We start from the raw sequence: 461,373 nt of genomic DNA, 5'->3' as shown, positions 1-461,373 counted from the left end.
GCGGGCAATAGAGCGCATCATGATGCGGTGGAAGCTGTGCGAGCGTTTGCGGCCATCTGCACCGATGATAATGCGCACTGCCATGGCCGGACGGTCAACACCTTCACGCAGCGAGCATAAATCATTGGAGATGCGTTCCGGCAGCATCGGCACCACGCGGTCAGGGAAATAGACCGAATTGCCGCGCTTCAGTGCTTCATGGTCAAGCGAGGAACCGTGCTGTACATAATGGCTGACATCGGCAATCGCCACGACAATAACAAAGCCGCCTTCATTGGCCGGATCAGTATCCGGTTCGGCAAAAACCGCATCGTCATAATCTTTAGCGTCAGCCGGATCGATGGTGACCAGTGGCAGTGAGCGCCAGTCCTCACGATGCGCCATTGTTGCAGGCTTGGCATTTTCCGCCTGCTCAATCGCTCTTTCAGGGAAAATATGCGGTATTTCATATTCGTGAATCGCAATCATCGACAGCGCTTTTTCACTGCCGATTGAGCCGATCACCTGTTCAATCTTACCCTGCGGCAGGCCAAAACGGCTTTTTTGATGCGGGATCGCCTCAACCAGATCACCCGGTTCAGCACCGTTCAGATGTTGCGCATCAATGCTGATTTCACTCTGTTTGCGGTTGACCGGCTCAAGACGGTATTCGCCGCTCTGCAACTGGCGCAAAACACCAAGCACGGCATTATCGCGTTTTTCCAGCTTTTTGATGACGCGGCCGGTATAGGGCGCGGCGCTTTTATCGGAGCTGGCAAAGATTTTCGCCAGAACCTGATCGCCAACACCAACTGTCGGGCCTTTATCCTTGTGTGTCCGGTGCAGCAGTACCAGCGGCGCTGCTGTTTCACCATTCCACTCAATCGGACGTGCAATCAGGCCGCCATCACTGTCGCGACCGGTAATGGTCAGCGGAGCAATTGGAGGCAGGGTATTCGGGCGTGACAGTTTCTTGGCGCGCTTTTCCACCTGTCCGTCATCGGCCAGTTCGCGCAAAATATCTTTGAGATAAATGCGGGCATCACCCTTGAGATTGAACGCCTTGGCGATATCACGCTTGGCAGCGCGATCCGGATTTTCAGTGATGAAAGTGAGGATATCTTCCTTCGTCGGAAGATAGGCTTCCGAGAGCGGCTTCACTTTGGATTTACCGGAAAAGCTCTTGTTGTTTTTTGTGCCCTTCTGGTTTTTTTGTTTGCCTGAGCCGCTGTTACGGTCAGAAGAAGGGTCTATTCTGCGAGCCAATCCGGTCATCCTTAATATTTACTTTTCATAAAGTCCTGAAAACTCTTTAAAGCATTTCAGCACAGAATGGAAACATTTGCTGTGGCTCAGCTGATGCAAATAAAAAGGGCACCATAGTAACTATGGTGCCCTCTGTGTTACGTGCTTTGTGCTGCTTATTCAGCCGCATCCGCTTTTTTAGGTTTAGCGGCTGCTTTAGTCGCAGTCTTTTTAGCTGCCGGCTTTTTGGCTGCTGCCTTTTTTACCGGTTTGGCTTCATCATCCGCAGCCTTGGCTTTGGTTGTCTTCTTCGGAGCCGCCGGTTTTTTCGGTGCGGCTTTCTTCGTGGTCTTCTTGGCAGAACCGGCTTTCGCTGTAATCAGCTCCAGCGCTTCTTCCATTGTTACCGTTGCCGGATCTTTGCCCTTTGGCAGCGTGGCATTGACCTTACCCCAATTAACATAAGGGCCGTAGCGACCGTCACGCACAGTAATGGAGCCGCCATCCGGATGATCGCCGAGTGTGGCAAGCGCAGCCGGTGTTGCGCGGGTACGACCGCCTTTAGCGGCTTTTTCTGCCAGCACAGTCACAGCGCGGTTGATGCCGATCTCAAACACATCCTCAATGCTGTCGACATTGGCGAAAGCGCCGTCATGGGCAATATAAGGGCCGTAACGGCCGAGGCTTGCGGTGATCATCTTGCCGCTTTCCGGATGCGGACCCACATCACGCGGCAGATTGATAAGCTGCAAGGCTTTTTCCAGATCAAGTTCAGCCAGTGACCAGCCTTTCGGCAGGCTGGAACGCTTGGCTTCCTTGCCTTCACCGCGCTGGATATACGGTCCGAAACGGCCGGTACGCGCAGTGATATCTTCACCGGTTACCGGATCCTGACCAAGCACTTTTGGTTCATCAGATGCAGCTGCTGCATCACCTTCGCCTTCACCACCAAGCTGACGGGTGAATTTGCACTCCGGATAGTTGGAGCAGCCGACGAAAGCACCATATTTGCCTAGCTTCAGCGAGAGATTGCCGGTGCCGCAGGTCGGGCAGATACGCGGATCCATACCGTCGCCGCGATCAGGGAAGGCAAGGGCGGAAAGCTGCTCATTGAGCGCATCCAGCACATTGGTAACACGCAGTTCTTTGGTGCTGTCGACATTGCCGGAGAAATCCTGCCAGAAGTCGCGCAGCACGTCTTTCCATGCCAGTTTGCCATCGGAAATCAGATCGAGCTTTTCTTCCAGCGCGGCGGTGAAATCATATTCCACATAGCGCTCAAAGAAGCTTTCAAGGAATGCGGTGACCAGACGGCCTTTGGCCTGCGGGATCAGCTTGCGCTTATCCATCGTAACATAATCGCGGTCACCCAGAGTTTTCAGCGTTGCAGCATAAGTCGACGGACGGCCAATGCCGAGCTCTTCCATGCGCTTGATGAGCGATGCTTCGGAATAGCGCGGCGGCGGTTCAGTCGAATGCTGGGTTGCGTCGATTTTCTCGCGCTTCAATGTCTCACCGGCATTGATCTGCGGCAGACGTGCGCTGTCCTCGTCTTCATCTTCTTCTTCGCGGTGATCAGTATAGGCCGCGAGAAAGCCGTTGAAGCGGACAACCGAACCATTGGCACGCAATACAGCCGAACGGGCGCCGTTTTTAGCTTCAATATCAACGACTGTGCGTTCAATATCGGCAGGCTGCATCTGACTGGCGATAGCGCGTTTCCAGATCAGCTCATAAAGGCGAGCCTGATCCTCGTCGAGATATTTGCGCACTTCTTTCGGATGACGGCTGAAATCGGTCGGACGCACCGCTTCGTGCGCTTCCTGAGCATTTTTCGCTTTAGTGGAATAGTAACGCGGCTTTTCCGGCACATAATTATCGCCGAATGTCTGGCCGATTGCTTTGCGCGCTGCGGAAATTGCTTCCGGTGCCATCTGCACACCGTCAGTACGCATATAGGTAATCAGACCGGTGGTTTCACCGCCAAGCTCAATACCTTCATAAAGGCGCTGCGCAACCTGCATAGTGCGCGATGCGGAGAAACCGAGCTGACCGCTGGCGGCCTGCTGCAAGGTGGAAGTGGTGAATGGCGGGCCCGGATTACGTTTGGTCGGTTTGGCATCAACGCTCATGACATTGAAGGCAGCGCCTTCCAGCATGGTGCGGATGGCACTTGCCTGCTCTTCATTTTTAATATCGAGCTTGCCGAGTTTCTTGCCGTCAACAACAGTCAGGCGGGCAGTGAAATTATCGCTGCGCGGTGTCTGGAGCAGGGCGGCAATATTCCAGTATTCTTCACGGATGAAGCGTTCAATCTCGGTTTCACGGTCGCAAACGAGGCGCAGTGCCACCGACTGCACGCGGCCAGCCGAGCGCGAACCCGGCAATTTGCGCCACAGAACCGGCGACAGTGTGAAGCCTACCAGATAGTCGAGCGCACGGCGTGCCAGATAGGCATCCACCAGCGGCACGTCGATTTCACGCGGATTGGCCATGGCTTCGAGCACGGCATTTTTTGTAATGGCGTTGAACACCACGCGCTTGACCGGCTTGGAGCCGAGCACTTTTTTCTGACGCAGCACGTCCAGAACATGCCATGAAATTGCTTCCCCTTCGCGATCAGGGTCAGTTGCCAGAATCAGTTCGTCGCTTTCCTTGACCGCTTTGGCGATCTCGGAAAGACGTTTGGAAGAGGCCGCATCGACCTCCCAGCTCATGGCAAAATCTTCATCAGGACGAACAGAGCCGTCTTTTGCAGGCAAATCGCGGACATGACCGAAAGAGGCCAGAACCTTATAGCCTGAGCCTAGATATTTATTGATTGTTTTGGCCTTGGCGGGCGATTCAACGACAACGACATTCATATTGCGGGTCCAGATTAACGTACACAGCCGGATATGCCCGGATTGCGCCAGTGTTGATAATCATCAGGCTGGCAGGATATTTGTCATTCAAATGAACAGCGAAATCAGATTGGTCAAGAGCAAGCCACTGTTTTTTACGCAAAACAACGACAGGTTGACATTGTTTATTTTGTAATCATAGGTTGATTTCAGGCATTGTACATATCAAATTTGTCTGTTCCGGTTGCAATAGAATGACATTTTATTTGGTACTTTAATTTATATATTTAGGCTTAAGGCGGGCTCATGAAGGCAGATAAAGAGAAGTCCTATCATGAAATCATTTATGTTCATGATAAACTACTGGAATTACGTCATATTGCTCAGTCCAACCACTATCCGATGCTGGCTTATTTCATCGAAATGGCATGGGTTGAGGCATCAGATGTTTTGCGCAGCCAGTCAGGCCGGATGACGAAAAACTGATTATTATGAGGGCAAAAGCGCAACCAGACCATTGTCGCTGCGTTGCAACTGCCCCGCGAGATCAAGCTCCAGCAATGCCAGATGCACGGCAGAGGCGCTGAGACCTGTGTGGCGGATAATCACATCCGCTGAAACGGGGGTGTTGCTGAGAGCGTTGCGGATACGCTCATAATCATTTTGTGCCGGAACAGGGTTTTTACCGGTATCGGAACCGATACTTGCCGGTTGTTTCATCAAAATCTGTGCTGTGTCTTGATTGAACAATGCTCCGGCCTGCATTTGTGCCGTACTGTCCTTACGCAGCATCGGCTCCAGCGCAACCAAAATATCCTGTGCTTCGGTGAGCATGATAGCGCCGTTCTTGAGCAGAGAATTGGCACCATTCGCACGCGGATCAAGCGGTGAACCGGGCACAGCGAATACCAGCCTGCCCATTTCTGCGGCCAGTCGTGCGCTGATGAGCGAACCGGAGCGCTGCGCCGCTTCAATCACTGCAAGCCCGAGCGACAGACCGGCGATGATGCGGTTGCGGCGCGGAAAGTCCTGCGCGCGTGGCACCCAGCTCATCGGCATTTCAGTAATAATGACCCCGCCATTATCAATGATCTGGTCGAGCAACGGGATATTTTCCGGCGGATAGGGACGGTCAAGCCCGCCTGCCAGAACGGCAATCGTACCTGTCTCAAGGCTGGCTTTGTGCGCCGCCGTATCAATGCCTCGCGCAAAGCCGGAAACGATGGCGCAGCCGGATTGCCCGAGATCGCGAACCAGCTGGCTTGTGAAGGCACAGGCCGTGGCAGAAGCATTTCGTGCGCCGACAATCGCCACCGGCGGTTTGCTGAACAGCGTTGTATCTCCAAGCACAGTTACCAGTGGCGGAGGATTGAGGATTTGTCTGAGATAGGACGGATATTCGGGCTCGCCCATGCCGATAAGTTTGGCACCGGAGCGTTCTATCGCTTCCAGTTCCTGTTCGGCTTCATCAATTGTATGAATACGCAGCGGGCGTTTGGCTGTGGAGCGCACCAGTTGCGGCAGGTGCTCAAGTGCGGCAGCAGCGCTGCCGCAATAGGCGATCAGATCGCGAAAACTGGCAGGCCCGACATTATCGCTGCGGATCAGCCGCAACCAGTTGAGTCTCTGCTGATCTGAGAGACGAATTCCTTTTGACTGCGAACCCGTCTCTGCGATCATTTATTTTGATCCTATTTTGGTTTCTGTACCGCTCAGTAACCGTTCAATATTTGCACGGTGCTTGATAAAAATTATCAGCGTCAGAACTGCAAAGAGCAGTGCTGTTTTCGTCAGCCCGAGATAGAGAATGGAAAGCGGAACGATGATACAGGCGATCAGCGCTGAGAGCGATGAATAGCGTGTGAGAAGCGCGATAACGATCCACACTGCGGCAAAAACCAGTGCACCCGGCCATGCCAGACCCAGCAGAATACCGAGATAAGTGGCAACACCTTTGCCGCCTTTGAAGCCAAGCCAGACCGGAAAGAGGTGGCCAAGAAAAGCCCCGAGACCAGCGGCAAGCGCGTAATCACGGCCGAAATAGGCCGCAACCAGCACGGCGATCGTGCCTTTGAGCATATCGCAGAGCAGGGTAGCAGCGGCAATTTTCTTATTGCCGGTACGCAACACATTGGTCGCGCCGATATTGCCGGAGCCGATGGAGCGCACATCGCCGAGACCCGCCATGCGGGTGAGCAGCAAACCAAAGGGGATTGAACCGAGCAGATAGCCAAAGACCAGCGCTGCAAAAATGCCAGCCGCGCTGCCGGTGATAATCAGTGGTTCAAGCATGAAGTCCCCTCAGAGTGATTTGTCCGCGCAACCGGACAGCAGAAATTAGGCATAAAATCCGCACCAAAACAATATTTATAATGCGAAGACTGTTTTGCCGCTGACCACGGTACGGATCACGCGACCCTGAAATTTAGCATCTTCAAAAGAGCTGTTTTTCGAGAGCGAGTGCAATTCTTCAGCCTTTACGACCCATGGTTCATAAAGATCAACCACGGCGAAATCGGCCTTTGCACCAACTTTCAGAGTGCCTGCATCCAGACCATAGAGTTTGGCCGGAGCGGTGGAAAGCACTTCGATCAGTCGCAAGAGGCTCAATGAGTCATTGTGATAGAGACGCAGCGCTGCCCCCAGCAGGGTTTCCAGTCCGATTGCACCGGCTTCCGCATCGGCAAATGGCAGACGTTTGGTATCAACATCCTGCGGATTATGCGCGGAGACGATCACATCAATCGTGCCATTGCGCACGGCTTCAATCATCGCCTGACGGTCATCTTCATTGCGCAGCGGCGGCGAAAGACGGAAGAATGTACGATATTCGCCGATATCATTTTCATTCAGCGATAAATGATTGATTGAAACAGCAGCGCTGACTTTTGCATTGGTTTCTTTCGCGCGGCGCAGAACCTGAGCCGACATATCGCAGGAAATTTGCGCAGCGTGATAATTGCCGCCGGTCATGCTTGCTAAGCGCAGGTCACGTTCCAGCGGAATAACTTCTGCTTCGCGCGGCGCACCGGAAAGACCGAGCCAGCTGGCATAAAGCCCGCTATTCATTGCACCGCCGCCGAGATAAGGGTCGATTGTCTCATGGGCAATCATCGCGCCAAAATCCTTGGCATAGGTCAGCGCACGGCGCAGCAGCAGCGTATTGGCCAGTGATTTGCGGCCTTCGGTAAAGGCAACCGCACCGGCTTCACGCAGCAGGCCCATTTCGGTCATTTCCTCACCCAGCAAACCTCGGGTGATGGCCGCAGCCGGATGCACATTGACAATGGCGGTGTCGCGGGCAGTCCGCTTGACGAATTCGACCAGTGCCACATTGTCAATCACCGGATCAGTATCCGGCATCATAATCATCGAGGTTACGCCACCGGCAGCAGCAGCCTGACTGGCCGAGGCAATAGTTTCACGATGTTCTGTACCCGGCTCACCGATAAACACGCGGCTGTCGACCAGACCCGGGATCAGTACATTGCCGTTAAGGTCAATGACTTCCGCGCCTTCCGGCGTGCCTTGATTATTAGCATCTGCACCGCTGGCGACGATAATGCCGTCCTGAACGATCAGCGTGCCGTTTTCATCGAGATTGCGCGAAGGATCAATGATGCGGGCATTGGTGTAAACTGTAGTGCTCATCATCAGGCTCCAACACCGTTAAAATTTTCAGGATTTCGTCGCGGGTCAAGCAAAGCTTCCATCACGGCCATGCGCACGGCAACACCCATTTCCACCTGTTGCTGGATCACGCTTTGCGGGCCGTCAGCAATGTCCGAGGCAATCTCTACACCACGGTTCATCGGGCCCGGATGCATCACCAATGCGTCCGGCTTGGCATATTTGAGCTTTTCTTTATCCAGCCCGTAGAAGTGGAAATATTCGCGCACCGACGGCACAAAAGAGCCGCTCATGCGCTCGCGCTGTAAGCGCAGCATCATCACTACATCAGCGTCTTTCAGGCCTTCTTTCATGGAGTTGAACACTTCAACGCCCATTTGTTCAATGCCGGATGGCAGCAGGGTGGACGGTGCAATCACCCGTACCCGCGCACCCAGCGCATTGAGCAGCAGAATATTGGAGCGGGCAACGCGTGAATGCAGGACATCACCGCAGATTGCCACAATCAGACGACCGACCTTACCTTTAGCGCGGCGGATGGTCAGCGCATCGAGCAGTGCCTGTGTTGGGTGCTCATGGGCACCGTCACCGGCATTGACCACCGAGCAGCCGACTTTTTGCGCCAGAAGCGCCGCAGCGCCGGCAGAAGCGTGGCGGATCACCAGAATATCCGGCTGCATCGCATTGAGCGTCATCGCCGTATCAATCAGCGTTTCACCTTTTTTAACCGACGAGCTGCCGACCGACATATTCATCACATCGGCACCGAGGCGCTTACCGGCCAGTTCAAAGGAAGATTGGGTACGGGTGGAGTTTTCAAAGAAAAGATTAATCTGCGTACGACCGCTTAGGATTGTTTTCTTTTTTTCCGGCTGACGGGAGACAGCAACTTCACTGTCGGCCAGATCCAGCAATGTGGTAATATCGAGAGGAGAAAGACCTTTAATCCCGAGCAAATGGCGGTGGGGAAAAAGAGGCGCGGGAGATTGTTCTGTCATCACAGCTATTCCCATATAATGTTTGCAGAGAAACTTGTTTGCGGCCTTATATATGCTTTTGCGGCTTTGTCGAATAAACAGTGTGGAGAAAAACGGATTATTGAGGGGATATTTATAATTTTGCCGCAAACAATGACACAAGGCGGATATTAGAGATTCGCGTATAGATTTTTAAATACAAAAACCGGCGGCTGAAATCTCCGGCTAAATGGATGGAATATGTCGGTTAACACTCCTGCAGACGTTTCTGAAGTAACTAATCAGGCGCCGCAGCGCACCAATTATGCGCCGGATACGTCTCCATATTCCGTGACCAAAAATCTCAACGGGCAGGCTGCTCCGCAATATAATGCCTATTTGAGTGATCCGCTGCTGCTGCAATGTGCAGCGCGCTTTCCGGAAAGCCTGCAAAAAGAGCTCGAACAGACCGGCCGTTTTGTTTTATCTGCCGATGCGCAGGAAATGGCGCGTCTTGCCAATTCCGAAGTGCCGTGCTTGCAAACCCATGATCGTCAGGGCAACCGCATTGATCAGGTGGAATATCATCCGGCCTATCATGCTTTGATGCGCCGCTCCGTTGCGCATGGCCTGCACTCATCCATCTGGGAAAACAGCCCGCAACAATCGCCTGAAGCAGGGCGCCGCCATCAGGCGCGTGCGACACGTTTTTATCTGACTGCGCAGCTTGAATGCGGTCATCTCTGCCCGCTGACCATGACAAGCGCATCACTTGCAGTGCTGATGACCTCTCCGGTGCTTTATGATGAATGGTCGCCGCGCATTCTCACCCGCAAATATGACTCGTCCAACAAGCCGCCGGTTAAAAAAGCCGGTCTGACGCTTGGTATGGGCATGACAGAAAAGCAGGGCGGCACCGATGTTCGTGCCAATACCACCCGCGCCGATCATGCGGGGAATGGCGTCTACCGTCTCAACGGCCATAAATGGTTTATGTCCGCGCCGATGTCCGATGCTTTCATGGTGCTGGCGCAGGCCAATGGTCAGGCTGCCGGTGACAATAAGTCCGGCCTGTCCTGTTTCCTAGTACCACGTTTGTTGTCGGATGGTGGCGGCAACGGCTTCCGCTTCCAGCGTTTGAAAGACAAGCTCGGCAACCGCTCCAATGCATCTTCCGAAGTGCAGTTTGAAAATGCGTTCGGCCAGATGGTCGGAGAGCCGGGGCAGGGTGTGAAGACTATTATTGATATGGTGACACTGACCCGTCTGGATTGTGCTGTGGCCTCCGCCGGTTTGATGCGCGCCGGTATGAGTGAAGCTGTTCATCATGCCCGTCACAGAAGTGTCGGCGGTGTACCGCTGATCAATCAGCCGCTGATGCAGCGTGTTCTGGCGGATATGTCACTGGATGTGGCGGCTGCTACTGCTCTGTCACTGCGCCTTGCCCGCGCCTTTGACATGGCGGCCAATGACCGTATGGAGGCTGCTTTTGCCCGTGTTATGACACCTGTGGTCAAATATTGGGTGGCAAAAATCGCACCGGCGCTGCTTTATGAAGCAATGGAATGTCTCGGCGGTAATGGCTATGTCGAAGAAAATCCGCTGGCGCGGCTTTATCGCGAGGCTCCGGTCAATGCGATTTGGGAAGGTTCCGGCAATGTGATGGCGCTGGATATTGTGCGTGTATTGCACCGCGCACCACGTTTGTTTGACGATGTGCTGGAGTGGATCGGCACACAGCTTGGCCGTCGCGGTCAGGGCACTGTTGCCGTGTTGCGGGCTGCGATGCAGGTAACTATGACCGATGAAGGTGCTGCACGGATGCTCACCGAGCAGATGGCGCTGGCCGCTAGTGCCGCCTGCCTGAAAGAACTCGGCGCGGATGATATCGGTGATGCCTTTATCGAAACCCGTCTTGGTGGTCAGTGGCGTACAACCTATGGCATGATCGATGCCCGTCATGACGCATTAGGCATTATCAATGCGCTCTATCCGCAGGAATAAGCTGCAACCGGCTCATTGACGGAGGGCTGACTAATCCTGTTCATTGTCGCGACGCAGCATATGCAGCCGGTCAAGTGCCCCCTGCAAAATGAACGAGGCAGCAGCGGAATCAATCCGCTCTGCGCGTTTGGCGCGGGAAACATCCATGCCGATCAAAGCACGCTCTGCAGCGACCGTTGAAAGCCGCTCATCCCAATAGATAAACGGAATATCGGTGAGCTTTTCCATATTGCGTACAAAAGCGCGGGTGGCCTGCACACGCGGGCCTTCCGTGCCGTCCATATTGACCGGCAGGCCGATAACCACGGCTGAAATCTTTTCTTTTTGCAGCAGTTCCAGCAGTTCCTGCGCATCCAGCGTGAATTTGCGTCGTTTCAGAACGGGGCGTGGATGGGAGAAGGAAAGTCCGAGATCAGAGACAGCGATGCCGATGGTTTTGGTACCCAGATCAAGACCGGCAACCAGCTGACCATAGCTCAGGCTTGCCGCAAGCTCTTCAATTGTTGATACAGCCATATCTCGTTTCCTGATCCGGTAATGTCATACTATATTGCAAAGACAGTGCAGTGCATTCTAACTGTGCCTATAACAATATGCATCGGCAAAGGGAATATCATGAAAATCACCTGGCTCGGCCATTCTGCTTTCCGCGTTGAAACTTCGCAGGCGGTCATTCTGATCGACCCTTTCATCAGTCAGAGCCCGACCGGTTCCGCTTTGGATTTTGCTGAAGTGACCAAAGGCGTGACGCATATTGCACTGACCCATGGCCATGGTGATCATGTCGGCGACACCATTCGCATCGCCAAAGAAACAGGTGCAACGGTTATCGCCAATGCTGATCTTTGTGACTGGCTGGAGCATCGTGGTGTCGCGAAAGTCGATCCGACGAATACCGGCGGTACAGTCTTTCACGACGGATTTTCTGTAACATTCGTCAATGCACTGCATTCTTCCGCAAGTTTGACGGAAGACGGTATTTCCCATTCGCTTGGTAATGCCAATGGCTTGGTGTTCCATTTTGATGATGAGGGCGCGCCGGTGCTTTATCATATGGGGGATACGGATATTTTCTCCGATATGGCGCTGATTAATGAATTGCATCAGCCGGAGATTGCTCTGGTGCCGGTCGGTGACCGCTTTACCATGGGCGGTGCAGTGGCCGCATTGGCCTGTCAGCGTTATTTCCCCGCGCTCAAAACAGCCATCCCTTGCCATTTCGGTACATTCGGCCTGCTGGATGCAACAGCAGATGATTTTGTACACGGTATGGAGAAGACCTCAACGGAAGTTAAGGTTCTGGAAGTCGGGAAAGCATTGAGTGTTTAAAATGAAACTCTCCCCGCTTATGATTTAGGCGGGGAGGTTGTCAAATTTATTTCTACATTATTCTACTATATCTATGTACCATAGCTTTTGATCTGGAAAAGCAGGGCTTTTTGAAAAATAAGTATTTGGATCATTCTTCCAATAAGACAAAGCACATGATGTATTGTAGTTCACAAATGGATTTGTACCATTTACGTAGTTACTCAATATATAGCATGTATTTTCATCAATCATTTGTATTGTAAATTGGGAGGCGTTGTTCATTTCTGGAGTTAATTTTGCAAAAGATGCACCATAAGAGTCAAAATCAGTGTCAATATAGATAAATACTCCTGAAGTTACATCTTTTATTGTGGCTGTATCAGGTGAAAGTACATTACTATTTGGTGTTTGGTTTGATTCGAAAATAACGCTATCCGCAAATTGTGGTCTTGGGTCTAAGTCTGTAACTTGGAGATATTTTCTGCCTAAGTTAAGATCTGTAACTGTTAAATACTTGCTACTATTTGAAATTGGTCTTAATGTAAATTTGGTCATTATTGTCCCTTGTTATTTAAAAAAATGGCAAATAATTTAAATTAATTACTTTTGCACATTAATATATTGTGGTGAATAAGGTTACTGTTGCTTTTAACAGTGTCATGCTTTTATGGTGATGCCTGCATTTATCACGGATATGTGAAGTCCCATTCAGCGAGGCATGACGAAACAGTCGTAAAATTTCGCGTCAATATTGCACTTGAGCGGGTGCAGGGTTATAGCCGGTTATGACACAATAAGCGCGGCCGTTTGCGAGGCCGTGATTGCATTTATCGGAGAACGACATGTCCGTCGATTTAACTACAGTCAAGCGCGTTGCGCATCTTGCCCGTATTGCGGTCAATGAAGAACAAGCCGAGAAAATGACCGGTGAACTCAATGTTATTCTGGGCTTTGTGCAATCGCTCGACAGCGTGAATGTCGATGGCGTGGAGCCGATGACCTCAGTTATTCCGACCGCCATGCGTCTGCGTGAAGACAAGGTGTCTGACGGCAATATCGCTTCGGAAATCGTATCCAATGCACCAATCACGGAAGAAAACTTCTTCATGGTGCCAAAGGTTATCGAATAATCCCCGCCCTGATCCATCCGACTGCTGTTTCCTGTTTCAATATGAGCTGTAACTGCTCCCGACGCGAAGTCCGGTTTTTGAAATAGTGCGGACAGCACATAAAAAGCCCTGAACAGGATTGATAGAATGACTGATTTAACCGCACTCACCATTGCCGAGGCGCGTGACAAGCTGAAGGCCAAAGCCTTTACCGCAACCGAACTGGCCGATGCCTATCTCAAGGCGATTGATGAAGCGAATGGTGCGATCAACGCCTATGTCAGCGTTACCCATGATAAAGCCCGTTCGATGGCCAAGGCTTCGGATGAACGTCTGGCAAAAGGCGAGGCCGGTGCGCTGGAAGGTATTCCGCTCGGCGTAAAAGACCTGTTTGCAACCAAAGGCGATCATACGCAGGCCTGTTCGCATATTCTCGATGGCTTCAAGCCGGATTATGAATCGACTGTTACTGCCAATCTCTGGGCAGACGGTGCGGTTATGCTCGGCAAGCTGAATATGGACGAGTTCGCAATGGGCTCCTCCAATGAAACATCTTATTATGGTCCTGTGGTCAGCCCTTGGCGCGCAGAAGGCTCGGAAGAGAAGCTGGTTCCGGGCGGTTCTTCCGGTGGTTCTGCTGCGGCTGTGGCTGCACGTCTTTGCGCCGGTGCAACCGCAACCGACACCGGCGGCTCGATCCGTCAGCCTGCGGCTTTCACCGGTACTGTTGGTATCAAGCCGACTTATGGTCGTGTTTCCCGTTGGGGCACAATTGCTTTCGCATCGTCGCTCGATCAGGCAGGCCCGATTGCCCGTGATGTGCGTGACAGCGCAATTCTGCTCAAATCAATGGCTTCGGTTGATCTGAAAGACACGACGTCTGTCGATCTGCCGGTTCCTGATTATGAAGCAGCCCTTGGCAAATCCGTAAAAGGCATGAAAATCGGTATTCCGCGCGAATATCGCATTGACGGTATGCCGGCAGAAATCGAAAAACTCTGGGCGCAGGGCGTTCAGTGGCTGAAAGATGCCGGTGCGGAAGTTGTTGACATTTCGCTGCCGCATACCGAGCAAGCACTGGCTGTTTATTACATTGTGGCACCGGCTGAAGCATCGTCGAACCTCGCACGTTATGACGGCGTTCGTTACGGCCTGCGTGTACCGGGTAAAGACATTGTTGAAATGTACGAAAACACCCGTGCGGAAGGTTTCGGCAAGGAAGTCAAACGCCGCATCATGATCGGCACTTATGTGCTGTCAGCCGGTTATTATGACGCCTATTACGTCAAGGCGCAGAAAATCCGCACGCTGATTAAGAAAGACTTTGAAGATGTGTTTGCTGCCGGTGTGGATGCAATCCTGACACCAGCAACGCCATCCGCGGCCTTCAAGCTGGGCGATAAGGAACTGGCCGCTGATCCGGTGAAAATGTATCTCAATGATATCTTCACCGTTACTGTGAACATGGCTGGCCTGCCGGGTATTTCCGTACCTGCCGGTCTGTCCGAAAATGGTCTGCCGCTTGGTCTCCAGCTGATTGGCCGTCCGTTTGAGGAAGAAGCACTGTTTCAGGCAGCTCATGTGATTGAGCAGGCTGCAGGCCAGTTCGCGCCTAAACGTTGGTGGTAACACTGCATGCAGCTCCGGCAGGCAACAAACGCTGATCTGGCGATGATTGCCCGTATCGGAGCTGATGCATGGGCTTCCCACATATTCAGTCATGAAACAGAAGAGCCGGATCAGCGCAGACGCGCTGAACTGGCTTTTTTGCATTCAGCACAGGATTATCTGGATTATATTCTCGTCGCTGAGCAGAATGGCGTGATCTGCGGCTGGGGCGCACGCGATACCAATCAGAATTATATATCTGATATCTGGGTGGATCCGGCGCATCACGGGCAGGGCATCGGCACATTGCTGGTTGATGCATTGCTGGCACAGATTGTTATGCTCGGATTTCAGACTGCGGAAATCGGCACCCATGCACGCAATTTACCTGCAATAAAGCTTTATGAGAAATGCGGTTTCCGGATTATCCGCCGCTATGAAGAATGGTCAGACAGTCTGGCGCGGGTTGTGGAAAAGGTGAAAATGCAGGCTGATTTGTAATTCAGGCTTGCCAAAACCATTTAATGTTCCTATTTTGTTCCGTAATAGTTGCGGAACAAAACCCATGCGTAAACCTGATCTGCCGGAACGGCTTTATCTCGATTTTGACAGTTTTTTTGCCAGTGCCGAGCAGCAGATGAATCCTGCTTTGCAGGGCAGGCCGGTGGGCGTTGTGCCTCATGCCAGTGAATTTACCGGTCTGATTGCGGCCAGTAAGGAGGCGAAGAAGCTTGGTCTGAAAACCGGCACATCGGTACGTGAGGCACGGGCAATCTGCCCTGAGATTGCGATTGTGGAAGCGCGGCCGGATGAATATGTCAAACTTCATCACAAAATACTGGATATTATTGATACGGTGCTGCCGATAGGCAGCGTGCGCTCAATTGATGAACTGGTTTGCCGCTTGCTGCCGTCAGAGTCCCGACAGGCAGAGGCTTTGGGGCTGGCAATTAAAGCGGCATTGCGTGAGAAACTCGGCTCGGCACTGACCTGTTCTATAGGCGTTGCGCCCAATGAGCTACTGGCCAAAATTGCTGCGGAAATCGACAAGCCGGACGGCTTGGTGATTGTGCGGCCGGAGGATATTCCGCATCGTTTTTTAGGGCTGAAACTGCGTGATCTTCCGGGCATTGCCGCAGGCGTGGAGGCACGTTTACTCCGCTCCGGTATTGCGACGGTTGAAGAACTCTGGAAGATCAGTCCGAAACAAGGGCGCGCGATCTGGAATAGTGTTGAAGGCGAGCGTTTCATCGCCGGATTACATGGCTATGCGGTGGAGAAACAGGAAACGCATCGCCGTATGTTCGGCCATGGCCGTGTGCTGCCGCGGGACTGGCGCCAGCCGGATAAGATACTGCAATGCGCGCGGCTGCTTTGTATGAGTGCTTCGCGCCGTTTGCGTAAGGAGCATTATCGTGCCGGTGCTCTGGTTTATGGCTGGCGGATCAAGGGGCAGGAATCCGTCTCGGTTGAAGGTGTGTTCCCGCCGTCACGGGACGATCATTGTTTTCTCACCTGTCTCTCGCAGTTGCACCGGCGATTGCTCATGCACCCGTCGTTTCGCAAGGCTGATTTCCGGCAGGTCAAGAATGTGCATATTTATCTGCATCATCTGTCCGGTGAGGTGGTCGACAGTCATGATTTGTTTGATGAGCCGCAAGACAAGCAGCGTCAGCAGCGCTGGGAGCAGGTTTCAGATACGCTTGACCGCGTGCGCAAACAATTCGGTTCGGATGTTCTGAGCCTCGGACCATCTATTGCCCCCGGCTCTTATATTGGCGGTAAAATCGCTTTTGGCCGCATTCCTGATCTGGATGATTATTGATCTGCTTTGATGCAGACTGCTTAAACGCAGTCAGATGGGGCAGATTCCGGTTGAAACAGAATATCGGCATGACCTGAGAGTGCCTCAAAATACGGCATAGTATATGTCTGCCTGAGGCGCTCCATAGACATAAAATGATCCGTATTGTCGTTTACCCGTTTCTGCCCGCGCTGCACCGTAACTTCAACCGGAGTATCGACCAGAATGATGATGTCTAATGCAGTGCTTATCGGTTCATGAAGAAGATAAATACCATCGCATAACACAATGGACGGAGCGTTTTCAGACAGCGTAATATTGTAATGCTCGTCCAGATTGCCAGTTTTCCCGTTCCATGCGCGATTGTAGCTGTAATGTCCGTGCGCTCTTAATGCGTGGATGGCAGCTATTATATCATCATAGGCATACCAGTTCTGCGGATTTTCAGCAAAAGCGATATGCTCTGTTATGCCGGAAGCATAGGCGCTCTCAATGCTTGCCTGACGGTCAGCATAACTATGGGAAGAGAAGCGGTCACAGCTCAGATGTACAATATTGAAACCTGATATTGCTGTGAGCTGCCGACATAAAGTGGTTTTTCCGGCTCCTGCTAATCCGCATATTCCGGCAACTAAAATATTCTTATTGGCCGCTTCAGATTCAAATCTCTGCCGGAGTTCATCAATTGTCCGGATTATGAATTTCGCGGCGCACATCAGCAGCTCCGGTTAAACGGTCTTGGCAATTCAGATCAGAATATATTGCCAGAGTTGGAGCGCATCCCCAAAAGTGTGAAGCGCCTATGCAGGGAAATCAGTTCACCGGAATGATTTCTTGTCCTGTTTCGACCGGAACAAGATGCGTGTAAAAGCAACAGGGCGGTTCTGACGTTTCCGTATTCACCGGAACCGCTCTGGAATGATGTCTGATATTATCGCTAATGTACAAGGCGAAGCCTTGGGCCAAAGCCTTAAATATCCAGCTCCTGAACGAATTCAGCATTTTCCTGAATGAAGCGGAAGCGGGCTTCTGGCTTGGTACCCATCAGGTCATCCACCGTAGATTTGGTCGAGCCGTTTTCATCTTCCATCAGATCCACGCGCAGCAAAGTACGCTTCTTCGGATCCATGGTCGTTTCTTTAAGCTGGTCGGCACGCATTTCGCCAAGACCCTTAAAGCGGCCGATTTCGATCTTGCTTTTGCCTGTAAACATCGTGCGGATCAGCTCATCTTTATGGGCATCATCGCGGGCATAGGCAACTTTACCACCCTGACTGAGGCGGTAAAGCGGTGGCACTGCAAGATAGAGATGCCCGCCGGTAATCAGCTGCGGCATTTCCTGATAGAAGAAAGTGATGAGTAGCGATGCAATATGCGCACCATCGACGTCAGCATCGGTCATGATGATGATGCGGTCATAACGCAGATCATCTTCACGATAATTCTTGCGTGTGCCACAGCCGAGTGCCTGCACCAGATCACCGATCTGCTGGTTGGCTGTCAGCTTGTCACGACCGGCGCTGGCCACGTTGAGGATTTTACCGCGCAGCGGCAAAATCGCCTGATTGGTACGGTTACGTGCCTGTTTTGCAGAGCCTCCCGCCGAGTCACCCTCAACGATAAACAATTCCGCACCGGCAGCCGAATTCTGCGAGCAGTCAGCCAGTTTGCCCGGCAGACGCAATTTGCGTGTTGCAGTCTTACGGGTGGTTTCTTTTTCCTGACGGCGACGCAGACGCTCTTCCGCACGTTCAACAACCCAGTCGAGCAGTTTCGAGGCTTCCTGCGGGGAGGCTGCCAGCCAGTGGTCAAACGGATCGCGGATCGCATTTTCCACGATGCGCTGCGCTTCAACTGTTGCCAGCTTGTCTTTAGTCTGACCGACAAATTCCGGTTCGCGGATGAAAACCGACATCATACCGGCGGCAGAAATCATCACGTCATCAGTGGTAATCACCGAAGCGCGTTTATTATTGGTCAGTTCCGCATAGGCTTTCAGGCCGCGTGTCAGCGCCAGACGCAGACCCGCTTCATGCGTACCGCCTTCGCCGGTCGGAATGGTGTTACAATAGGAGTGGACGAAACTGTCGCCGCCATACCATGCAATGGCCCATTCAACGGCACCGTGACCGCCTTGTTTTTCGGTCTTGCCGGAGAAAATCTCTCTGGTGACCATAAATTCTTTGCCGAGCGAGGCGGCGAGGAAGTCCTTCAGACCACCCGGAAAATGGAAAACGGCTTTTTCCGGAATGCCTTTTTTCGGATCGAGCAAAGACGGGTCGCAAGACCAGCGAATTTCAACGCCGCCGAACAGATAGGCTTTTGAGCGTGCCATACGGTAAAGGCGCTCAGGATCAAATTTCGCATTCTTACCGAAAATATCCGGATCGGGATGGAAACGCACACGCGTACCGCGACGGTTATGCACTTCTCCCAGTTCTTCCAGATCGCCCAATGGCAGGCCGCGCGAAAAGCGCAGACGATAGAGACGACGGGCACGCGCCACTTCGACTTCCAGCAGGTCGGACAGCGCATTGACCACCGAAACACCCACGCCGTGCAAACCGCCGGAGGTTTCATAGGCTTTGCCGTCAAATTTACCACCCGCGTGAAGCTTGGTCATAATCACTTCAAGCGTGGATTTGCCCGGCACCTGCGGGTGGTTTTCAACCGGAATACCGCGTCCGTTATCGCTGACAGTCAGGAAGCCTTCAGCATCGAGATTAACATCAATGAAATTGGCATGACCGGCAACAGCTTCGTCCATCGCATTGTCGATGACTTCGGCAAACAAATGGTGCAGTGCTTTTTCGTCGGTACCACCGATATACATGCCCGGACGTAAGCGAACCGGCTCCAGCCCTTCAAGAACCCGAATGGCGGAGGCGTTATAATCGCTGCCATCGGAACTTGCCGGAGCAGAACGGAGTTCCGCGACAGGTGCAGAAGTCGGAGCGGGGCGAAGCTCTGCGACTGGTTTTGAATCAGCGGGGCGAAGCTCTGCGACAGGTTTTGGAGCAGGCTCAGTGACAGCAGGTTTCACGGCAGGCGCAGGGCGCAATTCTGTTGCCGGCTTTGCGACAGGTGCAGGCTCAAGAGGGGACGAAACAGTTTCGGCAACACTGACCGGAGATTCAGGCTGTATCGCCTGACGTCCGCGTGCATTGCTGAGAATATTCGAAAAAAGATCGTCGCTATTATCCATGTGAAATGGCTGGCCTGTTCGTTCAAATAGATACGGAGCATTTTGCTGCTGAAAGAATGCTTCAGCTTCGCATAAATGCGGGAAAACAAAGTTACGAAACGGATTTTCTGTTTCAGGAAAACCAGAACCGCTTCGGAATTACGAAAAATCGAATCACAGATAGTTTGGCATGTTTATATCGCTAAAGCGATAAAGGTTCTCTTTACGTTCTTGTTTAAATGCCGGTAATCCTGACTTTTCCGCAGATTTATTTTGTTTGAACAATTATATCGGAATTGTCAAATCATGCCGCAACCAATCCGCAACAGCATAGCGGGCTCTGTGTCCTTATAGTGACGGTTTGGCACAATCAGACAAGGGGCGGGAGAGAGTGGTTGCTTAAACATATAAGCCGTGATGAGAACAGAGAATGAAATGAAGGCGGCTCTGCCGCAGGGGAATGAAAATGCAAGACCGGTTACAGCCGCATGTGCGCGGAATGATTACGATGATCTGTGCCATGCTTATTGTGCCGCTTATGGATGCAACCGGCAAATGGCTGGCAATGGAAGAGAATATTCCGCCTGCCACCATCAGCTTCATGCGTTTCTTTGTGCAGGGGCTGATTAGTTTAGGTGCAATTGTCCTGTTCAGTCGCGGACTTGGCCTTAAAACTGAGCATCTCTGGGGTAATCTGTTTCGTGGCTGTCTGCTTGCTCTCGGCAGCCTGTGCTTTTTTACGGCGGTAAAATATATGCCGCTGGCCGATGCGCTGGCCGTGTTCTTTGTTGAACCGCTCATTCTCACAGTTCTTTCGATGATTTTTCTCAATGAGAAGGTGGGCTGGCGTCGTCTCAGTGCCGTGCTTGTTGGCCTGCTCGGAACCGTGATCGTGATTCAACCAAGCTGGAGCGTGTTTGGCTGGGTATCGGTTCTGCCGATGATTTCAGCTTTTCTGTTTGCAGTTTATCTGGTGCTGAACCGTAAATTCGGCCTCAATGAGCGTCCCGTCGTCATGCAGCTTTATGCCGGTATCGGCGGCAGTATCATGGGGCTTGCTGTTATGATCTTCGGTGAGGCCGCGGCTATTCCGGATCTGCAATTTGTATTGCCTACCTCACTGTTCCCGTGGTTCATGCTGATTATGATCGGCGTCTTTGCAGCCAGCGGCCATTTGCTGGTGGTGCAGGCATTTCAGCTGGCACCGGCATCTATTCTCGCGCCATTTCAATATGTCGAAATCGTTATGGCCGTGACTGTTGGGCTGATCTTCTTCGGGGATTTCCCAAGCCTGTCAAAGTGGTTCGGCATCGCCATTATTATCGGCTCCGGTATTTATGTTTTCATCCGCGAGCAAAAGCGCAGTGCGGAAGTGGAGAAGGCAATGCTTTCCGCATGAGTGAAAAAAGAAAGGCGGCTCAAAAGCCGCCTTTATCATTTTAAAATAATATGTTGTTTGATATTTTTATTATTTCACATCACCAAAAACATCATTGAAACTTTGCTTCAACGCCACATCCAGATCATCCATGGAGACCGGCAGACCCAGATCAACAAGGCTGGTCACGCCATGTTCGGCAATGCCGCAGGGAACAATGCCGCCGAAATTTTCAAGCTGCGGCTCTACATTGATGGAAATACCGTGAAAGCTGACCCAGCGACGCAAACGAATGCCGATTGCAGCAATCTTGTCTTCAGCCATTGAGCCATCGGCGAGGCGAGGTTTTTCAGGGCGCATAACCCAGACACCCACGCGGTCTTCGCGGCGCTCACCTTTGACATTAAAGCTGTCAAGCGTGCGGATGATCCATTCTTCAAGTGCGGCCACAAAGGCGCGAATATCTTCGCGACGTCGTTTCAGATCCAGCATGACATAGGCCACGCGTTGCCCCGGACCATGATAGGTAAACTCACCGCCGCGCCCTGTCTTGTAAACCGGGAAACGATCAGGTGACAGCAGGTCTTCTTCACGGGCACTGGTGCCTGCAGTATAAAGCGGCGGGTGTTCCACAAGCCAGACCAGCTCATTGGCCGTACCGTCACGAATGGCTGCGACGCGGGCTTCCATAAACGCTTCAGCATCCGGATAGGCTGTGAGGCCATCGGCAACCAGCCATTCAACAGGCGGAGAGCCGTCAGCAGCCTGAAAACGTGCAGATAGATCATTACGGTTTGTCGCGGGGCGACTCTGTGCAGGGGAATTTTCTGTCATGATGGCATTCAGGTAGAGATTACAGCTCAAAAAATCCAGATGGCAAATTGACCGCTTTTATTTGAAAGGCTCTACTCTGTGCGCATCAGTTGTCGTAATGGCAAGAGCAACATCACTATCGCCATGTCGCTGTGTAAATGACGAAACTGCAGCAATGGGACACGGGAGTTGTGCAGGCTTTATTCAGTATCTTTTAGCCAATAGTGCTCACGAATATTTTGAGCGTTTTTAATCACGAATTCTGCAATTTGTGGGTCTCCGCCTTCAAATGTCTCAGGATTAGCGCCACACAGAAGTGCGTATAACTGCTGATGCGCTAAGGCGATATAATAATCCTGTGGCGGTGCATCTTCGTCGATTCCGACTGCTTTTAATTCATTCGTCGTTTGTACATAGGCATCACTGAGAGATTTCTTGATCGCAAGCATCATCCTGCGCTCATTTTGTGCTTTGATGTCGGAGTATTTCTCTTCCATTGAAGGTGACAGTGAGTTGCGGGTGCTCAAAGGGGCTTCCTTAGCTGAAGTGCAATAGTGATAATCAAGTCGTAAAATATGCGGATAGTGAAATTGTGCCGCACCTTATCGATTGCCGGTTCTCCGGTAAAGCGAGTCATTTTGCCCATAAAGGCTACTGTCGCAGGCCATTATCAGCGACGGTGTCAACGATCTGCTTATTGGTAATTATCGAAGAGGCTTAGCACTCATGCATATGCAGAGGAGGGCTCAGGTATGTTTCTTTATAAAAAAAGCCATCTCAACTAATCTGACAAGGTGAGGGCTTGTTTCAAATTAGGAAGTAAAATCAATAGGTGTTTTAGAATAGAAGATAAGGGGGAAACGCATTTAATAAGCTTCAATAGATCGTTGCTATTGTTAGCTTTTTTTTCCTGATTGTAAGGAGAGAATGGTGCGGTCGAGAAGACTCGAACTTCCACGGGTTGCCCCACAGCGACCTCAACGCTGCGCGTCTACCAATTCCGCCACGACCGCACTGTGTGGTAGAAACCGAACTGCTTCGGTGAGGGCGATGTAGCAAATCACTATTGCAGTGACAAGCCAAATTATTCGTTTCATTGCATTTTTTTAAAAGTAATTCACAGAAGCCCGTTTTTCTCCTGCAAAACCGCGTTTTTATAATCCCTTCAATAGGATGAAGCGGGGCTATTTTCTTCACTGGGCACTTAGTCCGCCATATTTTCCGGAATCAAACTGTCAAAAAACTGAAAAGATTCGTCTTTTGAGCCGGAATTTTTGGTTCAAAAGATTACGCGTTGCAGTCTTTCAATATTTTCCAGCTGTTTGCGGGTTTCCTGATAGCCGATATCAATGGTTTCAGCCGCGCGGTGAAACTCGGTCAGGCCGATATGGCCGATGCTTGGCATCAAAGCGATGTCCGGCGGATCGCCGGCCATACGGGCGCGCGAGATTCTGTCCTGTATAATATTGAAGGCGTCCATCATGACGCCGGTTATGCCCAAGCGCGATTCATGGCTTATGACACCTGCCTGAGCAGGGGTGATTGTGTCTTCCTGTCCGGCGCGTGCTGGACTTGTATATTTGACAACGGCTGCGCGGCCGAACTGGTCATAGTTGAGATTGACGGCCAGAACCAATTGCTGCTCATAGGCGCGGCATACGGAAACCGGAACCGGATTGACCAATGCGCCGTCCACAAGCAGCCGGTGGTCGTAACGGATCGGTTCAAAAACGCCCGGCAATGCATAAGAGGCGCGCATTGCCATAATAAGTGAGCCGGTGGAGAGCCAGATTTCGTGACCCGTGCGTAATTCAGTAGCCACAGCCACATAAGAACAGGGCAAGTCATCAATATTCAATCCGTCGAGATGCTGGTGCAATTTGCGATCCAGTTTCATGCCGCCGAATAATCCGCTGCCACGAAATGTAATATCCATCAGGCTGAACATGCGTCTGCGTGTAAGGGAACGTGCAAACTCTTCCAACTCATCCAGTTTTCCTGCCAGATAGCAACCGCCCACAAGTGCCCCTATTGAGGTGCCTGCAATCATAGATATTTTGATGTTGGCTTCATTCAGTGCGCGTAATACGCCGATATGTGCCCATCCGCGTGCCGAACCGCCGCCTAAAGCAAGAGCAATTGGCTGGGGTGTTTTAAGAATAACAGGTTTGGGAATTTCCGCCTGAGCCGGTGCATTGGCAGCAGCAGTCGTGCGGCGGCGCGGTACCCATGAAAGCATGCAATATCTCCCGAATATACCTGTGTTTGCAACCAGAATACAGGAACAAGTATATTCAGACTATGGCTTTCATGCGATTGCAGTGCAAGGCAATTCATACAGCTATAAATTGCAGAAAACGCACAAAACAACATGAATTATGTTAATTTAATGTAATTTTAATTATTATTAACTATCAATTAAGTAATTATATTGAAGTTTATTTGTGTTTACTTTGATTTTATAAATTAACGCAATAGTAACCATAAGTTCTTCTGAATATACGTGTTGCAATATTGTTACAGCATTTTTGTCCGGTTGGTGTAAAACAAGATCAAGAAAGATTTTTGAGGTTCTCCCATGTTTAATAAAGTCATCCTCGCTGCTTCCGCAGCTGTTCTGTTCTCCGGCACTGCAATGGCTGCAGACGCTATCGTTTACAACGAACCTGCACCAGCCGTTGAAGTGAATACCTTCAGCTGGGAAGGCGCCTATGTTGGTGCCAATGCCGGTTACGGTTTTGGTAAAATGAAAGAAGACGGCGTCAGCATCAAGCCACGTGGCTTTGTTGGTGGTGTGCAGGCTGGTTACAACTGGCAGTTCGATCAGGTTGTTGCCGGTATCGAAGCTGACTTCCAGGGCTCGACCATGAAGAAATCGGTTGATTTCTATGATGCAGCCGGCGCTTACGAAGGCACTGTAAAAGGTAAAGTCCAGTGGTTCGGTACTGTTCGCGGTCGTCTGGGTGCAGACATTGCTGAACGCACCATGCTCTACGGTACAGCCGGTCTTGCTTACGGTAAAGTGAAGATCGAAGGCTATGATGCTGCTCAGGATGTGTCTGAAAGCGCTTCCAAGACCCGCGCTGGCTGGACTGCCGGTGCCGGTGTAGAACACGCCTTCACTGACAACGTAACTCTGAAGACAGAATATCTCTACACTGATCTGGGCAAAGTTAAGTTCAGCGACGGTGCAGATGTATCCAAAGTTAAAACCAACTTCCACACTGTGCGCGTTGGTGTAAACTACAAGTTCTGATAATCTGACGGGAGGTGAAGGACGCCTCTCATGTCTTCAAGATTTCTTTCGCCGGATTTGATATTTGGCGAAAGAACCGTCCTCCAGACAAAAAGCCCTGCGTAATTAATATTACGCAGGGCTTTTGTGTTTTATGTTAATAAACAAACCTAATATTTTGATTTATTTATGTAAAATGACGTTGTTTCCTGAAATGTCTACCGTGCGGTAAAAGCAGGAGTGACGATCTGTGTGGCATGTCGGGCCATTACCGGCAACTCTGACCTTGAGCCATAGGGCATCCTGATCGCAGTCTGTGCGCATTTCGATAACAGTCTGCAGATTGCCGGAAGTTTCGCCTTTCTTCCAAAGCGACTTGCGTGACCGCGACCAGTAATGGGCAATGCCGGTTTCCAGTGTCAGCCGCAGGGCTTCGCTGTTCATATGTGCAACCATCAGCAATTCGCCGTCATCCGCACTTGTTACAACTGCGGTTATCAGGCCGGAACTGTCAAAGCGGGGCGCAAAGACAGCACCTTCCTCAGTGCTGTGCTTGTCGGTCTGTGCAGGGAAATCGGCAGGCAGTTTGGTCATGAACCGCTCCGCAGCATGGTCATGAACCGAACCTGATTGGCAACATCCTGCTCAAAAGAGCCTGTAAAGGTGGTTGTCAATGTGGTTGATCCCTGTTTGCGAATGCCGCGCATAGCCATGCACATATGTTCCGCTTCAATCAAGACAGCAACGCCGAGGGGTTTGAGAATATTCTGAATGCTGTGAGCAATCTGCGCAGTCATGCTTTCCTGTGTTTGCAGGCGATGGGCAAACATATCAACAACACGTGCAATTTTCGACAGGCCGACAACAGAACCATTCGGCAGATAGCCGATATGTGCCTTGCCGATAATCGGCACCATATGATGTTCGCAATGCGAGAAGAACTTGATGTCTTTGATGAGAACCATGTCTTTGTAGCCGGCAACTTCTTCAAAAACAGTGCCGAGCTCTTCTTCCGGTGACTGATGATAGCCGGAAAACAGTTCTTTATAGGCTTTTGCCACACGTTTCGGGGTTTCAAGTAACCCTTCGCGTGACGGATCTTCGCCCATCCAGAGCAACAATGTTTTTACAGCGGCCTCTGCTTCAGCCTTTGTCGGGCGTGCAACATTGCTGGTCTGTGAATCGGAAATGTGCTTGTTCATATCGAGCTCCCGTAGTCTCTCTCTGTGGAGAGACGAGTTAAACGGACACTGTTACGAAGCTTGCTCAGGCGGTAATCTTAGCTGTACCGCTGAAGGCTTGGCATTTATGTCGGGGCAGTTATCTGGCGTTTTGCAGAATACAGCCAAAGGCCTGCTCTGCCTGTTTGCATTGACTGTCGCGGAAATATCCGCAAAAGGCAAATGCCTGTCCTATATAAAGTATGTCGAAGATATTAAAAGAGCAAAGACAGCCGATTTATGTCGTATTTCGGTTGTGCTATTCTCTATAGCGGCTTGAAATGAAATATTTATATAGCCACTTATACAATCATGTCCGGCAATGCGCCGGAACATGCTGAAGGAGAAACCGGATGATCAATGATATGTATAATGCCCGGATTCTCGAATTTGCCGGTAATATTCCGCATATTGGTCGTCTTCAGTCGCCGGATGCAACAGCGAAGGCGCATTCAAAACTTTGCGGTTCTACAGTGATTGTCGATCTCAAAGTCAGAGATGGCATTGTCGTAGATTTCGCGCATGAGGTAAAGGCTTGTGCTTTGGGGCAGGCGACATCCTCGGTGATGGCACGTCATATTATCGGTTCCACAGAAGCTGAACTGCGTGAATTGCAGGCGCAAATGACTGCAATGCTGAAAGACAATGGTGCGCCGCCTGAAGGCCGCTTTGAAGATTTGCGTTTTTTCGAGCCGGTACGTGATTATAAAGCCCGTCATGCATCTACTTTGCTGACATTTGACGCTGTTGTTGACTGTCTGGATCAGATTGCCGCAAAAGCTGCCGTGTAAGCGATATGTGCCCGCAGCCTGAAACCAAATCCCGTAAAAAATACAGCCGTAATTATCAGGGCGCATGGCGCAAGACACCGGATCGTTTGCTGGGAACAGGGCTTGTGCGGCTTTATCAGCTGACTTTATCGGGCTTTATCGGCAATTCCTGCCGTCATATGCCGACCTGTTCCGAATATGCCTATGAGGCTATTGCCCGTTACGGTTTGTGGACCGGCGGCTGGATGGGCTTGTTTCGGGTTATGCGCTGCGGACCATTCGGCACCTGCGGCATAGATCGCGTGCCGGAAGTGCTGGAACCGCACTATAAATGGTATTTTCCGTGGCGTTATTGGCACATTTCCGCTGCAAAACCCGATAATGACTAAGCTTTTACGGGGGAAAGGTTTATTTCCCCGTTCAGATTGATTATAGAGACGCTGCCGGTCGCATCTGCACTTCGTTTTGCAGGAGCCGGAAAACTTTTATTTTGCTCTAAATAACCACCCGCAATCGTTGGCGGGACTGGATGAGGATGACAATGTCTGATCTTATTACTCTCGAATTTCCCGACGGCTCACAGCGCGAATATGATCCGGCCATGACCGGTCTGGCGCTTGCCGAATCCATCTCCAAATCACTGGCTAAAAAGTCTGTCGCCTATGCGGTTGACGGCACCGTGCGTGATTTGTCCGAGCCGCTTGGCGCATCAGGCAAAGTCGAGATTCTCACCCGTGAAGATCCGCGTGCGCTGGAGCTGATCCGTCACGACTGCGCCCACGTTCTGGCTGAAGCTGTGCAGGAGCTTTTCCCTGGCACGCAGGTCACAATCGGACCGGTTATCGAAAACGGCTTCTATTATGACTTCGCCCGCAATGAGCCTTTTACGCCCGATGACCTGCCGGTTATCGAAAAGAAAATGCGTGAAATCATTGCCCGCAACAAGTCGTTCACACGCGAAGTCTGGACACGCGAAAAAGCCAAGCAGGTTTTCTCCGATAAGGGTGAATCCTATAAGGTTGAGCTGATTGACGCGATCCCTGAAGGTCAGGATCTGAAGATCTATTATCAGGGCGACTGGTTTGATCTCTGCCGTGGTCCGCATATGGCGTCCACAGGTCAGATCGGCAATGCGTTCAAGCTGATGAAAGTTGCCGGTGCTTATTGGCGCGGTGACAGCAACAATCCGATGCTGACCCGTATTTACGGTACAGCCTTCGCGAATGATGCTGATCTGCAGCAATATCTGACAATGCTGGAAGAAGCTGAAAAGCGCGACCATCGCCGCCTTGGCCGTGAAATGGATCTGTTCCATTTTCAGGAAGAAGGTCCGGGCGTTGTGTTCTGGCATTCCAAGGGCTGGCGCATGTTCCAGAGCCTTGTCAGCTATATGCGCCGTCGTCTCGACGATCATGGCTATCAGGAAGTCAACGCACCGCAGGTGCTGGATAAATCCCTTTGGGAAACATCCGGTCACTGGGGCTGGTATAAAGACAACATGTTCAAGGTCACCACTGCCGGTGATGACACTGAGGATGACCGCGTTTTCGCGCTGAAACCGATGAACTGCCCGGGTCACGTGCAGATTTTCAAACATGGTTTGAAATCCTACCGCGATCTGCCGATCAAAATGGCGGAATTTGGTAATGTGCATCGTTATGAGCCGTCCGGCGCGCTGCATGGTCTGATGCGCGTTCGCGGCTTTACGCAGGATGACGCGCATATCTTCTGTACTGACGAGCAGATGGCTGATGAGTGCCTGCGCATTAACGACCTGATCCTCTCGACCTATGCCGATTTCGGCTTCGATCAGATCACCGTCAAGCTCTCCACACGTCCTGAAAAGCGCGTGGGTGATGATGCGCTGTGGGATCGTGCGGAAAGCGTTATGGGCGAAGTGCTCAAGACAATTGAAGCCAATTCCGGCGGCCGCATCAAAACCGGCATTCTGCCAGGTGAGGGTGCATTCTACGGTCCTAAGTTCGAATATACGCTGAAAGATGCGATCGGTCGTGAATGGCAGTGCGGTACAACGCAGGTTGACTTCAACCTGCCGGAACGTTTCGGTGCCTTCTATATCGACAACAATTCCGAGAAGCAGCAGCCGGTTATGATCCACCGCGCTATTTGTGGCTCGATGGAGCGTTTCCTCGGTATTCTGATCGAGAACTTTGCCGGTCATATGCCGCTGTGGTTCGCACCAATTCAGGTTGTTGTGGCAACGATCACTTCGGAAGCGGATGAATACGGTCAGGAAGTTGCTAACTTGTTCAAAAAAGCAGGCCTGCAGGTAACGACCGACTTCCGCAACGAAAAGATCAACTACAAGGTACGTGAACACTCGCTGCAGAAAGTGCCGGTTATTCTGGTGCTTGGTAAGCGTGAAGCAGAAGAGCGTACAGTGAATGTACGTCGTCTCGGCTCCCGCGACCAGACACCAATGTCGCTGGATGAAGCACTGAGCTCATTGCGCGAAGAGGCAACACCGCCGGATCTTCGCCGCGCATAATCGATATAAAAAAGGCCGGAGCAATCCGGCCTTTTTGTTTATTGTTTAAAGCAGGTATCCATGCGCAGCACCCCGTTTTCACAATTCTGGAATAGTATATACTCAGGCTCGCTGCCTTTGATGTATCTTCTGCGGGAAGAAAAGCGGCAGCAATGGGTACGATTTTACGCATTGCCTGAAGGAAAGCGCTATCCTTCTAATGTTGCTGAGCAGCAGGAGGTTTTAGAGCGATTTAACAGCATTGCCGCTGCAATTTTCAATGAGAATGAACCACTTTGGTTAGTGTCTGATACTGACACTGAAAAATCCGCAACCAGTAAAACTTTAAGCTTTCTCAGGATGGGCTTTAAAAGTTCAGGTATAAAAACATATTTTGACAATGATGGAGATAAGTGCAAATCCCGTTTTCTCTATAAACTAGATCATTGGAAAAGCGGCGCATTTGACGAGCTATTTTCTCTCATTCTTCATGGGAAAATATCAGGCATTTTGTTTGTAAATCAAAAAGCGCAGCTATTTTATGTTTATGACGGCGGAATGGATGTCATCCTGCCAGATAGTCTGCAGCTCAATCACCTCAAAGAGCGGTTTGAACAATGGCGCTCACCGCTTTTAAGCGGACTTTAATTCAATGGTGCAGCTTTAAAGCGATATTCGCCCTGACTGTCGATGTCGAAATAGTCACCGATCTGCGGGTGGCGCAGCGGTTCGCCGCTTTCATCTTCTTCCAGATTTTGCTCGGAAACATAGGCCACGTAATCCGTTTCCTCATTCTCCGCGAGCACGTGATAAAACGGCTGCTCACGTTTCGGGCGTGAGGCTTCGGGAATGGACATGTACCATTCTTCCGTATTAGCGAATTCCGGATCAACATCGAAAATGATACCGCGAAACGGTAACAGGCGGTGACGCACCACCTGTCCGATCTGGAAACGTGCATATTTTACTTCAAAAGCACTCATTGTGATCCGTCGTGATGTGGCGTGACAGTTGGCAGTGTCGTCTTCTTATTCGCTGCGGTGAAAGACGGCAGCAGGGCTTTGAAGCCGCCACCGGGACGCAGCCCCTCACGCATGAAGAAAGCACGCAGCGGCGGTATAACACGCAGGATTTCCAGTCCTGTGCCGCGAATGATCTGCGCAGGCAGGAAGTCTGACAGCAGCGTGCGGTTCAGCACATCGACCGAGCCGGTACGTGCCAGAATATCAGGGCGGCGACCGCTGTCATAAGCGCGGATAACGCGATCAGTTCCGGCATCCTGCTTATCTTTGCTCAAAGCGGAGATCAGTGTTTCCACATCACGGGTGCCGAGGTTCAGGCCTTGTGCACCGATCGGCGGGAAAACATGCGCTGCTTCGCCGATCAGAATGGTACGCTTGGCTGCAAATTTCAGCGGTACCAGACCGGAAAGCGGCCAAGCCTGCTGTTTGGTATCAACCGTGATTTCACCCAACATGGATTGCATTTTTGTTTCAATCTCACGGGCGAGCTGTTCGCTGTCGAGCGCCATCAGTTTTTCAGCATAGCGCGGATTGGCAACCCAGACGAGACTGGAGCGATTGCCGGGCAGCGGCACCTGCGTGAAAGGGCCGTCCTCGGTGTGGAATTCGGTCGAAATATTCTGATGCGGTACTTTATGGCTAAACGAGCACACAACTGCCGTTTGCGGATAGCGCCAGCGGCGGGTTTGAATGCCGGCTGCATCACGCGCTAAACTGTTGCGGCCGTCAGCTGCCACGACCAGTGGAGTGGTCACAACCTGTCCGTCGCTGAAAGTGACAGAAATATTGTCGCTATTGTGCTGATAGGCGGTGGCATTGCTGAAATTACGGGCAATGCGCGGATGCGCGGTTACAGCTTCATGCAGCACCCGGTTCAGCACCAGATTGGGAATATTATAGCCGAAAGCTTCCGTGCCGATTTCTGAAGCGCGGAATGTCACCGCAGGACTGCGGATCAGTCTGCGGGTGCCGTCAACAATACGCATGGAGGCGAGGGCGGCTGTATCCGGACGGATCGTCTGCCACACGCCGAGACTGTCGAGATATTCAATAGCAGGCATCATCAATGCTGTGGTGCGCCGGTCATCCTGATCGCTTACCGGACCCGCCAGCAGAATATCATAGCCCGCCTGCGCCATCGCCAGTGCCGCAATCATTCCCGCAGGGCCGCTGCCGCTCACAAGAATGCGCGCCGAAGTGAACTCTGATGAATGAACGGAGCCTGACATAATGCACCTCTTTGTTATCCGGTTTTTGACAATCCAACAGTCAAATCACCGGAATATCCTGCTAATTTTTAAAAACCAGAAGCAGATTTGCCTGCTCATTCTTTTAGGCCATAAGTCGCCGTTACGACACTAAAAACATATGCTTAAAGCGGAGATAGTCACGAATAGCAGGTAACTTCTTTGGATGAGCGACATTTTGTCTGTTTTTCAAGTCAGCTTTTCTTGCACTTTTGGTGTTTTTCGACAAAAGCTGTCAGGACTGATAATTCATTAATTTTTTGTAACAGAATCGGCAAAGATCTTGAAAGCGAAACTGACAGACAAACTGAAAGCTAAAAAAGTCACTCTGCCTCAGGTCAGGGCTTTTTCTGTTCACCTGTTAACGGCTTCCGGCTCCTTTCTGGCCTTTCTGTCACTGGTTGCTGCCAGTGAAGAAAACTGGACGGCAATGTTTCTCTGGCTCGGGCTGGCACTTTTCGTCGATGGTATTGACGGGCCGATCGCCCGCAAGCTGGAAGTAAAATATGTGCTGCCGAACTGGTCGGGCGAGCTTCTCGATAATATCATCGATTATGTCACTTATGTGCTGATCCCTGCATTCGCGCTTTATCAGAGCGGCTTCATGGGGCACGGCCTGTCATTCCTGTCAGGCGCGATCATTGTTATCAGCAGTGCGATTTATTATGCCGATACCGGCATGAAGACCAAAGAAAACTTTTTTAAGGGTTTCCCTGTGGTCTGGAATATGGTGGTCTTCACCCTGTTCATCGTCGGTCCGGGTGAATGGACAGCTTTTGCGGTTGTTGTTGTCTCGGCGATCCTGTCTTTCATGCCGCTGAACTTTCTGCATCCGGTGCGCGTGGTGCGTTTGCGTCCGCTCAATCTCACAGTGTTTCTGCTGTGGTGCGTTTTCGGTGTGGCGGGTATTTTCTATCAGATGGATGCGCCGCTCTGGGTGCGCATCGGTATCTCCGTCACCGGTATTTATCTCTACTGCATCGGTATCGTGATGCAATTCCTGCCTAATCTTGGTCTTAAAACTGCTGCGAAATAACAGGGAATTCTGACAATGATAAATGCAATTCTGATCCGTGAAACCGGTGGTGCTGATGTTCTGAAATATGAACAGGTCGAACTTGGGCAGCCTAAAGCAGGCGAGGCACGTATCCGCCATGAAGCGGTCGGATTGAATTTTATCGATGTCTATTTCCGCACCGGTCTTTATAAGGCGCCGCAACTGCCTTTCATTCCGGGGCAGGAGGGCGCAGGTACAGTCGTCGCTGTCGGTGAAGGCGTGACGAATGTGAAGGTCGGTGACCGTGTAGCCTATACGGGCGCTATGGGTTCTTATGCGGATGAACGGCTGATTGCTGCGGATCGTCTGGTTAAAGTGCCGGATAATATGGATTTGCGCCTTGCCGCATCCATGATGCTGAAAGGCATGACAGCCTATTATCTGATTAACCTGACCTACAAGGTGCAGAAGGGCGATACGATCCTGATCCATGCCGCCGCCGGCGGTGTCGGGCAGATTGCCGGTCAGTGGGCGAAACATCTCGGTGCAACTGTCATCGGTACTGCCGGATCGCAGGAGAAAATCGATCTCGCGCTGTCCCTCGGCTATGACCATGTTATCAATTACCGTGAAGATAATTTCGTCGAGAAGGTGAAGGAAATCACCGGCGGCAAAGGCCTGCCGGTGGTCTATGACAGTGTCGGTAAAGATACATTCCCGGCATCGCTGCAAGTTCTGCAACCGCGTGGCTTGTTTGTGAGCTATGGCAATGCATCTGGGCCGGTGCCGCCATTTGAGCTGGCACTGCTCAATCAATATGGTTCGCTTTATGCAACCCGCCCGACGCTTGGCTCTTATATTGCCACAAGGGAAGAGCTGGAACGTGCGGCGCAGGCGCTGTTTGATGTGGTTGCCAGCGGTGCAGTCCAAATCAATGTCAATCAGACCTATGCATTGCGGGATGCAGCACAGGCACAGCGTGATCTCGAGGCGCGCAAAACCACCGGCACAACGATACTGATCCCGTAAAATCATTTTCAGATTTGAAAAACAATATTCCGGCGAAATCTGATTTCGCCGGAATTTCTTTATGCATCTTGCAAAAAGTGTTCATAGAATTGTTATAAATTACTTTTCGGCTTTCCTATTTTTTTGACTGTGGCATAAGGTGGGCGGAAGAAATGTCTAGGGGACACATGACAGAACCTTCCGCAAAACCTCAACAATTACTGGCTGAGCAATTACTGGATGTACGGCGTTTAACCAAACAGTTTGGTGCGCTGAAAGCATGTGACCAGATTGATCTGACGATTGAACATGGCGAAATCCACGCGCTGCTGGGGGAAAACGGCGCAGGAAAATCCACGCTTGTCAAAATGCTGTTCGGCTCTTTGCAGCCACAGGATGGCGAGATTTTCTGGAAGGGACGCAAAGTCCGCATGAGTAATCCGGCCTATGCCCGCAAGCTCGGCATTGGTATGGTTTTTCAGCATTTCTCTCTGTTTGACAGTTTGACCGCTGCAGAAAATATCGCGCTGTCACTGGATGCGGGTCTCTCCCTTAATGAAGTTGCACAAAAAGCTTCGCAGATCGGTGAGACTTATGGTCTGCCGGTCGATACCAATGCGCTTGTCGGCGATTTGTCAGTTGGTGAGCGCCAGCGCATCGAAATTATCCGCTGCCTGTTGCAGGAGCCGGAACTTATTATTCTCGACGAGCCGACATCAGTTTTGACCCCTCAGGAAGCGGACAAGCTGTTTATCACGCTTAATCGCCTGAAAAGCGAAGGCAAATCCATTCTCTATATCAGCCACCGGCTGGAAGAAGTGAAGCAGATTTGCGACCGCGCAACCGTGCTGCGCCATGGCAAAGTCGTATCCCATTGCACGCCTTCGCAGGAAACCGCAGCGTCGCTTGCCCGTATGATGGTTGGCGAGGATGTGGCACTGGTTGAACGTCCGAAAGCTGAGTTGCAGTCAGCGGAACGAGCGACATTACTGGAGATTGACGGGCTTTCACAGGCACCGCGTGGACCATTCTCAACGGCCTTACGTAATATTTCTCTGAATGTCGCTGCCGGTGAGGTGGTTGGCATCGCCGGTGTTGCTGGTAACGGCCAGAGCGAGTTTTTTGAAGCTGTATCCGGCGAGTTGCGGCAGGATCAGGCATCGACCATCCGTATTCGCGGGCAGCAGGCAGGTCTTGCCGGTATCACACAGCGCCGGATGCTGGGCGCAGGTTTTGTGCCGGAAGAACGTCTGGGACATGGCGCTGTGCCGGAACTGCCGCTGACGGATAATCTGTTTTTGTCGCGTTACCGTACCGATGCAAAAATGTTCCTGAAGGGTGGCTGGCTCAAAATCATTTCGCAATCTGCATTGTCTTCCGCTGCCAAACGCATCAATGCGATGATGGATGTACGCAAAAATGCGGAAAATCCGGTAGCCGGTGCGCTGTCCGGCGGCAATTTGCAGAAATTCATTATCGGCCGTGAGCTGGATCGCAACCCGTCTGTTCTTGTCGTCAATCAGCCGACATGGGGCGTGGATGCCGGTGCGGCCATGCGTATTCGTCAGGCTTTGGTGGATTTGTCACGTCAGGGTTCTGCGGTGCTGGTCATCAGTCAGGACCTTGATGAATTATTTGAAATTTGTGACCGTATCGCAGTGATGCATCATGGTCAGTTATCCGAAGCCATGCCGCGCGATGTTGTAACGGCTGAAAAAATCGGCCTGATGATGGGCGGGGCAGTCTGATGCGTATTGAACTGATTAAAAGACCACAACCCTCACGTTGGTTCAGCGCAATTTCTCCGCTGTTAGCACTGGCGCTTGCAATGATTTGCGGCGCCATTTTGTTTGCGCTGATGGGTAAAGATCCTTTTGCTGCACTCCATGCGTTCTTCATTGAGCCGCTGCTGGATATGTGGTCGATCCATGAATTGCTGGTCAAAGCTGCGCCGCTGATCCTGATCGCTGTCGGGCTTTCAGTTTGCTATTTGTCGAATAACTGGAATATCGGTGCTGAGGGTCAGCTGACCATGGGCGCGATTACCGGTTCGATCCTACCGATATTATATCCGGACGTGCAGGGCTGGTATGTTCTGCCGCTGATGCTGCTGATGGGGATGATTGGCGGTGCGCTTTATGGTGCGGTACCGGCGCTTTTAAAAACCCGTTTTAATGCCAATACGATCCTGACCAGCCTGATGCTTGTCTATGTAGCGCAGTTCTTTCTGGACTGGCTGGTGCGCGGGCCTTGGCGCAATCCGGAAGGTAATAATTTCCCTGAAAGCCGTCAGTTTCATGAATATGCGGTGCTGCCGGAAATCTGGTCAGCCGCAGGACGTGCGCATTGGGGTTTCATCTTCGCAATTATCGCTGCATTCCTGCTGTGGTTCATGCTGCACAGCACCCTGAAAGGTTTTCAGATCAAGGTTGTCGGGCAAAGCCCGCGTGCAGCGCGTTTCGCCGGTTTCAGTGCGGGCAAGATTACATTCTTTGCCTTTCTGGTCTCCGGTGCGCTGGCAGGTCTTGCCGGTATCAGCGAAGTGTCCGGCGCTATCGGTCAGCTGCGTACGACAATTACACCGGGCTACGGTTTTACAGCGATTATTGTTGCCTTTCTCGGGCGGCTTAATCCGCTGGGCATTATTGCAGCCGGTCTGGTGCTGGCATTGTCCTATCTCGGCGGTGAGGCCGCACAGCTTTCTATCGGTATCTCAGAAAAATCCGCGCGCGTGTTTCAGGGGATGATCCTGTTTTTTGTGCTGGCCTGCGATACTTTCATTCACTACCGCATTCGTTTTGTCAGTCGCAGTCAGCATGATCTGCGCGGGGAGGCCTGAGCCATGGATATGACACAGGCAATTATGCTGACTATTGCAACAGCGGCCACGCCTCTGCTGATTGCCGCCATCGGTGAGCTGGTCGTTGAACGCTCAGGTGTGCTCAATCTCGGTGTTGAAGGCATGATGCTGATGGGCGCGGTCACAGGTTTCGGTATTGCTCATTTAACCGGCAATGCGTGGCTCGGCATGATCGCAGCAATTTTTGCAGGGGCAGCCTGCGCATTGCTGTTCGGCTTTCTGACACTGACACTGGTCACCAATCAGGTGGCAACAGGTCTGGCTCTGACCATTCTCGGGCTGGGTGCATCAGCTGTGATCGGTGAGGGCTTTGTCGGTCTTCCGGGTGTGCGCCTTGGCGCAATCTATATTCCTTATCTGAGCGATATCCCGCTGATCGGTAAATTGCTGTTCGGACAAGACCCGATTTTCTATATCGCATTATTGCTGGTTATTGGCGTCAGCTGGTTTTTGTTCCGCTCACGGGCAGGGCTTAAATTGCGCTCGATCGGTGACAATCACGGCTCCGCCCATGCGCTCGGTATCAATGTGGTGCGCACGCGTTATCTGGCTGTGATGTTCGGTGGTGCCTGTGCGGGTCTTGCCGGTGCGCAGCTCTCCCTCGTCTATGTGCCGCAATGGGTGGAAAATATGACTGCTGGCCGTGGCTGGATTGCGCTGGCTCTGGTGGTTTTTGCTTCATGGCGGCCTTGGCGTGTGCTGATCGGCGCCTATCTTTTTGGTGCAGTGACGATCGGTCAGCTCCATGCGCAGGCATTCGGCATCGGCCTGCCGCCGCAGCTATTGTCGGCACTGCCATATCTGGCGACAATCATTGTGCTGGTGATCATTTCGCGTAACCGCCGCCTGACAATGATGAATACACCGGCATCGCTCGGTAAACCATTTGTGCCGGATAGATAATCCGGCAGCCTATTCGTACCGGATCAATGATCCGGTGGCCTATTTGTACCAGACCGCTGATACATAGTCGTTTTACAGTTTTTTGATTACGGACCTTAACAGGAGAACGGGGACAATGAAGAAAACGCTAACAATTCTTGCCACTGCGGCAACGCTTGCCATGGCTGGCACAGCCATGGCTGAAGAAAAGCTGAAAGTCGGCTTTATCTATATCGGCCCTCCGGGTGATTTCGGCTGGACCTATCAGCATGACGAAGCCCGCAAAGAGCTGGAAAAAGAACTGGGTGATAAGATCACAACCAGCTATCTGGAAAGCGTGCCGGAAGGTGCGGATGCTGAGCGTTCGATTGAACGTCTTGCCCGTGCAGGCAATAAGCTGATTTTCACGACATCTTTCGGCTATATGGATCCGACCATTAAAGTTGCGAAAAAATTTCCTGATGTGAAATTTGAACATGCAACCGGCTATAAGACAGCAGAAAACGTATCTGCCTATAATGCGCGCTTCTATGAAGGCCGTTATGTGCAGGGTCAGATCGCTGCCAAATTGTCGAAAAACGGTATGGCTGGCTTCATCGGTTCCGTGCCGGTGCCGGAAGTTGTGCAGGCTATCAACTCCTTCATGATCGGCGCGCAGTCCGTTAATCCGGATTTCAAAATCAAGATCATCTGGGCAAACTCATGGTTTGATCCGGGCAAAGAAGCAGATGCTGCCAAGGCGCTGATCGATCAGGGCGTTGATATTCTCACCCAGCATACAGATTCCACCGCACCAATTCAGGTTGCGGCAGAACGCGGTATCAAAGCCTTCGGTCAGGCTTCGGATATGATCAAGTTCGGCCCTGAAACCCAGCTGACAGCGACAATCGACCATTGGTCGCCATATTATATCGAGCGCACCAAGGCTGTTCTCGATGGCACATGGAAGTCGCAGAATACATTCAACGGCATGAATACCGGTCTGGTTGCCATGGCACCGCTGACCAATATGCCTGACGATGTGAAAGCAATGGCTGAAGAAACCATCAAGAAGCTGACCTCCGGCGAGCTGAAGCCGTTTACCGGCCCGCTCAAAAAGCAGGATGGTTCTGAATGGCTCAAAGCCGGTGAAACCGCCGATGATAAAGCAATCGTCAGCATGAACTTCTATGTTCAGGGCATTGACGACAAGCTGCCGCAATAAGCTGCTTGCATGAAGAAATGAAAAGGCTCCGCAAATGCGGAGCCTTTTTTATATGGTTCAGGCGCGGTCAATACGACCGGAATAACAGCCGCGTCCGGCATTATGCGCATGAATATAGGCGGCGTTCTGATCGCTGAAGAGGCGTTCAATTGCCGCTTCAATATCCGTACCCTGCACAACTTCAGCTCCTATAATCATGCCTGTAGCATTATAGGCACGCAAAGACAGGAGCCGCGTGCGCATGACTGAGGGAACCTCGTTAATCCGGTCATAGGCTGCCACTGCATTCTCGCGTACATAAATCGCATGAGTTGCATAATAGGGTGTTTCGGCGCTTTGACAGACATGGTTGAGCAGCAGCAGGCTTTCACCTATTTCAGCCTCACACATCTCAATACGGTCAGGATAACCTCTGTCTTCAGCAAATACGCGTAGTGCACGATGCTGTTTCAGTTCATGATCGGGTAAGCCAAATAGGTGGCGAAACGGCCCCGGTGAAAGCCCTGTGATACGAAAATCCATAGAGAGTCTCCTGTAAATAACAGGAGGATTAAATTGCAGATACAAAGCAGAAACACTGCAATTCTGCTTTTCAAATTTTTGATTTGTAAGATTGGTACGGCGTGTATCCGGCAATAAAAAAGGCCCCGCAGAGCGGAGCCTTTCATTGCAATCGCAATAACGATTTTATTCAGCTGCATCTGCCGGTGCAGCATTGAGCATACCGTAGCGTTCTTCGCCGATTTTGCCGAGCAGTTCGAGCTGGGTTTCGAGGAAGTCGATATGGCCTTCCTCATCTTTCAGCAATTCGTCGAAAAGCTGACGGCTGACATAGTCACCGGCTTCATCGCAGATTTCGCGGGATTTCTTGTAAGAGGCGCGGGCGTCATATTCACCGGCCAGATCAGCTTCCAGAACTTCTTTTACAGTCTGACCGATACGCAGCGGCGCAACAGTCTGCAGGTTCGGATGGCCTTCGAGGAAAATGATGCGGTCGATGAGGCGGTCTGCATGCTGCATTTCTTCAATCGACTCTTCGCGTTCCTTTTTCGCCAGACGGGTATAACCCCAGTCAGACAGGAGGCGGTAGTGCAGCCAATATTGGTTTACTGCGCCGAGTTCGAGGAAAAGTGCCTCGTTAAGCCGCTCGATGACCTTTTTGTCGCCCTTCATTCCATTTGCTCCCGAATTGTTCACGTAACGCACGAACGCGATCAATATAGACAATGAACTCAGAATCATTGTGCTCGCGCCGAAGATGATATTCTTCAGTCACTCTTATGATCGTTTCAACAACATTTGGGAAGCAGCCGCAGCACCGGCCACGCTTCTTCATAGCATGGTAGACCTTGGCAGGAACAATCAATTGCCAGCAATCTTCATCCAGCATCTGGATGATAGTATTTTCGATCTCTTTGGCAGTAATTACATTGCAATGGCAGACTAGCATGCTGCACCATGCATAGAAAAAGCGGTGTTTAAGCCGGAAAATACGGAAAATGAATTTGAAATATGCAAATGACCTGAAGAAATCATGTTCTGATTTTCATCATGGTCGCTGAAAAAGAAAGCAACCATGGCTGCATTCATAAAATTATACTGATTCATCATTCCTCCAAATGAATGGGTCAAGGCCAAACATTTAAAGTTGCACTGTAACTGTTTGATTTTCTAATGCTTCACAGCGGCAGGCTTGTCAAATTGTGCAGATTAAAACCATTCTAAAAATCAACAATTTAGAATGATTTTAAACCTGAGTTAAATACCCATATTAATTGAACTATTCGGTACGGAAAAACGGCAGAACGGAGAATTTACGGTAAAATCATACCGCTGTGGCGTGTTGTCACACTGCGTATAAAAACGGAATTTCAACAGGATTTTGAAAAAACAACGCGCCCCGAAGGGCGCGCTGCATCATCTTCTATGTCCGGCTCAACTCAGAACTGGAACTGAGTGGCGACAACGAATGTACGACCCTGACCGGAGCCCGATGTGCTGAGTGCCGGTGTGTATGTTTTATCAAACAGGTTGGTGACTTTGAGGGACAGATCAACATTTTCGTTGAATTTATAGGTCGCGAAAATGTCTACCAGATCATAAGAGTCGGATTTTGTCGGAGGCAGCAAATTGCCCCGTGCATCTGCAGCAGCAACCAGACCGCTGGAAACATAGGAATATTTCACACCGGCAGAGAGCTTCTTATCAAAGAAATATCCGCCGAGGGTCGCCGCAAAAACATCATCCGGCAGATACTGGCTTGCACCAAGACCCGGTGTCTGCGACGGCAGGTCGGACTTGTTATGGGTGTAGGAAAGGCTGCCGAACACATAATCGGAATTATAATGTGTTTCGAGTTCAAAGCCTTTCACACGGGATGTGCCCGGCAGGTTAACAAACTGCAGCTTGTTGAAAGTCGTATTACGCTGCGCTGCGATATAATTTTTAACATCCATATCAAAGTAATTGGCTTTGAAACGGATTGTGTCGCCTGCGGTAATCAGATCATCATGCTTCATGTTCAGACCGATATCCCAGCCGCGCTGTTCTTCAGGCGCGAGATAAGGGTTTGGCACATAGCTGGATGCTGTTCCGCCGGGATGCGTGCCGCCGATCATTGTTTCCTGCAATGTTGGCGCGCGCATTGACTGCGAATAAGTCACATATGGCTGGAGCCAGTCAGTTACATTGTAAGCGAGTGTAACTTTAGGGCTCCACAAGCCTTTGGACTGATTGGCGGAATACATGCCGTTATCTTCAAAACCCGGAATACCGCTATCGGCTGTACCATCCAGCTTGTAGAAGTCATAACGCAGACCGGTCAGAACCTGAAGGCGGTCGTAATTCCACTCGACTTGAGTAAAGGCTGCGCCGCGGTTCATGCTTGAATCAACCGGATTAACGCCGACTTTCACACCGCCGGTATTGTCGTGATTGTATTCAACGCCGTATTTCCAGTCGATATACAGATCATTGACTGTGAAACGGGAAGTATTGGCGACCGAGAAGCCGATGGATTCATTTTTGATTTCACGGCCAAGGCTCGACAGAGTAGGGCTGTTGCCACCGACATAAGTCAGTTTTGTGCTGTTGAAATAACCGTTGATCGCAAGGTCAATCAGATCATTATCGACAGGCTTGTAGACGTAATTGGCTGTAAATGTACGGTTCTGCAGCAGCAGATCATAGTCAATTGTCGGCGGCACAGGCATGAAATTCGTCTGTGAAGTGCCGTATTTATTGTTATAAATCACGCCGCCAAGTGTCAGCTTGTGATCTTCGGCAAATCCGAATTCTGTTTTGAACAGGCCGGAAGTCATCTCCTGACCGGTTTTATTCTGGGTGATGCCGTCACCGTTTTTATAATCATTGGAATCGCGGCGGCTGAGAGCGGCAACAATGCCCACTTCATTAACGCGCATCGCACCGGCAAGCATTTCAGAGAAGCCGACGCCGTTGCTGCCCCATGATGCGCGGCCGAGAACGCCTTTGTCCTTGCCTTCCATCAATACGTCATCAACGCCGAGTGTTTTGAAATTAACGCTGCCGGCAAGACCGCTGCCGCCTTCGGTAGTCACTGCACCGCGGGTAATATCAACGGAGGACAGCAGATTCGGATCAATATAGCTGTAACCTTGAGCATCATGCGCCGTGGTGCGGAAAGTCTGCGGCGCACCGTCGATCATCATATTCACGCGGCCGGAGCCTTCAAAGCCGCGAATATTGACCGCAACACCCGGATTGGAGCCGTTAATACGGGTGAATACACCCGGAGTTTCACGCAGAACCGTATCCAGTTTTTCACGGCCGTTCAGCTTGATCTCTGTTTTGGAGATTGTGCTGACCGGTGCCGGACGGGATGTAATATCCTGAGGATTAACGGTTTTAACATTGATTGTGTTGAGCTGCACATCACCGGATGCGTTTTCCGCAGCCGGTTTTGCAGTCTGAGCCTGTGCCTGCTGGGCATTGGCTGCGCCAGCCATAACCACAAGGCTGATAGCCGTGCTGCCGAGACCGATTTTGAGATATCTGGAAAGGTTGGAAGGCTGCTGCATTGAAAGTCTCCGCATCGTTGCCGCTTATTGGCGGGGCAAGCAAGGCATAAAAATTGCGTTCGGAACCTTGGCGCTTGCACCGGAAAAATGTTCTCAGCAACAATCAGCAGCTTTTCCGTACTGATCTGCGAGTTCCCTGATCCGGCTGGTGCAGGTTCAATTCTGTACTATGCGGAGGCCAGATATCCTCTGTTTTTCCACACAAGTTTATGGACAATCACATGATTTTTAATATGACTCTTAAAGTCCACTATTGCTTCCAATAATTAATATGATATTTTGTGTCAAGAAAACTTCCTGAAAATAAACAGGATGGTTGCATTGATGCAACGGGGGCCAGAAGGCGCCGATAAACTGATCCGGCAGTTTTGTTGAAAAGCCGGATTTGACGATGACACTAATAGACTGCATCCGGCGGATGTGGTCGGTACAGGCGTATAATAATGACTGCAACGCAAACACATTCTCAGTCCCTGACACCGCAAGATATCCTGCGTCTGCGCAGTGAAAATCCGAAATCCCGTGAGAGGGACTTTGCTCAGGCTCATGGTATTACCGAGGCTGATTATGTTGCTGCCCATGTCGGCACATCTGCTATTCGCCTGAATGTGGACATTGCTGCAATTCTGAACGGCGCAACCACACTCGGCGAAGTTATGGCGCTGACCCGCAATGAAAGCGTTGTGCACGAAAAAATCGGACCTTATGAAAAAGTATCCGTCGGACCGCATGCGTCTCTCGTGCTCGGCAAGCAGATCGATCTGCGTATTTTCCCAAAAGCCTGGGCCTATGGTTTTGCTGTAGAGAAAACTGACAGCGAAAATAATATCCGCCGCTCACTGCAGTTCTTCAACAAGGCGGGTGATGCGGTTCACAAAATTCATCTGCGCGATGCATCTGATCTGGCCGCCTATGAAGCACTGGTTGCTCAGCTGCGCTCGGACGATCAGAGCCAGACAGTTGAAACCAAAGCTGCAACGCAAAAAGAGCCGACAGACATTGATACAGTTGATGTAAACGGCTTCCGTGAGCGCTGGACAAACATGACTGACGTACATCAGTTCGTGATGATCCTGCGTGATTACGCTGTCAGCCGCAAACAGGCTGTTGAGCTTGCCGGTGAAGAATTCGCCTGGGAACTGGAAGCCGGTACGGTTGAAAGCATGATGAATACGGTTTCTGAAACCGGCCAGCCGATCATGGTTTTTGTCGGCAATAACGGCTGCATTCAGATCCATACCGGTCCGGTTAAAGAGATCAAAATGATGGGCCCATGGCTCAATGTTATGGATCCGACTTTCCACATGCATTTCCGCACCGATCATGTTCATGCCGTTTGGGCTGTCCGTAAGCCTACCAAAGACGGCCATGTAACATCGCTGGAAGCCTATGACGAGCAGGGCGAAATGATTGCCCAGTTCTTTGGCGAGCGTCACGAAGGTGAAGCAGAGCGTACAGACTGGCGTGAACTGGTTGAAGCGCTGCCGCGTCTGGCTCGCTCCGCAGCAGCCTGAAAACTCTGAAAGCCATGCAGGGCGGTTTATGCCGCTCTGCATGGTTCACTTTTAAAATTGCCCGCTGTCTCCCTTGGCGGTGAATATCATCAATGACGGTCAGGATAGTTGTCTTTGGCCGGAACAGTCTCGGATTGACCAATGTCTTTTGCCCGCAGCACTCTTTTTTCATCCCGGATCAGGTCTTATCGTTTGGTTGCAGCTTTTGCTGCCGGTCTGCTTTCTGCCACCACAGGCGTTTTGCCGGTCGCCGGTATGATCTCACCTGTACAGGCAGAAGAGGTCAAAACCTTTACGGATACAACACGACTGGTGAGTGTTGGCGGCGCGCTGACAGAAATCATCTATGCGCTGGGTCTTGAAGACAAGCTTATTGCCCGCGACCGTACCAGTATTTATCCGGAAACAGTCAAAAAGCTCCCTGATATCGGCTATATGCGCCAGCTTTCATCGGAAGGTATTTTGTCTGTTGCACCGACTGCCATGCTGGTGATTGAAGGCAGCGGCCCTGCAGAAACTATGGATGTGCTGAAACGCGCTTCTGTGCCGATGATTATTGTGCAGGATCAATATACCGCTGAAGGTATTACCAATAAAATCAATGCTGTGGGACAGGCATTAGGGGCTCAGGATAAAGCCGCGGCTCTGGCGGAAAAAGTCCGCACTGATCTGAAGGCTGTTGAGGCCGCCACCAGCAAAATCACTGAGAAAAAGCGTGTCCTGTTTATTCTGTCCCGTCAGGGCGGACGTCTCATGGCATCAGGGCGGGAGACTGCGGCTGACGGCATGATTAAGATGGCCGGCGGCATCAACGCGATTGACGAATTTCAGGGCTACAAACAGCTGACCGATGAAGCGCTTGATAAAGCTGCTCCGGACATGATCCTGCTGATGAATACCGGTCCGGACAAAGCGTCGAATGATTATTCCGATCTGCTTGCCAATCCGGCACTGGCTGCTACACCGGCAGGTCGTAATAAAGCTATTCTGGCCATGGACGGGCTCTATCTGCTCGGCTTTGGGCCGCGCGCTGCTGAAGCCGCGCGTGATCTGGCAGAAGGCCTTTATGGCAAGGCTGTTCAATAAGACATTGAATTGGTTCAGCCCGCTGCCGGAAAATTATCCGGCAGCGGGTGACGCATTCTGAAAAGGTATGAAGCTGTCTTCTGCCGGAATGTGTTTTCATCAAATTTCACATTCGCAGCAGCTTTTCGATCTGTCTGCTGCATGGCTGAAACGGAAAGCATAAGATTTTGACTGATACTGTTGGCGATATGCCTGCTTCCCACTTTGCCAAACGCAACACAGTCGCGGCATCCTCAAATGTGATAAAGCCTGCTGAGAGCGGTAAAGGTACAACTGCCCTGCAAGGTGACCGTTCGCGTCAGGCGCGTATTCTGATAGCACTTCTCGCAGCTCTGCTGGTGGCTGTTGCATTGTTCAGTCTGACAGCCGGTGCTTCGCAGGCATCAAGCTGGTCGGTGCTGAAATCCCTGTTCTCCTCGCAGATCAATCCGGATGATATTACAGCGCAGCGCGATCATATCATCATTATGGATATCCGCCTGCCGCGTATTGTTCTGGGCATTCTGATCGGTGCGTCACTGGCTGTTTCCGGTGCGGTTATGCAAGGTCTGTTCCGCAATCCGTTGGCTGATCCGGGACTGGTCGGTGTTTCTTCCGGTGCCGGCCTTGGTGCGATTGTCGTTATTGTTTTGGGCAGCACTTTCCTTGCACCGGTACTCGGATTTCTCGGCATGTATACATTGCCGCTGGCAGCATTTATCGGTGGCTTGACTACAACATTGATCCTGTATCGTGTTGCCACGCGCAGAGGCAGAACCTCAATTGCCACAATGCTGCTTGCCGGTATTGCGCTTGGTGCCATGACCGGCGCTTTCAGCGGGGTGCTGGTTTATATTGCGGATGACAGACAGCTGCGCGATCTCACCTTTTGGGGGATGGGTTCGCTGGCCGGTGCCACATGGATTAAAATCCTCACTGCCGGACCGATTATTGCGCTGACATTGTTTGCTGCTCCGTTTCTGGCGCGCGGATTGAATGCTCTGGCTCTGGGTGAGGCGACAGCCAATCATCTGGGCTTGCCAATTCAGCGTATTAAAAACACAGCAATCATTCTTGTAGCCGCAGCCACCGGTGCCTCAGTTGCAGTCAGTGGCGGCATCGGTTTTGTCGGCATTGTTGTGCCGCATCTGCTGCGTCTTTCCATCGGGCCCGATCACCGCTATTTGCTGCCTGCCTCTGCATTGCTGGGGGCTTCGATGCTGCTGCTGGCAGATGCTGTCAGCCGTACTATTGTTGCTCCGGCTGAAATCCCGATCGGTATTGTCACTGCATTTGTCGGTGCTCCGTTCTTCCTTTGGATTCTGCTGCGTCGCCGTGGTTTGCTGGACTTGTAATCATGATAGAAACAAAAAATCTGGCCGTTCAGCTCAGCGGCAAAACCATTCTGAAAAATGTTAATATCACTGCTAAACCCGGTGAGGTGACAGCCATTGTCGGGCCGAACGGCTCCGGCAAGACAACGCTGATCCGTGCACTTTCAGGCGATCTGCCTTATACGGGGCAGGCACTGCTTGATGGCGTATTGTTTGAAACCTATAAGCCCTGGCAGATGGCTGAACGCCGCGCAGTGCTTCCTCAGAACAGCGCTTTGTCTTTTCCGTTTACGGTGCGTGAGATTGTTAATCTCGGCCTGACCGGCGGTCGTTCCGGCCTGACGGCAGCGGAAGAAATCCGTTTGCCGGATCAGGCATTGGAGCTGGTCGATCTGAGCGGTTTCGGCGGCCGTTATTATCAGGAGCTTTCCGGCGGAGAGCAGCAGCGCACACAACTCGCACGCGTGCTCTGTCAGGTATGGAAACCGGTGCTCGATGGTCAGCCACGCTTCCTGCTGCTGGATGAACCGGTCTCCAGTCTTGATATCCGCCATCAGATTGTGGTGATGGATATTGCCCGTAATTTTGCGGCCAAAGGCGGCGGCGTCATTACGATTCTGCACGATCTTAATCTGACAGCCCTTTATGCGGATCATGTTGTGATGGTGCATAATGGTGAAATAGATGCCAGCGGCTCTGTCGCAACCACACTGACCAATGATCGTTTGCTGCGGGTCTATGAATGTCCGTTGCAGGTTGGTGTCGCACCGCCTGCCGGTCAGCCTTTTGTGCTGCCGCATTCGGTATTCGGTTAAAATAAAAAGCCCTGAAACTGATGTTTCAGGGCTTTTTAAATTCATGGATAAGCGGAGTTAGAGCAGTTTACATCCGGATTGAATCATAGTGCTCGCTCTGGATTCTTTATTTGGTCGCATTATCACGGGCGTCAAGTTGATCCAACTTGACATAATCAAGAAGTCAAGTTGATCTAACTTGACTGTGAAATGCTCTAGTGTGCCGCAGCGACTGCGCGGACTTCCAACTCATCAATTCCCAGCAGCTTGCGTACATTCGGCCGTGCATCAATCAGATCCTGAATGCTGTATTTGCCAAGCACTGTGAAGAAAGCATTCAGTGCTTCGCGCAAAGCAGAATTCAGCGCACAGCTGTCAATCAGCGGGCACTCACTGTCACTGTCGAAGCATTCTGCCATCGCAAAATTATCTTCAGTCACACGCACAACATCAAACAGCGAAATTTCCGCAGCAGGACGGGCGAGTTTCACGCCGCCATTGCGTCCGCGTACTGTTGTGACAATGTTGTTTTCAACGAGCGGCTGCAAAATCTTGAACAAAAACAATTCCGAGACCGTATAGGCCTTGGCGATTTCAGCAATACGGCTGAGACTGCCTTCATTTGCTGCACAATACATCAGCATCCGAATAGCATAATTGGTCTGTCTGGTAAGACGCATTTCAGGTCCTTTCCCGCAGCGCATCAGGGCGCTGCTAAAAACATGAGCGCAGTTTAGAACTATTCTGAATAAATATGAAGTCCTGTTTTGAAATTAAAGTCACTAAAATTAATCATGTTTTAGTGATTTTGCACAGCCCTTGTTTTAAAGTCACATTCCGGTGACCGTTTACAGGCCGTGATTTTGACTACAGCCAAATCGAAACTGCTGATTCCGCAAGAGATTTCCAATATCTGTCAGAGGCTTACTGACATACATCCACCCATTTTGCATTGGTCAGTTCGGCCAGACGATGCGGATTAATTCGCACAGCACTGTTAACAGCACCGGCCGCAGGCAAAACCTCTTCAAAGGCTTTTAGCGATACGTCACAATAGATTTTCAGATGTTCCGCAACACCGAAAGGGCAGACCCCGCCGACAGGATGACCTGTGGCCTCCAAAACAGAATCAAAATCCAGCATGCGCGGCTTGTTCTGAAACTGATCTTTGAACTTGCGGTTATCGAGACGTGCATCGCCGCGGGCAACAAGCAGAATAATATCTTCACCAAGTTTGAGTGAAAGTGTTTTGGCGATTTGTGCCGGCTCGACATTATGAGCTGCAGCAGCTTCAGCAACAGTTGCAGTGCTGGTTTCCAGCTCAATAACCTGCACATCCGGTGCTTTTTCAGCAAAAAAGGCTTTCACAGTTTCAAGGCTCATGAGATTTCCTGTGCGCTTTCGTCAGAACAGTCACATCAAAGGGGAATGGTTCTGAATTTCGGGATTGCCCGCATGATGATACAGAACATCATATGGTCTCAACAATTATTTGCAAACAAGCACAATAATTTAAGCGGAGGCGATTGACGAAACGACAAGAGTGCCTGTATGTAGCCTTCATTCGCCATCACAGTGCGTTTCGGGCTGATTTGCCTGAGGAGGGGTGGCCGAGTGGTTTAAGGCACCGGTCTTGAAAACCGGCGTGCGGGAGACCGTACCGTGGGTTCGAATCCCACCCCCTCCGCCATTTCAGTACAGAACAGAGCACTGCTGAACCGGTCAATTTCCCGCTACCTACTACAACAAATATTCGCAATAGCTCGTCTTTCGCCCCCTTTATGAACACCTCGCACTCGGCAATATCGACGCGCTGCGCTTGTTCAGTTCGACGATATGCTCGCCGCGCCTTGATTGAACAAGCATAGTAGCGATAGTGCCTGCCATCGCTTTTGCGTTGCGCTAACATCTTTTTTGTGGTCCGTTGCAAGAAGTATTCGATGTGCTGCATGCACTTAGCGGGAGCTGTAAGAGTTTGGCTGTAATTTCGATCAACGCTATTTCGTCTGCGCGCCACCATATCGCCGATGCTGGATTTATTGTCCGAGGCACCTGCGCGGCTACCTTGGCTCTTGTGGCTGTGTCTGTCGTTACACCGGCTCAAGCCGCAGGCTCGGATCAGCCTGCACTCAACCCGGCACCGTCGCAAGGCTATGAATTCACAGTCACCCTTGCTGAAGCTCCCGGTCCATTCAAAGTCGTCACCGCCGGCGCTCAATATGATGCTGAAAACTATGCCCGCTGCGGCAAATCAATTCGTCTGGCTGGCACAATCTCCCGTGTTACCAGCCATCAGGAAATCAAGCTGACTAAAATATCCGACACGACCTATCGAGGCATCGTCTATGCAGACCAGCTCATTGATGAAAGCTATTACGGCCGCGATGTCTGCCACTGGAAACTGACGAATGTCAGCGCATCGTTCAAGGCGAATGCCGACAATGTCAGTACAACCCATATTATGAGCCTTCCTGCGAAACTCATTGCCGCTGAAGGCACAGATACCCGGTACTTTTGGGAGGGCTACTACCCTCGCGCCAAAATGGAACGCTTTCGCGACTTCGGTGACGATTCCCTTAAAGAGGCTGTCAGACGCGAGCATGGAGATGAGTTTTTTTCGATTACAATGTCAGCCAAAAAGATATCCGCGCAAATGCCCTACGAGCTGGATTGAATCCCTTTACAACCCGATGCCTCTGGCACGGAATCAACATCAGTCTGGCAGATCATTATCATTGGAGGTTCTATGTTTAAATGCACTGTAATAGCGACATCGCTGGCACTCATGATCATACCGGCTCTTGCTCAGAACGAAGAAAACAATCACGCAGGGCGCTATGAAAGCGAAGGAGGGCAGTCCCTCACAGCCGACCTGACCCATCTCTCTGGCAATCGCTATTCGGTCGAACTTTCCACGACAGTCCCCATCAGTGGCGAGCGGCCCGGTTGCGGCGGCGGTCTCAAGGGGGAACTCGCTATCGAGGCCGGTGCAGGAACGCTATCGATTCCCAATGAGGGTTTCATCGCATCAGAAGCCGAATCCGTACTAAACAGCAAACTCTGCAAAGTGAACTTCAAATTCAGCGATAAGTATACGTTGCAAATCGAAGAGGGTTCCGGCTGTACCTTTTATCATGGCGCAAGTTGCAGCTTTGATGGCACCCTCGTGCACGAAGCCAGCGGGATCTAGCTAGATTGCGATTCATTAATTGCCCTTTCCAGAAAGCTCCCTGCGGTTATAACCGTCCGCATCCTGTGTAACACTTGCGTGCTCACTTCCTGCGCTGTCCTGGTGGTAGTTGTTTGTCAATGAGGTCAATATGAGAATAGTCATGGCTATTTTTTTGTTTTGATCGTTACCTCTTATGCCAATACACAACATCGGATGACAACCCTTGATCAGGACAGAGCGGACTGCACCCGTTTGGGTTGGCGATTGGAGGTCCAACCGAAGGAGGTGTACTGCCATCTTCCAAATGGCGAAGTACGAGACGGCCTGGATTTCATTCTTGACTAGTGACTAGCTAATCCACCTTCGAGCATCACTGCCCTAATTCGGGCTCTGCAAATCTCCTTGCAGACAATAATCGAAAGCGTGGAGCGTGTCGGCCGCAGACCGGTTTTCCCAGAACGAGGGTGGAAGACACGCTCTCGACCCTGCTCAGGGGCCATGTTGAGGACCAGAGAGCCGTTCTTGTGCTCCCGCAGCCATTTTTCGATATGGCTATTCAAATCTCCCATGTTTTTCGCCCTCAGACTTATTGTGAGATTGGTTTCCAACGCAGCTATGGTCGGATCAAGCCATAACCCTCCAAGAGCCTGTAAGGCATAAAAAAGTTATGGCAAGTGGCCGCCAAGCAGTGCAGCCACTGCCAGTACATATCGCAATGACTCTGCCGGTTTTACTCCGGCAGGGGTATTTTCTAACCCGACACCGTAATCTTGCCTTTCATATTGGGATGAAAGCGGCAGTAGTAATCGACCGTATCGTCAGCGGTAACGATATGGGTTGCTACTTTGCCGGGCGGGATCATCACCTCCCAACCGCCTTTAATTGTGGCAGTGTGGGCAAAAGGATCCTTATTTGTCCATTCAATGGTCTCACCGACCTTTACCGTGATCGTGGCTGGCACGAAGGCCAGCTTTTCAATAACCACGTGGACAGTGCCGTTATGGGCGCGAGCCAATTGTGTTGTGGCGAGTGTCGCCGCACCGGCAGCGAGTAGCTGCCGTCGGTTGAGAAGGAGCGCGGTCATTTCAGGCTGGCCGCAACATGTTCGGCGTGCTGTTCATGGCCTTGAAACAGCTTCAAACCAGTTTCCAGCAGGCCTTTCAGCTCTGCATTCTGAGCAGAAGGGATCAGCAGCGTTTCCAGTGCGCCATTCACCTGCTTGTGATAAGCGACTTCATTATCGATATAAGCCTTGTCGAAGGCAGCTCCCTGAAGTTTATGCAATTTGGCGCGCTCTTCTTCACCCGCTTTGGCCAGTGACTGGCTGGTGGCATTATCTTCCGGCGTTACATTGAGTTTTTTGACGAGCGCCAGAGCCATTTCATTGACGGCTGCATGGTCTTTCTGCATCGATTCCGCGAAGGCTTTAACCTCAGGATTCGTCGTTTTTGACAGTGCAAGCTTGGCCGCTTCAATATCGATGGCACCGGCACTATAGGCGATATGAGCGATCTGAGGATCGGTCGGTTTGTCAGCAGCCATCCCGAGCGAGCTGGTGAATGCAAGGGCGGCAGTGCCGAGTATAGCGATCAGAGTTTTCATCGGACTCTCCTTGGCGCCGTTTTGCTCAGCGCCTGTTTCGGTTGACACTACATTTGATGTCAGCTCGCCGGAGAGGTTCCCGTTATTTTTCGAGACCTAGTTTCATAATCACGGCTTCAGTCAGCCGGGCGCAGCGCATACCGGCAAATGGAAAGGCGTTGATCAATATCGGCCCGATCTGTTCTTCAAGCTGTGTGCGGATAAGTTTTCTGGCGCGGTGCAGGCGGGTCTTGACCGTAGCGACCGGAATATTGAGCGCAGCGGCAGTTTCCTCTGCACTCAGCCCCTCAATCACACGGGCGACGAAGACAAGGCGGAAGCTTTCAGGAAGCGCATCAGTGGCTTCCTCGACGAGAGTGAGAAGCTGGCGCTGCGCCATAATACGCTCCGGATCGGCAGTGGTGGAATGGGAAAGCGGAAAGGGGATAATCTCTGCATCCATGTGTCCCGTTGCTGGGGCGGGATATGTGACAGCTGTGCGCTTCAGGCGCTTTTGTGCCCGAAGTCGCATCAGTGCCGCGTTGAGCGCGATGCGCGACAACCATGTCGAGAGCGAAGCGCTGCCTTCAAATGTATCAAGATGGGTAAAGGCGTTCAGATAGGCTTCCTGAAGCACATCTTCGGCATCCGCATTATTGCGCAACACCGCGCGGACGAGCCGGTAGAGGCGTTGGTTATGTGTCTTGATGATCTGGCGGATGGCTTCCGTTTCTCCGGCGGCAGCGCGGGAGACGAGAGCCGCTTCTTGCGGTTCGGCGGCGGGCAGCAAAACAGACATGAATTTTCTCCTCTCAGAGACTATCAGATGCCGGTTGTTCCATAAGGTTCCGCAGTTTTTACAAATTTAAACATCATTCAGCTTGTCAGAAGCTGAGTATAGCCTCAAAGCCGTTTTTCTGCCCGCTTGGCGGGGAGGAAAATTGCAGGCGGGCGTGCATCTGACCGGCAATTTCAGTGGCAATGGGAATACCAAGCCCTGAACCCGGCGCTGCGGTTGTGCCGCGGCCAAATCTTTTCTGAACACGCAGCAATTCTTCAGCAGTAAGGTTCTTGCCACTATTTATGATGCGGATTGTACCGTTTTTATCGGCCTGAATGATAACCGGTTCATTCTGCGCACCATGAAGCAATGCATTTTCAAGCAGGTTTCTTATGACAATAGCAAAGGCGTCTTCATTGACCGGCTTCATCAGACTGGCCTCAGAGTGGCGCTGATAAATAATCCGGTCATTGGAAGCCATTTTACGCTGAAATTCCTCCACCAGAAGATCAAGGACGCTCAGGAGATTCACCGGCTTATCCGCAAGCGCTATATTGGCTTCTGCGCGTGCCAGCTGCATCAGTTTTTCAACCAGTCGTTTCAGTTTTTGCAGTGATGCTTCGATCTGTTCGACCCGCGCTTTGCCCGATGCGCTTTTCACTTCTGTCATCAGCAATTGCGTATGTGCCAATGCACCGGCAATCGGCGTGCGTAATTCATGGGCGCTGTTTGCGGTGAATGCCCGCTCTGCTTCAAGAGCGGATTGCACGCGTCCCATCAAAATATTAACCGAATGCACGATCGGCTGAAGCTCGATCGTCAGTCCTTCAGCTTTTATCGGTGTCAGATCGCCGCTGTCTTTCTCGGATATTGCCTGCCGCAAATCGCCGATAGGATTAACCGAACGCCGCGCAACAAGGCGGATAATATAGAGGCTGAGCGGCACAAGCACGAGGATCGGCAGCAGCAGGGCAAGCGCACCTTCATTGATGGCTTCGCGCCTGTTTTTCATCTGATCCGCGACCTGAACAAAGATCGTATTATCGGCTGCGGCGACAGTATAGTAGCGCGCAGTGTCATCCTCCCAGAAACCCTCAGCTAATGGCGCAGGGAAGGCACCGTCGATAATATCCGAGGAGTGAACAAGGATTTTGCCGCTGGCGTCTCTGGCCTGATAGGTCAGATATTGGCGGGATGAGGATTGAGCACCGTTGTCCAGCGACAGAACTGCACCGGATTGGTCACGATGCATAATGTCGTCGACGATGAGCGGCGTCAGCCGTTCGGTAGTTTCCTGCAAGGCACTGTCAAAAATTTCAGCAAATTCGTCCCGCATCACCAATATGCCGCCGACAGCGGCGACGACCCAAAATGTCACCACAGCTGCAGTCACAGAAAACATGAGACGTCCGATCAGGCTGGGAGACTTCATGTTCTGTCCTCAACTTTGTAACCCACACCACGCACCGTACTTATCCGGTCATGACCGAGCTTTTTACGCAGGCGGCTGATATAGACCTCGACTGTATTGCTCTCAATTTCTGAGCCGAATGCATAAAGCGCTTCTTCAATCTGTGCTTTGGAAACAATAGCACCGGAACGGTGGAGCAGACATTCCAGCACTGCCCATTCGCGCCCCGAGAGGATAATTTCGCCCTGCGGGGACAGGATATTGCGCTCGGAGATTTTGATTTCGAGATCGCCGATATGCAATACCGATGCGCTATTGCCGCCATATCTGCGTGACACGGCCAGCATACGTGCGGTCAGCTCATCGAGATTGAACGGTTTTACCAGATAATCATCTGCGCCTGCATTCAGCCCTTCAATACGGTCTGATATCTGGTCATGCGCCGTTAATATGATAACCGGCACCGGATTATTGGCGCTCCGCAAATCTTTGAGGATAGTGAGGCCGCTGCCGTCAGGGAGACGCAGATCAAGCAGGATCAGGCCATAAGCAACGCTTGTCGCAGCCAATGCCGCATCTTCAGCCGTCTGCATCCAGTCAACAGCATGACCGCTTGCCAGAACATGATCGCGCACGGCCTGACCAAGTGTATCATCATCTTCAACAAGAAGAACTCTCAAGCAGCAATCTCCGGCGGATAGTCTGAAAACAGGCAGGGTGATGGATTATCCGCAGACAATCCGTCACCCTGTAACCGGTTTCAAGTATATAATGTGATTTCTATCTGCGAACAGCCACAGAATTAGCAACCTGCGGATTTGTCTGCCCGTTCACGCGGCATGAAGAGAGTGTATCCAGAGCCGGAGAATAAACCTGTGTTTTCACCTGCATCAGACCGAGAACTGTATGGAACAGCTTGTCATGAGATTGCGGCTCGGTTGCTTCTTTCGCGAGACAATCCTGCCTGATTGTGGCTTTGGCATCTTTTCCGAGCCACAGCACATAAGGCACGTGAGTCTGCTGTGACGGTGCTACAAAATAGGGTGCACCATGGAGATAGAGGCCAAATTCACCAACGGATTCACCATGGTCTGACATGTAAATCAGCGAAGTATCGAGCTTGTCCTGCTTGTCGCGTAGCCGGTCGATAACCGATGAAATAATATGATCTGTATAGGCGATACTATTATCATAGGCATTGAGAATTTCTTCGCGGCTGCATTTTGAAAATTCAGCACTCTGACAATCCGGTGTAAAACGGCGATATTCATCAGGATAACGCAGATAATAAGCCGGACCGTGGCTGCCAAGCTGGTGCATCACCAGCACCGTGTCCTGTGTTATGCCGGACATCCATGTATCAAGCTTATCCAGAAAAATCCCGTCCAGGCATTCTCCGTTTTTACAATATTTCGGATTGTCTGATGTCGACAGCGCTTCACTTGTCACGCGATCAGCAACAGATTTGTGGCCTGTATTATTATCCCACCACTCCACATGCACACCGGCATGTTTCAGCACATCGAGCAGGTTTTCCGTCTCCAGACCCTTCTCATGGGTGTACTCATCGCGTGTGTAAACCGAGAAAATACATGGCAAGGATACCGCTGTGATGGTGCCGCAACTGCTGGTATCGGAAAAATAGGTGATATCCTGACGGGCAAGTTCAGGATTGGTATTTTTCTTATAGCCTCCAAGGGAGAAGCTTTCGGCACGGGCGGTTTCCCCTGCAATAACAATCGTCAGGCGAGGTTTTCTGTTGCCTGAGCTGGCATTTGCAACCTTGGCATCCGTACCGAGCGGCTGCACGATAATATTCTGATTTTTACCGGAGCGGATGCCCAGCTTGACAGCATTGCCAATCGGCATCACCGGATTGAGCGTTGCAATCCATTCCTTATGTTCGCGCCCCAGCGAGGTAAAAGTGCTGGCATTCAGCATAAAGAGCGCCACAGCAACAAAAAGCGCAGGAAAGATAAAAGCAGAATTCTGCTTCACTTTTTGCAGGAAGGAACGGTGCTCGATTTTTACCCATAAAATCAGCAGGGAAGGCAGAATACCAAATATAACGACATGGCGTATGAAGCCGAAGCTGATGAGATGTCCTGCTTCGGCATTGGTTGTGTCGATCGCACTTTGCAACATCTCCACATCAATGATGGTTCCGAACTGATCGATGAACCATGATGCCGTGGCCGAAACCATAATGAGAAAAATAAACAGCGGTTTGGTGAGATATTTCACGGAAACAGTGATGCAAAGCGCTGTTAACAGGCAGAATATGCCCGCAACAAGAGCCAGAAGCGCGCCGGTTGGCAGCAGCTCCTCTGAGCGGTGCCAGAATGTTGCATTGTTTACTGCGGTAAGATAGCCGGCTGTGATGATGCTTAAGGTTACGCTCTCGATATGCGGGCGGCGTAACTCTGCCGGAATATTCAATGCCATGACTCGTCGTCCTTGAAGTTCTGTACTTTGGACAAACGAGTGAATGGTTTTCCTGACAGGAACCTGAACGCGGCTTTTCCTGATCGCTATATGAAAGCCTGATCTGCATATAAAAAATAAAACGCGCCGGTGCTTTTGCTCCGGCGCGTGCATATTCAATACATTTCTGCGTTTTATTCCGATCTTGTTTTCAGGAATATTTTAGGCACCCAGAAACCGGGTTTCGGGTCAACGATGGCACTCAGTGCACGGGCATAATCAAGAACGAGACCCGGTGTCCATGCCATGGTTTCTGCGCGCTTGCGCATCATGCTGGCAGCCCAGAGTTCCGGATAAACAATCGCACGGAATGCTGAGAAGACCGGCCAGCGTTTATTCCGGTAAACACCTTCCAATGCGGCATCCAGAGCATCAGCCACTGCGCTGGAGCAATTGCGGTTTGTCAGATTATAGGTGTTGTCGGCCTTATAGGTCTTCCAGAAAGCACGCAGCTTATCTTCATCAATATTATTGATAACCACCTGTACCGTAGACTCGCACCAGTCTGCGGCCTCCGATTTATAATCAGGTAAAAATCTGCCTTCGATATTATTATCGGCAGTGGCACGCAAAGTGCGGCTGAACTCATTGGGAGAACGGTCAATCTCTACCGCCGGATAGTGACTGATATAAACATCAGGCACCAGCTCCAGAGCCGCATGGCCGGTGGAGATGACACCATTGGCATCAACGGCAGCGATATAACGGCTGATCGCGCGCTGACGCAGCGGTGTCATGGCCGTGCCGGTTGGTGTCCAGACATGAACGATTAATTCGCCGCGTTTAGGGTTTTTCTCATCCGTTTCATGATGCGCGGTCATTGCGGAGAGCAGGCTGCTGCGACCGAAAAGACGTGAAAGCGGCGCACCGGCCTCAAGACTATGAATGCGAAGCGCAACATGGATAATACCGAAGCTGGTGAGCATGATAACCGCGCCGACATTGGCGCCGACAGTGCCTTCATACCAGGTCGGCCATGGCTGCAAGGTTGCAACCGCCAGAATAAGTTCCAGCACACCACCGGCAATACCGGCCTTCCAGCGCGGATAGCGAACAACCCACGCGCTGGCGATACGCATACTGCCGTCAACGAGAAAACACAGGCCAAACACCATGGCCAGAAAGAAATTGCTGGCGGCACTGGAGGTGTAAATAAGAATACCGACAGCGAATAATGCAATCCCTTGCACTATGCGCATCTGTCTGGCTGTGCCTTCGCTACCGGCTGCGGCAAGCAGGCTGAGAGCCGCTTCCGGCACCAGAAAATAAGCAAAAACATACGGGCGGAGCAGGGTATCTCCGTCCAGTGCATCAATCAGAATAGCAAGGCCGACAAGCAGCCAGAGAACGCCGATGACGAACAGTGTTTTCCAATGTCTCTGGATGATTTCACGACCCAGAAAAAGAAACAGAATACGTATCATGCGTTGATCTCGGTTGTTCTCTTGTAATTGTCATAGCGGCGCTTTTATTCAGTTAAGCGCGAAGAATTTACTATTACATTTAAAATTGTACAGACAGCTAAATAAATATTGCAAAAAAGAATAAAAAAACCTGCGGGTCATAATATTGTCCGGTCAGGCTCCCAATTATGCCTCATTCCGCCGCAAAGCATAGGCATCGTTTATTCTTCGGGGAAAATAATGGTTCGTTCTTTGCGCGCTTTCGGAAAAACACTTGCTGCCGGTCTTGCTGTCACTGCATTGGCTTCACCGGTTTTTGCAGCCAGTAATGATCAGAACCAACGTATTGAGGTCGCTTTTGTACTCGATACAACCGGCTCAATGGCCGGCCTTATTGACGGTGCCAAAAAGAAGATCTGGTCCATTGCCAATACCATCATTGATGTGAATCCCGATGCGGATATTCGTATGGCACTCGTGGCCTATCGTGACCAGGGCGATGAATATGTCGTTAAATCCTATGATATGAGCGCGGATGTGCAGGGACTATACGGCAAGCTGATTAAGCTTGAGGCAGACGGCGGCGGCGATACACCCGAATCCGTCAATGAAGCGCTGGATGAATCTGTCCGCAAGCTGCAATGGACAAAGAATGACAATACCAGACGGATCATCTTCCTTGTCGGAGATGCGCCACCGCATATGGATTATCCAAACACATGGCAATATCCGCAAATTCTGAAACGTGCGAAAGAAGATAAAATCACCGTCAATACAATTCAGGCCGGTGATGATCCTGACACAACCAAAGTCTGGCGGGAAATTGCCCAGCTCGGGCACGGGCGTTATATAGAAATTCCGCAGGATGGCGGTAATATCACTGTTATGGAAACGCCGTTTGACAACGAAATTATCGTTGTTCAGCAAAATCTTGATAAAACCGTGATTGCCTATGGCAGTTCAAAAGTTCAGGCTGAGCTTTTCAGCAAGATGGATGCAAAATCTGCCGCTCCTGCAGCTGTAAAGGTTGATAATTCACGCTATTACTCGAAAAAAGGCGGCGCTAAAGAGGTTGTAACCGGCGGCGGCGATCTTGTGGCGGATGTGCAAAACGGCAAACAAAAACTGGATGCTGTTAAAGATGAGGAATTGCCGGAAAATATGCGCGGCAAATCCGGTCAGGAGAAACAGGCAATTCTCGACCGCAATGCGCAGGAACGCATGAAACTTGAAGGGGAAATGGCGGGCCTCATCAGCAAGCGTGATGATTATATAGCCAAGAAAACAGCTGAGCTGAGCAAAGACAGTGGCGGAGATTCATTCGATACTGTTGTTAAGGAAACTCTGGTTGAACAGCTGAAATAATACTCCGATTTTGGCACTCTGTTCATAACGGGCAGGGTGCCTCATGCTGTAAGACATTTTATAAATATATAAGCGGTGAAAGCCCCAGAAGCAGGCCGGCAACGGCGATACTGCTGCGCCAGTAAAACACACCCCACAGGCCGAAAATTAAAGCGATTGGCGCCGTAAAAACGCAATATATGATGGCATAACCGTCATTTCCCGCGCCAAAGAAGACCAGATAATAGAATATAAAGGCCGTCAGCGCGCCAAAAATCACGGATATGATTGCAGACAGGCACCAGTTTTGTTTGCGGGAGGGTGTTTGCTGGCTCATATATCGTAAGCAATCCGCTCAATAGTCCCGTCACCGGATAATCCGAACAGAACATCCTGAGGGACTTCAAGTTTCAGCGCTTCATTTCTCGGGATATTGGCATAAATACTGCGAATTATCCGGCCGGTCACACCATGCGAAACGATAATTTTGATCTGAGCCTGATGTTCTTCAATAGTGGTTAGCACGTCTTGAACGCGGGCGGACATATCTTCAAAGCTTTCACCATCAGGAGAGTGAAAGAACCATTCGTGGCGTTCCAATCCATCACGGGCATTCGGCCATTCCTGCTCTATCTCGTAATCCGTAAGACCTTCCCATGAGCCCATACCAATTTCCATCAGGCGTGGATCGAGTATGATTTTATCCGGTTTACCCAGTTTTTCGGCGATTATTTTTGCAGTGCTATGCGCACGGCCTAGCGGGCTGGAAAAGAGAGCAATATTATCGGAGATGATGTTTTTGCGAAGAGTTATACCTGCTGCAGCAGCCTGACGTAATCCGAGCGCGGTTAGAGGAGAGTCGACTTGTCCCTGCCAGCGTGCGGCAGCGTTAAAAATCGTTTGGCCGTGACGAACTAAATAAATCACGTTGCTTTGCTCCTGAGTCCAAGGCTGTTTTGTTTTTGCAGTGATGAGAATACTCAAAAATAATCCCTCAAACCATCGCTGGCTTGAGGGATAGTTTTTTAGCCGATTATATCGCCGGTGACAGGGCCTTCCCAGTTCGGTTTCCAACCAAGGGCAGGAGCCACATATTTGGCAAAAGATTCCAGCATATGCAGGTTATAATCCGGCCCAAGCTGGTTCGGAATTGTCAGCATAAGAGTATCAGCCAGTGCAATGGCGCGATCATTCTTCAGCTCTTCAATCAGCCGGTCCGGTTCGGCAGCATAGGTACGGCCGAATGTTGAACGGAAACCGTCAATCATACCAACCCCGTCATATCTTTCAGATGCATTACCAAAATAAGCGGCATCCTGTTCGTTCACAATCGGGAAGATGCTGCGACTGACAGAAACGCGCGGAGCACCGGTATGACCTGCCGCACGATAGGCTTCGCGGAAACGAATAATCTGCTCCGCCTGAAGCTCATCAAAAGGCATTCCCGCATCTTCCGTCAACAAAGTAGATGACATCATGTTCAGGCCTTGTTGTCCTGTCCATTCAGCACTTTCACGGGTCGCAGAACCCCACCAGATATGATCGCGCAAAGTAGAAGAACGCGGTTCAATCGGCATCATCTGACCGCCGGTTGTGCTGCGTTCGCCCGGTGCCAGTCGTTCGCCGTCAATTGAACGCATGAACAAATCGAATTTGGTGCGTGCAATATCAGCGCCGCGCGGATCAGTTGAGCCGGTATAGCCAAAGGTTTCATAACCGCGCACCACTGTTTCCGGTGAGCCGCGACTGATCCCCAGTGCAATACGTCCGTCTGCGAGAATATCGAGAGCAGCAGCTTCTTCAGCCAGATATAGCGGGTTTTCATAGCGCATATCGATAACACCGGTACCGACTTCGATATGTTTTGTCTTCGCTGCAATCGTTGCCAGCAATGGCATTGGCGATGCCTGCTGACGGGCAAAGTGATGCACGCGGAAATAAGCGCCGTTCACACCAAGCTCGTCCGCACCAACGCCGATATCAACAGCTTGTTTCAGCATGTCACTGGCTGTCCGCGCCTGCGAGCCCTGTGCATTAACATAGTGACCAAAACTTAAAAAACCAAAGGCTCTCATAGAGTTACTCCTGCCGCTCAAGCGGTTTCAATAGCAATTGGTCTTGATATAGTATGCGGGTGGAAGAGGCGCAAAGCTTGCAAATAGGACACTGTGTTCATCATGTGACCTATAGTGAGGAGAAATCCCTCTCATTGCGTTGTTGGTCATTTTTTGACCTGATGTCTTGATACCTGATTATAGGCAAGAGGCATTTGCAAGGGATAGTATTCTTGCTGGATCTACCTCATGTATTGTTACAGCTATTTGAAATGGGGTTCGAGTAATTCTTGTCGCTAATTAGCAGGCTGGCATTTTATCCCCCAGCAAATTGATATCATTTGTGGAAGCTATGAATGCATTAGAAATGTTTCATAGCTATACACACGGCCGGAGTGAGTACGAATATTGGCTTTATCGTCCTTACTCTGAGAGTTTTCCGTGGTTTAGCGCACGTTGAAACTTCACCACAAATTTATCATAATCTGCGCCGTAATATCCGCCCGTTCTCATGGCGCAGGCAGCGATAAATGACGGCTCCGAATGATAAAAAACAACACGCACATTCCGAAACAACACTGCAGCCTGAAGGGCTTGCACAGTCATCCCGATGCTTTGACCTGATAAAGCGCTATCAGCATTTTTTCTTTCCTGTTGCCGGTTTCGTTGTCGTTCTGCTGGCAATCTATGTATTGGAAAATATGCTGCAGAATACGTCCCGTTCGCAGACAATGGCGGCGTTTCATACGATTTCATGGCAAACAATCAGCCTTGCCGTATTTTTCACAATGCTCAGCTATGCCGCTGTTGCACTATATGACGTGGTCGCAGTCGAGACGATTGCTCCGGGGCAGATTCCAAAACGTCTTGCAGCGATTGCAGGAGCGGCAGGCTATGCAATCTCTAATGCGCTTGGTTTTTCACTGCTGACAGGCGGCGCATTGCGTTACCGTATTTATGCGGCGGAAGGTATCAGCCTTGCCGATATAGGCAAAATAGTTGGCACATCGTGGTTTGCCATCTGGTTCGCCCTGATTATCATGGTTGGCGCGGCACTGTTGATTGACCCTCAGGACGTGCCCTGGCTGTCTGCTTTTGACAGCCGTATTGATATTGTGGCCGGACTTGTCATTCTTGGTGGCATCGGCTGGCTTATTTACTGGCTGTCACACAGCGAACGCCATATCAGGATCGGCACTTTCAGCCTGCGATTACCGGATTCAAAAGGCGCTATGGTTCAGATATTCGCCGGTCTGGTTGATGTCGGTGCCGCAGCTGCTACGCTTTATGTGCTGATGCCGGATGGCGCTGTCCCAAGTTTTGCGGTTTTTGCGATTGTTTATGTAATTGCGGTGGTGCTGGGTATTGCCAGTCATGCACCCGGCGGGCTTGGTGCTTTTGAGGCAACAATCATTGCCGGTCTTGGCCTTGGCGGCAATCCGGAAGCCATTGCAGGCTTACTTGCCTATCGCGTTATCTATACGGTCTTGCCATTGGTTACCGCGGCAGTCGGTCTGTTATTCTGGGAGATCATGCGCCGCCGGCATATGCTCGGCAAACAGGCACGACTTGCCAAACGTCTGGTTGAGCCGCTGATACCGGGACTGAGCGCCAGTATTATTTTTCTGGGCGGAATTATCCTGCTGATTTCCGGAGCCACGCCGGATAAGCGCTATCGTGTGGAATTGCTGTCTGACATTGTGCCGGAATTTCTGGTTGAAATGTCTCATCTGGCCGCGAGCTTGGTCGGGGTTGCCTTGCTGATTGTTGCGCGGGGGCTGGCAAAACGGCTGGAGCGTGCATGGCTGGCGGCATTGATGTTACTTTTAAGCGGCGCTGTTTTCTCCCTTTCGAAAGGGCTGGATTGGGAAGAAGCTGTTACGCTTTGTCTTTTTTCTGCCGTGCTCTGGGAGTTTCGCGATTCATTTTATCGTCGCCCGATCACCGGTAGTTTTGAGTTAAGCTGGCATTGGATTGTGACTGTTGGCACAACATTGCTGGTTTCTACCTGGCTTGGTTTTTTCGTGTATCGCCATGTCGAATATTCCAGTGATCTTTGGTGGGATTTTGCATGGAATAGCAATGCACCACGTTTTTTGCGTGCCACAGTACTGGTTTTCGCTGTTGTCGCTGCTTTTGGTCTGCATACATTAATCAACCGTCATAGCCAGCGCAGACAAAATACCAATCATGACATTCCTGAAGCCGTGCCTGCTTTGGTTGCGGCCTGTCCTCATACGGATGCGGCTCTTGCTATGGTGGGGGATAAACAGTTTCTCCTTGCACCTGACGACAGTGCTTTCATCATGTATGCGCAGTCGGGCGGCAGCCTGATTGCATTGGGTGAACCGGTTGGCCAAATCTCTACGGCAAAAGAACTGGCATGGTCATTTCACGCTTTGGCAGATCAGCAGGCATTACGCACAGTGTTTTACGGAGTGGGGCCGCAAAGTCTGCCATTGTTTCTGGATATGGGATTGGTAGCCCTTAAGCTGGGTGAAGTGGCGCGGGTGGAATTGGCGGATTTCTCTCTTGAGGGCGCGCGGCGTCAGCCTTTCCGCTATGCAGATCGTAAAGTCAGTAAAGACGGGTTAGTCTTTGAAGTTATTTCTGCAGCAGATGTACCGCCTTTATTGCCGCGCTTGCGTGAGATTTCTGATGCCTGGCTGGAGTTTAAATCCGGAAGTGAAAAAGGCTTTTCACTCGGATATTTTGATGAAGATTACCTCAAGCGGTTTGATCTGGCTGTGCTCCGGCAGCAAGGAGAAATCGTTGCTTTTGCCAATTTATGGCGCGGTGGTGACAAATACGAAATTACCGTCGATCTGATGCGCTATATGCCGAATGCGCATAAATTACTGATGGATGCGCTCTTTGCCAAATTGCTGATCTACAGCAAAGAGCAGGGTTATAAATGGTTTAATCTCGGAGCAGCGCCCCTGTCAGGCTTAAGTGGCAGCAGGCTTGCTTCCCGATGGAACCGGTTTGGTTCATTTGTCTACAGACGTGGCGCAGATCTTTATCATTTTGACGGGTTAAAGGCGTTTAAGGAAAAATTCGAACCTGTCTGGACACCGCATTACATGGTTTGCCCCGGCGGATTTGAAACGCCGCGTGCACTTTTGGACGTAACGAAACTGATTAACGGCAGTCCGCTGGAGTTTATTCGCAAATGAAAGCAAAACGGCTTGTGGGACTCTTCGGATTGCTGGTGCTGATTGCAGCAGGTATCTATTTTTCTATGCATCCGGGCAAAGTGCTTCGTTTCTGGGCAAGTCTGACTGTTTCGGACAAGCCGGTAACGCATGTAAGTGCGGAGCGGCTGTCAGAGATTCCTGTTTATATGCCGAAAGGCGATCCGGCAGGGCTGGCGATTATTATCAGCGATCTTAACGGAGGCGGTGATCGTGAACGCCGTTTTGCCAATGCGCTGCTTGTACGCAACCTGATTGTCTTGCCGGTTGATCTCCGGCAATGGCGTGCAGCACTCGATAAAGAGGATGGTGAATGTAATTATCTTGATTCAGACTTTGAAGCGATCACCAAAGAGGCTCTGCGTGCGCTGGATCTGAATGTTTATTTTCATCCTGTTGTAACCGGTATCGGGCAGGGGGCGACGATTGCTTACGCCGCTGCATCTGATTCACCCGATGCTACAATTGCCGGTGCTGTCGGGATTGATCCTGTGCCCGCCCGTACCCGTCTGCCATCCTGTACCGAACAGGCGCAGGCCAGCAAAACGCCGGACGGCGGTTTCACTTATGAATATGGTAAGGAACTTCCAGTTTCTGCTTTGCTTGTTGCAGCGGGAGGCTTGCAAGCCAATCAGCCGGAAGCTGCACGCGAACAGAATATTGCGATATTGCAAAATATGCCTGATCCGGATCAGCGTTTACGCGTGGCCGCTGATGAGGTGCTGTCAATGGCCGGGCAGGATGCTCAAAATGCAGCTATGCCGGTTGTTGATTTACCTGCGCGTGGCGGTAAAGCAAAATATGTAGCAGTTTTTTATTCAGGAGACGGTGGCTGGCGCGATATTGATAAATCCATCGGGGAATGGTTGCAGACACAGGGTGTGCATGTGATTGGTGTGGATTCTCTGCGTTATTTCTGGAGCGAACGTAAACCCGAGGATATTGCGCGCGATACAACAGCTTTACTGAAGAAAGCAGATCCGGGCGGAAAGTTACCTATCGCGGTTCTGGGCTATTCATTCGGTGCTGATACATTCCCTTTTGCATGGAAATATCTTGATCCGGCACTGCAAAACCGGATCAGAATGGTAGGGTTACTGGGAGTCTCAACCACAACATCTTTTCAGATTTCCGTTCAGGGATGGCTCGGTTTTGAAGGGGAACAGAAAACGCTGCCGGCTATTCTTTCCATACCACAGGATCGGGTCGTCTGCGTCTATGGTGAAGATGAAGAGGATACGGCTTGTACTGCAGATGCTTTAAAAGGTGCGGATATTATGAAAATCAGCGGCGGGCATCATTTTGACGGGAATTATGAGGCACTCGCCCAAACATTGTTGCAGAAAATGCAGAAACTTGCAGTAGAGTTTTAATTGCAGAAGGTTTGCTAAGTATCTGTATTTAGATAACTCTCACCAAGGACGGGTGCTGGCCTGCATAATGCTTGCGTCATGGTTTGATCTCATGAGGCGGAACCATTTCATTCCCGTCAACTATGGTTGAGCCAATATGCATCAGATCGGCTGAATATCTCCAATCACTTGATTGAAACGACTTATTTACGGCCTTCACACTGCAGGATCATCAGGTGTCAGACGGCGCAACAACGATTATTTGCGACCTATATTCCAATAAAGTCTATATGATTCAAAATGTATTGGGGAATTAATGGGGAGTATAAAATTTACTTCGCTTATTTTTGTAAATTACAATAATTTAATGAAGCTCTTTGGCGCACCCGACAGGATTCGAACCTGTGACCTCTGCCTTCGGAGGGCAGCACTCTATCCAGCTGAGCTACGGGTGCGCAGTCGCTTTTGATATAAAGCAAAGCCGTTCTAACCCAAGCGATCTTTCGTATCAATGGGGTATGGCCGAATTGATTGCAGATTATGTGCGTAACTTTGCGGTTGCTATCATTGATTTACAGCGCACTGCCTTATCCCTGTCGGATCTTTTTTATTGTGCAGCATTTATGCGAGCAGATGAGTGATTGCTTTTTCTCAAAGGGTGGAGATCGGGCAGGCTTTGATATAGTTGGAGCCGATAAACCGCGCTTATTGCTGTGTTTTTACGGTGCTTATGATTCTGCACCGATGCGATTTTGAAATAAAACGGAATAATCTCATGCCTCAGCCGTTAGCCCTGACAAGAAACATATAAGGGCTCAGACTTATGGCAGAACAATCACTTCATAATATTACAAGACTTACACCGGCTAAACTGGCTGACAATTCATCAAAAGCTGTCGTGCCAGTGACTGCAATGCCGCTGAAACAAGTGAAGCAAATCATTGCGGCACTGATCCTTGGTTTTTCCGCTATTTTGATTTTTGGAGCAATTGACGGACTGACCATGCCAATGCGGGTGTCCGTTGCGGTTTTCGTCGTCACGCTTGTGTGCTGGGTGATATTGGATTTGCCGGAAACGCCGGTGGCGCTCAGTGGGGCAATCGCACTGGCCGTCACCGGAACCGTGAGTAATGAGGCTGTCTATGCGGCGCTTGGCAAAGACATAATCTGGCTGATGCTGGCGGCCTTCATTCTTGCTGCTGTCTTGCAGGCCTCGGGTCTGATTGAGAAGTTGCTGCTGCGTAATCTGACAAGGCTGAAATCCGTCCGGTCGCTATTTTATCTGCTGACATTATTTGTCTTCATGACGGCTTTCATCATTCCTTCCACTTCTGCGCGTGCAGCGATTTTATTACCTGTCTATGTGGCAATTGCCGGTTCGGCAGTCAGCGCCGGTTTTACCCGTGCTTTGGCCTTGTTGTTCCCCACGATTATTTTGCTGTCTGCCGGTGCGTCACTCACCGGCGCAGGCGCACATCTGGTAGCTGCGGATTTCATCAGCCGAACCGGTGGTCGTGAAATGGATTTTCTCAGCTGGATTGCTTTTGCCGCGCCGTTCTCACTGCTTATCAGTCTGATTGCCTGCGAGCTTATTCTGCGCTTGTTTTTGGATGCTGAAGAGCGCAAGCAATCGCTGCCGCAATGGGTGGATGAGCAGGCCGAAACAGCACTGACGCGCCAGCAGAAAATGCTGTTGCTGATTACCGGCGCAACGGTAGTGATGTTTGCTACCACGGCATTACACGGCATTGATATGCCATTGATTGCCTTGATTGCCGCATTGCTGGTGACATCTGAAAAGCTCTCACCGGTTTCCTTTAAAAAAGCACTGAAACTGGTGGAGTGGAACCTGCTGCTGTTTTTAGCCGGTACTCTGGTAATCGGCGAGGCGCTGCTCACCACCGGTACTGCGGAACTGATCGCACAGCGAATGCTGAATGCTTTTGGTGCCGGACTGGCCGGTTATCCGGCGCTGATTATCGGTTTTGCTGCAATCACGGCGACCTTGGCGCATATTGTCATCAATTCCCGAACCGCCCGAGCAATTGTGCTTATACCTGCGCTTTGTCTGCCGCTGGCCGGTCTCGGAATTGCAGTCACGCCGCTCATTCTGGTGGTTACACTGGCCAGCGGATTTTGCCAGACACTGCTGGTTTCCGCAAAGCCTGTCACATTGTTCGGCACAGCCGATCCGCAACCTTTCAGCCAGCGGGATTTGCTGAGGCTGGCACTCTGGCTGATCGTGCCATTCATTGGATTGCTGATGATATTCGCCTTGCTGATATGGCCGATGCAGGGAATGAGCCTGAAATAATTCAAAGAGTTACATAGCCCCGATGAAAATCGGGGCTTTTTTTATGTTTTATGAAAATAAATAAAATTCTGCGGAATAAACTGCGTCAGCCCCCGTTCTTCCCTTGCAATTCAATTGTCACAATTTGCAAAGGAAACTGTCACAATGTCTATCACTGTTCTGGTTGCCCCATCAGGTTTCAAAGAAAGCCTGTCCGCGGATGAAGCTGCAGATGCGATTGAGAAAGGCATTCGACGGGCTGTGCCGGATGCTCATATTATTAAAGCGCCGATGGCAGACGGCGGCGAAGGTTTTACCAAAGCGCTGATTAATGCCACGCAAGGTACATTGCATGAAGTCATGGTGACGGGGCCGGTCGGCCAGCCGGTGCAGGCACATTTCGGATTTCTGGGCACGCGCGGTGCCAATGGTGACGCCAAGCGCACGGCCGTTCTGGAGATGGCTTCGGCCGCAGGGTTGAGCCTCGTGCCCCGTGACCAGCGCAACCCATGCCTGACCACCAGCTATGGTGTTGGTGAACTGGTCAAAGCTGCACTGGATGCCGGTGCCGAGCGCATTCTGCTGGGCTGCGGTGACAGCGGTACTAATGACGGCGGTGCTGGCATGGCGCAGGCGCTCGGCATTAAACTGCTCGACAGTGCAGGGCGTGTGCTTGATGCCGGTGGCGCTGCTCTTGGAAAACTTTCCGCAATTGATATCAGTAATCGCGATCCGCGTCTTGAAACTGTGCAGATTGATGCGGCTGTGAACTGGCATAATATGTTGCTGGGAGAGCGTGGCGTGGCTCGTGTTTTTGGCCCGCAGAAAGGCGCTACGCCGGAGCAGGTGGAAATACTGGCACATGCTATGGAAAATTATGCGCATCACATCGGTCTGGCGACCGGTATAGATGTCGGTTCTGCGCAAGGAGCAGGGGCTTCCGGCGGCTTGGGTGCTGCGGTGCTGGGTCTGCTCTGCGGCAAGCTGCATCCGCGCTATGAGATCGTTATGCAATATCTCGATCTTGACCGTTATCTGACGGATGCTGATCTGGTGATTACTGCTGAAGGCAGTCTGGACGGGCAGACACCATTCGGCAAAGTCCCTGCAGAAGTGGCCTTACGCGCCAAAAAACGCGGTACTCCGGTGATCGCGCTGGCGGGTACAATCGGGAAGGGGGTACGCCTCAATCTCGATCACGGTATTGATGCTTTCGCATCTATCCTGAGCCGCCCCTGCTCACTGGAAGATGCGATTGATGCCGCCCCTAAATTATTGGCACATGCCTCGGAAGATGCCGTACGTATGGTGATGATCGGTATGTTGATGAACCATCGGATGGCCGCCTGAACAAAACAAGCACCTTAATTATAAGCCCTGAAACATCAGTTTCAGGGCTTAATTTTTATCAGAGCATAATTTTAAAGCGTTAGAGTGACCTTTGTGCGCCAATGGGGCGCACGGCGCTCTAGCTGCTACAAAGAGCCTGCGCATTAATCAGCCCCCAGCCGAAGACAGGGTCATGACCGGGTTTTCCCATATCTTTGGCCTGACGGCTCAGCTCTTCCGCAATTTGCCGGTTATCCAGATCAGGCTTTTCAGCTTTCAGCCTTGCTGCTGCGGCAGTGACAAATGGTGCTGCAAAAGATGTGCCGGTCTTTTGCCGTGCGCCGGATATGGAGGCTGCTGTCCAGACGCCGACACCTGGTGCGGCCAGATCAATATGCTCGCCGCGCACAGCGCGTCTGTACGGATTGCCGTTGCGGTCAACCGCCGTGACCGCAATCACATTCTGATAGGCGGCAGGATAAACCGGTTTGGCATGAGGGCCTTCATTACCTGCAGCCGCAACCAGTGTAATTTTGCGCTGTGCCGCCGCCTCTACGGCCTTTTGAAGCAATAAATTATCCGGCCCTGAGAGGCTCATATTGATGAGCGGCACCTGTTTTTCCGCCAGAAGATCAATCGCGCGGATCAAGTCATAGGTTGTGGCACGGTTATTATCGCCTTTGATGCCGTGAAACACATCCACTGCAATCAGTTCTGCCTGCGGAAGCAAGCCCGGTGCACGGCTGTTTTCTGCGCCGACAAGCAGAGCGGCAACGGCTGTACCATGCTGTGTGCCTGATTGCGGCAGCTCATCATCGCTGAGGCGGATGATTTCCATACGTGCCTGTTTGAGGGATTCATGATCCGGATTAACTGCCGTATCAATCAGGCCGATCTTTGGCAGTATGGTGCAGGTTGCGGCACCGGCTTTCGGCTCATTCCAACCGATCAGATCACGCATCAGGGGGCAGTCTGTGCCGTTGCAGGCTGCGGGTGCCGGTTTTGTTTCTGTTTCCGGAGCACTTGTCTGTTCCGGCTGGTAATAATGGTTGAAATCAACCACCGCATCCGGCACGAGCGCGGATACGCGCTGGCGTGCAGTTTGCAATGACATTTTTGCCGGTATTTGCAGGCGTGTGAGCTGTGCTCCTGTCAGGCGCATTTCCACTCTGTCAGCCACAGAGAAACCCTGTTGCTGCAATTGTGCAATATTCTCATCGCTGAGACCGAGTGCCACAAGCCTGCGGGGCTCGTAAACAGGTGCTGCCTGTTGACGTTTCTTTGCTGTGCTGCGGGTTCTGGGCGCCTGTATCTGGCGGCGATTGTCCAGATAGTCCATCAGCGTCTGCGGCCCGCGAAAGCGTTTGCCGCCGTCACTGCCGGAACGCCCGCTATTACCGGATCCTCCGTCATCATCACTGCCACCATCATCGCCGTCATCATCATCTGCATAAGCGGCACTGACGACAGAGAACTCAGCGGAAAGCATTAGCGACGGAGCGGTTGTTACAATACCCGTCGCAACAAATAAAAGACTGGCAGAGCGGAGAAGCCTGCCGGTATGCCTGTATAGACAATTTAACATTGATCTGTTCCAGTTTTCTGTTGATGGGCTTTATCGTAAGATTGCCCAAATGCAGAACGTATGGCTCGGTGTTTTATTCGATTTTTCGGACAGAATCCTCTTATGACAGATGACGGACTAAGTTTTTCACAGCGTTTAATAGGTTTTTTACCGAATTTACGCCGTTTTGCTATCGCTTTGTGCCGCTCCCGCGAGTTAGCGGACGATCTGGTGCAGGCCGCCTGTGAAAAAGCACTGGCCGCAGAACACAGTTTTCAGCCCGGCACACGCTTTGATGCATGGATGTTCCGCATCCTGCGCAATATCTGGATTGATACATTACGCAGGCAGAAGACAGCCGGTATCAGCGATGATATTGCCAATCATGAAGATATCAGCACACCATCAGGTGAAGATGCGGCTATTGCCCGTATGACTCTGCAAAATGTGTCGGAAGCAATCGGGCATTTGCCTGACGAGCAGCGCGAGGTGCTGCTTATGGTCTGCGTGGAAGAGCTTTCCTATAAGGAGACTGCGGAGCTGCTTGAAATACCGATAGGTACTGTGATGAGCAGACTGGCGAGAGCGCGGAAAAATCTTGCTGAACGAACGGGAATAGACAAGGATCCCATGCGTTTATCCCCTGTGAAAGGCGGTAATCAATGACACAATCCCAACCGCATAAAGATTTCAGCGATGAAGAGCTGATGGCCTTTGCCGATGGCGAGCTGGATGAAGAGACAACGGCGCGCATTGAAGCAGCTATGGAGCATGACGATGCGCTGATTGCGCGCGTGGCACTGTTTATGGAAACTCGCGCTGCAGCACAGGACGCTTTGCGGCCGATGCTGGATGAGCCGGTGCCGGATGCATTAATGGCTGCTGTGCAGGGCATGGTTGCGCGCCACGAGCAGGAAAAACAGCAGAAAACTGCTGAGGTGGCAGAGCCGGTTTCAGCGGATGCAGAGCGCGGGAATGTCATTGTTCCGTTTCGTGCAAAGCCGCGCAAACCGCTTTTTGCAGACAGCTGGTTGGCAGCGGCTGCAGCTGTTTTGCTGGCTGCGGTTACCGGTTTCAGCGGTTATTTCATGGGGCAAAGCGGCCTGCAAAATGCGCAGCCTGAAGGCGCAGGTCTTGCTTCGCTCACAGCATCTGCCGTGCAGGCACAATTGCATAAAGTGGCTTCCGGCGAGACTGTCAATCTGGCTGAGCAGAATGCTTCTATGCAGGTGATTGCCAGTTTCCGTGACGGGGAAAATCATCTCTGCCGTGAGTTTCGTCTGAACAGCGCGGGGCAGTCCGGCTATGTGGCTGTGTCTTGTCTTGAGCAGGAGGATTGGAAATTGCGTTTTGCTCTGGCTTCACAGCAGGATACGCAAAATTATATTCCTGCCTCAGCACAGGAAACTGTCGATATTTATTTGCAGTCTATTCAGGCCGGTGCACCGCTGTCAGCGGAAGAGGAAAGGGCAGCACTCAAGCAGTGATGCATCACAGGAAAGTCTTATTGTGCGGGCATCTTTGGGAAATTGCTTAAAGATTTTTCAAAGATGTCAGGAAAAAACAATGCAATATTCAAAGCAGATTTTAGCCGCAGCTCTGGTCTCAACACTGCTGGTTGCGCCTGCATCCGCCAGAAATGCGGTGATGATGCCATTGCCGGATAAACGGATTGCAGTGATTTCAGAAGGTGATCTGGAACCTGCATCCATCGGCAGTTACACGGTTGCGCTCTATAAAGATGACGGGCTGATTGACTATCTTGGCGGCGGAATTTTTGCACGCGACGGTTCTGTTTTTGGTGACAAGGGCGAGCCGCGTGTCAGTTTTTCGGATATTACCGGTGACGGCAATCCCGAGATGATTATCGCCAAACTAACCGCAGGTTCCGGCAATTATCTGGATGTGGATGTGCTGAAACTCGGTGATAGCACGGTTGAGCGGGTGCTGAATTTTGCAAGTGACACCAAGAAAGACCTGCTGATTGAAGCCAAACGTGCCTATAGCCAACAGCAACAGAACCTGAAGAAACCATAAACGGTTTTTATTGCCGGCTCAGGCTCAGTGACTCTGACAGATAACCAACAAGAGCACGGATATTGGGTGCCTGCGCTTTGGTTGAGGGATATACAGCATGAATTACCGGCTCATTAAGCCGGTAATCGGGAAGCAACTGTATCAGCTGTCCTGTTTTTATATCCCCGCTAACAATCCAGAGCGGTAATTGTGCTATACCCAGACCGCGTATCACTGCATTGCGCAATGTTTCATGGCTGTCTGTTATCAGTCGCGGCACATGTCTGATGCGCTGCGCACGACCGCGTTCATCACGGAATGACCATTCATAGTGAGGACGGCCGGCGCTGACAGCACGTTCAATTTTGGGAAAGCCAAAAGCAAGGGTCGGAAATCCTGCGAGATCTTTCGGTTCTGCCGGCGGAGACGCATTGCTGAATAAATCCTTGCCGGCGACGAGACATTGCGGATTTGCACCAATCACACGGGTCACAAGCGCATTATTCTCCTGATATCCGTTATTGTCCTCGCGAATAACGAGATCATATCCTTCGCCGATCACATCAACATTTCTGTTCATGCATTTGAGATGCACATCAACCTTGGGAAAGTGCTGCATGAATTCTGTAATCAAATCGCTGATTTTATAATTGAGCGGCCCGACGGGGCAGACAATGCGGATGGTGCCGTTTGGCTCTTCATAATTGCGGTCGATGATACGCTGTGCAGCCTCAATATTTTCGAGCACAACAAGACATTGGCGGTAATATTCAGCCCCGACCTCAGTGAGTGCAAAACGGCGGCTTGACCGGTAGATCAGCGTTGCCTGCAAAAACTCTTCCAGATTGGTGATGTGCCTGCTTAATGTCGATTTTTGCACGCCCGTTATCCGTGCCGCAGCAGCATAGCCGCCGTGCGTGACCACTTGGACAAAATAGAACAAGTCGTTCAGGTTCTGCATCGTTGCAAATATAGAATGCTGCGTTTCAGTATTCAAATCTTTTCTAATAAAGGCACCGATGTTACTATTTCTCCGCGTTGTTGTTTTTTCAGAAAGCAACGGTCGGTAAATTTCGTCACCCGCAAGTAACTATCATCTTATCTGCTTGAAATTAAATCAGAATTGCGTTTCGGCTGAGGCTTTGATGCTCTCGGTTCGGGACGTTATTGGAATTGTTTTCCCTGTGTTCGAGGAGACTATGCAATGACAAGCGAACCCATTCGTGATCCTGTAAAAGACCGGCTGCTCAGCCCTAAAAATTCAGCCTTTATCATTATTGACTATCAGCCTGTGCAGGTGAACTCCATTGCCTCCATGGACAGGCAATTGCTTATCAATCATATCGTTGGCGCATCCAGAGCTGCACGCGTTTATGATTTGCCGATTATTCATTCAACCGTGAATGTAAAAACCGGTCTCAATAAACCTCCTATTCCGCAAGTCCGCAAAGCCCTTGAAGGAATTCCGACGATTGACCGCACCACAATCAATTCCTGGGAGGATGTTGAATTCCGTAAAGCCGTAGAGCAGGCCGGACGCAAGAAACTGATTATGACAGCACTCTGGACTGAGGCCTGTCTGACATTTCCGGCGATTGATGCGCTTGCTGAAGGCTATGAAGTCTATGTTGTGGCTGATGCTGTGGGCGGTACTTCGGTACAGGCGCATGAAGCTGCATTGCGGCGCATAGAACAGGCGGGCGGCAAGATGATCAGCGTGGTTCAGCTGTTCTGCGAATTGCAGCGTGACTGGCAGCGCAAGGAAACAGTTCCGCAATTTATGGATCTGTTCATCCAGACCGGCGGTACTGCCGGTATCCAATTCTCCTATGACAAAGCAGAGTAAGCTTTGCTTCCAATACGGGCAGAACATTTCCGGTTTATTCTGAACCATAGGAAATGCTCTGTCCGGATTGAACAGGCAGGGATTTCAAATGAGAGGAGCATGTTTATGGGCGATCTCTTCGTTGTTGTCAGCCTGCGCGCCAAGGCGGGTAAAGAAGGAACATTACGGCGCGATCTTAAGGCGATTGTCGATCAGTCCCGCAAAGAAGAGGGGAATATCAGCTATGATCTGTTCATTGATCGTGCCGACCCGTCCCGCTTTGTTTTCATAGAGCACTGGGCGTCTCAGGAACATCAGCACAAACATCATAATGAAGGGCCGCATATTCAGTTTTTCCATGAAAACGGGGCGCAAAATGTCGAAAATACAGAATTCGCCTATTTCCTTGACCGCTTGGAATGACACGGCGCGATTTTCCCATACAATCCGACGCATAATAAAAAACCCTGCCGCAAGGGCAGGGTTCTGATTATTATATGACCGGTTCGCTTATTGTGTGATTTCGAACTTTACGGTCACATTCACATTATAGCTGTTTTCACCGGCTGAAACCGGTACTGAATCAGCCATTGCTTCCTGAGCCATTGCGACCATTTTGGTGCGTGCCATCGGCATCGGGCGCGGATTATTACCATATTCGGTGATTTCAAGCACGCGACCGAGTTTTGCACCGGCAGTTTCGGTCAGGACTTTTGCCTTTTCCATGGCATTTTCCATGGCTTTTTTACGGGCATCCATCAGCACTTTTGACGGATCATCATTGACGAAACGCAGGCCACCGCTCTGGTTGACGCCGAGATCAATGGATTTATCCAGCAGATCGCCGACTTTATCGAGATCGCGCACACGCACGGTCAGGCCGTTGGTTACGTTATAGCCGATGATTTTCGGTGCTTTCAGGCCGTTTTTATCGCTCGGATAAGTGTAGGTCGGCTGAATATTGACACCGGAGGTTTGCAGGTCACGGTCTTCAATACCGGCTTCTTTCATCGCAGCCAGTACCTGAGACATTGCCTTATTGTTGTCGGTCATCGCTTCACGGGCGGTTTTAGCTTCCCGCAAGACGGTCAGGTCGAGAATAGCCATATCCGGAGCGGCCTGCGCTTCACCTTCACCTGTGATCACAATGAATGCCTGCTGTTTTTCTGACACATTTTTCTCCTGTGCAAAGGCCGGTTGCGAAAGCGCACTGGCAAAAGAAACCGCAAGAAATGCTGAAGCGAAAAGGGCGGCTGTTTTACGATGTGTCATAGTTTCTCCTGATAATGAAATCGGTTTAACTGCTATATTTCAATGAATTACGGATGTTTTTAGGCTAAAAGCAGGCAATCTGATTATAGTTTTGCGACAGGCATAAATTCCTTGCATAGCGGCAGCAAATAATTCTCCGTCAAAGGTGCCAGCGGCAGTTCCACTTTTTGCAGCGGATCAACCCAGACAATTTCTTCAATTTCTGCGGCCTTGGCGACCGGCTGGGTGAGGGCAATGCGAAAGACCTCAGCCTCAACCGTATAGCCCGGTTCATTTGCGGCCGGTGCCGAGAAAGCCCCGAGATAATGCGCCTGATCCTGATTAACCGTCAGTCCCAGTTCTTCACTAAGCTCACGCTGTAATGCTGCGACCGGTGTTTCTCCGTTTTCAATCTTACCGCCTGCCTGCATGAATGCGGTTGTACCCGCCTTGCGTACCAGCAAGATCCGGTTGTCCGGTGCCATCAGAATTGCAGCTGCAATGCGGATACGGTTTGTCGGGGTAGTTTCTGCGGACATGAGAAAAATTCCTGAGGGCAGTGTTAAAAGGAACTTCAGACAAGCGACAGCTTCTTATAGCGACGCAAATATGAAGCCTGGATGAATGATTTTCTGCAATATAGTCTGATTTGAGCAAAAATCTTCGTCTATCAGGCAACAAAACACCGGTTCATGCATTATTCAGAAAATCAGTGGGCAGAATAAACGTTTCTGTAGAATGTGTTTTTTCATTCTGTCAGCCTGAAGATTTTGATTGGTATAAAATTCTACAATAGGACAAAATTAGGAATTTATTTTTGCATAATAAATTGCAGGACGTGGAATTATATCTGTGATGGTTTGAGTGGCCGTGACATCTTATTCGCAACACGGACTGCACCACAGCAGCTCCGCCCGGAAAGCTTTTATAATATGAGAATAACCTTTTCAGTGAAAAGGTTGCGTTTAAAAGGACAAGGTATATGAGCTGGTTTAAGTCTATTGTTGCAGTTGGTGTGTTGCAGTCAGCCGTTCTGGCTTCGGGCGTTATGACCAGCCAGTCTTTCGCTGATGCTGCTCTGGATCGCATCAAAGCAGAGGGCGTTCTCAAGATCGGTACAGAAGGCACTTACGCGCCGTTCACCTATCATGACAAAGACGGCAAGCTCGTCGGTTTTGATGTGGAAATCGGTCAGGAAATTGCCAAGCGTCTCGGTGTTGAAGCCAAATTCCTTGAAGGCAAATGGGATGGCCTGATCGCCGGTCTCGATGCCAACCGTTATGATGCAGTTATCAATCAGGTCGGCATTACGCCGGAACGCCAGAAGAAATACAATTTCTCCGAGCCTTATATTGCTTCAAAGGCCGTGCTGATCGTGAAAACCGGCAATACGGATATCAAGAAATTTGAAGACCTGAAGGGCCGCAAAGCCGCACAGTCGCTGAGCAGCAACTATGGTAAAATTGCCCGTGAATATGGTGCGGAAATTGTTGCCAATGACGGTTTTGACCAGTCGGTTCAGCTGGTGCTGAGCGGCCGTGCGGAAGCAACCGTGAATGCCAGCCTGTCCTTCCTCGACTTCAAAAAGCAGAAGCCTGATGTACCGCTGGAAGTCGCTGCCGAGCTTGAAAATGCTGATCGTTCCGGCGTGTTGCTGCGCAAAGGCGAGGAAGATCTGCTTGCCGAAGTCAACAAAGCGCTTGAGCAGATCAAAACCGACGGCACTTATGCCAAAATCTCCGAAAAATATTTCGGCGCAGACGTCTCTAAATAAGTTATCCTCCCGGAACTTTGATACCGGCGATATATTATCGCCGGTTTTCCGTTGCGCAGGCAACGGGGCAGGAACCATTTTCAGCCTCAGCAATTCCGTCTGAGGGGAAACAATTATGACGGGGACGCATTCAATGTCTGACGTTTTATCGCTTATGCTTGAATCTTTGGGGCCGCTGTTGTGGGCAGCTCTGGTTTTCACTATTCCGCTGACATTATTGTCATTTCTGTTCGGCACAACACTCGGTCTTTTTGTGGCTCTGACCCGATTGTTCGCACCGCGTCCCGTTGCAGCAATCGTCAATTTTTATGTCTGGCTGATCCGCGGCACACCGTTGCTGGTGCAGCTGTTCCTGATCTTTTACGGATTGCCGAGTGTCGGCATTACGCTGGATGCATTTCCGGCGGCGCTGATCGGCTTTACTTTAAGCATCGGCGCTTATTCCTCTGAAATTTTCCGCGGCGTGATTGTCGCTGTGCCTAAAGGACAGTGGGAAGCAGCCTATGCAACAGGCATGAGCTGGGGGCAGGCGATGCGCCGCACGATCCTGCCGCAAGCTGCGCCCAATGCCGTGCCGCCACTGTCCAACAGCTTCATTTCTCTGGTTAAGGACACATCTCTGGCCGCCGCAATTACCGTGCCTGAAATGTTTCAGGCGGCGCAGCGTATCGTTGCGGTTACCTATGAGCCGCTGATCCTTTATGTCGAGGCCGCGCTGCTTTATCTGGCACTCAGCTCTGTGCTGTCTTATCTGCAAACCCGTCTGGAAGCACGTCTGAAGCGTTATGGCGGCTTTCTGGAGGTCCGTTCATGATGATCGAACTCAAAAATATCGTAAAAAAATTCGGCGACCATACCGTGCTCGACAATATATCCCTGTCGATTGCCGAGGGTAGTGTGACAGCCTTTATCGGGCCGTCCGGCGCCGGTAAAAGCACGCTGCTGCGCTGTCTCAATCTGCTGGAAGTGCCGACTTCCGGCGATATTGAAATTGCGGGTGACAGGCTGAGTTTTTCCCCTGAACGCAAAGTCAGCCAGAAAGAAATCCACCTGATCCGCCGTCATTCCGGAATGGTCTTTCAGAATTTTCAGCTGTTTCCGCATCGTACAGTCACCGAGAACATCACTGAAGGTCTGATTACGGTTCAGAAATGGCCGAAGGAAAAGGCGAGGGAACGGGCAAAACAATTGCTCGAAAAGGTCGGCCTGTCGCAAAAGGCCGATGCATGGCCTGCAACCCTCTCCGGTGGTCAGCAACAGCGTGTGGCGATTGCCCGTGCATTGGCTCCGTCGCCTAAAATTCTGCTCTGCGACGAGCCGACTTCAGCGCTTGATCCGGAATTGTCCGGTGAAGTGGTGGATGTGCTGGCGCAACTTGCCAAAGAAGGCACAACCATGATTATGGTGACCCATGATCTGCGACTGGCATCGAGAATTGCCGAGGATGTGCTGTTTATCGATAATGGTGTGATTGTTGAGCGCGGCACCGCGCAGGCAATCTTCCGCTCACCGAAGGAAGAGCGTACCCGCCGCTTCGTGAATACGCTGACCCATGAAGGTCAGGGTTTCAGTCAGGGCGCGGGTATTTGATTGAATTTTTTGCATTAACAAATTCAATCAAAATATTGATATAAATAAAAAACCTGCAATCAGATGATTGCAGGTTTTTTATTGCTGTGTGAAATTAGTTTGGAAATGACAATGATACTTCAGAGCATTTTCCATTTTTGGGAAATGTTTTAATCAACCTGATCGCTATCGACTTCGTTCTCGGCTTTGGCAAATACGTCAACATCTTCGTTTTTACCGGATTCCACGGTAAATTCACGCTGATAGAGACGGTCTTTGTTTTTGGCCACAGCGATATAATCACCGGATGCAAGCACCAGCGATGCATAGGCGCTGACACTTTCATAGACGATATCACCATTGGTATTGACGATATTCCATGATGTATCGGCAAGCGCTTCCCCACCGACATCGCGCAGCAATTTCAGGGTGACTTCCGCCGCATTATGCTCAACAGTTGCCTCCGTCAGCTTACCGGCGCTGACCACAATTTCAGCGCGGATTACGGCATTGGCATTGCCGTAATTGGAAACCACGTGATAGGTGCCGCTATTGAGGCGCACCACCGTATCCGGTTTGATATTCGGCACGATCAGCGAGCGCTCATTGCCTTCATCGTCATTTTCATAAATCGAGAAGCGCAGGAATTTGTCAGAAATTTCCTTGCCGTCCGGCAGTTTGGCACTGAGCTTCAGACCGCCTGCATCAAGGATCAGCTTTTCATGACGGCTGGCATTGCGCACGGTAATGCGCTTGGTGGCTCCGGCGCGGCCAAAGCTGACATGCACGAGATAGCTGCCTTCCGGCAGTGAAAAGCTGGCAGTGCCGCCTGTTGCTGTTGCAATCAGCGGCAGCTTGTCCTCACCATCCGGCTCCGGTGAGAATACACGCCATACCAGCCCCTGGCTCAGAGCAGGGCCGTCCGCTGTCAGCTGTGCTTCCAGCAGCAACTCATTCTGATTGGCCAGCGGTGAATTCTGCAGGCTGCGCGGATCAGCGTAAGGTGTGATGCCTGCTGCCGGAGCTGCCGGCGACATAATTGCACCGGTCGGCGGTGTGTTGTCCGGTGTTCCGCCTTCAGGCACTGAAATTTTAGGTAGTTGCAGCTTGTCGAATTGTGCGCCCGGCACAACGCGCATGGAAAAACCGTCCTGCGGTTGAGGCAGTTCCTGAGCTGACACTGAACCACTGATCATCAGACCCGTCGAAACCAATGCAAAAGCGCAGAGATTGCGGCATTGCTTTACACGCCGTGTGTTCTTGGCTGATAAGTTTCTGGCGTGCAGAACAGGGCTGAATTTCATAAGCCGGTACTCATTTGAATTTCAAAGTCTCAAGTCTTTATTGTTTGACCGCAGTGTAAAGGCATTTTCAAGGCTGCGCCCAGCAAAATATCGCTCGTTTGCATTATAAACACATATTACTGCATATGCGCTCTGTCATTGCAGAGCAGAATTGGCAATAAAGACGGTCATAATGACGGAATCGAACAGAACAGGCAGGAAGTAACGTGTCAGATCTCATTGATTTTTTGAAAACCCGCAGCTCCACACCGATTGTCGGCCTGATTGAGCCTGCACCATCGGCTGATGAACTGGCGCAGATCCTGACCATTGCCTCCCGCGTGCCGGATCACGGTAAGCTCAATCCGTGGCGCTTTATCATTTATCGCGGCGATGCCCGCATCCAGATTGGTGAAATGCTGGCAGAGCGTGCAGCACAGCGCGCACAGCAACAGAATGAAGAATTTAACGACAGCCATCGTGAGAAAGAGCTGAAACGCTTCTCCCGTGCGCCGCTTGTTATCGGTATTATCTGCAGTCCGCGTGATACAGACCGCATTCCTGAATGGGAGCAGTTCCTGTCATCGGGGGCTGCGGCGATGCAGCTTTGCAATGCTGCCAATGCACTGGGCTATGGCAGCAACTGGATTACCAACTGGTATTCCGATGATGAGGAGGGTAAGCGTCTTCTCGGAGTTGCGCCCCATGAAAAAGTAGCCGGTTTTGTGCATTTGGGTACGCCTAAAGCTCCGGCACCGGATCGTCCGCGTCCTGAGTTGCAGGCAATTGTTTCGGATTATAGCGGGCCATATCAGGGCTGAACCGGCTTGCCGGAACATAAGAGCAGAGTAATTTGATGTTTTATGAACCGCAAAACGGCCATGGCCTGCCGCATAATCCGCTCAAGGCCATTGTTGCGCCGCGTCCGATCGGCTGGATCGGCACGCGCTCGAAAGAGGGGGCTTTGAACCTCGCCCCCTATTCCTTTTTCAATATTGTCTGCGATACGCCGCCTTTGCTGATGTTCAGTTCATCAGGCTACAAGGACAGTGTGGCTTTCATTGAGGAAACACGGGAATTTACGGCCAATATGGTTGGTGAGCATCTGGCAAAACAGATGAATGCAACATCCGTTAATGCGCCGCGCGGTGCCAGCGAGTTCGACTATGCAGGCCTGACTGCTGCTGCCTGTGAGCAGATTGCTGCGCCGCGTGTAGCGGAGGCCTATGCATCGCTGGAATGCGTTGCCGTAGATATAAGACAGTTACAGGGCAGGGATGGTCAACCGACAGATTCCTATATGGTGATCGGCGAGGTGGTCGGTGTGCATATTGATGAGGCTATTCTCACCGATGGTCTGATTGATATCAGCAAATCCAGACCGGTAACCCGTCTTGGCTATATGGATTTCGCCACAACCGACACGGTTTATCAGATGTTCCGCCCCAAATGGGGCGAATAATCTGTTCCATAATCTGGGGGCAGGCCGGAGAATTGTAAATCTTACTTTCCGGCCTGTTTCGCTTTATTCCAGAGTGCTTCCATCTCATCGAGAGTGGCTGCTTCCAGCGAATGACTGCCGCTGTTCAGTTCGTCTTCAATGAAGTGAAAGCGGCGCTTGAACTTCTCATTGGCTGCGCGCAGCGCCATTTCCGGCTCCAGTTCAAGATGGCGCCCGAGATTGACCATGGCGAACAGCAGATCACCATATTCTTCCGCAATATTGGCCTTGTCCTGATTGTCCATCGCCTGACGCAGTTCCTGCGTTTCTTCCGCAACCTTATCCAGAATAGGCGCGGCTTCCGCCCAGTCAAAACCGACGCGCGCAGCTTTCTGCTGATATTTCAGCGCGCTGACCAATGAAGGCAGATAAGTGGGCACGTCATCGAGAAAGCCTTTTTTCTCAGTGGTTTCAAGACCAAGCGCGGTGCGGCGGGCAATGCGCTCATCTTTTTCAATCTGTTTGATACGGTTCCATGACCCTTTGGCCATACCGGCCGAGCGCGCCTCGTCATCACCAAAGACATGCGGATGGCGGCGTATCATTTTGTTGGTCACAGCTTCCACAACATGACCAAAATCAAAACCGCCTTTTTCTTCGGAAATACGGGAATGGAACACTACCTGCAGCAGCAGATCACCAAGTTCTTCACGCAGGTCGTCCATATCATCACGCTCAATGGCATCAATGACTTCATAGGCTTCTTCAAGCGTGTAAGGCGCAATAGTGCTGAAATCCTGTTCCACATCCCACGGGCAGCCGGTATCCGGATCACGCAGCGCTACCATAATGTCTAAAAGGGTCTGAATATCGCGGGAAGGCTGCATGTCTGGGTCCTGTCTCAACAGCGACCGGAAATAATTCCGGTTTATGATATGGCAATTTAAACCTACTGGTGCCATAAAATCGGGCACAAGAAAACCGTCTGTAAACAAATCAGCGAGAGACGAATGACAATTCTGGTAACCGGCGGTGCCGGCTATATTGGCTCGCATACTTGCGTTCGCCTGCTTGAAACCGGCCATGATGTGGTCGTGGTTGATAATTTCGACAACAGCCATCCGGAGGTTTTTCAGCGTATTGAGCAGATCACCGGAAGAATGCCGAAGCGCGAAACCGGCGATATCCGTGATCGTGAGTTTCTCCAGAAAGTCATTCAGACCTATCAATGCACATCGGTGATCCATTTTGCCGGTTTGAAAGCTGTCGGTGAATCGACCCAGAAGCCGCTTTATTATTATGACTGCAATATGCTCGGCACTTTGCGCCTTCTGCAGGCTATGCGCAGTACCGGCGTGAAAAAGCTGGTCTTTTCTTCCTCAGCCACTGTTTATGGTGATCCGCAGCGACTGCCGCTGGATGAAAACCATCCGCTATCCGCGACCAATCCTTATGGCCGCACCAAGCTGATGATCGAGGAAATGCTGCGCGATCTCTATAATAGTGATCCTGAATGGAGCATTGCCATTCTGCGCTATTTCAATCCTGTCGGCGCACATGAAAGCGGGCTGATCGGCGAGGATCCGAAGGGTATTCCGAATAATCTGATGCCGATTATTGCGCAGGTTGCCACCGGCCGCCGCGAAAAACTGAGCATTTGGGGTAATGATTATCCGACACCGGACGGTACCGGTGTTCGTGATTATATCCATGTGACCGATCTTGCCGAAGGGCATCTCAGAGCGCTTGCAAAGCTGGATGAGCCAAAATGCATGGCTATCAATCTCGGCACAGGTGAGGGCTATAGCGTGCTTGATGTTATCAAAGCCTTTGAGCATGTTTCCAACCAGCAGATCCGCTATGAAATTGCACCGCGCCGTCCCGGCGATGTTGCATCCTGCTATGCGGACCCTGCTCATGCCAAAGAACTGCTTGGCTGGAGTGCCAAGAAAACTCTGCGTGAAATGTGCGCCGATATGTGGAACTGGCAGTCAAAAAATCCCAACGGATATGCGGATTAAAATTGCCTGAAAGATATTTGCTTTGCATCACTCTGATGGTGCAAAGCAACAATTATATCTGCCGTAAAATCATTTAATTATAATGATATATGTCATTATTTTAATTTATTACATCAGATTCAGAATACAGAAATGAGTTTGGATATATGCGTTTTCTTCCCGATAAATTTATCTCGACTCTCATTCTGGCAATTCTGGTCGCTTCGCTTTTACCCGTCAAAGGTGAGGCTGCTTACTGGTTCGGACTGGCGACAAAATTTGCAATCGGATTGCTGTTTTTCTTGCATGGGGCAAGATTATCGCAGCAAGCCGTTGTGCAGGGCATTGTGCACTGGCGGCTGCATCTCATCGTATTGGCGGTCACTTTTGTTGTATTTCCGCTGATCGGGCTTTCGCTTGGCTGGGCTATTCCGGGTTTCGCAAATTCGGCATTTTATGCGGGAATTCTGTTTCTCTGCGTTCTGCCATCTACTGTTCAGTCATCCATCGCGTTCACCTCCATCGCCAAAGGCAATGTACCGGCCGCGATTGTTTCCGCTTCCGCATCCAATATTCTCGGCATGTTTCTGACGCCGCTGCTGGTCGGATTGCTATTCACAACACAGGGTGAGGCGGGCATTTCGCTTGATGCATTAGAGTCCATCCTGCTGCAATTGCTGGTTCCTTTCGTTGCCGGACAGATTTTGCAGCCGTGGATCGGGCATTTTATACGCCGTCATAATAAAGCGCTGGGGCTTGTTGATCGCGGTTCTATCGTGATGGTCGTTTATCTCGCTTTCAGTGAAGCGATGGTACAGGGATTGTGGACGGAAGTTTCCGGTCATGATCTGGCAATTATGATTGCCGTGAATATCGGTCTGCTGGCCTTCATTCTGTGGTTTACCGGCTTCATTGCTAAAATGCTTGGCTTCTCGCGTGCAGACCGGATTACAATCATTTTCTGCGGGTCTAAAAAGAGCCTTGCGAGCGGCGCACCAATGGCCAGCGTGATCTTTCCGGCTGCGATGGTGGGCGGAATTGTACTGCCATTAATGATTTTTCATCAGATACAGCTGATGGCTTGCGCAGTTCTTGCCAGAAGATATGCGGCACAGGCGGATGCGCTTGAAAGCAGTCAGGCAGAGCAGGGACTTTGACAGTACAAGAGAAGAGGGTGCATCACCCTCTTCTCTTTAAGTTTATGATATATATTGATAATTTATGCGTAGCCATTAAGCCTTATCGACGAATTTTTTGATTGTATCTTTAGCTTTGCCTTTGGCCTGCTGGGCTTCACCTTTCAGTTCCTGTGCACGGCCTTCAGCCTCTAATTTTGCAGAACCGGTAGCCTTGCCAACTGCCTGCTTGACATTACCGGCGGCTTCGTTAGCAAGGCCTTTGATTTTATCTGTTGTGCTGTTCATGATAATCTCCCTTGAGGGTGTGATGTGAAATGACTTCACCGGATCAACGTATAAGCAGCGCAACAGTTCCGGTATTTGTGCAGCGTATTCCTAAATACAGAAAGTTATAAAACATGTCTGAGACGCCGATATTTGATGAAGACGCGCTGGAACAAGCCTATAATGAAGCGTTGAAACTGGAAAAATCCGGTGATTTTGACGGTGCTGCAAAAGCCTATCAAAAGGCGCTGGAGATTGATCCGGCAGACCATGGCGGCGCTGCTGTAAGACTGGCCAGTATGGGACGAGGCGCTGTGCCTGTGAGCGCGCCTCCGGCCTATATCGCCACTTTGTTCGATCAGCATGCAGAGATGTTTGACACGATCCTCGTAGACGAGCTGGGCTATGATGTGCCGCTGCAGCTGGCCGACCAGCTGGAAGAAATTGATCCTGATGCACATTATGCCCGTATGCTCGATCTGGGCTGTGGCACCGGTCTTGGTGCGGATGCCTTGTTCGAAATGACCGAGCATCGCACCGGCGTTGATATTGCTGAAAACATGATCGCGATTGCGGATGAAAAAGGCGATTATAATGCGCTTTACGTCGGCGAAGTTGTGAACTTCCTTGACCAGACGACTGCACCGGCATGGGACATTATTATCGCTACGGATGTGCTGCCATATATGGGTGAGCTGGAGTCGTTTTTCTCGAAAATCCCGCTGAATTTGAACCGCAACGGTATTTTCGCATTTTCAAGCGAAACGCTGGCAGACAAGGATTTTGCCGGCCGTGATTATACCGTCGGGCCGCATCAGCGTTTTGCGCATAAACGGGATTATGTTGAAAAGCTGCTGCTGAGCCATGGCATTAAAATGCTGCGCGTGACGGATATCACTGTGCGCAGCGAACAAGGCAAGCCGGTTCCTGGCCATTTGTATATTGCCCGTAAGGTTTAAGCCTTAAAATCCAAGGGTTACAGGACGGCAGATATAACATCTGCCGTTCTTCTATGTCGCATTTAGTTCCATAATCTATCTTATGTGATTAAAGCATGTGGCTTTGGCCGATTGGCAGTGAGCCGCCTGACCGTCTCGGATCAGTCCAGATTTTCCTGTTCGAACTTGTCGGTGACATGGATATCCGTCATCTCCAGATTATGCGGGCCGAGATTGACATATTTATGCGGAATGTTGGCTGGTCCGAAGATGATCTGTCCTGCTACAGCCTCAAACTGCCGGTCATCGACTGTGAACAAAGCGCGGCCCTGACGTATGATAAAGATCTCATCATAAGGATGTTTATGCAGCCTTGGTCCGCGCCCGATATGCTCGGTCGTATAAAACATCACTGATACATTCGTACCAAAATGCTTTCCTTCAAACTCTCCGTGCCAGACATCAGGCTTTTCAGCCCATTCCGTACGCTTGAGAATTGCTGCTTGTTTTTGCATGTGGTTCACCTCAACCTCATTTTGAATGCAGTCTTTATTTACTATAAAAACTCAAAAGCCGCGGCTTTCAAGATTGTGCATCTTTGCAACTTAATATGGCCGGATTTCCGGAAAATGATCCGGTTGAAAAACGATATTCATTATCTCCCGCATCTTATTGAAAATATTGATATTACGGATGGTGTCATGACCGGAAAACAAAATAAATTGCGTATTGCTGTGCTGTTTGGCGGCCGCTCGCCGGAGCATGATGTTTCTGTGCTTTCTGCTACCAATGTGATGCAGGCGCTGGATGCTGATAAATACGAGGCCGTACCGATCTTTGTGACCCGCGAAGGACAATGGTTGCTCAGCAGCTATGAGCAGGGACAATTAGCCCAGCCCTCCTCCGGTACTGAAATTTGCCTTGTTTCCGGTGGTTACGGGCGGGTTATCGGCATTGATGCAGATCAGGGGCTTCAGGAATTGCCGAAAATTGATGTTTTATTTCCTGTTATGCACGGTCTTCATGGCGAAGACGGTGCGGTACAGGGATTGGCTGAAGTTGCCTGCGTCCCGCTAATCGGCTGTGGTATTCTCGGTTCTGCCGTTGCGCTCGATAAGGATATGACTAAACGCGTTAACCGAGAAGCTACAGTTCCTGTTGCCCATGCTGTGACGCTCCATTCGGGAAATGTACTGGAATTTGAAGCTGTCAAGAATGCGCTCGGCCTGCCCTTTTTCGTGAAGCCTGCACGGCAAGGCTCATCGGTGGGTGTGAGTAAAGTTGCAACGCCGGCGGATTACAGACTGGCACTGGATGAAGGATTCCGGCACGACAATAAACTTCTCGCAGAAGAATTTATCCATGGCCGCGAGATTGAATGTGCTGTGCTTGAGGATGCTGACGGTACGCTTTTCGTTTCCCGTTGCGGCGAGATCACACCGGCTGAAAGCCATGGTTTTTATAGTTATGATGCGAAATATACGGACGAAAACGGTGCGGCTTTAAAAGTGCCGGCCGACTTGCCGTCATCTGTTGAAAAGCAGATCCGTGAGATGGCGAAAAAAGCATTCCGTGCTACCGGCTGCGATGCAATGGCGCGCGTGGATTTCTTTGTGACGGATGATATGCGTATCATACTCAACGAAATTAATACGATTCCGGGCTTTACCGATATCAGTATGTATTCGAAAGTAATGGCTGTGAGTGGCATCAGCTATGCTCAGATTCTCGACCGACTTATAGCTCATGGTCTGAAACGCGGCAGTTGATGAATAATATGACTTATAAAATCAATGAAATGCCTGTTTTATAAGGATATCAGTGATGAAAACACCGCAACTCCCTTTCCTCGGGCAATGCCGCTGCGGAAAAGTCAGAATTGAAGTCAGTGCCGCACCGATCATGACGGCGGCCTGTCATTGCACAGGCTGTCAGACAATGAGCAGCAGTGCGTTTTCGTTGACGGCGATGATCCCCTCTTCTGGCTTTAAAGTCACGGAGGGGAAGCCGGTAATCGGTGGCCTGCATGGCCCGCAACAGCAACATTATTTCTGCGCCTATTGCATGACATGGATGTTCACGCGCATTGAAGGTGTTGATGCTTTCGTCAATGTCCGGCCATCGCTGTTTGATGACCATAGCTGGTTTGTACCTTTCGTGGAGACCATGACAAAGGAGAAGCTGTCCTGGGCACAGACACCGGCACTTTATCATTATGAAGCTTTTCCGCCTTTAGAAGACTATGAAAAGCTGATGGGTGAATTTGCACGGCAAATGGAGTGAAACAGCCCGTTTGTGCGAAACTTTATCCCATCAGGATGCGATCATGAAGTTGACTTACGATGCGGCCGCTGATGCTGCTTATATTCAGTTCAAATCAGATGAAGATGAAACTGCCTTCGGCTTTACCTATTGCTGTGATCCGCGCGAAACGGACGGGGAAATCAATCTGGATTTCAATAGCGACGGGAGGCTGACCGGGATCGAGATATTGCAGGCCAGCAAGAAATTACCTGCATATTTGCTTGCATTATCGCAATCCTGATCTGTTCACCCGAGAGCGTCGAAACCGGACAAGTTTTATAAAATTGTTCCGAATTCCATACTCTCAGGCTCAATCAGTGCCAGAAAAGCATCGCAAACCGGTTGATTGCGCCAGCTTGCACAAATTGCCTTTGCATGATCCTCAGTCAGAGCAAAGGCCACATCAAGAAAAGCACCATCGCCAAGCTTTACCAGATGCTGGCTGCACCAGCCATTCTGTTTGGACAAATGGCTTGCAATCATCAATTCATAGGCAGTGTGCATATCCGCTTCATTGACACCGTTTTTAAGACGAAAACGCCCCAATTCAAGACCGGATATTTTTGCCTGAAAGGATGTCTGGTTTTTAACTGATTGCATTGCATTAACTCCTTGTTTGAGGAGCGTTGCATACACTATTCCTCCTGACAGTTTCTGTCAGGATGCTGTATAGATATTCCATGCGCACACTTCGCCTTTTTGCTCTCCTCGATCATTTACGGGGCCGAACAGAGCCGGTTTCAGCAGAAATGCTGGCACAGGAACTGCAGGTTTCAGTCCGCACAATCTATCGCGATATGGCGACTTTGCAGGCTATGGGCGCGCCCTTGCGCGGTGAGGCCGGCATTGGCTATCAGCTGGAGAAGGGTTATTTTCTGCCCCCTCTTCATTTCGATCCTGATGAACTGGATGCTTTGATGCTCGGAACCCGCCTGATCGCTTCCCGCGGTGATGAAGCACTGGCTGCAGCTGCCCGACGTGTCTCGGCCAAAATCAGTGCTGCTATTGGTTGCGATAAAGGTGAAGCCTATACGCTCCTGCCATTACGTGCTGTTGCAAGACAAAGTTCTGAGAGTGACAAGGCATCCGGACATCTTACAGTCCTGCGCACTGCTTTACGCGATAAAGCCGTATTAAATATTACCTATTGCGATTTGGAGAATAAATGTAGTCAGCGAAGCGTTCGCCCGCTTGGCCTGACGATGTTTGAGCAAGTCTGGCTTCTGACTGTCTGGTGTGAGAGCCGCATGGATTTCCGTAATCTGCGTGCTGATCGTATTGAAGCCATTCAGCTTGCAGACAGAGTATTCCGGGATGAAAAAGGCAAGCGTTTTGAAGACTATCTCAAAACACTTGCCTGACGATTTTACCGTCCTTGCTCTTTCTTCGGAGCAGAGAGAATAACAAGGCAGGATATCACCAGCAAAGCACCAAGCCATCCGAGTGGCGACAGATTTTCACCAACGATTACAACGGCCAGCAAAGCGGCAATCACAGGCTCTGTGAGTGTTATTGTTGTTGCAGTGCTGACGGAAATACGCGCCAGCGCATAACCAAATAAAACATAGCCGGTAAACATCGGTATGACAGCCATATAGGCACCGACAAGTGCATTATTCCATGAGGCCAGTAATGCCCCGCCGGTCAGCAGCAATACCGGCATCAGCAACAGGCCGCCTGCTCCGAAAATTGACCCCATGGCAGCTTTTGAGGAAATGCCTTTACACATCAACCGGTGTGCCGCCCATGCATAAAGGGCATAGGTCAGTCCGCCGACAAGTCCCAGCAATACGCCTGCCGCAGTCGCTCCCGCAGAAAATGCAACTGATGCTGTCTGATGGTCGCCGCCACCGAAAAAGCAAAGCAGAACAATGCCGGAAAGCCCGAGTGTTGCACCGAATATCCATTGCTTGCTCAGGGTTTTACGATCAATCACCCATTCAATCAGCGCGGAGAATAAAGGTGCGGAACCGATCGTGACAACCGTGCCGACTGTGACACCCGCCAGATACATCGACGAATAAAAGGCCAGCGGATAGACAGCCACAGAAACCGCGCCGAACAAGACGAGAAGCCATTGTTGCTGTAACTTGCTGTAATCGCGTTTCAATGCCCGCAAAGCGAGCAGGGCTTGCAAAAGCCCGCATACTCCCATGGCAACCGCGCCGATGGCCATGGGCCCGACTTCGGGTGCAAAAGTTGCGGCAGTGCCGGTGGTGCCCCACAGAAAGGACGCGATTAAAACGCAGACAATGCCAAGCCCTGCACTATCCGTTTTGATAACTGATACATTGCTCATAAACCGGCCAGAATACTTTCTGCAAGACGTCTTGCATGCTGAACACGCTTACTGTTTCCCTCAAGACCGGCGCGGGAGAATGAGCCTTCCAGCAGAAATGCCAGATGTTCTGCGGTCATTTTCACCTGCTCCGCAGTCAATGTTTTACCTGTTTGAGTGCGCCATTCCTGCAGGTGCTGAATAAGGAAATGCTCCACCTCTTCTTTATGGCGGCGTACAGCCTCCCTGCCCTTATCGCCCACGGTGAGTTCAGCTGCAGCATTCAACAAGCCGCAGCCGCGAAAACCGTTCTCATAATCATATTCAGCGTGGTCTCTGTAGGCATCAAACACGGCCATAACCCGCTCTTTCGGGCTAGCGGCAGGGGCTAAACGCGCAGCATATAAATCAAGCCATTCCTGATGCCTCAGCTCAATAAAAGCGGCGACCAGCTCTGATTTTGATGCAAAATTATTATACAGGCTCATTTTGGCCACGCCTGCTTTTGCGGTAATCATATCAATGCCGGTTGCGTTGATCCCGTAATTATAAAACAGAATACCTGCCGCATCGAGCAGACGATCACGCACAGATTGAGCTTTGGACGGCTTTGCAGAGGCAGACATAATTTCTCTTTTCAATAATTAGGTAGGTCAGTCTACATAATTAATTTTCAGCAGACAAGCGGTAATATATTTGTGAACGGAGTATTCATTTAAAAACAGCTATTTAAGCGTATCATTCATCAACAAGACATAATAATGAGAACACTTGGCGGGGCTTAAGCCGGTATAATTATGATCTCTGACTGACAGCAAACAGCGTGCAATCTGCGCGCTGCAGGGAGATTTGCATCTGCCGGAATGAACGGTTTGATATCATTATCGGGCATGCTCTTTAACAGAGTTTAAGGCATTTTCAGTTAGGGGAACTTATTGGAATTGCTTTGGTTTTTGAAATTATGCGCATTCTTAAAGCCGGAAACAGATCAGAAGTTTCGGATTTTTAATATGCGCTCCAGCATATGAGTGATGAAGCTATGACGGTTATGAATGTCCCTGCTCTACCTACAGAGATGTCCGGTGATGATATCCGTAATCCTCATATCTGCCTGACGCCTTCCGAAAGCGAATGGGTTCAGCTCATTCATAGTCTGCCTGATAATCTTGCAAAGCAGCTTGCCTGTCTGATCGAGGCGGATAAAGACCGTTTGGTAGGTGTTTTCTACGACCGGCTGCTGCAAAATCCGGATGCAAGTCCGTTTCTCTCTCAGGATGTGGTTCACGACCGTTTGCAGCATTCGATGCGCGGCTGGCTGCGCCGCCTTTTTGTTGAGCGAACCATGGATGTTGCGGTGTTTGTGGCTGAGCAGCGCAAGATCGGCGAGGTTCATGCGCGTATTCAGGTGCCTATTCATGTGGTTATGCAAGGCGCGCGCCTGCTGAAAAACGAGATTGTTTGTCAACTGCAAAGTCAGACAATCAGTCTTGGTGACTTTGCTGTCATGGCCGATTATGTCGGCAATGCCATTAATATTGCTATTGAATTTATGAGCCAGGCTTTTGTCAGCAATACCAAAAGCGATGCACAGACGGATGAAGCCTATCGCGCTTTCGCACTCAGTCAGGATGTGACACTGGAACGTGAAATCCAGCGTGCCAGCCTCATGGAGTGGAGCCAGTCGGTTCTGTTTAGTCTCTATGGTAACAGACGTGAGGCTGTGCTGCCTCTGCTCTCCAGTTCTGATTTTGGCCTGTGGCTGCATCATAAAGGCGATATGATTTTTCATGGTTCGCCGGTTTTGGAAAATATTCGTGCAGATATGAAATATATTGACACCGTTTTGCTACCGGCCATTGCCGGTGCCGATGCGGATCAAAATCTAACAGAACTGATTGAATCCTTTAAGAATAAAACCGGAGAGATCAAATTCCTGCTGGCTGAACTCTTTCAGGCTGCTGCTGCGATGGAAACCGGTCGCGATCCGCTGACGCGCACACTGAACAGACGCTTCCTGCCTTCCATTCTGTCGCGTGAGGTCAAAATGGCTTCACAAAACCGGATGGATCTGAGTGTCATGATGGTCGATATCGATAATTTCAAACGTATCAATGACACTTATGGCCATGGCGGCGGGGATCATATTCTCCAGCAGGTGGCAGAAAGCATTTTCACGCATTCCCGTGCCAGCGATTTTGTCTTCCGTTATGGCGGCGAAGAGTTTCTTGTGGTGCTGATTGAAGCAAGTGCAAAGACTGCTTTGGAAACGGCTGAAAAACTACGACTGAAAATTGCCGGTCAGCAATTCTCACTGCCGGATGGCGGGTCGCAAAATATTACGCTGTCGATTGGTGTTTCCACATTCAATGGCCATCCTGACTTCAGCCATTTGATTAAAACCGCAGATCAGGCGCTGTATCAGGCTAAGCAAAATGGCAGAAACCGCACGGAAGTTGCTATTCCTCTGTCCTGAGGAGTGGAGGTTTACTCGCTAATGGCTGTGGCTGATATGCCTGTCGGGATTGCCGGTACTATTGTATCAGCTATATGCTTGTCTGTTTTGAAGTAATAGGGAATTTTTGCTTCATTGAGTGCAGCAATGAAATGTTTAATGATGAGTTCAATATTGGATTTCTTGTAATAATTCTGTGACAGAGTACATACTGCCACAGTATAGGATGTTCCGTATTTTACTGGCCAGTGGCACAGCAAAAATACAGACAAATCGGTCCAGCAGGATATTTTAAATACCTGCCCTTGCACCGGCTCGACAATAATAAAGAAGTTCCAGTCTTTCTCCATGTATTATCCATCGAAGATTGCGATATGCATGATGATACTTCATTTTTGCAAATATTAAAGCGTATATTTATAAAATTTAATATTGAATATTTAACAATAAAAATTTCATCTGTTTTGCGAAGTTTTTGATCTTTTACTTCATACTCTATCAATATTGCAGATTTTTCATCTGCTTTTGTATCGTGGACATGGTGAGAATCTCCTCTGCATCAAATGCAGTTTCATAGGCTCATGGAGGCTTGTTTTATAGCTGCGCTACCTTTTTCTGATTATGCGCTGCGCCCTGAAAACATAGGGTTTTGCAGCAATTCCCATATGTCGGGTGGACTTTTTTCGATATTTCTATATATTGTTGAATATCAGTTTAGATTTATCTGCAATTTCTAAATGAAATTTAAAGCATAATCTTTGCATTAATTTCGCAGATATTTCTCTTATTTAAATACAAAAGGAGAATAGGTCTGCCATTATGGCAGGGTTAACTTATTATATGGCTGTTTATACAATTAATGAGAGTATGAATGAGCCAAAGTCTGTAAAACTATCTTTAAAAGATGTTTTTAAAGTCTTTGGTGAAAAGCCGGAAAAAGCAATGAGCCAATTGCGTTCCGGAAAAAGCAAAACAGAGATCCACAAGGATACGGGCTGCACTATCGGCGTTGACGGTGCGAGCTTTGAAATTATGGATGGCGAGATCTTCGTCATTATGGGATTGTCCGGCTCCGGCAAATCCACACTTCTGCGCCTGCTGAACCGGCTGATTGAGCCGACCTCCGGCACCATTGCCGTTGATGGGCGTGACATTACCAAAATGTCCAAAGGCGAGCTGATCGATCTGCGCCGCCGTGATATGAGCATGGTTTTCCAGTCTTTCGCATTGCTGCCAAACCGTACTGTTCTCAACAATGCTGCCTTCGGCCTTGAAGTTGCCGGCATGGCTGAGGCCGAGCGCCATGAGCGCGCAATGCAAGCGCTCACGGCCGTCGGTCTGGAGCCCTATGCCCAGAGCATGCCCGACCAGCTTTCCGGTGGTATGAAACAGCGTGTCGGCCTTGCCCGCGCTCTGGCCAATGAGCCGACAATCCTGCTGATGGATGAGGCGTTTTCCGCGCTTGATCCCCTCATCCGCACGGAAATGCAGGATGAGCTGATCCGCCTGCAATCGGAGAACAGCCGCACGATTATCTTTGTGAGCCACGATCTGGACGAAGCCATGCGCATCGGCGACCGTATTTGTATTATGCAGCACGGCAAGGTTGTACAGGTTGGCACGCCGGATGAAATCGTTTCGGCTCCGGCGAACGACTATGTGCGCTCCTTCTTCAAAAATGTGGATGTGTCTCATGTGTTTTCTGCCGGTGATGTGGCGCGTAAAACCCTGCTGACGATCTTTGACCGTCAGGGTGTTTCTGCCGCGTCCGCCTTGGAACAGATGGAAACAACGGGGCGAGACATTGCCGTAATTGTCGGTCGTGACCGCAGCTATCACGGCATGATCAGTCAGGACGGGCTGATTGAGAAGGTCAAAGCCAAATCCCCGCATCCGTACAGGGAAGCGTTCTTAAGCGATATCACTCCTATTGAAGCAAGCGAACCGCTTTCCAACGTGCTTGGCCGCGTTGCTGAAAGCCGCTGGCCGGTTCCGGTTGTTGATGAAAAAAACAGATATGTCGGTGCGATTTCCAAATCGGCACTTCTGGAAACGCTCGACCGCGCCGGTTGAGCTGAAACGATTGGTATAAAAATGGATATGAATTTTAGTATCGGCAAAGGTGCCGATATCACTGTGAATTACATTCTCGACCATTTCACACCGGCGCTGGATATGATTGCTGCGGTTATCGGCTTTGTTACCGGCGGTATTCAGGGTGGATTACTGGCAATTCCGGCTGTTGTGGGTATTGCCATTCTGACATTGCTGTCGCTGTGGCGTGTGGGTTGGAAATTTGCAATCTTCACTGCTCTCGCGCTGGCACTCGTCCATCATATGGGACTGTGGTCGGGCACAATGGAGAGCCTGTCTCTGGTGCTGGCCGCAACAATCATTGCCATTGTCATTGGTATTCCGCTGGGTATTGCCATGGCGCGCAGCGAGTTGCTGGCATCTTTCATCCGCCCTGTGCTCGATCTGATGCAGACTATGCCTGCCTTTGTGTATCTCATTCCGGCGGCCATGTTCTTTGGTCTTGGCGCCGTGCCCGGTACAATCGCGACTGTGATTTTTGCCATGCCGCCGGTTGTGCGCCTTACCAATCTCGGTATCCGGCAGGTGCACGGAGAGTTCGTTGAAGCCGGTCTGGCCTTCGGCTGCACGGCAAAACAGCTGCTGTTCAAAGTGCAGCTTCCCAATGCCCTGCCCTCGATAATGGCCGGTATCAACCAGACCATTATGCTGTCGCTGTCGATGGTGGTGATTGCCTCAATGATCGGTGCGGGTGGTCTGGGGAATACAGTGCTCACCGGTATTCAGCGTCTTGATGTCGGCACCGGTTTTGAGGGCGGACTTGCCGTAGTCATTCTGGCTGTTGTGCTTGACCGGATCACTCAGAGCTTTGGCAAACCGCAACCAGGCCTGTTTAAGCGCTTTGCAGCGCTGCGCAAACAGCCTGAAGCGGAAACCGGAGCCAAGAAAACAACATCCCTGCGCAAGCAGGAAGCTTAATTCACCTATAGAAACCTTAAAGGAGAAGATATGTTCGGGAAACTGACACGTCTAAGCCTGGCGGCATTGCTGGCGGGAACCATGGCAACTTCAGCATTGGCTGCAGGCGATGCCAAAGTGGTCAAACTTGGCTGGGCACCCTGGTCCGATGCTGAGTTTGTAACCAAACTCGCGGCTAAACTTATTCAGGATAATCTGGATCAGAAAGTTGAACTGGTGCAAACAGATGTTGCACCGCTTTATCAGGGCGTCAGCCGTGGTGATCTTGATGCGATGATGATGGCCTGGTTGCCTGCAACACATGCGGATTATTACAAGCGCGTTGAAGGTAAAGTTGAAGATCTGGGCCCGCTTTATGAAGGTGCAAAACTTGGCTGGGTTGTACCTGCCTCCGTGCCCGAGAGCGATATCAAGTCGATTGAAGACCTGAAGAAAGCCGATATTCACGAGAAGCTGAAAGGCCAGATTCAGGGTATTGATCCGGGTGCCGGTCTGACCCGCCTTTCAGAAGAAGCAATCAAGAAATACGGCCTGAATTATAAGCTGCAGATTTCCAGTGAGGCAGCGATGCTGACCACGGTTGATCGTGCAACCCGCTCGGACGGCTGGTTTGTGGCGACCGCGTGGAGCCCGCACTGGATGTTCGGCAAATATAAGCTGCGCTATCTGGAAGACCCTGAAGGTGCGCTTGGTGCCGCAGAGCATGTGAATGCCCTCGCCCGCAAAGGCTTTAAGGAAGACAATCCGAAGGTCGCCTCTCTGCTAGAAAAGATGAATATCCCGCTGGAAGACCTCGAAAAAGCGATGTTTGAGGCGCAGGAAACATCATACGATAAGGCCGTTGATAAATATATTGCCGACAATCCTGATCGTATCAAAGAATGGCTGGCTGAATAATTTCAGCCTGAAAAGCATAATACGGCGGTGCGCAAGCGCCGCCGTTTTTCAATTTTGGCTTATAATATTCCTGTTTAAAAATGCTGACATCACCACGGGGGAGTGATAAAGCACTGCGCAGATCATATTTTTCCTGCAATGAAAAGGTGATGTTATGAGTATGATACAGTGGGTATTTCTCATTCAGGGTATTATCGCTTTCGGTCTGGCCGGTTGCGTTGCCTATGTTGTCCTGAACCGCAAACGCTGAGAACAGCCCTGTGCCAGTCGCATTATTAAAGCAAATGAGTGACGGCACCCGCAATTTCAGCGGCCTAATATGTGACGGGGCTGATTTATCCGGTCAGGATTTATCGGACTGTGTTTTCACAGAATGCATATTTACAAATTGTAATTTCAAAGCCGCAATCATCACTGAAACGCAGTTCAATAAATGCCGTCTCAGCGGTGCGAACCTGTCCAATATTGATGGCAATAGCGCGCAATTTTACGATTGCGATCTCTCCAATACATTGTGGAGCCGGTCCAATCTCAATGGCGTGAAATATTCACGCTCCAAACTTACCGGTGCGGATTTCACTGATTGCAGCCTGATCGGCACTGATTTTGAAGAATGTTTGCTGATTGCAGCTTTTCTGCAGCGCGCGTCGTTTCGTAATAAAACTCTGACAAATATGGATTTCAGCGAAGCTGATCTCAGAGAATGTGATTTCCGCGATACGGTCTTTCACGATTGCCGGATGCGCGGCGCCACTTTACGGCTGAGCAAATTCAAAGGCGCTGATCTGCGTGGCTGCGATCTGGGTAACCTGACATTTCACGATGCCGCAGTGCTCAAAGGTGCCATCATTTCAAAAAGTCAGGCAACGGATATCCTCAGCGGCATCGGTCTGCTGGTTCTGTAAAGACTATTTCTCAAGCACAGCAACGATTTCAGCAAAGCCGCGTTTTTTAGCGTGCTGAAGTGCTGTTACGCCTTCATTATCCGGAATAGAGAGATCGGCACCCGCGGCTTTCAAAAGCTTTACAATTTCTACATGGGCAGGCCCGCCATCGCTCAGGATCACGGCTTCAATCAGTGCAGTCCAGCCGAGACGATTGACATGATCAACATCAACACCAGCCTCAATCAGCGTGCGCACCGTTTCCACATGACCGCGCTCGGATGCCGGAATAAGTGCCGTACCGCCAAAGCGGTTGGTGCTTTTCAGATCAGCACCATGCGAGAGCGTCATTTTCAGAATTTCCAGATGGCCGCGTGCTCCGGCATAGAGATACGGGCTGTCTTGTATCATATCCTTGGCATTCACATCTGCACCGGCATCAATCAGAACTTTAGCCGCTTCGATTTGATTATTATGGGTTGCAACCAGCAGAGCAGTCTGGCGGTGGTCGTTGCGTGTATCGGCTTTCACACCATCTTTCAGCAGGCTCTGAATAGTTGCGACATCACCGGTGGCAGCGGCATCCAGTAATTTGCGTTCTTTGCTGGTTGAGGCGGACATGGCAACTCCCGTGATTGTCAAAATAAAACCGGCAATAAGCAGAGTGCTTCTGAAAATATTCCGCAGGGACAATAAATTTGTCATGTCTCTCTCCTCATTGAAAATACATCATGCGTGAACCGCCACACTGAGACAACAGTGCGGCGGTTGGGGCAATTATTTAAGCTGGTCTTTGACCTTGTCGAGTGCAGCAACTGCACAGGCTTCGTCCAGATGACCACCTGGTGCGCCGCCGACGCCGATTGCGCCGATGGTTGCATCGCCAACTTTAACCGGCACACCACCAGCAAGCACGAGGAAGCCCGGAATGTTAGCCAGTTCTGCCGCTGCCGGATTTTTCTGGATATTTTCAGCCATGACACCGGTTGGAGTGCGGGAAGAGGCCGAGGTGAAAGCCTTGGCGGTCGCTGCCGCTGGTGTATGAGCACCGGCATTATCGGCGCGCATCAGAGTGCGCAGCACGCCTGCACGGTCAACAACAGCTACGGCTACATTATAGCCTTTGGCAGAACAGGCAGCGATTGTTTCATTGGCAATGTTTACCGCAAGATTGAGTGGCATGTTCTTTTCCTGCAAAACCTGCGCGGAAGCAGCTGAGGTCAGTACAAGTGCCGCAGCACCGGCAAACAAAATGCGTTTCATGATCGTCTCCTGAGTGTTGATGAAAGCAACCGGCTTTCTGACACTCAATCTAGTGAAACAATCATTTTGCGTGAATCCGCGATACCGCTGAAAGCTCTAGGTAGAATTACGGATGCCCTGCACTGCTGCCGGATAGTTGCAACCGCACAAAATCCACCACCGAACTGGTTTCCAATTTTTCGGCAATATTGGCGCGATGTGCATCAATGGTGCGCACGGAAATATTCAGTGCAGCAGCAATCTCTTTGCTGCCGAAACCTTTGCAGATCAGATCAAAAATCTCATGCTCGCGGTCAGTCAGTCTGGCAATCAGTTTTTGCGCTTCCGCCCGTTCCAGAATTTTATCCAGCTCCTGAGAAGCTGTCTCCAGTGCCTCCAGCAAAACCTGCTCATCAACGGGCTTGGACAGAAAGTCGAGAATGCCTGCCTTGAAAGCACGACGACAGGCATTGATATCCCCGTGACCGGTAATCATAATCGCCGGCCAGTCGATCCCGCGTTCCAGCAGTTTTTGCTGCAGTTGCAAGCCGCTTATCATCGGCATACGCAAATCGAGTATCAGACAACCGGGCTTTTGCGGATCAACATGCGCCAGAAATGTCGCCGGATCACGAAATGTCTCCACATGCATGCCATAGGTCTGCAACAGCAGCGACAATGCCTCGCGCACGGCTTCATCATCATCAATCAAATAAATTTTGAGATTTTTCATTCTGCTGCCTTTGAAAGCTCAGGCTCAGCCATCGGAATGGTAATTGTAAAGATTGCACCGCCGGATGGTGCATTTTCTGCCGATATTTCCCCGTCAATCCGCTCAATCAGGGTTGAGCAGAGCGAAAGCCCCAGCCCCATACCCGCTTCACGGGTGGTGAAAAACGGCTCGAATAAACGCGGCAGAATATCATCGGCAATGCCGCCGCCATTATCGGCAATGCTCAGGATGAGCTGTCCGCCTCTGGCTTCAGCTGTCACAGTAATGCGTTTATCGCTGATCTCGCTCTGGCTCAGGCTGTCGGCAGCATTGCGGATCAGGTTATAAAGCACCTGCTCCATCTCTACCGGATCAGCAGTAATCAGCGGCGATATTTTCTCGGTTTGTTGATGCAGGCTGATATTGCGTTGCGCCAGATCCGTACGTAGCAATTCCGCTACATCGCGGATAATCTGGTTGATTTCTAAGCGCCTGCGCTGTGGTTCATGATTGCTCATATAATTGCGCATACGCTGTAAAATCTCACCGGCACGCGATGCTTCCCGCACATTGGCGGCCAAAGCCTGTTTCAATAATTCAGGCCGTTCACCGGAAGCTTCAAGGCGCAATGCGGCCTGACTTTGGCTCAGCAAGGCTGTCAGCGGTTGTGTCAGTTCATGGGCGATGCCGGAGGCCAGCTCGCCCATAGAATTCACCCGCGCCGCATGAGCAAGCCGCGTTTCATGTTCCGACAACTGTGCTTTCTGCTCGGCCTCTCTGGTCGCTTTTTGAAAACGCCAGAGCGCATAAGCACCGGTCAAAGCAATTAATGACAAAACCGCGAATAATATTGTGTGCAGCGGATCAATCACATCTGACAGCGCCATCGGGCGACTAAGACGCAGCAAAAGCGGCTGGTTCTGACTATCGATTTTCTGCGAAAAGACCGGTTGTTCCAGAAAGCGCGATGCCACTGTTTGCAGACCGGATTGTTGTTCAAGAATAATCTTATCATTGATGGACAGGGTCAGGTCTGCCCAATCCGGCCGCTCATCCGGTTCAATCATCAGAGCCGGATTGATCGCCATGAAAATCGCATAACCGGGATTGGCATTGTCGGATTTTTTGCCCAGATAATAACGGTCTGCCAGCTTGTCTGACAGATAAGTGCGCACCTCGCCCGGTTTTTGTTCTGCGACCTGCGCGGCAAAATCAACGGCGATATTATCATGCTCACTTTCATCAACCATCAGCACAGGCTCAGCATTAACAGTGGAACCGGTACGGTTCAGCAGCATGACATCAATTACGCTGATGCGCGGGTAAAAGCGGATAATGTTGCGCGACACCTGCCGCAAAGCATCCACCGGTGCCGGATTGGCAGAGAGGATCAGTGCGTTCAAACTGGTGAGGTGAGCATCATGCTGTGCAGCGCGCTGCGACAGAACACGATGCAGCGCTGTGCCGGTTTGCTTCACCTCGTCACGCGCCTGATTAATGCTCTGACGGGCGGTGAAAGCAACAAATAGCAATAGCAATATCAGCCAGATAACCGATATTGTCAGATAGGATTTCCAAATCTGTTTATTGCCCGTCAAACGCTTCACCCATACACAATATTGTAATTACGCTTGAATATCGCTGACATAATATAGTGCAACACGCAATGCACAGGCCGAAAAACTTCTTCATCACACAGGTTTGAGCTTGTCAGCGCGTCGTACTAAACGGCATAAAACGCATCCGGCCGGAGGATGAAATGATTAATTTGCAACCCGTCAGAAGAACAGATGCAACCGAACTGATCGCGGGCAATCTTGCGAGCCGCAATCATCATTATCCATGGATGCGCAATTTTACTGATCTCGCTGGTTTTGAAGACTGGTTCGGCAATCTGCAAAGCAGCGCATCACAGGCACTTGTTGTGCGCGATACGGAGAGCGGCAAGATTGCCGGTGTTTTCACCTTCAGCCAAATTTTTATGAAGGCGTTTTGCAGCGCCTATTTGAGCTATTACAGCATGGTGCATCTGGCCGGTCGCGGGCTGATGACCGAAGGCCTGAAGCAGGCGGTGGCTTATGGCTTCAGGGAAATCGGCCTGCACCGGATTGAAGCCAATATCCAGCCGGACAATCTGCGCTCCCTCGCCCTTGTTCAGCGCGCCGGTTTTCACAAAGAAGGCTTTTCACCGCGCTATTTGTTTATCAATGGCGACTGGCGTGACCATGAACGCTGGGCGATTATCAACGATCAGTAAGCATCATTCGCAACGGATATATTTCAGCACGCCGACATAGGGCGACCTGTTTGCAGATTTGTCATCAGACGGATGATTAATGCCATCAGTGACCAGCACTTCATCAAAATCAAACGGACTGACACCCTCAAGGCAAGCGGCATTAATGCCATATTGCTGCGGATTGGAGCGGCGCTGATGATGAGTATAAATCCCGCAAACTGAGCAGAAATAATGTTTCGCCACCTTGGTATTGAATTGATAGAGCGTCAGCGCATCTTCGCCGTTGATAATCTCCAACCCGCCAAGTTGCGCTGAGACAGCTACAGCCCCGCGCATCCGGCAATAAGAACAGGTACAACGGCGCGCGGTGTTCAGTCCGTCGGACAGTTTCACCCGAAACCGCACTGTCCCGCAATGACAGGCACCGTTGACTGTTTCATTTGTCTCGCTCATCGCTCAGTTCTCCCATAAATCTCATGTCAGGTTAAAGCAAAAAGGCATTCACCTGAACAGGTGAATGCCTTTTCATTTCAATAAATTCTGATGGAAAAATTAGCCGAGTGCTTTTTCCAGTTCAGGAATGATTTCAAACAAGTCACCGACCAGTCCGTAATCGGCAACCTGAAAGATCGGTGCTTCTTCGTCTTTGTTGATTGCCACGATCACTTTGGAATCCTTCATCCCTGCCAGATGCTGGATAGCACCGGAAATACCGGCAGCGATGTAAAGATCAGGCGCGACCACCTTACCGGTTTGTCCGACCTGCCAGTCATTCGGCGCATAACCGGCATCCACTGCTGCGCGGCTTGCACCAACGGCAGCGCCGAGCTTATCCGCTACCGGCAGCATAACTTCCTGAAACTTCTCTGCGGAGCCAAGCGCACGGCCACCGGAAACAATGATCTTTGCCGAAGTTAGTTTCGGACGGTCTCCGCCGGAAAGTTTTGCTTCAACAAATTTCGACAATTGCGGGTCATTGGCATAAGCGATATTTTCAACCGCAGCCGTCCCGCCCTTTTCTGCCGCGACAAAACCGGCAGTACGCACAGTAATCACCTTTTTCGCATCCAGTGCCTGAACGGTTTGCAAGGCATTGCCGGCATAAATCGGGCGCTTGAATGTATCCGCCGAGATTACCTCGATAATGTCCGACACCTGCATCACATCAAGCAATGCGGCCACACGCGGGAGTACATTTTTGCCTGTTGTGGTGGCCGCAGCAATAATCACATCATAATCCGCGCTCAATGTCTGAATGAGATCGGCCAGTGGTTCTGCCAGCTGGTTTTGCAGTGCTGCATTTTCTGCCAGCAACACTTTGCGCACACCTTTGAGCGTGACAGCAGCATCAGCTGCAGATTTGGCATTCTGCCCTGCAACCAGCACATCCACATCACCACCGATAGCCAGTGCTGCGGTCAGCGCCTTTGCTGTCTGGTCTGACAGGGTCTGGTTGTCATGTTCCGCTAAAAGTAAAATTGCCATGATCTTATTTCCCTATCAAATCAGTCCGGCTTCATTTTTCAGTTTCGCAACCAGTTCCTGCACATTGGCCACTTTAATACCTGCCTGACGGCTTTCCGGCTCTTCGGTTTTCAGAACCTTGAGACGCAATCCAGTATCTACGCCAAGTTCTGCCGCGCTTTTTTCATCAAGCGGCTTTTTCTTGGCTTTCATGATATTCGGCAGAGAAGCATAGCGAGGCTGGTTGAGACGCAGATCAACAGTCACCACCGCCGGCAGTTTCACTTCAATCGCCTGCAAACCACCGTCAACCTCACGGGTCACACCGGCTTTGCCGTCACCGAGCTCCAGTTCGGATGCAAAGGTCGCCTGCGACCAGCCCAGCAGTGCCGAGAGCATCTGGCCGGTCTGGTTGGCATCATCATCAATCGCCTGTTTGCCGACGATCACCAGCTGCGGCTGCTCTTCCTCAACCAGTTTTTTCAGGATTTTAGCAACAGCAAGCGGCTCAACAGCATCATCCACTTTCACCAGAATGCCGCGATCAGCGCCCATTGCCAGTGCTGTGCGCAGGGTTTCCTGCGCCTGGGTAGGGCCAATAGAAGCCACAATCACTTCCGAAACCTTGCCTGCTTCTTTGAGGCGCAGCGCCTCCTCCACGGCAATTTCATCAAACGGGTTCATCGCCATTTTAACATTGGCAAGGTCAACACCACTGCCATCGGCCTTAACGCGGATTTTAACGTTGTAATCAACAACCCGTTTAACTGCGACCAGAACTTTCATGATTTTATCCTGTCAATTCAATGTATCAGACTGTTAAAATTACATTTTGCAGCGCGAATTGGTCGGATCGTAGAGCGACTCTTCAACCACTTTTGCCTTGCGCCATTCACCCAGCACCTGAACTTCCAGTTCCAGCCCGTTCTGATTGCCTAATTCCGGCGGCAGCAGGGCAAGGGCGATATCATGGCTGAAATGGCAGGAATAACCGCCGGAGGTAATACGGCCAACCAGTTTGCCATTGTGATAAACGCCCTCATTCATCTGCACACTGGCACCATCTGTGGCGATGGTGATGGTGCAAATACGACGCTTCAGCCCCTCTTCGCGCTGGCGGATGAGAGCATCGCGGCCGATAAAGTCGCCTTTATCGAATTTGATGAAACGGTCGAGACTGCTTTCCAGAGCCGTCAGCTCGGCATTCATATCGCGATACATAGCGCGATATGATTTATCGAGACGGCAGCATTCCAGTGCGGCCAGACCGACCATGCGGATGCCAAATTCCTCACCGGCTTTGAGAATTTCATCCAGCAGATGACGCTGATAACCGATCGGATGATAGAGTTCCCAGCCAAGTTCGCCTTCATAGGTCACGCGCAGCATCCGCACATCACTGGCCAGACCGATTGTGCCGGTCTGCATGCTCATCCACGGGAAAGCCGCATTGCTCAGATCAACCTCGGTGATTTTCTGCAAAACATCACGCGCCTTTGGCCCGACGAGTGTGAAAGCACCTCGTTCCATGGTGACATTGGTTAGCGTAACGCTGCGGTCATCCGGCAGGATCTTTGACAACTCATCAAAATTCAGCCGTTCGCCACGCGGTGTGGAGATCAGATAAAATGCATCCGGTTTGAAGCGGATAACCGTATATTCACTGACTACGCCTCCGTTTTTATTCAGGTGATGACAAAGACCGATACGTCCGAGTTTTGGCAGTTTATTGGCAAGAATGCCGTCCAGCCAGCTTTCAGCCCCCGGCCCCGAAACCTCAAATTTGGTCATCGGTGTCATTTCGATCAGGCCAACGCCTTCGCGCACCGCAGTCACTTCTTCACGGATATATTTGGCTGCGCGCTGGGTGTGGCGGAAGCTCAGGTCAGGAATAGCTTCCTCTTTGCTTGGCGCAAACCATTGCGGCATTTCCCAGCCGTTCAACACATCCCATACAGCGCCCATTTCGGTGAGGCGGTCATAGGAAGGCGCGGTTTTCTGCGGACGGGATGCAGGCATGGTCTGACCCGGAAATTTAATATCCGCGTGCGTACCCCATGTTTCCTGCACCTTGTGGCGCGTCCAGGTTTTATTGGCATAATTGGAGAAACGACGCGGGTCGAGCTCCGACATATCTTTGGACGGCGCACCGTCGATAATCCATTCTGCCAGATGGAAGCCCAGTGTGCCGCCCCAGAGAATGCCGCCCGGCACACCTTCCGCAAGCCATACATTCGGCAGATCCCATGCAGGGCCCGCCAGCGGCAATTCATCAGCAGTCATCTGGAATGGCCCGCGCACATTGGCTTTAATGCCGGTGCGGGCAAGAGCCGGCACATAATCTGTGGCTACTTCCCAGTTCCATTCAACCGCGTCGAAATCCTCTTCCACCAGATCAGCGCCGAACCATTCCGGCACACCGTCCACGGCAAAGAGTTTCAGATGCTCTGTGCGCTCATAAGGGCCGAACATCAATCCGTCACCCTCCTCGCGCAAGTATCCGGCAAAGCCTTCATCGCGCAGGATCGGCATTTCCGGCAGACCCTGTTTTTTACGCTCAATAATTTCCGGTACCGCATCGGTGATCCAGTATTGGTGCAGGATCGGGATTGCCGGAATATCAATACCGAGCAATGCGCCGGTCTGGCGGGCATAATTGCCGGTCGCGGAAACAATATGTTCGCAGATAATATCGCCGTTATTGGTTGAGACTTTCCACTCGCCGTTTGGCAGGCGCTCAAAACTGTTGACCTGCGTATTCTGATAGATTTTCTGCCCCATATCACGGGCGCCTTTGGCCATAGCCATGGTCACGTCAGCCGGTGCGATATGTCCGTCATCCGGATGATAGAGCGCGCCGATCATATGCTTGTTGTTTTCCAGCAGCGGCCAGAGTTCCATAGCCTCTTTTGGCGAAACCAGACGGGCATTGGTGCCCTGCGCCTCGGCCACATCCATATAGCTCTTATATTCATCCATACGGTCGCGCGTATTGGCGATACGCAGCTGGCCGCATTTATGCCAGCCGACATTCTGACCGGTTTCGGCTTCCAGTCCTTCATAAATCTCAATGGTTTTTGCAATCATACGGCCGACATTATTGCTGCGCGCATAAGAGGGAATAAGCCCTGCCGCATGCCATGTTGAGCCTGCTGTCAGCGATGTGCGTTCCAGCAGCGCACAATCTGTCCAGCCGCGTTTGGCCAGTGCATAGAGAACGGAAACCCCGACACAACCGCCGCCGACAACCACAACCCGTGCATAAGTTTGCATAATTCCACCCGATTTATTTTTATGAAAGACCGGTGCACCTCTCCTTAGTGCAATGATCTCAGACTGTTTTCATGTTTTCTCAGCGCGCAAAATTACGGCTGATTTTGATCTCACAATAGGATGCGGCAGATGCTTTGTGATCTTGTAAAAAAATAGTCCGAGGTATAACTTCAGATTATGCACAGACTCCGTAATCTCATTCCTTCCGCCAATTACCTGTTTGCCTTTGAGGCGGCAGCACGACGTTTAAGCTTCACTGCCGCTGCCAAAGAGCTGAATGTCAGCCAGCCCGCAGTGAGTAAAACCATACGGTTACTTGAAGAATCGACTGGATTGAAACTGTTTCGCCGTGAAAGTGCGCGGCTGGAGCTGACGCCGGAAGGACAGCGGCTCTATCAGGAAGTGCAGGCCTCTTTTGATCATCTGCATATGGTGATTTCATCGCTCCAGCGGAAATATCAAAAAGACATTGTGCGCGCCTCATTCTCGGCGGTGTTTATCTCGCTATGGCTCTTGCCGCGCCTTGCAGATTTCAAAAACCGCTATCCGGAAATCGCGCTGCATATTGAGGAAAGCCCGAAAGATTATATTGATCTGGGTGAAGAGGATATCGACCTCTCCGCCCGTCTTGGCAATGGCGAATGGCAAGGCTTGCGCTCATGGCAGCTGTGTCTGGAAGAAACGGTCTGTGTGTGCAGTCCGGAATATCTGGCTGCTCATGGTCCTATTCATGCGCCGGCCGATTTACTCAATCATCGCCTGCTGCATTTTGAAGAAAAGCACCGCTCCCGTATCGGCTGGCGTGAATGGCTTGAATATCAGGGTGTTTCCAGTGCCAAACTGCCTCATGATGTGGTGTTCAGCGATAATCTCGCTTCAATGCAGGCGGCAATTCACGGTCAGGGTATTTCGCTCGGCTGGCGGCATCTGATCGGCAGCTATCTGGAAAGCGGCAAACTGGTTATACCGCTGGAGAATTCCTACAAGGCCGGAAAGAGCATTTTTCTGGTGGCTCCGGCATCGCGCCAGATCAAGTCCGGCACAGAGAAATTCCGTGACTGGATTTTGGAGCAAATGCATCGGGAGTTGCCGCTTAACAATCCGTAGCGGGTTTCTTCTTTAGAAATTACTTTATCCAACATCTTTAGAGCATTGATTAAATGGGAGTTACTATGGCTAAAGTTGCGTTTATCGGCCTCGGTGTTATGGGCTATCCTATGGCTGGCCATCTCAAAACACGCGGCGAACATGAAGTAACCGTCTATAACCGCACCACGGCTAAGGCACAGGCCTGGGCGCAGGAGTTTAAAGGCAGTTTTGCTACAACACCGGCCGAAGCTGCCCGTGGTCAGGATTTTGTGTTCTGCTGTGTCGGTAATGACGATGATTTGCGCGCAGTCACCCTTGGCGAAGACGGTGCATTTCAGAGCATGGACAAAGACACTATCTTCATCGACAATACCACAGCCTCCGCTGAGGTTGCCCGTGAACTCGACAAGGAAGCCCGCCAGCGTGGTTTCCATTTCATCGATGCGCCGGTATCCGGCGGACAGGCCGGTGCTGTGAATGGCGTTCTCACTGTGATGTGCGGCGCTGATGAAGCTGTTTTTGAAAAAGCCAAGCCGGTTATTTCTGCCTATGCCCGTTCGGTTGGTTTGATGGGCGCTGTTGGCAATGGTCAGTTGGCCAAAATGATGAACCAGATTTGCATTGCCGGTATTGTTCAGGGACTGGCTGAGGCCATTCATTTCGGTAAATGTGCCGGATTGGATATTCAGACCGTGATTGATGTGCTGTCCAAAGGTGCTGCCGGTTCATGGCAGATGGAAAACCGCACACCGACAATGATTAAAGGCGAATATGAGTTCGGTTTTGCCGCAGATTGGATGCGCAAAGACCTGAAAATCTGTCTTGAAGAAGCGGATCGCAATGGTGCCACGCTCGCTCTGACTGCCCTCGTGGATCAATATTACAAGGATGTGCAGAAACTTGGCGGCGGTCGCTGGGATACATCGTCCCTGCTCGCACGTCTCGAAAAATAAACCGCTAAAGTGCTGTTTAAGTACATAAAAAGGCGCTGCGATCACCACAATCGCAGCGCCTTTTCTTTATCCGATCATGCGATCAGAAACGGTATTTGGCAGAAAGTGTCATACCGCCGACAACATCGGTGCCAAAATCAGCCTTGGAACCAGTTAGGCTGCCGCCGTTCTTTGCTGTAAGTGTATTATCCAGAGTACCGGAGGTCAGAATGCCAATAGCACCTGCAAGACGGAATTCCAGATGTTGTGTAGCCTTGTAATTTGCACCGAGACCCAGCAGCCAGACATCGGTCTGTGAGGTCAGACCTGTTGTTGTACCACGATCCCAGGTAACAGTTGCCGCACCCGACCATTTGTCGTTAAATTTGTGACCGATACCACCCATAACGGTCCAGCCGTCTTTGTAGTAAAGATCAAGAGACGTTACTTCGGCACCAATCGGACGCACACCTAAAAATGGCTTATCACCGGTGTTTACAAAGCTAACATTGGTAATGCTTTTCCAGTCTGTCCATTTTATGGAAGCAAGCGCCAGCCAATCCGGCGCAATGCCGGTCTGAAATTTGAATTCAACAGATTGTGGAGTTGCAACACTGCCGCTCACTGGTGTGGTAAAACTGATCGGTGAACCCATTGGGGTCACTGTAACTGTACCATCCAGATCATAGCTAACCTTCGACTGATAGACGAGGCTAGCACGCAGAGCAATTTCCGGAATTTCATAAGCAGCACCGATACGCCAGCCAATAGCTTTATCATCTACGTCAAGACGGCTGTCACCAAAAGATAATGCAGGCGGAGGGCTAAGAGCAGAAATCTTTGTTTGTTTACCTTTTAGTTCCTGATAGCTTACACCGCCGAGAAGGCGGAAAAAGCCTTTATCACCAGCCTCAAAACGATAAGAACAGTTCAAGCCGTAATCATTTGAAGAAATTTTCTGTTCAATGGCTGAGAACATGCGTGCATTATTCAGACCAGAATCTGTCTCAATTCCCCATGGCTGGCGATATTGCGCGGCGCAAGCCAAATCATCTGTCAGTTGAACTTTTGCTGAGACTTTAGGCACCCAATAGGATTTTCCTTCATCAACTTCAGTATCAAAACGTTTGCCAAAATCTGGTCCGGGTACTGGATTAACAGGCCCTAAACCAGACTGGATATTCTTCAGCTTACGCTGCGGCGCAACAAAAGTCGCACCGGTTTCCACCACATTGCCTTCTTCAAATAAAATATCGAAATCCTGAGAACTGCGCTCCAGACCACCGGCATGCGCGGTCAAAATTCCCCCCGACAATGCCAGCGACACAGCAGATAATTTCAAGGCAGTTTTAAGCATATTGTCCCTCAATTTTTATACTTAATTTTGACGTGAGCGTAACATGCCGAATGGGTTCTGCAAGTACAAGAAAGTTGAAAACGAACCACCGGTTCGTCACAGAGTCGACCGAAAATCCGATTTTTGATCGTCTTACTCAGTTTTTTTGTGAGTTGCCGTATAAATTCACATCCAAAACGTCAGTTTTGACCTGATTTTGCCTTCAAAACGTGCGCTGTGCCAAATATGTCACGCAAAAAAGACAATCGTTTTTCACCTCTTGAAACCTATACCGCGCCACCGGTTCTGCGCATTTCAAACGTGATGCAGCAGATCAGTTTCAGCATCATTGTTTGTAAAAATGCTGCATTCGCATTACAGAATTTCACTTCAAAACTCAATAAACATAAATAAATCAAATGGTTGTAAAATTTATGAATAAACCACAGAATCAATCTGATTAACCCGCAGTCTGATTTGCCGGTTACTGTTTGAATGAGGCATCAAAAGAAAGCGCCCTCAAATCAGTGTGATTTGAGGGCGCTTTTGTTCTTTAGACGTCTCTAAAAGTCCGGTTTATTCGGCATCTTTCAGGCGCTGCATGGCAATTGCAATTTTGCCCTGTGCTTCCTGCAATTCAGCGAAACGGGCACGGTCTGCTTCCACAACTTCCGGCTTGGCATTGGCAACGAATTTCTCATTTGAGAGCTTCTTGTCAATTTTCTCCATTTCGGCTGTGAGCTTGCCGCTTTCTTTTTCAAGACGCAGCATTTCCGCACCAAGATCAATCAGGCTGCCAAGCGGCATGCAATAGGTCGCCTCGCCGACAACCAGCTGTGCAGAGCCCTTTGGCGCTGCATCAGACAGGCTGATATCAGCAACACGGGACAGACGTTTGATCGCCGCATCATGATGCGCCAGACGTTCTTTGGTCAGCGCATTGGCTTCAAGAACCGCAAGCGGTGCCTGTGCTGACGGCGGAACATTCATTTCCGAGCGAACGGAACGAATGCCGCTGACCAGCTCGATCAGCCAATTGATATCATCCGCGGCAGATGCATCTTCGAAGGACAAATCAGGCCATGGTGCATGGGCAAGCAGCGTATCGCGGCTCTGGCCCTCACCGGCTGTCAGGCTCCACAGTTCTTCCGTCATAAACGGCATGAACGGATGCAGCAGCTTGTAGATTTCATCCAGACAATATGCTGCACAAGCCTGCGCTTCACGCTTTGCATCTTCATCATCGCCCATGAAAATCGGCTTGAGAAGTTCCAGATACCAGTCACAGAACTGGTTCCAGACAAAACGATAGGCAGAACTTGCCGCATCATTGTAGCGGTAAGTTGTGATGCCCTCAGTGATGGCTCTGGTCGCGCGTGTCAGCTCGGTCAGAATCCAGCGGTTAACCGCCAGTTTCGCATCTTCCGGTTTGAATTTCGGCTGGCGGCTCACACCGTTCATCTGCGCAAAGCGTGTTGCATTCCACAGCTTGGTGCCGAAGTTGCGGTAACCGGCAATACGTGCCGGATCGAGCTTCACGTCGCGTCCCTGCGCGGCCATGATTGCCAGCGAGAAACGCAGCGCATCGGCACCATATTCATCAATCAGATCAAGCGGATTGATAACATTGCCTTTGGACTTCGACATTTTCGCGCCGTTCTTGTCACGCACCAGAGCGTGAACATAAACGGTGTGGAACGGCTCTTCTTTCATGAAGTGCAGACCCATCATCATCATACGGGCAACCCAGAAGAAGATGATGTCAAAACCGGTTACCAGCACATCTGTCTGATAATAGGTGTCGAGTTCCGGTGTCTTATCCGGCCAGCCAAGGGTCGAGAACGGCCACAGCGCTGAAGAGAACCATGTATCCAGCACGTCGCAATCGCGGGTCAGCGATGTCGGTTCACCATAATGTTTCTGAGCCGCAGTCAGAGCTTCTGCTTCGCTCTTTTCTACGAAAATTGTACCGTCCGGACCATACCATGCAGGGATCTGATGACCCCACCACAACTGGCGGGAAATACACCATGGCTGAATGTTTTCCATCCAGTCATAATAGGTCTTTTCCCATGTTTTCGGTACAATCGCTGTGCGGCCTTCACGAACAGACGCAATGGCTGGCTTGGCCATTTCCGCAGCATTTACATACCACTGGTCAGTCAGCAATGGTTCAATCGGCACACCGCCGCGGTCGCCATGCGGCACCATGTGGGTGTGATCTTCGATTTTCTCGAGATAACCGCCCTCATCCATCATCTCAACAATGGCTTTACGCGCCTTGAAGCGATCCTGATCGTGGAAGCGTTCAATCAGCGCAGCCAGCTCAGCAGATGGTGTCAGGCCTTCCGCAAAGTCCTCATTGTCCTGAAGCAAAATGGTAGCAACAGGTGACATGATGTTGATTTTACGTAAGTTATTACGTTTTCCGACTTCCGCATCATTAAAATCATGCGCAGGCGTAATTTTAACCGCGCCGGAACCGGATTCCGGATCAGCATAATCGTCACCAACGATCGGCAGCGCACGGCCAACCAGTGGCAATACGGCATTTTTGCCGATACGGGACTGATAGCGCGGATCTTCCGGATTAACCGCAATACCGCTATCGCCCAGCATTGTTTCAGGACGGGTTGTTGCAACAACAATATAAGTGTCCGGATTTTCCGCATCAAAAGCCACGCCTTCCAGCGGATAGCGGAAGTGCCACAAATGACCTTTGATTTCACGCTGTTCAACTTCAATATCCGAGATTGCTGTCTGCAATTTCGGATCCCAGTTGACCAGACGCTTGTCTTTATAAATCAGGCCTTCTTTGTAGAGCGTGACGAAGACTTCCAGAACGGCTTTGGACAGACCTTCATCCATCGTGAAGCGTTCACGCGACCAGTCACAGGACGCACCAAGGCGACGCAGCTGGTTGAAAATCAGGCCGCCGGATTCCTCTTTCCACTGCCAGATGCGCTCAACAAATTTCTCGCGCCCCATCTCATGACGGTTCGGCTCCTGCCGTTCCATCAGCTGGCGCTCAACAACCATCTGCGTTGCAATGCCGGCATGATCCATGCCCGGCTGCCACAGCACGTTTTTGCCGCGCATGCGCTCAAAGCGCACCATAATATCCTGAATGGTATTATTAAGGGCATGGCCCATATGCAGAGAACCGGTGACATTCGGCGGCGGGATCACCACAGCAAACGGATCCGCACCCGGCTTGGAACCTGCACCAGCTTTAAAAGCCTGCGCTTTTTCCCAAATATCAGCAATTTTTGGCTCGGTAGCCGCGGAATCGTAGGTTTTCTCTAACATAAAAAACTCTGTCTCTTTATATGAAGGCAGGCGCAACGAAAGCAGTGATCGTTCAATCCTGCCTTAGCAGCAGCAGTTCCGACCACCTATCCGGTACAAACAAGTCTCAGTGATATGTTTCAAAGCAAGTTTGAAACAAAGAATCAAGGAAAACTGCGTGCCTCACACTGCAAATCACGGTATTTCCGTATTCTATATAGGATGGCTTTAAACATAAAAACAGCCCCGTTTACAGTGGTAAAGGGGCTGTAAATCCGCAATTGAGCATTCTTTCCGTCAGCCGCGGCGGACGACGCGCTCGATTTCCTCACGCACCAGTCGTTCGACAAGCGGCGGCAGATTGGTATCAAGCCATTCCTGCAACATCGGGCGCAGCATAGCTTCCATTTTCTCATTAAGCAGACGCTTCTGCTCTTCAATAAGTGCCTGACTGAGACTGCCGAAAGATGCTGCAACCTGCTTTTCCGCTGCCTCTGAAATCAGAGACTTGTCCTGTGCAGGAGCGGATACAGTTTGCGGAGCGGTTTCAAAGGTTTTTTCAGACACAGGGGCAACCTCTTCTTTTGCGGTTGGCTGGGTCATCGACACAACCCGCTTTTCTGCAACCTGCATAAGAAGCGCCTCTGACATTTTTATGGCATCACTCTTAGGTTGTTCGGCCGCAGCGACAACAACCGGCGGCACCGGCGGATTGACCGTCGCAATACGCACATGAGCAACATTGCGCTCATGCATTTCAGCCCGTGTCAGTTCCGGCTTTTGTGCTGGTGATGCCTGTTCCTGAATGCTGCCACGCAAGATCGCATCCAGCGTGAATGAAGGCGCAGGCTGAGTTTCAGCAGTTGTGGTTTCTGACGAAACAACAGCATTATTAGTTGGCGCTGTTTCTAAAGAAACAGCGTGGTTACTTGTTTGTGCTGTTTCCGAAGAAACAGCGTGGTTGTTTGCTTGTACTGTTTCCGAAGAAACAGCACGGGGAAACTGGGCAACCTCCCCGCGTTTTTCTTCTGCAGGCGGTTCTGAGGTTTTAACTGTTTCAGCGCGGTTTTCAGGCTGTGCTTTTGCAGCCGGAGCTGATGTCAGATCAGCTGTTGCCTGTTTTGTGACATCGCTGTCTTCAATAATTCTGCGAATGGAAGCCAGAATTTCTTCCATGGACGGTTCACGTGTTGCGCTGGAAGTCTGAGCCATATCGTGCAGCATCCTTTGGCTGTCGCTTATCTGCGGAAACGGCTTGTTTAGCCTTAAGTTTTCTCCGGCAGAATAATGCGTAAAATTCTTCAGTCTGAAAATTCAACGAATCTTAGCTCTAAAGTACAGAACCAATGCTGATTTGAGAATCCCTGCAGACCCCGCTGCGGCGTAAAACACAGATTTCTTAAGTGATTTTTAACTATTGCCGGAATTGTGGCCGCGTAACGCTCGCGGAAATGTCAGCTGAAAACAAAAAAGCGGCGCATTATGCGCCGCTTTTTAAAAGCTTGAATCAAATCCTGATTAGCGGCCGTCCGGAGTACGCAGACCGATCCACTTATCTTTCACAGCGTCATAATGCTGTTCAGGCTTATATTCTGCAACCTGCAGACCGATCTGGCGTGCTGTAAGGCGGCCAACCGATGAAAGCACGGCATAGCTTGCCACAACAACATCGCGTTCAGCCTGAACCTGCTGGATCTGAACATCGACCAGATCATTCTGGGCGTTCAAAACATCAAGTGTTGTACGCTGACCAACATTGCGCTCCTCAATCACGCCGTCCAATGCGAGACGTGCTGCGGAGATACCATCGCGATAGGCAGACAGGGATGCTTTTGCGGCTTCAAGCTGCGACCATGATGAGGCCACGGCGGCACGCACCTGATCCTGCACAACATCAATCTGAATACGCGCCTGACCAAGCTGTTCTTTCGACTTACGAACAGTTGCAGATGTTTTGCCGCCTGAATAAATCGGAACAGTAACGCCAACGCCGATCGAAGCGGAATTGCCGTTACCAGCCATTGGCAGACCGGAATAAACCGATGAATGCGAAGCGGAAGCTGTTACGCCGACAGTCGGCAGCAAGGCACCTTCTTTAGCTTTCACATTATGACCGGCAGCATCCATGGCAAATTGCATTGCCTTAACACCAGGGTGACCGGCTTCAGCAATCGCATAGGCCTGAGCAATGCTCTTTGGCAGCGATTTACCGGCAGGCTTGGCGGCCTGCAATTTATCCGGCGCAGAGCCGGTTACCTGACGGTAGACTGCTTCTGCCGATTTAACATTGGCGAGAGCGGCGTTGAGCTGCGCAACAGCAGCAGAGCGCTGCGCATCGGCCTGCGCTACGTCAGTACGGGTGCCTTCACCAACATCCAGACGGGCTTTGGCTGCACGAACCTGTTCATTCAATGCGGCCAGATTTTTCTGGCGCAGAGAAGCGATCTGGCGGTTCTGGTAAACATCCATATAGGCCTGAACAGCTTCGAACAGACGGTTCTGCTCGTCATTGCGAAGATTTTCGCGCTGGGCGTATACGTTACTTTCGGCCGCCGCCACGCTGTTTTTTGTTTGGAAACCATCGAACAGTGTCTGGTTCAGCTGAATGCCGACCTCGCCTGTTGTCGAATACAAATCAGTCGTGCCGTTACGGCTGCGGCCATATTTATATGTGCCGCTCAATGTCGGGCGGTAGCCTGATTTGGCAATTGCCACATCTTCATCAACTGCGCGCAGACCGGCGCGGGATGAATTGAGCGAAGCATTATTGTGATATGCTTTTTGCATTGCTCCGAACAGCGTTTCCGCCATGACAGGAGCCGGTGCGAGTACCGTGCTCGCTAATAGTGCAACAGCTAAAACCTGTTTGCGTAAATTGACCACGGTTTACCCCATACAATTCGAATCAAATTTCCCAAACTCATTCGGGCATTTGCTAATAACGGGTAAAAATCGGATTTTCCACCCATCAGCTTAATTCATTAATAAACAAATTGTTATTGTTGCCAAAACAACAATTTCTGGTCTGCCACAATTTTTACCCTTTTGTAAGCGGCGGGCTAAAAATAGTGGTTTTCAACGAGTGTGACAATATCAGGTTACACAGAGATTTTAAGCTTAAATATCGGTAATAAACAAAAAGCCTGCCGCGGAGATCCGTGACAGGCTTTCTGAAAAGAATTTATTGCGTATCAGAATACGAATTCGGCCGCATGACGGAAGCCCGGCAGCAGTTTCACCGCAGCATTAAATACGCCGCGACGGGATACGATACCGTCTTCTTTCACATAAATATGCGCAACGCCCATATTGCCCTGCCCTTCGATAGCAACCAGACGGCCGCCGTCTCTGAGCTGTGCCTGCAGAGCTTCCGGAACAAAATCAACCGCGCCTTCAATGATGATCACATCAAACGGGGCTTCTTTAGGGTAGCCGGCAGTCAGCTCACCGCTGACAACCACAACATTGTCGCAACCCAATGCCTGCAATTTTTCCGAAGCCGTGGCAGCGAAATCCGCATTGCTTTCAAGAGCGATCACCGAGCTTGCAAGCTGCGACAGAACCGCTGCCAGATAGCCTGTGCCGCAACCGATATCGAGAACCACATCCTGCTTTTTTACCGATGCGAGCTGCACCAGACGGGCTGCCGGTGATGGTTCCATCAGATAGCGTGCACCTTCCGGTGTTTCTGCCAGCAGCTGATCTTCATCAATATAGGCCAGCTCACGACGGTGCGCCGGTACAAATTCTTCACGCGGAACTGCCAGAAAAGCATCCAGAACAGCAAGATCCGTCACATCCGTCGTGCGGATCTGCGTATCAACCATATTAACACGAAGCTCGCGGAAATCGGCTGTCATAGCCCTAAACCTTTCCTGTGCGTTTGACGCACGTAATAATCTCAATCTCACATTGCAGCTTACCTGACCGCGGCAGCAATGCCTGATCGGGATTTAAAATTTGCTGCAACATTCTGCAATAAACACAGAAGCATTATACAGGCAGAAACCTGCACTTCCATGAAAATCATTTTCGCTGATTTGGCAAAAATACACCGCGCAGTCAATCAAAGACCGACATTCCTACCGCGCTCATAGTGCCGCATGGCCGATAAACCGCTCACATTTGTGTTTATCAGCGGCAAGATACAGAAATTTATCTTGTAAAATTATAGTGCGTCAGTGCTGTAAAGAGATCACGACTTTTTTGTTTTGGCGGTTTTCACGAATATCCAGAACCGTCTCATAAGGCTGGCCGATACGGCTTGCAGCACAGACTGCCGGAAGATCAATCCCTTTTGCTTTTAGCTGACTCAGCGCTGCATCCGGCAAAATACGTGCAGCTATCCGCACCAGCGGAAGCGGAACATTCGCCTTCTTCCCGAGCTGACCTTCGGTATATTTTTCAATAACCAGTTTTGCCATTGCAAACCCTCTCATTTTCGCCTGCCATATCCGGCAGGCAATCAAGCAAGTGCAATTTATATACAGGGATCGGGAGCGGCAAACTGATACTTGGTTTCAGGCAGAACTCAGACAGAACAGAGACAGTGCTTTGACAATATGCTGACAAATATCTAAACAATGCGCATCATGAGTACAGTCGAATCCGCAACCCGCTCAGCCGTAAATTTCATCATCTGAAGAAAATTTACGGCGTAACATTCAGAAGCCACGCTCTGCCGGTCGCTTAAGCACCGCTGCATGATTGCTTTTGTATGCACGCCTCACAGCGTGGATTCGACATATGTCTTTCTATAAAAACAAGTCTTTGCAACCCGCAGAGGGCATTCTGCCGGTGCAATGGAATTTTAGTCTTGCAGCGGCACTGGTTCTCATGGCGCCGTTTGATCTTCTGGCATCTATGGGAATGGATATTTATCTGCCCGTTATTCCGCATATGTCAGAAGCGCTGCAGACCAGCCCTGAAATGGTGCAGCTGACACTCAGCCTCTATCTGGGCGTGCTTGGTACAGGTCAGTTTATCTTCGGCCCGCTCTCGGATAAAATCGGTCGCAAACCGGTTTTACTGGGTGGTGCGCTGATCTTTACCTGTGCCTCTGCCGGACTGGCGATCACCGGTTCTGCGCCGGTCTTTCTGGCATTGCGTTTGCTGCAATCCGCAGGGGCTGCGGCAATGCTGGTGGCAACTTTTGCTACGGTGCGCGATGTTTATGCGCAACGTGCGGAAAGTGCGGTCATCTACAGCCTGTTCAGCTCCATGCTGGCTTTTGTGCCTGCACTTGCACCGCTGCTCGGCGCTTTGCTGGATATTCAGTTTGGCTGGCGCAGTATTTTCTGGGTGCTGGCAGCGCTTGGTGCTTTTGCAGGTTTGCATGCCGCATGGCGCTGGCCGGAAACCCGCGTGCCAAGTCTGACAAAACCGCGGGGAAAGCTGCGTTCCATTCTCGGAAGCAAGCCGTTCTGGACCTATACAACCGGCTTTAGTGCCGCAATGGGCTCGTTCTTTGTGTTCTTCTCTACTGCGCCGCTCTTGCTGGTCAACGGGCTTGGTCTGTCTTCGGTCACATTCAGCCTGTGTTTTGCCAGTATCGCCATTGTTATGGTGGTTTTCGCCCGTTTTGCCGGTTTTTATACGCAATGGTGGGGACTGCGCGGCACATTAAGACGCGGTATGCTTCTGATTATGTGCGGTGGCGGGCTGTTGTTGCTCTTCGGCGGAGTTATGCAATTGTCTGTGCCAGCCTTCATGGTCGCCATGTGGGTGGTCGCGGCGGGCATTGCCCTCACCTGCTCGGTAACAGCGAACGGAGCGCTGAAGAGCTTCGGTGACTATGCAGGCACGGCAACAGCCATTTATTACTGCATTGAAAGCCTGATCGTCAGCATTGCCGGAACACTTGTGGTCGTGCTGCTTGGCGGCAATACAATTCTGCCTCTGGTTGTTTTCACCATCACATCAGCATTTCTTACTCTCGTGCTGACAAAAACCATCAGCGCATAAAAGCTAGGATATGGCACCGGCACCATTTGTTGACCGGTGCCATATTGCGGCAGGCTGCAATCCGGCGTAGATCAGCGAAAACGGATTAAAGACTGACTGGTATCTGACATGCTCCGCCTGTTTAAAATTTCACTTCTTGCTTTTTGTCTGTCGGCACCGGCGGCAGCATTGGCAGAAGGCGACATCAAGAACGGCGAGAAAATTTACCAGAAATGCCGCTTCTGCCATATTCTCAATCAACCTGCAAATCGCATGGGGCCGCATCTGATGCAGTTGCAGGAGCGCAAAGCAGGCACGATTGAAGGTTTTCAATATTCTGCCGCTATGAAACAGGCCGGTGAAAACGGCTTGATTTGGAATGATGCGACGCTCAAAGAATTCCTGACAGCGCCTAAAACCATGATCCCCGGCACAACAATGCGTTTCTGGGGGCTGTGGGAGGGGCAGATTGACGATTTGCTGGCCTATATTAATGCGCAAGCGGAAGCTGCGTCCAAGCCATAGTTGACGGAACTGTTTCTTTTGTCCTGAATAGCGGAAATATGCGCTGTTCCTCTGTACCGGAAAGTCATTTCATGGAATGACTGTTGCACCAGCATCAGGACGGATATTTCATGTACACGCTCTATATTGCGAATAAAAACTATTCCTCATGGTCACTCCGGCCATGGCTTCTGATGAAGCAGCTGGACATTCCGTTTGAAGAAATTCTGATCCCTTTTGGCAGCGCAGACTGGGATAAAAACCCGTCTCCGACAGGGCAGGTTCCCTGCCTCTCGGAAAAGCAGGCTGACGGCAGCTTTATCTCAGTCTGGGATTCGCTCGGGATCACCGAATATCTGGCGGATAATCATCCGCAAATCTGGCCGCAGGATAAGAAAGCCAGAGCCTGGGCACGCTGTGCGACAGCAGAAATGCATTCCGGTTTTCACTCTCTGCGCTCAATATGCACCAATAATATCGGATTGCGGATTGATGTCAGCGCGCAGACAACACCTGCCCTGCAAAAAGATATCAGCCGCATTGACCAGCTCTGGAATGAAGGGCTGGATGCGTTTGGCGGGTCGTTTCTGGCGGGGGCTGAATTCAGTGCTGTTGATGCATTCTTTGCGCCGGTTGCTTTCCGCTTCCAGACCTATGGTATCAGGCTCAGCGATAAAGCCGCAGCCTATGCTGCCCATTTGCGTGAGCTGCCAGTGATGCAGGACTGGTATGCTGCAAGTCTCGCTGAGGTCTGGCGCGATGAGGCGCATGAGGTTGAAGCGCGCAATGCAGGGCCATGGCTGCAGGATCTCAGAGCAGCCGGATAAAGAAGATCATTCCATACAGCGGTCACGCAGGATCGCTGTATGGAGATGGTTTCAATTGATCTTAATCCGTATCAATCGAGGTATTGAAGCTCTCAAAACGCCAGACTACCTGAGCAACGGATTCATCATAGGGATTATAATCCGCCCTTGCCCGCAGAAAGCGTTTTTGGGACAGCGCCACATTCGAGATCAGCGGAACATGAAACTGCTGCCAGCCGGCCTCGCTGCGATGCGCGATAACCCAGCCATTCAGAACCATATTTCCCTGTGCGGAATAGCCGAGCAAATATGGCTCGATGATCCAACGAAATGATTTATAAATAAAACGAACTTGTCTTCTCTGCCGGATTGCGTCGCAGAGTATTGGAAATGCCAGCATGCGGTACCCCTCCCGCGTTTGGGCGTGCAATGACAGAAGTCGGGGACAATTTCAATAAAAACCACACGAATATAGACTATAGTCGCAAATAAAATCGAATATCAATATAATTAATGCCTAATATTTAATGTTTAATATATGAAATATATTCAGCAACATAGGCGGATATCATGATTCATTATTGCAATTGATGCAAAGGCCTATAGATTGAAGCTGTTGTTATTAAACAGAAATGGAAAATCAGGAGTATGAGATGATTTTCAAGGCAACCACGCTCATTGTTTCTCTTCTGTTTATCGGGCTGCCGCTGTCGGTTGTCATCGCAGCCTTTGCTGAAAGAAAATATCTTGAGGCAAAATCCGGCTCTCAATATGCGGAAATCAAAGCTTTCGGTGTCTGGGTTATTTCCCTGATCGTGATTTTCAGCATTATTCTGTTCTTCACCAATATGGTTGCGGCCTATATCTGATTGCATCAGGTATTTCAGATACAGTCACTCCGCTTAAAAGGAGTGACTGTTTATTGCATATTGCTCACCAGCAATTGCGGGCTCTGTAGCGGGAATAGAGGGCAAATACTGCCAGGCCGCCAATAACTGAGGCATGTTCCAGAGCGACAGTCATGTCGCGGAAAGCTTCTTCCCCTTCCTTCGCCCAGAACGGGTGCGCAACTGGTATCGTCAGCACCGTAAAGACCGCCAGTGCGCCGGTTGCCAGCCAGACGCCTTTGTTACAGATAATCATCAGCGAAGCACCGATTTGCAGGATCAGTGTCACGAGATTATAAGCCCAGCCCGGTTGCAGACCGAAATCATCCATAATCCCTGCATTGGCAGTGAAATCGAATAATTTTGCCAGACCGCTTGTCCAGAAAACCAGTGTGAGCAGAACTCTCGCCAGAATATCAAACCAATAGGAATCCAGTATTTTTTCGATGATATCCGGCATGGCTTATCCTTTACCTCCGGTGAGGCGCACGACTTTCATCGCCACAAATATAGCCAGAACCGGAGCCGCTGCGAAAATACCCGCCAGCCATAGCGAGGCATTGGACGCACCGGCAATATCACCCGCATCCGATATACCGGCAAAATTGGCAATCATACCGGCGCAGGCTGTTCCGAATGCAATGGCGAATAATTGCACTGTGGTCATGCCTCCTGAAGCAAGATCCTGTTCAGTTGCCGGTGCACCCTGATAAACCCGCGTGACCAGACCAGGCCATGCCAGACCAATGCCAAAGCCGATCAGAACCAGCCCGATGCAGAGAGGCAGCAAATATCTCCAGTCTCCGCCACCATGAACCGGCATGAAAATGGCAAGCAGGATCAGCCCCGCCAGCACCATGACGGGACCTGAGAAAATCAGAAAACCACCGCTCTTTTGCCAGCGTGAACTGAGAAATGATGCCGCTGTCCAGCCGATTGCCATCAGTGCTGCAAGATAGCCTGCCCAGAGCGGAGTCTGACCATGCAGTTTCTGCAACAGATAAGGCACATAAATTTCCGGCTGCATGCTCATCATCAGCAGAGCAATCATCAGATAGAGCGCCCCCAGCGGTGTGGAAATATTGAAAGCATTGCGCGGCAACAGGCGGGATCTGGCATTCATATCCACGAGAGCGATGGCGACAACCATAGTCAGCGCTCCGGCCAGACCGATCATATTCCATGACAATTCTTTTGACAGGCTGCCGGCTGAAACCGCCAGCACTGCACCGGTCAGCAGAATAAGCTGTAAAACCGGTATGGAGGATTGCTCATTCTTATCCCAGCTGCGCTTTGGTAAAGTTGTGAAAGCCAGCACGGCAAACAAAGCAGCAAAGGGCAATAAAGACCAGAAAGCTGCACGCCATGCGCTATACTCGGCGAAAACGCCACCGATTGCGGGGCCAATCAGAGTTGCCACACCAAACATAGCCGAGATCAGGCCAATCGCCCGCCCCCATAGGCGCTCCGGCAGCACGATCCGTGTCAGGCCATAGGCAAGCGCATAGAGAAAGCCGCCACCCAGTCCCTGTACCGCACGTCCGAGCAACATAACCGGCATATTGATCGCCAGTGAACAAATCAGCGTGCCGGTGCCAAATAACAATGTGGCGACCAGATAGGCACCGCGCGGCCCTGTGCTTTTCAGTAATTTAGCGGTCAGAGCCGCGCCCAGAATCGAGGCGATTACGAATAATGTTGTTGTCCATGCATAAAAATCGAGCCCGCCGATTTCAACGATCACGGAAGGCATAACCGTCGTAGCGATATACATATTGACGGCATGCAAAGTTACGCCACCGGCAAGGGCAAGCGCATAGATTCCGTTTTTTCCGCTGAATAATTCACCCCAGCCGGCCGGAGCATTATCTCTTTTTACCGTGGCGGCATCAGCACCGGCTGATACTGCGCCCGTCGTATCATTTCTCATGTCGGCTCTCCAAAATGCGTGTGAACGCAAAGGTTCCTTTGCCGCCGCAGACCTCACCGGATTTTTCACGGAGAAATTCATGCAGCATCTCAAAAGAATGCCGTGACAACCGGCCAAAAATGACAAGTCGTCGCAAGCACCGACACGCTTATAGAACCTCAACCAAAGTTGAGGTCAAGCCGTATTTGTATTGTTGTGTTAAAGTTTTTTTCTCAGCAGGCGGCGCGGCCCTGCCCCTTGTTCACCAAGTTCATCATCCGGATTGCGCAACGGACAATCCGCCAGAGAAAGGCACCCGCAGCCGATACAGGTGGCAATCTGATCGCGCAGCTGCATCAGGCTGACAATGCGCTCCTCCAGCATATCTTTCCATGCATTGGTAAATTGCCGCCAGTCCCGTGCTGTCGGCACATGGTCATGCGGGAGATCTTCCAGTGCATCACGGATAATCGACAGGGAAATTCCGGCACGCTGGGCAATGCGGATAATAGCAATACGGCGCAGCACCGCACGGTGGTAGCGCCGCTGATTACCCGCGGTGCGCCATCCGGCTATCAGCTCTTTTGCTTCATAAAAATGGATAGTGGAAACAGGAACACCGCTGCGGCGGGCAACATCGCCCACCGTCAGCGTTTCTTTGAGTTTACCCGATGACATAATCAAACCTCAAGAATGGATGAGGTATGGTAAATCAGGCTGCGCAATAAATACAGGCACTCACGAAAATGTCAGGCTGTATAGCGCTGCTCGCCTGCCATCCATGTTTCGCTGACTTTGATTTTGCCGATATCTTTCACGCCGCTAGTCGGGTCCTGTTCCAGTATGGCGAAGTCCGCATATTTTCCGGTTTCAAGGCTGCCAACCTTATCATCCATATGGCAATGCCATGCAGCATCAATGGTTACAGCACGCAATGCGGCTTCTGCCGGTATGCATTCGTCGGAGAAGAAGACACCGCCGCCCTCATTCATCACACGGGCAACCGCATCCTGCACATAGCGCAGAGGTTCAATCGGCGTTACGCTCCAGTCGGAATGCAGCGAAATACGCAAACCGGCTGCCAGAGCCGAGGCGCAAGGATCATAATATTTCGCCCGCTCCGGCCCCAGAATGCGATCACGGAAGGCCTTGCCCCACCATCGCACATGACCGATGAGGAAAGACGGCGACAGGCCAAGCCGCACCATTTTCTCCATCTGCTCTGGATGCAGAACACTGCAATGCTCAATCCGGTGGCGCAGATCATTCGGTGCCGACCCTTGCAGCACGGTCTGATAGGCTTCAATCACCGTATCAATTGCCCCGTCACCATTGGCATGGACACCGACCTGCCAGCCGCCATCATGGGCACGCTTTATGACTTCGGTGATTTGCTCAAGGCTGTAATTCAGTGCCCCGCGGCTATTGCTGCCCAGATAATTCTCGCGCTGATAGCCGGTTTCTGCCTGATTGGAGCCATCCGCCCAGGCTTTGACACCATCAATGCGGAACAGGTCATTGCCATGACCGGGTTTGATACCAAGCTTGTCCCATTCATCCATCAATGTTGAAATCAGCATCCCGCGATAGCGCACCGGCGGATTATCAGCCATCACGGCATCAAGAAGCGCAATATCATTGACGCCGGACAGCATGCCAATGCTGCAATCATGCAGGCTTGTGCAGCCCACAGATGCCGCATGATCGAATAATCCGCGAATGCGTTTCTGTACTTCCGCTGCCGTTGGTTGCGGCATCTTTTCGATAAATGGTTCCTGCGCCGCGCTCTCTTCAAGCCTGCCGCTGAGTTTGCCATTTGCATCACGCACAAAGCGTGCACCGGAAGGGTCTTTGGTGTCTTCCGTAATGCCTGCCAGTTTCATGGCGGCGCTGTTTGCATAGGCAATATGTCCGTTACTCTCCATCATGAAAAACGGATTATTTGGCGCCAGTGCATCAAGCTCTGCCATTGTCGGCGGGCGGGCATCTTTGGTGATGCTGGGGTCAAAATTCTTCGCCCGAATCCATTCACCTGATTTTGCCTTCTCCACACCAGCTTTCAGCTGAAGCCAGACATCCTTGAAGGTCGGTGTGGCCATCGGGCTGACGTCAATCCAGTCATCCAGCACCACAAAGGTCGAATGCATATGCGGATCAATCAGACCGGGCATTAATGTGCGGCCGCCAAGATCAACAATACGCGTCTTAGAACCGCTTAAAGCCTGCATGTCCTCAGCCGTTCCGACGCCGAGAATAGTATCGCCGCGAATGGCAATAGCTTCAGCGCGGGCATTCTCCTTATTCATGGTGAGGATAGTGCCGCCCTTAAAGATCACATCAGCGGATCCGTCAGAAGCTGCGGCCAGCGCTGTTCTGCTTTCCATAACTGAGGCGGCGAAAACAGAAGTGGCCGCCACTCCCATATATTTCAAAAAATTACGCCGTGATGCGGCGTTTCTCAGAATGGCTGTAACTCCGGGATTGCAGGCTAAACACATCGGATATTTCCCCTGTAAGGATTATTTGATGCCGGATTATTCCTGAACGCACATATATGTAAGATCAAATAAAACTAAAAGTAATAATAATTTTAAAATAACAATAAATACAAATGAAATTTATATAAAACAGCTTTGAATATACACAAAATCAATTTCGTTTAAACAATTTTATTGACTGAGCAGGCAGTTTCTTGACCGCCTGCTCAGCAAATATTCATTGAATGCAGATTATCCGCCAAAGCCGCGCAGAAAATGCGTGAGATTTCCGCCCAGCTGATCGCAGATATAACCACCTTCCTGCACAATCACTGTCGGCAGGTTCAGACTTGCGCATTTCTGGGCAATGCTGGTGAAACCCTGCTCATTGACGGTAAAACCGCCAAACGGATCATGCTCGGAAGCATCAAGCCCAAGCGCCAGAACCAAAGCACCCGGCCGATAGGCGCGGATACGATCCAATGCCAGATCCAGTGCATCGAGAAATTCCTGATTGCCGGAACCGCGTGCCAAAGGCAGGTTGTAATTATAGCCAAGGCCTGCGCCCTCACCGCGCTCTGAGGCATGACCCCAGAAAAACGGATAGAAAACCGCCGGATCAACATGGATGGAAACGGTCATCACATCGGCACGGTGATAGAAAATGCCCTGCGTGCCATTGCCGTGATGCAGGTCCACATCGAGAACAACCACGCGGTCATGGCTCTCGCGCAATACCTGTGCAGCAATCGCGGAATTGTTCAGAAAGCAGAAGCCTCCAGCCATGTCGGCATAGGCATGGTGACCGGGCGGGCGGCACAACGCATAGGCTGCAGGCTCGCCATTCTGCACCAGTTTGGCAGCTTCAATTGCCGTCTGCGCACTCCAATAAGCAGAATTCCACGTATCTGCAGCAATCGGACAGGCCGTATCGGCCATATGATAGCCAGCACGACCGACCGGTGATGTCGGATAGGAAAAATCGCGGCGGTTCGGATGGATATTCGGAATGACCTCATCGGATGCGCCACTGATTGTCTGCCATTGCCCGTAAATGACCTGCAGGAATTCCAGATATTCAGGGCTGTGCACGGCGCTGACCGGTGCCAGACCGTGATCCTGCGCTGCAATCATTGCAAGTCCGGCATCATTAGCGCCGGTTAAAAGCCGCTGTATGCGCTCAGGCACTTCCGGATTGGGTTTGCGGACACCGGCAGATAAAAACATGGCCGGATTATGCGCGCGCTGAGGCTCAGCAAATGTAAATTTCATAAATCAGTTTCCTCCTCATGCTGCAATTATTGCTCCATATCTGCGAATATGGCCTCCTGAAATAACTGCACGACAGGAAACTACGGAGAGGATTGCCCGATTGCAAATAAAAACAACAGGCTGAGCTAAATCAGTGATTTGCGGGGGCTTCAAAAACCATACCGTCATAGGCTGGCTCGACATTCTCGGGCACAAGAGCGCGCACTTCATCATAATCCAGCGGCACATGCATATGGGTGAGAATAGCACGGCGCGGTTTCAGGCGTGAAACCCATTCCAGCGCTTCATCCAGACTGAAATGGCTCGGGTGCGGCCTGTGTTGCAGAGCATCAATCAGCAAAACATCCAGATTTTCCAGAGATGCTGCTGTTTCCGGCGGAAACTCATTCACATCCGAGCAATAGGCCACATTTTCAATACGAAAGCCGAGACTGGTAATATCGCCATGTACCATCGGCATGGGTTTAAAGCGGATCGGACCGCCTGCCCCGTTAATGGTGAAACTCTCGGTATTACCGATTTCATGGGCTTTAAGAATTGGCGGATAGCTTGAGCCGAAGGGCGTGGCGAAACAATAGCCGAAAGCCTCATAAAGCCGGTTGAGCGTCAGACGATTTGTATAGATCGGCATCAGGCTCTTGCTGTCGAGCACAAAACTGCGCAAATCATCAATACCGTGAATATGGTCGGCATGAGGATGCGTATAGATCGCCGCATCGATATGACGGTCTGCTTTGCCTGCCAGCCCGTCAATGATTTGTGCGCGAAAATCCGGCCCCGTATCGATCACCACACGCGTTGTGCCATGGGGGCTGACACGCTCCACCAGCAGCGATGCACGGCGACGGCGGTTTTTCGGATTGTCCGGATTGCACTTACCCCAATCGCCATTCGGACGCGGCACACCCGGAGATGAGCCGCAACCAAGAACCGTAAAGCGATAGAAGTCAGACATGTGCCAGTTCCGCTTTTATACGCCTTTTAATAATTAAATATCAAAAGGTTGAAGTGATTATCTGATAGTTTGAACGAACATAATCAGCGAGGTATTTTGGTAAACAGACGCAGCACATTCTCACCGGTCATCCGGCGGATATCCGCATCGCTCACACCAATGACATCCGCCAGAACCGCAGCTGTATGCGCAACGTATGATGGCTCATTGCGTTTGCCGCGATGTGGCATCGGTGCCAGATAAGGTGCATCAGTCTCTACCAGCAAACGATCATGCGGCACGATTTTTGCGGCTTCACGAATTTCGGCAGAGTTTTTGAAGGTGATAATACCTGAGAAAGACACATAGCCGCCAAGCTCAACGCCGGTGCGTGCCAGTTCAATGCCGGACGAGAAGCAATGGAGAATAAACGGGAACGCGCCTTTAGCGGTTTCCTCACGCAATAATACTGCCATATCCTCATCCGCACTGCGGGCATGGATCACCAGCGGCAATTGCGTGCGGCGCGACGCTTCAATATGTGTCAGCAGGCCTTGGCGCTGCGCTTCCGGTGTTGAATAATCATAGTGATAATCTAAGCCTGCCTCACCGATTGCCACAACTTTCGGATGCTGCGCAAGACGTACCAGCTCATCAGCGGTTACATCCAGTTCTTCATGGGCATTATTCGGATGGGTGCCGACCGAGCAATAAAGCGGATCATAGCTCTCCGCGAGCGCTAAAATCTGATCAAACTTCTTAACGCGGGTGCAGATGGTGATCATCTTTTCGACACCGGCATCGAGAGCACGCTGAATAATCGCGTCACGCTCTTCTGCAAAATCAGCGAAATCGAGATGGCAATGGCTGTCTACAAGCATAATAAAAGTCCTGCCCGAGGCTTAGCACTCGGGAAAATGATACGGGCGATAATTCGCCCGTATCTGATATAAGATATTACTCTTCAGTTTCCACATAACGCGGGAAGATCGGCTCCGGTGCAGGCAGTTCAGCACCGCTGATCAGCACATCGCCGAGATCAGCGAAACTGCGCTTATCTTCTGCAACACCCAGAATATTCAGCAGCTTGGCTGAAGATGTCGGGATATAGGCCTGAGTCATAATTGCAACGCGGCGCAGCACTTCTGCGGTCGTATACAAGACTGTGCCCATACGTACCGGATCGGTCTTGCGCAGTGCCCAAGGTTCCTGAGCTGCGAAGTAACGATTGGCTTCTGATACAACATTGAAGATTGCCGCCAGCGCCTGATGAATGGCCTGAACCTTCATCGCATTACGGGCAAGTTCAATTGCTTCTTCAGCCAGTTTCAGAATAGCCGTATCTTCCTCATGGAAGTTAGCTTTTTCCGGCACTTTACCTTCGCAGTTCTTGGCGATCATCGACAGCGAGCGCTGTGCCAGATTGCCCAGATCATTGGCCAGATCGGCATTGGTACGGTTGACAATCGCTTCGTGATTGTAGCTGCCGTCCTGACCGAAAGGCACTTCACGCAGGAAGAAGTAGCGCACCTGATCCAGACCATAGCGGTCGATAAAGGCAAACGGATCGATCACATTGCCGACCGACTTCGACATTTTCTCGCCGCGGTTGAACAGGAAGCCGTGCGCGAAAACACGTTCCGGCAGAGGCAGACCGGCAGACATCAGGAATGCTGGCCAGTAAACTGCATGGAAGCGCACAATGTCTTTACCGAGAATATGCGCAGTTGCAGGCCAGAACTGTGCCTTCTCCGCATCCATATCCGGATAGCCGATAGCGGTGAGATAGTTGGTCAGCGCATCAACCCAGACATACATCACATGCTTGTCATTGCCCGGAACCGGCACACCCCAGTCAAAGGTGGTGCGGGAAACGGACAGATCACGCAGGCCGGATTTGATGAAGCTCAGCACTTCATTGCGGCGCTCAGACGGGCCGACAAATTCCGGATGCTTTTCAAAATATTCGATCAGCGGCTGCTGGTATTTGGACAGGCGGAAGAAATAGCTTTCTTCTTCATGCCATTCCACCGGTGAACCGATAGGCTCACGGCGAACGCCATCTTCACCAACAGTTGTTTCGCTCTCGTCGAAATAAGCTTCCTGACGAACCGAATACCAGCCGGCATAGCTGTCGAGATAGATATCGCCATTCGCGACCATGCGCTCCCAGATATCCTGACAGGCTTTGTAATGACGTTCTTCCGTGGTGCGGATGAACTGGTCATGGCTGGAACCGATTTTTGCCAGCATTTCGCGGAACACGGCGGAGTTTTTGTCAGCCAGTTCAAGCGGCGTAATGCCTTCTTTTTCGGCGGTCTGCTGCATTTTCAGACCATGTTCGTCTGTACCGGTCAGGAACAGCACATCTTTGCCATCCAGACGCTGGAAGCGCGCCATGGCATCGGTGGCAATCGATGTATAGGCATGGCCGATATGCGGCGTGCCGTTCGGATAGAAGATCGGGGTAGTGATGTAAAATTTTTCGCGGCTCATGTCGGATCCGTCTTGTCGAGATATTTTATCTCATGAAGTCAATATGATGATAACTGATAAAACCGGCATATCGCATGTCAGACCGTAAGTCAGCACTAAATGCATCGAATTCAGAAACTCATGCTTGTTTATGCGGTTTTTTGATCCTGTGAATGGCGCATTTCAGCCCTTTCACAGTGACCGGTTTGCTCGGCGGCATCAGCCGGTCTCAAACCTCAGACCGGCATGCCGCTGCGCATAGCGCGGTGCATCTTTTCCATCATAATCAGTGCCGCCTGTTTGCGGTCGAGATTATAGCTTTCCGTTTCCATCGCCTCGCGGCGCAGATCATCCCAGAATTGCGACCACTGGCTGGCTTGCACCGCCTGCCCTTGTTCAGCAAGAACAAGTGCCTGCGCGGCAGCCTTATCCAGCAAATATTCAAGGAAAAGCTGGTTCTGCACATCGGCTTCACGGCCACCAAGCACAGAGGCAAGCGCCTGCGCCTTTGGCAGATCAAAATGATTGCCGCTCAGTACAGCATCAACTGTATCGGTGATCTCAAGCCCGCCGTGTGCCACCAGCAACAAAGCTTTGCGCACAGAACCTTCCGCCCGTGCACTGAGTGCAGCGAAATAAGCCTGATCCTGCACATCAATGCCGACATCTCTGCCTGCAACTTCCAGCGCGCGCTTCAGCTCATTATCATTCAGCGGTTTGAAAGCCAGTGACTGGCAGCGCGAACGGATCGTTGGCAGCAAGCGGCCTGATGAATGCGAAATCAGAATAAACAGCGCCCGTGCCGGTGGTTCTTCCAGCGTTTTCAGCAAAGCATTGGCAGCATTACGGTTCATATCATCCGCAGGATCGATAATAACGATGCGCCATGCACCGTCACCGGAAGTGCGGCTCAGAAAATGCGTGATACGGCGGATTTCTTCAACGGTAATCGCCGTGCGGTATTTGCCGGTTTTCGCATCAAACGGTCGCGTAATATGCAGCAGCGCCGGATGCATTCCCTGCGACATCTGGCGGTAAGGTGCTGCATTCAGATCCGGCGTGCTCAGTTGTTGCGGTGCTGATGCACAGTCGGGATATTTCAGCATATGTCCGGCAAGATGAAAGCCGGTTGTCGCTTTGCCTATACCCTGCAAACCTTCAAACAGCAGCGCATGATGCATGCGGCCTTCTTGATAGGCCTGCGCAAGAAATGTGCGCACTTCCTCATGCGCAGTCAGAAAACTGGTCGCATTGGGTGCAGGAACACCGTCAATTGCATCATAGGTACTGTTGGGTGCCTGTTCAGCCATGGGCAGACACCTCTTGCGGGCTCAGAACAGCATCGGTGAGTGCAGCTATTTCAGCGCTGATCTCATGCACCGAGCGGTCCGCATCTATCACTTTGCAACGTTGCGGTTCTTCGGCAGCAATTGCCAGAAATGCCTGACGACGCGCTTCGTGGGTGGCAATGGTTTCTTTTTCAAAACGATCTGCCACTTCATTGCCACGGCGCAAACCTGCTCTGGCTAAGCCCTTATCCGCCGGAATATCGAGAATGAAAGTCAGATCAGGCATAGTGCCATCAATGGCAATACGCTCAACCGAGCGCATGAATTGCGGATCAAGATTGCCGCTGATGCCCTGATAAACACGGCTTGAATCAATAAATCGGTCGCAGAGCACAATCTGTCCGGCTTCAATCGCAGGGCGGATTTTCTGGTCAATATGATCGCTGCGGGCGGCGGCGAATAACAGCGCTTCCATGGCAGGGCCATAGGTTTCTGCCGCGCCGCTCAAGATGACATGACGCACAGCCTCTGCACCGGCTGAACCGCCCGGTTCACGCGTGACCACAACCTCAAAGCCTTGAGCGCGCAGATGATCAGCCAAAGCAAGAATCTGCGTGGATTTCCCCGCGCCTTCTCCGCCTTCAAATGTGATCAGCAATCCTGACAAAGCTCTGATTTTCCTACGCTGTACACCGTTAATAATTATAAGTTTAATGAGGGATAGGCATGGCTTTGTCAAATAAAACTGACAAAGGAAACAAGCACTCTTATTTCAGCAAACGACGTATCCAGCCTGTCGCCAGCTCATAGAGCGCATCCATTGACTTGTTGCGCAAAGTTCCCTCACTCACATCCTGCGCTGCAAAGACAGGGCGTTCGAGCAATATCTCCTTATCCCGCAGCACTTGAATCCGGCCGATTTCCTGTCCTTTGGAGACCGGTGCCGATACCGGCCCCTGATAAATCACTTGCGAGCGCAGTTTGCCTTTATCCTGAACAGGCACAAGCACGGAAACCGCATCATGAACCACAAGCCCGACTGATCCTTGCGTTCCGCCATAGAGCGAGCCCTGAGCCACTTCTGTACCCGCAGTAAAAACCGGTAGTTTAACGAAATCATTCATCGCCCAGCGGATCAGCTTTTCAGCATCTTCTGTTCTGTCCTGAATGGTTTTGGCTCCGTTCAGCCCGATAAATATGCGCCGCCCGCCGGATTCAGCGGATGCGACAAAAGAAAAACCGGAATCCTTGGTGCCGCCCATAGCCAGACCATCAGCACCCAGATTTAACCGCAGCAATGGATTGCGGTTGCGCTGCATAATATTATTCCACGTAAAGCTCTCTTGCGCATAAAGCGGATAATATTGCGGATAGGTTTTATGCAGATGCTGCGCGAGTTTCACCATATCGTTCAGCGTTACTTTTTGGGTAGCACCATCCAGTGGTAAACCGGTCGGGTTCGCAAAAACGGAGCTTTTTAACCCCAGTTCCTGCGCCCGTTGGTTCATCAGCACGGTGAAAGCCTGCTCACTGCCGCTCATGCCCTCTGCCAGTACAATCGCGCCGTCATTGGCGGATTGCACTGTAATGCCCTGTATCAGGTCATTGACTGTCAGCTGTGATTTGATTTTGGCAAACATTGTTGCCGTACCCGAAGGTGCACCACCGGTGCGCCACGCATGTTCACTGACTATAAAACGGGCTTCCGGCTGCAATTTTCCGGTTGTCAGCGCATGAAATGCAACTTCCGCAGTCATCAGCTTTGCCAATGAGGCCGGTGGAAACGGCGTATCGGCTTTGCGGGCGAATAAGACGCTGCCTGTATCGGAATCGAACAGCAAAACCTGTTCGGACTTCACCGCAAATGGCGGCTCGGCGCTTTGCGCATGAGATAGAATAAACTGGCTCACGATCAGCACAGCAGCAAAACGCAGCTTTCCTGCAAATTTTGTCTTTTCATATGTGCCGGTAAAGCAGGCCACCTTGTTCTCCGGTTGTGATTTTTCTCTGTAACAGACTCAAAAATAGTTCACGATGATTGACGATCAATGAAGCTGAAACAAAAACGTCCGGCATAGCCGGACGTTTAAACACGATATATCACATTGTAAAAAATTACTCGGCACGCACCACAAAAGCATCATTTGCACCGGCAGCCCATGCGGCCTGCAACAGCGCGTCATTATTGCCGCTGCGTGATTTTGCAGTCAGGCTGTATAAATCGCCCTGAGCCTGCGGGGTCATGCTGCTGCTGACTGTTCCGATATTTTTAAGCGCAGAGGTAATACGATCTGCCTCGTCTTTGCTGCTGAAAGTACCGAGATCAACAAACTCACCCTGCTCCGCACCGGCCTGCAGATATTTTGCGGCCTGCGCATTGCGCCATTCGGCAGAGGCTGCATCCGGCATCAGCACTTTGGAATAGATACCCTCATTGGCCTGAGCGATGCGGTTTCCGGCATAGGCACTGACCAGAATATCATTCTGCGCAGATGCATAGAGGCCATATGGCTTATCCAGCGGCACAGGAATAACAGATGGAAGCACAGGCGCTGCGCCGTCAGCATAACCGAAAGGCAGTTCCGGCTGTGCGGAAATCTGGTCAAATGCGCTGGCTACACCCTGTTCTGCACGGTTTGGTGCAGATGTCGGTGTCGGGCCGTTCATGGCCATCATCACACCTGTCGCAGGCTGGCCAATGTTGTCGCCGCCCGCCGGACGGTAAGAGGCGAGCAGGAATGCATCATCCTGTCCATGTAAAGGCGCACGGCCAACATATTCCACTTTAACATTCGCGGTGCCGTGATGCTTGTAATCCAGCATTTCAGCCGCTTTTTCCGACATATCAATGATACGCTCGTTGGAATAAGGGCCGCGGTCATTCACGCGTACGATCACTGAACTGCCATTGGCGGTATTGGTGACACGGGCATAGCTTGGCAGCGGCATGGTCGGATGCGCGGCTGTCAGATGGGTCATGTCATAGACCTCGCCATTGGCGGTCAGACGGCCATGAAATGCCGAACCATACCAGGAAGCGCGGCCGACCTTCACATAATTCGGGTCTTCCTTCGGCTTATACCACTTGTCTTTGACTTTATAAGGCTTGCCAACCTGATTGCGGCCGCCGCCGCGCGGGATTTTCTTGCCATTGGCTACACGCGGGCTGGCTTTTACGCCATAGACAGATTCTGCAAAATATTCCTTGGAGCGCTTTTTCTTCTTCACTTCCGGCTGGGGAGAGGCACAGGCTGTAACCAGTAATCCTACCACACCAAGACAAAGAATATGTTTCACCCGAGAAGAATGCAGCATCCGGCCCCCGCTCTTGTTCATTGCAACAGGCCCATGCGGCTGTTTCTGAAATGACTTCATTACGCTACTCAAACCCATTACAAACAACAACATTCAGTCTGCAACAAAACCGGCATTTCCCCTGTCATTTATACCAGTCAGACAATGCCAGCCTGTCACTTGTAAAACGAAACAGTTTCAAAACCTTTATCCCGCCTTTGTTCAGAGCGGAAAATGCACAACATTTGGCGACTGTTCGCAAGAATTAATTGATAGAATCTTAAAAATCCGCACAAAGCAAATCCCCAAACCTTGCCCGCCTGTTTTTTCGCCTACATATTTAAATCAGATCTTTCATTATTTATGTGTATTTCGGGGGATGATTTCTTTTTTGATAATCAGCAGAAAAACAAACCCTATTTGATTAACTCGCTTTATTAACAATGGTTTATTGCCATGAAGAAACAAACAAATATCTGCCAGCAGCTTTATCCGCCCCAAAATCCCGGCACCGGATTTCTCTTGATGTGCCCGCGTTAACCAAGTTTATATTTCGCTGGGGACAGATGAAATTCCGCTTTGATCTTTTCCTGAAATAAACCGCTGTCAGAAATGCTGCGGAAATGCATCTGCCTCCGATGAAGGAAGAAGAGTTTGAGTACAGAACTGAACCTTGCTGTCGTCATGCTTATTGTAGCAATTATTCAGGTTTTACTTCCTGCGTTTTTCCGCAACGGTGAGACAGGTCTGGACTATAATGCCGGAGCACGTGATGAGGCGGGGCCGCCTGTCGGTATTATCACCGCGCGACTGCAACGGGCGCAGCGCAATCTTTATGAAACCCTGCCCCTGTTTCTCGCAGCCGTGCTTATTGCCCATATTGCCGGTCGGGAAAGCGGGCTCACTACTGCAGGCGCGTGGATTTATGTTATCGGGCGCATCTTTTATATTCCCGCTTATGCTTTCGGGATTCCTTATGTGCGAAGCCTGATCTGGGTTGTCTCTCTGGCCGGACTTGGCATGATAATTTTCGCACTGACGGGGCTATTCGTATAATGCAGGTTTATGTGTCGCTAAAATAAAAAGCTCTTATTTATAAAGAATTTACGCCAATTCCTGATTTTAATAGGCTTGAAAGAACTATTCCTTTATGTGGAGGAGAATATCGGGTTGGCCAGTAATTTCTATTCAGCATTTCCAGTCATTAACTGAAATATTCAGACTACAGCATACGCTCAGGGATATTTGAACAGACTATGAAATCAGCTCTTATAAAAGCCTTTATTGTTTCTGCTGCGGCTGCGCTGCTTTGTGTTGCAATCAACATGATTGTCGGGCTTATCCGCAATGAGCCGGTTGGCACGCTCAGCATCAGCCTGAGTCTGATCCTTCCCCTGATTACCGCTTTTCCGGCAATGACGGTGGTGTTTCACCGTAATACGCAGCTTTCGAAAGCATTTTCTGATCTGGAAAAAGCCCATCATGAATTACAGGCGCGTTCAAAGATCGATTATATGACCAACCTCTATAATCGTGAGGCTTTTTTTGAAATGATGCGCACTGTCCGCTCCCGTCAGGATGCAGGCGCGTTACTGCTTATTGATGCGGATCACTTTAAGAACATCAATGATAAATACGGCCATACAGTCGGTGACCGCGCCTTAAAGCTGATCGCCTATGCTTTGCAGAATGTTACGCGCAAGGGTGATCTGGTTGGCCGTGTCGGCGGTGAGGAATTTTGCGTTTACCTGCCCAATGCCAGCCGCGCTGCCGCTATCAGCGTTGCCGAGCGTATTCGCGTGGAAATAGAGAATACGCCGTTTTATGTATCACAGAGCCATGTTGAACCGCTGACAATCAGTGCGGGTGGAGCCCTTGCTTATAAAAGCGACAGTAATTCGCAGATTTTCAGCCGTGCCGACCATTGTCTTTATGAGGCGAAAAATCAGGGGCGGAACTGTATTGTTTTTGAACCGGCAGAAGCAGCTGAAACAGATGCCAGGAAAATTCACCTGATTTCAGATGCGGAAGAAAGCCGGGACCGGCGCAATTTCTGACGGATTACGCTCTATTTCCAGAGCGTAATCACGTCCTCAGCTGTGGAAACCGGCGAAAAGCCCATGCGCTGATAGAGTTGCAAAGCACGGGGGCTATCAAGCGTATTGGTTTCAAGGCGCAGTTTTTCCGGATTATGTGACCATGCTGCCGCCAGAGCCTCGGCAAAGAAGAATTTTGCCAGACCCCGCCCCTGATAATCCGGCACCAGCCCGAAATAGAGCAGATCGACGCTCTCCGGCAGATTGAGCCGCATTTCAGCAAAACCTGCGGGACAACCATCCACATAGAGCAGCAGAATGCGGGTTTCTTCGGCCTGAATGATCGAGGTAACAGTCTCGTCATTCTGCATACGGCGCAGCATCCAGTGATGCGGCTTGCCGATGACCTCGTAAAGATAGCGATAGAGATGCACCGGCATATTTTCTGCCAGCATGATTGCCAGCCGGAGACCGGCAGGTAAAGGCACCGCGACATTTAACGGTGCAGCCATTTCCAGCCGGGTAATATTAACGCTCACTTCATCAGCGAGCGTTTTATCGTCGTTATCCGTAGGATCGCTCATAGGGTTCCGATCTTTATTTCAGGGCATGCATATTTCATTATGCACGCCGGATCGCTCAACTGCTTTGTTTTCCTGATAATGACAAGGAAAAGCAGCGATATTATGCCGGAGCCTTACCGAAACGGATACGATAGCGGCGGTTTTCTTTGCCTTTTTTCTCAACCTTGCCGATATGAATTTCACCGATTTCGGAGGTATTGGCCACATGTGTGCCGCCGCATGGCTGAGAGTCCACGGAGCCGTTGTCACCGATCAGCACCAAACGGATACGTCCCTGCCCGACCGGCGGGCGCACATTCTTGGATTTTACCAGATCAGGATTGGCAGCCAGTTCTTCATCGCTGATCCAGTTTGTAGTCACCGGCGATGCGGCATTGACCATTTCCATCAGCTTTTCACTGACCTGCTCTTTTGTCAGGTCATTGCCCTGCATGTCGAAATCAATGCGGCTGTCATCAATATTAACTGAAGCGCCGGTCACCGGAAACGGACAAATCACGGAAAGCAAATGGCAGGCTGTATGCATTTGCATCAGCTTGAAACGGCGCTCCCAGTCGATCTCTGCAATCAGCTCTTCACCAAGCTGTGGCAGTGTTTCACCTTCAGCAGGCACATGAATGAAATCATTCTTGGTTGCGCCGTTAACAGTGGTGGCAATCTGAATGACGCTGCCGTCAGCACGGCGCAGCAAACCGCTGTCACCCGGCTGGCCGCCGGATGTGGCATAGAACACAGTCTGATCGAGAATAACGCCGCCTTCATCCGTGAGACCGATTACCTTGGCCGGTGTCGCTTTCAGATAAGCATTTTCGCGGAAAAGCGGATTGGTTTCCAGACTTTGTGTCATCATACCCTCATGCAAAATTTCAGAAAAAGTCTTTTGCGAGAGGTTTAAAGCAGTTTCAGGAAAAGTAAAACCGCTTTTCCTGAAACTATGATAACAACATAGAGACTAGGTTTTACACCTCGTAAGGAACTGCAATGTCTGAACGTGTCAGAAGCCATTGCGGCACCGGTAGGCCACGCTCTTCAAGGAAGGCCGGATTATACATTTTTGACTGGTAGCGATTACCGTAATCAGCCAGAATTGTCACAATCCGTGCGCCTTTGCCAAGATCTTTCGCCATGCGGATAGCACCGGCAATATTGATGGCCGATGAACCGCCAAGGCAGAGGCCTTCTTCCTGCACCAGATCAAAAGCGATTTTCAGAGCATCTGCATCACTGATCTGATAGGCGAAATCCGGCTTGAAACCTTCAAGATTACCGGTGATGCGTCCCTGCCCGATACCTTCCGTGATGGATGATCCCTCGGCCTTCAGTTCACCCGTGGTGTAATAGGAATAGAGCGCCGCGCCTTCCGGATCAGCCAGACCGATTTTGATATCTTTGCTGAAGCCGCGCAGACCTTCTGCCACACCGGCCAGTGTGCCACCGGAACCGACAGCACAAATGAAACCGTCAATTTTACCTTCAGTCTGCTGCCAGATTTCCGGTGCTGTTGTCTCAATATGCGCCTGACGGTTGATCTGGCTGTCAAACTGGTTTGCCCAGATCGCGCCATTCGGCTCGATTTTGGCCAGTTGCTCGGCCAAGCGGCCGGAAAGCCGGACATAATTATTCGGGTTCTTGTAAGGAACAGCCGGAACTTCAATCAGTTCCGCACCCAGCAGACGCAGAGCATCTTTCTTTTCCTGACTTTGTGTTTCAGGGATAACGATAACAGTGCGATAGCCAAGTGCCTTGGCCACCATGGTCAGGCCGATACCGGTATTTCCGGCAGTGCCTTCCACAATCACCCCGCCTTTGCGCAAAAGCCCGCGTTTTTCTGCATCACGGATAATATAAAGCGCCGCGCGGTCTTTGACGGACTGTCCCGGATTGGCAAATTCAGCCTTGCCGAAAATCTCGCAGCCGGTGAGCTCTGAAGCTTTGTTCAGACGGATCAGCGGCGTATTACCGATCGCCTCGATCACAGAATTTGTTACACCTGACTGTACCATTATATTTGTCCTTTAATTCTGCGCCGGTAATTTTACGCCGGTAATTCTATGCAAGAATACGCATTGCTGCGCCGAACCTATTGTTGCTGAACAGCTTATTCAAGGTACAGTTTTCCGACAAGTCTGCATCCGACAATAAAAAACACCGCCGGAAAGCGTTCCGGCGGTGTTTTATTTCACTATTATGCAAGGTTTAGAACAGACTTATAAATTAGCTGTTCCAGTCCTGACCCGCACGTTTCTTATTGCGGTGGAAGGTCTTTTTATTCGCAGGCTTGCCACTATTGGCCTGACCGGAATTATAACCGGCGCCCTGAGCGGAGCTTTTGCCGCCACGACCGGAATGATTGCGGTTCTGACGGCCACGTTCGCCCTGTGCAGGCTTTGCTTCGCGTGGCTTGGCAGGTGCGGCATCATCATAAAGTTCACGCACATCGGAAAAACCAGTGGTACGCTGCGGTGCTTTATCCAGATTTTTATACGGGCGCGAGGTTTTACGCTTGCCGGTGGCACGCGGATCAGGCTTTGGCCATTCGTGCTCGAAAGTTGGTTTTTCTGTGCGTTCCGGCAACGGGCCAAACTGCGGCGGCAGGTCTTTCAGTGTCAGCCTATTGCGGATAACACGCTCAACAGCCTTGAGCTTTGCATGTTCTGTACCACCGTCATAAAGCGTAATCGCTGCACCGGAGGCACCATTACGACCGGTACGGCCGATACGGTGTACATAGCTCTCCGGCTCATCCGGCAGGTCATAATTGATGACATGGCTGATGCCCGGAACGTCAATACCGCGCGCTGCAATGTCAGTAGCAATCAGCACACGCACAGAACGGTCTTTAAAGCCGTTCAGCGCACGCTGACGGGCGTTCTGCGATTTGTTACCGTGAATGGCAGCAACAGAATAGCCGTCTTTTTCCAGCGTACGAGTTACCGCATCCGCGCCATGTTTGGTGCGGGTAAAGACAATAACGGTTTCGAGCTTTGGATTGGTCAAAAGGCCAGACAGCGCTTTTTTCTTATCCTTGGTCGGCACGGTATAAACAACCTGTGTAATTTCAGCTGCAGTTGTACCGGCAGGCGAAACTTCAACACGCACCGGATCACGCAGCAGGCCTTCAGCCAATGCCACAATTTCCTTAGGCATGGTTGCCGAGAACAAAGCAGTCTGACGGTCAGAGCGCGTTGCTTTGGCAATGCGCTTCACATCATTGATAAAGCCCATATCCAGCATACGGTCGGCTTCGTCCAGAACCAGCCATTTAGTAGCGGACAGATCAACGCATTTATCACGCACCAGATCGGTCAGACGACCCGGTGTTGCCACCAGAATATCCACGCCCGGCGCCATTTTGCGCACCTGAGAGGCACGGGAAACACCGCCCAAAATCAAAGCGGTCGAAAGATGTGCGCCTTTGGTGAGCACACGAACGGTTTCTTCAATCTGCACAGCCAGTTCGCGGGTTGGCGCGAGGATCAGAGCACGACAGGTTTTAGGCAGACGCTTATCGCCAAGTGCCAAAATCTGCTCGATGATCGGCAGGGAGAATGCTGCAGTCTTGCCGGAGCCGGTCTGCGCGATACCCAGAATGTCTTTGCCCTTAAGCTGGGCTGGCAGGGATTGCTGCTGGATTGGCTTTGGCGAAGTCATGCCCGCGGCATCCAGATTTTTCAGCAAAAGACCGGTAATGCCCAAAGCGGCAAAACCAGAAGTTTCCTGAATTTCCGCAACTGCGGTCAGGTCGGTTTCATTTTGATTTGTCAAAATATAAGCTTTCGATATGCACCGCCGGTCGGGAGAACCGGACACACGCATCATCAGACCACCATGCGCAGCTGGCAATCCGGAAACAAATTTTTATACGACGAAGCGCCGGAACATTGATGTTCTCACGCGACTTGCGCTGCCGTATCCGGTACGGAATGACCGGATTATTTCACCTCTTCATGAGGCAAAGTTTCAAGACGCAACGAAGTCCAGCATGGAAAGCCCTAATGCAATAGCTTGCATCAGACCCAAGCGCCTGATCTGCATATGGGCGCTTTCGTGTTAAAAAGCAAATGAAATAAACAACAGTGTCCTATGCAAATAAACATAGGACACTGTTTAAATCTTCATCAGATGATGAAATCAGCTAGAACCTGATTATCGGTAATATCCTGATAGGCCCAGCCCGCTTCCTTGAACTTCTTATCGAGAATAGCGAAGTTCTTCGCATCTTTCGTTTCGATACCAATCAGCACAGAACCGAAATTTCGTGCCGATTTTTTCAAATATTCGAAACGAGCAATATCATCTTCTGGCCCGAGCAGATCGAGGAACATACGCAACGCACCCGGACGCTGCGGGAAGCGGAAGATGAAATATTTCTTCAGCCCTTCATAGCGCAGCGCACGTTCTTTGACGTCCGGCAGACGTTCAAAGTCGAAATTACCGCCGGAAACCACCAGAACAATGGTTTTGCCTTTGAGTTCGCTCTTCTTGAAATCTTTCAGCGCATCAATTGCCAGAGCACCGGCTGGCTCCAGCACCACGCCTTCAACATTGAGCATTTCCGTCATCGTGCCGCAAAGACGGTTCTCCGGCACATTGATAACGGATGATGCCGGATAGGTTTTGAGAATTTTGAAATTCTCTGCGCCCAGCTCACCAACAGCCGCACCGTCAACAAAATTATCAACAGTCTGCAGCTTGACGCGCTTGCCTGCTTCAAGGCTGAGTTTGAGGCTTGGCGCACCCTGCGGCTCGACAAAGCGAAACTCTGTCGGCCAGCCCAGTGCTTTCACATAAAGCGTTACACCGGCAGAAAGACCGCCGCCGCCAACCGGCAGCATCATCAGATCGGGGATTTTGTCTTCCGGTAATTGCTCGGAAATTTCCTGCGCAACCGATGCCTGACCGGTGATGATGCCCATATGATCGAATGGCGGCACCATCACCCCGCCTTCGGCCTTGGCATAATCCTGCGAGGCGGCATAGCACTGGTCAAAAATATCGCCGACCAGACGAATTTCGATAAACTCGGCACCGAAAGCGCGGGTCTTGTCGATCTTCTGCTGCGGTGTTGTCACCGGCATAAAGACCACGCCCTTGCGGCCGAAATGACGACAGACATAGGCGAAACCCTGCGCATGATTGCCCGCAGACGCACAGACAAAAACCGCATTCGGATCGGCTTTTTTAATCGCGGCAGAAATGAAGTTGAATGCACCACGGATTTTATAGGAGCGTACCGGCGTCAGGTCTTCGCGCTTCAGCCAGATATCCGCACCATATTTGCGCGACAGATAATCATTACGCAACAAAGGTGTTTCGCCGAACAGGCCGCGCATTTGCTGCGTAGCCTGTTTTACCGATTGTATAAAATCACTCATAGGAACAAATCAACTTTCTCGAAGCTACGCACATCCACCAAACCGATATCGGAAATGCGCAGTTCCGGTATCACCACAAGAGCCAACAGCGAGTGCTGCATATAGGCATTATTCAATGTGCAACCCATCGCAGCCATGGCTTTCACCAGCTTGTCCGCTTTTGCGGCAACGATCTCGGCACGTTCATCGGACATCAGACCGGCAATCGGCATTTCCACACAGGCCAGTTCCCTGCCCTTGGAATAAAGCACCACGCCGCCACCGATCTCACCCAGACGATTAACGGCTTTCGCCATATCTTCCTTATTGGTGCCGACAGCGATAATGTGATGGCTGTCATGGGCAACGGTTGAAGCCAGTGCGCAATCGAGCGTATAGCCAAAGCCGGACACGAAAGCATTGGTAATCTGTCCTGAACCGCGATGACGCTCAACCAGAGCAATCTGGCAAACATCATTACGGCGATCCATCTGCACAATGCCGTCACTCACTGAAAGCTCGGCTTCCAAAGCGCGTGTCGGCGCCTGATTTTCAATCACGCCGATAACGCGCGCCGTTACATTTTTAGTTGGCTTTGGTGATTGAATATCAAAGTCTTGTGCCGAGAACTTACGACCAAGCTTTACAGTGTTTTTCGCTTTTGCCGGATATTTATAAGGTGCAATTTCCGCAACCAGTTTGCCCTGCTCAGCCAGCAACACACCGCGTCCGTAAACGCGCTCAATCGTCAGCGCCGAGAGATCAGACACGATCAGGAAATCCGCACGGCGACCCGGTGTGATAGAGCCGATTTCGCGCTCTAAGCGGAAATGCTGAGCCGTATTAATCGTCGCCATCTGAATGGCCGTCACCGGCTTCAAGCCTTGCGCAATGGCATGACGCACAACGCGATCCATATGGCCTTCATGCACCAGAGTGCCGGAATGGCTATCATCGGTGCAGAGCACAAAATTACGGGAATCCAAGCCCTGCTCGGTAATCGCTTTGACCTGTGTTGCCACATCGAACCATGCGGAACCAAGGCGCAGCATTGCGCGCATCCCCTGACGCACGCGGGCAATCGCATCTTCCGCGCGTGTGCCTTCATGGTCATCCTCAGGGCCGCCGGCCACATAGCCGTGGAACGCACGGCCAAGATCAGGCGAAGCATAATGGCCGCCGACCGTCTTGCCTGCATTCATCGTGGCATCAATCACGCCGCGCATGGTCGGGTCATTATTGGCAACGCCGGGGAAGTTCATCACTTCACCAAGACCGATAATATTCGGCCAGCTCATGGCTTCCAGCACTTCTGCCGCACCGATTTCCGCGCCGCCATTTTCCAGTCCCGGTGCAGAAGGCACACAGCTTGGCATCTGCACATAGACATTGACCGGCATGGCCATAGCTTCATCATGCATTAGCCGCACGCCTTCAAGCCCAAGCACATTGGCGATTTCATGCGGATCAATAAACATCGAGGTCGTGCCATGCGGAACAACCGCACGGGTAAATTCTGTGACTGTCACCATGCCGCTTTCGACATGCATATGCGCATCGCACAGACCCGGCACCAGATAGCGCCCTTCAGCATCCACAACCTTGGTTGTCGCACCAATGCAATGGGTTGCATCATGGCCGACATAGGCAAAACGCCCTTCGACAATAGCGATATCAATGCCCGCAACAATCTCACCAGAGTAAACGCTGACCAGACGACCGTTGCGCACAACCAAATCGGCCGGTTTGCGCCCCATGGCAACATCAACCAGAACAGGCGCAGATGCTGCCCATGATTTGATTTCAGTTTTTGACTTTTTTAGATCTGATGATGACAAGATGGCCTCCATGGCATGACCGGTCATAAATATCCGGCGCAGGCAAAAATCAGTTTTGCCAAGTTTAGCCGGAAATTACCAGTTTGTTTTGATTGTTTAAGCAATTATCTCATCGGATTACACAGCTAGGCCGCGTCTCTCAAACGGCACAATAATTATTATAACACTGACTATATAATACTTTACAGCAAAAGCATTTTCATGGCAGCTTCAGGAAAATTCAAATCGGGAGCGATAGAATATGGACGAAAAAGTAGCGATTATTACTGCCGGTGGTTCAGGCATGGGCGCAGCGGCAGCACGCAAACTGGCGGATAACGGCTATAAAATTGCAGTTTTATCCTCATCTGGCAAAGGTGAAGCGCTGGCAAAGACCTATGACGGCATCGGCGTAACCGGCAGCAACCAGTCTAATGATGACCTGCAAAAGCTTATCGACAGCGCGCATCAGAAATGGGGTCGCGTAGACGTATTGGTGAATAGCGCGGGCCACGGGCCACGTGGCGGTTTGCTGGATTTTTCAGATGAAGACTGGCATCGCGGCATGGATGTTTATTTCATGAATGTGGTGCGCTCTGTGCGACTGGTAACGCCAATCATGCAGGCGCAAAAAAGCGGCTCGATCATCAATATCTCAACATTTGCAGCCTTTGAGCCGGATCCGGCTTTTCCGGTCTCCAGTGTATTCCGCGCTGGCCTCGCCTCCTATACCAAGCTGTTTGCCGACAAATATGCTGCCGACAATATTCGCATGAATAATATTCTGCCGGGCTTTATCGACAGCCTGCCGGAAAAGCAGGAATTCAAAGATCGCATACCAATGCAGCGCTACGGCACCGAGCAGGAAATTGCCGAAACCATCGCATTTCTGGCGTCTGATGGCGCGGGTTATATTACCGGCCAGAATATCCGCGTTGATGGCGGCATTACGCGTTCAGTTTAAGAATATCTTGCCGCGGCCGGTATAGTCCGGCCGCTGCCACTCTTATGTGACGTGAGTTACATGAGACTAAATTACTGATTTCAATCAATATTGATTTTTGCAGAATATATTTATGCCGAGTGATATTCCGGCAGATTTTTCACTCAGCACGCAATCTGCGCCTTGACTTCCGCCAGCAAATCACGGATCAAAAGGCAGGTTTCAGGTGCATAAAACATCTTGCACTGCGGACGTGGAGAAATCGGTAAACTCAGCAGACTTAAAATCTGCCGCTCTTAGAGCTTGCGGGTTCAAGTCCCGCCGTCCGCACCAGCTATTTCAATGACTTAGCTGGTGCTATTTTTTTAAGCGTTCCTAACGTTCCTAACGCGTTCCTATACGCCTGTTCTGCGTACGTTTTCTTAGAATTATCCCCACGAATCCCCATGAAATATTTTTGCTGGATTAAGTGAGTTGGCTTTCACTTCGATATGACATTCATCATATATCGGGTACTCCAGCGCAAAACAACTTACTGGCTGGTGACTATCTCGCTCTTTTTTTGCGATACATTCGCTCATCCGCGAGGGACATTATATCCTTGAATTTCTGATTGGATTTTAATGGCATATATCCAACAGAGAGCGACAAAACATGCATAATATCTGTCTGTCGCTGCTGTAGCTCATCATCAGCTTTCGCATTCATCTGCTCAATAGCGTCATCAATATCAGCACATGATGCTTTTGGAATGAAGGCGCAAAACTCATCCCCGCCAATACGAGCAATCAAACTATCTGACGGCAATATGTTGACCATTGCCTGAGCGACAGAAACGACAGCATCATCACCGACAAGGTGGCCATACTTGTCATTTATCACTTTCAAATAATCGATATCGGCCAGTAAAAACCAGCCTCGAACTCCTGCGGCGCTTGCTGCATTAAATTGCTCAATAAAACTGCGGCGATTAAGGATGCCGGTTAAAGGATCAACACTCGCAATGCGCGTCAGTTCATTGGCTCTGCGAATGGCGCTGCGATAAGAAAGCTCCAGTTTTTCCAAACGGGAAAACCAATAAATCCCAATCGGAATTGCGATCAAAAACGGTAGCGTCAACCTGACAATGACCGTTATTAAATCGGATTCTGTTCCAGTGATTATACGAACACCAGTTGAAAATGATATTGAAATAGTCGCAGCAAATACCGCAACTATTGCCGTTCGTTTCAACACAAACTTCGATAACAACCGCCCCACCTTCCGGGATCATATCTTATTTAAAAAAACTGCAATATAGCTTTTAATCCACTATACAGTTTACCGATATGAATTTCAGAAACACCAACATTTGCGCTTTTGACGAATATAATCCACAACTCAACTATGATGCAGTTGTATTTATTGCTGAGATATAGCTACTTCTTCGTACTGGAGGAAGAACTGGTTACCGAAGCGTCAGGAACCATGGAAAGTTACATTCTAGCCGTCTAACGTACCTCAAGCTGCTGTGAACAAAAAGCTACCTACACGTCTGACGACAATCATAATCGCGGATAATTCGTTCTACCTTTTTACATTGCTTCGAAATACAAATTGCCCACATCAGACCACAGATATTCCGTCACCGGAGCAACGGCTTACCAACTTGTACGAATTTTCAGCTGGGTGACTCAGGCACAAGTGCAATTTTAAGTCCTTGCCCCTGAAGATAATCAAGCACCGCATAAAGCATGATTAAAATGCCAAATAGCTCCAATGTTTCTTCCATCGTCGAAACAATGAGATAGGACGGCGTGAAAAAGGTTTCATCGGCCAGAACAGCGCCGATCCCTTCGAAAATCAAGGCGCCGGTCACAAAAACAGCACCGGCTATAAAGAACAATATTGTTGTGCGTCGTGGCAGTGTAATCAGCCACCGGATGTAAATCAGAGCAATGATAAGCACGACAAAAACAGCCGGAATGATCCACGAAAAAAGTGCCTGTGTTGTACCGGGAACTACATAACCATCTATCCGCCACAAACCATGCATATCGGTTGCCTCATCAAGCGACATATAAAAGAATATCACTGCCAAACCCCACCATGCGATTGCAGAGCGTGATCGTAATCGCTGAACCCATGCGGCCAGCGCCAAGCTACAAGCTGTCACAAATAGCTGGATCACGGAAAACCAGGTTGGTATGTTCATTTCCCGGTTGAGGTCGAACATATGGCCAAAACGGTTAATCGGGTCCATCGCCACCCCACAGGCTTTGGTATACCAGCACACCATAACAACAGAATGAAAAAATATAAGAATGGCAATTGCACTCGCCAATATGAGTGCAATAAAAGACGGCCGGATATTGAAGTACTGATGTTCCTGAGTTTGTTGCATCGTCTTCCCCCGAAAAATGCATCCTCATATATACATTTTACAGCAACAATAGATTTGCTTCAACTGAAGCAATGCAACTGACTTTTACTTCTTCATCTGCACGTAATTTGGCACGAGTTCTCCCGCTGGCCTATACAGTCATCCTCCGCATTGTCTCATCAGCCCCATGCCCGTTGTTGGCCCCAATCAGGTGCTTTGACGCATCTTTCGATGCGTCAAAGTTTCAGGTTTTAGCTGGCTTCCGTTTCGCGTTTGCGTCTGAGCAAAGCGTGAAAATCCGGATCACCGCTCAGTGACTGGAGTGCCCAGAATCTTTCAAGCCATTCAGCCTCTCCCTCCCAATCACTCTCGATCAGCAGGCGGATATTCTTAAGCGCATTCTCCCTGTCCCCTGAGAGCGCACGCGCGCCGGCAGCGTGGAAATGACACCAGTTGATCTCCTGACTTGCCTTTTCAAAATGCAAAGCAAGATTCAGACAGGTTTCATCGGTCAAATCACCGATATTTTCAGCAGGAAGGCTGCAACTATAGGCCATATGGTGATCAAGCTCTGTCAGTCCGACAGCTTTACCAATGGCCAGCGATCCTTTGTTCGAAGCATGACTGTGCCATTCGATACCGTGAATGCCCCGTCGGATGCATTCCGCAAGAGTTGCAGAAGACACTGCGCGTCCCAGCCCCATACGCCGGAAAGCAGGATCTGTGTCCACACCAATTTCGCAGCGCGTTCCAGAAACACTATCCGTCAGGCAATGGCTGACCATTGCTCCCTGATGTAATGCGCAGAAGCCGACTGCATTTTCAAAGAAGGCATCCGCAGAACCCCATCCTTCTGCCTTCTCCTCCAGCAACTCAATGTTTTCCGGATTGCGGCTAAAGAGTTCCTGATTAATCGGAACGATTTCAAACTCTGCTGATGGCAGATAAGGTTCCGGCAGCGCATTGCCTGCAACATATCCCATACGGATACGGGGATGCGGTACGACAAACTGATTGCCCCAGATTTTGGTGAAATGCGGAAACCAGCATTCCTCGGCAAACAGATAAGCCCAATCCGGAATTATATCCCTGATATCATTCGCAGTTTGTTGCGAAATATCCGGATTTCCGGCCAGAAAATACCCGTCTCCATTGATGACGATGACAAGCTTAGGGTTTACCGGACTGTCCGCCCAGACTTCCCCGTCGATTGATCCGTCCAGAACGGAAGCGATAGTGACATGAATTGAAGAAAGTTCAGCCAGAATGGCCTGAGCGGCCGGATAGGCCTTTTGCTCTAATTTTTGCATATAAAAGCGATCCTATGGATGCGATGCCATGCATTCGCACCATGAGTGATACCAGTCGGAACTGATAAACTGTTCCGTGTACAGCCGGCTTACGCCCGCCGGCATCCGGCGAAAAAGTAACTGTCATCCTGATACCCCGCTTTTATCTCAAACATACTGCAATCACGTTGCAGAACAATCAGATATGGCTGGCAGAAGTGAAGCACAAGAGATATTTGCGCTCCACTTTGAGACCTCTTCAAGTCTCGACAAATACCTGACAAAAACCCACAATCACACCTCTCGGCCCCCCCCTGTTCTTGCTTTTTGCAGAGCTTAAACGGAAAATGACTTGCCTATCTCAAAGGAGAAAAACCATGGAGACGTTTACAGGCGGGTGTCTTTGCGGAAATCTGCGGTTTTCCGCTACGGGAAAGCCCTATCGGGTTGGTATTTGCCACTGTCTGGATTGTCGCAAACATCACGGCGCTCTTTTCCATGCATCAGCAATATTCCCGCAGGAGGCCGTCACGATCAGCGGTGATGCACGCAGCTATGCGGAGCGCTATTTTTGCCCGCAATGCGGCTCAACGGTCTTCGGGCGATCGGATGACGAAATTGAAATAAATCTGGGCTCACTTGATGAGCCGAACCAATTCGTACCAACCTATGAATTATGGACTATTCGCCGTGAAACATGGCTTCCGCCCTTCCCGCTTCAGAGGAAATATGAGCGAAACCGCACTTCCACGCGCCGTCAGGAAGAATAAAATCTGAGCCGTAAATTTCCGGATGTGCTATATTGAATTATACCCGCACATTCACGGAGGTCACGATGTTAATCCATGACATGCCCCGTCCGGAAGTTGAGGAAATGCTGCGCCATGTAGGCATCGGCTATCTGGCCTGTTCGGTTGAAGACAAGCCCTATGTAGTGCCGCTCCGTTTCATACACAGCAACGGTTATCTCTATTCCCTGACTTCCGAGGGGAAGAAAATGGAGCTCATGAGAGCCAACCGCAATGTATGCGTCAGCTTCTCAGATGTTCATGGCTCCAATAACTGGCGCTGTCTGGTTATTTCCGGTCATTTTGAGGAAATACCCAAATCCCTGAGCAAAGACAGCCTGTATTATCACGCACATGAGCTGCTGGCAGCCGGTGCGAACTGGTGGGAACCCGCTTATGTCAAAACCATTTTGCGGGGTGAGGAACGGCCGTTAGAACCTTTATATTTCAGAATATCGGTTCTTGAAACGACCGGTCATCAAGCCCAGCCCTGAGAATGGCTGAATTATTCAGCGGCAACCATTGCCTGCGGCAGCGTAAAGATCATGTCAAAAATATACGTAAAAATAAACGTATAAATCAGGAAGAACAGCAAGAGCACAGCTTCCATCTGAAAGGCTTTCCAGAAGCCGACAGAATACCAGACCATATAAATCGGAATGATAATCACGAACAGGCCGAACTCAAATATGAAAGCATGGGCAATACGCACCCAGACACTGCGTCCGGTTGACTGACGGCGTGCCTCCCATTTCTCAAACATGAGATTAAATGTGTAATTCCACGTCACAGCGATGAGAGAGACGGCAATAGCAACCGGCAGAGAGCCCTGCGCATCACCGCCGCTCAAAAACATCAGCAGCAAAGTTGAAGCGGCAATCGCAATAAGTTCAAAAGTACCGACATAGACAATACGCCGCTTAAGCGGTTTAAGCACGAACATAGACAGCTCCTGAGCAGAATATGTCGCATTCACTGCGCCCACTCTGCTCGTTCTGGATTCTCGGATGCGCATGCCACAAAGCGTTAAATGTATCCGTTTAACGGGGACACATCCTGAAAATCTGACTTGTGAGCCGGCACGCCCCGGCACTCATAAAAACGGGAAAAAATCAGCAGATCGCGGTTTTCCATCTGCGAAATTCAGAAATAAGAGCCTCAACCGGATATGTCAACAGATGAGCCGTTACTAATTAGATCAAGCTAAATTGAATAGAGTAATGTGCGGACAAAATTTTGATCGCCCGCACATCCTTCAAACACGTATAAACAACAGCATTAACTCGTCACCTCGGAACGATGATAAGTGACCTGCGGATAAGGAATGTTAATGCCTTCATCGCTGAATGCAGATTTCACCCGTTCCGTTGTCGTGTTGCTGACCGTGAAATAATTCGGCGCCTCAATCCAGTAACGGCAACTGATGACCACAGAACTGTCTGCCAGCTGGGAGACAAAATAAATCGGCTCCGGTGTTTTCAGCACGCCTTTTTGTTCAGAAATAATGGTTTTGAGAATAGTGAAGGCTTTTTGCACATCATCCTCATAACCAATCCCGACTTTAAAATCATGCATACGGGCTTTATGGCGGGTGAAATTGGTAACCGGCGTGTTCCAGAGAACCGAATTGGGTGCCATCACGAACAACCCGTCATAGGTTTTCAGCTCTGTCGAAAACAGTCCGATTTCCTGAACAGTACCGGCAATCGCGCCCGCATTAATATATTCACCGACTTTGAAAGGGCGCAAAACCAGCAGCATAATACCGGCAGCAATATTCTGTAATGTGCCTTGCAATGCCAGACCGATAGCCAGACCAACCGCACCCAATGCAGCGAGAATTGAAGCAGTCTGGATACCGAACTGCCCCAGCACCATCACCAGAACGACAACCAGAATGCCATAGCGAACAGATGCGCTGAAAAACACAACGAGCGTCTGGTCGAAGCCTTTGAATTTGGAAAGGGATTGCCGCGTCCAACGCTGCAAAATCCCTGCGATAATCCAGCCAACGCTGAGAATGATAATCGCGCCGATTGTTGAAAGCGAGTAACTTAAAACGAGATTGGAAATCTGGATGGCAAGGGCATTGGTATTTTGAATAAATTCAGCTGTCTGTTCCTGCATGTGTCATCTTCAGTTTAATGTTTGATAGCAGCGAAAATGGTGAAATAGCTCTTTATCCGTCAATAATTTAATGCACCAGAGGTTTAAGACAAGAGAATATCGCGGAAATCACTGCGAGTACGGGCACATAATTTGTTTCAGCCTGAAATTCTGAAATGCTGAATATATTTCGCGGAAAAAGACATCATGGAATAACTGCACATGTCATGTTAAAAATTGCAAATATCTTCCGTGAACAGGATCACCAATGCCTGACGCATTATTAAACAACCGTGATGCGCGCCGTCTTTTTCTTCACCGGCATCAGCTTTTATGTCGAGAAACCGGATCAGGCAAAGGTGCAGATCTGTCCGGTGTTTTAACTGATCTCGGCTTTGTGCAGGTCGACAGTGTGAATACACTTGCGCGGGCGCATGATTTTATTCTGTGGTCGCGCCGCAGCCGCTATCAGCCCGAAGCGCTCAACAAGCTGATTGCCTCTGAGCGCAATGCATTTGAACATTGGACTCATGATGCTGCAATCATTCCTATGCAGTTTTTCCCGATGTGGCGCTTGAAATTTGCCCGTGACGAAGCTCGTATGAAGCAAAGATGGTCAAGCTGGCGACGGGACGGCTGGGCTTCGCAGTTTGATGAAATATTGAGCCATGTCGAAAAGCACGGACCAACCACCTCCTCCGATGTCCGTGGCGACACGCCTGCCTCATCCGGTGGCTGGTGGAACTGGCATCCTTCAAAAACCGCTTTGGAATTTTTGTGGCGTTCAGGGCGGCTGGCAATCAGCCACCGCGAAGGTTTTCGCAAGTTTTACGATCTGACGGAGCGGGTCATACCGGAACCGTTTCAACACTCGCAAATGCATGAAGCTGAGATAATTGACTGGGCAATGTCCGCATCGATGGATCGTCTAGGCTTTGCAACACATGGTGAACTTGCTGCATTCTTTGACATTGCAACACGTGAAGAGGCAAAACAATGGTGCATTGAAGCCAAAGCTGCAGGTCGCCTCGTCGAGATTGATGTTGAAATGGCTGACGGTACTCTACGGCGTTGCTACTCCACAGAAGCACTTCTGAATTCCGTATCTGACTTGCCGGAACCATCATCACGTGTGCGGATATTATCGCCTTTTGACCCTGCCCTGCGTGATCGGGCACGGGCTGAAAAACTGTTCGGGTTCTATTATCGTATCGAAATATTTGTACCGGCACCGAAACGCCAATATGGCTATTATGTATTTCCGGTTATGCAGGGTGACAGGCTTATTGGCCGTATTGATGCGAAGCGGGAAGATAAAAAGCTCGTCATTACCGCATTCTGGCCGGAACAAAACATCAAAATGGGTAAAAACCGCATTGCAGCCTTACAGACCGAACTGGAACGCATCGCATCATTTCTGAAGCTGACAGAACTATCTTACCTGCCGGACTGGTTGCGGAATTAGCACTGCATCACGCCGTTCCTGCAGTATCAAGCGCCCGTTCTCCGCTAACATTACAGAAATTGATATCAAATTTCGGCTTACACTCTGTCACGCCCAAGTTTAGATATGTATCTCCACAAAAAATACAATTATTACTCAGTGGCAAAGTCTACTAAAGCGCTGCACTTTGAGGCTTATTCATACAAATATTCATCCCCAAAAAAACTGCAGCTTATTGCGCCATTATCAGCTCATCTCGATATTGATTACATTAATGTTTAAATGCCTTAACCCCTTAGCACTGGACTAAATTAAGCAAAAATCTGCATTGAGCCGATGCAAGACATGCGCTATTATTACAGCCGCTGCCTTAACAAGGCTGCTGCTTCTAGATAGCATAAAATACGCCGGATATAGCGCGAGTTTCAGGGACTGAGATTATTATGCGTCAAGGAAGTGCTAAACTTTCCGTCTTGATGTCTACCTATAGCAATGACAATCCAGACTTTCTTCAAGAAACATTTTTTAGCCTTTCAAAGCAATCAATGAAGGCATGTGAAGTTGTCCTGGTTGAAGATGGCCCATTAAATCCGACACTAGAAACTGTTATTGAGCAGTTCCGCCAAACGCTAAATATCAAATCTGTTAAACTAGCTGTAAATAAAGGTTTAGGGTTAGCTCTCGCCATTGGATTAAAGAAGTGCTCTGCCCCAATTGTAGCGCGCATGGACACTGACGACATAGCCATACCTCACCGCTTCAAAAGGCAATATGAATTCTTAAGTAGTAATCCTGATGTAGCTATCCTTGGTGGTCATATTACAGAATTTGATAAAGCCCCATACGAGGCACAATATAAGCGTACGGTCAAACTAACACACAGAGAGATTGTAAAAGCAGCATGGATGCGTAATCCATTCAATCACATGACTGTAATGTTCAGAAAGGATGCCATCCTTAATGCTGGGAATTATCAGCATGTACCATATTTTGAAGATTATGATCTTTGGTTGCGTATAATAGCCGCGGGATATCAGTGTCGAAACTTAGATGAAGTATTAGTATATGCTCGAATAGGCAATGGATTGTTAAGCCGACGTTCTGGATGGAGATACATTACAGCCGAATTCAATGCGGTTCGCAGCTTTAGTAAATACAATATAATTCCCAGATCAGCGCTTTTGTTAAATGTAACCAGCAGGGCTGCTATTCGTGTTTTACCAAAAGCCGCCATCAAAATAGCTTATACGCGACTACGTAGCAAAGCAGAAAAATAAAACCTTAATTTAAATTCGTCCTTTAATTACCTCATCCAGCAAATTTAAACTCTTTCGTCCGTTAAAATTTATCGCCTGCGGATCACCAGTCACTAGTTTATTTACGGCACCACTAGCAATGACTCTCCGCTCAGCCCCTATACCATAATGTTCTTTTTCAATCTCAGGATCACTATGATGTTCATGGGCATTATTGCCCAATTTCAGATGTACTAGCCATCCATAATCTGTGTGCACCTCTCTACGAGGTGGATAAAATTCATGAGAAGAACCGATATATATAGATTTAGAGACTACTTTTATAAGCGGAAACTTTACTAAATTGGGCGCTACTGCCTGATCTTCTAACAAACGGGATCGTGGCCCACCCTTGAGAGTAAACAATTCATTTGCGAGTTTTTCACCCGACTTATAACTGGAAATATCGTGACAAGCGTTATTCAATTCACGGTACTTAGGCTCTAGTTCTGATACCTCGCTAATGCGCAGATCATCAAAAGCATACAAATCAACCATGGGAGCATAAAAATAAGTTTGTTGTTTTTTTTCCAAGCGGTGAACTAACTTTTGAATAGCGTCTTCATGCTCCATCCCATCAAAATATAATAGTTCATCAGCATCAATAAATAATGCCCAACGGCCTTGAGCATATTTGTGAATGAGAAAATTCACCCATGTAATACCATAATGGGCATTTCTATAGCTTTCATTGGTGCGGAACAATGTAACGTCCGATTGCTCTAACAAATACTCATAAGTACCATCGATAGAACCGTTATCGACAATAAAAAACTCCTTCACCCCTAAGCTTCTGTGGTGCTGCAAACAGAAGGAAAGTTTTGAAAGCTCATTCCTTACAGTCATAAATGCGAGAATATTCTCCCTCTTCTGAGAAGAAGCACTATTAACAAGCTCAACTGTCGCTCTCATACTGCTAGAAAAAATAAACTTGTATTCGAGCCAATTGACAACTTTCCGCACTATGTGATGAAACGGACCAATCGCCTTCATCACAATCGGATATCTCACAACAATCGAACGTGCTAATTCCCTAATACGCAAATGGCTCACCAATTAATTCGAATGTAAATTCAGTACATAAAACCTTACGAAGCAGTATTTATTTTATCAGATGACTATTGATTTGAACCTTAAAGTGTCAATATATACAAAACCCAGCATGATTATGTACCGCCCTCATGTGAGAGCAGTACATAAAATATTAAGCCCCCCTCAAACACATTAATTTGAATTTTTATAATATTCCACTATGCGTGCACCTAATATCCGCTTCATTGCTACACGAGCATCCTCAAAAGAAACAATCCGATTAAAGGCTTGCTGACTTATGTGCGAAGCGGTGATTTTCTCGATTGATTTAAATGGCGAACCTAAATCAACAACAGATCCCTGCTTAACATCATAATATGAGCCATCCTCCCGATAATAGCCAGCAACTCCCTTTCGAGCAGCAAGCAAATGGGGATGAAAGCGTGCTGTTATCATTTCATCACCAGCATTAACAGGCAATGGATTTAGCACCAAATCCCTATAATCTAAAAGCTTTACTTTAGGGTGCTTAGCTTTTACAATGTCAAAACATTCCCTATCTTGCATCGTACATTCCCAAAAATACACATTAGAAAATTTGTTAAAATATTCATCAGGTAGTTTATTAAGTAGTCTATGCAAAGATTCCTTAGCTTTACTGAAATATGAAATATGTAAATTGCAACCATCTACATTACTTACATTATCAACATGCGCCAAATAAGTATCATCTAAACCATAAAAGATATTATCTGCATTATCTACACTATTTTTAAGAAATAAATATGAGTCGTAATCTCTACATTCAATAAAATCAAATGTATTTATGATTTTATTAAATTCATCTCTATATAAATCAGGCACCTTAGATAGAGGCAGCAAACCAATACCTGTGCCCACTAACTTACAATTATATTTAAGCTTAGTAGCGGCAGCCACACCTAATAAAAAAGCTGACTGCGGCCAAATCTCATTAATATACCCACCACCGTGCAAGTGCATTAGTTTAGTTGAGATAATTTTCTCTGACCATTTTTTAAATTCACGATAATTATTCAATCCACCATTATCGTAAAAGTTAAGGCCACGACGAAGTGACTCCCAAAAATTATCTGGTCCACTATATTTCAAGGCATTAAAAACACTAACAAATGAGGCTTTTCTGTAAATCCCACCAAACAAGCCACTTAAATTTTCAGCAGAGGCACCATCTATAGTCAATTCCCCTTCAAGACCATGCTCTTTATAGAACTCCAGCCATCTACGCACCATAAATTCATCGCCAAAATTACTTACCCCTGCCCCGCCTAACATGTATAACATTGAATTTCACTTTCACGAGTCTAAAATGTTTCGCCAATAGACGTATACCAAATTTATAAATATTTTTTCATTAAATAATTATAGTAAAATATAAATAAAATTTAGAGATACTCTATGACACTCTTTTAAATGACTTTACGCGCCCCTTCTCCAACTCAAGTATCAAGTTACAATTTTTCTTAATAATATTCGGATTGTGACTTGCAAGAACAATAATTCCTGCCTTTTCTGCCAATTCATCCATTCTTTTTTTAGCCTTCTCTTGAAAACCAGAGTCGCCCGCGCCTATCCACTCATCCATCAGCAGTATTTCCGGATTCATGGCTGTCGCAACTGAAAAAGCTAGCCGGGCAGCCATCCCCTGACTATAACTTTTCATTGGCATATCAATGAAATCACCTAGCTCACTATACTCAATGATTTCATTAATTCGCTCATCAATTTCATCCATTGTCCAGCCATTTATCAATCCCCGTAAAACGATATTACGTCTACCTGTAGCCTCCTGTCGAAAACCAAGCCAGATATTAAACAGCGCATCAACCTTACCTTTAACGATAAGTTGGCCAGATGTCGGCGTATAAATCTCGTATAAAACTTTCAATAAAGTCGTCTTACCTGCACCGTTGGAGCCCACCAACCCTAGCCTGTCCCCTGCCGACAAGGAAAAACTAACATCTTCAAGTGCAGCGACAACCCGCTTTCCGCCTTTTAATTCTCTGATGGTGCCGCCTGTTGGCATTTTAGAAGGCCTCAGCGCCAAAGATATTTTACGTCTAACACGGTAAGACAGACAAATATTATGCACTTCAATTGAATTGCTCACAGCACAAACACCACTTCTTTTTTTAGTTTGCCAAGCAAATACACCCCAAGGAGCCAAGCAAATATCCCCAAGGACACGCAAACCATAAAATCAAAAGAATGAATATAACCCTCAATAATAGGATCTCTTACTATCTCAAGAAAATATGTAAACGGATTCCACCAATATAGATAATGTCTAAGTCCACCAGAATTCTCATAGCTCCAAAACACTGGAGTTAAAAACATTCCAATCCTCATAGCATTTTGTATTAAAAATTTTGCATCTGGTATAAATGCCCCCAAAAAAGCAAAAATTAATATTATAGGAGGAGTTACTAATAATATTAAAAAGAGCGATAAAAGACTTAAAAACCATGTGTAATCCGCTGAGGTACCACCTAATAGTAAAATAATGATACACCCTAAAAGAGAATAAAAAGATCTTATACATGACTGCATAAACTGCCTCATAACATACAAACTAATTGGCAGTGGAGTTCCTTTTATAAACCCTTCCTCTCTTACAAATAGTCCAACGGCATTATTAATATTATCCGATATATAAAACCAAACGAACAAGCCAACCGCAACATATGAGACATATTCACTATTAGATCTGGCATCGAATACAACGAAACAAAATGTTCCAACAAAAGCGACATAATTGACCAGCAACCAAATCGGCCCCAATGTAGTTCGCTTATGCTCATCGCTAATATCCTCAGTAGCTAGAGCGAGCCAAACACGCCGCATTTTCCATGTAGATTGGACATCTTTAAAAGCACTACCTACAACACTAGTCATACATCAACCTCACGGCCTTTTTATCATTTTCACAGATGCTGAACATTTTAGAGCACACCTAAATCATTGGTGAAGATCACAACGAAAACGAAAAAGCAACAAAAACCTCCCCCTGCCTCATCGAAATAATTCATATTAAAGCACACTCCACCTTATTGTGCGGACAAGAGGCTGAAGCAAAACCGTTTACGATCTTACAGATATTCAACATTAGAATTAACACGAGGGACGTACCCAGCTTCGGAACTCTGTGATTAGCACGACCTAAGCGATGTCAGCATAATAAATGGAAAGCCACATTTGCTGAATATTCGGTGACTGAAACGTCGAAGGACGCAAAAACTGAACTAAAGCGATTATCATCAGATACCAAACTAGATAATACCCTCTCGGAAAAACCCTTTTGATGTGAAGTGATAACACTCACAACCAAGCAAAAACCTTTTGCTCAAATAATGTAATAACATTGAGTCTAGAAATGAGCGGGCGTGTAAAGCCATTTGCCTACAATGAATATTGTCCGACATGAATGAGATGTAGCAATTTAACCCTGCAGCGGGGAAACCACACCAAGATAAATTGGTACTACTTTGCGTCCAGCAGCCTCATTCAGAATATTTTCAACAACAGCTTTAAAGACAACTGCGAGATAGCCATCAATGGGCCCCCCGCCCGCCCTTTTCACAAGTCTAAGCACGAACAGCGTTTTTAAATTGATAGCGATGAACAATCATCGTTTACTCTCTAGCCACAGCTGACCGACATCTGTCGAGTTGACCAATATCATTGCCCCTCGACGAAATGCGATGTTTCGCAACCGAAAAAGCTTCAAACTCCAACAACAGCACCAAAAAACCACTGGAACGAACTCAAAATGATAGTATCTCGAAGAGACGCACCAGGAAGCCTCCAGATGAGCCTTTCATAGATATAATTAGCATTGAGTTAAAATTTAAACTCTAAATAAAATAAACTATGATGAATATGTCACACATCTAATACTTCGAACCAACTTATTGACAACGTGTTAATTTTGTTCATAAGCGAGATAAATTTATCTATCTGGACTAGGATACGGCATGAAAATTTTATACATTGTTTTGGCGCATAATCAGCCTGAACGGCTGTCCAATATAGCATCTTCCATCATTAATGCGTCCACAGATGCAAGTATAATAGTTCACTATGACGGAAATGCGAGCCAAGATGGCTTCAACAAGCTACACTCATCAGTGGCAAACAATCCTAAAATTCACCTTGTAAACAAAAGGGTAAGATGTCAGTGGGGTACCTATTCTCTAGTGGACGCCACTCTAGAATCCCTTCGGCAGGCAAAAAAATTATCCATAGATTTTGATTATGTGATCCTCCTAAGTGGAGCTTGCATGCCAAGCAAGCCAATAAAGGAACTTGAAAAATTTTTATCAGCGAATAACGGAAAAGAATTTATCGAATTCAACGATGAAAATTGGATGATCGGCGGACTAAGGAAAGAGCGATACGAGTTTTATTTTCCTTACGGCGCATCAAAAGAAAAAAGCTTCATTGAAGACACCTGGGTAAACATACAAAAAAAATTACGCATAAAAAGAAAAACACCTCTCAACATGAAAGTCCGCTTTGGCTCTCAATGGTGGACACTTACGTGGAAAACTTGTCTAGATATGCTGTCGCTTCTAGATGAAAATCCCAAAATTGAAACCTTTTTCAAAAAAACTTACATACCAGATGAAATGTTTTTCCAAACGGTTGTTGGACACTTAGTTCCAACTGAATTGATAACTGGTTACGGTTTGACATTTTTCAAATTTACAGATTATGGGAAACCTATCGTTTTTTATGACGACCATGGCGACTATCCTTTTAATCTGGAGAAATTTTTTGTTCGTAAAGTATCGGATGAAGCAACAGGATTAATCAAAAAAAGTTTAAATCTTGTACATTCCGATGATGTACGCACCATAAAAGTTATTACTAACAAAAAAAACAACGACTATACATATAAGAAGAAAGCACAAACTTGGTTTCCTGCACCAGGTGCAATTTATTACAGGGATCAATTTATAGAGGCGAATGGTGAAGGTGTATTAAAAGCCACAAAAAAGCCGTATATTTTCATATTTGGCACTAAAGAGTATTTATATAAAAGCCTTAAAAACATCGATCACAACATATTTCACCCAATGGGAAGAATATTCTCAAGAAGTGAAGTGTTTGAAGATTCATGCTTAGATAGCATATTCGGTTTAAATACAACCGACAAAGAAATTCGTGACTTAGATCAATTTCTATATCTATGCAGAGCAAGAATAAGAACCAATAAAATACCAGTTTTTACATGGGTGGCCGGTGATCACTATTCACCTATCCGGAAAATATTTAATGATAAAAATGCGTTAAAAATTATCACCACCCCATATAGCTTTGACTCTGACGAATGGCTCCAATTACTAAAGGCTGACTTAATATCTGAAGAGGTACAAAACAACAAAATTCCTGGCGTAAGCTCAGATATTTACAGTCAAATGCTTTATGGAGAGATTGATGATAATAAAATTCCATATGAGTTAAGATCTGTTTTTAATGGAAATATCAACCATCAAACTGTCTTACAATACACTTCATCTAATAATGACAACGCAGACAACAATTTTAATAGCTTCATTTGCAAAAGACTCAATATAAGCAATGAAACCATTATGAATTGCAAGTTCAATAAGTACAGTTGGTTCAATCAAATAATTAATGATTTAAAAAAAATCCAATAATTGAAGTGTATATAATCAAATATGCATGAGGAATAAATGCTAAATAAAGTCAAAAATGTTGGATCAAAAATGAAGGTAATCGGATGGAGGGCAAAAACAGCTCTCCGAAACCGTTTACTTAATCTGAAACTCACTGCTCTAGACAATAAGGCTGGACGTTCGTTAAAAATTATAAAAAACGAAACTCATAAGATCAAAAAAAATAGCATCATATTGTTTTGTTGCCTCCGCAACGAAAAACTTAGAATGCCATATTTTTTTGATTACTATAAAAAATTAGGCGTTGATCATTTTATTATTGTAGATAACGATTCAAATGATGGTTTCATCGAGTATTGCAATAAACTTGATAATGTTACTTTATATCACACTCAATCCAGTTACAAAAATGCTAAATTTGGCATGCTATGGCTAAATTTTTTATTAAAAAAATACGGAACCAATCACTGGTGCGTTGTTGTAGATCCTGATGAGTTTCTTGTTTACCCACATATGCAAACAAGAAGCTTAAAAGCGCTTGCCTCATTTCTAGAAGAAGAGAAAAGAGAATGCTTTCATGCGATAATGATTGACGCATACAGCGATAAAAACCTTGCCGCGACCACACTTAATGAAGGTGATAACCCCTTTGAGGTATGTCCTTACTTCGACAAGGATGGCTATATACAAACATCAAGTTGGGGTGGCGGCACTTGGATACGCGGCGGACCACGTATGAGGGTATATTTTAGTGACAAACCAAGTAAGTCACCTGCACTAAACAAAATACCATTTATAAAATGGAGATCTGATTTTCATTACAATATGTCAATGCATGACGCTTATCCGATATATTTAAATCAAGCTCACACCCCTGGTAGTGTCAGCCCTACAGGTGCATTGTTTCATTTTAAATTAGTAGGGTCATTAATTGATAAAGCTAATGAAGAAATGAAAAGAAAAGAGCATTATGCAGCAGGAGTTGAGTATGAAAAATATCAATTCTCGGAATCTCCAATTTTCTACACTGATGGGATCAGCGTAACATATAAGAATGATGAGCAGCTTATCAAATTAGGATTAATGACACCTGGTTCTTGGTTCTGATACCTACATCCGCATAAATTAATGCCAATGATTTATTGGCATTAATTTATAGTTCCGTTACTTTAAAAGGCATAACTAGCAATAAAATATAAAGTATTTACTATTGTTAAATAGTATAAAAATATAAAATATAAAAACCACTAAATTTTACAATATTTTTTAAGATACAGTCATCATAGTTGATTTACTCCTGATTATTGATACTATACCTATTGTTATTTGATCAACAAGCTTATCTTTCATTACCTACACCCTGCTCTCTTACCTCAGGTATTATGAGTAGCGATGTCCTGCCTGCATTAGTGTTATTGTTAGCTAAATAAACAGCCATTTCCTGATTAGGCTGAACTTCGGCTATCGCGCGATTGTTGGCACTGGTCACGGAGGCCGCACTACTCAACACACAGAGTAATGCTTATTCAGACCGATTCTCGTTCAATTGATCCCTGCCCCACTTTAAATTGCCTGCGTCGCAATATGTGCGACTTTCAACTCTGCCTCCTGCGTGCCACCATTTTGCTCACCAGATAAAAAACAGCCTGAATTGCCCTTCTGATTACCAAACCAGCGACATATTGAAAGCTGATATTCTTGTCGCCTTACCCTTGGCATGTGCTTAATAAAAAAATATGCCCCGGTGGCAAATGTTCCAACCATTATGATTGTCAGCGCTCACAGGATTGGCTGTTACCGTGACATATATCGATGTCGGTAAAAATGCCGGATGATACTCATCCTTCAAGTTTTATGAGCGTTTCCATGATTGATAGATATTTGGGAATGATTTTACTGACTGGATCGGGCATTGGTAATTGGCTACATCTTCCGTATGATATGCTGAGCCTACGATAACCTAGCATTTGCAAACCTCGCCTGAAAACCAAATAATTTTTCAATATGCGCATATACCGAAAAATCTTAGCGAAACATGCTGCCATCAGACCACTTTTATAAGTACTCACATCAATAACCTCAAGCTACAACAAAGCTATACACGGTCATAACGATGACACATTACAGTGATTTAACAGCCCATGCAGAGTTATTTCTCACGCATTACTCAAATATCGTAAGGTTGATACTTTCCTACACAAAAAATGCAAGATTACATCCAATAAAAATATCGGTAAATATCTATAGTTTATTTTTTGGTTAAAGCTTTGATCTTCGTAGGTGGTAACGATTGCATCCTCAAGATATGTCGCCAGTATCTTATGGCTGCTGGCATATATGGCAGCAGCATCCCAGCTTTCGGATTTTTTACATATTCGCCTTCAAACCAAATATTAGGTCAGATGAAGTCATTGAGGTCTCACATATTGAATTTTTCTCAAAGAAAAGGCCCCCGCATTAGCATGGTTGCATATAGTGAAGAAAATTGATTTATATATCAGAGAATCAAAAAAATGTATAATTATCAATATATACATGGAGGATGTGAGTTGCGGGTTACAGTTGTGTTGATGTTAATTGTATTAATTTTCTTCATAGGCGTACTGCTCTTTGTCTCCAAATAGGATTAAAACTGCCTACGTGATAATAACTGCCCTTTAAATATAAACTCACTTGAGGCGTGGTAGGCTTGGCGTGACCTTTACACCTGTATCAAACTCCATGCAAAGCACACATACATATTCGCATACACATATAAATTACGCTTAGTATGCAGATTTCCCTACGACTCTGCACCCTGTTTTCAACAGGCTATGGTATCGTATAACTTCAAAACCAAGTACGCTTTGATTTGCAAACAGGTTATACCTTTTCAGCTCCCCTGAGAAAACAAAACTAATTATATTTTTTCAAATACTGTACTCGCAACAATCTGTAATCCGTTCCTGGTCGTCTGCACACTATACAGCACGTCTTCAAAGCTTCTGATTTTGTCAGTTCTCTATTGGGTCATCACCGACATAAAGTGACTGATTGCTCTTACTCTGATGATGTGTACATTTGATATTCGCCTGGAACGGAAACGAATCCCATTCCAAAACTAGACTCTTGGAAAACTCTGTGAAAGAGATTTTCCACCCATAAACACTTCATAACCGCAAGGCTTTAACAAGTGATAACCACCCAATACCGAGGATTTTAACCATCTAATAAAGCTGGTCAGTGCATCAAATAGCTCACCAATTCTCATTGACATGATAAGCTTTAGTATCCAATCTTGCAGAACCGCAACACCGGTTCGGCGATGTTATAAGTTTGCGTGTATTCAAAAACTGTAACCGCAATCCGGTTGCCTTGGATTTACCGGTGCATCCTATTCTCGATGCAGTATTGAAAATGCGTCCTGTAGACACTGAAACCTATGTAACCAAAGATCACGGGAAGCCATTCAGCATCAAAGGAGTGTTTGGATGGAAGGACAGCAAAACGTCCAAAATCTATACGCGAAACGCACAGCGTTCGAAGCTGGCAAGACAGGTTATTGCGAAGATCGATTGGGGAAGTTTAGACAGCATTCTGCCACACCCAAACTCTGGTGAGGAATTCCGCTACAAAAACAAGGAAAAATAAATGAGCTATTTCTCACCTACTTACACTACCAAAGCATGGCAGTTGGAGGCCTCGCCCGGAATCGAACCGGGGTGCAAGGATTTGCAGTCCTCTGCGTAACCACTCCGCCACGAGGCCATCCGTATGTGGTTGAGTGCTGAATAGGTTAAGCCGCATGACTCGTCAAGTACCCCCGCCATGCTTTCCGCGAAATTTTAAATTTCCTATCAAAATAATGCAGATAGCCGGGATTTTATTCACAGCACATACAATAATCACTCAGGAAAAGCCGGCTACTCCTGCTGCTCTGCTTTCTCTGCTTTCTTGCGCGCTCTGTATTCACGCCAGCGGCGCAGCAAACCAACCTCAGACTTGCGCCTGATCCGTCTGATACGGCTGGAATCACGGGAAAGTATGATCAGCCCGAGCGGAAGCATCCAAACGCCGAGCACCGGCAAAAAGCTGAATACACCACCGACAATAAGCCCGCCACCGAGGATTCGCCTGAGCCAGACAGACTGCGGGAGCGGCAAATGTTTCCCAAACAATCTGATCCGGTGCTGCGTAGCAGCCTCCCCGCTTTCAGTACTCTGCTGTTCTGCAGCATTATTTATATCAGCATCCGGTTTCAGCAATCTGTCTGCCCTACCTGCACTCTCTCTGTTTATATGCCCCTTATATAAGTGTCCTTTTGTTCAAAAAAATACCACTTCCACCAAAGCTGCATTTTTCTGAAAATTACGACTGCTGTGAATGGGATCATGAAATACTATCCGCCAAGTTGCGGAATCAGAGCGCATAATCATTGCTCCTGATTCCGCAACGCGTTGCGTGTAATGCACGACGCCAGCAACTCTAAGATGTTGGAAACACTCAAAGCAGCGTCTTTAAACTGCGATATTTCAGATTTTAACACCTGAAATGCATATCTCATCCACAGTTCCGCTAAAAAGTTGATTGAAAAGCGAAAAAGGGCTTGGCAAAACCAAAATGCTTTTGCTATACGCCAAATCGCTGAAAGCAAGAGCACCTGTTCCTCGGTAGCTCAGCGGTAGAGCAACCGGCTGTTAACCGGTTGGTCGCTGGTTCGAATCCGGCCCGGGGAGCCACTCTTTTCTCATAAAGAGCGTGCATAAAATTTCCAAAGCTAAAATCAGAAATGCCTGTACTGCGAATAATATCGCTCGTTTTCACGCATCATCTAATTATTTGAAATAAATGGTTTTTATCATTTTCAGATGATGACCGCTGCCTTTCAAACTGAAAAACAATATTCCCTGTCATAAATCTGCTTTTTTCCTGTACAATATCAAAATTAGGGCTTGGCAAGAGCATTTTGCATTGCTATACGGCTGTCATTGCAAATGCAGAGCAACTATTCCTCGGTAGCTCAGCGGTAGAGCAACCGGCTGTTAACCGGTTGGTCGCTGGTTCGAATCCGGCCCGGGGAGCCACTCTTCTTTAAGAGTTTATAAGCTGCACAAATCTCCTAATTAAAAATCATCCTAATTCTATTAGCCAGTGCTTTTCGACGCGTATAAAATACGTTTCGCCAGAGACTTTGTAAAATCTCCGGCGAATCCATCACATTTAAGCGTCCGGCTCACGCAACCGGTAGCCGACACCTGTCTCTGTCAGAATATAAAACGGCTGATCTGGCGAATCTTCGAGTTTCTGGCGTAACTGGCGCACATAAACGCGCAGATATTGCACATCACTCATGCCGCCCCAGATCTGATTGAGAATGAAACTATGCGTCAGCACTTTGCCTGCGTGCTGCACCATGATCCGCAAAATATCATATTCTTTCGGCGAGAGCTTAATCTCCTGCCCTTTGAGCCGTACGATGCGCTTCACCAGATCAACCGACAGCTTACCGGTTTGGAAGACCGGCTTTTCGCCCTGCTCCTGCAATTTATGGCGCAGTGCCACGCGGATTCGCGCTGCCAGCTCTTTCATGCCAAATGGCTTGGTCACATAATCATCCGCACCAAGCTCGAGCGCTTTGACGATTCCACTTTCATCTGTGCGGCTTGAAAGAATAATCACCGGCAGATCAATCAGTTCCGAGCGCCACAGCGTCAGAAGATCATGTCCCGACATATCCGGCAGGCCGAGATCCAGCAGCACCAGATCAGGCCGGTCATCGCGCATAATCTCTCGGGCGATGGCCGCGGATGGTGCCTCAAGGATCAAAAAACCTTCTGTCCCCAGCCCGACACGCAAAAGTTTACGGATTGGCGGTTCATCATCCACCACAAGGATTTTGACGATATTCTGTGTCATCGGGGAGATAATCCCTCTTCTGTTCCGCTCATCATTTCAGCACAGCTGCTAAGCGGTAATCGGATTGTAAAAACAGCACCACTGCGACCACCGTGATCGCTGCGATTGGCAGCTGTAATGGTGCCGCCCATCGCTTCTGTAAAGCCCTTACAGATTGCCAGCCCAAGCCCTGTACCGGCACGCACCTGATCGGTTTTGCGCACCCGGTAGAAACTGTCGAAAATCCGCAATTCATCACCCGCCGGTATGCCAGCGCCCTCATCACTGATGCGCAATACAATATCGCCCTGCTCAGCCTGCCCCTGAATATAAACCAGACTGCCTTCCGGTGCGTATTTAGCGGCATTGTCCAGCAAGTTGAACAACACCTGCTCAAACAAAACCGGATCAAGTTTCAGCATCGGTAGATCGGCGGCAATATCGGTTTCAACACGGTGATGTTGCAGAATTTTCGCCGCACGTTTCAAAGCACTCCCGACAATATCGCCCAGATAATGCAGCGATTTATTCGGCTGCATGGCACCTGATTCAATCCGCGTCATATCCAGCAAATTGGCGATAAAGCGGTTGAGCCGCTCGGACTCATCCACCACAGTTGTCAGCAGTTCTGCACGGTCAGTATCAGGCAGAGAGCCGGAATAACTTTTTAATGTATCCGCAGCGCCAAGAATGGCAGCGAGCGGCGTTTTCAGGTCATGGGAGATCGAGGTCAGCAAGGCCGAGCGCAACCGGTCTGCCTCAACGGCGAGCTGAGCGCGATCCAGATCATCCACCAGTTGAATACGCGCAATCGCCAGTGCCGCCTGCTCTGCCAGTGCATCAAACAAACGTTGCTGCTCCGGCGTCAGGATCGGCCCATGACGATCATCATCCAGCCCGACCACGCCGATGGTATTACCGACAGCACGCAACGGTAGATAAAGGCGCTTGGCACCAGGCAAAGTATCCGCACCACGTCCGGCCGCATGATCATGCTCCCACGCCCAACGGGCAGCGGCAATATCCGCATCGGCCAGCGTATCATCCGGCGGATAACCGGCACGTACGGAAATAGACGTATTAGCCGTTCCTTCATCCGGTAACAATACGACAACACGTACTTTCAGCATCGCCGCAATCTGATAGACCGTTGCCCAGAGCACATCCTCCAACGTACCCGCCACCGCCAGCTTTTTACTGAACTGATACAGCCCTTCCATTGTTCTGGCACGGTTACGCGCCGCAGCAGCCTGCCTCTGCACACGCGCAGTCAGATTACTGGCGACCAGCGCCACACAAATGAAGAATGCCAGTGCAATCACACTCTCCGGCCCTGCAATATGCAAAGTGTAGAGCGGTGGCAGGAAGAAGAAATTGAAAACAAGCGCACTGACCAGCGAAGCGAACAAGGCAGGCCGCAGACCGGAGGCCACAGCCGTCGCCAACACGGCCATCAGAAACACCAGCGCGATATTGCGCACATCCAGCACATGATCGAGCAAAGTGCCAACAACCAGCGCAATCGCGATATAACCAAGGCTCATCAGATAAGGCCGTAGTGAAAACGCCTTCTCCTCTGCGGTCGCCACCTGACGCACCGGCACAACTTCCTGCTGCGTACCGGAAATAATATGAATACTGAGATTACCGGCCTTGCGGATCAGGTCATGCGAGACTGACCCTTCAAACATTTCACGCAGACGCGATTTATTCGGCTTGCCGATAACAATATGGCTGAAATTATGCGCCAAAGCATAATTGATAATGTCCTGCGCCACATCATGGCCGGTCAGCGTAATAATTTCACCGCCGAGCTGCTCTGCCAGCCGTGAGGTGGCGGCAATACGGTCTTTCTCTTCTTCCGAGAGCGTTGCCGCGCGGGATGTCTCCACATAGAGCGCTGTCCACGGCGTGCGCAGCCGGTCAGCCTGTCTGCGGGCATAGCGGATCAGTGCCGCGCCATGCGGCTGCTCATCAATGCAAACCAGCACGCGCTCACCGGCAGACCACGGCCCCGAAATGGCATTGGCCTGCATATGACTGAGCAACTGATCATCCACACGCTGCGCCGTGCGCCGTAAGGCAAGTTCGCGCAAGGCTGTGAGATTACCGGCAGAAAAGTAATTCTGCGTCGCGCGTTTCGCCGTCTTGGGCAGATAGACCTTGCCTTCTTTCAGGCGCTTAATCAGGTCTTCCGGTGTAATATCAACAATCTCGATATCATCTGCGCGGTCGATAATACTGTCCGGCACGGTTTCGCGCACACGGATACGGGTGATCTGCGCCACCACATCATTAAGGCTCTCGACATGCTGGATATTCAGCGTGGTATAAACATCAATGCCGTTGGCAAGCAGTTCTTCAACATCAAGATAACGCTTGGGATGACGGCTGCCCGGTGCATTGGTATGCGCCAGCTCATCCACCAGTACCAGCTTGGGACTGCGCGCCAGCACGGCATCGAGATCCATCTCCTCAAGCACATGGCCTTTATAATCGACACGCGCACGGGGAATAATCTCATAGCCTTCGGTCAGAGCCTGTGTTTCCTGACGACCATGCGTCTCGACAACCCCGATCACCACATCCTCGCCGTCAGCCAAAAGACTACGGCCGGACATCAGCATTTCATAGGTTTTACCAACACCCGGAGCCGCCCCGAGAAAAATCTTGAGGCGGCCGCGTGTTTCCTGTTCGGCTTTGGCGAGCAGCGCATCAGGTGACGGTCTGTTGTCACCATTGCGCATGCTTTCCTGCAGCTGACTGTCATCATTCATCAATTATGATCCGGACTCTGCATGTTCTGTCTTATTTAACCTGATCCAGTGCGAGATTAAGCGCAAGCACATTCACAACCGGCTCGCCCAGCACGCCCAGCAAACGCTCCTGTATCTGAGCATCGACCAATGTTTTGAGTTTGGCCTCATCCAATCCGCGTGCCTTGGCAATGCGCGGTATCTGGAACAAAGCCGCTTCCGGCGTAATATGCGGATCAAGCCCGCTGCCGGATGCTGTCACCAGATCAACAGGCACCGGCTGGTTTGGATTCTCAGACTTCAGCTTGGCCACATCTGTCTTTACGCGATCCAGTAACGCAGCGCTGGTTGGCGCCAGATTGGAACCACCGGAGGATGCAGCATTATAACCATCGCCAGCAGCACTTGGGCGACCGTGAAAATAGCGCTCGGAGGTGAATTGCTGGCCGATCAGGGATGAGCCGATCACCTTATTGTCCGTCACGATCAGACTGCCATTAGCCTGAGAGGGAAACAGAGTCTGCGCCACGCTGGTCATAGCCAGCGGATAAGCAATACCGGTAATCACAGTCAGACTGACAATCATCACCACAGCAGGACGTAATTGTTTCAACATGGGTTTATTCCTTACACCAGAGCCAGAGCGGTAATTGCCATGTCAATCAGCTTGATCGCCACGAAAGGCACGATAATCCCGCCAAGACCGTAGATCATCAGATTGCGGCTCAGCAGTGCGCCCGCACCAACCGCCTGATATTTAACCCCGCGCAGTGACAGCGGGATCAGCGCCACGATAATCAGCGCATTAAAGATAATGGCCGAGAGAATGGCGCTCTGCGGACTATGCAGCCCCATAATATTCAGCACGCCGAGCTGCGGGTAGAAAGCGAGGAACATTGCCGGAATAATCGCGAAATATTTGGCAATATCATTGGCAATCGAGAAGGTTGTCAGCGCACCGCGTGTCATCAGCAATTGCTTGCCGATTTCCACGATCTCAATCAGCTTGGTCGGGTCACTGTCGAGATCGACCATATTGCCCGCCTCACGTGCAGCTACTGTACCGGTATTCATCGCCACGCCCACATCAGCCTGTGCCAGTGCCGGCGCATCATTGGTACCGTCACCGCACATTGCCACTAGCTTGCCCTTGGCCTGCTCCTCACGGATCAGCGACAGCTTGTTCTCCGGTGTTGCCTGCGCGAGAAAATCATCCACGCCCGCTTCTGCGGCAATCGCCGCCGCTGTCATCGGATTATCGCCGGTAATCATCACCGTGCGGATGCCCATGCGGCGCAGTTCCGCAAAGCGTTCACGAATACCGCCTTTGACAATATCCTTCAGCGAGACAACGCCCATCAGCTGCCCGTCTTTGACCACAGCCAGCGGTGTGCCGCCTGCCTTGGCAATTTGCGCGGCAATCGACTGGATTTCCTGTAGCTGGGCAGGAGTAGAAGCTTTACTGCCTTCTGCCTCGACATATTTCAGCACCGCATCCACCGCGCCTTTGCGGATGATACTGCCATCCACGTCCACGCCGCTCATCCGGCTTTGTGCGGTAAAAGGCACAAAACTTGCATGAAGGCTTGCCATATCACGGGCACGGATGCCGTATTTCTCTTTAGCCAGCACGACGATAGAGCGGCCTTCCGGTGTCTCATCGGCCAGTGAGGCAAGCTGCGCCGCATCAGCCAGTTGCTGTTCGCTGACACCTGTGACGGGACGGAACTCAGTCGCCTGACGGTTACCAAGCGTAATTGTGCCGGTTTTATCGAGCAGCAGTGTGTCCACATCACCGGCAGCTTCCACCGCACGACCGGACATTGCCAGCACATTGAACCGCACCAAACGATCCATACCGGCAATACCGATGGCTGAGAGCAAAGCGCCGATTGTAGTCGGGATCAGCGTGACGAACAAAGCCACCAGCACAATCACCGGCACGGAACCGCCCGCATAAGTGGCAAAACTCGGAATGGTCACCACAGCCAGAACAAAGATCAGCGTCATACCGGCAAGCAGAATATTCAGCGCAATCTCATTTGGTGTCTTCTGGCGTTCTGCGCCTTCGACCAGTGAGATCATCCGGTCAATAAAGGTCGATCCGGCAGCAGCGGTAATACGCACCCGTATCCAGTCGGACAGCACTTGCGTGCCGCCGGTCACCGCCGAACGGTCACCGCCGGATTCACGGATAACCGGCGCGGATTCACCGGTGATAGCCGCCTCATTCACCGAGGCCACACCTTCGATAACCTCACCGTCGGAAGGGATAATGTCTCCGGCTTCCACCAACACAATATCGCCGACCTTAAGGCTGTTGCCTGCAACGATAGTGTAATTGGTTTTACTGTCGCCACTGAGCAATTTTGCTTCGGTTTCCGTACGGGTGCGACGCAGGGATTCCGCCTGCGCTTTACCCCGTCCTTCAGCCACGGCTTCCGCAAAATTGGCAAACAGAATAGTGAACCACAGCCACAGAATGATCTGAAACGAGAAACCCAGATCAGAGCCGCCACCCGCCAGATCGCGGATAAAGAGCACCGTGGTCAGCACGGTGACAACGGCAACGACAAACATCACCGGATTTTTCGCCAGCACCCGCGGGTCGAGTTTGCGAAAAGCACCGCCAATGGCAGGCAGCAGGATTTTGGCATCCAGAATACTGGAAGATTTTGACTGGCTCATGAGAGCCCTCCGTCTTGATTTTATACAAGTTAATTCAAAACTGCATAGAATTTTCATTGATGTAGAGTGATAAGTTAATGTTTTAACTTAAACTCCGGTCAGCGCCTTCACGAGGAAAACACCGGCCAGCATCGCCAGCACAAGGATCAGCATGATACTGGTGAGTTTGGGACAATCATCCTTGTCCGTGCCGCGCAGATTTTGCTTCTGCGCGGTATTGGAGCCGCACAGATTTTTCTTCTGTGCAGTATTCGAACGGAATAATTGCTTCATCAGAAAAGAATTCTTCGCCATCATGCACCTTTAAAACAGCTGACCGGAAAGCATTGCGAAATGCTCGACAACCGGCCCCAGCGCCAAGGCCGGAAAGAAAGTCAAACCGCCGACAATCATCGTCACACCAAAGACCAGACCGACAAACAACGGGCCTGCGGTCGGCAATGTACCGGCAGAGGCAGGAACGGTTTTCTTGGCGGCCAGTGAACCGGCAATCGCCAGCACCGGCACAATGAGGAGAAAGCGCCCCATCAGCATCGCAAAACCAATGGTGAGATTGTAGAAAGGCGTATTGGCATTGAGACCGGCAAAGGCACTGCCGTTATTGTTGGCACCGGAAGAGTAAGCGTAAAGCACTTCGCTGAAACCATGCGGGCCTGCATCCTGAATGCTCGACAGCCCTTGCGGCAAAACCACAGCCAATGCAGCAAAACCGAGAATGGCAAGCGATGGTCCGAGCGTGGCCAGCAGGCTCATCTTGACCTCTTTGGCCTCGATTTTCTTGCCCAGATATTCCGGTGTGCGGCCAACCATCAGACCGGCAATGAAGATCGCCAGAATGAAGAACAGCAACATACCATAGATACCGGCACCAATACCGCCGAGATTTGGAATCTGCATATTGAACAGCGGCACCAGACCACCGAGCGGCATCAGGCTGTCATGCATATTATTGACCGCACCTGTAGAGGCGGCTGTGGTCACTTCGGAGAACAAGGCAGATAATGCAATGCCGAAGCGTGCCTCTTTGCCTTCCATATTGCCGCCGACAGTGCCCAGAACCTGCATCAGCGGATTACCGCTGGCCTCAGCCCAATAGAGCACCGAAGTCCCCAGCACCACCAACACACCGAAGACCGCGAACAATACCCAGCCCTGACGCTGATTGCCGACCATACGGCCAAACACATTGGTCATGGCGGTAGAGATCACAAAAATCGACAGCAGATGAATAAGATTGGTCAGTGCAGTCGGATTTTCAAACGGATGCGCTGAGTTGGCATTGAAGAAGCCGCCGCCATTGGTGCCCAGATGTTTGATAATCATCTGCGAGGCCACAGGCCCTTGCGCAATGGTCTGCTGCGCACCTTCCATCGTGGTCGCAAGCGTATAGGCATTGAGATTTTGCGGCACACCCTGCCAGACCAGCACAAGCGTGCCGATAATGCAGATCGGCAGCAGCACATAGAGCGTGGCGCGGGTCAGATCGACCCAGAAATTACCAATTGTATTGCTCGAAGAACGAGCAAAACCACGGGTAATCGCCATAGCACCGGCAATACCTACCGCTGCAGAGACAAAGTTCTGCACTGTGATACCGGCCATCTGGGTGAAATAGCTCATCGTGCTTTCACCACCATAGCCCTGCCAGTTGGTATTGGTCATGAAGCTGATGGCCGTATTAAAGGCAGATGTCGGCTCCACAGCCTGCATACCCGCAGGATTATAAGGCAATGCACCTTGCAGGCGCTGCAACAGATAGAGCGCCACAAAACCGGCAATGCTGAACATCAGCAGCGATGCCGCATAGACCGTCCAGTGTTGCTCTTCTTTTTCATGGGTTCCGGCCAGTTTATAGAGGCCGCGTTCAACCGGTGCGATCACCGGCGAGAGGAAGGTTCGTTCTCCGGTAAACACGCGGGTCAGATACCCGCCGACCGGTTTCACCAGCAGAATTGTGAGCCCGAACAGGATCGTAATCTGCAATATTCCGTTGAAAGTCATTGGAAGATACTTTCTGTCTTTTAAAGCATTAGTACGAAGCGCCTACGCGGGGAAATCAGTCACCGGACTGATTTCTGTTCCCGCTTCGATGCGTAGGACAATGCGACAAAACAAAGTGTTAGAAGCGCTCAGGTCGTGCCAGTGCGTAAAGCAGATAGAGGCTGAGCAATGCGGCTACCGAGCCGCCGAGAACATAATCAAACCACATGACGCGCCCTCACAGCCGGTCGCAAACAAGGGCATAGAAATAAGACAGGCCGATAAATCCGGCGCCTGCGACAATCATGATGACATCCATTTTTCGAACTCCTGAATTTCAGCCGGTGCAAGTGCAGCGGCCACTTTCGGCAGCAGCACTAAGCGCGACGAGCCGAAATCAGGCGGAACTATGGCGCCAAAACGCATAGTGGTTCGAGAGAGGGAAAGAAGGAGAGATATAAAAATCTCATATATAAAACGCGATTATTTTGCGCACCACGTAAAGAAAATGAAACATCATTAATTATTACAATTCATGATTTTATATAAATTTCTTAAGGTATAAATTTAATAAAAGCGGCAATATATACCGCTCTCCGTAAAATAAAAATCAACCCTTGCCATAGGTGAAATCATCCACCTTCGACATCCATTGCGGCGGTGCATAAGAGGCAGGTTTATCGCCAACCGATGTACCGGTATTCAGCACCCCCGCCTGATAATCCGCATCAAACAAAGCATAAGGCTGCGGTGAAGGCAGAGCACTTGCGGCATCCAGTCTTGCGCTCAGTTCCGCAGGCATCTGCAATTCAAAGGCCGCAATATTATCCTGCAACTGTGCCAGTTTACTCGCACCGATAATCAGTGATGCAACAGACGGGCGATTCAGCACCCAGCTCAAAGCCACCTGTGCCATCGGACGCTCAAGCTCTGCTGCCACATCCTGCAAGGCCGAGAGAATGGCGTGATTGCGTGCAGTAAACAACCCCATGCCTTTGCCGGATGCATCAGTAGTCAAGCGACCTTCTCCTGCCCAGCGATCACCCTCAACGCGGTATTTCCCTGAAAGCAGCCCCATGGATAACGGGCTCCAGACAGTAATGCCCAAGCCCATATTCTGCGCTAGCGGCACAAATTCCTGCTCAATATTCCGCTCGGCAAGTGAATATGGCAATTGCAGACTGATCAGAGGTGTCAGCGCATGGCACTCCGCCCATGTCTGCGCCCGAGCCGCATACCATGCGGGCACATCAGACAGTCCGCCGTAACGAATTTTTCCTGCTCGCACCAGATCATCCAGCGTGCGCACCACCTCTTCCGCTGGCGTTATGCGATCCCATGTATGCACCATATAGAGGTCGATATAATCCGTTCCCAAACGGCGCAGGGAATCTTCAACCGCCCGCATCATGGCCTTGCGGCTGTTACCGCCTGCATTGGGATTGCCGGGTTCAAGACTGTTGCTGTATTTCGTCGCCAGCACCAGCCGTTCACGATTACCTTTCTCGCGCATAAATTGCCCGATCAGGCTTTCACTGGCACCTGCACCATAGGAATTGGCAGTATCAATAAAATTGCCGCCCATATCGGTATAATGATCAAATATCGCGCCTGATATCTCATCGGCGCTGCCCCAGCTGCCGCTGATCCCGCGAATAGCTGCATTACCGAAAGTCATGGTGCCGAGCGCCATCCGGCTAACCCGCAAACCTGAGCGACCAAGCGTATAATAATGATCCAGCGCCATGAGCTTTCTTTCTGCAAAAGAGAGACCGGACTAAAATTAATCCGGTCTTTTATTATTTTTAGTCAATCAGACGTGGCTCGCCGACATCACCGGCTGAAGCTTCCATGCCATTGGCAGTCAGAATAGATTTGATTGTACCATCTTCATGCAGTGCCTTGATATTGGCATCAAGCGCCGCACCAAGTTCCGGATTTTTCTTGGAATATGGGAAGCTGCCCTGTCCGGCCTCAGTCGTGGCTTTCACACGATCATCACTCTTGGCAACCTTCACTTCAATATCCGGCATGGCTCCGGCCTTCTTGGCGACAACACCGGTAGAATAACCGTCAATGCCAACAGCAATACGTCCGGCAGCCAGATCCTGCTGCATGCTCACGGAATTCGGATAGAGTTTGAGATTGCTGCCGAGCAGCTTCTTCAGGTCAGCAACCCAGAGATAGCCCTGCACGGTGCCAACGCTTTTCCCCTCAATATCCTTGACCTCTTCAAAACCTTCCTTGGTATAAATACCCATCTGGTCATTATAGAGCGGCCACGACAGGTTCATCACCTTGGCGCGTTCTGCCGTACGATACCAGTCACCGGTGGTGATATCGGCCTTGCCTGACAGCACATATTGAATACCGGCAGCGGTATCCACGGCCACAGCCTTAACCTTCAGACATTCCATCTCGGCGATCTTATTGGCAATATCGCCGTCAACGCCTTTGGCTTCGCCTTCCGGTGAGAGATAGGAATAAGGCGCATAAGTGGTAACAGCGATGGTCAGCACACCCTCTTCAACAGTTTTAAAACTGTTTTTCGGTGTGCAGCTCTGTGCATTGGCCTGCACTGCAACCAGTGCTGTCGCACCGGCAAGAACCGATGCTGCGACGATCATTTTTCCCATTAATTTCATATCACTACCCCATATTGTTTATGTTTATTGTTATATTTACCGCGAGAAACGTCCCGCACGTTTTTCAACCCAGCTTACCAGCATAGATGCCGGAATGCAGATCATTGCATAGAGAATACCTGCCGCCAGCAGAGCCGGAAAATACAGGAAAGTCGTCGAACCGATTTCATAGGCACGGCTGATCAGTTCCGGCATGGCAATGGTGAAACACAGAGATGTTGCCTGAAAAATCAGGATCGAAAAACCGAGCAAAGCCGGTACAGCCACACGCAATCCCTGTGGCAGGATCACATAGCGCAAACCGTCAATCCGGCTCATATTCAAAGCCATCACCGCTTCTTTCTGCCCGGCAGGCACGGATTCAAGCCCTGCACGGATAATCTCGCTTGTATAGGCGCCGGTATTCCAGCTCAGCGCCGCAATCGCTGCCACAATCGACGTCATCGTGATACCGGCACTCGGCAATCCGAAATAGATGAATTGCAGCAGGATCAGAGCCGGAGCACCGCGCCCGATTTCAACAATCACCAGACACAGCCCGCGCGTGAATTTCGACTTTGCCTGCACACCCAGCGCCAGTAGCAAGCCAAAAGGAATGCCAATCGCCAGACTGGCCAGTGTGACTTTGACACTCAGAGCCAGACCGTCGAGCAATTCCGGCATCCATGAAATGACATCATCAATCGGAAAATCAATCATCGCGCCACCTTTGCCCGCAGATAGATATCCGCAGTCCGTGACAGCCATGCAACCGGCAGGCTGAGAAGAATGTAAAGCAAAGCCACCACGGCAAATACCTCAAGGCCGCGGAAGGTCATCTGTGACAGCTGGCTGCCCTGATAGGCCAGTTCTGTCACGCCAATGGCTGAGGCAATCGCACTGTCTTTAAGCAGGCCAATCGCATAACTGGCAGCAGATGGCAGCGATACGCGCAGCATCTGCGGTGCCACCACATCCTTGAAAGCATGATAACGGCTGAGATTAAGCGCTTCTGCAGCTTCAAACTGCCCGTGATGGACAGCCATCATGCCGCCGCGAAAAATCTCCGCCATATTGGCTCCGGCAATCATGCCAAAACCGGTCAGCGCCGCCATAAACGGATTGATTGTTATGTAACCGGTGCCAAGACCGAAAAAGATCACAAACAGCCACACCAGAGGCGGGATACCGCGAACCAGATTGATATAGGCGGTTGCCAGCAGGCGCAGCGGCCAGAACTTGGAACGCCGCATCAGCATCAGGATCAGTCCGAGTATCGTACCGACAGCCAGAGCCGAGACCGTGAGTGCAACAGTCCAGGGCAATCCGCGAATGATATAGGAGAAATCTGCCAGCATTTAACGCTCATTCACCGCTTTGAGGAAACGCTGCGCCCGCTCCGTCTGCGGATTGCGCATCACTTCGCGGCTGGGCCCGCTTTCAATCACATTACCGTCGGCCATTACCATCACTGTGTCAGAGACGTTCTCGGCAAAGCCCATCTCATGGGTCACAACAATCATGGTCATGCCGCTGTCAGCCAGCCTGCGCATGACACTCAGCACTTCCAACCCCAGCTCGGGATCAAGCGCCGAGGTCGGCTCGTCAAACAACATCACTTTCGGATCAAGTGCCAGAGCGCGGGCGATAGCAATCCGCTGCTGCTGGCCACCGGAACAGCGCATCGGATATTGCTGCGCTTTGTCAGCAAGACCGACTTTCTCCAGCAGATCCATCGAGCGCTCATCGGCCTCTTTCTTCGAGCGGCCAAGCACACGCTCCTGTGCCAGACTGACATTGCGCAGCACACTCATATGCGGGAACAGATTAAACGACTGGAACACCATGCCGATCGAATGGCGCAGATCATGCAATTGTTTGGCAGAGGCTTTTTTCTCGGCCTGCAGGGTCACATCACCAACCGTGACAATACCGGCATCCGGCGGCTCAATATAATTGATGCAGCGCAGCAATGTGCTTTTGCCCGAACCGGACGGCCCGATAATCGCCAGCACCTCACCGGAGGTCACAGTCAGATCGATCTCTTTGAGAACAATATGCGCGCCATAATGCTTTTGCAGTTTTTCAAGCCGGATAACCGTTTTCTGACTGGTTTTCACCCGCAGTTTCTCCCCTTATGCATTCTCCATGCCTGTCCGCAACATTGCACAACCGGCACAGGATATTTCGACGGATCACAGCGTTCTTTTATCTGATTGCAGACCGACGCTTTATGCCGTCCGGCTTGTTTCTGTTTTTATTGTTATAAAACAAAGCCCGTCATACATATTTATAAACCGGACAGGCTGAGAGCCTGTAACCGGCATAGTTCCTCTTATGCTTATCAGCTTAGGCAAACTGGCCGTGCCAGCGAGAGCATAAAAAATAGCGGTTCCGATAACCCGTGGTTATGACTTGACCGCTATTAAAAGTTATTGCTCTTTTTGCGCCCCGAAACACGCTTTTCCGGCATTTTATGTCGCATTATCACAGACAGAATATCTGTCATGCAGAATATGCAAATCTTGCATAACAACCAAAAAACAAAGCATTGGCTCTGCCGGATTTTTTTTCATAGCTTCAGTTTCAGCAGATTCCCATAAAATTTTAACGCCAAGGAATGCGTTGTGAGCCGAATTGTATATGTAAACGGTGCCTATGTCCCTGAAGAAGAAGCCAAGATTTCGGTCTTTGACCGCGGTTTCGTATTCGCAGACGGGATTTATGAAGTCAGTGCAGTTATCGATGGCAAGCTCGTTGACAATGATGCCCATATGGCGCGTCTCGGCCGTTCTTTGAAGATGATTGATGTACCGGCGCCGATGAGCGACGAAGACATCATCACTATGCAAAAAGAGCTGATCAAGCGCAACAATCTCACTGAAGGTGTGGTCTATATGCAGATCACCCGCGGTGCTGCGGATCGTGACTTCGTTTACAGCGCGGATATGAAACCGACACTGGTTGCTTTCACACAGGTGAAAAAGCTGATCGGTTCCGCCTCCCAGCAGAACGGTATTGCCATTCACGTTGTGGATGATATCCGCTGGCAGCGCCGCGACATTAAAACTGTGATGTTGCTGGCTCAGGTACTTGCCAAGCAGGAAGCAACCGCGCATGGTTGTCAGGACGCATGGATGCAGGAAGACGGCTATATTACTGAAGGTGCGTCCTCCAGTGCATTCATCATCACCGCAGAAGGCTCACTGATTGTGCGCCCGAATTCCAATGCAATTCTGCCGGGCTGCACACGTCTGGCCATGCTTAAAATTGCTGAAGAACAGAGCCTGAAGATTGAAGAACGCCGCTTTACGCTTGAAGAAGCCTTCAAAGCGAAAGAAGCCTTCCAGACCAGTGCTTCCGGTTTTGTGACCCCTGTTGTGAAAATTGCAGGCACAGTCATTGCAGACGGCAAGCCGGGTGCAATTACCCGCAGCCTGCAGGAAAAATATATCGAGATTGCTAAAGCAGTTTAAAAACGGAACCGGTTTTCTTTGAAAACTGTGTTTCTAAAAACTGTCGGCTTAATTTTCGATAAAACTAAATTCATCCGGCCATAATTTCGTAATTCTGGCCGGATACCGTCATGATCGCAAGCGCCCCGTAAACGGTTCTGATCTTTTGGGCCTCCCCCGGAAAAGACCGTTTAATTTCCTTGGCACTGATCATATGTCGGGCATTAGCACCACACTGAAACGACAGTATCGCCGCAGAAGTGATACTACGTTTCTTTTTAATGCCTGATGATAATGCCCTGACAGCCCCTCCGGAAACCGGTCGGGCTGTCATTCTTTATCTGCGATCTGTTTCTTACCGCATGCCTCTACGGATTTAGAGCCGTTGCATTTAAGATGGATTTTTAACCGCTCTAAATCTTTGTTTTCACGCATTATCCGACGCAAACCGCTTCGCATTTTTGTTGGAAATGCTTTAACAGGAGTATCCTATGTCTGCTTCAGCACGCGATTTCGGTATTGTTTGCGGCATCATGCCGACCGGTGCGCATAATGCCATTACCGATGTTCCGGGCGTAAAAGTCGGCCACACCACCATCCGTGAAGGCAATATCAATACCGGTGTTACCGCGATTGTGCCCCATGACGGCAATATGTTCCGCAAGAAGGTTCTGGCAGCATCAGAATCCATCAATGGCTTTGGCAAAAGCGCCGGTCTTGTGCAGGTCAACGAGCTTGGCTCACTGGAAACGCCGATCCTGCTGACCAATACGCTCAGCACCGGCACCTGCGTGAATGCACTTATCAAACGCGCTATTGCTGCGAACAGCGATATCGGCCGCACCACCTCAACCGTTAATGCGGTTGTCGGCGAATGCAATGACGGCCCGCTCAATGATATTCAGGCTATGGCCGTTACCGAAGAGCACGCTTATGCGGCACTCGATACTGCAACCACCGGTGCAGTTGCACAGGGCAATGTCGGTGCCGGCACCGGTATGACCTGTTTCGGCTTTAAAGGCGGTATCGGCACTTCATCCCGCCGCATCAAACTGGATGGCAAAGACTATCATCTGGGCACTTTGGTGCTTTCCAATTTCGGTCGCAAAGGCGATCTGACGCTGCCGGATGGCCGTCATCCGACACCGGATTTCCCCGATCAACCGGAAAAAGGCTCGATCATGATGATTATGGCAACCGATATTCCGCTGGAGCACCGCCAGTTACAGCGCGTCATTCGCCGCTGCGGTGCGGGTATCGCACGCCTTGGTGCATTCTGGGGTCATGGCAGCGGGGATATTGTTATCGGCTTCACCACCGGCAACACTATTGATCACGACCAGAAGTCCGATCTGGTGACCATGCAGGCGCTGAATGAAGACAAGATTGACCAGTTGTTCCGTGCAGCAACAGAATCCACGCAGGAAGCCATCCTCAATTCCATGTGCGCTGCAGAGAGCTTTACCGGCCGTGACGGTAACAGCCGAAAATCACTGGCAGACTGGCTGAAGCTCAACAGCTAATCGCTAATATTTAGCTCGAACAAAAAGCCTGCCGTGATAATCGCGGCAGGCTTTTTTTATTTATGCAGAGACCGTGAAAGCCACATCAGCATTGGCCTTCAGTGTATTGCTGACTGTACACATGGCTTCAGCCGCTTCTGCCAGTTCATGGCGCTCATCATCAGACAGTTCACCGGCAATCAGAAACTGCACATTGAACCGCGTGATGCGATATGGCTCATGCTCCGTCTTCTCACCGCTGACTTTGACCTCATAGCTGCTGATACGCTCAATCAAACCGAGCTTGCGCGCGGCTATACGTGCACTCATCACCAGACAGGCCGAGAGAGACGCATAAAGCAGATCAATCGCATTGAAACCCGCACCGGAAACCGTATTTTCCAGTGTCAGTTCCCCACCGGTCAGCGAGCGGATCAGCGGCTTCTCCTGCCCCTGTCCCTGCCCTTGTAATGTCGCTACTGCGCCTGTTTCCCTGGTACGTACTGCCAATTCAACCATGCTCTTATTCCGGTTTTAGTCCGACTGCTTCCGCCAGCAATTCAAATGAATGCAGGCGCGCCTGATGGTCAAAAATTTGCGCTGTAATCATCAGTTCGTCAACATCAGTACGGGCAACAAAAGCATCAATCTGCTGGCGTATCGTTTCTTTATTGCCCACAGCGGAGCAGGCAAGCGCAGCTTTGATGATCGGAACAAAGCGCGGATCGAGATTTTCTTCATAGCCTTCTACCGGCGGCGGCAACTGCCCTGCATTACCGGTGCGCAAATTCACAAAAGCCTGCTGGATGGAAGTGAACAGCAAACGGGCTTCCGCATCCGTATCGGCTGCAAAGACGTTAAATCCGGCCATCACATAAGGTTTATCGAGATATTGCGACGGCTCAAACCGATGGCGGTAAAGCGCAATCGCATCATCCAGATCACCCGGAGCAAAGTGGGAAGCGAAAGCATAAGGCAGACCAAGCATAGCCGCCAGCTGTGCCCCGAACAGGCTGGAGCCGAGAATCCAGACCGGCACATTCAGGCCCGACCCCGGATAAGCACGCACACGCTGTTCTGTAGTCGGCTCGCCGAAATAGCCCAGCAGCTCCACCACATCCTGCGGAAAGGACTGCGCATCCGAGCTGGAATTGCGCCGCAAGGCATAGGATGTCACCTGATCCGTGCCCGGTGCACGCCCTAAGCCTAAATCAATACGGTTTGGGTAAAGCGAGGCCAAGGTGCCGAATTGCTCAGCAATCACCAGTGGCGAATGGTTCGGCAGCATAATACCGCCTGCCCCGACACGGATGGATTTTGTGGCACCGGCCACATGGCCGATCAGCACAGCTGTCGCCGCACTGGCAATGCCCGGCATATTATGATGCTCGGCCAGCCAGTAACGCTGGAAGCCGAGTTTCTCGGTATGTTGTGCAAGCTCAACGCTGTTCTGCATGGCTTGTGCTGCGGTGCTGCCGAGTGTGATCGGCGCGAGATCAAGAACGGAAAATTTGGTCATGGATCATATATATAGTAACGACTACACAATACCAGAGCCTCAAATCACCAGAGTGAATAATTTTGTATTTTTCTTTGAATAAATCCGGAAGCAATATCTTCAAAATAAAAAGGCCGGTCATAAAGACCGGCCTTTTTTAGTTTCATATTCTGTCACATCAGTGATGGGCAGACTGCACTTCCGCCTTCAGTTCTTCCTCTGTCGGAACCGAAACCAGAGGTTTAACGGTCTTCGCAGAGATCAGCGTGTAGAACATCGGCACCACAAACAGGGTGAACATTGTACCGACCATCAGACCGGTGAAGATCACCAGACCCATGGAGTAACGCGCTGCCGCACCGGCACCGGTTGCCATCATCAGCGGCACAACGCCAAGCGCCATAGCTGCAGTTGTCATCAGGATCGGACGCAGACGGGTTTTAGCCGAAGCGATAATCGCATCGTGACGGCTCAGTCCGTGTTCATGGCGCTGCTGATTGGCGAATTCCACCATCAGAATACCATGCTTGGTAATCAACCCCACAAGGGTAATCAGACCAACCTGCGTATAGATATTCAGCGTACCGAGACCAAGGTTCAGCGGCACAATCGCACCGAAAATCGACAGCGGAACGGTCATCATAATAATGAACGGATCGCGGAAGCTTTCGAACTGTGCAGCCAGCACCAGATAAATCACGATAACAGCGAGCGAAAAGGCGATCAGGATTGTATTACCCTGCTCGATTTCCAGACGCGACTGACCCGAATAGTCAATGAAGAAGCCTTCCGGCAGCTTGGCATTGGCAATATCAAGGATCGTTTTCAGACCGTCACCGGTTGTAACACCTGGCAGCGGCAGAGCCGAAATCGTTGAGGAGTTCAGCTGGTTGAACTGTTCAATTGCAGTCGGGGAAGCCTGATTTACAATCTTCACCACGGCAGACAGCGGCACCATCTCACCCGAAGCACTGCGAACATAGAATTCACCGAGCTTGGACGGATTGCGGCGATACTCATCCGGCACCTGCATGATAATATCATAGCTGTTATTATCACGGTCGAACTGGGCAACCTTACCACCACCGGTCATCAGACCGAGGGTCGCACCGATTTCGCTGACAGTCACACCCATTGCGGATGCACGTTCACGGTCAACTTCAATTGTTGTCTGCGGAGAATTGAACGACAGGGAGTTCTGAACAATGATGAACTGTCCCGAAGCCTGCGCTTCATTCTTGATTTCCTCAGAGATTTCGAAAACCTGATCCGACGAACCTGTCGACTGGATCGCGATCGAAATCGGCAGACCACCACCGGTACCCGGCAGCGACGGCGGAGCAAAGATGAAGGCCTGTACGCCGGTCACATCTTTAATACGCTTGGTCAGGTCTTCCTGAATCTGCTTCTGCGAACGGTCACGCTGCGACCAGTCTTTCAATGCCCACAGAGCAATACCTTCATTTGTCGCACTGCCGAAACCGACAATGTTAAAACGGGCTTTCAGTTCAGGCAGATCTTTTGTCAGTTCATCGATCTGGTCTGCATAAAGCTTGGTATAGTCTGATGTCGCATATTTAGGGCCGCTGAACATCGAGAACAACGCACCGGAATCTTCTTCAGGAGCCAGTTCCGATGAGGTGTTCACGAACAGGAAGCCCATAACACCAACCAGAGACACAACGACCAGCATGGTGATCGGACGATAGTTCAGAGAACCGGAAACCCAGCGTTCATAGCCGTTTTCAAAACGAGTGAACAAACGGTCTACAAACTGGGCAAAGCGGCTGGCTTCACCATGTTTCAGCATGCGCGAACACATCATCGGAGAGATGGTCAGCGCCGCCACACCGGACAGAATAACCGCACCGGCAAGTGTGAACGCAAATTCACGGAACAGCGAACCGGTCAAACCACCGGTAAAGCCGAGCGGTGCAAACACCGCAGCCAGTGTAATCGTCATCGCCACGATGGAAGAGGTAATTTCCTTCATGCCCACAAAGGATGCATGGATCGGTGTCAGACCTTCTTCAATATGGCGGTGAATATTCTCAAGCACCACGATCGCGTCATCCACCACCAGACCGATGGCAAGAACCATCGCCAGCAAGGACAGAAGATTGATCGAGAATCCGAGAATGAACAGGAAGAAACACACACCGATCAGCGAGATCGGAATGGTAACAATCGGGATCAGAACCGAACGGAACGAGCCAAGGAACAGCAGGATCACGATAACAACGATAATCATCGCTTCTGCAATTGTCTTGAAAACCTCAACAATCGAAGAAGAAATCTGCTCGGTCGCATCATAAACCAGAATGATGTTCATGCCCTGCGGCAGGCTGTCCTGAATGCTCGGCAGTTCCTTGTTCACGGCTGTTGCCATGTCAATCGGGTTAGCCGAAGGCGTCGGGAACACACCGATAAATGTACCGCTGGAACCGTTGAATGTCACAACAGTATCCGTGCTCTTTGCGGCCAGTTCAACATTGGCAACATCGCGCATACGGATAATATCGGAACCTTCCGCACGGATAGGCATCTCCGCAAAAGCCTCAGGCGTCTGCAAAGTGGAACGCAGGGTAATCGCAGTTGCGAAATATTCGTTCTTTGTCTTACCCGGTGCCGACAGGAAGTTGGATGCTTTAATCGCAGCCAGCACTTCCGAAGCTGTCACATTACGGGCAGCCATACGGATAGGATCAACCCATACGCGCATGGAATATTCCTGACCGCCGAGGATCTGTGCATCGGCCACACCTTCAATGGTGGACATGCGCGGACGGATCACGCGGTCAATATATTCCGTGATCTGCTCATTGGTCATATTCGGGTTCTGAACGGCGAGATACATGGTCGCAAAGGACTGACCGGTACCTTTGGAGATGACCGGATCTTCCGATTCACTCGGCAGATCGCCGCGAACCTGATTGACCTTGGAGATAACCTCTGTCAGCGCCGCATCGGGATTAGCCCCGAGCTTCATCTGAACCGTAACAGTGCTGAGTGACTGGCTACTTTTGGAAGTCACATAGTCAACATTTTCAGTCGTCGCCACTGCTTTCGCAATAGGCGCGGTGATGAAGCCCTGAATGAGCTCCGCGCTGGCACCGGCATAGGCGGTCGTAACGGTGATAACCGTTTCGTCCACTTCCGGATACTGCCGCACTGACAGATTAAAAATCCCCTGCAAACCAAGCAGGATAATCATCAGCGCAACAACAATCGAAAGAACCGGCCTGCGTATAAAACTATCAGAAAAGCTCATCTCTCGACCTTATGGTTTCTTCTGGGCATCAGCAGGATTGACCTTATTGTCAATATGCGCACCCATCCCGTTGCTCAGGCGGTTCTGGCCGGAAGTCACGACAATATCGCCTTCCTTAACGCCGCTCAGAACTTCAACATTATTACCGGTACGGCGGCCAAGCTTCACAAACACCTGATGCAGGATCAGATCATCAGCTGTTGCTGCTGCATCTGTCTTTGGCGCATCTGCTGCCTGAGCGGCATCGGTTTTCGCAGCTTCTTTTTTCACCACAGTGAAAACATAGTCACCATAAAGGCTGGTCACGACACTGGTCAGCGGCAGAACAATCACATTGTTTTCTTCCGGCAGAACAACACGAACCTGTACGAACTGACCCGGTACCAGTGATTTTTCAGAATTATCAACCTGTGCCTGAATGGAAACCAGACGGCTTGCAGGGTCGATTTTCGGGTCAATACCGATGATTTTGCCTTTGAAAGCATAATCTGCAGCGGATGCACCGATCTGAACTTCCTGACCGATCGACAGGTTCTTCAGTTCCTGCTCCGGTACGGTGAAGTCCACACGCATCGTGTCAACATTCTGCAATGTTGCCACAACATTGCCGGGTGCCATGAACTGGCCGATATCCACACGGGAAATACCGATCACACCGGAGAAAGGTGCAATAAGACGCTTCAGATCAACTGTTGCCTGTGCCTTGGCAACATTTGCCTTTGCGGAAGACAAAGCCGCAGCGGTTGTATCAACATTGGATACAGCGCCGACGCCCTGTGTGCGCAATGTCTGCGCGCGCTTGTAATTCTGCTCGCTCAGTTCGGCTTCAGCCTTGCTTGCTGCGAGATCAGCTTTCTGGATTTCATCATCCAGCTGCACCAGAAGATCGCCTTTTTTGACGTGCTGGTTAGGCTTGAAGAGGATTTCTTTGACAATACCGTCGATCTGGAAAGTCAGGTTGACACCGTCTTCAGCACGGGCGGAACCGATTGCTTCAACGCCGGGCAGCCACTGGCCCGGTTTGACCTCAAGGGTTGAAACGGCCTGTGACGGCTGCTTCATATTTGCAAAGAAGTCCTTAATGGCCTGCGCACGGAACAGGTTAAACCCGATCAGCCCTCCGCATACCAGAACAAGCAATATAATCGCGATGATGAAACGCTTAATCATCTTATGTGGCACTCCTGCCGCAGAATGGATACAGAACGAAGAATGTCCAATCGGCATGGCTGGACACACGTTTTTATTAAATAGGGTGCGATAACTGTACGTTAAGCTGAAAATTGTCAACTCATGCTTGGTCACGCTATGGTCATCAGCATTGTCCGGCAACGAAATTACCGGCTCATATCAGGCCGGTTGGTAAACCCGTTTCCGGCTCAACGCATTCACAAGAAGGAAAATGCGGATCAGAAATGTCAGGATTTGCCCAATTTCGGCGCAAGATTTTGTCTGCAAACGGTAAATTTATCTCCGATCAATATAATTTTTGCCGTTTTCACATCAATTCTTTGAAGCTTAGACTAAAAACCGGATTTTTACACCTTATATTATCGGCCGCGCATCTTCCGGCATTACTCACGAAATTGTTATGAATTTTAACCATTCCGCCGGCGCGATCCGGCGGCTGTGCACTACGGGAATTGTTTTCCTGCACTATATTATGCCATGATTCATTGCTGATTATGAAGACAGCTATTATGCCAAATTCATCTCAGCCTGTAACAAACGGACAATGCTTTCCCATGAGAAAACGACAAACGGCAACATTATCCGCATTCATGACAGGGGCAGCCCTGCTGCTGACCTTGCCCGCCTCGGCTCAGGACATGCGCGCACCGGTAAAGGCAACGCAGGAAACTCCCGAACCTGTCTACTCCCTGCCCGGTGTTAAACCTGCCAAACCCATTGTGACACCGCCGCAGGCAGAACCGGATGAAACCTATCTTCAGAGCAATCCGGACGGCAGTTTTATGGTCGGCAAGACCAGAGTGAAAATCAGCGGCTCGATCATCATGGATATCGGCAACAATCCGCCGAGCAATAAATAACAAGCGCCGCTCAAAATTCGGGCCACATATATTCCTGCATAAAATAAAAGCCGCAGAGACCAGACAGTCTTCGCGGCTTTTTTATATCAATTCAGATCGGCCGGAAATTACCGGCACTTGCTGCTCTTGTTTAAAATCACAGCAATGCCGTTTCCGCAGATCTCTGGCAGAGCAGGAATAATCTGAATTTCCCCTGCCCTCGTCACAGACTGATTAGCTGTTAACAGCGTCTTTCAGGCCTTTACCAGCCGAGAATTTTGGTACGTTGCGCGCAGCAATTTCAACTTCCTTGCCGGTCGAAGGATTACGGCCTGTGGAAGCTGCGCGATGGGAGACGGAGAAAATACCAAAACCTGGCAGACGAACTTCGCCGCCGTCCTTCAATGCACCGGTGACGGATTCAAGCACAGCGTCAACGGCTGAAGCAGCATCGGTCTTGGTGAGACCTGATTTTTCTGCAACGGCAGCAACCAGTTCATTCTTGTTCATGAGGTAATTCCTTTCGTGTTTTTTTCCGCTGGTTACGACTCAGCCGGATTGGCGAAGTTTATTCAAAGAAACAGCTGAACCAAGCAGAGTTTTCCTTTTCGACCCCGCAAAAGCAGGGTTAAACACAGAAATAACCCCTGAAAACCGGCATTTTGCCCTCTGTAGCACCAAGAGGTTCCCAATTTTACACGATCCAAGGCACGAAATGCCGACATTGCGAATCTGCAGACTGCTAAGGGATTCTGTCGCTGACAGGCCAGAATTCACCTGTTTACCGGTCATTTTTCACGCAAGTTTCCGGCCGTGAACACGCAATAAAAAAAGCGGCCGGAGCCGCTTTTTCAGATTATCCGCGAGGACATTCCTGCCCTGCTCTATAATCAGCCGTGAACTTTAGCGGCGATTTCAGCTACGCGCTTGCCCTGGAAACGTGCACCTTCGAGTTCCTGCTCGGAAGGCTGACGGGAGCCGTCACCATCGGCAGTGGTTGTCATACCATAAGGTGCACCACCGCGAACAACATCATTACCAAGCTGACCCTGATAGGCATAAGACAGCGGAACAATGATCATACCGTGATGCTGCAGCTGCCACTGGGTGGAGATCAGCGCCAGTTCCTGACCGCCATGCTGTGTTGCAGACGAAGCCATAACGGAACCGATTTTGTTCACCAATGCGCCTTTGGCCCACAGACCGCCGGTCTGGTCAAAGAAGTTTTTCATCTGCGAGGACATGGTGCCAAAGCGCGAAGAAACGCCAACGATGATCGCATCGTAATTTTCGAGATCTGCAGGTGTTGCAACTTCTGCTTCCTGATCCAGCTTGAAGCCGGAAGCCTTGGCAACTTCAGCAGGCACCAGTTCTGCAACGCGTTTAATATCCACCTGAGCACCGGCTTCGCGCGCACCTTCTGCAGCGGCTTTCGCCATCTGTTCCATGTGACCATAAGCGGAATAATAAAGTACCAGAACCTTAGCCATATTCGAAAATTCTCCGTTTTAATCAGGTCTGCCGATGCTGTTCTGAGACAAAACCGACAACCACATTGATATCCATGCATTCTATTTAATACAGAAATTGAAATGCACCAGTCGCGACTTACAGGACGCACTGTTCAACATTCAGGACAATAACCGGCCGTTAACACAGCAATGCTTCCGCTTTATGAAACAATGCGGATCGTAAATCAGCACATCAGGATCCCTTGACGATCGGTGCCCAGTCCGGTCATGTTCTGGTTGTAAATGGAGTCTCCCATGACGAATAAACAACCCGTGATTATCCGTGCGGCAATGCTGGCAATCGGCGACGAACTGCTCTCCGGCCGTACCAAAGATAAAAATATCGGCTATATGGCCGACCGTCTTTATGATGCCGGTATTGATCTGACCGAAGTTCGTATTGTCGCCGACGATCAGCCGGCCATTGTTAAGGCAGTGCTTGAATTGAGCGAAGCATATGACTATCTGTTTACGTCCGGCGGTATCGGCCCGACCCATGACGATATCACTGCGGATGCCGTATCTGCCGCTTTCAGCCTGCCTTGTATTTATGATGAAAAAGCCATGGCATTGCTGGCTGCTCATTATAAATCCAGAGACATGGAATTCACGCCGTCGCGCCAGCGCATGGCGCGAATGCCGCAAGGCGCACAGCATATTGACAATCCGGTTTCTGTTGCCCCCGGTTTCATTATTGCCAATGTCTATGTGATGGCCGGTGTGCCTTCCGTTTTTCAGGCAATGGTCGAGAATATTCTGCCCACTTTGCGTACCGGCAGCCGCTTTCATTCCCGCACAATTATCTGCCCGTTTGGCGAGGGTGTGATCGGCATTCCTCTGCGTGAAGTTCAGGAAACCCATCCTGAAACAATCATCGGCTCTTATCCGAAATTCGAGAACGGCAAGTTTTCGACAGAGCTGGTTGTGCGTGCACGCGATGAGGAAAAACTCGCCGCAGCAGCCGCAGCCGTTGAGAAAATGCTGGCAGATATTCAGCAATAATTGCAAGCATTTGCGTTTATCACCGCCATAAAATACGTTATAATACACGTCAGGTATTATTGAGGAAACGGACAGCAGATTATGACTGATCCCCCGCTATAAAAGGGGGATTGATGCCGAGAAATAAAATCATCTGAATTTGCGCAGCTTTCACGCGTAACGAATACGGAGTGTTATCCATGTCCTATCGTACCGTCATCGCCTATATCCGCAGCACACAGGAATTGCAGAGAATATACAGGGCTCTTGCGCTGCTCGCGCAAGACGGGGAGCCCATGCATGTAACCGGCCTCTATGTTATTCCGACACCGGTTATTTATTCTGATGCAAGCGGCTTTATAGATGCCAGTTTTTATGAAGGGCATCTTCGGCATCATCAGAAAAATGCCGAGGCTGTTGCCCACCTCTTTCAGGAACAGATTGCCCGCTATGCCACAACGTCTGAATTCCTGATCGTCCGCTCCGAAAGCGACAATGCGAGCCAGACCATCAATGAATTCGGCATGGCTGCAGATCTCATCCTTGCCGGACAGGCCGATCCGGATGATCCGGACACACAGATCACCCCTCTGGATCAACTCGTATATAATACCAAAACCCCGACACTTATTGTGCCGTATAATTTCCATCCGCCCCGCAGCATCCGTCAGCTCGCTATCGCTTTTAACGGAAAATATGAAGCGTCCAGCGCTGCTTTCGATGCTTTGCCGCTGGCACGCCATTGCGCAACCGTGCGCATTGTCTGGGTCAACGCACCAAAACCCGAGAGTGAAGAAGCAGCAACAACGGTTATCCCTGCCCCACACCGCGACCCTGACGCGCCGCGCGAAGCACCGGAAATCGCGGTCAGATTGCAGCAGGCCTATCAGCGCCACGATATCTCAGCCAGAATTGATCTGATCCCTTCCGAAGGGCAAACCGTTCAGGATCGTCTGCGCGCCTATGTCGAAGCCAATGAAATTGATGTGCTGATTATGGGGGCTTACAGCCAGTCGCGCTTGAAAGAGCTGATCTTTGGCGGTGTCACACGCTCATTTTTGGCGAATATGCCCTGTCTGACACTGTTTTCACGCTGATCCTTGTTTCCAGAGCATTTCCGGCAAAAGTGCGAAGCGGTTTTGCGTAGGATAATGCGACAAACTAAAGAATCTAGAGCGAGTATTGCGATCCAGCATGGACGTAAACCGCTCTAGAGCGTGTTGCGTTGAATTGCATTCACTGCGCTCGCTCTATCTCTTTGTTTTTACGCATGTCACTATCGGAAAACCAGCACCCGCTTTTCCGCGACATGCTCCAGCGCAGAAGTGCTCTATATCCGGCACGAGAAACGAAAGAAAACGAAAACAAATGAAAATCACACACAACAGCAGATTTATCTGCGGTTGTGGCAAAGTTAATATTGCCAGAAAAGTGCTTTTTCGTTTATCACGGTAAATCACCTGAGAACGGTAAATCTGCAATGATGTGCCGAATTTAGGGTCTTGTACTCTGCCAGAATACCGTCATTATTTCTGATAAGAAGCGGATGTAATGAATCCGGTTCCCGGCGGATATTTTACTGTTTTCAAACTCTCTGCCGGTTTGAATCATACTGAAACGAAACAATAGTACAGAGCCACCGCAACTTTCATCTGAGACGGCGGATCTGTCAGACTATTTTATAAACGGAGCATTTCGATGTCCTTGCCTGATAAAGCTTTCCCGGTTTCCTGGGACCAATTTCATCGCGATGCCCGCGCACTCGCATGGCGTATTTCCGGACAGGGTAAAGACTGGCACGCAATTGTCGCTATCACCCGCGGCGGTCTGGTACCGGCAGCCATTATCTGCCGTGAGCTTGGCATCCGCATGATCGAGACCGTCTGCATTGCCTCCTATCATGATTACAGTGAACAGGGTGAATTGCGCGTTATCAAATCCATCGGTGAAAAACTGCTGGAAAATGGCGGCGAAGGCGTTCTGGTCATTGATGACCTCACCGACACCGGCAAGACCGCAAAAATTGTACGCGATATGATGCCAAAAGCACATTTTGCGACTGTTTATGCCAAGCCGCAGGGACGCCCGCTGATTGATACATTCGTCACCGAAGTCTCGCAGGACACATGGATTTATTTCCCTTGGGATATGGGTTTCACCTATCAGGAACCGATTGCCAAAGGCCATCGCGGTTAAATGATTTGTGTCGCCGTCAGATTTTTCTGATGGCGACACTGCAATGCCGGCTCCGAGCAACTGATAAAACCGGCAGCTGTGCTAAATTTTTATCTGCGTAAACTACAAAAAATAAGCGCTGCCAGATCATACTGACCGGAATGGGTGGTCAACATGATATCCTGACAGATAAAGCGCCGGAACTTAACAAATATAATTCGTCTTATTCTTGAGACGATCACACCTCAGACAATTTAAAACCATATTGATGAGGATAATGAGTTGCATAAATAATATGCATCTCAGAATAAGCATATGAATAAATGCCATATATTCAAAATGGCCAACAAAATATATAAAAAGGTAAATAAACTCAGTGAATATACAGGGAAGCGGAATTGTCGCGACAGATAAACGGATTTTAACAGCTGCAGGACGCCTTCTGCAGGTTGCGGCATTGGTCTATCGAAATCCCGGCCCCTCTCCTGAAATTCTGTTGATTACAAGTCGCGGCACCGGTCGCTGGATTACACCAAAAGGCTGGCCTAAAGCCGGCAAGACATTGCATGACATGGCACTGCGTGAGGCTTTTGAGGAAGCGGGCATTCGCGGCTCTGTTAATCCTGATCCTGTTGGTCAGTTTGATTATATGAAATATGATCTGCCTGCCGAAGCCATTCCAAGCTTTACCGTTAATGTCTATGCCGTTGAATTTGAACGCATGGCGAAGAACTGGCCGGAGCGCGGTCAGCGTATCAGTGAATGGGTCAGCCCTGAAGAAGCTGCAGCGCGTGTTGATGAACCGGAATTGAAAAAACTGCTGCTGAACCTGCCGGACTTCATCTACAGCAAATAAATTTCAGTAGAGCGCCGTGTACCGGACTTGGCACACAAAACTCGCTCTAACACTTTAAAATCAGAGCATAATGCTACCTTGAACTGATCCAAGTTTAAGGAAATTACTCTAAAATTGTAAAGGCGCTGTGCATCAAACACAGCGCCTTTTATTTTGACACAGATTTTCGCGCAATGCTGAGTACGCCTCACATTTTCACCTCTGCTTAAAACAGCGCGACTTGGGGCATTATGCTTCAACGACCACCGGATACATCCAGCAGCGCACCGGATGTATAAGATGAAGCATCACTCAACAGCCAGACAATTGCTTCGGCAATTTCAACGGCTTCACCCGGCCGCCCCATTGGCGTATTCACACCCAGCCTGTGTGCTCTGTCCGGCTGCCCGCCACTGGCATGAATATCCGTATTCACCAAACCCGGGCGCACAGCATTGACGCGCACCTTCTGAGCACCCAGCTCTTTTGACAGGCCGAGCGCCAATGTATCCACGGCAGCTTTTGAACCGGCATAGTCAATATATTCAAACGGCGAGCCAATCCGCGAAGCAACGGATGACACCAGAACAATCGAACCGCCCTTGCCGCCCCGCTCAACAGACAGGCGTCGCGCACTTTCGCGGGCGCAGAGATAGGCTCCCAGCACATTCACGTCGAACATGCGTTTCAGCCGTTCCGCACTCATATCAGCCAATTGCTGTGACGGCGCAACAATACCGGCATTGACCACAACGCCATCCAGCTGACCAAACTGCTTTTCAGTCTCGTCAAACATCGCGATGACATCGGCTTCAACAGCGACATCGCCCTGTAAGATGATCGCTTGTCCGCCTGCTTTGCGCACATCCTCGGCAGTCAGCTCTGCAGCTTCGCGATTTCCGGCATAGTTAATCCCGACCGACCAGCCTCTTTCACCGCACAAAATTGCTGCCGCCCGCCCGATACCACGGCTTGCACCTGTAATCAGAACAACTTTACTCATAGTTCTCCGCCCGTTTCCTCAACCCAAATTCGTGATGAAGATACCTCCTCCGGCATCTTCACATCTTTTATAAACAAAAAGCCGCCGGAAAATTCCGGCGGCTTTCTTATTTCAGCATTTTCTCAAAGCTCAGCCTTCAATGGCTTTAGCAAGCGCTGCCAGTGCTTCATCAGCCTTGCTGCCATCAGGACCACCAGCCTGCGCCATATCTGCACGGCCGCCGCCGCCCTGACCGCCAAGCGCTGCCGACGCAACACGTACCAGATCAACAGCACTGAATCGCGATGTCAGATCATCCGTCACAGCAACAACTGCACTGGCCTTACCGTCTTCGCTCACACCGATGAAAGCAACAATGCCGGAGCCGAGTGCTTTCTTACCTTCATCCGCCAATGGCTTCAGGTCTTTCGGTGCAACACCGGTCACACTGCGTCCCATGAACTGAACACCATTAATGGTCTTCGCTTCATTGTCCGATTTGGAAGAACCGCCGCTGAGAGCCAGTTTCTTACGAGCTTCTGTCAGCTCTTTTTCCAGCTTACGGCGTTCATCAATCAAACTGTTCACACGATCCAGAGCTTCCGACGGCGTGGTCTTCAGAGCAGATGCAATCGCTTTAACACGGTCATCTTGTTCTTCCAGATAAAGACGTGCGGCCTCACCGGTCAGCGCTTCCATACGGCGAACACCGGCTGCAACCGCGCCTTCCGATACGATGCGTACCAGACCAATATCACCGGTCTGACGGACATGCGTGCCACCGCACAGTTCCAGAGAATAGGTTTTGCCAGCTTTTTCGCCCTGTGTCGCAGTACCCATGGAAACCACGCGGACTTCATCGCCGTATTTCTCACCGAACAGTGCCATCGCACCGGCTTCGATTGCATCATCCACGGCCATCAGGCGTGTCGTTACCGGTGAGTTCTGCAGAATGATCTCATTGGCAATGCTCTCAACCTTGCGCAGCTCTTCTTCGCTGATCGGTTTCGGATGTGAGAAGTCAAAACGCAGACGTTCAGGAGCAACGAGAGAACCCTTCTGCGCCACGTGATCACCAAGCGTTTCGCGCAGAGCTTCGTGCAGCAGATGGGTTGCCGAGTGATTGGAGCGCATGCGGCTGCGGCGGTCATGTTCAACCACCAGCTCAACGGCATCACCGGTTGCGAGCTTACCCTCACGGATTATTGCCTGATGGACAAAAACACCGTCAGCTTTTTTCACCGTATCGGTCACTTCAATGACAAAACCATCGCCATAGATGAAACCGGCATCGCCCTGCTGACCACCGGATTCCGCATAGAATGGTGTCTGGTTGACGATAATGCTGACAGTTTCACCCTGTGCAGCTTTGTCGATGATCTGACCATCACGAACCAGAGCGGTTACAACGCCCTCAGCCTTTTCGGTATCGTAACCGAGGAACTCTGTCGCGCCGACTTTATCGCGTACCGAGTACCAGACTTTTTCCGTTGCCGCATCACCGGAGCCTGACCAATTAGCACGGGCTTCAGCCTTCTGGCGTTCCATCGCAGCGCTGAAACCATCGGTATCAACAGTAATGCCGCGCTGGCGCAGTGCATCCTGCGTCAGGTCAAGCGGGAAACCATAGGTGTCATAGAGTTTGAATGCAGTCTCACCATCAAGGCTCTGACCTTCGCTCATATTCTCTGTTGCATCGCTTAGGAGACCAAGACCGCGTTCCAGTGTTTTACGGAAACGGGTTTCTTCAAGCTTCAGCGTTTCAGAAATCAGAGCTTCTGCACGCACCAGCTCCGGATAAGCCTGTCCCATTTCGCGAACCAGTGTCGGCAGCAAACGGTACATCAGCGGATCGCGCGCACCAAGCAACTGTGCATGACGCATGGCGCGACGCATGATACGGCGCAGCACATAACCACGACCTTCATTGGACGGCAAAACACCATCGGCAATCAGGAAGCTGGCAGAACGCAGATGATCGGCGATCACGCGATGGCTGGCGCGCTGTCCGCCTTCAGCTTTCACGCCGGTTGCTTCTTCCGACGCACGGATCAGCGCTTTGAACAGATCAATATCATAATTGTCGTGCACGCCCTGCAAGACAGCAGCAACACGCTCCAGCCCCATACCTGTGTCGATCGACGGACGCGGCAGGTCAATGCGCTCTTCTTTTGTAATCTGCTCGAACTGCATGAAAACGAGATTCCAGATCTCGATAAAACGGTCACCGTCTTCATCAGCTGATCCCGGAGGGCCACCCCAGATATGGTCGCCGTGATCGAAGAAGATTTCCGAGCAAGGGCCGCAAGGGCCGGTATCACCCATCGACCAGAAATTGTCATTGGTAGCGATACGAATGATACGATCATCCGACAGACCGGCAATCTTTTTCCAGTAATTCGCAGCATCGTCATCCGTATGATAAACGGTAACAAGCAGCTTATCTTTGTTCAGACCAAATTCTTTGGTGAGCAAATTCCATGCAAAGGTAATTGCCTCTTCTTTGAAATAATCGCCGAAGGAGAAATTCCCCAGCATTTCAAAGAATGTGTGGTGGCGTGCAGTATAGCCGACATTATCCAGATCATTATGTTTACCACCGGCGCGCACGCATTTCTGCGCAGTTGCAGCACGGCTGTAAGGGCGCGTTTCAAGACCGGTAAAGACGTTCTTGAACTGAACCATACCGGCATTGGTGAACATCAAAGTCGGGTCATTGCGTGGCACAAGCGGGCTCGACGCCACCGCTTCATGGCCATTCTTACGAAAATAATCGAGGAATGTTGACCTGATCTCGTTAACGCCGCTCATTATTCACCTTTGGGTTCTGCCCGATTTAAACCGTAGTAACACGGCCTGTCATATCTCAAATAAGTATGGGATCCGGTTTGCGCAACAGCTTGATCCGGCCAGATAATTACCCGATCGCCTTCAGCATGTAACCATATCCGTTATTGTTACTGCCTGCTTTTAAACAGATGATCATGCAGTGTCCAGATATCCGCCCATATATCTGCATGCATTGAAGTGCCGCAGCAACAAAATACCCCGCATCACGGCATGTAATGCGGGGTATTGCGATCTTATCAATGATCTGAGCGCAATCAATTACGCTTCAGCGGCATCCGGTGCATCATCTTCACCGCCGCCATTGTCGAGCATCTGCTCGGCAATCAGACCGGCATTCTGACGCAAAGTCAGTTCGATCTCATTAGCCACTTCCGGATTTTCCTTCAGGAAGTTTTTCGCATTATCGCGCCCCTGACCAAGGCGCTGCGAATTATAGGAGAACCACGAACCGGATTTCTCCACAATACCAGCCTTAACACCGAGATCAACCAGCTCACCGGTCTTGGAAACACCGGCACCATACATGATGTCGAACTCAACCTGCTTGAACGGAGGAGCCAGCTTGTTTTTAACAACCTTAACGCGGGTCTGATTACCTACGATTTCATCGCGCTCTTTGATCGAACCGATGCGGCGGATATCCAGACGAACAGAAGCATAAAACTTCAGCGCATTACCACCGGTCGTGGTTTCAGGCGAACCGAACATCACACCGATCTTCATACGGATCTGGTTGATGAAGATAACCATCGTATTGGACTTGGAAATCGAAGCGGTCAGCTTACGCAGAGCCTGACTCATCAGACGTGCCTGAAGACCCGGCAGGGAATCGCCCATCTCACCTTCAATTTCCGCACGCGGTGTCAGAGCTGCAACGGAGTCGACAACCAGCACGTCAATCGCACCGGAACGCACCAGCGTATCCGTAATTTCCAGCGCCTGTTCACCGGTATCCGGCTGCGAGATCAGCAGGTTTTCAAGGTCAACGCCGAGCTTACGGGCATAGACCGGATCAAGTGCATGTTCCGCATCCACGAAGGCACAGATGCCGCCTTTTTTCTGCGCCTCAGCAATTGTATGCAGCGCCATTGTTGTTTTACCCGAGCTTTCAGGCCCGTAAATTTCAACAATACGCCCTTTCGGCAAACCACCGACGCCCAGCGCAATATCCAGAGACAGCGAACCGGTCGGGACAGTTTCAATTTCCACTACCTTGTCATTCTGGCCAAGGCGCATGATCGAGCCCTTACCGAATGAGCGCTCAATCTGTGACAGTGCCGCGTCCAGAGCCTTTGATTTGTCCACTGATTTATCCTCAACAAGTCGTAATGAATTCTGAGACATTTTACACTATCCCTTTGCGTCACTTGAAGTCCGCAGAATGAAACTTTATGGATAATATGTATCCTATTTGTTCTCAATCTGCAATAGGATTAAGTCATTGATTTTAAATCAATATAACATTTTGTTCTCCTGATGTTCTAATTTATAAATAATGCAACGCTAAAAAAGATTTCCAAAATTAAAACAAGACGGGAACGAATTTAGCCAAACGTCGATTCGATCATATTGTCGTAGCGGCACAGACTTAGCCCTCTTCCGGCAGGCAATAAAAAACCGCCCCGGCATGACCGGAGCGGCTCTTTGAAACAGCTTTAAAAGCCTTACACGCCTTTGAGCGGAGAAATCTCGATTTCCACGCGACGGTTCTGCGCACGGCCATCCGGTGTTGCATTGGAAGCAACCGGCTGGGTTGAGCCGAAGCCCATAATCGCAAAACGACGGCCATCGATGCCCTGACCGCTCAGATAATTACCAACGGACATAGCGCGGCGCTGCGACAGGTTCTGGTTATGTGAAGCAGAACCGGTTGAATCCGTATGGCCTTTAATATCAACCAGTGTCTTGTCGAATTTACGCAGAACAATCGCCACTGAAGACAGTGTCGAATAGAATTGCGGCATTACAACATCCTGATCGGTGTTGAATGTAATACTGGAAGGCATATTCAGGATAATGCGATCACCGTTACGGGTAACCGAAACGCCGGTGCCCTGCAGCTGAGCGCGCAGCTCATTTTCCTGACGATCCATATAGTTACCGATTGCACCGCCACCCAGCGCGCCAAGACCGGCACCGATCAGAACAGCATTACGCTGCGCAGTGCTCGAGCCGCCGACCATCAGACCGCCCAGCGCGCCGACAGCAGCACCGATACCTGCACCGCCGGCGGTGTTGGAGATCTTCTGTTCGCCTGTATAAGGATCTGTTGTACAACCGGCCAGAAAGGTCGCTGCGGTTGCGGCAATAGCAATCTTTTTCAACATGGTTCAATTTTCCTGATTCAAGATGTGCCGCAGGATAACGGCAAATACGGCAGCATGTTGGTTAATTTTGGACGTAAGGTCAAATTCATATCGCGAAAAGCGTGTTTTAAAGTTTCACACTTCAATAAACACGCTTTAAAGCTGATAATTACATCCATAATTGCCCGTAATATTGAGCAATACAGAAGTGCAACCGGAAAATCCGCAAGGATTTTGCTCTTATTTCAAGAATCGCAGCGCTTAGCGGATCGCACGCCCCTCGCCGTCAAAGCGATGGATTTTATCGCTCTCCGGCGTCGCATAAATCACAGTTCCCGGTTCCACGCGATACTGGCCGAAAATACGAACTGTCAGCAGCCCTGCAGTCTCCGTATCCAGATAGACATTGGTATCAGCACCGAGTTGTTCAACGTGAACGACAGAGCCTTTCCACTGACCTGAATTTGTATCCAGCGTAATATGTTCCGGCCGGATACCGATGCGCTTTGCCTGATCGTCATTCAGCGCAGTAGCATCGACGAAGTTCATCTTCGGTGAACCGATAAAGCCTGCGACAAACTCATTGTCCGGTGCATTATAGAGATCCATCGGTGCACCGACCTGCTCAATCTTACCGGCATTCAGCACAACAATCCGGTCTGCCAGCGTCATCGCTTCCACCTGATCATGGGTCACATAAATCATGGTCGCTGACAGCTGGCGATGCAGCTTGGCGATTTCCAGACGCGTATTCACACGCAATGCCGCATCAAGGTTGGAAAGCGGCTCATCAAACAGAAACAGTTTCGGCTCGCGTACCAGCGCACGGCCAATCGCCACACGCTGACGCTGACCACCGGAAAGTTCGGCCGGACGGCGCTGTAAATAGCTCTCCAGTGAAAGCATGCCGGAAGCCTGCGTAACCCGTTCATTGATTTCAGCTGCCGGTTTGCCAGCCTGTTTAAGACCAAGCCCCATATTGGCTTCAACCGTCAAATGCGGATAGAGCGCATAGCTCTGAAACACCATGGCAATACCGCGCTTGGCAGGCGGTGTCTGATTGACCACCTGGTCGTCAATACGCACTTCACCGGAATTGGCATCCTCCAGCCCCGCAATAATACGCAGCAGTGTGGATTTTCCGCAGCCAGACGGCCCGACGAAAACGACCAGTTCCCCGTCCCGCACATCCAGATCGATACCTTTGATAATATCGACCTGACCATATGATTTACGGATATTATTGAGTTTCAGAGTTCCCAAAGTCGTTTTCCTGTCAGAATGTTTTCAAGGCCAAAGCTACGCAATGCAAATCGCAGGCTGTTTTATAATTTCACAGCCAGACCGCTGCGCACGCTTTCATCCGCGGCAAGACAAATACGCAAAGACTGTACCGCATCATCCATATGGCGGGTCAGGTCAATATTCTCAGTGATCGCTTTCAGCATGAAAGCCTGTTCACGGTCACACAATTCCTGATGATCCGGCTCACCCTGCATGGACAGAAGCTCGTCCTGCCTTTTGAACTTGCCCTCTGCATCGGTTTCAGCCTGATGCACGCGGATCACAGAGGTTTTGGTGTGGGTATTGATATCGGCAGAGCTTGCACCCTCTTCCATCACGATGGAAACACAGCCCTTAGGCGAGATCACATCTTTCACGAAGAAAGCTGTTTCCGACATCATCGGCCCCCAGCCTGCTTCATACCAGCCGACCGAGCCATCGGCGAACAGCACCTGCAAATGGCCGTAATTATACATGCCTTCCGCAACTTCATCGCTCAAACGCACGCCCATGCCGCGCACTTCTACAGCCTTGGCATCGGTGATCTGGCACATCACATCCAGATAATGCACACCGCAATCAACAATCGGCGATGTGGTTTTCATCAGCTGTTTATGCGTCTGCCAATGGGCACCGCTGGACTGCTGGTTCAAATTCATACGGAAAACATATGGCCCGCCGAGATTGCGCGCTTCTTCAATCAGGCGTACCCATGACGGATGATGGCGCAGAATATAGCCGATCACCAGCTGACGGCCTGTTTCCTTGGCTTTTGCCACCACACGTTCCGCATCAGCCACAGTTGTCGCTAGCGGTTTTTCAACGAAAACGTCACTGCCGGCTTCCATTGCCATAATCGCATAATCAGCATGGCTGTCCGAATAGGTCGCCACGCAGACCAGATCAGGCTTCAGCTGCTGCAATGCCTCTTCATAGGAAGTCAGCAGCGGATAGGAGCGCAGTTCCTCTGGCAGATTAACGCTTGAGCGATTGACCAGACCGACAATCTCGAAGCCCGGATTTTTATGATAGGCCAGCGCATGGCTTAAGCCCATATTCCCCAGACCGGCGACCATTACGCGCAGTTTTTTTGCCCCGACTTCACTCATTTGACTGCTCCTGCGGTAATGCCGCGAATTAACTGACGGGAGAATATGAAATACAGGATCAGTACCGGCAGGATTGCCAGCGACAGCGCGGCCAGAACCGCATTCCAGTTGGTTACATATTGCCCGATAAACATCTGTGCGCCCAGCGTAACGGTTTTGGTTTCCTCAGACGGCGCAAGGATCAGCGGGAACCAGAGATCATTCCAGATCGGGATCATCGTAAACACAGCAACAGTTGCCATAGCCGGACGCACCAGCGGCAGCACGAGGCGGAAGAAAATACGATATTCACTCAGACCATCCATACGGCCGGCATCTTTGAGGTCTTTCGACACCTGCCCCATAAATTCAGACAGGATGAAAATCGCCAGCGGCAGTCCCTGCGCCGTATAAACAAGGATCAGCGATGTCAGCGTATTCACCAGACCACTGGCCACCATCAGCTCCAGAATGGAAACTGTGCCAAGGCGGATCGGGATCATAATGCCCAGCGCCAGATACAGCCCCATCAGCGTATTGCCGCGAAAGCGATATTCCGACAGTGCGAAGGCGGCCATTGCCCCGAAAATCAGCACCAGCGCAATCGCAACCACTGTGACGATCATACTATTCTGGAAATAGAGGAAGAAATTCCCCTGCGACGTGACAGTCTGATAGCCGATCAGACTGAATGTTTCCGAATTCGGCAGCGACAAAGGCGAGCGAAAGATTGCCGCCTTGGTCTTGAAGGAGTTGATGATGATAATCACCACCGGAAACAGGGCGATCAGCGTATAGAGGATAAGGATCGCATGGGCGGCGATACTGCGTACCGGAGACTGTGTTGCGCGGCTCATATTAATATCCTCAGAACTGGTAGCGACGCAGACGTCGCTGAATACCGAACAGATAGACACAGACGCCGATCAGAATGATGAAGAACATCAGCGAGGCGATCGTTGCACCCATATTCTTGTCGCCAACCTGAAGCTGGAAGCCGAAGAAGGTGCGGAACATGAATGTGCCGAGAATATCGGTGGAATAATTAGGCCCTGCCAGTGCACCCTGCGCCGAATAGATCAGATCGAACGCATTGAAATTGCCGACAAAGGTCAGAATGGAGATAATCCCGATGGATGGCAGGATCAGCGGCAGTTTGATCGTCCAGAACTGTGATGCGCCGGTAATCCCGTCGCATTCCGCAGCTTCAATAATCTCGTCAGGAATAGACAGCAGCGCCGCATAGATCAGCATCATCGGAATACCGATAAACTGCCAGACCGAAATCAGGCCAAGTGCTGTCAGCGCATATTCTTTCTGGCCGAGCCATGGTGCGAACAGGCTCTTCAGCCCCACCAGATCCAGCATATTCGGCGCCACGCCCCAAAGCGGCGACAGGATCAGCTTCCACACGAAACCGACAATCACAAAGGACAGAATGGTCGGGATGAAAATCGCCGAGCGGTAGAAAGCGGCAAAGCGCAATTTCGGATGGCTGAGCAATGCGGCAAGCAAAATACCGATCGGGTTCTGCACCACCATATGGATGATAAAGAACCACATATTATTGCCCAGCGCGTTCCAGAAACTCGCCGACCAGCGCTCATCACCGAGCAATGTGCGGAAATTATCCAGACCGACAAAAAAGCTTTCCTGATTTTCAACGCGGAACAGCGACAATTGCATGGTTCCGAAAAGCGGCAGGATCATAATAGCCGTATAAACCAGCACCGCCGGTGCCAGAAAAACCGCTATATGCCAGCGGAAAGGCGGTTTGCTTGTCGAATTTCGCGCCATACCGGTCGTAAGCTTTCAAACAGGGCATTTCCGGCAGAGCGACTTTTGTCTTGTGCCGGAACATGCATAAAAAACAGGTAACAATAATAACACGGCAAAAAGCCACCCGCCTGCCCCCGCACCACATATTCATCAGACAGTGGCACGGGTTGCGGCGAATGGCTTTAATTCATGTTACTTCGCAGGCTTGTACCAGCTGTCGAGGCCTTTTTGCAGCTTTTCGCCGGCCTGTTCAGGTGTCACTGTACCATTGATAACATTGGCGGATTCAATCCAGGTTTCGTTTTCCAGATTTGGTGTACCGCGTGAGAGGATCTGATAGGTCGAACGGATGGTCGATTTACAATCCTTACGCCAGCCAACCATTTCCGCAGCCAGCGGGTCTTCCAGTTTGATTTCATTGGAAGACAGACTGAAGAAGCCCGGTAGCGCATTCGCATAAATGGTTGCGAATTCATCCGATGCCACCCAGTTCAGGAACTTGGCTGCAGCTTCCGGATTTTTGGTCTTGGCATTCATGCCGATACCCAGATCGTTGTGATCGGAGATATAGCAGGTGTCGCCGTCTTTACGAACCGGAGGCGGAAACGCGCCCATTTTGAAATCAACCTGCGGGTTGAAAACGCTGATTTCCCATGAACCGGTCGGATAGATTGCGGCGCGGCCGAGGGTGAACAGGTTCTGGCTGTCCGGATAGGTCTGTGCTTCAAAACCGTCGCCCAGATAATCTTTCCATTTTGCGAGGGTCTTATAAGGATCAACCCAGTCTGCATCGGTCAGCTTCTGTGTACCGGCGATCAGAGCCTTACGGCCTTCCTCACCCTTCCAATATGTCGGGCCGATATTCTGATAGCCCATCGTTGCGGCTTCCCAGAGATCTTTGGTGCCCATAGCCATCGGAATATAGTTGCCGTCAGCTTTGATCTTGTCGAGCGCTGCGAAGAATTCTTCTTCAGTCTTAGGAACGCTGACGCCTACTTTTTCAAAGGCATCTTTGTTATAGATGAAGCCATGAATAACCGAGGCAACCGGCACGCAGAAAGATGTCTTGCCGTCATCGGTCTGCCATGCGGATTTTGCCACATCGCTGAAATTCTTCATACCATCGAGATCGTTGAGCGAAGACAGCTGGCCTTTTTCATAAAGCGCCAGTGACTTGTCGAACGGACGGCAGGTGATGATGTCACCGGCAGTACCGGCATCAAGCTTGGCACCCAGCGCCGCATCATATTCGGTTGGTGTAGAAGGATTGAAGGTAACTTTAATACCCGGATTGGCTGCTTCAAAAGCCGGAATGAGCTTTTCCTGCCAGATCGGCAGATCGTCATTACGCCAGCTTTCAATGGTCAGCGTTACATCCTGCGCCGAAGCGGCCGATACAGCACCCAATACGGAAGCACCAAGAACACTTGATGCCAGCAAAGCGGAACTGAAGTTTTTAAAGTTCATTTTACTCTCCCCGCGCGCACTCATTCAGAGGCGTCATTGAAATATGTTTGTTTCTGTTCTCAGAGCACTTCCGATTTTCCGGATAGTCACTTTCAGATTTACCGTTGCAAAAAGCTGCACCGGTTGTTCATTATCAGCTGCCAATTCCGGCATACGGACAAAAAATCATGTCCCTCAGCCTCAGAACAGAACCATTGATTGCAGAAAGAAAAACTTCGGGAATTTTCATGATGCAGGTTGCGGTATATTCCTCAAAATACCCCGTCCGGCACTCACAGCTCCCTTAAGACCTCTTCTCCCGTCTGTCCTCACACAGAGTAATGCGTAAATATCTTTTCCTGTCCAGCAAAAGCAAAGATTTTATCACCATTACTTGCATTCTCGGGCAGTCGTCTTATTCAAACAGCAATATTGGTTCTATTTTTTTCGACCATATGGATCATCATAAAAGACCATCCTTGAATACCAATTCACGTAACCGGAGTGAAAGCTGAGTGATGCGACTCGCAAAAGCATTTGGCGGGCAATTAACTGGCCTTGCGGATAATTTAAAACGGTTTAAATGAAAATATTCTCGGAATTGGCAATTTGTGTTACCTGCAATAAAACCCGTATCAGAAACGGGCAGAGAATCGGGAGCATAATGTGGCGGATTATATTCTTGGCATAGACGGCGGCGGCACCGGATGCCGTGCAGCAATTGCAGATACAACAGGTAAAGTCTTGGGTACCGGTCAGGCTGGCCCTGCCAATATCATGACCGATATGGATATATCTGTGGTAAATATTCTTGCGGCTACCGATGCCGCACTGCTTGCTGCCGAATTGCCGGTAAAATCCTATAGCCGCATTACCGCCTGTCTTGGATTGGCGGGTGCCAATGTTTCCGGCGTTGCCGAACAGTTACAGCAAGCCCTGCCCTTTGCCAGAAGCAGCGTGGTCTCCGACGGTATTATCGCGTTACAGGGGGCTATCGGCGATCAGGATGGTGTTGTGGTTATCCTCGGCACCGGCTCTGTTTATATTTCCCGCCGCAATCATACTGTCACTATGAAAGGTGGCTGGGGCTTCAAAGTCAGTGATCTTGGCGGCGGTGCACGCCTTGGCCAGAAGCTTCTGGAAGAATCCCTGCTGGCCTATGACGGTATTTATCAGCGCACACCGCTCAGCAATGCGCTGCTTGCCCATTTCGACAATGAGCCGCATGCCATTGTGCGCTTCGCGCATGATGCACGCCCGAATGATTTTGGTCGTTTTGCGCCGATGGTTTTTGAATATGCTGCGCAAAATGACCCGCTGGCAGAAAAAATTCTCAAACAGTCGGTCGAGACGATTGAAGCCGCTCTCGACGTATCCATGAGTGACGATCAGCCGGTTCTGTCTCTGATCGGCGGTCTCGGCGCGCTTTACGGCCCGCGTTTGTCTGCACGCTATCAGCCACGTCTGCGCGCACCAGAAGCCGACGCTCTGACCGGTGCAGTTGCCCTCGCGGCAAAATTAAACAGCAAAGCCGCCGCGTTCTGATGACCCGTATCAATTGTATACCACCGCAGGAACTGACCGGTCCGCATCTTGTGGCTGAATATCGTGAGCTGCCGCGGATTTTCACACTTGCCCGTGCAGCCATTGAGCGCGGAGAAAAGCCGGATGATCCGCGTAATCCGCGCAGCTACACTTTGGGCAAAGGCCATGTGCGGTTTTTCTATCCGCGTCTGGGCTTTCTCGTGCAACGGCAACAGGCATTGATTGATGAAATGCTGCGCCGCGGCTATCAGCCGTCTTACCAATCGACAGCACATCTCATTGAAGGTATTCCGCAACACTGGTGCGCTGACTGGCAACCGGATGAAGCAGCAATTGCCATCAACAAAGCACGGATTGCCGAACGGCTGAACAAACCTGTTTCAAAAGATTAAAATATTATCATATCTTACTGATAAAAAATAAAAAACTCCGCATTCATCATGCGGAGTTTTTGTCTTCTATAAAGCTGAAATCAGCACTCAACCACATTCACAGCAAGCCCGCCGAGACTGGTTTCCTTATAGCGCTCATTCATATCCACGCCGGTCTGGCGCATGGTTTCGATACAGGCATCCAGCGGCACGAAATGCGTACCATCGCCCTTCACGGCCAATGATGCACCGGTCACAGCCTTCACCGCACCCAGCGCATTGCGCTCAATGCAAGGCACCTGCACCAGTCCGGCAATCGGATCGCAGGTCATGCCCAGATGATGCTCTAGCGCGATCTCAGCCGCATTCTCAATCTGCTCCGGTGTTCCGCCCAGCACAGCAGCAAGCCCTGCGGCAGCCATAGCCGAAGCCGAGCCGACCTCCCCCTGACAGCCAACCTCAGCGCCGGAAATCGACGCATTATGTTTGATAATGCCGCCAACGGCTGAAGAAGTCAGCAGAAAGTCACGAATGCCCTTCTGGTCAGCATCATCATGGAAATGCAGGTAATAGCGCATGACGGCAGGTACAACACCTGCTGCACCATTGGTCGGCGCGGTGACAACACGGCCACCGGCAGCGTTTTCCTCATTCACCGCCATTGCATAGACGGACAGCCAGTCATTAGCGAGCAGCGGATTATGACGGTTCTGGCGCCATTCTTCATTGAGCCGGTCATGCAACTGCTTGGCACGGCGGCGCACCTTCAGTCCGCCCGGCATAATGCCTTCCTGTGTCAGTCCGCGCTCAATACAGCTGCGCATGGCATCCCAGATTTTATCCAGTCCCGCATCCAGCTCTTCACGGCTCATACGGGTTTCTTCATTGGCGCGTTTCATTTCCGCGATGGAAAGGCCGCTTGCCGCCGACATTTGCAGCATCTCTTTCGCCGTGGAGAAAGGATAAGGCACATTATCGTCAACCTGCTTCTTGCCGCCGCTTACACGCGTTGCATTCAGCTCTTCCTCGGTGACGATAAAGCCGCCGCCGATCGAATAATAAACGCGGCGCAGCAAAACACGTTCGTCACGATCCAGCGCTTCAAAAGCCAGACCATTGGCATGTCCCGGCAAAGCCACTTTACGATCCATTACCAGATCGGCTTTGGGGTCAAAATCATAGGCGGGATGACCGCTCGGGCGAATTTTGTGCTCTTCATTCACTTTGGCCAGCAGATCGTCCATTTTATCTGGATCAATATTGGCCGGCAAAAACCCGCAAAGACCGAGAATAACCGCCCGATCCGTCGCATGGCCGATACCGGTAAAAGCCAGCGAACCATGCAGATAGGCCTTGATACGTGTCACTTTCGCATTATGCGGACGTGGCCACTCGCCGTCTTTCAGCTCTTTCAGAAACTGATGCCCTGCCGTCATCGGCCCCATTGTATGGGAGCTGGACGGCCCGATGCCAATTTTAAACAGATCAAAAACTGACAGGAACATAGAAGATACCGTTCTTTCATTTCCAGAGCATATCGCAGTTAAATGGACTCATTTAGCGTCCGCGAATATGCGACAAAGCAAAGAATCCAGAGCGAGCGCTATGATCCAATCTGGACGTAAACAGCTCTAAAAGTGCAGGCAAATCACCGCCCGCAAACTCCCTCATCTCAAGCCCTATATAACCCGTTATGCGGTTCTGTAAAACCGGATCAGATAAGTGTCTCATTTAATATGGTGGCAACATGCGCGGATTGCACCAAAAAACAGCAAGAAAGCGACAATGTTTGAAATATCGCCCTTTGAAAAAGCAGGATCCAGAGCATTTCACAGTCAAGTTGGATCAACTTGACGCTCTTAAATTCGCCAAGTTGGATCAACTTGACGGCTGTGATAATGCGGCAAATTAAAAAATCTAGAGCGAGCACTGTGATCCAATCTGGACGTAAACCGCTCTAGCAAAACCGACAGCACAATAAAAAATCACCGGGCTTTGAAAGCACCGGTGATCTGAACGCTCTGAAATTTCTTTTGAATATCCGTAATTACACGGAGAACAAATAGGTCAACAAAATTACAGCGGCCAATCCAATAACTGCCCAAAGGGTTACACCCCAGCAGGACTTCTGAACTGTTTCATCCATGGAATATTTTACTCGTTTCCGGTATTTCATTCATGAGAACATGCACCGCACTCATTGCTATGCCTGTCCCTTATTTATAATCCAAAGCCGGTTCACAAGCAATCTGCAATTGCGACGAAACCATGACATAGCAGCTATGCAAATTTACCATGATAGAAATTGTTATTTAAATTCAATAATTTAATTGTAAAACCTCATCTTGTCATATTTACCATTTCGGCCAAATTCTGTCTGAACTGCATGCAATAACCACACATTAAAGCCAGTTACCCTCCGTTACCGCGCCAGCCTGACCACCAAATCACGACAAATCTCCGATCATCTGTCAGCTTGTCACCGGCATGAACTCATTATAGCTATAGGCAATCAAATCCGTACAAACGCATCAGCTGAAAGTCTGCAATGAATCCGGCCAGCACTGCCATTAACGCTGAAACACCGATGAAATCCGGTTCACGTCTTGGACGATTGGATATTGCCCGCGGGCTGGCACTGATTGCCATGGCGATTTATCATTTCGGCTGGGATCTGGAGTTTTTCGGCTATCTGGTGCAAGGCAGCGCCAGTCAGGGCTGGTGGCGGATTTTTGCCCGCTGCATCGCTTCCAGCTTTCTCTTTCTGGTCGGCTTCAGTCTGGTGCTTGCCCATGGCCGCGCCATTCGCTGGCAGCCATTTTTCAAACGTCTAACGCAAGTGGTTATTGCCGCCGCCGCAATCAGCCTGCTGACATGGTTTTTCATGCCGCAAGGCTTTATCTTCTTCGGCATTCTGCATCAGATCGCACTGGCAAGCCTGCTCGGCCTGTTATTCCTGCGCATGCCCGTGTGGATCACTGTTGCACTGGCCGCAGCAATCATAGCAACACCGGTTTATTTCCGCGCAGAAATTTTCGACCATCCGGCGCTGTGGTGGGTTGGCCTTTCGACCGTCAATCCGGTTTCCAACGATTATGTGCCGCTGTTTCCGTGGTTTGGCGCAGTGCTGCTTGGCATTGCGGCGGCGCGCATCATGCAGTCAACCGGTTTGCTGCGCTTGCTGCAAGGCGGGATCAAACCGCAATGGCTGGAACGTCTGCTCATCTTTATCGGCCGTCACAGCCTGATCTTTTATCTGGTGCATCAACCGGTTCTGATCGGTCTGCTCTATGGGGTTTCGGCAATCTTTCCGCCGTCACCGGCAATTCAGGCGGCCAATTTTGTCCAGCAATGCACTGTTCAGTGCAGCGCCGACAGCGATCCGCAACTATGCCGGATCTATTGCGGCTGTATGCTGGAAAATATCCAGAGCAACCAGCTGACCAATCTCTTGAAAAGCAGCACCACAACAGATGAAGAGCGCGAAAAACTCAGCACATTCTCCGCGCAATGTGTCGCCAAAACGCAAGAAGGGCAGCCTGTTCAATAAGAATAGACTGCCCTTCCGCTTAATTAAACGTGCTGTCAGGTACGCACACCCAGCTCGGCCATGCGTCCGATGCAGGCTTCTTCAACCTGATCCAACTCGCTCAATGTCTCGTCAATATCGCGACGTTTCTGGCGCAAATCCTCGCGCTTTTCTTCAACGCGCTTAATGAGCAGGCGCAGCTGACCGGCCTCACCCGGTGGTTCGCGATACATCTGGATAATTTCGTGAATTTCAGCAATCGAAAAGCCGAGCCGTTTGCCACGCATAATCTGTTTAAGCAAATGCCGGTCTGAAGGACGGAAAAGACGTGTCCGACCACGACGCAGAGGATGAATTAACCCCTCGTCTTCATAAAAGCGCAGAGTTCGTGTGGAAATCCCAAACTCCCTCGTCAGCTCCGTAATCGAATAATATTCACGCATTCAGTCCACCAACTTGTTTTCTTCTCTTTGTGACATCGCATTTACGTAAAAGTCAATATTTCATTCGCAATTGCTTGATAGTCATTGCCGGATTATTTTTGCCGGATTGTTTTTGGGAGTACCCGAAAAACAATCCGGCCTGTAAAAATCTCACTTTTGCTGTAAATCGCGAAAATCCCCGCTCACAAAGCAAAATATCATTCAATATTAAATAATAAAAAATACGCAACAAAAAATCGCATAAGACGCATATTACGCAACTTTAAAACACACAAGTTTAAGAGAACGAGAAGCCGAACCACCAGGTCGCCAGACCGAGAAAGGCGAAGAAGCCGATCACATCCGTCACAGTGGTCACAAAAACCGCAGATGCAATGGCCGGATCCGCACCCAGACGGTGCAACAGCAGCGGAATGAGAATTCCGCCCAAGGCTGCCGCCAGCATATTGATAATCATTGCACTGCCGATAATGCCGCCGAGATGCCAGTTATCAAACCAATAACCCGCAACTGTACCGATCATAATTGCAAACATCATGCCGTTAAGCAGCCCGATCAGCGCCTCACGGCGGATAACGCGTGCCGCATTGTGAATATCAATATTACGGGTGGCAATCGCACGCACAGTCACGGTCATGGTCTGGGTTGCCGCATTACCGCCCATTGAGGCAACAATCGGCATCAGCACAGCCAGCGCCACCATCTGCTGAATAGTACCGTCAAACAGACCAATCACTGAGGCAGACAGAAAAGCCGTAAACAGATTGACGAACAGCCACGGCGAGCGCGAGCGGGCAATAGTCATGAAGCTGTCGGACAGTTCTTCATCACCCACACCACCGAGACGCATGATGTCTTCTTCGGCTTCTTCCTGAATAACATCCACCACATCGTCAATCGTCAGCACGCCGACGAGACGTTCATTCTCATCGAGAACAGCAGTGGACAGCAGGTTATATTGTTCAAAAATCTGCGCGGCTTCTTCCTGATCCATCGTCGCGGGAATAGCGTGGCGCGCCTCAACCATCAGGTCTTCCACACGCACAACGCGCTGCACACGCAACAGGCGGTCAAGATCAATCGTGCCAAGCAGATGAAAAGCCGGATCGATTACAAAAACCTGCGAAAACCTGTCCGGCAGGTCATTATCCTCACGCATATAGTCAATCGTCTGTCCAATCGTCCAGAATGGCGGCACGGCGACAAATTCCGTCTGCATACGGCGCCCTGCACTGTCTTCCGGATATTCCAGCGCACGACGCAACCGGATACGCTCGGTAAATGGCAGCTTGGCCAGAATCTCGTCCTGATCCTGCTGGTCCATATCCTCAAGAATATAAACCGCATCATCGGAATCGAGCTCCTGCACGCCCTCGGCAATCTGCTCGTTGGGCATGGCATCCACGATCTCAAGACGGATCGCTTCATCAACCTCGGTCAGCGCTTCAAAGTCGAATTCTTCGCCGAGCAATTCCACCAGCGACTGACGCTCAGTGGCATCCAGTGCTTCAAGCAGATGGCCGAGTTCTGAAGGGTGCAGATCGCGCACTTCATCGCGCAGAAGATCGGCATCGCGCGCTTCAAGCGCAACCTCAATACGGGTTACAAGCGCCTCACTGACAGAACCGTCCTCATCATACACATCGTCGCGGATATGTTTTTCGGAATCAATATTTTGGGACGGGTCAGTGTGCTGCATATGAACCGTTTCAGTGAGAGAGCAGAAAATGGACGGGAAAGAACGCAATCAGGAAAACAGCGTCTAACAGAACTGTATATCCGTTTTGTGTCGTATCTGTGCAATGCGCACAGCAACTCTATAAAAAGCCATACGCATAATAACAAGGTACTGCACCGCAGCAAACCACCGGAAAAATGACTTATCATCACCGATATGTCCGATGTGCAACACAGCTGGAATATGGGCAAAAAGCGCTCATCCATAAACCTGCCCTGTAAAGCTGTTATAATTCATTCAAGCGTAGTCTAGAGCGGTTTGCGTTCAGATTGAACCATAGCGTCCGCTCTAGATTCTTTATTTGGTTGCATTTTCACAGCCGTCAAGTTGGGTCAACTTGGCGAATTTAAGAGCGTCAAGTTGACCCAACTTGGCGAATTTAAGAGCGTCAAGTTGACCCAACTTGACTGGGAAATGCTCTAGCCCTCAATCCCCCTCCGTGCTAAGGCGGCAGACAGAAGCCTTCCGAACCCGCTCCAGACAGGTTTACGATGAGAAAAGCAGTCATTGCATTGATCGGCATTGGTGGTGTGGTCGCAGCATCCTGCGCTGGCACCTATTTCTATACAATGTCTGCCGGACAGCAGTCTCTGAAACAGCTTGCTCAGGAAGGCGGGTTTTGTAAAGACACCCGTCAGACAGATTGCGCAGACGGCGTAGAATATGCCAAATCCTATCTCTCGACGGAGTTCGGCCTTTCTCCGCGTGGCGTGCAATGGTGCATCGGCGTCGATGAAATCGCCGGCCGTGATTTCCTTCTCGGCGAGACTGTCAAAACGCTGTTTACCGAAATGCTGTATCTTCCCTGCAATGAGGATGAAACCCAGCAGCTACCGACTGACGAGGAATAAATGCGCCGTTTCCCTGTATTGCCTGTTCTTGCCTGGTTGATGCTGGCCTTACTTCTTGCAGTAACCATTAGTCCGATCGGCTTTCGTCCGCATATTCCGGGCTATGTGACAGCCGAGCGTTTTACAATGCTGCTGGTAATCGGCCTGCTGTTTTGTCTGGCCTATCCGAAGCGCTGGGCGCTGGTTCTGATTATGCTGATTTCTGCTGCCGGCTTGTTTGAACTGATGCAGCGCCTGACGCCGGACAGACATGGCGAAATCTCGGATTTCATTGTCAAATCCGCTGGTGCTATTGCCGGTGTTACACTCGGAAAAATCATTCTTTTCTGGAAACAATCTTTAAAATAATCAAAAAGATACTTCATCTTCTTTATAAAATGGAAAAGGCCGGTTTTCACCGGCCTTCATTATATTTTGTATATGCATCGGGGATCAATTCCCGTTACCTTTTCAGGCAACAAAGTCGCTCCTGTTGCATCTTACGCAACAAAATCACACCCATTGCGTTTTACGCAACAAAGTCACTTTGCGTGCCGTGTGCTTCAATCGCCTGCGAGAGACGCAACAGCGCATGAACATAAGCGGCGGTGCGCATGGTTACGCCTTTGTCCTTGGCAACATTCCAGATAGCGCGACCTTCCCGCTCCATAATCACGCGTAAGCGCGAATGGATTTCTTCCAGCTCCCAATAATAGCACTGGCGGTTCTGCACCCACTCAAAATAGGAAACGGTCACGCCACCGGCATTAGCCAGAATATCCGGCAGGATTGTTACGCCCATTTTTTCCAGAATAGCATCGGCTTCGGGTGTCACAGGACCATTGGCCAGCTCCACAATCAGCTTGGCTTTCACAGAACCGGCATTGCGTGCATGGATCATATCTTCCATCGCCGCAGGAACCAGCACATCACAGGCAACGCCGACCAGATCTTCCGCTGCCAGTGCCTCATGACCGCCATGCCCGACTGTTGCCAGAACCGAGCGGCCATTCTGCTTCGCATGGATCAGCGCCGCAACATCCAGACCGGATGCACAATAAACCGCGCCCTCAGAATCCGACACCGCAACAATCTTATGACCATCACTGGTCATCAGCTTGGCCATATGCTGACCGGCATTACCAAAACCCTGAATGGTGACATGCAGTTCTTCTGACAGCCCGAGATCGGCAGCCAGATGGCGCACCAGATAGAAACCGCCGCGCGCCGTTGCATCATCACGACCAAGCGAGCCGCCGAGCGCAATCGGCTTACCGGTAATCACCGCAGGCGATGACTGGCCAACCATCTGCGAATATTCGTCGGCCATCCAGCCCATAATCATCGAATTGGTGTAAACATCCGGTGCCGGAATATCGCGGTCAGGCCCAAGAATACGGGCAAAAGCCTGAATATAAGCGCGTGACAACCGTTCCAGCTCTGCTTTGGAGAGTTTACGCGGATCAACCTGAATAGCGCCCTTGCCGCCGCCATAAGGCAGATTCATCACTGCGCATTTGAAGGTCATCCAGAAAGCCAGTGTTTCCACTTCTTCAGCTGTTGATTCAGGATGGTAACGGATGCCACCCTTTGTCGGTCCGCGTGTATCATCATAACGGCAACGCCATGCAATAAAGGATTTTCGAGATCCGTCATCCATACGGATCATCAGTCGCACCTTGGTAGTCTCTCGGGCAAATTTCAGCTTTTCGATAACATCCGCGTCAATATCCAGATGGCTGGCGGCTTCATCAAGACGAACGAGTGCATTTTCGAGAGGATTATCCTGCGACATCGAAATTTCCCTTTCTTGCGATTGCAGCATGAAAAATTACGTTTTGCATAACTTTTGCCAGCCATTCGCGCAATAAAAATATGGCAGCTATACTGACATTATGCAAAATCAGCACAATATCAGACCGTAAGCACATGATTAATGCGACATGCGCTGACGCGGAAATGTATATTAGAAAAATAATCTGACGCCGCCGTCTCACAAATCCCTGACGGCGCATATTTTCACCATTTGATTCGTATCGACGAGACTTCACCTCTGCATCCTGCCAATGATTTTTACGCATCAATGCGCAATTTAATGCAATTCATAACTACATATCCATATAAACAAATCTTTATATCGCAATTGACATTCAGTTTTTGATGAGGCAGTCTCTCCATATCGTGGTTCTTCCTGCAATTGCGCAATCCTCCCAAACCTTTGCCTGATTGTATGAAAGCTAAGAGGGAATGCGGAGCGGCCAACAAATCGGCTTTCAGGCAACTGAAATGGCGACATTTCGGGAAGACCGGAAGCGAAGGATGACCCGCAAGTCGGGAGACCTGCCCGTTACATCTTTAAGAGACAAAAAGGGCTACGCCTTCTGCCCGCAGCAACAATTTGCCAGCATTCGTCGGGGTATTGAAATGACCGTTACTACAGCCAATCTCGGTTTTCCGCGTATCGGAAAACAGCGCGAACTCAAATTCGCTCTTGAATCCTACTGGGCAGGCAAATCCTCACAGCAAGACCTGCTTGCCACTGCCAAATCCTTGCGCGCCGCCAACTGGAAACTGCAGCAGGAAAAAGGCATTAAGAACATTCCGTCCAATGACTTCTCCCTCTATGACCATGTGCTTGATCTGGCTGTAACGCTCGGCGTTATTCCGGCAGTCTATGGCTGGAAAAGCGGCAAGGTTGATCTGGACACCTATTTCGCATTGGCACGCGGGGGTAAGGTCATTATACCGATAGAACTGGCAAGTTGCAGCTGCGGCCGTGATCACGGCAACGGCGCCTCCGGTAATGGCGTACCCGCACTGGAAATGACCAAATGGTTCGACACCAATTACCATTATATGGTGCCGGAATTCAGCGCCGGTCAGACATTCACCCTGACCGACAATAAAGCGCTCAACGAATTCAATGAAGCCAAAGAACTTGGCATTCACACCCGCCCTGTTCTGCTCGGGCCAGTCTCTTTCCTCAAGCTCGGCAAATCCAACGATGCCAATTTTGATCTGAACAAGACACTGGAAGCCCTACTGCCGGTCTATACGGAAATTCTTGTCCAGCTTCATGCCGCAGGCGCTGACTGGGTGCAGATTGATGAGCCGGTTCTGAGCCTTGATCTTGATGCCCGCGACCATGAATCTATCCGCACGACCTATGAGTTTCTGGCGGAAAAACTGCCGGAACTGAAAATCCTGCTGGCCAATTATTTCGGCTCCTATGGCGACAATCTGCTGACCGCTATCACACTGCCGGTTGCCGGTTTGCATCTGGATTTGGTTCGCGCACCACAGGATCTTGATGCCGCTGCTAAAATCGCCCGCCCCGATCTGGTGCTATCACTCGGCGTAATCGACGGCCGCAATATCTGGCGCGCTGATCTGCGTGGCATTAGCGAGCGCGTGAAATCAGTCATCGCCAAGCGTGGCACCGATACTGTGCAGATTGCACCATCCTGCTCGTTACTGCATGTGCCGATTGATCTGGCATCGGAAAAGAAACTCGATGCGGATATCCGCCAGTCCCTGGCTTTTGCTGTGCAGAAACTGGAAGAACTGACTGTGCTCGGCACAGTTCTTGGTGACAAGCCGGAAGCAGCAGAAACCGCTTTAAAGGCATCGGATGAAGCCATTGCCGCCCGCAAGGCCTCAGCCAAGATCAATAATAAGGCAGTGCAGACACGCGTTGCAGCAATTACCGATGCGCAGTCGCATCGCAACAGCCCGTTTGATGCACGCGTCAAATTACAGGCCGACCACCTGAAACTGCCCCTCTATCCGACTACAACTATCGGCTCCTTCCCGCAAACCGCAGAAGTCCGTCAGGCACGTTCGCGCTTTACCAAAGGCGAATTGTCTGCCTCCGACTATCAAAACTTCCTCGAACAGGAAACCGAAACAGCGATCCGTTGGCAGGAAGAAATCGGCATTGACGTTCTGGTACACGGCGAATTTGAACGCAATGACATGGTGCAATATTTCGGCGAACAGCTCGACGGCTATGCCTTCACCCAATCCGGCTGGGTACAGAGCTACGGCTCGCGCTATGTGCGCCCTCCGGTAATCTATGGCGATGTTTCCCGTCCGGTTGCCATGACCGTCGAATGGGCAAAATTCGCTCAGAGCAAAACCGATAAGCCAATGAAAGGTATGCTCACCGGCCCTGTCACCATGCTGCAATGGTCATTCGTGCGCGATGATCTGCCACGTTCCGAGGTTTGCCGCCAGATTGCTCTGGCATTGCGTGATGAAGTGACCGATCTGGAAGCCGCAGGTATCAGCATTATCCAGATTGATGAACCGGCTCTGCGTGAAGGTTTGCCGCTGCGTAAAAGCGACTGGGCTGCCTATCTGGAATGGGCTGTGACAGCGTTCCGTCTCAGCGCCGCTGGCGTGCAAGATGAAACCCAGATCCACACTCATATGTGCTATTCGGAATTCAACGACATTATGCCTGCGATTGCAGCACTGGATGCCGATGTGATTTCGATTGAAACCTCACGTTCCAAAATGGAACTACTGAGCGCTTTCTCCGAACAGGGCTATCCGAACGAAATTGGTCCGGGGGTCTATGACATTCACTCGCCACGTATTCCTGATGTGGAAGAAATGGTCGATCTGATCGAAAAAGCAGCGCAGAAACTCAAGGCGCAGCAGATTTGGGTCAATCCGGATTGCGGTTTGAAAACCCGTGGCTGGGCAGAAACCAAACCGGCTCTTGTCAATCTGGTTGAAGCTGCCCGCCAGTTGCGCGCCGCTGCCTGACAATAAAGACAAGCAGCACAAACAAGATAAATGTCGTGACAGTCCCCACTGTCACGGCTTTTTCATTATGTGACAAATACGGATTGAATATTGAAAAACAATAAGATGGAATGTCTTCCTGATATAACGGGTCAATAACCGGTATCACTATGCCGTCACCAAACCTTGTATAATGGCCTTATGCGCCGTAAAAGCGCGAAAGATAGAGCATGGCGCAGCTAAATGGACTCATTTAGCGTCAGTGAACATGCGACAATTAAAGAATCTAGAGCGAACACTGTGATCCAATCTGGACGTAATCGCTCTAGTGTTTAAATACCGGATAAGGACATGCCTTCTGCAATCCGACAGAGGCATGCAAGGACAAATCCATGACAGCGCCCCTGAATGATGACCAGAAAATTCAACCATCTGATGAGATGATTTACGGTCAGGATGTGCCTCTGATTTCACGTCTCGTGACAGTTGTTTTTCCCGGAGACACCAATCATCACGGCACATTATTCGGCGGCGCTGGTTTTGCGCTGATGGATCGCGTGGCGTTCATTGCGGCCACCCGTCATGGCCGTGTGCCTTTTGTTACCGCCTCCTGTGAACGTATTGATTATACCGCGCCGGTTAAGCTCGGGCAGATTGTTGAACTGACTGCCAGAGTTATCCGTGTCGGCCGCACCTCGCTTTCAGTTGAAGTGGAAATGGTGGCAGAAAATATGATCGGCGGCGAGCGTGTGCTCTGTACCCGCGGACTGTTTCACATGGTTGCTAAGACAGAGCTGACAAAAGACAAAGCATGGAGCCTGCCGCCTATGCCGAAGACAGAAACGGCAGAGATTATTGACGACCAACCGACACTTTTACGTATGTCGGATGTGGTATTTGCGGATCAGGCCAATTCCTATGGCACCATGTTCGGTGGTGAGGCTATGGCTGAAATGAGCAAAAGTGCTTTCATTGCCGCTACCCGTTATTGCCGTCTGCCAACTGTGCTGGCTTCTTCCCGCAGAATGGATTTCAAATATCCGGTGCGTGTGGGGTCTATTCTTGAACTCGTGTCTAAAGTCATCAAATCCGGTCGCAGCTCTGTGGTTGTTTCCACCGAACTCTGGTCGGAAGATCTGATGAGCGGCGAACGCCTGATGACTGCAAAAGGTGAATTCACCATGGTAGCGGTAGATGAAAGCGGCCATCCGGTGCCGGTACTGGCCGAAGAAGGCTCACGCCCTTAACTGCATCAATTCATGCCGGCAAAATCTTGTAATTTTGCCGGCGCATCCGGCCATTTAACCGTCAATTGCGCCGCAAATACAATAACTTACAAAAAACACTTTTATTAGAATCATATTTTGTATATTTCTCAAAGCCATAATATTTCATACTAAAGTGCATTTAATTTCAGAATACTTATTGAATATCATAAAATAAATTTTGAGGCCATTATGCATCAATTCATTAAAGCGACAGCATTATTACTCTTTCTCACCCCTTCCGCACAGGCGCAATCTATTTGGCACGGCAATCATATTCCCGTTACATTCCAGCAGGATGAAAAACCGGAAATTTTTACAGCGCCGGACTATAAACCCGGTGTCATTCGCCACATTGTCCTGTTTCGCTACAGGCCTGATGTAAGTGATGCACAACGCATGGCCGTTTTACTGCGTTTCCGGAATATGAAGCACACAGCAAAGCGCAATGGTGAGCCTTATATTGTTTCCATTCATGCGGGCAGACAAAACAGTTTTGAAAATCTTGGTCAGGGTTTCGATCAGGCATTTATTGTCAAATTCCGCTCTGAAGGTGACCGGAACTATTATGTCGGCACACCGGCCGTGATCGATCCGGCCTTTTACGATCCGGAACATCAGAAGTTCAAAGAATTTGTTGCGCCGCTATTGGCCGATCGGGGCTCGCTGGTCTTTGATTTTGTCTCCGACAAATAATCCATGCTCCAAAAACAAAAAGGCGGCAGCTTCATGCTACCGCCTTATTCTGTACAGCACTCACACTGTCAGGCTGTGCCTTTAAGCGCCTGATTAAGCAGCTTCAATGCGCCTTCTTTTGTCAGCTCAACCGGATTGCCACCGGCTGTCGGATCAACAATAGCCATTTCCGCAATCATATCCTTGCGAGCATCATCCATTTCCAGACCTTTGATAAATTCCGGCAGGCTGTCCGGCACATTCAGCTCTTTGCGCAATTTCATCACTGCTGCAACGAAGCCGTCAAAGCCACCTGCAATACCAAGATAATCAGCCAACCGTCCGATACGGGTTTCAATCGCCGCACGGTTATGATGCAGCACATAAGGCATAAAGACCGCATTGGTCATGCCATGATGCGTATCATAAAGCGCACCGATCGGATGCGACAGTGAATGGATAGCGCCAAGCCCCTTCTGGAAAGCTGTTGCGCCCATTGCCGCCGCAGCCATCATATTGGCACGCGCTGTAATATCGCGCCCGTTTGCATAGGCGACCGGCAGGTTTTCAAACACCAGCCGGATACCTTCCAGCGCAATACCATCCGCCATCGGGTGATAACCGGGTGCGCAATAGGCTTCTAAACAATGCGCCAGCGCATCCAGCCCTGTGCCTGCGGTGATGAATGGTGGCATGCCAACGGATAATTCCGGATCCGCAATCACCGTCACCGGCAGCATTTTCGGATGGAAAATCACTTTTTTGGTGTGCGTGGCTTCATTGGTCAGCACACCGGCGCGGCCAACTTCCGAGCCGGTACCGGCTGTTGTCGGCACCGCAATCACCGGGGCAATCACAGCACTATCTGCACGTGTCCACCAATCGCCGATATCTTCAAAATCCCAGACCGGACGTGTCTGCTTGGCCTGAAACGCAATCAGCTTGCCAAGATCAAGCGCTGAGCCACCGCCGAATGCAATCACCCCATCATGATTGCCGTCATTATAGACTTTAACACCGGCAGTCAGATTGCTCTCGACCGGATTTGGCTTCACTTCGGTAAAAGTGCCGTATTTCACACCGGCTTCATCCAGCACCGCCAAAGTCGATGCCACAACCGGCAGCTTCGCCAGTCCCGGATCAGTGACGAAGAGAGGATTGCTGATACCGGCAGCTTTCAGCACTGCAGGCAGTTCTTTAATACGACCGGCACCAAACAGCACAGTGGTCGGGAAATTCCATTTTGAGATCAATGTTGTCATTGCATTTGCTTTCACATCAAAATTCAAAGGCAGATCAGATTTTTTCACGCAGATGATAGGATTTCGGACGGGTGAGATTGCCGTAACCGATAGAAGACAGCGAAGCGCCCTTGCCCGTATCTTTAACACCGGTCCAGACCAGTCCCGGATCGAGATAATCACAGCGGTTCATAAACACGGTGCCGGTTTCAATCTGATCGGCAATATTAGCCGCACGATCCGTGTCCGGTGTCCAGAGTGATGCTGTCAGCCCGAAATTGCTGTCATTCATCAGCGCAACAGCTTCTTCATCGCTGCGCACTTTCATGATGCCGACAATCGGCCCGAAGCTTTCTTCGCGCATCACGCTCATCTGATGATCGACATTGGTCAGCACTTCCGGCGCGATATAAGGCGAACCGGCACGGTCATTCTCGACCTGCATATTGATATGGGCTTTTGCACCCTTACGCAGGGCTTCCGCCTTCTGTTCGCGGATCAGATCGGCAAAACGGGCATGTGCCATCGGCCCCAGAGTTGAAGATGCATCCAACGGATTGCCCACCACATATTGGCTGGTCAGATCAACGAAACCGTCAACGAATTTGTCATAGACCGCCTCATGCACATAGATGCGCTCAATACCGCAGCAGCACTGGCCGGAATTGAAAAATGCACCATCTACGAGATTGGCAACTGCATGCTCGACATTAACATCCGGCAGCACATAGGCAGGGTCTTTACCGCCAAGCTCCAGCCCGATACTCATAAATGTACCGGCAGCGGCCTTTTCAATCGCACGCCCGCCGCCAACTGAACCGGTGAAATTCACATGGTCAATTGTGCCGGAGGCCAGCAGCGCTTCCGTGGTTGCATGTCCCAGCACCACATTACTGAAAACACCTTTCGGCAGACCGGCAATTTCAAAGGCTTTGGCAAAGCGCTCACCGGCCAGTAATGTTTGCGTGGCGTGTTTGAGGATAACCGTATTGCCCGCCATCAACGCCGGAATAATCGTATTCACCGCTGTCAGATACGGATAGTTCCACGGCGCAATTACCATCACCACACCAAGCGGCACATGCTTCACATAGCGGCGGAAACCGTCTTTCTCTTCCGGCACCAGCGGTTTGAGCGCCTCTTCCGCAATATTGATCATATATTGGCCGCGCTCCTGCACGCCGCCATTTTCTCCGCCATAGCGTACCGGCCGCCCCATCTGCCAGGCGATCTCCGGCACCAGCTCGTCATTCATTGCAGCCAAAGCAGCGAGTGCCGCCGAACAATATTTTGCACGCTCGGCAATGCTCAGTACTGCCCAACCTGCCTGCGCCTGTCTGGCAGCAGAGACAACGGCTTGCACCTGCCCCAGATCAAGGCAGGCACGTTCCGCATAAACAGAACCGTCAATCGGAGAAATCAGTCTCGCCACTTCGCTCATGGCTTCATTCCTTTATAAATTTGCTGTGTGTTTGAATCAAAAAGCGGCAGGCTGTGGCGAAAATAGTGATTTCGAGAACCGGAACACAGCGTACATTTTAGTACGTGAGTACCGGAAGCGGAGAAATTGCTATTTGCAGACCGGCATGACGTCTTTTGGATCAGACACTTAATAGCGCTCGAAACCACGATGTAGCTCCCAGTCAGTGACACGGCGGTCATATTCAACCTGTTCCCAATCAGCCGTATGGACATAGTGATTGAGAACCTTCTCGCCCAAAGCCTCTTTCAGGAATTCAGAATTCTTCAGCGTTTCAATGGCATCGCGCAGGGTGTATGGAATTTCTTGCAGTTTCACCGCCGCATAGGCATCGCCGACAAACGGCTCCTCCAGTTCCAGCTTCTCATCAATACCGCGTAAACCAGCAGCAATCAGTGCCGCAAAAGCCAGATAAGGGTTGAGATCAGAACCGCCGATACGACATTCAATACGAATACCTTTGGTACCCTCGCCGCAAAGGCGGAAACCGGCTGTGCGATTATCCCGGCTCCATGTGATCTTGGTCGGAGCGAAAGTGCCCGCCTGAAAACGCTTGTAAGAATTGACATAAGGCGCGAGGAAATAGGTGTAATCGGCGGCATATTTCAGCTGTCCGGCCACCCATGAGCGCATCAGCGGCGACATGGTGTAAGGTGCATCCGGATCATAAAACAGCGACTTGCTGCCATCCAGACTCCACAGGGAATTATGCACATGGCTGGAACTGCCAGCTTTGCAATAATCATATTTCGCCATGAAGGTGATACATTTGCCCTGCGCCTCGGCAATTTCCTTCATTGCATTTTTCATGATGACATGGCGGTCGGCCATATCCAGCCCTTCCGCATAGCGCACATTGAGTTCCTGCTGACCGGAACCAGCCTCACCTTTGGAATTCTCAATCGGAATACCGGCTTTCGCAAGATGATTACGCATCGCACGCAGCACCGGTTCTTCCTTGCTGGTCAGATGGATCATATAATCCTGAATATACGGAGAGGATGTATCCATATGTTTCCAGTATTTATCGCGGGCAGATTTATAAGTCTCATCAAAGAGATAGAATTCAAGCTCTGAGGCAAAATAGGCGCGGTAACCGCGCTCTTTCAGCCGTGCCAGCTGTTTCTTCAGCATTGCGCGCGGTGAGTGCGCGAGATCGGAATGATCGTGATGGTCGAGCACATCGCATAATACCAGAGCGGTTTTCTCCAGCCATGGCGCAATCCGCAGCGTGGACATATCCGGCTTGATGACAAAATCGCCATAGCCCTGATCCCAACTGGCAGCCTCATATCCGGCAACCGGTTCCATATCGATATCATCGGCCAGCAAATAGCTGCAGCCATGGGTTTCATCATAGGCAGATTCAACAAAAAACTGCGCATAGAAACGCTTGCCAACCAGTCGTCCCTGCATATCTGTCAGGCAGACGAGCACGGTATCAATCTCATCATTAGCGACCGCTTTTTTCAGCGCATCAAAAGTCAGGTTTCCGGTCATTTACAACTCCGTGCTTCATCGGCATTTTATTAGAATGGAGTGTCGCCGCCCCTCCGGCGGCGACAGTTTTTGTAAATTTTGGTTATGCTCCGTAGCGATATGGTGCACCGGCTTTGCGCATGGTTTCCTGATATTTCTTCAGGATTTCAACCACTTTGGCATTGCGCGGGCTCTTGGCCGCAATTTCATCCCAGAACTTCATGGCCTCATCTTCAACTTTGCCCCATTCCGCTTCCGGAATAGTTGTCAGCTCAAGCTTGCCGCCGGTGGTGCGGTAATGGGCTTCACCCCACCAGTACCAATGCTGGCGGTAGTAATGGGAGCTGTCCATGCTGAGTTTAAACAGCTGCTGCAAATGCGCAGGCACGGCATTCCATTTTTCCGTATTGGCAAAATAGGAACCTGCCCAGGCACCGCTGATATTATTGGTGAGATAATATTTATTAATATCAGCCCAGCCGACTGTATAAACTTCGGTCGCGCCCGACCAGCACACGCCGTCAAGTTCACCGGTCTGAATGGCCACTTCAATATCTTCCCAAGGCAGGGTCACAGGCACCACACCAAAACGGGTAAGGAACTGACCACCTGTCGGGAAGGTAAAGACGCGCAGGCCTTTCAGGTCTTCCAGCGAGCGGATCGGCTTGGTGGTTGCGAAGTTACACGGATCCCATGAACCGGCACTGAGCCATGTGACACCCGGAATTTCCTTATAGGCTTCTTCCCAGATTTCATTCAGGCCGTACCAGTTGAACAGTACCGGCACATCAAGGCTGTAACGTGAAGCGAACGGGAAATACGCCCCGAACACCGACACGTCCACTGGTGATGCCATGGAGTCATCATCAGACTGCGCCGCATCAATGGTACCCGCCTGCACCGCACGGAACAATTCGCCCTGCGGCACCAGCTGATCGGAAGTATAAAGCTCAATCACCATCTCGCCATTGGCAGCCTTGTTAAAAGCATCGATGGAAGGCTTGATGACGTGTTCAGCCAGAGCAGGCCCTGCATAGGTTTGCAGACGCCATTTAATCGGGCTCTGTGCTTTCACATAAGGGGTGGCGAGTGCAGTTGCGCCAACAGCCCCGACAGTGGTCAATGCAGACTTTTTAAGAAAGTCGCGCTTATTCAGAAATTTGCTGTCACTCATTTGCGTGTCTCCCGTCGCAATGGGCAGTTTCTGAGAAAAGTGGTAACCGGTTTTTCGCCAATTCTCTCAGTTTGAAACTGCGATAACAAACTACTTCACATTCAGTTTTGGTTCCCTTCACCGCAGTTTTGGCTTGTTGCCTTTTTTTGAACTGCGTTATGCACTTCACACTTTATCAGCGTCCCGAATACCAGTTTGGCAGCCACAGAGCGATCTGCGGGAAGATCATCAGAATGATGACCGTCAGCACCATCAGGAAGAAGAACGGAACGATAGATTTATAAATATCAACCATGGTCACGCTGGACGGTGCGAGCGCCCGCATCATGAACAGGTTATAGCCGAAAGGCGGGGTGATATAGGCAATCTGACAGGTGATCGTGTAGAGAATACCGAACCAGATCGCATTGAATCCGAGGCTTTTAACCAGCGGAATATAGAGCGGCGCCACGATAACCAGCATCGCTGTGTCATCCAGAAACATGCCAAGCACAACAAAGGACAGCAGCATCAGGATCAGAATTGTCCATGGCGACAGATCAAATGTACCGATCAGCAGTTTTTCAATCGCCTTCACTGCACCCAGACCATCATAAACGGATGAGAAGCACAGCGCCGCGAGAATGATCCAGAGGAACATACAAGAGATCATCAGCGAGTTGCGGGTTGTGGTTTCCCAAACTGCTTTGGTCATCCGCCCTGTGAACAATGCCGCCAAAGTTGCCAGCAAAGCGCCGACTACCGAGCTTTCCACCAGACTGGTAACACCGGTCAGAAACAGCCCCATCATTGTGCCGAAAATAATCAGAGGCAGCAGACCGGCGCGCAGCGTTGAAAACTTCTCCGCCCAAGTAATGCTGTCCAGCTCTTCTTTAGGCAATGTTGGCCCGAGCTCAGGATTAATCCGGCAGCGGATATAGATATAGACTGCAAATAATGTGGCCATCAGCAAGCCCGGCCCGATACCTGCCAGCCATAATTGCAGTACCGGCTGACGCGCAATCATCGCATAAAGCACCAGCACCACACTCGGCGGGATCAGAATACCCAGCGAGCTGCCCGCCTGAATAACGCCGGTCACCATAATCTTGTTATAGCCGCGCTTCAGCAGCTCCGGCAGTGCCACCGTTGCACCAATGGCCATACCGGCCACACTCAGGCCGTTCATAGAGGAAATCACAACCATCAGCCCGATGGTACCAAGTGCCAGACCGCCGCGAATACCGCCGAACCAGACATGGAACATGCGGTAGAGATTGCTGGCAATGCCGGATTCCGAGAGCATATAGCCCATAAACACAAAGAACGGCACGGTAATCAGAGGATACCAGTTCAGCACCGCAAAAGTGGCGTTGAACGGCATTTCAAACGCGCCGTTACCCCAGAGCAGCAGCGCCGCCAGCGAACCGACAAAACCGATCACACCGAATACGCGCTGCCCTGTCATCAGCAGCACCATCATTGTGGCAAACATGAAAAGAGTAATGAATTCCGAACTCATACAGTTTGCCCTTCCTGCGGTGCGGCATCAGGTATGTAAGCAGCAGGTTTGATCGGCGTGCCGCGCCAGATCGCGAAATCTTTGATAAGATTGGAGATGCACTGCAGCAGCAGCAGGAAAACACCGAGCGTCATCAGCGTTTTGATCGGCCACAGCACCGGAGCCCATGCCGTGTAATTGCGCTGATTATAGACATAGGCGTAATTGGTGCTGGAAAGCCCGCCCGCGAACATCACAACGAGATAGAAGATCACGCAGAGAATTGTAATGACATCTGTCAGCGCCTTCTTCTTCGGCGCAAAACGGTCATAAAACAAATCCATCCGCACATGAGCGCCCTGCTGCATCGCATAGGCACCGCCCAGCAGATAATAGGCCGAGAGAATGAACTGGGACATTTCCAGCACCCAGTTCACCGGCGCGCCCAGCACAACCCGTGAAAAGGTGGAGTAAAGCAGGCAGGCTGCCATCAAAAAGATAAGATACATCGCACAGCGACCGACCCGATAATTCAGCGCATCGACATATTTTACGAAGAGTCTGAGTATTTTCGGCACTTTTTTGTTCCCGTTGCTTCAGGCGTTTTATGACCGGTTTTCCGGCTCTTTTGCCTGTATTTCACCAGTTACCTGTTTCCCTTGAACCCCGCCTGCTCCTCAACAGAATGCGGTTAAGGTCGTCACTCCTTATGTAATCTCAATTTCCTGTAAGATTGACGACAGACGGGCAGCCCAAAGCGCATGCCCTTTCTCGTCAGCAATTTCATTATTGCGGATTTCCACCATCGCGCAGAGATCACCCCGTTTACGCGCATGACATTCCACGGTGTAATAAACACGGTCATCCGGCGAATAAGGCTGGTTCACGCCAACATTGATGCCTGAGCTTTCCCCGTCTTTGCGCAAACCCGCGATCATACGCGCACCCAGCCTGTCATCAGCATCATGAATGATCCCGATTTCCCATGGCCGCCCGACACCTTTATAAACCGGCGTATAGGAGTGAATGGTTATAACGCGGCTTTCCTGTCCGCGTTTTTTGCGCGCCTCAATAACTTCTTCGATTTTATCGTGAAAAGGCTTGTGCGACAGGGATATACGCTCCTGCCGCTCTGCCTCTGACAGATTGTGATTACCTGGTATCACCGTAAACTCACTGATCTCAGGAATAAGATCCGGCGCGGAAAGCGGCCGGTTACAATCAATCAGCAAGCGGGAAAGACCGGCCTCAACAAGCGTAGCATCCAGCGCTTTACTCATACGCCGCGCGACCTCAGCCGCACCCGGATCCCATGCAATATGGGCGGACATATCAGCCTCGCTCAATCCGAGGCGTGCAAATCTCTCCGGCATAAAATTCGTGGCATGTTCACAGATCAGCAGATACGGGCTTTCACCCTGCTCATTGAGAACAGTGACAGCCGGTATATCGCCACCGGCATCAGAATAACGGGTATGCATATCATTGCCGTGAGAACCGCGAATTTCCGCCATTCTTCCCCCCTCATGCGAGTAAATTTTATCATTTACACATGTAACTTATGTTACGTTATTTTTTATTTCGCACTATTGTGTATCATCTCATACGCATTATTATCTTTTGTCAAATAGTATTTTTAAATGGGTTGAATCAAAAAGCGGGCCATTCAGTCCACTGATGCAAACAGGTGTTTTATGATGAACAATTTCACCAGTATCGCCGAACTGATAACCGAGCGGATTGACACAATGCCTCCGGGTGAGCGCAATGCCGCACAAACGCTGATTGCCAGTTATCCGATGCTTGGCCTTAAAACCGTTGCCGAATTTTCTGCTCAGGCAGGAGTGAGTTCCCCGACTATTCTGCGGTTTATCAACCGGCTCGGTTTTCAGAATTATTCCGATTTTCAGGCGCGTTTGCAGGATGAACTGGCCGCCCAGCTGCAATCTCCCCATAACCGCAATGAAAACCGGCAAAGCCAGCCGGACACCGATTATCCGGCAGTCGAACACAGTCTTGAAAATATCCGCGAAACTTTCCGCCATATCAGTGAGAAACAGTTAAGCGATATCGTCACTGCGCTGGCCTGTGCACGCGGCAATATTTATCTGATCGGCGGGCGTTTTACCGATCCCATTGCGCAATATATGGCTGCGCATATGACCGTGATCCGCCCGCATGTTTTCCACCTGTCGGGGCAGGAAAGCGCATGGCGTGACAGGCTGCTGGATATGGGCAAAAAGGATATATTGATTGTCTTCGACATCCGCCGCTATCAGGACAGTCTGCTGCATCTGGCTGAAACCGCCAAAAGCCGCGGCGTTGATATTGTGCTGATAACGGATCAGTGGCTGTCGCCGATTGCCCGTTTTGCCCGTCATGTGATTGCGGGGCGCACCGGCGTTCCCTCGGCATGGGATTCTTCCGCCGCGTTGTTCGTACTGGCGGAAAGCATCATTCGGGAAATGACCATACAGCTGGAACAAGACAGTGCCGCGCGTATTAAAGAACTGGAAGGTCTGCGCTTCAGAAACCGGCCATAATAAGCTTCACATTTCTCCGGTAGAGATTTTTATAAAAACTCTTTTCTTCCAACCATGCATCTTTCGATGTAATGGGAAGGCGACAAAAATTCAGATGAACCGCGCGTGTGGGAGGCACAAACGGATTTGACTGAATTCCTCTTCAGGCCGGATCACGCCCTGAGCTTTTAAAATAAACGCACATAATGAGAGTTGCCTAAGACACTTTCAATTTGTGTCCGCCCCCTATCAGAAACAGTCGCACATGCTGTTTCAGGAAAAATGAAATGACAGATTCCTCCCCCGCCATGGTGCTGGACGCCCCAGCTCTGGCCGATGCTGAAACGCTTGCTACAAGCGCAGATACAACAAATTTCAAACTGGTTTTGCTGGCACTGGCAATGGGTGGCTTTGCTATCGGCACCACCGAATTTGCGGCCATGTCCCTGCTGCCTTATTTCTCCGCAGGCTTAGGCATTGATGAGCCAACCGCCGGTCATGTCATCAGCGCCTATGCGCTGGGTGTGGTCGTCGGCGCGCCAATTCTCGCTGTCTTCTTCGCACGTATGTCACGCCGCACACTGGCTATGGGGCTGATGGCTGTATTTGCCGTCGCCAATGTGCTCAGTGCCTTGTCGCCTTCTTATCACTGGATGCTGCTGTTTCGCTTTATGAGCGGCCTGCCGCATGGCGCCTATTTTGGTGTGGCCGCGCTGATGGCCGCCTCACTGGTGCCAATGAACCGCCGTGCATGGGCTGTTGGCCGTGTTATGCTCGGCCTGTCTATCGCAACCGTAATCGGTGTGCCTTTTGCCACATGGCTCGGGCAGCATCTCGGCTGGCGCTGGGGTTTCGGTGTTACCGGTATTCTGGCCACGCTCACTTTTCTGATGATTATGGCTTTTGCCCCGAAAGACCCGCCACGCCCCGGTGCCACGCCACTGCGTGAACTGGCCGCTTTGAAGAACCGTCAGGTCTGGCTGACACTTGGCATTGGTGCGGTCGGCTTCGGTGGTCTGTTTGCAGTCTATTCCTATATTGCCTCCACCCTGCTGGAAGTCACCGGCGTTGCGCCCTATTGGGTTCCGGTTGTGCTGACTGTTTTTGGCGCGGGCATGACCTGCGGCACGCTGATCGGCTCTTGGGGTGCTGACCGCGCCCTGATGCCGACTGCCGGTATTCTGCTGCTGTCAAATGCAATCTTTCTGGCAATCTTCCCATTCGTGGTGATGAATGTCTGGATTTTGACCGCGCTGGTTTTCCTGATCGGCTGTACCGGCGGCCTCGGAACTGTCCTGCAAACCCGTTTGATGGATGTAGCGCAGGATGCTCAGACCCTTGCCGCAGCGCTTAATCACAGTGCCTTCAATGTTGCCAATGCCCTTGGCCCGTGGCTGGCTGGCCTTTCCATTGCCGCAGGCTATGGCTTTGCCTCTTCCGGTTTTGTCGGCTGTGCACTGGCGCTGGGCGGTCTCATCATCTGGGCAATTGCCCTGTGGGATGCACGCCGCAGCGGCACCTGAGACCATAAATACAACCAATAAAAAAGCCGGCAGAACCATCGTTCTGCCGGCTTTCTCTTTAGCTCAAAAGACCTGATTAATTGGCAACGATTTTGCCGTCTTCCCATTTATAGACCACGAAGGTCGGGGAAGTCAGATCGCCGTTTTTGTCATAGGTCAGGTTACCGATAATGGTTTTGGCTTCCAGACCATCATGCAGAGCCTTGGCAACGGCTGCCGGATCATCAGCTTTACCGACTTTCTCGATACCGTCTTTCAGCACCTGAACAGCAGCATAACCATTCAGTGTGAACACTTCCGGCGCAATATTCTTGGCCTTCAGCGCGTCCACAGCTTCAGCAGCAGCAGGGTTCTGCGTCACATCAACAGCATTGGTGAAGAGTGTGCCTGCACCGGTTTCACCGGCAATCGCCCAATATTCAGTATTGGACAGGCCTTCACCACCGATCAGCAGCAGTTTCACGCCCTGATCCGAAAGCTGACGGGACAGAAGACCGGCTTCCGGATGATAACCACCGAAATACAGCACTTCCACGCCGCTGTTTTTGATCTTGCTCACCAGTGCGCTGAGATCTTTTTCACCCGGTGTCAGGGATTCATACAGAACCTCTTTCACACCGGCCTTGTTCAGGCTGTCTTTGAAGCTGTCTGCAAGACCCTGACCGTAAGGGGCTTTATCGTGCAGAACACCGACCTTTTTGTCAGCCAGATTTTTTGCCACATATTCAGCGGCAACAACGGCCTGCTGGTCATCACGGCCGCAGGTACGGAAAACATTTTCCAGACCGCGATTTGTCAGGTTAGGTGAAGTTGCTGTCGGTGTTACCATAACCACACCGGCTTCAGCCAGCGCATCGGAAACGGCCATTGCCGAACCGGAGGTCACAGGACCAACAACAAATTTAACGCCGTCACCGATCAGCTGGTTGGCGCCGGAAACACCCTGTTTCGGATCTGCCGCATCATCAACAAGCTTCAGAACGACTTTCTCACCAAGAATACCGCCGTTTTTATTGATATTTTCTACAGCGGTTTCAGCACCGTTTTTCACCTGAATACCATAGGCAGCCACGCTGCCGGTAACCGGTGCGATCAAACCAATGGTGATATCAGCCTGAGCCTGGGAAGCAAACGCAAGTGTTGCAGCAAAGGCTACTCCGGATAATAAAGACAGACGCATTTCTTCCTCCAATACAGTCCCCAACGGGACAGTTAAAACATAAGCCCCGTATGCGCTTAAAGTTGCGCACCGGTTCAACCTCGCCCCCCGCCTGTCCCAATAACTGGTCAGACACTCAGTCTTCTTTCTCCAGCATCTCCTTCACAGCGGTTGCCAGCTGCTTCAGGGAAAACGGCTTCGGAAGGAACCCGAATTGAGCATCTTCAGGCAGATTCTTTGCAAAAGCATCTTCAGCATAGCCTGAAACGAAAATAAACTTAATGTTTGGATAGGATTTGCGCAACTCTCTTAACAGCGTAGGACCATCCATTTCCGGCATAACCACATCGGAAACGATAATATCGACCTTGCCTTCCAGTTCTTCCAGCACTTCCAGCGCTTCAACGCCGGACGAAGCTTCATGAACTGTGTAACCTCTGGTCTGCAATGCGCGGACACCACCCATACGCACCGCATCCTCATCCTCAACCAGCAACACGGTTGCGGAACCGGACAGATCAGCCTGTTTTTCTGCTTTCTTTTCAACGGCAGCAGGCTTTTTGGCGACCACAGCCTGCTCATCAGGCTGACCATTAGCATCCAGTACAACCGGTGCTTTTTCTTCAATGAAACGCGGCAGATAGATACGGAAGACCGTGCCTTTACCCAGTGTGGAGTCACAGAAGATGAAGCCGCCGGTCTGTTTGATAATGCCATAGACCATCGAGAGACCGAGACCTGTGCCCTTGCCTACTTCTTTAGTCGTAAAGAACGGCTCGAAAATCTTGGCAAGAATATCCGACGGAATACCTGTGCCCGAATCTTCAACTTCATAGAGCACATAATCGGCCTGCGGCAATTCGCGATAGCCAAGCGCAACGGTCTCGGCTTCTTCAACATTGCGGGTGCGGATTGTAATCGTACCGCCATCCGGCATCGCATCACGGGCATTGACCACGAGGTTGACGGCTACCTGTTCAAACTGACCAAGGTCGGCTTTCACCGGCCACAGATCGCGACCATGTTCGATTTTCAGTGCAATATCCGTACCGACAAGACGGGCAAGCAGCATACGCAGATCAGCCAGCACATCGGTGAGATCCAGCACTTCCGGACGCAGGGTCTGACGACGCGAGAATGCCAGCAACTGGCGTACCAGCGAAGCGGCACGGTTGGCATTCTGCTTAATGTTCATAATATCCGGGAAGGACGGATCAGACGCACGGTGGTTGCTGAGCAGCAAATCCGAAGACATGATGATCGCGGTCAGCACGTTATTGAAGTCATGCGCGATACCGCCTGCAAGCTGGCCGACAGCCTGCATTTTCTGGCTCTGCGCCATCTGGCCTTCCAGCGCCTTCTGCTCTGTGGTCTCCACCGCAGAAACAATCGCTGCTTCTTCTATCGCCTCGCCGCCAATGTCGGACACCGGACTGACATAGAAACGGATATGACGTTCATCATTGCCCGGCAGAACCGTATCAATCGGCGAGATCGTTGCCTGCCCCGCAAAGGCGGAGGCCAGCGCACGGGAAATCGTCTCACGGTCACGCGGATGCACCACGCTTTCCAGAGAAATCTGTTTATCCAGCGTATCGCGATCCACATCAGAACCGAAAATATCCAGAAAACGTGCATTGGTCGAAAGAATACGGCCATTCACATCCACCGAAGCAATCGCCATCGGCGCGGAGTTGAAGAAGCGGGTAAAGCGCACTTCGGCGGAACGCTGTGCAGCGGAGGAATCATTGCCCTCGGCGCGGTTCAGCACAATGGTGCGGCTGGTGCCGCGCGAACCGTCACGCGGCTGCTGCACACGGTGATAAAAGCGCACAGCAAGGCTCTGGCCGTTGCTTTTTGTCAAATCAAGATCAATCACCGTATTGCGGCTGGAGCCCGGATCGGCACGAACCGCATTAATCAGCGACATACCGTTACCGGCAACAATATCCTGCAAGGTCAGCGAACCGGCGGTGAATTTGGTGAGATCAATTCCCAGCCATTCAGCCAGCGTGGCATTGATATAAATGATGCGGCCTTGCGCATCGGCTGAGAAAAATCCGGCAGGCGCGTGATCCAGATGGTCGATTGCTTCCTGCAAATCCTGAAAGAACCGCTCCTGCTCAGCACGCTCTTCCGAAATATCGTTAATCTGCCACGCAAACAAAGGTCCTGCGGTTTCGCTGAGCGGATTGGTCTGCGGTGCAATCACCGGCCGTGCTTTCACGCGATACCATGCAGCGGCTTCCATCCCCTTCGGCGAGGCACCAGTGAGACGGATTTCTTCCTGTGCCGCCAGACCGTCACGCACAGCATTATTCAGGCGATAAACCGCTTCAAGCGCCGAAGGCTCACCGGCCAGTACGGCATCAAGCGTCGGCAATTCTGCCGCATTATCCGCCCCCATCATCTGCGCATAGGCCTGATTGGCATAGACAATATGCCCTTTGGCATCGGTGATTACCGTACCTTCAGGCATGGAATCCAGCAGCGTATCGACCACATCGTCATGATCTTCACGCGGGCTGAACTGGATCAGGCCGGTTGCCCAGCCGATGAGGCAAAAAACACCCATAATCGACAACAGACCGAGCAGGATCAGCAAAAAGGCATCACCCAATTGTTCACGGAAAACAAAATATAATCCCGCTACGGCAATCAGCAGAATACCCAGCGTCAGCAATCTGAGTGCAGCGGGGTTTTTCTTAGCAGGAGCAGTGGTTTTTGGAAAAGAATGCGTCCGTGATGGCTGAGACATAAGCCCCATTATCCCTTTTCTTGCGCCGTAACATCGGCGGTTCAGCAGATCCGTCGCTGATGCGTCGTCCGCAATTTCGGGCATCGGCCTATCGGATCAGGCTTGTGATATCAGGCCTGAACAATTCTGACAAAGCGTAGCCTTATGAGGTTTTTCAGAATTATGCTTTAGAGTATTTCACAGTCAAATGGAATTATCTCATAGTGCCATTATTGCCTGCACAGTCTTCACAAGCCATTAATTCCGGACTGATTTCTTATTAAATTGCGTAATTTACAGACATAATTACCAATTATGACAGGCGTCAGTCACGGGCATTTTCAAGCCGATAAATATGTTTTAAAGTTTCATTCAGCTTAAAGATTTACTTTCCGGGCAATATGCGTTTTTACAAATGCAGATTATGTTCCGATTTTTTACAGGATACCGGTTTCAAGCGCCCGTTACGGCCTGAAAACCGTGTTGAAAAACAAGCCGATTATGCAATTTGTCTGATTATGCGTTTATGAAACACTGCAGAAATTGCATGATTCTTATAAGGACGATTAAATATGATGGATTGGCTGAGCGGGCTGGTGGGCGAAAATACAGCTCATATAATCAGCTTTATCGGGCTTTTTGCACTGTTTCTGGCAGGTGTTTTTGTTGTTTTTGCTGCTATCAAGCGCATGACAGCCGGAACCTATGTGACCAAAAACCATGATGCGGCTCCGCGCCTGACCGTAACTGATGCCGCCGCCGTTGACGGCCAGCGCCGCCTCGTTCTGGTGCGCCGCGATGATGTGGAACACCTGATCCTGATCGGCGGACCATCCGATATTGTGATTGAGCAGAATATTACCCGCCATCAACGCAATCAGCCTGAACAGGCAACGCCCCGCGCCCGTCCGCAGGAAGAACTGGCACAGGCTACTCCGGTTACTGCAACAATCGTTGCTGCACCTGCTGCTCCGCAAATCGCTGCGGCGATTGCAACGCCGGAACTCAATATTGCTCCTGCTGATATTATCTCAGCCGTACCGGCCTATAAGCCGGAAACAGAAGCCGCACCTGCACAACAGCCGCGCCCAGTGGCTACTGCTGCTGCGCAAACACCTGTTGCCGCGCCAAGCCAGCCTTTGCAAACCCATGCCCAGCAGGTAGCTGCTGCCGCCCGCCAGCAACAGCAGCGCCAGGCTCCGGCTGCACGACCGGCAGAAACAGCACCAAAGCTGCATCCGGTTTATCCGCTGGGTCAGGTCTCTCGCGGTGTGATTGCAGCAACATCCGGTCTGGCCGCCGCAAGCAATGCAGCACAACAGGAACTGATTGCCGCCGCCAAACGCGATAATCGCAGCGCCTCACCTTCGCTCGATGATGTGCGTCCGGGTCCTGATGCAAAAACGGCAGAAGGCACACCTCTGGTCTTGCAACGGGCAACTCCGCAAATCGCACGCCCTGCACAGCAGGAACCATCCTTCAGCGCCGCGCCTGCTCCGGCTGCCAAGCCTGTAGTGCAGCCGAATTTTGAGCTTGATCTTGAAAGCGCGGTCGCGGATGCCCTGTCGGATAAGGACTTGTCATCCGACAATGAAATTTCCTTTGAAGATTTGCTCTCGTCCGAAATGGAACAGCATTTCGCAAGCACGGAAAAAGCGGAGCCTGCTGAAAAACCGCAATCGAGTTTGCCAGCCGGAATGCTTGATATTTCTCCCCGCAAATAAGCTCCGAAAAACAGATAATAAAAAAACGCAGCGCCCTCCAGCACTGCGTTTTTTAATTTCTCGCGAGTATGTGCGAAGCACAAAACCCTATAATTTAGTCGTCGCGATAAACTTTTTCACGACGTTCGTGACGTTCCTGCGCTTCGATCGACAAAGTAGCAATCGGACGGGCATCCAGTCGCTTAAGGTTGATCGGGTCGCCGGTTTCCTCACAAAAACCATAGGTTCCTTCATCAATACGAAGCAAAGCCGCATCAATTTTGGAGATTAGCTTACGCTGGCGGTCACGGGCACGCAGCTCGATAGACCGATCCGTTTCTGATGAGGCCCTGTCAGCCAGATCAGGATGATTAGCATTTTCACGCTGCAATGCTTCCAGCGTTTCGCGTGCTTCACGCAAAATGTCATTCTTCCAAGCGATTAGCTTGGCACGGAAATATGACTTCTGCCGTTCATTCATGAACGGTTCGTCATCCGTGGGCTTGTAGTTAAGGTCGATTAATTCACTCATTTTGAATCACCCCACACCTAGGAGACGAAGCGCCTTATAGGTCTATAAGCGACACGATACAACCTGAAAAAATAGCAGTTCAAGTATTTTCAACCTGCACCTGAAAAAATAGCCGCATTATCCTAAAGTCATATAAGCAGATATCTGCAAATTTTAAAATCGAAGATACCGCATCAACTTAAGTAAAACAAAATTTTCACATGACACTATTTTAAAATATCAATGTATAAAAACAAACACCTAAAAATTAACGATATAATTACTCAATATTATATCCTGATTTACAGAATTTTTGCCGCCACAACCTCCGGATAAATTTCTTTTTTGATATATTTCCCTCTCAATCCGGCAATAACTTCAAAAACAATACGCTGCTGACATAACAAACAAGTTACCCGAAATCCGCTTTCGGCCCTTATTTTTAGCTTGTTCAGCACCCTATCTTTTCAGTGTAAAACCTGCAAAATTGCCAATATGCGCACAATCTTATTCCTTCGCCACGCCCAAGCCGTTCTGCCTGACAGCAGCGGAAAAGATTTTGACCGGCGCCTGAATGCGGCCGGTGAGACCGATGCTGAAAATCAGGCAAAGCGCCTGATTAATGCAGGTATTCTGCCCGATTTTATCCTCTGTTCTCCGGCAGCACGCACGAGACAGACGGCAGATATTTTCAAAACTGCTCTCGCTAATGCACACCCCGCTCATCCGGTCACATTGCAGGAAGCCCCCTCGCTCTATCGTGCAAATGCCGCCGGTTACATTCAGGAAATCCGCAGCCAGATACCAGATGCATCCCGATGCGCCCTGATAGTCGGACACAATCCGAGCATTGAAGATTGCGCATTGCTGTTTGCGCGTAGCAGCCATCAATTTGAACAGCGGATTGGCTATGGCTTCCCTACTGCCGGACTGGCCGAAATTAAAACACAGGCAGATTTTTCAGCCTTCTCTCCTGAAAATGCACAACTGACTGCCCTTTACCTTCCGCATGAAGATTAAGGTCTTACCGGCTGTTTATAAAACATAATTGTCCGTGATAATGCGGATATAAATCAGCATAATAGTTTAACACCCTGCAATTACGGATTTCACATCCTATATTCAGGGAACTGCGTTAAATACCAGAGCGTATCGCGCTTAGCGAATATCAACAGTCTTTACGGGGGCATCTTTGGCCAGACTGACCACTTTAACGGATGAAGCCAAAATTGCTTTTGATACATTGATGGAGCGCACCGGCAGCTTGGTAACACCGTCACTACGCCTCGGTGTGACTGGCCTTTCCCGTGCCGGTAAAACCGTTTTCATCACCTCACTGGTGCATAATCTGGTACAGGGCGGACGCCTGCCCTTGTTTGATGCCTATGCATCCGGCCGCATCGCCCGCGCCTATCTCCAGCCGCAGCCGGATGATGCCGTCCCGCGTTTCCAATATGAAGATCATCTGGCGGCATTGGTAAAAGACCGTATCTGGCCGGATTCCACCCGTGCGATTTCCGAATTACGCCTGACAATTGAATATCAGTCGGCTTCCTCATGGGGGCGCATGCTCTCTGCGGGCAAGTTGTCGATTGATATTGTCGATTATCCGGGAGAATGGCTGCTCGACCTGCCCCTGCTCGGCAAAAGCTACGCCGAATTTTGCCGCGATTCCTTTGCGCTCGCTAATGAGACAGCACATCTCGGCTTTGCCGGAGACTGGTTGCGGGAAGCTGCAACTGCTGATGCGCTGGCTCCTGCTGATGAAATGACGGCGCAACGTCTCGCACGCAGTTTCACCGATTATCTGCGCGCAGGTAAATCCGATGAACAAGCATTATCCACCCTGCCACCGGGACGTTTTCTGATGCCCGGTGATCTGGAGGGCTCTCCGGCTCTCACCTTTGCGCCCTTGCCCGACCTGCCTGAGGGCAGTTTCAAAACCGGCTCACTGGCCGCAATGATGGAGCGGCGCTATGAATCCTACAAAACCCATGTGGTGAAACCATTCTTCCGCGAGCATATTGCCCGTCTCGACCGGCAGATTGTATTGGTTGATGCGATGCAGGCGATTAATGCCGGCGGCGCTGCCGTGCGCGATCTGGAGCGGGCATTGACTGAAATCCTCGCCTGTTTCCGTGCAGGACGCTCCAATATTTTCACCGGCCTGATCCAGAAGCGTATCGGCCGTATTCTTATTGCGGCCACCAAAGCCGATCATCTGCATCATGAAAGCCATAACCGGCTTGAAGCCATCGTGCGCAGACTGGTTGACCGCGCCGCCAAGAATGCGGACATGTCCGGCGCTGAGATTGATGTTCTGGCCATGGCCGCGGTGCGCGCCACCCGCGAAGCGACAGTCAACCAGAATGGTGATACATTACCGGTCATCGTCGGCACCCCGCTGAAGGGCGAAGTGATCGATGGTGAGGTCTTTGATGGCGAAACGGAAACTGCGATTTTTCCGGGTGATCTGCCACACAATGTGCAGGCAATTTTTGACCAGCCGGAATTATCACCCCGTGATCGTGCGCATGAAGCACCGATCCGCTTTGTTCGCTTCAGGCCACCGGCGATTAAAGCGGATCTGGATGGTATTCATCTCTCGCTTCCGCATATCCGCCTTGACCGCGCCATGCAGTTTCTGCTCGGCGACCGGCTGGCATAAGGAGCAGTCATGTCGGATAAGCCAAGAAAACCCACGAGTTTTAACGTAGACTTACAGGCCGATAACAGCCAGCCGCAGACACCACGCAAGCCGGTTGCCATCCGCGACCTGTCCGCAGTCACAGCAGAACCGGTCGATGTGTTCGAGCAGGAGGCGATTGATGCCGGTGCGCAACTGACCCCGCCGCCTGCTAGTCTCCTCAAGCGGCGCTTTACTCTGCGCAGTGTGTTTTTTACTGCACTGGGCCTGTTACTCAGCTTTGCCGTCGGCATCTGGACGGAGGATCTGATCCGCGCCATGTTCAGCCGTGCCGACTGGCTCGGCTGGCTCACATTCGGCGTTGCCCTCATCGCCCTTGCCTCACTGATTGCACTGGTGGTGCGCGAAGGACTGGCATTGCGCCGCCTCTCCGCAGTGCAGGAACTGCGCTTCGCAGCAGCAGAGGCCACCGAGCGCAATGATGCGGAGAAAGCCCGCAAAGTCACAGACAGATTGCTGGAAGTAGCAGCCAGCCTGCCGCAGACCGCACGCGGACGCACGACATTAGAGGCATTACGCGGTGATATTATCGACGGACGCGATCTTATCCGCATTACTGAGCGGGAAATTCTGCATCCGCTGGATCGTGAAGCGCGGATGCTGATCCTCAACGCCGCGAAACGCGTTTCTATCGTCACAGCCGTCAGCCCGCGCGCTTTAGTGGATATTGCCTATGTGATCTTCGAATCATCGCGGCTGATCCGCCGCCTCTCTGAGCTTTATGGCTGCCGTCCGGGTTCTTTAGGCTTTTTGCGGCTTGCCCGCAGTGTGATTGCCCATCTGGCGATTACCGGCACCATCGCCATGGGTGACAGCGTGGTTCAGCAATTGCTGGGTCAGGGTCTCGCCTCGCGCCTCTCGGCCAAACTCGGTGAAGGTGTGATAAACGGCATGATGACCGCACGGATCGGCATTTCCGCCATGGATATTGTGCGCCCGCTGCCGTTTGACGCGGAAAAACGCCCGAATATCAGTGACTTTGTCAGCGATATCGTAAAAGCCACAACTCAGAAAAAACCACTCTGAAACCTGTTTATCCCTTGTTTTAATCATGCTAAGCATGTCGCAGCTAAATGGATTCATTTAGCGTTTGCGAACATGCGACAATTAAAAATCTCTAGAGCGAACACCATGAATTTCCTTAAATTCAACACGCTCTAGAAACCAGCTGTTAACCATTCCGGCCGATTATAAGGGCTGGTTTTGGTATCTTGTTTGACAGCATTTCGCGCCCTGAAAAGTGATGATGCAGGTCCTGCAAAGAACTGAAAAGCCGCCCTCAAACTATCCGGAACAGAGTTCTGTTATGATTACACGTGCCACTGCCGCCTGCCTTATTTTATTCGCTTCTGCGGCCAGCACTGTTTCTGCGCACGCATCGGATAAAGACGAAGCTTTCTTCCGCAATGTCGAAGGTCAGTGGAGCGGCCCCGGTGAAGTTGTTGCCGGTAAATATAAGGGCACGAAATTCGTCTGCAATCTCTCCGGCACCACACCGGATGGCAGCATTGGCATGACGCTCGACGGCACCTGCCGCGTCGGCGTCTTCTCGCAGCCGATGAAAGCAACTGTAGTGCGCACCGGCAAAAGCTATAGCGGCACTTTCAATGACGGCGCTGAAGGCAAAGGCCTGAATGTGACATCCGGTTCGGTCAACGGTAACCGCGTAGTGCTGTCACTGGCACGCAAACAGCTCAACGGCGCGATGCTAGCACGCGTCACCGACCAGAACACCATGAATGTTACCGTGTCGGTCAAAGTTGAAGATACAATGGTGCCGGTTGTCGGCATGAGCCTGAAACGCGTTGACGGCGGCACCGTCAGCAGCATTGCACGCAACTAGAACCCTGCCCCGACAGTTTCGCTCTCGGGGCATTTTTATATCAGGAAATCACTTCACAATCGCCAGCGTAAAACCGTCCCAACCTTTGGAACCTACGGTTTGCAAAGCTGTTGCCTCAAGGCGCGGCTCGGCCGCCATCATATCAAAAAACCGCCGGACACCGATCACATTGGCATCCTCCGACTGCGGATCAGTCACAGCACCGTTGCGCACGACATTATCGCCGATAATGACTGTCCCTTTGCGGGAAAGTTTCAGCGCCCATTCCAGATAGACCGGATTATTCGGCTTGTCGGCATCAATAAAAATCAAATCAAACGGCGCGCGATCCTGCAATTGCGGCAAGGTTTCCGCTGCAGCGCCAATCAGAATTTCTATCTTTTCCGCAACACCGGCGGCATCAATATTCTGCTGTGCGATTTCGGCATGCTTTGCGGAATATTCCAGCGTAACCACCTTACCGCCCTCAGGCAGCGCCCGCGCCAGCCAGATTGTGCTGTAGCCGCCGAGAGTCCCGATCTCCAGCACATGTCTGGCACCGCACATTTGTGCAAACAGATTAAGCAGCTTGCCCTGATTGGCCGCCACATCATGGTTCGGCAGCTCTGCATCCGCATTGCGCTGCAACACGGCATCCATAACCGGATCTTCCGCAATCAGCTTCTCAGCCATATAGGCATCGACTTGTTGCCACTGATCTTCTGACTGGTACATAATCACTCCTGAATTTTGAGCAGTTTGATACCATGCCGTAAAGACAGCAGAATGACAGCAACGGGATTTTACAGCCCCGTATCCTGCCACCAGCGATGGCCATAGCTCAGGCGTTGTATCTCACTACTGTCAACTTTTTGCAGAAGGTCAGAGACAATCTCGCCGCGAATTTTCAACTCGGGAGCAATTGTTGCCAGCGGCACCAGCACAAAAGCACGCTGCTCAATGCGCGGATGTGGCAAAATCAGATCCGGCATCTCCAGCGCAAAAACGCTTTCATAAGCCAGCATATCAATATCAATCGTGCGCGGTCCCCAGCGCTCACTGCGCACACGCTTCAACCGCCGCTCAATCGTCTGGGTCACTTCCAGCAATTCCGGCGGTGTTAATATTGTCGAGATTTCAGCACAGGCATTATAGAACCAGTCCTGATCGGTATTTCCCCAAGGCGGTGTACGGAAAACCGGCGAAACGGTTATAACCCTGACATCCTGCCGTTCATCCAGCAGTTGCAGCGCCTGTGCCATTGTCTGCACAACATTTCCGATATTACCGCCCAGACACAGCCAGGCTTTGTGAACCTCGCGTGCTTTCATCTATGCGGCCACCCGACCGTCACTTCAACATAATCCAGCACACCGGCAACCGGCGCATTCGGTTTACGCACGGTAATCTCTGCATGTTGAATTTGCGGAAATGCATCGCACAGTGCTTTGGCTACATCCAGTGCCAAAGCCTCAATCAGATAGCGGCGGGTGCCCGTAATAATCTTCTCGATCATGGAGAAGACAATACCGTAATGCACTGTTTTATCAATATCATCATTATCCAGCGAGTCGCCCGGATCAACCGTCAGCGCGGCATCCACATAGAAACGCTGGCCGAGCTTTTCTTCTTCTTCAAAAACGCCGTGATGCGCAAAAAACGCGCAATTTTTCATACGGATCGTGTACAAAAAGCCCTCATTTCTTTACTTTTTCGTTATGAAACAGGTGTTCACAACCAAAGTTCATAATCGTCTGCCATTCATTCGTCAGCAGACTATACCGCAATTCTGAAAAACCGGTTCACGCTTTTTTTGTAAGAGCTGCGGCATTTAAAACCGCATCCGCCATCATCAGCGCATCACGGTTCAGTGCAACATTATGCACCCGAAAAATATCCGCACCGCTGAGACGCAGCATAACACTGGTTGCCGCTGTTGCCGCATCTCTTTCCGCGGCAATTTCACGACCACTAACGGCACCGGTGAAACGCTTGCGGGAGGTGCCGACCAGCCATGGCAGGCCAAAACTCTGCAACTGTTCAAATCGTGCCATCAGCACCACATTCTGCTGCGTGTCTTTGGCAAATCCAAAGCCCGGATCAAGCATGATCTGCCGCCGATCAACACCGGCTGCAGACGCGATTTCCAGAGAGCGCTCTAAAAACACATACTGATCTTCAATCACATCAGCGGCAACGTCCCTGTCCCGTCCGGTATGCATAATCACCAGTCCGGCACCGGTTTCAGCCGCAAGATTGGCAATATCAGGCTCTTTCTGCAATCCCCACACATCATTCACAATATGCGCGCCTGCTGCGACTGCCAATTTTGCAGTCTGCGTCCGATAGGTATCGACAGAGATCAGACATCCCGTTTCCCGGGCCAGCGCTTCAATCACCGGCAATACGCGATCCTGTTCTTCCTGCGCAGTCACAGTCGCTGCATCAGGACGGGTCGACTCGCCGCCCACATCAATAATCACCGCACCGGCATCCAGCATGGCACGGGCAGAGCTCAGCGCTGCATTGAGCGTCTTATGGCTGCCGCCATCGGAAAAAGAATCCGGCGTAATATTGAGAATTCCCATAATTACTGACTGAACACCCGTTTCAAGAACGCGTCCGTGCGCCAGTCGCCATTCTCTTTTTATAGGGAAACTCTTAATCATATTCGGAATTAACCTTTTAAAATTGCTTTGCTTTCCAAACCAGCCATAAGTTCTTTACACATTTCATGGACTGATAAAAGCCAATGGCTGATAACAGCATAATGCAGCAGAAGACAATTCTGCCGTAATTTGTGCTACAACCGGTAATTTCTGAGTGCTCATTCCGTGAGCACCCGCAATAAAGGAACAGACAATGTCCGGCAAATTTCTCGCGCTTACCCTCACCGGTCTGGTTCTGTTATCCGGCACGCTCGCCTCTACAACGGCAGATGCGGCCTCAGTGACACGGAAATATCGCTATTTTCCGGTTTATGGCACAACGGCAGAGCAGCTGGACAAATCTCTGGCTAAGAACGGTCCGAAACTTAATAATGGTGGTGAAAGCCATCCGGGCGCGACAAAAATCGCTTTTGATGCCCGTGTAAAATACCGTTCCGACGGCAAATATTGCCGCGTCTCTGATGTGCGCGCCAATGTGACAGCCACTATTTCACTGCCAAGCTGGCAGAGCCGTCGCCGCGCCAGTGCCGACACAAGAATGGTCTGGGATGTGCTGGTGAAAGATATCCGCCGCCACGAAGAAAGCCATATCATTATCGCCCGCTCCCATGCTTCGGAACTTGAGCGGCAGATCCGCTCCATGCGTAATGAGCGTGACTGCGCAAAATTGCGCGCCAATGTTGATAAGATCACTGACCGGATTTTTGCCAAGCACGACAAAGCGCAGCAATATTTTGATCGCGTGGAAACCATTAATTTTGAATCGCGGTTTGAAAATCTGATTACCAAAAGCCTTGAGAAACGCCTGCGACAGCAGAAGAAATCCTGAAATAGTTTCACAGATAAAGAAAAAGCCCTGCATAACAAATGCAGGGCTTTTTTTTATTTTAACTCGCATCAAGCGCCGACGCAAAAAAGTGTCAGGCCGTGGCGAAAATGGTGATTTTTGAGAACCGGCGCGGAGCGTACTTAAAGTACGTGAGCACCGGAAGCGTAAAAAATTGCCATTTGCAGACCGGCATGGCACTTTTTCATCAGCTAACGCCGAGCTTCTTCTGCAGACTAGTCGATGAAGTCGTGTACTGGAACACAACGCGTTCACCCGGGCTGACGATACGCTTGGCGGCCTGTGTCATCAGTGCGGCTTCATGGAAACCGGAAAGGATGAGCTTCAGCTTGCCCGGATACCAGTTGATATCACCAATAGCGAAAATGCCAGGCTCGGAAGTTTCAAACTTCTCGGTATCAACGGTGATCAGGTTTTCATGCAGGTTCAGACCCCAGTCAGCAATCGGACCGAGTTTCATGGTCAGACCGAAGAATGGCAGCATACGTGTTGCCGGCAGAACAGTTTCGCCGTCAGCACCTTTGATCTTCACAGCGGAGAGATCACCGTCTTCACCTTCAAGACCGGATACCTGACCGACTTCAAAGCGGATCTTGCCGGCATCAACCAGTTCGAACATTTTCTTCACGCTGTCCGGTGCCGCACGGAATTCCGGACGACGATGCACAACAGTCATACTTTTTACGATCGGCTGCAGGTTCAGCGCCCAGTCCAGAGCACTGTCACCGCCACCAACGATTACTACGTCCTGATCGCGGAAAGCTTCAACACGGCGCACAGCGTAATAAACGCTCTTGCCTTCATAGGCTTCAATGCCCGGTACCGGCGGACGCTTCGGCTGGAAGGAACCGCCACCGGCAGCAATCACCACAACCTTGGTTTCAAAAACTTCGCTTTCATCGGTTTCCACATGGAAAGAACCGTCTTCCAGACGTTCAAGCTTGGTCACCATACGGTTGAAATGGAACTGCGGCGAAAACGGCTTGATCTGTTCCATCAGCTTGTCGGTCAGCATCTGACCGGAGATTTCCGGCCATGCCGGAATGTCATAAATCGGCTTTTCAGGATAAAGTTCGGCACACTGGCCGCCCGGACGATCCAGAATATCAATCAGATGGCATTTCAGGTCATACAAACCCAGTTCAAAAACAGCAAACAGCCCGACAGGACCGGCACCGATAATGACAACATCTGTGCGGATAACTTCGCTCATATCTTCAATCTCACTGAATCATAACAGCTGCGCCAGCCATTACGATCTGTCACATTAATCTTATGCTCTGCCAGCTGTCACACAGAACATGCTCTGTAAGTGCTGCCCGCGGGAGAGTGGGGCAACATCAATACCGGAAACCCGCTGATCTCCGGCGATCCTGTGCAATGCATCTGAAAAACTCAGATGAAACAGCACCGGACAAAATTCAACACGAGTTCTATAGTCAAGTTTAATTCAAATGCCTATAGTTTTTGCCGAAATTGATTTCATTAAAAGCATTTTCAGCAAAAGTGGAAACCGGTTTTGCGTAGAACAATGCGTAAAAGCAAAGAATTAGAGCGGTTCCACCGTTTCATCATGACTGGGACCGCTCTAATACCTGTTCTTTTAACAGGCATGTTACGACACTCATTCTAATGCCTGACAAAAAAACAGAGATACAGACACAAAACTGTGTTTAAACCGCTGAATGCGGAATGATATTGCGCCAAAACAAATAAATAAAAAGCGGTCTGCCTTTTATGCAGACCGCTTTAGGAACCGTAACGAATTGTCCGGACAGATCAGCCCTGACGCTCAGGTACCTGAACAACCAGACCTTCAAGCTCGTCGCGTACGATAATCTGGCAGGACAGACGCGAATTGCCGCGCACATCATAGGCAAAGTCCAGCATATCTTCTTCCATCGGCTCAGGACCGCCAACCACATCTGTCCAGTCTTCATCGACATAAACATGGCAGGTTGCGCAGGCGCAGGCACCGCCGCATTCCGCATCAATACCCGGAATACCGTTGCGAATGGCATTTTCCATAACAGTGGAGCCGTTTTCAGCTTCAACTTCATTCCGCATCGCGCCGTCAGCAGAAACAAATGTGATCTTGGTCATGTAGTCATCCTGTAAAATGCCGGCAAAATCATCCGGTGCAGTGCAAACCGCAGCCGATAAAGCTGACACTCTGTAAAAATACTTGTTGCAGGGCAGATACGTGCTGCAGCCAAGGAGTTCAAGCTGTAAACAGCACCTCCCTGCCCGTCTGCGTCAATTCGATCACTCAGGCACATTCCGAAAGCTGTGAAGCGGTACTCGGATGAGGCACATAGTAAAACAAAAAGGCAGAGCCTTTCGTCACTATATATGTTAATCATTTCCGAAAGATTGAGCGCTGTTTTACCGGTGCAGAAGCACTAATTTCTTGCCGGACTATGGCAAAATATGCCACAATTCAGGGCATATTATATTCATATCTGATGTCTGCTTAAAGATTTCCACAATTAGATAACGCTTAAAAAAGCCCGCATTTGCTTTGTTTTCAATGCCCCTACGAGTGCCGCGTTAACCTTATCTTTAAACATTTCATCAACCGCAATTTCCGTAGTTCCCATATGGCTCCGGAAGTTTTAACCTATAGACTGCGCAACGTGTCTTTGTATCTGCCGTTAAGAATTGAGCGGCAGCAATTCAGAGCATGGTTTTTGCGTATAAGTATGAGTACGGGGTAAAACGGCTATGGCACAAAATACAAAAGCGCAAAAGCTTGAGCTTGATATGGAACAGGCCCTCTCTGACGGGCTGGATCTGGATTTCAGCGACGACTTTGAGCTGGATTTGAATTTTGACGCACCTGAAGCAGAATTCTCGCTTGATGATCTGGAAAGCCAGATTTCGCGCGCAGCAGAAGAACTGGCACTGGAACAGAACGGCGCTTCAACAATAGCCGCCGCTGCTGCAGGCACTGCCGTTGCCGCTGCTGCCGTGAAAGGCAAAGCTGAGGCGCTGGCACAGTCAGAGCCGGAAAAGCCTGTTAAAGAGAAAAAAGCAGAAAAAACCGTTCTGCCTGCCGCACCGGTCACACCGGCTGCGCCTCCTGTTGTTACAGCCTCTGCCAATACCCCGGGCAGCGTGACTGTTTTACAGGCCGCAAACCAGCCGGAAGCCACGGCCCCCGTTCACTCTGCCAAATCCGAAACAATATCCGCACGCAGCGATGCAGAAATGCAGGCTGAAACTGTGCTGGCAGATCCTGTAGCTGCACGCCCTTCAGCCTCACAGGCCGCACCTGCTGCCGCAGCCTCCCCGTTCACACCGGCCAATGACGATCTGCGCAACGATAACTTGTTGCTGCGTCGCACCAATGGCCGCAATGCAAATGTGTTCTGGACAACCACAGCCATCAGCGCCCTCTGGACAGCAGGCGGTCTTACCCTTGCCCATGCGCTGAGCCCGCAGGGTCTCACCTCTTTCTCGGCAATCAAAGATTTCTTCGGCACACCGGCCGGTATCGGCGTTGCAGCCGGTATTGCCGTGCCGGTTGTGATGTTCTGGGGCTTTGCCCAGATGGTACGCCGTGCACAGGAACTGCAATCCGCTGCCCGTCAGATGACTGCCGCCGCCATGCGTCTCGCTTCGCCTGAAGCCGCAGCCGGTGACCGCGTTTCCACGCTGGGTCAGGCCGTGCGCCGTGAAGTTGCAGCGATGAATGAAGGTATCGAGCGCACACTCGCCCGTGCTGTTGAACTGGAAACTCTGGTTCAGACCGAAGTACACCAGCTTGAGCGCGCTTACAGCGATAATGAAGTGCGCATCCGCGCATTGATTGCCGAACTGGGCAATGAGCGTGAAGCGGTCATCAGCCATGCAGAACGCGTACGCTCCTCGATCTCCGGTGCCCATGAGCACCTCAAGACTGAACTGTCTTCGGCCAGCGATATCATCCGTGACAATGTTCTCACCGTTTCCAGCGAGCTGACCTCTTCCCTGTCCCATGCAGGTGAAACAATGATCAGCCGCCTGAATGAAAGCGGCGCGGCCATTTCCGAGGCGATTGATACCCGCAGCACAGATATTTCAACACGCATCAGCTCTTCGGGCGGTGATTTTGTTGAAATCCTTGATACACGTATCGCCACATTGGAAGAACGCTCACGCGGTCTCACCGAGACCCTGACCGAAGCGCTGGATGCACGTACATCCAACATCGCTTCGCTGCTCGGCGATGCAACCATGAATATGGTCACCGAATTCGATCAGCGTCTGGCCAATCTGAACGCCACACTGGCAGAACGCGGCCATTCGCTGCTCAATGAATTTGAAGGCCGCGCACAGGCAATCGACAGCAGCACTGAGAAACTCAATGCCGCTCTGGAAGTCCGTTCGCGTCAGATCAATGAAAACCTGATTGCCCGTACCCGTGAGATTGCAGAAACCTTCTCCGGTGTGCGTTCGTCCATCAGCACTGTGGTTGACGAAACCAAAGACAAACTCAACGGCGAATTGTCAGGCATTACAGATTCTGTTGCCGGTCTGCTCAATGACCGCGCCGGTCACTTCATTGCTCAGATTGCTGACAGCCGTGAATCCCTGTCGTCGACACTCTCCGGTGAAGCTGACCGCATTGCAGCTGCAATGCAGCAGCACAGCCAGACGATTACAGAGCGTGGTGCCGATATTGAACGTGCCATTGCAGGCAATGCAGCCAATCTCGACCAGACTGCCAGCCAGCATGCTGCTATTCTGGAACAGCGCACCAATGATATGCGTGAAGCGATGGCTGCCCATAATGCCAAGCTCAACGATATTTTTGCAGAAGAGGAAGGCCGTTTCGAAGGCCGCACTTCTGCTCTCAAGAGCTCGCTCGACCAGCAGCATGCGGAATATGCGCGGGCACTGGATGAGCGTAATCAGCAATTCTCTGACAGCCTGCAGAATAACAGCGCTGCTGTCAGCTCGCTGCTGAATGAACATATCAATACTGTCGGCGACCGCGCCTCGCAATTGCAGGCAGCGATGCTGAGTGGTTCTGAAAGCCTTGATGCCAATCTGCGTCAGCACAGCGATACGCTGGTGCAGCGCACTGTTGCCTTGCAGGATGCTGTTGCCAATGCAACCGGCGTATTGCAGAGCTCTTTTGACAATCAGACCGGTATTATTGAAGAACGCACCTCCACCATGGAACGCGCTCTGAGCATCGGTGTGGACAATGTTCGTAAATCGCTGGAGCAGAGCGCTTCGGTGGTTGCCGGAACACTGCGTGAGAAAATCACAGAAGCTGCCGGTTCGCTTACTGCAGAAGCTGCCAAGGCCGGTGATGCACTGCATGGCTTTGGTGAAAACTTCAACGACCGCCTGATTGAAAATCTGGCCGGTACAGAAGCCCGTCTCGGCGAACGCGCCAGCCAGATTGCATCCGGTCTGGAAGCGATTGAAACCCGCCTCACCGGCGAACTCAGCGGCATTGAATCGCGCATTGCAGAAACCGCATCGCGTACCAGTGACGTGCTCGGTTCGCATAGCGAAGCTTTCAGCGCCCGTGTCCTGGAAAACCTGTCCGGCACAGAAGCCCGCCTCACTGAACGTGCGGAAGCCATTGCTTCCGGCATCAATGATGTGAGCAACCGTCTGACCGGCGACCTCAGCGGTATTGAAACACGAATTGCGGAAACCGCATCCCGCGCCAGCGATGTTCTCGGCTCCCATAGTGAAGCTTTCAGCGCCCGTGTTCTGGAAAACCTTTCCGGTACCGAAGCACGCCTGACTGAACGCGCTGATGCGATTGCCATGGGTCTTGGTGAAATCGGTTCGCGCATTACCGGTGAACTCGGCGTGATCGAAGCCCGCATTTCCGATGCGACACAGAACACCTCCTCCACACTGGAAGAGCGTACCCGTGAGCTGAATGCGGTTCTCGCAGCCCGCTCGCAGGAAATCACCCGTATTCTGGCCGATACCGCAGAACCTCTGGTACAACGCCTTGCCGATAGCGGTCAGGGTCTTGCAAGCCAGCTGGAAGAAGCAACCCATGCAGCAACCGACCGCCTGCGTTCGGAAAATGCAGCACTGGTCAATGCACTGGCCAGCCGTACGGCTGAGACCATCTCTGCGGTGCAGGAAGCCAAATCCAGCCTGTCCGATGGTGTTGGCGGCCTGATTGATCGTCTGGCAAGCTCCAATGCGGAACTTGGTCAGCTGATCGACAAAGCCACGCTCAACCTCAACGATATTGATACACGTCTGGTTGAAACAACGTCGAACTTTGCTGACAGCACCAACAAGGCTGCTCAGATCTTCTCCAGCTCCAGCGTTGTGATCGATAACAATATCGGTGCCCTGCGCTCGCTCTCCGGCAACACGCTGTCGCAGATTGCGGATATTGCCAAGCGCTTTGAAGATCACAGTGCAGTTCTGTCCCGTGCATCAGACCTGATCAACACAGCTCAGAATGGCCTGACTGACACATTGTCCGACCGTCAGGATGCTCTGGAACGTCTGTCTGCCGGTCTCCTTGCCAAATCTGAGAACATTGAGAAAGTGATGCAGGGCTTTGAAACCCTTGTTACTTCTGCTCTGGAGCGCACCGAAGGCCGCACCCGCAATTCGACCGAACAGCTGCGCGCTGCCATTTCCGAAGTTGTGGAACAGGCCAGCCAGAAGTTTGCAACAGCAACGGATGAAATCCGCCGTTCGGCCGCTGAAATCCGCGGTGAACTGGATGCAACCCGTGGCGAGCTGAAGCGCGGCGTATTGGATATGCCGGCGGAAGCCAAGGAATCCACTACTGCAATGCGCAAGGCGGTTTCCGAGCAGATCAATGCGCTGAAAGAACTGGCATCCATCGTCAACAAATCCGGTCGCCTGGTCGATGTGGGCGACAGCCGTGCAGACCGCACTATTGCTAAACAGACAGCCGCAGCGCAGCCTGCTCCGGCCTATGTTGCACCAGTGGTCACGCAGACTGCGGCTCCGGTACAGCAGCCACAGAGCTACACAGTTTCCGCAGCACCTGCTCCACAGGAAAGCGCACGCGGCGGCTGGGTTTCCAATCTGCTGGCACGCGCTTCCGCAGATGAGGAAACAGCTTCGGCACCGCGCAACCAGAGCAATGTAACACCGCAGCGTTCAGCCGCCCATGTGGTCGACAGCCTGAACTCCCTGTCGGTTGATATTGCCCGTGCGATTGATCATGAAGCATCGGTAGAGCTTTGGGATCGCTACCGTCGCGGTGAACGCAATGTCTTCACCCGTCGTCTCTACACTCTGAAAGGTCAGCAGACCTTTGAAGAGATCAAACGCAAATACCAGATGGATGGTGATTTCCGACGTGCGGTAGACCGCTACATGGATGATTTCCAGCGCCTGCTGGAAGATGTTGCCCGTAATGATCGTGATAATATGGTCACCCAGACCTATCTCACATCCGATACAGGCAAAGTCTACACCATGCTGGCACATGCATCGGGTCGTCTGCGTTAACCGGATACCACATTCAGAAAGGCGGGATTTTTCCCGCCTTTTTTATTTTCTGACGACCCCTGACAAAGCGTCTCAGCTGCTCATAATTTTACCATACCGCTCTTGCCAAATGACGGGGCAGAGCTTCTATAGTGAGTTCTACAGAATTACATTGCGGCATGTCATTTGCTGCTCTCAAGCATATATACCGGAGGAACTATGTCTCAGACTGCACCGCGCTATCCAGATACCCAGCTTTTGATCAACGGCGAATGGCGCAATGCGCAAAGCGGGCGTACAATTGATGTGTTCAATCCGGCCACCGGCGAAGTGATCGGCAAGGTTGCCCATGCTGAGAAGGTTGATCTCGACGCTGCACTGGATGCCGCTGCCAAGGGTTTTAAAATCTGGAGCGCAAGCTCGCCATTCGACCGTTCCAAATTCATGCGCCGCGCGGCAGATTTGCTGCGTGAGCGGGCAGATGCCATTGCGCCGATCCTGACCCTTGAGCAGGGCAAGCCGGTTGCTGAGGCCAAAGGTGAGATCCTTGCCGGCGCAGATATTATCGACTGGTTTGCTGAAGAAGCACGCCGCACCTATGGCCAGATCATTCCGGCACGCGCTGTCGGTGTATCGCAGATGGCATTCAAACTGCCGGTCGGCCCTGTAGCGGCCTTCACACCATGGAATTTCCCGATCAATCAAGTGGTGCGCAAGCTCTCCGCTGCCATTGCCGCCGGTTGCTCGATCATTGTCAAAGCACCGGAAGAAACACCGGCCTCACCTGCCGAACTGATCCGCGTTTTTGTTGATGCCGGTATTCCGGCCGGTGTGGTCAATCTGGTTTATGGCGTACCGTCAGAAATCTCCGAATATCTGATCCCGCATCCGGTAATCCGCAAAATCTCGTTCACCGGCTCCACACCCATCGGCAAAATGCTGGCCGGTCTTGCCAGCCAGCATATGAAACTGTCGACCATGGAACTCGGCGGCCATGCACCGGCCATCATCTTTGATGATGCCGATGTGGAAGGCGCAGTTAAAACACTGGCTATGTCCAAATTCCGCAATGCCGGTCAGGTTTGCGTTTCGCCGACCCGCTTCCTCGTGCAGGAAAATGTCTATGAGCAGGTCGTTGAATCCTTCACTGAAAAAGCCAAAGCCATCAAAGTCGGTAATGGTTTTGACGAAGGTGTGCAGATGGGACCGCTGGCCAATGAACGCCGTATCCCTGCCCTTGAATCCCTGATTCAGGATGCCGTGGACAATGGCGCGCGTCTGATGACCGGCGGCCGCCGTATCGGCAATGTCGGTAATTTCTTTGAACCGACCGTGCTGGCCGACGCGCCTAAAACCGCACGTATCATGAATGAAGAGCCTTTCGGCCCTGTGGCTGTCTTCTCTTCCTTCAAAACACTGGATGAAGTGATTGATGAAGCCAACCGCCTGCCATTTGGTTTGGCGTCCTATGCCTTTACCCGTTCAGCTGAAAATGCACGCGAACTGGGCATGCGCATTGAGGCTGGCATGACAACAATCAACCATCTCGGCCTCGCACTGCCGGAAGTCCCGTTCGGCGGCATCAAGGATTCCGGTTATGGCACAGAAGGCGGCTCAGAAGCTATCAATGCCTATCTGACCACAAAATTTGTGACCCATCTGGTTATCTGACATTATTTTATTGCTAGACATTACGCCCCCGCCGGTGACCACACCGGCGGGGTTTATTTTACCCTCACGACTAATAAAATTATTCAGAATTCGTTTGATCTTTCAGATTGTTGCGTTACGCTCCTGACCGAGCCGGCCAAAACCAAAAACACGGCCGCGTGAATGAGGGGAACTACAGCATGACACTGATGACAACAGTCAAAAAACACAAGCTGAACAAGCTCGCACTGGCACTGGCATTCAGCACAGCTTTAACAGGCTCGGTATTGATGAGCGCAGCCAATGCTGCCACACCGGCGGATACGCTGGTGATCGCTATGGCGACAGATGATGTGATTTCGCTGGATCCGGCGGAATCCTTTGAAATTACCACAGCAGAAATTCTGGCCAACAGCTATGGCCGCCTGCTGCGCACAGACTATAAAGACCCGTCCAAACTGGTCGCTGATATTGCCGAGAGCTGGGAAGTTGCCGAAGACGGCAAGACTTTTACCTTTAAAATCCGTAAAGGTCAGAAATTTGCCTCCGGCAATCCGATTACCGCACATGATGCTGCTTTTTCGCTGCAACGCGCGGTGAAGCTCGATCAGAGTCCTGTTTTCATTCTCAGCCAGTTCGGTCTGACCAAAGACAATGTGGATGAAAAGGTCTTCGCCAAAGATGATGACACGCTGATTTTCACCTCGGAAAAAGCCTTTGCACCAAGCTTTGTCTATAACTGCCTGACTGCCACAGTCGGCTCTGTTGTTGACAGCAAGCTGCTCAAAGAACATGCCAAGCCGGTCACACCGACTGCAGATTCCAAAGCAGATAATGATTTCGGCCATGAATGGCTGAAGCGTAATTATGCAGGTTCCGGCGCTTATGCAATTAAAGACTGGCGTCCGAATGAAATCATTATGATGGAGCGCAATGAGTCTTATGATGGTGAGAAACCGCCGCTCAAGCGCATTATCTATCGCTATGTGAAAGAAAGCGCGTCGCAGCGTATTATGCTGGATGCCGGTGATATCGACATTGCCCGTAATCTCGAACCGGGTGATCTTGAAGCCATCTCCAAAGATGAGCGCTTCCACACCGCCAGCGCGCCGAAAGGCACCATCTATTATTTCAGCCTCAACCAGCAGAACGAGACATTATCCAAACCGGAGGTTCGTCAGGCTGTAAAATATCTGGTGGATTACAGCGCTATTCAGTCCACCCTGATTAAGGGTATCGGCACGATCCACCAGAATTTCCTGCCCGCCGGTATGCTTGGTTCAACGGACGAAAACCCGTTCAGCCTTAATGTTGAAAAAGCCAAGGAACTGCTGGAAAAAGCCGGTCTGAAAGACGGTTTCACCATTACCATGGATGTACGCAACACACAGCCGGTCACCGGTATTGCAGAATCCATTCAGCAGACTTTTGCCAAAGCCAATATCAAACTGGAAATCATTCCGGGCGACGGCAAGCAGACACTCACCAAATATCGCGCACGTAAGCATGATATTTATATCGGCCAGTGGGGCATCGATTACTGGGATCCGCATACCAATGCCGATACATTCGTGACCAATCTGGACAATAGCGACAATGCGGTTTCAAAAACCAGTGCATGGCGCAATTCATGGGAAATCCCTGAACTGACCCAGAAAACGCTGGCCGCTGTCATGGAAAAAGACGCTGACAAGCGCGCACAGCAATATCTGGATCTTCAGAAAGAGTTCCGCGACACCAGCCCGTTCACCATGATTTATCAGCTGAATGAAGTGGCGGTTGTGTCCAACAAGGTGAAAGATTTTATCATTTCACCGGATACCAATTATGTGCTGAAAGCCTCAAAAGAATAACCAACAGAAACGGCCGCAGACTTATATCTGCGGCCGTTTTCAAATCCTGTTGCTAAGAGGTCGCCGTTTAGCGCACAACTAATATAGCCGTTTTGGTATGTGTCAGCACTTCACTGGTCTGGCTGCCCAGCAATAAGCGGCCGATACCGCGGCGGCCATGGGATGTCATCACAATCAGATCAACATCGCTGTGCTGGCTGAAATCGATAATCGCCTCGGCAGGCCAGCGCTCATCAATATGTTTCAGCGTAGCAGTAATCCCAGCTTTCGTAGCCGCCTCACCAGCCGCTTTGAGAATATCCTGCGCCTGTCGCGCCTGATTTTCATTATAGATTTCGATATCTTTCGGGCTGGCAATCCAGCCTGCGCTGCTGGCGGTTGCCATCATCGGAAACGGCTCGGTCACAGTCAGAATAGTCACTTTGCTTCCAAGTTTAGAGGCCAGTTGCAGCCCCTGTTCCAGACCTTTTTGTGCAAGCTCAGATCCGTCCGTAGCAATCAAAATATGCTTATACATTATGCTGTCCCTGCCCCGTTAAATGACCTGTCTTCAGTGAAGCCGGAGCCAAAGCATCAGTAAACCTCACGCTGAAGCAGATTTTATCTTAAAACGCATAATACCATGTGTGAAGCTGGATTCCGCACATAGAGATCAACAAAATAGCGCAAAACGGCAGAGATCCAAGAATTACCGGCAATTACAACTTAAAATAATAAAATATTGTGATACCATCATTTCAGTAACATGGTAAAATTATCATGTTACTTCAAAGATAATAACTTTGAAGAAGGCAGACTTTATTCCGGAAAGGTACTCAAACGCTGCAGGAGAAATAAAATGAAACTTATTTCTAGAATTTACGATCATTACGGCTCTGCAAAACAGGTCGTGCATAATCTTGAGGCTGCAGGCTTTCCTCACTCTGACATTGTCATTGTCAGCCGCAAATTTGCGGAAGAAGATACAACCATGTGCGATGAAATCGTCAACTATGCCGGTATCGGCACTGTGATTGGCGGTATTGCCGGTTTGATTACAGGTTTCGGCCTGATCGCGGTGCCGGTTGTCGGCTCTGCGGCTTTAACTGCCGGCTGGCTGGTTGCCGCTTCAATCGGCATGCTGACCGGCGCGGCCATAGGCGGCATTATCGGCAGTGTTATCAGCTCCTTTGCCTCTCACGGCATCAGCAAGGAAGATGCCCGCCTGTGCATTGAAGCCTCCAAGCTCGGCAATACGATTGTCAGCCTGCGCCTGAAAGGCGGAGCCGGAAACCTCACTGAAACACAGGTCAGCCAGATTATGGATGTTCAGGGGGCAATGACTGTTGACCAGTTCCGCGACCGTATCCAGCAACAGCGCAATGCGAAAAATGCGGGTTCCTATACAGGAAAACCGGTTCACCGCACCTGAACTGACAGCGCGACTATGCTGGCTGAGCTTGACGTGATGCCGGTATAACCGGCATCAGATAATGAATAGGCTATCCTTTTTTATGGAAAGCCTCCGGCAAGCTCATCGCATTTTTCTGGCTCGTAAACAGCACGGTCGGATCAATACGCCCGACACCGCGATAAGGGCTGGTATGGATCGCCAGAATCCACATACTCATCGTTGCAGTCACAATATAAATGGCGAGCGCTTTGCGCCCTGCTTTCGGCCGATCCGCATGAACAGAAGCTATAACGACCAGAGTCAAAACGGTCAGGAAAAATACCAGATACCACTTGTAATGATTGACAGAGCTTGATCCCAACGCAAGACGCGCATTACGGGCATCCTGCATTTCATCAAAATCCCGCACCATCTGCGACATCAAAGCCCCCGGTATATCGCCGCGTGCAAGGCTGATCATTGAGACACGGATATTCTGCAACGCCTCCTCAACCGCGCGGGCGGGCTGGGTATTGTAGCCTTTATGCCATTCCTCAGAAATCACTGTCACACGGTAAACTGTGAGCGCCTTGAGCAAAACCGGATCATTCAGAGCCTCCGGCCGCGCCATACCGATCAGACGGGTGATAGATGAGCGTTCTTCGCTAGCGGCCTGATCTGCACGGCCATTCACCGTCCAGATATCAGCAGCAACAAAGCCCAGCGCCAAAGCCCATGCCGTTGCAATTGTACCGACAAATGCTGCGATCGGCAGCGTCAGAATATCTTTCGATGCCTGTCTTGCGAAAATGCGCAGAAACACCAGTCCGACTGCATAGAAAATGATGCCACAAACACAAAACAACAAGAACATCAAAGCTGGTGATATACCGAACAAATGGTGCATTCTGCCCCCTCCGAGCAAATAACGCGCAAACTATAATAGAAAAAGTCCGGAGTGCTTTTGCGCTCTCTTCACTGTTTGCACAATATACTGCCGTACATTAAATAACAGTTCAATGCCAGAGCATGTCTCGCAAAGGTGGGGACTGATTTGAGTACCAAGCCATGCGTAAAAACAAAGAATATCTCATCCCTTTTTATCAGGCATAACCGGCCTGCTGACGCATATAATCTCGCGGAGAACTGCCCAGCATACGCTTGAACATTGTGGTATAGGCCGCAGCGCTTTCATAACCGGTGTCGAAGGCTACAGATGTAATCGGCTCACCGGAAGCAAGTTTTGGCAGTGATGCGAAAATACACGCCTGCTGACGCCATGTCACAAAACTCACACCGGTTTGCGCGCGGAACAGCCTTGTAAAAGAACGGCGGCTCATGCCCATTTTCTCTGCCCAGCTGTCAATATCCGCAGCCGGATCCGGCGCTTTTAAAAATGCTTTGCACAATGCGGCCAGTGCCGGTTTCTCCGGAAACGGCAGTCCCAGCTCCCGCACCGGCAGGCGCTTAATCTCATGGAGCAGCAAGTCGAAAAGCAAACCGCTGCGCTCATCATCCACATCAGGTTTTTGCAGCTTCACCACCTCTGCCAGCAGGCTGCACACCAGTTCATTCACCGACAGCACGCAAGGATGACCGCTATGGTCATAGTCGCGCATATAGACCGATTGCATTTCAACACCGGAGAACATTTCAACCCGATGCTCGATACCGCGCGGAATGAGCAGCGCATGATCCGGCGGGATCATCCAGCGCCCGCGCTCAGTTACAACCAGTGCAACGCCTGAACGCGCATAAAGAAACTGCGTTCGGGAATGGCGGTGCATCGGGATCAGCAAGCCGCCCGGATATTGTCTGGCAAGGGCTACAACCGGATCAGCGGCATGTTCGATCAGATGAAAACCCTGCGAAATCAGTGTATTTATATCATCAGGACTATTTAAATGCATGATTTGGCCCAGTTAATAAACTTTACGTCCTTAGCACGAAAGCAGGCCAGAGAAAAGCGGACTAAGCAGAATGCTGCCAGTCAGAGAAAAATCAAAAAGCGGCATCCGGTCAGATAAGGCACAGAGCATCATCTTTATCGGCGCTGAACGCTAAATGAAATATTGACCTCTGACTTACAGAAAGAATGCATATATCCGGCTAATGCCGGACAGCGCGTGACTTCAAAAAAGGCATAACATATCCGGAGCACTTGCAATGACGACCGTGACCAGCCAGTCACCAAAAATAACTGAAGCCACAACTGTTTCACTGATTGTGGTTGTCAGCTTCTGCCACATGTTCAACGATATTATGCAATCGCTGCTGTCAGCGATCTATCCGTTGATTAAAACCAATTATAATCTGGATTTCCGTCAGATCGGCTTCCTGACCATGACCTTCCAGATCACGGCCTCCCTTCTGCAACCGGTCATCGGCATTATCACCGACCGCTGGCCGATGCCTTATTCTCTGCCGCTCTCCAGTGTCAGCACATTCACCGGCCTTTTGCTGCTCGCCAATGCCGACAGCTATACGGTGCTGCTGATCGGCTCCAGCCTGATTGGTCTGGGATCGGCGATCTTTCATCCAGAGGCTTCACGTGTGGCGCGTATTGCCTCCGGTGGTCGCCACGGCTTTGCCCAGTCCCTGTTTCAGGTCGGCGGCAATTTCGGCTCCGCACTCGGCCCTCTGCTTGCCGCTTTCATCATTCTGCCAAACGGTCAGTCGAGCGTTGCATGGCTGGCAATCATTGCGGTTTTCGGCTTTATCGCGCTCACCCGCGTCAGCCGCTGGTATGCTGAAAAACAGCGTCAGAGCAAAAACAAACCTGCTGCAGACCGCACTCTGCCGCTGCCGCAGGGACGCGTGATGTTCGCCATTCTGGTTCTGGTGCTGCTCACCACGACCAAGAATGTGTATATGGCCAGTATTTCCAGCTATTTTACCTTCTTCGTCATCGAGAAATTCGATGTCACGGTACAAAATGCGCAGCTAATGCTGTTCCTGTTCCTCGGTGCATCGGCAGCCGGTGTTTTCATCGGTGGCCCGATCGGCGACAGAATGGGCGCCCGTTTCGTCATCTGGTTCTCGATCCTCGGCGTTATTCCTTTCGCCCTGATGATGCCTTACGCCAACCTGTTCTGGACATGCGTTCTGGCCGTTGTCATCGGTATTATCTTCTCCTCGGCATTCTCCGCAATTGTGGTCTTTGCACAGGAGCTGGTACCGGGACGTGTCGGCATGATCGCCGGTGTGTTCTTCGGCTTCGCATTCGGTGCGGGCGGTATCGGGGCTGCATTGCTCGGCGATTTCGCCGACAGCCACGGCATTGAATATGTCTATTGGCTGTGTTCATTCCTGCCACTGCTGGGCGTGCTGACAATATTGCTGCCGCGCCTGCCGAAAAAAATGGCCGCATAATCGGCCTAGAAAAGAGAACGGGGAAGACCTTGCGGTCTTCCCCGTTTTTTTTATCTCAATCATTATTCCGGAGCGCGCTTTTCCGTCGGGACCTAATCGCCGGAAAAGCAAAAACGGGAACCGCCGCCTGCTCCGGAACAAAGACCGGATATTATTTCTTGATGGTTTCCAGCAGCTCGTCATAAGCCTTGCAGGCTTCATTCATATCAGTGGTACCCTGATACTTGGTCTGCATTTCCTGCGACTTTGTCATAATTTCCTGAGCGCGGCTCGGATCTTTCGTCAACACTTCCTGAATTGCAGCAGTTAAGTCTGTTGCCTTCTTGGTCAGTTCTTCCTGCGTGCAGGCAGATGCTGCGGAACTTGCAGCAGCAGAGATGAGCAGTGCAGAAAAGGATGCAGCAACCAGTGTTTTGAATTTCATAGAAGTATCTCTCTTTATGATCTGTCGATAAACGAGCAATATTTTATGCACCGGCAGCTTATGTTGGTGTTTTTATCTTTCAAAATAACAAATTATTTTCACTTAAAACAAAAACCACCTGCCAGTGACAATATTTCCATTTCTGCCGAAAATGGATTATAGAAAGCAACAGGACTATGGGGGGAGCAATATGTTGCGAGTGGTGTTTTTGTCTGTTTCGGTACTGGGTATGACGACGAATGTCTGGGCACAGCCCATAGATACATACTGGGCACGCTTGAGCAAACAGGATCATTACAACTCATCAGGCGTGGCGCTGAACTCCGCAGCCACGATTATCCGTCAGGATCGCGCCAATTTTTACATTTTTGGCAAAATGGATCCGGAAGATGAATCCGACGTGTTCTTCAACGACAAGGCGAACCGCGCAAAGCTGGAGAAAATGCTTTCCGAAGGCTCACTCTCCGACCGCGACCGTGCAATTATTGAAAACGGCACACCGCTGATACGCGTGGACATTCATCCGGAACATGTCGAAGTCACAGTCGCGCAGGACTAGAGCGTATCGCGTTTAATTGCACGCGCTCTAAACAGATTTCAGGTCTTTCCAGAAATAGATCGTACCGGTCAAAGTGCCGAAAGGATCGAGAGCGAAATTCGGCACCTCGCCAACCCGCTTAAAGCCCAGCCGCTCATAAACTGACACCGCAAGACTGTCACTTGCCGTATCAAGCATCAGATGTGTGCGGCCATGCTGCAATGCCAGAGCTTCCGCAGCCTGCATCAGCAATGTTGCCACACCGCGCCCGCGACAGGAGACAGAGGTCATCAGCTTGCTGATCTCCGCACGATGCGGCTGGTTCGCGGTCTGCACCAGAACCAGACTGACTGTACCGGCAAGCTTCTCACCGTCAAAAGCACCGAGAATAATCCGCTCTCCGCTCTGCGCAGAGTTCATCGCACCCTCCCAGAATGCCTCTGCCGTTTCCGGCTCAAGAGGATGCATGAAGCTGACAGAGCCGCCGCTGGCGACTGTTTCAACCAGAAGATCGCGCAGCTGTGCGATATGTCTATTATCATAAGGCAGAGGTTTAATTTCGAAGCCAGTCATAACCATCAGCTTTCACAAGAATGAAAATCCGCATAAATTATTTTGAGCGTGTTCCTGCTGTAAACAGCATAAATTACTAGCTTTAAAAAAATCAATAAATATTTGAATTATCTAATTTAAAACAGAGCCAATATGCTCTCAAAATAAAAAAGCAATTTAAAAAACTTGCCCTCATAATCGGGCAAACTTGCTGGTCATAATTAGGAAAGCTGCTTAAGAGCAACCTTAGCAATGGTCTGGGGGCTGATGTGTATCAAATTCTTTTAAAAGCAACATTCGTGACTGCCTTGGTCGTCGCGTTGAGCCAGATATTTTCATTCAGCATCCGTTATGCATCCGGCCAGCCCTTCACTGCTTTTGTTTTTCTGATGAATTCAATCATGCCTGTACTGACCGGCTTTCCGATCAGCATGTATATTTTCATACAAAATGCCAAACTGAAAAAGACATCATATGAGCTGACTGAGGCTAACAGGCTGTTGCAGATACGCGCCGACACCGACAGCATGACCGGTCTTCTGAACAGAAATGCTTTTCTTGAGCAGGTCAAACACGCCAACAAAAACTGCACGCAAGCAGCATTGCTGGTGATAGACGCCGATAATTTTAAAAATATCAATGATCTTTACGGTCATCACGCCGGTGACAAAGCTCTGACTGCAATTGTCAGCGCGCTTCGCTCGTCATTGCGGGTGGATGACCTTATCGGCCGTATCGGTGGTGAAGAATTTGCCGTATTCCTAAGCAATACTGAAATGGCTGAGGCGCAGAATATTGCCGAGCAATTACGCAAGAGCGTTGAGGCAATCAATTTCACGCCCCTGCCGGATCAGCCTTATCCGCTGACAATCAGCATCGGCATCGCCCTTTCCTCCGGCATCGTCACCACTGCACAAGTCATCCGCATGGCAGATCAAAGCCTGTATCAGGCAAAAGCAAACGGCCGTAATCAGGTGGTGCTCAACCAGCAAAGTCTTAGCCACAACCGCAACACCACCGGTTAAGCCGAGTGCTTGCGCACGGACATATCAGCTCACAAAAAAGACCGTTCGCAAAGTCTGCAGAACGGTCTTTTTCGTTTCAGCACTAGTGAAAGTGCTTATTCGAGCCCGAGAAACTGAAACGGTTCTGTTTCCTTAAACTGCTCATTCACATTGCCGGCAAAGACATTGGTCTGGTTTTCACCCAGATCAAGCTTTTTGACCTTGCCGGTCTCAGCGGAGAAATCCATGCCTTTCAGATCGACCCAGAATGTATTGGGTGTCAGTGCAGACTCAAAGAAATAGAGTTTGCGCTTCTGATCGGCCACAGTCCTCCAACGTGTGGAAGAGATATTCGGCTGATCCGGCGTGGTAATACCATATGGCACCGACACATTGCGAATAACGCCAAACACACTTGCCAGCGCCACATCCGGATTTTCGCTCTTCGGAATGGCATTAATATAGAATGATGCGCGGGCAAAACGGTCTGCGGCACGATTGGTGCCCGGCAGCATGACTGTGCCGCCGATCTGCTGCCAATAGCTGTTCAGTGCCAGCTGCTGGTCAAAAGTCGGGGAATTCGTCATGACCTGATATTTACGGTTGTGATGAATAACCTGCTTGCCGTCGATATATTCGATAATTGCGCTGTCACCGCTCGCATCGGAAATGGCCAGATGCAGCGTTGCCAGTCTGCTTTCACCCGGAACCTTATCGGTAACAATCGTATAAGGCTCGGTCTTCAGCGCGGCAACGGCCTCTTCCACCGTTGCATAATTATCAAGCACATATTGCGCCCAGGCAGCAATTGTCAGGCCGGGTTTGTCTTTTGTAAATTCCGGATATTCGGATTCTACCAGCCATAAAACGCTGGCAGAAAGCCCGACTTCATTCATGCCGTCTGTGGTTGCAATATCATAGCCCGAAGCGATGACGCTGCCATATTTCGATGTCCACTCAATCGAGTTTTCACCGGCCTCGCCATTCCGCTTCATGCCCTTCGGAAACAGCCAGAGATTGGTCGCCACATCCACTTTCCAGTCCATGGAACGAGCCGTAATCACATCATCATTTGCGCCCTGATAGACGACACGCGTGCAGGCTTCCGCAATCAGCGGCGAAGCGAATAAGGACAATGCAACTGTTTTAGCCACAAGCGCGGAACGAACCGCTTTACGGTGCAGAAACATCAGAAAACCCCGCTTTTTGAATAAGATCAGAACCGCATGGACAGGCCGAGAACCGGACCGTGCTGCACGACATCCCATTTAAAGGTGTGGCCGGTAAAATCGTCACCCTGATAATCCTGCGACAGAACGCGGTAGCCAATGCGCAGATTGGTCGGGCGGTCAAACAGGAAAGTCCGGTAGCCGAGATAGGCCTGTGCATTCACGCTGAGTTTGGAACCGACACCGAAACCGCCGATATCAGCCTCACCGGACAGGTTCCAGCGCTCGTTCAGATCAGTTTTCAGACGCACACCGATAAACGGGTCTGTCCATTCTGCTTTTTTGGTGACACTGAATCTTCCGACAGCAAGATCAGCTTTGATCTTTGTCCAGCGTACACCCACTGTCGGCTCGACTGTAAAACGCTGCGGATCATTGAAAACAGTTACGCCGCCCAGTTCCTGCTCATAAACGCGATAGAATGCACCACCGGCAATCGAGGTTGTCTTCACATTCAGAGCCAGCTCATTGGCGAACAGGTTTTCGTCCTGTGTGGTGGAAACATATTGACCGTCGATATAAAAACCCAGCGGGCCTTTAACAATCTCAACATTCCCCATCACCGCCATATCAAGATTATCAAAAATCTCGGAGAACGGGATATTCACATCCGTATGAATACCGGCCAGAGCGGATTTACCTTTGAGCGAAGCGCCCCAGACATAAGGGCTGACGATAATCTTCCAGCCATCTTCGGCAATATATTGCGGCTGAGCCACATCGGCAGCCATTGCGTTACACATCATAGCCAGACCGGAAAGCGCTGAAGTCGTGAGAAGTGCAATATTACGCATAAGCAGGCATGCCCCTTGCCGATAAATTAAGAATCTATTGAGAAAATAGATGATTATGGCAGCGGGTCAACTTCCGTCCGAAGTATTCAGCCGGCATTTCCAATAATTAACATGATAAGACAAAAATAAATTGAACAGGCGGATTAAAAAAGCTGCAACAGCAAGCAATGTTCAAACGGTTTTTATTTCCAGATCATAGACCAGCACACCATCTGTACCGCCCTGCGCCGCAGCTACAATCTTCGCGCCGGTTTTTTGATGGTCGGCATCGGCAAGATAGGTATCACGGGATTCAGCATCAGCAAAATCCACAATAAAACCTTCCGAATAACCTTTATCCATGCCGGTTTCAGGGCTGACATTCTTACCAAGATGCACGGCGAGGAGCCCTTTTAAGCGAAATTTTAATGCCACGATTTCTGCAAAAATCGCATCCTTCTCAGCCTGTGAAACCGATGCTTTAAAGTGAATGAAGACACAGTGACGGATCATAAGGTTGCCTATCTAATTTGTGTGCGTGCACGCGGACGGTAATCATTGCGCTCATCGGCAAAAATCGCGGCAGGCAGCGGCGGTAAACCGCGGATAATATCCGCCGCTTTTTCTCCCACCATAATTGTTGGCGCATTGGTATTGCAGGACGGCACGCGCGGCATCACCGAACTGTCGCAGATACGCAGCCCCTCCAAGCCATGAACTTTAAGATCAAGACCGACAACTGCATCTTCACCCGTTCCCATTTTGCAGGTGCCTACCGGATGATGATCGGTTTTCGCATTGGCACAACCATAATCAAACAAGTCCTGATCGCTCACCACCTGCTTACCCGGTAGTTTTTCCGCCAGAATAAAAGGCTTCAAAGCCGCCTGATCGAAAATTTCGCGCGCGATTTTCAATCCCTCAATCGACATTTTAACATCATGGGGATCAGACCAGTAATTCGGGTCAATCAGCGGCGCAGCCGTCGGATCAGCAGACCGCAACCGCACCGTGCCGCGCGAACGCGGATGCAGATAGGCGGAATTGAGTGTGACGCCGGCATTTTTAAGTTTTGCAACACCGGCTTCGATACCGGAGCCGAGGCCAAGATGAAACTGAATATCCGGCGAACGTGCCTGTGGATCTGCGTACCAGAAACCTCCGGTCTCGAACAGGCTGGAAGCCACCGGCCCTGTGCGGAACAACACATATTCCAGCCCTGGCCACAATGTGCGATGCAGCTTGGCGACATTGTCATAGGTATGATCGCCCGTGCATTCTGAAATCACAAACAGGTCAAGATGATCCTGCATATTGGACCCCACACCGGCCAGATCATGCTGAACCGCAACACCAGCAGATTTCAGATGATCCGCAGGACCAATCCCCGATTGCAGCAATAGTTTCGGCGAGCCGATAGCGCCCGAGCACACCAGCACTTCGCGCTCGGCGCGGATAATCTCAGTGCCTTTGGCAGTGGCAATTTCCACACCAACTGCCTGCGATCCCTCCAGCACAATGTGCGTTACGGCAGCGCCGAGCCGGATTGTCAGGTTCTTGCGTTTTTTCACCGGCTCAAGATAAGCAAGTGCTGCCGAAGAACGGCGGCGATTGCGTTGCGTCAGCTGATAGAACCCGACACCGGCCTGTGTCTTACCGTTAAAATCATGATTATAGGGAATACCAAGCTCCTGCCCCGCGCGGATATAAGCATCGCAAATCGGCAAGGCTGAAACCGGCATCGACACGCCAAGCGGCCCGCCATAGGCATGATAGTCATCAGCAAAACGCTGATTATCCTCAGCACGTTTGAAATATGGCAGAACCTCGCGATAGCTCCAGCCTTTGCAACCGTCTTCCTCAGCCCAAAGATCATAATCCGCCGCATTACCGCGTGTATAAAGCTGGGCATTAATCGTCGACCCGCCGCCGATGACTTTAGCCTGCGTATAGCGCAGCACCCGCCCCTTCATATGTTTTTGCGGGACAGTCTCCCAGCCCCAGCTGGCAACACCTTTGGTCATCTTTGCAAAGCCTGCAGGCATATGAAACAACGGATTGCGATCACTGCCACCGGCTTCCAGCAGCAAGACTTTAACATCAGAATCTTCTGACAAGCGGTTTGCCAGAACACAACCGGCAGGCCCCGCACCGGTGATAATATAATCATAATGCATGGTTCTGATCCTTAAATCAAGTCATTTCAGAAATGCACGTCAGAAGCGCGCAATTGACAGGCCGCCATCCGCAGCAATCACTGTTCCCGTGGCAAAATGCATGGCACCGGAAGCAAGACCGGCACAAATCGCTCCGATATCCGCCGCCTCACCCCAACGTCCGGCAGGCACCAGTCCTTCAGCAATCAGCGCATCATATTTTTCTGAGACTTTTGCAGTCATATCTGTGCGGATAATGCCGGGACGAACCTCAAAAACCGCAATACCACTCTGAGCAAGCCGTAATGCCAGCCCTTGACTGAAAGCCGACAGACCTGCTTTGCTGACACAATAATCCAACCGCTCGGGTGAACTGGCAGATGCGGAAACCGAGGTAATATTAATGATTGTACGGGGTTTCTGATTGTGCTTCACCGCCAACATTGAGCGGACAACAGCCTGCGTAAAAAAGATTGTACCCCGCAGATTAACATTCATAACCGCGTCAAAATTTTTCGGACGCAACTCCAGAAAATCCCCGCGAATAACAGAGCCGATACCCGCATTATTCACAAGGCAATCAATTGTGCCAAAGCGCTGAAATATAGCATCAACCGTTGTTTGATGCTGACTGATATCAGACAAATCCGACTGCCAGTAATGCGCATCGGCACCCAGTGCACCGAGTTCCGCGAGTACAGGATCGTCAGCCTGAACGGCCTCTATTCCGCTGACCGCTATATCAAATCCCGACTGCGCAAGCGCTTTGGCAGTCGCGAAGCCAATACCGCGACGGCCGCCGGTAATCAAAGCAACAGGACGCTGTGCAACTGTCATGACTGCAAATCCTTTGCAGAAATATGTGCGGCCACCCGCAATGCCTGTGCAGCAATTGTGAGTGCAGGATTAACCGCCGCAGATGTCGGCAGAAAAGATGCATCAACCACAAACAGATTGGGATGGTCATAGGTACGGCAAAAAACATCCAGCGGTGCCTGTGCCGGATCATTCCCCATCCGCACCGTTCCGCATTGATGTGACGGTGTACGCTTGTCAAAAACACGGGACAAAACGAGCGGAAAGCCAGCCGCCTTCAGCACTATTTTCAGCTTTTTCACCAGATCAAGATGCGCCTGCCAATTGGTGCGCTGCCACTGCATGATGATGCGCTCGCCATCCACCATAATCCGGCTATCCGGATGCGGAAGATCCTCGCTCATCGCGTAGAAATCGATGGCATGGGCGGAGAGTTTATTCAGCATCCATAGCGGTACTTGTGGCAGGCTGGCTTTGAGAATCTGTCCGGAAATACGCCCCAAAAGCTGTACATTCCCTAAAGGTGCGCCACCCTCGCCATCGGAAAGATAGAAATCATTAAGGCCGAAAGTCTTTTGATAAACGGATGTGTTTTTATACCATGGCGACACGGCCAGAACCGCACTCGCATTATGGTTCATGAAGTTACGGCCAACCTGCCCTGAGGAATTGGCCAGTCCCTGAACGTGCTGCGCATTGGCTGAGCGCAGCAGCAAAGCGGCAGATTGCACCGCCCCCGCAGACAGGATCACCAGTTTCGGTGTCAGGCGATGCTCAGTGCCGTCTTTCACATAGCAGACACTCTCAATATGCCTGCCGTCAGCCGCCGTGTTCAGTTTTGTAACCCGTGCCCCCGTTTGTAAGCGGATATTGGAATGCTGCAAAGCTTTGGCCAGCGCAGTCGTTTCAGCATCCATTTTGCCGTCATCGCAATTGGGATGCGCATCCCACGGCGTTTTCGCCTTGCGCAACCAACGCTCCACATCCACCCCCAGAGGCAGTGAAAAAGGCTGCAAGCCATTAGCCTTCAGCCGTGCCCTTACCTTAGCAATTGCAGGCTCTTCCGGCACAGGCGGAAAGGCATAGGCTTGCGAATGAAACGGCTCGGTCGGATCGTCACCCGCAGCGCCCCGCACCTGATAAAGCTGCTCGACCTCAGAATACCACGGCTCAAGCTCTTCATAGGCGAACGGCCATGCAGGAGACACGCCCTCCCTGTGTTGCATCTCCTCAAAATCCTCGGCACGGTAACGCAACAGCACCGCACCATAGAATTTTGAATTGCCGCCGACATTGTAATAATTACCGGGATTAAAAGCTGTATATCCGTCTGCACGGGCGCTTTTCTCATACCAAAACTCGTCTGGCCGGAAAAAGCCGCGCTGAAAAATTGCAGCCTGATCGCGATTTTCCGGTCTGTCCGGCAAATGCCCGCCAGCCTCAAGGATCAGAATATCAGCGCCGCTCGCCGCCAGCCCCGAAGCGATTGTTGCCCCGCCGATGCCTGAACCGATAATGACAATATCCGGCTGCCTGGATGAGGAAGTACCCATGCACTTATCTCACGCAATACGCTGTTGCGTTTGCGGATCAAAGAACACGGCTTTATCCAGATTAAAGGCCAGCCGCGCAGTCTGCCCCGCATGGATATGCGCATCTGCCCGCAATCGCGCTACCACTTCCTTGCCACCGAGCTTGGTCACGGCAAATGTGTCCGAGCCTGCCGGTTCGACAACTTCGATATGGCAATCACCTTCCGCGATAGTGCCCGCACTGCGGTCTGTTCCGTCAGGATCAGTCAGCGCCTCAGGACGGATACCGAAGACCACTTGTTTACCGGCATAGGTGCCCAGTTCCCGCTGCCCCGCAGGCACCGGCAGTTTCAGCGGATCGCTATCTGGCCGTTCGAGTGAAATCTGCAGCCCCTGCGCACTGTTTTCTACGGTTGCTGCCAGCAAATTCATGGCTGGGGAGCCCATAAAATCCGCTACGAACATATTGACCGGACTGTTATAAATTTCTGCCGGAGTGCCGAATTGCTGCAGAATTCCGTCTTTGAGAACAGCAATTTTTGTTGCCAGTGTCATCGCTTCAATCTGGTCATGGGTCACATAAACGATTGTGGTTTTCATACGCTGATGCAGACGTTTGATCTCGGTGCGCATATCCACACGCAGCTTGGCATCAAGATTGGATAATGGCTCATCAAACAGAAAGACCTGCGGATTGCGCACCAGCGCCCGCCCCATTGCCACACGCTGGCGCTGACCGCCGGAAAGCTGGCTGGGTTTGCGATCCAGCAAATGCCCGATCTGCAACATTTCCGATACGTCGCGGATGGCTTTTTCACGTTCGTCTTTCGGAACGCCGCGCACTTCCATGCCGAATGCGATATTTCCGGCAACCGTCATATTCGGATAAAGCGCATAGGACTGAAACACCATGGCAATATCACGTTTGGACGGCGGCAGATCAGCGACCGCTTGACCATTAATAGCAATATCACCCGCGCTGATCGGCTCCAGTCCGGCAATCGTGTTGAGCAAAGTGGATTTTCCGCAGCCGGACGGCCCGACAAGCACCAGAAAACCGCCCTCCTCAACCTCAAGGCTGATATCCTTGAGAATTTCTACAGCGCCGTATGACTTGCGAAGGTTTGTGATTTTAAGAAATGACATGAATTATCCCTTCACAGCACCGGACATCAGACCGCGTACAAAATAGCGACCGGAAACGATGTAAACGATCAGCGTTGGCAGCGCGGCGAGGATCGCCGCTGCAAAATGAACATTATATTCCTTCACCCCCGTTGAGGATGAGACGAGATTATTCAGCGCCACCGTCATCGGCGTGGATGACGCACCGGAAAATGACGCACCGAACAGAAAGTCATTCCAGATATTCGTGAACTGCCAGATGACTGAAACCACGATAATCGGCCCCGAAGACGGCAGCAGAATGCGCCGGAAAATCTGCATGAAACTTGCCCCGTCGATCTGGGCGGCACGTACCAGTTCTGTCGGAAATGCCTCGTAATAATTCCGGAAATACAGAGTTGTGAAGCCAAGACCATAGATGACATGCACCATGATAAGCCCCCAGATTGAACCGGAGAGCCCCAGCATTCCGAGAATACGCGCCATCGGGATCAGCACAATCTGAAACGGAATGAAGCAGGACAGCAGCAGTAATCCGAAGAAAATATTCGAACCGCGAAAACTCCATTTGGTCAGCACATAGCCGTTGAGCGCACCGACAATGGTGGAAATCGCAACAGCAGGCACCACCATCAGAATGGAATTGATGAAGAACGGTTTCACACCGGTTGGCTGCACACCGATCTGCGCTGTAGACCATGCAGACAGCCACGGCTCGATGGTCCAGCTTTGCGGCAGATTGAGCATACCGCCCTGCCGGATCTCCTCCAGCGGCTTGAAAGAATTGACCACCATCACATAAAGCGGCAACAGATAATAAACGGCGAAGATCAGCAGCAGCGTATAGATCAGCGCCCGTGTCAGCCTTTTATGCGAGATTGCATTTTGCGGATTGTCAGAACCACTCATCAGCGCTTCCCTCCGCGAATTTCCGCATAAAGATACGGGATGATGATCGAGAAAATCATCGCCAGCATGATAATCGCCGAAGAAGCACCGATCCCCATCTGATTGCGGGTAAATGTATAGGAATACATAAAGGTTGCAGGCACTTCGGTTGCCTGTCCGGGGCCGCCGCCGGTCAAAGCAACAACAAGGTCATAGGCCTTGATCGCCAGATGCGCGAGCACCACAAAAGCCGACAGGAAGACCGGCCGCATCATCGGAATGATAATCCGGCGATAGGTCGTAAATGTCGATGCGCCGTCTATCTGCGCGGCCTTGATGATTTCATTATCCACGCCGCGCAAACCAGCCAGAAACATCGCCATAATAAAACCGGATGACTGCCAGACAGCTGCAATCACCACACAGTAAATCGCGTAATTACGATCTTTAATCCAGTTGAAGTGAAAGCTCTCCCAGCCCCATACCTGCATTGTATGTTCAAGCCCGATACCCGGATCGAGAAACCACTTCCATGCCGTGCCGGTTACAATGAAAGACAGCGCCATCGGATAAAGATAGATCGGGCGCAGAAAACCTTCACCGCGTATCTTCTGATCCAGCATAATCGCCAGAAACAGCCCGATTACCGAGCAGATAATGATATAAAGCGACGCAAAAATCGCCAGATTGGAAATTGCCCGCCACCAATGCGGCAGCGCCCAGAGCTTGGAATAATTCTCCAATCCTACGAAATTATAGGATGGCAGCATCTTACTGTCTGTCAGTGACAGAAGCCCCGTATAGGCAATGAAGCCATACACAAAAATCAGGATAATAAAAAAGCTCGGAGCCAAGACAAGTTTTGGCAACAGCTCCTGCAACCAGCTGCGGCTATTCATGGTCAATCACCACACTTGGCACATATCCGGCTAGACAACCGGACAGGCGCTTAAAAAAATTCAATTTCAAATGCTGTCAATAAATGACCGGTCACAATCGGTGCCGGATCACAGAGGCTGCGCAAAGGCAGCCTCCGGTTTTGCAATCAGTTTACTGAGCGGCGGCAACGGCTGCCACAAGCTCTTTCACAGCTTCTTCCGAAGTCAGTTCACCGTTAAATTCACGGGTTACAACATCGTAAATCGCATTTTTAACAGCGGCAGGATTGGCATAGCCATGCGCCATGGAACCGAGCATTGTGCCCTTCTCACTGGCTTCCTTCACATCGGCGATTGCCTTTTTACCGCAGGCATCAAAGGCGGTATCCGGTACATCGGTACGTGCCGGTGCCGAACCTTTAACGACATTGAAAGCGGACTGGAATGTCGGGCTTTCAATCGCGGAAGCCATTTGCAGCTGCGCCGGAACTTTGTCTTCCGCAACCTTAAACATCGCAAACATATCGGAGTTGAAAGTTACAGCGCCCTGTGTTCCCGGATAACGCATACAGACGAAATCCTCGCCCGGTTTCTTACCGGCTTTGACAAATTCGCCCTTTGCCCAGTCACCCATAAATTGCAGACCGGCCTTCCCCTCAATCACCATCGCTGATGCCAGATTCCAGTCACGACCGGAGAAATTATCGTCCACATAGGAACGCAGCTTGGTCATACGATCGAAAGCCTGTTTCATCGTATCACTGCCCAGTGCTTCCGGATCGAGATCAATAAAGGCTTTTTTGTAGAAATCCGTGCCGAATGACAGCACCACGGCATCAAAAATCGTGCCGTCCTGCCATGGCTGGCCACCATGAGCCACAGGGGTAATGCCCTGTTCCTTGAACTTGTCCAGCAGTGCAATCAGCTCATCCCAATTGGCCGGTTCTTTACCGCCTGCCTTGTCGAGTGCTGCTTTGTTAATCCACATCCAGTTGGTGGTGTGAACATTCACCGGAGCGGCAATCCAGTGACCGTCATATTTGGCAAATTCCTGCAACGGTGCGGGAATAACCTTTTCCCAGCCTTCTTTACCCGCAACTTCATCCAGATTACCGAGCGCACCTTCTTTTGCCCAGTCACGAATATCAAAACCGAGCATCTGCACGGCGGTCGGCGGATTTCCCGCGGTAACGCGGGCACGCAGAACGGTCATTGCTTCTGTGCCGCCGCCACCGGCAACCGGCATATCCGTCCAGCCGATCCCTTTACCTTCGAGATCTTTCTTCAATACATCCAGAGCTGCCGCTTCGCCGCCGGCTGTCCACCAGTGCAGCACCTCTACATTCTCCGCAGCCTGAGCCGCACCTGCCATAAAACCTAAAGCCATTGCTGTTGTTGTCATAAACTTGCGCATCGTATTCCTCCCGTTTGCAAGTTGTCAGCAGCGGAATCCTCCCGCTTGGTCATTACGTGCTGTCCTCCCGAACAGCATAAATTTTCGGCTCGCAAGATTGATCGGGCTATTCTTTTACGATCAACCGTCAGGCGAAATAGGACGTTACAATTCTCCGTTCGTCAAGCAGTGTTCTGAAAAATTCAAATCGATTAAAATATTATTCTTCAGCCGCGCTCCCGCCACGCACCCAAAGCGTTTTTCGTGAGCCGATATGCATATTCAGAGTTTTTGTTTCCGTGTAATCTTCAACAGCATGACGGCCAAGCTCTCTGCCCTGCCCGGATTGTTTATAGCCGCCAAACGGCAATTCCGATGCGCCATCCATGAAAGTGTTCATCCAGATTGTACCGGAACGCACCTTGCGCCCCACAGTCAGGCATGTATCGAAATCACGGCTCCAGACACTGGCTGACAGGCCGTAATCTATGGAATTTGCAATATGAATTGCCTCTTCCGCAGTTTCAAATGTCAGCACAGACAAGACAGGGCCGAACACTTCCTCACGCGCCACGGCCATATCCGGCGTGACGCCCGATAGCAAAGTCAGCTCCATATATTGACCGCTGTCAAAATCCACGGTTCCGCCGCCGGCACTCAGTGCAGCACCATCCGCTTTAGCACCGGATATATAGGTTTTGATTTTCTCCAGATGCTGCTGACTGATAATTGCACCGACCTGCGTTTGCGGATCAAGCGGATCACCCAGTCTCACCTTTTTGGTAAGATCAATAATGCGGGAGATCACATCATCCGCGATGTCTTTATGCAGAATCAGACGTGAACCCGCATTGCAGCACTCACCGGCATTGAAATAGGCGCCAAACACCGCAGCATCAATAAATGCATCCAGATCCGCATCAGGAAAGACGATTTGCGGGTTCTTACCGCCGAGCTCCAGCGACACTTTTTTCAGTGTCTGCGCTGCATTCGCCATAATCAGACGACCGACACCGGTTGAACCGGTGAAAGACACCATATCCACATCAGCATGTGTGCTCAGCAGTGCACCCGCACCGGCACCTGTACCGGTGATAATATTCACAACACCGGCAGGAACACCCGCTTCGGTCAGAATTTCACCGAGGATCAGTGTGGAAGCTGATGTCATTTCCGAAGGTTTGACCACACAGGAACATCCGGCAGCAAGAGCAAAAGGCAGCTTCTGGCTGATAATCAGAAACGGAAAATTCCACGGCGTAATCATCGACACAACGCCGATTGCCTCGCGCAACACAACGCCCAGCGTGCCGTCACCGAGTGTATTATAACTCTCACCATGCAAATCACGGGCAAGTGCAGCCGCATAGCGCCAGATATCAACAGCACCGGCAATCTCGCCCCGCACCTGACTGATCGGCTTTCCGGCCTCGACGGCATCCCAGAAGCTCAGTTCTTCTGCACGTTTCTCAATCATATCCGCGATTTTCAGCAAGATATTGGAGCGCTCGGCACCGGTTTTACTGTTCCATATTCCTGTATCAAAGCTCTGTTTTGCAGCTGCAATCGCGTGCTCTGCATCAATATGACTGCCTTCAGGATAACGGCTCACCGGCACTCCATGCCCCGGTGCAATGCGTTCCAGCATCCTGCCCGATGCTGCGGCCACCCATTCGCCATCAATCAGCATTTTAAAATCACGAACAGCGATATCTGCCGGAGGCTTGGGCGCAATCAGAACGGCCATTACCATTCTCCTTTAAAATTTGCCGGACGTTTGCCGCTGAAAGCCGCAACTCCTTCTTTGAGATCACCGGTCTTGGCGGCCAGCATGGAACCAAGTGTTTCAACCGCTGCGCCATTATCCTCGCCATTGGCAACACCGATCATCAGCTTGGATATTTCAAGCGCCGCAGGTCCGCGCGTCACAATACGCGCTGCATAGGCCTTGGCAGCCTCCAAAGCTGAGCCGCTTTCAACAACCTGATCCACCAGCCCCAATTTGCAGGCTTCTTCAGCAGTGAACATCTCGCCGCCCAGCACCATACGCCGGATAATCTGCGCACCAAAACGCTGCACCAGACGCTGTGTGCCGGACCAGCCGGGAACCATACCGAGTGATGTTTCAGGCAGGCCGATTGTAACATGCTTTTCGGCAATGCGGATATCCGCAGCTCCGGCAAGTTCCAGCCCGCCGCCAAGAGCATGACCGTTTATCGCGGCGATCAGCGGCATCCGCAATGTTGCCAGCCGGTCAAAAACCCGATGACCGAAACGCACCCATTGATGGCCGAATTCATTGGCCTGCATCGCGCCCCATGCTTTGATATCACCGCCGGCGGAAAAAGCTTTGCCCGCGCCGGTGAGAATAACAATCCGCACGGCACTATCCGCCTCAACCGCATCACAGGCCGCTGATAATTCCTTCAGCATTTCAATATCAAATGCATTGAGCTTATCCGGCCGTGTGACAGTGATCGTGGCAATGGCGCCGTCACGGGAAGTTATGATACGCGGCTCAGCCATGATCTCCCCCCTCGATCTGCTCTTGTAAGATACGTTGCGGTTTTTCCGGCAAAGTCAGGCCAAGAGGCTCATCCCTGAATAAAGCGGCATCCATTAGTTTCAGTTCCGGCGAAATGATGAGCGGAAATTCCGACTGCTCCAGAATATGCGCCTGCAAATCCACACCCGGTGCAATTTCTGTGAGCATAATGCCTTGTGATGTCAGCTTCATCACGCAGCGTTCAGTCACATAGGTAATATCCTGTCCCTGCGCGACGGCGCGGCTGCCGGAAAATGTGACATGCTCCGTTTCATTGACCAGCTTCTTCAGCTTGCCTTCTTTTTCAATAACCAGTCTTCCGCCCTCAATGCCGAGCTTTGCACCTGCATTGAACATGCCGGAAAAGACAATCTTCTTTGCCCGCGCAGTAATATCCACAAAGCCACCGGCTCCCGCCGTCACATGCGGGCGGAAAGACAACCGCGATACATTGACGGAGCCGTCACGCCCGATCTCAAGAAAAGACAGCAGCGAGGCATCAAAGCCGCCGCCCTGAAAATAGGTAAACTGATAAGGCGAAGGCATATAGGCATCAGCATTGGAGGCGCAACCGAATGCAAAATCCAATAGCGGTACACCGCCGACAGCGCCCTGCTCGATCACCCACGTGACAGAGCCGTGTAGCCCCTCTTCCATCAGAATACGCGGCACATTGGCTGAAATACCAAAACCGATATTAACGCAGCTTCCCGCTTCAAGCTCCTGCGCAACACGGCGTGCAATGACCTTCTGCACATTGAATTCCGGCACGCGGAAACTCTCCAATGGTCTGAAAATCTCACCGGAAATCGCCGGATCATAAACTGTCTGCGTTGTCTGTTTCTGCTCCGGATCCACAATAATATAATCGACCAACATACCCGGAACACGCACATCATGCGGTTTCAGCGAGCCCTGCTTGGTAATGCGCTTCACCTGCGCGATAACAATGCCGCCATTGTTACGGGCGGCCAATGCCTGATCCAGCCCGCCGAGAGTGGCTCCCTCATGCTCATAAGTGAGATTGCCGTGTTCATCAGCCGTTGTTGCGCGAATGATGGCGACCTGCGGTATGATATTGGGAAAATAGAGCCATTCTTCACCCGCAAATTCAATCTTGCGCACAACCGGCTCCCGCTGTGCTGCCTCGTTCATGGCGCAGCCCTGCCGATCAGGATCGACAAAAGTATCCAGTCCGATTTTAGTTATCACGCCAGGTCGTTTGGCAGCAGCCTCACGATGCATATCAAACAGAATGCCGGAAGGCACATTATAGGCAGGAATTTCATTCGCGCCGATCATCTGCCAGATCAGCGGCGATTCTGCCGATGACGGGCCTGACGGATAAGACCCGCCGATAATTTTCGCCAGCAGACCTTTTTTGGCAATATGATCAATACCTTTAATACCGCTCATATCCCCCGCCGCAATCGGATGCAGCGTCGTGAGATTGCGCGGATGGCCTGTTGCCTCAAAGTGCTCACCGATAGCTCTGAGCATCAGATCAGGGCAACCAAGTCCGCTTGATGAGGAAACGGTAACCACAGCATGATCGGGGATCAGAGCCGCGGCCTGTGCGGGAGTAATATGCTTGCTCATATTATCACTCTCCCAAACCGGTTCTGATTTGCACGGCACTGCCGCTTTTCACGGATTGCGCCACAGCAAGTGCGGTTGCCAGTGACCAGACACCATCGGCCCCACTTGCAGAAACTGCGCCTTTACCCTTGACCGCGTTGTGAAATGCCTCCAGCGCGGCTTCATAAAGATTGCGCTGCTCCAGCGGCAAAACCTGCTCACCTTCCGCATTGCGCAAAATGACAGAACCAACCGGCTTCTGCGTCATCACATTACGGGCAATCAGTGAGCCTTCTGTGCCATGGACTTCAAAACCTGTTTCGGCAAATTGCGTGGTGAAACCATCATGAAACTGAGCCAGCACACCGGATTTAAAGCGCAAGACACCCATCACCGCATCTTCCAGCCCTTGTTTTCCCATCCCGCCGGACTGACCGAAAGCCACCGCCTCAACCGGATCATCATTCAGCACAAAGCGCAGTGTGTCCGCATCATGCACGGTTATATCGAGGATAACGCCGCCACCGGCCTGCGGCCTATCAAGCCGCCAGCCCTGCAAATGCGGCGGTAGATAAACCGCATGAAAAACCCGCGCGGAAAGCGGTTTGCCGATCCTGCCTGCTGCGATTGCATCGCGCATGGCACGATGACTGGCAGCATTGCGTAAATGATGATTGGTGGCAAAAACCACCCCCGCCGCTCTGGCCGCCTCAACCATGGCACGGGCATCTTCAAGGGAAAGTGCCAGCGGTTTTTCACACAGCACATGCTTGCCTGCTTTTATCGCAGCTATAGCCTGATCGCGGTGCAGCTCATTTGTTGTCGAGATATAGACAGCATCGGTTTCCGCATCATTGACCAGCGCATCAAGCGTGGTGACAGATCGGGGAATTCTGTTCTCTTTCGCGTAAGTTTCGCCGCGCTCAGCACTGCTGCTCATCACGCTCACAACCTCACCACCCGTTGCACGGATTGCATCAATCACCCATTCTGAGGCGATTGTACTTGCGCCGATAAGACCCCACCGCACTGTCATCCCGTAATCCTCCGCTGTTCCCCTTGCTTTGTCGCACCGCAGCTTTCCCGCACGACTAGGCGCACGGAACTGACAATCGCCTCGGCTTCCGGTTGCCCTGCATTGATTTGCTTGAGCAGTAACTGTGCCGCTTTCTGCCCCATGCCCTGCGGATCGACGGAGACCGTGGTGAGTGCCGGAACCGCAGATTTGGCCTCAATCACATCGTCAAAACCGATAACGGCAAAATCAGCACCCGGCTCCAAGCGCTGCGCCCTCAACCCGTCACACACACCGAATGCCACCGCATCATTGAAACAAAGCGCGGCTGTCGGTTTGTCCGCAAGCTGCATTGCGCGCATTATGGCATCCACACCACCAGCGCGGGATGGCGCAGAACCGATAATCAGCGCCTCTTCGAGCACAATGCCTGCCCGTTGCAGAGCATCCGCATAACCCTGATAGCGCTCAGTAAACACGCCTGTATCGGCAAAACCGCCGAGAAAGGCGATCCGGTGATGCCCCAGCGCCACCAGATGCTCAACCGCAGCCATTGCCCCGCCGTGATTATCCGACATCAGAGAAGAAACTTTGGCACCAGCCACATTGCGCACAGTCGCAACAACCGGAATTCCGCTGGCGATCAGCGGCTTCAGATCAATGGCTTGCGTGCCGCGCGCAGGCGACACAATCAGTCCGGAAATACCGTGCTCACGCATAGAGGTAATGACTTCGCGCTGACGATCCGGACTTTCTCCCGTATGCGAAAGAAACTGCACATAGCCTGCCGACTGCACCACCATATCGACACCAACCGCGAGTTCGGCGAAAAAGCTGTTAGTCAGATCATTGACGACAAGGCCGATAATTTTTGAATTGGAACCGGACTGACGCAGATTGGCCGCGCCACGATTATAGACATAGCCAAGCTCGCGGATAACAGCGGTCACTTTAGCTCTTGTGGCCTCATTCACCAGCGGAGAATTTTGCAGAACAAGCGATACGGTCGACTTGGACACGCCCGCAGCCTGTGCAATTTCAACAACGGTGACACGCTTTTTATTCACGGTATTCTCCCTGTCTCCCCTCATAAAATTAGATCGTTCCAAATTTGTCAAGTGAAGATTAATCCGAAAAATCGATATAAATTGCCTGTTGCATCTGCAAAAAATTGAATTACTCTTTCAAAAATTGGAACGATCTAAATTATTTTCGCTTTTCCGGAGATTACAGCACCATGGCAATGTTGCGGCTTCCGAATGCAGACGGCACAATCACAGACTATCATCTGACAGGCACTGTCGTGCCTCGTCCGCAAACACTGCCGCAGTTCAATCGCATAGCCTATGCTGCCGCCCATATCGTCTCCGATCCGCTGCGTGAAACTGATCCGTGGAACCGCCCCGCCATCGACTGGGACGCGACCATGGCGTTTCGTCATCATCTCTGGAGCCTCGGCTTCAAAATCGCCGAAGCCATGGATACATCGCAACGCGGTATGGGGCTGGACTGGAACGGCGCGCAGCAACTCATCCGCCGCTCACTGGAAACCGCCCGTACTGTCAAAGGTGCAGATCTCGCTTGCGGGATTGGAACCGACCAACTTGTACTAGCTGACGCCAGATCTCTTGATGATGTGATCAGAGCCTATGAAACCCAGCTGGAATTTGTGGAGAAACATGGCGGCCGCGCCATTATGATGGCCAGTCGCGCTCTGGCACATATCGCCCGCAGCCCCGATGATTATGCGCTTGTCTATGGTCGGATTCTCTCTCAGGCGCAGAACAAAGTCGTCCTGCACTGGCTGGGTGAAATGTTTGACCCGCAACTTGGCAGCTACTGGACGGGTCAGGCAGACAGTCCCTTTGAAGATGCACTCACAAATGTTCTGGCGATTATCAATGATAACCGCTCCCGTGTTGAAGGCATTAAAATCTCATTGCTCGACAGTGCCTGCGAGATTGCACTGCGCAATCGCCTGCCTGAGAATGTACTGTGCTTCACCGGCGATGATTTTAATTATGCAGAACTCATTGAGGGAGACGGCAATCGCTACAGTCATGCCCTGCTCGGCATTTTCGATGCGGTCGCCCCTTCCGCCTCCTATGCGTTGAGTGCGCTTGCCGCCGGTGACAATGCAACATTTCGTTCGGTGATCGAGCCGACCGTGCCTTTATCACGCAAAATTTTTGAGGCACCGACACAATATTACAAGGCAGGCGTGGTGTTTCTGGCATGGCTCAACGGCCATCAAAATCATTTCACCATGCCTGCTGGTATGCAATCGGCACGCGGCCTGTTGCATTACACCGATATTTTCCGGCTGGCAGATCAGGCCAATGTGCTCGACAGGCCGGATCTGGCCATCCGCCGCATGCAAAACTGGCTAAGCACACAAGGCGTGGAATAAGTCTCTTCACTCTTGAAATCCTGCTCTCTGTTCAATTGACCCTGCGTTCCAAACGGCTATAAAGGCGGCTTTCTCAAAGATGCCTCCCCAATATCTCTCTCGGGCACAGATGCAAGGATTTGAACAATGACTGCGGGAAATCATTCACCCTCGGAGAAGATAACCCTCGGCCTCGATTTCGGCACAACCAACACTGTTATTGCCGTAGCAGACGGTAATGGCATTGCCGAAGTTATGAGCTTCCCGAAAGATGATGCTATCGTTTCAGCCTATCGTTCCGTGCTGTGCTTCTGGCAGGATGGTAATAAAGGCCATCGCAATGTTGAGAGCGGACCGTGGGCGATGGATCGCTTCATTGCTGATCCGCATAATTGCCGTTTTCTGCAATCCTTCAAATCTTTCGCCGCAAGCAAATCCTTCACCGATACGCCGGTCTACGGCAAGCGCTTTAAGTTCGAAGATCTGCTGCAAACTTTTCTGGAAACACTGGCCGAACGCCTCGGTGACAGACTGCCCTCCCGCGGTAACAAAGTCATCGTCGGTCGTCCGGTTACTTTTGCAGGCCATAATCCTGATGAAGCTCTGGCAATGGCGCGCTATGAGAAAGCACTGCGCGCCTTCGGCTTCACGGATATTCATTATGTTTATGAGCCGGTTGCAGCGGCATATTTCTATGCACAAAAGCTGACAGATACATCGACAGTACTGGTTGCCGACTTTGGCGGCGGAACGAGCGACTTTTCGATCGTAAATTTTGAGGTCGGCGCAAGTGGTTTGACTTCAACACCGCTCAGTCAGGTTGGTCTGGGCATTGCCGGTGATACATTTGACTACCGTATCATTGATAATGTGGTCTCTCCGAAGCTCGGCAAGAAGAGCAATTACAAGTCCTTTGGCAAGGTGCTGCAGGTTCCGAACCATTATTTTGCGAATTTTGCCCGCTGGAATACCCTGTTTCTGATGAACTCCCCGTCCACACTTCGGGAGCTTCATGAACTCGCATCGCAGGCAGAGCATCCGCAAGCCCTCAACCACTTCATTGAAATGATTGAAGGCGATTACGGCTTTGAGCTTTACCGCGTCGTATCAGATGTCAAAGCAGGCCTGTCCTCCTCCCAGACATCCGATCTGCATTTCAAAGCCGAGAATTTTAAAATCGAAGCCCAAATTCAGCGTTCGGATTTTGAAAAATGGATTGCCGAAGATATGCAGGCAATCTCCGCCTCCGTTGACAGCGCAGTACGGAATGCCGGTTTGCAGGATAAAGATATTGACCGCGTCTTCCTCACCGGCGGCACATCCTTTGTTCCGGCAATTAAAACCCTGTTCTCGCAGCAATTTGAACATGCGGATGTTTCCAGCAGCAACCAGTTCGACTCCATCGCCACCGGTCTCGCACTGATCGGTCAGAGCAATGATATTGAACGCTGGTCAGTCAAATTCTGATTGATCCTGATCAATGTAAAGAGCGCAGACTCATGCGAAGAATCCTTCAACAAAATAAATCAAGGAAGGAAACAGCATGTCCAACACACCGCATACACTTGGCGAAGAATTTCCGGGCAAACTGGATGAGATTCATGCCCTGAAAGCCGCTGATCCGCGCTTTGCCAAAGTGCTTGAGGAATATGACGACGTGAATGATCAGATTCACCGCGCAGAGACAAAGATTGAACCGACCAGTCAGGACAATGAAACAGCTCTGCGCAAGCGTCGTCTTGCATTGAAAGACGAGATTGAACAGGCACTCAGCCAGCAGGCCTGATATCTCGCATAGCGACTGAAAACACAGTCCTCAGGAGCATTTTCAATCTCAACCATTGAAAATGCTCTTTTTTTGACCGGCCAATTATTTTCTACAATTGATAGCGTGCCCTGTCCGAATCGCTCTACTCTGCCGCAAGCACATAGCGCAGGACGACTTGCGCCGGTGTAACCCAACGGGGACGACCCCGCCTGCCAGGGAGTACATCATATGGCCGGACCAATTGAACAATTTCAAATCAAACCACTGGCAGAATTTGGTGAGGTCGGCGGCTTTCAGATCGCCTTTACCAATTCAGCCCTGTTCATGCTGATTGCCACAATCGGCGCCGGTGCCTATCTGTTTTTATCGGCACGCGGCAGAACCCTTATCCCTGACCGCTGGCAATCCTCGTCCGAAATTTTATATGAATTTGTGTCCACGACACTGCGGGACAATACCGGTGAAGAAGGCAGACGTTTCTTTCCGCTGGTCTTTTCCCTCTTCATGTTCATTCTCACGGCCAATCTGCTCGGAATGTTCCCTTATGCCTTCACTGTAACAGCGCATATTATTGTAACATTCGGCCTTGCCATGACCGTCTTCCTGACCGTGACAATCTATGGCTTTATACGTAACGGAACCAAATTTTTCCGCCTTTTCATGCCGTCAGGCGTACCGCTAATTCTGGCACCGATTATTGTGCCGATTGAGATTATGTCTTTTCTCTCAAGACCGGTCAGCCATTCGGTTCGTCTCTTCGCTGTGATGCTCGCAGGACATATTACGCTGAAAGTTTTCGCAGGCTTTGTTGTCTCGCTGACAGGCCTTGGCACATTGGGCGTTATCACCGCCATTCTGCCACTGGCAATGACAGTCGGCATCACCGCTCTCGAATTTCTGATGGCAGTGATTCAGGCCTATGTCTTCACCATGCTCACTTGCATGTATCTGAATGATGCGCTGCATCCGTCCCATTAAAATATCAGAGACCTTCAGCCGCCACTTACTCCGGCGGCTGAACCGGCTTCACATCTTCCAGTACAAAACGCAGCATATCTTCAACGGCATAAGGAAGCATTGAGCCGTGACTTTCACCGGCAAACTGATGGAAGCTTGCTGAAACGCCAGGCAACGCAACCAGCTCCTGATAAATATCCCTGCCATTCGGCCCGCCACGCAATGCCTTCAGCTGCGCTGCACGATCCTTGTCAACGCCCTCACGCATCACTGACTTGCCTGCTGTCTCAATCAGCACTTTGACCGGCTTACCCGTCTCCGTTGCCTGCTCAATGAAACGATCCTTCTCTTTCAGAATTGAGCGGTTATTCCACCAGACAGACGGATCAGCGGCGCTATAAGTCTGAAAGCTACCTTTCTCACTAAAAAGCGCATGCAGCGTGAATAAGCCCCCGAGGGAGTGGCCGAACAGGGTCTGATTGTTTTTATCAACGGCAAAGCGCCGCTCTATTTCCGGCTTCACTTGCTGTTCAATGAAATTCAGGAATGCGGCATTGCCTCCGGTGCGCGGCAGATCAGCATCATTTCCGCGTGAAGGGATCAGTTCCGCAGGTGTTTCCGGTGTCAGATCATAATATCTGGAGCGCACAATATCTTCGCGCGATTGTGTCGGATAGCCGATACCGACAATCAGTGCACGCAATTGCGGCCTTTTTTTCACCACATCCACGGCCATCGGAAAGGTCGAATTGCCGTCAATCATATAGATGACCGGCATGGGCTTGTCATTTTCCGCAGTTTTTGGCGCAGCAACAAAAATCCGGTATTCAATTCCGTTTGCACGCATATCAAAAACTGAAGTCACCGGATCGCCCTGCTCTGCCGCCATCACATTGGCCATTCCATAAAGCTGCATCGCTAAAAAACTGCCAAGAAATGCAATGAGATAAAGTAGTTCAGACGTCTTATTCAAAATACGCATCAGTACCAACATTCATTTATTATCGGGCATTATCTGGTCATGGCAAATTACAGGCTGGATTGAAAATATGACAGCCTGAAATTCATACTGCAGAACATTACAAATTTGTAATTGGCTTGTTCATATTCAGTACACATTTACAGCTAGATATTACTCCTATGCCAATTAAAGGCTCAAGTTAATTTGTGACGGAGTTATAATTACCATGAATACAAAAACTTTAATTCTTGCACTCGTTGCTTCATCTGTACTCGCATCACCTGTTCTTGCACAGGATGCATCGAAAACGAATACTGAAAAAACTGTTGAACAGACCTCCAAAAAGCCTGAGCGTGAGCCGATTGATCTCGCAAAATTCTCCCGCATGGATGAGTTAAAAGCGGCCGACACCGATAAGGACGGCATCCTCTCCCGCGAAGAAATTGAAGCCCATGCTCTCAAAATGATGGTGAAACGCTCGGCAGACCGCATGGAGCGCCGCCTTGATGTGAATGGCGACGGAAAAATCTCGCTTGAAGCCGTTGAGAAAAAGCGCGCGGAACGCTTTGCCGAACTGGATAAAAACAAAGACGGCAAACTGGATCGGAGCGAGTTAAAAGCCGGTAAGCGCCATGGCAAAGACGGACACCATGGCAGACATGGTCAAGGTGAACATCCGAAGCCATAAAACCAACAGCCCGGCTTAATGCCGGGCTTTCTTTTTTCTCAGCAAAAACCCGTCCCGCTCATCAAAAAGTGAAATTTTTAGTCATTGATTTTCTTTTTATTTTAGTACCAAATTATAGAAATAGGAGAGATATCATGCCTTTTCAAAAGACTGATTATCTTGGAATTTACAAACCTGAACAAATAAAGACGCTTCAGACCGCCTATAATGAGGTCTGCGAGATTCTCGGTTATTGCCCGACAACGGACGAGAATAAAGATCAGTTAGCGCGCACCGTCATCCGTATTTATGAAAGCGGAATAAAAGACCCGAAGGAAATCGCCGGATTGATCGCCCGCATTGAAAATCTCCGCTCCTGAACCTGCCTGAAACCTGCTTTGCTTGATCCTAATCAATGCACCACCATCACTTGCGCGATAAAACCTCCCTGTAATCTTTGAAAGAACTGACCGCTTCGGAAATTGCCGTTTGCGCAGAGAACAGCTTGCGAATGCAACTCACATCTGCCTGCAGCTTTTCACGAAACCGGCCAGAGACAAAGGCACAGAGCTTCTGGTTCATATTGAGAACCACTCTCGGAGGGACAAATGTCGACTAATTTCCATCTGGCATCAATGATCGGCTCAATCGCATTTATTGTTCTGGTCGGCTCAGGATTCATTGTCGTTCTGACAGTGCCTTCTCTGGCACAAAAACCTATTTATCCGATGCTGGCGGTTGTCGGTGCGGCTCTGCTCATCACACCGGTTATCGGGTGGTATGTTGCAACCCGTATACAACGGTAAGACCCTGTATTCTGCAGGTGAAGCATAAATATCGCATCTGCAGAATATGCATCAAGAATGTGAGAGCATATCAGCAATCACTTGCTAAATTTCCGCTTGCCTGAAATACTTGATTTATCCTGACATTGCTCCTCAGATCTTGCCCTGAGAACCATGTCAGCGGAACCATTTCTTTGTGGTTACGTTGATATGACAGAGCATAAGGGAGGCAATGAAATGTCCACTCGTTTTCAGATTGCCGTTTTACTCAGCCTGATGATTAACGCAGTTCTTTTCGGAATTGGGATGATCATCGTTCTCACAATCCCTGATCTGGCACAAAACGCCAAATATCTTATTCCTCTGGTTATTGGCTGCAGTTTTCTGATTACACCATTTATCGCCTGGTTCATGGCACCGCGCATGCGAAACCGGTACTGGCAGAACAGAAACCACAAAACCGGAAGTTTTTGATAGGTACAGGTCAGGGTCTCAAACAATAAGGGTCTTACCATGCGTATGTTTATAATTGCTGTGGCCGCCATTGTTGCACTTTCCGGCTGCACAACGACAGAAAAAGATCTCAGCGTTGGTACAGCGGCAGGCGCAGTCATCGGCGGCATTGCCGGCGGCGGCAGAGGCGCATTGATCGGCGCAGGTGCAGGCGCTCTCGGTGGTCTTCTGGTTCGCAATCTGCGTAACGGTTATTGTGAATACCGTAACAGCCGCGGCCAGATTTATACCGCACGCTGCAAATAACAGCGCAACATAGTGCCGGCCAGAACTGGCCGGTATGCACGACCTGAAAGCGGCCTCTGCAACCCAGACGGCCGCTTTTATCTTTGCTGTCGCCTCCTGAAAGTGAGGTACACCCGCACAGATATCTGTCTGCCCTGCACTTCACAACGAATGGTCTGTGCTTTAATTTCAGGACTTCAAAATACGGGAACAGAAGTCCCGCACTATAAAATCAATGAACGGCTCTCAATGTCATCTTTTGCACCCAAAACACCAGGCAGAACCGTTATTGAAATTCTGAAAGTCATGTTCATTACCATGCCCATGACGGCAGTGGTTATGTTTGCCGTGATTGGCACATTGATTTTCATCAATAAATATTATCCGGATTCGACGATTACCTTAGAAGATATGATGAATTACGTCACCGTCGGCATCACAATTCTGCTGACAATGCCGCTTATGCAACGCGGCATGCACCGGTATTTCTGGTATGTGCAGAATAATCCAAACTCAAAAATTCCGCCTTGGGGCACAGCGGTTCCGCCGGTTCCTTATGTAAAAAATCCGGCAAGCATTCATCTGCTTCGCATCGCTCTGTATCTGTTCGCAATCATTTCATTATTGCTGATCTTTGCGCCCTTATCCCATCAGAAAGCCCTGTTTCGCACAACAATGAGCGTTCCGGGCATTCACCGGAATTTCTTTCCGTTCTTACAGATCGTAGCCTATTTTTTGATTTTCGGTTTCTTATTGCTGATCGCTTTTGCATCAACACAATATAAGAAATATCTGGCAACAAGAGCAGTTACAGAGGCGGATATGCTTCGTTATAACCTAAACGAATGCTGGCTCTTCGCCTTCTCCGTCACCTATGTTCTGACAGGATTGCTGTGCTTTATCTTTGGCACCATGATAATTCGCACACTCACTTAAACAGTTATTTTAAAATCACACCCGCATTTAAAGACAATACACATATTGCATCAGAATATCGCAAGTAGTGATTTAGAATGCATCAGTTTCCAAGATAATCTTTAGCCTGAACCGGTATTACTGCCGATTCCCAAGCAAAATTCATACTGAAAGAGACACCTGCTCTTTATCAGGATCAGGCAGTTAATAAATCTCATTCACAGATCAGAGAGATACACCGATGAAAAGCATTTTAGGTATTGCTCTTATTGTTGCTGCAACAACAATAGCTGGCTGCTCGAAAGAGCCAGCATGCACACCGGAAATAATTGCCAAGAAAGCGCAGGAACTGAATGCTGCCTTACAAGAGTCGATCATGAAAGACCCGACTAAAGTGCAGGAATTGTCGGCAAAAGTTCAGGAACTTGCCACTAAATACAATGGCGCGGATGATTCTCAGGCATGTAAGGCATATGATGATTTACTGTCTGCCATAAAAGGCTAAAATACAACGGGCTCCTTATCCTCTAAGGAGCCCGCTTTCTTGAAATACAGCTATATAGATAAGCCCTGCAGCGTGAGGCTTGATCTGAGCTGATATCAGGCCGTTTTGCGCTGACGGGTAGAAAAGAACACCAAAAGCCCTGCTGCAAAACCATAGGCAGCCCATTTATAAGGCAACAGATCAGCGATTTCGCTGCGTATAGCACGAACGGCTACAGTACCGGGACGCGTTTCTACGCCCGTTTGGCCATCATTGCGCACCCGTTCAATTGTCTGCGGTGAAACAACCCACTCTGCATCCGTATATTTATCATAGGCCATAAAACCGAAACCGACGATGAGTGCCACGACGACTGCAGCTATCAGGCGAGTTCGAATATTCATCTGCGATCTTCCATGATTTAAACAATAGTTGTGCAGTAAATTCATCAACAAGAAGTTTTCAAGCTATCAGTTCGTCTGAGTTACTTTTGACAATCATTAAGCACCAAAAAAGAATATAATACCGGCATATCCTCGCAGAAAATCCTGCATCTGAATGCGAGTATTTTGTTTATAAAAAATATATCAGCTTAAAATTATTGTTTTAATTATAAAACCAACCTAAGCACTCCCGCAGATAAGCGCTTATTATATCCGAGTGCTTACGCGCCTGATAAATAAAGAAAGTTACAATATGATCATACGTCTATCAAAAATCTTTATGGTGATGGCAATTGCCCTATTTGCATCCTTGGTAGCATTTGGCAACATCACAGATTACGGCTCAAATTTTGCATTTGTGCATCACGTATTCCTCATGGATACAATCTTTCCTGATGCAACAATCAAGTACAGAGCCATTGAATCTGAATGGCTTCATCACGTAGGTTATATTGGCATTATAACCCTCGAAACACTGACGGCCATTATCTGCTGGGTTGCAGGTTTCAAACTGCTTGCAGCACGCAATGAACCTGCCAAAGTTTTCAATAAAAGCAAAAACCTTGCAGTTGCAGGTCTCACCCTCGGCTTTCTGACATGGCAGGTCGCCTTTATGTCGGTGGGTGGTGAATGGTTCGGAATGTGGATGTCCAAACAGTGGAATGGCGTGCCTGACGCATTCCGCTTCTTCGTGACCATCATTCTGGTTCTGATTTATCTGGTTCAGCCGGATAAAGACGACGAATAAGATTTAAATAACAACCCTGCCGCAGCCATATGCGGCAGGGCTTTGCTTTGCCTCAACAAAAGCCTGAAGCATTCTACGAAACTCAGCCGAAAGGGACTCTTATCCAGTGCTTCCCCATACGAACTCGTCTGTACAATCTTGAGGAACCAGAGATTGTATTATAGAGCGCAGCCTTAAACGGCCTTTTGACTTCACGTAATATTCGCTGCATGAGTTTTGGCCTGGCGGATTTCACCTGCTTCTGCATCCAGATATCTCTGTCGAGATTAATGGTACTAGGTGATCCGCTTTGCTGACATAATGCAGGAATAACCTGGCAAACGGTCATGTTATTTAACACTCCGCGATCATGTGTAAATAACAAACGATCAATAGGAATGTTCATATCATCAAGAAGAGATAATAACTTCTTCGCTGCCTCTCGCGATATGATATAAGCTGCAGCACCAACATGGGGTGACAACAACCGTCCCAACCGAATGCGAGCATCCGGTAATTCGACAAGATGTTTTATATGAACAAGATGTCCACAGGTATCGAGCTTAACAATGTCGGCACCCTTTGGTATCCAATTCATATCAGTCAGATATCTTTCAACACCATCAGAAAACTGTACATCATCCTCTAAAACGACACCATATTCATTTTGAGACGCTGCAATAAGCTCAATACATTTTTTATGACTTAGATAACATCCGATTTCACCTGGGGTTAGACTATAAACCCAGTCACGCTCATCCTGAGACATTAACATCCCATCAACAGCAGCAATCCGTATAAACGACAATCCTATTCTATCAAATGTTTTTTGCATTGCTTGCAGGCGGTCTCCTCGCCTGTCCAGATTGATAAGATATACCTCCATCACGCCCCACTACAAACAGAGATAAAAAAATAAAAACTTGATAAGTAAAACTGAAACAGTCTTACGAATTAATAATCTCATATATTGGTGTATTGGGTATTATTTCCTTACCCTTCAGACCAGAGTTATAAAGATGTAAGCCCACTGTCCTTGACGTAACCAGATCACTAACAGTTAAGCCCTCCTCGAAAAGCATATTAGATACAGCTCCATACATTGGCGAAAAAGCATCAATTGCATAGGCATATGACTCTAACTGCAGCTTTTTAACATGATATGTCAAAAGCTGAGGCCCAATAACTCCCCATTCCTGCTCTGAAACGTGCTTGCCACGTCCAATAATTTTTTTAAAACTCCGAGACAATTGCTTTTTTTTAGGCAGCCATGGTGGAATAAAATACGGGTCCTCAGATGCCTCCAATAAAGAATTCAATAAATTACTATTATAAGGAACCTTTAAAATTGCAGGATTTAATAACGTATTGCTCTCCCATGAGAGAACATAATCAGCATCAGGAAATGGCTTAAGACAATATACATCGCAATCGACATACAGACCTAACCCCTCCCTCTGAATTCGGTACCTATACATATCCGAAGCAATGGCCAGACTTCCGGTTGTCTTATGGGCGAAGATCTCTTTCTCATCCATCAATTTGCTTGCATCAAACAGCCGAACACCATCCGGAGTATCTTCAGGTTTGCCGTATGCGTGTAAAACAACATCATGCCCATGGCGTATCAAAGAGCGCAAACAGGCGGCATGAACTAAACCAAGCTTTTTGCCGATCCAAACCGTATTTACTGTAGTCATATAACATCACCATAGCCGTAAAATATTCCGCCTAAATAATCACATCACCGTATAAAGCAAGCATTTGCATTCGGTTCAGCAGATTTAGGAACTATGTCTTCATATTATAAACAGGGCGCGTTCACCTTTTGCACGAAGGAATGGATTGAAAGAATCATGAATATTCAATGCGCATTTCAAGTCAAAATGCGACATGCCTGTCCGCCAATTATTTTACAGACGGCGATATTCCGGAAAAGTTCAGGAAAGCTGACGCATGATGAAAAACACTGTTTTCAACTTATTGTGAGTGAAAAAAAGTGCTGCCAGTCATTGAAAATAGCGCTGTAATAAACACGTCACAAATATCATAAAAACCAACGATAATCATCTCGAGCAACATCAATACAAGTAATTGATTTTATTTAGCAATTTTACGACTCTCCATATTCATGACACTAATTTTAAGGTAAGGCACCTCTTTAAAAAGGTCTCATTCGATCAGGTATTTTTCCACGCTAATCTCACAACAATTTTACCACTCACTAAATTGTGACCAAAAAGATACAGGGTCATTTCCATCTCATATTTCAGTAATTTTTCATATTTCCATACCCTCCCGCCTTCCATATCAACCGCAGCGCAAGATGTTTCCGAATCTCAAAATTGGAAAGTCTCAACAATCAATCGCTTACGCGGGAGAATACACAATGACCATTAAGAGCCTTCTTTTCGGCTCCGCTGCAGCACTCGTTGCAGCAACCGGCGCTCAGGCTGCCGACGCCATCGTTGCACCAGAACCAGAAGCAGTAGAATATGTGCGCGTTTGCGACGCTTACGGCGCTGGCTACTTCTACATTCCAGGCACAGAAACCTGCCTGCGTCTTTCCGGTTATGTTCGCGCTGACTTTAAAGCTGGCGATGACGTTTACAAAGGTCATGACCGCGAAACTTGGTCAACCAACACCCGCTTCACACTGCGCACACACACAGCTTCGGAAACCGAACTCGGCACACTGAAGACCTTCACCGAAAACCGTTTCAACTTCGGTGACGGCGCACAGGGCAGCCACACTCTGAAGCACGCTTACATTCAGCTGGGCGGCCTGCTCATCGGTAAAACCGATTCAGCATTCCACACCCTCACAGGTTACCTCGGCGACGTAATCAACGATGACGTTGTATCGCCAGGCGCATACAACACAAACATCATCAGCTACACCTTCAAGGGCGGCAACGGCTTCTCGGCAGTTATCTCCGCTGAACAGGGCGAACAGGTTACAGCATTCACCGATGGCGTTAAAACCTACAACGGCGTAATCGACGATTACATGCCACACGTTGTTGGTGGTCTGAAGTTCGAACAGGCTTGGGGTTCGATCGCTGGTGTTGCAGCTTACGACTCTGAAATCGAAGAGTGGGCTGGTAAAGTTCGCCTCGATGTAAACGTAACTGACGTATTCTCCGTATGGGTACAGGGCGGTTACGCTTCTTATGAAGAAGCTGTTGGCATGTACGGCAACTGGGGCGGCGATTGGGCTGTCTGGGGTGGTCTGAAGTACAAGGCAACCGACAAAGCTACTTTCAACCTGCAGGCTGCTTACGAAGATTTCGGCAAACAGGCTTACACTGCAAACGTAGCTTACCAGCTGGTTCCAGGCTTCACAATTACTCCTGAAGTTTCCTACACCAAGTGGAAAGACACCGACAAATACGCTCCAGCCGTTCGTGGCGAAGGCGCATTCGGTGGTATGATCCGCTTCCAGCGTTCGTTCTAATAAAATTTACTAGGGGGATGAATATAACGCATCTCCCTAAGAGCGTAGTCTAGACTTGGTTATGACCTCCAGTCATCAAAATACTTTCCATTCAGCTACGCTCACGGGACACGGCGGGAAATCAAACATCTCGCCGTGTTTTTATTTTCTAAACACAATAAGATATTCCAGCCTCTTTTTACAAACCGCCCTTCGGCATTATCCTTCTCATTTAAAACGATAAACACGCCAAGCACTTATCCGAGGATAAGAGTGCTATTCAGGCATATTAAACCGGCGGATTTCCTCATTCATCCAATCTCTGAATGCACAAACTTTCGGGTGATCACGACTGCCTTTTGCATAAATAAGATCATAGCCATGCTCAACATTCAGACGGAATGCCGGAAACAGCTCCACCAGCCGGCCTGAGGCCAGATCCTCGGCGACAAGCACGCTGCGCCCCAGTGCCACGCCCTCACCTCTGATTGCCGCCTCTATGGACATACTTCCATGACTGTAACCGGCACCGCGTATATTACTGCCTTTTATCCCGAAGAACTCAAACCAACGATGCCAGTCTGTTTTCATTCCGTTTTCATGTATCAATTTACAGGAAAGCAAATCTGAGGCAGTGGCTATACCTCCCGTTTTCTCACGATAAGCAGGTGAACAAACCGGACTTACAGTTTCGTCCATGATGCGCTCACTATCCGCATTGGGATATATGCCATTCCCGTAACGTAAAACGACATGCGCGGAGGAAACATTAAAATCGACAGCATTTTCATTCACCTCTAGATGGATATCGTAATCGGGGTAACAACTCATCAAGCGGTGCAAACGCTGCGCTAACCATTTGCTCGCAAATGAAATACTGCAATTGATGACCAGTTTTGCATCAGTATTTCTAGTCCGGATATTTTCAGTCTCCCGCGCCAGTTCCGACAGCAAGTGAGTAACTGCGGCAAAGTAATTTGCCCCGTCATCCGTAAACTCAATTTTCCGCGTCAAGCGTTTAAACAGCCTGCAACCAAGATCATCTTCCAAAGCTTTGATCTGCCTGCTGACGGCTCCGTGCGTGACACACAGCTCTTCTGCAGCAAGCGTCATACTCAATCGCCTGCCCGCAGCCTCAAAAGCACGAAGCGTTTGTAACGGAGGAAGATGGCCTGCCATATTTTACACCCATACATGACAAAATCTCACGCATAGTGTGATTATAAATGGTTTGTCTGCAAGAGGCAGAGAGCGGTAAATCTTAAGAAAAGCTCGCGCTATTTTGAGGATTTCTCAATGAGTCAAACCTTAAGCAACAAAACTGCATATATGGCAATTTCTCACAAGCCGGTCACGCTTGTCAGCTTTGGTGCAATGTTGCTTCTGGCGCTCATGTGGGGGCTCTCCATACCAGCAACCAAGCTGGGTCTAAACTCAACACCACCATTGACACTCACCGCATTGCGTTATGCAGTCGCCGTACCGTTTATGCTGTTGCTGTTAATCGGGAAAAAGCCTTTACCGTGGAAAGCAGTCCCCACCGTGGCTATGCTTGGCATCATCGGCATTGGTTTGGGACAGGTCGCGCAGACAATAGGTGTAAATGGTACATCGGCATCAGTAGGAACCATTCTCTCCGCAACCATTCCCTTGTTTATTGTGAGCTTTGCAACATACCGGTTAAAGCAGCCGATCACGATTATTCAGATATGCGGTGTTGCGACAGCGTTTATTGGCATTGTCGTTGTTGCATTTGAGAACACATCCTCTGACATAACCACCACGTTTTCAGGGCCTGTCTGGATACAGATTTCGGCCATTGCGGTTGCGTTCTATTATGTCTGGAGTGTTGAACTGACACTTAAATATGGAACAGTCGTGGTCGTAACATGGAGCACATTCTTCGGGCTGCTGGCAATGATCCCGCTTGCTGCCTGGGAAACTTATCAGGCTCCCTTTACACTCACAGCCGTTTCACTCGGTGCGGCTGCATATCTTGGATTAATCGTGAGTGTAGCCGGATTATTCTTATGGATCAGTATTTTAAAGAATGTACCGGCACCGGTCGCAGCCAGCATTCAATATCTTCAGCCAGTATTTGGGATCATTGCTTCAGCCATCCTGTTCGGTGACAATATTGGCTTACAATTTTTGCTCGGTGTCTCACTTATATTGGCAGGTCTCGCACTCACTATGCGTAATAAAAAGGCACGGTAAATATAGGTATCGATCAATCAGCCGACGTATAATTGCCAAAATCGCACCATGTATTTCCTTATCTGAACATTGCAACACGCCGCACAGGAATGAAAATTTTGATAAGAGCTTGTTTTGAAATGAAAAGAGCTATTCCTCTGCTCATTGCCTCCCTCGCATTAACGGCCTGCGGCGCGGGCAAAGCTGCAATGGACTCAGGAAAAAGCTTTGACCGTTACGCCTGCATGTCCAAAAACCTCAAAGGACAAGAGCCGTGCTCAAACCCGACTGAGCCGGCAACGCAGCCATAATATGCGATGATGCAATAATTCAGGAGTCCGCTCAACACCGGACAAATCAGCCACAACAAATGCCAGCGACACTATAAAAAACCCCGCCGAAGCGGGGTAAAGTCTCGCAAGCTCATGTACTAAACAGCACGTCTCTTTAATTCTACAAATCAAAAGCGCAAAAAATCACTTGAGCAAAAAAACTGCCCCAATTTGCACCGGCTTCCCCACTCTTGTACGGGTTTCCAACTGCAGGATTTCCCGATGGCGGCTTAATTTGTTGTTCTCGGGCAGCATCACACCACGGGCCAGCATTTGCGACCCCGAGACTTGATCCGGTAGCCATTGAAGCTATTAAAAATACGACAATAATAGATTTCTTCATATATCCACCCTCCAATATACAAAATTAATAATATTGTAGTTTGGCACGAAATAAATCCCAGTTCTGAGGCCACAATTAAAGCCCCGCAATAAGTGATGGCTAGAACACTGACACACGTCCTAAACTGGTGGCTTAAGCAGTAAACGGATCATTATAACCGTCAGACGCAATTCAGCCTCTCAGCCGACATGTTAATTGGTAGCAGGCACTATCCGCACCAAAACTTCACACATTGCAGCGATGATCAAAGTGAATAAATGAATTCCCCGACATCCGAGGTCGATAATGTATGCTGCTGGGTTTATCGTTCTGTTGTTAATGAGTTTAATTGCCATAGCAGCAAATAATAAACTTCATCATCTGCACAGACTTCCGATGCAATGGAGTCTTTCCGGACAGGTTAACTGGTCAGCTCCGAGAGTTATAGCACTGGCTTCATTTCCTGCCATTTTTGCGGTGATCAGCTCTGCGCTAATTCTGACCAGTATTTCAGAGCATCAGCAGTCAACAACTCAATCCCTTATTTTTCTGGGCATTGTGATGATTGGCTTACAGATATTACATCTCTGGCTCGTCCATAAAAAAAGCAGCCATTAAGCCGCCTTTTCAAAACTATAATTTTAATCTCCCCAGCGCTCTGACAATAGCGAACAGGAAGCCGAATCCTGACAGCGGAGAATCAACCTTCGGTCAGTCAATGATTACACAGCATCAAACATGCTACCAAAGAGATGGCAGGAATAGCCTTTGCATTAAGCGATAATATGTGTGGGAAAAGATTATAAAACGCTTCTCAGTATCAAATCTCAATTCTGAGATTAGTTGAAAAAGCACAACAATTACAATGAAAAGATTGTAAGTGGTGCCCCCAGAGAGACTCGAACTCCCGACCCCCTGATTACAAATCAGGTGCTCTACCAACTGAGCTATAAGGGCAACTGACGGCTAGATAGCATATTCTTTTTGTTTGTAAAACGGAAAATCGCTTAGACGCAGAAAAAATAACAATGTTTTGCCTCTTATCCACATTTAGGCTACAAATCCTCATCTAATCATGCAGCTTTTCGGCAGAAACTGATGAAATACCCGTATAAAAAATTCTTTTATATCACTTCAGGCACTCCGGAATCGGTCTCGGCCGCGGAATCATTACGCAATCGCTATGGTGAATCACCTGCAGATGAAGCAGATGCTCTCATCGTGCTTGGCGGTGACGGGGTCATGTTACAGGCTTTGCACGATCATATGAATCACGAGCGCCCGATTTACGGCATGAATCGCGGCTCGGTCGGCTTCCTTATGAATGAGTATCACGAGGAAGACTTACCCAAGCGTATTGCAGCCGCTCATGCAGAAACCATCCGCCCTCTTGAAATGATTACTGAATCGCGTGAGAGCGGCACCGTCAAAGCACTGGCCATTAATGAAGTGTCCGTTTTGCGCCAATCTTATCAGGCGGCGAAAATCCGTATCAGCATTGATGACAAGGTGCGGTTGGAAGAACTGATCTGCGACGGACTGATGGTGGCCACCCCTGCCGGCTCCACTGCCTATAATCTGTCTGCTCAGGGACCAATCCTGCCGCTCGACTCCCCGCTGCTGGCTCTGACACCCGTCAGCCCTTTCCGCCCGCGTCGTTGGCGCGGTGCATTGCTGCCGAAGTCAGTGACTGTGCGGATGGATATACTTGAAGTCGACAAGCGACCGGTCAATGCTGTTGCGGATCATACAGAAGTGAAATCCGTCACCTCCGTAACTGTGCGCGAAGATACGCAAAACCGTGTCACGCTGCTTTTTGATGAAGAGCATACATGGGATGAGCGCATCCTCAATGAGCAGTTCCGTTATTAAGCGCCGTGCGCCTATTGGCGCACAAAACTCGTACTAGTCAGAAAGCCAAGAAAAATCCGGCCGAAACCGCATAGTTAGTCATACACGGATCTGCAAAACCACTGATAAAACAGAGATAAACAGCATCGCTTTATAACAATGCGATGCTTCTATTGGCAGATCGTATAGTTGTGGGCTGCCGGAATATCAATTATATCAACCTAAATCGAAGCAAAAACGGCATTTTTGTTGACTTTTTGGCCTGTTCCCCGTAACGGCTTTATTAATTTTAACGCAATGCGCAAACATAAGCGCTTTTCCTGTCCTGTTGTCATGCGGACATTACCGGTCGGGTCCAGTGCGCTTCTTCCAAAAAGAGAGCTACGCCTCCATTGACGACATTTGCAGAACTCGGTCTGTCACCGAAAATACTGGCAGCGGTAGAAGCCGCCGGTTACACCACCCCTACTCCTATTCAGGCTGGCGCCATTCCTCAGGCCTTGGAACGTAAAGACGTTCTCGGCATTGCCCAGACCGGTACCGGTAAAACAGCATCCTTTGTATTGCCGATGCTGCATCTGCTTGAAAAAGGTCGTGCACGCGCACGTATGCCGCGCACACTCATTCTTGAACCAACCCGCGAACTCGCAGCGCAGGTTGAAGAGAATTTTGTAAAATACGGCGTTAATCACCGTATTAACGTTGCTCTGCTGATCGGCGGCGTCTCCTTTGATGAACAGGAGCGCAAGCTGGAACGCGGTGCTGATGTGCTGATCGCTACTCCTGGTCGTCTGCTCGATCATTTTGAGCGGGGAAAACTGCTGCTGACCGGTGTTGAAATTCTGGTTATCGACGAAGCAGACCGTATGCTGGATATGGGGTTCATTCCGGATATCGAGCGTATCTGCAAGCTGATCCCTTTCACCCGTCAGACCTTGTTCTTCTCGGCAACCATGCCTGCGGAAATCACCAAGCTGACTGAGCAGTTCCTGCATTCGCCAGCGCGCGTTGAGGTTGCCAAAGCATCGACAACCGCGAAGACTGTGACGCAGCGCCTGGTTAAATCGGCTAAGAAGCCATGGGATAAACGCGCAGTGCTGCGTGATCTTATTCAGGCCGAAGGCGATGATCTGAAAAATGCGATCATTTTCTGCAACCGCAAAATGGATGTGTCAGAACTGTTCCGCTCGCTGGTAAAGCACGGCTTCAATGCCGGTGCGCTCCATGGCGATATGGATCAGCGCGCGCGCATGACCATGCTGAGCAATTTTAAAGACGGCAATCTTCAGCTTTTGGTGGCTTCCGATGTGGCTGCCCGTGGTCTGGATATTCCGGATGTCAGCCATGTGTTCAACTATGACATTCCGATCCATGCGGAAGATTATGTCCACCGCATCGGCCGTACCGGTCGTGCAGGCCGCTCGGGCAAGGCATTCTCGATCATCACCGGTGCAGATACCAAATATCTTGATGCCATCGAGAAAATGATCGGCGAAAAGATTGAATGGCTGGACGGTGATCTCTCCACTCTGCCTGCACAGGAAGAGACCGAAGAGACCGGTCGCCGCGGTCGTAACAACCGTGGTAAAAACGGCAAGAAATCCCGTGATAAAGATCACAAGGAAAAACAGGCACAGCCACGTGTTGCAGAAGAAAAAACTGCTGAAGCACCTCAGGCCGTGGCTGACATTTCCGCGCTCAATGCGCCGCAGCCTGTTCTGCCGGATAATGTCTCCATCGGCACTGCCGTTACAGCGGAACCGGTTCGCCCTGCTCCGCACAAAAACGGCCATGAAGATCGCCGCCAGAACCACAACCAGAATGGCCAGCAGAATAAACGTCATCGTCGTGATTTTGACGATGAACCGTCACCGCTGGGCTTCGGCGATGATATTCCGGCCTTCATGCTGATACCGATCAATATTTAAAAAAGAAAAACCCGCCGAATGGCGGGTTTTTTATTATCTGTATTTAACGGGATAATCAGGCAGCGCGATGCGCAGCATCCAGTGCTTCCTGAGTAACCGGTGCCAGCTCAACGGATTCACCACAACCGCAGGCCGATGTCTGGTTCGGGTTATTGAAAACAAAACCTGTGCGCAGAGTTGTCACTTCAAAATCCATCTGTGTGCCAAGCAGAAACAATGCAGCTTCCGGTGCCACATAGACTTTTGCACCTTCATGCTCGATGAGGTCATCACCGGCTTTGGCTTCTTCAGCCAACGCAATCGTATATTCCATACCGGCGCAGCCGCCCTTTTTCACTCCCACGCGGATACCCAGAGCATCCTCATGAGAGGCCTGAATTTCGCGCACGCGTTCCGCTGCTGCGTCGGTCAGGGTCATGATGGAAAAACGTCCCATAAAATTTCTCACTTGTATCTGTTACATGGTTCAAGGCCATGTAGTTTCAACTTGCGAGGCCAACCTGAAATCCTGCACTAAGCCCCGATTGTCCGGTTTACCTCTGATACTCTATCTAGTCTCACACAGTCCTGACTGCAAGTAAAGCAACGCTCTGATCCTGCATTTAACGCAAGATTTTCTGTTCTTTACAGCGCATAAGAATAAAATGAATAATTCGCAAAACGCGTAAAATTGCCATGATCTGTTTGCAGTCTTTTGCGAATAAAAGAGCATCTCAGGTTCTTTGCCTCAGCTAAGCGGAGATTTTAATGGGTATTCAGCAAAGCCGTCATAACCCCGCATCACATCGTCCCGTTGCATTGGCCATCACACAGGATCGCGCTCGGCAACAACGCCTTACAATTATGCGATTGCTTGGAACCACGATTATCGGTGCAGCTTTGCTGACCGGCAGTGCGATTTATGCCAAGGCGGCGGGTACAGCTGAAACCAAAGACAAGCCTGCAGCACAGCAAAAGGTAAAGCCAGATGCCTTAAAAAAGGCCGGTGAAGCAGCAGCTAAAGATTCTGAGGAAGAAAAAGCCAAGGTCGAAAAAGCGAAAGCGGAGAAAACTGAAGCTGAAAAGCCGAAAGAAGATGCTGTGCCTGCGGATAAGCCGGACGCTAAAAAATCCACAGAAGCCACAGACAAGCCCGAAGCTCCGGCCCCTGAAGCCACAAAAGAAGTGGCTGAAGGCTTGGTTCTGCCCGATTATGTGGATGACCGCAGCACACCGCAGAAATTGCTGGAATCCTATTACAACGCCATTAACCGCAAAGAATATGTGCGTGCCTACAGCTATTATGCTGAAGGCCAGCAGGGCGATGATTTTGAGAAATATGCCAAGGGCTATGCCGGTACAGAATCTGTCAGCATTAAACTCGGCAGCAGCGAACCTGATCCGGGTGCCGGTCAGATCTATTGGTCTGTGCCGATTGCTATCGAATCCAAACTCGCTGAAGGTAAGTCGCAGGTTTATACCGGTTGCTACACGATCAGCATGAGCAACCCTGCCATGCAGGCAGTGCCGCCATTCAAGCCAATGGCAATCATGGCAGGCACGCTGTCAAAATCGCCGTTGCCGCTTGAAAAAAGCGTGCCGGAAGAATGCGGTGCACCTTAATTTCTGTATTCAGCTCTTTAAAAAGCCTGTCATCACTGACAGGCTTTTTGTTTTACGGCTTACGCGGATGAATGAGCTGCGTGCTGACACCAATCCGGTTCCACAAATTGATCATGCCGACTGCCACAATCAGCTTGGCAATTTCTTCTTCGGAGAACAGCGCTTTGACACTTTCATAAAGAGTATCCGGCACGCCGAGTTCTGCAACCCGCGTGAGATGTTCGGTCCATTCCAGCACAGCACGGTCACGCGCATCAAAACACGGCGATTCACGCCATGCGCTTGTCATATATAAAGTCTGCATATCCATACCGTCTTTATGAGCATCACGGATATGAATATCTGTACAATAGGAACATCCGTTAATCTGTGAAGCGCGGATTTTCACCAGATGCAGCAGACGCTTATCCAGCCCCGCTGCATCAACGGCTGCGTCCAATGCCTGTATTGATTGATAAAGCTCTGGTGTAATTTTCGCGATATTTATTCTGCTTTGCATAAGTTTTGTCCGAAATAAAAGTTTGCCCTAGAATCATCGATATAATATATCCATGATATGAAATTAACAAATCTCAAGGTTGTGATATGCGCAAAATGAGCGACGGTGTTGAGGCGGCATTGCATTGCGCACTCGTGCTGTCAGGGCTGCCGGAGGATAAGGTTCTGGCGGGGAAACATCTGGCGGAGCTGCACGGCGTATCTGAGAGCTATCTGCTGAAGCACCTGCGTGCCCTCACCGCTGCTGATGTGATTATAGCTATTCCGGGGCCGCGTGGCGGCTACCGGCTCGCACATATTCCGCAACAGATTACATTGCTCGATATTGTGGAAGCGATTGACGGCAAAGAACCGGCCTTTATTTGCAGGGAAATTCGCCGCCGCGCACCTGGAAAATCACAGGATCCCTGCAACTATAAGAGAGATTGTTTCATCAAATCGCGGATGCTGGCCGCAGAACAGCTCTGGCGCAATGCTTTACGCAGCCAGACTGTTGCCGATCTCATGCAGGACGGCGAGCAGCAGATCAGCCCTTCCAGCAAGCTACTCGTATCCGATTATCTTAGCTTACATGCACGCTAAATAAAAAACGCTGCGTTTCCGCAGCGTTTTTAAAATCAGTACCAGCCCACAGCAACCTGAGCTTCTTCGGACATACGGTCCGGTGTCCATGGCGGATCAAAGGTCATGGTCACTTCCACATGGGAAACGCCCTCAACCGCACCAACAGCATTTTCCACCCAGCCCGGCATTTCACCGGCTACAGGGCAACCCGGGGCAGTCAGTGTCATATCGATTTTGACCGTGCGGTCATCTTCAATATCAACCTTGTAGATCAGGCCGAGCTCATAAATATCTGCCGGAATTTCCGGATCATAGACAGTTTTCAGCGCGCCGATAATATCATCGGTCAGGCGCAGCAATTCTTCTTCCGGAATTGCGGAAGCGGAAAACACTTTTGAAGCACTGTTTTCTTCATCTGCTGCGATCACATCTGCGACCGGCACTTGCTGTTTAGTATCCATATTCATCATCCAAAAAACTGTCTTGCTTTTTCAAGCGCTGCAACCAGAGCATCCACTTCCGCGCGGGTATTATACATAGCGAAGGAAGCACGGCAGGTCGATGTTACTCCAAAGCGCTGCAGCAATGGCTGAGCACAATGGGTGCCTGCCCGCACTGCAATTCCTGCACGGTCAATCAGAGTTGAAACGTCATGGGCATGAATACCCTGCATCTCAAACGCAATGATCGCGCCTTTATCCGGTGCATTGCCGACAATACGCAGTGAGTTAATTTTCGCCAGAGACTCATGCGCATAGAGACGCAGATCAGCCTCATGGGCAGCAATAGCCTCACGACCTATGCTCTCTATATAGTCAAGCGCTGCGCCCAATCCAATAGCCTGCACAATCGGCGGGGTTCCGGCCTCAAAACGATGCGGCGGATGATTATAGGTAACATTATCAATGGTTACCTCTTCAATCATTTCACCACCACCCATAAACGGGCGCATCTGTTCCAGCATTTCCATACGGCCATACAGCACGCCGATACCCGACGGGCCATAAAGCTTGTGGCCGGTCATAATATACCAGTCACAACCGAGATCACGCACATCCACCGGCATATGCACAGCAGCCTGCGAACCATCCACCAGCACCGGAATGCCGCGCGCATGAGCAAGTTCGACGATCTTTTTAATCGGCAGAACCGTACCCGTCACATTGGACATATGGGTCAGCGCAATCAGCTTGGTTTTCGGCGTAATGCATTTCTCGAATTCATCAAGGTGGAACACACCTTCATCATCCACCGGCGCAAAAACCAGCTTGGCACCCTGACGCTCGCGGATGAAATGCCAAGGCACGATGTTAGAATGATGCTCAAGAATGGTGAGCAGGATTTCATCACCCTCACCTATCTTCGGCATACCATAACCATAGGCAACCGTGTTGATCGCCTCAGTCGCCGATTTGGTAAAGACGATCTCGTCTACAGAACCGGCATTGAGAAAGTTGCGCACTTTTTCACGCGCACGCTCATAGGCATCGGTCGTCGCATTAGAGAGGTAATGCAGGCCGCGATGCACATTGGCATATTCGTTGGAATAAGCATGCGTTATCGCATCAATAACCGCCTGCGGCTTCTGTGCCGAGGCACCATTATCGAGATAGATCAGCGGCTTGCCATAGACTTCACGCGACAGGATCGGGAAATCACGACGGATTGCTTCAACATCATAATTTTGCAGTACAGACGATAATTGATTCATAATCGTACTCCTGAGCACTTTGTGCTCAAAAAAGCAGGCAAGAGCACTGGGTGCTCACAAAAATCAATAAGGCACCATGTGCTCTATATCAGGGAAGAAGAGCGGGAAATTTCCCGCTCTTTTTGCATCATCAAGCGTGCTTTTCGAGCCAGCTCTGCAAAATATCTTCAAGCTTTTCAACGAGGGTTTCGTTTTCCAGCTCTTCAATCACTTCTGCGATAAAGGCTTTGACCAGCAGGCCACGGGCTGCATTTTCAGGCACACCGCGCGCCATCAGATAGAAAAGGTGATCCTTTTCAATCTCACGCACAGTCGCACCGTGACCGCAGGCCACGTCATCAGCAAAGATTTCCAGCTCAGGTTTGGCCGCAAATTCCGCATCATCTGACAACAGCAATGTGTTACAGGCCATTTTCGCGTCAGTTTTCTGAGCGATCTGCGCAACGCGGATCATGCCCTGAAAAATACCGCGCGCTTTGTCTGTCACCACATTGCGCACAACCTCGGTCGAGGTGGTGTTTTCAACGAGATGACCAACATTCATGGTCACGTCAGTCACTGTTTCGCCGCCAAGCAGGTTGAGCGTACGAAGCTGGAAGTCAGAGCCTTCGCCCTTTACATCCACATTGATTTCCTGACGCACCAGTTTGCCGCCGGCATTCATCACGAACAGGATCAGCTTGGAATTCTCACCGATTGTCACATTGATCTGCGACAGTTGCGTGGAAAGATCCGTATGCTCACGCACGATAACCCAGACGATTTCTGAATTATCAGCAATCGTCACATGGCCGATACTGGTTGCGAAAGTCTCTGCCTCACCGCCGATCTGGCGCTCGATAAATGTCGCTTTGACATTTGAGCCGATCTTGACCGGAAAACGCACATGGGACTGGCCGGAAGGCTGCAAATTCTGCAGCTCAACAGCCTGTTCCAGCTCGGTACCGTCAGCAACAGACAGACCCCAGCCATCGCTGGCATAGGCTGCGTTGATCTGGCCGATCGCATCATCGTCACCACGGGTTTTCAGGGTATGGGCAGCAATGCCCTGTCCCAGAATATCGCGGATCGCTTCAACGCGTACGCCTTCGATCTGCACAGGCTTCTGCGCAACACCATTGGCAACGGTCAGCACGGCAGAACCGTCGAGCAGCGGCGCAACAGATTTATGGCTCACATTCGCATCGAACGGCGCAACCGAGCGCAGCAATGTGCGCAGATCTGTATAGTGCCAGCTTTCAATACGACGGCCAGGCAGACCGTTGATTTTCAAAGCTTCCAGTGCGTTATCGCGGGCGCTTACGACTTCCGTATCACCCGGCAGATCACCGACGCGGACAGCGAATGCATCAATCAATGCACTCTCAGCCGGCGTTCTGACCTTCTGAAGATGGACGTTCATATTCATCCCTCTCTTTAAGCAGCTGCGCCGATGATTTCAGCGTATCCGTTTTCTTCCAGATGCAGAGCGAGGCTCTTATCGCCGGATTTGATAACCTGTCCTTTGTAAAGAACATGCACACTGTCCGGTACAATATATTCAAGCAGACGCTGATAGTGGGTGATCACGATCACAGCACGGTCAGGCGAACGCAGAGCATTCACACCATCGGAAACGATCTTCAGCGCATCAATGTCCAGACCGGAGTCGGTTTCGTCGAGAACGCAGAGTGATGGTTCCAGAAGCTGCATCTGCAGAATTTCCGCACGTTTCTTCTCACCGCCGGAGAAACCGACATTGAGCGGACGCTTCAGCATAGCCATATCCATGTTCAGGCCGCCGGCAGCTTCCTTAACGCGACGCAGCAGTTCAGGAATTTTCAGCTCTTCTTCACCGCGTGCCTTACGCTGCGCATTCATCGCAACTTTCAGGAATTCCATTGTGGCAACGCCTGGAATTTCCAGCGGATACTGGAATGCAAGGAAGATGCCCTTGGCTGCACGTTCCGCAGGATCCAGTTCCAGAATGCTTTCGCCGTTATACAGAATGTCACCGGATGTCACTTCGTAGTCTGAACGACCGGCCAGAATGTAAGACAGGGTGGATTTACCCGAACCGTTCGGGCCCATGATCGCAGCCACTTCACCGGCTTTAACGGTGAGGTTCAGACCACGGATGATCTCTGTATCCGTGTCAGCGATTTTGGCGTGCAGATTAATGATCTCTAACATGAGTGTAACCTTTTATACCGGATCTCTCAGGATCCGAAAAATATCAATGAGCTGATTAAAGGGGCGGAATTCGCACTCCGCCTTCCCTGTTTAACCAACCGAACCTTCGAGCGAGATACCGATAAGCTTCTGAGCTTCCACGGCAAACTCCATCGGCAGTTCCTGAATAACTTCCTTAACGAAGCCGTTCACGATCAGAGCAATCGCCTCTTCTTCCGGAATACCGCGCTGCATCACATAGAACAGCTGGTCTTCAGAAATTTTCGAGGTTGTTGCTTCATGCTCGAACTGCGCAGTCGAGTTTTTCGCTTCGATGTAAGGCACAGTATGCGCACCGCAATCATTGCCGATCAGCAAGCTGTCACACTGAGTGAAGTTACGGGCATTGGTCGCTTTACGATGGGCAGAAACCTGACCGCGATAGGTATTGTTGGAATTACCCGCCGAAATACCTTTCGAGATGATGCGGCTCGATGTGTTCTTACCGAGATGGATCATCTTGGTACCGCTGTCGATCTGCTGATAACCGTTGGATACTGCAATCGAGTAGAACTCACCGCGTGAATCATCACCACGCAGAATGCAGGACGGGTATTTCCATGTGACCGCAGAGCCGGTTTCGACCTGTGTCCATGAAATCTTCGAACGGTCGCCACGGCAATCGCCGCGCTTGGTCACGAAGTTATAGATACCGCCTTTGCCTTCCTTGTCGCCCGGATACCAGTTCTGGACTGTGGAATATTTGATTTCGGCATCATCAAGTGCGATCAGCTCAACAACAGCTGCATGGAGCTGGTTTTCATCACGCTGCGGTGCTGTACAGCCTTCCAGATAGGACACGTAAGCGCCCTCTTCGGCAATAATCAGCGTACGCTCGAACTGGCCGGTGTCTTTTTCATTGATACGGAAATAGGTCGACAGTTCCATCGGGCAGCGAACGCCTTTTGGTACATAGACGAATGATCCGTCCGTAAAGACAGCGGAGTTGAGTGTGGCGTAATAATTGTCCGAAACCGGCACAACAGAAGCCAGATATTTCTTCACCAGATCCGGATATTCGCGGATTGCTTCCGAAATCGAGCAAAAAATCACACCGGCTTTGGCAAGCTCAGCCTTAAAAGTGGTGACAACGGAAACACTGTCAAACACCGCATCAACAGCCACGCGGCCTGATGCGTAAACATTGTCTGCCGGATTACCGTCAATCTCGCTCGGTTCACCCTGTTTGCGTACACCGGCCAGAATTTCCTGCTCACGCAGCGGAATTCCGAGCTTTTCATAGGTACGCAGCAGTTCCGGATCAACTTCATCCAGAGACTTAGGGCCGGTCTGATTTTTAGGTGCCGCATAATAGCGGATATCCTGAAAATCAATTTCCGGATAATCAACACGCGCCCATTTCGGCTCTTCCATAGTGAGCCAGCGGCGGTAAGCATCCAGACGCCATTCCAGCATCCATTCCGGCTCTTCTTTTTTAGCAGAAATGAAACGGATAATATCTTCGTTCAGCCCCTTAGGAGCCTTATCCATTTCGATGGTTGTTTCAAAACCATATTTGTACTGGTCCACGTCAAGCGTGGCGACCTGATCGATCGTTTCCTGCACTGCAGGCATCGCCGTTCTCCATCCTTGTCAGGGTCAAGGCCCGACAGTTAAAAACGCTATGGCAGCAAAGATTTTGCTGTCATAAACATATAGTGCGCATTGATGCGCTGTAAAAGCCTGTCAGCTGGCGATGTTTTAAAGAGCACCGCCTCAGACTTTGAACTCCGGCCGGTTTCGCATCACATTACTGTGCGCAAAACCACAATGGCCATTCAGAAATACCTGCCCTCTCAGGCGGCATTATTTTCCGATTCGCCCGAAAACTGCGCCTGAACCTGACTGCGTGTCTGATCCCGTCTGGCTACCAGTCTTTCGAAAATCGTCAGAAATGCTTCTGCGTCCTGCATTGTCGCCGACTTTTCTGTCGATACGCGCAATGCACCGCATTCATCCTCATAGCCCATCGCCGCAAGCACATGGCTTGCGCCAACCTTGCCGGAAGAACAGGCCGAACCGGCAGAAAGTGCAATACCGCCCAGATCAAAGGCGATCTGCATGGTCTCGGCCTTCATACCGGGCAAAGAAATAAAACTTGTATTCGGCAGGCGCGGCACGGCATCTCCATGCACCAGCACATCATCTGCCAACCTGCGCACACCATTCTCAATTGTTGTGCGAATTGTATCCGACCAGCGCGGCAGATTGCTGCCTTCTTGCTGTGCCGCCAGAGCCTCGCGCGCTGCGGCACCAAATCCTGCGATCAATGGCAGTGCTTCAGTACCGGCACGGTGTCCCTTCTCCTGTCCGCCACCGCGCACCAGCGCAGACGGCATAACCAGATCAGAGATAGCTACCACAGCACCAACGCCCTTTGGGCCGCCGATTTTGTGAGAAGAGAGAATGAGATAATCGGCAGAAGCAGCAGCAATATCAAGCGCGATGCGCCCTGCAGCCTGCACGGCATCGACAATGAAGAAACCGCCCGCAGCTTTTACCAGCGCACCGATTTTTTCCACCGGCTGTATGACGCCGGTCTCATTATTCGCCCACTGGACTGCAACCAGCGGCAGGCCTTTGGCTTTATCATGGGCTTTTAACGCCTGTTCCAGCACATCAAGATCAACAATGCCCTGATGATCGACCGGCAGCACAGTCATATTCTCCGCAGCAAAACGCCCGCCGGACAACATACACGGATGCTCAGTCGCCGAAACATAAAGATGCGACAGGCGCAGTTCCGAGCGCCCCATCTTATAAAGCGGAGTCAGCAATGTGTTTGCTGCTTCGGTTGCACCGGAGGTGAAAAACACATGATCCGGCTTCGCACCGCAAAGGGCGGCCACGTCACGTCGTGCTGATTCAACCAGCGCACGCGCTGCACGGCCTTCCTGATGCACAGAAGACGGATTGCCTGTTACATTCAATGCCGCGACCACAGCCTCGCGCGCGGCTTCACTCAGCGGCGCACTGGCATTATAATCAAAATAGATACGCGGCTTTGGCATTGCAGACTCTTTCGCGAAGCACCATATTTGCGTTAAACGCGCAATTATCTTGAAATTTCAAACCAGAGCAGACTATTAAGCTGCATGAGTGTTTTTTTTACACCCTCCAGTTTTGAAAGATTCTAAAGTCGGTTGTAAGATTTATGAGCGAAACAGTCAAGGATTTGCTCAGAATTTAAGCCGTAAAGTCATGATTGGTAACAATCAGGCTTATAAATAACAAATACGACACTTGTGTTGCGAACCGGCCATTTGGTCACGCAACCCGGCGGTTATAGCGGAGTACATATGCCAGAAGTCATCTTTAATGGTCCTGCGGGTCGCCTTGAAGGGCGTTATCAGCCTTCAAGCGAGAAGAATGCACCAATCGCCATCATCCTGCACCCGCATCCGCAATTCGGCGGCACCATGAACAACAAGATCGTTTATGATCTGTTTTACATGTTCCAGAGCCGCAATTTCACGACTCTGCGGTTTAACTTCCGCGGAATCGGACGCAGTCAGGGTGAATTTGATCACGGCGCGGGTGAATTGTCCGATGCGGCAAGCGCACTGGACTGGGTGCAGTCGCTGCATCCTGATTCCAAAACTTGCTGGGTTGCCGGTTATTCTTTCGGTGCGTGGATTGGTATGCAGTTGCTGATGCGTCGTCCTGAAATCGAAGGCTTCATGTCGATTGCACCGCAGCCGAACACTTATGATTTCTCGTTCCTCGCACCGTGCCCTTCATCGGGTCTGATCATTCATGGTGATCAGGATAAGGTTGCACCGCCGAAGGATGTGCAAGTTCTGGTTGATAAGCTGAAAACCCAGAAGGGTATCACCATCACGCAGAACACCATGGCCGGTGCCAATCACTTCTTCTCCGGCATGGGTGATGAGCTGATTGCGGAATGTTCAGAATATCTAGATCGCCGCCTGATGGGCGAGCTGACAGAAGTTCGCCAGAAGCGCCTGCGCTAATCGACAAAAGCAAAAGACCGGCTAATCGCCGGTCTTTTTTGTTATGCCTTTACCAGCACGCCACCACTCACCGGCGTATCGCAGCCGGTTGTAGACGGATAAGTCAGCGGCAAGCCTTTCAAACTACGCACAGCCAGATAGCCCCAAGCCTCGGCTTCCATGGAATCACCATCCAGCCCGGCTGAATCCGCATCAATCACCACGACACCTTCAGCTTTCGCCAAGGCAGAGAGTTCAGACATTATCGCTGCATTCTTGCGCCCGCCACCACTCACAACATAACTGCGAGGCTTCTGCGGCAGATGGGACGCTGATTGCAGGATCGAAGCCGCTGCCACATAGGCCAGCGTGCGTGCGCCATCCTCAACCGATACAACACCGATTGAAGGCACAGCAAAATCACCACGATCCAGCGAGCGGCGCTGATTACCGGTAAAGAAGGCATTTCCCAGATAATGTGCGGCCAGTGCCGCATCTGTCTTACCGCTCAGCGCCAGTGCACCACCGGCATCAAAACTGCCCTGCCCGTGGAGTTCCATCCACTGGTCGATCAGCATATTGCCGGGGCCACTGTCAAAAGCTGCCAGCCGCCCTGTTTCATCGACATAGGTCAGATTGGAAATTCCGCCAATATTGACGAAGACAACAGGCATATCCGGCTGCTGTTCCAGATTATGTGCCAAAGCCGCATGGTAAGCAGGGATCAGCGGCGCGCCCTGCCCGCAATGGCGCATATCCTCAGCGCGCATATCATAAACCACATCAATGCCGGTTTCCTGTGCCAGTAGTGCACCGTCACCGATCTGCACGGTCAGCGCATCATCAGGGCGATGCAGCACCGTCTGCCCGTGAAAACCGATGACATCAACATCATCTGCGCTTAGACCTTGCGCAAACAGAAAGTCCTGTACCGCCACCGCATGCAACAATGTCAGATCATGCTCAAGTTTTTCAAGAATACCAATACGCTCATCACGCTGCGTGATGCTTCGGGCATCGACAAGTCCTTGTTTCAGACGGGCACGAAACGCATCGGAATAATTCATGCTACCCGCAGCAATGCGCTCAACCACCTGCTCACCGTCTGTTTTGATCAGCGCCAGATCAATACCGTCCATGGAGGTGCCGCTCATCAATCCGAGTGCGCGATAGAGTGCAGTCATCTTTGTCTTTCCGTTTTCAATATTTCCGGTTTTGCACAGTTGGCAGGTACAAGCAGGTTACATAAACCACACAAACGGCACAAAACGACAGCAATTTGCGATAAAATCGCCTTTTACGATGTCACACCTTTATTGTGATTTGCCCTGCAATAATGTTAAACGCTGGATTGTGTCAGTCACCGGAATAATATTCACGGCCTGCTCTCTGGGGTCTTCCCATATCACAATCCTTTGTCAGACAGGAAAAATCAATGTCCGGCTTTAAGTCCGATTTTCTACGCACACTTTCCGAACGTGGCTTTATTCATCAGGTCTCCGATGAATCAGGTCTGGATGAACTCTTCACCAAGGAAACTGTGACTGCGTATATTGGCTTCGACCCGACAGCATCCAGTCTGCATGCGGGCGGCCTCATTCAGATCATGATGCTGCACTGGATGCAGAAAACCGGCCACCGTCCGGTTGCGCTGATGGGCGGCGGCACCGGTATGGTCGGTGATCCGTCATTTAAAGAAGAAGCCCGCAAACTGATGACGGTTGAAACCATTGCCGACAATATTGCCGGTATCAAAAAGGTTTTCACCAATTACCTCACTTTCGGCGAAGGCAAAACCGACGCGCTGATGGTCAATAATGCCGACTGGCTGGCAGGTCTCAACTATCTCGAGTTCCTGCGTGATGTCGGCCGTCATTTCTCCGTCAACCGCATGCTGTCCTTTGACTCGGTTAAAACCCGCCTTGATCGTGAACAGTCACTGTCCTTCCTTGAATTCAACTACATGATCCTTCAGGCTTATGACTTTGTTGAGCTCAGCAAGCGCTACGATATGCGCCTGCAGATGGGCGGCTCTGACCAATGGGGCAATATCATTAATGGTATTGATCTCGGTCACCGCATGGGTACACCGCAGCTCTACGCGCTGACTTCGCCGCTGCTGACCACCTCTTCCGGTGCGAAAATGGGTAAGTCGCTCAATGGCGCTGTCTGGCTCAATGCTGACATGCTGAGCGCGTATGACTTCTGGCAGTACTGGCGTAATACTGAAGATGCCGACGTAGAACGCTTCCTCAAGCTCTACACCACCATGCCTATGGATGAGATTGCGCGTCTGGCAGCACTTGGCGGCTCGGAAATCAACGAGACCAAGAAGATTCTGGCCACCGAAATCACTGCAATGCTCCACGGCCGTGAAGCTGCGGAACAGGCTGCGGAAACTGCACGTAAAACTTTTGAAGAAGGTGCAATTTCTGACAATCTGCCAAGCCTGAGCATTGCCAAAGACGAACTGGTTGCCGGTCTCGGCATTCAGGCTCTGCTGGTTAAAGCTGGCCTTGCCTCTTCCAATGGTGAAGCCCGCCGTCACATTCAGGGCGGTGCAGTGCGTATCAATGATGTGGCCATTCAGGACGAACGCGCTGGTATCACTGCCGGTGACGTAACCGAAGACGGTATCATCAAACTGTCGCTGGGCAAGAAAAAGCACATTCTGGTACGTCCGGAATAAGCTGTTCTCATCACGAGAAATCAAAAAAGCGCGGATTACTCCGCGCTTTTTTTATTATCAAATTTCAAAACCAGATTAGAATTCGAAGATCGAGCGGAAAATCCCCGGCGCAATCGCAGAAATCGGATTGACGATAATATTCGGCTGCTTGGCATTGCCTGCCAGCTTATAGGTAATCCCGATCAGACCACGGTCGCGGCCATTGCCGAGAATTGCGCCCAGCACCGGCACCTCACCAAACAAACGGTTCAGACCATAGGCAGGCATGAATGTGCCGGTAACGGCCATATTGCCGTTGCGGTCGTAGAGAATGCCCTGAAAAGTCGCACCGATCAGCGGGCCGCGAAGAACGCCGTTCTTCAGCGTCAGATAACCGGAGCCCTTTTCAATCTGCGAATAGCCGCGTTCAAAGTCGACCCGCGTCACATCAATATTACCGCGCACGGCCTGATTGAGGCTCTTGCCGCCATTGGAACTGGTAGAAACCAGCTTATCCAGACGCGGCTCATTAATGACCGAGAAATCACGGGCATCAATAGCACCATAAAGTGGCCCCGTGCCCTGCGAGGTCAGATTAACGGTAATTCTGCCGCCGCGCATCTTGTCGTAAAAATCAAAGAAGCGCAGCACCGCTCCGGCATTAGCCGAGCTCAGCGCCACAGAGCTCGCACCTTTCTGATTGCTGGATGTCGCACTGACCTGTGCGCCGTTTCCGGTCACCGCATTCAGCGACACGCCGGAGACTTTCGCCCCTGCTGTTTCATAAGACACGGTGACATTGCGCAGGCTCTCGTCATAGAAACCTTTCACATCATCAATCTGTGCATTGACGACAATGCGCGGCATCACCCCGTTTTTGCTTTGACCGGCTTTCTTTTCATCCGTATTGCCTGAAACCGCCTGCTGGATCAGCGCCCGCGCATCAAAAGCCGTACCACGAACATCCGCACGGAAGCCATTACCGGATTTGCGCACTTCAAGGCTGAGATCATCATTACGCGTCAGATTGAGCTTGCGGATATTTGCACTCTGCAATTCATTATTTTCAAGCGTCAGATCACCGCTGACATGAAAACCGGTGCCGTCAAAGACAAAATTACGAACCAGTACCGGCCCTTTGCCTTCCTTCGGCAGCTTCATATCCATTGTCAGCTTCGCAGGAATGCCTGTACCTTTTTTCCAGCCGAGCCATGGCAGATTGACCTGTGTTTTTCCGAGATCAGCGGAGATTTTGCGCATCTCGCCCTGTTCCTCGCCCAGATCCAGCGTCAGCGGGCCTTTAAAAATATCATTCAGCCCCGGATAATAAGTCTCACGCGTTTTATCATCCAGCTCCAGCCGGATATTTTGCTGACGCTTGATATTTGTATCCGCCAAAGGCTCAACCAGCGCCAGTCTGGCCGGAATATTATTCAGCCGTGCAGTCGCATCGATTTTGGCCACATCATCATTGACGCTCAGATTGCCTTTGGCCTGCGTCACATTCTGACCGTTAAACGGTTTCTTCAAAGTCACATCGCTGAAAGCCAGATCAGCCTGCCATTTCAGACTATCTTTCGGTGCATCTTTGGTAACCGAAAACGCAACTTTTACTTTCGCATTCACATTGCCGCTGAGATCTTCAGCGCTGAACGGCAGTTTGCGCAAGGCATTGATCGGCTTATAACCAACAAGCTCTGTGATCGCCGGTGCCTCTCCGCTGAGATCCAGATCAAGATCCGCAATCACCGGACGCTGACGTCCCCAAGGCACAAATAATGTTCCGCCATCCACATTGATCTGACGATTAACCGGTGTAAAGGCCGTGCCTTTTTCAAGCTTGATGGTTGTATGCGCACCGCGCACCGCAATCGTGCCTGTTGCATCACGCACCGGCGGTATCTCACCGATCACGTCAAAACGTGTGCCTTCAACCCTGAAATCAGCCTTGATATCGGATTCCGTCAAATCCGGCGGCAGTCCCGGTCCGTTGAAGTGACCGGCAGGCAGTGCAATATCAATCCGGCCTTCGGTCATATGACCGCCGAACAGATTTTTCAGCACCCAGTCGCGCGCGCCGTCAGCCACATTGAGCGGCCAGAGCTGCTTGGCCTGTGCCACCGGCATACCCGGTATGCGCAGCATAAAAATCATCGCCGGAGAGCCATGACCAAAGATCATGCGCCCCTGCCCGTAAAGTTCACCGGAATCTGTTTTGACATTCAGATCATTGAAGTCAACGCGGCTGGCATTCTGCATCAGACGACCGGCAACCTTCACGCCGAATGGCAAAGGCGCTTCGGCAGAATTTTCCGGCGCACTGACGGCTTTTCTGGATACAAGCTCAAAACGGTAAGCCGGTTTCTCCGCAATATCGGTTTCCGTTTGCGCAACCGCAGATCGTGCACTCTTCAAAACAGGCAGAGTGTCTGTCTGCTGCCCTGCAGCTGACATTTCACCACTCGCAATACGCGCTGCCTGTTCGCGGATTTTTTGCGCGGCACTTTCCGTTTCAGCAACCGGCTCTACCCCGAATGCACCTTCAAGCACCGTGGATAAGCCGCCAAGATTGAGATCAAGCGCCTTAATCTCAAGTTTTTCACCGCCGGCGATATGCTCAAAAGACAATGCCATATTACCTTTGATGCCGCGCTCACGCCCCATATCCACGACAGCATCATCAAGCGTCAGCTTACCGGAGAGGGTTTCCTTTTGCACCTTAGTAGAGGCCTGTCCGGTTAAAGCCAGTGATGCCGTGCTGTTCACATGGAAATAAGCCGGATTTGGCCGGTCATTGCCCATTTGCGGCATGACCTCTTCCGGCGAGCCAAGGCTGACAGGAATATTATCCAGTGTCAGGGAGAAGTTAGAGGCATGTGCGGGATCATCGGAACGGATCATTTCCGCCTGCAATGCCGTGCTTTTGCCCTGCCAGACAAATTCGGCATCCAGCGTGACTTTCTGCCCGTTCTGCCTGACCTGCGCATTACGGATCAGGATTTCCTGATCCTTCTCCATCGCCCGAAAAGCAAATGTCACATCATGCAATGCAATTGCTTTTGTACCGCGCATATCCAGCAGCGCCAGTGTCTGATCGATACCCGCAAAGACTTCACGTGACAGCTGATCAAAATCGACCAGTCCCCTGTCATTAAACGGCAAACGGATAAAAGGTTTCGGCTTGGTTTCACCCTCTTGCAGGCGGATTAAAGCATCGCCGATTTCAATCTGGGCAACCTGAACAGAGCCGGCCAGCAGCGGCAAAGGTGCCAGCCCCAGCCTGACAACGCCCAGCTTTTCTACGGACACATCCTGAATGCGGCTGTTCAGAGCAACATCACGCGCTTCAATTGCCAGATGTCTGTTACCGTCCAGCGAAACCTGCGCTTTGCTGATCGACACACCGGCATCAGGCCCTAAGATTTCCTGCAATCTCTGCTGTGCTTCATCGCGCAACATATCGCTGCTGATACCGGTACGCAGTACGAGAAAACCGATACCGGCCAGCACAATCAATGCAAAACTGACAGAGATGAAAGCACGCCAGCATTTCGCGATAAAGCCTTTGCGCTTTCTGCGCGCGGCCTTGCGGGCCGCTCTGTTGTGTAAGCCGGTCTTATAATCAGGGCAGTCTTTCAGCACAGCTTTATTCTCAGGCCCCGCACCGGATGACGGATACTGATCAAGATGCTGTATGTCACGCTTGTTAAAGCGGATTTTTCTTGGTTTTTCTTTCAAAAACTTAAATCACTATCCGGATTGGCTGCACCTGAACTGCATAATTTTCAAAAGAAATTCTGTCATTTCTCATCAATATAAAACAGATCAGATTGCTGTCATTGATGAATCGTTATTTCAAAGCCCTGATTAACTGACAAAATTTCAGAAACAACACATGATTACAAGTCGCGGAAATAAATCAAATCACCTACCCCCGGGAAAATGACACCGGATGCTTTGAGTTTTTCTATTATCCGGCACAACATTAATCCTCGTGTAGAATCATTGTAGAACACATCCTCAACCATTCACATGAATAACAGGCAGAGCAGTATCGCGGATCAGATGAAACGTAACACGCTCAGTCCTTGCTCCCATAAGGATGAAGAAAGGCGCACTTATGACCAACCCGACAGATAATGTTGCCGCAATTGCTTTGCAGGCAGGTGATCCGGCTCCGGCATTTTCCCTGCCTAAAAACGGTGATGACATGCTCTCATCTGCTGCTCTTCAGGGTAAAGCCTATGTGCTGTATTTTTATCCGAAAGACGACACCAGCGGCTGCACCCGCGAGGCAATTGACTTCAGCGCATTGAAACCGGAATTTAATGCCATCAATGTCAGCATTATCGGCGTATCCCCTGACAGCGTACGCAAGCATGACAAATTTATCGATAAACATGATCTTACCATTGAGCTTCTTGCTGATGAAGAAAAAGCTCTGAGCAATGCTTATGGTGTCTGGGTAGAAAAGAGCATGTATGGTCGTAAATATATGGGCATTGAGCGCTCCACCTTCCTGATCGGCAAAGACGGAAAAATCGCACAGGTCTGGCGCAAGGTAAAAGTTGCCGGTCATGCCGAGGCTGTGCTTGAAGCCGCCCGTAAACTCGGTTGAAGACCGAAAATATACGGCACGGAAACCCTTTATTAACTCTGTTACGGTGTATGATCTGCGCAACAGTCCAGAATAGTTTTACCCGTCCGCACAGTTTGTTATAGTTGCAGCATTTCCAGCAAAAGTGGGAACCGGTTTTGCGTTGGATAATGCGAAATAAAGATAAGACAGAGCGGTTCTACGCTTCAACTTTACTAGAACCGCTCTGCAAGTGATCTGCTCAGACGGTACTTGCGAGGCAGTAAAGGCAGCTTATTCTGCCATACAAAACCCGCAAATCTGTCTGAGATAATATCACAGAGCTGCTTTTCTTTGATGAAAAGCAGAACGAACAGCAGGCTTTACGGGATAAGACTATGTCAGTCACAGGTAAGATCATGACCCGTTATCTCTCACCACTCTCCGCATCGGTTGCGCGACTGCGTTTGCCGTCCCGCGCAGGCAATTTTCTGCTTGCCGGTCTCATCGGCTATGGTGTGAGTGCAGGTGTGCTGGTTGCCGGTGCTTTGGCTGCGTCTGTTCTGCCGGCTCAGGCTCCGCTGCCTGACACATCCCTGACCATGCTGAAATCTGAAAAGAGTGTCGCCGCTCAGCCGATGCCGCCACTGCCGGATCAGATTTATGATGCCAGGTTCCACGAAGGTGCTGTTGATCTGAACACCGCTGCCAGTTTTGCCGGAATTGATCCCTTCATCACCGGCCCGGTTCCGAAATAACCGATCATAAAAAAAGCCGCCGGTAAGACCATCTCACCGGCGGCTTTTTTCATTTAATCAACTCAGATCAGTCAATATCCTGTACATCGGCATCCTTGCCGTGTACGCGCTGCGCCAGAGCAGCTTCCATAAACTCATCCAGATCACCATCCAGTACATCGTCCGGACTTGTGCTTTCAACACCGGTGCGCAGGTCTTTGACCAGCTGATAAGGCTGCATGACATAAGAGCGGATCTGGTGTCCCCAGCCGATATCTGTCTTGGAAGAATTCACCTCATTGGCGGCTTCTTCACGCTTCTTCAGCTCTTCTTCGTAAAGACGTGCACGGAGCATCGACCAGGCCTGTTCACGGTTTTTATGCTGTGAACGCTGGGTCTGACACTGCACCACAATACCGGTGGCAATATGCGTAATACGAACCGCCGAATCTGTGGTGTTAACGTGCTGACCACCGGCACCGGAGGCGCGGTAAGTATCAATACGAACATCGGATTCCGATACTTCGACTTCAATATTGTCGTCGATCACCGGATAGACCCAGATACTGGCAAAGGATGTGTGGCGGCGGGCATTGGAGTCAAACGGCGAAATACGCACCAGACGATGCACGCCTGATTCCGTTTTCAACATACCGTAGCTGTTATGGCCTTTCACGAGGATGGTTGCGGATTTAATACCCGCTTCTTCCCCTGCCTGAACTTCCAGAACTTCCACCTTACGGCCGTCGCGCTCACCCCAGCGCGAATACATGCGCAGCAGAATGGACGCCCAGTCCTGACTTTCCGTACCACCGGCACCGGCATGAACTTCCAGATAAGCATCATTGCCGTCAGCTTCACCGCTGAGCAGCATTTCAATCTGACGCTTGTCGAGTTCCGCCTTGATCTCGCGAATACCGTTTTCCGCATCGGTGATGATGGACTTATCGCCCTCTTCTTCACCCATCGCGATCAGCTCGATATTGTCATCGAGCGAACGGGTCAGCGCCAGAATACTGTTAATGCTGTCATCCAGCTGCTGGCGTTCACGCATCAGCTTCTGTGCTTCCTGCGGATCATTCCACAGGGTCGGATCTTCAGCGCGGCTGTTCAGATATTCGAGTTTCTTCAGTGACTGATCCCAGTCAAAGATGCCTCCTCAGCAGGCTTATGGCCTGCTTGATTTCGTCAACCAAGTTCTCAATCTCGGCACGCATAGCTGCGGCTCCTTTGTCAGTCTTAATAATTTCGCAGTCAAACCTGAGCTTTAAATACAAAAGCATACAGGCGCTACAAGCAGTTTCAGAAAAAGTGGAAACCGGTTTTTCGTCCGAAACTGCGTTAATATAAAGATATAGAGCGGTTTTCCTGCTTAGGAAAAATAACCGCTCTATAGTCCTGTATGCTGATTGTGTTTAAGCCTGTCAATATTTCAGGCTCAGGGCAGGCTTAATAAAGACCGCCAGATCCGGAATTAATTGCCTTATTCGCCTGCGGCGATTGCGGCTGCACCGGCGAGCCTTCCTGGAAGCTGTCGGCACCGATCACAGAATAGCTGTCGGCTGGGCCTGTCCCCGGTTTAAAGGCTTCCATAATCACATCAGGGCCACCCGGCGTTGCACGCATACCGGTGCGGCGGTTGATTGCAATCATGGTCATGCCTTCAGGCACACGGAAGTCCACTTTCGGCGCTCCCTGCATTGCCACGGTCATGAAATCCTTGAACACCGGCACAGCAAGGCCGGAACCTGTACCGCCGCGGCCGAGCGGTGCGGGCTGATCCATACCAAGATACAGACCGACAACCATATCCGGCGTGAAACCGACAAACCACGCATCTTTTTCGTCATTTGTCGTACCGGTTTTACCGGCAATCGGACGGTTCAGGCTCAGCAGCATACGTGCAGTACCGCGCTGAACAACACCTTCCATCATCGATGTAATCTGATAGGCGGTCATCGGGTCGAGCACCTGATCGCGCTCGTCAACCAGCTCAGGCTCTTCCTGATTGTTCCACTCTTCCGCATTACAATTCTGGCACTGACGCATATCATGCTTGAAAATAGTCTTGCCGTAACGATCCTGCACGCGGTCAATCATTGAAGGTGTGATCGACCGTCCGCCATTGGCCATGATCGAATAGCCGGTGACCATGCGCAGCACAGTGGTTTCACCGGCACCAAGCGACATGGAAAGCACCGGCATCATCTTGTCATAAACACCGAAACGCTCTGCATATTCCGCAACGGTCTTCATGCCCATATCTTGTGCCAGACGCACAGTCATCAGGTTACGGGACTGTTCGATACCATAGCGCAGGGTTGAAGGGCCGGAGAATTTGCCGGAATAGTTTTTCGGGCTCCAGACGCCGAGCGAACCGCCCTGATCGACAGAGATCGGGCCGTCAAGCACCACGGATGCCGGTGTATAGCCATTATCCAGCGCTGCCGCATAAACAAACGGTTTGAAGGCCGAACCCGGCTGGCGATAGGCCTGCGTGGCGCGGTTAAACTCCGACTGCGCATAGGAGAAGCCGCCAACCATAGACAGCACGCGGCCGGTATGCGGATCCATGGCAACCAGCGCACCGGAGATTTTCGGCACTTGACGCAGACGGTAAGCATCGCTGCCCTCGCCTTTTTTCTCCACATAAATCACATCGCCGACCTCAAGCACACCTGCCGGTGATTTCGCTGTCGAGCGCTTGCCGCCGATATTCATGCGCATCGCCCATTTCATATCCGCAGCGGCAACGCGGCCGGTCGCCCGTTCTTCACTGATCTTGCCGGACGGATCACGGGCCGGCTGCAATCCGATTTCCAGCGCATCCGGTGTGGCGTCCAACACAACAGCCAGATGCCATTCCGGCACGTCGGTCAGACCGGCAACTTCACCCAGTTCCTGACCCCAGTCTGTGCTCAGATTGAGATGTTTGACAGGGCCGCGATAGCCTTGCGCCTCATCATAACGGATGAAACCGTTATGCAATGTTTTACGCGCCATGACCTGCAATTGCGGATCAAGCGTTGTGCGCACGGAAAGCCCGCCTTCAAGCAGCGAAGCATTGCCGTATCGGGTTACAATCTGACGACGCACTTCTTCAGCAAAATATTCACTGGCAAACAGACGGCCATCCGCATTATGCGGCTTCACACCCAGCGGTGTTTCCTTGGCTTCTTTTGCATCCTCAACAGAAATATAGCCGTTCTCCTGCATACGATCGATCACCCAGTTGCGGCGTTCAATCGCGCGCTGGGCATAACGATACGGATGATAATTGGCAGGGCCTTTGAGGAGTGCTGCAAGATAAGCAGATTCGCTGATGGTCAGTTCATTGACCGACTTGTCGAAATAGGTCAGCGCAGCACCGGCAATACCGTAAGCGCCCATACCGAAAAACATTTCATTGAGATAAAGCTCAAGAATCTGGTCTTTGCTGAAAGTACGCTCCATACGCAGCGCAACAATTGCTTCCTTGATTTTACGGTCATAAGTCTGCTCGGAAGTGAGCAGCATATTTTTAGCAACCTGCTGCGTGATGGTCGACGCGCCCACAGGGCGGCGGTCATTACCGGTCAGCTTGTTGACAATATTGGTGGACACAGCACGGGTAAGGCCGAGATAATCCAGCCCGTGATGCTGATAAAAACTCTTGTCTTCCGCTGAAACAAAGGCTGCTTTCACGCGATCAGGAACCGCCTGAATCGGCAAGAACATGCGGCGTTCTTTGTAATATTCCGCCATCAGACTACCGTCTGCGGCATGCACGCGCGTTGTTACCGGCGGCTCATATTTGGCCAGCACTTCATAATCCGGCAAGTCCTTGCTTATGCTGCCGACATAGAAGGCAACGCCTCCCGCTACGATCAGCATCAGCACCGTTCCGATGCCGAAAAAATATCCGATGAGCCGTACCATATTTTATCCGGTGTCCGTTTCAGATTATCTGCTACATATCATTAACTTAGAGCATTTCACAGTCAAATTGGATCAATTTGACGACCGTGATAATGCGGCTACTAAAGAATCCAGAACGAATGCCGCGATCCAATTTGGACGTAATCCGCTCCGGTAAAAATTCACAGGCAATTTTAGCAGGCTTTGCAGCGTAAAATTGTTTTCAACCTGATGAACCCTTCCAAGCCATTCATCTCTGAGCCCTGACCTGAACCCTGATCCGGTGTTAAACCAGACCAACAGCGTGGTAGTGAACAGCAAATACGTCAAAGACAAGATGAATTTACTGTTTTTAACTCTTTATTCATTTCTGTGACGCTTTTGACGCAGCCCTCACAGAATTTACGGCTGCGCCTGAACATTGTTGCGCAACGTATAATATTTATCCACTGCATGGGAAATCCGCTCCACCGCACGTTTGCGCCATGAAGCATCTTTCAGCAGTTTTTCATCGTCTTTATTCGACAAGTAGCCTATTTCGACGAGAACCGAAGGAACATCCGGTGCACGCAACACCTGAAATCCGGCAAAACGATGAGGATTATTAATCAGATTAACCTTGCCCTGCAGAGATTTAACCAGCCCGTCAGCAAAATTCAGCGAAAAAGAATGGGTTTCACGCTGGGTCAGCTCCATGAGAATATCATGAACGACCGGCGCTTCTTCACTGTAAATACCCGCACTGGCATCAGAATTATTCTCGCGCTCTGCCATAGCTCTGGCCACATCATCCGATGCCTTGTCAGACAATGTATAGACCGTTGCACCACGGATATCCTTATGACGGATCGTATCGGCATGAAGCGAGATAAACAGATCCGCCTCATGCTGGCGCGCCAGACGCACCCGCTCTCCGAGCCGCAGGAAAGTATCATCCTCACGGGTCATGAGAACATTGATATTCTTGTTCTTCATGAGTTCATCACGAAGCTCGCGCCCGAAAGCAAGCGTCACATTCTTTTCCAATGTGCCGCTCACACTTTCCGCGCCGCTGTCGATGCCGCCATGTCCGGGATCAATCATCACAGTAAACTGGTGGCTTGAACCAAGCGTATCGCTGATGGCAGGAGATGCCCCGCCAGTGTCCGCATTTAATGAGGCCGTAGTCACTTTCTGATCGGCAAGAGCCTGTGCAAATTCACGGTCAGAACTGGCGACAATATCGGCCACCATACGATAGCCGGACGAAGATTCGTTTTTTACAACTTCCAGCTTTTCAACTTTGAAAGGCCCTTTGGCATTGAGAATCAATCGCGACCGCGTCTGCGCAATCAGTCCGTAGCGCACTTCAGAAATCAGACCGCGCGGCGTCAGTGATTCCTTGTCAAAACCGAAACTGGTTTCCGGCAGATCGATCACAAGGCGATGCGGGCGCTCCAGAAGATGCGTCTCTACATTCGGCTCATTGTCAAACATAACCACGATACGGCTGCGCAGATCATCACCGGCCATTTTGAAGGTCAGTGCAGAGAGTTCAGACTTACCGCCCTGCGCTGCAAATGCAGAATTTATCGGTATTATTGCCACAAAAGCCGAAAGCAGCGCTTGCCGCCGCAAAAACTTGCGAAAAGCCGGTTTTAAAGAAAAAAGATTGGCTGTCAGAATTCGTAAAAACATCGTCTCGATCAAATTATTGCAAAGCTGAGATTCGTTCAGATCCTGCACATAGTTTGCAATCCCCTGCCCGCAAATCAGCATTTACGAACACCCACCCGTGCTCGGGCATTATGATTGCCTTTGCGGCAGTTCGGTGACGTCTGAGCAGTTTCATTTCTCCTGTTTCAGAAAAACCACACCGCCTCACCCGCTCTTACCGGATGCTGCAACCGCCCGTAACACAGATATGCTAGAGCTTTATCGTTAATGAAGCCTTTGCAAGTTTCATCAAATCTGTCTCTGCATCCGGCATTCATGATTACAAAATTTCAATGCCATTTCCCGTCGCAACCGGCAACTGACAAAGCTGCGTGCACAAATCACGCATGAAATAAAGCCGGCTTAGATTCCGCCCGCCGTATCTTCACTTAAATCCCGTGTCAGCGACATCAGAAAATCATTCTAAAACATTGAGATAAATGTCGAAATTATAAAATTCATGCCTGATTAGTTTGAACGGAGTGTGACGCATTATTATATTCTGCTTGTCAGAGGGGCGATCAGGTCCTAAAAGCATTATCAGGTTACAGATCCGCCATCGGAATCATTCTCTGTCCAGCGTCCGGTTAACACCCGCGGACAGGCTCTTATCGTGGCAGATCAGCTCAGAACCTGACGTTACAACCGTCAGAAAACTGCAGAACGGCCGTTTGTGATAACTCTCATTTGAAAGATTATCCGGCGGCTCAGCGTAACTGAACAAGGATTCAGCACTGGCACGGTTCCCCCGGCCACTGCTCATAAAGACTGCGGACTATGTGAGAAATCATAATCGGCAATCTGTTATCTGCGGCATCACGCGTTGTAAGAAACGCAGTTTACAATGCCGTAACACTTTTGAATTGCTGCATATTTTATCCTTTGGGATTTATGCGGCACTATAATCGGCCTGTTTATCAGGTCTTTCGAGGTCGTTTCGATCGGAACCGCTATGGGTCACGCAGACTTGACCATTGCCAGCCTGAAAATCGCGATTGCCGCAAGGCATCAGCGCGTGAAGACTGTACTCTGCGTTCCGGCGAACCTTAATTTATCCGGCAACCGCGAATATATACGAACCGGCGCTCCCGAAGCGTCTCCGGTTCCTCTTGATTTGCGTTTTTCCGCCGGAAGGAAAAACACTTATGTCGAACAAAATGCTTATCGATGCCTCCCACCCGGAGGAAACGCGCGTCGTAGTGGTGCGCGGTAACAAGATCGAAGAATTCGATTTTGAATCTGAGCATAAGAAGCAGTTAAAAGGCAATGTATATCTGGCACGCGTAACCCGCGTTGAGCCGTCATTGCAGGCTGCTTTTGTGGAATATGGCGGCAACCGCCATGGCTTCCTCGCCTTTTCCGAAATTCATCCGGACTATTACCAGATTCCGGAAGCTGACCGTAAAGCGCTGCTGGAAGCAGAAGCCCGTGCAGCACGTGATGAAGATGATGAAGAGCGTGAAGAAGCACCACGCCGCAATCGCCGCGGTCACAATGACCGTCGCGGCTCCGGTCGTCACCGTCAACATAACAACAGCAGAGATCATGCTGCGGCACCGGCTGTACCGGCACCTGAATTTGTCGGTGATTTCGCCGTTGAAGCGCAGGAAGCCTATGCACAGGCATTGCTCAATGCCGCTCAGGAACAGGCAAATGACGATGCGGATGATAATGCATCCGTCATGGCTGCTTCTTCCGACCAGCCGGTAATCCGTGAAAAAGCTCCGCGCAAACAGCACGCATCAGACAGTGACGACGATGACGATCACGATGATGAAGATGATCAGGTTGAATCGGTCGGCGCTGAAGATGCAATGGAAGAACTGCCGGGCAGCAACCGTGCGCATCGCAAGCACTACAAGATTCAGGAAGTTATCAAGCGCCGCCAGATTATTCTGGTGCAGGTGGTTAAAGAAGAGCGCGGCAATAAAGGCGCAGCTCTCACAACCTATCTGTCGCTGGCAGGCCGTTATTCTGTACTGATGCCGAATACTGCACGCGGTGGCGGTATTTCACGCAAAATCACCAATATTCAGGATCGCAAGCGCCTGAAAGATATCGTCAAGGAACTCGAAGTGCCGCAGGGCATGGGTGTGATCCTGCGTACAGCCGGTGCCAACCGCACCAAAGCAGAAGTGCGTCGTGACTATGAATATCTGATGCGCATGTGGGATAATGTCCGCCAGCTGACCATGCAGTCGCAGGCACCTGCCCTCGTCTATGAAGAAGGCAATCTCATCAAGCGTTCGATCCGCGATCTTTATAACAAGGATATCACGGATATTCTGGTTGCCGGTGAAGCCGGTTACCGCGAAGCCAAAGATTTCATGCGGATGCTGATGCCGACCCATGCGCGCGTCGTCCAGCCTTACCGTGAAACCACGCCGATTTTTGCTCGCAACGGTATTGAAGCCCAGCTTGACCGGATGCTGCATCCGCAGGTCACGCTGAAATCCGGCGGCTATATCATCATCAACCAGACTGAAGCTCTGGTAGCGGTTGACGTCAACTCCGGCCGTTCAACCCGTGAAAATTCAATTGAAGAAACTGCATTGCAGACCAATCTGGAAGCCGCAGAAGAAGTTGCGCGCCAGCTGCGTCTGCGCGACCTTGCCGGTCTGGTTGTGGTTGACTTCATTGATATGGAAGAAAAGCGCAACAATCGTGCCGTTGAAAAACGCATGAAAGATTGCCTGAAAGATGATCGCGCCCGTATTCAGGTTGGCCGTATTTCGCATTTCGGTCTTCTGGAAATGTCGCGTCAGCGTATCCGTGCATCGGTTCTCGAAAGCACCATGCAGCCTTGCCCGCATTGCGCAGGCACAGGTCTGATCCGCTCGGATTCCTCAATGGCGCTTTATGTCATCCGCTCGATTGAAGAATTCCTGCAGCGCAATTCGCAGAACAATATTACTGTTCGCGCACCGCAGGCCACAGCACTTTATGTGCTGAACCACAAGCGCCACCTGCTTGCAGAAATGGAAAGCCGTTTCGGCCTGACAATTGAACTGCAGATTGATGAAACCGTTGGTCATCAGCATCTGGCGATTGATAAGGGCACACCGGCTGCCGGTCCTGTTAATCCGGTTCCGCAGACAATCCAGTTCATGCCTTATGATGAGGAAAATGATCCGGAAATCATCGATGTGGAAGATGATGCGGAAACTGAAGCAACATCAGGCGATGAAGATAACGCACGCGACGATAATAATGACGACCGCAAGCGCAGCCGTCGCCGCCGTCGTCGTCGCGGTGCCCGTGAACGCGATAATTCGGAAACACAGGGCGAAGCCGCTTCGGATGAAGATGAAGGCGATGATGCAGACGCAGATGACGCACCTTCCCAGTCGGAAGAAGACCGTCGCAAGAAGCGTCGTCGTGGCCGTCGTGGCGGACGTAAAAACCGTCGTGGTGAATATGACAATGACAACCGCATGCCTGCGGTGGAATTTGTCGGCTTCAGCCGCGATGAAGCTGTCACCCGTCTGACTGCCTATAAACAGGCTGTGAAAAAAGCTGCGGCTCCTCTGCCTTCACCGGAATTCGTGGGCTTTAACCCACAGGTGAAATCAGCGGCTCCGGCTGCGGCCCTGACACAGGATGCTCCGGCCAAGACTGAAGCAGCCCCGCAGACTGAGGCAAAGTCCGAGAAGAAGACAGCAAAACCTGCCCGTAAACGCCCTGCGAAGCCACGCGGTGCAAAAGCAACGGCTGAAACCGCTGCGGAAACTGTGACTGAAGTGACAGAACCTGCCGGTGAACCGGTTGTTGCAGAAGCAGTGGTTGCGGAAGCTGAAACTGTGAGTGATGAGGCTCCGGCCAAAACCACACGCAAAAAAGCTGCAGAAAAACCTGCTAAGCCTGCCCGCAAGCCGCGCGCTAAAAAAGCAGCGGAACCGGTTGCAGAAACACAGGCTGAAGTTGCTGAAGCCGTTATTGTGACTGAAGTGGCAGAACCAGCTGCGGAACAGCAAGTAGAAAAGCCTGCCCGTAAACGCAGCAGCACACAGGAAGCATCCAAGCCGGTTGTGACCTCGCAGATCAGTCAGGCTGAAAAGCAGGAAGAACCGGCAGAGCAGCCAAAACGCGGCGGTTGGTGGCAGAAAAAAGGCTTCTTTTAAGCCCTGCCGATAAAACCCATAGAATATAAAAGCCGCCGGAATTTCCGGCGGCTTTTTTTATTTCGTATACATACTAAATTTCAAATTTGTACAAAAAGAGGACTGACCTCAGAGCCAGCCTTCCAACCGGCGCATTGCTTCACGCATTTCATCAGCTGTGCCCGCATAGGAGAAGCGCATTGTACGGTGACCTTCCAGCGGGTCAAAATCCAGCCCCGGTGTAGCGGCCACATTAATCTCGGCAATCATTTTGCGGGCAAATGCCATGCTGTCATTGGTAAAGCGGGACACATCACAATAGGCATAGAATGCACCATCCATCGGTGCGGCCAGTGTCAGCCCCATTTTCGGCAGATGTTCACCGAGGATAGAACGGTTCAGCGCATAACGCTGCTTGATAATATCCAGCTCATCCGTTGCCTTAAAAGCCTCAATCGCCGCAATCTGTGACAGTTCCGGTGCAGAAATATACAGGCTTTGCGCAATACGCTCATTCGGGCGCACTGCCTCTTCCGGCAGCACCATCCAGCCGATACGCCAGCCGGTCATGCAATAATATTTGGAGAAAGAATTAATCACCGTCACACTCTCATCAAAGGCCAGCGCAGTCTGGTCAGGACGGTCATAGGTCAGGCGATGATAAATCTCATCGGAGATCACACGAATATTGCGTTCGCGAGCTGCCTCCAGAATGGCTTTCAGCTCATCATCTTCAATGATTGCGCCGGTCGGATTGGCAGGACTGGCGAAAAGCACACCTTTCAGCGGCTTTTCCTCATGGGCAGCAATCAGGCTTTCAGCAGTCAGATTGGCGCTTGCACCGTCACCGGTGCCGATTTCAACAACTTCAACGCCAAGCGCTTTCAGAATATTGCGATAGGCCGGATAACCCGGACGGGTAATCGCCACACGGTCACCGGCATCAAAATAGGTCAGGAAGGCCAAATTGAACGCGGCCGATGAGCCGGTCGTCACGGCAATGCGCTGCGGGCTGACTTCAACGCCATATTGCTCAGCATAATGAGCAGCAATGGCCTCGCGCAGACCGATCAGGCCAAGCGCATCCGTATAACCGATTTTGCCGTCAATCAGGGCTTTTTGCGCAGCTTCACGCACACGGAGCGGTGCCGGATCAGCAGGCTGACCAACCGCCATGGAGATCATCGGTGCGCCGTTAGCGCGGCGCCGGTTCGCTTCAGCGAGCACATCCATGGCATGAAACGGATCAACTTCACTCCGGTAGGAAAAAACTCTCACTTCTCTGCCCTCAAAAAACACCTGCCCTGCCGCTTTATGAAAAACAGCCTGCAGAACCGGTTAAGCTTTAAACACCGGATGTTCCATAGCCCGAACTGCACAGTGCAACAACAGCATAACAATCACAAAATATTAGCTATAAAACAGCAAAACGAGCCGAAACTTTAAACTTCTTAAGCCTGACTTCAGTTCAGGTCATAAAAAAGGCCTGAAATATCATGAAATAAACTGTGGTTCACAACTGCGGATTCCTGACGGAATATATCATTCTGTTTTTCGCATCCTGTAAGCTAGAACAGCATTATAAATAGTGCAGCTGATTCACACCTGATGCATGTCCCTGTCCAAACTGACCTGTTTGGATACATCATGCGGTAAATGAAAGTGTCCGGAGCGAATGCGATACCGTGCTACCGCTCTTGATCGTTTTTAAAACAGGATTTTATTGATGGCCGAAACCGCACCTCTTTATACAGCCCCTGCGCCGCAACCGGCAGCACCGGCGCCGGTTCCCGTCAGCAACAGGCTGCACCGCCCTCTTTCCCTGATGATTTCCGCCGCTATTCTGGCCAGCTCCGCAGTCACTGCCTCGGCGCAGTCGCGCTCAGTACCGGTCGTGCGTGATGCAGAAATTGAAGCCCTCATCACAGATTACACGACCCCAATTCTCAATGCCGCAGGTCTTGGTAAAAAGCGTATCGGTACAATTCTGGTCAATAGCCCGAGCTTCAACGCTTTTGTCGACGGACGGCGTATCTTTATCAATACCGGTACCCTGCTGCAGTCTGAAACCCCAAATGAGATTATCGGTGTTATCGCTCACGAAACCGGCCATCTTGCCGGCGGCCATCAGGATCGTCTGCGCGAACAGCTCAAACAGGCCAAAACCATGGCTGTTATCGGCACATTACTCGGCCTTGGTGCGGGGATTGCCGGTGCAGCCACCCGTAACAGCGCCATTGCCGGTGCCGGTGGCGGTATTGCTGCGGGCGGCGGTGAAATCGCCATGCGCAGCCTGCTGTCCTATCAGCGCACGGAAGAAGCAGCAGCTGACCGCTCGGCAATCAATTATCTGAATAAAACCGGCCAGTCAGCCAAAGGCATGCTGACAACATTCGAGCGCTTTGCCAGCGCCTTGTCGATCAGCGGCACACAGGTTGATGCCTATCGTATCAGCCACCCGTTGCCGCGTGACCGTATTGCCAATCTGACGACTCTGGCTCATCAAAGCCCGTATTTTGAGAAAAAAGACCCGGAAGCCCTGCAGCTTCGTCATGATATGGCACGGGCAAAAATCGCGGCCTATTCCGGCGGCCTCGGCTCTCTGCAACGCATGTTCCGCAACAATCCGCGTGGCGTAGGCGCACGTTACGGTGATGCAATTTACACATTCCTCAATGGCAATCCCCGTAATGCCATTCCAAAAATCGATGCATTAATCAAAGAACAGCCAAAAAACCCTTATTTCCGCGAAATAAAGGGCGAAATGCTGCTGAAAGCCAATAATCCGGCCGGTGCTGCTGCCGAGTTCAAACAGGCTGCCGCGCTTGATCCGCGCAAATCCAGCCTGATCCGTATGAGCTATGGCCGCGCTTTGATGCTAACCGGCAATAAAGCCAATATGGAAGCAGCTATCCGTGAGCTGAAAGCAGGTATGGTACGTGATCCGGAATTTTCGGAAGGTTACGGCTATCTGGCACAGGCCTATGGCCAGTCCGGACAGATGGGGCTTTCGGACCTCGCAACTGCGGATCAGCATTATTATGCAGGCCGTATCAATGAGGCCAAGATTTTCGCAACCCGTGCGCAGACACGCCTGAAATCCGGTTCGCCGGACTGGCTGCGGGCGCAGGACATCATCAATACCAAGACCAAAAAGAAATAAATCACGGTACCAATATCGGTTTTCCGGAACAGAACTTCACATTTCGCCAGTATGGCGGACTACCACCATTAACCCGAACGACAAGGCCGGTTTATCCGGAGTGATCCTATGACCATTCATTTCAAGCGCCGTTTAGCTACCACTGTTTTCGGCGCAGCTGCTCTGGTTTCTGCCGTTGCAGCTTCCCATGCACAAGAAGCAAAGCCGCTCGATAAAGCTGCCGTTGAGAAAATCGTCCGCGAATATCTGATCGCCAATCCGGAAGTGATGCTTGAAGTGCAGGACGCTCTGGAAGAAAAACAGGCTGCATCAGCCCGTGACAGCCAGTCCAAGATTATTGCAGAAAATCATGATTCGATTTTCAACGATGCCAATGATGCCGTTTACGGCAATCCGAAAGGCGATGTGACCATCGTTGAATTCTACGATTACAATTGCGGCTATTGCAAACGCGCAATGCCGGATATGCAGGCGCTGCTCAAAGCCGACCCGAATGTTCGCTTTGTCCTGAAAGAGTTCCCGATTCTCGGACCGGATTCCATGCGCACCCATCTGGTTGCACAGGCATTCAAGCGTCTGATGCCTGAAAAATACATGGAATTGCACGAAGCGCTGATGAAAGAGCCGAAAAGCTCTACCGAAGAGAGCGCAATGAAGATTGCTACTTCTTTGGGCGCTGATGAAGCGAAACTGCGTGAACTGATGAAAAGCAAAGAGGTCGTGACCTCCTTCCAGAGCGCTTATAATGTTGCTCAGGCGCTGAATATTTCCGGCACACCGTCTTATATTATCGGTAATGAGCTGGTTCCGGGCGCTGTCGGTCTGGAAACATTGTCTGAAAAAATCGCTGAACAGCGTCAATCAAACACCGGCAACAAATAAAATTCATAATTTTATCTATAAAATTTGAATTTAGTGCCGGAAAATGCAGTTAAAGCCTGTACGGATACAATTTACAGGCTTTAACCGCAAAGCATTCCCCATTATATGGGAAGAGTTAAAGACTTCAGACAAGCTGAATTCATACGAATAACGGAATCGTAAAGCGACACCACACCCGATGGCACAAGTGATTTTCATTCTGAACGGCCCGAACCTGAATATGCTGGGTAAAAGAGAACCGGCAATTTACGGCTCGACGACCCTTGATGATATTCACGTAAACTGCCGCAAAGAAGCTGAAAAGCTGGGCGTGGAAATTGACTTCCGTCAGTCTAATCACGAAGGCGATCTGGTCACATGGATTCAGGAAGCCGGTGAGAAAGGCGCGCAGGTTCTGATTAACCCTGCAGCCTATACACACACATCTATTGCGCTGCTTGATGCCATTCGCGCAGCTCAGGTGACAGTGGTTGAGGTTCACCTCTCAAATATTCACGCCCGTGAAGAGTTCCGCCACAAATCCTTCGTTTCTCCGGTTGCCAAAGCTGTACTGTGCGGCTTCGGTGCGGAAGGTTATTTGATGGGTCTGCGGGCTCTCGCCGGTTATCAGCATAATCGCGAAAGTTGACCGGATTTTCAGAGTGGATTATGCCACGCATACCTAACCAGCATAATGTACCCTGACCGTCAGGCATATGCTAAAAGCAGTTAAGGCAAAAACGGGAACCGGTTTTCCGTTCAAAACTGCGAAAATAAAAATGGGAGCCTATTCCGATCTGCCTTAACCGGATCGGAATAGGCTCTGAAGAAACAACAATATATATCAGCGGTAAAGGGGCCAGACCCATGACGAACAAAAGCTCCGGTATCGATCAGGCGATCATTCGCGATCTCGCGAACATCCTCAAAGATACCGATCTGACAGAAATTGAAGTTGAACAGGACGACCTGCGCATTCGCGTTTCGCGCAATATCACTGTTCAGGCTGCAGCACCTCAGCAATATTTTGCCCCTGCTGCCGCAGCACCGGTTGCTGCCGCTGCGCCTGCTCCGGCTGCAGAAGCACCGAAAGCTGCTGACAAATCCAAAAATGCCGTGCCTTCGCCAATGGTTGGTACCGCCTATCTCGCACCGGCACCAGGTGCCAAGCAGTTCGTAGAAGTCGGCCAGAGCGTTAAAGAAGGCCAGACAGTTCTCATCATCGAAGCGATGAAAACCATGAACCAGATTGCTGCTCCGCGTGCAGGTACAGTGACTGCTATTCTGGTCAGCGACAGCCAGCCAGTTGAATTCGGCGAACCTCTTATCGTCATCGAATAAGATCTTTCACAGATCACGGCTGTATTTTCAAACATACAGCCATCGCTGACCAATTTGAATTAATGCATAGTCTGCCTCAGACTATGCCTGAGGCAGGAGCTCCGATGTTTCAAAAAATCCTCATAGCCAATCGCGGCGAAATTGCCCTGCGGGTGCTGCGCGCCTGTAAGGAGCTTGGCATCAAGACTGTTGCCGTTCACTCCACTGCCGATGCCGATGCCATGCATGTGCGTCTCGCAGATGAAAGCGTATGTATCGGACCACCATCATCGCGCGACAGCTATCTGAATATTCACCAGATCGTTGCCGCCTGCGAAATCACCGGTGCTGATGCAATCCATCCGGGTTACGGCTTCCTCTCCGAGAATGCCAAATTCGCTGAAATTCTTGAAGCTCACGATATTACCTTTATTGGCCCGACCGCTGCGCATATCCGCATCATGGGCGATAAGATCGAAGCCAAGAAGACTGCAAAACGCCTCGGCATTCCGGTTGTTCCGGGGTCTGACGGCGGGGTTGCCAGTGAACAGGATGCAATTCGTATTGCTTCCGAAATCGGCTATCCGGTCATCATCAAGGCTTCCTCCGGTGGCGGCGGCCGCGGGATGAAGGTTGCCAAATCGGCAGAAGATATCTCGGTTGCCTATAATACTGCACGCTCGGAAGCAGCTGCTGCATTCGGTGATGATGCTGTTTACATCGAGAAATATCTCGAAAAGCCGCGTCACATTGAAGTTCAGATCGTTGGCGATGGTGCAGGCAAAGCTGTGCATCTGGGTGAACGTGACTGCTCGCTGCAGCGCCGTCACCAGAAGGTCTGGGAAGAAGCCAATTCCCCTGCCCTGAATTCCGAAGCCCGTGACAAGATCGGTATGATCTGCGCCAATGCGGTTGCAGAACTGGGCTATCGCGGTGCCGGTACAATCGAATTCCTTTATGAAAACGGCGAGTTCTATTTCATCGAAATGAACACCCGTCTTCAGGTGGAACACACGATTACCGAAGCGATCACCGGTATTGATCTGGTTCATGAACAGATCCGTATTGCCGCCGGTCTTGGCCTGTCGGTCAAGCAGGACGATGTACGTTTCTCCGGTCATGCGATTGAATGTCGTATCAATGCGGAAAACGCACGCACATTCACACCGTCACCGGGCACGATTAAGCATTATCACACACCGGGTGGTCTGGGCATTCGTGTCGATTCCGGCGTCTATAGCGGCTATAAAATCCCGCCATATTACGACAGCATGATCGGCAAACTGATTGTGCATGGCCGTAACCGCGTGGAATGCCTGATGCGTCTGCGTCGTGCGCTGGATGAATTCGTCGTTGACGGCGTTGATACAACCCTGCCGCTTTTCCAGGATTTGATTGCCAATCCGGATATCGCCAATGGCGATTATGATATCCATTGGCTTGAAAAATATCTGGAAAAGAAAAACGCATCGGGTCAGTAACTCCGGTGGCGGGACGCAAATCCCCTCCGCCTCAAAATTTAAGCCCGGAGCTTTTGCTCCGGGCTTACGCCTCCGGCATTTTCCCTATGTCAGAAAGTGCTGATGATCCGGAAATATTCTGGGTACGACCGGAACAACGCGGCATTATCCCGCTCGATAAGTTCCACATTTCCCGCAGCCTGCAAAAAACACTGAAGCGCTCGCCGTTCGAGATCAGCTATGACACCGCCTTTGAACAGGTGCTGGAAGGCTGTGCGATCAGGCGGGATCCCAATGCCGGTACATGGATCAATCAGACGATCCGTGACGGCTATATTGCCCTGCACAAAGCTGGACACTGCCATTCTGTTGAAGCATGGCAGGACGGGCAACTTGTCGGTGGTCTTTATGGTGTGTCGCTGGGTGGCGCATTCTTTGGTGAAAGCATGTTCAGCCATGTCACCGATGCTTCCAAGGTCTGCCTCGTGCATCTGGTGGAGCGGTTGCGTGCACATGGTTTCAAACTGCTGGACACGCAGTTTACTACAGGGCATTTACAGCGTTTTGGCGCTGTTGAAATTCCTGCAAAGGATTATGAAGATATGTTGCTGCCAGCGATTTTAACGCCTGCGCAGTTCTGAAACTGCCAAACCTTATTGCGGCGCAGGAATGTCTGACGTCTGCTTGCAGTCTTTCAGCCAGATATCATAAACCGGATGATCCACAGCATTCAGACCCGGACTATCGGCAAACATCCAGCCGGAGAAGATGCGGCGGATTTTACGATCCAGTGTGATTTCATCCACCTGCACAAAGCTGTCGGTACGCGGCGCTTCATTATCCGAGCGGCTGTAGCAAACCTTCGGTGTTACCTGTAACGCACCGAATTGCACTGTCTCATTGATATAAACGTCAAAAGTTGTGATCCGGCCGGTGATCTTGTCCAGACCGGAAAATTCCGCAACTTTATTGGAAATACGCTCGGCACGTGCCTCAGATGCTACGCCCAGACCGGCAAGTGCCAGCCCTGCAACCAGCAGAAATGTTGTTCCAAAAGATCGTCCGGAAGAAACATTCATACACATTCTGCCTTTGGTACTGGTTGCATAAACGGATGCGGAGAAAACACCCGCCGGAAAATTAGCCTGTTCTTTACGGCATTTGTGAGAAAAAGACTCGCCGGACAGGGTTTTCCCCAATCCAGAGCGGCAGACAGCTGCACCGGACGTCAATTTAGGGGAAAGATAAAGGCGGCACAGCTGAAAAACCATGCCGCCTGTCAAATCTATCAGGACTGAAACTTAATTCGGTGTCCATGCATCATAGTCGCCGCCCACTTTAGGACGCTGACCGGATGCGGAGATCGCACCCTGCGGGCGATAAGCATAAGGCGTACCGGTCAGGTTCTGCTGGTGCGGCTTCTGCCATTCGCGCGGCTGATAGTTTTCTTCAGTCGGCGGCGTGTCGGTGCGGTGATGCATCCAGCCATGCCAGCCGGCAGGAATAGCGCTGGCTTCGCTATAGCCGTTGAAGATAACCCAACGACGGGTGCGACCTTCAGAATCCTTACCACCGGTATAATAAACATTACCGAACTCATCTTCACCAACGCGCTTACCTTTGCGCCATGTATGAAGACGGGTGCCGATAGTTTGGCTGTTCCACCAGGTAAAAACCTGAATAATAAATTTTTTCATAGCACTTCCGGATCCTGAACTATCCTGACCATAAAGGCACAGGATCATGCAGATTATTCCCTGCTTATGCCCTTATCTGAGGCGCGTCGCAAGGGTCAAGTTGCCGCTGTTTTCAGCATTTCTCAGTTAAGTGATGCCATTAACACCAGAGAACACTTAACGCAAAAAACTTTGTACGGACGCAACAGGCACAATTAAATGCGGGATGCTCCGGTTACATAGACCAGCCTGTCAGAGACTTTTCCATTTTAATAACCGGAATATCCAGTTTCAGTGTACCCCAGTCATTCGTCTCGCCGGTCTTTTCAAAACCTTTGCGGGTGTAGAAGTCCAGAGCTTTCTGATTCTTGGCAATCACTTCGAGAGCAAGCTTCTCCACATCAGGAAAAGCCATTTCAATCTCTGCCAGCAACATAGTGCCGATACCCTGAACCTGCTGCTCAGGATCGACATAAAGCTGGTGCAGCTCCGCAATACCGTCTTTGCTCTGGCTGGCATAAGCCATGCCGACGAGGTTGCCCTCGCCGTCATCCGCCACCACAAATTCCGAATAAGGCTTGGCCAGATTACGCGTCAGCGCAGCAACAGAATGATATTCACCTGTCACCTTATTGGCGGTCTCAACGCCCAGCACATCATCAAATGTGGCATGCCAGGTTTTGACCAGCAACTGGTGCACGGCCTTCAGATCATCCTTATTTGCAGAGCGCAGCCACATTATTCGATGCCCAGTTTCGCTTTAACCAGATCATTCACAGCCTGCGGATTAGCTTTACCGCCGGTTGACTTCATCACCTGACCGACAAACCAGCCCGCCAGTGTCGGCTTTTCTTTTGCCTGAGCCACTTTTTCAGGGTTGGCAGCGATGATTTCATCAACGGCTTTTTCAATCGCGCCGGTATCAGTCACCTGCTTCATGCCGCGGGCTTCGACGATCTCTTTCGGATCACCGCCCTCGTTCCAGACGATTTCAAACAGGTCTTTTGCGATTTTACCGGAGATTGTGCCTTCCTTGATCAGATCAAGAATAGCGCCCAGCTGTTCCGGAGAAACCGGAGCATCTTCAATATCCTTACCCGCCTTGTTCAAAGCGCCGAGCAGATCATTGATGACCCAGTTTGCAGCAACTTTACCGTCACGGCCTTCTGCAACCGATTCGAAATAGTCAGCAATGGCTTTTTCAGTGATCAGGATGGATGCGTCATAGACAGACAGACCCATGGTTTCGACCAGACGGGTTTTCTTGTCATCCGGCAGTTCCGGCAGAGCTGATGCCAGTTCATCCACATAAGCCTGTGTGAATTCCAGCGGCAGCAGATCAGGATCAGGGAAATAGCGGTAATCATGCGCTTCTTCTTTCGAGCGCATCGAGCGGGTTTCACCCTTTACCGGATCATAAAGACGGGTTTCCTGATCAATCTTCCCGCCATCTTCAAGAATACCGATCTGACGACGTGCTTCATATTCAATCGCCTGACCGATGAAGCGGATCGAGTTCATGTTCTTGATTTCGCAACGGGTGCCGAATTCACCGCCCGGACGACGAACAGACACGTTCACGTCTGCGCGCATCGAGCCCTGATCCATATTACCGTCACAGGTGCCAAGATAGCGCAGAATGCTGCGCAGCTTGGTCATATAAGCGCGCGCCTCATCCGATGAGCGGATATGCGGCTTGGAAACGATTTCCATCAGCGCCACACCGGAACGGTTCAGATCGACATAGGACATGCTCGGATGCTGATCGTGCAGGGATTTACCGGCATCCTGTTCCAGATGCACACGCTCGATACCAACTTCAACATCTTCAAACTGGCCTTTGGAATCAGGGCCAACAGACACAGTTACAGTGCCCTCACCCACGATCGGCTGCTTGAACTGTGAAATCTGATAGCCCTGCGGCAGATCCGGATAGAAATAGTTTTTGCGGTCAAAAACCGATTTCAGATTGATCTGTGCTTTCAGCCCGAGACCAGTACGAATGGCCTGCGCCACACATTCCGCATTGATAACCGGCAGCATACCCGGCATCGCGGCATCCACCAGCGAAACATTGGCATTTGGCTCGGCACCGAATTCGGTGGAAGCACCGGAGAACAATTTGGAATTGGAAGTCACCTGCGCATGAACTTCCATCCCGATCACGATTTCCCAGTCACCGGTGGCACCGGAGATCAGGCGTTTCGGGTCTGGCGTGCGTGTATCGATAAGGGACATGGGCTCTTAAATCTCTGTTTTGCGGCGCGAGTTAAACTCCGCCGTTTTCTCATGCTTCTGGCTAAAACAAACCGGCCTGACTGGCAAGTGTTCTGTGCATCACAACAGCACTGTTTCAGCATCAATAAACGATCATGGCGCGGACTATAAACATTATGGTGCAACAGTGCACCCTGCATTGACGGAAAAAGTACAAATTCCCGTAACAAAGCATGGGCTTGTAAAGATAAATGACCTCACACCACGGTCATATATCGACCATACCAAGCCGGCGATAGAGCCGCTCTGCTCCAAAGGGGTTATTACCCTCCACTTTGAGACAAACATTCTCCGCACCGCGCAATTGGAAAACCTGAAAACAATGCAGCAATAAGGCTTCGCCAATGCCCTGCCTGCGCCAGTCGGGATGCACGACAATATCCTTGATAAATGCACTGCTCCAGCAATGCGCAAAAGCAATCAGCTGCCCTTGGATATCTGTCACCGGAAAAATCAGACCGGCATCATATTCCTCATCATTAGACAGGGCCTGCCACCAGTCACGCAATGGCGGCACTATATTGCCAACAGCTTGATAGGAAGCCGTCAGCAAAACATGGAGTTCTGCAATCATATCCGGCCGGAAGGCGGATAAAACCACATTCTTTGACCAGACAGGCTGCGGCGGCTCGTCACTCAGCGATTTACATAAATGATAATACGGTCTTGGTTGCATTACACCACAATAGCGCAACACGGCCGGCAGTAAAGCACCGCTGACAGCAAACAAAAAAGCCGCGTTTTGCAACGCGGCTTTCTCATAACTTTATGCGGGCTGATTATTCAGCTGCATCATCAGCTTTTTTAGCTGCTTTTTTCTTTGGAGCAGCTTTTTTAGCAGGCTTTGCTTCTTCTGCTGCGCCTTCTTCTTCAGCTGTCAGCTCTTCTTTGGTCACTTTCTTATCGGTGACGGAGATTGTGCCGAGCAGGTGATCAACAACCTTTTCTTCAAAGATTGGTGCGCGCAGATTAGCAACTGCATCAGGAGTTTTACGCAGGAATTCATAAACCTGCTGTTCCTGACCCGGGTAACGACGAACCTGATCGTAAACAGCGCGCTGCAGTTCTTCTTCGGTTACTTCTACACCGGCTTTTTCGCCGATTTCGGAAAGAACCAGACCAAGACGTACACGACGTTCAGCCAGCTTGCGATATTCTTCGCGAGCAGCTTCTTCAGTGGTTTCTTCGTCTTCAAAAGTCTTACCAGCCTGCTGCAGGTCGAAATTGATCTGCTGCCAGATGTTGTTGAACTCAGCATTAACCAGACGTTCTGGTGTTTCGAACTGATATTCTGCATCCAGACCGTCGAGGATCTGACGCTTAACTTTCTGGCGGGTGATCTGGCCGTACTGACCTTCGATCTGTTCACGAACAACAGTGCGCAGACGGTCAAGGCTTTCGATGCCGAGCTTCTTCGCAACTTCATCATTCAGTTCCAGCTCAGCAGCTTTAGCAACTTCCTTCACAGTGATGTCGAAGGTTGCTTCTTTACCGGCCAGATGGGCAGCGCCGTAATTTTCAGGGAAAGTTACTTTGATCTGCTTTTCGTCACCGGCTTTTACGCCGACCAGCTGATCTTCAAAGCCCGGAATGAACTGGCCGGAACCGAGTACCAGCTGTGCATCCTGATCTGCGCCGCCTTCGAAAGGAACGTCTTCCAGCTTACCGAGGTAATCCATGGTAACGCGGTCGCCGTCTTCAGCTTTGCCTTTTTTCGCTTCGAAAGTACGAGCGGAAGAAGCGATCTTCTTAACCTGCTCTTCAACTTCTTCGTCCGAAATATCAACAACTTCTCGGGTCACTTTAAGACCGGAAACGTCTTTGATTTCGATTGCCGGCAGAACTTCGTAATTCATGGTGAATTCGAAATCAGCTTTACCGGCCAGAACCTTTTCGGCTTCTGCTTCGTCTTCGCTCATTGCAACTTCTGGCTGGGTTGCAGCTTTTTCGTTGCGGTCAGCAAGGATCGAACGGGTTGAATCGTTCAGAATTTCGTTAACGATCTCAGCCATGAAAGACTTGCCGTACATCTTACGCAGATGTGCTGCAGGAACTTTACCAGGACGGAAACCATCGATCTTAGCGCGACCGCGAGCGGTTTCGAGGCGCTCAGCAAGCTTTGCTTCAAGATCCTGTGCCGGAACCACGACTTTGATCTCGCGCTTCAGCCCTTCATTGAGCGTTTCGGTAACCTGCATGTCAAAACCTTCACTTTGTCTTCGTTTCGCATGACCGGCCACATGACCGTAGCCGCCGTGGCTAGCGAAATTTCTTGTTTTTCTGTTTGTCACATACCGCGCACAAATATGCGCAAAGGCTATGGGACATCCCGGAACGGATATAAAGCCTGCCGGATTATGACAGTGACTCTATATATAAATGGTACGGATTTTAAGCAGCCATACCTGATTTCTGCTATTGAATTTCCTGCACAATATCTGCTCATTCACCGGCATAAAGTCACATTTCGTAACAGAGCCCGTGCGACAGCATTGCGCCAGAATCCCATTTATCGCAAACCCATTACAATCAGCGCCCGCAAAATACAAGATGCGATTGAATGTTCACCCTGCAATCCATCGGATTTTATCGGCCTTTTACCGATGCGGATTATGCAGTCAGTATATTTTTATAAACAACACCGTCTTTCATAATCAGCTTCATATTCTTGTCCGGATCAGCAATCAGAGACACATCCTCCAGCGGATTACCGTCGATCAGCAGCATATCCGCCATTGCACCTTTTTCGATAATGCCGACTGCTGCACCATAAGGATTACGGTTTCCTGATAGCGCCAGCAATTCAGCATTGGTGCCGGTTGCCATTTTCAGCACGTCACCATTATCAAACCAGCGCGCCAATTTCGCCAACTGACGTCCCTGCGAGGCTGTGCCCTTCGGGTTGAACAGAATATCCGTCCCCCATGCCATTTTGACATTATATTTAGGCCCCAGTTCGAATGCACGGATCGTGCCTTCGGCAATCATTTTCTGCTGGTCGCGCTGTATCTGCGAGGCATAAACATTGGCATCCTCATCCGCCAGAAACGGCTGAATGCTCCACCATGCACCGGCATCAGCCATTTGCCTGACGGTTTCCTCATCGGCCAGCTGGCCATGTTCAATTGACTGCACACCGCAAGCCAGCGCCCGCTGAATACCGGCTGAGGTATAAACATGCGCACAGACATAAGTGCCCCAATCCTTGGCAGCCATCACAGCCGCACGGATTTCAGCCTCGGTAAATTGCAAGGAATCCAACGGATCATAGGCTGAAGCCACACCGCCGCCGACCATAATCTTGATCTGGCTGGCGCCCAGCATCAGCTGCTCGCGTACACGACGCAGCACTTCGGCTTCACCATCCGCAATCGCAGCTATACCGGCAGATTCCGCAAGGCTCAGATCATTCGCACTATGGCGCGGAATATCACTGCGCTGGCGGAAATCACCATGACCGGAGGTCTGAGACACCATCGCGCCGGACGGATAAATGCGTGGTCCAGGAATACGTTTTTCATCAATCGCACGCTTCAGCGCAAAGGAAGGCCCGCCCATGTCGCGCACGGTCGTAAAGCCACGCATCAAAGTGCGCTGTGCTTCCTGTGCAGCAACAAGATGCACATAGGCAATATCGGATGTCATCGCCACCATTTGCGGAATAGCCGCCAGAATACTATGCCAATGGGCATCAATCAGACCCGGCATCAGCACGCGGTTGCCGCAATCAATCACCTGCGCCTCAGCAACATTCTCTGAAGCTTTGAGAATATCCGCAATTTTTCCGCCGCTCACCAGAACATTATGTCCTTCAAGCAGCTTTGAGGATTTTCCGTCGAAAATGCGCAGATTTTTCAGCAAAACAGGCTGGCCTGCAACAGAAACGGGCGTCTGAGCCAATGCCGAAACCGGATCAGCCACCACAGCACCTGCCATTACAGCCGCAAGGCCGCTCAGGACAGAACGGCGGCTCAGCCCGCGGCCAATGCGTTCATTCAGCTGTGTGATTGCCTGACTATGGCACAAGCATCCAAATCCATGAGCATATTGCCCGTAACGCGCACCATAGTTTCCCATAGTCTCAAACCTTTCTAAAGCTTTGATAAGACTGCATCAGCATAAATATATTATGCGGAAACTTCGGCCATAAAGTTTTAGAATTGATGAAATTCAGCACGACCCGTCAGGATATATTTGCTGCGGAGACTATAAACAGCAGGCAATGAGAAAAGAGGACATCTCAAACTGCATTGTAACCCAATTTGTAACACAATTTGTATCACAAAACCGGCCAAAAACGCACCTTCGCCAAAATTGCAGCATCAAACACGCAGCAATTACAAAGACTTACAAAAATCAAAGAGAATAAAAGTGGTGCGGATAGAGGGACTCGAACCCCCACGGTCTCCCGCCAGAACCTAAATCTGGTGCGTCTACCAATTTCGCCATATCCGCAACCGAAGCACGTATGCTTTGATGTGCGCCGCTCTATAGCATTCAATTTTCAGGCTTCAAAGGGGAAAAACAGATTATTTTTGATAAGAGACCGTCATACACAGATCTTATCACTTCCCCTTTGCCGCCTCACCTCAGAACAGCGGCTCATCAAAAACCTGTTTGCCGTCAATCCTGAGCGCACGGATCGCCGCGACGCCTTTTTCATTCACTGACAGGACGATATCCACGTTGCTGTCGCGCTGGGCATTTTCAACGGCCAGCCCCTCGCCCTCCGGCACATAATAGCGCTCAATGCCATAAACAACAGGCAGGATTGAATAGCTGTCAAAGAGCTGGAACGGAGCCTCAACCTCCCCGCGCAAAAAGATTTCGCCGTCTTTTAATGCATCAGGAACATCAAATTGCGCCCGCTTCGCCTCCCACAAACCATCAGCCTGTTTCGCCAGCACGACATAAATATAATTCAGTCCGCTTTTGCGTTTCGGCTGACCGCTAATCATATGTGCAGGCAAGCGGGAGATTTCATAGCTCAGAATAACATAATCGCCGCGCATCAGATCACGCGGATCAACCGGCAAAGTCCGCAGCACCACTTCCGAACCGCTGCGCAGAATACTGATACGCTGCTGAACACCTGCCAGCATCACACCCGACTGCAGCAATGCCGCAAGAATTGCAGCCACATAAAGCCAGCGTTTTTTAAGAAAACTCATGGTTGCTGCTCCCCATCATGAACGGACACCGCTTTTGCAGGGGTACCATGCAGATATTTTTCCATGCGGGTAACCAGATAAGCCAGCCCCATCACCAGCAGTCCGCCAATCAGGAAGACACCGGACGTGCCAATCATCGTCCCCACGGTCACAGTCGCCAGATACAACACATGCAGAGAGAAGCCCGCATAGGCAAACCAGCGTAATTGTCCGCTTTTTTCACCGGCAATAATCAGCGCAAAAACACAGATGGCAATCGCCGCCAGCGAATAGACCGCATCGGCACCGGCCTCATAGCTATTGAACAGGTCTTTATGCTCAACCTGAAAGATAAACAGCGCGATCAGCAACGAAGCCAGACCATAACCGGCCAGCTGCGAGCCAAATCCGTAGCTGTAGCGTTCAAAAGCCGGCCAGCGCCCCTGACAAATCACCAGCACAGCGCCAAGGGCAATCATCAGGATCAGGATCGCCTGATTTTCAATGTCAAAATACAAAGTGAGGAAATAAGCCAGTGTCAGCGCTGCCAGCAAATGCATGGCCTTATCCGCTTTTGTGTAGATAATGGAACCGACACAGGCGAGAATGTAAAGCGGCATAATCCAGCGATAAGATGCAACCAGATTGACCTGCCCGCCAAGCTCATTCAGCACGGTTGACAGATAAAAGCCACCGATACCCAATGCCGCAGCGGTCAAAATCGGCGCGCGCAGCAGCACCGCAGCAATCAGCACACCAACGCCCCATGCCAGCGCCGCCGTCGTCATATCACCGGACATATGATACATCTGTCCGATCAGCGCGATACCGGCACCATAGGTAATTGCCGAGAGCAGGTAGAGCGCCGGTGCAAAAACCGCCGCCAATGTGCTGCCCTGCCCGCTTTCGCTGCGCCTCTGCAACCATGCGCCGCCAAGATAACCGCTCCACATGACAAACAGGATAAGCGCCACGCGCCAGACACGCGGTATAACTTCCCAATTGGCTGCAACAAACAGGATCAGCGCTGCGCCAAGCAATAATGCGCCAAGCACGGCGAGAACACCGCCAATACCAAAGCCGTTCTTGCGGGTTTTAACATCAAGACGCAGCCTGTCTGCGGTTTCCTGATCCAGCAGCCCTTGGGACTGCCATTGGTCAATCTGGTGTGCAAGGGAAACAAAAATGGACAAATGGCGATCCTGTTATAATGGTTGCTGCGGCTTGCATGAGAACAAACCTGCCCGACGTTATAGACGAGCGCATAGCTTTATTATCGTGTTAAATTAAGACGAGTGCTCAGGCAATCCCGGCTTACCGGCTTCATCAGGGTTCAGGCGCACATAATCCGCTTTCAGATCTTCCGATGTTTTGCGGCTGCCGTCATGGCTCCAGCCGGGCGGCGCTGCCATATACATCAGCCTTTGCCGCAGGCTCAGCCCCGGCGCAAACACATCTTTCATCATCCCCGCCCATTCATGAAATGCCACCCGCACCGGATTGAAAGTACCGATATTGCGCACGATCCCGTAGCGCGGCATATCCTCCGGCAATTCTTCCACAAATGTGCCGAATAATCGGTCCCAGATAATCAAGGTACCGGCAAAATTCGCATCCAGATATCGCGGATTGGTTGCGTGATGCACACGGTGATGCGAAGGCGTATTGAATATGAGTTCAATAGGCTTCCACATTTTGCCGATTGCTTCCGTATGAATCCAGAACTGGTAGATCAGATTAAAGCCATAGACAAAAGCAATCACTGCCGGATGAAAGCCCAGCAATACCAGCGGCACCTGCAATATAAACATGCCGGTAATCTGCCCTGTCCACGACTGACGCAGTGCTGTGGTCAGATTATAGTGCTGGCTTGAATGATGATTGACATGCTCCGCCCAGACCCAGCGCACCCGATGGGCAATACGGTGATACCAGTAATAGCGCAGATCATCAAAAATAAAGGCAGCGATAAAGACCCACCAATGCAGGCCGAGGTCAAAAAAACGAAACTGCCATACCCACAGTAAAGCTGTGACAGAAACAAAACCGAGCAACAGCCCTGCCACAACATTACCGGTGCCCATTAGCAGGCTGGTCAGTGCATCACGGGTTTCAAATTCGCCCTTGCGATGCCAATAGCGCACCGCAACCAGCTCAATCATGATCGCAAGGAGATATAAGGGCACTGCCAGCAGTGTCACGTCCAAGAATGCCGGATCATTCATTAAGACAACTCCCCTTTTTATTGTTGAGGCCGCGCTAGAGCGGTTTACGTCCAGATTGGATCATAGCGCTCGCTCCAGATTCTTTATTTGGTCGCACTATCACGGGCGTCAAGTTGATCCAACTTGACTGTGAAATGCTCCAGCCATTCACAGACCTGATCACGTGTCTTTTTGTCATCGAAAGAAAAAGCAGCCGCAGGCCATGTAAAATCATGCATCTGCAGAAACAGTCTTGTTTCGTCCTGCTTCCGGATTTCCGCAATATCTTGCGCTTTTAAAATGCGTGTCAAAAATTTAGCACCCACCGCATGAACAATACCGGTTCCCTGCTGCGGCAGGTCGAAAAAAGCAGTGCGCCGGTCTTGAGTATAATAAATGCGGGTGATCAGGCTTTCCGGATAATCCTGCCGGAAACGCTCCAGCACATCCTTATCGCTGTCTAAAACCGCCTGCCGGTTACCGCCAAGCAGATGAACAGCCACTGCACCGGTAACAATACCGGCGACGATCATGCCAATGAGTACAGGCAAACTCAGCAAGCGACCTGATCTCCCCCTATAAACAAGCCGTTCCCCTTCATGAAAACAAGGTTCCCACGAAAATTCCCCGCATTCAAGTATCCAAAAATCGCACAGGTACCCAATAACCAGCCCGCAATTTTACCAGTCGCTAACCTTAATGCCGTGCTGCTTTGCATAGCTCTTGAAATGTCACAATTTCTACACAACCCACAGGCGATATTTTTGTGAGGCTTAATGCGTGATACCGCATTTAAATTACCCGCAACCACAGTTTAACGAACGAAAATTGCGACCGGCACCAATTTTGTCCAAATAGCGACTAAATAGCGATTTAAATCGTTTAAATGAGGTCTGCAAGGCTCGCAGAGGAGCTATGCAATCTTGTCTCTCCTCATTTCTGATCGCCCGGGCTATATACAGGACAACAGATTACACAACACAACTGAACACAATCGAGGGTTTTAAAAATGAACATCATTCGCTCTTTCAACAACTGGCGCCGTTACCGTGACACAGTTTCCGAACTGAACCGTTTGTCCAACCGTGAACTCGGTGATCTCGGTATCTCCCGCTCTGACATCCCTTACATCGCCCGCAAGTCCAACACTGCCGGCATGTAATTTAAGCAAGTCATTGCTAAAACTGTCAGGATCGGGAATTCGCCTGAACTGATAGTATGTATGCCACGAAATATCTGTGCCGGAGTTTTTCAACCACCGGCGCGGACGGATAAACATCCTCCCCTTTCATGACCGGTATTCCTCCTCCCGTACCGGTCATGTTTTATTGCCTGCTGTTGTCCCTCCCGTTTTTCAGCAGGCATAGCGCTGTCAGGACTATGTCCTCCATTCTGCGCTGACTGATATCCCCCCATATCAGTCCTCCTTAAGATAGCTCTGTCGCCCTCCCTCCTGCGACAGGGCTATTTTTTTATCCATTATTCCTATCCGCAAAAGCTTGTGATCTGGCACAGAGGTGATTGATGCCGCGTTGCAAAAGCGGTATTGGACAAAGCATGTCCAATTTATCATCCTATTCACCTGTTCACATTATCGGCGGCGGCCTCGCAGGCAGCGAAGCGGCATGGCAGATTGCTGAAGCAGGCATTCCCGTCATCATTCATGAAATGCGTCCGGTGCGCGGTACAGATGCGCATAAAACCCACGGACTGGCTGAGCTTGTATGCTCCAATTCCTTCCGCTCGGATGATGCTGAAACCAATGCCGTTGGCGTGCTCCATGCTGAAATGCGTCTGGCCAATTCGCTGATTATGGCCTGCGCCGATGCCAATCAGGTTCCGGCCGGTGGTGCGCTGGCTGTTGACCGTGACGGTTTCTCTGATGCGGTCACTGCAAAGCTTGAAGCGCATCCGCTCATCACCATTCAGCGTGAAGTGGTTGAAGGTCTGCCACCGGAAGACTGGGGCAATACCATCATCGCCACCGGCCCGCTGACTGCTGCAGAACTGGCAGAAGCAATCGCACAGGAAACTGAAGCCGATTCCCTCGCCTTCTTTGATGCAATCGCACCGATCATCCATTTTGACAGCATCAATATGGATATCTGCTGGTTCCAGTCGCGCTATGACAAAGTTGGTCCGGGCGGCACAGGCAAAGACTATATCAACTGCCCGATGGATAAAGAGCAATATCAGGCCTTTATTCAGGCTTTGATTGACGGTGAAAAGACCGAGTTCAAAGAATGGGAAGGCACACCTTATTTCGACGGCTGTCTGCCGATTGAAGTGATGGTAGAGCGCGGCCCTGAAACCTTGCGTCATGGCCCAATGAAACCGATGGGGCTGACCAATGCCCATAATCGCGATGTGAAGCCCTATGCAGTTGTGCAGCTGCGTCAGGATAATGCGCTTGGCACGCTCTATAATATGGTCGGTTTCCAGACCAAGCTGAAATATGGCGAACAGACCCGGATTTTGCGCATGATTCCAGGTCTGGAGAATGCGGAATTTGCCCGCCTCGGCGGTTTGCACCGCAATACCTATCTCAATTCACCGATCCTGCTTGATACCAGCCTGCGCCTGAAATCCCGCCCGCAAATCCGTTTTGCAGGCCAGATAACCGGTTGTGAAGGCTATGTGGAATCTTCAGCGATGGGCTTGCTCGCCGGTCGTTTTGCAGCTGCGCAGCAGCGTGGCGAGACTTTGCCGCCACCACCTGTCACGACAGCTTTCGGCGCCTTGCTCAATCACATTACCGGCGGCCATCTTGTCAGCGATGATGAACCGGGCAAACGGTCTTTCCAGCCAATGAATGTGAATTTCGGCCTGTTTCCGGAAGTTACAGTTCCGAAACAGGAAGGTGTGCGTCTGCGCGGCAAGGAAAAGACACAGGCCAAAAAACGCGCTCTTAGTGCCCGCGCTTTGAGTGACTTCAAAGTCTGGCTGCAAGAACAGCAATAACATCAAAAAGCCGCCTCCAGAGCATGTCTCCCAAAAGTGGGTACTGGTTTTGGGGTAAAGACATGCGTAAAAACAAAGCACTAGAGCGAGCACAGTGCCACAGCTTAAACGCAACACGCTCTAGAGGCGGCTTTTTTTATTACTTATGATTTGAGTGAGGACTTTAAGTAAATCCACTGGCGCCGTAATTGTGACAGGTCAATGCCCTGCTCCGCCACCAGATCAGCCTTGCGCTCTGCGCGTTTCAGCACCAACGGAACCAAACGCACCGGCAGATAGGCTGCTTTCAGGCTTGCCGGCATAGGTTGTTTTTCAAAAGCCGCGTAATGTTCCCGCGCCAGAGCTGTCACCACAGCCACGACACGCTGCATCGCCGCTTTGTCATCACCCTTGATAAATTGCTCTGTCGTAACACCCACCGCCTGCAACATATCTTCCGGCACATAGACCTGCCCGCGACGGCGATGCAAAGGCATCAGCCGCAGCAAACCGCTGACAGCCTGCGCAACACCTGCATGGCCCGAGAGTTCAGCCGAAGATTTCGCCGCATCGGCATCCAATATCATTGCCGCCATTTGCAAAATAGCACAGGCGGTTTCGCCGCAATAGCCTTCCAGATCATTGCGGCTCGGCATCGGATCATTATAGAGATCAAAAATCCGTGCCTCACAATAGGCATCAAATACGGAGCGCGGCAGCTGATAATCACCAATCGCTTTGAGCAGCAAGGCCGCCACCGGATTGCCGGTCACTGCACCATGCTCGGTACCATTGATAAGATCACGCCACCATTGCAGGCGCACTTCCCCCGGCAATGCATCATGCACCACATCACGGATACGGGCGACTTCTGCATTGAATGCATAGAGTGCGGCAAGCGCAGGTCGTTTATCTTCCGGCGCATAAAGCACTGCCAGATAGCGGTCAAAATCACTCTGGCGCAGAAATTGCAGGCAATGCTGATAATGTCCGGTCTCGGCCGCTGAAAATGTCACGGCTTTATTGTCAGTTTCAGCCACACTCTCACTCCACGGCAATCAGAGCGGCGGCAACAGCGCGGTCTTCCGCAAGCAGCACATTATAGGTGCGCACGGCAGCGCCGGTGCTCATCGGATCGGAGGAAATGCGGTGCTCACGCAACACGGCCTTAACATCTTCCGGTATCCGGCGCAGATCCATACCCGTGCCAACCAGCAGAATTTCAATATCGCTTGCCTGTTGCAGGATCATATCCAGATCAGCCACCGTCAGAATTGGTGACTGTTTTGGCTCCCAGCCATGAATGCCGGATGGCAGACACATTAATGAACCGCGATGCGACATTTCCGCAAAACGAAACCCGCCATTTCCATAGGCATCAATCGGTGCCCGTCCCGGAAAATGTGCCTCACGGATTTCAATGCCAGTGTTCATTTCGTCTCTCTTTATCTTGATCGCTATAATCTGCTCAGCCCCGCATGGATGGCAAGCAATAATATGCGCCCCTTCTACAACAATATGGGAGTTTTACCAGTTCATTACAGTGCATTTCAGCCTGATTAAAACAGCATTGCCCGCAGGAACTCCTGCGGGCAATGCTTATTGTTATATTTTGCTGATTACTCAGCTTGCAGTTTGCGGCTCCGCGTTTTCGCTGACATCTGACGGTCTGATGCCGAGCAGCCAAAGCAACGGCCCCGCAATATAGATCGACGAATAGGTCGCGATAATGATCCCCAGCGACATCATCACTGCAAAGGAACCGATATCCGCACCGCCAAAGATGTAGAGCGGGATCAGCGCCAGCAGCGTGACCAGAGAGGTCAGAATTGTACGGGACAGCGTCTGATTGATCGCAGCATCCACCAGCATACTGACCCGCGTCTGCGGATAGCGGCGCAAATTATCACGCACGCGGTCATACACGACCACCGTATCGTTAAGTGAATAGCCGATCACCGTCAGCAGCGCCGCAAGGCTCCACAAATTATATTCAAAGCGGAACAGCGCAAAAACACCAATCATGATGATAATATCATGCGTTGTTGCCAGCACAGCACCGACAGCAAACTGCCAGCGGAAACGCAGCCACAAATAGGCAAAAACGCCGATCAGTGCCAGTCCGAGCGCTGCATTACCAATCCGCGACAAATGATCGGAAACCGTTGGCCCAACCACTTCAACGCGCTGGAAATCATAATCCTGCTCGAACTCGTCGCGCAATTTCACGACTACGGTCTGCTCGGCATCATCACCGGCATCCTGCGAGCCGATCAGCAGCTCGGCAAGGTTTTCATTTTTGCCCTGCACCACCCGCGCACCGTCAATATTCAGCTCGGACAGACGCAAACGAATATCATTCAGATCCGCAGGCCCTTCACGCGACTGCAGCTCGACAGAAGAACCGCCATCGAAATCGATGCCGTAATTCAGACCCATGGTGAAATAGAACACGAGGGCAGCAACACAGGCAGCGGCAGAGATAATTGCCGTAATGCCGCTCAGTTTCATAAAGCCGATCTTGGTATTGGTTGGCACCAGCTTGAGGAAACGTGCCGGAATCACTGTTGGTTTTGACTGACGAACCCAGAGAGAAATCAGGAGACGGGAGAAGGTGTAGGTTGTGAAAAGTGACGTCGCAACACCAATGGTCACGATGATCGCAAATTCATGCAACGGCCCGCTCCCGAACATCAGCAATACCAATGCCGCGATTAGCGTTGTCAGATTGGCATCCACCACACAGGCACGCGCACGGGAAAAACCGGATTCAATCGCCTGCACAACGGAATAACCGTTACGGCGGTCTTCACGCATTTTCTCAAACAGCAGGATATTGCTGTCCACTGCCATACCAATCGTCAGCACCAGACCGGCAATGGTTGCCAACCCGACTGCAACACCGAAGAATGACACGACGGCAATCATCAGCATGACATTGACGCCGAGCGCAATCACAGAGATCAGACCAAGCAGGCCATAGGACAGCACCATAAACAGAGCGACAACCACAAGCGCGCTCAGTGCAGTAATCAGTCCGTAGCTTGTATAATTCTGGCCAAGCGCCGAAGCAATGCTGCGCTCTTCCAGAACCTGAACCGGAGCTGCAAGCGGCCCCGAACGCAGAACAACACCAAGATTGCTCAATGTTTCCAGATCGAAATCACCGGTGATCTGCAAATTGCCGGTCGTAATTGCTTCCTGAATACGCGGAGCCGACACAATCTGATTATCAATCACAACAGCAAGAACAGAGCCGGTATTCTTGGTCGTAAAATCAGCCAGATCCTTTGTGCCCTCTTCCGTCAGGGAGATGGTAATCACTGAATCCTGCGCGGTATTCACACCGACTTCCGCATCGGCAATGTCTTCACCGGTAAGAACCGGTGCTTTTTTAACAATATAACCAACCGGCGGATCATCAAATGAATAGATGATTTCCGAATCCTGCGGAACCAGCCCTTCAGCCAGCGGATCAGGTGTCGTTACTATTTTCGCCTGACGGAAATTGATATCGCCTTTCAGGCTCAGGAGATCTTTGATGAGCTGTGCGTCATAAACATCCGGCACTTCAGCGCGTATCTGGTTTTTGTTCTGCACATTGATACGGGCATTATCATAACCCAGCTCAGACAGACGGTCGGCCATAACGGCTGCGCTTTTATCCAGATCTTCCGCAGTAATTTTCGGCGATGCCAGAACAACGCGCGTACCGCCTGTCAGATCAAGACCGGTGATAATCTGCCCTTTCGGGAAACCGTCAGGCAGACCCGACAATTGCTGAGCGGAAAAGAAATTAGGTAATGCGAAGATAAAACCGGCCAGAACGACCAGCCAGATCAGTACCGATTTCCAGCGCGGGAAATAGAGCATCGGCAATCCATCCGTAAAATTGATGCCGCTTTGCAGCAAACCCGCAAAACAGACAGGATCAGACGTAACAGTAATGTTTTTGAGAATAACTGCCGAATAAAACACGGCAAATTCTGCTTACACCACCTCATTTTCTGATCTTATACGTGATTCGTACAAATCTCAGCAGGCACACAGGCGGATGGCGCAGATTTTAAGCTGATGATGCGCTATTGCAGCACATCAAATTATAGTTTCAGGCCAATAAAAAAGCCCGCTCAAAGCGGGCTTTAATAACAATCAGCAATAAGCTTACTTGTTTTTGTTGTCGGCAACCGGTTCACCACGGGTGCGCACATCACCAATGGTGGAGCGCAGAACGCGGATTTTGATACCGTCAGCAATTTCAGCTTCCAGCTCATTATCATCGATCACTTTGGTAACTTTAGCGATGATGCCGCCACCGGTAATGATCGTGTCATTGCGGCGGATATTGGTCAGCATTTCACCGCGTTTTTTCATCTGATTACGCTGAGGGCGGATAATCAGGAAATACATAACAACGAAAATAAGGATAAACGGCAGAATGCTCATCAGCATATCCGCGCCACCGGCACCACCGGCGGCCTGAGCGTAAGCAGGGGTAACAAACATGAAAGTGACTCCTCGTCAAACTGAAAACTGTCCGATGCTTCTCGGCTGCAGAATTCCTTAAACCGATTGCGGGTTAGGGAATTATGTAGCCAAAGCCGTCATATTTCACCGGCATGCATCAAATTTATTCACTGCGCATTACAACGGTTATACGCCGTTATGCAACCATAGATGCAAATTCTTAATCCACTTTACCAGTGCGGCCATCATTTTTTTCACTCCGGCCTTGGCTACAGGCACAAATACAATATTTTCACACAACCGTACCCATGGGTACTATTCAAAGACAATAATCTTGCTAAAGTCAGACTATTCTTGAAGGCAGTCTTTAAGAAGCAAACAGAAACAGTCCGGTAAAGCCGGTAGCGAATGCTCAAGTGCTTTACTTAAAATCCGGGCATTCTTGCATCCCGCCATAAGTCTGATGACCGGATACAAGAGTGCCGCGGATAGAATACAGGCTTTAAAATGAACACGACTGAGCAAATATTGAGTGCAAAACTGGATCAGCTGCTGGCTGTTCTTGAGCGCATGGCACCACCTGCCCCCAAACCATTACGGGCAGAGAGTGCCGATACATTTGTCTGGGAGCCTTCCCGCCTTGAACTGGCACCGGTCAAAAAGGTCAACCGCGTTGATCTCGGTCTCATTCATGGTGTTGACCATGTGCGCGATCAGCTGGTGAGCAATACCGAGCGCTTTGCCCGTGGCCTGCCCGCCAATAATGTGCTGCTCTGGGGTGCACGCGGCATGGGCAAATCCTCACTGGTCAAGGCCGCGCAGGCTTCAGTCAATCAAACAGCTGAAAAACCGCTGAAACTCATTGAAATTCACCGTGAAGATATCAACAGCCTGCCGGTATTGATGAATCTCATCAAAGAAAGCGACTACCGTTTCATTCTGTTTTGTGATGACCTGTCCTTCGACCATGACGATACATCCTACAAATCACTGAAAGCTGCGCTTGAAGGCGGTGTCGAAGGCCGTCCTGATAATGTGATTTTCTATGCCACATCCAACCGCCGTCATCTGATGCCGCGTGAAATGATTGATAATGAGCGTTCCAGCGCTATCAATCCGTCTGAAGCGACAGAAGAAAAAGTCTCTCTCTCCGATCGTTTCGGTCTGTGGCTTGGCTTCCATAAATGCAATCAGGATGATTATCTGGCGATGGTTGATGGCTATGCCGCGCATTACGGCTTCAATTATCCGGTTGAGAAACTGCATGCGGAAGCCCTTGAATGGTCAACCACACGCGGCAACCGTTCAGGCCGCGTTGCCTGGCAATATGTACAAGATTTGGCCGGCAGGCTTGGCATTTCCATTCATGCATAAACAAAAAAGCCCGCTGCATGATGCAGCGGGCTTTTTTCAATTCAGAGCATAATTTTAAAGAGTTAGAACGTCCTTTGCATGGCACATGGCGCTCTATATTCCGGGAATTAAGTTTCCAGATATTTCGACGGATTAACCGGCGTGGAATTCTTACGCACTTCAAAATGCAGCTTTGGCGATTTTGCATTGCCACTCATACCGGAACGGGCAATTTCCTCACCGCGACGTACTTTCTGACCGCGCTGCACATTGATCTTGCTGTTATGACCATAGACAGTCACAAGACCATTTTCGTGGCGCACCAGAACAGTCTGACCGAATTCCTTCAGCCCGTCACCGGCATAGATAACCACACCGTTTTCGGCTGCTTTAACCGGCGTACCTTCCGGCACCATAATGTCGATACCGTCATTCACAGTACCGCCGTCACGCTGACCAAAGCTGGTCAGCACCTTGCCGCGTACCGGCCAGCGCATCTGCGAGATACCGGTTGCAGAAGGCGCCATGGCGACATCCTGCTCGGCTTCTTCAATCACCTTATTGCTCGCCTGCGGCGGTGTATAAGGCTTTACGCTGCCATCCGGCACCTGTTTTGCAGCTGCAGGCGGGGTTGAAGCTGTTTTTACTGTCGTATCAACTGCGGCCTGAACCGGCTTGGCAACAGCCGCGACCTGCGTTGCTGCAGCAGTCGCTGCAACAGGGATCACCAGAGACTGACCGACGCGGATTGTACCGTCGCTCATGCCGTTCGCTTGTTTCAGAGCTGCAGCCGTCACACCATTGCGCTGGGCAATCGCATGCAACGTATCACCGCTCTGCACAGTGTAACCGCCGGTCGCAGCAGCTACTTTTGCGCCTGCATTGGCAACAGCATTATTCACTTTGTTCGTCGCAGCCTGCTGAGCATTGGCAACAGCCTGTGTACCGTTTGATTTCAGCTGACCAAGGGTCTGCGTACCGCCATTGGCAGCAGCAACCAATGCGCCGCCGGCAGCGGCTTTAACGCCCGGAATTGTCAGTGTCTGCCCTGCCCGCAGCATATTCGGGTCAGTAATATTATTCGCAGCCATCAGATCATTCGGAGACACATTAAACCGGCGGGCAACGCCGTAAAGTGTTTCACCCGGCTGCACCATCGCATTATTAACCGAACTTGCCGCAGCATTGGTCATATTGCTGCCAGCCATTGCAACCTGCTGTGTCGCCTGATCGCGTACGGACTGAACAGAGTTCTGAACATTATTCTGCACAACCTGTGCAGCGCCCATCGGTGCGGCAGTTCCTACCGGCGGCAACTCGTTACGCTGCACATTACCGGAAGCCACACGCTGCGCAGCCGGCATCGACGGATAATTATCCGCGCCGTTATTCTGCTGATAGGACTGATTCTGTGACTGCATAATCGCGCGCTGATTATTCGTCGATCCAGTCGTAAGGCCATCCGTAAAGCGTGTCATATCCCCGCTACAGCCAGCAACCACACCTGCAAGCAGGATGACCGCGCTATGACGCAGAAGACGCTCGGACGCATGATGCAAAACTTTTTTACGCATATTCAACCCGTCCATACCCGAAACTCTAAGTAGACTTATTAAAGCGCGTTAATGTTACCTGCTGGTTAAAATTGCTGTAAAAAAATTAAAAGATTCATCAAACGGATACCATAATCGCTAAATCAGGCAAATTTGATACACGACATGCTGCTCCGAAGCCTGTCAGAGCACTGTGACAACCATAAAAACCGGGAAATAAAATCAGCCGAAGTTTCAGAGAAACGCAGCAGAGCCTTCGATAAACGGCTGATAACGCACCATCATCAGGTCTTCGCGCTCAAAACGGCTGCCGACTTTGGCCATGCGACACATGACCTGCTGCCCGTCACCCTGCCCGACCGGTGCAATCATCACGCCATGCGTTGCCAGCAAATCCAGATATTGCCGCGGCATGGCATCCGAAGCCAGCCAGACGATAATGCGGTCATAAGGACCACCGGCTACACCGTGGCGGCCATCTGCATGTTTGCAAACAACATTTTCGATCTGATGCGCCTGAAACTGATTACGCGCTGCTTCTGCCAAAGTTTTATAACGCTCAATCGTTGTCACACGCGCGGCAAGGCGCGCCATAACAGCGGCAGTGAAACCCGAGCCTGTGCCGATTTCCAACACGCGATGTCCCGCTTCAAGCGACAAAGCAGAGAGAAAACGCGCCTGATCGTCCAGCCCCTCAATTGATTCGCCGCAAGCCAGCGGCAAAACACGATTGCTATAGGCAAAATCCTGATAGGCTGAATTGATGAAATGCTGACGCGGCGTAGCTTCAATTGCTGCAAACAAACGCGGATCGTGTAAACCACGACTGCGCATACGCAATACAAAAGAGGCAAAACCTTCTTTGCCGCTCATGCGATATTTGCCCGTATTTGCCTGCATATGAATATTCATGAACCCTGCCCGAAGTCAGATTTATAGCCGATCAGGCAACATCATCCTTCAAAATTGTAAATTCAGAGATAATGCGGAGAAATAAAAATGCCGGAGACATTTCCGCCTCCGGCATTTCTTAAATACACACCTGAATATCAGGCTTTTTCGATACGGGTCATGCCGCCCATATAAGGCACCAGAGCCTCAGGAATGGTGATGCTGCCATCTTCTTCCTGATAATTTTCCATCACAGCGATCAGCGCACGGCCGACAGCAACACCGGAACCGTTCAGAGTATGAACAAAACGGGTCGCTTTTTCACCGGCAGCACGGTAACGCGCATTCATGCGACGTCCCTGAAAATCACCGCAGACCGAGCAGCTGGAGATTTCGCGGAATGTGTTCTGACCCGGCAGCCACACCTCAATATCGTAAGTTTTCTGCGCGCCGAAGCCCATATCACCGGTGCAAAGTGTAACAGTGCGGAATGGCAGACCAAGACGCTTCAAAACTTCTTCAGCACAACCGGTCATGCGTTCAAGTTCGGCTTCCGAGCTTTCCGCATCGGTGACCGATACCATTTCCACTTTCCAGAACTGGTGCTGACGCAGCATACCGCGTGTATCGCGACCGGCAGAACCGGCTTCCGAGCGGAAACAAGGCGTCAGCGCAGTCACACGCATCGGCAATTCAGCGCCATCCACAATCTCGCCATTAACCAGATTGGTCAGCGGCACTTCCGCAGTCGGGATCAGCCAACGGCCGTCAGTGGTGCGGAACAGATCTTCCGAGAATTTCGGCAGCTGGCCTGTACCATATACCGCATCATCACGCACCATCAGCGGAACCATAGTTTCAGAATAACCATGTTCTGTGGTGTGCAGATCAAGCATGAACTGACCGAGCGCACGTTCCAGACGCGCAAGCGCACCTTTCAGCACGGTAAAACGCGAGCCGGACATGCGGGTAGCACGCTCGAAATCCATCAGACCGAGGGCTTCACCCAGTTCAAAATGCTCTTTCGGTTCAAAACCGTAGTTACGGATATTGCCGATACGACGTGTCTCGACATTATCATTCTCATCTTTACCGACAGGAACGCTGTCATAAGGCACATTCGGCAGGCTTGAGAGAACATCATTCAGCGCTTTATCGAGACGACGTTCTTCTTCTTCCGCTTCGGTGAGGAAGGTCTTCAGCTCGGCAACTTCCGCCTTCAGGCGGTCAGCGGTCGCCATATCTTTTTCGCCCATCGCTTTGCCGATCTCTTTCGAGGCGGCATTGCGGCGCTCCTGCGCTTCCTGCACCTTGGCAATATGCTGACGGCGGGCTTCATCCAGCGCCAACACATCGGAGGATACAGCAGAGGCTCCGCGCTTTTGCAGAGCAGCATCAAGAGCTTCAGGGTTTTCGCGTATCCATTTAATGTCCAGCATTGGAAGTACCGTTATTTTTAGGTTCAGGTTCACCGTAATCACAACAAGCGGTTACGGCAGGCTCTTATATCGCAACACGATCACAACTGATCCGCTGCAATGCATGAAAAGGCAGCATAAATGCTGCCTTCAATTTCTATCACATGATACGAAAATCAGGACGATTTTTGCTCATTATCATCTGCAGGTGTGAGATTATTGAGAATTTCGGCCTGAGCGCGCTTCTTCTCAATCATCTGTGCCAGCCAGATCGAGATTTCGTAGAGCAGGATTGCCGGTATAGCAAGACCGATCTGGCTTGCAGGATCCGGCGGTGTCAGCACGGCAGCCACCACAAAGGCAATCACAATCGCATATTTGCGCTTATCCCGCAGGCCCTGTGCAGTCACCAGCCCAACCTTGGCCATCAGCGATGTGATAACCGGCAGCTGGAACACCAGACCGAAGGCGAAAATCAGCGTCATAATCAGACTGAGATATTCCGACACTTTCGGCAGCAGGGAAATCTGCACTTCGCCATCCGCACCCGATTGCTGCATGGCAAGGAAGAACCACATCACCATCGGTGTGAAGAAGAAATAAACCAGCGCACCGCCCAGCAGAAACAGCAAAGGCGAAGCAACCAGAAACGGCAGGAATGCCATACGCTCATGCTTATAAAGGCCGGGCGCAACAAACTTGTAAATCTGCGAAGCAATCATCGGAAAGGCAAGAACCAGACCGCCGAACATCGCCACTTTCACCTGCGTGAAGAAGAACTCCTGCGGTGCGGTATAGATCAATGCGGCTTTGCTGCGATCCATCCCTGCCCAGTCCAGCGCCCATTGATAAGGCAGAACCAGCAAATTGAAGAGATGCTTGGCAAAAGCAAAGCAGAGTACAAAGGCCAGAAAAAAGGCCACAATCGACCAGATCAGGCGGCGGCGCAGCTCAATGAGATGCTCAAGCAAAGGCGCAGCGCTCTGGTCTATTTCATCCTGATCACTGCTCACTGCTCAGTTCCTGTCTTTTTTGTTGTTTTCGCTGCGGCTTTTGTACGGGGCGCAGCAGCTTTTTTCTCTGCGGCTTGCTTTACCGGTGCAGCTTTAACCGCAGAATCGCTTTTTGCCGGCGCTTTCTTTGCAGCAGGTTTTGCCGCTGTGTCAGCCGCAGCTTTTGAAGCTCTGGGTTTCGCGGCTTTTTTCACCGGTTCTGCAGCAGGCTCGGCAACAGCAGCTGAAGGCTTTGCAGCAACGGGCTGTGCAGCAGGCGTTGCCGTTTTCGCCTCTTCCTCTTTGATTTCAGAGAGATCCAGCGGCGAATCCATAGGTACGGCCGGTGTTTCCTCCGGCTTCGGCGATGCATTATTCAGGCTGGCACGCAAATCATCACCGGCACTGCGCACCGGTTCAAAAATATCCGTCACCGTTTTGCGCGGGTCATATTGCTTCACGCCGTCAATTGTCTTTTTGACTTCGTCCAGCTCTGCCTCACGCATAGCTTCATCAAAATGCGTCCGGAACTCGTTCGCCGTGGCGCGCAGCTTTCCTGTTGCCTTGCCAAAGGCGCGCAACATTTTCGGAAGATCCTTCGGGCCGACAACAACGATCATAACAACCGCAATTACCAGAAGCTCCGACCAGCCTATATCTAACATCGGCGTTCCATTTCACCATCTGTCCGCCTTTGGCCTGTGTTCAAAGCGAACGCGTGGCCAAAGTCTTTCTGCACCGCATAAGGCGGCACAGTCCGGCAGAATGATCTGTAATTACAGTTTTGTCGTTTTCTTCGTCGACTTGACCTGTTCGCCGGTCTCATTGTCGATGGTCTTGGAAGAAGCAACATCGGTTTCTTCAGGCTCGTTCATGCCCTGCTTGAAGTTTTTGATGCCCTTGGCAACATCGCCCATCAGTTCAGGAATTTTGCCGCGGCCAAACAGCAGCAGCACAACCGCCAGAACAATAAGCCAGTGCCAGATCGAAAAACTACCCATCTTATATCCCCTAAATGCTCTCGCGGCATATTCATACCGGAGCAGGATTATCCAAATTCAGTCTCTATTTAAGCGCAATCACAGCATTGTTCAAACAGAACCGGTGAAATTTCTCTTTGTTCTACAGCATAGTTACAAAAATAAAAAACATTTATCCGGCAGAACCCCGCTGAAGCCCCTGTCCGGTAACGTGCCGCTGTTTGAAATGGCTGCAACCCCGCCGCTGCTTAAAAGTTAACAAGCACAGAATTATGACAATTTTAACAGTAACAGCAGCGAAAAGGGACTATTTATCTTGTTCATCCTCGACCTTCGGCATGAAAAGACCTAGCTCTTCAATATCACCGGCAGTCAGCGGGTCTTCATCCGCCAGCAACTCATCCGGCCGCACACTCGGCACCGGCACAGAGAAATTCGAAGGCAGACGTGCGGAGAGCAGCCCTGCCCCGCGCAATTCATCCATACCCGGCAGATCGCGAATCTCTGCCAGACCGAAATGATCCAGAAAACTGTCTGTCGTGCCATAGGTCACCGGACGCCCCGGTGTGCGTCTGCGGCCGCGCAGTTTCACCCAGCCGGTCTCCATCAGCACATCCAATGTGCCTTTTGAGGTTTCCACGCCGCGAATATCTTCCATCTCCGCACGGGTTACCGGCTGATGATAAGCAATAATTGCCAGCACTTCGAGCGCCGCACGCGACAGTTTCTTCTGTTTGACCAGATCGCGGCTCATCAGAAAGCTTAAATCCGATGCTGTGCGAAAGGCCCAGCCGTCACCGGCTTTGACCAGATTGACACCGCGCAGACGATACTCACTTTGCAGCACTTTCAGCACCGGCAACAGTTCCACATCCAGCGGCAGTCGCTCCGACAGCATTTTCTCCGTCACCGGCTCGGAAGATGCGAAAATAATCGCCTCAACCATACGCACCACATCACCCAGCGCCTCGCGTGACGGCACGGACGGATTGGCATCATCTGAAGATATGATCGGCATTTTAGCCTCAGCAGCTGTCAAAATTTCAGTCTCGCTCACGCTTCATCCTTATCTTCGCGATCCGTCTTCAGATCATCGGACACACTGCTCACCGGCTTGCGTTCGGCAGCGCGTACAAAAATCGGTTCGAAAGCTGCATTCTGGCGTAATTCCATCCGCCCTTCACGCACCAATTCAAGACTGGCGGCAAAGGAACTGGCAATCGCACTCGCACGGTCTTCCGGTCGCGCAATATAATCCAGCAGAAACGCATCCAGCGCCACCCAGTCCTGCAATTCACCTACCATGCGCACCAGCAGCACCCGCGCCTCTTTCAGCGACCAGACTGTGCGCTTGGCAATCTGTACATGGGAAACCGCCTGCCTCTGACGCTGTGAAGCATAAGCCGTGAGCAGATCATAAAGCGAAGCGCTGTAAAGGCTGGTCTTTTCCACCAGCACCGTTTCCGGCATACCACGGGCAAATACATCGCGCCCCAGCCGGTCACGATTGACCAGCTTGCCCGCCGCATCACGCATAGCTTCAAGCCGTTTCAACCGGAATTGCAAAACAGAAGCCAGCTGTTCGCCGGTCTCGCCATCCTCATCTTTGACCTTGGGGATCAGCAAACGCGATTTGAGATAGGCCAGCCATGCCGCCATCACCAGATAGTCCGCCGCCAGTTCCAGCTTACGGTCGCGTGCCAGCTCAATGAATTTCAGATATTGCTCGGCAAGTGCCAGCACGGAAATCTGTGTCAGATCAACCTTCTGATTGCGTGCCAGATGCAGCAGCAAATCCATCGGTCCTTCAAAACCCTGCACATCCACATGCAGGGTCAGATCTTCGGCACTATCCGGCGGAATAATGAGTGCCGTTTCCGACTGCCACAGATCATCCATAGGCACATCGGCCTTTGGTGTCTGAAGATTATCCGTCTTTGCGGTTTCGGTACTCATCATCCGGCCTGTTATTTATTGAAGTTCTGCCCGACTATCAGGCAACAGCGACCTCTGGGAATAAAGCGTTAAATTCCGCACGGATCGCTGCCTCATTGCTCAGATCCGCTTCGCCTGCAAAGACTTCAGCCAGTTCCGCACGGCGCAGACTCTCATCTTTCAGATCAGGAATAGCAGCGGCAACGGCTATGGTTTCTTCCAGCACGCCGCTGCAATGCAGCACCACATCACAACCGGCAGCGATAATCTCACGGGCAATATCATCCAGATTACCGGACAGCGCCTTCATGGAAATATCGTCGCTCATCAGCAAGCCGTCATAATCCAGCATATCACGGATCACACAATTGATAACCACCGGCGACAGCGTTGCAGGGCGTTCCGGATCAAGCGCCTTGTAAACAATATGCGCAGTCATAGCGGCCGGCAGATCGTCCAGCTGGCAGAATGGTACAAAATCACGGGCGCAGAGTTCGCTCAAAGGCGCATCAACGCTCGGCAATTCCTTATGGCTGTCGGCAAATGCACGGCCATGCCCCGGCATATGCTTCATCACCGGCAGCACACCACCGGCCATCAGTCCTTCAGCAACCGCATTGCCCAATACCGCAACAGTTTCCGGATCATAGGAATAAGCGCGCGAACCGATCACCTCATGAGAGCCTTCAACCGGCACATCCAGCACCGGCAGACAATTGGCATTGATGCCAACGCCCATCAGATCAAAAGCATGAAGACGGCCGAGCAGCCAGGCGGCGCGCATGCCTTTTTCTTCATCCTGTTCATAAAGTGCACCGATCTGCGACGCTGACGGATAATTCGGCACCAGCGGCGGGCGCAGACGCTGCACACGTCCGCCTTCCTGATCGATAAAGATCAGTGTCTCATCTCGTCCGGTCACATCGCGGATTTGCGCGGTCAATGCGCGCAACTGCTCCAGACTTTCCACATTGCGGGCAAACAGAATAAAGCCCCACGGACGCACACGACGGAACAATTCCTGCTCGGCTTCGGTCAGCATTGTACCTTCGAAACCGGTAATCATGGCTTTAAATGTCATTGCGGCAATGCTCCTCGCCTATTGGAATATGACAAATCAGATAATGCTCTCTGCATAACCCATAAAGAGAAAATGCGCTGCGTATTTTAAAGATACACAGCGCATTTCATGTTTGTTTTACATAATTTCAGATCAGAGTGTCGGGAAGCAGCTGCCACCGGCAGATTTCAGGCGCTCGCAGAGCGCTGCGGCTTCAGCCTTGGTGCCACCCGGAATACGGACACGGTAATAAGTACCCTTACCGGCAATATCCGCTCTTTTGATATCAACACCACGACCACCGATAACATTACCGTAACGCGAGCTCATATTGGCATAGCTCTTCTGTGCCAGTTCTGCACTCGGCTGCGAAGCGATCTGAATGAACCATGTACCCGCAGGAACATTGGCCGAAACATTGGCTGCAGGCGCAGTGGCGCTGGCAACCTGCTGTGGCGCAGTATTTTGTGCAGGACGCTCCACATTGCCTACAACATTAACCGGCTGCTCGGCAGGACGGGATGGCACAACCGGAGCTGTTGTCACTTCACGCGGCTTGACCTGTTCACCGGAAGCGGTGAAAGTCTGTGTCTGTACAACACGCGGTGCTGCTGCACTCTGTGCAGAAGGTGCCGGTGCATCAGTACCCAGACGTTCAGGAACAGCGCTCTGGCTGATCAGGCGGGATGCCTCATCAAGACCATTATCGGTTGCAGCTGCATTATTATTTGCAGGCGCAGTGGCCGCCGGTGCTTCACTCGGTACGATTGTGCCGTCAGCACGCACAACCATGGTTTTCACCGTGCGTGGTGTTACCAACTCACGCTCAGCCTCTTGTGCCGGATTATTGGCAGCAGGAGGCGTCGCACTATTGGTGCTTTCCGGTTCATCCGACAGCAAACGGTCTTCTTCCGCATCTGCACCCTGCAACAGGCCGACATCAACCGGCTCTTCTTCCGTATTGATAAGGGTCTTCTGTTCAGGCGCAGCAGGTTTGGTACCGGAAACCTGATCGTAAACAGCCTTGTCCTGATTTGGTACAACCATACCGCCCGGATTTTCCGGCTGGACTTTAACTGGCTGGCTGTCAGCCCGCAGAACTGCAGGTTCGCCGCCGACAACACCGCCGGATTTGAGCATATAGTAACCGCCGCCCAGAACGATCAGAGCTGCTGCAGCGACCGATGCCCAGAGGATAGGTTTACGCAACGGGTTCTCTTCACGCGGACGGGCTTCCGTATAGTCATCCTCATCACGGGCAAAATTCTCGGACAGATTATAGGTGTCGAAATCATTATTCTGCGCACCCTGAGCCGCCCAGTGATTGTAATAATCATCCTGCGTGGCATTGCCTGTCTGGCCTGCACCGCTCTGCACGGAAGAACCACGCAATGCTGCACCCGCTACGGCTGCACCGGCAAGACCAGCTGCAGCACCGACAATAGTGCCGAAACCTGCACCTGTTGAATCGGTTTCTTCCGGCTCGGCTTTAACGGCCGTATGATAGTCTGCGAAATTATCCTGCAGGATATTTTCGAAAGCCTTGTCCGCCTCACTGGTTGTATCCGGTGCGGCAGCTTCATTCACACTGATCGTGCTGAAAATTTCTGCAAACTCTGATTCGAGACTGTTCAGCCCCGTTTCTTTAACATCATCGCCATAGCTGACCTCAGGCAGATCAAGCGCCTGTGTCTGCTCAACCTTGTTTTCCGACACAACAACGGATTCAATTTCCGGTGCCGGTACAAACGGCTTGGAGGCTGCACTCTGAGCAGGCTGATAGGCCGGAATCTCCGGTTCATCATTCAAATCAAGATCAAGCGGCAGCTCTTCCGATGCTTCTGCAACGGCGAAATCATCGGCAGGCTGCAGGTCTTCATCAAATGAGAAATCGAAATCATCATTGCTGAAGAAATTATCCGCCGCAGCCGGTTCTTCATAAGCCGGTTCTTCGTAGGAAGCTGCAGCAGGAGCGGCATCACGCACAGGCTGCGAAGCATAGGCAGACGGAATAGCTGCAATCGTATCCGCAAAGCTGCTGACGGAGCGTTCTGCTGTGCTTGCAGCAGATGTGGTTGCAGCCGCAGCTGCCGGTGTCGCCGCACCGAATGTGTAGGAAGAATAACCGCGCACTGCATTATGCGCCAACGGAGCCACAGGCTCATTATACGCCAATGGAGCCACAGGCTCATTATACGTCAATGGAGCCTCCGACTCCGGTACATAAGGCTGCTCTATGGCCTGTTCTGCAACGGGCGCATTTTCTTCTGCTTCGTAGAAATCATCGCCGAAGTTGAAGTTTTCAGTCTGCTGATCTTCTTCAAAAGCGACAGCCTGTTCCGGCTCATAGGTTTCGGTTGTTTCTTCCGCGTAATCAGACTGTGATCTGGCACCGAACAGATCCGCGAAGGAACTGGCTGCCGGAGCTTCAGCTGTATCAGCACTGTCCTCTTCCCAATTGGTCTGGGCGCTGGCTGTGCGGTTTGGCAAGCGGCTCAGATCGGGAGCTGCAAAGAACTCATCATCAATCTGATCGTAATTCTGCACCGGTGCAGCCTGCGTATAATCATCCTCGCCCTGCATATCTGCATGGGCATGATGATCCGCAACCGGCTCCTGACCGTCGAAATCGGCAACAGCAGGGGCAACCTCAATGGACGGCGCATCAAACAATGGCTCGATATCGGTTAGCGGAACAACTTCATCCTCATAAGCCGCGACCGGATCAGCATAGGCCGTTGCTTCAGGTGTTGCTTCAAACGGTGCCTGATAAGCATAATTATCCGTCTGAGCCGGTGCCGCAGCAGGTGCTTCATCCTGCAGCAGGAATGAAAGCTCATCCTCAAAGCTGGTATCAGACTGCTGTGCTGCATTCACAGGGCGGTAAGCCTCGTTTTCCGCAAAAACATTGTCATAGCTCTGGGCAACAAATTCCTGTTGCGGCTCACGGCCGATATCAGAAAAATCGAAATCATCTGCATTCAGTTCAGGCAGATCAAAATCCTGAGCGGCCTGCTCTTGCGAAACATTGGCCGCAACTTCCGAATATTCAGGCGCATGGGAACCATAGCCCGCCTGATAAGGCTGGGCATACTGGTTCTCCTGATAATACGGTTCAGCAGCAACCTGCGGGGCGGTTTCCGGTTCAAAACTCTGGCTCAGCTCATTTTCCAGCGAAGAGAAATAATCTTCATTCGCAGCCTGCACAGGCTCTGAAAATGCTGCATCCTGAGGCAGATCGGAATAGGCCTCATAATAAGCATTCTGCGGTTCCGCAGCTGTATAATCCTGTTCTTCCGCATAATATTGCGGAATATCCTGCTGAAAAGCAGGCTGGGATTGTTCCGGTGCTTTTTCTTCTGCATAGGCACGCTGCAACGGCGCATAGCCGGTAAAGCGCGGCTCGACAGCCTGCTGGTAGGAGCGGCTCTCAGCAGCTGTCTGCTGAACAGGGCTGAACGCTTCATCCTGCGGCTGGAAATTGCTGGCTGGCTGTGCCGGTTCAGCAGCGAAGTCCGCCGCGAATTCAGCATCAAAATCTGCCATCAGTTCCCGCTCAAGGCTCATCTCGGAAGACATTTCCGGTTCAGCCTGCGCATTCTGCATATTTTTTTGTTCTGCCGGTTCATCAAAGCCAAAAATGCGCGACAATTCAAACAGCGGATCATTATCCCGCGCCGATTCGTCGCGAATATCACTGTGATTCTGATTGCGGCCCGTCACGCTACTGTCAGTCATGGCGTTTTCCTAATTTCAACTGGAGCGCCCGCCGACGTCTCCCTAATCATTGCTAATATAGCAAGGCAATGTGGGCAAAACTTGACAGTAGTTTCCTGCAAAAACGGCACGAAAACGCAGCAAATGCGCCTTTCGTGCCGGTCTTTACCTGAATATCAGAGGCGGTAACTTAAACCGCCCTCACTCTATTCAGCGCATTTCTGTCGGAGCATCCGCGCCGATAATCGACAATCCGGATACCAAGACATCAGAAACAACCTGCACCAGCCCTAACCTGGCAAGTGACAAGTTTGTATCGTTAACCTTAATAAAACGTAAGTCCGGGTTGTCCGAGCCACGATTCCACTGAGAATGGAACGCACTTGCTAGGTCATAGAGGTAAAATGCGAGCCTGTGCGGCTCCTGATGAATGGCCGCAGTCTCAATCAGACGCGGATATTCCGCGAGCTTACGCACCAGCGCCACTTCGCTCTCATCGGTGAGCAGAGACAGGTGTTTTGCCGCCTCTTCACGCTCGATTTTTTCCAGACCAAGCTGCTCTTTCGCCTGACGGAAAACCGAGTTCGCACGCGCAGATGCATATTGCACATAGAATACCGGATTGTCTTTGGACTGTTCGGTGACCTTGGCAAAGTCAAAGTCCAGCGACGCGTCATTCTTGCGGTAAAGCATCATGAAACGCACAGCATCGGAACCAACTTCATCCACTACATCGCGCAGCGTAATAAACTGGCCTGAACGCTTGGACATACGCACCGGCTCGCCATCACGGAACAGCTTGACCATCTGGCAAATCAGTACTGTCAACTCAGCCTTACCTTCAGCAACAGCTTTCGCCACCGCTTCCAGACGCTTGATATAGCCGCCATGATCAGCACCGAGGACATAGATCATTTCCTCAAAGCCGCGATCAAACTTGTTTTTGAAATAGGCAACATCCGCAGCAAAGTAAGTGAAACTGCCGTCAGACTTAACCAGCGCACGATCCATATCATCGCCGACTTCAGTTGAACGCAGCAATGTCTGCTCACGATCTTCCCAATCGTCCGGCAGCTGGCCTTTTGGCGGCGGCAGCTTGCCTTTATAGACATGGCCTTTGAGCGTCAGATCATTGATCGCGGTGCGGATCAGCTTGGCATGATCGGCATGCAGGCTGCGCTCGGAGAAGAACAGGTCATGATGCACATTGAGGGAGGCCAGATCATCACGGATCAGCGCCATCATGGCATCAATCGCACGGTCTTTTACCAGTGGCAGAACTTCTTCTTCCGGCTTTTCCAGCAGCGACGAGCCAAATTCCTTGGCCAGTGCCTGACCAAGCGGCACCAGATAATCGCCCGGATAAAGACCGGCAGGAATTTCGCCAATATCTTCGCCCAGTGCTTCACGGTAACGCAGCATCACGGATTTGGCGACAACATCAATCTGCGCACCGGCATCATTGATGTAATATTCTTTGGTTACGTCATAACCGGCAAATTTCAGCAGATTGGCCAGCACATCGCCGACAACCGCGCCACGGCAATGGCCGACATGCATCGGACCGGTCGGGTTAGCGGAAACATATTCCACATTGACCTTGCGCATACCGCCCATTTTCGAACGGCCGTAATCGGTGCCTTCTGCCAGCATAACGCCCAGCTGACGCTGCCAGTAATCATCATTCAGACGCAGATTGATAAAGCCCGGGCCCGCCACATCAACGGATGCAACATCCGCATCGCCTTTCAGCGCTTCAGCAATTTTGGCTGCCAGTTCACGCGGATTGCTGCCAACCGCCTTGGAGAGCACCATGGCCGCATTGGTGGAAATATCACCATGTGTAGCATCACGCGGCGGCTCAACACCAACACGGGAAACATCCAGTTCACCACCGTCTTTGTCTTTCAAACCAAGATCTTGCAGTGTCTTTTTAATTTTAACGTCGAAATCAGCAAAGATATTCATAATCTGTCCTGTCGGAACATAAATGCGGAGCAAGCCGCAATTCACATTCAATCAATTGAACGTCATGCAATGGGGAAGCTCAGCGCCTCGCAAATCACACAGTCAGAAATGGCAGTTTTGCAGCCCGTTTAAGCCAAGTCGGGCGTATGGTCAAACAATCGTCGGTGTTCACGCACGGCATAATTATCAGTCATGCCTGCAAGGAAATCCGCAATCTGGCGCGCAAAGGCCGAAGTCTCGTTACCGGCAATCCCTGCCCGCCAGTCGGCAGGCATCGCATCCGGCGCCGTCATATAAGCATCGAACAGGTCTTTCACGACCTGATCGGCATTTTTGCGGATCGGCACGACCTGCGCGTTGAAATAGAGATTCCGGTAGAGAAACTTCTTCAAGGTTTTCTCGGCAATCGCCATATCCGGCGAAAAGCCGACCATCATCTCACTGGCCGCACGCACATCATCCACACTCTGCGGATTGAATTTTTTGATCTGATCCTGCGCATGCGCAATCACATCTTCAACCATACGGGTAATCTGCCGGCGCATCAGTTCATGGCCACGACGCACCGGATCGAGCTTCGGATAGAGGCGCTGCACTTCCTGCAGAATATCGCGGGTCAGCGGCACTTCTTCCAGTTGCTCGAGCGTGAGCAGACCGGAACGCAAACCATCATCAATATCATGGGCATTATAGGCAATGTCATCGGCAATGGCCGCACATTGCGCTTCAAGACTGGCAAAGCCGGAAAGCTCCAGATCAAAACGCTCATTATATTTGAGGATCGAACCCGGAACCGGCTCCCCATCCGAATAAGGACCGGTCAGCGGGCCGTTATGTTTGACCAGACCTTCCAGCGTTTCCCATGACAGGTTGAGCCCGTCAAATTCCGCATAGCGTTTTTCCAGCAAGGTCACGATGCGCAGCGACTGCGCATTATGATCGAAGCCGCCATAGTCTGCCATTTTCTCATTCAGAGCATCTTCGCCCGTATGGCCAAATGGCGTATGGCCGAAATCATGCACCAGCGCCACGGCTTCAGCCAGATCTTCATCCAGCCGCAATGCACGCGCCAAAGCACGGGCGATCTGCGCCACCTCAATCGTGTGGGTCAGCCTTGTGCGGTAATGGTCGCCTTCATGGGCGATAAACACCTGTGTCTTGTGCTTTAATCGTCGGAAAGCAGTTGAGTGGATAATACGGTCGCGGTCACGCTGATAAGGCGTGCGTGTTCGGCTCTCGGTCTCATGCACCAGGCGTCCGCGCGTTTGCGCAGGGTCGCATGCATAAGGAGCACGTTCACGATAGCCGAAACCAATACTGTCCATCATTCTTCCTGTTATGATTTGTGTTTCATCAACCAAAATCCGCAAGCTTGCGCAAAGCACATCAGGCCTTTCGCAACAATTGCACTCTGCTGCATTATCATGATTGCAGTGCAAAATAACAGGTTTGATATGCAGCGCAGTATAAAACTTTAGGGCAAATGACGTGTGACAGGAGATTGCGCCCTCTGCGCCTCTGACCTATATTATAGTCCTATCAACATATATCCTGTGCGGAACTTGAACCGCCCATGATTTTAAGGTGACTATTATGACGGACATTTCCGTATCCGATGCGGCGGCCAAACGCATTGTCAAAATTCTGCAAAAGCAAGCCGACAAATCAGCCCTGCGTATTTCCGTTGAGGGCGGCGGTTGCTCAGGCTTTTCCTACAAATTCGATCTTGTCAGCGATACCAATGATGATGATCTGATTATTGAAAAAGACGGTGCCAAAGTGCTGATCGACAGCATTTCCGTGCCTTATATTGACGGTTCAGTTATTGATTTCATTGACGATCTGATGGGACAGTCCTTCCAGATCAACAATCCGAATGTCACATCATCCTGCGGCTGCGGTGTCAGTTTCGCAATCTGACCGGTTTCTGCCATGAATAGCTGCCGCATGATCTGAAATGCGGCAGATTTTTTTATAAAACTCAATACGGGGATACGTCTTTGAAAATTGCCACATGGAACATTAACGGTGTCAAAGCACGTATCGAAAATCTGCTGCACTGGTTGCAGGAATGCCAGCCTGATGTCGCCTGCCTTCAGGAAATAAAATCCGTAGACGATCTGTTCCCGCGACTGGAAATTGAAGCCCTTGGCTATCACGTGGAAACCCACGGTCAGAAAGGCTTTAACGGCGTTGCCATTCTCTCGAAGGTCTCACCGGTTGAAGTCAATCGCGGGTTGCCAGGTGATGACAGTGACGAACAGGCGCGTTTTATCGAAGCCGTATTCACCACTGAAAAAGGTGTGATCCGTGTCGTTTCGCTCTATCTGCCAAATGGCAATCCGGTGGATACGGAAAAATACCCTTACAAGCTCGGCTGGATGCAGCGTCTGGAAGACTGGGCGAAAACCCGTCTGGAACTGGAAGAACCGCTGGTGCTCGCCGGTGACTATAATATCATCCCGCAGCCGATTGATGCCAAACATCCGGAAAACTGGGTGAATGACGCGCTGTTCCTGCCGCAGAGCAAACAGGCATTCCGTCGTCTGGAAAATCTCGGTTTTTATGATGCGATCCGCAATGTCAGCGATGAACAGATGTTCTCATTCTGGGATTATCAGGCCGGTGCATGGCAGAAAAATAACGGTATCCGCATTGACCATCTGATGCTATCGCCGGAAGCTGCCAATCTGCTGGATGGTGCGGAAATCGAGAAACACACACGCGCATGGGATAAACCATCTGACCATGTGCCGGTTGTTATTCAGCTTAGCTACTGAAAATTATTAAATAATTTCAAGACCATAGCACCGCAAACTGAATCATTTTGCTAAGTTGCGGTGCCTGCACAACTATTTCTACTCAGAGTAAAACAAACAAGTACTAGTGCTGGCCGACGAGTGCAATCGCATTACGGCGGTCAGCCTCACCGGCAACCGAAAACGCCTGTTCCTGCATCGCACGGATCCATTCGCAATCCTGATCCGAACAACGCTCAAAAGCAGCCGTCAGCATCGCAAGGCCGCGAACAGTCTTACCGGCCTGAAACAGCATATTGCCGAGCATAGCCTGCGCATTGGCATTGCCTTTTCTGGCAGCCAGCTGAAACCATCGTGCAGCCTGCGTTTTGTTCTTCTCTACCCCGTCACCTTTGAGCAGCATAGCGCCAAGCTCATATTGGGCTGTGGAGTCGCCAAAATTGGATGCGGCCTGCACATAGAGATCACGGGCCATATCAGGATTGGAATTCACAGGGGTGCCGGGAATACCGCGCTTGAGATAGCGCGCCATCTGCACCAGTGCACCGGCCACATAAGATTCGTTCTGCGAACCCGGCTCTGCGCCTTCATGGACGATTTTTTCAAAAATTTTATAGGCTTCGTAATCGTTTTCCGGAACACCGTCACCCTGAGCATACATGCTCGCCAGTTTCCAGTTCGCGCCCGGATGTCCCTGATCTGCCGCATAGCGCAGAGCTTTCAGCGCTTCATCCTTATGGCCGTTCTTAAAGGCGGATACCCCGAATTTGAAAACCTCAAACGGATTGCTCTTCTTGTCCGCATTGTCCGGAATATCAAAGGCAAACGCGCTGCTGCACACCAGATAGAGTGCAACACCGGCTCCACACACAGAATACGCGATTTTCTTAAACGACCCGATCACGACAGCATTCTTTCATTATCGTTTGCCAAAATAACTTTGGTAAAGGACAAGTTAACAAGATGAGAAAAACTAGCCATTTTTTCAGGCAAGATTGCGACCTGTGAATAAAGTCGGCTAAACAGATTTCCTTCAGCAGAGCCCGCACCTGAAGTCATCATGCAAGACTGCACGCTAACCTGCGGATTTTTTTGAGAAAAACTATAATTCTGCAATTACCGACCTCAATGAAGGGCAAAGATTGTTTCACATTTTGTCAGGACTAAACTTTGCCTGCCTCCTATCGGTGCTCCGCATTTATGGCGGGAAATAGGCCAAGTTCGTCTCCGTGAACCTTAGCGCGGCTGAAAGGTAAATACTGTTACCAAAACAACACAAATTTACGCTGATATATAAAATTGCCCCCTCAAAACCACGAAACAATCCGGTTTCAGAGCGTCATAGTTGTCATCCCGTTGCGAAATATAGTTAAGCAAGTGATTATAAATCTTGGTTTTATAGAGAAGCAGGATTTTCTGAAGAATCGCTGTCCAGAATCGATTCTCTGTGTGTCAGCAGAGATGCAGATACGATTTCAGCCGTGCTTGCGATAATCCTCTTTTCTTCAGACAACAGCGCCTTATAGTCCGCCTTATGAAACCATCTGCTTCGGGGCGCAGACCTCAACCTTACAGACGACAGCCGCAGCGCCGCAGCAATCGCAGGCACTATCGCAAACCCTATTCCTTCCTTCGCCGGTCAGGGATTGTGACTGCACTACTGTTGCTGGGCATATATGCTTTGATGCAGTCTTTTATGCCGCAATGGGCAGAAACTGTTTCCGGCAGCAATCAGCAGCGTCAGCCTGTTCGTGCAGACAAGAATGAAGCCCTGCCTGCGCAACTGAGCGGTCGCGGCGGCAGTCTGCATATTTACGATGGTGATACAATTGCCATACAGGGGCAGCGCATAAGGCTGAAAGGCATGGATACGCCGGAAACCCAACAGAATTGCAGTATAGACGATAAAGATTATAGCTGCGGGCGCAATGCGACTGCGGAATTACGCCGCCTGATCGGCAATCAGACTGTTACCTGCACAGCGGACGGACGCGATCAGTATGATCGTATCCTTGCCTTCTGCAAGGCCGGAGAGACGGATCTCAACCGCACGATGGTCGAGCAAGGCTGGGCAGTTTCCTATGGCCTCTATCAGCGTGAGGAAGCACAGGCACGCAAGAATAAACGCGGATTATGGGCGGGGGAATTTGAGCGCCCCGGCAAATGGCGGCGGGAAAATCAGTCGCGCTAGAGCATTTCACAGTCAAGTTGGACCAACTTGACGGCTGTGATAATGCGACCAAACAAAGACTCTAGAGCGAGTGACATGAATACACTTAAGTGCGACACGCTCTAGAATGAGCGCAACCGGAGCAATCAGTAATATGGCAACGGCATTGCAGACGCTGCAAAATCAGATCAATGACTGCAGAATTTGCCGCGACCAGCCGCTTGGTCCACGCCCGCTGGATCATGAGCCAAGGCCGGTATGCATCTCCTCCCCGACAGCCAGAATTGCCATATGCGGTCAGGCACCGGGTATCCGTGTGCATAATACCGGCATTCCGTTTAACGACCCCTCCGGTGTGCGGTTGCGCCAATGGCTCGATGTGACGCCGGAAGAGTTTTATGACGCAGAGCGCTTTGCGATCATTCCCATGGGTTTCTGCTTTCCGGGCTATGACAAACATGGCGGCGACCAGCCCCCGCGCCGTGAATGTCGCCTGACATGGCATGACCGGCTGTTTGATCTCATGCCGCAAATCGAGCTGATTATTGCCATTGGCAGCCATGCGCAGACATATCATCTGGGGCGTAATCCGAGTTATCGCGAATATTTACAGGCACAGCAAAAACCGCTCAATATGACCGCAACTGTGAAAAACTGGCGGCGCTTTATCGAGAGCAATCAGAATGACGGCCCTGCCGTGCTGCCGCTGCCGCATCCGTCATGGCGAAACAGCGGCTGGCTGAAACGTAATCCGTGGTTTGAAAACGAGCTTTTGCCGGTGCTTCGTCAAAAAATCCGGCCTTTACTGCCGAGATAAAAATAATTTCTAACTTAATGCAATTTGATAGTATTATATTCTTCGCGTTTAATCGCGCGCTCATCCATAAGGTATATAGTTTCAAAATTATACAATTCGGCGCTTAATGTGAGGCAAAATGGACAGACTTGACAGAAAAATTCTCCGTCTGTTGCAGGAAGATGCAACGCTGGCAGTAGCAGATATTGCCAAAAAAGTTGGCCTGTCCACCACTCCGTGCTGGCGCCGTATTCAGAAACTGGAAGAAGACGGCATTATCAAGCGCCGCGTCGCTGTGCTTGATCCGGTCAAGATCAATGCGCGTGTCACAGTCTTTGTTTCGGTGCGCACCAGCTCTCACAGCCATGAATGGCTGAAGCGTTTTGCTGAAGTCGTGCAGGAATTTCCGGAAGTGGTGGAATTCTACCGCATGAGCGGCGATATCGATTATCTGCTGCGCGTTGTCGTGCCGGACATTGCCGCCTATGACGCTTTCTACAAGCGCCTGATCAGCAAAATCGAGATCCGTAATGTTTCTTCATCTTTTGCGATGGAGCAGATCAAATATACGACAGAACTGCCGCTGGATTATATGGTGCTTGATAAAGACGGTAACTAAACCCATCCCCAAACGGTGAAGCAACATAGAAACAGACAGAGCATTTCCCGTATTACAATTCCAAAAGGAAATGCCCGGCTCCACAAAAAATGGCACTATCCCACGGCAAGGATAGTGCCACTTTTGCTACAGGCGACATGAAATACCGGCCAATATAAATTGTAAAAAACGCAGCGGATATACCAGCGTAAATACATCCTTCGGCTGACTTCTCAGCAAATATTACTTTGAGTAAAATTGTCGCCTGCTCTTAAAACCCTCATACTCCAATACGCATCTATCTTAAAAACTGACAGGCTGCGCACAACCGCAATTAATTGCAGTTTTGGCAAATTATTTTTGAATCCCAATAAAAAATTACCGAAAAAGCACCGCCTCAAAGTTGCAAAAAATCCGGCGCGCTCACACGGCCGGATTTTTTTATTTCTGAGACTGTGTTTCGAATTACGAAATGCTGCGGCCGTTCATACCGGCATCTTCAGCAGTTGCCATAGAGACATGACATTGAGCAGCGGTTTTCACCAGACCGGCTGCCAGTGCAGCACCTGTACCGGAACCAAGGCTGATATTCAGATCAAGCAATGGTGTCTTACCCATTTTCTCCAGCAACAAGCGATGCCCCTGCTCGGAAGACACGTGGGAGAACAGGCAATGATCCAGCGCATCACCATTCATCGCCAGCAGAATTGCTGCGGCGGCACTGGCGACATAACCGTCAATCAGCACCGGAATTTTCTCGGCACGCGCGGCCAGAATTGCACCGGTGATCGCAGCCAGTTCACGGCCACCCAGACGGCGCAGCACTTCCAGCGGATCACGCAGATTACCTTCATTGAGAGCAACAGCTTTTTTCACCGCAGCAATTTTTGCAGGCAACACACTTGCATCTTCACCGGCTGCCAGTGACACCCAGTCCTCAGCCTGACCGCCAAACAGCGCCAGAGAAATCGCCGCAGCAATGGTTGTATTGCCAACGCCCATTTCACCGATGCACAGCAGATCCGTACCACCGGCAATTGCTTCCATGCCAAAAGCCATGGTTGCAGCGCAAGTGCGCTCATCCATCGCCGCTGTCACGGTAATATCTTCAGTCGGATGCTCCAGCGCCAGATCAAAAACCTTCAGCCCCAGATCATTGGCGATGCAAATCTGGTTGATGGCAGCGCCGCCGGCAGCAAAATTATTGACCATATCCATAGTCAGCGATTGCGGCTGCGAGCTTACACCCTGCGCCAGCACACCATGATTACCGGCAAAAATTGCCACCAGAGGACGCATGATCTGCGGCTTGGCTTTACCGCTCCATGCAGCCAGCCATTCCGCGATCTCTTCCAGACGCCCGAGTGAGCCGACAGGTTTGCTCAAACGCGCTTCACGTTCACGCACCGCTTCGCCAGCGAATTCGCTCGCTTCCGGAAGCTGGCTGATAAGTTCACGAAAATCATCAAATGGCAGTCCGCTGGTACTCACGTTATCAAATCCGTCTTTTAGCCGTAGTGGGGGAAATTCATCTGCGCCTGCTATACGCCCTGCTCACAGTTTTTCAAAGTGCAGAAAAATGAAATTATTGTGCCCGCAGGCCAAAGCCTCCATATAAAGACATGCCCTGCTTCGGCAGGATCATCCGACAGTCTCAGGAACAATGACTTCATGAACCGTTTATTCTGGCTGGTTATCGCAGCAATTGCCATTCTCCTGCTCGTTCTGATCGTCAATGACGAGAGCGGCACAACACTCGGCCTTGCCAATGATGATTTTGCCGATGCGGCCTATATGAGCATTTTCGGCATTGTCGTGGCTGCCGGTTTGCTGGGTTCCGGTATTCCGCTCAATCATATGATGCGCAATATTGCGATCTGGGCGGTAATTATTCTCGGCCTCGTCACCGGCTATCAATATCAGTATGAACTGACCAATATTGCCAATCGCGTCACCGCTGGGCTGATACCGGGCAATGCAATCAGCGGAAATAGCATTGATGGTGCTGAAACTGTCAGTATCGGTCAGTCATCCAACGGTCATTTTGAAGTCAATGCACTGGTGAACGACCAGCGCGTGCGCTTCATGATCGATACCGGTGCCTCCACAATCGTGCTGACACAGGCTGATGCTGAAAAAGTCGGTATTGATGTCAGCAGTCTCAGCTATACGAATCCTGTCAGCACAGCCAATGGCCGCACTATGGCTGCATCGGTACGGTTGCAGGAAATCCGCATCGGCAATATCACCCGCCAGAACCTGCGCGCACTGGTTTCACAGGAAGGCCAGCTCAGCGGTAGCCTGCTGGGTATGAATTTCATGAACAGCCTGAGTGCCTATACTGTGCAGCGCGATCAGCTGATCCTGACCGACTGAAAAAGCCGTCAAGCTGGACAGGCCGGTCTTTAACCATTATGTCCGCGCAGAAACATCCGCAGAGAAGACGCCGTAAAGAAGATCATTGTGACCAGACCAGAAAAACTCTATGCCGCCAAAACCTTTTCCATCGCGCCTATGCTCGACTGGACGGACAGGCATTGCCGTTTTATGCACCGTCTGCTCACGCGACATACTTTGCTCTATACGGAAATGGTGGTGGCTGATGCTGCCATCCATGGCAAACGTGACCGCCTGCTCGGCTTCTCGGAACAGGAACATCCTGTCGCTCTGCAACTTGGCGGCTCTGATCCGGTGAAACTTGCCGAGGCCGCCAAAATCGGCGAATCTTTCGGCTATGATGAGATCAATCTCAATGTCGGCTGCCCGTCAGACCGCGTGCAATCGGGCGCTTTCGGTGCCTGCCTGATGCTGACACCGCAACTGGTGGCAGACTGCGTTGCGGCCATGAAACAGGCCGTGAAAATTCCGGTAACGGTGAAATGCCGTATCGGCGTAGACGATCAGGATCAGGAAGCCGCACTCTCAGACCTTAGCCGCATGGTGATTGCGGAAGGCGCAGATGCGCTATGGGTCCATGCGCGTAAAGCGTGGTTGCAGGGGCTATCGCCTAAAGAAAACCGCGATATCCCGCCGCTGGATTATGACCGCGTCTACCGGCTGAAACAGGATTATCCGCAGCATTTTGTCGGCATTAATGGCGGAATTACCAGCCTTGATGACACCACAACCCATTTGCAGCATACAGACGGTGTGATGATGGGTCGAACGGCTTATCACACACCGATGGTGCTGCGTGATGTGGATCGCCTTGTTTATGGCGATGAAACCACACCTCTTTCGATGGAAGATGTGCTGGATGTGATGTGCGATTATGCTGACCGGCATATTGCGGATGGCGGCCGTCTTGCGCATATCAGCCGCCATATGGTCGGGCTGTTTCAGGGTCAGGCGGGTTCGCGCCGCTGGCGGCAAATTCTCTCGACGGATGCCACACGCAATGATGCGGACAGCAAGATCATCCGCAAAGCCTATCAGGTGATGTGCGAAACCGCTGCCGAGGTGGAAGAAAACAACGTCGCCCGTGCGGAACAGGCGGCGGAATAATTCACGCGTCCCAAGGATCGAAGAGCGCTGCAGATCAGCTTACTCTTTTGGATTCTCGCCAGACTGAGCGCACCACGGGCACATCGTCAATGGCATGTACGCGTACGAGATCGGCACGCAAACCTTCAGCGATTGAGCCGCGATCTGTCATACCTACAGCTTTTGCCGGATTGGTGCTGACCATGCGGATGGCCTGCGGCAGATCAATATGCTCCACCACATGAGCAAGATTGAAAGCACCCTGCAACATGCTGAAAGGGATATAATCCGACGAGATAATATCCAGATAGCCTTTTTCGGCCAGTTCCAGAGCAGAGACATTGCCGGAATGGGAACCACCGCGCACAACATTCGGCCCGCCCATCATCACGCCAATGCCGTTGGAGTGCGATGCGGCGGCGGCTTCAACCGTTGTCGGGAACTCGGCAACCGCCACACCATGAGCCACGGACTCATCGACATGGGCTTGCGTCGCATCATCATGGCTTGCCAGCATAATGCCGTTGGCATGGCAATAATCAGCAATCAGCGCACGGTTTTTCGCGGAGTTGCGCTGTGATTCACCGACACGGCGGTCACAATAGACCTGATAATCGTCTTCGCTGACTTTGTTCTTGCGCATGAAATAGATGCGGTAAGATTCCATATCCGGAAACTGCCGCTGCCCCGGTGCGTGATCCATCAGGGATGCAAGACGCACACCCGATGCGCCACGCAGCTGCTCAAACGCACTGATACAATCATTGGACGAAACTTCGCAGCGCAAATGCAGATAATGTTCTGCGCGCAAACGGCCTTTGCTTTGTGCAGCCTGCAATGCATCTGCCAGCAACAGCATGTCATCAATCACGACTTCGCATTCGCCGTCATGGCCGACACGCAGCGCATCAAAAACCGTGGTAATACCGGAGGCGGCGATCTGCGCATCATGTGCCTGAATAGCCGCCAGCGGGTTCCAGCGCACTTTCGGTCGTGGTGCATAATGGCCTTCGAGATGATCCGTATGCAGCTCCACCAGTCCGGGGATCAGATAATCCCCATGCATATCCTTACCCGATGCCGAGATTGTATTATCAATCGCAGCAATCTTTCCGTCGCGCATGACAACCGTGCCCCTGATGATTTCATCAGGCAGCACGATCCGTGCATTGGTCAGGATTGTTTCTGCAGATTTACTTTGGTTTGGAGCGGACATATCTTCTCTTAAATTTTATAGGACTATTCAGCCGCGGCTTTTTCCAGCTGTAATTCCACTGAAACCGTATTCTGTGCAGCAACCGGCTTACCCGTCAGCGGGTGAAGCGAGTGCACTTCGAATGGTACACCTGATTCTGCCTCGGTAAACAGAGCCAGATTGGTGATCTTGACCGGTTCATTCAGCACGGGCGCGAAAAACTCTTCCAGCACATTACGCACATGCGCCTGTTTTTCCTCCGGCACTGCGCCGGTCAGGGTCATATGAAAGCGGAACTGCTCGAACACATAAGGATAGCCCCACTGGTCGAGATTGGCACGGTGGATCGCATCCATTTTCTCGGGCTTGCGCTTGGCCAGTTCCTGCGCATTCAACGGCGCACGAAAGCGCTCAAAATGCACCACCACATCATTGGCCAGCTGCTGAAGTTCCGCACAAGGCTCGGACACGACCAGCGCAAAGAAAGGTCCGATCTGCGAAACTTTGAGCTTAGGCAGCTGCACAGCCTGATAGCTGGAGGCAAAATGCATCATCGCAGAGAGAAGCTGATGTTCTTCATAATCATCATGCAGGCGAAACGGTGCTTTCAGCGTCGCATGAAAACCGTAGCGGCGCGGCTCTTCAGTCAGAGCACTGACCTCATCAGGGCTGACGGAACCAATCACCGGCGTGCGCACAACCATACCATTAAAGGCATTGCGGCCAAGCCAGTTTGCAGCCACCCGCAGCAACGGATCATGAGCAGAGGGTGTGAAATATATTCCGTATCGCATAAAAATCCCTTTTTCACAGGTTTACGAACCGGCATGTCAGACGATGTCATACTATGCTTTGCCATAAGTGGCCTGATGATGCGGGCTCTATACAATCACAGTCCGCACCTATTATGACAAGATGCTGAAAAAACGTCTCAATACCCAAAAAACTGAAAAACACCGGACAGGTTTTTACAAAAAGACGTTTTGAATCAACAGAGTTAAGCGTCTTTTGGTCAATCCGGCAATCACATTGGTAAAATAGGTCAGAAAAGATTTCCGATAACTGCCAAAAATCTCAGCCTGAAACGGATGGCATTGATATCCATATGCCATCCGGCGATTTAAAATATGCTCAGGCTTACAGACCTAATCCGCCGATGCAGACATATTTGGTGTCGAGATAGTCTTCGATTCCCTGATGTCCGCCTTCTTTGCCAAGGCCGGACTCTTTCAGACCACCGAACGGTGCCTCAACGGTTGAGATCAGTCCTTCATTGACGCCGACGAGACCATATTTCAGCCCTTCCATCACACGGAAGGCGCGGCCGAGATCCTGCGTATAGAAATAGCAGGCAAGGCCGTATTCGGTATTATTGGCCTGTTCGATTACATCTTCTTCGGATTTGAATTTATAGACCGGTGCAACAGGGCCGAAAATTTCTTCCTTGGTGAAACGCATACGCGGTTTGGCATCGGCAATCACAGTCGGCTCGAAATAGCTGCCGCCCAGTGCGTGGCGCTTACCACCGGTGACAATGCGGCCGCCTTTTTTGGTCGCATCAGCAATAAATTCTTCAACTTTTTCGACTGCATTCATATCAATCAACGGCCCCTGCTGGGTACCGGAATCCATACCATTGCCGACTTTAAGCTGCTCCACAGCTTCTGTGAATTTTTCAACAAAGCGGCTGTAGATTTTGGATTGTACGAAGAACCTGTTGGTACAAACACAGGTCTGGCCGGAATTGCGGAACTTGGCGGCAATCGCACCGGCAACCGCGCGATCCAGATCAGCATCATCAAATACGATAAACGGCGCATTGCCACCCAGTTCCATCGAGACTTTTTTGACAGTGCCTGCTGTCTGCTTCATCAGCAGCTTGCCAATTTCAGTCGAGCCGGTGAAGGTCAGTTTGGCAACCTGCGGATTACGGGTCAGTTCGCCGCCGATTTCGCTGGCAGAACCAGTGAGAATATTGACTACCCCCGCCGGAATACCTGCTTCTTCACACAGCACGCCCCATGCCAGACCGGAATAAGGTGTTTGCGTTGCCGGTTTCACCACGACTGTACAGCCCGTTGCCAAAGCAGGGCCGATCTTGCGTGCCAGCATGGAAGACGGAAAATTCCACGGTGTAATCGCCGCGACAACGCCCACCGGCTCTTTGGTCACCATAATACGGCGGTCCGCCCAAGGGGACGGCACCACATCACCATAAACACGCCGCGCTTCTTCCGCATACCACAGAATATAGGCGGCAGAGCTTGCTACCTCACCTTTGGCTTCCGTGAACGACTTGCCCTGCTCCATGGTCAGAATTTCAGCCAGCGCATCCTGATTGGCCAAAATCAGATCATGCAATTTACGCATTTTCTGCGAGCGCTCATTGGCTGTGGTTTTGCGCCAGCTTTTAAAAGCTTGTGCAGCGGCTTCAATCGCGCGCGCAGTCTCTGCCTTACCGGATTTCGGGATTGTGCCGATCGCCTTGCCGGTCGCCGGATTCATAACATCGATCGTTGCACCGCTATCTGCAGCCACCCACTGGCCGCCGATCAGATTAGCCTGTTTGATAAACCGGCTGGTATTCGCATTCATAACTTCTCTCCTCACGACAATACATGCAATTACCCTCAAAATCGCATGCTTGTTTCCCGCTCAGATCAAGGGCTTTGGCGCGGATAATGTCAAGGGATCAGCGCGAAAAACCGCCTCACCCCCAAACCGCCTGTGCCAGACCGATCCACATTGCCAGCGTAACGGCAGATGCGGCCGTCGCCAGCACCATCGAGGTTGATGACAGTCCCTGCCCGACGCCGAATCGCGTGGCAATCAGATAGGAGTTAACGCCCGATGGCAGCGCCGCAGCGGTAATTGCCACCTTGGCCGTCAAAGGCGGCAGCCCGACCAGCCATGCCATAGCGAAAACCACAGCAGGCATCAGCATCAGTTTGAAAGAAGCATTCACACCGGCGGCAATCACATTGCCGGAAATGCCGAATTTCTTCAGCCCCATCCCCATGGCAAACAGCGCCAAAGGCCCCGATACATCAGCCAGCATCGAAATCAGCTGCATCGGCAATTGCGGAATGGAAAAGCCCGAAAGGCGTACCAGCCATCCGGCGAGAATGCCGATAACCAGCGGATTGCGCAGCAGAGACGTGATAAATTTAACCGCCGTGTCATAACGGCTGGTTTCACCGCTGATGATGCCGTCTTTGCGCAAAGCCCATTCATTCAGCATCAGCGATGCGGCCATCATCAGAGGCATATGAATGCTGATAATCAGCGAAATAATCACCAGCCCCGCCTCGCCGTAAACGCCGAGCATCAACGGCATACCGAGAAAAACCAGATTGGAAAAAGCGCCGGTCACACCGGCCACGACGCCTGCCCGCCGGTCACGGCCGAACATGAAACGGATTCCGCAATGCGCGGCAGTCCATGCAACCACGACACCGGTAAAATAGACCAGCCACAATTCCCAAGGATTACTCGACTGAAAATCAGCGGTCATCATTGTACGGAAAAGCAACAGCGGCGTAGAGACGACAAATACGAAATCAGCAAGACCGTCTCCGGTCGTATCGCTCAATATCTTCAGCCTCGCAAATAGGTAGCCAAGCATAATAATGCTGAAGATAATTGTAATTGTGGCCGCGAGACCCATATTTCACCATACTTATCTGCAATGCCGCGAAGAAATTATGCTTTAAAGCATTCTTGATTCCTGCGCAGATTTACAAATTTCTTGTAAATCGCCAAACTCTTGCTGATTTCTTCATAAATTTGCGCAATATGAAAGATCAGTCAGGGCATATTCTGAAAATTGCACAGCAGTTTTCAGAATATAATATGTGTAAATTGATCCCCGCTTATCAGACACGCTGTTGCAAAATGGCACAAGCGGAAGATCTTCATATTCTCAGGGTCTTACTCAGAGGGGGAATATATCTTTCCCTTTTGAGCGAAAAACGCTAGACACGCCCTGATTAAACAACGATGCCTGCTGGTTCGGGCCTGATACAAGGATTTTCAAATTGTCCTCAACATTTGACAAAGTAGCTGATATTATTGCTGAAACCAGCGAAATTGACCGCGCTTCCATTACGCCTGAAAGCCATACAATCGACGATCTGGGCATCGACAGCCTTGATTTCCTCGACATCGTTTTCGCAATTGATAAAGCTTTCGGCATCAAGATTCCTCTGGAACAGTGGACTCAGGAAGTGAACGAAGGCAAAGCAGATACTGAAGAATATTTCGTTCTGAAGAATCTCTGCGCAAAAATCGACGAACTCGTCGCTGCCAAACAGGCCTAATTTAAGTTAAATTGACGCGCAGTGTGGAAAACAAACCATACCGCGCGTCTTTTTACAGGCAGTGGCTTATATAAATGTGAGTAAATCACAAAACATTGATCGCCGCTTGATGCGGCTTTTGTCATTGATAAGTATGTTTCAGGGATAAATCTGTCCCTGTCATAATTATACCACTGTAAGATCCTGCCTTCGGGTAAGTTACGACCGGAAATCAAGCGAGCAGCTCATGCACAGCAAAAAAGTTCTCATCACCGGCATCGGCCTCATCACCTCTCTGGGTGAAGGCGTGGAAGCCCATTGGTCTGCCCTCACATCAGCAGGGACGCAGCCGAAGCTCGATACAGAGAATTTCGCTCCTTACACAGTTCACCCGTTGGGCGAAGTTGACTGGTCTCAGCAAATTCCGAAGCGCTCCGACCAGCGCCAGATGGAAACATGGCAGCGTCTCGGCACCTATGCGGCAGGTCTTGCCTTGCAGGATGCCGGTATCAAAGAGAATGAAGCGCTTTGCTCCACAATGGATATGATCGTGAGCGCCGGTGGCGGCGAACGTGATATCAGCGTCGACACACAAATTCTCGATGCAGGCCGCGGCAATAACCAACCGGGTCTGATGCTCAACGAAAAGCTCTCCACAGAACTGCGCCCGACGCTGTTTCTGGCGCAGCTTTCCAATCTGCTTGCCGGCAATATTTCAATTGTTCATAAAGTTACCGGCTCTTCGCGCACTTTCATGGGTGAAGAAGGCTCCGGCATTTCCGCTGTGGAAACCGCAGCAGCCCGCATCCGCACCGGCCAGAGCACCCATGCGCTCGTTGGCGGTTCTTACAATGCGGAACATTTCGACATGCTGCTCGGCCATGAACTCGGCGGCTTCCTGAAGTCCGACGGCTGGGCTTCGGTCTGGGCACGTGAAGGTTCACAGGGCGGCGGTATGATCACCGGTTCCGGCGGTATTTTCCTCGTTCTCGAAGAAGCAGAACACGCCAAAGCCCGTGGCGCACGCGCCTATGGTGAGATTGAATCCATTTCCAGCGGTCAGATCCGTCGCGGCAAGGAAGACCTTACCGCAGCTGTTTCCGCGCTGATTGAAGACAACAGCTTTGTTGTGACCGGCGCATCCGGCGCCCATCAGCCGACAGCTGCAGAAAAAGCAGCTTTGAGCGCTAAATCTGCCAGCTATCGCGGTGTATCCGGCCTGTTCGGCCATATGCGTGAAGCACAATTCCCGCTGGCACTCGCACTCGCCGCACTCAGCGTCTGGAAAGGTGAAGCTTTTGCTCCGCTTTCCGGTGATGAAACAGCACGCAGCGGTGCGCTTGACCGCGCCACAGCACTGACCGTCGGAGCCACCCGCTCCGAAGGTGCAGCCATTATTGTAAAAGCCTGATCGGAGGTCACCATGTCAAAATTTACCGATCATCTCGGCCGCCCTCTCGTAGCCATTACCGGTGCCGGTGTTGTTTCCCCGCTGGGAACCGGCAAGGAAGATAACTGGAATGCCCTGACCGGCGGTCAGTCCGGTATTCACGAAATCAACCGCTTCCCAACAGAAAATCTCAAGACCCGCATCGCCGGTACTGTTGATTTTCTGCCGGAAAGCACAATCGGCGCATCTGCTCTGTCTGAAAAATTGGCACGTCTCGCCGGTGAAGAAGCCATTGCCCAGTCCGGCCTGTCGGTCACCGATTTCGGCGGCCCGCTGTTTCTGGCAGCGCCACCGGTTGAACTCGACTGGAAAAGCCGCTTTGCGCTGGATGCTCTGGTGAAAAATCAGGGTGAGCCAAGCTATCAGCTGCTGCTCGAAGCCTGCCGCAACAATCCGCGTATGGACGAATTCAACACCACGCAGTTCGGCTATATTGCCGAGCGTCTGGCAGATATTTTCGGCACGCGCGGCCTGCCGGTGACTATGTCCACCGCTTGCGCATCCGGTGCTACTGCTATTCAGTCCGGCGTTGAAGCCATTCGTCGTGGCGAGAGCGACCGCGTTCTGGCCATCGGCACAGACGGTTCTGTTTCCGCTGAAGCACTGATCCGCTTCTCGTTGCTCTCCGCTCTCTCCACGCAGAATGACCAGCCGCACAAGGCTTCCAAGCCATTCAGCAAAGACCGTGACGGTTTTGCTATGGCTGAAGGCTCCGGCGCGCTGGTGATGGAATCGCTGGAAAGCGCCATTGCCCGTGGTGCAAAAATTCTCGGCATTCTCAAAGGTTGCGGCGAAAAAGCGGATGATTTCCACCGTACCCGTTCCAGCCCTGACGCTTCACCGGCTATCGCCACTGTGCGCGCAGCCTTGGATGATGCAGGCCTGACCATTGACGATATCAGCTATGTCAACGCACATGGCACATCGACACCGGAAAATGACAAGATGGAGTATCACACTCTGTCCTCCGTCTTCGGTGAACGCATCAGCTCAATTCCGGTCTCGTCCAACAAGTCGATGATCGGTCATACGCTGACTGCTGCCGGTGCGATTGAAGCCGTGTTCTCGCTGCTGACCATTCAGACAGGCACACTGCCGCCGACCATCAATTACGACAATCCTGATCCGGCTATCGCGCTTGACGTGGTGCCGAATGTAAAACGGGATGCCAATGTTACTGCCATTCTGTCGAATTCTTTCGGCTTTGGCGGTCAGAATGCCAGCCTCGTGGTTGCAGCGCATCAATAAGCGCGCAACTCCGATCAGGCACTCAAAATTTAATAAGGATAGAACTCAAACATGCGCGCATTACAGCTCCTCGATGACCGCCGCTTGGAAATCACCGACATTCCGGCTCCCGAAAAGCCGGGCTTTGGTGAAGTTACCGTCAATATCAAAGCGGTTGCCCTCAACCATATCGACGTATGGGGCTGGCGTGGCATGGCTTTTGCCAAACGCAAAATGCCACTGGTCATCGGCGCGGAAGCATCCGGCGTCGTCACCGCAATCGGCGAAGGCGTATCCAATGTGTTGCCGGGTCAGCTGGTGTCAATCTACGGCGCACGCACCTGTGGTCTGTGTAAAGCCTGTCGCGAAGGCCGCGACAATCTTTGCGAACATGTTTCCGGTGTTCATGGCTTCCACCTTGACGGTTTTGCCTGTGAGGCTGTTAATCTGCCAGCACGCCTGCTGATCCCTGCACCTCCGGGTGTTGATGCAATCGGTGCGGCTGTTGCCCCTGTCACTTTCGGTACCGTTGAACATATGCTGTTCGACAATGCCAAGCTGCAGCCGGGTGAAAGCATTCTTATTCAGGCTGGTGGTTCCGGTATTGGTACCGCTGCTATTCAGCTGGCCAAGAAAATGGGTTGCACCGTCTACACCACAGTTGGTTCAGACGACAAAATCGAAAAAGCCAAGGCGCTCGGTGCCGATCACGTTATCAACTACCGTGAAGACCGTTTTGAAGGTGTTATGCGCAAGCTCACCAAGAAAAAAGGCGTCGACGTGGTATTTGAGCATGTTGGTGCCGATACATGGGCTGGCTCCATGCTGTCGCTGAAGCGCGGCGGCCGTCTGGTAACCTGTGGCTCCACCTCCGGTGTTTCGACAAATATGAACCTGATGATGCTGTTCCAGCAGCAGCTCAAACTGCTCGGCTCCTTCGGCTGCCGCATGGAAAACATGGCCGATGCCATGCAGAAAATGGCTCAGGGCATTGTCTCTCCGGTGATTGATACTGTGGTCGGCTTTGAAGATATCGACACAGCCCTGAAGCGCATGGAAACCCGTGACGTCTTCGGCAAAATCATTCTGAAAATTGACTGATCCTCAATTTATCAATGCGGATTATCTTGCAGCGCCCTGTGTTTTAACGCACAGGTCGCTGTAAATTTATCAAGACTTAAGGCACCACATGTTCAAGCTGAAACTCCTTGCGTTCAAATATTGGCAAAAGCTGAAAATTGCCAATTACTGGCTGTGGGCGCAGGCAGTCTTCATTTTGCTGGCGCTGCTTCGTTTGCTGCCTGCCAAAGCCGCCATCCGGTTTTCCGCTTGGGTTGCCCGCAAAATCGGCCCGCTGTCGTCACGTCATAAAGTGGCAACACGCAATCTCGCCAATGCCTATCCGGAAAAATCCCCTCAGGAGATTGAAGAAATCGCGCTGGAAATGTGGGACAGCATGGCGCGTCTGCTGGCTGAATATGTGTTTCTCGATGCGATCTTCGATTTTGATCCTGACGCGAAAGAAAAAGGCCTGATTGAAGTAGAAGGCGAAGAGATTTTCCGCCGTCTGCTCGATGAGAAAAAGCCGCATATTTTCTTCACCGCACATACCGGTAATTTTGAGCTACTGCCGATTTGCGCCGCAACTTTCGGCCTCAATGTTACCGCGCTGTTCCGTCCGCCGAATAATCCGTTCATCGCCCGCAAAGTGCTGAAGGCCCGCCGCACCAATATGGGGCATCTGGTGCCGTCCAAGGCCGGTGCTGCATGGTCACTCGCTGCGGTGCTGGGACAAGATGACAATGTGGGTATGCTGGTTGACCAGAAGTTCGCCCGCGGCGTGCCGAGCACATTCTTCAACCTGCCGGTGAAGACCAATCCGCTTTTGGCCAAACTTGCGCGTCAATATGATTGTGATGTTTATCCGGCACGCTGTATCCGCCTGCCTGGCGGTCGCTACCGTCTGGAATTATCGGAGGCGATGGAATTGCCGCGTGATGCAAATGGTCAGGTGGATATTGCTGCCACTGCCCAATTGCTCAACGACACGGTTGAAGGCTGGGTGCGTGAATATCCGGGACAATGGATGTGGTTCCACAAACGTTGGGGCTAATCCATGACTTTAGGCACATGCGACTTCACATAAACTTGTATGGATGCGCATAGCGTGCTAACCGCCTGCAAACGGAACAGAGCCTCGCTCAAGGCTTAGAAACAAGGATCTCCTCATGTCCCGCCCGATTATCATTGCACCTTCTATTCTCGCATCTGACTTTTCCAAGCTTGGTCAGGAAATCAAAGATGTTGTGACTGCCGGTGCAGACTGGATTCATATCGACGTGATGGACGGTCATTTTGTACCAAACATCACTTTTGGTCCGGATGTGGTAAAGGCAATTCGCCCGCATACAGATGCAGTGTTTGATACCCATCTGATGATTGCACCTTGCGATCCTTATCTGGAAGCATTTGCCAAGGCCGGTTCGGACATCATCACCATTCACGCAGAGGCAGGCCCTCACCTGCACCGCTCACTGCAGGCCATTCGCAATCTTGGTAAAAAAGCCGGTGTTGCGATCAATCCGGGCACGCCTGCTTCGGTGCTGGAAAATGTGATTGATGACGTTGATCTCATTCTGGCAATGACCGTCAATCCGGGCTTTGGTGGTCAGAAATTCATCACCTCCATGCTGCCGAAAATCGAACAGCTCAATGCACTGATCGGCAACCGCCCGATTGATTTGCAGATTGACGGTGGTGTTACCGCTGAGAATGCCGGTGCTGCAGCCAAAGCCGGTGCCAATTCTCTGGTGGCCGGTTCCTCCATTTATAAGGCCGGCAATCTTGAAGGTTACCGCACCAATGTCGAGGCGATCCGCAAGGCTGCGGAGCAAGGCCGCGCTTAATTGAATTCTGACAGGCGGATAGCAATATCCGCCTGAAATTTTTAAAACGACCGGTTCACCGGTTCTCCCGTCTAATACACTTTAGGAAACGCACATGATCCCGCGCTATTCCCGCCCTGAAATGGTTGCCATCTGGTCGCCGGAAACCAAATTCCGCATCTGGTTTGAGATTGAAGCTCACGCCTGTGATGCATTGGCTGAAATCGGCGTTATCCCGAAAGAATCCGCGAAAACCATCTGGGAAAAAGGCGGCGCGGCGAAATTTGACGTTGCCCGTATTGATGAGATCGAAGCTGTCACCAAACATGACGTGATCGCATTCCTCACCCATCTGGCTGAATTTGTCGGTCCTGACAGCCGCTTCATCCATCAGGGCATGACCTCGTCGGACGTTCTCGACACCTGCTTCAACGTCCAGCTGATGCGTGCCAGCGACCTGCTGCTCGCTGATCTCGACAAGCTGCTGGCAGCGCTGAAAACCCGCGCTTACGAACATAAAGACACCATCACCATTGGCCGCAGCCATGGTATCCACGCTGAACCAATTACGTTCGGCGTTAAAATGGCACTGGCCTATGCGGAATTTGAACGCTGCCGCGCCCGTCTGGTTGCTGCACGCGAAGAAATCGCAACCTGCGCTATCTCCGGTGCGGTTGGCACATTCGCCAATATCGACCCGCGCGTCGAAGAACATGTTGCCAAGTCGCTCGGCATGAAAGCCGAGCCGGTTTCCACACAGGTTATCCCGCGCGACCGTCATGCGATGTATTTCTCGGTTCTGGCGGTTATCGCGTCTTCTGTTGAGCGTCTGGCTGTTGAAATTCGTCACCTGCAGCGCACAGAAGTGCTGGAAGCCGAAGAGTATTTCTCACCGGGTCAGAAGGGTTCGTCGGCAATGCCGCATAAGCGCAACCCTGTGCTGACAGAAAACCTGACCGGTCTTGCCCGCATGGTTCGTTCCATGGCGCTGCCTGCGATGGAAAACGTGGCTCTGTGGCATGAGCGCGATATTTCGCACTCTTCCGTTGAACGTATGATCGGCCCTGATGCGACGATCACGCTCGACTTCGCCCTTGCCCGTCTGACCGGCGTAATTGAGAAGCTGCTTGTTTATCCTGAAAACATGATGAACAACCTGAACAAGTTCCGCGGTCTGGTGCATTCGCAGCGCGTGCTGCTGGCTCTCACTCAGGCCGGCGTATCTCGTGAAGATTCCTACCGCCTCGTTCAGCGCAATGCGATGAAGGTATGGGAACAGGGCAAAGACTTCCTCGAAGAACTGCTGGCCGATGCGGAAGTCCGCGCAGCACTCTCCGAAGAGCAGATCCGCGAGAAATTCGACCTCGGCTATCATACCAAACACGTTGATACGATTTTCAACCGCGTGTTTAACACGCAAGCAAAATAATACCGTGTTTAAATAATCGAGCTTATATTCAAGCAATTAAAAGCCCCGTCTGAGATTTTCAGGCGGGGCTTTTTTTTGCATAGAGGCGACCAATGTCTGAATCAAAAAGCGGCAGACGCCATTTGCAGCCAAGTCGGGTGGCTTTTGGGTCAGACATTTATACTTTGTTGACGCGGATTTCATTCCCCCACGGATCATCAATCACGCGCGTTTTTACATCACGCGTATCATTGATCTGCACAAAAGACAGACCGCTGCGGTCAAGATCACGTTTACCGGCGCCAGCACTCTGCCAGATATTATTGGCAATGTGGTGGTGATAACCACCGGAAGACAGAAACACAGCTTTTGAGCCGTATTTTGCTACGGTATCGAATGCCAGTTCATCATGCCACCAGTCATCCGCAGGCTGAATTTGCCCGACACGCAGATGCACGTGGCCGACAACCGTACCTTCCGGCGCTTTTGTCCACTCAGACGGCGCATTGTTCAATTCCTGCAAAAGACCATTCACATCCATGGCATCGGTCACCATATGCACCTGATCGCCGTTCCACTTCCATGTATCAGGCGCGCGGTCGGTATATATCTCAATACCATTGCCATCCGGATCGGTCAGATACACAGCTTCACTCACCGCATGGTCGGATGCACCGGCAACCGGCAGCTGTTTGTCGATAGCGCGACGTATCCAGCGCGCCAGATCCGCGCGTTCCGGCAGCAGAAACGCGGTATGAAACAAACCGGCACTGCGCGGATCTTCCGGCTTCAGAGCCGAAGATTGTTCAATCTCCAGCAATTCCCGCCCGCCTGCACCAAGAATAATCGAGGAGCCGCGACGTGCCATTTCACGCAGACCGACAATATTTTCATAATATTGCGCCAGCGTTTCAGCATCGCGCGACTTCAGCCCGACGCGTTCAACATAAGCCGGACGTGTCACTGCAAATGGTAATCTTGTCATAATTTCATCCCCGTTTCTGCACCGCGGAATTGTCTGCCGACAGCAATAACAGGCTTAGCGGTTACTTTCAGATAACCTATAAATCGCTCGTCGCCGGACAAGTTGCAATACACAGAGCGGCAAACACGCTGTTCACAAAATAAAATACAATCGCCGCAGAAATCGCAAAACTGTCCACTGAGATGAAACAATTTACGGCATCATCTTTAAAATATGTCTCTGAATAATAATATGAATGGCAGTGAAAACTGCGCTCTCCGCCAGGCAGAGATACGCAGAAGCAATATTGAATAAACGCTTCAGGCAGAGTAAATCAGGCATATGAAAGTTAAAGACGCAGATATCCTCATCATTCCCGGCTACACCAATTCCGGTCCTGACCACTGGCAGACACGCTGGGAGAATAAACTCTCCACCGCCCGCCGTGTGCAGCAGGCAGAATGGTCAAAGCCTGTTCGCGAAGACTGGGTTGCTTCCCTCATCAAGCATGTTGAGGAAGCCACTAAGCCTGTCGTGCTGGTCGCGCATTCGCTGGGTGTGCCAACAGCTGTGCATGCTATTCCGCATATCAAAGACAAGGTTGCCGGCGGCTTTTTCGTCGCGCCACCGGATGTGCTGGATGAAACGATTCGTCCGAAACATCTGATGACTTTCGGCCCCTATCCGCGCGAGCGTCTGCCGTTTCCGGCCATCACCATTGCCAGCCGCAATGATCCGTTCTCAAAATTTGAGTCGGCCGAAGATATTGCAAATGCATGGGGCTCACTGCTGATTGATGCCGGTGAAGCCGGTCACATTAATGCGGAATCCGGACATGGCCCATGGCCTGAAGGCACCATGGTCTTCACCCAGTTTCTGTCCAAGCTCTGAAAGAAAAAGCCGCTTAAAAGCGGCTTTTTTATTATCTCATCACTCGTCCCATGCTTTAAGCATTGCCGATGCACCGGCGGCCAGATAGCCCCGATCCGAGGCCAGTGTTATGAAACGGAAGCCGAGAGCATTATACCGTTTGGCGAATGCGCTGTTGGGCGCATAAATTCCGGCCAGCTTGTTGCTTGCGGCTGCTTTTTGCGCAATCCGCGTCAGCGGCACAACAATATCCTCGGAAAGCGGGTTAGCTTCACGACCATTGCTCCATGCAATTGAAAAATCTGCAGGCCCGACAAACACACCATCAATTCCGCGCACGGCCAGAATATCATCCAGTGCCTCATAGGCTGCACGGGTTTCGATCATCGCAAAACTCAATGTTTCCTGATTGACCGTGAGCAAATATTCATTGGAACCGGCCTGCCCGTAGCTGATATCACTGCGCAGCGGCCCCCATGAGCGCTCACCGACCGGCGGATATTTCATGGCAGCGGCAAAGGCTTGCGCATCTTCAACGGAATTGATCATCGGGGCAATCACCGCATTGGCTCCGAAATCCAGAGCGCGGCTGGCTATATCAAAGCGACCGACTGGAATACGCACAATAGCAGGCTTACCGGCGGCTTTTATTGTACCGATACCCTGACAGATGCTGGCCTCGGTATGCGAACCATGCTGCATATCCATCGTCACCGCATCAAAACCCAGAGCGCTGATATTCTCCAACAAAAGCGGATCAGAGATAGTACTCCATGCTGAACGAACCGTTTCGCCGGAGCGCAAACGGGTGGCCAAAGAGTGTGATATTGTCATGAATGCACCTGTATGTATCTTATATTTCAGAATGTTCCCGACGGACACCTTAGAGCGCAATGAAAAAGGCGTCTATGCGCTTCACAGTAAACATCAAATAAAAAAGCCGCACGGAGCGTTCCGTGCGGCTTTTCAGAAAATCTATAAAGGCACTGATTATTCAGCGCTGATCTGCTTGGCAGCTTCCTCAAGCAAATCAAGCAATTGCACACGCAATTCAGCATCGCTGACATTCACGGATGCAGCACTGAAATCAGCAGTAATTTTGCGGATAACATCCTCGTCACCGGCTTCTTCAAAATCTGCACGCACCACTTCACCGGCATAGGCCTGTGCGTCTTCTCCGGTTTTGCCGAGTTTTTCAGCAGCCCAGAGACCAAGCATTTTATTGCGACGGGCAATCGCGCGGAACCGCAAATCTTCGTCATGGGCAAATTTGTTTTCGAATGTATTGCGACGTTCGTCCATTCCGCTCATAGGTCCCTCACATATCAGTTAGTCGGTTTATTCTTGATCTTTATTATACGCCGCCCGCAACAAAATCACAGTATAATGCGTGGCTGCTTTAGGCATATAGGGTTCGCATAATGGCACAACCAGAGGCTGCGCACAGAAAAAGCATAAAACAATCGCTGAAAAACAGCATAGCGGCATAAAGGATGATTGTTAAAAGTTATCATTTGCGCTAGGGAACGCAGACATTGCGGCTGCAGTGGCCGCTTCCTGAAACATCGGGATGAGACGAGACGTCTCAAAACGGTCTCAGCAAACCCCAGAGGTTCCTAAACCCCATGAATCGACGCCGCCGTATTTACGAGGGCAAGGCCAAGATCCTTTACGAAGGACCGGAGCCAGGCACGCTCATTCAGTTTTTCAAAGATGATGCCACCGCTTTCAATGCCAAAAAGCATGAAGTGATTGATGGCAAGGGAGTGCTGAACAACCGCATTTCCGAATACATCTTTACGCAGTTGAACAAGATCGGCATTCCGACCCACTTTATCCGCCGCGTCAACATGCGCGAGCAGCTGATTAAAGAAGTCGAAATCATTCCGCTTGAAGTCGTTGTGCGCAATGTTGCCGCCGGCTCACTGGCCAAGCGTCTGGGGATTGAAGAAGGCACCGTTCTGCCACGCTCAATCATTGAATTCTATTACAAGGCCGATGCACTCGATGACCCGATGGTCTCCGAAGAGCATATCACTGCATTTGGCTGGGCAAGCCCTGCGGAACTCGATGATATTATGGCACTTGCCATCCGTATCAACGACTTCCTCACAGGCCTGTTCCTCGGCGTTGGCATTCAGCTGGTCGATTTCAAAATCGAATGCGGCCGTCTGTTCGAAGGCGACATGATGCGCGTGGTTCTGGCCGATGAAATTTCGCCGGACTCAGCCCGCCTCTGGGATGTTGCCACCAACGAGAAAATGGACAAAGACCGTTTCCGCCGTGATATGGGTGGTCTGGTTGAGGCCTATCAGGAAGTGGCACGCCGTCTCGGCATTATCAACGAGAACGAGCCGCCGCGCCCTACCGGCCCGACACTGGTCAAGTAACGTCAAACAGCGCCGCGCGCCTTAATTAAGGCGCGCAAAGGACGCTGTTCATTTAAATTGTTGCATAATTTTATCTTTAAATCGAAAATGATTTAAAGAATTATGCAATCAGCCCGGGAAGTCTGCCGCTTTCCGGGCTGTGTCTTTCAGGCAGTATTTCCGCGCTGCGGAGACTGTACATTCCCTCTTCTAAAATACAGGATAACAAAGTGATTAAGGCACGCGTCACCGTCACACTGAAAAACGGCGTTCTCGACCCTCAGGGTAAAGCCATTGTCGGCGCTCTCGGCAGCCTCGGCTTTGATGGCGTCAATTCTGTACGTCAGGGCAAGGTTTTTGATGTTGTTCTTGAAACTGCGGACAAAGCAAAGGCTGAAGCCGAGCTGAAAGCCATGTGCGAAAAGCTTCTCGCCAATACCGTTATTGAAGATTACAGCTTCGACATCGCCTGATCTCTTTCTTTTGATGTCATCTGACATCATATTATGAAGAGTAATTAAAGCAGTTGCAGGAAAAGCGGAAACCGCCTTTACGGGCAATCAGATTACCGGCAGTTCGTCGGCTGATAATTTTCCGCTCCGATCCGTCCGCTACTGCGTTGGATTAAAAGAAAGTAATCTGCACCATGAAATCAGCAGTTATCCTTCTTCCCGGCCTGAACCGCGACCGCGATATGATTGCCGCACTGACAAAAATCGGTGGCAAAGCTCCGCAGACCGTGTGGCAGACCGACACAGAAATTCCTGATGTTGACCTGATCGTTATTCCGGGCGGCTTTTCCTACGGCGACTATCTGCGCTGCGGTGCGATTGCAGCCCGTATGCCTGTGATGCAGGCATTGCGCAAAAAGGCAGAAGCCGGTGTGCGCGTTATCGGTGTCTGCAACGGCTTCCAGATTCTGCTCGAAGCAGGTCTCCTGCCGGGTGCGCTGATGCGCAATACTTCGCTGAAATTCGTTTGCCGTGAAGTAAAGCTCGAAATCGCCAATAACCAGACAGTCTTCACCCGCGGTTACGAACAGGGTCAGATCATTCGCAGCCCTGTTGCCCATCATGACGGCAATTATTTTGCTGAAAGCGATGTTCTGAAATCGATCGAAGACAATGGTCAGGTTGTGTTCCGTTATGCGGAAGGCACCAACCCGAATGGTTCAGTCAATGACATTGCCGGTATTACCAATGCACAAGGCAATGTGCTCGGCATGATGCCGCATCCGGAAAATCTGATCGAACAGGCACATGGCGGTACCGACGGCCGCGCGCTGTTTGCATCGGCACTGGATCGTCTGGCTTCCTAAATCAGGTTATGCCCGCTTTGCGCAATAACGCGGCGCGGGCATTTCCTTTTACAGCAGCATGACCTGCATAACAGCAAAACGGGAGGAAGTACTATGAAGCTCTATAACAAGCCTTTATCACCCTACTGCGCCTTTATCCGCATTATTGCTGAGGTCAAAGACCTGCCGCTGAAACTGATCGATGCGCCTGCCGGACCACCGCTGCCGGAGAGCTTCCGTGAAATCTCCCCGATGCGCCGCATTCCTGTGCTGGTCACCGGTTCTGGTGAGACATTGTTCGAAGCCTCTGTGATCGCAGAATATCTGGAAGAGCGTTTCCCTGAAAAACCGATGCTGCCCGCTGATCCAAAAGACCGCGCACAAATTCGCATCATTATGCGTCTGCTCGATCTGGATGTGCTGCCGTCGATCATCCCTGTTTTGCTGGCAGGCCCTGCCAATCCGCTTCCTGCGGATAAAGCAGCGAAAGTCTTCAACCATGTACACCATGCGCTAAAAACCGTTGAAGACCGTATTTCTTCCGGCCCATATGCATTGGGTGAGCATGTGACACTGGCGGATGCATGGCTTGCACCAACGCGCTTCCTGCTGGAAAGCCTGCGTCGTTTTCCAGGCTTTGAAACAATTTTGGACGATTGCCCGAATATTGAAGGCTATAAAACCAATGCAGAAGGTATTCCTGAAATCGCTGCCGTTTTGGGTGAAATGCAGGATGCCCGCAAAGCTCTGGCGAAAGCTAGTTAAAGCATTTCACAGTCAAGTTGGAACAACTTAGACGTCCGTGATAATGCAACCACTAAAAAATTTAGAGCGAGCGCCATGATCCAATCTGGAGGTAAACCGCTCTAAAGCCTAAAATATGCAAAGCCTGACAAACAATAGTCAGGCTTTGCAAATGCTGAAATACCATACAATCATTTCCCCTGCGGAGCTCAGTCTTTTATGAAATTGGCGCATATAATTGTAATGGCTTTGTCCGCAGTTGCTTTAAGCGGATGTCTCGCGTCTAAAAAATCCCCGTCTCCCGCATCGGGTAATGTCAGTCATACGGCTTTGGCGACCATGGAGCGCGTGGCGCTTGGTGCAAGACAATGCTGGTTTAAATCCGGCGACCCTCAGTTCCGCCAATATACGCTGGCGCCGGAACTGGTTTCTTATACCGGCCGACCGCGTATTCTCGTCGTCCCAGCAAAGAACCCGAATGACCGGCCTTTGCTGGTTGTGCAGGCAGAAGGCAATCCGGGACGTATGGAGCGTTTCGGCCCGTTAATGCAAAGCCCGCTTTCCGAACGCATCGAGCGCGATACAGCGCGCTGGGCTTCCGGACAAAAAAGCTGCTAACCGAATATGCCAGCGAAGCTGGCGGCACATAAGAATTAAGCATCGAACCTATCACATATCCGAGCTCCGGCTCATAGATCAAAGAAGACAGCGACACCGATATGGACAGCAAAAAGTCAATCCGTAATGATTACCCGATCACACCGGAACTGATTGCCTCACACGGCCTCAAGCCCGACGAATACCAGCGCATTCTTGACCTGATCGGTCGTGAGCCAAGCTTTACGGAGCTGGGTATTTTCTCGGCAATGTGGAACGAACATTGCTCGTATAAATCCTCCAAGAAATGGCTGCGCACTCTGCCAACAACAGGTCCGCGCGTTATTCAGGGCCCGGGTGAAAATGCCGGTGTTGTCGATATTGATGACGGCGATTGCGTTGTTTTCAAAATGGAAAGCCACAACCACCCGTCTTACATCGAGCCTTATCAGGGCGCGGCGACCGGTGTCGGCGGTATTTTGCGTGACGTATTCACCATGGGTGCCCGCCCGGTTGCAGCCATGAATGCTCTGCGCTTCGGTGAGCCTGACCATCCGAAAACCCGTCACCTCGTTTCCGGCGTTGTTTCCGGTGTTGGCGGTTACGGCAATGCTTTCGGCGTGCCGACTGTCGGCGGTGAAGTTGAATTTGATGCCCGTTACAACGGCAACATTCTCGTCAATGCTTTTGCAGCGGGTCTCGCAAAATCCGATGCGATTTTCTATTCCAAGGCCGAAGGCGTTGGCCTGCCGGTTGTTTATCTCGGTGCCAAAACCGGTCGTGACGGCGTTGGCGGCGCGACAATGGCATCGGCTGAATTTGATGAATCGATTGATGAAAAGCGCCCGACCGTTCAGGTTGGTGATCCGTTCACTGAAAAATGCCTGCTTGAAGCCTGCCTTGAGCTGATGGCTTCCGGTGCGGTTATCGCTATTCAGGATATGGGCGCTGCCGGTCTCACCTGCTCTGCTGTTGAAATGGGCGCCAAAGGCGATCTCGGCATTGAACTGAACCTCGACACCGTACCGGTGCGCGAAGAACAGATGTCCGCCTATGAAATGATGCTCTCTGAAAGTCAGGAACGCATGCTGATGGTGCTGCGTCCTGAACAGGAAGCAGAAGCACAGGCGATCTTCAAAAAATGGGGTCTGGATTTTGCTATCGTTGGTAAAACCACTGACGACCTGCGTTTCCGCGTCTTCCATCAGGGTGAACAGGTTGCCGATCTGCCGATCAAGGAACTCGGCGATGAAGCGCCTGAATATGATCGTCCGTGGACACCGGCTGTTGCACCAAAACCGCTGGCTGCCGATGATGTACCGGCTGCCGATATTGCAGACAGCCTGATCAAGCTGCTCAACTCTGCCAATGGTTCTTCCCGCCGCTGGGTCTATGAACAATATGACACGCTGATTCAGGGTAACTCCCTGCAATTGCCGGGTGGCGATGCCGGTGTGATCCGCGTTGACGGCCATGAAACCAAAGCTCTGGCTTTCTCTTCCGACGTAACACCGCGTTATGTGGAAGCAGATCCGTTTGAAGGCGGTAAGCAGGCTGTAGCCGAGTGCTGGCGCAACCTGACAGCAACCGGTGCTACACCGCTTGCTTCGACCGACAACCTCAATTTCGGCAATCCTGAGCGTCCAGAAATCATGAGCCAGCTGGTTCATGCGATCAAGGGTATCGGCGAAGCCTGCCGCGTGCTGGAATTCCCGATCGTTTCCGGTAACGTCTCGCTCTACAACGAAACCAATGGTCAGGGCATTCTGCCGACACCGACCATCGGCGGCGTTGGCCTGATCAAAGACTGGTCGAAAATGGCACGCATCCGTTTTGCAGGCGAAGGCGAAGCCATTCTGCTCGCAGGCGCACCGGAAGGCTGGGGCACACATATTGCCCAGTCCGCCTATATGCGTGATGTTCACAACCGCATCGACGGCCCTGCTCCGCATGTTGATCTGGCGCATGAAAAAGCGACCGGCGACTTCGTTCGCGGCCTGATCGAAGATGGGCTGGTCACAGCAGTTCACGACTGCTCATCGGGCGGTCTGGCTCAGGCTGTGGCTGAAATGGCTATCAAAGGCGAAATCGGCGCAACCATTAATGAACCGGCAGCCCATAATCCGGTTCTCACCTTCTTCGGTGAAGATCAGGGACGTTATGTGCTGACCGTGACCGAAGCCAATCTGGCACAGGTACAGAGCCGCGCAGAAAAAGCCGGTATTGCAGCACCATTTATCGGTCGCACCGGTGGTAAGTCTGTTATCCTCGGTTCCGCAAAGCCTGTATCTGTTGAACAGTTGCATCAGGCCTATGAATCATGGTTCCCTGACTATATGAACGGCGAAATCTGAAACCAGATTTTAATACCCGTTAATAACGGAGCCTGCGTCTTGAAACACCGAGACGCAGGCTCCAATTTAAGAAGAGTATCCCCAAAAGCTTAAGACAGGTTTTGGACAAGATGCTAAAACAAAAAAACAGAGCTGGCGCGACAGAACAGATCGGTCGCGGCACACTCTGATCAGAAAAAATGCTCTCGGAGGATTTTAATATGGCTATGGCACCTGGTGATATTGAAGACATGATCAAGGCAGGCATTCCCGGCGCTGTTGTCAGCATCCGCGACCTTGCCGGAGACGGTGATCATTACGCTGCCGAAGTCGTAGCGGAAGCCTTTCGCGGTAAAACCCGCGTTCAGCAGCATCAGATGGTTTATGACGCCCTCGGCGGCAATATGGGCGGCGTGTTGCACGCATTGGCATTGCAGACCCGCGCACCGGAATAACAATTCACTGAGCCTGAGTGCAGTGCAGTCAGGCTCACAAAATACCCTGCGGCAACAGGCGTTCTGGAAGATGTTTCCCGCATCGCTTAAAAAGCAGCCAATTTATAAAGCCTAACTCTGGCGGAATTTGTCCCGCCGGCAATGAAAGGACACTCCCATGAGCGGCATCACTGCGCTTATCGATAATGAAGTCAAAAACAACGATGTCGTGCTTTTCATGAAAGGCACACCGGATTTCCCGCAATGCGGTTTCTCCGGTCAGGTTGTTCAGGTGCTGGACTATATCGGCGTTGACTACAAAGGCATCAATGTTCTGGCTTCTGACGAAATCCGTCAGGGCATCAAGGAATATTCCAACTGGCCGACTATTCCTCAGCTTTATGTAAAAGGTGAGTTCATTGGCGGTTGCGATATCGTGCGTGAAATGTTCCAGGCCGGTGAATTGCAGGCTCTGCTGACAGAAAAAGGCATTGCCACCAAGGCAGCCTGATCCGCAGCAAAGACTTCACGAATATGTGATTATCAAAAAACGGCAGATCTTCTGCCGTTTTTTTTTCATTTAAACTATTAAATAGAATTTATCATTCCGGCCAGATTGCGCTCTGCGCAAATCCCTATATGTTGGAATATACCGGCCTGTAAAACTGCTTCGCCAGAAATTTGAGCGCAGTATCTCACGAATGCGGCGAAAAGTTTTTCCGGTATCAATATTTTCAAACAGTATTTATCTGCGGCACCGCCTGCATAAGGCTGCATCGAATTGCTGCGGTAAATGCCCTTCCTGAAGTTTCAGGTCACAAGATTGCGGACGCCCCTGTAACCGTTTTGAGGCTGCACGGCTTTCGCCCTTTATAGCTCGGCAGATACCGGACTGTTTCTGCCTGCGCGCTATTCAAAACACCTCTGTTCCGTAAACAATCCGAGTTTCAGCGGTTTGCGGAACATCGCTTCAGTATCCGGCCACAGACACATCAATAGCAAATTGTGTCATCATCGGTCTGCCGGTTGCTGATCCGCAATAGATTTTTCCGACCGTATTTCCGGCCGGACAAGGCATGTAAAAGATGAAAAGTGAACTTCCTGCAGATGCGGTATCTGCATCCGGCAATCAAGCCTCCGACGGATTTAAATTATCCAGACCGGAATTTATTGCCCTTATCGCGGCACTGATGGCAATCAATGCGCTGGCTATTGATGTCATGCTGCCAGCTTTGGCCGAAATCGGCAATTCTCTCGGTGTTCTGACACCGAACCATCACCAATATGTCGTTACAGTCTACCTGTTCGGCTTTGCAGTCTCACAGCTGCTTTATGGCCCGATCAGTGATCGTTTTGGCCGTAAAAAGCCACTGCTGATCGGCATCGGCATTTATGTCGTCACCTCGCTGGCCTGCGTCTGGGTGCCGGAATTCAATATGCTACTGGTTTTGCGCTTCCTGCAGGGGATCGGTGCCGCAGCTACCCGCGTCATGACTGTTTCGATTGTGCGTGACCGCTATTCCGGCCGTGCTATGGCTGAAATCATGTCGCTTGCCATGATGGTCTTCATGATCGTTCCGGTGATTGCACCGGCAACCGGCGAAGTCATTCTGATCTTCTCCGAATGGCATATGATCTTCGGCTTTATGGCTTTATTTGCCTGTGTGATCGGTTTCTGGGCCTATTCCCGTATGCCGGAAACTCTGGCACCGGAAAACCGCCGTCCTTTCACAGCCAAATCCATTATCAGCGGCTTCGGCATTGTTATCGGTAACCGCGTGGCATTCTGCTACACGCTGGCCGCATCTTTTATGCTCGGCTCGCTATTCGGCTTCATCAACTCTGCCCAGCAGATTTATGTCGGCATTTATAATCTGGGGCGTGGCTTTCCGGTGGCATTTGCTGCCGTTGCCGCCTTCATGGCACTGTCTGCCTTCCTGAACTCACGGATGGTCGGGCGTTTCGGCATGCGGCGGATTTCGCAGGTATTGCTGATTACATTTATCAGCCTCAGCCTGCTGTTGTTCCTGCTGTCGGTATTTTTTGAAGGGCCAGTGCCATTCCCGATTTATATCGTGATCTTTGCACTGATCATGTTCTGCTTCGGCTCTATCGGCGGTAACTTCAATGCTTTGGCAATGGAGCCGCTTGGTCAGGTTGCCGGTACGGCTTCTTCCGTTCTCGGCTTTGTACAGTCGCTGACCGGTGCAGCCATCGGTATGCTGATCGGCCAGTCCTTCAACGGCACAACTGTACCGATGGCGCTTGGCTATTTCATCGTCGGTGCCATTGCGATGGTGTTTGTGCTGATTGCAGAACAGGGTAAATTGTTCCGCGCGGTATCTCCGTCACCACAGCATATGATTGAGAAATAAAACCAATAAAAAGGCCGCATTAAGCGGCCTTTTTTCATAAATGCGAACCGTTATTTCTGCCACAGCGTCTGCTTTATCGCCTGCCAGCTATCTGTATCCGGCGCGATAATCAAACCACCATCCACATGACCCGGCTTATAAGCACTGCCATCAAGCCGCGCAGTATAACCTCCGGCTTCCTGATGAATCAGATTGCCCGGCAGGTGATCCCAAGGCATCAGCTTATTATAAACCGCGAAATGCGCAGAACCAGTGGCAATCACGCGATATTCATGCGCTGCACAGCGATAACCGAGATGCGAGAGAAACTTCGCCTGATTACCGGCAACCAGCGTACGGTCAGGCTCCGGCAGATATTGCCAAGATACACAACCGGTCATTTGGTTCAATGGCGGCGCATCAGCAACACGCACTTTATGTTCACTGCCATCGGCACGACGGATATAGCTGCCCGCCCCCTTAACACCGATCAGCCAGTCACGCCCCATCGGATCATAGATGATACCGGCAACAGTTTCGCCTTTGATATTGACCGAGAGCATGACACCAAACAGCGGAACACCGGATGCGAAATTGAATGTACCATCCACCGGATCAATGGTGAAAGCCAGATCCGCAGAGTTAAGACCATTCAACAGTGCCGGATTTTCACTGCAGGCTTCTTCGCCTACGATCATAGCACCAGCAAAGCGCTCACGCAGCGCAGCGGTGATCACCTTTTCCGAATTGACATCGGCCTCAGTCACCAGATCAGCAGCCGAGGTTTTCTGGCGGATATCACCACTGTCCAGCCGGCGAAATCGCGGCAGAATTTCAGTATCAGCGGTCGAGCTGAGCAAATCAGCCAGCCAGTTAATCTCGTGATGATCAAACATGTTCTGCTTCCGTTATTCTTCTGAGGGGGAGGATAGTTCCGGCGCCATCAGTGACGCAAAATCAAAAATCTTACGATCCAGCAAATGGCTCGGACGCACATTGGCCAGCGCGCGGATCATCGTATCTTTACGACCTGGCATGCGCTTTTCAATATCGGTCAGCATGGCCTTCATCATATTGCGCTGTAGGCCATCCTGACTGCCGCACAGATCACAAGGAATGATCGGGAATTCCATCGCTGTGGCAAATTTTGCCAGATCATCTTCCGCCGCATAGGCTAATGGGCGCAAGACCAGCAAATCGCCTTCATCATTCAGCAGTTTCGGTGGCATCGACGCCAGACGACCACCATGGAACAAGTTCATGAAAAAGGTTTCGAGAATATCTTCGCGGTGATGGCCAAGCACCAGCGCCGAGCAGCCCTCTTCACGCGCAACACGGTAGAGATTACCACGGCGCAAACGCGAGCAAAGCGCACAATAGGTCTGATTTTCCGGCACCTTATCCGTCACGATCGAATAGGTATCCTGATATTCAATGCGATGGGTAATCTGATTTTTGGTCAGGTAATCCGGCAGAATATGTTTCGGAAAATTCGGCTGTCCCTGATCGAGATTGCAGGCAATCAGATCGACCGGCAACACACCGCGCCATTTCAAATCAAGCAGCAAAGCCAGCAAGCCATAGGAATCCTTACCGCCGGAAAGCGCAACCAGCCAGCGGTCGCCCGGACGCACCATAGCAAAATCATCCATCGCCTGACGGGTCTGACGCAGCAGGCGCTTGCGCAGCTTGTTAAAGCCGACCGAGGACGGCACATTGCGAAACAACGGATGACAACCGTCGCCGCCCATATCCTCATCACTCATGGATGCATAATCATCCAGTTCCTGACTGATATCGGAAACCGGCGCAGATTGTTCTGCTTTATCCTGCACGGTTGAGGGTGTGCCGCCATTCAGCGTGGTGTCGTGAATATTCATAATATCTCTGCTGCAAAAAACTGCTGTTAGAGCATCGAATAAAGCGAACTGCCCCTGTTCGCAACAAAGAAGCGGCTTTTCAGCCGCCTCCCGGTCACAAATTTCATTCAGAGTGTCTGTTATACTTCTTCATAACTTCAACAAGCCGGTCATGCGGAAGTGCGTAAGAGATATTATCGTCCCGCCCTTTCATGGTTTCCGCGGCAATCATCGCATTGATAATGGCCTCTTCGGTTGCCAAAGCGGCTGCCTGAATGAGCGGATCCATTTTATTATTGGAAACCATCTCCATTTGTGTAGTCTCTTCGCGACTAAAAGCATCAGGATTGGCCGTTGAAAACGCGATAAAAATATCACCGCTGCCATTGGCACCAAAACCACCGACACGACCAATGCCAACAGGCACACGACGTGCCAGCCGTTTCAATTGATGCGGCAGCAGCGGCGCATCCGTTGCCACGACAACGATAATCGAGCCGCTTTCCTCACGCGTCCATGATGTATCCTGCATCAGCTCGGTAATTTCCTCACCGACCGGCACACCGGCAATCATCAAATCCTGCCGTCTGCCGAAATTACCCTGCACCAAGACGCCGACAGTATAACCGCCCTCTTCATCGCTCAGTTTACGGGAGGATGTGCCAGTGCCGCCTTTAAAATGAAACAGGTTCATGCCGGTGCCGCCACCGACATTACCTTCTGCAATTTTACCACCCGCAGCATTATCCAGCGCGGCATAGACATGTTCTTTTTTCACATGCATGCCGTTGATATCGTTCAGGATACCGTCCCATGTTTCAGCTACCACCGGCAGTAGCCAATAAAGATCTTTGAAATGCGGCCCCGTCAGATCATTATCAATCAGCCATGAAACTACAGAATCCCGCACCACGCCAACGCTATGCGTATTGGTGATCGCTATCGGCCCTTCCAGAAAACCGCTCTCCTCCACCCATGTTGTGCCGGTCATTTCGCCATTACCGTTGAGAGAATACCAGCCGGAGAAAACCGGATTGAATGTCTTACCCCGTGGCAGAATGGCTGTAACGCCAGTGCGTGCAGGGCCTTTACCGGTCTCTAACTTGCCCTCACCCTCGATAATCGTCGAATAACCAACCGTCACGCCTTCAACATCGGTAATGGCATTATTCGGGCCGGTTGTGCCTGTAAACGGAATACCGAGATCACGCGCGCGCGGTTTATGCGATATGCTTGTCATTAAAATTATTTCCATATTCTGCAATCAAAACAATTCCGCCAGAAGCAGGAGCCGCCGCTGTCGCAAACTGTCTTTAGGCAAAAACACAGCGTCTTTGCCCTGATTTTTGAGAACCCTCCGTGGCGGTATGTCGTCATGCTCCCCGATACCACCACCGGCATATAAGCACCGCAAATTTATCCGCGCAATTGCTTTCATCCCGCCGTTATCAGCAGGCTTATCGCATCACTATTAAGCTGGGAGAGAAGATGAGAAAGGGTAGAGGCGCATCTGCCTCGGCAATAAGTTTATGCAAGATACAAAAATGCCCTGCCGCTCACTTATTTTGGCGCGCAGGGCTTTTGATTGGGGTTCATCCCATTTTGTCGGTAGTCATTCGCCGACAAGCTTTCAGAAAGCTGCCCTAAAGGCAGGTTATCTGCAGAAATGATAAATTGTTGCTCTTTCAATAAAACCACACTTCAACTTTCATTTGTGACAGTCTGGCTCTGAACCGCAGATATAGCATTCAGCTATAATTTTCAGAACCTTACCACTTTCAGCAAATCCTATATTCTGCGATTTGCTGCCGAAGCACACAGATCGGTGAATATAGTCATTGATCTTTCTATGCATACTATCTTCACAGATAGTCCTTACAGAAATCCGGTAGTTTCAGAAAAAACATTATTTTTCGACGATACAATATCGTCATGCATGGTCAGGTGGACTCATCCTTATATTCCTCCTGTTTCGCGCGGAACAGTATAAGTTCCTGTCTGGGCTTTCGCCCGTCTTCAGCTGTTCGGGACTTTACATCCCTTTCCTCCGCTGATGCTGAAGACAATTTCAGTGTGCTCTCAGGACAGCGCATCGTCAACTGATAGGTTTTCACATTATATTACATCGTCATTTGATGAACTTAGAGCATTTCACAGTCAAGTTGGATCAACTTGACGCCCGTGATAATGCGACCAAATAAAGAATCTAGAGCGAGTACTATGATCCAATCTGGACGTAAACCGCTCTAGACAAGAAATTCTGCTTTGCTGCGATTACAACCAAAATCTGACTGGACTTAAGTTCATATTTTGTTCTATAACCTTTTGCAAAATTGCGGGAGAGCAGCTGGACTGTCATTGGTGCAGCGCGGTTCCGCAAAACAGAGTACAAATCCGGTCAATATTGAGTTTGAGCAGAGCGCACCTATATAAATGTCTGAGTTTCGGCTGAGGCATTGTAAATCCTGCCATTCTCCTGTTTCCGGCCAAATTGTTACGCACCAACCGCAGGCACAATGCTGATGAGCGATCAAAAATTTATTTCCATTCGCGGCGCCCGCGAACATAATCTGAAAAATATTGATATTGATCTGCCGCGCGACAAGCTGATTGTCATGACCGGTCTGTCCGGTTCCGGTAAATCATCGCTCGCTTTCGACACGATTTATGCGGAAGGTCAGCGCCGTTATGTCGAAAGTCTTTCAGCCTATGCACGCCAGTTTCTGGAAATGATGCAAAAGCCGGATGTTGACCAGATTGACGGTCTGTCACCGGCTATTTCCATTGAACAGAAAACCACCAGCCGCAACCCGCGCTCAACGGTCGGTACTGTCACCGAGATTTACGACTATCTGCGCCTGCTCTATGCACGCGTTGGCGTACCTTATTCCCCTGCCACCGGCCTGCCGATTGAAAGCCAGACTGTCAGCCAGATGGTTGACCGCGTGATGGCTTTTGAAGAAGGCACTCGCCTCTATATCATGGCGCCGATTGTACGCGGCCGTAAGGGTGAATACCGCAAAGAGCTCGCTGAACTGCAGAAAAAAGGCTTCCAGCGTGTCAAAATTGATGGTGTTTTCTATGAAATAGCTGACGCACCGGCACTGGATAAGAAATACAAGCACGATATTGATGTCGTGGTTGACCGCGTTGTGGTGCGTCCTGATCTGGCTTCGCGTCTGGCCGACAGTCTGGAAACCTGTCTGCAACTCGCCGAAGGTCTGGCGATTGCAGAATTTGCGGATAAACCGCTGCCACCGGAAGCAACCGCAGCAGACAGTGCCAATAAATCCAAGAATGACACCCATGAGCGCGTGCTATTCTCAGAAAAATTCGCCTGCCCTGTTTCTGGCTTTACCATTGCCGAGATTGAGCCGCGCCTGTTCTCCTTCAACAATCCGTTTGGTGCGTGCCCGACCTGTGACGGTCTTGGTTCTCAGCAGGCCATTGACCCGAACCTGATTGTGCCGGATGAAACTCTGCGCATGAAAGACGGTGCAATCGCACCTTGGGCAAAATCCTCATCGCCATATTACAATCAGACATTGGAAGCACTGGGCAAAGCCTATGGTTTCAAGCTGACAGATAAGTGGCAGGATTTGAGCGAAGATGCACAAAAGGCTGTGCTTCACGGCACAAAGGGCAAAGAAATTACCTTTGTTTATAAGGATGGCTCACGCTCTTACGAAACCACCAAGACATTTGAAGGTGTTATTCCTAATCTGCAGCGCCGCTGGAAGGAAACTGATTCCAACTGGTCGCGTGAAGAGATTGAGCGATATATGTCTGCCACACCTTGCCCTTCCTGTGCAGGCTATCGCCTGAAACCGGAAGCACTGGCGGTTAAAGTCGGCATGATGCATATCGGTCAGTTAACGGAAATGTCGATCCGTAATGCAGATCAGTGGTTCAGCACGATTGACCAGCAGTTCAATGGTAAACAGAACGAAATTGCTGCCCGTATTCTGAAAGAAATCCGTGAACGCCTGCGCTTCCTCAATGATGTGGGGCTGGATTATCTGTCACTGTCGCGTAATTCCGGCACGCTTTCCGGCGGTGAAAGCCAGCGTATTCGCCTGGCTTCGCAGATCGGCTCCGGCCTGACCGGCGTTCTCTATGTGCTGGATGAACCATCCATTGGTTTGCATCAGCGCGACAATGCGCGTCTGCTCGACACGCTGCGTCATCTGCGTGATCTCGGCAATACCGTAATTGTGGTTGAGCATGATGAGGATGCCATCCTCACAGCCGATTATGTCGTTGATATTGGTCCGGCAGCCGGTATTCATGGCGGCCAGATTATTGCTAAGGGCACACCGTCCGAAGTGATAAACAATCCAAATTCTATCACCGGCAAATATCTGTCCGGCGCAATGCAGGTTATGGTTCCGGCAGAACGCCGTAAGATCGCCAAATCCAAACGCATTAAAGTTGTCGGCGCCCGTGCCAATAACCTGAAAAACGTAACCGGTGAAATTCCGCTTGGTACCTTTACCGCAGTAACCGGTGTGTCCGGTGGTGGTAAGTCCACCTTCCTGATCGAAACCCTGTATAAAGCTGCTTCACGTAAAATTATGGGCTCCCGCGAGCATCCAGCCGAACACGACCGGATTGAAGGTCTGGAACTGCTGGACAAGGTCATTGATATCGATCAGTCACCAATCGGCCGTACACCGCGTTCCAATCCGGCAACTTATACCGGTGCATTCACACCAATCCGTGACTGGTTTGCCGGTCTGCCGGAAGCAAAAGCACGCGGGTATCAGCCTGGGCGCTTCTCATTCAACGTCAAAGGCGGACGCTGTGAAGCCTGTCAAGGTGACGGTGTTATCAAGATTGAAATGCACTTCCTGCCTGATGTTTACGTTACATGTGATGTTTGTAACGGCAAACGCTACAACCGTGAAACACTGGAAGTTCTGTTTAAAAGCAAGAGCATCGCCGATGTTCTTGATATGACGGTTGAAGAAGGTGTGGAATTCTTCGCTGCGGTGCCAAGTATCCGTGACAAGATGGAAACGCTGAACCGCGTCGGTCTTGGCTATATCAAGATCGGCCAGCAGGCGACCACGCTCTCCGGCGGTGAAGCCCAGCGTGTTAAGCTTGCCAAGGAACTATCCCGTCGCGCAACCGGCAAGACGCTATACATTCTTGATGAGCCAACCACAGGCCTGCATTTCCATGACGTTGCCAAACTGCTGGAAGTGCTGCACGAGCTTGTTGATCAGGGCAATACGGTTGCTGTTATCGAGCATAATCTCGAAGTCATCAAAACCGCTGACTGGGTATTGGATCTCGGCCCTGAAGGCGGTGACGGCGGTGGTGAGATCGTTGCTGTTGGTCGTCCGGAAGATATCGTCGCCGAACCGCGTTCTTATACCGGCCACTTCCTGAAGGAACTGCTGGAACGTCGCCCTGACGGCAAAACACTCGCAGCTGAATAAATAAAAACGCCGCCTGATAAAACAGGCGGCGTTTTTATTAAATGATACGGGAACGAAAATCAGCTCTGTGATCTGATTTTCTTATCTCAGTGCTTCCCATTTTTCAGGGATATGCTGTCATTTGAGAGCAAACCATTTTCGCAAGTCTTGCCCATACTTTTACAATCAGGTCAGGCATATCTTCGGCGATTAAGCCGACCGGCGCTTCCTCGGCAAAACAATTTGCAGTTTCCGCATGTATCCACACCGCCGCACAGGCAGCTTCAAAAACCGGCATGTCCTGTGCGCATAGCCCCGCGATAATACCGGTCAGCACATCACCGGAGCCGGCAGTTGCCAGTAATGCATTACCGTTGCTATTAATTGCAGCACGGCCATCCGGTGCGGCGATCACCGTATCCGCCCCCTTATAAATCACCACACTATGGCTGAGCTGAGCAGCTAGCCGCGCTTTCTCAACTTTACTCTGACTATCCGTAACCAATCCTCCGAATAACCGTTGAAACTCTCCCTCATGCGGTGTTAGCACCAGCGAACAGCCTGATCGTTCTGCGGCAGCAAACAGTATTTGCGGCGGATCTTTAAATGCCGTGATTCCATCAGCATCCAGCACCAGTGTTTTCAAACCCGTTTCATCTGCGTACTCCGCCAATAATGCACAGACCAAATCCCGCGCTCTTGGCACATCGCCAAAGGCAGGCCCCAAAACCACAGTTTTGACTTTTCTCGCTTTAATAAAATTCAGAACATCAACAGTTTCACCTAACGGATACAGCATTGTGCCCGTCAGATGTGCGGCATGAACAGGCAATGCATCCGGCGGTGCAATCATTGTCACCAGCCCCGCCCCTGCACGCGCGGAAGCCGCCGCACTCAGACGTGCAGCACCGGTGGACATCATCCCGCCGGAAAATACCCCGACATGGCCGCGTGTAAATTTATGGGCATTGACCAGTGTAACAGGGAGAGCATCACACCAAAGCTCCGGCAGATTTTCATAAAGCCTGACCGGTATTGTTTCGAATACCGTATCTTCAATGCTGATATCGCGGACATGCACTTCACCGCATAACTCACGTCCCGGCTGCAATAAATGTCCGGGCTTCTTACGAAAAAACGTAACCGTGTGCTGCGCCTGCACAGCAGCGCCTTTAATCTGCCCGTCCAGTCCAGATACACCGCTTGGCAGATCAATCGCACAGACAGATATACCGGACATGTTCAGCCTTGTGATACAAGTTGTCAGCTCTCCGCTTACATCACGCACCAGCCCCGCACCGAGCAAAGCGTCCACAACCAGCGAATAATCTTCAGGTATAAAATGATGAAGCGGCAGAACCTGCCCGCCCAAAGACACATAGTCAGCATAGGCAAGAGCCGCATCACTGTTCGTTTTGGGTTGTTCCGTATAAAAGCAAGCCACAGATATGCCCGCCGCCTTCAACAGCTTTGCGACGACATAGCCATCGCCGCCATTATTACCGGAACCACAAAGCACAGCGACAGAACGGGCATCTGGCCAAAATCTTACAATCTCCTCAAATACCGCCTGTCCGGCGCGCTGCATCAGATGATAGCCTGCAATACCACCCGCAATGGTAATCCGGTCAGCCTGCCCCATCTCTTCCGGCGTCAATAATTCCATATCAGGCTCCTGAAAGAATGCTTCATTGCTTCACACATGCTTATTTAGAACGCACAATGCCTAAATTTTAGGCAATCATAATCCGGCAATCATATTTATCACTGCCATTTTTTCATGCAAAGGCAACGCAGATGCAGCCTTGCCTGAAATTTCTGCACATTCTTTGCCTCAGCTGAAATTCACTTTTTGACATCATTTAAAAATAAACCAAACATTTCAACAAGCTGCAGCAAAAGCTGCCAATTAAAATTCTGCCTGCCCATAAAAAATTATAAAATTTTACCCGTCAGATTATAAATTCGCAGATTTTGGCACGATTTATGCTTATGATATTTCAAGGCCATGTAAGGCTCAGAAATAAACGGAGGCAGCATTCTGATGAAAAAAATCGAAGCTATCATTAAGCCTTTCAAACTTGATGAAGTCAAAGAAGCACTTCAGGACGTCGGCCTGCAAGGTATCACCGTTCTGGAAGCCAAGGGTTTCGGCCGTCAAAAAGGCCACACTGAACTGTATCGCGGCGCGGAATATGTTGTCGATTTTCTGCCAAAGGTAAAAATCGAAGTCGTGCTTGCCGATGATGCAGTGGACGCAGCGGTGGAAGCCATCCGCAAAGCCGCACAAACCGGCCGTATCGGCGATGGTAAAATCTTTATCTCCAGCGTTGAAGAAGTGATCCGCATCCGTACCGGCGAAACCGGCCCTGATGCCATCTGATATGTAAGTCACCGGTTATGCCGGACAAATTTTCTCAGTTTAACGTCGTTCAATAGGAAAATGCATATGACGACCGCCCATGACATTCTGAAACTGATCTCTGACAACGACGTAAAATTCGTTGACCTGCGTTTTACTGACCCTAAAGGCAAGCTGCACCATGTGACTATGGATGTGGGCATGGTTGATGAAGACATGTTCACCGACGGCGTTATGTTCGACGCCTCCTCTATCGGCGGCTGGAAAGCCATCAATGAATCCGACATGGTTCTGATGCCTGATCCGGCTTCCGCTCACATGGATCCGTTCTTTGCAGCGTCCACTCTGGTTCTGCTTTGCGATATTCTCGATCCTGTTACCGGCGAAAACTACAACCGCGATCCGCGCGGCACTGCCAAGAAAGCAGAAGCCTATGTGAAATCGCTTGGCATCGGCGACACTGTTTTCATCGGCCCGGAAGCTGAATTCTTCATCTTCGATGATGTAAAATACAAAAACGACCCTTACAATACCGGTTTCAAGCTGGATTCCAGCGAACTGCCATCAAATGATGACACCGATTACGAAACCGGCAATATGGGTCACCGTCCGCGCGTTAAAGGCGGCTATTTCCCTGTTCCGCCAATCGACAGCTGTCAGGATATGCGCTCGGAAATGCTCACAGTTCTGTCCGAAATGGGCGTAACCGTTGAAAAGCATCACCATGAAGTTGCAGCCGCTCAGCACGAACTCGGCGTGAAATTCGACACGCTCGTCGCTAATGCCGACAAGATGCAGCTCTTCAAATATGTCGTTCACCAGACTGCAAATGCCTATGGCAAGACCGCAACCTTCATGCCGAAGCCAATCTTCGGTGACAATGGTTCGGGCATGCATGTTCACGTATCGATCTGGAAAGACGGCAAGCCGACTTTCGCCGGTAATGAATATGCCGGTCTGTCAGAAAGCTGTCTGTTCTTCATCGGCGGCGTAATCAAACACGCCAAAGCACTGAATGCCTTCACCAACCCTTCGACCAACTCTTATAAGCGTCTGGTTCCGGGTTATGAAGCGCCTGTTCTGCTGGCCTATTCCGCCCGCAACCGTTCAGCTTCCTGCCGTATTCCATTTGGTAATTCGCCAAAATCAAAGCGTCTGGAAGTCCGCTTCCCTGATCCGACTGCAAACCCTTACTATTGCTTTGCTGCCATTCTGATGGCTGGTCTTGACGGCATCAAGAACAAGATCCATCCGGGTCAGGCAATGGATAAAGATCTCTATGATCTGCCAGCTAAAGAACTGAAAAAAATTCCTACCGTTTGCGGTTCTCTGCGTGAAGCCCTCCAGAGCCTCGACAAAGACCGTGCCTTCCTCAAAGCTGGCGACGTGTTCAGCGACGATCAGATCGACAGCTTCATTGAACTGAAAATGCAGGAAGTCATGCGCTTTGAAATGGCTCCGCATCCGGTTGAATTCGATATGTATTACTCCTGCTGATACATCCTCCCGAAACAAGAAACCCCGCCAATGGCGGGGTTTTTTATTTGCCTGACAATCAATGAATCTAATTGGCAGATAATCCATGTAAGACTCTGATTATTTTATATTTATCGATAGAAAAAAGCCGCGGCGGACAAACCGGCGCGGCTTAAATTTATATCAATTTCAGCGTTGATTAGAGTGCACGCACCAGCGCATCAGCTGCACGGATTTCCCGCTCCCGCCATGCACGGCGCACCTGCGCCTCTTCATCCTCCCCCCATTGTTCAATCGTCCAGTCTTCATCGACATGGGCGACCTTCCATGCCGTATCCACATCAATGGCACCTTTAAACAATGCCAGACCGGTAATTGCCGAGCCGCAAAGTGTGGTCATCACATGCAGAGCAGCCAGTGCAACAGGATCAGAAACCATACGCAGATGTGCACCGAAAGCAGCCAGCGCCTCACGCGGTTGCGCCACATGCATCAGGCCTTCTGTAACCTCGAAATTCGCACCAAGTGTCGCGGCCCAATCAAGCAGCGGATCCCAATGTTCACGCTGGCGGTCAACCAGTTCTTTCGGGCTGTCTGCGCGATAGCACAGCAGATCAGTACCGGCGAAGCGCAGAATTTCTTCCAGCACCGCCTGCGTTTCCGCAGCAACACCATCAATCGCCGTATTGACCAGACGGGTTGCCGGCATATCTGCCGGATTAATATGTGTATCCTGACGGGCAAATTCTTCTGCCACGATCTGCGCAGCGGCTTCCGTTGGCAGAACCAGCTTGTTTCGCAGCGGCGTATTGACCAGCTTGCCATCCAGCAATATGGCAAAACCACCGGCTTCATAGGCACCGACAGTCACGTCTTTATAGAAACGCTTCGGCAATGGCGTCAGCATCTGCTTTTGTGCGCGGATAACCGGATCAGGATCAGACAGCATCGCCTCATGATCGAGCCGTGCCTGTTCGATATCTTCAAGAATATTGCGCATTTTATTTCCTAAATATTTCGGTTCAGAATCTCACCACGCCATCAGCGCGCAAGCTGCCCCAACAAATCCGACGGATGATGCAATATAGTTGCGGCACCCGCTTCACTTAATCTGTCCGGCTTATGATAGCCCCAGTTTACACCGATTGCTGTAGCACCGGCACTGCCTGCCATCATCATATCGTAAGTCGTATCACCGATTACAAAGGTCTGCGACACATCGCAACCCGTCTCATGGCAACATTCCAGCACCATTGCCGGATGTGGCTTGGATGGACAATCATCTGCGCAGCGGGATACAAGAAAATTCCGGTCGAAACCATGGCGTTCCATCACCGATATCACGCCACGGCGGGATTTTCCTGTCACCATACCCAACAGAATATCATCCTGCGCAGCCAGAACATCAATCAATTCGGCAATACCGTCATAAAGCGGCTCGTCAAAATCATGTTCGAGCCGGATTTTACGAAACTGCTGTTTATATTGCTCGGTCAGATTCTCGATTTCAGCGCCCATAGGAATGCCGGAAATTTGCGAAATCGCCAGATTGAGGGTCAGACCGATAATTTCCTGTGTCTCGCTCAGTTCCGGCACACGCAGACCTGCACTCGCAAAAGTCTCGGCCATACAACGATGAATAACGCCGCCGCTATTCACCAGCGTTCCGTCACAATCAAACAGCACCAGTTTCATAGTGAGGCTTTTTCCTGCATAGTTTTTGCCAAGTCAGTATCAAATTGCTGCGCTGCTTTGCGCACCGCAATACGCTGCGCATAATTGGCAATAAATAATCCGCCTGCGATCAGGCCAAGCGCTGCAAATAGCTTCCAGCTCATAGGCTCACCCAGCACCAGTCCGCTCAGCATCACCCCGAAGGCAGGGATCAGCAATGCGAAATTTGACAGGGCTGAAGCAGGATAACGGCGGATCATCCAGAACCACAGCGGATAGGTAAAAGCGACAATAAAGGCCGACTGAAACACAAAAGCCGCATAGGTCAGCATAGTCGGATCACGAACCGCATCCCCCAGCATCGGCGCAAAAGGCAAAGGTACAATCGCCGCAATAAGTAACTGATAAAGCAAGGTTTTTTCCGGTGCAGCATCGCTCAGCGGTGTCTTCTTGATAACCAGTGTCGTCGCCGCCCAGAACACGCTGGAGATCAGACAGAGAATATCGCCGTAAATGGCATTCTCGCCGGGCATAGACAATTCATCCGAGAGAACCAGCACCACACCGCCGAATGCAACAATCATTCCGACGACGGTGAGTACCCGCATCCGCTCGCCCAGCAGAAAATGCGCACCAATTGCCACCCAGAACGGCATAGTATTCATCATCAGCGTGGAGCGTCCGGCACTGGTGAAATCCAGCCCTGCAAAAATCAGAACAAATTCCAGACCGAACAGCAGCCCGATCACCAGACCGGGAATAAGCGTTTTATCTTTTTCAAACAGGGCAATACCGCGAAAACGGCACCAGAGGAAAACGAGAAAGCCGCCAACGAAAGAGCGCGCAGCGGCCATATACATCGGATTGAAACCCTGATTGCCGATTTTGATAGCAACCTGATTCATCCCCCAGCTGACGCAGATAAACAGCATCAGCGCCACGCCCATTGTATCTATCGTCGCGCGGCGCTCATAACCTGTCACCAGCCGTCCTGTTGCCGACGCCGCGCTCCCTGCTGCCCTGCCCATTTCATCCCCGCTTCAAACACATTCCGGCCTGTTATGCGGCGGAACATACAATCAACTATCAGTCCTGTTCCGCATCCGCATCGAAACCAAGCAGGTTCCATGACTGCACCATATGCGGCGGCAAAGGCGCAGAAACATCAATCATACCGCCACCCGGATTAGGAATGCGGATACGGCGCGCATGAAGATGCAGGCGGTTCTGCACACCGCCCGGGAAATCCCAGTTGATATCGGCTTCAAAATATTTCGGATCGCCGATAATCGGATGACCAAGATACTGCGCATGTACGCGCAACTGGTGGGTACGGCCGGTATAAGGCTCCATTTCCAGCCAGGACAGGTTCTGACCGGCTGTTTCCAGCACCCGGTAGAAAGAGACGGCGTGATCGGAATCCGGCTCACCATGCTGGCAAACGCGCATACGGTCACCATCCGGTGTGCTGTCTTTTACCAGCCATGTGGAGATTTTGTTCTCGCGCTTGCGCGGTACGCCCTTCACCAGAGCCCAATAGGTTTTCTTGGTGTCGCGCTCACGGAAAGCCTTGGTCAGCGCCTGTGCGGCACCACGGGTTTTCGCCACGACCAGAACGCCCGATGTATCGCGGTCAAGACGGTGCACCAGACGCGGCTTTTCGCCTTTTTTATTGCGCCATGCTTCCAGCATCGAATCGACACTGCGCACCACACCGGAACCGCCCTGCACGGCCAGACCAGATGGTTTATTGAACACATAAACCTTCTCATTCTCAAAAATCAGCATTTTCTTGAGAACATCGCCATCACCCTGATTGCGGATGGTCTTGCCGGTCAGCGGAGTATTGTCTTCTTTTTCATCGTGTCCCAGCGGCGGAACACGCACGGACTGTCCAGCCTGCAAACGGCTATCGGCTTTCACCCGCCCGCCATCCACACGGATCTGGCCGGAGCGCAGCAGCTTTTGCAAATGCCCGAAGCCCAAGCCCGGAAAATGCACTTTGAACCAGCGATCAAGGCGCATGCCTGTTTCGTCTGCATCTACAGTTTTAAGTTCTACGCCAGCCATATTCTGTTTATTCCGCTAAAATTCGGGGCACAATCACGGCGACAAATGCAATGTCTTCCGTGCAGCCAATATACTCTGAAATATGCTCCTAGAGCATTTCGCAGCCAAATGGAAACATTAGATGACACAGGAACTGTTCAGAACATGTTTTCTGCACGGACTCATGCTTAAAGGCGACCTGTCCCCGTCTGTAACCGTAAAGCGCAAAAACACTTAAGAATAAGCTCTCTGGCACCGGATTCTCACCGAATATTTAAATCCATTAAACTTTCTGAACATTTTATAAAATCATGCATTTTCAGCAGGTTACATAAAACTATCACAGCAGGTTACAATCCGTTGTAATTTATGGTCGGTTTCGCACTTAAATTGCCACTTATGAACACCAATTTCCATTGCAGTTTCAGGCAATCAGGATCATGTTCCCGCTGCCGCTAAACATTTGTTTTTCTGACCGCAATCTGACTGGCGGATATAATTCGGTCAGACATTATACCGGAGTGGCCCGTGTCTATTGTGCGCGTTTACTGGAGATCCCTGCAATATCTCTCAGCCGAGAGAACAGCGACAGCACTTATCGTGCTGGCGAATATTGCGCTTGGCGTGATCACCATTTTTGAACCTGTGCTGTTCGGTCGGGTCATTGATGCGATTTCGCAAAAGACCGTGATTATCCCGACCCTCGCTCTGTGGGCAGGTCTCGGTGTGTTCAACATTATCGCCGTGGTACTGGTTGCACGCGGCGCTGACCGGCTGGCGCATAAGCGCCGTCTCGGCGTCCTGACAAAATCTTACGAAGGCATCATCACCATGCCGCTGGCATGGCATCAGCAGCGCGGCACCTCCAATGCATTGCACACGCTGATCCGTGCAACCGACACGCTGTTCACGCTGTGGCTGGAATTCATGCGCAACCACCTCACCACCATTGTGGCGCTGGCTGTGCTGATCCCGACCGCGCTCAGCATGGATGCGCGCCTGACACTGGTGCTGATGGTACTCGGTGCAATTTATGTAATGATCGGCCAGCTGGTTATTCAGAAAACCAAAGATGGTCAGGCTGCGGTTGAGCGCCACCATCACAAAGTGTTTGAACATATCAGCGATACAATCAGCAATATTTCCGTGTTGCAGAGCTATAACCGCATCAATGCGGAAGCCTCTGCCCTGCGTGATTACGCGGCAACTTTGGAAAAAACCCAGCGTCCGGTGCTGAACTGGTGGGCACTGGCCAGCGGCCTGAACCGTATGGCTTCCACCATTTCTATGGTGATCGTGCTGCTGATCGGTGCCTATCTGGTTTCCAAAGGCCAGCTGCGTGTCGGTGAAGTGATTACCTTTATCGGTTTTGCCCAGCTGATGATCGGCCGTCTCGACCAGATCAGCAATTTCATCAACCAGACTGCCTCTTCACGCGCGAAACTCGAAGAGTTCTTCGCCATGGAAGATGCTGTGGCCATGCATGAAGAACCACAATCTGCCAATGATCTGAAAAATGTGCAGGGTGAAGTTGTCTTTGACAAAGTGACCTATGAATTCCGCAATTCCGGTCAGGGCGTCTATGATATTTCCTTCACTGCCAAAGCCGGTCAGACCGTGGCAATTGTCGGCCCGACAGGTGCCGGTAAAACCACACTGATCAATCTGCTGCAGCGTGTTTATGATCCTGTGGCCGGTCATATCAGCATTGACGGCACAGATACCCGCAATGTCAGCCGTTCATCGCTGCGCAAAGCTATGGCAACCGTGTTTCAGGATGCCGGTATGTTCAACCGCTCGATTGAGGATAATATCCGTATCGGTGCGGAAGGCGCGACCAATGAAGAAGTGCATGCCGCTGCCAAAGCTGCCGCTGCCCACGAATTCATTCTCGCGAAAAGCGAAGGCTATGACACAGTTGCCGGTGAGCGCGGGTCGCAGCTTTCCGGTGGTGAACGTCAGCGTCTGGCGATTGCCCGTGCTATCCTCAAAGATGCACCAATTCTGGTGCTTGATGAGGCTACTTCTGCGCTCGACGTGGAAACCGAAGGCATGGTCAAACAGGCTATTGATGATCTGAGCTCTGACCGCACAACCTTCATCATCGCGCACCGTCTTTCGACTGTCCGCAATGCCGATCTGGTGCTGTTCCTTGATAAAGGCCACATCATTGAAAGTGGCAGCTTCAATGAGCTGGCAGCCAAAGGCGGTCGTTTCGCCTCTCTGCTGCGTGCAGGCGGCCTGATGGCCGAAGAAGCAGACCTGACAAATGACATTGATGAAAACAGCAATGTCACGCGCTTCCCTTCAAAAGCTTCTGCATAAAGCACTTCAGAATCTAAATACAAGGAAACCCAGCTTGAGCATTTTACAGCTAAATATTTATTTAGCGTCGTATAAATGCGGCTCAAAAAAGGGTTAGAGCGGTGTGCATGATTCAAATCATGCACAAACCACTCTAACCACCGGGTTTTATTGTATTATACGATATTATTTTTGATTACGTTCAATCCGCAACTTCGCCCAATAATCGAGGCGTTTGCGGATTTCCCGCTCAAAGCCACGCTCCGGCGGATTATAATATTGCTGACGCCCCATTTTTTCAGGGAAATAATCCTGACCTGAAAAGGCATCCGGCTCATCATGATCGTAGCGGTAGCCGTCATTATAGCCTTCATCACGCATCAGCTTGGTAGGCGCATTGAGAATGTGCTTCGGCGGCAGCAGAGAGCCGTTTTCTTTGGCAGCGCGTCTGGCGGCTTTATAGGCCATATAAACACCGTTGGATTTTGGTGCGGTTGCCAGATAGACACAGGCCTGTGCCAGCGCCAGCTCCCCTTCCGGTGAACCAAGATAATCATAGGCATCCTTGGCAGCATTACAGATGACAAGCGCCTGCGGGTCGGCAAGACCGATATCCTCTACAGCCATACGTACCAAACGCCGCCCCAGATAGAGCGGATCCTCCCCTGCATCAAACATGCGGCTGAGATAATAGAGTGCCGCATCAGGATCAGAACCACGTACAGACTTATGCAGTGCCGAGATCAGATTATAATGCCCGTCCTGCCCTTTGTCATAGACCGGCGCACGACGCTGTACGACTTCCTGCAACTGCTCGGCGGTAAACACTTCATCAGGCCTTGCCGCACGCCAAACCTCTTCAGCGAGCGTCAGCGCCGCACGGCCATCGCCATCTGCCATACGCACCAGACTGGCACGGGCATCCGCATCCAGCGGCAAAGGCTTCTGCTCCACCTCTTCGGCTCTGGCGAGTAATGTGGTGATACTTGTCTCATCATGTGGCTTAAAGGTCAAAACCCGCGCACGCGACAACAGAGCGGCATTGAGCTCAAATGACGGGTTTTCGGTCGTCGCGCCGATCAGCACAACCGTGCCGTCTTCCATAACCGGCAAAAAACTATCCTGTTGCGCACGGTTGAAGCGATGTATCTCATCGACAAACAGCAATGTCTGGCGGCCGGACATACGCCGCGCCCGTGCCGTTTCAAAAACTTTCTTGAGATCAGCCACGCCGGAGAAAATTGCCGAGATCTGCTCAAAGGCCAAATCCGTATGACCGGCCAGCAATCGCGCTATCGTGGTCTTGCCGGTTCCGGGAGGGCCCCAGAAGATCATTGAGCCGAGGCTGCCGGAAGCAATCATACGCGAGAGAATGCCCTGCTCACCGGTCAGATGTTCCTGTCCTGTGACTTCGCTCAAGTCTCGCGGACGCATACGGTCCGCCAGCGGACGGTTACGATCAGCTAAAGGATCAACAGCAGATGAAAATAAATCACTCATAGCAACAGGCCGGATTGCTTTCGCAAACCGGCCTCCCCGTTTCAATCATGCACAAGCGATTTCAGAAAATGAGGTTTCCCCTCAACCGCTTGTGATAAAAATCAGCGAACAAACTGACGGTAAATTACACCATCGCGCTCAATATCCAAACGCCATAATGCACTGCGTCCGGCAGAAAGCACAGCCAGCAGATCGTCGACATTGGCAATGGCTGTACCATTCACGCCGCGCACAATGTCACCAGCCTTCAAATTCATCGCCTGTGCAGGCGTGTTGTTTTTTACACCGCTGATAACCACACCGCGTGTTGTCGGTGCGAGGCCGGATTTGCGTGCCAGTTCCGGTGTAATATTCTGCACCTGCGCACCAGCCAGCGGATTGCGGCCTGAGACTTCCCGTGCAGGCGCTTCTTTTGGCGGCTGGGCAAGCGTAACAGCAACCTCACGGGATTTACCGTCATTCAGCACAGTCATCTGCACTGTCTTGCCAATACCGGCAGTGGATACGCGATAGGCCAGCGCATCTGGATTATCGACCTTCACACCGTCAATTGCTGTAATCACATCACCTACTTTAATACCGGCTTCTGCCGCAGGGCTTTTTTCAACCAGATCAGTAATCAGTGCACCGGAAGGCTGTCTCAGGCCAAGACCGGCAGCAATATCCGGTGTAATCGCCTGAAAAGTTGCACCGACATAAGGACGCTCAAACGTATCACTGCCGCTTTCAGCCGATTTCACGACAGCTGAAACCATATTCGACGGAATAGCAAAACCGATACCGACAGAACCGCCGCTACGCGAATAAATGGCCGTGTTAATACCAATCAGATTACCGTTCATATCAATAAGCGCACCGCCGGAATTACCCGGATTAATTGCGGCATCGGTCTGAATGAAGAAGTCGAAATCCGAGACACCAACCTGTGTACGTGACTGCGCAGAAACAATACCGCTGGTCACGGTCTGCCCGACACCAAACGGATTACCGATTGCCAGCACCAGATCGCCAACCTCAACCTTGTCGGAATCAGCAAGCTTAACGGTTGGCAATTCTTCCTTGGCATCAATTTTCAGAATCGCCAGATCGGTCGTCACATCATTGAGGAGCAGCTTTGATGAGAATTCACGGCCATCAGCCAGCGCGACTTTAATATCATCCGCACCGTCAATAACGTGATTATTGGTCACGATCAGACCGGAACTGTCTACGATCACACCGGAACCCAGCGACTGCTCCAAACGTGGCTTATTCGGACGCATTTGACCGCCGAAGAACTGTTCAAAAAACGGATCACCGGCAAATGGCGAACGCTGCTGCACTTTACGGCCGGCATAAACATTCACCACCGCGCCGGCAGTCGACTTCACCAAAGGCGCGTAGGAAAGTTGAATGTCGCTATGGGACTGCGGTACCTGTTTCTCAGCAACTGCTGGTGTGCTCACGGCAGGCGCAAACACAGAAATCGTTCCCGCTGCAATAACGCCGGTGAGTAAAACAGCCAGACCGGCCTTGTAAATTTTACCTAAGCGCCCCGATTTATTGACCGGATCATTCTGCAGATGTGAAGCCATACTTGTATCCCACTTTTCGGAAACCGACTGATTAGGATGAATATAGACTTCAAAACCAGACGGAAAAGAGGCCGGACAACAAACATAAAATTAAATTATTGTAATAAAACAGTGCATTAGAAGCGATTTCACATAAACCCCCTGTTCTCAGAAGAATACAAGATCATCGCAAAACCGAAAACCTAGACAAAAGTGGATAATAAGCCCTCATCTCGGAAGGCAAAAATATTAAAACAAAAAATAAAAAAGGGGCCGTGAGGCCCCTTAATTTATATAATCTGCGTTAAACAGATATTATGCAGCTTCTGCTTCAGCAGCTTCAGCTTCAACGCGTGCACGATCAGCAGCGCCTTTAGCAGTGATGTCGCGTTCTACGAACTCAACAACAGCCATCGGAGCGTTGTCACCGGTACGGAAACCGGCTTTCATGATGCGGATATAGCCGCCGTGACGGTCAGCATAACGGGTTGCCAGAACGTCGAACAGTTTCTGAACCAGCTGTACGTCGCGGATAGCCGAAATGGCCTGACGACGTGCATGCAGATCACCGCGCTTGCCGAGAGTGATGAGCTTCTCAACGATCGGACGGATTTCCTTTGCCTTAGGCAAAGTGGTTACGATCTGTTCGTGTTCAATCAGCGAAGCAGCCATATTGGCGAACATTGCCTTACGGTGGCTTGCAGTCCGGTTCAGCTTACGGAGTGTCTTTCCGTGGCGCATGAGCCTTCTCCTTTAAAATCTATCTTCCGGTCGCAACCGGTCTCAATATTGATCTTCGTAGCGCTTAGCGAGATCTTCGATATTTTCCGGCGGCCAGGTCGGGATTTCCATACCGAGATGGAGTCCCATCGACGCCAGAACTTCTTTGATTTCGTTCAGCGACTTGCGGCCGAAATTCGGAGTCCGCAGCATTTCGGCTTCTGTCTTCTGGATCAGATCGCCGATATAAACGATGTTATCGTTCTTCAGGCAGTTTGCAGAACGGACAGACAGTTCCAGTTCATCCACTTTCTTAAGCAGAGCCGGATTGAATGCGAGTTCAGCAACCTGTTCCTGCGGAGCTTCCTTCTGCGGCTCGTCAAAGTTGACGAAGATCGCAAGCTGGTCCTGAAGAATGCGGGCTGCATAAGCAACTGCATCTTCACCAGTGACAGAGCCGTTGGTCTCAACATTGAGGATCAGCTTGTCATAATCGAGAACCTGTCCCTCACGGGTGTTTTCGATCTTGTAGGAAACCTTACGTACCGGTGAATAGAGGCTGTCAACCGGAATAAGACCGATCGGAGCATCTTCAGCGCGGTTACGGTCAGCAGGCACATAGCCCTTGCCCGTATTGACAGTGAATTCCATGCGGATTTCAGCGCCCTCATCGAGGGTGCAGATGACGTGATCCGGATTAAGGATTTCAACATCACCAACCGTCTGGATATCACCAGCCGTTACGACGCCTGGTCCTTCCTTGCGGACAACCATGCGCTTAGGTCCATCGCCTTCCATACGGATAGCGATTTCTTTAACATTCAGTACGATATCGGTTACGTCTTCACGCACGCCGTTGATCGACGAGAATTCATGCAGAACGCCGTCAATCTGAACAGCAGTCACCGCAGCACCGCGCAGCGAAGAAAGAAGAACGCGACGCAGCGCGTTACCCAATGTCAGACCGTAACCGCGTTCAAGCGGTTCAGCCACAACAGTGACCTTATTCTTCGAGCCCTGGGTAAGAAAATCAACCTTGTTAGGCTTGATCAGTTCCTGCCAGTTTTTCTGAATCATGTGCTTTCCTTTAATCTAGCTTTGCCACTATCCAATCGTGGCAACAGAGAGCGGAAACCACGAAAGACCTGAACATAAGTTCGGGCCCTTGCGGCGATGGACTGATTAGACGCGACGCTTCTTGCGTGGACGGCAACCATTGTGCGGGATCGGGGTCACATCACGGATCGAAGTGATTGTGAAACCGGCAGCCTGCAGAGCGCGAAGTGCGGATTCACGGCCGGAACCCGGACCGCAAACTTCAACTTCCAGCGAACGCATGCCGTGTTCCTGAGCCTTCTTGGCGCAATCTTCAGCAGCGATCTGAGCAGCAAAAGGAGTCGATTTACGCGAACCCTTGAAGCCCTGTGCACCGGCTGAAGACCAGGCAATCGCATTGCCCTGTGCGTCAGTGATAGTGATCAGTGTGTTGTTGAACGACGAATTAACGTGAGCAACACCCGAGGAAATATTTTTACGTTCGCGACGACGAACGCGACCGGCATCTTTAGCCATAACTAGTCCTTCCAATTGATCTCGACACCGCCGTAATACCAGCGGCTCCACCGACATATCTGGCCATCAGGCAAGACATGTCTGGATCTGTTTATTGGCACCTCTCGGAGCCAAATTTTTAAGACGCCCCGTAAACGGAGCATAATCTGCGCTTGTCTCTGACCCGCTCGATAAAAGTGAGGCAGAGACGAGCAAATACCGGAGCCGTTTTATAAAACAGCTCCGGCACCAGCAAATTACTTCTTCTTACCGGCGATTGCCTTTGCAGGACCCTTACGGGTACGAGCATTGGTGTGGGTACGCTGACCGCGAACCGGCAGGGAGCGACGATGACGCAGACCGCGGTAGCAGCCCAGATCCATCAGACGCTTGATGTTCATCGAAACTTCACGACGCAGATCACCTTCAACGCGGTAATCGCGGTCAATGGTTTCACGGATCTGCAGAACTTCAGCATCTGTCAGCTGATTTACACGGCGATCAAGCGCAATGCCGACCTTTTCCATGATTTCAGCAGCAAATTTAGGGCCGATACCGTGAATATACTGAAGTGCAATGATCGCACGCTTATTCGTTGGAATGTTTACGCCAGCAATACGTGCCATGCGCTTTCTCCTGTATGAACCGCAAGATAACAGCCGCATCGGCATGTTTTATAATCATACGGTAGTTTAAAATATTACAGCACCGGAAAGCCGGTTCACGCTGTAATGAGCTCTACCGAACGCTATCCGCAAGTTGTTCTCGCAAAAAATCTGCGAGTTAACGGCTAATAACACGTCCGAAATCCAAGAGATCCACCGGATTTTCAACAAAGCCGGATCTGTTCTCTATGCCTGCACCGAACCACCGGATACAGACAGCATAAAAATGAACGAAACCGGAAAACCGGTTGCGCCCATCTGAATTAAGCGAATTGTCGCTGTCTTTGACGGAATCGTGAGGAAAAGTCAACCTCTAAGAGAGAACAGGCGTAAATGCTTATCATTTCGTTAAAACCAAATTGCAAACACCTGCTTCTAAAAGTCAAAGCGCCGACCCGATATTATCAGATCAGCGCTTTGAATTTTTATAAAAGACCGGATCCGACGATCAGGCAGGAAGCAGAAGTTTTTCAATCTCTGCTGTAACATCAGCCATAGCGGCCATGCCGTCTACCAGCTTCAGTTCACCGGTACCTGCATAATAATCAGACAAAGGTGCGGTTTTCTCACGATACTCAACCAGACGCTTGCGGAAAGCCTCAGGATTATCATCTGAACGGACAGTACCACCTGCAGCAATGGTTTCCGCAACGCGGTTTTCCATACGCTTGATCAGAGCAGTCTCATCGACCTTCAGTTCAATCACTGCATCCAGTTCAGCATGCTTTTCTTTCAGCATACCTGTCAGCGCCTGCGCCTGAGGCACTGTACGCGGATAACCGTCAAGGATAAATCCGCCTGCACAGTCCGGCTGATCGATGCGATCCGAAACAATCGCATTCACGATCTCGTCCGAAACCAACTGACCTGCATCCATAACTGCTTTGGCACGTTTACCGACTTCAGTCTGTGCGGCAACGGCCGCACGGAGCATGTCACCGGTTGAGAGCTGGGGAATGGCATATTTTTCTGTAAGAATTTTTGCCTGAGTTCCCTTGCCTGCACCCGGAGGTCCTAAAAGTATGAGTCTCATCTCGCCCGTCTTCCCCCACGAAGTTTGGATTTTTTAATCAGCCCCTCATATTGATGAGCAATGAGATGACCCTGAATCTGAGCAACTGTATCAAGTGTTACGTTGACAACAATAAGCAGGGACGTACCACCGAGATAGAAAGGTACACCGGCCGCTGAAATCAGGAACTCAGGTACAAGACAGACAATCACGATATAGATAGCGCCAACCACTGTGATGCGGGTCAGAACATAATCAATATATTCAGCAGTACGCTCACCCGGACGGATACCCGGAATAAAGCCCGAATGTTTCTTCAGCTGGTCAGCAGTGTCCTTAGGATTAAAGACAATCGCTGTATAGAAGAAGCAGAAGAATGCCATCAGCGCCGCATAGAGGAACATATAGATCGGCTGACCGTGACCGAGAGCGGCCAGCAGCGTGCTTCCCCAGGCAGGCATGTTTTCTGTATTTGCAAAACCGGCAACAGTTGCAGGCAGCAAAAGCAGCGAAGATGCGAAGATCGGAGGAATAACACCGGCAGTATTCAGCTTCAGCGGCAGATGCGAGGTTTCGCCCTGCGCCATACGGTTACCCACCTGACGCTTCGGATACTGGATCAGCAAACGACGCTGTGCGCGTTCAACAAACACGATCACTGCGATCAGCGCAATTGCGAGAACAATCACACCAAGGATCAGCGCTGTTGACAAAGCACCTGTACGGCCGAGTTCGAGCGTACCGGAGATAGCCTGCGGAAGGTTTGCAACAATACCTGCGAAGATGATCAGGGAAATACCGTTACCGATACCACGCGCAGTGATCTGTTCGCCGAGCCACATCAGGAACATTGTACCGCCGACAAGCGTAATCACCGAAGTGATGCGGAAGAACAGTCCCGGCTCAGACACAATACCGCTGCCGGATTCAAGCCCCACAGAGATTGCATAGGCCTGCACAAGCGCCAGAAGCACCGTACCGTAACGCGTATACTGGTTGATAACTTTACGTCCGGCTTCGCCCTCTTTCTTCAGCGCTTCAAGAGAAGGCACCACAGAGGTCATAAGCTGTACGATAATCGATGCCGAAATATACGGCATAATCCCGAGCGCAAAAATCGCCATACGGGCAACAGCACCGCCGGCGAACATATTGAACAGCCCCAGCACACCCTGGCTGTGCTGCTGGAACGACTGGGCCAGCGCGTCAGGATTAATGCCCGGCAAAGGAATATAGGTACCAAAACGATACACAAGCAGAGCCCCGAGCGTAAACCAGATACGCTTCTTGAGCTCAGTCGCCTTCGAGAAGGCTGAAAAATTCAAATTGGATGCAAGCTGTTCAGCAGCCGATGCCATGAGATTACTCCGGTCTGTCGTACGTCAGAATCTGACGCCCCTCCCCAGATATGCCCATAGACAACAAGGCGCAAGTAGGCACATGCAATCAATAGGCATAAAGTTGAAAACGGCGGCACTAAGGCCGCCGTCTTGAAGGTATTTCTGAGGCCTTATTCGGCAGAAGCAGTTTCAGGTAATTTTACCGAACCGCCTGCTTTTTCGATCTTTTCGATCGCAACCTTAGAAGCACCGGCAGCTTCAATCACCAGCTTAGCTGTGATTTCGCCATCGGAAACAACGCGGAAACCATCCAGAGCGCGACGGATGATACCGGCAGCGATCAGGGCTTCAGAGGTAACGGATGCTTTTGCATCCAGCTTACCGGCATCCACAGCTTCCTGAATGCGACCAACCGACACAACATTGAACTTCTTAGCGAAGATGTTGGTGAAACCGCGCTTTGGCAAGCGACGGTAGATTGGCATCTGGCCGCCTTCAAAACCATTGATGGACACGCCTGAACGGGACTTCTGACCCTTCACACCGCGACCACCGGTCTTGCCGGAGCCGGAACCGATACCACGGCCAACGCGTTTGCGGGCCTTGGTTGCACCTGGGTTTTCACGCAGATCATTAAGTTTCATGATAATTCTCCTGCGCTTGATTAAGCTTCGTCCACAACGCGGACGAGGTGCGCAACCTTGGCAATCATACCACGAACGGAAGGTGTATCTTCCAGTGTGCTGCGGCGGCGCATTTTGTTAAGACCGAGACCAACGAGCGTAGCGCGCTGTTCTTTCGGACGACGAATTGGGCTACCAATCTGTTCAACGGTAACCGTTTTGCCTTTAGTCGAAGACATAACTTTGTTCCTTAAGTCCTTGCGGGGCTAACGCCCCTCACCCAATGGTTATTCTTCACCGGCAACTACGTCGTGACGACGAGCCTGCAGTGTGGAATACTTAATACCGCGCTGTGCAGCGATATCTTTCGGGTGCATCTGATGCTTCAGCGCATCAAAAGTTGCACGCACCATGTTGTATGGATTGGATGAGCCAAGCGACTTGGCTACAACGTCCTGAACGCCGAGGGTTTCGAAAACCGCACGCATTGGACCACCAGCGATGATACCTTTACCGGCAGGTGCCGAGCGAAGAAGAACCTTGCCGGCGCCATGACGACCCTGCACATCGTGGTGCAGTGTACGGCCTGAGCGCAGCGGAACAAAAATCATATCGCGCTTGGCAGCTTCAGTTGCCTTACGGATTGCTTCAGGCACTTCGCGAGCCTTACCATGACCAAAGCCTACACGGCCCTTCTGATCACCAACAACGACCAGAGCAGCAAAACCGAAACGACGGCCGCCTTTAACAACTTTGGCTACGCGGTTGATGTGTACCAGCTTATCGACGAATTCGCTGTCACGCTCTTCGCGGGCGCGATCTTCGCGATTACGTTCTTTCTGTGCCATTTCCTAATTCCTTTTTCTTTTCCGGAAGCACAAGTGAAACATTAACAAGCTATTAAACCCGAAAATGCACAAATTGACACCCGCAGTTCAGCTCTCTGATAAATCAGAAACCAAACCGGAAGTGTCATTACATCAGACCAGAACCGTAAACGGTTATGAAAATATGATGCGTAGTCAGCTTACAGCAATAAAAAGTGAGTCACTTAAGCCTCACGGCGCTGTAATACAGAAAAAATGTCGTCAAATGCAAGCACCTGACGACATTTTTTAATTTTATTAGAAGCTGAGACCAGCTTCGCGTGCTGCGTCTGCAAGAGCTTTCACACGGCCGTGGAAAATATATGCACCACGATCGAAGACAACTTCTGCTACACCGGCTTTAGCGGCGCGTTCTGCAACCAGCTTGCCAACTGCAGCGGCAGCTGCACTGTCTGCACCAGTCTTCAGGGACTTTTTAAGGTCACCGTCAAGGGTGGAAGCAGCAGCAACAGTGTGACCACGTACATCATCGATAATCTGTGCATAGATATTCTTAGATGTACGATGTACGCTCAAGCGCAGGCGGCCATTCGAAACAGCTTTGAGCTGACGACGAACGCGTGCAGCACGGCGCTGAATAGTTTGTTTAGGCGATGCCATAACACGTGTTCCTTATTTCTTCTTACCGGCCTTGCGGACGATAACTTCACCGGCATACTTAACGCCTTTACCTTTATAAGGTTCTGGCGAACGGTATTCGCGGATCTCGGCAGCAACCTGCCCGACAACCTGCTTGTCAATACCGGAGACAACGATTTCCGTTGGCTTAGGTGTTGCAACAGTGATGCCAGCTGGAACATCGTATACAACTTCATGGCTGAAACCCAGCGAAAGCTGAAGGTTTTTGCCCTGCATAGCAGCACGATAACCAACGCCGGAGATTTCAAGTTTCTTTTCGAAACCGTCTTTAACACCGACGAAGATGTTGCTGATCATGGTACGGGCCATGCCCCACTTAGCGCGGGCGTCTTTCGACTGGGACAGAGGAGTAACGCTTACTGCGCCCTCTTCCATCTTCACGCTTACTTCATCACTTACGACGAACTTCAGTTCGCCTTTCGTGCCTTTGGCAGTAACAGTCTGACCATCAACGCTGGCGGTCACGCCTGCCGGAACCGGCACGGGTTTTTTACCGATACGAGACATTGTTAACCCTGTCCGTTTCTATGTTCACCACTCAGCCACATCAGAAGATGCGGCAGAGCAGCTCACCACCAACGTTTTGCTCACGAGCCTGATGATCAGCCATTACACCCTTAGGGGTGGAAAGAATGCTGATACCAAGGCCGTTAGCGACCTGAGGAATCGACTTTACTGAAACGTAAACGCGACGGCCCGGCTTGGAAACGCGGGTCAGTTCACGGATTACTGGCATACCTTCGTAATATTTCAGTTCGATTTCGATTTCGGATTTACCGTTGTCAAAATCAGTCTGTGTATATCCGCGGATATAGCCTTCAGCCTGCAACACGTCCAATACGCGTGCACGCAGCTTGGAAGCCGGGGTTGTAAGCTTGGTCTTTTTACGACCGATAGCATTACGGATGCGGGTCAGCATATCGCCGATAGGATCTGACATAGTCATATTATAACTCTCCTTACCAGCTCGATTTCACGATGCCTGGCACCTGGCCGAGCGAACCCAGCTGGCGCAACGCAATACGCGACATCTTAAGCTTGCGGTAGAAACCGCGTGGACGTCCGGACACTTCGCAACGGTTGCGAATGCGAACCTTGGAGGAGTTACGTGGCATCTCAGCCAGCTGAATGGTAGCGCGGAAGCGCTCATCCAGAGGCAGGGACTGATCCATAACAATTGCCTTCAAACGTGCACGCTTTTCAGCATGACGCTTAACCAACTTTTCGCGGCGCTTGTTTTTTTCGACTGCGCTAGTCTTGGCCATTTTTGATTACCTCGCTACGCTTGCCGTTACTGGCGGAACGGGAAGTTGAAGGCGCGCAGAAGAGCGCGGGCTTCATCATCCGTTGGTGCAGTCGTGCAAACGATGATGTCCATGCCCCAGATCTGATCAACTTTATCGTAGTTGATTTCTGGAAACACGATGTGTTCCTTGATACCCATGGCGAAGTTGCCACGACCGTCAAAGCTTTTAGGATTCAGACCGCGGAAGTCGCGAACGCGTGGAAGCGCGATCGTGATCAGACGATCCAAAAATTCGTACATACGCTCACCACGCAGGGTGACTTTCGTACCGATCGGCATATCTTCACGGAGTTTGAAGGTAGCGATCGAGTTGCGTGCACGGGTGACAACGGCTTTCTGACCGGCGATCTGAGACAGATCTTCGGCAGCACGCGCAGGCTTTTTGGAGTCTGCAGTGGCTTCGCCAACACCCATATTGATTACAACTTTCGAAACGCGTGGAATCTGCATTTCGTTGCTGTATTTGAACTCTTCAAGCATAGCTTTACGGATTGTATCCTTATAAAGCGTCTTGAAGCGTGGTTCACTCTTTGCTTCAGCCATCGATCGACTCTCCGGAACGTTTTGCTACGCGTACCTTCTTGCCGTCTTTCTCGACGAAACCAACGCGGGTTGGTTTACCGTCTTTAGGATCAGCAATCGCCAGGTTTGACAGATGGATTGCGGCTTCTTTCGAAATAATGCCGGCTTCCTGAGTCTGTGTCTGACGCTGATGGCGCTTAACAATATTGATACCGCTTACGAAAGCCTGATCTTCTTTCGGCAAGACCTTGATCACTTCACCGGTACGGCCCTTGTCCTTACCGGCAAGCACAACAACGCGGTCGCCTTTGCGAATCTTTTGCATCGTCGAACTTCCCTTACAGAACTTCTGGAGCCAGCGAGATGATCTTCATGTGGCTCTTAGCGCGAAGTTCACGCGGAACCGGTCCGAAGATACGAGTGCCGATAGGCTCTTTCTTGTTGTCAATCAAAACAGCAGCATTGTTATCAAAACGGATAACGCTACCATCTGGGCGACGAATGTCTTTGGCTGTGCGAACCACAACCGCTTTCATTACGTCACCTTTTTTAACGCGGCCACGAGGAATCGCTTCCTTGATGGACACCACAATGATGTCACCAACGGAAGCGTATTTCCGTTTCGAGCCGCCCAGCACCTTGATGCACATGACACGACGTGCGCCGGAGTTATCCGCCACGTCGAGGTTTGTTTGCATCTGAATCATGACTGGCCGCCTTCTTATCTCTCAGCTGGTTAAGGGCTCCTGCCCTACCTAAGCTGCGTGTTTAATGTTAGCCCGTTGCTTAGTTCGCGAGAACTACCCAACGTTTGTCTTTCGAAATTGGAGCAGATTCCTGAATGGAAACCTGATCACCAACCTTGAACTGGTTGTTTTCGTCATGCGCTTTGTACTTCTTCGATTGACGAATAATCTTCTGAAGCAGTGGATGCGCGAAACGGCGCTCCACTTTAACAACGACAGTTTTGTCGTTCTTGTCGCTGACGACAACGCCCTGCAGAATGCGTTTAGGCATTATTTAAATTCCTTATGCCTTGCTTTCGGCCGCCTTCTGGCGGGCAATAGTCTTAATACGTGCGATGTCGCGGCGAACCTGCTTCACACGTGCGGTTTTTTCTAACTGACCAGTGGCTTTCTGAAAGCGCAGGTTAAACTGCTCTTTCTTCAATCCACCCAACTGTTCAGTCAGCTGGTCGAGGCTTTTCGCCCGGATGTCTGCGGCTTTCATAGCTGTCTCTCTTATTCAGCGATGCGTTGAATAAAACGCGTCTTGATCGGCAGCTTCGCAGCTCCGAGTCGGAGAGCTTCACGTGCCACATCTTCAGGTACGCCGTCAAGCTCAAACATAACACGACCTGGTGCTACGCGGCATGCCCAGTAATCAACTGAACCCTTACCTTTACCCATACGGACTTCGGTAGGCTTGGAAGTTACTGGCAGATCCGGGAAGATCCGGATCCATACACGACCGGCACGTTTCATGTGACGGGTAATAGCGCGGCGAGCGGCTTCGATCTGACGTGCGGTAACGCGTTCAGGCTCGACTGCCTTCAGACCGAAAGCACCGAAGTTCAGATCCGTACCGCCCTTGGATTCACCGTGAATACGGCCCTTGAACTGCTTACGGAACTTTGTGCGCTTAGGCTGCAACATTGTTCTCTACTCCAATATTCTAACCGAAAACGCTTAAAATTAAGCGTTTTCGCGGCGGCGGTTCGACTGCGGACCCTGAGCGTCGGCTTCAATCGCACGACGTTCGGAAGCCATTGGGTCATGCTCAAGGATTTCGCCTTTGAATACCCAAACTTTCACGCCGCAGATACCGTAAGCGGTCTGTGCTTCAGCTGTACCGTAGTCAATATCAGCGCGCAGAGTGTGAAGAGGAACGCGACCTTCACGGTACCATTCCATACGAGCAATTTCTGCACCGCCAAGACGACCCGAACAATTAATACGGATGCCTTCTGCGCCGAGACGCATTGCGGACTGAACAGCACGCTTCATAGCGCGACGGAATGCCACACGGCGTTCCAGCTGCTGAGTGATCGACTGAGCAATCAGGGTAGCGTCAACTTCTGGCTTGCGAACTTCAACAATGTTGAGAACCGCATCAGAGTTGGTCATATCGGAGAGCTTCTTACGGAGCTTTTCGATATCTGCACCCTTCTTACCGATAATGATGCCCGGACGAGCCGAGTGAATGGTCACACGACACTTCTTGTGCGGACGTTCAATCACGATTTTGGAGATCGCAGCCTGCTTGAGTTCTTCAGTCAGGTATTTGCGGATCTTCAGATCTTCATGAAGGAGCTTACCGTATTCGCCGGTATTCGCGTACCAACGCGAATCCCAGGTACGGTTAATGCCCAGACGAAGACCGATCGGATTAATCTTCTGGCCCATTATGCGGCCTCCCCTTTTTCGGCGACTTCGCGGACAACGATGGTCAGGTGAGAGAACGGACGTTCAATCCGGCTCGCCTTACCACGGCCACGCACATGAAAGCGCTTCATGACGATCGACTTGCCAACAGAAGCTTCCGCGACGATCAAAGCATCAACATCGAGGTCGTGATTGTTTTCTGCGTTGGCGATTGCCGATTCAAGCGTCTTCTTAACTGTCTCTGCAATGCGCTTGCGCGAGAATGACAGATCAGCAAGTGCCGCGTTGACTTTCTTGCCGCGGATCAGAGCCGCGACAAGATTAAGTTTCTGCGGGCTAACGCGAATCGTGCGGGCGACGGCTTTCGCCTCGTTATCCTTAAGCTGGCGCGGAGCCTTGGCCTTGCCCATACTTACTTCCTCTTCGCTTTCTTGTCCGCACCGTGACCGTAATAGGTACGGGTTGGAGCGAATTCACCGAACTTGTGTCCGACCATTTCTTCGGAGATGGACACAGGAATGTGTTTATTACCGTTGTATACACCAAAGGTCAGGCCAACAAACTGCGGCAGGATCGTGGAGCGACGGCTCCAGATCTTGATGACCTCATTACGACCGCCGGAGCGTACCTTCTCAGCCTTCTTGAGAAGATAGCCGTCAATAAACGGTCCTTTCCAAACTGAACGAGCCACTTTAGACTACCTCTCTTATTTCTTACGCTGATGACGCGAACGCATGATGAATTTGTCCGTCGCCTTGTTCGAGCGTGTCTTCTTGCCCTTCGTAGGTTTGCCCCACGGAGTAACAGGATGACGACCACCCGAGGTACGACCTTCACCACCACCGTGTGGGTGATCAACCGGGTTCATGGCAACGCCGCGTACGTGTGGACGCTTACCGCGCCATACGGAACGACCGGCTTTACCGTCGTTGGTGTTGCCGTGATCCGGATTGGATACAGCGCCAACAGTTGCGAGACAACCGGAATGTACCAGACGCTGTTCACCGGAGTTCAGGCGAAGGATCGCCATGCCCTGGTCACGGCCAACGAGCTGTGCATAGGTACCGGCCGAGCGAGCGATCTGACCGCCCTTGCCTGGCTTCATTTCCACGTTGTGGATGATAGTACCAACCGGCATCGCACCGAGCGGCATCGCGTTACCTGGCTTAACGTCAACCTGTGCGCCGGAGATAACCTTGTCGCCAACAGCAAGACGCTGTGGTGCCAGGATGTAGCTCAGCTCACCGTCTTCGTAGCGGATCAGCGCGATGAATGCGGTACGGTTTGGATCGTATTCCAGACGCTCAACAGTAGCGGACACATCGTGTTTCGTACGCTTGAAATCAATAAAGCGATACGTACGCTTGTGACCACCGCCCTGATAGCGAACAGTGATACGACCGGTGTTGTTACGACCGCCCTTTTTAGTCAAACCTTCGGTCAATGCTTTGACCGGCTTGCCTTTGAAGAGCTCCGAACGATCCACGATGACCAGCTGACGCTGGCCAGGAGTGATCGGGTTAAAGTGCTTGAGTGCCATTGTCTTTACTCCACGGCCTCTCAGAGACCAGTCGAAACGTCGATGCTCTGGCCTTCAGCCAAAGTTACGATCGCTTTCTTGACATCGCTCTGGCGCCCAACAATACCGCGGAAACGCTTCACTTTGCCTTTACGCACAGTGGTGTTCACAGCTGTAACTTTCACGCCGAAAAGCGCTTCTACTGCAGCTTTGATCTCTGGTTTCGTGGCCTTGCGGGCTACGTTAAAGACGATCTGGTTAAATTCGGAAACCATGGTCGACTTTTCGGTAATGACCGGGCTAACGATCACATCATAGTGACGAAGATCTGTCATTTGAAACGCTCCTCGAGGGCTTCGACAGCTGCCTTGGAAAGGACGAGCTTGCCACGGCGAAGAATGTCGTAAACGTTGATGCCCTGTACCGGCAGCACATCAATATTCGGGATATTGGATGCAGCCAGCTTGAAGTTGGCGTCGATTTCCGAGCCACCGATCAGCAGTGCGTTTTCCAGACCGAGATTAGCAAACTGGCTTACCAGCAGCTTGGTCTTGGCTTCTGCAGCTGCCAGATCATCAATGATGATCAGATCAGAGGCTTTAACCTTAGCCGAAAGGGCGTGACGCAGAGCCAGAGCACGAACCTTCTTAGGAAGATCATGTGCATGGCTGCGGGCTACAGGGCCATGAGCCTTACCACCGCCACGGAACTGTGGTGCACGAGCGGAATGGTGACGGGCGCGGCCGGTACCCTTCTGCTTGTACATTTTTGCACCGGTACGTGCAACTTCACCACGGGTCAGAGTCTGGTGGGTACCCTGCTGACGGCGAGCGAGCTGCCAAAGGACAACGCGCTGAAGGATGTCATCGCGCGGCTCAAGACCGAAGATTTCTTCGGACAGCTGCACTTTACCGGCATCCTTGCCTTCAAGTGTTGTAATTGTGAGATCCATTATTCGGCTCCCTCAGTCGCTGCAGGTTCTGCAACCGCAGCAGCTTCACCTTTAGCTTGGCGCAGGCCAGCTGGCTTAGGAGCATTTTCTGGCAGCGATACTTTTACAGCATCACGAACATAGATCCATGCACCCTTGGAACCAGGAACAGCACCGCGAACAAGGATCAGGCCGCGATCGAGGTCGGTAGAAACGACTTCAATATTCTGCGTGGTTACACGGGTCTGACCCATGTGACCGGCCATTTTCTTGCCTTTAAATACTTTACCTGGATCCTGACGCTGACCGGTCGAACCATGGGCACGGTGGGATACCGAGTTACCATGAGTTGCGCGGCCGCCGCCGAAGTTGTGACGCTTCATAACACCGGCAAAACCTTTACCGATTGTTGTACCTGTAACGTCAACTTTCTGACCGGCTACAAAATGCTCAGCAGTGATTTCTGCGCCTACATCCAGAAGATTGTCTTCTGAAACGCGGAATTCAGCTACTTTCGCTTTCGGTTCAACTTCAGCCTTCGCGAAGTGACCGCGCAGAGCCTTGGTCGTGTTCTTCACCTTGGCCAATCCTACGCCAAGCTGTACGGCTGTGTAGCCGTTTTTTTCTACTGTGCGCTGAGCTACAACGTGGCAGTTCTCCATGCGGAGTACTGTCACCGGTACATGCTCGCCAGCGTCTGTATAAACGCGGGTCATGCCCAGCTTTTGTGCAATAACACCTGAACGCATCGGTTCGTTCCTTCCGTCCTCAAGCCTTACAGCTTGATCTCGACATCAACACCAGCCGACAGATCCAGCTTCATCAGCGCATCTACAGTCTGTGGGGTTGGGTCAACGATATCGAGAAGACGCTTATGAGTGCGCATCTCGAACTGCTCGCGGCTCTTCTTATCGATGTGCGGCGACCGGTTAACTGTGAACTTTTCGATCCGTGTTGGCAGAGGGATCGGTCCGCGCACATTGGCACCGGTACGCTTGGCAGTCGACACGATTTCGCGGGTCGAAGCGTCAAGGATCCGATGGTCAAACGCCTTAAGGCGAATGCGGATATTTTGACCGTTCATTTGATTTGTTCCTTATTACGCGGGACGTTTGGCTTTGAAGATGATTTTAAACCACCAAACCAAACGCCCTGCACAAATCTATTATTCGATGATCGAAGCGACGATACCTGCACCAACGGTGCGGCCACCTTCACGGATCGCGAAACGGAGTTTTTCTTCCATAGCGATTGGCACGATCAGCGCAACATCAACAGTTACGTTGTCGCCCGGCATAACCATTTCCACGCCTTCTGGCAAGGTCACAATACCGGTTACGTCAGTTGTACGGAAGTAGAACTGCGGACGGTAGTTTGTGAAAAATGGTGTATGACGGCCACCTTCGTCTTTGGTCAGAATATAAGCTTCTGCCTTGAACTTGGTGTGCGGCTTAACCGAACCTGGCTTGCAGAGAACCTGACCACGTTCAACGTCATCACGACCTACACCGCGAACCAATGCACCGATGTTGTCGCCAGCCTGGCCCTGATCGAGCAGCTTGCGGAACATTTCAACGCCGGTAACAGTTGTCTTGCCGGTAGCTTTGATACCAACGATTTCAACTTCTTCACCAACTTTAACGATACCGCGTTCTACACGACCGGTAACAACTGTACCACGGCCGGAGATCGAGAATACGTCTTCGATTGGCATCAGGAACGGCTGATCAACAGGACGTTCTGGAGTTGGGATGTAAGCATCAACAGCGGCCATCAGTTCACGAACTGCATCTTCACCGATTGTCTTGTTGCTGTCTTCCAGAGCTGCCAGAGCCGAACCCTTAACAACTGGAATATCATCGCCCGGGAAGTCGTATTTCGACAGAAGTTCACGAACTTCCATTTCTACGAGTTCGAGCAGCTCAGCATCGTCAACCTGATCAACTTTGTTCAGGAACACAACGATTGCAGGCACACCAACCTGACGAGCGAGCAGGATGTGCTCACGGGTCTGTGGCATCGGGCCGTCAGCAGCGTTAACAACCAGGATCGCGCCGTCCATCTGCGCAGCACCGGTGATCATGTTCTTAACATAGTCAGCGTGGCCTGGGCAGTCTACGTGTGCGTAGTGGCGGTTTTCTGTTTCATATTCAACGTGCGAGGTCGAAATGGTGATACCGCGGGCTTTTTCTTCCGGTGCGTTATCGATCTGGTCGTAAGCGCGGAAGTCACCAAAGAATTTGGTGATTGCAGCTGTCAACGAGGTCTTACCATGGTCAACGTGACCGATGGTGCCGATGTTGACGTGTGGTTTAGTACGTTCAAATTTGCTCTTTGCCATCTGAGCTCTCCATAAATTTAGCCTGCTCAGGCATTCTTATTTTAACGAGCGTAAGCCAAAAGGCTTACGCAAACTTCTTCTGGATTTCTGCGGCTACTGCTGCAGGAACCGGCTCATAATGGTCGAACTGCATGGTGTACTGGGCGCGGCCCTGTGACATCGAGCGCAGGTTGTTCACGTAACCAAACATGCTGGCCAGCGGAACATTTGCGTTAACTACAGTAGCAATACCACGGGCTTCAGTACCGGAAATCTGACCACGACGGGAATTCAGATCGCCAATAACGTCACCAACGTAATCCTCAGGAGTCACGACTTCGACCTTCATGATCGGTTCGAGCAACTGAGCGCCGGCTTTCTGTGCACCTTCACGGAATGCTGCACGGGCAGCGATTTCGAAGGCCAGAACAGACGAGTCAACATCGTGGTATGCACCATCGATAAGGGTCGCCTTAACACCGAGCATCGGGAAGCCTGCCAGAGGACCTGCACCCATAACGCTTTCGATACCCTTCTGAACGCCCGGGATGTATTCCTTAGGAACAGCACCACCAACGATCTTGGAATCGAAGATGAAGTCATCGCCTTCATGCGGCTCAAATACGATCTTAACACGAGCGAACTGACCGGAACCACCGGACTGTTTCTTATGTGTATAGTCGATTTCAGCTTTACGGGTGATGCTTTCACGATAGGCAACCTGCGGCTGACCAATGTTAGCTTCAACCTTGAACTCACGACGCATACGGTCAACCAGAATGTCGAGGTGAAGCTCACCCATACCGGCAATAATGGTCTGACCGGATTCTTCGTCCGACTTAACGCGGAATGAAGGATCTTCAGCAGCCAGACGGTTCAGGGCGATACCCATCTTTTCCTGGTCAGCTTTGGTCTTTGGTTCAATCGCGATTTCGATAACCGGATCAGGGAATTCCATACGTTCCAGAATAACAGGCTTCAGCGGATCGCAGAGCGTGTCACCGGTTGTGGTTTCCTTGAGGCCAGCCAGAGCAACGATGTCACCGGCAAATGCTTCTTCGATATCTTCACGGGAGTTCGAGTGCATCTGCAGCATACGGCCGATACGTTCGCGCTTGCCCTTAACAGTGTTTTCGAGAGAAACACCCTTGGTCAGCTTACCCGAGTAAATACGTGCGAAGGTCAGAGAGCCAACGAACGGATCGTTCATGATCTTGAATGCGAGCAGAGAAAGCGGAGCTTCATCTGAAGATTCACGGGTTGTTTCTGTTTCAGTCTTTACGTCGATACCTTTAATCGCAGGTACTTCGTTAGGAGCTGGCAGATAATCAACAACTGCATCCAGAACAGGCTGAATGCCCTTGTTCTTGAACGCGGTGCTGCAAAGTACCGGATGGAACTGAACAGCAATTGTACCCTTACGGATCAGCGCACGCAGCTCATCATTGGTTGGCAGAGTGCCTTCCAGATAAGCTTCCATTGCAGCTTCATCGATTTCAACAGCAGTTTCGATCAGCTTTTCGCGATATTCTTCTGCTTTTGCCTGAAGGTCAGCAGGAATTTCACCAACCTGCGTCGGAGCGCCGATTGAGCCATCCCATGTCAGGGCCTTCATCTCAACGAGATCGATCACACCGCCGAATTCGTTTTCAGCACCGATTGGCAGCTGAATAACGAGAGCAGTTGCACCCAGACGGGTTTTGATCATTTCTACACAGCGATAGAAATCCGCACCGATCTTGTCCATTTTATTGACAAGAACCATACGTGGTACGTGGTATTTTTCAGCCTGACGCCATACGGTTTCAGTCTGCGGCTCTACACCGGCGTTAGCATCGAGGAGTGCGATCGCACCGTCGAGAACGCGCAGGGAACGCTCAACTTCAATCGTGAAGTCAACGTGACCAGGAGTATCGATGATGTTGAAGCGACGCTTCTTGCCATCACGGCCTTCCCAGAATGTGGTGGTCGCAGCAGAAGTAATCGTGATACCACGTTCCTGCTCCTGCTCCATCCAGTCCATTGTGGAGGCGCCGTCGTGCGTTTCACCGATTTTATGGTTCTTACCTGTGTAGAACAGGATACGCTCAGTCGTTGTCGTTTTACCGGCATCGATGTGCGCCATAATACCGAAATTACGGTAGTCTTCGATTTTATATTCGCGGGCCATAATATTTGCTCTTTGAATAGAGTTCGACGATTACCAGCGGTAATGCGAGAATGCGCGGTTAGCTTCAGCCATACGGTGCGTATCTTCACGCTTCTTAACAGCCGAACCACGGTTGTTTGCAGCATCAAGCAATTCGCCGGACAGACGATCAATCATCGTTGTTTCGTTGCGGTTGCGAGCGGCATTGATCAGCCAGCGGATTGCCAGCGCCTGACGACGGTCAGGGCGAACATCAACAGGAACCTGATAAGTCGCACCACCAACACGGCGGGAGCGCACTTCCACATGCGGCGCAACATTGTCGAGCGCCTGATGGAACATCACCAGACCATCCTGCTTAGCTTTCGCTTCAACAGAATCCAGAGCACCGTAAACGATGGACTCTGCAACAGATTTCTTACCATGAAGCATGATTGCGTTCATGAATTTGGTCACAACCAGATCACCAAACTTTGGATCCGGATTGATTTCACGCTTTTCAGCACTGTGACGACGGGACATATTTGTCTCTTTAATTACATCGGGCTCAACTCACCTGAGGATCAGGTGGCCGGTATCCCCGGAAAATTATTATTTAGGACGCTTAGCACCATACAGCGAACGACGCTGCTTACGGTTTTTAACACCCTGGGTATCGAGCACACCACGGATGATGTGGTAACGCACACCCGGCAAATCTTTGACGCGGCCGCCGCGGATCATAACTACCGAGTGTTCCTGAAGGTTGTGACCTTCACCCGGAATATAACCAATAACTTCAAAGCCGTTGGTCAGACGAATCTTTGCTACCTTACGCAGCGCCGAGTTCGGCTTTTTCGGGGTTGTTGTATAAACGCGGGTACATACGCCGCGCTTCTGTGGGTTTGCCTGCAGAGCAGGAACCTTATTACGCTTAACCTGCGCCTGGCGAGGTTTGCGGATCAGCTGGTTTACGGTAGGCATTGAACCTTCCTCTACTAAATAAACTCGTATCTTTTGCCCAAATGGGCCGTTTCACCGTTATGCATATGCACAAAATCGGACATTGTGCCAACGCTAGCGCTGGCATGCCCGAACAAAAGCAGAGGAAGTTACCTTCATGCGAACGGCAATTTGCATTTTAGATCGTAAAACGAACCCTGTTTGAGACAAACTCCAGAGTATGTCACTCCGGAACAGCCAGCCTCACATCGGCTCAGATGGTGTGCTGATACGCTTAAAGGCGCGTTTCGTCAAGACCGGCAGCGGAGTTTTCTGATTTATGACAGACAAATCGGAATTTCAGCCCTCAAAAGCGGGTAATTTTGTCTGAAATTGCATCACTTGTTATGCAAATCACATAAAATACCGGCAGAATCCTTATCCGACTGTCCTTTTGGATGATTATCTTTTATGCAGACAGTCTGATTCAGCCGTTTCAGGCCCTGATACAGGGCGAGTTTAACCGGAAATTAAGGAATGCCCCGTGTCAGACACAAATCCCGATTCGAATGAAGTGTTTCTCATTATTGCAGATGCATGGAAGGACGGCGAGAGCGATCCCGTCAATGTCCACATCCTGTTGAAATCGGAACCGGAAGAAGATGTCATTCAGGCAACTTTGGAAATCCTTGCCAATGAAGGTTTTGCTGAAGCCGAAATTACCGAAATCGGTACATTGACCGAGCAGCCGGAAGAAGAACCATATCTGAGCGGTTACAATACCGCCCTCTCCGGTCAGGTTGCGATGATCGAGTTTGACGGTTCCCATGAAGATGATGAAGACGAAGAATAATCGTATCTCATCTTACTTATGATAAAGCGCCGCTTCATGCGGCGCTTTTTTATGAACAGTTTCTCCTGCTCGCATACAAAAAAGGCCACCCGAAGGTGGCCTTTTTCATTTCTTATAAGGTCGGATTATTCCGCTGCATTATTGGTCATATCGACCAGCATTGCATTTGCAGCATCCGCACCGGAAGTTTTGCGGCGCTCGTCGATAATCAGATCATCGCGGGCTGTCGCAATACGGCGGATCTGGCTCATCATACCGCCGGTACCGGCAGGGATCAGACGACCAACAATCACGTTTTCCTTCAGACCCTGCAGCGTATCCATCTTACCGGCAACTGCGGCTTCGGTCAGAACGCGGGTTGTTTCCTGGAAGGAAGCAGCCGAGATGAAGGAAGGTGTCTGCAACGATGCCTTCGTAATACCGAGCAGAACCGGCAGACCTTCAGCAGGTTTCTTGCCGTCTTCAACCAGACGATCATTGATTTCGTCAAGTTCAATACGGTCAACATGATCGCCCGGAATATAGGTGCTGTCACCGGATTCCGTGATCTCAACCTTCTGCAGCATCTGACGAACGATCACTTCGATATGCTTATCGTTGATCGTCACACCCTGCAGACGATAGACTTCCTGAATTTCGTTCACGAGGTAAGAAGCAAGTGCTTCCACGCCCTTGATCGCCAGAATGTCATGCGGTGCAGGATTACCGTCGAGAATATAGTCACCCTTTTCGATCGCATCGCCATCCTGAAGATGGAAAGGCTTGCCTTTAGGGATCAGATATTCAACCGGTTCCAGATTATGGTCATTCGGTTCAATAATGATGCGGCGCTTGTTCTTGTAATCGCGGCCGAAACGGATTGTACCATCAACTTCAGCGATGATCGCATGATCCTTCGGACGACGAGCTTCGAACAGTTCAGCCACGCGTGGCAGACCACCGGTAATATCCTTGGTCTTCGCGCTTTCCATAGGCAGACGGGCAATCACGTCACCGACGCGAACCGTTGCACCTGGCTCAACCGAGAGAATGGTCTCAACGGAGAGCTGGAAGCGGGCTTCACCACCCTTCGACAGTTTCGCAACTTTGCCGTTCTTGTCTTTAACAACAAGAGCAGGCTTCAGATCCGAACCGCGTGGGGTCGAACGCCAGTCAATAACAACGCGCTTGGTGATACCGGTGGATTCATCGGTGTTTTCAGCAACCGACAGACCGTCAACCATATCTTCGAACTCAATCACACCTTCAACTTCGGTGATGATCGGACGGGTATACGGATCCCACTCGGCCAGACGCTGACCGCGTTTCACTGCATCACCGTCATCGACGAACAGGCGCGAACCGTAAGTTACACGATGACTTGCACGTTCCTTGCCGGATGCATCCATGATGAGAACGGCCATGTTACGGCCCATAACCACCAGATGACCGTCGGAATTGCGAACCACATTGCGGTTACGCAGTGCAACAGTACCTTCATAGGAAGCTTCCAGATAGGAGCTATCCACAACCTGCGCTGTACCACCAAGGTGGAAAGTACGCATGGTCAGCTGGGTACCAGGCTCACCGATCGACTGCGCAGCGATAACACCGACAGCCTCACCTTTGTTCACCGGAGTACCGCGTGCAAGGTCACGACCATAGCACTTGCCGCACACGCCGGAGCGGGTGAGACAGGTCAGAGCCGAACGGATACGAACGGTCTGGATACCGGCTTTTTCGATCACTTCCACATGACGTTCTTCGATCATGTCGCCGGAAGCAACAATCAGCTCACCCGTAGCCGGATGATTGATGTCGTCCAGAGCAACACGGCCCAGAATACGCATGCCGAGCGAAGCCACGATCTGACCCGCATCAACGATCGGGTTCATTGTCAGACCAACGGTTGCACCGCAATCCGGTTCAGAAATGATCGCATCCTGCGCAACGTCAACGAGACGGCGTGTCAGATAACCGGAGTTAGCGGTTTTCAGAGCCGTATCGGCCAGACCCTTACGCGCACCGTGTGTCGAGTTGAAGTACTCGTTCACGGTCAGACCTTCTTTAAAGTTCGAGATAATCGGTGTTTCGATAATCTCGCCCGAAGGCTTGGCCATCAGACCGCGCATACCGCCGAGCTGACGCATCTGCGAAGGCGAACCACGGGCACCGGAGTGCGACATCATGTAGATGGAGTTCATCTGCTTCTGACGACCGGTTTCCGGATCGAATTCAACAGCCTTAATGCGGGCCATCATTTCGTCGGCGATCTTGTCAGTCGCTTTACCCCAGGCATCAACAACCTTGTTGTACTTTTCGCCCTGAGTGATCAGACCGTCATTGTACTGCTGTTCATATTCCTTGGCCAAAGCTTCTGTATCGGCAACGATTTTCGCCTTGGCATCAGGAATGACCATGTCATCCTTACCGAAGGAAATACCGGCACGGCAGGCATGGGCAAAGCCGAGCTGCATCACGCGGTCACAGAAAATCACTGTCTCTTTCTGACCGCAATGACGATAAACCAGATCGATCATCTTGGAGATGTTCTTCTTGGTCATTTCCTGATTGCAGATGTCAAAAGGAACATTGGCGTTCTTTGGCAGCAATTCACCGAGGATCAGACGACCCGGTGTTGTGTCAAAGAGTTTCGATACAGGCTTGCCTTCCGCATCAACAGATTTGAAGCGGCCTTTGATCTTGGTGTGCAGCGTAACGGTCTTGGTTTCCAGCGCATGCTGCAATTCGCCCATATCGGCGAAGACCATGCCCTGACCAGGTTCGTTTTCAGCAACGATCGACAGGTAATAGAGGCCGAGAACCATATCCTGCGACGGCACGATGATCGGAAGACCGTTTGCCGGATGCAGAATGTTGTTGGTCGACATCATCAGAACGCGTGCTTCAAGCTGTGCTTCAAGCGACAGCGGCACGTGAACAGCCATCTGGTCACCGTCGAAGTCCGCGTTAAACGCAGTACAAACGAGCGGGTGCAGCTGGATTGCCTTACCTTCGATCAGCGTTGGTTCGAAAGCCTGAATACCAAGACGGTGCAGCGTCGGCGCGCGGTTAAGCAGAACCGGATGCTCGCGGATAACCTCATCAAGGATATCCCAAACTTCCGGACGTTCTTTTTCAACCAGCTTCTTCGCCTGCTTAACAGTCGAGGAGAAGCCCTTGGCGTCAAGACGTGCGTAGATAAACGGCTTGAACAGTTCCAGAGCCATTTTCTTCGGCAGACCGCACTGGTGCAGTTTCAGCTCAGGACCGGTCACGATAACCGAACGACCGGAATAGTCGACGCGCTTACCGAGAAGGTTCTGACGGAAACGACCCTGCTTACCTTTCAGCATATCCGAAAGCGACTTCAGCGGACGCTTATTCGCACCGGTGATGGTACGACCGCGACGGCCGTTATCGAACAGCGCGTCAACAGCTTCCTGCAGCATACGCTTTTCGTTACGGATAATGATGCCAGGCGCACGAAGCTCCATCAGGCGCTTCAGACGGTTGTTACGGTTGATCACGCGACGGTAAAGGTCGTTCAGATCGGAAGTCGCAAAGCGACCGCCATCCAGCGGCACTAACGGGCGCAGATCCGGCGGGATCACCGGAACGATCTTCATGATCATCCACTCAGGACGGTTACCGGATTCCATGAAGTTCTCAACGATTTTGAGACGCTTCATCAGCTTCTTGGTCTTCAGTTCCGAAGTGGTTTCGGCCAGATCGGTGCGCAGCTGCACAGCAATCTTTTCGAGTTCCATTGTCGCCAGAAGATCATAGATCGCTTCCGCACCGATCAGCGCTGTGAACTGGTCTTCACCGAATTCATCAACAGCGATCATATATTCTTCTTCTGAAAGCAGCTGATGCTCTTTCAGGGAAGTCAGGCCTGGTTCTGTAACGATGTAGTTTTCGAAATACAGAACGCGTTCGATATCCTTCAGCGTCATATCAAGCAATGTGCCGATACGCGAAGGAAGCGACTTCAGGAACCAGATATGGGCAACAGGAGCAGCCAGTTCGATATGGCCCATGCGCTCACGGCGCACGCGTGACAGCGTTACTTCAACGCCGCACTTCTCACAGATAATGCCCTTGTATTTCATGCGCTTGTACTTACCGCACAGGCACTCATAGTCCTTGATCGGGCCGAAGATACGGGCACAGAACAGACCATCGCGTTCAGGTTTGAACGTACGGTAGTTGATCGTTTCTGGCTTTTTGATCTCGCCGTATGACCAGGACAGAATCTTCTCAGGGCTGGCAATCGAAATCCGGATGGAATCGAATGTCTGCACCGGAGCCTGAGGATTGAAAAGATTCATGACCTCTTGGTTCATGCCGTTCTCCTTAGGGCATCATGCTTCACAAAAGTTGGCCTACTTCGCGACAGCATCATGCGTTTGAATCTATATGCAGAGCAGTATCCGGCACAGGCTTTAGCGCCCTGATACTCTCTGACGGGCAATTGCCCTAATCTGCGCAACGGCCAGACACAGCGCCTGAAACCGTCATTCTTTCAAAACATACTGCCGAATAATGGCAATAATGGCGTGGCGCGGAATACCCGCGTCACGCCTTTGTTTTTACTCTGCTGCGTCAGGCAGCTCTGTCGGCGCTACCAGGTCGCGTGTATCGTCGAGTTCGACATTCAGACCAAGCGAACGCATTTCCTTCACGAGAACGTTGAAGCTCTCCGGAATACCCGCTTCGAATGTATCGTCACCACGTACAATCGCTTCATAAACCTTGGTACGGCCTGCCACGTCATCAGACTTGATGGTGAGCATTTCCTGCAGCGTGTAAGCTGCACCATAGGCTTCAAGCGCCCAGACTTCCATTTCACCGAAGCGCTGACCACCGAACTGCGCCTTACCACCCAGCGGCTGCTGTGTGACGAGCGAGTAAGGTCCGATCGAACGGGCGTGGATCTTATCATCAACCAGGTGGTGCAGTTTGAGCATATAAATATAGCCCATTGTCACCTGACGATCAAAAGGTTCGCCTGTACGGCCGTCATAGAGTGTCGACTGACCGGAAGTTGCCAGACCTGCATCAGCAAGCATCGCATTGATGTCTGCTTCAACAGCACCGTCAAACACCGGCGTTGCAATCGACACACCGCGCTTCACCTGATCTGCAAGCATGAGGACACTGTCGTCATCATAAGAGCGAACCGGTTCGTTACGGTCGTTGTCCGGATAGATATGTTCCAGAGTGTCACGCAGCGGCTGGATATTTGCGGTCTCTTTATAGACCTCGATCAGTTGCCCGATCTTCTTACCCATACCGGCACATGCCCAGCCCAAATGTGTTTCAAGAATCTGGCCCACATTCATACGGGACGGCACACCCAGAGGGTTAAGCACGATGTCCGCATGGGTACCATCTTCTAGGAACGGCATATCTTCTACTGGCAGAATGCGGGAAACCACACCCTTGTTACCATGACGGCCGGCCATCTTGTCGCCTGGCTGGATCTTGCGCTTAACAGCAACAAAGACCTTAACCATCTTCATGACGCCCGGAGCCATTTCGTCGCCGCGCTGAACCTTTTCGACCTTATCCATGAAGCGTGTTTCAAGCAGCTTCTTGGATGCGTCATACTGGTTGCGCAGAGCTTCGAGTTCGCTCTGGCTCTTTTCGTCTTCAACGGCAAACTGCCACCACTGGGAACGCGGATATTCAGTCAGGATATCGCGGTTAACCGCAACGCCCTTCTTGAAGCCCTTAGGACCAGCAGCAGTAATCTTACCTTCCAGCATATCTGCCAGACGACCATAGGTGTTACGGTCAAGGATAGACTGTTCGTCGTCGCGGTCTTTTGCCAGACGTTCGATTTCTTCACGCTCAATCGCCATTGCGCGCTCATCTTTTTCAACGCCGTGGCGGTTGAAAACACGAACTTCCACAACAGTACCGTATGTTCCCGGAGGCATACGCATTGAGGTGTCACGGACGTCAGAAGCCTTTTCACCAAAGATAGCGCGCAGAAGCTTTTCTTCCGGCGTCATCGGGCTTTCACCCTTTGGTGTGATCTTACCGACGAGAATATCGCCAGGATGAACTTCCGCACCGATGTAAACAATACCGGCTTCGTCGAGGTTCTTCAGTGCTTCTTCCGAAACGTTCGGAATATCACGTGTGATTTCCTCAGGTCCGAGCTTGGTATCACGGGCAGCAACTTCGAATTCTTCGATATGGATCGAAGTGAACACGTCATCCGAAACAATCTTTTCAGAAAGCAGGATGGAGTCTTCGTAGTTATAGCCGTTCCAAGGCATGAACGCGACGAGCACGTTACGGCCAAGCGCCAGATCACCCAGATCGGTCGACGGACCATCAGCAATGATGTCGCCCTTCCCTACACGGTCACCAACGCGCACAAGCGGACGCTGATTGATGCAGGTGCTCTGGTTGGAGCGCTGGAACTTCATCAGACGGTAAATGTCAACGCCGGACTTCGAAGGATCGAGGTCTTCAGTTGCACGGATAACGATACGTGTCGCATCCACCTGATCAACAATACCGCCGCGGCGTGCACCGATAGCTGCACCGGAGTCACGGGCAACAATCGGCTCCATACCGGTACCGACAAACGGCGCTTCCGCACGTACCAGAGGCACGGCCTGACGCTGCATGTTCGAGCCCATCAGAGCGCGGTTGGCGTCGTCGTTTTCCAGGAACGGAATAAGCGCGGCAGCAACAGAAACCAGCTGCTTCGGTGAAACGTCCATCAGATCCACGTTTTCACGCGGCGCCATCAGAACTTCACCGGCATGACGCGAAATTACGAATTCTTCAACGAATTCACCGTTTTCGCCCACTTCAGCATTGGCCTGAGCAACATAGTGCTTGGCTTCTTCCATAGCGGAAAGATAAACGACTTCATTGGTGATCTTGCCGTCGATAATTTTACGGTAAGGGCTTTCAATGAAACCATATTTGTTGACGCGCGCAAATGTTGCGAGCGAGTTGATCAGACCGATATTCGGACCTTCCGGTGTTTCAATCGGGCAGATACGGCCGTAATGGGTCGGATGAACGTCGCGGACTTCAAAGCCTGCGCGTTCACGGGTCAGACCGCCAGGTCCGAGAGCCGACAGACGGCGCTTATGGGTGATTTCAGACAGCGGATTGGTCTGATCCATAAACTGCGACAGCTGCGAGGAACCGAAGAATTCGCGAACAGCGGCAGCAGCCGGCTTCGCATTGATCAGATCCTGCGGCATCACTGTATCGATTTCGATCGAGGACATACGTTCCTTGATCGCACGTTCCATACGCAGCAGACCGACGCGGTACTGATTTTCCATCAGCTCGCCAACGGAACGCACACGACGGTTGCCGAGATTGTCGATATCGTCAATTTCGCCCTTGCCGTCACGCAGCTCAACGAGCGTCTTGATAACAGCGAGAATGTCGTCTTTGCGCAGAACACGAACAGTGTCCGCGGCATCGAGGTCAAGACGCATATTCATCTTAACACGACCAACAGCCGACAGATCGTAACGTTCTGAATCAAACAGCAGCGATTCAAACATCGCTTCTGCGGAATCCATTGTCGGAGGCTCACCCGGACGCATCACACGATAGATGTCGAACAGCGCATCCTGGCGGGACTGGTTCTTGTCAGCAGCCAGCGTATTGCGGATGTAAGCACCCACATTCACATGGTCGATATCAAGAATATTGATCTCGTTGCCACCGGTTTCGAGCAGAATCTTCAGAGTCTTTTCGTCAATTTCATCACCGGCTTCGAGATAAATCTCACCGGTTGCATAGTTGACGATATCCTCTGCCAGATAGGAACCGAGCAGATCATCATCCGTCGCACGGATAGCCTTAACGCCCTTCTCCGCGATCTGCTTGGCAGCGCGCGCAGTCAGCTTACGGCCGCTTTCAGCAACAACTTCACCGGTATCAGCATCGAGCATATCGCCGATGATTTTCATACCTTTGAAGCGGTCAGCCGAATACGGAATACGCCAGTTTTCGCCGTCACGTGTATAAGGGACAGCGTTATAGAAGGTCGAAAGAATTTCTTCACCGTCCATACCCAGCGCCATCAATAGCGATGTGGTAGGGATCTTACGGCGACGGTCGATACGTGCGTATACGATATCCTTGGCATCGAATTCGATATCGAGCCAGGAACCGCGATACGGGATCACGCGCGCAGCGAACAAGAGCTTACCCGAAGAATGGGTTTTACCCTTATCATGGTCAAAGAACACACCAGGCGAACGGTGCATCTGCGAAACGATAACACGCTCCGTACCATTGACGATAAAGGTACCATTGTCGGTCATGAGCGGCATATCGCCCATATAGACATCCTGTTCCTTGATGTCTTTAATGGACTTTGCGCCTGTATCTTCGTCAATATCAAAAACGATAAGACGCAGTGTCACTTTCAGCGGTGCTGAATAGGTCAGATCACGCTGGCGGCACTCATCCACATCGAACTTTGGCGCGTCGAATTCGTATTTGACGAATTCGAGCATAGAGGCCCCGGAAAAATCCGAGATCGGAAACACCGACTTAAAAACAGCCTGCAAACCTTCGTCAGGACGTCCACCCTTAGGTTCATCGACCATAAGGAACTGGTCATAGGATGCCTTCTGAACCTCAATGAGGTTCGGCATCTGGGCGACTTCTGGAATCTTGCCGAAAAATTTGCGTACGCGCTTACGACCGTTAAAAGAGTGGGTCTGAGCCATCGTCGCTCCTCGTTCTGTGCCTTACGGCGTTCTGAGCCCGTGGGAATACCAGGGCCTGTTGCTTGCCGTCTTACGACGGTCCTATGAACGGGTCAAAACCCGTTTCCTGACAGCTGCTCTTCTGTCAGGAAAAGGGTTTGTAACCGTTTGAACTATAAAATCTGCCACGTAACATGAAAGACATATACAGTTCATTATGCTATCCATTTTTGTTTGTCACCTAAAATCAGGCGCTTACAAAAAACGTCCGCTCATAAGCGGAAAACGGCGGGCCGCTAAGCCCGCCGGATCACTCAAATTACTTGAGTTCAACCTTAGCGCCAGCTGCTTCGAGCTGAGCTTTGATTTTTTCAGCTTCGTCTTTCGACGCGCCTTCTTTAACAGCCTTAGGAGCACCTTCTACGAGGTCCTTAGCTTCTTTCAGGCCCAGACCGGTGATCGCGCGAACTTCTTTGATCACGTTGATCTTGTTTGCGCCGCCATCAGCGAGGATAACGTCAAATTCGGTCTTTTCTTCAGCGGCTGGTGCAGCAGCACCGGCAGCAGCAGCAACTGCTACAGGAGCAGCAGCAGATACGCCCCACTTTTCTTCAAGAAGCTTGGACAGTTCTGCAGCTTCCAGAACGGTCAGTGCGGACAGGTCTTCAACGATCTTTGCGAGATCAGCCATTTGTATATTCCTTTGATTAAGGTTTGAACTGTTATAACAGCGAGAACGGCCTTACGCCGCCTCGTTCTTCCGGGCATGTGCGCCGATAACGCGAGCAATTTGACCTGCTGGCGCGCTTGTGAGCACAGCGAGACGGGTGGCTGGTGTCTGAACCATACCAACCAGCTTGGCGCGCAGTTCGTCGAGCGACGGCAGGGAAGCAAGAGCTTTCACGCCTTCTGCATCGAGAGTAGTCGCACCCATAGAACCACCAAGAATGACAAGCTTGTCATTGGTCTTAGCGAATTCTACCGCTACTTTCGGAGCTGCAATCGGATCGATTGCATAAGCAATTACAGTCTGTCCGGTGAACAGATTTGCAATGCCTTCGGACTCCGTGCCCTGAAGAGCGATTTTGGCAAGACGGTTCTTCGCGACTTTAACGGCGCCGCCTGCTGCACGGACTTTTTCGCGAAGATCGCTCATCTGTGCAACTGTGAGACCGCTATAGTGGGCCACGACGACCGAACCGGACTCTTTGAAAGTGCCGTTCAGCCAAGTGACAAATTCGCGCTTTTCCGCTTTTTCCACTGTCTCTCTCCAGTTGATAAGAATACACAGGAGTATTCTTACCGGGTTGCCTTTGCCGGATAGCGTGTAAGAAGTGCTATCCAACTTACGAGGTTCCTGTCCCCTTCCCCTTCACCGCCCGAGAGCAGATCCGGTCAAGGCAACTACGGTTCAAACCTTAAAACACAGCAAAGCTGCAAAAAATAAGGTCATTCCACGTCTCATGCAGGCTCATAAAATTAAGGCGAACCACCTGCAATCTCGGACAGGATACCGGAATTTTACTTCCGGTGATCCGGGCCCAGAGGCCCCGGAAACTTGTTTCAATTCGAATGTCGCAATTACTCGGGCAACATTTGAATCAGGCTTTTACAGATTTATTCCGTAAAAGCAAATCAGGCGATTTTAACGCTCGAAGGTTCAACCTTGACGCCAACGCCCATGGTCGAAGAAACCGCAACGCGCTTCAGGTATTCACCTTTTGCACCGGCTGGCTTGGCTTTCAGAACTGCATCTGCGAAAGCGCGGATGTTTTCTTCCAGAGCCTTAACTTCGAAAGAAGCCTTACCAATACCTGCATGAATGATACCGGCTTTTTCAACGCGGAATTCAACTGCGCCGCCCTTGGAAGCCTTAACAGCACCGGCAACATCAACAGTCACAGTACCGACTTTAGGGTTTGGCATCATGCCGCGCGGGCCGAGAACCTTACCCAGACGGCCAACGAGTGGCATCATGTCAGGGGTAGCAATGCAGCGATCGAAATCGATATTGCCGGCATTGATGGTTTCGAACAGGTCTTCCGCACCAACGATATCCGCACCGGCTTTCTTAGCTTCTTCAGCTTTGTCACCACGGGCAAATACAGCAACGCGAACAGTACGGCCTGTACCGTTTGGCAGATTAACAACGCCGCGAACCATCTGGTCAGCATGACGTGGATCTACACCGAGATTCATCGAAACTTCGATAGTTTCGTCGAATTTCGCAACAGCACGTTCCTTTACGAGACCAAGAGCAGTGCTCAGGTCGTAAAGTTTCATAGGCTCTACGCCTTCACGGATTTTAGCGACACGCTTTGAAATTTTCGCCATCGTATCAGCCTTCCACCTTCAGACCCATCGAACGGGCAGAACCTTCAACCATGCGCATTGCAGCTTCAACGTCAGACGCATTCAGGTCTTTCATTTTGGCTTCAGCAATTTCGCGCACTTTATCACGGGAAACCGTACCGGCAGAAATCTTGCCAGGCTCTTTCGAACCGGACTTCAGATTAGCAGCCTTCTTGAGGAAGTAGGTTACAGGAGGAGTCTTCATCACGAATGTGAAGGACTTATCCTGATAATAGGTAATCACGACCGGAACAGGCGAACCTTTTTCCATTTCCTGCGTGGCAGCGTTAAATGCCTTACAGAATTCCATGATGTTAATACCGCGCTGACCCAGAGCCGGACCGATTGGCGGCGATGGATTTGCGGCGCCAGCAGCTACCTGAAGCTTCAGCTGGCCTGCAACTTTTTTAGCCATTACTATCTGCCTTTTTTCTTGCCCCTCAGGGCAATGTTAAATGCCTTTACGGCACTCTATCACCACTGCATATGCAGCGTTGCAGCGGGTGGTCCGGTTAACAGAGCGGCTAAGCCTGCGCCCCTTCCACCCAATTTGTCACCTTGGTGACAATTCAGCCCTTAGGCTGAAATGATCAGAGTTTTTCAACCTGACCAAAATCGAGATCAACAGGTGTTGCGCGACCAAAGATCGACACTTCAACCTTCAGACGCGAACGATCATCATCAACTTCCTGCACGATACCGTTGAAGGAAGCGAAAGGACCGTCCGAAACACGAACAGATTCACCCACTTCAAACGATACAGAAGCACGTGGACGCTCAACACCTTCTTCCACCTGGGAAAGAATCTGCTGAACTTCACGGTCACTGATCGGAACAGGCTTCGACTCTGTACCGAGGAAGCCGGTTACGCGCGGGGTATTCTTAATCAGATGATAGACATCATCTGTCAGATTGGCACGAACCAGAACATAGCCCGGAAAGAATTTGCGCTCTGCGTCAACCTTACGGCCGCGGCGCACCTCCACGATCTTTTCTGTAGGCACCAGAATTTTTTCAAAAAGATGAAACAGACCTTTTTGCTTCGCCTTTTCTTCGATTGCTTCAGCAACCTTTTTTTCGAAATTCGAATATGCGTGTACGATATACCAACGCGCAGTCATTATGCTTCTCCCGAATAGCTCACACCAGCCAAATGCCAACCAAGCCTATATTAACGACCGAGACTCAGAAGCAATTCAACGCCATAAGCCATCAACTGATCCGCAAAAAAGAAAAACAGCGCCGCCAGAAAAGCCATAATAACAACCATGACAGTTGAAATAACAGTTTCACGCCGGGTTGGCCACGTTACTTTAGCCGTCTCAGCACGAACCTGACGGAAAAACGTAATCGGATTTGTTTTGGACGCCATTTGCCACTCTGCGCTTGAAAAAAATTAATCCCAATCAAAACAAGCCGTTAAGAATGTATTAATCAGAAAGAACTCACAAGATTACGGCACGTCGGACGAAAACTCAATCCCACGCACCGTTTTACGTATTGCCCTACATAGAGCCGATTCCATAAAAAAACAAGCCCATATGCTAAGATATAATAAATTCCCGCATATCATGCACGGAAAGTGCATGGCGCCCCTGCCCTGCGGCGGGTTAATATTATTTATAAAACGACTGCGTTGACACACAAGACCAGCTCGGCACCTATTAAGCACAAAAAAGCGGCACTGTAAATCAATACAGCACCGCTTTTCTGAAATGGCAGGGGCAGCAGGGCTCGAACCCGCGACCTACGGTTTTGGAGACCGTCGCTCTACCAACTGAGCTATACCCCTAAACTCTTCCGCCCTAATCTATCAGACCGGCGGACAAGGCTGGCGTACCAGCCTTGTGAAATCTATTATTCGATGATCGAAGCGACGATACCTGCACCAACGGTGCGGCCACCTTCACGGATCGCGAAACGGAGTTTTTCTTCCATAGCGATTGGCACGATCAGCGCAACATCAACAGTTACGTTGTCGCCCGGCATAACCATTTCCACGCCTTCTGGCAAGGTCACAATACCGGTTACGTCAGTTGTACGGAAGTAGAACTGCGGACGGTAGTTTGTGAAGAATGGTGTATGACGGCCACCTTCGTCTTTGGTCAGAATATAAGCTTCTGCCTTGAACTTGGTGTGTGGCTTAACCGAACCTGGCTTGCAGAGAACCTGACCACGTTCAACGTCATCACGACCTACACCGCGAACCAGTGCACCGATGTTGTCGCCAGCCTGGCCCTGATCGAGCAGCTTGCGGAACATTTCAACGCCGGTAACAGTTGTCTTGCCGGTAGCTTTGATACCAACGATTTCAACTTCTTCACCAACTTTAACGATACCGCGTTCTACACGACCGGTAACAACTGTACCACGGCCGGAGATCGAGAATACGTCTTCGATTGGCATCAGGAACGGCTGATCAACAGGACGTTCTGGAGTTGGGATGTAAGCATCGACAGCGGCCATCAGTTCACGAACCGCGTCTTCACCGATTGTCTTGTTGCTGTCTTCCAGAGCTGCCAGTGCCGCACCCTTGACAACTGGAATATCATCGCCCGGGAAGTCGTATTTCGACAGAAGTTCACGAACTTCCATTTCTACGAGTTCGAGCAGCTCAGCATCGTCAACCTGATCAACTTTGTTCAGGAACACAACGATTGCAGGCACACCAACCTGACGAGCGAGCAGGATGTGCTCACGGGTCTGTGGCATCGGGCCGTCAGCAGCGTTAACAACCAGGATCGCGCCGTCCATCTGCGCAGCACCGGTGATCATGTTCTTAACATAGTCAGCGTGGCCTGGGCAGTCTACGTGTGCGTAGTGGCGGTTTTCTGTTTCATATTCAACGTGCGAGGTCGAAAT

Annotated in this window: 421 protein-coding genes, 10 tRNA genes and 3 pseudogenes (1 of these 434 only partly in view); 165 read left to right on the top strand and 269 right to left on the bottom strand. The window is 50.8% G+C overall.

The annotated features are described in order from the left end of the window. On the bottom strand, nucleotides 1-1,140 hold the beginning of the coding sequence (rnr, locus tag F7P81_RS08735; RefSeq protein WP_374828080.1) for a ribonuclease R. 1,146 nt of this gene lie to the left of the window's left edge; only the first 1,140 of its 2,286 coding nucleotides appear in the window; the start codon lies at nucleotides 1,138-1,140; the stop codon falls past the left edge of the window. A gap of 260 nt (nucleotides 1,141-1,400) precedes the next feature. After that, a complete protein-coding gene (topA, locus tag F7P81_RS08730; RefSeq protein ID WP_151159218.1) occupies nucleotides 1,401-4,088 on the bottom strand; it encodes a type I DNA topoisomerase in 2,688 nt (895 codons plus the stop codon). A gap of 285 nt (nucleotides 4,089-4,373) precedes the next feature. Between topA and F7P81_RS08725 the strand changes: the two genes are divergently transcribed. Further along, entirely contained in the window at nucleotides 4,374-4,553 is a 180-nt protein-coding gene (locus F7P81_RS08725) for a hypothetical protein (protein ID WP_022712310.1), read from the top strand. 3 nt (nucleotides 4,554-4,556) lie between these two features. Here the strand turns inward: F7P81_RS08725 and dprA are convergent, their stop codons facing one another. The 4 genes from dprA to F7P81_RS08705 all read right to left on the bottom strand — a co-directional run bounded on the left by dprA (nucleotide 4,557) and on the right by F7P81_RS08705 (nucleotide 8,695). Then, nucleotides 4,557-5,744, bottom strand: coding sequence for a DNA-processing protein DprA (dprA, locus tag F7P81_RS08720; RefSeq protein WP_374828079.1), 1,188 nt, complete (start codon nucleotides 5,742-5,744; stop codon nucleotides 4,557-4,559). 3 nt (nucleotides 5,745-5,747) lie between these two features. Beyond that, complete coding sequence (gene plsY / locus F7P81_RS08715) at nucleotides 5,748-6,359, bottom strand: glycerol-3-phosphate 1-O-acyltransferase PlsY (RefSeq protein WP_116088018.1); 612 nt, start codon at nucleotides 6,357-6,359, stop codon at nucleotides 5,748-5,750. A 75-nt stretch (nucleotides 6,360-6,434) separates the two neighbouring features. Next, complete coding sequence (locus tag F7P81_RS08710; RefSeq protein WP_374828069.1) at nucleotides 6,435-7,721, bottom strand: dihydroorotase; 1,287 nt, start codon at nucleotides 7,719-7,721, stop codon at nucleotides 6,435-6,437. After that, a complete protein-coding gene (locus F7P81_RS08705) occupies nucleotides 7,721-8,695 on the bottom strand; it encodes an aspartate carbamoyltransferase catalytic subunit (protein WP_028233959.1) in 975 nt (324 codons plus the stop codon). The genes F7P81_RS08710 and F7P81_RS08705 overlap by 1 nt, the downstream gene beginning before the upstream one ends. A 219-nt stretch (nucleotides 8,696-8,914) precedes the next feature. Here F7P81_RS08705 and F7P81_RS08700 point away from each other — a divergent pair, with 219 nt between their 5' ends. Beyond that, nucleotides 8,915-10,657 carry an acyl-CoA dehydrogenase family protein gene (locus F7P81_RS08700; RefSeq protein WP_151159216.1) on the top strand — a complete coding sequence of 581 codons (1,743 nt, stop codon included), beginning with the start codon at nucleotides 8,915-8,917 and terminating at the stop codon, nucleotides 10,655-10,657. A 30-nt stretch (nucleotides 10,658-10,687) separates the two neighbouring features. Here the strand turns inward: F7P81_RS08700 and ruvX are convergent, their stop codons facing one another. Continuing rightward, complete coding sequence (gene ruvX, locus F7P81_RS08695) at nucleotides 10,688-11,173, bottom strand: Holliday junction resolvase RuvX (RefSeq protein ID WP_022712304.1); 486 nt, start codon at nucleotides 11,171-11,173, stop codon at nucleotides 10,688-10,690. 99 nt (nucleotides 11,174-11,272) lie between these two features. Here ruvX and F7P81_RS08690 point away from each other — a divergent pair, with 99 nt between their 5' ends. Further along, nucleotides 11,273-11,986 (top strand): metal-dependent hydrolase, encoded by a 714-nt coding sequence (locus F7P81_RS08690; RefSeq protein WP_151159215.1) that lies wholly within the window; start codon nucleotides 11,273-11,275, stop codon nucleotides 11,984-11,986. 57 nt (nucleotides 11,987-12,043) lie between these two features. Here the strand turns inward: F7P81_RS08690 and F7P81_RS08685 are convergent, their stop codons facing one another. Then, complete coding sequence (locus F7P81_RS08685; protein WP_151159214.1) at nucleotides 12,044-12,523, bottom strand: hypothetical protein; 480 nt, start codon at nucleotides 12,521-12,523, stop codon at nucleotides 12,044-12,046. Between the two features lie 287 nt (nucleotides 12,524-12,810). On the opposite strand from F7P81_RS08685, the gene gatC reads away from it, so the two are divergent. From gatC to F7P81_RS08665, 4 genes are all read left to right on the top strand, one after another. Next, nucleotides 12,811-13,098, top strand: a complete 288-nt coding sequence (gene gatC, locus F7P81_RS08680; protein ID WP_022712301.1) for an Asp-tRNA(Asn)/Glu-tRNA(Gln) amidotransferase subunit GatC — start codon at nucleotides 12,811-12,813, stop codon at nucleotides 13,096-13,098. 126 nt (nucleotides 13,099-13,224) lie between these two features. After that, nucleotides 13,225-14,706 carry an Asp-tRNA(Asn)/Glu-tRNA(Gln) amidotransferase subunit GatA gene (gatA, locus tag F7P81_RS08675; protein ID WP_022712300.1) on the top strand — a complete coding sequence of 494 codons (1,482 nt, stop codon included), beginning with the start codon at nucleotides 13,225-13,227 and terminating at the stop codon, nucleotides 14,704-14,706. Between the two features lie 6 nt (nucleotides 14,707-14,712). Further along, nucleotides 14,713-15,186, top strand: coding sequence for a GNAT family N-acetyltransferase (locus F7P81_RS08670; RefSeq protein WP_151159213.1), 474 nt, complete (start codon nucleotides 14,713-14,715; stop codon nucleotides 15,184-15,186). Nucleotides 15,187-15,250: 64 nt separating this feature from the next. After that, a complete protein-coding gene (locus F7P81_RS08665) occupies nucleotides 15,251-16,510 on the top strand; it encodes a Y-family DNA polymerase (protein WP_151159212.1) in 1,260 nt (419 codons plus the stop codon). A gap of 20 nt (nucleotides 16,511-16,530) precedes the next feature. Here the strand turns inward: F7P81_RS08665 and F7P81_RS08660 are convergent, their stop codons facing one another. Together F7P81_RS08660 and parE are read right to left on the bottom strand one after the other, a co-directional pair. Beyond that, on the bottom strand, nucleotides 16,531-17,205 hold the full coding sequence (locus F7P81_RS08660; RefSeq protein ID WP_151159211.1) for a nucleoside/nucleotide kinase family protein: 675 nt from the start codon (nucleotides 17,203-17,205) through the stop codon (nucleotides 16,531-16,533). A gap of 254 nt (nucleotides 17,206-17,459) precedes the next feature. Next, on the bottom strand, nucleotides 17,460-19,694 hold the full coding sequence (parE, locus tag F7P81_RS08655) for a DNA topoisomerase IV subunit B (protein ID WP_246176076.1): 2,235 nt from the start codon (nucleotides 19,692-19,694) through the stop codon (nucleotides 17,460-17,462). 445 nt (nucleotides 19,695-20,139) lie between these two features. Here parE and F7P81_RS08650 point away from each other — a divergent pair, with 445 nt between their 5' ends. Next, nucleotides 20,140-21,072, top strand: coding sequence for a DMT family transporter (locus F7P81_RS08650; RefSeq protein WP_151159210.1), 933 nt, complete (start codon nucleotides 20,140-20,142; stop codon nucleotides 21,070-21,072). Nucleotides 21,073-21,141: 69 nt separating this feature from the next. Here F7P81_RS08650 and lipB read toward each other — a convergent pair whose 3' ends face one another. From lipB to F7P81_RS08630, 4 genes and pseudogenes are all read right to left on the bottom strand, one after another. Next, nucleotides 21,142-21,885 carry a lipoyl(octanoyl) transferase LipB gene (lipB, locus tag F7P81_RS08645; protein WP_151159209.1) on the bottom strand — a complete coding sequence of 248 codons (744 nt, stop codon included), beginning with the start codon at nucleotides 21,883-21,885 and terminating at the stop codon, nucleotides 21,142-21,144. Nucleotides 21,886-22,064: 179 nt separating this feature from the next. After that, nucleotides 22,065-22,391, bottom strand: coding sequence for a hypothetical protein (locus tag F7P81_RS08640; protein WP_246176075.1), 327 nt, complete (start codon nucleotides 22,389-22,391; stop codon nucleotides 22,065-22,067). Nucleotides 22,392-22,792: 401 nt separating this feature from the next. Beyond that, nucleotides 22,793-22,877: transfer RNA gene (locus tag F7P81_RS08635), tRNA-Leu, on the bottom strand. A 565-nt stretch (nucleotides 22,878-23,442) separates the two neighbouring features. After that, a pseudogene (locus F7P81_RS08630) lies at nucleotides 23,443-24,103 on the bottom strand (patatin-like phospholipase family protein); the annotation flags it as partial. A 339-nt stretch (nucleotides 24,104-24,442) separates the two neighbouring features. Between F7P81_RS08630 and F7P81_RS08625 the strand changes: the two are divergent. Continuing rightward, nucleotides 24,443-25,120 carry an outer membrane protein gene (locus tag F7P81_RS08625; RefSeq protein WP_246176074.1) on the top strand — a complete coding sequence of 226 codons (678 nt, stop codon included), beginning with the start codon at nucleotides 24,443-24,445 and terminating at the stop codon, nucleotides 25,118-25,120. A 162-nt stretch (nucleotides 25,121-25,282) separates the two neighbouring features. Here the strand turns inward: F7P81_RS08625 and hisI are convergent, their stop codons facing one another. Then, complete coding sequence (hisI, locus tag F7P81_RS08620) at nucleotides 25,283-25,693, bottom strand: phosphoribosyl-AMP cyclohydrolase (RefSeq protein WP_022709988.1); 411 nt, start codon at nucleotides 25,691-25,693, stop codon at nucleotides 25,283-25,285. Next, nucleotides 25,690-26,301 carry a GTP cyclohydrolase I FolE gene (gene folE, locus F7P81_RS08615; protein WP_022709987.1) on the bottom strand — a complete coding sequence of 204 codons (612 nt, stop codon included), beginning with the start codon at nucleotides 26,299-26,301 and terminating at the stop codon, nucleotides 25,690-25,692. The genes hisI and folE overlap by 4 nt, the downstream gene beginning before the upstream one ends. Before the next feature lie 371 nt (nucleotides 26,302-26,672). Here folE and F7P81_RS08610 point away from each other — a divergent pair, with 371 nt between their 5' ends. From F7P81_RS08610 to F7P81_RS08595, 4 genes are all read left to right on the top strand, one after another. Then, on the top strand, nucleotides 26,673-27,110 hold the full coding sequence (locus F7P81_RS08610; protein WP_075655270.1) for an iron-sulfur cluster assembly scaffold protein: 438 nt from the start codon (nucleotides 26,673-26,675) through the stop codon (nucleotides 27,108-27,110). Between the two features lie 5 nt (nucleotides 27,111-27,115). Further along, nucleotides 27,116-27,478, top strand: coding sequence for a membrane protein insertion efficiency factor YidD (gene yidD, locus F7P81_RS08605; protein WP_151159207.1), 363 nt, complete (start codon nucleotides 27,116-27,118; stop codon nucleotides 27,476-27,478). 152 nt (nucleotides 27,479-27,630) lie between these two features. Then, nucleotides 27,631-29,598 (top strand): threonine--tRNA ligase, encoded by a 1,968-nt coding sequence (gene thrS, locus F7P81_RS08600; protein ID WP_075655266.1) that lies wholly within the window; start codon nucleotides 27,631-27,633, stop codon nucleotides 29,596-29,598. 60 nt (nucleotides 29,599-29,658) lie between these two features. Beyond that, complete coding sequence (locus F7P81_RS08595; protein WP_151159206.1) at nucleotides 29,659-30,225, top strand: DUF3885 domain-containing protein; 567 nt, start codon at nucleotides 29,659-29,661, stop codon at nucleotides 30,223-30,225. On the opposite strand, the gene hspQ is transcribed toward F7P81_RS08595, so the two are convergent. Next, nucleotides 30,222-30,560, bottom strand: coding sequence for a heat shock protein HspQ (hspQ, locus tag F7P81_RS08590; protein WP_022712123.1), 339 nt, complete (start codon nucleotides 30,558-30,560; stop codon nucleotides 30,222-30,224). The genes F7P81_RS08595 and hspQ overlap by 4 nt on opposite strands. After that, the gene (locus tag F7P81_RS08585; RefSeq protein ID WP_151159205.1) at nucleotides 30,557-31,828 is read right to left on the bottom strand and encodes a UbiH/UbiF family hydroxylase; all 1,272 of its coding nucleotides are present in this window, start codon (nucleotides 31,826-31,828) and stop codon (nucleotides 30,557-30,559) included. Before F7P81_RS08585 ends, hspQ begins: the two co-directional genes overlap by 4 nt. Before the next feature lie 301 nt (nucleotides 31,829-32,129). Between F7P81_RS08585 and pcsA the strand changes: the two genes are divergently transcribed. From pcsA to F7P81_RS08555, 6 genes are all read left to right on the top strand, one after another. Continuing rightward, nucleotides 32,130-32,882, top strand: a complete 753-nt coding sequence (gene pcsA, locus F7P81_RS08580) for a phosphatidylcholine synthase (protein ID WP_022712121.1) — start codon at nucleotides 32,130-32,132, stop codon at nucleotides 32,880-32,882. A 15-nt stretch (nucleotides 32,883-32,897) separates the two neighbouring features. Beyond that, nucleotides 32,898-33,872 (top strand): quinone oxidoreductase family protein, encoded by a 975-nt coding sequence (locus F7P81_RS08575; protein WP_151159204.1) that lies wholly within the window; start codon nucleotides 32,898-32,900, stop codon nucleotides 33,870-33,872. A 167-nt stretch (nucleotides 33,873-34,039) separates the two neighbouring features. Next, entirely contained in the window at nucleotides 34,040-35,599 is a 1,560-nt protein-coding gene (locus F7P81_RS08570; protein WP_151159203.1) for an ABC transporter ATP-binding protein, read from the top strand. After that, entirely contained in the window at nucleotides 35,599-36,690 is a 1,092-nt protein-coding gene (locus F7P81_RS08565) for an ABC transporter permease (RefSeq protein ID WP_151159202.1), read from the top strand. Before F7P81_RS08570 ends, F7P81_RS08565 begins: the two co-directional genes overlap by 1 nt. A 3-nt stretch (nucleotides 36,691-36,693) precedes the next feature. After that, nucleotides 36,694-37,614 carry an ABC transporter permease gene (locus F7P81_RS08560; RefSeq protein ID WP_075655254.1) on the top strand — a complete coding sequence of 307 codons (921 nt, stop codon included), beginning with the start codon at nucleotides 36,694-36,696 and terminating at the stop codon, nucleotides 37,612-37,614. Nucleotides 37,615-37,729: 115 nt separating this feature from the next. Continuing rightward, nucleotides 37,730-38,797: a BMP family ABC transporter substrate-binding protein gene (locus tag F7P81_RS08555; RefSeq protein ID WP_075655252.1), complete on the top strand. Its 1,068-nt coding sequence runs from the start codon at nucleotides 37,730-37,732 to the stop codon at nucleotides 38,795-38,797. A 57-nt stretch (nucleotides 38,798-38,854) separates the two neighbouring features. Here F7P81_RS08555 and F7P81_RS08550 read toward each other — a convergent pair whose 3' ends face one another. From F7P81_RS08550 to F7P81_RS08535, 4 genes are all read right to left on the bottom strand, one after another. Continuing rightward, nucleotides 38,855-39,319: a DUF1203 domain-containing protein gene (locus tag F7P81_RS08550; protein ID WP_151159201.1), complete on the bottom strand. Its 465-nt coding sequence runs from the start codon at nucleotides 39,317-39,319 to the stop codon at nucleotides 38,855-38,857. A 165-nt stretch (nucleotides 39,320-39,484) separates the two neighbouring features. Then, a complete protein-coding gene (bfr, locus tag F7P81_RS08545; RefSeq protein WP_022712114.1) occupies nucleotides 39,485-39,970 on the bottom strand; it encodes a bacterioferritin in 486 nt (161 codons plus the stop codon). Further along, complete coding sequence (locus F7P81_RS08540) at nucleotides 39,936-40,247, bottom strand: (2Fe-2S)-binding protein (protein WP_075655248.1); 312 nt, start codon at nucleotides 40,245-40,247, stop codon at nucleotides 39,936-39,938. The genes bfr and F7P81_RS08540 overlap by 35 nt, the downstream gene beginning before the upstream one ends. A 490-nt stretch (nucleotides 40,248-40,737) precedes the next feature. Then, a complete protein-coding gene (locus F7P81_RS08535) occupies nucleotides 40,738-42,855 on the bottom strand; it encodes a TonB-dependent receptor domain-containing protein (protein ID WP_151159200.1) in 2,118 nt (705 codons plus the stop codon). Nucleotides 42,856-43,298: 443 nt separating this feature from the next. On the opposite strand from F7P81_RS08535, the gene F7P81_RS08530 reads away from it, so the two are divergent. From F7P81_RS08530 to F7P81_RS08515, 4 genes are all read left to right on the top strand, one after another. Beyond that, nucleotides 43,299-44,369, top strand: coding sequence for a hemin-degrading factor (locus tag F7P81_RS08530; RefSeq protein WP_075655244.1), 1,071 nt, complete (start codon nucleotides 43,299-43,301; stop codon nucleotides 44,367-44,369). Between the two features lie 141 nt (nucleotides 44,370-44,510). Next, nucleotides 44,511-45,455, top strand: a complete 945-nt coding sequence (locus tag F7P81_RS08525) for a heme/hemin ABC transporter substrate-binding protein (protein WP_183956635.1) — start codon at nucleotides 44,511-44,513, stop codon at nucleotides 45,453-45,455. A gap of 167 nt (nucleotides 45,456-45,622) precedes the next feature. Further along, nucleotides 45,623-46,789: a FecCD family ABC transporter permease gene (locus F7P81_RS08520; protein ID WP_246176072.1), complete on the top strand. Its 1,167-nt coding sequence runs from the start codon at nucleotides 45,623-45,625 to the stop codon at nucleotides 46,787-46,789. A gap of 2 nt (nucleotides 46,790-46,791) precedes the next feature. Further along, a complete protein-coding gene (locus F7P81_RS08515) occupies nucleotides 46,792-47,583 on the top strand; it encodes a heme ABC transporter ATP-binding protein (protein ID WP_151159199.1) in 792 nt (263 codons plus the stop codon). Between the two features lie 194 nt (nucleotides 47,584-47,777). Here the strand turns inward: F7P81_RS08515 and rirA are convergent, their stop codons facing one another. After that, complete coding sequence (rirA, locus tag F7P81_RS08510) at nucleotides 47,778-48,242, bottom strand: iron-responsive transcriptional regulator RirA (RefSeq protein ID WP_022712105.1); 465 nt, start codon at nucleotides 48,240-48,242, stop codon at nucleotides 47,778-47,780. A 244-nt stretch (nucleotides 48,243-48,486) separates the two neighbouring features. Next, nucleotides 48,487-48,945: a YbaK/EbsC family protein gene (locus tag F7P81_RS08505; protein ID WP_022712104.1), complete on the bottom strand. Its 459-nt coding sequence runs from the start codon at nucleotides 48,943-48,945 to the stop codon at nucleotides 48,487-48,489. Nucleotides 48,946-49,162: 217 nt separating this feature from the next. Here F7P81_RS08505 and F7P81_RS08500 point away from each other — a divergent pair. The 3 genes from F7P81_RS08500 to F7P81_RS08490 all read left to right on the top strand — a co-directional run bounded on the left by F7P81_RS08500 (nucleotide 49,163) and on the right by F7P81_RS08490 (nucleotide 50,752). Continuing rightward, nucleotides 49,163-49,252: transfer RNA gene (locus F7P81_RS08500), tRNA-Ser, on the top strand. Between the two features lie 285 nt (nucleotides 49,253-49,537). Further along, the gene (locus F7P81_RS08495; RefSeq protein ID WP_151159198.1) at nucleotides 49,538-50,236 is read left to right on the top strand and encodes a hypothetical protein; all 699 of its coding nucleotides are present in this window, start codon (nucleotides 49,538-49,540) and stop codon (nucleotides 50,234-50,236) included. Between the two features lie 111 nt (nucleotides 50,237-50,347). Continuing rightward, nucleotides 50,348-50,752 (top strand): hypothetical protein, encoded by a 405-nt coding sequence (locus F7P81_RS08490; protein ID WP_151159197.1) that lies wholly within the window; start codon nucleotides 50,348-50,350, stop codon nucleotides 50,750-50,752. Nucleotides 50,753-51,485: 733 nt separating this feature from the next. Here the strand turns inward: F7P81_RS08490 and F7P81_RS08485 are convergent. The 7 genes from F7P81_RS08485 to F7P81_RS08455 form a co-directional block, all read right to left on the bottom strand. Next, nucleotides 51,486-51,818, bottom strand: coding sequence for a cupredoxin domain-containing protein (locus F7P81_RS08485; RefSeq protein WP_151159196.1), 333 nt, complete (start codon nucleotides 51,816-51,818; stop codon nucleotides 51,486-51,488). Then, a complete protein-coding gene (locus F7P81_RS08480) occupies nucleotides 51,815-52,336 on the bottom strand; it encodes a DUF4142 domain-containing protein (RefSeq protein ID WP_151159195.1) in 522 nt (173 codons plus the stop codon). The genes F7P81_RS08485 and F7P81_RS08480 overlap by 4 nt, the downstream gene beginning before the upstream one ends. An 82-nt stretch (nucleotides 52,337-52,418) precedes the next feature. Beyond that, nucleotides 52,419-53,114 carry an RNA polymerase sigma factor gene (locus tag F7P81_RS08475; RefSeq protein WP_151159194.1) on the bottom strand — a complete coding sequence of 232 codons (696 nt, stop codon included), beginning with the start codon at nucleotides 53,112-53,114 and terminating at the stop codon, nucleotides 52,419-52,421. 85 nt (nucleotides 53,115-53,199) lie between these two features. Next, the gene (locus F7P81_RS08470; protein WP_151159193.1) at nucleotides 53,200-54,528 is read right to left on the bottom strand and encodes a sensor histidine kinase; all 1,329 of its coding nucleotides are present in this window, start codon (nucleotides 54,526-54,528) and stop codon (nucleotides 53,200-53,202) included. After that, a complete protein-coding gene (locus F7P81_RS08465) occupies nucleotides 54,525-55,187 on the bottom strand; it encodes a response regulator (RefSeq protein ID WP_151159192.1) in 663 nt (220 codons plus the stop codon). Before F7P81_RS08465 ends, F7P81_RS08470 begins: the two co-directional genes overlap by 4 nt. 100 nt (nucleotides 55,188-55,287) lie before the next feature. Continuing rightward, nucleotides 55,288-56,952: a phosphoethanolamine transferase gene (locus F7P81_RS08460; RefSeq protein WP_151159191.1), complete on the bottom strand. Its 1,665-nt coding sequence runs from the start codon at nucleotides 56,950-56,952 to the stop codon at nucleotides 55,288-55,290. Nucleotides 56,953-57,125: 173 nt separating this feature from the next. Continuing rightward, a complete protein-coding gene (locus F7P81_RS08455) occupies nucleotides 57,126-58,415 on the bottom strand; it encodes an HdeD family acid-resistance protein (protein ID WP_151159190.1) in 1,290 nt (429 codons plus the stop codon). A gap of 219 nt (nucleotides 58,416-58,634) precedes the next feature. On the opposite strand from F7P81_RS08455, the gene F7P81_RS08450 reads away from it, so the two are divergent. Beyond that, the gene (locus tag F7P81_RS08450) at nucleotides 58,635-59,759 is read left to right on the top strand and encodes a vWA domain-containing protein (RefSeq protein ID WP_151159189.1); all 1,125 of its coding nucleotides are present in this window, start codon (nucleotides 58,635-58,637) and stop codon (nucleotides 59,757-59,759) included. A gap of 312 nt (nucleotides 59,760-60,071) precedes the next feature. Here F7P81_RS08450 and F7P81_RS08440 read toward each other — a convergent pair whose 3' ends face one another. Together F7P81_RS08440 and F7P81_RS08435 are read right to left on the bottom strand one after the other, a co-directional pair. Beyond that, on the bottom strand, nucleotides 60,072-60,722 hold the full coding sequence (locus F7P81_RS08440; protein WP_210307601.1) for a histidine phosphatase family protein: 651 nt from the start codon (nucleotides 60,720-60,722) through the stop codon (nucleotides 60,072-60,074). Nucleotides 60,723-60,763: 41 nt separating this feature from the next. Next, entirely contained in the window at nucleotides 60,764-61,813 is a 1,050-nt protein-coding gene (locus tag F7P81_RS08435) for an LLM class flavin-dependent oxidoreductase (RefSeq protein ID WP_075655216.1), read from the bottom strand. 509 nt (nucleotides 61,814-62,322) lie between these two features. On the opposite strand from F7P81_RS08435, the gene mprF reads away from it, so the two are divergent. Together mprF and F7P81_RS08425 are read left to right on the top strand one after the other, a co-directional pair. Then, a complete protein-coding gene (gene mprF, locus F7P81_RS08430) occupies nucleotides 62,323-64,968 on the top strand; it encodes a bifunctional lysylphosphatidylglycerol flippase/synthetase MprF (RefSeq protein ID WP_151159187.1) in 2,646 nt (881 codons plus the stop codon). Beyond that, entirely contained in the window at nucleotides 64,965-66,359 is a 1,395-nt protein-coding gene (locus tag F7P81_RS08425) for a virulence factor family protein (RefSeq protein WP_151159186.1), read from the top strand. Before mprF ends, F7P81_RS08425 begins: the two co-directional genes overlap by 4 nt. Nucleotides 66,360-66,716: 357 nt before the next feature. Here F7P81_RS08425 and F7P81_RS08420 read toward each other — a convergent pair. Further along, nucleotides 66,717-66,793, bottom strand: a tRNA-Arg gene (locus F7P81_RS08420). A gap of 368 nt (nucleotides 66,794-67,161) precedes the next feature. Here F7P81_RS08420 and F7P81_RS08415 point away from each other — a divergent pair. Further along, complete coding sequence (locus F7P81_RS08415) at nucleotides 67,162-68,652, top strand: SLC13 family permease (RefSeq protein WP_246176071.1); 1,491 nt, start codon at nucleotides 67,162-67,164, stop codon at nucleotides 68,650-68,652. A 144-nt stretch (nucleotides 68,653-68,796) separates the two neighbouring features. After that, the gene (locus F7P81_RS08410) at nucleotides 68,797-69,981 is read left to right on the top strand and encodes a glycerate kinase family protein (RefSeq protein ID WP_151159185.1); all 1,185 of its coding nucleotides are present in this window, start codon (nucleotides 68,797-68,799) and stop codon (nucleotides 69,979-69,981) included. 118 nt (nucleotides 69,982-70,099) lie between these two features. Here F7P81_RS08410 and F7P81_RS08405 read toward each other — a convergent pair whose 3' ends face one another. Continuing rightward, nucleotides 70,100-71,449 (bottom strand): S8 family serine peptidase, encoded by a 1,350-nt coding sequence (locus tag F7P81_RS08405; protein WP_170265232.1) that lies wholly within the window; start codon nucleotides 71,447-71,449, stop codon nucleotides 70,100-70,102. A gap of 198 nt (nucleotides 71,450-71,647) precedes the next feature. Here F7P81_RS08405 and F7P81_RS08400 point away from each other — a divergent pair, with 198 nt between their 5' ends. The 3 genes from F7P81_RS08400 (at nucleotide 71,648) to F7P81_RS17040 (ending at nucleotide 73,561) form a co-directional block, all read left to right on the top strand. Beyond that, entirely contained in the window at nucleotides 71,648-72,190 is a 543-nt protein-coding gene (locus F7P81_RS08400; protein ID WP_022711802.1) for an RNA polymerase sigma factor, read from the top strand. Continuing rightward, nucleotides 72,187-73,011 (top strand): anti-sigma factor family protein, encoded by an 825-nt coding sequence (locus F7P81_RS17045; RefSeq protein WP_170265231.1) that lies wholly within the window; start codon nucleotides 72,187-72,189, stop codon nucleotides 73,009-73,011. Before F7P81_RS08400 ends, F7P81_RS17045 begins: the two co-directional genes overlap by 4 nt. Nucleotides 73,012-73,090: 79 nt before the next feature. Then, complete coding sequence (locus tag F7P81_RS17040; protein ID WP_170265230.1) at nucleotides 73,091-73,561, top strand: PliI family lysozyme inhibitor of I-type lysozyme; 471 nt, start codon at nucleotides 73,091-73,093, stop codon at nucleotides 73,559-73,561. A 7-nt stretch (nucleotides 73,562-73,568) separates the two neighbouring features. On the opposite strand, the gene F7P81_RS08390 is transcribed toward F7P81_RS17040, so the two are convergent. After that, the gene (locus tag F7P81_RS08390; RefSeq protein WP_246176093.1) at nucleotides 73,569-74,501 is read right to left on the bottom strand and encodes a LysR substrate-binding domain-containing protein; all 933 of its coding nucleotides are present in this window, start codon (nucleotides 74,499-74,501) and stop codon (nucleotides 73,569-73,571) included. 243 nt (nucleotides 74,502-74,744) lie between these two features. On the opposite strand from F7P81_RS08390, the gene F7P81_RS08385 reads away from it, so the two are divergent. Both F7P81_RS08385 and F7P81_RS08380 read left to right on the top strand, forming a co-directional pair. After that, nucleotides 74,745-75,386 carry a hydrolase gene (locus tag F7P81_RS08385; RefSeq protein WP_116089418.1) on the top strand — a complete coding sequence of 214 codons (642 nt, stop codon included), beginning with the start codon at nucleotides 74,745-74,747 and terminating at the stop codon, nucleotides 75,384-75,386. A 105-nt stretch (nucleotides 75,387-75,491) separates the two neighbouring features. Beyond that, on the top strand, nucleotides 75,492-75,788 hold the full coding sequence (locus F7P81_RS08380) for a putative quinol monooxygenase (protein WP_022711797.1): 297 nt from the start codon (nucleotides 75,492-75,494) through the stop codon (nucleotides 75,786-75,788). Between the two features lie 87 nt (nucleotides 75,789-75,875). Here F7P81_RS08380 and F7P81_RS08375 read toward each other — a convergent pair whose 3' ends face one another. Next, the gene (locus F7P81_RS08375) at nucleotides 75,876-76,637 is read right to left on the bottom strand and encodes an SIMPL domain-containing protein (RefSeq protein ID WP_022711796.1); all 762 of its coding nucleotides are present in this window, start codon (nucleotides 76,635-76,637) and stop codon (nucleotides 75,876-75,878) included. A gap of 83 nt (nucleotides 76,638-76,720) precedes the next feature. Beyond that, nucleotides 76,721-77,155, bottom strand: coding sequence for an NUDIX hydrolase (locus tag F7P81_RS08370; protein ID WP_075655130.1), 435 nt, complete (start codon nucleotides 77,153-77,155; stop codon nucleotides 76,721-76,723). Between the two features lie 443 nt (nucleotides 77,156-77,598). On the opposite strand from F7P81_RS08370, the gene F7P81_RS08365 reads away from it, so the two are divergent. The 3 genes from F7P81_RS08365 (at nucleotide 77,599) to F7P81_RS08355 (ending at nucleotide 79,980) form a co-directional block, all read left to right on the top strand. Beyond that, a complete protein-coding gene (locus F7P81_RS08365; RefSeq protein WP_022711794.1) occupies nucleotides 77,599-78,390 on the top strand; it encodes an amino acid ABC transporter substrate-binding protein in 792 nt (263 codons plus the stop codon). A gap of 133 nt (nucleotides 78,391-78,523) precedes the next feature. Continuing rightward, entirely contained in the window at nucleotides 78,524-79,204 is a 681-nt protein-coding gene (locus tag F7P81_RS08360; RefSeq protein WP_075655132.1) for an amino acid ABC transporter permease, read from the top strand. Beyond that, the gene (locus tag F7P81_RS08355; protein WP_151159372.1) at nucleotides 79,204-79,980 is read left to right on the top strand and encodes an amino acid ABC transporter ATP-binding protein; all 777 of its coding nucleotides are present in this window, start codon (nucleotides 79,204-79,206) and stop codon (nucleotides 79,978-79,980) included. Before F7P81_RS08360 ends, F7P81_RS08355 begins: the two co-directional genes overlap by 1 nt. 149 nt (nucleotides 79,981-80,129) lie before the next feature. Here the strand turns inward: F7P81_RS08355 and F7P81_RS08350 are convergent, their stop codons facing one another. After that, nucleotides 80,130-81,098: a hypothetical protein gene (locus F7P81_RS08350; RefSeq protein ID WP_374828078.1), complete on the bottom strand. Its 969-nt coding sequence runs from the start codon at nucleotides 81,096-81,098 to the stop codon at nucleotides 80,130-80,132. Nucleotides 81,099-81,469: 371 nt separating this feature from the next. Here F7P81_RS08350 and F7P81_RS08345 point away from each other — a divergent pair, with 371 nt between their 5' ends. Together F7P81_RS08345 and F7P81_RS08340 are read left to right on the top strand one after the other, a co-directional pair. Continuing rightward, nucleotides 81,470-82,063, top strand: a complete 594-nt coding sequence (locus F7P81_RS08345) for a nitroreductase family protein (RefSeq protein ID WP_022711790.1) — start codon at nucleotides 81,470-81,472, stop codon at nucleotides 82,061-82,063. Between the two features lie 35 nt (nucleotides 82,064-82,098). After that, a complete protein-coding gene (locus F7P81_RS08340) occupies nucleotides 82,099-82,704 on the top strand; it encodes a flavin reductase family protein (RefSeq protein WP_151159180.1) in 606 nt (201 codons plus the stop codon). Between the two features lie 41 nt (nucleotides 82,705-82,745). On the opposite strand, the gene mazG is transcribed toward F7P81_RS08340, so the two are convergent. Then, nucleotides 82,746-83,570, bottom strand: coding sequence for a nucleoside triphosphate pyrophosphohydrolase (gene mazG, locus F7P81_RS08335; protein ID WP_151159179.1), 825 nt, complete (start codon nucleotides 83,568-83,570; stop codon nucleotides 82,746-82,748). A gap of 123 nt (nucleotides 83,571-83,693) precedes the next feature. Here mazG and galE point away from each other — a divergent pair, with 123 nt between their 5' ends. Both galE and F7P81_RS08325 read left to right on the top strand, forming a co-directional pair. Further along, nucleotides 83,694-84,704 carry a UDP-glucose 4-epimerase GalE gene (gene galE / locus F7P81_RS08330; RefSeq protein WP_151159178.1) on the top strand — a complete coding sequence of 337 codons (1,011 nt, stop codon included), beginning with the start codon at nucleotides 83,694-83,696 and terminating at the stop codon, nucleotides 84,702-84,704. Between the two features lie 146 nt (nucleotides 84,705-84,850). Beyond that, entirely contained in the window at nucleotides 84,851-85,840 is a 990-nt protein-coding gene (locus F7P81_RS08325; RefSeq protein ID WP_151159177.1) for a bile acid:sodium symporter family protein, read from the top strand. A gap of 75 nt (nucleotides 85,841-85,915) precedes the next feature. On the opposite strand, the gene F7P81_RS08320 is transcribed toward F7P81_RS08325, so the two are convergent. Continuing rightward, nucleotides 85,916-86,107, bottom strand: coding sequence for a CsbD family protein (locus tag F7P81_RS08320; protein WP_075655140.1), 192 nt, complete (start codon nucleotides 86,105-86,107; stop codon nucleotides 85,916-85,918). Nucleotides 86,108-86,220: 113 nt separating this feature from the next. Between F7P81_RS08320 and F7P81_RS08315 the strand changes: the two genes are divergently transcribed. Next, a complete protein-coding gene (locus tag F7P81_RS08315; RefSeq protein WP_151159176.1) occupies nucleotides 86,221-87,045 on the top strand; it encodes a methyltransferase domain-containing protein in 825 nt (274 codons plus the stop codon). A gap of 140 nt (nucleotides 87,046-87,185) precedes the next feature. On the opposite strand, the gene F7P81_RS08310 is transcribed toward F7P81_RS08315, so the two are convergent. Beyond that, on the bottom strand, nucleotides 87,186-87,539 hold the full coding sequence (locus tag F7P81_RS08310; protein ID WP_151159175.1) for a cupin domain-containing protein: 354 nt from the start codon (nucleotides 87,537-87,539) through the stop codon (nucleotides 87,186-87,188). Between the two features lie 186 nt (nucleotides 87,540-87,725). On the opposite strand from F7P81_RS08310, the gene F7P81_RS08305 reads away from it, so the two are divergent. From F7P81_RS08305 to F7P81_RS08295, 3 genes are read left to right on the top strand one after another with little or no spacing between them, the layout of a single operon-like run. Continuing rightward, on the top strand, nucleotides 87,726-88,793 hold the full coding sequence (locus F7P81_RS08305; protein WP_151159174.1) for a D-alanine--D-alanine ligase family protein: 1,068 nt from the start codon (nucleotides 87,726-87,728) through the stop codon (nucleotides 88,791-88,793). A 55-nt stretch (nucleotides 88,794-88,848) separates the two neighbouring features. After that, complete coding sequence (locus F7P81_RS08300; protein ID WP_151159173.1) at nucleotides 88,849-89,307, top strand: GFA family protein; 459 nt, start codon at nucleotides 88,849-88,851, stop codon at nucleotides 89,305-89,307. 43 nt (nucleotides 89,308-89,350) lie between these two features. Continuing rightward, nucleotides 89,351-89,569 carry a DUF2283 domain-containing protein gene (locus F7P81_RS08295; RefSeq protein WP_075655146.1) on the top strand — a complete coding sequence of 73 codons (219 nt, stop codon included), beginning with the start codon at nucleotides 89,351-89,353 and terminating at the stop codon, nucleotides 89,567-89,569. A gap of 35 nt (nucleotides 89,570-89,604) precedes the next feature. Here F7P81_RS08295 and F7P81_RS08290 read toward each other — a convergent pair whose 3' ends face one another. Next, nucleotides 89,605-89,928 (bottom strand): hypothetical protein, encoded by a 324-nt coding sequence (locus F7P81_RS08290; RefSeq protein WP_151159172.1) that lies wholly within the window; start codon nucleotides 89,926-89,928, stop codon nucleotides 89,605-89,607. Between the two features lie 80 nt (nucleotides 89,929-90,008). Between F7P81_RS08290 and F7P81_RS08285 the strand changes: the two genes are divergently transcribed. After that, nucleotides 90,009-90,689, top strand: coding sequence for a helix-turn-helix transcriptional regulator (locus F7P81_RS08285; protein WP_151159171.1), 681 nt, complete (start codon nucleotides 90,009-90,011; stop codon nucleotides 90,687-90,689). Nucleotides 90,690-90,694: 5 nt separating this feature from the next. Here the strand turns inward: F7P81_RS08285 and F7P81_RS08280 are convergent, their stop codons facing one another. Together F7P81_RS08280 and F7P81_RS08275 are read right to left on the bottom strand one after the other, a co-directional pair. After that, on the bottom strand, nucleotides 90,695-91,627 hold the full coding sequence (locus F7P81_RS08280) for a DMT family transporter (protein WP_151159170.1): 933 nt from the start codon (nucleotides 91,625-91,627) through the stop codon (nucleotides 90,695-90,697). Further along, on the bottom strand, nucleotides 91,624-92,232 hold the full coding sequence (locus F7P81_RS08275) for a TetR/AcrR family transcriptional regulator (RefSeq protein WP_151159169.1): 609 nt from the start codon (nucleotides 92,230-92,232) through the stop codon (nucleotides 91,624-91,626). Before F7P81_RS08275 ends, F7P81_RS08280 begins: the two co-directional genes overlap by 4 nt. 398 nt (nucleotides 92,233-92,630) lie before the next feature. On the opposite strand from F7P81_RS08275, the gene F7P81_RS08270 reads away from it, so the two are divergent. Further along, complete coding sequence (locus F7P81_RS08270) at nucleotides 92,631-94,079, top strand: GGDEF domain-containing protein (RefSeq protein WP_246176070.1); 1,449 nt, start codon at nucleotides 92,631-92,633, stop codon at nucleotides 94,077-94,079. Between the two features lie 11 nt (nucleotides 94,080-94,090). Here F7P81_RS08270 and F7P81_RS08265 read toward each other — a convergent pair whose 3' ends face one another. Then, complete coding sequence (locus F7P81_RS08265) at nucleotides 94,091-94,408, bottom strand: DUF982 domain-containing protein (protein WP_151159168.1); 318 nt, start codon at nucleotides 94,406-94,408, stop codon at nucleotides 94,091-94,093. 517 nt (nucleotides 94,409-94,925) lie between these two features. Between F7P81_RS08265 and proV the strand changes: the two genes are divergently transcribed. From proV to F7P81_RS08245, 4 genes are all read left to right on the top strand, one after another. After that, the gene (proV, locus tag F7P81_RS08260; RefSeq protein WP_116089373.1) at nucleotides 94,926-96,131 is read left to right on the top strand and encodes a glycine betaine/L-proline ABC transporter ATP-binding protein ProV; all 1,206 of its coding nucleotides are present in this window, start codon (nucleotides 94,926-94,928) and stop codon (nucleotides 96,129-96,131) included. A gap of 21 nt (nucleotides 96,132-96,152) precedes the next feature. Next, entirely contained in the window at nucleotides 96,153-97,070 is a 918-nt protein-coding gene (locus F7P81_RS08255) for an ABC transporter permease (RefSeq protein ID WP_075655154.1), read from the top strand. Nucleotides 97,071-97,100: 30 nt separating this feature from the next. Next, nucleotides 97,101-97,967, top strand: coding sequence for a glycine betaine ABC transporter substrate-binding protein (locus tag F7P81_RS08250; RefSeq protein WP_075655156.1), 867 nt, complete (start codon nucleotides 97,101-97,103; stop codon nucleotides 97,965-97,967). Between the two features lie 284 nt (nucleotides 97,968-98,251). Next, nucleotides 98,252-98,872, top strand: a complete 621-nt coding sequence (locus F7P81_RS08245) for a pentapeptide repeat-containing protein (RefSeq protein ID WP_151159167.1) — start codon at nucleotides 98,252-98,254, stop codon at nucleotides 98,870-98,872. Nucleotides 98,873-98,875: 3 nt separating this feature from the next. Here the strand turns inward: F7P81_RS08245 and F7P81_RS08240 are convergent, their stop codons facing one another. From F7P81_RS08240 to F7P81_RS08225, 4 genes are all read right to left on the bottom strand, one after another. Beyond that, nucleotides 98,876-99,472 carry an ankyrin repeat domain-containing protein gene (locus tag F7P81_RS08240; RefSeq protein WP_210246210.1) on the bottom strand — a complete coding sequence of 199 codons (597 nt, stop codon included), beginning with the start codon at nucleotides 99,470-99,472 and terminating at the stop codon, nucleotides 98,876-98,878. A 156-nt stretch (nucleotides 99,473-99,628) separates the two neighbouring features. Beyond that, the gene (locus F7P81_RS08235) at nucleotides 99,629-100,114 is read right to left on the bottom strand and encodes a GlcG/HbpS family heme-binding protein (protein WP_151159165.1); all 486 of its coding nucleotides are present in this window, start codon (nucleotides 100,112-100,114) and stop codon (nucleotides 99,629-99,631) included. Nucleotides 100,115-100,220: 106 nt separating this feature from the next. Further along, entirely contained in the window at nucleotides 100,221-100,826 is a 606-nt protein-coding gene (locus F7P81_RS08230; protein ID WP_151159164.1) for a response regulator transcription factor, read from the bottom strand. Next, the gene (locus F7P81_RS08225) at nucleotides 100,823-102,403 is read right to left on the bottom strand and encodes a sensor histidine kinase (RefSeq protein WP_151159163.1); all 1,581 of its coding nucleotides are present in this window, start codon (nucleotides 102,401-102,403) and stop codon (nucleotides 100,823-100,825) included. Before F7P81_RS08225 ends, F7P81_RS08230 begins: the two co-directional genes overlap by 4 nt. 161 nt (nucleotides 102,404-102,564) lie before the next feature. Here F7P81_RS08225 and F7P81_RS08220 point away from each other — a divergent pair, with 161 nt between their 5' ends. Next, nucleotides 102,565-103,062 (top strand): GNAT family N-acetyltransferase, encoded by a 498-nt coding sequence (locus F7P81_RS08220; RefSeq protein WP_151159162.1) that lies wholly within the window; start codon nucleotides 102,565-102,567, stop codon nucleotides 103,060-103,062. A 3-nt stretch (nucleotides 103,063-103,065) separates the two neighbouring features. On the opposite strand, the gene F7P81_RS08215 is transcribed toward F7P81_RS08220, so the two are convergent. From F7P81_RS08215 to F7P81_RS08200, 4 genes are all read right to left on the bottom strand, one after another. Next, on the bottom strand, nucleotides 103,066-103,497 hold the full coding sequence (locus F7P81_RS08215) for a GFA family protein (protein ID WP_151159161.1): 432 nt from the start codon (nucleotides 103,495-103,497) through the stop codon (nucleotides 103,066-103,068). Nucleotides 103,498-103,596: 99 nt separating this feature from the next. After that, nucleotides 103,597-104,529, bottom strand: coding sequence for an electron transfer flavoprotein subunit alpha/FixB family protein (locus F7P81_RS08210; RefSeq protein WP_151159160.1), 933 nt, complete (start codon nucleotides 104,527-104,529; stop codon nucleotides 103,597-103,599). 15 nt (nucleotides 104,530-104,544) lie between these two features. Further along, a complete protein-coding gene (locus F7P81_RS08205; protein ID WP_151159159.1) occupies nucleotides 104,545-105,294 on the bottom strand; it encodes an electron transfer flavoprotein subunit beta/FixA family protein in 750 nt (249 codons plus the stop codon). A 39-nt stretch (nucleotides 105,295-105,333) separates the two neighbouring features. After that, nucleotides 105,334-107,781, bottom strand: coding sequence for a GcvT family protein (locus F7P81_RS08200; RefSeq protein ID WP_151159158.1), 2,448 nt, complete (start codon nucleotides 107,779-107,781; stop codon nucleotides 105,334-105,336). 177 nt (nucleotides 107,782-107,958) lie between these two features. On the opposite strand from F7P81_RS08200, the gene F7P81_RS08195 reads away from it, so the two are divergent. Both F7P81_RS08195 and F7P81_RS08190 read left to right on the top strand, forming a co-directional pair. Continuing rightward, on the top strand, nucleotides 107,959-108,888 hold the full coding sequence (locus F7P81_RS08195; RefSeq protein WP_022711759.1) for a LysR substrate-binding domain-containing protein: 930 nt from the start codon (nucleotides 107,959-107,961) through the stop codon (nucleotides 108,886-108,888). 65 nt (nucleotides 108,889-108,953) lie between these two features. Beyond that, a complete protein-coding gene (locus tag F7P81_RS08190) occupies nucleotides 108,954-109,823 on the top strand; it encodes an NAD(P)-dependent oxidoreductase (protein ID WP_151159157.1) in 870 nt (289 codons plus the stop codon). An 82-nt stretch (nucleotides 109,824-109,905) separates the two neighbouring features. Here the strand turns inward: F7P81_RS08190 and F7P81_RS08185 are convergent, their stop codons facing one another. From F7P81_RS08185 to F7P81_RS08160, 6 genes are all read right to left on the bottom strand, one after another. Next, a complete protein-coding gene (locus F7P81_RS08185) occupies nucleotides 109,906-111,159 on the bottom strand; it encodes an OmpP1/FadL family transporter (protein WP_151159156.1) in 1,254 nt (417 codons plus the stop codon). A gap of 555 nt (nucleotides 111,160-111,714) precedes the next feature. Continuing rightward, on the bottom strand, nucleotides 111,715-114,447 hold the full coding sequence (locus tag F7P81_RS08180; RefSeq protein ID WP_151159155.1) for a valine--tRNA ligase: 2,733 nt from the start codon (nucleotides 114,445-114,447) through the stop codon (nucleotides 111,715-111,717). Between the two features lie 276 nt (nucleotides 114,448-114,723). Beyond that, nucleotides 114,724-115,638 (bottom strand): PopZ family protein, encoded by a 915-nt coding sequence (locus F7P81_RS08175; protein WP_170265228.1) that lies wholly within the window; start codon nucleotides 115,636-115,638, stop codon nucleotides 114,724-114,726. Between the two features lie 306 nt (nucleotides 115,639-115,944). Next, nucleotides 115,945-117,309 (bottom strand): TolC family outer membrane protein, encoded by a 1,365-nt coding sequence (locus F7P81_RS08170; protein WP_484573184.1) that lies wholly within the window; start codon nucleotides 117,307-117,309, stop codon nucleotides 115,945-115,947. Between the two features lie 308 nt (nucleotides 117,310-117,617). Next, complete coding sequence (locus tag F7P81_RS08165; RefSeq protein WP_022711750.1) at nucleotides 117,618-118,286, bottom strand: protein-L-isoaspartate O-methyltransferase family protein; 669 nt, start codon at nucleotides 118,284-118,286, stop codon at nucleotides 117,618-117,620. 318 nt (nucleotides 118,287-118,604) lie between these two features. After that, a complete protein-coding gene (locus tag F7P81_RS08160) occupies nucleotides 118,605-118,850 on the bottom strand; it encodes a hypothetical protein (RefSeq protein ID WP_151159153.1) in 246 nt (81 codons plus the stop codon). Between the two features lie 322 nt (nucleotides 118,851-119,172). Between F7P81_RS08160 and cml the strand changes: the two genes are divergently transcribed. The 3 genes from cml (at nucleotide 119,173) to F7P81_RS08145 (ending at nucleotide 121,700) form a co-directional block, all read left to right on the top strand. Beyond that, nucleotides 119,173-120,390: a CmlA/FloR family chloramphenicol efflux MFS transporter gene (gene cml, locus F7P81_RS08155; protein WP_151159152.1), complete on the top strand. Its 1,218-nt coding sequence runs from the start codon at nucleotides 119,173-119,175 to the stop codon at nucleotides 120,388-120,390. A gap of 168 nt (nucleotides 120,391-120,558) precedes the next feature. Continuing rightward, nucleotides 120,559-120,894: a c-type cytochrome gene (locus F7P81_RS08150; protein ID WP_170265227.1), complete on the top strand. Its 336-nt coding sequence runs from the start codon at nucleotides 120,559-120,561 to the stop codon at nucleotides 120,892-120,894. 110 nt (nucleotides 120,895-121,004) lie between these two features. Then, nucleotides 121,005-121,700 (top strand): glutathione S-transferase family protein, encoded by a 696-nt coding sequence (locus F7P81_RS08145; protein WP_151159150.1) that lies wholly within the window; start codon nucleotides 121,005-121,007, stop codon nucleotides 121,698-121,700. Between the two features lie 61 nt (nucleotides 121,701-121,761). On the opposite strand, the gene F7P81_RS08140 is transcribed toward F7P81_RS08145, so the two are convergent. Further along, nucleotides 121,762-122,079 carry a WYL domain-containing protein gene (locus tag F7P81_RS08140; RefSeq protein WP_139316367.1) on the bottom strand — a complete coding sequence of 106 codons (318 nt, stop codon included), beginning with the start codon at nucleotides 122,077-122,079 and terminating at the stop codon, nucleotides 121,762-121,764. A gap of 253 nt (nucleotides 122,080-122,332) precedes the next feature. On the opposite strand from F7P81_RS08140, the gene F7P81_RS08135 reads away from it, so the two are divergent. Continuing rightward, nucleotides 122,333-122,548 (top strand): hypothetical protein, encoded by a 216-nt coding sequence (locus F7P81_RS08135; protein ID WP_151159149.1) that lies wholly within the window; start codon nucleotides 122,333-122,335, stop codon nucleotides 122,546-122,548. 64 nt (nucleotides 122,549-122,612) lie between these two features. On the opposite strand, the gene F7P81_RS08130 is transcribed toward F7P81_RS08135, so the two are convergent. The 12 genes from F7P81_RS08130 to F7P81_RS08075 all read right to left on the bottom strand — a co-directional run bounded on the left by F7P81_RS08130 (nucleotide 122,613) and on the right by F7P81_RS08075 (nucleotide 136,237). After that, nucleotides 122,613-123,026: a DoxX family protein gene (locus F7P81_RS08130; protein WP_151159148.1), complete on the bottom strand. Its 414-nt coding sequence runs from the start codon at nucleotides 123,024-123,026 to the stop codon at nucleotides 122,613-122,615. Nucleotides 123,027-123,029: 3 nt separating this feature from the next. Further along, on the bottom strand, nucleotides 123,030-124,496 hold the full coding sequence (locus tag F7P81_RS08125) for an MFS transporter (protein WP_151159147.1): 1,467 nt from the start codon (nucleotides 124,494-124,496) through the stop codon (nucleotides 123,030-123,032). 198 nt (nucleotides 124,497-124,694) lie between these two features. Continuing rightward, complete coding sequence (soxR, locus tag F7P81_RS08120) at nucleotides 124,695-125,153, bottom strand: redox-sensitive transcriptional activator SoxR (protein ID WP_022712071.1); 459 nt, start codon at nucleotides 125,151-125,153, stop codon at nucleotides 124,695-124,697. 71 nt (nucleotides 125,154-125,224) lie between these two features. After that, complete coding sequence (locus F7P81_RS08115) at nucleotides 125,225-126,973, bottom strand: amidohydrolase (protein WP_151159146.1); 1,749 nt, start codon at nucleotides 126,971-126,973, stop codon at nucleotides 125,225-125,227. 231 nt (nucleotides 126,974-127,204) lie between these two features. Next, complete coding sequence (locus F7P81_RS08110) at nucleotides 127,205-128,224, bottom strand: histone deacetylase family protein (RefSeq protein WP_151159145.1); 1,020 nt, start codon at nucleotides 128,222-128,224, stop codon at nucleotides 127,205-127,207. Between the two features lie 130 nt (nucleotides 128,225-128,354). Beyond that, nucleotides 128,355-129,179 carry an MBL fold metallo-hydrolase gene (locus F7P81_RS08105; RefSeq protein WP_151159144.1) on the bottom strand — a complete coding sequence of 275 codons (825 nt, stop codon included), beginning with the start codon at nucleotides 129,177-129,179 and terminating at the stop codon, nucleotides 128,355-128,357. An 83-nt stretch (nucleotides 129,180-129,262) separates the two neighbouring features. After that, nucleotides 129,263-130,039 carry a TatD family hydrolase gene (locus tag F7P81_RS08100; RefSeq protein WP_151159143.1) on the bottom strand — a complete coding sequence of 259 codons (777 nt, stop codon included), beginning with the start codon at nucleotides 130,037-130,039 and terminating at the stop codon, nucleotides 129,263-129,265. Nucleotides 130,040-130,115: 76 nt separating this feature from the next. Continuing rightward, nucleotides 130,116-131,654, bottom strand: a complete 1,539-nt coding sequence (gene metG / locus F7P81_RS08095) for a methionine--tRNA ligase (protein WP_151159142.1) — start codon at nucleotides 131,652-131,654, stop codon at nucleotides 130,116-130,118. Between the two features lie 215 nt (nucleotides 131,655-131,869). Then, on the bottom strand, nucleotides 131,870-132,943 hold the full coding sequence (locus F7P81_RS08090; protein WP_151159141.1) for a DNA polymerase III subunit delta': 1,074 nt from the start codon (nucleotides 132,941-132,943) through the stop codon (nucleotides 131,870-131,872). Next, nucleotides 132,936-133,589: a dTMP kinase gene (tmk, locus tag F7P81_RS08085; RefSeq protein ID WP_151159140.1), complete on the bottom strand. Its 654-nt coding sequence runs from the start codon at nucleotides 133,587-133,589 to the stop codon at nucleotides 132,936-132,938. Before tmk ends, F7P81_RS08090 begins: the two co-directional genes overlap by 8 nt. 100 nt (nucleotides 133,590-133,689) lie before the next feature. Continuing rightward, nucleotides 133,690-134,904, bottom strand: coding sequence for a D-alanyl-D-alanine carboxypeptidase family protein (locus tag F7P81_RS08080; protein WP_151159139.1), 1,215 nt, complete (start codon nucleotides 134,902-134,904; stop codon nucleotides 133,690-133,692). A gap of 133 nt (nucleotides 134,905-135,037) precedes the next feature. Beyond that, entirely contained in the window at nucleotides 135,038-136,237 is a 1,200-nt protein-coding gene (locus F7P81_RS08075; protein ID WP_246176069.1) for a septal ring lytic transglycosylase RlpA family protein, read from the bottom strand. Nucleotides 136,238-136,870: 633 nt separating this feature from the next. On the opposite strand from F7P81_RS08075, the gene F7P81_RS08070 reads away from it, so the two are divergent. Further along, a complete protein-coding gene (locus tag F7P81_RS08070; RefSeq protein WP_151159137.1) occupies nucleotides 136,871-137,272 on the top strand; it encodes an MAPEG family protein in 402 nt (133 codons plus the stop codon). Nucleotides 137,273-137,472: 200 nt separating this feature from the next. Continuing rightward, nucleotides 137,473-138,273: a GGDEF domain-containing protein gene (locus tag F7P81_RS08065; RefSeq protein WP_151159136.1), complete on the top strand. Its 801-nt coding sequence runs from the start codon at nucleotides 137,473-137,475 to the stop codon at nucleotides 138,271-138,273. Between the two features lie 11 nt (nucleotides 138,274-138,284). On the opposite strand, the gene F7P81_RS08060 is transcribed toward F7P81_RS08065, so the two are convergent. From F7P81_RS08060 to ade, 6 genes are all read right to left on the bottom strand, one after another. After that, on the bottom strand, nucleotides 138,285-138,836 hold the full coding sequence (locus tag F7P81_RS08060; protein ID WP_022712085.1) for a GNAT family N-acetyltransferase: 552 nt from the start codon (nucleotides 138,834-138,836) through the stop codon (nucleotides 138,285-138,287). Between the two features lie 100 nt (nucleotides 138,837-138,936). Next, the gene (locus tag F7P81_RS08055; RefSeq protein WP_151159135.1) at nucleotides 138,937-139,683 is read right to left on the bottom strand and encodes an alanyl-tRNA editing protein; all 747 of its coding nucleotides are present in this window, start codon (nucleotides 139,681-139,683) and stop codon (nucleotides 138,937-138,939) included. 112 nt (nucleotides 139,684-139,795) lie between these two features. After that, entirely contained in the window at nucleotides 139,796-140,839 is a 1,044-nt protein-coding gene (locus F7P81_RS08050; protein ID WP_151159134.1) for a cysteine synthase A, read from the bottom strand. Nucleotides 140,840-141,050: 211 nt separating this feature from the next. Next, nucleotides 141,051-142,601 (bottom strand): DEAD/DEAH box helicase, encoded by a 1,551-nt coding sequence (locus tag F7P81_RS08045; RefSeq protein ID WP_246176068.1) that lies wholly within the window; start codon nucleotides 142,599-142,601, stop codon nucleotides 141,051-141,053. A gap of 353 nt (nucleotides 142,602-142,954) precedes the next feature. Continuing rightward, the gene (gene ilvA, locus F7P81_RS08040; RefSeq protein WP_151159132.1) at nucleotides 142,955-144,211 is read right to left on the bottom strand and encodes a threonine ammonia-lyase IlvA; all 1,257 of its coding nucleotides are present in this window, start codon (nucleotides 144,209-144,211) and stop codon (nucleotides 142,955-142,957) included. Further along, entirely contained in the window at nucleotides 144,208-145,947 is a 1,740-nt protein-coding gene (gene ade, locus F7P81_RS08035) for an adenine deaminase (RefSeq protein WP_246176091.1), read from the bottom strand. The genes ilvA and ade overlap by 4 nt, the downstream gene beginning before the upstream one ends. A gap of 322 nt (nucleotides 145,948-146,269) precedes the next feature. Here ade and F7P81_RS08030 point away from each other — a divergent pair, with 322 nt between their 5' ends. Both F7P81_RS08030 and F7P81_RS08025 read left to right on the top strand, forming a co-directional pair. Beyond that, nucleotides 146,270-146,971 carry an SDR family oxidoreductase gene (locus tag F7P81_RS08030; protein ID WP_075655210.1) on the top strand — a complete coding sequence of 234 codons (702 nt, stop codon included), beginning with the start codon at nucleotides 146,270-146,272 and terminating at the stop codon, nucleotides 146,969-146,971. A 226-nt stretch (nucleotides 146,972-147,197) separates the two neighbouring features. Further along, nucleotides 147,198-147,283: transfer RNA gene (locus F7P81_RS08025), tRNA-Leu, on the top strand. Nucleotides 147,284-147,496: 213 nt separating this feature from the next. On the opposite strand, the gene F7P81_RS08020 is transcribed toward F7P81_RS08025, so the two are convergent. From F7P81_RS08020 to F7P81_RS08010, 3 genes are all read right to left on the bottom strand, one after another. After that, nucleotides 147,497-148,183 carry a GGDEF domain-containing protein gene (locus tag F7P81_RS08020; RefSeq protein WP_246176067.1) on the bottom strand — a complete coding sequence of 229 codons (687 nt, stop codon included), beginning with the start codon at nucleotides 148,181-148,183 and terminating at the stop codon, nucleotides 147,497-147,499. Nucleotides 148,184-148,610: 427 nt separating this feature from the next. Continuing rightward, the gene (locus F7P81_RS08015) at nucleotides 148,611-149,333 is read right to left on the bottom strand and encodes a hypothetical protein (protein ID WP_151159130.1); all 723 of its coding nucleotides are present in this window, start codon (nucleotides 149,331-149,333) and stop codon (nucleotides 148,611-148,613) included. A gap of 230 nt (nucleotides 149,334-149,563) precedes the next feature. Further along, complete coding sequence (locus tag F7P81_RS08010; RefSeq protein WP_022711819.1) at nucleotides 149,564-150,622, bottom strand: GNAT family N-acetyltransferase; 1,059 nt, start codon at nucleotides 150,620-150,622, stop codon at nucleotides 149,564-149,566. A gap of 356 nt (nucleotides 150,623-150,978) precedes the next feature. On the opposite strand from F7P81_RS08010, the gene F7P81_RS08005 reads away from it, so the two are divergent. Further along, complete coding sequence (locus tag F7P81_RS08005; RefSeq protein WP_151159129.1) at nucleotides 150,979-151,371, top strand: GFA family protein; 393 nt, start codon at nucleotides 150,979-150,981, stop codon at nucleotides 151,369-151,371. A gap of 65 nt (nucleotides 151,372-151,436) precedes the next feature. Further along, the gene (locus tag F7P81_RS08000; RefSeq protein ID WP_028233851.1) at nucleotides 151,437-151,883 is read left to right on the top strand and encodes a pyridoxamine 5'-phosphate oxidase family protein; all 447 of its coding nucleotides are present in this window, start codon (nucleotides 151,437-151,439) and stop codon (nucleotides 151,881-151,883) included. Nucleotides 151,884-151,894: 11 nt separating this feature from the next. Here the strand turns inward: F7P81_RS08000 and F7P81_RS07995 are convergent, their stop codons facing one another. Further along, the gene (locus tag F7P81_RS07995; protein WP_151159128.1) at nucleotides 151,895-152,332 is read right to left on the bottom strand and encodes a PACE efflux transporter; all 438 of its coding nucleotides are present in this window, start codon (nucleotides 152,330-152,332) and stop codon (nucleotides 151,895-151,897) included. A 335-nt stretch (nucleotides 152,333-152,667) separates the two neighbouring features. Further along, the gene (locus tag F7P81_RS07990) at nucleotides 152,668-153,516 is read right to left on the bottom strand and encodes a mechanosensitive ion channel family protein (RefSeq protein WP_022711822.1); all 849 of its coding nucleotides are present in this window, start codon (nucleotides 153,514-153,516) and stop codon (nucleotides 152,668-152,670) included. A 247-nt stretch (nucleotides 153,517-153,763) separates the two neighbouring features. Here F7P81_RS07990 and F7P81_RS07985 point away from each other — a divergent pair, with 247 nt between their 5' ends. Next, nucleotides 153,764-154,960, top strand: coding sequence for a winged helix-turn-helix domain-containing protein (locus tag F7P81_RS07985; RefSeq protein ID WP_151159127.1), 1,197 nt, complete (start codon nucleotides 153,764-153,766; stop codon nucleotides 154,958-154,960). 422 nt (nucleotides 154,961-155,382) lie between these two features. Further along, entirely contained in the window at nucleotides 155,383-156,216 is an 834-nt protein-coding gene (locus tag F7P81_RS07980; protein WP_151159126.1) for a glycosyltransferase, read from the top strand. Nucleotides 156,217-156,225: 9 nt separating this feature from the next. Here F7P81_RS07980 and F7P81_RS07975 read toward each other — a convergent pair whose 3' ends face one another. The 5 genes from F7P81_RS07975 to F7P81_RS07955 form a co-directional block, all read right to left on the bottom strand. Further along, nucleotides 156,226-157,287, bottom strand: a complete 1,062-nt coding sequence (locus F7P81_RS07975; RefSeq protein ID WP_151159125.1) for a glycosyltransferase family 2 protein — start codon at nucleotides 157,285-157,287, stop codon at nucleotides 156,226-156,228. A 171-nt stretch (nucleotides 157,288-157,458) separates the two neighbouring features. Next, entirely contained in the window at nucleotides 157,459-158,580 is a 1,122-nt protein-coding gene (locus tag F7P81_RS07970) for a polysaccharide pyruvyl transferase family protein (RefSeq protein ID WP_170265226.1), read from the bottom strand. A 121-nt stretch (nucleotides 158,581-158,701) separates the two neighbouring features. Continuing rightward, nucleotides 158,702-159,472: an ABC transporter ATP-binding protein gene (locus tag F7P81_RS07965; RefSeq protein WP_246176066.1), complete on the bottom strand. Its 771-nt coding sequence runs from the start codon at nucleotides 159,470-159,472 to the stop codon at nucleotides 158,702-158,704. Further along, nucleotides 159,412-160,200, bottom strand: a complete 789-nt coding sequence (locus tag F7P81_RS07960; protein WP_151159123.1) for an ABC transporter permease — start codon at nucleotides 160,198-160,200, stop codon at nucleotides 159,412-159,414. The genes F7P81_RS07965 and F7P81_RS07960 overlap by 61 nt, the downstream gene beginning before the upstream one ends. A 544-nt stretch (nucleotides 160,201-160,744) precedes the next feature. Then, nucleotides 160,745-160,930 (bottom strand): hypothetical protein, encoded by a 186-nt coding sequence (locus F7P81_RS07955; protein WP_151159122.1) that lies wholly within the window; start codon nucleotides 160,928-160,930, stop codon nucleotides 160,745-160,747. 349 nt (nucleotides 160,931-161,279) lie between these two features. Here F7P81_RS07955 and F7P81_RS07950 point away from each other — a divergent pair, with 349 nt between their 5' ends. Together F7P81_RS07950 and F7P81_RS07945 are read left to right on the top strand one after the other, a co-directional pair. Further along, the gene (locus F7P81_RS07950) at nucleotides 161,280-162,968 is read left to right on the top strand and encodes a beta-1,6-N-acetylglucosaminyltransferase (protein WP_151159121.1); all 1,689 of its coding nucleotides are present in this window, start codon (nucleotides 161,280-161,282) and stop codon (nucleotides 162,966-162,968) included. Nucleotides 162,969-163,004: 36 nt separating this feature from the next. Then, on the top strand, nucleotides 163,005-164,054 hold the full coding sequence (locus tag F7P81_RS07945) for a glycosyltransferase family 2 protein (RefSeq protein WP_151159120.1): 1,050 nt from the start codon (nucleotides 163,005-163,007) through the stop codon (nucleotides 164,052-164,054). A 456-nt stretch (nucleotides 164,055-164,510) separates the two neighbouring features. On the opposite strand, the gene F7P81_RS17035 is transcribed toward F7P81_RS07945, so the two are convergent. Then, on the bottom strand, nucleotides 164,511-164,711 hold the full coding sequence (locus tag F7P81_RS17035; RefSeq protein WP_170265225.1) for a hypothetical protein: 201 nt from the start codon (nucleotides 164,709-164,711) through the stop codon (nucleotides 164,511-164,513). Nucleotides 164,712-166,262: 1,551 nt separating this feature from the next. On the opposite strand from F7P81_RS17035, the gene F7P81_RS07940 reads away from it, so the two are divergent. Continuing rightward, entirely contained in the window at nucleotides 166,263-166,577 is a 315-nt protein-coding gene (locus F7P81_RS07940; protein ID WP_151159119.1) for a hypothetical protein, read from the top strand. Between the two features lie 43 nt (nucleotides 166,578-166,620). Here F7P81_RS07940 and F7P81_RS07935 read toward each other — a convergent pair. Next, nucleotides 166,621-166,694 (bottom strand) — tRNA-Cys (locus F7P81_RS07935). A gap of 155 nt (nucleotides 166,695-166,849) precedes the next feature. Beyond that, nucleotides 166,850-167,110 carry a hypothetical protein gene (locus F7P81_RS07930; protein WP_151159367.1) on the bottom strand — a complete coding sequence of 87 codons (261 nt, stop codon included), beginning with the start codon at nucleotides 167,108-167,110 and terminating at the stop codon, nucleotides 166,850-166,852. A gap of 480 nt (nucleotides 167,111-167,590) precedes the next feature. On the opposite strand from F7P81_RS07930, the gene F7P81_RS07925 reads away from it, so the two are divergent. After that, a tRNA-Asn gene (locus F7P81_RS07925) sits at nucleotides 167,591-167,665 on the top strand. Nucleotides 167,666-167,935: 270 nt separating this feature from the next. Next, nucleotides 167,936-168,010 (top strand) — tRNA-Asn (locus F7P81_RS07920). Nucleotides 168,011-168,146: 136 nt separating this feature from the next. Here the strand turns inward: F7P81_RS07920 and F7P81_RS07915 are convergent. The 12 genes from F7P81_RS07915 to F7P81_RS07860 all read right to left on the bottom strand — a co-directional run bounded on the left by F7P81_RS07915 (nucleotide 168,147) and on the right by F7P81_RS07860 (nucleotide 180,995). Beyond that, a complete protein-coding gene (locus tag F7P81_RS07915; RefSeq protein WP_151159118.1) occupies nucleotides 168,147-168,842 on the bottom strand; it encodes a response regulator transcription factor in 696 nt (231 codons plus the stop codon). Continuing rightward, nucleotides 168,839-171,598 (bottom strand): sensor histidine kinase, encoded by a 2,760-nt coding sequence (locus F7P81_RS07910; RefSeq protein ID WP_183956637.1) that lies wholly within the window; start codon nucleotides 171,596-171,598, stop codon nucleotides 168,839-168,841. Before F7P81_RS07910 ends, F7P81_RS07915 begins: the two co-directional genes overlap by 4 nt. 31 nt (nucleotides 171,599-171,629) lie before the next feature. Beyond that, nucleotides 171,630-172,193 carry a potassium-transporting ATPase subunit KdpC gene (gene kdpC, locus F7P81_RS07905; protein WP_151159117.1) on the bottom strand — a complete coding sequence of 188 codons (564 nt, stop codon included), beginning with the start codon at nucleotides 172,191-172,193 and terminating at the stop codon, nucleotides 171,630-171,632. Between the two features lie 11 nt (nucleotides 172,194-172,204). Then, nucleotides 172,205-174,265, bottom strand: coding sequence for a potassium-transporting ATPase subunit KdpB (kdpB, locus tag F7P81_RS07900; protein WP_151159116.1), 2,061 nt, complete (start codon nucleotides 174,263-174,265; stop codon nucleotides 172,205-172,207). 87 nt (nucleotides 174,266-174,352) lie between these two features. Beyond that, on the bottom strand, nucleotides 174,353-174,559 hold the full coding sequence (locus tag F7P81_RS07895) for a hypothetical protein (RefSeq protein ID WP_151159115.1): 207 nt from the start codon (nucleotides 174,557-174,559) through the stop codon (nucleotides 174,353-174,355). Between the two features lie 9 nt (nucleotides 174,560-174,568). Next, nucleotides 174,569-176,266: a potassium-transporting ATPase subunit KdpA gene (gene kdpA / locus F7P81_RS07890; protein ID WP_151159114.1), complete on the bottom strand. Its 1,698-nt coding sequence runs from the start codon at nucleotides 176,264-176,266 to the stop codon at nucleotides 174,569-174,571. Nucleotides 176,267-176,384: 118 nt separating this feature from the next. Beyond that, complete coding sequence (locus F7P81_RS07885; protein WP_022711895.1) at nucleotides 176,385-176,474, bottom strand: potassium-transporting ATPase subunit F; 90 nt, start codon at nucleotides 176,472-176,474, stop codon at nucleotides 176,385-176,387. Between the two features lie 381 nt (nucleotides 176,475-176,855). Next, entirely contained in the window at nucleotides 176,856-177,992 is a 1,137-nt protein-coding gene (locus tag F7P81_RS07880) for an aldo/keto reductase (RefSeq protein ID WP_151159113.1), read from the bottom strand. A gap of 58 nt (nucleotides 177,993-178,050) precedes the next feature. Then, the gene (locus F7P81_RS07875) at nucleotides 178,051-178,890 is read right to left on the bottom strand and encodes a substrate-binding periplasmic protein (protein ID WP_022711897.1); all 840 of its coding nucleotides are present in this window, start codon (nucleotides 178,888-178,890) and stop codon (nucleotides 178,051-178,053) included. A 36-nt stretch (nucleotides 178,891-178,926) separates the two neighbouring features. After that, entirely contained in the window at nucleotides 178,927-179,589 is a 663-nt protein-coding gene (locus F7P81_RS07870; RefSeq protein WP_022711898.1) for an amino acid ABC transporter permease, read from the bottom strand. Beyond that, nucleotides 179,586-180,227 (bottom strand): amino acid ABC transporter permease, encoded by a 642-nt coding sequence (locus F7P81_RS07865; RefSeq protein ID WP_075654996.1) that lies wholly within the window; start codon nucleotides 180,225-180,227, stop codon nucleotides 179,586-179,588. Before F7P81_RS07865 ends, F7P81_RS07870 begins: the two co-directional genes overlap by 4 nt. Then, nucleotides 180,228-180,995, bottom strand: coding sequence for an amino acid ABC transporter ATP-binding protein (locus F7P81_RS07860; protein WP_210307614.1), 768 nt, complete (start codon nucleotides 180,993-180,995; stop codon nucleotides 180,228-180,230). It abuts the gene before it with no gap. A gap of 501 nt (nucleotides 180,996-181,496) precedes the next feature. Between F7P81_RS07860 and F7P81_RS07855 the strand changes: the two genes are divergently transcribed. Both F7P81_RS07855 and F7P81_RS07850 read left to right on the top strand, forming a co-directional pair. Continuing rightward, complete coding sequence (locus F7P81_RS07855) at nucleotides 181,497-182,345, top strand: D-amino-acid transaminase (protein WP_151159112.1); 849 nt, start codon at nucleotides 181,497-181,499, stop codon at nucleotides 182,343-182,345. A gap of 470 nt (nucleotides 182,346-182,815) precedes the next feature. Beyond that, nucleotides 182,816-183,847 carry a DmpA family aminopeptidase gene (locus tag F7P81_RS07850; RefSeq protein ID WP_151159111.1) on the top strand — a complete coding sequence of 344 codons (1,032 nt, stop codon included), beginning with the start codon at nucleotides 182,816-182,818 and terminating at the stop codon, nucleotides 183,845-183,847. A 60-nt stretch (nucleotides 183,848-183,907) separates the two neighbouring features. Here the strand turns inward: F7P81_RS07850 and F7P81_RS07845 are convergent, their stop codons facing one another. The 4 genes from F7P81_RS07845 to F7P81_RS07830 form a co-directional block, all read right to left on the bottom strand. Continuing rightward, complete coding sequence (locus F7P81_RS07845) at nucleotides 183,908-184,345, bottom strand: OsmC family protein (RefSeq protein WP_151159110.1); 438 nt, start codon at nucleotides 184,343-184,345, stop codon at nucleotides 183,908-183,910. Nucleotides 184,346-184,349: 4 nt separating this feature from the next. After that, nucleotides 184,350-185,345: an LLM class flavin-dependent oxidoreductase gene (locus tag F7P81_RS07840; RefSeq protein WP_151159109.1), complete on the bottom strand. Its 996-nt coding sequence runs from the start codon at nucleotides 185,343-185,345 to the stop codon at nucleotides 184,350-184,352. A 157-nt stretch (nucleotides 185,346-185,502) separates the two neighbouring features. Beyond that, entirely contained in the window at nucleotides 185,503-188,595 is a 3,093-nt protein-coding gene (locus F7P81_RS07835) for an efflux RND transporter permease subunit (protein ID WP_075654984.1), read from the bottom strand. Nucleotides 188,596-188,604: 9 nt separating this feature from the next. Beyond that, entirely contained in the window at nucleotides 188,605-189,765 is a 1,161-nt protein-coding gene (locus F7P81_RS07830; protein ID WP_151159108.1) for an efflux RND transporter periplasmic adaptor subunit, read from the bottom strand. A 575-nt stretch (nucleotides 189,766-190,340) separates the two neighbouring features. Here F7P81_RS07830 and F7P81_RS07825 point away from each other — a divergent pair. Continuing rightward, nucleotides 190,341-190,646 carry a hypothetical protein gene (locus F7P81_RS07825; RefSeq protein ID WP_225684799.1) on the top strand — a complete coding sequence of 102 codons (306 nt, stop codon included), beginning with the start codon at nucleotides 190,341-190,343 and terminating at the stop codon, nucleotides 190,644-190,646. Between the two features lie 213 nt (nucleotides 190,647-190,859). Here the strand turns inward: F7P81_RS07825 and F7P81_RS07820 are convergent, their stop codons facing one another. After that, nucleotides 190,860-191,135 carry an HU family DNA-binding protein gene (locus F7P81_RS07820; protein ID WP_022711909.1) on the bottom strand — a complete coding sequence of 92 codons (276 nt, stop codon included), beginning with the start codon at nucleotides 191,133-191,135 and terminating at the stop codon, nucleotides 190,860-190,862. A gap of 380 nt (nucleotides 191,136-191,515) precedes the next feature. Beyond that, the gene (wrbA, locus tag F7P81_RS07815) at nucleotides 191,516-192,115 is read right to left on the bottom strand and encodes an NAD(P)H:quinone oxidoreductase type IV (RefSeq protein WP_022711910.1); all 600 of its coding nucleotides are present in this window, start codon (nucleotides 192,113-192,115) and stop codon (nucleotides 191,516-191,518) included. Between the two features lie 276 nt (nucleotides 192,116-192,391). Between wrbA and F7P81_RS07810 the strand changes: the two genes are divergently transcribed. The 4 genes from F7P81_RS07810 to F7P81_RS07795 all read left to right on the top strand — a co-directional run bounded on the left by F7P81_RS07810 (nucleotide 192,392) and on the right by F7P81_RS07795 (nucleotide 196,148). Then, complete coding sequence (locus F7P81_RS07810) at nucleotides 192,392-193,138, top strand: competence/damage-inducible protein A (RefSeq protein ID WP_022711911.1); 747 nt, start codon at nucleotides 192,392-192,394, stop codon at nucleotides 193,136-193,138. A 179-nt stretch (nucleotides 193,139-193,317) separates the two neighbouring features. Next, nucleotides 193,318-194,214 carry a universal stress protein gene (locus tag F7P81_RS07805; RefSeq protein WP_151159107.1) on the top strand — a complete coding sequence of 299 codons (897 nt, stop codon included), beginning with the start codon at nucleotides 193,318-193,320 and terminating at the stop codon, nucleotides 194,212-194,214. A 601-nt stretch (nucleotides 194,215-194,815) separates the two neighbouring features. After that, the gene (gene gpt / locus F7P81_RS07800; RefSeq protein WP_022711913.1) at nucleotides 194,816-195,313 is read left to right on the top strand and encodes a xanthine phosphoribosyltransferase; all 498 of its coding nucleotides are present in this window, start codon (nucleotides 194,816-194,818) and stop codon (nucleotides 195,311-195,313) included. A gap of 355 nt (nucleotides 195,314-195,668) precedes the next feature. Next, nucleotides 195,669-196,148: an NUDIX hydrolase gene (locus tag F7P81_RS07795; RefSeq protein ID WP_022711914.1), complete on the top strand. Its 480-nt coding sequence runs from the start codon at nucleotides 195,669-195,671 to the stop codon at nucleotides 196,146-196,148. A 235-nt stretch (nucleotides 196,149-196,383) separates the two neighbouring features. Here F7P81_RS07795 and F7P81_RS07790 read toward each other — a convergent pair whose 3' ends face one another. From F7P81_RS07790 to F7P81_RS07750, 9 genes are all read right to left on the bottom strand, one after another. Then, nucleotides 196,384-197,130 carry an SDR family oxidoreductase gene (locus F7P81_RS07790; RefSeq protein ID WP_151159106.1) on the bottom strand — a complete coding sequence of 249 codons (747 nt, stop codon included), beginning with the start codon at nucleotides 197,128-197,130 and terminating at the stop codon, nucleotides 196,384-196,386. A 129-nt stretch (nucleotides 197,131-197,259) separates the two neighbouring features. Next, nucleotides 197,260-199,920, bottom strand: coding sequence for an alanine--tRNA ligase (gene alaS / locus F7P81_RS07785; protein ID WP_151159105.1), 2,661 nt, complete (start codon nucleotides 199,918-199,920; stop codon nucleotides 197,260-197,262). A 297-nt stretch (nucleotides 199,921-200,217) separates the two neighbouring features. Then, on the bottom strand, nucleotides 200,218-201,303 hold the full coding sequence (recA, locus tag F7P81_RS07780; RefSeq protein WP_151159104.1) for a recombinase RecA: 1,086 nt from the start codon (nucleotides 201,301-201,303) through the stop codon (nucleotides 200,218-200,220). Nucleotides 201,304-201,623: 320 nt separating this feature from the next. Continuing rightward, nucleotides 201,624-202,286, bottom strand: a complete 663-nt coding sequence (locus tag F7P81_RS07775; protein WP_075654967.1) for a YiaD family glycine zipper/OmpA-like lipoprotein — start codon at nucleotides 202,284-202,286, stop codon at nucleotides 201,624-201,626. Between the two features lie 240 nt (nucleotides 202,287-202,526). Further along, on the bottom strand, nucleotides 202,527-203,528 hold the full coding sequence (locus F7P81_RS07770; RefSeq protein WP_151159103.1) for an ABC transporter ATP-binding protein: 1,002 nt from the start codon (nucleotides 203,526-203,528) through the stop codon (nucleotides 202,527-202,529). A 62-nt stretch (nucleotides 203,529-203,590) separates the two neighbouring features. Further along, entirely contained in the window at nucleotides 203,591-204,658 is a 1,068-nt protein-coding gene (locus tag F7P81_RS07765; protein ID WP_151159102.1) for a Gfo/Idh/MocA family protein, read from the bottom strand. Next, entirely contained in the window at nucleotides 204,655-205,494 is an 840-nt protein-coding gene (locus tag F7P81_RS07760; protein ID WP_022711921.1) for a carbohydrate ABC transporter permease, read from the bottom strand. The genes F7P81_RS07765 and F7P81_RS07760 overlap by 4 nt, the downstream gene beginning before the upstream one ends. A 10-nt stretch (nucleotides 205,495-205,504) precedes the next feature. Next, nucleotides 205,505-206,434 carry a carbohydrate ABC transporter permease gene (locus F7P81_RS07755; RefSeq protein WP_151159101.1) on the bottom strand — a complete coding sequence of 310 codons (930 nt, stop codon included), beginning with the start codon at nucleotides 206,432-206,434 and terminating at the stop codon, nucleotides 205,505-205,507. Nucleotides 206,435-206,608: 174 nt separating this feature from the next. Continuing rightward, nucleotides 206,609-207,883: an ABC transporter substrate-binding protein gene (locus F7P81_RS07750; protein WP_121993202.1), complete on the bottom strand. Its 1,275-nt coding sequence runs from the start codon at nucleotides 207,881-207,883 to the stop codon at nucleotides 206,609-206,611. A 645-nt stretch (nucleotides 207,884-208,528) separates the two neighbouring features. Between F7P81_RS07750 and F7P81_RS07745 the strand changes: the two genes are divergently transcribed. Both F7P81_RS07745 and F7P81_RS07740 read left to right on the top strand, forming a co-directional pair. After that, nucleotides 208,529-209,407, top strand: a complete 879-nt coding sequence (locus tag F7P81_RS07745) for a glucosamine kinase nucleotide-binding domain-containing protein (protein WP_151159100.1) — start codon at nucleotides 208,529-208,531, stop codon at nucleotides 209,405-209,407. Then, nucleotides 209,407-209,799 (top strand): pyrimidine dimer DNA glycosylase/endonuclease V, encoded by a 393-nt coding sequence (locus tag F7P81_RS07740; RefSeq protein WP_151159099.1) that lies wholly within the window; start codon nucleotides 209,407-209,409, stop codon nucleotides 209,797-209,799. Before F7P81_RS07745 ends, F7P81_RS07740 begins: the two co-directional genes overlap by 1 nt. An 80-nt stretch (nucleotides 209,800-209,879) precedes the next feature. Here the strand turns inward: F7P81_RS07740 and F7P81_RS07735 are convergent, their stop codons facing one another. Next, the gene (locus F7P81_RS07735; RefSeq protein WP_151159098.1) at nucleotides 209,880-211,283 is read right to left on the bottom strand and encodes an L-serine ammonia-lyase; all 1,404 of its coding nucleotides are present in this window, start codon (nucleotides 211,281-211,283) and stop codon (nucleotides 209,880-209,882) included. A gap of 1,043 nt (nucleotides 211,284-212,326) precedes the next feature. On the opposite strand from F7P81_RS07735, the gene F7P81_RS07730 reads away from it, so the two are divergent. Next, nucleotides 212,327-213,328, top strand: coding sequence for an acetyltransferase domain-containing protein (locus F7P81_RS07730; RefSeq protein WP_374828067.1), 1,002 nt, complete (start codon nucleotides 212,327-212,329; stop codon nucleotides 213,326-213,328). Between the two features lie 35 nt (nucleotides 213,329-213,363). Here F7P81_RS07730 and F7P81_RS07725 read toward each other — a convergent pair whose 3' ends face one another. After that, nucleotides 213,364-213,750, bottom strand: coding sequence for a MerR family transcriptional regulator (locus tag F7P81_RS07725; protein ID WP_022711931.1), 387 nt, complete (start codon nucleotides 213,748-213,750; stop codon nucleotides 213,364-213,366). A gap of 277 nt (nucleotides 213,751-214,027) precedes the next feature. Continuing rightward, nucleotides 214,028-215,449, bottom strand: a complete 1,422-nt coding sequence (gene mgtE, locus F7P81_RS07720; RefSeq protein WP_075655737.1) for a magnesium transporter — start codon at nucleotides 215,447-215,449, stop codon at nucleotides 214,028-214,030. 530 nt (nucleotides 215,450-215,979) lie between these two features. Between mgtE and F7P81_RS07715 the strand changes: the two genes are divergently transcribed. Both F7P81_RS07715 and F7P81_RS07710 read left to right on the top strand, forming a co-directional pair. Next, nucleotides 215,980-216,339 (top strand): hypothetical protein, encoded by a 360-nt coding sequence (locus tag F7P81_RS07715; protein WP_022711934.1) that lies wholly within the window; start codon nucleotides 215,980-215,982, stop codon nucleotides 216,337-216,339. Beyond that, on the top strand, nucleotides 216,340-216,687 hold the full coding sequence (locus F7P81_RS07710; protein ID WP_022711935.1) for a VanZ family protein: 348 nt from the start codon (nucleotides 216,340-216,342) through the stop codon (nucleotides 216,685-216,687). Nucleotides 216,688-216,847: 160 nt separating this feature from the next. Here the strand turns inward: F7P81_RS07710 and F7P81_RS07705 are convergent, their stop codons facing one another. Together F7P81_RS07705 and F7P81_RS07700 are read right to left on the bottom strand one after the other, a co-directional pair. Then, entirely contained in the window at nucleotides 216,848-218,113 is a 1,266-nt protein-coding gene (locus F7P81_RS07705; RefSeq protein ID WP_116087393.1) for a Glu/Leu/Phe/Val family dehydrogenase, read from the bottom strand. Continuing rightward, complete coding sequence (locus F7P81_RS07700) at nucleotides 218,100-218,399, bottom strand: hypothetical protein (RefSeq protein WP_151159097.1); 300 nt, start codon at nucleotides 218,397-218,399, stop codon at nucleotides 218,100-218,102. Before F7P81_RS07700 ends, F7P81_RS07705 begins: the two co-directional genes overlap by 14 nt. 343 nt (nucleotides 218,400-218,742) lie before the next feature. Here F7P81_RS07700 and metE point away from each other — a divergent pair, with 343 nt between their 5' ends. The 3 genes from metE to F7P81_RS07685 all read left to right on the top strand — a co-directional run bounded on the left by metE (nucleotide 218,743) and on the right by F7P81_RS07685 (nucleotide 223,031). Beyond that, nucleotides 218,743-221,091: a 5-methyltetrahydropteroyltriglutamate--homocysteine S-methyltransferase gene (gene metE, locus F7P81_RS07695; protein WP_151159096.1), complete on the top strand. Its 2,349-nt coding sequence runs from the start codon at nucleotides 218,743-218,745 to the stop codon at nucleotides 221,089-221,091. A 371-nt stretch (nucleotides 221,092-221,462) separates the two neighbouring features. Next, nucleotides 221,463-222,317 (top strand): acyl-CoA thioesterase, encoded by an 855-nt coding sequence (locus F7P81_RS07690; RefSeq protein ID WP_225684807.1) that lies wholly within the window; start codon nucleotides 221,463-221,465, stop codon nucleotides 222,315-222,317. Between the two features lie 210 nt (nucleotides 222,318-222,527). Continuing rightward, entirely contained in the window at nucleotides 222,528-223,031 is a 504-nt protein-coding gene (locus F7P81_RS07685; RefSeq protein ID WP_151159095.1) for a Dabb family protein, read from the top strand. 68 nt (nucleotides 223,032-223,099) lie between these two features. On the opposite strand, the gene F7P81_RS07680 is transcribed toward F7P81_RS07685, so the two are convergent. From F7P81_RS07680 to F7P81_RS07650, 7 genes are all read right to left on the bottom strand, one after another. Beyond that, complete coding sequence (locus F7P81_RS07680) at nucleotides 223,100-224,272, bottom strand: iron-containing alcohol dehydrogenase (protein ID WP_151159094.1); 1,173 nt, start codon at nucleotides 224,270-224,272, stop codon at nucleotides 223,100-223,102. Between the two features lie 34 nt (nucleotides 224,273-224,306). After that, entirely contained in the window at nucleotides 224,307-225,692 is a 1,386-nt protein-coding gene (locus F7P81_RS07675; RefSeq protein WP_151159093.1) for an aldehyde dehydrogenase family protein, read from the bottom strand. A gap of 168 nt (nucleotides 225,693-225,860) precedes the next feature. Next, on the bottom strand, nucleotides 225,861-227,231 hold the full coding sequence (locus F7P81_RS07670; protein ID WP_022711943.1) for a glutamine synthetase family protein: 1,371 nt from the start codon (nucleotides 227,229-227,231) through the stop codon (nucleotides 225,861-225,863). A gap of 82 nt (nucleotides 227,232-227,313) precedes the next feature. Then, complete coding sequence (locus F7P81_RS07665; RefSeq protein ID WP_075654949.1) at nucleotides 227,314-228,384, bottom strand: TRAP transporter substrate-binding protein; 1,071 nt, start codon at nucleotides 228,382-228,384, stop codon at nucleotides 227,314-227,316. A gap of 175 nt (nucleotides 228,385-228,559) precedes the next feature. Next, complete coding sequence (locus tag F7P81_RS07660; protein ID WP_075654947.1) at nucleotides 228,560-229,885, bottom strand: TRAP transporter large permease; 1,326 nt, start codon at nucleotides 229,883-229,885, stop codon at nucleotides 228,560-228,562. Further along, nucleotides 229,882-230,442, bottom strand: a complete 561-nt coding sequence (locus tag F7P81_RS07655; protein ID WP_116087403.1) for a TRAP transporter small permease subunit — start codon at nucleotides 230,440-230,442, stop codon at nucleotides 229,882-229,884. Before F7P81_RS07655 ends, F7P81_RS07660 begins: the two co-directional genes overlap by 4 nt. Nucleotides 230,443-230,571: 129 nt before the next feature. Beyond that, nucleotides 230,572-231,345 (bottom strand): N-formylglutamate amidohydrolase, encoded by a 774-nt coding sequence (locus F7P81_RS07650; protein WP_151159361.1) that lies wholly within the window; start codon nucleotides 231,343-231,345, stop codon nucleotides 230,572-230,574. A 213-nt stretch (nucleotides 231,346-231,558) separates the two neighbouring features. On the opposite strand from F7P81_RS07650, the gene F7P81_RS07645 reads away from it, so the two are divergent. Together F7P81_RS07645 and F7P81_RS07640 are read left to right on the top strand one after the other, a co-directional pair. Continuing rightward, a complete protein-coding gene (locus F7P81_RS07645; RefSeq protein ID WP_051139069.1) occupies nucleotides 231,559-232,407 on the top strand; it encodes a MurR/RpiR family transcriptional regulator in 849 nt (282 codons plus the stop codon). A 266-nt stretch (nucleotides 232,408-232,673) separates the two neighbouring features. Then, nucleotides 232,674-233,909: an MFS transporter gene (locus F7P81_RS07640; protein ID WP_210246209.1), complete on the top strand. Its 1,236-nt coding sequence runs from the start codon at nucleotides 232,674-232,676 to the stop codon at nucleotides 233,907-233,909. Nucleotides 233,910-233,985: 76 nt separating this feature from the next. On the opposite strand, the gene F7P81_RS07635 is transcribed toward F7P81_RS07640, so the two are convergent. Together F7P81_RS07635 and cckA are read right to left on the bottom strand one after the other, a co-directional pair. Further along, entirely contained in the window at nucleotides 233,986-235,089 is a 1,104-nt protein-coding gene (locus tag F7P81_RS07635; RefSeq protein WP_022709445.1) for a branched-chain amino acid ABC transporter substrate-binding protein, read from the bottom strand. Nucleotides 235,090-235,204: 115 nt separating this feature from the next. Then, nucleotides 235,205-237,826, bottom strand: a complete 2,622-nt coding sequence (gene cckA, locus F7P81_RS07630) for a cell cycle histidine kinase CckA (RefSeq protein WP_151159092.1) — start codon at nucleotides 237,824-237,826, stop codon at nucleotides 235,205-235,207. 551 nt (nucleotides 237,827-238,377) lie between these two features. Here cckA and F7P81_RS07625 point away from each other — a divergent pair. Next, nucleotides 238,378-239,529: a flagellar biosynthetic protein FliO gene (locus F7P81_RS07625; protein ID WP_151159091.1), complete on the top strand. Its 1,152-nt coding sequence runs from the start codon at nucleotides 238,378-238,380 to the stop codon at nucleotides 239,527-239,529. Between the two features lie 94 nt (nucleotides 239,530-239,623). Here F7P81_RS07625 and dksA read toward each other — a convergent pair whose 3' ends face one another. Next, the gene (gene dksA, locus F7P81_RS07620) at nucleotides 239,624-240,040 is read right to left on the bottom strand and encodes an RNA polymerase-binding protein DksA (protein WP_022709440.1); all 417 of its coding nucleotides are present in this window, start codon (nucleotides 240,038-240,040) and stop codon (nucleotides 239,624-239,626) included. Between the two features lie 474 nt (nucleotides 240,041-240,514). Here dksA and F7P81_RS07615 point away from each other — a divergent pair, with 474 nt between their 5' ends. From F7P81_RS07615 to F7P81_RS07600, 4 genes are all read left to right on the top strand, one after another. Further along, entirely contained in the window at nucleotides 240,515-241,039 is a 525-nt protein-coding gene (locus F7P81_RS07615; protein WP_151159090.1) for a SixA phosphatase family protein, read from the top strand. 172 nt (nucleotides 241,040-241,211) lie between these two features. Beyond that, nucleotides 241,212-242,687, top strand: a complete 1,476-nt coding sequence (locus F7P81_RS07610; RefSeq protein ID WP_151159089.1) for a YcjX family GTP-binding protein — start codon at nucleotides 241,212-241,214, stop codon at nucleotides 242,685-242,687. Between the two features lie 9 nt (nucleotides 242,688-242,696). Then, on the top strand, nucleotides 242,697-243,752 hold the full coding sequence (locus F7P81_RS07605) for a YcjF family protein (protein WP_151159088.1): 1,056 nt from the start codon (nucleotides 242,697-242,699) through the stop codon (nucleotides 243,750-243,752). A gap of 280 nt (nucleotides 243,753-244,032) precedes the next feature. After that, complete coding sequence (locus F7P81_RS07600; RefSeq protein WP_210307606.1) at nucleotides 244,033-244,569, top strand: hypothetical protein; 537 nt, start codon at nucleotides 244,033-244,035, stop codon at nucleotides 244,567-244,569. Between the two features lie 48 nt (nucleotides 244,570-244,617). Here the strand turns inward: F7P81_RS07600 and F7P81_RS07595 are convergent, their stop codons facing one another. The 4 genes from F7P81_RS07595 to folP all read right to left on the bottom strand — a co-directional run bounded on the left by F7P81_RS07595 (nucleotide 244,618) and on the right by folP (nucleotide 247,217). Further along, nucleotides 244,618-245,283 carry an O-methyltransferase gene (locus F7P81_RS07595; RefSeq protein ID WP_151159087.1) on the bottom strand — a complete coding sequence of 222 codons (666 nt, stop codon included), beginning with the start codon at nucleotides 245,281-245,283 and terminating at the stop codon, nucleotides 244,618-244,620. A 68-nt stretch (nucleotides 245,284-245,351) separates the two neighbouring features. Then, nucleotides 245,352-245,879, bottom strand: a complete 528-nt coding sequence (gene folK, locus F7P81_RS07590) for a 2-amino-4-hydroxy-6-hydroxymethyldihydropteridine diphosphokinase (RefSeq protein WP_075654932.1) — start codon at nucleotides 245,877-245,879, stop codon at nucleotides 245,352-245,354. Beyond that, the gene (gene folB / locus F7P81_RS07585; RefSeq protein ID WP_022710840.1) at nucleotides 245,876-246,238 is read right to left on the bottom strand and encodes a dihydroneopterin aldolase; all 363 of its coding nucleotides are present in this window, start codon (nucleotides 246,236-246,238) and stop codon (nucleotides 245,876-245,878) included. Before folB ends, folK begins: the two co-directional genes overlap by 4 nt. A gap of 112 nt (nucleotides 246,239-246,350) precedes the next feature. Beyond that, complete coding sequence (folP, locus tag F7P81_RS07580; RefSeq protein ID WP_151159086.1) at nucleotides 246,351-247,217, bottom strand: dihydropteroate synthase; 867 nt, start codon at nucleotides 247,215-247,217, stop codon at nucleotides 246,351-246,353. A gap of 193 nt (nucleotides 247,218-247,410) precedes the next feature. Here folP and F7P81_RS07575 point away from each other — a divergent pair, with 193 nt between their 5' ends. Beyond that, the gene (locus tag F7P81_RS07575) at nucleotides 247,411-248,046 is read left to right on the top strand and encodes a DUF922 domain-containing Zn-dependent protease (protein ID WP_075654930.1); all 636 of its coding nucleotides are present in this window, start codon (nucleotides 247,411-247,413) and stop codon (nucleotides 248,044-248,046) included. 205 nt (nucleotides 248,047-248,251) lie between these two features. On the opposite strand, the gene F7P81_RS07570 is transcribed toward F7P81_RS07575, so the two are convergent. Together F7P81_RS07570 and F7P81_RS07565 are read right to left on the bottom strand one after the other, a co-directional pair. After that, a complete protein-coding gene (locus F7P81_RS07570; RefSeq protein ID WP_151159085.1) occupies nucleotides 248,252-249,277 on the bottom strand; it encodes an NAD(P)/FAD-dependent oxidoreductase in 1,026 nt (341 codons plus the stop codon). A 566-nt stretch (nucleotides 249,278-249,843) separates the two neighbouring features. Beyond that, on the bottom strand, nucleotides 249,844-250,167 hold the full coding sequence (locus F7P81_RS07565; RefSeq protein ID WP_028233614.1) for a 2Fe-2S iron-sulfur cluster-binding protein: 324 nt from the start codon (nucleotides 250,165-250,167) through the stop codon (nucleotides 249,844-249,846). Between the two features lie 621 nt (nucleotides 250,168-250,788). Between F7P81_RS07565 and F7P81_RS07560 the strand changes: the two genes are divergently transcribed. From F7P81_RS07560 to F7P81_RS07550, 3 genes are all read left to right on the top strand, one after another. Beyond that, nucleotides 250,789-255,528: an apolipoprotein A-IV repeat region-like domain-containing protein gene (locus F7P81_RS07560; RefSeq protein WP_151159084.1), complete on the top strand. Its 4,740-nt coding sequence runs from the start codon at nucleotides 250,789-250,791 to the stop codon at nucleotides 255,526-255,528. A 198-nt stretch (nucleotides 255,529-255,726) separates the two neighbouring features. Continuing rightward, complete coding sequence (locus tag F7P81_RS07555; protein ID WP_151159083.1) at nucleotides 255,727-257,178, top strand: NAD-dependent succinate-semialdehyde dehydrogenase; 1,452 nt, start codon at nucleotides 255,727-255,729, stop codon at nucleotides 257,176-257,178. Between the two features lie 188 nt (nucleotides 257,179-257,366). Then, complete coding sequence (locus F7P81_RS07550; protein WP_075655725.1) at nucleotides 257,367-259,010, top strand: ABC transporter substrate-binding protein; 1,644 nt, start codon at nucleotides 257,367-257,369, stop codon at nucleotides 259,008-259,010. A gap of 67 nt (nucleotides 259,011-259,077) precedes the next feature. On the opposite strand, the gene F7P81_RS07545 is transcribed toward F7P81_RS07550, so the two are convergent. Beyond that, nucleotides 259,078-259,527 (bottom strand): universal stress protein, encoded by a 450-nt coding sequence (locus F7P81_RS07545; protein WP_075654927.1) that lies wholly within the window; start codon nucleotides 259,525-259,527, stop codon nucleotides 259,078-259,080. 321 nt (nucleotides 259,528-259,848) lie between these two features. Between F7P81_RS07545 and F7P81_RS07540 the strand changes: the two genes are divergently transcribed. Next, nucleotides 259,849-260,421: a hypothetical protein gene (locus F7P81_RS07540; RefSeq protein WP_022711693.1), complete on the top strand. Its 573-nt coding sequence runs from the start codon at nucleotides 259,849-259,851 to the stop codon at nucleotides 260,419-260,421. Nucleotides 260,422-260,491: 70 nt separating this feature from the next. On the opposite strand, the gene F7P81_RS07535 is transcribed toward F7P81_RS07540, so the two are convergent. Then, nucleotides 260,492-261,289 carry a bestrophin-like domain gene (locus tag F7P81_RS07535; protein ID WP_022711694.1) on the bottom strand — a complete coding sequence of 266 codons (798 nt, stop codon included), beginning with the start codon at nucleotides 261,287-261,289 and terminating at the stop codon, nucleotides 260,492-260,494. A 196-nt stretch (nucleotides 261,290-261,485) separates the two neighbouring features. Continuing rightward, nucleotides 261,486-262,292 (bottom strand): AraC family transcriptional regulator, encoded by an 807-nt coding sequence (locus F7P81_RS07530; RefSeq protein ID WP_151159082.1) that lies wholly within the window; start codon nucleotides 262,290-262,292, stop codon nucleotides 261,486-261,488. Nucleotides 262,293-262,548: 256 nt separating this feature from the next. Between F7P81_RS07530 and F7P81_RS07525 the strand changes: the two genes are divergently transcribed. Next, nucleotides 262,549-263,754 (top strand): MFS transporter, encoded by a 1,206-nt coding sequence (locus F7P81_RS07525; RefSeq protein ID WP_075654926.1) that lies wholly within the window; start codon nucleotides 262,549-262,551, stop codon nucleotides 263,752-263,754. 151 nt (nucleotides 263,755-263,905) lie between these two features. Here the strand turns inward: F7P81_RS07525 and F7P81_RS07520 are convergent, their stop codons facing one another. Then, nucleotides 263,906-264,178: a hypothetical protein gene (locus F7P81_RS07520; protein WP_022709435.1), complete on the bottom strand. Its 273-nt coding sequence runs from the start codon at nucleotides 264,176-264,178 to the stop codon at nucleotides 263,906-263,908. 199 nt (nucleotides 264,179-264,377) lie between these two features. Between F7P81_RS07520 and F7P81_RS07515 the strand changes: the two genes are divergently transcribed. After that, nucleotides 264,378-264,737 (top strand): hypothetical protein, encoded by a 360-nt coding sequence (locus F7P81_RS07515; RefSeq protein ID WP_170265224.1) that lies wholly within the window; start codon nucleotides 264,378-264,380, stop codon nucleotides 264,735-264,737. 27 nt (nucleotides 264,738-264,764) lie between these two features. Here the strand turns inward: F7P81_RS07515 and F7P81_RS07510 are convergent, their stop codons facing one another. Then, nucleotides 264,765-265,289, bottom strand: a complete 525-nt coding sequence (locus F7P81_RS07510) for a GNAT family N-acetyltransferase (RefSeq protein ID WP_151159081.1) — start codon at nucleotides 265,287-265,289, stop codon at nucleotides 264,765-264,767. A 380-nt stretch (nucleotides 265,290-265,669) separates the two neighbouring features. On the opposite strand from F7P81_RS07510, the gene F7P81_RS07505 reads away from it, so the two are divergent. Beyond that, a complete protein-coding gene (locus tag F7P81_RS07505) occupies nucleotides 265,670-266,293 on the top strand; it encodes a GGDEF domain-containing protein (RefSeq protein WP_246176065.1) in 624 nt (207 codons plus the stop codon). 95 nt (nucleotides 266,294-266,388) lie between these two features. Here the strand turns inward: F7P81_RS07505 and F7P81_RS07500 are convergent, their stop codons facing one another. The 15 genes from F7P81_RS07500 to F7P81_RS07430 form a co-directional block, all read right to left on the bottom strand. Continuing rightward, complete coding sequence (locus F7P81_RS07500) at nucleotides 266,389-267,462, bottom strand: linear amide C-N hydrolase (protein ID WP_075654922.1); 1,074 nt, start codon at nucleotides 267,460-267,462, stop codon at nucleotides 266,389-266,391. Nucleotides 267,463-267,488: 26 nt separating this feature from the next. Continuing rightward, nucleotides 267,489-268,295, bottom strand: coding sequence for a porin family protein (locus tag F7P81_RS07495; protein WP_022709430.1), 807 nt, complete (start codon nucleotides 268,293-268,295; stop codon nucleotides 267,489-267,491). A 171-nt stretch (nucleotides 268,296-268,466) separates the two neighbouring features. Then, nucleotides 268,467-268,787, bottom strand: a complete 321-nt coding sequence (locus F7P81_RS07490) for a Dabb family protein (protein ID WP_151159079.1) — start codon at nucleotides 268,785-268,787, stop codon at nucleotides 268,467-268,469. A gap of 8 nt (nucleotides 268,788-268,795) precedes the next feature. Then, nucleotides 268,796-270,451, bottom strand: coding sequence for a GMC family oxidoreductase (locus F7P81_RS07485; RefSeq protein WP_151159078.1), 1,656 nt, complete (start codon nucleotides 270,449-270,451; stop codon nucleotides 268,796-268,798). A 39-nt stretch (nucleotides 270,452-270,490) separates the two neighbouring features. Then, complete coding sequence (locus tag F7P81_RS07480; RefSeq protein WP_151159077.1) at nucleotides 270,491-271,267, bottom strand: 3-ketoacyl-ACP reductase; 777 nt, start codon at nucleotides 271,265-271,267, stop codon at nucleotides 270,491-270,493. Next, nucleotides 271,264-272,799: a GMC oxidoreductase gene (locus F7P81_RS07475; RefSeq protein WP_151159076.1), complete on the bottom strand. Its 1,536-nt coding sequence runs from the start codon at nucleotides 272,797-272,799 to the stop codon at nucleotides 271,264-271,266. The genes F7P81_RS07480 and F7P81_RS07475 overlap by 4 nt, the downstream gene beginning before the upstream one ends. A gap of 9 nt (nucleotides 272,800-272,808) precedes the next feature. Beyond that, on the bottom strand, nucleotides 272,809-273,924 hold the full coding sequence (locus tag F7P81_RS07470) for an ABC transporter ATP-binding protein (protein ID WP_151159075.1): 1,116 nt from the start codon (nucleotides 273,922-273,924) through the stop codon (nucleotides 272,809-272,811). Nucleotides 273,925-273,927: 3 nt separating this feature from the next. After that, complete coding sequence (locus F7P81_RS07465; protein WP_022709424.1) at nucleotides 273,928-274,812, bottom strand: carbohydrate ABC transporter permease; 885 nt, start codon at nucleotides 274,810-274,812, stop codon at nucleotides 273,928-273,930. After that, nucleotides 274,812-275,690 carry a carbohydrate ABC transporter permease gene (locus tag F7P81_RS07460; protein WP_022709423.1) on the bottom strand — a complete coding sequence of 293 codons (879 nt, stop codon included), beginning with the start codon at nucleotides 275,688-275,690 and terminating at the stop codon, nucleotides 274,812-274,814. Before F7P81_RS07460 ends, F7P81_RS07465 begins: the two co-directional genes overlap by 1 nt. Nucleotides 275,691-275,841: 151 nt before the next feature. Then, nucleotides 275,842-277,083 carry an ABC transporter substrate-binding protein gene (locus tag F7P81_RS07455; RefSeq protein WP_075654915.1) on the bottom strand — a complete coding sequence of 414 codons (1,242 nt, stop codon included), beginning with the start codon at nucleotides 277,081-277,083 and terminating at the stop codon, nucleotides 275,842-275,844. 199 nt (nucleotides 277,084-277,282) lie between these two features. Continuing rightward, on the bottom strand, nucleotides 277,283-278,809 hold the full coding sequence (locus F7P81_RS07450) for an aldehyde dehydrogenase family protein (RefSeq protein ID WP_151159074.1): 1,527 nt from the start codon (nucleotides 278,807-278,809) through the stop codon (nucleotides 277,283-277,285). Further along, on the bottom strand, nucleotides 278,809-279,588 hold the full coding sequence (locus tag F7P81_RS07445) for an enoyl-CoA hydratase/isomerase family protein (protein ID WP_151159073.1): 780 nt from the start codon (nucleotides 279,586-279,588) through the stop codon (nucleotides 278,809-278,811). The genes F7P81_RS07450 and F7P81_RS07445 overlap by 1 nt, the downstream gene beginning before the upstream one ends. Then, nucleotides 279,581-281,206, bottom strand: a complete 1,626-nt coding sequence (locus F7P81_RS07440; RefSeq protein ID WP_151159072.1) for an acyl CoA:acetate/3-ketoacid CoA transferase — start codon at nucleotides 281,204-281,206, stop codon at nucleotides 279,581-279,583. Before F7P81_RS07440 ends, F7P81_RS07445 begins: the two co-directional genes overlap by 8 nt. 4 nt (nucleotides 281,207-281,210) lie before the next feature. Next, on the bottom strand, nucleotides 281,211-282,221 hold the full coding sequence (locus F7P81_RS07435; protein ID WP_151159071.1) for a Gfo/Idh/MocA family protein: 1,011 nt from the start codon (nucleotides 282,219-282,221) through the stop codon (nucleotides 281,211-281,213). Beyond that, nucleotides 282,218-283,267 carry a LacI family DNA-binding transcriptional regulator gene (locus F7P81_RS07430; protein WP_151159070.1) on the bottom strand — a complete coding sequence of 350 codons (1,050 nt, stop codon included), beginning with the start codon at nucleotides 283,265-283,267 and terminating at the stop codon, nucleotides 282,218-282,220. Before F7P81_RS07430 ends, F7P81_RS07435 begins: the two co-directional genes overlap by 4 nt. Before the next feature lie 170 nt (nucleotides 283,268-283,437). On the opposite strand from F7P81_RS07430, the gene F7P81_RS07425 reads away from it, so the two are divergent. The 4 genes from F7P81_RS07425 (at nucleotide 283,438) to F7P81_RS07410 (ending at nucleotide 287,335) form a co-directional block, all read left to right on the top strand. Then, complete coding sequence (locus tag F7P81_RS07425) at nucleotides 283,438-284,610, top strand: dihydrodipicolinate synthase family protein (protein WP_151159069.1); 1,173 nt, start codon at nucleotides 283,438-283,440, stop codon at nucleotides 284,608-284,610. Nucleotides 284,611-284,736: 126 nt separating this feature from the next. Further along, on the top strand, nucleotides 284,737-286,056 hold the full coding sequence (locus tag F7P81_RS07420; protein ID WP_022709415.1) for an Hsp70 family protein: 1,320 nt from the start codon (nucleotides 284,737-284,739) through the stop codon (nucleotides 286,054-286,056). A gap of 76 nt (nucleotides 286,057-286,132) precedes the next feature. Further along, entirely contained in the window at nucleotides 286,133-286,375 is a 243-nt protein-coding gene (locus tag F7P81_RS07415; protein WP_028233253.1) for an HP1242/YdcH family protein, read from the top strand. A gap of 210 nt (nucleotides 286,376-286,585) precedes the next feature. After that, a complete protein-coding gene (locus tag F7P81_RS07410; RefSeq protein WP_151159068.1) occupies nucleotides 286,586-287,335 on the top strand; it encodes a F0F1 ATP synthase subunit A in 750 nt (249 codons plus the stop codon). 25 nt (nucleotides 287,336-287,360) lie between these two features. Here F7P81_RS07410 and F7P81_RS07405 read toward each other — a convergent pair whose 3' ends face one another. Beyond that, nucleotides 287,361-288,287, bottom strand: a complete 927-nt coding sequence (locus F7P81_RS07405) for an alpha/beta hydrolase (RefSeq protein ID WP_246176064.1) — start codon at nucleotides 288,285-288,287, stop codon at nucleotides 287,361-287,363. Nucleotides 288,288-288,501: 214 nt separating this feature from the next. Between F7P81_RS07405 and F7P81_RS07400 the strand changes: the two genes are divergently transcribed. The 7 genes from F7P81_RS07400 (at nucleotide 288,502) to F7P81_RS07370 (ending at nucleotide 291,885) form a co-directional block, all read left to right on the top strand. Continuing rightward, on the top strand, nucleotides 288,502-288,963 hold the full coding sequence (locus F7P81_RS07400) for an EF-hand domain-containing protein (protein ID WP_075654906.1): 462 nt from the start codon (nucleotides 288,502-288,504) through the stop codon (nucleotides 288,961-288,963). A 134-nt stretch (nucleotides 288,964-289,097) separates the two neighbouring features. Next, nucleotides 289,098-289,322 carry a hypothetical protein gene (locus tag F7P81_RS07395; protein ID WP_028233250.1) on the top strand — a complete coding sequence of 75 codons (225 nt, stop codon included), beginning with the start codon at nucleotides 289,098-289,100 and terminating at the stop codon, nucleotides 289,320-289,322. 228 nt (nucleotides 289,323-289,550) lie between these two features. Further along, nucleotides 289,551-289,748, top strand: a complete 198-nt coding sequence (locus tag F7P81_RS07390) for a hypothetical protein (protein ID WP_022709411.1) — start codon at nucleotides 289,551-289,553, stop codon at nucleotides 289,746-289,748. Between the two features lie 153 nt (nucleotides 289,749-289,901). Next, nucleotides 289,902-290,201: a hypothetical protein gene (locus F7P81_RS07385; protein ID WP_238481617.1), complete on the top strand. Its 300-nt coding sequence runs from the start codon at nucleotides 289,902-289,904 to the stop codon at nucleotides 290,199-290,201. A 39-nt stretch (nucleotides 290,202-290,240) separates the two neighbouring features. Continuing rightward, complete coding sequence (locus F7P81_RS07380; RefSeq protein WP_022709409.1) at nucleotides 290,241-290,486, top strand: hypothetical protein; 246 nt, start codon at nucleotides 290,241-290,243, stop codon at nucleotides 290,484-290,486. 12 nt (nucleotides 290,487-290,498) lie between these two features. Next, nucleotides 290,499-291,401, top strand: coding sequence for a hypothetical protein (locus tag F7P81_RS07375; protein WP_151159067.1), 903 nt, complete (start codon nucleotides 290,499-290,501; stop codon nucleotides 291,399-291,401). Between the two features lie 220 nt (nucleotides 291,402-291,621). Then, the gene (locus F7P81_RS07370) at nucleotides 291,622-291,885 is read left to right on the top strand and encodes a hypothetical protein (protein ID WP_022709407.1); all 264 of its coding nucleotides are present in this window, start codon (nucleotides 291,622-291,624) and stop codon (nucleotides 291,883-291,885) included. A 95-nt stretch (nucleotides 291,886-291,980) separates the two neighbouring features. Here F7P81_RS07370 and F7P81_RS07365 read toward each other — a convergent pair whose 3' ends face one another. Further along, nucleotides 291,981-292,268, bottom strand: coding sequence for a hypothetical protein (locus tag F7P81_RS07365; protein ID WP_151159066.1), 288 nt, complete (start codon nucleotides 292,266-292,268; stop codon nucleotides 291,981-291,983). A gap of 292 nt (nucleotides 292,269-292,560) precedes the next feature. Between F7P81_RS07365 and F7P81_RS07360 the strand changes: the two genes are divergently transcribed. Further along, a complete protein-coding gene (locus tag F7P81_RS07360; RefSeq protein WP_022709405.1) occupies nucleotides 292,561-293,055 on the top strand; it encodes a DUF2165 family protein in 495 nt (164 codons plus the stop codon). 82 nt (nucleotides 293,056-293,137) lie between these two features. On the opposite strand, the gene F7P81_RS07355 is transcribed toward F7P81_RS07360, so the two are convergent. Further along, complete coding sequence (locus F7P81_RS07355) at nucleotides 293,138-293,920, bottom strand: glycosyltransferase family 25 protein (RefSeq protein ID WP_151159065.1); 783 nt, start codon at nucleotides 293,918-293,920, stop codon at nucleotides 293,138-293,140. 61 nt (nucleotides 293,921-293,981) lie between these two features. After that, nucleotides 293,982-294,734 (bottom strand): glycosyltransferase family 32 protein, encoded by a 753-nt coding sequence (locus F7P81_RS07350; protein WP_022709403.1) that lies wholly within the window; start codon nucleotides 294,732-294,734, stop codon nucleotides 293,982-293,984. 689 nt (nucleotides 294,735-295,423) lie between these two features. Here F7P81_RS07350 and F7P81_RS07345 point away from each other — a divergent pair. Then, nucleotides 295,424-296,491 (top strand): porin, encoded by a 1,068-nt coding sequence (locus tag F7P81_RS07345; RefSeq protein WP_151159064.1) that lies wholly within the window; start codon nucleotides 295,424-295,426, stop codon nucleotides 296,489-296,491. A 255-nt stretch (nucleotides 296,492-296,746) separates the two neighbouring features. On the opposite strand, the gene gcvA is transcribed toward F7P81_RS07345, so the two are convergent. Further along, complete coding sequence (gcvA, locus tag F7P81_RS07340; protein WP_151159063.1) at nucleotides 296,747-297,649, bottom strand: transcriptional regulator GcvA; 903 nt, start codon at nucleotides 297,647-297,649, stop codon at nucleotides 296,747-296,749. Between the two features lie 117 nt (nucleotides 297,650-297,766). On the opposite strand from gcvA, the gene F7P81_RS07335 reads away from it, so the two are divergent. Beyond that, on the top strand, nucleotides 297,767-298,687 hold the full coding sequence (locus F7P81_RS07335) for a DMT family transporter (protein ID WP_246176063.1): 921 nt from the start codon (nucleotides 297,767-297,769) through the stop codon (nucleotides 298,685-298,687). Between the two features lie 432 nt (nucleotides 298,688-299,119). On the opposite strand, the gene F7P81_RS07325 is transcribed toward F7P81_RS07335, so the two are convergent. Both F7P81_RS07325 and F7P81_RS07320 read right to left on the bottom strand, forming a co-directional pair. Further along, the gene (locus tag F7P81_RS07325) at nucleotides 299,120-299,341 is read right to left on the bottom strand and encodes a hypothetical protein (protein WP_139316355.1); all 222 of its coding nucleotides are present in this window, start codon (nucleotides 299,339-299,341) and stop codon (nucleotides 299,120-299,122) included. A gap of 860 nt (nucleotides 299,342-300,201) precedes the next feature. Beyond that, a tRNA-Thr gene (locus F7P81_RS07320) sits at nucleotides 300,202-300,277 on the bottom strand. 141 nt (nucleotides 300,278-300,418) lie between these two features. Here F7P81_RS07320 and F7P81_RS07315 point away from each other — a divergent pair. Then, nucleotides 300,419-301,192: an NAD kinase gene (locus F7P81_RS07315; protein ID WP_151159061.1), complete on the top strand. Its 774-nt coding sequence runs from the start codon at nucleotides 300,419-300,421 to the stop codon at nucleotides 301,190-301,192. A gap of 371 nt (nucleotides 301,193-301,563) precedes the next feature. Next, the gene (locus tag F7P81_RS07310) at nucleotides 301,564-303,099 is read left to right on the top strand and encodes a DEAD/DEAH box helicase (protein ID WP_151159060.1); all 1,536 of its coding nucleotides are present in this window, start codon (nucleotides 301,564-301,566) and stop codon (nucleotides 303,097-303,099) included. 55 nt (nucleotides 303,100-303,154) lie between these two features. Here F7P81_RS07310 and sufA read toward each other — a convergent pair whose 3' ends face one another. Further along, a complete protein-coding gene (gene sufA, locus F7P81_RS07305) occupies nucleotides 303,155-303,535 on the bottom strand; it encodes a Fe-S cluster assembly scaffold SufA (RefSeq protein ID WP_075654899.1) in 381 nt (126 codons plus the stop codon). A 311-nt stretch (nucleotides 303,536-303,846) separates the two neighbouring features. Between sufA and F7P81_RS17260 the strand changes: the two genes are divergently transcribed. Beyond that, on the top strand, nucleotides 303,847-304,701 hold the full coding sequence (locus F7P81_RS17260) for a cell envelope integrity TolA family protein (RefSeq protein ID WP_151159059.1): 855 nt from the start codon (nucleotides 303,847-303,849) through the stop codon (nucleotides 304,699-304,701). A 52-nt stretch (nucleotides 304,702-304,753) separates the two neighbouring features. On the opposite strand, the gene F7P81_RS07295 is transcribed toward F7P81_RS17260, so the two are convergent. After that, nucleotides 304,754-305,200, bottom strand: coding sequence for a carboxymuconolactone decarboxylase family protein (locus F7P81_RS07295; protein WP_151159058.1), 447 nt, complete (start codon nucleotides 305,198-305,200; stop codon nucleotides 304,754-304,756). 86 nt (nucleotides 305,201-305,286) lie between these two features. Here F7P81_RS07295 and F7P81_RS07290 point away from each other — a divergent pair, with 86 nt between their 5' ends. Beyond that, nucleotides 305,287-305,781 (top strand): RrF2 family transcriptional regulator, encoded by a 495-nt coding sequence (locus F7P81_RS07290; RefSeq protein ID WP_022711438.1) that lies wholly within the window; start codon nucleotides 305,287-305,289, stop codon nucleotides 305,779-305,781. A 35-nt stretch (nucleotides 305,782-305,816) separates the two neighbouring features. On the opposite strand, the gene F7P81_RS07285 is transcribed toward F7P81_RS07290, so the two are convergent. The 6 genes from F7P81_RS07285 to F7P81_RS07260 all read right to left on the bottom strand — a co-directional run bounded on the left by F7P81_RS07285 (nucleotide 305,817) and on the right by F7P81_RS07260 (nucleotide 312,696). After that, nucleotides 305,817-306,224 carry an SUF system Fe-S cluster assembly protein gene (locus F7P81_RS07285; RefSeq protein ID WP_139316353.1) on the bottom strand — a complete coding sequence of 136 codons (408 nt, stop codon included), beginning with the start codon at nucleotides 306,222-306,224 and terminating at the stop codon, nucleotides 305,817-305,819. 5 nt (nucleotides 306,225-306,229) lie between these two features. Further along, nucleotides 306,230-307,474, bottom strand: a complete 1,245-nt coding sequence (locus F7P81_RS07280; protein WP_151159057.1) for a cysteine desulfurase — start codon at nucleotides 307,472-307,474, stop codon at nucleotides 306,230-306,232. A gap of 130 nt (nucleotides 307,475-307,604) precedes the next feature. Further along, nucleotides 307,605-308,882, bottom strand: coding sequence for a Fe-S cluster assembly protein SufD (sufD, locus tag F7P81_RS07275; protein WP_374828066.1), 1,278 nt, complete (start codon nucleotides 308,880-308,882; stop codon nucleotides 307,605-307,607). An 8-nt stretch (nucleotides 308,883-308,890) separates the two neighbouring features. Then, nucleotides 308,891-309,646: a Fe-S cluster assembly ATPase SufC gene (sufC, locus tag F7P81_RS07270; protein WP_022711442.1), complete on the bottom strand. Its 756-nt coding sequence runs from the start codon at nucleotides 309,644-309,646 to the stop codon at nucleotides 308,891-308,893. A 90-nt stretch (nucleotides 309,647-309,736) separates the two neighbouring features. Continuing rightward, nucleotides 309,737-311,260: a Fe-S cluster assembly protein SufB gene (gene sufB / locus F7P81_RS07265; protein ID WP_075654893.1), complete on the bottom strand. Its 1,524-nt coding sequence runs from the start codon at nucleotides 311,258-311,260 to the stop codon at nucleotides 309,737-309,739. 221 nt (nucleotides 311,261-311,481) lie between these two features. Next, nucleotides 311,482-312,696 (bottom strand): cysteine desulfurase family protein, encoded by a 1,215-nt coding sequence (locus F7P81_RS07260; protein ID WP_151159055.1) that lies wholly within the window; start codon nucleotides 312,694-312,696, stop codon nucleotides 311,482-311,484. Between the two features lie 288 nt (nucleotides 312,697-312,984). On the opposite strand from F7P81_RS07260, the gene F7P81_RS07255 reads away from it, so the two are divergent. Then, nucleotides 312,985-313,659 (top strand): alpha/beta hydrolase, encoded by a 675-nt coding sequence (locus tag F7P81_RS07255; protein WP_022711445.1) that lies wholly within the window; start codon nucleotides 312,985-312,987, stop codon nucleotides 313,657-313,659. 41 nt (nucleotides 313,660-313,700) lie between these two features. Here the strand turns inward: F7P81_RS07255 and F7P81_RS07250 are convergent, their stop codons facing one another. After that, nucleotides 313,701-314,822, bottom strand: coding sequence for an anhydro-N-acetylmuramic acid kinase (locus tag F7P81_RS07250; protein ID WP_151159054.1), 1,122 nt, complete (start codon nucleotides 314,820-314,822; stop codon nucleotides 313,701-313,703). A 251-nt stretch (nucleotides 314,823-315,073) separates the two neighbouring features. Here F7P81_RS07250 and tyrS point away from each other — a divergent pair, with 251 nt between their 5' ends. Beyond that, nucleotides 315,074-316,327 (top strand): tyrosine--tRNA ligase, encoded by a 1,254-nt coding sequence (gene tyrS / locus F7P81_RS07245; protein WP_151159053.1) that lies wholly within the window; start codon nucleotides 315,074-315,076, stop codon nucleotides 316,325-316,327. 75 nt (nucleotides 316,328-316,402) lie between these two features. Here the strand turns inward: tyrS and F7P81_RS07240 are convergent, their stop codons facing one another. Then, a complete protein-coding gene (locus F7P81_RS07240; protein ID WP_151159052.1) occupies nucleotides 316,403-320,044 on the bottom strand; it encodes a YhdP family protein in 3,642 nt (1,213 codons plus the stop codon). Nucleotides 320,045-320,426: 382 nt separating this feature from the next. Between F7P81_RS07240 and bcp the strand changes: the two genes are divergently transcribed. Beyond that, nucleotides 320,427-320,924, top strand: coding sequence for a thioredoxin-dependent thiol peroxidase (gene bcp / locus F7P81_RS07235; protein ID WP_075654888.1), 498 nt, complete (start codon nucleotides 320,427-320,429; stop codon nucleotides 320,922-320,924). A gap of 356 nt (nucleotides 320,925-321,280) precedes the next feature. Further along, complete coding sequence (locus tag F7P81_RS07230) at nucleotides 321,281-321,640, top strand: hypothetical protein (protein ID WP_151159051.1); 360 nt, start codon at nucleotides 321,281-321,283, stop codon at nucleotides 321,638-321,640. A 67-nt stretch (nucleotides 321,641-321,707) separates the two neighbouring features. Here the strand turns inward: F7P81_RS07230 and prfB are convergent. From prfB to F7P81_RS07215, 3 genes are all read right to left on the bottom strand, one after another. Then, nucleotides 321,708-322,836 (bottom strand): peptide chain release factor 2 gene (gene prfB / locus F7P81_RS07225; protein ID WP_116087919.1). Its coding sequence is split into 2 segments (ribosomal slippage): nucleotides 321,708-322,766 and nucleotides 322,768-322,836, totalling 1,128 coding nucleotides; the frame shifts between segments, so codons are not numbered across the junction. 232 nt (nucleotides 322,837-323,068) lie between these two features. Beyond that, complete coding sequence (locus tag F7P81_RS07220) at nucleotides 323,069-325,537, bottom strand: penicillin-binding protein 1A (protein ID WP_022711452.1); 2,469 nt, start codon at nucleotides 325,535-325,537, stop codon at nucleotides 323,069-323,071. Between the two features lie 381 nt (nucleotides 325,538-325,918). Further along, on the bottom strand, nucleotides 325,919-327,193 hold the full coding sequence (locus F7P81_RS07215) for an N-acetylmuramoyl-L-alanine amidase (RefSeq protein ID WP_151159050.1): 1,275 nt from the start codon (nucleotides 327,191-327,193) through the stop codon (nucleotides 325,919-325,921). Between F7P81_RS07215 and F7P81_RS17030 the strand changes: the two genes are divergently transcribed. Next, a complete protein-coding gene (locus F7P81_RS17030) occupies nucleotides 327,076-327,330 on the top strand; it encodes a hypothetical protein (protein WP_170265222.1) in 255 nt (84 codons plus the stop codon). The genes F7P81_RS07215 and F7P81_RS17030 overlap by 118 nt on opposite strands. Nucleotides 327,331-328,356: 1,026 nt before the next feature. After that, on the top strand, nucleotides 328,357-331,332 hold the full coding sequence (locus F7P81_RS07210) for a ribonuclease E/G (RefSeq protein ID WP_151159049.1): 2,976 nt from the start codon (nucleotides 328,357-328,359) through the stop codon (nucleotides 331,330-331,332). A gap of 108 nt (nucleotides 331,333-331,440) precedes the next feature. Here the strand turns inward: F7P81_RS07210 and F7P81_RS07205 are convergent, their stop codons facing one another. Beyond that, nucleotides 331,441-332,544 (bottom strand): pyridoxal phosphate-dependent aminotransferase, encoded by a 1,104-nt coding sequence (locus F7P81_RS07205; RefSeq protein ID WP_151159357.1) that lies wholly within the window; start codon nucleotides 332,542-332,544, stop codon nucleotides 331,441-331,443. A 592-nt stretch (nucleotides 332,545-333,136) separates the two neighbouring features. Here F7P81_RS07205 and F7P81_RS07200 point away from each other — a divergent pair. From F7P81_RS07200 to aat, 6 genes are all read left to right on the top strand, one after another. Then, nucleotides 333,137-334,474 carry a M48 family metalloprotease gene (locus F7P81_RS07200; protein WP_151159356.1) on the top strand — a complete coding sequence of 446 codons (1,338 nt, stop codon included), beginning with the start codon at nucleotides 333,137-333,139 and terminating at the stop codon, nucleotides 334,472-334,474. Between the two features lie 108 nt (nucleotides 334,475-334,582). Next, complete coding sequence (locus F7P81_RS07195; protein ID WP_022711458.1) at nucleotides 334,583-335,356, top strand: DsbA family protein; 774 nt, start codon at nucleotides 334,583-334,585, stop codon at nucleotides 335,354-335,356. Nucleotides 335,357-335,534: 178 nt separating this feature from the next. Continuing rightward, a complete protein-coding gene (aroQ, locus tag F7P81_RS07190) occupies nucleotides 335,535-335,984 on the top strand; it encodes a type II 3-dehydroquinate dehydratase (RefSeq protein WP_022711459.1) in 450 nt (149 codons plus the stop codon). A gap of 218 nt (nucleotides 335,985-336,202) precedes the next feature. After that, nucleotides 336,203-336,676: an acetyl-CoA carboxylase biotin carboxyl carrier protein gene (gene accB, locus F7P81_RS07185; protein WP_022711460.1), complete on the top strand. Its 474-nt coding sequence runs from the start codon at nucleotides 336,203-336,205 to the stop codon at nucleotides 336,674-336,676. A gap of 104 nt (nucleotides 336,677-336,780) precedes the next feature. After that, the gene (gene accC / locus F7P81_RS07180; RefSeq protein WP_022711461.1) at nucleotides 336,781-338,136 is read left to right on the top strand and encodes an acetyl-CoA carboxylase biotin carboxylase subunit; all 1,356 of its coding nucleotides are present in this window, start codon (nucleotides 336,781-336,783) and stop codon (nucleotides 338,134-338,136) included. A gap of 5 nt (nucleotides 338,137-338,141) precedes the next feature. Further along, nucleotides 338,142-338,756, top strand: coding sequence for a leucyl/phenylalanyl-tRNA--protein transferase (gene aat, locus F7P81_RS07175; protein ID WP_022711462.1), 615 nt, complete (start codon nucleotides 338,142-338,144; stop codon nucleotides 338,754-338,756). Between the two features lie 12 nt (nucleotides 338,757-338,768). Here the strand turns inward: aat and F7P81_RS07170 are convergent, their stop codons facing one another. From F7P81_RS07170 to F7P81_RS07115, 12 genes are all read right to left on the bottom strand, one after another. Continuing rightward, nucleotides 338,769-339,194: a DUF2155 domain-containing protein gene (locus F7P81_RS07170; protein WP_051139045.1), complete on the bottom strand. Its 426-nt coding sequence runs from the start codon at nucleotides 339,192-339,194 to the stop codon at nucleotides 338,769-338,771. A 222-nt stretch (nucleotides 339,195-339,416) separates the two neighbouring features. After that, nucleotides 339,417-339,812, bottom strand: coding sequence for an NADH:ubiquinone oxidoreductase subunit NDUFA12 (locus tag F7P81_RS07165; protein WP_022711464.1), 396 nt, complete (start codon nucleotides 339,810-339,812; stop codon nucleotides 339,417-339,419). Nucleotides 339,813-340,026: 214 nt separating this feature from the next. Next, nucleotides 340,027-340,530, bottom strand: a complete 504-nt coding sequence (locus F7P81_RS07160) for a GNAT family N-acetyltransferase (RefSeq protein WP_151159048.1) — start codon at nucleotides 340,528-340,530, stop codon at nucleotides 340,027-340,029. Continuing rightward, complete coding sequence (gene gatB, locus F7P81_RS07155; protein WP_151159047.1) at nucleotides 340,530-342,029, bottom strand: Asp-tRNA(Asn)/Glu-tRNA(Gln) amidotransferase subunit GatB; 1,500 nt, start codon at nucleotides 342,027-342,029, stop codon at nucleotides 340,530-340,532. Before gatB ends, F7P81_RS07160 begins: the two co-directional genes overlap by 1 nt. Nucleotides 342,030-342,276: 247 nt before the next feature. After that, nucleotides 342,277-342,744, bottom strand: a complete 468-nt coding sequence (locus F7P81_RS07150) for a GNAT family N-acetyltransferase (protein ID WP_151159046.1) — start codon at nucleotides 342,742-342,744, stop codon at nucleotides 342,277-342,279. A gap of 103 nt (nucleotides 342,745-342,847) precedes the next feature. Beyond that, nucleotides 342,848-344,266 (bottom strand): trigger factor, encoded by a 1,419-nt coding sequence (tig, locus tag F7P81_RS07145; RefSeq protein WP_116087516.1) that lies wholly within the window; start codon nucleotides 344,264-344,266, stop codon nucleotides 342,848-342,850. 412 nt (nucleotides 344,267-344,678) lie between these two features. Beyond that, complete coding sequence (locus F7P81_RS07140) at nucleotides 344,679-346,145, bottom strand: metal-dependent hydrolase family protein (RefSeq protein ID WP_151159045.1); 1,467 nt, start codon at nucleotides 346,143-346,145, stop codon at nucleotides 344,679-344,681. Nucleotides 346,146-346,440: 295 nt separating this feature from the next. Continuing rightward, a tRNA-Leu gene (locus F7P81_RS07135) sits at nucleotides 346,441-346,523 on the bottom strand. 134 nt (nucleotides 346,524-346,657) lie between these two features. Continuing rightward, nucleotides 346,658-347,239, bottom strand: coding sequence for a GDYXXLXY domain-containing protein (locus F7P81_RS07130; protein WP_022711470.1), 582 nt, complete (start codon nucleotides 347,237-347,239; stop codon nucleotides 346,658-346,660). Then, a complete protein-coding gene (locus F7P81_RS07125) occupies nucleotides 347,236-348,411 on the bottom strand; it encodes a DUF2157 domain-containing protein (protein WP_151159044.1) in 1,176 nt (391 codons plus the stop codon). The genes F7P81_RS07130 and F7P81_RS07125 overlap by 4 nt, the downstream gene beginning before the upstream one ends. 93 nt (nucleotides 348,412-348,504) lie before the next feature. Next, entirely contained in the window at nucleotides 348,505-349,443 is a 939-nt protein-coding gene (locus F7P81_RS07120; RefSeq protein ID WP_151159043.1) for a sterol desaturase family protein, read from the bottom strand. An 83-nt stretch (nucleotides 349,444-349,526) separates the two neighbouring features. Continuing rightward, nucleotides 349,527-349,982, bottom strand: a complete 456-nt coding sequence (locus tag F7P81_RS07115) for a hypothetical protein (protein ID WP_151159042.1) — start codon at nucleotides 349,980-349,982, stop codon at nucleotides 349,527-349,529. Nucleotides 349,983-350,431: 449 nt separating this feature from the next. On the opposite strand from F7P81_RS07115, the gene F7P81_RS07110 reads away from it, so the two are divergent. Beyond that, nucleotides 350,432-350,584, top strand: coding sequence for a DUF1127 domain-containing protein (locus F7P81_RS07110; protein ID WP_022711474.1), 153 nt, complete (start codon nucleotides 350,432-350,434; stop codon nucleotides 350,582-350,584). A 395-nt stretch (nucleotides 350,585-350,979) separates the two neighbouring features. Then, nucleotides 350,980-352,383, top strand: coding sequence for a methylenetetrahydrofolate--tRNA-(uracil(54)-C(5))-methyltransferase (FADH(2)-oxidizing) TrmFO (gene trmFO / locus F7P81_RS07105; RefSeq protein ID WP_151159041.1), 1,404 nt, complete (start codon nucleotides 350,980-350,982; stop codon nucleotides 352,381-352,383). A 143-nt stretch (nucleotides 352,384-352,526) separates the two neighbouring features. Here trmFO and F7P81_RS07100 read toward each other — a convergent pair whose 3' ends face one another. The 4 genes from F7P81_RS07100 to yajC all read right to left on the bottom strand — a co-directional run bounded on the left by F7P81_RS07100 (nucleotide 352,527) and on the right by yajC (nucleotide 356,868). Next, a complete protein-coding gene (locus F7P81_RS07100) occupies nucleotides 352,527-353,402 on the bottom strand; it encodes a phytoene/squalene synthase family protein (protein ID WP_246176062.1) in 876 nt (291 codons plus the stop codon). A 4-nt stretch (nucleotides 353,403-353,406) separates the two neighbouring features. Beyond that, nucleotides 353,407-353,796, bottom strand: a complete 390-nt coding sequence (locus tag F7P81_RS07095) for an Mth938-like domain-containing protein (RefSeq protein ID WP_022711477.1) — start codon at nucleotides 353,794-353,796, stop codon at nucleotides 353,407-353,409. A gap of 189 nt (nucleotides 353,797-353,985) precedes the next feature. Continuing rightward, nucleotides 353,986-356,235: a protein translocase subunit SecD gene (gene secD / locus F7P81_RS07090; RefSeq protein ID WP_151159354.1), complete on the bottom strand. Its 2,250-nt coding sequence runs from the start codon at nucleotides 356,233-356,235 to the stop codon at nucleotides 353,986-353,988. A 291-nt stretch (nucleotides 356,236-356,526) separates the two neighbouring features. Next, on the bottom strand, nucleotides 356,527-356,868 hold the full coding sequence (gene yajC, locus F7P81_RS07085; protein ID WP_022711479.1) for a preprotein translocase subunit YajC: 342 nt from the start codon (nucleotides 356,866-356,868) through the stop codon (nucleotides 356,527-356,529). A gap of 468 nt (nucleotides 356,869-357,336) precedes the next feature. Here yajC and F7P81_RS07080 point away from each other — a divergent pair, with 468 nt between their 5' ends. Continuing rightward, the gene (locus tag F7P81_RS07080; protein WP_151159040.1) at nucleotides 357,337-358,203 is read left to right on the top strand and encodes an ATP-binding protein; all 867 of its coding nucleotides are present in this window, start codon (nucleotides 357,337-357,339) and stop codon (nucleotides 358,201-358,203) included. 107 nt (nucleotides 358,204-358,310) lie between these two features. Here F7P81_RS07080 and F7P81_RS07075 read toward each other — a convergent pair whose 3' ends face one another. The 12 genes from F7P81_RS07075 to F7P81_RS07020 all read right to left on the bottom strand — a co-directional run bounded on the left by F7P81_RS07075 (nucleotide 358,311) and on the right by F7P81_RS07020 (nucleotide 374,024). Further along, nucleotides 358,311-359,546 carry a LysM peptidoglycan-binding domain-containing protein gene (locus F7P81_RS07075; RefSeq protein ID WP_371257522.1) on the bottom strand — a complete coding sequence of 412 codons (1,236 nt, stop codon included), beginning with the start codon at nucleotides 359,544-359,546 and terminating at the stop codon, nucleotides 358,311-358,313. A 423-nt stretch (nucleotides 359,547-359,969) separates the two neighbouring features. Beyond that, nucleotides 359,970-360,647, bottom strand: coding sequence for a protein-L-isoaspartate(D-aspartate) O-methyltransferase (locus F7P81_RS07070; protein ID WP_022711482.1), 678 nt, complete (start codon nucleotides 360,645-360,647; stop codon nucleotides 359,970-359,972). Nucleotides 360,648-360,784: 137 nt separating this feature from the next. Further along, nucleotides 360,785-362,065, bottom strand: a complete 1,281-nt coding sequence (gene serS, locus F7P81_RS07065) for a serine--tRNA ligase (RefSeq protein ID WP_151159039.1) — start codon at nucleotides 362,063-362,065, stop codon at nucleotides 360,785-360,787. Between the two features lie 155 nt (nucleotides 362,066-362,220). Continuing rightward, complete coding sequence (tatC, locus tag F7P81_RS07060) at nucleotides 362,221-363,057, bottom strand: twin-arginine translocase subunit TatC (protein ID WP_022711484.1); 837 nt, start codon at nucleotides 363,055-363,057, stop codon at nucleotides 362,221-362,223. After that, nucleotides 363,054-363,701, bottom strand: coding sequence for a Sec-independent protein translocase protein TatB (tatB, locus tag F7P81_RS07055; protein WP_151159038.1), 648 nt, complete (start codon nucleotides 363,699-363,701; stop codon nucleotides 363,054-363,056). The genes tatC and tatB overlap by 4 nt, the downstream gene beginning before the upstream one ends. A 111-nt stretch (nucleotides 363,702-363,812) precedes the next feature. Next, complete coding sequence (locus F7P81_RS07050; protein WP_151159037.1) at nucleotides 363,813-364,037, bottom strand: twin-arginine translocase TatA/TatE family subunit; 225 nt, start codon at nucleotides 364,035-364,037, stop codon at nucleotides 363,813-363,815. A gap of 286 nt (nucleotides 364,038-364,323) precedes the next feature. Beyond that, on the bottom strand, nucleotides 364,324-365,073 hold the full coding sequence (gene scpB / locus F7P81_RS07045) for an SMC-Scp complex subunit ScpB (protein WP_374828065.1): 750 nt from the start codon (nucleotides 365,071-365,073) through the stop codon (nucleotides 364,324-364,326). Further along, on the bottom strand, nucleotides 365,070-365,972 hold the full coding sequence (locus F7P81_RS07040; RefSeq protein ID WP_374828064.1) for a segregation and condensation protein A: 903 nt from the start codon (nucleotides 365,970-365,972) through the stop codon (nucleotides 365,070-365,072). The genes scpB and F7P81_RS07040 overlap by 4 nt, the downstream gene beginning before the upstream one ends. Nucleotides 365,973-366,009: 37 nt before the next feature. Beyond that, nucleotides 366,010-367,032, bottom strand: coding sequence for a beta-N-acetylhexosaminidase (gene nagZ, locus F7P81_RS07035; RefSeq protein WP_281348905.1), 1,023 nt, complete (start codon nucleotides 367,030-367,032; stop codon nucleotides 366,010-366,012). Between the two features lie 132 nt (nucleotides 367,033-367,164). Then, nucleotides 367,165-370,749 (bottom strand): SPOR domain-containing protein, encoded by a 3,585-nt coding sequence (locus F7P81_RS07030; RefSeq protein ID WP_151159036.1) that lies wholly within the window; start codon nucleotides 370,747-370,749, stop codon nucleotides 367,165-367,167. A 189-nt stretch (nucleotides 370,750-370,938) separates the two neighbouring features. Next, entirely contained in the window at nucleotides 370,939-372,696 is a 1,758-nt protein-coding gene (gene argS, locus F7P81_RS07025; protein ID WP_075654867.1) for an arginine--tRNA ligase, read from the bottom strand. A 128-nt stretch (nucleotides 372,697-372,824) separates the two neighbouring features. Next, on the bottom strand, nucleotides 372,825-374,024 hold the full coding sequence (locus tag F7P81_RS07020; RefSeq protein ID WP_151159035.1) for a deoxyguanosinetriphosphate triphosphohydrolase: 1,200 nt from the start codon (nucleotides 374,022-374,024) through the stop codon (nucleotides 372,825-372,827). A gap of 265 nt (nucleotides 374,025-374,289) precedes the next feature. On the opposite strand from F7P81_RS07020, the gene erpA reads away from it, so the two are divergent. Both erpA and xth read left to right on the top strand, forming a co-directional pair. Further along, nucleotides 374,290-374,616, top strand: a complete 327-nt coding sequence (erpA, locus tag F7P81_RS07015; protein WP_075654866.1) for an iron-sulfur cluster insertion protein ErpA — start codon at nucleotides 374,290-374,292, stop codon at nucleotides 374,614-374,616. 80 nt (nucleotides 374,617-374,696) lie between these two features. After that, nucleotides 374,697-375,476: an exodeoxyribonuclease III gene (xth, locus tag F7P81_RS07010; protein ID WP_151159034.1), complete on the top strand. Its 780-nt coding sequence runs from the start codon at nucleotides 374,697-374,699 to the stop codon at nucleotides 375,474-375,476. 103 nt (nucleotides 375,477-375,579) lie between these two features. On the opposite strand, the gene F7P81_RS07005 is transcribed toward xth, so the two are convergent. After that, on the bottom strand, nucleotides 375,580-376,326 hold the full coding sequence (locus F7P81_RS07005) for a tetratricopeptide repeat protein (RefSeq protein ID WP_183956639.1): 747 nt from the start codon (nucleotides 376,324-376,326) through the stop codon (nucleotides 375,580-375,582). Nucleotides 376,327-377,139: 813 nt separating this feature from the next. Between F7P81_RS07005 and F7P81_RS07000 the strand changes: the two genes are divergently transcribed. The 3 genes from F7P81_RS07000 (at nucleotide 377,140) to F7P81_RS06990 (ending at nucleotide 379,040) form a co-directional block, all read left to right on the top strand. After that, nucleotides 377,140-377,646: a thermonuclease family protein gene (locus tag F7P81_RS07000; RefSeq protein ID WP_246176088.1), complete on the top strand. Its 507-nt coding sequence runs from the start codon at nucleotides 377,140-377,142 to the stop codon at nucleotides 377,644-377,646. Nucleotides 377,647-377,779: 133 nt separating this feature from the next. Next, nucleotides 377,780-378,442, top strand: a complete 663-nt coding sequence (locus F7P81_RS06995; protein ID WP_151159033.1) for a uracil-DNA glycosylase family protein — start codon at nucleotides 377,780-377,782, stop codon at nucleotides 378,440-378,442. A 118-nt stretch (nucleotides 378,443-378,560) separates the two neighbouring features. Further along, entirely contained in the window at nucleotides 378,561-379,040 is a 480-nt protein-coding gene (locus F7P81_RS06990) for an Lrp/AsnC family transcriptional regulator (RefSeq protein ID WP_022711499.1), read from the top strand. 444 nt (nucleotides 379,041-379,484) lie between these two features. On the opposite strand, the gene cobT is transcribed toward F7P81_RS06990, so the two are convergent. Then, nucleotides 379,485-380,510: a nicotinate-nucleotide--dimethylbenzimidazole phosphoribosyltransferase gene (cobT, locus tag F7P81_RS06985; RefSeq protein ID WP_151159032.1), complete on the bottom strand. Its 1,026-nt coding sequence runs from the start codon at nucleotides 380,508-380,510 to the stop codon at nucleotides 379,485-379,487. A gap of 180 nt (nucleotides 380,511-380,690) precedes the next feature. Here cobT and F7P81_RS06980 point away from each other — a divergent pair, with 180 nt between their 5' ends. Together F7P81_RS06980 and dusA are read left to right on the top strand one after the other, a co-directional pair. Further along, nucleotides 380,691-381,395, top strand: a complete 705-nt coding sequence (locus F7P81_RS06980) for a TIGR02281 family clan AA aspartic protease (protein WP_151159031.1) — start codon at nucleotides 380,691-380,693, stop codon at nucleotides 381,393-381,395. Between the two features lie 87 nt (nucleotides 381,396-381,482). Next, the gene (gene dusA, locus F7P81_RS06975) at nucleotides 381,483-382,523 is read left to right on the top strand and encodes a tRNA dihydrouridine(20/20a) synthase DusA (protein ID WP_281348904.1); all 1,041 of its coding nucleotides are present in this window, start codon (nucleotides 381,483-381,485) and stop codon (nucleotides 382,521-382,523) included. Nucleotides 382,524-382,557: 34 nt separating this feature from the next. On the opposite strand, the gene F7P81_RS06970 is transcribed toward dusA, so the two are convergent. The 4 genes from F7P81_RS06970 to F7P81_RS06955 form a co-directional block, all read right to left on the bottom strand. After that, the gene (locus F7P81_RS06970) at nucleotides 382,558-383,718 is read right to left on the bottom strand and encodes an alpha-D-ribose 1-methylphosphonate 5-triphosphate diphosphatase (RefSeq protein ID WP_151159030.1); all 1,161 of its coding nucleotides are present in this window, start codon (nucleotides 383,716-383,718) and stop codon (nucleotides 382,558-382,560) included. A 23-nt stretch (nucleotides 383,719-383,741) separates the two neighbouring features. Next, entirely contained in the window at nucleotides 383,742-384,491 is a 750-nt protein-coding gene (locus tag F7P81_RS06965; RefSeq protein WP_151159029.1) for a DUF1045 domain-containing protein, read from the bottom strand. Between the two features lie 343 nt (nucleotides 384,492-384,834). Then, complete coding sequence (locus tag F7P81_RS06960; protein WP_151159028.1) at nucleotides 384,835-386,292, bottom strand: NAD-dependent succinate-semialdehyde dehydrogenase; 1,458 nt, start codon at nucleotides 386,290-386,292, stop codon at nucleotides 384,835-384,837. A 115-nt stretch (nucleotides 386,293-386,407) separates the two neighbouring features. Beyond that, nucleotides 386,408-387,364 (bottom strand): AEC family transporter, encoded by a 957-nt coding sequence (locus F7P81_RS06955; RefSeq protein WP_151159027.1) that lies wholly within the window; start codon nucleotides 387,362-387,364, stop codon nucleotides 386,408-386,410. A 370-nt stretch (nucleotides 387,365-387,734) separates the two neighbouring features. Here F7P81_RS06955 and F7P81_RS06950 point away from each other — a divergent pair, with 370 nt between their 5' ends. From F7P81_RS06950 to purB, 7 genes are all read left to right on the top strand, one after another. After that, the gene (locus F7P81_RS06950; protein ID WP_022711508.1) at nucleotides 387,735-388,016 is read left to right on the top strand and encodes an acyl carrier protein; all 282 of its coding nucleotides are present in this window, start codon (nucleotides 387,735-387,737) and stop codon (nucleotides 388,014-388,016) included. A 226-nt stretch (nucleotides 388,017-388,242) separates the two neighbouring features. Next, nucleotides 388,243-389,406, top strand: a complete 1,164-nt coding sequence (locus F7P81_RS06945) for a beta-ketoacyl-ACP synthase (RefSeq protein WP_151159026.1) — start codon at nucleotides 388,243-388,245, stop codon at nucleotides 389,404-389,406. Nucleotides 389,407-389,418: 12 nt separating this feature from the next. Continuing rightward, entirely contained in the window at nucleotides 389,419-390,693 is a 1,275-nt protein-coding gene (locus tag F7P81_RS06940) for a beta-ketoacyl-ACP synthase (RefSeq protein ID WP_113944946.1), read from the top strand. 51 nt (nucleotides 390,694-390,744) lie between these two features. Further along, on the top strand, nucleotides 390,745-391,773 hold the full coding sequence (locus F7P81_RS06935) for a zinc-binding dehydrogenase (protein WP_075654854.1): 1,029 nt from the start codon (nucleotides 390,745-390,747) through the stop codon (nucleotides 391,771-391,773). A gap of 88 nt (nucleotides 391,774-391,861) precedes the next feature. Next, nucleotides 391,862-392,785, top strand: a complete 924-nt coding sequence (locus tag F7P81_RS06930) for a lipid A biosynthesis lauroyl acyltransferase (RefSeq protein ID WP_075654853.1) — start codon at nucleotides 391,862-391,864, stop codon at nucleotides 392,783-392,785. 115 nt (nucleotides 392,786-392,900) lie between these two features. Beyond that, the gene (gene rpe, locus F7P81_RS06925; RefSeq protein ID WP_151159025.1) at nucleotides 392,901-393,578 is read left to right on the top strand and encodes a ribulose-phosphate 3-epimerase; all 678 of its coding nucleotides are present in this window, start codon (nucleotides 392,901-392,903) and stop codon (nucleotides 393,576-393,578) included. Nucleotides 393,579-393,672: 94 nt separating this feature from the next. Continuing rightward, nucleotides 393,673-394,986, top strand: a complete 1,314-nt coding sequence (gene purB, locus F7P81_RS06920; RefSeq protein WP_075654851.1) for an adenylosuccinate lyase — start codon at nucleotides 393,673-393,675, stop codon at nucleotides 394,984-394,986. A gap of 157 nt (nucleotides 394,987-395,143) precedes the next feature. On the opposite strand, the pseudogene F7P81_RS06915 reads toward purB, so the two are convergent. Further along, nucleotides 395,144-395,941, bottom strand: a pseudogene (locus tag F7P81_RS06915) (VOC family protein); the annotation flags it as partial. A gap of 330 nt (nucleotides 395,942-396,271) precedes the next feature. On the opposite strand from F7P81_RS06915, the gene F7P81_RS06910 reads away from it, so the two are divergent. Then, complete coding sequence (locus tag F7P81_RS06910; RefSeq protein ID WP_151159023.1) at nucleotides 396,272-396,820, top strand: alpha/beta hydrolase; 549 nt, start codon at nucleotides 396,272-396,274, stop codon at nucleotides 396,818-396,820. A gap of 39 nt (nucleotides 396,821-396,859) precedes the next feature. On the opposite strand, the gene F7P81_RS06905 is transcribed toward F7P81_RS06910, so the two are convergent. Both F7P81_RS06905 and F7P81_RS06900 read right to left on the bottom strand, forming a co-directional pair. Next, entirely contained in the window at nucleotides 396,860-397,627 is a 768-nt protein-coding gene (locus F7P81_RS06905; protein WP_170265237.1) for an HpcH/HpaI aldolase family protein, read from the bottom strand. A 162-nt stretch (nucleotides 397,628-397,789) separates the two neighbouring features. Then, a complete protein-coding gene (locus F7P81_RS06900; protein ID WP_075654849.1) occupies nucleotides 397,790-398,110 on the bottom strand; it encodes a DUF1476 domain-containing protein in 321 nt (106 codons plus the stop codon). A gap of 314 nt (nucleotides 398,111-398,424) precedes the next feature. On the opposite strand from F7P81_RS06900, the gene purC reads away from it, so the two are divergent. The 9 genes from purC to F7P81_RS06855 all read left to right on the top strand — a co-directional run bounded on the left by purC (nucleotide 398,425) and on the right by F7P81_RS06855 (nucleotide 406,948). Next, a complete protein-coding gene (gene purC / locus F7P81_RS06895) occupies nucleotides 398,425-399,189 on the top strand; it encodes a phosphoribosylaminoimidazolesuccinocarboxamide synthase (protein WP_022711521.1) in 765 nt (254 codons plus the stop codon). A 209-nt stretch (nucleotides 399,190-399,398) separates the two neighbouring features. Beyond that, the gene (purS, locus tag F7P81_RS06890; RefSeq protein WP_022711522.1) at nucleotides 399,399-399,641 is read left to right on the top strand and encodes a phosphoribosylformylglycinamidine synthase subunit PurS; all 243 of its coding nucleotides are present in this window, start codon (nucleotides 399,399-399,401) and stop codon (nucleotides 399,639-399,641) included. 173 nt (nucleotides 399,642-399,814) lie between these two features. Further along, nucleotides 399,815-400,486 carry a phosphoribosylformylglycinamidine synthase subunit PurQ gene (gene purQ, locus F7P81_RS06885; RefSeq protein WP_022711523.1) on the top strand — a complete coding sequence of 224 codons (672 nt, stop codon included), beginning with the start codon at nucleotides 399,815-399,817 and terminating at the stop codon, nucleotides 400,484-400,486. Between the two features lie 93 nt (nucleotides 400,487-400,579). Then, on the top strand, nucleotides 400,580-401,230 hold the full coding sequence (locus F7P81_RS06880) for a glutathione S-transferase family protein (RefSeq protein WP_151159021.1): 651 nt from the start codon (nucleotides 400,580-400,582) through the stop codon (nucleotides 401,228-401,230). 198 nt (nucleotides 401,231-401,428) lie between these two features. After that, nucleotides 401,429-401,827, top strand: a complete 399-nt coding sequence (locus F7P81_RS06875) for a hypothetical protein (RefSeq protein WP_022711525.1) — start codon at nucleotides 401,429-401,431, stop codon at nucleotides 401,825-401,827. A 101-nt stretch (nucleotides 401,828-401,928) separates the two neighbouring features. After that, the gene (purL, locus tag F7P81_RS06870) at nucleotides 401,929-404,160 is read left to right on the top strand and encodes a phosphoribosylformylglycinamidine synthase subunit PurL (protein ID WP_151159020.1); all 2,232 of its coding nucleotides are present in this window, start codon (nucleotides 401,929-401,931) and stop codon (nucleotides 404,158-404,160) included. A 200-nt stretch (nucleotides 404,161-404,360) separates the two neighbouring features. Further along, a complete protein-coding gene (locus F7P81_RS06865; protein WP_022711527.1) occupies nucleotides 404,361-404,594 on the top strand; it encodes a BolA/IbaG family iron-sulfur metabolism protein in 234 nt (77 codons plus the stop codon). Nucleotides 404,595-404,751: 157 nt separating this feature from the next. Next, a complete protein-coding gene (grxD, locus tag F7P81_RS06860; RefSeq protein WP_022711528.1) occupies nucleotides 404,752-405,084 on the top strand; it encodes a Grx4 family monothiol glutaredoxin in 333 nt (110 codons plus the stop codon). Between the two features lie 574 nt (nucleotides 405,085-405,658). Then, on the top strand, nucleotides 405,659-406,948 hold the full coding sequence (locus F7P81_RS06855; protein WP_151159019.1) for a multidrug effflux MFS transporter: 1,290 nt from the start codon (nucleotides 405,659-405,661) through the stop codon (nucleotides 406,946-406,948). 50 nt (nucleotides 406,949-406,998) lie between these two features. Here the strand turns inward: F7P81_RS06855 and F7P81_RS06850 are convergent, their stop codons facing one another. The 3 genes from F7P81_RS06850 to F7P81_RS06840 all read right to left on the bottom strand — a co-directional run bounded on the left by F7P81_RS06850 (nucleotide 406,999) and on the right by F7P81_RS06840 (nucleotide 410,026). Then, nucleotides 406,999-407,823: an inositol monophosphatase family protein gene (locus tag F7P81_RS06850; protein ID WP_151159018.1), complete on the bottom strand. Its 825-nt coding sequence runs from the start codon at nucleotides 407,821-407,823 to the stop codon at nucleotides 406,999-407,001. A gap of 12 nt (nucleotides 407,824-407,835) precedes the next feature. Beyond that, a complete protein-coding gene (gene ttcA, locus F7P81_RS06845; RefSeq protein ID WP_121993448.1) occupies nucleotides 407,836-408,693 on the bottom strand; it encodes a tRNA 2-thiocytidine(32) synthetase TtcA in 858 nt (285 codons plus the stop codon). 217 nt (nucleotides 408,694-408,910) lie between these two features. Next, nucleotides 408,911-410,026 (bottom strand): DmpA family aminopeptidase, encoded by a 1,116-nt coding sequence (locus F7P81_RS06840; RefSeq protein WP_210246208.1) that lies wholly within the window; start codon nucleotides 410,024-410,026, stop codon nucleotides 408,911-408,913. Nucleotides 410,027-411,308: 1,282 nt separating this feature from the next. Here F7P81_RS06840 and uvrA point away from each other — a divergent pair. Further along, the gene (uvrA, locus tag F7P81_RS06835; RefSeq protein ID WP_151159016.1) at nucleotides 411,309-414,230 is read left to right on the top strand and encodes an excinuclease ABC subunit UvrA; all 2,922 of its coding nucleotides are present in this window, start codon (nucleotides 411,309-411,311) and stop codon (nucleotides 414,228-414,230) included. A 103-nt stretch (nucleotides 414,231-414,333) separates the two neighbouring features. On the opposite strand, the gene F7P81_RS06830 is transcribed toward uvrA, so the two are convergent. After that, nucleotides 414,334-415,875, bottom strand: a complete 1,542-nt coding sequence (locus F7P81_RS06830; protein WP_151159015.1) for an NAD(P)H-hydrate dehydratase — start codon at nucleotides 415,873-415,875, stop codon at nucleotides 414,334-414,336. 378 nt (nucleotides 415,876-416,253) lie between these two features. Here F7P81_RS06830 and F7P81_RS06825 point away from each other — a divergent pair, with 378 nt between their 5' ends. Further along, on the top strand, nucleotides 416,254-416,592 hold the full coding sequence (locus tag F7P81_RS06825) for a P-II family nitrogen regulator (RefSeq protein WP_028233793.1): 339 nt from the start codon (nucleotides 416,254-416,256) through the stop codon (nucleotides 416,590-416,592). A gap of 66 nt (nucleotides 416,593-416,658) precedes the next feature. Next, on the top strand, nucleotides 416,659-418,068 hold the full coding sequence (gene glnA / locus F7P81_RS06820; RefSeq protein ID WP_022711540.1) for a type I glutamate--ammonia ligase: 1,410 nt from the start codon (nucleotides 416,659-416,661) through the stop codon (nucleotides 418,066-418,068). 178 nt (nucleotides 418,069-418,246) lie between these two features. Here glnA and F7P81_RS06815 read toward each other — a convergent pair whose 3' ends face one another. The 4 genes and pseudogenes from F7P81_RS06815 to F7P81_RS06800 form a co-directional block, all read right to left on the bottom strand. Further along, nucleotides 418,247-419,047: an ATP12 family chaperone protein gene (locus F7P81_RS06815; protein ID WP_151159014.1), complete on the bottom strand. Its 801-nt coding sequence runs from the start codon at nucleotides 419,045-419,047 to the stop codon at nucleotides 418,247-418,249. A gap of 41 nt (nucleotides 419,048-419,088) precedes the next feature. Further along, entirely contained in the window at nucleotides 419,089-419,742 is a 654-nt protein-coding gene (locus F7P81_RS06810) for an HAD-IA family hydrolase (RefSeq protein WP_151159013.1), read from the bottom strand. A gap of 65 nt (nucleotides 419,743-419,807) precedes the next feature. After that, nucleotides 419,808-420,668 (bottom strand): annotated as a pseudogene (locus tag F7P81_RS06805) (DMT family transporter); the annotation flags it as partial. A 139-nt stretch (nucleotides 420,669-420,807) separates the two neighbouring features. Beyond that, a complete protein-coding gene (locus F7P81_RS06800) occupies nucleotides 420,808-421,791 on the bottom strand; it encodes an RluA family pseudouridine synthase (protein ID WP_151159011.1) in 984 nt (327 codons plus the stop codon). Nucleotides 421,792-422,298: 507 nt separating this feature from the next. Here F7P81_RS06800 and F7P81_RS06795 point away from each other — a divergent pair. Then, nucleotides 422,299-424,095: a glucan ABC transporter ATP-binding protein/ permease gene (locus tag F7P81_RS06795; RefSeq protein WP_151159010.1), complete on the top strand. Its 1,797-nt coding sequence runs from the start codon at nucleotides 422,299-422,301 to the stop codon at nucleotides 424,093-424,095. A 165-nt stretch (nucleotides 424,096-424,260) separates the two neighbouring features. On the opposite strand, the gene F7P81_RS06790 is transcribed toward F7P81_RS06795, so the two are convergent. The 33 genes from F7P81_RS06790 to rpsL all read right to left on the bottom strand — a co-directional run bounded on the left by F7P81_RS06790 (nucleotide 424,261) and on the right by rpsL (nucleotide 446,658). Further along, nucleotides 424,261-425,574 carry a replication-associated recombination protein A gene (locus F7P81_RS06790; RefSeq protein WP_151159009.1) on the bottom strand — a complete coding sequence of 438 codons (1,314 nt, stop codon included), beginning with the start codon at nucleotides 425,572-425,574 and terminating at the stop codon, nucleotides 424,261-424,263. A 101-nt stretch (nucleotides 425,575-425,675) separates the two neighbouring features. Beyond that, entirely contained in the window at nucleotides 425,676-427,148 is a 1,473-nt protein-coding gene (locus tag F7P81_RS06785) for a DegQ family serine endoprotease (RefSeq protein WP_151159008.1), read from the bottom strand. 294 nt (nucleotides 427,149-427,442) lie between these two features. After that, nucleotides 427,443-427,868, bottom strand: coding sequence for a 50S ribosomal protein L17 (gene rplQ, locus F7P81_RS06780; protein ID WP_022710964.1), 426 nt, complete (start codon nucleotides 427,866-427,868; stop codon nucleotides 427,443-427,445). 42 nt (nucleotides 427,869-427,910) lie between these two features. Continuing rightward, nucleotides 427,911-428,924, bottom strand: a complete 1,014-nt coding sequence (locus F7P81_RS06775; protein ID WP_022710963.1) for a DNA-directed RNA polymerase subunit alpha — start codon at nucleotides 428,922-428,924, stop codon at nucleotides 427,911-427,913. 105 nt (nucleotides 428,925-429,029) lie between these two features. Further along, a complete protein-coding gene (gene rpsK, locus F7P81_RS06770; protein WP_022710962.1) occupies nucleotides 429,030-429,419 on the bottom strand; it encodes a 30S ribosomal protein S11 in 390 nt (129 codons plus the stop codon). Between the two features lie 236 nt (nucleotides 429,420-429,655). Next, the gene (rpsM, locus tag F7P81_RS06765) at nucleotides 429,656-430,024 is read right to left on the bottom strand and encodes a 30S ribosomal protein S13 (protein WP_022710961.1); all 369 of its coding nucleotides are present in this window, start codon (nucleotides 430,022-430,024) and stop codon (nucleotides 429,656-429,658) included. 487 nt (nucleotides 430,025-430,511) lie between these two features. Continuing rightward, entirely contained in the window at nucleotides 430,512-431,096 is a 585-nt protein-coding gene (locus tag F7P81_RS06760; RefSeq protein WP_022710959.1) for an adenylate kinase, read from the bottom strand. Then, nucleotides 431,093-432,433 carry a preprotein translocase subunit SecY gene (secY, locus tag F7P81_RS06755; protein WP_022710958.1) on the bottom strand — a complete coding sequence of 447 codons (1,341 nt, stop codon included), beginning with the start codon at nucleotides 432,431-432,433 and terminating at the stop codon, nucleotides 431,093-431,095. The genes F7P81_RS06760 and secY overlap by 4 nt, the downstream gene beginning before the upstream one ends. A 152-nt stretch (nucleotides 432,434-432,585) precedes the next feature. Beyond that, nucleotides 432,586-433,059, bottom strand: a complete 474-nt coding sequence (gene rplO, locus F7P81_RS06750; RefSeq protein WP_151159007.1) for a 50S ribosomal protein L15 — start codon at nucleotides 433,057-433,059, stop codon at nucleotides 432,586-432,588. A gap of 20 nt (nucleotides 433,060-433,079) precedes the next feature. Further along, entirely contained in the window at nucleotides 433,080-433,277 is a 198-nt protein-coding gene (gene rpmD / locus F7P81_RS06745; RefSeq protein WP_022710956.1) for a 50S ribosomal protein L30, read from the bottom strand. Nucleotides 433,278-433,325: 48 nt separating this feature from the next. Further along, complete coding sequence (gene rpsE / locus F7P81_RS06740; protein ID WP_022710955.1) at nucleotides 433,326-433,886, bottom strand: 30S ribosomal protein S5; 561 nt, start codon at nucleotides 433,884-433,886, stop codon at nucleotides 433,326-433,328. 276 nt (nucleotides 433,887-434,162) lie between these two features. Beyond that, the gene (rplR, locus tag F7P81_RS06735) at nucleotides 434,163-434,525 is read right to left on the bottom strand and encodes a 50S ribosomal protein L18 (protein WP_075654833.1); all 363 of its coding nucleotides are present in this window, start codon (nucleotides 434,523-434,525) and stop codon (nucleotides 434,163-434,165) included. A 12-nt stretch (nucleotides 434,526-434,537) separates the two neighbouring features. Further along, complete coding sequence (gene rplF / locus F7P81_RS06730; protein ID WP_022710953.1) at nucleotides 434,538-435,071, bottom strand: 50S ribosomal protein L6; 534 nt, start codon at nucleotides 435,069-435,071, stop codon at nucleotides 434,538-434,540. Nucleotides 435,072-435,111: 40 nt separating this feature from the next. After that, nucleotides 435,112-435,510 carry a 30S ribosomal protein S8 gene (rpsH, locus tag F7P81_RS06725; RefSeq protein WP_022710952.1) on the bottom strand — a complete coding sequence of 133 codons (399 nt, stop codon included), beginning with the start codon at nucleotides 435,508-435,510 and terminating at the stop codon, nucleotides 435,112-435,114. A 13-nt stretch (nucleotides 435,511-435,523) separates the two neighbouring features. After that, a complete protein-coding gene (gene rpsN / locus F7P81_RS06720) occupies nucleotides 435,524-435,829 on the bottom strand; it encodes a 30S ribosomal protein S14 (protein ID WP_022710951.1) in 306 nt (101 codons plus the stop codon). A 26-nt stretch (nucleotides 435,830-435,855) separates the two neighbouring features. Continuing rightward, nucleotides 435,856-436,413, bottom strand: a complete 558-nt coding sequence (gene rplE / locus F7P81_RS06715) for a 50S ribosomal protein L5 (RefSeq protein WP_022710950.1) — start codon at nucleotides 436,411-436,413, stop codon at nucleotides 435,856-435,858. Next, the gene (gene rplX, locus F7P81_RS06710; protein ID WP_022710949.1) at nucleotides 436,406-436,717 is read right to left on the bottom strand and encodes a 50S ribosomal protein L24; all 312 of its coding nucleotides are present in this window, start codon (nucleotides 436,715-436,717) and stop codon (nucleotides 436,406-436,408) included. The genes rplE and rplX overlap by 8 nt, the downstream gene beginning before the upstream one ends. Nucleotides 436,718-436,730: 13 nt before the next feature. Further along, nucleotides 436,731-437,099, bottom strand: coding sequence for a 50S ribosomal protein L14 (gene rplN / locus F7P81_RS06705; protein ID WP_022710948.1), 369 nt, complete (start codon nucleotides 437,097-437,099; stop codon nucleotides 436,731-436,733). A gap of 79 nt (nucleotides 437,100-437,178) precedes the next feature. Beyond that, the gene (gene rpsQ, locus F7P81_RS06700) at nucleotides 437,179-437,409 is read right to left on the bottom strand and encodes a 30S ribosomal protein S17 (RefSeq protein WP_022710947.1); all 231 of its coding nucleotides are present in this window, start codon (nucleotides 437,407-437,409) and stop codon (nucleotides 437,179-437,181) included. Nucleotides 437,410-437,421: 12 nt separating this feature from the next. Further along, the gene (gene rpmC / locus F7P81_RS06695; RefSeq protein WP_022710946.1) at nucleotides 437,422-437,622 is read right to left on the bottom strand and encodes a 50S ribosomal protein L29; all 201 of its coding nucleotides are present in this window, start codon (nucleotides 437,620-437,622) and stop codon (nucleotides 437,422-437,424) included. Nucleotides 437,623-437,633: 11 nt separating this feature from the next. Continuing rightward, complete coding sequence (rplP, locus tag F7P81_RS06690; protein ID WP_022710945.1) at nucleotides 437,634-438,047, bottom strand: 50S ribosomal protein L16; 414 nt, start codon at nucleotides 438,045-438,047, stop codon at nucleotides 437,634-437,636. A 39-nt stretch (nucleotides 438,048-438,086) separates the two neighbouring features. Continuing rightward, nucleotides 438,087-438,797 (bottom strand): 30S ribosomal protein S3, encoded by a 711-nt coding sequence (gene rpsC / locus F7P81_RS06685; RefSeq protein ID WP_022710944.1) that lies wholly within the window; start codon nucleotides 438,795-438,797, stop codon nucleotides 438,087-438,089. Then, entirely contained in the window at nucleotides 438,797-439,186 is a 390-nt protein-coding gene (rplV, locus tag F7P81_RS06680) for a 50S ribosomal protein L22 (protein WP_022710943.1), read from the bottom strand. Before rplV ends, rpsC begins: the two co-directional genes overlap by 1 nt. A gap of 2 nt (nucleotides 439,187-439,188) precedes the next feature. Further along, nucleotides 439,189-439,467 (bottom strand): 30S ribosomal protein S19, encoded by a 279-nt coding sequence (gene rpsS / locus F7P81_RS06675; RefSeq protein ID WP_022710942.1) that lies wholly within the window; start codon nucleotides 439,465-439,467, stop codon nucleotides 439,189-439,191. Between the two features lie 15 nt (nucleotides 439,468-439,482). Further along, nucleotides 439,483-440,316: a 50S ribosomal protein L2 gene (gene rplB / locus F7P81_RS06670; RefSeq protein ID WP_022710941.1), complete on the bottom strand. Its 834-nt coding sequence runs from the start codon at nucleotides 440,314-440,316 to the stop codon at nucleotides 439,483-439,485. A gap of 20 nt (nucleotides 440,317-440,336) precedes the next feature. Further along, on the bottom strand, nucleotides 440,337-440,630 hold the full coding sequence (locus F7P81_RS06665; RefSeq protein WP_022710940.1) for a 50S ribosomal protein L23: 294 nt from the start codon (nucleotides 440,628-440,630) through the stop codon (nucleotides 440,337-440,339). Continuing rightward, nucleotides 440,627-441,247, bottom strand: a complete 621-nt coding sequence (rplD, locus tag F7P81_RS06660; protein ID WP_022710939.1) for a 50S ribosomal protein L4 — start codon at nucleotides 441,245-441,247, stop codon at nucleotides 440,627-440,629. Before rplD ends, F7P81_RS06665 begins: the two co-directional genes overlap by 4 nt. After that, nucleotides 441,247-441,975, bottom strand: a complete 729-nt coding sequence (gene rplC / locus F7P81_RS06655) for a 50S ribosomal protein L3 (RefSeq protein ID WP_022710938.1) — start codon at nucleotides 441,973-441,975, stop codon at nucleotides 441,247-441,249. The genes rplD and rplC overlap by 1 nt, the downstream gene beginning before the upstream one ends. 26 nt (nucleotides 441,976-442,001) lie before the next feature. After that, a complete protein-coding gene (gene rpsJ, locus F7P81_RS06650) occupies nucleotides 442,002-442,310 on the bottom strand; it encodes a 30S ribosomal protein S10 (protein ID WP_002964363.1) in 309 nt (102 codons plus the stop codon). A gap of 81 nt (nucleotides 442,311-442,391) precedes the next feature. Then, the gene (tuf, locus tag F7P81_RS06645) at nucleotides 442,392-443,567 is read right to left on the bottom strand and encodes an elongation factor Tu (RefSeq protein ID WP_022710937.1); all 1,176 of its coding nucleotides are present in this window, start codon (nucleotides 443,565-443,567) and stop codon (nucleotides 442,392-442,394) included. 64 nt (nucleotides 443,568-443,631) lie between these two features. After that, nucleotides 443,632-445,716: an elongation factor G gene (gene fusA / locus F7P81_RS06640; protein WP_022709961.1), complete on the bottom strand. Its 2,085-nt coding sequence runs from the start codon at nucleotides 445,714-445,716 to the stop codon at nucleotides 443,632-443,634. 30 nt (nucleotides 445,717-445,746) lie between these two features. Beyond that, nucleotides 445,747-446,217 carry a 30S ribosomal protein S7 gene (gene rpsG, locus F7P81_RS06635; protein WP_022709962.1) on the bottom strand — a complete coding sequence of 157 codons (471 nt, stop codon included), beginning with the start codon at nucleotides 446,215-446,217 and terminating at the stop codon, nucleotides 445,747-445,749. Nucleotides 446,218-446,286: 69 nt separating this feature from the next. Then, entirely contained in the window at nucleotides 446,287-446,658 is a 372-nt protein-coding gene (gene rpsL, locus F7P81_RS06630) for a 30S ribosomal protein S12 (RefSeq protein WP_022709963.1), read from the bottom strand. Nucleotides 446,659-447,160: 502 nt separating this feature from the next. On the opposite strand from rpsL, the gene F7P81_RS06625 reads away from it, so the two are divergent. Then, on the top strand, nucleotides 447,161-447,469 hold the full coding sequence (locus tag F7P81_RS06625) for a hypothetical protein (protein WP_022709964.1): 309 nt from the start codon (nucleotides 447,161-447,163) through the stop codon (nucleotides 447,467-447,469). Nucleotides 447,470-447,594: 125 nt separating this feature from the next. Here the strand turns inward: F7P81_RS06625 and rpoC are convergent, their stop codons facing one another. From rpoC to tuf (F7P81_RS06575), 10 genes are all read right to left on the bottom strand, one after another. Next, nucleotides 447,595-451,797, bottom strand: a complete 4,203-nt coding sequence (gene rpoC / locus F7P81_RS06620; RefSeq protein ID WP_075657647.1) for a DNA-directed RNA polymerase subunit beta' — start codon at nucleotides 451,795-451,797, stop codon at nucleotides 447,595-447,597. A gap of 246 nt (nucleotides 451,798-452,043) precedes the next feature. Beyond that, entirely contained in the window at nucleotides 452,044-456,180 is a 4,137-nt protein-coding gene (rpoB, locus tag F7P81_RS06615; protein ID WP_022709966.1) for a DNA-directed RNA polymerase subunit beta, read from the bottom strand. A 298-nt stretch (nucleotides 456,181-456,478) separates the two neighbouring features. After that, complete coding sequence (gene rplL / locus F7P81_RS06610; RefSeq protein ID WP_075657645.1) at nucleotides 456,479-456,850, bottom strand: 50S ribosomal protein L7/L12; 372 nt, start codon at nucleotides 456,848-456,850, stop codon at nucleotides 456,479-456,481. Nucleotides 456,851-456,901: 51 nt separating this feature from the next. Next, nucleotides 456,902-457,420, bottom strand: a complete 519-nt coding sequence (rplJ, locus tag F7P81_RS06605) for a 50S ribosomal protein L10 (RefSeq protein WP_022709968.1) — start codon at nucleotides 457,418-457,420, stop codon at nucleotides 456,902-456,904. A gap of 374 nt (nucleotides 457,421-457,794) precedes the next feature. After that, nucleotides 457,795-458,493, bottom strand: a complete 699-nt coding sequence (gene rplA / locus F7P81_RS06600; protein ID WP_075657644.1) for a 50S ribosomal protein L1 — start codon at nucleotides 458,491-458,493, stop codon at nucleotides 457,795-457,797. A gap of 4 nt (nucleotides 458,494-458,497) precedes the next feature. Next, on the bottom strand, nucleotides 458,498-458,926 hold the full coding sequence (rplK, locus tag F7P81_RS06595; protein WP_022709970.1) for a 50S ribosomal protein L11: 429 nt from the start codon (nucleotides 458,924-458,926) through the stop codon (nucleotides 458,498-458,500). A gap of 175 nt (nucleotides 458,927-459,101) precedes the next feature. Further along, nucleotides 459,102-459,632, bottom strand: coding sequence for a transcription termination/antitermination protein NusG (gene nusG, locus F7P81_RS06590; RefSeq protein WP_116087609.1), 531 nt, complete (start codon nucleotides 459,630-459,632; stop codon nucleotides 459,102-459,104). 50 nt (nucleotides 459,633-459,682) lie between these two features. Next, nucleotides 459,683-459,883, bottom strand: a complete 201-nt coding sequence (gene secE, locus F7P81_RS06585) for a preprotein translocase subunit SecE (RefSeq protein WP_022709972.1) — start codon at nucleotides 459,881-459,883, stop codon at nucleotides 459,683-459,685. 344 nt (nucleotides 459,884-460,227) lie between these two features. Then, nucleotides 460,228-460,303, bottom strand: a tRNA-Trp gene (locus tag F7P81_RS06580). A gap of 65 nt (nucleotides 460,304-460,368) precedes the next feature. Further along, nucleotides 460,369-461,373 (bottom strand): elongation factor Tu (tuf, locus tag F7P81_RS06575; protein WP_151159006.1); only part of this gene is annotated, 1,005 nt, incomplete at its 5' end.

Source organism: Pseudochrobactrum saccharolyticum (assembly GCF_008801715.1).
Classification (GTDB): Bacteria; Pseudomonadota; Alphaproteobacteria; order Rhizobiales; family Rhizobiaceae; genus Pseudochrobactrum; species Pseudochrobactrum saccharolyticum.
The sequence above is the reverse complement of the archived record's forward strand: the minus strand, read 5'-3'. Positions and strand labels throughout refer to the sequence as shown.

What these genes read in the sequence shown, in the direction of transcription:
- topA (WP_151159218.1), bottom strand. Translation starts at nt 4,088, where the DNA reads ATGAATGTCGTTGTCGTTGAATCGCCCGCCAAGGCCAAAACAATCAAT.
- F7P81_RS08725 (WP_022712310.1), top strand. Translation starts at nt 4,374, where the DNA reads ATGAAGGCAGATAAAGAGAAGTCCTATCATGAAATCATTTATGTTCAT.
- plsY (WP_116088018.1), bottom strand. Translation starts at nt 6,359, where the DNA reads ATGCTTGAACCACTGATTATCACCGGCAGCGCGGCTGGCATTTTTGCA.
- F7P81_RS08710 (WP_374828069.1), bottom strand. Translation starts at nt 7,721, where the DNA reads ATGATGAGCACTACAGTTTACACCAATGCCCGCATCATTGATCCTTCG.
- F7P81_RS08705 (WP_028233959.1), bottom strand. Translation starts at nt 8,695, where the DNA reads ATGACAGAACAATCTCCCGCGCCTCTTTTTCCCCACCGCCATTTGCTC.
- F7P81_RS08700 (WP_151159216.1), top strand. Translation starts at nt 8,915, where the DNA reads ATGTCGGTTAACACTCCTGCAGACGTTTCTGAAGTAACTAATCAGGCG.
- ruvX (WP_022712304.1), bottom strand. Translation starts at nt 11,173, where the DNA reads ATGGCTGTATCAACAATTGAAGAGCTTGCGGCAAGCCTGAGCTATGGT.
- F7P81_RS08690 (WP_151159215.1), top strand. Translation starts at nt 11,273, where the DNA reads ATGAAAATCACCTGGCTCGGCCATTCTGCTTTCCGCGTTGAAACTTCG.
- F7P81_RS08685 (WP_151159214.1), bottom strand. Translation starts at nt 12,523, where the DNA reads ATGACCAAATTTACATTAAGACCAATTTCAAATAGTAGCAAGTATTTA.
- gatC (WP_022712301.1), top strand. Translation starts at nt 12,811, where the DNA reads ATGTCCGTCGATTTAACTACAGTCAAGCGCGTTGCGCATCTTGCCCGT.
- gatA (WP_022712300.1), top strand. Translation starts at nt 13,225, where the DNA reads ATGACTGATTTAACCGCACTCACCATTGCCGAGGCGCGTGACAAGCTG.
- F7P81_RS08670 (WP_151159213.1), top strand. Translation starts at nt 14,713, where the DNA reads ATGCAGCTCCGGCAGGCAACAAACGCTGATCTGGCGATGATTGCCCGT.
- F7P81_RS08665 (WP_151159212.1), top strand. Translation starts at nt 15,251, where the DNA reads ATGCGTAAACCTGATCTGCCGGAACGGCTTTATCTCGATTTTGACAGT.
- F7P81_RS08660 (WP_151159211.1), bottom strand. Translation starts at nt 17,205, where the DNA reads ATGTGCGCCGCGAAATTCATAATCCGGACAATTGATGAACTCCGGCAG.
- parE (WP_246176076.1), bottom strand. Translation starts at nt 19,694, where the DNA reads ATGGATAATAGCGACGATCTTTTTTCGAATATTCTCAGCAATGCACGC.
- F7P81_RS08650 (WP_151159210.1), top strand. Translation starts at nt 20,140, where the DNA reads ATGCAAGACCGGTTACAGCCGCATGTGCGCGGAATGATTACGATGATC.
- lipB (WP_151159209.1), bottom strand. Translation starts at nt 21,885, where the DNA reads ATGACAGAAAATTCCCCTGCACAGAGTCGCCCCGCGACAAACCGTAAT.
- F7P81_RS08625 (WP_246176074.1), top strand. Translation starts at nt 24,443, where the DNA reads ATGTTTAATAAAGTCATCCTCGCTGCTTCCGCAGCTGTTCTGTTCTCC.
- hisI (WP_022709988.1), bottom strand. Translation starts at nt 25,693, where the DNA reads ATGACCAAACTGCCTGCCGATTTCCCTGCACAGACCGACAAGCACAGC.
- folE (WP_022709987.1), bottom strand. Translation starts at nt 26,301, where the DNA reads ATGAACAAGCACATTTCCGATTCACAGACCAGCAATGTTGCACGCCCG.
- F7P81_RS08610 (WP_075655270.1), top strand. Translation starts at nt 26,673, where the DNA reads ATGATCAATGATATGTATAATGCCCGGATTCTCGAATTTGCCGGTAAT.
- yidD (WP_151159207.1), top strand. Translation starts at nt 27,116, where the DNA reads ATGTGCCCGCAGCCTGAAACCAAATCCCGTAAAAAATACAGCCGTAAT.
- thrS (WP_075655266.1), top strand. Translation starts at nt 27,631, where the DNA reads ATGTCTGATCTTATTACTCTCGAATTTCCCGACGGCTCACAGCGCGAA.
- F7P81_RS08595 (WP_151159206.1), top strand. Translation starts at nt 29,659, where the DNA reads ATGCGCAGCACCCCGTTTTCACAATTCTGGAATAGTATATACTCAGGC.
- hspQ (WP_022712123.1), bottom strand. Translation starts at nt 30,560, where the DNA reads ATGAGTGCTTTTGAAGTAAAATATGCACGTTTCCAGATCGGACAGGTG.
- F7P81_RS08585 (WP_151159205.1), bottom strand. Translation starts at nt 31,828, where the DNA reads ATGTCAGGCTCCGTTCATTCATCAGAGTTCACTTCGGCGCGCATTCTT.
- F7P81_RS08575 (WP_151159204.1), top strand. Translation starts at nt 32,898, where the DNA reads ATGATAAATGCAATTCTGATCCGTGAAACCGGTGGTGCTGATGTTCTG.
- F7P81_RS08570 (WP_151159203.1), top strand. Translation starts at nt 34,040, where the DNA reads ATGACAGAACCTTCCGCAAAACCTCAACAATTACTGGCTGAGCAATTA.
- F7P81_RS08565 (WP_151159202.1), top strand. Translation starts at nt 35,599, where the DNA reads ATGCGTATTGAACTGATTAAAAGACCACAACCCTCACGTTGGTTCAGC.
- F7P81_RS08560 (WP_075655254.1), top strand. Translation starts at nt 36,694, where the DNA reads ATGGATATGACACAGGCAATTATGCTGACTATTGCAACAGCGGCCACG.
- F7P81_RS08555 (WP_075655252.1), top strand. Translation starts at nt 37,730, where the DNA reads ATGAAGAAAACGCTAACAATTCTTGCCACTGCGGCAACGCTTGCCATG.
- F7P81_RS08550 (WP_151159201.1), bottom strand. Translation starts at nt 39,319, where the DNA reads ATGGATTTTCGTATCACAGGGCTTTCACCGGGGCCGTTTCGCCACCTA.
- bfr (WP_022712114.1), bottom strand. Translation starts at nt 39,970, where the DNA reads ATGAAGGGCGACAAAAAGGTCATCGAGCGGCTTAACGAGGCACTTTTC.
- F7P81_RS08540 (WP_075655248.1), bottom strand. Translation starts at nt 40,247, where the DNA reads ATGCTAGTCTGCCATTGCAATGTAATTACTGCCAAAGAGATCGAAAAT.
- F7P81_RS08535 (WP_151159200.1), bottom strand. Translation starts at nt 42,855, where the DNA reads ATGCAGCAGCCTTCCAACCTTTCCAGATATCTCAAAATCGGTCTCGGC.
- F7P81_RS08530 (WP_075655244.1), top strand. Translation starts at nt 43,299, where the DNA reads ATGACTGCAACGCAAACACATTCTCAGTCCCTGACACCGCAAGATATC.
- F7P81_RS08525 (WP_183956635.1), top strand. Translation starts at nt 44,511, where the DNA reads ATGTCTTTTGCCCGCAGCACTCTTTTTTCATCCCGGATCAGGTCTTAT.
- F7P81_RS08515 (WP_151159199.1), top strand. Translation starts at nt 46,792, where the DNA reads ATGATAGAAACAAAAAATCTGGCCGTTCAGCTCAGCGGCAAAACCATT.
- rirA (WP_022712105.1), bottom strand. Translation starts at nt 48,242, where the DNA reads ATGCGTCTTACCAGACAGACCAATTATGCTATTCGGATGCTGATGTAT.
- F7P81_RS08505 (WP_022712104.1), bottom strand. Translation starts at nt 48,945, where the DNA reads ATGAGCCTTGAAACTGTGAAAGCCTTTTTTGCTGAAAAAGCACCGGAT.
- F7P81_RS08490 (WP_151159197.1), top strand. Translation starts at nt 50,348, where the DNA reads ATGATCATACCGGCTCTTGCTCAGAACGAAGAAAACAATCACGCAGGG.
- F7P81_RS08485 (WP_151159196.1), bottom strand. Translation starts at nt 51,818, where the DNA reads ATGACCGCGCTCCTTCTCAACCGACGGCAGCTACTCGCTGCCGGTGCG.
- F7P81_RS08480 (WP_151159195.1), bottom strand. Translation starts at nt 52,336, where the DNA reads ATGAAAACTCTGATCGCTATACTCGGCACTGCCGCCCTTGCATTCACC.
- F7P81_RS08475 (WP_151159194.1), bottom strand. Translation starts at nt 53,114, where the DNA reads ATGTCTGTTTTGCTGCCCGCCGCCGAACCGCAAGAAGCGGCTCTCGTC.
- F7P81_RS08470 (WP_151159193.1), bottom strand. Translation starts at nt 54,528, where the DNA reads ATGAAGTCTCCCAGCCTGATCGGACGTCTCATGTTTTCTGTGACTGCA.
- F7P81_RS08460 (WP_151159191.1), bottom strand. Translation starts at nt 56,952, where the DNA reads ATGGCATTGAATATTCCGGCAGAGTTACGCCGCCCGCATATCGAGAGC.
- F7P81_RS08455 (WP_151159190.1), bottom strand. Translation starts at nt 58,415, where the DNA reads ATGATACGTATTCTGTTTCTTTTTCTGGGTCGTGAAATCATCCAGAGA.
- F7P81_RS08450 (WP_151159189.1), top strand. Translation starts at nt 58,635, where the DNA reads ATGGTTCGTTCTTTGCGCGCTTTCGGAAAAACACTTGCTGCCGGTCTT.
- F7P81_RS08435 (WP_075655216.1), bottom strand. Translation starts at nt 61,813, where the DNA reads ATGAGAGCCTTTGGTTTTTTAAGTTTTGGTCACTATGTTAATGCACAG.
- mprF (WP_151159187.1), top strand. Translation starts at nt 62,323, where the DNA reads ATGACGGCTCCGAATGATAAAAAACAACACGCACATTCCGAAACAACA.
- F7P81_RS08425 (WP_151159186.1), top strand. Translation starts at nt 64,965, where the DNA reads ATGAAAGCAAAACGGCTTGTGGGACTCTTCGGATTGCTGGTGCTGATT.
- F7P81_RS08415 (WP_246176071.1), top strand. Translation starts at nt 67,162, where the DNA reads ATGGCAGAACAATCACTTCATAATATTACAAGACTTACACCGGCTAAA.
- F7P81_RS08410 (WP_151159185.1), top strand. Translation starts at nt 68,797, where the DNA reads ATGTCTATCACTGTTCTGGTTGCCCCATCAGGTTTCAAAGAAAGCCTG.
- F7P81_RS08405 (WP_170265232.1), bottom strand. Translation starts at nt 71,449, where the DNA reads ATGCTTTCCGCTGAGTTCTCTGTCGTCAGTGCCGCTTATGCAGATGAT.
- F7P81_RS08400 (WP_022711802.1), top strand. Translation starts at nt 71,648, where the DNA reads ATGACAGATGACGGACTAAGTTTTTCACAGCGTTTAATAGGTTTTTTA.
- F7P81_RS17045 (WP_170265231.1), top strand. Translation starts at nt 72,187, where the DNA reads ATGACACAATCCCAACCGCATAAAGATTTCAGCGATGAAGAGCTGATG.
- F7P81_RS17040 (WP_170265230.1), top strand. Translation starts at nt 73,091, where the DNA reads ATGCAATATTCAAAGCAGATTTTAGCCGCAGCTCTGGTCTCAACACTG.
- F7P81_RS08390 (WP_246176093.1), bottom strand. Translation starts at nt 74,501, where the DNA reads ATGCAGAACCTGAACGACTTGTTCTATTTTGTCCAAGTGGTCACGCAC.
- F7P81_RS08385 (WP_116089418.1), top strand. Translation starts at nt 74,745, where the DNA reads ATGACAAGCGAACCCATTCGTGATCCTGTAAAAGACCGGCTGCTCAGC.
- F7P81_RS08380 (WP_022711797.1), top strand. Translation starts at nt 75,492, where the DNA reads ATGGGCGATCTCTTCGTTGTTGTCAGCCTGCGCGCCAAGGCGGGTAAA.
- F7P81_RS08375 (WP_022711796.1), bottom strand. Translation starts at nt 76,637, where the DNA reads ATGACACATCGTAAAACAGCCGCCCTTTTCGCTTCAGCATTTCTTGCG.
- F7P81_RS08370 (WP_075655130.1), bottom strand. Translation starts at nt 77,155, where the DNA reads ATGTCCGCAGAAACTACCCCGACAAACCGTATCCGCATTGCAGCTGCA.
- F7P81_RS08365 (WP_022711794.1), top strand. Translation starts at nt 77,599, where the DNA reads ATGAGCTGGTTTAAGTCTATTGTTGCAGTTGGTGTGTTGCAGTCAGCC.
- F7P81_RS08360 (WP_075655132.1), top strand. Translation starts at nt 78,524, where the DNA reads ATGTCTGACGTTTTATCGCTTATGCTTGAATCTTTGGGGCCGCTGTTG.
- F7P81_RS08355 (WP_151159372.1), top strand. Translation starts at nt 79,204, where the DNA reads ATGATCGAACTCAAAAATATCGTAAAAAAATTCGGCGACCATACCGTG.
- F7P81_RS08350 (WP_374828078.1), bottom strand. Translation starts at nt 81,098, where the DNA reads ATGCGCGTTGTGCCGGGCGCACAATTCGACAAGCTGCAACTACCTAAA.
- F7P81_RS08340 (WP_151159180.1), top strand. Translation starts at nt 82,099, where the DNA reads ATGTTTTATGAACCGCAAAACGGCCATGGCCTGCCGCATAATCCGCTC.
- mazG (WP_151159179.1), bottom strand. Translation starts at nt 83,570, where the DNA reads ATGCAGCCTTCCCGCGATATTCAGACCCTTTTAGACATTATGGTAGCG.
- galE (WP_151159178.1), top strand. Translation starts at nt 83,694, where the DNA reads ATGACAATTCTGGTAACCGGCGGTGCCGGCTATATTGGCTCGCATACT.
- F7P81_RS08325 (WP_151159177.1), top strand. Translation starts at nt 84,851, where the DNA reads ATGCGTTTTCTTCCCGATAAATTTATCTCGACTCTCATTCTGGCAATT.
- F7P81_RS08320 (WP_075655140.1), bottom strand. Translation starts at nt 86,107, where the DNA reads ATGAACAGCACAACAGATAAAATCAAAGGCCTTGCTAACGAAGCCGCC.
- F7P81_RS08315 (WP_151159176.1), top strand. Translation starts at nt 86,221, where the DNA reads ATGTCTGAGACGCCGATATTTGATGAAGACGCGCTGGAACAAGCCTAT.
- F7P81_RS08310 (WP_151159175.1), bottom strand. Translation starts at nt 87,539, where the DNA reads ATGCAAAAACAAGCAGCAATTCTCAAGCGTACGGAATGGGCTGAAAAG.
- F7P81_RS08305 (WP_151159174.1), top strand. Translation starts at nt 87,726, where the DNA reads ATGACCGGAAAACAAAATAAATTGCGTATTGCTGTGCTGTTTGGCGGC.
- F7P81_RS08300 (WP_151159173.1), top strand. Translation starts at nt 88,849, where the DNA reads ATGAAAACACCGCAACTCCCTTTCCTCGGGCAATGCCGCTGCGGAAAA.
- F7P81_RS08295 (WP_075655146.1), top strand. Translation starts at nt 89,351, where the DNA reads ATGAAGTTGACTTACGATGCGGCCGCTGATGCTGCTTATATTCAGTTC.
- F7P81_RS08290 (WP_151159172.1), bottom strand. Translation starts at nt 89,928, where the DNA reads ATGCAATCAGTTAAAAACCAGACATCCTTTCAGGCAAAAATATCCGGT.
- F7P81_RS08285 (WP_151159171.1), top strand. Translation starts at nt 90,009, where the DNA reads ATGCGCACACTTCGCCTTTTTGCTCTCCTCGATCATTTACGGGGCCGA.
- F7P81_RS08280 (WP_151159170.1), bottom strand. Translation starts at nt 91,627, where the DNA reads ATGAGCAATGTATCAGTTATCAAAACGGATAGTGCAGGGCTTGGCATT.
- F7P81_RS08275 (WP_151159169.1), bottom strand. Translation starts at nt 92,232, where the DNA reads ATGTCTGCCTCTGCAAAGCCGTCCAAAGCTCAATCTGTGCGTGATCGT.
- F7P81_RS08270 (WP_246176070.1), top strand. Translation starts at nt 92,631, where the DNA reads ATGAGTGATGAAGCTATGACGGTTATGAATGTCCCTGCTCTACCTACA.
- F7P81_RS08265 (WP_151159168.1), bottom strand. Translation starts at nt 94,408, where the DNA reads ATGGAGAAAGACTGGAACTTCTTTATTATTGTCGAGCCGGTGCAAGGG.
- proV (WP_116089373.1), top strand. Translation starts at nt 94,926, where the DNA reads ATGAATGAGCCAAAGTCTGTAAAACTATCTTTAAAAGATGTTTTTAAA.
- F7P81_RS08255 (WP_075655154.1), top strand. Translation starts at nt 96,153, where the DNA reads ATGGATATGAATTTTAGTATCGGCAAAGGTGCCGATATCACTGTGAAT.
- F7P81_RS08250 (WP_075655156.1), top strand. Translation starts at nt 97,101, where the DNA reads ATGTTCGGGAAACTGACACGTCTAAGCCTGGCGGCATTGCTGGCGGGA.
- F7P81_RS08245 (WP_151159167.1), top strand. Translation starts at nt 98,252, where the DNA reads ATGAGTGACGGCACCCGCAATTTCAGCGGCCTAATATGTGACGGGGCT.
- F7P81_RS08240 (WP_210246210.1), bottom strand. Translation starts at nt 99,472, where the DNA reads ATGTCCGCCTCAACCAGCAAAGAACGCAAATTACTGGATGCCGCTGCC.
- F7P81_RS08235 (WP_151159165.1), bottom strand. Translation starts at nt 100,114, where the DNA reads ATGAAACGCATTTTGTTTGCCGGTGCTGCGGCACTTGTACTGACCTCA.
- F7P81_RS08230 (WP_151159164.1), bottom strand. Translation starts at nt 100,826, where the DNA reads ATGAAAAATCTCAAAATTTATTTGATTGATGATGATGAAGCCGTGCGC.
- F7P81_RS08220 (WP_151159162.1), top strand. Translation starts at nt 102,565, where the DNA reads ATGATTAATTTGCAACCCGTCAGAAGAACAGATGCAACCGAACTGATC.
- F7P81_RS08215 (WP_151159161.1), bottom strand. Translation starts at nt 103,497, where the DNA reads ATGAGCGAGACAAATGAAACAGTCAACGGTGCCTGTCATTGCGGGACA.
- F7P81_RS08210 (WP_151159160.1), bottom strand. Translation starts at nt 104,529, where the DNA reads ATGGCAATTTTACTTTTAGCGGAACATGACAACCAGACCCTGTCAGAC.
- F7P81_RS08205 (WP_151159159.1), bottom strand. Translation starts at nt 105,294, where the DNA reads ATGAAAGTTCTGGTCGCAGTTAAACGGGTTGTTGATTACAACGTTAAA.
- F7P81_RS08200 (WP_151159158.1), bottom strand. Translation starts at nt 107,781, where the DNA reads ATGCAAACTTATGCACGGGTTGTGGTTGTCGGCGGCGGTTGTGTCGGG.
- F7P81_RS08195 (WP_022711759.1), top strand. Translation starts at nt 107,959, where the DNA reads ATGCACAGACTCCGTAATCTCATTCCTTCCGCCAATTACCTGTTTGCC.
- F7P81_RS08190 (WP_151159157.1), top strand. Translation starts at nt 108,954, where the DNA reads ATGGCTAAAGTTGCGTTTATCGGCCTCGGTGTTATGGGCTATCCTATG.
- F7P81_RS08185 (WP_151159156.1), bottom strand. Translation starts at nt 111,159, where the DNA reads ATGCTTAAAACTGCCTTGAAATTATCTGCTGTGTCGCTGGCATTGTCG.
- F7P81_RS08180 (WP_151159155.1), bottom strand. Translation starts at nt 114,447, where the DNA reads ATGTTAGAGAAAACCTACGATTCCGCGGCTACCGAGCCAAAAATTGCT.
- F7P81_RS08175 (WP_170265228.1), bottom strand. Translation starts at nt 115,638, where the DNA reads ATGGCTCAGACTTCCAGCGCAACACGTGAACCGTCCATGGAAGAAATT.
- F7P81_RS08165 (WP_022711750.1), bottom strand. Translation starts at nt 118,286, where the DNA reads ATGACAGCCGATTTCCGCGAGCTTCGTGTTAATATGGTTGATACGCAG.
- F7P81_RS08160 (WP_151159153.1), bottom strand. Translation starts at nt 118,850, where the DNA reads ATGGCAAAACTGGTTATTGAAAAATATACCGAAGGTCAGCTCGGGAAG.
- cml (WP_151159152.1), top strand. Translation starts at nt 119,173, where the DNA reads ATGTCTTTCTATAAAAACAAGTCTTTGCAACCCGCAGAGGGCATTCTG.
- F7P81_RS08145 (WP_151159150.1), top strand. Translation starts at nt 121,005, where the DNA reads ATGTACACGCTCTATATTGCGAATAAAAACTATTCCTCATGGTCACTC.
- F7P81_RS08140 (WP_139316367.1), bottom strand. Translation starts at nt 122,079, where the DNA reads ATGCTGGCATTTCCAATACTCTGCGACGCAATCCGGCAGAGAAGACAA.
- F7P81_RS08135 (WP_151159149.1), top strand. Translation starts at nt 122,333, where the DNA reads ATGATTTTCAAGGCAACCACGCTCATTGTTTCTCTTCTGTTTATCGGG.
- F7P81_RS08130 (WP_151159148.1), bottom strand. Translation starts at nt 123,026, where the DNA reads ATGCCGGATATCATCGAAAAAATACTGGATTCCTATTGGTTTGATATT.
- F7P81_RS08125 (WP_151159147.1), bottom strand. Translation starts at nt 124,496, where the DNA reads ATGAGAAATGATACGACGGGCGCAGTATCAGCCGGTGCTGATGCCGCC.
- soxR (WP_022712071.1), bottom strand. Translation starts at nt 125,153, where the DNA reads ATGTCATCGGGTAAACTCAAAGAAACGCTGACGGTGGGCGATGTTGCC.
- F7P81_RS08115 (WP_151159146.1), bottom strand. Translation starts at nt 126,973, where the DNA reads ATGTGTTTAGCCTGCAATCCCGGAGTTACAGCCATTCTGAGAAACGCC.
- F7P81_RS08110 (WP_151159145.1), bottom strand. Translation starts at nt 128,224, where the DNA reads ATGAAATTTACATTTGCTGAGCCTCAGCGCGCGCATAATCCGGCCATG.
- F7P81_RS08105 (WP_151159144.1), bottom strand. Translation starts at nt 129,179, where the DNA reads ATGTCTGACTTCTATCGCTTTACGGTTCTTGGTTGCGGCTCATCTCCG.
- F7P81_RS08100 (WP_151159143.1), bottom strand. Translation starts at nt 130,039, where the DNA reads ATGCTTGTAGACAGCCATTGCCATCTCGATTTCGCTGATTTTGCAGAA.
- metG (WP_151159142.1), bottom strand. Translation starts at nt 131,654, where the DNA reads ATGAGCCGCGAAAAATTTTACATCACTACCCCGATCTTCTATCCGAAC.
- F7P81_RS08090 (WP_151159141.1), bottom strand. Translation starts at nt 132,943, where the DNA reads ATGGCTGAACAGGCACCCAACAGTACCTATGATGCAATTGACGGTGTT.
- F7P81_RS08075 (WP_246176069.1), bottom strand. Translation starts at nt 136,237, where the DNA reads ATGCTGCATTCTTCTCGGGTGAAACATATTCTTTGTCTTGGTGTGGTA.
- F7P81_RS08065 (WP_151159136.1), top strand. Translation starts at nt 137,473, where the DNA reads ATGAAATCAGCTCTTATAAAAGCCTTTATTGTTTCTGCTGCGGCTGCG.
- F7P81_RS08060 (WP_022712085.1), bottom strand. Translation starts at nt 138,836, where the DNA reads ATGAGCGATCCTACGGATAACGACGATAAAACGCTCGCTGATGAAGTG.
- F7P81_RS08055 (WP_151159135.1), bottom strand. Translation starts at nt 139,683, where the DNA reads ATGACACAAAGTCTGGAAACCAATCCGCTTTTCCGCGAAAATGCTTAT.
- F7P81_RS08050 (WP_151159134.1), bottom strand. Translation starts at nt 140,839, where the DNA reads ATGGTACAGTCAGGTGTAACAAATTCTGTGATCGAGGCGATCGGTAAT.
- ilvA (WP_151159132.1), bottom strand. Translation starts at nt 144,211, where the DNA reads ATGAGTGATTTTATACAATCGGTAAAACAGGCTACGCAGCAAATGCGC.
- ade (WP_246176091.1), bottom strand. Translation starts at nt 145,947, where the DNA reads ATGGGGCGCAAACCGGCCGATTTGGTTGTGCGCAACGGTCGTCTGGTC.
- F7P81_RS08030 (WP_075655210.1), top strand. Translation starts at nt 146,270, where the DNA reads ATGGACGAAAAAGTAGCGATTATTACTGCCGGTGGTTCAGGCATGGGC.
- F7P81_RS08015 (WP_151159130.1), bottom strand. Translation starts at nt 149,333, where the DNA reads ATGCAACAAACTCAGGAACATCAGTACTTCAATATCCGGCCGTCTTTT.
- F7P81_RS08010 (WP_022711819.1), bottom strand. Translation starts at nt 150,622, where the DNA reads ATGCAAAAATTAGAGCAAAAGGCCTATCCGGCCGCTCAGGCCATTCTG.
- F7P81_RS08005 (WP_151159129.1), top strand. Translation starts at nt 150,979, where the DNA reads ATGGAGACGTTTACAGGCGGGTGTCTTTGCGGAAATCTGCGGTTTTCC.
- F7P81_RS08000 (WP_028233851.1), top strand. Translation starts at nt 151,437, where the DNA reads ATGTTAATCCATGACATGCCCCGTCCGGAAGTTGAGGAAATGCTGCGC.
- F7P81_RS07995 (WP_151159128.1), bottom strand. Translation starts at nt 152,332, where the DNA reads ATGTTCGTGCTTAAACCGCTTAAGCGGCGTATTGTCTATGTCGGTACT.
- F7P81_RS07990 (WP_022711822.1), bottom strand. Translation starts at nt 153,516, where the DNA reads ATGCAGGAACAGACAGCTGAATTTATTCAAAATACCAATGCCCTTGCC.
- F7P81_RS07985 (WP_151159127.1), top strand. Translation starts at nt 153,764, where the DNA reads ATGCCTGACGCATTATTAAACAACCGTGATGCGCGCCGTCTTTTTCTT.
- F7P81_RS07980 (WP_151159126.1), top strand. Translation starts at nt 155,383, where the DNA reads ATGCGTCAAGGAAGTGCTAAACTTTCCGTCTTGATGTCTACCTATAGC.
- F7P81_RS07970 (WP_170265226.1), bottom strand. Translation starts at nt 158,580, where the DNA reads ATGTTAGGCGGGGCAGGGGTAAGTAATTTTGGCGATGAATTTATGGTG.
- F7P81_RS07960 (WP_151159123.1), bottom strand. Translation starts at nt 160,200, where the DNA reads ATGACTAGTGTTGTAGGTAGTGCTTTTAAAGATGTCCAATCTACATGG.
- F7P81_RS07950 (WP_151159121.1), top strand. Translation starts at nt 161,280, where the DNA reads ATGAAAATTTTATACATTGTTTTGGCGCATAATCAGCCTGAACGGCTG.
- F7P81_RS07945 (WP_151159120.1), top strand. Translation starts at nt 163,005, where the DNA reads ATGCTAAATAAAGTCAAAAATGTTGGATCAAAAATGAAGGTAATCGGA.
- F7P81_RS17035 (WP_170265225.1), bottom strand. Translation starts at nt 164,711, where the DNA reads ATGGTTGGAACATTTGCCACCGGGGCATATTTTTTTATTAAGCACATG.
- F7P81_RS07915 (WP_151159118.1), bottom strand. Translation starts at nt 168,842, where the DNA reads ATGACACAGAATATCGTCAAAATCCTTGTGGTGGATGATGAACCGCCA.
- F7P81_RS07910 (WP_183956637.1), bottom strand. Translation starts at nt 171,598, where the DNA reads ATGAATGATGACAGTCAGCTGCAGGAAAGCATGCGCAATGGTGACAAC.
- kdpC (WP_151159117.1), bottom strand. Translation starts at nt 172,193, where the DNA reads ATGTTGAAACAATTACGTCCTGCTGTGGTGATGATTGTCAGTCTGACT.
- kdpB (WP_151159116.1), bottom strand. Translation starts at nt 174,265, where the DNA reads ATGAGCCAGTCAAAATCTTCCAGTATTCTGGATGCCAAAATCCTGCTG.
- F7P81_RS07895 (WP_151159115.1), bottom strand. Translation starts at nt 174,559, where the DNA reads ATGGCGAAGAATTCTTTTCTGATGAAGCAATTATTCCGTTCGAATACT.
- kdpA (WP_151159114.1), bottom strand. Translation starts at nt 176,266, where the DNA reads ATGACTTTCAACGGAATATTGCAGATTACGATCCTGTTCGGGCTCACA.
- F7P81_RS07885 (WP_022711895.1), bottom strand. Translation starts at nt 176,474, where the DNA reads ATGTGGTTTGATTATGTTCTCGGCGGCTCGGTAGCCGCATTGCTCAGC.
- F7P81_RS07880 (WP_151159113.1), bottom strand. Translation starts at nt 177,992, where the DNA reads ATGGCGCTGGATCATTATTATACGCTTGGTCGCTCAGGTTTGCGGGTT.
- F7P81_RS07875 (WP_022711897.1), bottom strand. Translation starts at nt 178,890, where the DNA reads ATGAAATTAATGGGAAAAATGATCGTCGCAGCATCGGTTCTTGCCGGT.
- F7P81_RS07870 (WP_022711898.1), bottom strand. Translation starts at nt 179,589, where the DNA reads ATGATTGATTTTCCGATTGATGATGTCATTTCATGGATGCCGGAATTG.
- F7P81_RS07865 (WP_075654996.1), bottom strand. Translation starts at nt 180,227, where the DNA reads ATGCTGGCAGATTTCTCCTATATCATTCGCGGATTGCCCTGGACTGTT.
- F7P81_RS07850 (WP_151159111.1), top strand. Translation starts at nt 182,816, where the DNA reads ATGTCTGCTTCAGCACGCGATTTCGGTATTGTTTGCGGCATCATGCCG.
- F7P81_RS07845 (WP_151159110.1), bottom strand. Translation starts at nt 184,345, where the DNA reads ATGGTTGAATTGGCAGTACGTACCAGGGAAACAGGCGCAGTAGCGACA.
- F7P81_RS07840 (WP_151159109.1), bottom strand. Translation starts at nt 185,345, where the DNA reads ATGACCAAATTTTCCGTTCTTGATCTCGCGCCGATCACACTCGGCAGC.
- F7P81_RS07835 (WP_075654984.1), bottom strand. Translation starts at nt 188,595, where the DNA reads ATGAGCTTTTCTGATAGTTTTATACGCAGGCCGGTTCTTTCGATTGTT.
- F7P81_RS07830 (WP_151159108.1), bottom strand. Translation starts at nt 189,765, where the DNA reads ATGATTAAGCGTTTCATCATCGCGATTATATTGCTTGTTCTGGTATGC.
- F7P81_RS07825 (WP_225684799.1), top strand. Translation starts at nt 190,341, where the DNA reads ATGAGAAAACGACAAACGGCAACATTATCCGCATTCATGACAGGGGCA.
- F7P81_RS07820 (WP_022711909.1), bottom strand. Translation starts at nt 191,135, where the DNA reads ATGAACAAGAATGAACTGGTTGCTGCCGTTGCAGAAAAATCAGGTCTC.
- wrbA (WP_022711910.1), bottom strand. Translation starts at nt 192,115, where the DNA reads ATGGCTAAGGTTCTGGTACTTTATTATTCCGCTTATGGTCACATGGAA.
- F7P81_RS07810 (WP_022711911.1), top strand. Translation starts at nt 192,392, where the DNA reads ATGACGAATAAACAACCCGTGATTATCCGTGCGGCAATGCTGGCAATC.
- F7P81_RS07805 (WP_151159107.1), top strand. Translation starts at nt 193,318, where the DNA reads ATGTCCTATCGTACCGTCATCGCCTATATCCGCAGCACACAGGAATTG.
- gpt (WP_022711913.1), top strand. Translation starts at nt 194,816, where the DNA reads ATGTCCTTGCCTGATAAAGCTTTCCCGGTTTCCTGGGACCAATTTCAT.
- F7P81_RS07790 (WP_151159106.1), bottom strand. Translation starts at nt 197,130, where the DNA reads ATGAGTAAAGTTGTTCTGATTACAGGTGCAAGCCGTGGTATCGGGCGG.
- alaS (WP_151159105.1), bottom strand. Translation starts at nt 199,920, where the DNA reads ATGAGCGGCGTTAACGAGATCAGGTCAACATTCCTCGATTATTTTCGT.
- recA (WP_151159104.1), bottom strand. Translation starts at nt 201,303, where the DNA reads ATGTCTCAGAATTCATTACGACTTGTTGAGGATAAATCAGTGGACAAA.
- F7P81_RS07775 (WP_075654967.1), bottom strand. Translation starts at nt 202,286, where the DNA reads ATGTTGAAAAAGATTGCTATTGCCGCAACCGCAGCGACCTTTCTGGCC.
- F7P81_RS07765 (WP_151159102.1), bottom strand. Translation starts at nt 204,658, where the DNA reads ATGAGTGAAGTCGGGGCAAAAAAACTGCGCGTAATGGTCGCCGGTCTG.
- F7P81_RS07760 (WP_022711921.1), bottom strand. Translation starts at nt 205,494, where the DNA reads ATGAGCCGCGCAACACAGTCTCCGGTACGCAGTATCGCCGCCCATGCG.
- F7P81_RS07755 (WP_151159101.1), bottom strand. Translation starts at nt 206,434, where the DNA reads ATGGCGCGAAATTCGACAAGCAAACCGCCTTTCCGCTGGCATATAGCG.
- F7P81_RS07750 (WP_121993202.1), bottom strand. Translation starts at nt 207,883, where the DNA reads ATGAACTTTAAAAACTTCAGTTCCGCTTTGCTGGCATCAAGTGTTCTT.
- F7P81_RS07740 (WP_151159099.1), top strand. Translation starts at nt 209,407, where the DNA reads ATGACCCGTATCAATTGTATACCACCGCAGGAACTGACCGGTCCGCAT.
- F7P81_RS07735 (WP_151159098.1), bottom strand. Translation starts at nt 211,283, where the DNA reads ATGTTCCTGTCAGTTTTTGATCTGTTTAAAATTGGCATCGGGCCGTCC.
- F7P81_RS07730 (WP_374828067.1), top strand. Translation starts at nt 212,327, where the DNA reads ATGAATCCGGCCAGCACTGCCATTAACGCTGAAACACCGATGAAATCC.
- F7P81_RS07725 (WP_022711931.1), bottom strand. Translation starts at nt 213,750, where the DNA reads ATGCGTGAATATTATTCGATTACGGAGCTGACGAGGGAGTTTGGGATT.
- mgtE (WP_075655737.1), bottom strand. Translation starts at nt 215,449, where the DNA reads ATGCAGCACACTGACCCGTCCCAAAATATTGATTCCGAAAAACATATC.
- F7P81_RS07715 (WP_022711934.1), top strand. Translation starts at nt 215,980, where the DNA reads ATGAGAAAAGCAGTCATTGCATTGATCGGCATTGGTGGTGTGGTCGCA.
- F7P81_RS07710 (WP_022711935.1), top strand. Translation starts at nt 216,340, where the DNA reads ATGCGCCGTTTCCCTGTATTGCCTGTTCTTGCCTGGTTGATGCTGGCC.
- F7P81_RS07705 (WP_116087393.1), bottom strand. Translation starts at nt 218,113, where the DNA reads ATGTCGCAGGATAATCCTCTCGAAAATGCACTCGTTCGTCTTGATGAA.
- F7P81_RS07700 (WP_151159097.1), bottom strand. Translation starts at nt 218,399, where the DNA reads ATGCGTAAAAATCATTGGCAGGATGCAGAGGTGAAGTCTCGTCGATAC.
- metE (WP_151159096.1), top strand. Translation starts at nt 218,743, where the DNA reads ATGACCGTTACTACAGCCAATCTCGGTTTTCCGCGTATCGGAAAACAG.
- F7P81_RS07690 (WP_225684807.1), top strand. Translation starts at nt 221,463, where the DNA reads ATGACAGCGCCCCTGAATGATGACCAGAAAATTCAACCATCTGATGAG.
- F7P81_RS07685 (WP_151159095.1), top strand. Translation starts at nt 222,528, where the DNA reads ATGCATCAATTCATTAAAGCGACAGCATTATTACTCTTTCTCACCCCT.
- F7P81_RS07680 (WP_151159094.1), bottom strand. Translation starts at nt 224,272, where the DNA reads ATGACAACATTGATCTCAAAATGGAATTTCCCGACCACTGTGCTGTTT.
- F7P81_RS07675 (WP_151159093.1), bottom strand. Translation starts at nt 225,692, where the DNA reads ATGAGCGAAGTGGCGAGACTGATTTCTCCGATTGACGGTTCTGTTTAT.
- F7P81_RS07670 (WP_022711943.1), bottom strand. Translation starts at nt 227,231, where the DNA reads ATGACCGGAAACCTGACTTTTGATGCGCTGAAAAAAGCGGTCGCTAAT.
- F7P81_RS07665 (WP_075654949.1), bottom strand. Translation starts at nt 228,384, where the DNA reads ATGAGTGACAGCAAATTTCTGAATAAGCGCGACTTTCTTAAAAAGTCT.
- F7P81_RS07660 (WP_075654947.1), bottom strand. Translation starts at nt 229,885, where the DNA reads ATGAGTTCGGAATTCATTACTCTTTTCATGTTTGCCACAATGATGGTG.
- F7P81_RS07650 (WP_151159361.1), bottom strand. Translation starts at nt 231,345, where the DNA reads ATGCATACCCGTTATTCTGATGCCGGTGGCGATATACCGGCTGTCACT.
- F7P81_RS07645 (WP_051139069.1), top strand. Translation starts at nt 231,559, where the DNA reads ATGATGAACAATTTCACCAGTATCGCCGAACTGATAACCGAGCGGATT.
- F7P81_RS07640 (WP_210246209.1), top strand. Translation starts at nt 232,674, where the DNA reads ATGACAGATTCCTCCCCCGCCATGGTGCTGGACGCCCCAGCTCTGGCC.
- F7P81_RS07635 (WP_022709445.1), bottom strand. Translation starts at nt 235,089, where the DNA reads ATGCGTCTGTCTTTATTATCCGGAGTAGCCTTTGCTGCAACACTTGCG.
- cckA (WP_151159092.1), bottom strand. Translation starts at nt 237,826, where the DNA reads ATGTCTCAGCCATCACGGACGCATTCTTTTCCAAAAACCACTGCTCCT.
- F7P81_RS07625 (WP_151159091.1), top strand. Translation starts at nt 238,378, where the DNA reads ATGATGGATTGGCTGAGCGGGCTGGTGGGCGAAAATACAGCTCATATA.
- dksA (WP_022709440.1), bottom strand. Translation starts at nt 240,040, where the DNA reads ATGAGTGAATTAATCGACCTTAACTACAAGCCCACGGATGACGAACCG.
- F7P81_RS07615 (WP_151159090.1), top strand. Translation starts at nt 240,515, where the DNA reads ATGCGCACAATCTTATTCCTTCGCCACGCCCAAGCCGTTCTGCCTGAC.
- F7P81_RS07605 (WP_151159088.1), top strand. Translation starts at nt 242,697, where the DNA reads ATGTCGGATAAGCCAAGAAAACCCACGAGTTTTAACGTAGACTTACAG.
- F7P81_RS07600 (WP_210307606.1), top strand. Translation starts at nt 244,033, where the DNA reads ATGATTACACGTGCCACTGCCGCCTGCCTTATTTTATTCGCTTCTGCG.
- F7P81_RS07595 (WP_151159087.1), bottom strand. Translation starts at nt 245,283, where the DNA reads ATGTACCAGTCAGAAGATCAGTGGCAACAAGTCGATGCCTATATGGCT.
- folK (WP_075654932.1), bottom strand. Translation starts at nt 245,879, where the DNA reads ATGAAAGCACGCGAGGTTCACAAAGCCTGGCTGTGTCTGGGCGGTAAT.
- folP (WP_151159086.1), bottom strand. Translation starts at nt 247,217, where the DNA reads ATGATTAAGAGTTTCCCTATAAAAAGAGAATGGCGACTGGCGCACGGA.
- F7P81_RS07575 (WP_075654930.1), top strand. Translation starts at nt 247,411, where the DNA reads ATGTCCGGCAAATTTCTCGCGCTTACCCTCACCGGTCTGGTTCTGTTA.
- F7P81_RS07570 (WP_151159085.1), bottom strand. Translation starts at nt 249,277, where the DNA reads ATGAGCGAAGTTATCCGCACAGATGTTGTCATTATCGGTGCCGGTCCT.
- F7P81_RS07565 (WP_028233614.1), bottom strand. Translation starts at nt 250,167, where the DNA reads ATGACCAAGATCACATTTGTTTCTGCTGACGGCGCGATGCGGAATGAA.
- F7P81_RS07560 (WP_151159084.1), top strand. Translation starts at nt 250,789, where the DNA reads ATGGCACAAAATACAAAAGCGCAAAAGCTTGAGCTTGATATGGAACAG.
- F7P81_RS07555 (WP_151159083.1), top strand. Translation starts at nt 255,727, where the DNA reads ATGTCTCAGACTGCACCGCGCTATCCAGATACCCAGCTTTTGATCAAC.
- F7P81_RS07550 (WP_075655725.1), top strand. Translation starts at nt 257,367, where the DNA reads ATGACAACAGTCAAAAAACACAAGCTGAACAAGCTCGCACTGGCACTG.
- F7P81_RS07545 (WP_075654927.1), bottom strand. Translation starts at nt 259,527, where the DNA reads ATGTATAAGCATATTTTGATTGCTACGGACGGATCTGAGCTTGCACAA.
- F7P81_RS07540 (WP_022711693.1), top strand. Translation starts at nt 259,849, where the DNA reads ATGAAACTTATTTCTAGAATTTACGATCATTACGGCTCTGCAAAACAG.
- F7P81_RS07535 (WP_022711694.1), bottom strand. Translation starts at nt 261,289, where the DNA reads ATGCACCATTTGTTCGGTATATCACCAGCTTTGATGTTCTTGTTGTTT.
- F7P81_RS07530 (WP_151159082.1), bottom strand. Translation starts at nt 262,292, where the DNA reads ATGCATTTAAATAGTCCTGATGATATAAATACACTGATTTCGCAGGGT.
- F7P81_RS07525 (WP_075654926.1), top strand. Translation starts at nt 262,549, where the DNA reads ATGACGACCGTGACCAGCCAGTCACCAAAAATAACTGAAGCCACAACT.
- F7P81_RS07520 (WP_022709435.1), bottom strand. Translation starts at nt 264,178, where the DNA reads ATGAAATTCAAAACACTGGTTGCTGCATCCTTTTCTGCACTGCTCATC.
- F7P81_RS07510 (WP_151159081.1), bottom strand. Translation starts at nt 265,289, where the DNA reads ATGACTGGCTTCGAAATTAAACCTCTGCCTTATGATAATAGACATATC.
- F7P81_RS07505 (WP_246176065.1), top strand. Translation starts at nt 265,670, where the DNA reads ATGCCTGTACTGACCGGCTTTCCGATCAGCATGTATATTTTCATACAA.
- F7P81_RS07500 (WP_075654922.1), bottom strand. Translation starts at nt 267,462, where the DNA reads ATGTTTCTGCACCGTAAAGCGGTTCGTTCCGCGCTTGTGGCTAAAACA.
- F7P81_RS07495 (WP_022709430.1), bottom strand. Translation starts at nt 268,295, where the DNA reads ATGCGTAATATTGCACTTCTCACGACTTCAGCGCTTTCCGGTCTGGCT.
- F7P81_RS07490 (WP_151159079.1), bottom strand. Translation starts at nt 268,787, where the DNA reads ATGATCCGTCACTGTGTCTTCATTCACTTTAAAGCATCGGTTTCACAG.
- F7P81_RS07485 (WP_151159078.1), bottom strand. Translation starts at nt 270,451, where the DNA reads ATGCATTATGATTATATTATCACCGGTGCGGGGCCTGCCGGTTGTGTT.
- F7P81_RS07480 (WP_151159077.1), bottom strand. Translation starts at nt 271,267, where the DNA reads ATGACAGTTGCACAGCGTCCTGTTGCTTTGATTACCGGCGGCCGTCGC.
- F7P81_RS07475 (WP_151159076.1), bottom strand. Translation starts at nt 272,799, where the DNA reads ATGGGTACTTCCTCATCCAGGCAGCCGGATATTGTCATTATCGGTTCA.
- F7P81_RS07470 (WP_151159075.1), bottom strand. Translation starts at nt 273,924, where the DNA reads ATGTCATTTCTTAAAATCACAAACCTTCGCAAGTCATACGGCGCTGTA.
- F7P81_RS07465 (WP_022709424.1), bottom strand. Translation starts at nt 274,812, where the DNA reads ATGAGTGGTTCTGACAATCCGCAAAATGCAATCTCGCATAAAAGGCTG.
- F7P81_RS07460 (WP_022709423.1), bottom strand. Translation starts at nt 275,690, where the DNA reads ATGAATAGCCGCAGCTGGTTGCAGGAGCTGTTGCCAAAACTTGTCTTG.
- F7P81_RS07455 (WP_075654915.1), bottom strand. Translation starts at nt 277,083, where the DNA reads ATGCGCAAGTTTATGACAACAACAGCAATGGCTTTAGGTTTTATGGCA.
- F7P81_RS07450 (WP_151159074.1), bottom strand. Translation starts at nt 278,809, where the DNA reads ATGGCCGTTCTGATTGCGCCCAAGCCTCCGGCAGATATCGCTGTTCGT.
- F7P81_RS07445 (WP_151159073.1), bottom strand. Translation starts at nt 279,588, where the DNA reads ATGGCTGAGCCGCGTATCATAACTTCCCGTGACGGCGCCATTGCCACG.
- F7P81_RS07440 (WP_151159072.1), bottom strand. Translation starts at nt 281,206, where the DNA reads ATGAGCAAGCATATTACTCCCGCACAGGCCGCGGCTCTGATCCCCGAT.
- F7P81_RS07435 (WP_151159071.1), bottom strand. Translation starts at nt 282,221, where the DNA reads ATGACAGTGCGGTGGGGTCTTATCGGCGCAAGTACAATCGCCTCAGAA.
- F7P81_RS07425 (WP_151159069.1), top strand. Translation starts at nt 283,438, where the DNA reads ATGGCAATGTTGCGGCTTCCGAATGCAGACGGCACAATCACAGACTAT.
- F7P81_RS07420 (WP_022709415.1), top strand. Translation starts at nt 284,737, where the DNA reads ATGACTGCGGGAAATCATTCACCCTCGGAGAAGATAACCCTCGGCCTC.
- F7P81_RS07415 (WP_028233253.1), top strand. Translation starts at nt 286,133, where the DNA reads ATGTCCAACACACCGCATACACTTGGCGAAGAATTTCCGGGCAAACTG.
- F7P81_RS07410 (WP_151159068.1), top strand. Translation starts at nt 286,586, where the DNA reads ATGGCCGGACCAATTGAACAATTTCAAATCAAACCACTGGCAGAATTT.
- F7P81_RS07400 (WP_075654906.1), top strand. Translation starts at nt 288,502, where the DNA reads ATGAATACAAAAACTTTAATTCTTGCACTCGTTGCTTCATCTGTACTC.
- F7P81_RS07395 (WP_028233250.1), top strand. Translation starts at nt 289,098, where the DNA reads ATGCCTTTTCAAAAGACTGATTATCTTGGAATTTACAAACCTGAACAA.
- F7P81_RS07390 (WP_022709411.1), top strand. Translation starts at nt 289,551, where the DNA reads ATGTCGACTAATTTCCATCTGGCATCAATGATCGGCTCAATCGCATTT.
- F7P81_RS07385 (WP_238481617.1), top strand. Translation starts at nt 289,902, where the DNA reads ATGTCAGCGGAACCATTTCTTTGTGGTTACGTTGATATGACAGAGCAT.
- F7P81_RS07380 (WP_022709409.1), top strand. Translation starts at nt 290,241, where the DNA reads ATGCGTATGTTTATAATTGCTGTGGCCGCCATTGTTGCACTTTCCGGC.
- F7P81_RS07370 (WP_022709407.1), top strand. Translation starts at nt 291,622, where the DNA reads ATGAAAAGCATTTTAGGTATTGCTCTTATTGTTGCTGCAACAACAATA.
- F7P81_RS07365 (WP_151159066.1), bottom strand. Translation starts at nt 292,268, where the DNA reads ATGAATATTCGAACTCGCCTGATAGCTGCAGTCGTCGTGGCACTCATC.
- F7P81_RS07360 (WP_022709405.1), top strand. Translation starts at nt 292,561, where the DNA reads ATGATCATACGTCTATCAAAAATCTTTATGGTGATGGCAATTGCCCTA.
- F7P81_RS07355 (WP_151159065.1), bottom strand. Translation starts at nt 293,920, where the DNA reads ATGGAGGTATATCTTATCAATCTGGACAGGCGAGGAGACCGCCTGCAA.
- F7P81_RS07350 (WP_022709403.1), bottom strand. Translation starts at nt 294,734, where the DNA reads ATGACTACAGTAAATACGGTTTGGATCGGCAAAAAGCTTGGTTTAGTT.
- F7P81_RS07345 (WP_151159064.1), top strand. Translation starts at nt 295,424, where the DNA reads ATGACCATTAAGAGCCTTCTTTTCGGCTCCGCTGCAGCACTCGTTGCA.
- gcvA (WP_151159063.1), bottom strand. Translation starts at nt 297,649, where the DNA reads ATGGCAGGCCATCTTCCTCCGTTACAAACGCTTCGTGCTTTTGAGGCT.
- F7P81_RS07335 (WP_246176063.1), top strand. Translation starts at nt 297,767, where the DNA reads ATGAGTCAAACCTTAAGCAACAAAACTGCATATATGGCAATTTCTCAC.
- F7P81_RS07325 (WP_139316355.1), bottom strand. Translation starts at nt 299,341, where the DNA reads ATGAAGAAATCTATTATTGTCGTATTTTTAATAGCTTCAATGGCTACC.
- F7P81_RS07315 (WP_151159061.1), top strand. Translation starts at nt 300,419, where the DNA reads ATGAAATACCCGTATAAAAAATTCTTTTATATCACTTCAGGCACTCCG.
- sufA (WP_075654899.1), bottom strand. Translation starts at nt 303,535, where the DNA reads ATGGGACGTTTTTCCATCATGACCCTGACCGACGCAGCAGCGGAACGC.
- F7P81_RS17260 (WP_151159059.1), top strand. Translation starts at nt 303,847, where the DNA reads ATGGGTATTCAGCAAAGCCGTCATAACCCCGCATCACATCGTCCCGTT.
- F7P81_RS07295 (WP_151159058.1), bottom strand. Translation starts at nt 305,200, where the DNA reads ATGCAAAGCAGAATAAATATCGCGAAAATTACACCAGAGCTTTATCAA.
- F7P81_RS07290 (WP_022711438.1), top strand. Translation starts at nt 305,287, where the DNA reads ATGCGCAAAATGAGCGACGGTGTTGAGGCGGCATTGCATTGCGCACTC.
- F7P81_RS07285 (WP_139316353.1), bottom strand. Translation starts at nt 306,224, where the DNA reads ATGGATACTAAACAGCAAGTGCCGGTCGCAGATGTGATCGCAGCAGAT.
- F7P81_RS07280 (WP_151159057.1), bottom strand. Translation starts at nt 307,474, where the DNA reads ATGAATCAATTATCGTCTGTACTGCAAAATTATGATGTTGAAGCAATC.
- sufD (WP_374828066.1), bottom strand. Translation starts at nt 308,882, where the DNA reads ATGAATATGAACGTCCATCTTCAGAAGGTCAGAACGCCGGCTGAGAGT.
- sufC (WP_022711442.1), bottom strand. Translation starts at nt 309,646, where the DNA reads ATGTTAGAGATCATTAATCTGCACGCCAAAATCGCTGACACGGATACA.
- sufB (WP_075654893.1), bottom strand. Translation starts at nt 311,260, where the DNA reads ATGCCTGCAGTGCAGGAAACGATCGATCAGGTCGCCACGCTTGACGTG.
- F7P81_RS07260 (WP_151159055.1), bottom strand. Translation starts at nt 312,696, where the DNA reads ATGCCAAAGCCGCGTATCTATTTTGATTATAATGCCAGTGCGCCGCTG.
- F7P81_RS07255 (WP_022711445.1), top strand. Translation starts at nt 312,985, where the DNA reads ATGCCAGAAGTCATCTTTAATGGTCCTGCGGGTCGCCTTGAAGGGCGT.
- F7P81_RS07250 (WP_151159054.1), bottom strand. Translation starts at nt 314,822, where the DNA reads ATGACTGCACTCTATCGCGCACTCGGATTGATGAGCGGCACCTCCATG.
- tyrS (WP_151159053.1), top strand. Translation starts at nt 315,074, where the DNA reads ATGTCCGGCTTTAAGTCCGATTTTCTACGCACACTTTCCGAACGTGGC.
- bcp (WP_075654888.1), top strand. Translation starts at nt 320,427, where the DNA reads ATGACCAACCCGACAGATAATGTTGCCGCAATTGCTTTGCAGGCAGGT.
- F7P81_RS07230 (WP_151159051.1), top strand. Translation starts at nt 321,281, where the DNA reads ATGTCAGTCACAGGTAAGATCATGACCCGTTATCTCTCACCACTCTCC.
- F7P81_RS07220 (WP_022711452.1), bottom strand. Translation starts at nt 325,537, where the DNA reads ATGGTACGGCTCATCGGATATTTTTTCGGCATCGGAACGGTGCTGATG.
- F7P81_RS17030 (WP_170265222.1), top strand. Translation starts at nt 327,076, where the DNA reads ATGCAGAATTTATCGGTATTATTGCCACAAAAGCCGAAAGCAGCGCTT.
- F7P81_RS07215 (WP_151159050.1), bottom strand. Translation starts at nt 327,193, where the DNA reads ATGTTTTTACGAATTCTGACAGCCAATCTTTTTTCTTTAAAACCGGCT.
- F7P81_RS07210 (WP_151159049.1), top strand. Translation starts at nt 328,357, where the DNA reads ATGTCGAACAAAATGCTTATCGATGCCTCCCACCCGGAGGAAACGCGC.
- F7P81_RS07205 (WP_151159357.1), bottom strand. Translation starts at nt 332,544, where the DNA reads ATGGATGTGCTCGCTGAAGCGAACCGGCGCCGCGCTAACGGCGCACCG.
- F7P81_RS07200 (WP_151159356.1), top strand. Translation starts at nt 333,137, where the DNA reads ATGATTTCCGCCGCTATTCTGGCCAGCTCCGCAGTCACTGCCTCGGCG.
- F7P81_RS07195 (WP_022711458.1), top strand. Translation starts at nt 334,583, where the DNA reads ATGACCATTCATTTCAAGCGCCGTTTAGCTACCACTGTTTTCGGCGCA.
- aroQ (WP_022711459.1), top strand. Translation starts at nt 335,535, where the DNA reads ATGGCACAAGTGATTTTCATTCTGAACGGCCCGAACCTGAATATGCTG.
- accB (WP_022711460.1), top strand. Translation starts at nt 336,203, where the DNA reads ATGACGAACAAAAGCTCCGGTATCGATCAGGCGATCATTCGCGATCTC.
- accC (WP_022711461.1), top strand. Translation starts at nt 336,781, where the DNA reads ATGTTTCAAAAAATCCTCATAGCCAATCGCGGCGAAATTGCCCTGCGG.
- F7P81_RS07170 (WP_051139045.1), bottom strand. Translation starts at nt 339,194, where the DNA reads ATGAATGTTTCTTCCGGACGATCTTTTGGAACAACATTTCTGCTGGTT.
- F7P81_RS07165 (WP_022711464.1), bottom strand. Translation starts at nt 339,812, where the DNA reads ATGAAAAAATTTATTATTCAGGTTTTTACCTGGTGGAACAGCCAAACT.
- F7P81_RS07160 (WP_151159048.1), bottom strand. Translation starts at nt 340,530, where the DNA reads ATGTGGCTGCGCTCTGCAAATAAGGATGATCTGAAGGCCGTGCACCAG.
- gatB (WP_151159047.1), bottom strand. Translation starts at nt 342,029, where the DNA reads ATGTCCCTTATCGATACACGCACGCCAGACCCGAAACGCCTGATCTCC.
- F7P81_RS07150 (WP_151159046.1), bottom strand. Translation starts at nt 342,744, where the DNA reads ATGCAACCAAGACCGTATTATCATTTATGTAAATCGCTGAGTGACGAG.
- tig (WP_116087516.1), bottom strand. Translation starts at nt 344,266, where the DNA reads ATGCAGGTTACCGAAACGCTCAATGAAGGGCTGAAGCGCGAGATCAAA.
- F7P81_RS07140 (WP_151159045.1), bottom strand. Translation starts at nt 346,145, where the DNA reads ATGGGAAACTATGGTGCGCGTTACGGGCAATATGCTCATGGATTTGGA.
- F7P81_RS07130 (WP_022711470.1), bottom strand. Translation starts at nt 347,239, where the DNA reads ATGAGTTTTCTTAAAAAACGCTGGCTTTATGTGGCTGCAATTCTTGCG.
- F7P81_RS07120 (WP_151159043.1), bottom strand. Translation starts at nt 349,443, where the DNA reads ATGAATGATCCGGCATTCTTGGACGTGACACTGCTGGCAGTGCCCTTA.
- F7P81_RS07110 (WP_022711474.1), top strand. Translation starts at nt 350,432, where the DNA reads ATGAACATCATTCGCTCTTTCAACAACTGGCGCCGTTACCGTGACACA.
- trmFO (WP_151159041.1), top strand. Translation starts at nt 350,980, where the DNA reads ATGTCCAATTTATCATCCTATTCACCTGTTCACATTATCGGCGGCGGC.
- F7P81_RS07095 (WP_022711477.1), bottom strand. Translation starts at nt 353,796, where the DNA reads ATGAACACTGGCATTGAAATCCGTGAGGCACATTTTCCGGGACGGGCA.
- secD (WP_151159354.1), bottom strand. Translation starts at nt 356,235, where the DNA reads ATGCTCTATTTCCCGCGCTGGAAATCGGTACTGATCTGGCTGGTCGTT.
- yajC (WP_022711479.1), bottom strand. Translation starts at nt 356,868, where the DNA reads ATGTTTGTTACCCCTGCTTACGCTCAGGCCGCCGGTGGTGCCGGTGGC.
- F7P81_RS07080 (WP_151159040.1), top strand. Translation starts at nt 357,337, where the DNA reads ATGAACACGACTGAGCAAATATTGAGTGCAAAACTGGATCAGCTGCTG.
- F7P81_RS07075 (WP_371257522.1), bottom strand. Translation starts at nt 359,546, where the DNA reads ATGCCGGCTGCGCAGCGTGTGGCTTCCGGTAATGTGCAGCGTAACGAG.
- F7P81_RS07070 (WP_022711482.1), bottom strand. Translation starts at nt 360,647, where the DNA reads ATGAATATTCATATGCAGGCAAATACGGGCAAATATCGCATGAGCGGC.
- serS (WP_151159039.1), bottom strand. Translation starts at nt 362,065, where the DNA reads ATGCTGGACATTAAATGGATACGCGAAAACCCTGAAGCTCTTGATGCT.
- tatB (WP_151159038.1), bottom strand. Translation starts at nt 363,701, where the DNA reads ATGTTAGATATAGGCTGGTCGGAGCTTCTGGTAATTGCGGTTGTTATG.
- F7P81_RS07050 (WP_151159037.1), bottom strand. Translation starts at nt 364,037, where the DNA reads ATGGGTAGTTTTTCGATCTGGCACTGGCTTATTGTTCTGGCGGTTGTG.
- F7P81_RS07040 (WP_374828064.1), bottom strand. Translation starts at nt 365,972, where the DNA reads ATGAGTACCGAAACCGCAAAGACGGATAATCTTCAGACACCAAAGGCC.
- nagZ (WP_281348905.1), bottom strand. Translation starts at nt 367,032, where the DNA reads ATGACATTTAAAGCCATGATTACCGGTTTCGAAGGTACAATGCTGACC.
- F7P81_RS07030 (WP_151159036.1), bottom strand. Translation starts at nt 370,749, where the DNA reads ATGACTGACAGTAGCGTGACGGGCCGCAATCAGAATCACAGTGATATT.
- argS (WP_075654867.1), bottom strand. Translation starts at nt 372,696, where the DNA reads ATGAATATCTTTGCTGATTTCGACGTTAAAATTAAAAAGACACTGCAA.
- F7P81_RS07020 (WP_151159035.1), bottom strand. Translation starts at nt 374,024, where the DNA reads ATGATGGACAGTATTGGTTTCGGCTATCGTGAACGTGCTCCTTATGCA.
- erpA (WP_075654866.1), top strand. Translation starts at nt 374,290, where the DNA reads ATGACGGACATTTCCGTATCCGATGCGGCGGCCAAACGCATTGTCAAA.
- F7P81_RS07000 (WP_246176088.1), top strand. Translation starts at nt 377,140, where the DNA reads ATGCAGTCTTTTATGCCGCAATGGGCAGAAACTGTTTCCGGCAGCAAT.
- F7P81_RS06995 (WP_151159033.1), top strand. Translation starts at nt 377,780, where the DNA reads ATGGCAACGGCATTGCAGACGCTGCAAAATCAGATCAATGACTGCAGA.
- F7P81_RS06990 (WP_022711499.1), top strand. Translation starts at nt 378,561, where the DNA reads ATGGACAGACTTGACAGAAAAATTCTCCGTCTGTTGCAGGAAGATGCA.
- F7P81_RS06980 (WP_151159031.1), top strand. Translation starts at nt 380,691, where the DNA reads ATGAACCGTTTATTCTGGCTGGTTATCGCAGCAATTGCCATTCTCCTG.
- F7P81_RS06970 (WP_151159030.1), bottom strand. Translation starts at nt 383,718, where the DNA reads ATGTCCGCTCCAAACCAAAGTAAATCTGCAGAAACAATCCTGACCAAT.
- F7P81_RS06965 (WP_151159029.1), bottom strand. Translation starts at nt 384,491, where the DNA reads ATGCGATACGGAATATATTTCACACCCTCTGCTCATGATCCGTTGCTG.
- F7P81_RS06960 (WP_151159028.1), bottom strand. Translation starts at nt 386,292, where the DNA reads ATGAATGCGAATACCAGCCGGTTTATCAAACAGGCTAATCTGATCGGC.
- F7P81_RS06955 (WP_151159027.1), bottom strand. Translation starts at nt 387,364, where the DNA reads ATGGGTCTCGCGGCCACAATTACAATTATCTTCAGCATTATTATGCTT.
- F7P81_RS06945 (WP_151159026.1), top strand. Translation starts at nt 388,243, where the DNA reads ATGCACAGCAAAAAAGTTCTCATCACCGGCATCGGCCTCATCACCTCT.
- F7P81_RS06940 (WP_113944946.1), top strand. Translation starts at nt 389,419, where the DNA reads ATGTCAAAATTTACCGATCATCTCGGCCGCCCTCTCGTAGCCATTACC.
- F7P81_RS06935 (WP_075654854.1), top strand. Translation starts at nt 390,745, where the DNA reads ATGCGCGCATTACAGCTCCTCGATGACCGCCGCTTGGAAATCACCGAC.
- F7P81_RS06930 (WP_075654853.1), top strand. Translation starts at nt 391,862, where the DNA reads ATGTTCAAGCTGAAACTCCTTGCGTTCAAATATTGGCAAAAGCTGAAA.
- rpe (WP_151159025.1), top strand. Translation starts at nt 392,901, where the DNA reads ATGTCCCGCCCGATTATCATTGCACCTTCTATTCTCGCATCTGACTTT.
- purB (WP_075654851.1), top strand. Translation starts at nt 393,673, where the DNA reads ATGATCCCGCGCTATTCCCGCCCTGAAATGGTTGCCATCTGGTCGCCG.
- F7P81_RS06910 (WP_151159023.1), top strand. Translation starts at nt 396,272, where the DNA reads ATGAAAGTTAAAGACGCAGATATCCTCATCATTCCCGGCTACACCAAT.
- F7P81_RS06900 (WP_075654849.1), bottom strand. Translation starts at nt 398,110, where the DNA reads ATGAGCGGAATGGACGAACGTCGCAATACATTCGAAAACAAATTTGCC.
- purC (WP_022711521.1), top strand. Translation starts at nt 398,425, where the DNA reads ATGAATCGACGCCGCCGTATTTACGAGGGCAAGGCCAAGATCCTTTAC.
- purQ (WP_022711523.1), top strand. Translation starts at nt 399,815, where the DNA reads ATGAAATCAGCAGTTATCCTTCTTCCCGGCCTGAACCGCGACCGCGAT.
- F7P81_RS06880 (WP_151159021.1), top strand. Translation starts at nt 400,580, where the DNA reads ATGAAGCTCTATAACAAGCCTTTATCACCCTACTGCGCCTTTATCCGC.
- F7P81_RS06875 (WP_022711525.1), top strand. Translation starts at nt 401,429, where the DNA reads ATGAAATTGGCGCATATAATTGTAATGGCTTTGTCCGCAGTTGCTTTA.
- purL (WP_151159020.1), top strand. Translation starts at nt 401,929, where the DNA reads ATGGACAGCAAAAAGTCAATCCGTAATGATTACCCGATCACACCGGAA.
- F7P81_RS06865 (WP_022711527.1), top strand. Translation starts at nt 404,361, where the DNA reads ATGGCTATGGCACCTGGTGATATTGAAGACATGATCAAGGCAGGCATT.
- grxD (WP_022711528.1), top strand. Translation starts at nt 404,752, where the DNA reads ATGAGCGGCATCACTGCGCTTATCGATAATGAAGTCAAAAACAACGAT.
- F7P81_RS06855 (WP_151159019.1), top strand. Translation starts at nt 405,659, where the DNA reads ATGAAAAGTGAACTTCCTGCAGATGCGGTATCTGCATCCGGCAATCAA.
- F7P81_RS06850 (WP_151159018.1), bottom strand. Translation starts at nt 407,823, where the DNA reads ATGTTTGATCATCACGAGATTAACTGGCTGGCTGATTTGCTCAGCTCG.
- ttcA (WP_121993448.1), bottom strand. Translation starts at nt 408,693, where the DNA reads ATGAGTGATGAGGATATGGGCGGCGACGGTTGTCATCCGTTGTTTCGC.
- F7P81_RS06840 (WP_210246208.1), bottom strand. Translation starts at nt 410,026, where the DNA reads ATGACAAGCATATCGCATAAACCGCGCGCGCGTGATCTCGGTATTCCG.
- uvrA (WP_151159016.1), top strand. Translation starts at nt 411,309, where the DNA reads ATGAGCGATCAAAAATTTATTTCCATTCGCGGCGCCCGCGAACATAAT.
- F7P81_RS06830 (WP_151159015.1), bottom strand. Translation starts at nt 415,875, where the DNA reads ATGGAATTATTGACGCCGGAAGAGATGGGGCAGGCTGACCGGATTACC.
- F7P81_RS06825 (WP_028233793.1), top strand. Translation starts at nt 416,254, where the DNA reads ATGAAAAAAATCGAAGCTATCATTAAGCCTTTCAAACTTGATGAAGTC.
- glnA (WP_022711540.1), top strand. Translation starts at nt 416,659, where the DNA reads ATGACGACCGCCCATGACATTCTGAAACTGATCTCTGACAACGACGTA.
- F7P81_RS06815 (WP_151159014.1), bottom strand. Translation starts at nt 419,047, where the DNA reads ATGCGCAATATTCTTGAAGATATCGAACAGGCACGGCTCGATCATGAG.
- F7P81_RS06810 (WP_151159013.1), bottom strand. Translation starts at nt 419,742, where the DNA reads ATGAAACTGGTGCTGTTTGATTGTGACGGAACGCTGGTGAATAGCGGC.
- F7P81_RS06800 (WP_151159011.1), bottom strand. Translation starts at nt 421,791, where the DNA reads ATGGCTGGCGTAGAACTTAAAACTGTAGATGCAGACGAAACAGGCATG.
- F7P81_RS06790 (WP_151159009.1), bottom strand. Translation starts at nt 425,574, where the DNA reads ATGAGTGATTTATTTTCATCTGCTGTTGATCCTTTAGCTGATCGTAAC.
- F7P81_RS06785 (WP_151159008.1), bottom strand. Translation starts at nt 427,148, where the DNA reads ATGGCTTCACATCTGCAGAATGATCCGGTCAATAAATCGGGGCGCTTA.
- rplQ (WP_022710964.1), bottom strand. Translation starts at nt 427,868, where the DNA reads ATGCGCCACGGAAAGACACTCCGTAAGCTGAACCGGACTGCAAGCCAC.
- F7P81_RS06775 (WP_022710963.1), bottom strand. Translation starts at nt 428,924, where the DNA reads ATGATTCAGAAAAACTGGCAGGAACTGATCAAGCCTAACAAGGTTGAT.
- rpsK (WP_022710962.1), bottom strand. Translation starts at nt 429,419, where the DNA reads ATGGCTAAAGATGCCGGTCGCGTTCGTCGTCGCGAACGTAAAAATATT.
- rpsM (WP_022710961.1), bottom strand. Translation starts at nt 430,024, where the DNA reads ATGGCACGTATTGCTGGCGTAAACATTCCAACGAATAAGCGTGCGATC.
- F7P81_RS06760 (WP_022710959.1), bottom strand. Translation starts at nt 431,096, where the DNA reads ATGAGACTCATACTTTTAGGACCTCCGGGTGCAGGCAAGGGAACTCAG.
- secY (WP_022710958.1), bottom strand. Translation starts at nt 432,433, where the DNA reads ATGGCATCGGCTGCTGAACAGCTTGCATCCAATTTGAATTTTTCAGCC.
- rplO (WP_151159007.1), bottom strand. Translation starts at nt 433,059, where the DNA reads ATGAAACTTAATGATCTGCGTGAAAACCCAGGTGCAACCAAGGCCCGC.
- rpmD (WP_022710956.1), bottom strand. Translation starts at nt 433,277, where the DNA reads ATGTCTTCGACTAAAGGCAAAACGGTTACCGTTGAACAGATTGGTAGC.
- rpsE (WP_022710955.1), bottom strand. Translation starts at nt 433,886, where the DNA reads ATGGCACAGAAAGAACGTAATCGCGAAGATCGCGCCCGCGAAGAGCGT.
- rplR (WP_075654833.1), bottom strand. Translation starts at nt 434,525, where the DNA reads ATGGCATCGCCTAAACAAACTATTCAGCGCCGTGCTGCACGCGTTCGT.
- rplF (WP_022710953.1), bottom strand. Translation starts at nt 435,071, where the DNA reads ATGTCTCGTATCGGTAAAAAACCCGTGCCGGTTCCGGCAGGCGTGACC.
- rpsH (WP_022710952.1), bottom strand. Translation starts at nt 435,510, where the DNA reads ATGACTATGTCAGATCCTATCGGCGATATGCTGACCCGCATCCGTAAT.
- rpsN (WP_022710951.1), bottom strand. Translation starts at nt 435,829, where the DNA reads ATGGCCAAGACTAGCGCAGTCGAAAAAAACAAGCGCCGCGAAAAGTTG.
- rplE (WP_022710950.1), bottom strand. Translation starts at nt 436,413, where the DNA reads ATGGCTGAAGCAAAGAGTGAACCACGCTTCAAGACGCTTTATAAGGAT.
- rplX (WP_022710949.1), bottom strand. Translation starts at nt 436,717, where the DNA reads ATGCAAAAGATTCGCAAAGGCGACCGCGTTGTTGTGCTTGCCGGTAAG.
- rplN (WP_022710948.1), bottom strand. Translation starts at nt 437,099, where the DNA reads ATGATTCAGATGCAAACAAACCTCGACGTGGCGGATAACTCCGGCGCA.
- rpsQ (WP_022710947.1), bottom strand. Translation starts at nt 437,409, where the DNA reads ATGCCTAAACGCATTCTGCAGGGCGTTGTCGTCAGCGACAAGAACGAC.
- rpmC (WP_022710946.1), bottom strand. Translation starts at nt 437,622, where the DNA reads ATGAAAGCCGCAGACATCCGGGCGAAAAGCCTCGACCAGCTGACTGAA.
- rplP (WP_022710945.1), bottom strand. Translation starts at nt 438,047, where the DNA reads ATGTTGCAGCCTAAGCGCACAAAGTTCCGTAAGCAGTTCAAGGGCCGT.
- rpsC (WP_022710944.1), bottom strand. Translation starts at nt 438,797, where the DNA reads ATGGGCCAGAAGATTAATCCGATCGGTCTTCGTCTGGGCATTAACCGT.
- rplV (WP_022710943.1), bottom strand. Translation starts at nt 439,186, where the DNA reads ATGGGCAAGGCCAAGGCTCCGCGCCAGCTTAAGGATAACGAGGCGAAA.
- rplB (WP_022710941.1), bottom strand. Translation starts at nt 440,316, where the DNA reads ATGGCACTCAAGCACTTTAACCCGATCACTCCTGGCCAGCGTCAGCTG.
- F7P81_RS06665 (WP_022710940.1), bottom strand. Translation starts at nt 440,630, where the DNA reads ATGACAGATCTTCGTCACTATGATGTGATCGTTAGCCCGGTCATTACC.
- rplD (WP_022710939.1), bottom strand. Translation starts at nt 441,247, where the DNA reads ATGGATCTCACAATTACAACACTTGAAGGCAAGGATGCCGGTAAAGTG.
- rplC (WP_022710938.1), bottom strand. Translation starts at nt 441,975, where the DNA reads ATGCGTTCAGGTGTTATTGCACAAAAGCTGGGCATGACCCGCGTTTAT.
- rpsJ (WP_002964363.1), bottom strand. Translation starts at nt 442,310, where the DNA reads ATGAACGGTCAAAATATCCGCATTCGCCTTAAGGCGTTTGACCATCGG.
- tuf (WP_022710937.1), bottom strand. Translation starts at nt 443,567, where the DNA reads ATGGCAAAGAGCAAATTTGAACGTACTAAACCACACGTCAACATCGGC.
- fusA (WP_022709961.1), bottom strand. Translation starts at nt 445,716, where the DNA reads ATGGCCCGCGAATATAAAATCGAAGACTACCGTAATTTCGGTATTATG.
- rpsG (WP_022709962.1), bottom strand. Translation starts at nt 446,217, where the DNA reads ATGTCCCGTCGTCACAGTGCTGAAAAGCGTGAAATCAATCCGGATCCA.
- rpsL (WP_022709963.1), bottom strand. Translation starts at nt 446,658, where the DNA reads ATGCCTACCGTAAACCAGCTGATCCGCAAACCTCGCCAGGCGCAGGTT.
- rpoC (WP_075657647.1), bottom strand. Translation starts at nt 451,797, where the DNA reads ATGAACCAAGAGGTCATGAATCTTTTCAATCCTCAGGCTCCGGTGCAG.
- rpoB (WP_022709966.1), bottom strand. Translation starts at nt 456,180, where the DNA reads ATGGCTCAGACCCACTCTTTTAACGGTCGTAAGCGCGTACGCAAATTT.
- rplL (WP_075657645.1), bottom strand. Translation starts at nt 456,850, where the DNA reads ATGGCTGATCTCGCAAAGATCGTTGAAGACCTGTCCGCACTGACCGTT.
- rplA (WP_075657644.1), bottom strand. Translation starts at nt 458,493, where the DNA reads ATGGCGAAAATTTCAAAGCGTGTCGCTAAAATCCGTGAAGGCGTAGAG.
- rplK (WP_022709970.1), bottom strand. Translation starts at nt 458,926, where the DNA reads ATGGCTAAAAAAGTTGCAGGCCAGCTGAAGCTTCAGGTAGCTGCTGGC.
- nusG (WP_116087609.1), bottom strand. Translation starts at nt 459,632, where the DNA reads ATGACTGCGCGTTGGTATATCGTACACGCATATTCGAATTTCGAAAAA.
- secE (WP_022709972.1), bottom strand. Translation starts at nt 459,883, where the DNA reads ATGGCGTCCAAAACAAATCCGATTACGTTTTTCCGTCAGGTTCGTGCT.